Source organism: Aquitalea aquatilis, from assembly GCF_005155025.1.
Lineage (GTDB): Bacteria > Pseudomonadota > Gammaproteobacteria > Burkholderiales > Chromobacteriaceae > Aquitalea > Aquitalea aquatilis.
Map to the genome: position 1 here is coordinate 3,024,954 of NZ_CP039731.1, position 461,373 is coordinate 3,486,326.

Annotated in this window: 404 protein-coding genes, 4 tRNA genes, 3 rRNA genes, 1 other RNA gene, 2 pseudogenes and 2 riboswitches (2 of these 416 running past the window's edge); of the genes and pseudogenes, 245 read left to right on the top strand and 169 right to left on the bottom strand. The window is 59.6% G+C overall.

Annotated elements, in window-relative coordinates; translation table 11 throughout:
* Window positions 1–764 carry the 3' portion of a LysR family transcriptional regulator gene (locus FAZ30_RS14270; RefSeq protein WP_124645510.1) on the top strand. It extends 142 nt beyond the left edge of the window, so 764 of the gene's 906 nt are visible here — the last part of the coding sequence; its start codon lies beyond the left edge, outside the window; the stop codon is at window positions 762–764.
* Between the two features lie 35 nt (window positions 765–799).
* Here the strand turns inward: FAZ30_RS14270 and FAZ30_RS21015 are convergent, their stop codons facing one another.
* Window positions 800–1,210 (bottom strand): CZB domain-containing protein, encoded by a 411-nt coding sequence (locus FAZ30_RS21015; protein WP_425456401.1) that lies wholly within the window; start codon window positions 1,208–1,210, stop codon window positions 800–802.
* Window positions 1,211–1,228: 18 nt separating this feature from the next.
* Window positions 1,229–1,492, bottom strand: a pseudogene (locus FAZ30_RS21020) (methyl-accepting chemotaxis protein); the annotation flags it as partial.
* A gap of 794 nt (window positions 1,493–2,286) precedes the next feature.
* Between FAZ30_RS21020 and tauA the strand changes: the two are divergent.
* Genes tauA through tauD form a run of 4 tightly spaced genes read left to right on the top strand, consistent with a single transcriptional unit; the run spans window position 2,287 to window position 5,837 of the window.
* Window positions 2,287–3,276 carry a taurine ABC transporter substrate-binding protein gene (gene tauA / locus FAZ30_RS14280; RefSeq protein ID WP_124645508.1) on the top strand — a complete coding sequence of 330 codons (990 nt, stop codon included), beginning with the start codon at window positions 2,287–2,289 and terminating at the stop codon, window positions 3,274–3,276.
* Between the two features lie 3 nt (window positions 3,277–3,279).
* Window positions 3,280–4,071, top strand: coding sequence for a taurine ABC transporter ATP-binding subunit (gene tauB, locus FAZ30_RS14285; protein ID WP_124645507.1), 792 nt, complete (start codon window positions 3,280–3,282; stop codon window positions 4,069–4,071).
* Window positions 4,068–4,946, top strand: coding sequence for a taurine ABC transporter permease TauC (gene tauC, locus FAZ30_RS14290; protein ID WP_124645506.1), 879 nt, complete (start codon window positions 4,068–4,070; stop codon window positions 4,944–4,946). The genes tauB and tauC overlap by 4 nt, the downstream gene beginning before the upstream one ends.
* Window positions 4,947–5,000: 54 nt before the next feature.
* Entirely contained in the window at window positions 5,001–5,837 is an 837-nt protein-coding gene (gene tauD, locus FAZ30_RS14295) for a taurine dioxygenase (RefSeq protein WP_124645505.1), read from the top strand.
* A 230-nt stretch (window positions 5,838–6,067) separates the two neighbouring features.
* Here tauD and dbpA read toward each other — a convergent pair whose 3' ends face one another.
* Together dbpA and FAZ30_RS14305 are read right to left on the bottom strand one after the other, a co-directional pair.
* Window positions 6,068–7,453 (bottom strand): ATP-dependent RNA helicase DbpA, encoded by a 1,386-nt coding sequence (gene dbpA, locus FAZ30_RS14300; RefSeq protein WP_124645504.1) that lies wholly within the window; start codon window positions 7,451–7,453, stop codon window positions 6,068–6,070.
* A gap of 208 nt (window positions 7,454–7,661) precedes the next feature.
* Entirely contained in the window at window positions 7,662–9,290 is a 1,629-nt protein-coding gene (locus FAZ30_RS14305; RefSeq protein WP_137009674.1) for a methyl-accepting chemotaxis protein, read from the bottom strand.
* Window positions 9,291–9,560: 270 nt separating this feature from the next.
* On the opposite strand from FAZ30_RS14305, the gene FAZ30_RS14310 reads away from it, so the two are divergent.
* From FAZ30_RS14310 to FAZ30_RS14320, 3 genes are all read left to right on the top strand, one after another.
* Window positions 9,561–10,811, top strand: coding sequence for a TIGR03862 family flavoprotein (locus FAZ30_RS14310; protein WP_124645502.1), 1,251 nt, complete (start codon window positions 9,561–9,563; stop codon window positions 10,809–10,811).
* Between the two features lie 379 nt (window positions 10,812–11,190).
* Entirely contained in the window at window positions 11,191–14,604 is a 3,414-nt protein-coding gene (locus tag FAZ30_RS14315) for an ATP-binding protein (RefSeq protein WP_168190852.1), read from the top strand.
* Between the two features lie 203 nt (window positions 14,605–14,807).
* Window positions 14,808–15,020, top strand: coding sequence for a sigma factor-like helix-turn-helix DNA-binding protein (locus FAZ30_RS14320; protein ID WP_059286182.1), 213 nt, complete (start codon window positions 14,808–14,810; stop codon window positions 15,018–15,020).
* A 49-nt stretch (window positions 15,021–15,069) separates the two neighbouring features.
* Here FAZ30_RS14320 and FAZ30_RS14325 read toward each other — a convergent pair whose 3' ends face one another.
* The gene (locus FAZ30_RS14325) at window positions 15,070–15,984 is read right to left on the bottom strand and encodes a LysR substrate-binding domain-containing protein (protein WP_137009676.1); all 915 of its coding nucleotides are present in this window, start codon (window positions 15,982–15,984) and stop codon (window positions 15,070–15,072) included.
* A 75-nt stretch (window positions 15,985–16,059) separates the two neighbouring features.
* On the opposite strand from FAZ30_RS14325, the gene dokD reads away from it, so the two are divergent.
* Both dokD and FAZ30_RS14335 read left to right on the top strand, forming a co-directional pair.
* On the top strand, window positions 16,060–17,445 hold the full coding sequence (dokD, locus tag FAZ30_RS14330; protein ID WP_137009677.1) for an ornithine/lysine decarboxylase DokD: 1,386 nt from the start codon (window positions 16,060–16,062) through the stop codon (window positions 17,443–17,445).
* Between the two features lie 104 nt (window positions 17,446–17,549).
* Window positions 17,550–18,335 carry an ABC transporter substrate-binding protein gene (locus FAZ30_RS14335; RefSeq protein ID WP_124645498.1) on the top strand — a complete coding sequence of 262 codons (786 nt, stop codon included), beginning with the start codon at window positions 17,550–17,552 and terminating at the stop codon, window positions 18,333–18,335.
* A gap of 56 nt (window positions 18,336–18,391) precedes the next feature.
* Here the strand turns inward: FAZ30_RS14335 and FAZ30_RS14340 are convergent, their stop codons facing one another.
* Both FAZ30_RS14340 and FAZ30_RS14345 read right to left on the bottom strand, forming a co-directional pair.
* Complete coding sequence (locus tag FAZ30_RS14340) at window positions 18,392–19,078, bottom strand: hypothetical protein (protein ID WP_124645497.1); 687 nt, start codon at window positions 19,076–19,078, stop codon at window positions 18,392–18,394.
* Window positions 19,079–19,233: 155 nt separating this feature from the next.
* Window positions 19,234–19,782 carry an NADPH-dependent FMN reductase gene (locus tag FAZ30_RS14345; RefSeq protein WP_124645496.1) on the bottom strand — a complete coding sequence of 183 codons (549 nt, stop codon included), beginning with the start codon at window positions 19,780–19,782 and terminating at the stop codon, window positions 19,234–19,236.
* Window positions 19,783–19,970: 188 nt separating this feature from the next.
* Here FAZ30_RS14345 and asd point away from each other — a divergent pair, with 188 nt between their 5' ends.
* On the top strand, window positions 19,971–20,816 hold the full coding sequence (gene asd / locus FAZ30_RS14350) for an archaetidylserine decarboxylase (RefSeq protein WP_124645495.1): 846 nt from the start codon (window positions 19,971–19,973) through the stop codon (window positions 20,814–20,816).
* Window positions 20,817–20,888: 72 nt separating this feature from the next.
* Here the strand turns inward: asd and prpF are convergent, their stop codons facing one another.
* The 4 genes from prpF to prpB form a co-directional block, all read right to left on the bottom strand.
* Window positions 20,889–22,082, bottom strand: coding sequence for a 2-methylaconitate cis-trans isomerase PrpF (gene prpF / locus FAZ30_RS14355; protein ID WP_124645494.1), 1,194 nt, complete (start codon window positions 22,080–22,082; stop codon window positions 20,889–20,891).
* 159 nt (window positions 22,083–22,241) lie between these two features.
* Window positions 22,242–24,845: a Fe/S-dependent 2-methylisocitrate dehydratase AcnD gene (gene acnD / locus FAZ30_RS14360; protein ID WP_124645493.1), complete on the bottom strand. Its 2,604-nt coding sequence runs from the start codon at window positions 24,843–24,845 to the stop codon at window positions 22,242–22,244.
* A 69-nt stretch (window positions 24,846–24,914) separates the two neighbouring features.
* Window positions 24,915–26,063 (bottom strand): bifunctional 2-methylcitrate synthase/citrate synthase, encoded by a 1,149-nt coding sequence (prpC, locus tag FAZ30_RS14365; RefSeq protein ID WP_124645492.1) that lies wholly within the window; start codon window positions 26,061–26,063, stop codon window positions 24,915–24,917.
* Window positions 26,064–26,200: 137 nt separating this feature from the next.
* Window positions 26,201–27,082, bottom strand: coding sequence for a methylisocitrate lyase (prpB, locus tag FAZ30_RS14370; protein WP_103525233.1), 882 nt, complete (start codon window positions 27,080–27,082; stop codon window positions 26,201–26,203).
* 242 nt (window positions 27,083–27,324) lie between these two features.
* On the opposite strand from prpB, the gene rpoE reads away from it, so the two are divergent.
* The 16 genes from rpoE to nagZ all read left to right on the top strand — a co-directional run bounded on the left by rpoE (window position 27,325) and on the right by nagZ (window position 39,826).
* Complete coding sequence (rpoE, locus tag FAZ30_RS14375) at window positions 27,325–27,924, top strand: RNA polymerase sigma factor RpoE (RefSeq protein ID WP_059287003.1); 600 nt, start codon at window positions 27,325–27,327, stop codon at window positions 27,922–27,924.
* A gap of 3 nt (window positions 27,925–27,927) precedes the next feature.
* Window positions 27,928–28,401 carry a sigma-E factor negative regulatory protein gene (locus tag FAZ30_RS14380; RefSeq protein WP_124645491.1) on the top strand — a complete coding sequence of 158 codons (474 nt, stop codon included), beginning with the start codon at window positions 27,928–27,930 and terminating at the stop codon, window positions 28,399–28,401.
* Window positions 28,401–29,357 carry a MucB/RseB C-terminal domain-containing protein gene (locus FAZ30_RS14385; protein WP_124645490.1) on the top strand — a complete coding sequence of 319 codons (957 nt, stop codon included), beginning with the start codon at window positions 28,401–28,403 and terminating at the stop codon, window positions 29,355–29,357. The genes FAZ30_RS14380 and FAZ30_RS14385 overlap by 1 nt, the downstream gene beginning before the upstream one ends.
* Before the next feature lie 96 nt (window positions 29,358–29,453).
* Window positions 29,454–30,869 carry a DegQ family serine endoprotease gene (locus FAZ30_RS14390; RefSeq protein WP_124645489.1) on the top strand — a complete coding sequence of 472 codons (1,416 nt, stop codon included), beginning with the start codon at window positions 29,454–29,456 and terminating at the stop codon, window positions 30,867–30,869.
* Complete coding sequence (locus FAZ30_RS14395; RefSeq protein WP_124645488.1) at window positions 30,866–31,105, top strand: glutaredoxin family protein; 240 nt, start codon at window positions 30,866–30,868, stop codon at window positions 31,103–31,105. Before FAZ30_RS14390 ends, FAZ30_RS14395 begins: the two co-directional genes overlap by 4 nt.
* A gap of 65 nt (window positions 31,106–31,170) precedes the next feature.
* Window positions 31,171–32,964 (top strand): translation elongation factor 4, encoded by a 1,794-nt coding sequence (lepA, locus tag FAZ30_RS14400; protein ID WP_124645487.1) that lies wholly within the window; start codon window positions 31,171–31,173, stop codon window positions 32,962–32,964.
* Window positions 32,965–33,927 (top strand): signal peptidase I, encoded by a 963-nt coding sequence (gene lepB / locus FAZ30_RS14405; RefSeq protein ID WP_199731110.1) that lies wholly within the window; start codon window positions 32,965–32,967, stop codon window positions 33,925–33,927.
* A gap of 26 nt (window positions 33,928–33,953) precedes the next feature.
* Window positions 33,954–34,310 carry a DUF4845 domain-containing protein gene (locus tag FAZ30_RS14410; protein ID WP_124645486.1) on the top strand — a complete coding sequence of 119 codons (357 nt, stop codon included), beginning with the start codon at window positions 33,954–33,956 and terminating at the stop codon, window positions 34,308–34,310.
* A gap of 5 nt (window positions 34,311–34,315) precedes the next feature.
* Window positions 34,316–35,026, top strand: coding sequence for a ribonuclease III (gene rnc, locus FAZ30_RS14415; RefSeq protein WP_124645485.1), 711 nt, complete (start codon window positions 34,316–34,318; stop codon window positions 35,024–35,026).
* The gene (gene era / locus FAZ30_RS14420) at window positions 35,023–35,913 is read left to right on the top strand and encodes a GTPase Era (protein ID WP_124645484.1); all 891 of its coding nucleotides are present in this window, start codon (window positions 35,023–35,025) and stop codon (window positions 35,911–35,913) included. Before rnc ends, era begins: the two co-directional genes overlap by 4 nt.
* Entirely contained in the window at window positions 35,913–36,248 is a 336-nt protein-coding gene (locus FAZ30_RS14425) for an antibiotic biosynthesis monooxygenase family protein (RefSeq protein ID WP_124645483.1), read from the top strand. The genes era and FAZ30_RS14425 overlap by 1 nt, the downstream gene beginning before the upstream one ends.
* Window positions 36,245–36,973 carry a DNA repair protein RecO gene (recO, locus tag FAZ30_RS14430; RefSeq protein ID WP_124645482.1) on the top strand — a complete coding sequence of 243 codons (729 nt, stop codon included), beginning with the start codon at window positions 36,245–36,247 and terminating at the stop codon, window positions 36,971–36,973. The genes FAZ30_RS14425 and recO overlap by 4 nt, the downstream gene beginning before the upstream one ends.
* Window positions 36,974–36,996: 23 nt before the next feature.
* The gene (gene pdxJ / locus FAZ30_RS14435; RefSeq protein WP_124645481.1) at window positions 36,997–37,725 is read left to right on the top strand and encodes a pyridoxine 5'-phosphate synthase; all 729 of its coding nucleotides are present in this window, start codon (window positions 36,997–36,999) and stop codon (window positions 37,723–37,725) included.
* Window positions 37,726–37,730: 5 nt separating this feature from the next.
* Entirely contained in the window at window positions 37,731–38,294 is a 564-nt protein-coding gene (locus FAZ30_RS14440) for a metal-dependent hydrolase (RefSeq protein ID WP_124645480.1), read from the top strand.
* Window positions 38,291–38,671 (top strand): holo-ACP synthase, encoded by a 381-nt coding sequence (gene acpS / locus FAZ30_RS14445; RefSeq protein ID WP_124645479.1) that lies wholly within the window; start codon window positions 38,291–38,293, stop codon window positions 38,669–38,671. The genes FAZ30_RS14440 and acpS overlap by 4 nt, the downstream gene beginning before the upstream one ends.
* A 72-nt stretch (window positions 38,672–38,743) precedes the next feature.
* Window positions 38,744–39,826, top strand: a complete 1,083-nt coding sequence (nagZ, locus tag FAZ30_RS14450) for a beta-N-acetylhexosaminidase (RefSeq protein ID WP_168190853.1) — start codon at window positions 38,744–38,746, stop codon at window positions 39,824–39,826.
* Between the two features lie 78 nt (window positions 39,827–39,904).
* Here nagZ and FAZ30_RS14455 read toward each other — a convergent pair whose 3' ends face one another.
* From FAZ30_RS14455 to FAZ30_RS14480, 6 genes are all read right to left on the bottom strand, one after another.
* Complete coding sequence (locus FAZ30_RS14455; protein ID WP_168190854.1) at window positions 39,905–41,107, bottom strand: HD-GYP domain-containing protein; 1,203 nt, start codon at window positions 41,105–41,107, stop codon at window positions 39,905–39,907.
* A 115-nt stretch (window positions 41,108–41,222) separates the two neighbouring features.
* Entirely contained in the window at window positions 41,223–42,356 is a 1,134-nt protein-coding gene (locus FAZ30_RS14460; protein WP_124645477.1) for an HD-GYP domain-containing protein, read from the bottom strand.
* Between the two features lie 85 nt (window positions 42,357–42,441).
* Window positions 42,442–46,383 carry an ATP-dependent RNA helicase HrpA gene (gene hrpA / locus FAZ30_RS14465; RefSeq protein WP_124645476.1) on the bottom strand — a complete coding sequence of 1,314 codons (3,942 nt, stop codon included), beginning with the start codon at window positions 46,381–46,383 and terminating at the stop codon, window positions 42,442–42,444.
* Between the two features lie 114 nt (window positions 46,384–46,497).
* A complete protein-coding gene (locus tag FAZ30_RS20905) occupies window positions 46,498–47,973 on the bottom strand; it encodes a methyl-accepting chemotaxis protein (RefSeq protein ID WP_137009679.1) in 1,476 nt (491 codons plus the stop codon).
* 308 nt (window positions 47,974–48,281) lie between these two features.
* Window positions 48,282–50,363, bottom strand: a complete 2,082-nt coding sequence (pta, locus tag FAZ30_RS14475; RefSeq protein ID WP_124645474.1) for a phosphate acetyltransferase — start codon at window positions 50,361–50,363, stop codon at window positions 48,282–48,284.
* Window positions 50,364–50,389: 26 nt separating this feature from the next.
* Window positions 50,390–51,583, bottom strand: coding sequence for an acetate/propionate family kinase (locus tag FAZ30_RS14480; protein WP_124645473.1), 1,194 nt, complete (start codon window positions 51,581–51,583; stop codon window positions 50,390–50,392).
* Between the two features lie 689 nt (window positions 51,584–52,272).
* On the opposite strand from FAZ30_RS14480, the gene FAZ30_RS14485 reads away from it, so the two are divergent.
* The 10 genes from FAZ30_RS14485 to rrf all read left to right on the top strand — a co-directional run bounded on the left by FAZ30_RS14485 (window position 52,273) and on the right by rrf (window position 63,417).
* Entirely contained in the window at window positions 52,273–53,382 is a 1,110-nt protein-coding gene (locus tag FAZ30_RS14485; RefSeq protein ID WP_124645472.1) for an aromatic ring-hydroxylating oxygenase subunit alpha, read from the top strand.
* Between the two features lie 67 nt (window positions 53,383–53,449).
* Window positions 53,450–53,977, top strand: coding sequence for a hypothetical protein (locus FAZ30_RS14490; protein ID WP_124645471.1), 528 nt, complete (start codon window positions 53,450–53,452; stop codon window positions 53,975–53,977).
* Between the two features lie 39 nt (window positions 53,978–54,016).
* Window positions 54,017–54,886 (top strand): DMT family transporter, encoded by an 870-nt coding sequence (locus tag FAZ30_RS14495; RefSeq protein ID WP_233578675.1) that lies wholly within the window; start codon window positions 54,017–54,019, stop codon window positions 54,884–54,886.
* Window positions 54,887–55,027: 141 nt separating this feature from the next.
* Window positions 55,028–55,384: a SpoIIAA family protein gene (locus FAZ30_RS14500; protein ID WP_124645470.1), complete on the top strand. Its 357-nt coding sequence runs from the start codon at window positions 55,028–55,030 to the stop codon at window positions 55,382–55,384.
* 59 nt (window positions 55,385–55,443) lie between these two features.
* Complete coding sequence (locus tag FAZ30_RS14505) at window positions 55,444–57,762, top strand: Tex family protein (protein ID WP_124645469.1); 2,319 nt, start codon at window positions 55,444–55,446, stop codon at window positions 57,760–57,762.
* A 468-nt stretch (window positions 57,763–58,230) separates the two neighbouring features.
* Window positions 58,231–59,766: ribosomal RNA gene (locus FAZ30_RS14510) — 16S ribosomal RNA — on the top strand.
* 64 nt (window positions 59,767–59,830) lie between these two features.
* Window positions 59,831–59,907, top strand: a tRNA-Ile gene (locus FAZ30_RS14515).
* Window positions 59,908–59,911: 4 nt separating this feature from the next.
* A tRNA-Ala gene (locus FAZ30_RS14520) sits at window positions 59,912–59,987 on the top strand.
* Between the two features lie 276 nt (window positions 59,988–60,263).
* Window positions 60,264–63,155 (top strand): 23S ribosomal RNA (locus FAZ30_RS14525).
* A gap of 147 nt (window positions 63,156–63,302) precedes the next feature.
* A 5S ribosomal RNA gene (rrf, locus tag FAZ30_RS14530) occupies window positions 63,303–63,417 on the top strand.
* Together the 16S, 23S and 5S rRNA genes with 2 tRNA genes alongside form the textbook arrangement of a ribosomal RNA operon.
* 103 nt (window positions 63,418–63,520) lie before the next feature.
* Here rrf and FAZ30_RS14535 read toward each other — a convergent pair.
* Both FAZ30_RS14535 and FAZ30_RS14540 read right to left on the bottom strand, forming a co-directional pair.
* Window positions 63,521–64,609 carry an LD-carboxypeptidase gene (locus FAZ30_RS14535; protein WP_233578294.1) on the bottom strand — a complete coding sequence of 363 codons (1,089 nt, stop codon included), beginning with the start codon at window positions 64,607–64,609 and terminating at the stop codon, window positions 63,521–63,523.
* A gap of 53 nt (window positions 64,610–64,662) precedes the next feature.
* A complete protein-coding gene (locus FAZ30_RS14540) occupies window positions 64,663–66,825 on the bottom strand; it encodes an HDOD domain-containing protein (RefSeq protein ID WP_124641544.1) in 2,163 nt (720 codons plus the stop codon).
* 177 nt (window positions 66,826–67,002) lie between these two features.
* On the opposite strand from FAZ30_RS14540, the gene cysD reads away from it, so the two are divergent.
* Both cysD and cysN read left to right on the top strand, forming a co-directional pair.
* The gene (gene cysD / locus FAZ30_RS14545) at window positions 67,003–67,974 is read left to right on the top strand and encodes a sulfate adenylyltransferase subunit CysD (RefSeq protein ID WP_255424571.1); all 972 of its coding nucleotides are present in this window, start codon (window positions 67,003–67,005) and stop codon (window positions 67,972–67,974) included.
* A gap of 78 nt (window positions 67,975–68,052) precedes the next feature.
* Window positions 68,053–69,483: a sulfate adenylyltransferase subunit CysN gene (cysN, locus tag FAZ30_RS14550; RefSeq protein ID WP_124641542.1), complete on the top strand. Its 1,431-nt coding sequence runs from the start codon at window positions 68,053–68,055 to the stop codon at window positions 69,481–69,483.
* 293 nt (window positions 69,484–69,776) lie between these two features.
* On the opposite strand, the gene FAZ30_RS14555 is transcribed toward cysN, so the two are convergent.
* Window positions 69,777–70,553, bottom strand: a complete 777-nt coding sequence (locus FAZ30_RS14555; RefSeq protein WP_124641540.1) for an AraC family transcriptional regulator — start codon at window positions 70,551–70,553, stop codon at window positions 69,777–69,779.
* 260 nt (window positions 70,554–70,813) lie between these two features.
* On the opposite strand from FAZ30_RS14555, the gene FAZ30_RS14560 reads away from it, so the two are divergent.
* From FAZ30_RS14560 to FAZ30_RS14580, 5 genes are all read left to right on the top strand, one after another.
* A complete protein-coding gene (locus FAZ30_RS14560) occupies window positions 70,814–71,740 on the top strand; it encodes a 4-hydroxyproline epimerase (RefSeq protein ID WP_124641538.1) in 927 nt (308 codons plus the stop codon).
* A gap of 62 nt (window positions 71,741–71,802) precedes the next feature.
* On the top strand, window positions 71,803–72,750 hold the full coding sequence (locus FAZ30_RS14565) for a dihydrodipicolinate synthase family protein (protein WP_124641536.1): 948 nt from the start codon (window positions 71,803–71,805) through the stop codon (window positions 72,748–72,750).
* A gap of 82 nt (window positions 72,751–72,832) precedes the next feature.
* Window positions 72,833–74,404, top strand: a complete 1,572-nt coding sequence (locus tag FAZ30_RS14570) for an aldehyde dehydrogenase (NADP(+)) (protein ID WP_124641534.1) — start codon at window positions 72,833–72,835, stop codon at window positions 74,402–74,404.
* A gap of 3 nt (window positions 74,405–74,407) precedes the next feature.
* Window positions 74,408–75,670, top strand: coding sequence for an NAD(P)/FAD-dependent oxidoreductase (locus tag FAZ30_RS14575; RefSeq protein ID WP_124641532.1), 1,263 nt, complete (start codon window positions 74,408–74,410; stop codon window positions 75,668–75,670).
* Window positions 75,671–75,866: 196 nt separating this feature from the next.
* Window positions 75,867–77,015: a branched-chain amino acid ABC transporter substrate-binding protein gene (locus FAZ30_RS14580; protein WP_124641530.1), complete on the top strand. Its 1,149-nt coding sequence runs from the start codon at window positions 75,867–75,869 to the stop codon at window positions 77,013–77,015.
* A gap of 147 nt (window positions 77,016–77,162) precedes the next feature.
* Here the strand turns inward: FAZ30_RS14580 and FAZ30_RS14585 are convergent, their stop codons facing one another.
* On the bottom strand, window positions 77,163–78,011 hold the full coding sequence (locus FAZ30_RS14585; protein ID WP_124641528.1) for a 23S rRNA (adenine(2030)-N(6))-methyltransferase RlmJ: 849 nt from the start codon (window positions 78,009–78,011) through the stop codon (window positions 77,163–77,165).
* A 50-nt stretch (window positions 78,012–78,061) separates the two neighbouring features.
* A complete protein-coding gene (locus FAZ30_RS14590) occupies window positions 78,062–78,808 on the bottom strand; it encodes a tRNA pseudouridine(65) synthase TruC (RefSeq protein ID WP_124641526.1) in 747 nt (248 codons plus the stop codon).
* Window positions 78,809–79,309: 501 nt separating this feature from the next.
* Between FAZ30_RS14590 and FAZ30_RS14595 the strand changes: the two genes are divergently transcribed.
* The 5 genes from FAZ30_RS14595 to FAZ30_RS14615 all read left to right on the top strand — a co-directional run bounded on the left by FAZ30_RS14595 (window position 79,310) and on the right by FAZ30_RS14615 (window position 84,942).
* On the top strand, window positions 79,310–80,314 hold the full coding sequence (locus FAZ30_RS14595; RefSeq protein ID WP_137009680.1) for a BMP family lipoprotein: 1,005 nt from the start codon (window positions 79,310–79,312) through the stop codon (window positions 80,312–80,314).
* Window positions 80,315–80,441: 127 nt separating this feature from the next.
* Entirely contained in the window at window positions 80,442–81,968 is a 1,527-nt protein-coding gene (locus FAZ30_RS14600) for an ABC transporter ATP-binding protein (RefSeq protein WP_124641523.1), read from the top strand.
* Complete coding sequence (locus FAZ30_RS14605) at window positions 81,965–83,071, top strand: ABC transporter permease (protein ID WP_168190855.1); 1,107 nt, start codon at window positions 81,965–81,967, stop codon at window positions 83,069–83,071. The genes FAZ30_RS14600 and FAZ30_RS14605 overlap by 4 nt, the downstream gene beginning before the upstream one ends.
* Window positions 83,071–84,033: an ABC transporter permease gene (locus FAZ30_RS14610; RefSeq protein WP_124641521.1), complete on the top strand. Its 963-nt coding sequence runs from the start codon at window positions 83,071–83,073 to the stop codon at window positions 84,031–84,033. The genes FAZ30_RS14605 and FAZ30_RS14610 overlap by 1 nt, the downstream gene beginning before the upstream one ends.
* Window positions 84,034–84,240: 207 nt before the next feature.
* Complete coding sequence (locus tag FAZ30_RS14615) at window positions 84,241–84,942, top strand: hypothetical protein (protein WP_124641519.1); 702 nt, start codon at window positions 84,241–84,243, stop codon at window positions 84,940–84,942.
* A gap of 7 nt (window positions 84,943–84,949) precedes the next feature.
* On the opposite strand, the gene FAZ30_RS14620 is transcribed toward FAZ30_RS14615, so the two are convergent.
* From FAZ30_RS14620 to tssJ, 5 genes are all read right to left on the bottom strand, one after another.
* Window positions 84,950–85,471, bottom strand: coding sequence for an ankyrin repeat domain-containing protein (locus tag FAZ30_RS14620; RefSeq protein WP_158613538.1), 522 nt, complete (start codon window positions 85,469–85,471; stop codon window positions 84,950–84,952).
* A gap of 140 nt (window positions 85,472–85,611) precedes the next feature.
* Window positions 85,612–86,091 (bottom strand): type VI secretion system baseplate subunit TssE, encoded by a 480-nt coding sequence (gene tssE, locus FAZ30_RS14625; protein WP_124641515.1) that lies wholly within the window; start codon window positions 86,089–86,091, stop codon window positions 85,612–85,614.
* Window position 86,092: 1 nt separating this feature from the next.
* On the bottom strand, window positions 86,093–86,797 hold the full coding sequence (gene icmH / locus FAZ30_RS14630) for a type IVB secretion system protein IcmH/DotU (protein ID WP_124641513.1): 705 nt from the start codon (window positions 86,795–86,797) through the stop codon (window positions 86,093–86,095).
* Window positions 86,798–86,804: 7 nt separating this feature from the next.
* Window positions 86,805–88,196 carry a type VI secretion system baseplate subunit TssK gene (tssK, locus tag FAZ30_RS14635; RefSeq protein ID WP_233578291.1) on the bottom strand — a complete coding sequence of 464 codons (1,392 nt, stop codon included), beginning with the start codon at window positions 88,194–88,196 and terminating at the stop codon, window positions 86,805–86,807.
* 159 nt (window positions 88,197–88,355) lie between these two features.
* Window positions 88,356–88,889: a type VI secretion system lipoprotein TssJ gene (gene tssJ, locus FAZ30_RS14640; RefSeq protein ID WP_124641511.1), complete on the bottom strand. Its 534-nt coding sequence runs from the start codon at window positions 88,887–88,889 to the stop codon at window positions 88,356–88,358.
* A 184-nt stretch (window positions 88,890–89,073) separates the two neighbouring features.
* On the opposite strand from tssJ, the gene FAZ30_RS20810 reads away from it, so the two are divergent.
* From FAZ30_RS20810 to FAZ30_RS14675, 7 genes are all read left to right on the top strand, one after another.
* A complete protein-coding gene (locus FAZ30_RS20810) occupies window positions 89,074–89,940 on the top strand; it encodes a M15 family metallopeptidase (RefSeq protein WP_233578289.1) in 867 nt (288 codons plus the stop codon).
* A 25-nt stretch (window positions 89,941–89,965) separates the two neighbouring features.
* A complete protein-coding gene (tssM, locus tag FAZ30_RS14650) occupies window positions 89,966–93,742 on the top strand; it encodes a type VI secretion system membrane subunit TssM (RefSeq protein ID WP_137009681.1) in 3,777 nt (1,258 codons plus the stop codon).
* A gap of 15 nt (window positions 93,743–93,757) precedes the next feature.
* On the top strand, window positions 93,758–94,774 hold the full coding sequence (gene tagF, locus FAZ30_RS14655) for a type VI secretion system-associated protein TagF (RefSeq protein WP_124641507.1): 1,017 nt from the start codon (window positions 93,758–93,760) through the stop codon (window positions 94,772–94,774).
* Window positions 94,775–94,808: 34 nt separating this feature from the next.
* The gene (gene tssB, locus FAZ30_RS14660; protein ID WP_233578287.1) at window positions 94,809–95,321 is read left to right on the top strand and encodes a type VI secretion system contractile sheath small subunit; all 513 of its coding nucleotides are present in this window, start codon (window positions 94,809–94,811) and stop codon (window positions 95,319–95,321) included.
* 3 nt (window positions 95,322–95,324) lie between these two features.
* Complete coding sequence (gene tssC, locus FAZ30_RS14665; RefSeq protein ID WP_124641505.1) at window positions 95,325–96,809, top strand: type VI secretion system contractile sheath large subunit; 1,485 nt, start codon at window positions 95,325–95,327, stop codon at window positions 96,807–96,809.
* 55 nt (window positions 96,810–96,864) lie between these two features.
* Complete coding sequence (locus tag FAZ30_RS14670) at window positions 96,865–97,362, top strand: Hcp family type VI secretion system effector (protein ID WP_103525758.1); 498 nt, start codon at window positions 96,865–96,867, stop codon at window positions 97,360–97,362.
* A 71-nt stretch (window positions 97,363–97,433) separates the two neighbouring features.
* The gene (locus FAZ30_RS14675) at window positions 97,434–97,868 is read left to right on the top strand and encodes an OmpA family protein (RefSeq protein ID WP_158613537.1); all 435 of its coding nucleotides are present in this window, start codon (window positions 97,434–97,436) and stop codon (window positions 97,866–97,868) included.
* A gap of 87 nt (window positions 97,869–97,955) precedes the next feature.
* On the opposite strand, the gene FAZ30_RS14680 is transcribed toward FAZ30_RS14675, so the two are convergent.
* Together FAZ30_RS14680 and FAZ30_RS14685 are read right to left on the bottom strand one after the other, a co-directional pair.
* Complete coding sequence (locus FAZ30_RS14680) at window positions 97,956–100,427, bottom strand: two-component system response regulator (RefSeq protein ID WP_124641502.1); 2,472 nt, start codon at window positions 100,425–100,427, stop codon at window positions 97,956–97,958.
* 2 nt (window positions 100,428–100,429) lie between these two features.
* Window positions 100,430–102,211, bottom strand: a complete 1,782-nt coding sequence (locus FAZ30_RS14685; RefSeq protein WP_137009682.1) for a PAS domain S-box protein — start codon at window positions 102,209–102,211, stop codon at window positions 100,430–100,432.
* 63 nt (window positions 102,212–102,274) lie between these two features.
* Here FAZ30_RS14685 and FAZ30_RS14690 point away from each other — a divergent pair, with 63 nt between their 5' ends.
* The gene (locus tag FAZ30_RS14690) at window positions 102,275–102,568 is read left to right on the top strand and encodes a hypothetical protein (protein WP_137009683.1); all 294 of its coding nucleotides are present in this window, start codon (window positions 102,275–102,277) and stop codon (window positions 102,566–102,568) included.
* Window positions 102,569–102,907: 339 nt separating this feature from the next.
* A complete protein-coding gene (locus FAZ30_RS14695) occupies window positions 102,908–104,305 on the top strand; it encodes an amino acid permease (protein ID WP_124641498.1) in 1,398 nt (465 codons plus the stop codon).
* Window positions 104,306–104,582: 277 nt separating this feature from the next.
* On the opposite strand, the gene FAZ30_RS14700 is transcribed toward FAZ30_RS14695, so the two are convergent.
* Window positions 104,583–105,359: a cysteine hydrolase family protein gene (locus FAZ30_RS14700; RefSeq protein ID WP_137009684.1), complete on the bottom strand. Its 777-nt coding sequence runs from the start codon at window positions 105,357–105,359 to the stop codon at window positions 104,583–104,585.
* A 202-nt stretch (window positions 105,360–105,561) separates the two neighbouring features.
* Between FAZ30_RS14700 and FAZ30_RS14705 the strand changes: the two genes are divergently transcribed.
* The 15 genes and pseudogenes from FAZ30_RS14705 (at window position 105,562) to FAZ30_RS14770 (ending at window position 117,995) form a co-directional block, all read left to right on the top strand.
* Window positions 105,562–105,768: a hypothetical protein gene (locus tag FAZ30_RS14705; protein ID WP_124641494.1), complete on the top strand. Its 207-nt coding sequence runs from the start codon at window positions 105,562–105,564 to the stop codon at window positions 105,766–105,768.
* Window positions 105,769–105,954: 186 nt separating this feature from the next.
* Window positions 105,955–106,545, top strand: coding sequence for an NADPH-dependent FMN reductase (gene ssuE / locus FAZ30_RS14710; RefSeq protein WP_137009685.1), 591 nt, complete (start codon window positions 105,955–105,957; stop codon window positions 106,543–106,545).
* Between the two features lie 11 nt (window positions 106,546–106,556).
* Entirely contained in the window at window positions 106,557–107,492 is a 936-nt protein-coding gene (locus FAZ30_RS14715; RefSeq protein WP_124641490.1) for a sulfonate ABC transporter substrate-binding protein, read from the top strand.
* A 44-nt stretch (window positions 107,493–107,536) separates the two neighbouring features.
* The gene (ssuD, locus tag FAZ30_RS14720) at window positions 107,537–108,676 is read left to right on the top strand and encodes an FMNH2-dependent alkanesulfonate monooxygenase (protein WP_137009686.1); all 1,140 of its coding nucleotides are present in this window, start codon (window positions 107,537–107,539) and stop codon (window positions 108,674–108,676) included.
* Between the two features lie 11 nt (window positions 108,677–108,687).
* Entirely contained in the window at window positions 108,688–109,491 is an 804-nt protein-coding gene (gene ssuC / locus FAZ30_RS14725; protein ID WP_124641486.1) for an aliphatic sulfonate ABC transporter permease SsuC, read from the top strand.
* Window positions 109,492–109,499: 8 nt separating this feature from the next.
* Window positions 109,500–110,294, top strand: coding sequence for an ATP-binding cassette domain-containing protein (locus FAZ30_RS14730; protein WP_137009687.1), 795 nt, complete (start codon window positions 109,500–109,502; stop codon window positions 110,292–110,294).
* A gap of 32 nt (window positions 110,295–110,326) precedes the next feature.
* Window positions 110,327–110,545: a TOBE domain-containing protein gene (locus tag FAZ30_RS14735; RefSeq protein WP_103525746.1), complete on the top strand. Its 219-nt coding sequence runs from the start codon at window positions 110,327–110,329 to the stop codon at window positions 110,543–110,545.
* Between the two features lie 220 nt (window positions 110,546–110,765).
* Window positions 110,766–111,497, top strand: a pseudogene (locus tag FAZ30_RS14740) (methionine ABC transporter ATP-binding protein); the annotation flags it as partial.
* Window positions 111,498–111,548: 51 nt separating this feature from the next.
* Window positions 111,549–111,779 carry an NIL domain-containing protein gene (locus tag FAZ30_RS21025; RefSeq protein ID WP_425456402.1) on the top strand — a complete coding sequence of 77 codons (231 nt, stop codon included), beginning with the start codon at window positions 111,549–111,551 and terminating at the stop codon, window positions 111,777–111,779.
* On the top strand, window positions 111,776–112,453 hold the full coding sequence (locus FAZ30_RS14745) for a methionine ABC transporter permease (RefSeq protein WP_137009689.1): 678 nt from the start codon (window positions 111,776–111,778) through the stop codon (window positions 112,451–112,453). Before FAZ30_RS21025 ends, FAZ30_RS14745 begins: the two co-directional genes overlap by 4 nt.
* A gap of 106 nt (window positions 112,454–112,559) precedes the next feature.
* Window positions 112,560–113,348, top strand: coding sequence for a MetQ/NlpA family ABC transporter substrate-binding protein (locus FAZ30_RS14750; RefSeq protein ID WP_137009690.1), 789 nt, complete (start codon window positions 112,560–112,562; stop codon window positions 113,346–113,348).
* A 274-nt stretch (window positions 113,349–113,622) separates the two neighbouring features.
* Window positions 113,623–114,150, top strand: coding sequence for a rhodanese-like domain-containing protein (locus FAZ30_RS14755; RefSeq protein WP_137009691.1), 528 nt, complete (start codon window positions 113,623–113,625; stop codon window positions 114,148–114,150).
* Between the two features lie 41 nt (window positions 114,151–114,191).
* Complete coding sequence (gene epsC / locus FAZ30_RS14760) at window positions 114,192–115,136, top strand: serine O-acetyltransferase EpsC (protein WP_137009692.1); 945 nt, start codon at window positions 114,192–114,194, stop codon at window positions 115,134–115,136.
* A gap of 143 nt (window positions 115,137–115,279) precedes the next feature.
* Complete coding sequence (locus FAZ30_RS14765) at window positions 115,280–116,212, top strand: family 2A encapsulin nanocompartment shell protein (RefSeq protein ID WP_124641473.1); 933 nt, start codon at window positions 115,280–115,282, stop codon at window positions 116,210–116,212.
* Entirely contained in the window at window positions 116,187–117,995 is a 1,809-nt protein-coding gene (locus FAZ30_RS14770; RefSeq protein ID WP_137009693.1) for a family 2A encapsulin nanocompartment cargo protein cysteine desulfurase, read from the top strand. Before FAZ30_RS14765 ends, FAZ30_RS14770 begins: the two co-directional genes overlap by 26 nt.
* A gap of 180 nt (window positions 117,996–118,175) precedes the next feature.
* On the opposite strand, the gene FAZ30_RS14775 is transcribed toward FAZ30_RS14770, so the two are convergent.
* Complete coding sequence (locus FAZ30_RS14775) at window positions 118,176–119,180, bottom strand: potassium channel family protein (protein ID WP_246043363.1); 1,005 nt, start codon at window positions 119,178–119,180, stop codon at window positions 118,176–118,178.
* A 292-nt stretch (window positions 119,181–119,472) separates the two neighbouring features.
* Between FAZ30_RS14775 and FAZ30_RS14780 the strand changes: the two genes are divergently transcribed.
* The 14 genes from FAZ30_RS14780 to FAZ30_RS14845 all read left to right on the top strand — a co-directional run bounded on the left by FAZ30_RS14780 (window position 119,473) and on the right by FAZ30_RS14845 (window position 133,690).
* Window positions 119,473–120,444, top strand: a complete 972-nt coding sequence (locus FAZ30_RS14780; protein ID WP_137009694.1) for a 3-oxoacyl-[acyl-carrier-protein] synthase III C-terminal domain-containing protein — start codon at window positions 119,473–119,475, stop codon at window positions 120,442–120,444.
* Entirely contained in the window at window positions 120,432–121,475 is a 1,044-nt protein-coding gene (locus tag FAZ30_RS14785) for an NAD-dependent epimerase/dehydratase family protein (RefSeq protein WP_246043364.1), read from the top strand. The genes FAZ30_RS14780 and FAZ30_RS14785 overlap by 13 nt, the downstream gene beginning before the upstream one ends.
* On the top strand, window positions 121,459–122,271 hold the full coding sequence (locus FAZ30_RS14790) for an MBL fold metallo-hydrolase (protein WP_124641468.1): 813 nt from the start codon (window positions 121,459–121,461) through the stop codon (window positions 122,269–122,271). The genes FAZ30_RS14785 and FAZ30_RS14790 overlap by 17 nt, the downstream gene beginning before the upstream one ends.
* Entirely contained in the window at window positions 122,268–123,557 is a 1,290-nt protein-coding gene (locus FAZ30_RS14795) for a F390 synthetase-related protein (RefSeq protein ID WP_137009695.1), read from the top strand. Before FAZ30_RS14790 ends, FAZ30_RS14795 begins: the two co-directional genes overlap by 4 nt.
* A complete protein-coding gene (locus FAZ30_RS14800; protein WP_137009696.1) occupies window positions 123,554–124,174 on the top strand; it encodes a phosphatase PAP2 family protein in 621 nt (206 codons plus the stop codon). The genes FAZ30_RS14795 and FAZ30_RS14800 overlap by 4 nt, the downstream gene beginning before the upstream one ends.
* Window positions 124,171–125,262 (top strand): sterol desaturase family protein, encoded by a 1,092-nt coding sequence (locus tag FAZ30_RS14805; protein WP_137009697.1) that lies wholly within the window; start codon window positions 124,171–124,173, stop codon window positions 125,260–125,262. The genes FAZ30_RS14800 and FAZ30_RS14805 overlap by 4 nt, the downstream gene beginning before the upstream one ends.
* Complete coding sequence (locus tag FAZ30_RS14810) at window positions 125,259–126,338, top strand: acyl-CoA desaturase (RefSeq protein WP_137009698.1); 1,080 nt, start codon at window positions 125,259–125,261, stop codon at window positions 126,336–126,338. Before FAZ30_RS14805 ends, FAZ30_RS14810 begins: the two co-directional genes overlap by 4 nt.
* A 142-nt stretch (window positions 126,339–126,480) precedes the next feature.
* Window positions 126,481–126,897: a glycine zipper domain-containing protein gene (locus FAZ30_RS14815; RefSeq protein WP_124641458.1), complete on the top strand. Its 417-nt coding sequence runs from the start codon at window positions 126,481–126,483 to the stop codon at window positions 126,895–126,897.
* 287 nt (window positions 126,898–127,184) lie between these two features.
* Window positions 127,185–127,670: a MarR family winged helix-turn-helix transcriptional regulator gene (locus tag FAZ30_RS14820; protein WP_124641456.1), complete on the top strand. Its 486-nt coding sequence runs from the start codon at window positions 127,185–127,187 to the stop codon at window positions 127,668–127,670.
* Window positions 127,667–129,736, top strand: coding sequence for an FUSC family protein (locus FAZ30_RS14825; protein ID WP_124641455.1), 2,070 nt, complete (start codon window positions 127,667–127,669; stop codon window positions 129,734–129,736). The genes FAZ30_RS14820 and FAZ30_RS14825 overlap by 4 nt, the downstream gene beginning before the upstream one ends.
* The gene (locus FAZ30_RS14830; RefSeq protein WP_124641452.1) at window positions 129,733–129,936 is read left to right on the top strand and encodes a DUF1656 domain-containing protein; all 204 of its coding nucleotides are present in this window, start codon (window positions 129,733–129,735) and stop codon (window positions 129,934–129,936) included. The genes FAZ30_RS14825 and FAZ30_RS14830 overlap by 4 nt, the downstream gene beginning before the upstream one ends.
* Entirely contained in the window at window positions 129,936–130,820 is an 885-nt protein-coding gene (locus tag FAZ30_RS14835) for an efflux RND transporter periplasmic adaptor subunit (RefSeq protein ID WP_246043365.1), read from the top strand. Before FAZ30_RS14830 ends, FAZ30_RS14835 begins: the two co-directional genes overlap by 1 nt.
* Complete coding sequence (locus FAZ30_RS14840; RefSeq protein ID WP_124641448.1) at window positions 130,817–132,259, top strand: efflux transporter outer membrane subunit; 1,443 nt, start codon at window positions 130,817–130,819, stop codon at window positions 132,257–132,259. Before FAZ30_RS14835 ends, FAZ30_RS14840 begins: the two co-directional genes overlap by 4 nt.
* 252 nt (window positions 132,260–132,511) lie before the next feature.
* Window positions 132,512–133,690, top strand: a complete 1,179-nt coding sequence (locus FAZ30_RS14845) for a GGDEF domain-containing protein (RefSeq protein ID WP_137009699.1) — start codon at window positions 132,512–132,514, stop codon at window positions 133,688–133,690.
* On the opposite strand, the gene bluB is transcribed toward FAZ30_RS14845, so the two are convergent.
* The 17 genes from bluB to cbiB form a co-directional block, all read right to left on the bottom strand.
* Window positions 133,675–134,337: a 5,6-dimethylbenzimidazole synthase gene (gene bluB, locus FAZ30_RS14850; protein WP_137009700.1), complete on the bottom strand. Its 663-nt coding sequence runs from the start codon at window positions 134,335–134,337 to the stop codon at window positions 133,675–133,677. The genes FAZ30_RS14845 and bluB overlap by 16 nt on opposite strands.
* A complete protein-coding gene (locus tag FAZ30_RS14855; protein WP_137009701.1) occupies window positions 134,334–135,626 on the bottom strand; it encodes a cobyrinic acid a,c-diamide synthase CobB in 1,293 nt (430 codons plus the stop codon). Before FAZ30_RS14855 ends, bluB begins: the two co-directional genes overlap by 4 nt.
* Window position 135,627: 1 nt before the next feature.
* A complete protein-coding gene (gene cobO / locus FAZ30_RS14860; RefSeq protein WP_137009702.1) occupies window positions 135,628–136,230 on the bottom strand; it encodes a cob(I)yrinic acid a,c-diamide adenosyltransferase in 603 nt (200 codons plus the stop codon).
* 173 nt (window positions 136,231–136,403) lie between these two features.
* On the bottom strand, window positions 136,404–137,504 hold the full coding sequence (locus FAZ30_RS14865; protein WP_137009703.1) for a CobW family GTP-binding protein: 1,101 nt from the start codon (window positions 137,502–137,504) through the stop codon (window positions 136,404–136,406).
* On the bottom strand, window positions 137,501–139,039 hold the full coding sequence (gene cobJ, locus FAZ30_RS14870; protein WP_137009704.1) for a precorrin-3B C(17)-methyltransferase: 1,539 nt from the start codon (window positions 139,037–139,039) through the stop codon (window positions 137,501–137,503). The genes FAZ30_RS14865 and cobJ overlap by 4 nt, the downstream gene beginning before the upstream one ends.
* Before the next feature lie 157 nt (window positions 139,040–139,196).
* Entirely contained in the window at window positions 139,197–139,409 is a 213-nt protein-coding gene (locus tag FAZ30_RS14875; protein WP_137009705.1) for a hypothetical protein, read from the bottom strand.
* 726 nt (window positions 139,410–140,135) lie between these two features.
* Window positions 140,136–140,894, bottom strand: a complete 759-nt coding sequence (locus tag FAZ30_RS14880; protein ID WP_124641434.1) for a cobalamin biosynthesis protein — start codon at window positions 140,892–140,894, stop codon at window positions 140,136–140,138.
* Window positions 140,891–141,730: a precorrin-4 C(11)-methyltransferase gene (gene cobM / locus FAZ30_RS14885; protein WP_137009706.1), complete on the bottom strand. Its 840-nt coding sequence runs from the start codon at window positions 141,728–141,730 to the stop codon at window positions 140,891–140,893. Before cobM ends, FAZ30_RS14880 begins: the two co-directional genes overlap by 4 nt.
* The gene (gene cobI / locus FAZ30_RS14890; protein ID WP_137009707.1) at window positions 141,727–142,458 is read right to left on the bottom strand and encodes a precorrin-2 C(20)-methyltransferase; all 732 of its coding nucleotides are present in this window, start codon (window positions 142,456–142,458) and stop codon (window positions 141,727–141,729) included. Before cobI ends, cobM begins: the two co-directional genes overlap by 4 nt.
* On the bottom strand, window positions 142,451–143,605 hold the full coding sequence (gene cbiD / locus FAZ30_RS14895; RefSeq protein WP_137009708.1) for a cobalt-precorrin-5B (C(1))-methyltransferase CbiD: 1,155 nt from the start codon (window positions 143,603–143,605) through the stop codon (window positions 142,451–142,453). The genes cobI and cbiD overlap by 8 nt, the downstream gene beginning before the upstream one ends.
* Window positions 143,605–145,173, bottom strand: a complete 1,569-nt coding sequence (locus FAZ30_RS14900) for a precorrin-8X methylmutase (RefSeq protein ID WP_137009709.1) — start codon at window positions 145,171–145,173, stop codon at window positions 143,605–143,607. The genes cbiD and FAZ30_RS14900 overlap by 1 nt, the downstream gene beginning before the upstream one ends.
* Window positions 145,170–145,892, bottom strand: coding sequence for a cobalt-precorrin-7 (C(5))-methyltransferase (locus tag FAZ30_RS14905; protein ID WP_124641424.1), 723 nt, complete (start codon window positions 145,890–145,892; stop codon window positions 145,170–145,172). The genes FAZ30_RS14900 and FAZ30_RS14905 overlap by 4 nt, the downstream gene beginning before the upstream one ends.
* A gap of 31 nt (window positions 145,893–145,923) precedes the next feature.
* The gene (locus FAZ30_RS14910; RefSeq protein ID WP_137009710.1) at window positions 145,924–147,861 is read right to left on the bottom strand and encodes a putative cobaltochelatase; all 1,938 of its coding nucleotides are present in this window, start codon (window positions 147,859–147,861) and stop codon (window positions 145,924–145,926) included.
* Complete coding sequence (locus tag FAZ30_RS14915; protein ID WP_137009711.1) at window positions 147,858–151,973, bottom strand: cobaltochelatase subunit CobN; 4,116 nt, start codon at window positions 151,971–151,973, stop codon at window positions 147,858–147,860. Before FAZ30_RS14915 ends, FAZ30_RS14910 begins: the two co-directional genes overlap by 4 nt.
* Complete coding sequence (locus tag FAZ30_RS14920) at window positions 151,970–152,299, bottom strand: (2Fe-2S) ferredoxin domain-containing protein (RefSeq protein ID WP_124641418.1); 330 nt, start codon at window positions 152,297–152,299, stop codon at window positions 151,970–151,972. The genes FAZ30_RS14915 and FAZ30_RS14920 overlap by 4 nt, the downstream gene beginning before the upstream one ends.
* Window positions 152,300–152,461: 162 nt before the next feature.
* Window positions 152,462–152,641: riboswitch (cobalamin riboswitch) on the bottom strand.
* Between the two features lie 42 nt (window positions 152,642–152,683).
* Entirely contained in the window at window positions 152,684–153,670 is a 987-nt protein-coding gene (gene cobD, locus FAZ30_RS14925; protein WP_137009712.1) for a threonine-phosphate decarboxylase CobD, read from the bottom strand.
* Window positions 153,663–154,604 carry an adenosylcobinamide-phosphate synthase CbiB gene (cbiB, locus tag FAZ30_RS14930; protein WP_137009713.1) on the bottom strand — a complete coding sequence of 314 codons (942 nt, stop codon included), beginning with the start codon at window positions 154,602–154,604 and terminating at the stop codon, window positions 153,663–153,665. The genes cobD and cbiB overlap by 8 nt, the downstream gene beginning before the upstream one ends.
* Window positions 154,605–154,717: 113 nt before the next feature.
* Here cbiB and FAZ30_RS14935 point away from each other — a divergent pair, with 113 nt between their 5' ends.
* A complete protein-coding gene (locus FAZ30_RS14935) occupies window positions 154,718–156,181 on the top strand; it encodes a cobyric acid synthase (RefSeq protein WP_137009714.1) in 1,464 nt (487 codons plus the stop codon).
* Window positions 156,182–156,203: 22 nt separating this feature from the next.
* Here FAZ30_RS14935 and FAZ30_RS14940 read toward each other — a convergent pair whose 3' ends face one another.
* The 3 genes from FAZ30_RS14940 to FAZ30_RS14950 form a co-directional block, all read right to left on the bottom strand.
* A complete protein-coding gene (locus tag FAZ30_RS14940) occupies window positions 156,204–156,944 on the bottom strand; it encodes a hypothetical protein (RefSeq protein WP_137009715.1) in 741 nt (246 codons plus the stop codon).
* Between the two features lie 323 nt (window positions 156,945–157,267).
* Entirely contained in the window at window positions 157,268–159,907 is a 2,640-nt protein-coding gene (locus FAZ30_RS14945) for a response regulator (RefSeq protein ID WP_137009716.1), read from the bottom strand.
* Window positions 159,908–159,926: 19 nt separating this feature from the next.
* Window positions 159,927–160,430: a putative pterin-binding protein gene (locus tag FAZ30_RS14950; protein ID WP_124641408.1), complete on the bottom strand. Its 504-nt coding sequence runs from the start codon at window positions 160,428–160,430 to the stop codon at window positions 159,927–159,929.
* Between the two features lie 441 nt (window positions 160,431–160,871).
* Between FAZ30_RS14950 and FAZ30_RS14955 the strand changes: the two genes are divergently transcribed.
* The 4 genes from FAZ30_RS14955 to FAZ30_RS14970 all read left to right on the top strand — a co-directional run bounded on the left by FAZ30_RS14955 (window position 160,872) and on the right by FAZ30_RS14970 (window position 165,402).
* Window positions 160,872–162,143 (top strand): flavin-containing monooxygenase, encoded by a 1,272-nt coding sequence (locus FAZ30_RS14955; protein ID WP_246043366.1) that lies wholly within the window; start codon window positions 160,872–160,874, stop codon window positions 162,141–162,143.
* A gap of 72 nt (window positions 162,144–162,215) precedes the next feature.
* Window positions 162,216–162,638 carry a RidA family protein gene (locus tag FAZ30_RS14960; RefSeq protein ID WP_103525597.1) on the top strand — a complete coding sequence of 141 codons (423 nt, stop codon included), beginning with the start codon at window positions 162,216–162,218 and terminating at the stop codon, window positions 162,636–162,638.
* On the top strand, window positions 162,635–163,318 hold the full coding sequence (locus tag FAZ30_RS14965) for a DUF1028 domain-containing protein (RefSeq protein ID WP_137009718.1): 684 nt from the start codon (window positions 162,635–162,637) through the stop codon (window positions 163,316–163,318). Before FAZ30_RS14960 ends, FAZ30_RS14965 begins: the two co-directional genes overlap by 4 nt.
* A gap of 812 nt (window positions 163,319–164,130) precedes the next feature.
* Complete coding sequence (locus FAZ30_RS14970) at window positions 164,131–165,402, top strand: RidA family protein (RefSeq protein WP_124641402.1); 1,272 nt, start codon at window positions 164,131–164,133, stop codon at window positions 165,400–165,402.
* Window positions 165,403–165,558: 156 nt separating this feature from the next.
* Here the strand turns inward: FAZ30_RS14970 and FAZ30_RS14975 are convergent, their stop codons facing one another.
* The 3 genes from FAZ30_RS14975 to FAZ30_RS14985 are packed head-to-tail and all read right to left on the bottom strand — an operon-like array spanning window position 165,559 to window position 169,736.
* Window positions 165,559–167,097, bottom strand: coding sequence for a DHA2 family efflux MFS transporter permease subunit (locus FAZ30_RS14975; RefSeq protein WP_137009719.1), 1,539 nt, complete (start codon window positions 167,095–167,097; stop codon window positions 165,559–165,561).
* Window positions 167,098–167,100: 3 nt separating this feature from the next.
* Window positions 167,101–168,264: an HlyD family secretion protein gene (locus FAZ30_RS14980; RefSeq protein WP_137009720.1), complete on the bottom strand. Its 1,164-nt coding sequence runs from the start codon at window positions 168,262–168,264 to the stop codon at window positions 167,101–167,103.
* A 50-nt stretch (window positions 168,265–168,314) separates the two neighbouring features.
* Window positions 168,315–169,736, bottom strand: coding sequence for an efflux transporter outer membrane subunit (locus FAZ30_RS14985; protein ID WP_137009721.1), 1,422 nt, complete (start codon window positions 169,734–169,736; stop codon window positions 168,315–168,317).
* A gap of 121 nt (window positions 169,737–169,857) precedes the next feature.
* On the opposite strand from FAZ30_RS14985, the gene FAZ30_RS14990 reads away from it, so the two are divergent.
* Both FAZ30_RS14990 and FAZ30_RS14995 read left to right on the top strand, forming a co-directional pair.
* Window positions 169,858–170,457 (top strand): TetR/AcrR family transcriptional regulator, encoded by a 600-nt coding sequence (locus tag FAZ30_RS14990; RefSeq protein WP_124641394.1) that lies wholly within the window; start codon window positions 169,858–169,860, stop codon window positions 170,455–170,457.
* Window positions 170,458–170,470: 13 nt separating this feature from the next.
* Entirely contained in the window at window positions 170,471–171,109 is a 639-nt protein-coding gene (locus FAZ30_RS14995) for a hypothetical protein (protein WP_124641392.1), read from the top strand.
* Between the two features lie 190 nt (window positions 171,110–171,299).
* Here the strand turns inward: FAZ30_RS14995 and FAZ30_RS15000 are convergent, their stop codons facing one another.
* Window positions 171,300–171,947 (bottom strand): GntR family transcriptional regulator, encoded by a 648-nt coding sequence (locus FAZ30_RS15000; RefSeq protein WP_124641390.1) that lies wholly within the window; start codon window positions 171,945–171,947, stop codon window positions 171,300–171,302.
* 227 nt (window positions 171,948–172,174) lie between these two features.
* Between FAZ30_RS15000 and FAZ30_RS15005 the strand changes: the two genes are divergently transcribed.
* A complete protein-coding gene (locus tag FAZ30_RS15005; RefSeq protein ID WP_137009722.1) occupies window positions 172,175–173,512 on the top strand; it encodes a glutamine synthetase family protein in 1,338 nt (445 codons plus the stop codon).
* 48 nt (window positions 173,513–173,560) lie between these two features.
* Window positions 173,561–174,919: an aspartate aminotransferase family protein gene (locus FAZ30_RS15010; protein ID WP_137009723.1), complete on the top strand. Its 1,359-nt coding sequence runs from the start codon at window positions 173,561–173,563 to the stop codon at window positions 174,917–174,919.
* Between the two features lie 36 nt (window positions 174,920–174,955).
* Here FAZ30_RS15010 and FAZ30_RS15015 read toward each other — a convergent pair whose 3' ends face one another.
* On the bottom strand, window positions 174,956–175,537 hold the full coding sequence (locus tag FAZ30_RS15015) for a flavin reductase family protein (RefSeq protein WP_137009724.1): 582 nt from the start codon (window positions 175,535–175,537) through the stop codon (window positions 174,956–174,958).
* A 121-nt stretch (window positions 175,538–175,658) separates the two neighbouring features.
* On the opposite strand from FAZ30_RS15015, the gene FAZ30_RS15020 reads away from it, so the two are divergent.
* Together FAZ30_RS15020 and FAZ30_RS15025 are read left to right on the top strand one after the other, a co-directional pair.
* The gene (locus FAZ30_RS15020) at window positions 175,659–175,862 is read left to right on the top strand and encodes a hypothetical protein (protein WP_137009725.1); all 204 of its coding nucleotides are present in this window, start codon (window positions 175,659–175,661) and stop codon (window positions 175,860–175,862) included.
* A gap of 5 nt (window positions 175,863–175,867) precedes the next feature.
* The gene (locus FAZ30_RS15025; RefSeq protein WP_124641380.1) at window positions 175,868–176,473 is read left to right on the top strand and encodes a 3'-5' exonuclease; all 606 of its coding nucleotides are present in this window, start codon (window positions 175,868–175,870) and stop codon (window positions 176,471–176,473) included.
* A 78-nt stretch (window positions 176,474–176,551) separates the two neighbouring features.
* On the opposite strand, the gene FAZ30_RS15030 is transcribed toward FAZ30_RS15025, so the two are convergent.
* From FAZ30_RS15030 to FAZ30_RS15050, 5 genes are all read right to left on the bottom strand, one after another.
* Complete coding sequence (locus FAZ30_RS15030) at window positions 176,552–178,120, bottom strand: HD domain-containing phosphohydrolase (RefSeq protein ID WP_137009726.1); 1,569 nt, start codon at window positions 178,118–178,120, stop codon at window positions 176,552–176,554.
* Between the two features lie 2 nt (window positions 178,121–178,122).
* Window positions 178,123–179,610 (bottom strand): HD domain-containing phosphohydrolase, encoded by a 1,488-nt coding sequence (locus FAZ30_RS15035; RefSeq protein WP_137009727.1) that lies wholly within the window; start codon window positions 179,608–179,610, stop codon window positions 178,123–178,125.
* Window positions 179,607–180,761 (bottom strand): FIST signal transduction protein, encoded by a 1,155-nt coding sequence (locus FAZ30_RS15040; RefSeq protein ID WP_137009728.1) that lies wholly within the window; start codon window positions 180,759–180,761, stop codon window positions 179,607–179,609. Before FAZ30_RS15040 ends, FAZ30_RS15035 begins: the two co-directional genes overlap by 4 nt.
* Window positions 180,762–180,895: 134 nt before the next feature.
* A complete protein-coding gene (locus tag FAZ30_RS15045) occupies window positions 180,896–181,462 on the bottom strand; it encodes a putative antibiotic biosynthesis monooxygenase (RefSeq protein WP_137009729.1) in 567 nt (188 codons plus the stop codon).
* Window positions 181,463–181,596: 134 nt separating this feature from the next.
* Window positions 181,597–183,834, bottom strand: coding sequence for a heavy metal translocating P-type ATPase (locus tag FAZ30_RS15050; RefSeq protein ID WP_137009730.1), 2,238 nt, complete (start codon window positions 183,832–183,834; stop codon window positions 181,597–181,599).
* A 346-nt stretch (window positions 183,835–184,180) separates the two neighbouring features.
* Here FAZ30_RS15050 and cadR point away from each other — a divergent pair, with 346 nt between their 5' ends.
* A complete protein-coding gene (cadR, locus tag FAZ30_RS15055) occupies window positions 184,181–184,612 on the top strand; it encodes a Cd(II)/Pb(II)-responsive transcriptional regulator (RefSeq protein ID WP_137009731.1) in 432 nt (143 codons plus the stop codon).
* A gap of 28 nt (window positions 184,613–184,640) precedes the next feature.
* On the opposite strand, the gene FAZ30_RS15060 is transcribed toward cadR, so the two are convergent.
* Window positions 184,641–186,260, bottom strand: coding sequence for a methyl-accepting chemotaxis protein (locus tag FAZ30_RS15060; protein WP_168190856.1), 1,620 nt, complete (start codon window positions 186,258–186,260; stop codon window positions 184,641–184,643).
* Between the two features lie 403 nt (window positions 186,261–186,663).
* Between FAZ30_RS15060 and FAZ30_RS15065 the strand changes: the two genes are divergently transcribed.
* The 5 genes from FAZ30_RS15065 to FAZ30_RS15085 all read left to right on the top strand — a co-directional run bounded on the left by FAZ30_RS15065 (window position 186,664) and on the right by FAZ30_RS15085 (window position 190,114).
* Window positions 186,664–187,071, top strand: a complete 408-nt coding sequence (locus FAZ30_RS15065; protein WP_137009733.1) for a hypothetical protein — start codon at window positions 186,664–186,666, stop codon at window positions 187,069–187,071.
* A 29-nt stretch (window positions 187,072–187,100) separates the two neighbouring features.
* Window positions 187,101–187,694 carry a hypothetical protein gene (locus FAZ30_RS15070; protein WP_137009734.1) on the top strand — a complete coding sequence of 198 codons (594 nt, stop codon included), beginning with the start codon at window positions 187,101–187,103 and terminating at the stop codon, window positions 187,692–187,694.
* Between the two features lie 64 nt (window positions 187,695–187,758).
* Window positions 187,759–188,568 (top strand): hypothetical protein, encoded by an 810-nt coding sequence (locus FAZ30_RS15075; RefSeq protein WP_137009735.1) that lies wholly within the window; start codon window positions 187,759–187,761, stop codon window positions 188,566–188,568.
* 116 nt (window positions 188,569–188,684) lie between these two features.
* Window positions 188,685–189,389 carry a C39 family peptidase gene (locus tag FAZ30_RS15080; protein ID WP_124641146.1) on the top strand — a complete coding sequence of 235 codons (705 nt, stop codon included), beginning with the start codon at window positions 188,685–188,687 and terminating at the stop codon, window positions 189,387–189,389.
* Between the two features lie 47 nt (window positions 189,390–189,436).
* Window positions 189,437–190,114 (top strand): hypothetical protein, encoded by a 678-nt coding sequence (locus FAZ30_RS15085; protein ID WP_124641145.1) that lies wholly within the window; start codon window positions 189,437–189,439, stop codon window positions 190,112–190,114.
* A 32-nt stretch (window positions 190,115–190,146) separates the two neighbouring features.
* Here the strand turns inward: FAZ30_RS15085 and FAZ30_RS15090 are convergent, their stop codons facing one another.
* Both FAZ30_RS15090 and FAZ30_RS15095 read right to left on the bottom strand, forming a co-directional pair.
* Complete coding sequence (locus tag FAZ30_RS15090) at window positions 190,147–191,481, bottom strand: sigma-54 dependent transcriptional regulator (RefSeq protein ID WP_124641143.1); 1,335 nt, start codon at window positions 191,479–191,481, stop codon at window positions 190,147–190,149.
* A gap of 11 nt (window positions 191,482–191,492) precedes the next feature.
* Window positions 191,493–192,755, bottom strand: coding sequence for a transporter (locus FAZ30_RS15095; protein ID WP_124641141.1), 1,263 nt, complete (start codon window positions 192,753–192,755; stop codon window positions 191,493–191,495).
* Window positions 192,756–193,093: 338 nt separating this feature from the next.
* On the opposite strand from FAZ30_RS15095, the gene FAZ30_RS15100 reads away from it, so the two are divergent.
* Window positions 193,094–193,624, top strand: coding sequence for an arsenate reductase/protein-tyrosine-phosphatase family protein (locus tag FAZ30_RS15100; RefSeq protein ID WP_124641139.1), 531 nt, complete (start codon window positions 193,094–193,096; stop codon window positions 193,622–193,624).
* A gap of 79 nt (window positions 193,625–193,703) precedes the next feature.
* On the opposite strand, the gene FAZ30_RS15105 is transcribed toward FAZ30_RS15100, so the two are convergent.
* Complete coding sequence (locus tag FAZ30_RS15105; RefSeq protein ID WP_137009736.1) at window positions 193,704–194,063, bottom strand: LexA family protein; 360 nt, start codon at window positions 194,061–194,063, stop codon at window positions 193,704–193,706.
* Between the two features lie 199 nt (window positions 194,064–194,262).
* Between FAZ30_RS15105 and FAZ30_RS15110 the strand changes: the two genes are divergently transcribed.
* The 3 genes from FAZ30_RS15110 to FAZ30_RS20430 all read left to right on the top strand — a co-directional run bounded on the left by FAZ30_RS15110 (window position 194,263) and on the right by FAZ30_RS20430 (window position 197,381).
* Window positions 194,263–194,538 carry an HU family DNA-binding protein gene (locus FAZ30_RS15110; protein WP_059286330.1) on the top strand — a complete coding sequence of 92 codons (276 nt, stop codon included), beginning with the start codon at window positions 194,263–194,265 and terminating at the stop codon, window positions 194,536–194,538.
* A gap of 384 nt (window positions 194,539–194,922) precedes the next feature.
* Entirely contained in the window at window positions 194,923–196,794 is a 1,872-nt protein-coding gene (locus FAZ30_RS15115) for a methyl-accepting chemotaxis protein (RefSeq protein WP_124641135.1), read from the top strand.
* 440 nt (window positions 196,795–197,234) lie between these two features.
* On the top strand, window positions 197,235–197,381 hold the full coding sequence (locus tag FAZ30_RS20430) for a hypothetical protein (protein ID WP_158613531.1): 147 nt from the start codon (window positions 197,235–197,237) through the stop codon (window positions 197,379–197,381).
* A 93-nt stretch (window positions 197,382–197,474) separates the two neighbouring features.
* On the opposite strand, the gene FAZ30_RS15120 is transcribed toward FAZ30_RS20430, so the two are convergent.
* From FAZ30_RS15120 to FAZ30_RS15130, 3 genes are all read right to left on the bottom strand, one after another.
* Complete coding sequence (locus FAZ30_RS15120) at window positions 197,475–198,527, bottom strand: HD-GYP domain-containing protein (RefSeq protein ID WP_199730940.1); 1,053 nt, start codon at window positions 198,525–198,527, stop codon at window positions 197,475–197,477.
* Window positions 198,528–198,538: 11 nt separating this feature from the next.
* The gene (locus tag FAZ30_RS15125; RefSeq protein ID WP_137009737.1) at window positions 198,539–202,465 is read right to left on the bottom strand and encodes a response regulator; all 3,927 of its coding nucleotides are present in this window, start codon (window positions 202,463–202,465) and stop codon (window positions 198,539–198,541) included.
* A gap of 272 nt (window positions 202,466–202,737) precedes the next feature.
* Window positions 202,738–203,994, bottom strand: coding sequence for a DEAD/DEAH box helicase (locus FAZ30_RS15130; RefSeq protein ID WP_205676603.1), 1,257 nt, complete (start codon window positions 203,992–203,994; stop codon window positions 202,738–202,740).
* A 160-nt stretch (window positions 203,995–204,154) separates the two neighbouring features.
* On the opposite strand from FAZ30_RS15130, the gene hflX reads away from it, so the two are divergent.
* Window positions 204,155–205,543: a GTPase HflX gene (hflX, locus tag FAZ30_RS15135; protein ID WP_124641130.1), complete on the top strand. Its 1,389-nt coding sequence runs from the start codon at window positions 204,155–204,157 to the stop codon at window positions 205,541–205,543.
* Between the two features lie 90 nt (window positions 205,544–205,633).
* Here the strand turns inward: hflX and FAZ30_RS15140 are convergent, their stop codons facing one another.
* The 5 genes from FAZ30_RS15140 to modA are packed head-to-tail and all read right to left on the bottom strand — an operon-like array spanning window position 205,634 to window position 209,136.
* Window positions 205,634–206,440 carry a TOBE domain-containing protein gene (locus FAZ30_RS15140; RefSeq protein ID WP_124641128.1) on the bottom strand — a complete coding sequence of 269 codons (807 nt, stop codon included), beginning with the start codon at window positions 206,438–206,440 and terminating at the stop codon, window positions 205,634–205,636.
* The gene (locus FAZ30_RS15145) at window positions 206,437–206,997 is read right to left on the bottom strand and encodes a nitrogen fixation protein NifQ (RefSeq protein ID WP_168190857.1); all 561 of its coding nucleotides are present in this window, start codon (window positions 206,995–206,997) and stop codon (window positions 206,437–206,439) included. The genes FAZ30_RS15140 and FAZ30_RS15145 overlap by 4 nt, the downstream gene beginning before the upstream one ends.
* Window positions 206,990–207,697, bottom strand: a complete 708-nt coding sequence (locus FAZ30_RS15150) for an ATP-binding cassette domain-containing protein (protein ID WP_137009739.1) — start codon at window positions 207,695–207,697, stop codon at window positions 206,990–206,992. The genes FAZ30_RS15145 and FAZ30_RS15150 overlap by 8 nt, the downstream gene beginning before the upstream one ends.
* Window position 207,698: 1 nt before the next feature.
* A complete protein-coding gene (modB, locus tag FAZ30_RS15155; protein ID WP_137009740.1) occupies window positions 207,699–208,385 on the bottom strand; it encodes a molybdate ABC transporter permease subunit in 687 nt (228 codons plus the stop codon).
* 1 nt (window position 208,386) lies between these two features.
* Entirely contained in the window at window positions 208,387–209,136 is a 750-nt protein-coding gene (gene modA / locus FAZ30_RS15160; protein WP_137009741.1) for a molybdate ABC transporter substrate-binding protein, read from the bottom strand.
* A 297-nt stretch (window positions 209,137–209,433) separates the two neighbouring features.
* On the opposite strand from modA, the gene FAZ30_RS15165 reads away from it, so the two are divergent.
* On the top strand, window positions 209,434–210,195 hold the full coding sequence (locus FAZ30_RS15165) for a dimethylarginine dimethylaminohydrolase family protein (RefSeq protein ID WP_137009742.1): 762 nt from the start codon (window positions 209,434–209,436) through the stop codon (window positions 210,193–210,195).
* Window positions 210,196–210,228: 33 nt separating this feature from the next.
* Here FAZ30_RS15165 and FAZ30_RS15170 read toward each other — a convergent pair whose 3' ends face one another.
* Entirely contained in the window at window positions 210,229–210,699 is a 471-nt protein-coding gene (locus FAZ30_RS15170; protein WP_137009743.1) for an Lrp/AsnC family transcriptional regulator, read from the bottom strand.
* A 190-nt stretch (window positions 210,700–210,889) separates the two neighbouring features.
* Between FAZ30_RS15170 and alaC the strand changes: the two genes are divergently transcribed.
* Window positions 210,890–212,095, top strand: a complete 1,206-nt coding sequence (gene alaC, locus FAZ30_RS15175) for an alanine transaminase (protein ID WP_137009744.1) — start codon at window positions 210,890–210,892, stop codon at window positions 212,093–212,095.
* A gap of 267 nt (window positions 212,096–212,362) precedes the next feature.
* Here the strand turns inward: alaC and FAZ30_RS15180 are convergent, their stop codons facing one another.
* The 6 genes from FAZ30_RS15180 to FAZ30_RS15205 form a co-directional block, all read right to left on the bottom strand.
* Entirely contained in the window at window positions 212,363–213,616 is a 1,254-nt protein-coding gene (locus FAZ30_RS15180; protein WP_342773759.1) for a sensor domain-containing diguanylate cyclase, read from the bottom strand.
* 494 nt (window positions 213,617–214,110) lie between these two features.
* Window positions 214,111–214,377: a putative hemolysin gene (locus tag FAZ30_RS15185; RefSeq protein ID WP_137009746.1), complete on the bottom strand. Its 267-nt coding sequence runs from the start codon at window positions 214,375–214,377 to the stop codon at window positions 214,111–214,113.
* 151 nt (window positions 214,378–214,528) lie between these two features.
* On the bottom strand, window positions 214,529–214,996 hold the full coding sequence (locus tag FAZ30_RS15190; RefSeq protein WP_168190859.1) for an OmpA family protein: 468 nt from the start codon (window positions 214,994–214,996) through the stop codon (window positions 214,529–214,531).
* A 371-nt stretch (window positions 214,997–215,367) separates the two neighbouring features.
* On the bottom strand, window positions 215,368–216,621 hold the full coding sequence (locus FAZ30_RS15195) for a hypothetical protein (protein WP_137009748.1): 1,254 nt from the start codon (window positions 216,619–216,621) through the stop codon (window positions 215,368–215,370).
* A 66-nt stretch (window positions 216,622–216,687) separates the two neighbouring features.
* Window positions 216,688–220,158: a response regulator gene (locus tag FAZ30_RS15200; RefSeq protein WP_137009749.1), complete on the bottom strand. Its 3,471-nt coding sequence runs from the start codon at window positions 220,156–220,158 to the stop codon at window positions 216,688–216,690.
* Window positions 220,145–220,771, bottom strand: a complete 627-nt coding sequence (locus FAZ30_RS15205; RefSeq protein ID WP_158613527.1) for a response regulator — start codon at window positions 220,769–220,771, stop codon at window positions 220,145–220,147. Before FAZ30_RS15205 ends, FAZ30_RS15200 begins: the two co-directional genes overlap by 14 nt.
* A gap of 150 nt (window positions 220,772–220,921) precedes the next feature.
* Here FAZ30_RS15205 and FAZ30_RS15210 point away from each other — a divergent pair, with 150 nt between their 5' ends.
* The 14 genes from FAZ30_RS15210 (at window position 220,922) to FAZ30_RS15275 (ending at window position 235,408) form a co-directional block, all read left to right on the top strand.
* Window positions 220,922–222,094: an EAL domain-containing response regulator gene (locus FAZ30_RS15210; protein ID WP_124641100.1), complete on the top strand. Its 1,173-nt coding sequence runs from the start codon at window positions 220,922–220,924 to the stop codon at window positions 222,092–222,094.
* Window positions 222,072–222,863, top strand: coding sequence for a molecular chaperone (locus FAZ30_RS15215; RefSeq protein WP_124641098.1), 792 nt, complete (start codon window positions 222,072–222,074; stop codon window positions 222,861–222,863). Before FAZ30_RS15210 ends, FAZ30_RS15215 begins: the two co-directional genes overlap by 23 nt.
* A gap of 36 nt (window positions 222,864–222,899) precedes the next feature.
* On the top strand, window positions 222,900–223,391 hold the full coding sequence (locus FAZ30_RS15220; RefSeq protein ID WP_168190860.1) for a CS1 type fimbrial major subunit: 492 nt from the start codon (window positions 222,900–222,902) through the stop codon (window positions 223,389–223,391).
* 85 nt (window positions 223,392–223,476) lie between these two features.
* The gene (locus FAZ30_RS15225) at window positions 223,477–225,966 is read left to right on the top strand and encodes a TcfC E-set like domain-containing protein (protein WP_124641094.1); all 2,490 of its coding nucleotides are present in this window, start codon (window positions 223,477–223,479) and stop codon (window positions 225,964–225,966) included.
* 244 nt (window positions 225,967–226,210) lie between these two features.
* Window positions 226,211–226,846, top strand: coding sequence for a peroxiredoxin (locus FAZ30_RS15230; RefSeq protein WP_137009751.1), 636 nt, complete (start codon window positions 226,211–226,213; stop codon window positions 226,844–226,846).
* Between the two features lie 306 nt (window positions 226,847–227,152).
* Window positions 227,153–227,371, top strand: coding sequence for a TOBE domain-containing protein (locus tag FAZ30_RS15235; RefSeq protein WP_103523187.1), 219 nt, complete (start codon window positions 227,153–227,155; stop codon window positions 227,369–227,371).
* Between the two features lie 10 nt (window positions 227,372–227,381).
* Entirely contained in the window at window positions 227,382–227,972 is a 591-nt protein-coding gene (locus FAZ30_RS15240; RefSeq protein WP_124641090.1) for a malonic semialdehyde reductase, read from the top strand.
* A 195-nt stretch (window positions 227,973–228,167) separates the two neighbouring features.
* Entirely contained in the window at window positions 228,168–228,980 is an 813-nt protein-coding gene (locus FAZ30_RS15245) for a MetQ/NlpA family ABC transporter substrate-binding protein (RefSeq protein WP_137009752.1), read from the top strand.
* A gap of 10 nt (window positions 228,981–228,990) precedes the next feature.
* Complete coding sequence (locus FAZ30_RS20815; protein WP_137009753.1) at window positions 228,991–230,100, top strand: ATP-binding cassette domain-containing protein; 1,110 nt, start codon at window positions 228,991–228,993, stop codon at window positions 230,098–230,100.
* Window positions 230,093–230,746 (top strand): methionine ABC transporter permease, encoded by a 654-nt coding sequence (locus tag FAZ30_RS15255; RefSeq protein ID WP_103523191.1) that lies wholly within the window; start codon window positions 230,093–230,095, stop codon window positions 230,744–230,746. The genes FAZ30_RS20815 and FAZ30_RS15255 overlap by 8 nt, the downstream gene beginning before the upstream one ends.
* A 13-nt stretch (window positions 230,747–230,759) precedes the next feature.
* Window positions 230,760–231,965: an SfnB family sulfur acquisition oxidoreductase gene (locus FAZ30_RS15260; protein WP_137009754.1), complete on the top strand. Its 1,206-nt coding sequence runs from the start codon at window positions 230,760–230,762 to the stop codon at window positions 231,963–231,965.
* Window positions 231,966–231,979: 14 nt separating this feature from the next.
* On the top strand, window positions 231,980–233,197 hold the full coding sequence (locus FAZ30_RS15265) for an SfnB family sulfur acquisition oxidoreductase (RefSeq protein WP_205676604.1): 1,218 nt from the start codon (window positions 231,980–231,982) through the stop codon (window positions 233,195–233,197).
* A gap of 1 nt (window position 233,198) precedes the next feature.
* Window positions 233,199–234,554 (top strand): LLM class flavin-dependent oxidoreductase, encoded by a 1,356-nt coding sequence (locus tag FAZ30_RS15270; RefSeq protein ID WP_137009756.1) that lies wholly within the window; start codon window positions 233,199–233,201, stop codon window positions 234,552–234,554.
* Between the two features lie 44 nt (window positions 234,555–234,598).
* Window positions 234,599–235,408, top strand: coding sequence for a MetQ/NlpA family ABC transporter substrate-binding protein (locus FAZ30_RS15275; protein WP_137009757.1), 810 nt, complete (start codon window positions 234,599–234,601; stop codon window positions 235,406–235,408).
* A 38-nt stretch (window positions 235,409–235,446) separates the two neighbouring features.
* On the opposite strand, the gene FAZ30_RS15280 is transcribed toward FAZ30_RS15275, so the two are convergent.
* Window positions 235,447–236,175, bottom strand: a complete 729-nt coding sequence (locus tag FAZ30_RS15280) for a GntR family transcriptional regulator (RefSeq protein WP_137009758.1) — start codon at window positions 236,173–236,175, stop codon at window positions 235,447–235,449.
* Between the two features lie 220 nt (window positions 236,176–236,395).
* On the opposite strand from FAZ30_RS15280, the gene ssuD (FAZ30_RS15285) reads away from it, so the two are divergent.
* From ssuD (FAZ30_RS15285) to FAZ30_RS15315, 7 genes are all read left to right on the top strand, one after another.
* Window positions 236,396–237,547: an FMNH2-dependent alkanesulfonate monooxygenase gene (gene ssuD, locus FAZ30_RS15285; protein ID WP_137009759.1), complete on the top strand. Its 1,152-nt coding sequence runs from the start codon at window positions 236,396–236,398 to the stop codon at window positions 237,545–237,547.
* Entirely contained in the window at window positions 237,544–238,386 is an 843-nt protein-coding gene (locus tag FAZ30_RS15290; protein WP_137009760.1) for an amidohydrolase family protein, read from the top strand. Before ssuD (FAZ30_RS15285) ends, FAZ30_RS15290 begins: the two co-directional genes overlap by 4 nt.
* A 152-nt stretch (window positions 238,387–238,538) precedes the next feature.
* Window positions 238,539–239,501, top strand: coding sequence for a sulfonate ABC transporter substrate-binding protein (locus tag FAZ30_RS15295; RefSeq protein WP_124641069.1), 963 nt, complete (start codon window positions 238,539–238,541; stop codon window positions 239,499–239,501).
* 400 nt (window positions 239,502–239,901) lie between these two features.
* A complete protein-coding gene (locus FAZ30_RS15300) occupies window positions 239,902–240,087 on the top strand; it encodes a hypothetical protein (RefSeq protein ID WP_124641067.1) in 186 nt (61 codons plus the stop codon).
* A 570-nt stretch (window positions 240,088–240,657) separates the two neighbouring features.
* Window positions 240,658–241,593 (top strand): TauD/TfdA dioxygenase family protein, encoded by a 936-nt coding sequence (locus FAZ30_RS15305; RefSeq protein WP_124641065.1) that lies wholly within the window; start codon window positions 240,658–240,660, stop codon window positions 241,591–241,593.
* Window positions 241,594–241,929: 336 nt separating this feature from the next.
* On the top strand, window positions 241,930–243,975 hold the full coding sequence (locus tag FAZ30_RS15310; RefSeq protein ID WP_124641063.1) for a methyl-accepting chemotaxis protein: 2,046 nt from the start codon (window positions 241,930–241,932) through the stop codon (window positions 243,973–243,975).
* Between the two features lie 111 nt (window positions 243,976–244,086).
* Window positions 244,087–246,153, top strand: coding sequence for a putative bifunctional diguanylate cyclase/phosphodiesterase (locus tag FAZ30_RS15315; RefSeq protein WP_137009761.1), 2,067 nt, complete (start codon window positions 244,087–244,089; stop codon window positions 246,151–246,153).
* Between the two features lie 20 nt (window positions 246,154–246,173).
* Here FAZ30_RS15315 and gloA2 read toward each other — a convergent pair whose 3' ends face one another.
* Window positions 246,174–246,584 (bottom strand): SMU1112c/YaeR family gloxylase I-like metalloprotein, encoded by a 411-nt coding sequence (gene gloA2 / locus FAZ30_RS15320; protein ID WP_137009762.1) that lies wholly within the window; start codon window positions 246,582–246,584, stop codon window positions 246,174–246,176.
* Between the two features lie 273 nt (window positions 246,585–246,857).
* Window positions 246,858–248,174 (bottom strand): MFS transporter, encoded by a 1,317-nt coding sequence (locus tag FAZ30_RS15325; protein ID WP_137009763.1) that lies wholly within the window; start codon window positions 248,172–248,174, stop codon window positions 246,858–246,860.
* 268 nt (window positions 248,175–248,442) lie between these two features.
* On the opposite strand from FAZ30_RS15325, the gene FAZ30_RS15330 reads away from it, so the two are divergent.
* Window positions 248,443–249,936 carry a C69 family dipeptidase gene (locus FAZ30_RS15330; RefSeq protein WP_137009764.1) on the top strand — a complete coding sequence of 498 codons (1,494 nt, stop codon included), beginning with the start codon at window positions 248,443–248,445 and terminating at the stop codon, window positions 249,934–249,936.
* A gap of 319 nt (window positions 249,937–250,255) precedes the next feature.
* On the opposite strand, the gene ccoS is transcribed toward FAZ30_RS15330, so the two are convergent.
* On the bottom strand, window positions 250,256–250,453 hold the full coding sequence (gene ccoS, locus FAZ30_RS15335) for a cbb3-type cytochrome oxidase assembly protein CcoS (RefSeq protein WP_137009765.1): 198 nt from the start codon (window positions 250,451–250,453) through the stop codon (window positions 250,256–250,258).
* Window positions 250,453–252,888: a heavy metal translocating P-type ATPase gene (locus FAZ30_RS15340; RefSeq protein ID WP_137009766.1), complete on the bottom strand. Its 2,436-nt coding sequence runs from the start codon at window positions 252,886–252,888 to the stop codon at window positions 250,453–250,455. Before FAZ30_RS15340 ends, ccoS begins: the two co-directional genes overlap by 1 nt.
* A 106-nt stretch (window positions 252,889–252,994) precedes the next feature.
* Between FAZ30_RS15340 and FAZ30_RS15345 the strand changes: the two genes are divergently transcribed.
* Window positions 252,995–253,984: an NAD(P)H-quinone oxidoreductase gene (locus FAZ30_RS15345; RefSeq protein WP_246043367.1), complete on the top strand. Its 990-nt coding sequence runs from the start codon at window positions 252,995–252,997 to the stop codon at window positions 253,982–253,984.
* Window positions 253,985–254,134: 150 nt separating this feature from the next.
* Here FAZ30_RS15345 and FAZ30_RS15350 read toward each other — a convergent pair whose 3' ends face one another.
* Window positions 254,135–255,019 carry a hypothetical protein gene (locus FAZ30_RS15350; RefSeq protein ID WP_124641049.1) on the bottom strand — a complete coding sequence of 295 codons (885 nt, stop codon included), beginning with the start codon at window positions 255,017–255,019 and terminating at the stop codon, window positions 254,135–254,137.
* 151 nt (window positions 255,020–255,170) lie between these two features.
* Here FAZ30_RS15350 and typA point away from each other — a divergent pair, with 151 nt between their 5' ends.
* Entirely contained in the window at window positions 255,171–256,985 is a 1,815-nt protein-coding gene (typA, locus tag FAZ30_RS15355) for a translational GTPase TypA (protein WP_124641046.1), read from the top strand.
* Between the two features lie 190 nt (window positions 256,986–257,175).
* Here the strand turns inward: typA and FAZ30_RS15360 are convergent, their stop codons facing one another.
* Together FAZ30_RS15360 and FAZ30_RS15365 are read right to left on the bottom strand one after the other, a co-directional pair.
* A complete protein-coding gene (locus FAZ30_RS15360) occupies window positions 257,176–258,006 on the bottom strand; it encodes a hypothetical protein (RefSeq protein ID WP_124641044.1) in 831 nt (276 codons plus the stop codon).
* 145 nt (window positions 258,007–258,151) lie between these two features.
* Window positions 258,152–258,766: a M15 family metallopeptidase gene (locus FAZ30_RS15365; RefSeq protein WP_137009767.1), complete on the bottom strand. Its 615-nt coding sequence runs from the start codon at window positions 258,764–258,766 to the stop codon at window positions 258,152–258,154.
* A 257-nt stretch (window positions 258,767–259,023) separates the two neighbouring features.
* Here FAZ30_RS15365 and FAZ30_RS15370 point away from each other — a divergent pair, with 257 nt between their 5' ends.
* The 6 genes from FAZ30_RS15370 (at window position 259,024) to FAZ30_RS15395 (ending at window position 269,179) form a co-directional block, all read left to right on the top strand.
* Entirely contained in the window at window positions 259,024–260,601 is a 1,578-nt protein-coding gene (locus FAZ30_RS15370; protein ID WP_124641040.1) for an ABC transporter substrate-binding protein, read from the top strand.
* Between the two features lie 528 nt (window positions 260,602–261,129).
* A complete protein-coding gene (locus FAZ30_RS15375) occupies window positions 261,130–262,293 on the top strand; it encodes an efflux RND transporter periplasmic adaptor subunit (RefSeq protein ID WP_124641038.1) in 1,164 nt (387 codons plus the stop codon).
* A gap of 15 nt (window positions 262,294–262,308) precedes the next feature.
* Window positions 262,309–265,452, top strand: coding sequence for an efflux RND transporter permease subunit (locus FAZ30_RS15380; RefSeq protein WP_137009768.1), 3,144 nt, complete (start codon window positions 262,309–262,311; stop codon window positions 265,450–265,452).
* Window positions 265,452–266,891: an AdeC/AdeK/OprM family multidrug efflux complex outer membrane factor gene (gene adeC / locus FAZ30_RS15385; RefSeq protein ID WP_124641034.1), complete on the top strand. Its 1,440-nt coding sequence runs from the start codon at window positions 265,452–265,454 to the stop codon at window positions 266,889–266,891. Before FAZ30_RS15380 ends, adeC begins: the two co-directional genes overlap by 1 nt.
* Window positions 266,892–266,981: 90 nt before the next feature.
* Complete coding sequence (locus tag FAZ30_RS20435) at window positions 266,982–267,632, top strand: TetR family transcriptional regulator (RefSeq protein WP_124641032.1); 651 nt, start codon at window positions 266,982–266,984, stop codon at window positions 267,630–267,632.
* A 146-nt stretch (window positions 267,633–267,778) separates the two neighbouring features.
* Complete coding sequence (locus FAZ30_RS15395; protein WP_137009769.1) at window positions 267,779–269,179, top strand: EAL and HDOD domain-containing protein; 1,401 nt, start codon at window positions 267,779–267,781, stop codon at window positions 269,177–269,179.
* A 90-nt stretch (window positions 269,180–269,269) separates the two neighbouring features.
* Here FAZ30_RS15395 and FAZ30_RS15400 read toward each other — a convergent pair whose 3' ends face one another.
* Together FAZ30_RS15400 and FAZ30_RS15405 are read right to left on the bottom strand one after the other, a co-directional pair.
* Window positions 269,270–270,439 carry a tyrosine-type recombinase/integrase gene (locus tag FAZ30_RS15400; protein ID WP_168190861.1) on the bottom strand — a complete coding sequence of 390 codons (1,170 nt, stop codon included), beginning with the start codon at window positions 270,437–270,439 and terminating at the stop codon, window positions 269,270–269,272.
* A 755-nt stretch (window positions 270,440–271,194) separates the two neighbouring features.
* The gene (locus tag FAZ30_RS15405) at window positions 271,195–271,629 is read right to left on the bottom strand and encodes a hypothetical protein (protein ID WP_137009771.1); all 435 of its coding nucleotides are present in this window, start codon (window positions 271,627–271,629) and stop codon (window positions 271,195–271,197) included.
* Between the two features lie 108 nt (window positions 271,630–271,737).
* Here FAZ30_RS15405 and FAZ30_RS15410 point away from each other — a divergent pair, with 108 nt between their 5' ends.
* The 9 genes from FAZ30_RS15410 to FAZ30_RS15450 all read left to right on the top strand — a co-directional run bounded on the left by FAZ30_RS15410 (window position 271,738) and on the right by FAZ30_RS15450 (window position 278,116).
* A complete protein-coding gene (locus FAZ30_RS15410) occupies window positions 271,738–272,055 on the top strand; it encodes a hypothetical protein (protein ID WP_137009772.1) in 318 nt (105 codons plus the stop codon).
* 140 nt (window positions 272,056–272,195) lie between these two features.
* Window positions 272,196–272,543, top strand: coding sequence for a single-stranded DNA-binding protein (locus FAZ30_RS15415; RefSeq protein ID WP_137009773.1), 348 nt, complete (start codon window positions 272,196–272,198; stop codon window positions 272,541–272,543).
* A gap of 2 nt (window positions 272,544–272,545) precedes the next feature.
* Entirely contained in the window at window positions 272,546–272,761 is a 216-nt protein-coding gene (locus tag FAZ30_RS15420) for a hypothetical protein (protein ID WP_137009774.1), read from the top strand.
* 1 nt (window position 272,762) lies between these two features.
* Complete coding sequence (locus FAZ30_RS15425; RefSeq protein ID WP_137009775.1) at window positions 272,763–274,526, top strand: replication endonuclease; 1,764 nt, start codon at window positions 272,763–272,765, stop codon at window positions 274,524–274,526.
* 102 nt (window positions 274,527–274,628) lie between these two features.
* Window positions 274,629–274,835 carry a hypothetical protein gene (locus tag FAZ30_RS15430; protein ID WP_137009776.1) on the top strand — a complete coding sequence of 69 codons (207 nt, stop codon included), beginning with the start codon at window positions 274,629–274,631 and terminating at the stop codon, window positions 274,833–274,835.
* A gap of 264 nt (window positions 274,836–275,099) precedes the next feature.
* Window positions 275,100–275,354 carry a hypothetical protein gene (locus FAZ30_RS15435; protein WP_137009777.1) on the top strand — a complete coding sequence of 85 codons (255 nt, stop codon included), beginning with the start codon at window positions 275,100–275,102 and terminating at the stop codon, window positions 275,352–275,354.
* Window positions 275,355–275,414: 60 nt separating this feature from the next.
* Window positions 275,415–276,920, top strand: coding sequence for a hypothetical protein (locus FAZ30_RS15440; protein WP_137009778.1), 1,506 nt, complete (start codon window positions 275,415–275,417; stop codon window positions 276,918–276,920).
* Between the two features lie 9 nt (window positions 276,921–276,929).
* Complete coding sequence (locus tag FAZ30_RS15445) at window positions 276,930–277,274, top strand: DUF5455 family protein (protein WP_137009779.1); 345 nt, start codon at window positions 276,930–276,932, stop codon at window positions 277,272–277,274.
* A gap of 8 nt (window positions 277,275–277,282) precedes the next feature.
* Window positions 277,283–278,116 (top strand): zonular occludens toxin domain-containing protein, encoded by an 834-nt coding sequence (locus tag FAZ30_RS15450; protein WP_137009780.1) that lies wholly within the window; start codon window positions 277,283–277,285, stop codon window positions 278,114–278,116.
* 822 nt (window positions 278,117–278,938) lie between these two features.
* On the opposite strand, the gene FAZ30_RS15455 is transcribed toward FAZ30_RS15450, so the two are convergent.
* Entirely contained in the window at window positions 278,939–279,325 is a 387-nt protein-coding gene (locus FAZ30_RS15455) for a hypothetical protein (protein WP_137009781.1), read from the bottom strand.
* Window positions 279,326–279,613: 288 nt separating this feature from the next.
* Between FAZ30_RS15455 and FAZ30_RS15460 the strand changes: the two genes are divergently transcribed.
* On the top strand, window positions 279,614–280,120 hold the full coding sequence (locus FAZ30_RS15460; protein ID WP_137009782.1) for a hypothetical protein: 507 nt from the start codon (window positions 279,614–279,616) through the stop codon (window positions 280,118–280,120).
* Here FAZ30_RS15460 and FAZ30_RS15465 read toward each other — a convergent pair.
* The 11 genes from FAZ30_RS15465 to FAZ30_RS15510 all read right to left on the bottom strand — a co-directional run bounded on the left by FAZ30_RS15465 (window position 280,107) and on the right by FAZ30_RS15510 (window position 288,491).
* Window positions 280,107–280,634 (bottom strand): DUF2726 domain-containing protein, encoded by a 528-nt coding sequence (locus FAZ30_RS15465; protein ID WP_137009783.1) that lies wholly within the window; start codon window positions 280,632–280,634, stop codon window positions 280,107–280,109. The genes FAZ30_RS15460 and FAZ30_RS15465 overlap by 14 nt on opposite strands.
* Window positions 280,635–280,957: 323 nt before the next feature.
* On the bottom strand, window positions 280,958–281,791 hold the full coding sequence (locus tag FAZ30_RS15470; protein WP_168190862.1) for a DNA cytosine methyltransferase: 834 nt from the start codon (window positions 281,789–281,791) through the stop codon (window positions 280,958–280,960).
* A 76-nt stretch (window positions 281,792–281,867) separates the two neighbouring features.
* Window positions 281,868–283,163, bottom strand: a complete 1,296-nt coding sequence (locus tag FAZ30_RS15475) for a zonular occludens toxin domain-containing protein (protein ID WP_137009785.1) — start codon at window positions 283,161–283,163, stop codon at window positions 281,868–281,870.
* 75 nt (window positions 283,164–283,238) lie between these two features.
* Window positions 283,239–283,541, bottom strand: a complete 303-nt coding sequence (locus FAZ30_RS15480; RefSeq protein WP_137009786.1) for a DUF2523 domain-containing protein — start codon at window positions 283,539–283,541, stop codon at window positions 283,239–283,241.
* 1 nt (window position 283,542) lies between these two features.
* Window positions 283,543–285,141: a hypothetical protein gene (locus FAZ30_RS15485; RefSeq protein ID WP_205676605.1), complete on the bottom strand. Its 1,599-nt coding sequence runs from the start codon at window positions 285,139–285,141 to the stop codon at window positions 283,543–283,545.
* An 89-nt stretch (window positions 285,142–285,230) separates the two neighbouring features.
* Complete coding sequence (locus FAZ30_RS15490; RefSeq protein WP_137009788.1) at window positions 285,231–285,455, bottom strand: hypothetical protein; 225 nt, start codon at window positions 285,453–285,455, stop codon at window positions 285,231–285,233.
* Between the two features lie 11 nt (window positions 285,456–285,466).
* Window positions 285,467–285,715 (bottom strand): hypothetical protein, encoded by a 249-nt coding sequence (locus FAZ30_RS15495; RefSeq protein ID WP_137009789.1) that lies wholly within the window; start codon window positions 285,713–285,715, stop codon window positions 285,467–285,469.
* Window positions 285,715–285,888: a hypothetical protein gene (locus FAZ30_RS20440; RefSeq protein WP_168190863.1), complete on the bottom strand. Its 174-nt coding sequence runs from the start codon at window positions 285,886–285,888 to the stop codon at window positions 285,715–285,717. The genes FAZ30_RS15495 and FAZ30_RS20440 overlap by 1 nt, the downstream gene beginning before the upstream one ends.
* 195 nt (window positions 285,889–286,083) lie before the next feature.
* Entirely contained in the window at window positions 286,084–286,419 is a 336-nt protein-coding gene (locus FAZ30_RS15500) for a hypothetical protein (RefSeq protein ID WP_137009790.1), read from the bottom strand.
* 63 nt (window positions 286,420–286,482) lie between these two features.
* Entirely contained in the window at window positions 286,483–287,895 is a 1,413-nt protein-coding gene (locus FAZ30_RS15505; RefSeq protein WP_137009791.1) for a replication initiation factor domain-containing protein, read from the bottom strand.
* Window positions 287,896–288,296: 401 nt separating this feature from the next.
* A complete protein-coding gene (locus FAZ30_RS15510) occupies window positions 288,297–288,491 on the bottom strand; it encodes a hypothetical protein (protein WP_137009792.1) in 195 nt (64 codons plus the stop codon).
* 213 nt (window positions 288,492–288,704) lie between these two features.
* Here FAZ30_RS15510 and FAZ30_RS15515 point away from each other — a divergent pair, with 213 nt between their 5' ends.
* Window positions 288,705–289,100, top strand: a complete 396-nt coding sequence (locus tag FAZ30_RS15515) for a helix-turn-helix domain-containing protein (RefSeq protein WP_137009793.1) — start codon at window positions 288,705–288,707, stop codon at window positions 289,098–289,100.
* A 118-nt stretch (window positions 289,101–289,218) separates the two neighbouring features.
* A complete protein-coding gene (locus tag FAZ30_RS15520; RefSeq protein ID WP_124641027.1) occupies window positions 289,219–290,271 on the top strand; it encodes an NADP(H)-dependent aldo-keto reductase in 1,053 nt (350 codons plus the stop codon).
* 72 nt (window positions 290,272–290,343) lie between these two features.
* On the opposite strand, the gene FAZ30_RS15525 is transcribed toward FAZ30_RS15520, so the two are convergent.
* Both FAZ30_RS15525 and FAZ30_RS15530 read right to left on the bottom strand, forming a co-directional pair.
* The gene (locus FAZ30_RS15525; protein WP_124641025.1) at window positions 290,344–290,598 is read right to left on the bottom strand and encodes a hypothetical protein; all 255 of its coding nucleotides are present in this window, start codon (window positions 290,596–290,598) and stop codon (window positions 290,344–290,346) included.
* A 155-nt stretch (window positions 290,599–290,753) separates the two neighbouring features.
* A complete protein-coding gene (locus FAZ30_RS15530; RefSeq protein ID WP_124641023.1) occupies window positions 290,754–292,235 on the bottom strand; it encodes a DNA recombination protein RmuC in 1,482 nt (493 codons plus the stop codon).
* A gap of 289 nt (window positions 292,236–292,524) precedes the next feature.
* On the opposite strand from FAZ30_RS15530, the gene gdhA reads away from it, so the two are divergent.
* A complete protein-coding gene (gdhA, locus tag FAZ30_RS15535) occupies window positions 292,525–293,862 on the top strand; it encodes an NADP-specific glutamate dehydrogenase (RefSeq protein WP_124641021.1) in 1,338 nt (445 codons plus the stop codon).
* Window positions 293,863–293,919: 57 nt separating this feature from the next.
* On the opposite strand, the gene recJ is transcribed toward gdhA, so the two are convergent.
* On the bottom strand, window positions 293,920–295,611 hold the full coding sequence (recJ, locus tag FAZ30_RS15540; RefSeq protein ID WP_124641019.1) for a single-stranded-DNA-specific exonuclease RecJ: 1,692 nt from the start codon (window positions 295,609–295,611) through the stop codon (window positions 293,920–293,922).
* A 7-nt stretch (window positions 295,612–295,618) separates the two neighbouring features.
* Window positions 295,619–296,632, bottom strand: a complete 1,014-nt coding sequence (locus tag FAZ30_RS15545) for a hypothetical protein (protein ID WP_137009794.1) — start codon at window positions 296,630–296,632, stop codon at window positions 295,619–295,621.
* Window positions 296,633–296,822: 190 nt separating this feature from the next.
* Here FAZ30_RS15545 and FAZ30_RS15550 point away from each other — a divergent pair, with 190 nt between their 5' ends.
* From FAZ30_RS15550 to FAZ30_RS15575, 6 genes are all read left to right on the top strand, one after another.
* Entirely contained in the window at window positions 296,823–298,157 is a 1,335-nt protein-coding gene (locus FAZ30_RS15550; RefSeq protein ID WP_124641015.1) for a M23 family metallopeptidase, read from the top strand.
* A 17-nt stretch (window positions 298,158–298,174) separates the two neighbouring features.
* Window positions 298,175–299,275 carry an anhydro-N-acetylmuramic acid kinase gene (locus FAZ30_RS15555; protein WP_124641359.1) on the top strand — a complete coding sequence of 367 codons (1,101 nt, stop codon included), beginning with the start codon at window positions 298,175–298,177 and terminating at the stop codon, window positions 299,273–299,275.
* Window positions 299,276–299,369: 94 nt separating this feature from the next.
* A complete protein-coding gene (locus FAZ30_RS15560) occupies window positions 299,370–301,670 on the top strand; it encodes a DNA translocase FtsK (protein ID WP_137009795.1) in 2,301 nt (766 codons plus the stop codon).
* A gap of 86 nt (window positions 301,671–301,756) precedes the next feature.
* Window positions 301,757–302,845: a ferrochelatase gene (hemH, locus tag FAZ30_RS15565; RefSeq protein WP_137009796.1), complete on the top strand. Its 1,089-nt coding sequence runs from the start codon at window positions 301,757–301,759 to the stop codon at window positions 302,843–302,845.
* Between the two features lie 193 nt (window positions 302,846–303,038).
* Window positions 303,039–304,256: a branched-chain amino acid ABC transporter substrate-binding protein gene (locus FAZ30_RS15570; protein ID WP_124641009.1), complete on the top strand. Its 1,218-nt coding sequence runs from the start codon at window positions 303,039–303,041 to the stop codon at window positions 304,254–304,256.
* Between the two features lie 279 nt (window positions 304,257–304,535).
* Window positions 304,536–305,738 (top strand): branched-chain amino acid ABC transporter substrate-binding protein, encoded by a 1,203-nt coding sequence (locus FAZ30_RS15575; protein WP_137009797.1) that lies wholly within the window; start codon window positions 304,536–304,538, stop codon window positions 305,736–305,738.
* A 66-nt stretch (window positions 305,739–305,804) separates the two neighbouring features.
* Here the strand turns inward: FAZ30_RS15575 and FAZ30_RS15580 are convergent, their stop codons facing one another.
* From FAZ30_RS15580 to FAZ30_RS15590, 3 genes are read right to left on the bottom strand one after another with little or no spacing between them, the layout of a single operon-like run.
* Window positions 305,805–306,617, bottom strand: a complete 813-nt coding sequence (locus FAZ30_RS15580) for a crotonase/enoyl-CoA hydratase family protein (protein WP_137009798.1) — start codon at window positions 306,615–306,617, stop codon at window positions 305,805–305,807.
* Window positions 306,618–306,627: 10 nt separating this feature from the next.
* Window positions 306,628–307,107 carry a DUF4442 domain-containing protein gene (locus FAZ30_RS15585; protein WP_246043368.1) on the bottom strand — a complete coding sequence of 160 codons (480 nt, stop codon included), beginning with the start codon at window positions 307,105–307,107 and terminating at the stop codon, window positions 306,628–306,630.
* A gap of 44 nt (window positions 307,108–307,151) precedes the next feature.
* Window positions 307,152–307,742, bottom strand: coding sequence for a TetR/AcrR family transcriptional regulator (locus FAZ30_RS15590; RefSeq protein ID WP_137009800.1), 591 nt, complete (start codon window positions 307,740–307,742; stop codon window positions 307,152–307,154).
* 120 nt (window positions 307,743–307,862) lie between these two features.
* Between FAZ30_RS15590 and dapF the strand changes: the two genes are divergently transcribed.
* The 3 genes from dapF to FAZ30_RS15605 are packed head-to-tail and all read left to right on the top strand — an operon-like array spanning window position 307,863 to window position 309,944.
* Window positions 307,863–308,693, top strand: coding sequence for a diaminopimelate epimerase (dapF, locus tag FAZ30_RS15595; RefSeq protein WP_124640999.1), 831 nt, complete (start codon window positions 307,863–307,865; stop codon window positions 308,691–308,693).
* A gap of 34 nt (window positions 308,694–308,727) precedes the next feature.
* Window positions 308,728–309,378 carry a DUF484 family protein gene (locus tag FAZ30_RS15600; RefSeq protein WP_137009801.1) on the top strand — a complete coding sequence of 217 codons (651 nt, stop codon included), beginning with the start codon at window positions 308,728–308,730 and terminating at the stop codon, window positions 309,376–309,378.
* The gene (locus tag FAZ30_RS15605; protein ID WP_137009802.1) at window positions 309,375–309,944 is read left to right on the top strand and encodes a hypothetical protein; all 570 of its coding nucleotides are present in this window, start codon (window positions 309,375–309,377) and stop codon (window positions 309,942–309,944) included. Before FAZ30_RS15600 ends, FAZ30_RS15605 begins: the two co-directional genes overlap by 4 nt.
* Window positions 309,945–310,006: 62 nt before the next feature.
* Here the strand turns inward: FAZ30_RS15605 and aroF are convergent, their stop codons facing one another.
* The 11 genes from aroF to FAZ30_RS15660 all read right to left on the bottom strand — a co-directional run bounded on the left by aroF (window position 310,007) and on the right by FAZ30_RS15660 (window position 322,166).
* Window positions 310,007–311,026 carry a 3-deoxy-7-phosphoheptulonate synthase gene (aroF, locus tag FAZ30_RS15610; protein WP_124640993.1) on the bottom strand — a complete coding sequence of 340 codons (1,020 nt, stop codon included), beginning with the start codon at window positions 311,024–311,026 and terminating at the stop codon, window positions 310,007–310,009.
* Window positions 311,027–311,132: 106 nt separating this feature from the next.
* Window positions 311,133–311,696 carry a hypothetical protein gene (locus tag FAZ30_RS15615; protein WP_137009803.1) on the bottom strand — a complete coding sequence of 188 codons (564 nt, stop codon included), beginning with the start codon at window positions 311,694–311,696 and terminating at the stop codon, window positions 311,133–311,135.
* 37 nt (window positions 311,697–311,733) lie between these two features.
* Entirely contained in the window at window positions 311,734–312,315 is a 582-nt protein-coding gene (locus tag FAZ30_RS15620; RefSeq protein WP_137009804.1) for an LOG family protein, read from the bottom strand.
* A 72-nt stretch (window positions 312,316–312,387) separates the two neighbouring features.
* A complete protein-coding gene (pheA, locus tag FAZ30_RS15625) occupies window positions 312,388–313,461 on the bottom strand; it encodes a prephenate dehydratase (protein ID WP_124640987.1) in 1,074 nt (357 codons plus the stop codon).
* A 4-nt stretch (window positions 313,462–313,465) separates the two neighbouring features.
* Complete coding sequence (locus FAZ30_RS15630) at window positions 313,466–314,053, bottom strand: O-methyltransferase (protein ID WP_124640985.1); 588 nt, start codon at window positions 314,051–314,053, stop codon at window positions 313,466–313,468.
* 132 nt (window positions 314,054–314,185) lie between these two features.
* Window positions 314,186–315,409: an MFS transporter gene (locus FAZ30_RS15635; protein ID WP_124640983.1), complete on the bottom strand. Its 1,224-nt coding sequence runs from the start codon at window positions 315,407–315,409 to the stop codon at window positions 314,186–314,188.
* A gap of 115 nt (window positions 315,410–315,524) precedes the next feature.
* Window positions 315,525–316,610 carry a 3-phosphoserine/phosphohydroxythreonine transaminase gene (gene serC, locus FAZ30_RS15640; protein WP_124640981.1) on the bottom strand — a complete coding sequence of 362 codons (1,086 nt, stop codon included), beginning with the start codon at window positions 316,608–316,610 and terminating at the stop codon, window positions 315,525–315,527.
* A 61-nt stretch (window positions 316,611–316,671) separates the two neighbouring features.
* Window positions 316,672–317,112 (bottom strand): PaaI family thioesterase, encoded by a 441-nt coding sequence (locus FAZ30_RS15645; protein ID WP_124640979.1) that lies wholly within the window; start codon window positions 317,110–317,112, stop codon window positions 316,672–316,674.
* Window positions 317,112–317,576 (bottom strand): PaaI family thioesterase, encoded by a 465-nt coding sequence (locus tag FAZ30_RS15650; protein ID WP_124640977.1) that lies wholly within the window; start codon window positions 317,574–317,576, stop codon window positions 317,112–317,114. Before FAZ30_RS15650 ends, FAZ30_RS15645 begins: the two co-directional genes overlap by 1 nt.
* Window positions 317,573–320,254 carry a DNA gyrase subunit A gene (gene gyrA, locus FAZ30_RS15655; RefSeq protein ID WP_124640975.1) on the bottom strand — a complete coding sequence of 894 codons (2,682 nt, stop codon included), beginning with the start codon at window positions 320,252–320,254 and terminating at the stop codon, window positions 317,573–317,575. The genes FAZ30_RS15650 and gyrA overlap by 4 nt, the downstream gene beginning before the upstream one ends.
* Window positions 320,255–320,498: 244 nt before the next feature.
* Window positions 320,499–322,166 carry an ABC-F family ATP-binding cassette domain-containing protein gene (locus tag FAZ30_RS15660; protein ID WP_124640973.1) on the bottom strand — a complete coding sequence of 556 codons (1,668 nt, stop codon included), beginning with the start codon at window positions 322,164–322,166 and terminating at the stop codon, window positions 320,499–320,501.
* 334 nt (window positions 322,167–322,500) lie between these two features.
* On the opposite strand from FAZ30_RS15660, the gene FAZ30_RS15665 reads away from it, so the two are divergent.
* Together FAZ30_RS15665 and FAZ30_RS15670 are read left to right on the top strand one after the other, a co-directional pair.
* Window positions 322,501–322,923 (top strand): hypothetical protein, encoded by a 423-nt coding sequence (locus FAZ30_RS15665; RefSeq protein ID WP_124640971.1) that lies wholly within the window; start codon window positions 322,501–322,503, stop codon window positions 322,921–322,923.
* Window positions 322,924–322,967: 44 nt separating this feature from the next.
* Window positions 322,968–323,043 (top strand) — tRNA-Thr (locus FAZ30_RS15670).
* Between the two features lie 303 nt (window positions 323,044–323,346).
* Here FAZ30_RS15670 and FAZ30_RS15675 read toward each other — a convergent pair.
* Entirely contained in the window at window positions 323,347–324,972 is a 1,626-nt protein-coding gene (locus FAZ30_RS15675; RefSeq protein WP_124640948.1) for a methyl-accepting chemotaxis protein, read from the bottom strand.
* A 386-nt stretch (window positions 324,973–325,358) separates the two neighbouring features.
* Between FAZ30_RS15675 and FAZ30_RS15680 the strand changes: the two genes are divergently transcribed.
* The 3 genes from FAZ30_RS15680 to FAZ30_RS15690 all read left to right on the top strand — a co-directional run bounded on the left by FAZ30_RS15680 (window position 325,359) and on the right by FAZ30_RS15690 (window position 327,653).
* On the top strand, window positions 325,359–326,117 hold the full coding sequence (locus tag FAZ30_RS15680; protein WP_233578243.1) for an amino acid ABC transporter substrate-binding protein: 759 nt from the start codon (window positions 325,359–325,361) through the stop codon (window positions 326,115–326,117).
* An 88-nt stretch (window positions 326,118–326,205) separates the two neighbouring features.
* Window positions 326,206–326,886: an amino acid ABC transporter permease gene (locus FAZ30_RS15685; RefSeq protein WP_124640944.1), complete on the top strand. Its 681-nt coding sequence runs from the start codon at window positions 326,206–326,208 to the stop codon at window positions 326,884–326,886.
* On the top strand, window positions 326,883–327,653 hold the full coding sequence (locus FAZ30_RS15690; RefSeq protein ID WP_124640942.1) for an amino acid ABC transporter ATP-binding protein: 771 nt from the start codon (window positions 326,883–326,885) through the stop codon (window positions 327,651–327,653). Before FAZ30_RS15685 ends, FAZ30_RS15690 begins: the two co-directional genes overlap by 4 nt.
* A 72-nt stretch (window positions 327,654–327,725) precedes the next feature.
* Here FAZ30_RS15690 and FAZ30_RS15695 read toward each other — a convergent pair whose 3' ends face one another.
* From FAZ30_RS15695 to msuE, 10 genes are all read right to left on the bottom strand, one after another.
* A complete protein-coding gene (locus FAZ30_RS15695) occupies window positions 327,726–328,505 on the bottom strand; it encodes a MetQ/NlpA family ABC transporter substrate-binding protein (protein WP_124640940.1) in 780 nt (259 codons plus the stop codon).
* Complete coding sequence (locus FAZ30_RS15700; protein ID WP_124640937.1) at window positions 328,502–329,563, bottom strand: isopenicillin N synthase family dioxygenase; 1,062 nt, start codon at window positions 329,561–329,563, stop codon at window positions 328,502–328,504. Before FAZ30_RS15700 ends, FAZ30_RS15695 begins: the two co-directional genes overlap by 4 nt.
* 124 nt (window positions 329,564–329,687) lie before the next feature.
* Window positions 329,688–330,443: an ABC transporter ATP-binding protein gene (locus FAZ30_RS15705; protein ID WP_124640935.1), complete on the bottom strand. Its 756-nt coding sequence runs from the start codon at window positions 330,441–330,443 to the stop codon at window positions 329,688–329,690.
* 85 nt (window positions 330,444–330,528) lie between these two features.
* Window positions 330,529–331,863 (bottom strand): ABC transporter substrate-binding protein, encoded by a 1,335-nt coding sequence (locus FAZ30_RS15710; protein WP_137009805.1) that lies wholly within the window; start codon window positions 331,861–331,863, stop codon window positions 330,529–330,531.
* 61 nt (window positions 331,864–331,924) lie between these two features.
* Window positions 331,925–332,992: a branched-chain amino acid ABC transporter permease gene (locus FAZ30_RS15715; protein ID WP_124640931.1), complete on the bottom strand. Its 1,068-nt coding sequence runs from the start codon at window positions 332,990–332,992 to the stop codon at window positions 331,925–331,927.
* Between the two features lie 11 nt (window positions 332,993–333,003).
* Window positions 333,004–333,885, bottom strand: coding sequence for a branched-chain amino acid ABC transporter permease (locus FAZ30_RS15720; RefSeq protein ID WP_124640929.1), 882 nt, complete (start codon window positions 333,883–333,885; stop codon window positions 333,004–333,006).
* Window positions 333,886–333,978: 93 nt separating this feature from the next.
* Window positions 333,979–334,761, bottom strand: coding sequence for an ABC transporter ATP-binding protein (locus FAZ30_RS15725; RefSeq protein WP_124640927.1), 783 nt, complete (start codon window positions 334,759–334,761; stop codon window positions 333,979–333,981).
* Between the two features lie 23 nt (window positions 334,762–334,784).
* Entirely contained in the window at window positions 334,785–335,960 is a 1,176-nt protein-coding gene (locus FAZ30_RS15730; protein WP_137009806.1) for an AMP-binding protein, read from the bottom strand.
* Between the two features lie 14 nt (window positions 335,961–335,974).
* Entirely contained in the window at window positions 335,975–337,078 is a 1,104-nt protein-coding gene (sfnG, locus tag FAZ30_RS15735; protein ID WP_137009807.1) for a dimethylsulfone monooxygenase SfnG, read from the bottom strand.
* 41 nt (window positions 337,079–337,119) lie between these two features.
* Window positions 337,120–337,704, bottom strand: a complete 585-nt coding sequence (gene msuE, locus FAZ30_RS15740; protein WP_137009808.1) for an FMN reductase — start codon at window positions 337,702–337,704, stop codon at window positions 337,120–337,122.
* Between the two features lie 43 nt (window positions 337,705–337,747).
* Between msuE and FAZ30_RS15745 the strand changes: the two genes are divergently transcribed.
* The 4 genes from FAZ30_RS15745 (at window position 337,748) to FAZ30_RS15755 (ending at window position 340,848) form a co-directional block, all read left to right on the top strand.
* Window positions 337,748–337,975 (top strand): hypothetical protein, encoded by a 228-nt coding sequence (locus tag FAZ30_RS15745; RefSeq protein WP_137009809.1) that lies wholly within the window; start codon window positions 337,748–337,750, stop codon window positions 337,973–337,975.
* 134 nt (window positions 337,976–338,109) lie between these two features.
* On the top strand, window positions 338,110–338,235 hold the full coding sequence (locus tag FAZ30_RS20910) for a hypothetical protein (protein ID WP_281279205.1): 126 nt from the start codon (window positions 338,110–338,112) through the stop codon (window positions 338,233–338,235).
* Between the two features lie 65 nt (window positions 338,236–338,300).
* Complete coding sequence (locus FAZ30_RS15750) at window positions 338,301–339,557, top strand: SfnB family sulfur acquisition oxidoreductase (RefSeq protein ID WP_137009810.1); 1,257 nt, start codon at window positions 338,301–338,303, stop codon at window positions 339,555–339,557.
* A 58-nt stretch (window positions 339,558–339,615) separates the two neighbouring features.
* Window positions 339,616–340,848 (top strand): acyl-CoA dehydrogenase family protein, encoded by a 1,233-nt coding sequence (locus FAZ30_RS15755; RefSeq protein ID WP_124640923.1) that lies wholly within the window; start codon window positions 339,616–339,618, stop codon window positions 340,846–340,848.
* Between the two features lie 115 nt (window positions 340,849–340,963).
* On the opposite strand, the gene FAZ30_RS15760 is transcribed toward FAZ30_RS15755, so the two are convergent.
* The 5 genes from FAZ30_RS15760 to FAZ30_RS15780 form a co-directional block, all read right to left on the bottom strand.
* Window positions 340,964–342,373: an LLM class flavin-dependent oxidoreductase gene (locus FAZ30_RS15760; RefSeq protein ID WP_137009811.1), complete on the bottom strand. Its 1,410-nt coding sequence runs from the start codon at window positions 342,371–342,373 to the stop codon at window positions 340,964–340,966.
* A 329-nt stretch (window positions 342,374–342,702) separates the two neighbouring features.
* The gene (locus tag FAZ30_RS15765) at window positions 342,703–344,160 is read right to left on the bottom strand and encodes an APC family permease (protein WP_137009812.1); all 1,458 of its coding nucleotides are present in this window, start codon (window positions 344,158–344,160) and stop codon (window positions 342,703–342,705) included.
* Between the two features lie 153 nt (window positions 344,161–344,313).
* Window positions 344,314–345,540 (bottom strand): SfnB family sulfur acquisition oxidoreductase, encoded by a 1,227-nt coding sequence (locus FAZ30_RS15770; RefSeq protein WP_137009813.1) that lies wholly within the window; start codon window positions 345,538–345,540, stop codon window positions 344,314–344,316.
* Window positions 345,541–345,796: 256 nt separating this feature from the next.
* Complete coding sequence (ribB, locus tag FAZ30_RS15775; protein ID WP_137009814.1) at window positions 345,797–346,477, bottom strand: 3,4-dihydroxy-2-butanone-4-phosphate synthase; 681 nt, start codon at window positions 346,475–346,477, stop codon at window positions 345,797–345,799.
* Between the two features lie 8 nt (window positions 346,478–346,485).
* Window positions 346,486–347,667 (bottom strand): acyl-CoA dehydrogenase family protein, encoded by a 1,182-nt coding sequence (locus FAZ30_RS15780; RefSeq protein ID WP_137009815.1) that lies wholly within the window; start codon window positions 347,665–347,667, stop codon window positions 346,486–346,488.
* A gap of 415 nt (window positions 347,668–348,082) precedes the next feature.
* Here FAZ30_RS15780 and FAZ30_RS15785 point away from each other — a divergent pair, with 415 nt between their 5' ends.
* Complete coding sequence (locus tag FAZ30_RS15785; RefSeq protein ID WP_137009816.1) at window positions 348,083–349,291, top strand: acyl-CoA dehydrogenase family protein; 1,209 nt, start codon at window positions 348,083–348,085, stop codon at window positions 349,289–349,291.
* Complete coding sequence (locus FAZ30_RS15790) at window positions 349,246–350,412, top strand: sigma-54 interaction domain-containing protein (protein WP_281279207.1); 1,167 nt, start codon at window positions 349,246–349,248, stop codon at window positions 350,410–350,412. The genes FAZ30_RS15785 and FAZ30_RS15790 overlap by 46 nt, the downstream gene beginning before the upstream one ends.
* A 141-nt stretch (window positions 350,413–350,553) precedes the next feature.
* Here the strand turns inward: FAZ30_RS15790 and FAZ30_RS15795 are convergent, their stop codons facing one another.
* Entirely contained in the window at window positions 350,554–351,243 is a 690-nt protein-coding gene (locus FAZ30_RS15795; RefSeq protein WP_137009817.1) for a B3/B4 domain-containing protein, read from the bottom strand.
* Window positions 351,244–351,307: 64 nt separating this feature from the next.
* Between FAZ30_RS15795 and FAZ30_RS15800 the strand changes: the two genes are divergently transcribed.
* Window positions 351,308–351,904, top strand: a complete 597-nt coding sequence (locus tag FAZ30_RS15800) for a helix-turn-helix domain-containing protein (protein WP_246043369.1) — start codon at window positions 351,308–351,310, stop codon at window positions 351,902–351,904.
* An 83-nt stretch (window positions 351,905–351,987) separates the two neighbouring features.
* On the opposite strand, the gene FAZ30_RS15805 is transcribed toward FAZ30_RS15800, so the two are convergent.
* Window positions 351,988–352,950 (bottom strand): LysR family transcriptional regulator, encoded by a 963-nt coding sequence (locus tag FAZ30_RS15805; protein ID WP_199730935.1) that lies wholly within the window; start codon window positions 352,948–352,950, stop codon window positions 351,988–351,990.
* 135 nt (window positions 352,951–353,085) lie between these two features.
* On the opposite strand from FAZ30_RS15805, the gene FAZ30_RS15810 reads away from it, so the two are divergent.
* The 9 genes from FAZ30_RS15810 to prmB all read left to right on the top strand — a co-directional run bounded on the left by FAZ30_RS15810 (window position 353,086) and on the right by prmB (window position 362,000).
* A complete protein-coding gene (locus FAZ30_RS15810; RefSeq protein WP_205676606.1) occupies window positions 353,086–354,234 on the top strand; it encodes an iron-containing alcohol dehydrogenase in 1,149 nt (382 codons plus the stop codon).
* Between the two features lie 70 nt (window positions 354,235–354,304).
* A complete protein-coding gene (locus FAZ30_RS15815) occupies window positions 354,305–355,735 on the top strand; it encodes an MFS transporter (RefSeq protein WP_124640904.1) in 1,431 nt (476 codons plus the stop codon).
* A 44-nt stretch (window positions 355,736–355,779) separates the two neighbouring features.
* Window positions 355,780–356,631, top strand: coding sequence for an aldo/keto reductase (locus FAZ30_RS15820; protein ID WP_124640902.1), 852 nt, complete (start codon window positions 355,780–355,782; stop codon window positions 356,629–356,631).
* 25 nt (window positions 356,632–356,656) lie between these two features.
* Window positions 356,657–357,085 carry a (R)-mandelonitrile lyase gene (locus FAZ30_RS15825; protein ID WP_124640900.1) on the top strand — a complete coding sequence of 143 codons (429 nt, stop codon included), beginning with the start codon at window positions 356,657–356,659 and terminating at the stop codon, window positions 357,083–357,085.
* Between the two features lie 143 nt (window positions 357,086–357,228).
* Window positions 357,229–357,510, top strand: a complete 282-nt coding sequence (locus tag FAZ30_RS15830) for a DUF3761 domain-containing protein (protein ID WP_137009820.1) — start codon at window positions 357,229–357,231, stop codon at window positions 357,508–357,510.
* 284 nt (window positions 357,511–357,794) lie between these two features.
* Window positions 357,795–358,364, top strand: a complete 570-nt coding sequence (locus FAZ30_RS15835; protein ID WP_124640896.1) for an aminodeoxychorismate/anthranilate synthase component II — start codon at window positions 357,795–357,797, stop codon at window positions 358,362–358,364.
* Window positions 358,365–358,454: 90 nt separating this feature from the next.
* Window positions 358,455–359,483, top strand: coding sequence for an anthranilate phosphoribosyltransferase (gene trpD / locus FAZ30_RS15840; protein WP_137009821.1), 1,029 nt, complete (start codon window positions 358,455–358,457; stop codon window positions 359,481–359,483).
* Window positions 359,484–359,566: 83 nt separating this feature from the next.
* Window positions 359,567–360,943, top strand: coding sequence for a phosphomannomutase/phosphoglucomutase (locus FAZ30_RS15845; RefSeq protein ID WP_124640892.1), 1,377 nt, complete (start codon window positions 359,567–359,569; stop codon window positions 360,941–360,943).
* A 136-nt stretch (window positions 360,944–361,079) separates the two neighbouring features.
* Window positions 361,080–362,000 carry a 50S ribosomal protein L3 N(5)-glutamine methyltransferase gene (gene prmB, locus FAZ30_RS15850; RefSeq protein WP_137009822.1) on the top strand — a complete coding sequence of 307 codons (921 nt, stop codon included), beginning with the start codon at window positions 361,080–361,082 and terminating at the stop codon, window positions 361,998–362,000.
* A 69-nt stretch (window positions 362,001–362,069) separates the two neighbouring features.
* Here prmB and FAZ30_RS15855 read toward each other — a convergent pair whose 3' ends face one another.
* The gene (locus FAZ30_RS15855; protein ID WP_246043370.1) at window positions 362,070–362,744 is read right to left on the bottom strand and encodes a LysE/ArgO family amino acid transporter; all 675 of its coding nucleotides are present in this window, start codon (window positions 362,742–362,744) and stop codon (window positions 362,070–362,072) included.
* A gap of 77 nt (window positions 362,745–362,821) precedes the next feature.
* The gene (locus FAZ30_RS15860) at window positions 362,822–363,763 is read right to left on the bottom strand and encodes a LysR substrate-binding domain-containing protein (RefSeq protein WP_124640885.1); all 942 of its coding nucleotides are present in this window, start codon (window positions 363,761–363,763) and stop codon (window positions 362,822–362,824) included.
* A gap of 195 nt (window positions 363,764–363,958) precedes the next feature.
* Here FAZ30_RS15860 and FAZ30_RS15865 point away from each other — a divergent pair, with 195 nt between their 5' ends.
* From FAZ30_RS15865 to FAZ30_RS15895, 7 genes are all read left to right on the top strand, one after another.
* Entirely contained in the window at window positions 363,959–364,681 is a 723-nt protein-coding gene (locus tag FAZ30_RS15865) for an isochorismatase family protein (RefSeq protein WP_124640883.1), read from the top strand.
* An 85-nt stretch (window positions 364,682–364,766) separates the two neighbouring features.
* On the top strand, window positions 364,767–365,513 hold the full coding sequence (locus tag FAZ30_RS15870; RefSeq protein WP_124640881.1) for an SDR family NAD(P)-dependent oxidoreductase: 747 nt from the start codon (window positions 364,767–364,769) through the stop codon (window positions 365,511–365,513).
* A gap of 13 nt (window positions 365,514–365,526) precedes the next feature.
* Window positions 365,527–365,823: a putative quinol monooxygenase gene (locus FAZ30_RS15875; RefSeq protein WP_158613523.1), complete on the top strand. Its 297-nt coding sequence runs from the start codon at window positions 365,527–365,529 to the stop codon at window positions 365,821–365,823.
* A gap of 113 nt (window positions 365,824–365,936) precedes the next feature.
* Entirely contained in the window at window positions 365,937–366,833 is an 897-nt protein-coding gene (locus tag FAZ30_RS15880; RefSeq protein ID WP_124640868.1) for a pirin family protein, read from the top strand.
* On the top strand, window positions 366,830–368,035 hold the full coding sequence (locus FAZ30_RS15885; protein ID WP_137009823.1) for an MFS transporter: 1,206 nt from the start codon (window positions 366,830–366,832) through the stop codon (window positions 368,033–368,035). The genes FAZ30_RS15880 and FAZ30_RS15885 overlap by 4 nt, the downstream gene beginning before the upstream one ends.
* 33 nt (window positions 368,036–368,068) lie before the next feature.
* Window positions 368,069–368,974: a LysR family transcriptional regulator ArgP gene (locus tag FAZ30_RS15890; RefSeq protein ID WP_124640864.1), complete on the top strand. Its 906-nt coding sequence runs from the start codon at window positions 368,069–368,071 to the stop codon at window positions 368,972–368,974.
* 53 nt (window positions 368,975–369,027) lie between these two features.
* Entirely contained in the window at window positions 369,028–369,465 is a 438-nt protein-coding gene (locus FAZ30_RS15895) for a cytidine deaminase (protein WP_124640862.1), read from the top strand.
* A 90-nt stretch (window positions 369,466–369,555) separates the two neighbouring features.
* On the opposite strand, the gene purL is transcribed toward FAZ30_RS15895, so the two are convergent.
* Window positions 369,556–373,515 (bottom strand): phosphoribosylformylglycinamidine synthase, encoded by a 3,960-nt coding sequence (purL, locus tag FAZ30_RS15900; RefSeq protein ID WP_137009824.1) that lies wholly within the window; start codon window positions 373,513–373,515, stop codon window positions 369,556–369,558.
* A gap of 147 nt (window positions 373,516–373,662) precedes the next feature.
* Here purL and FAZ30_RS15905 point away from each other — a divergent pair, with 147 nt between their 5' ends.
* Window positions 373,663–374,001: a P-II family nitrogen regulator gene (locus FAZ30_RS15905; protein WP_103524502.1), complete on the top strand. Its 339-nt coding sequence runs from the start codon at window positions 373,663–373,665 to the stop codon at window positions 373,999–374,001.
* 85 nt (window positions 374,002–374,086) lie between these two features.
* On the opposite strand, the gene FAZ30_RS15910 is transcribed toward FAZ30_RS15905, so the two are convergent.
* Window positions 374,087–374,878 (bottom strand): outer membrane protein assembly factor BamD, encoded by a 792-nt coding sequence (locus FAZ30_RS15910; protein WP_124640858.1) that lies wholly within the window; start codon window positions 374,876–374,878, stop codon window positions 374,087–374,089.
* On the opposite strand from FAZ30_RS15910, the gene rluD reads away from it, so the two are divergent.
* The 6 genes from rluD to FAZ30_RS15940 all read left to right on the top strand — a co-directional run bounded on the left by rluD (window position 374,877) and on the right by FAZ30_RS15940 (window position 382,297).
* Window positions 374,877–375,977, top strand: a complete 1,101-nt coding sequence (rluD, locus tag FAZ30_RS15915; RefSeq protein WP_124640856.1) for a 23S rRNA pseudouridine(1911/1915/1917) synthase RluD — start codon at window positions 374,877–374,879, stop codon at window positions 375,975–375,977. The two genes, FAZ30_RS15910 and rluD, sit on opposite strands and share 2 nt — an antisense overlap.
* Window positions 375,964–376,722, top strand: a complete 759-nt coding sequence (pgeF, locus tag FAZ30_RS15920) for a peptidoglycan editing factor PgeF (protein WP_137009825.1) — start codon at window positions 375,964–375,966, stop codon at window positions 376,720–376,722. The genes rluD and pgeF overlap by 14 nt, the downstream gene beginning before the upstream one ends.
* A gap of 478 nt (window positions 376,723–377,200) precedes the next feature.
* Window positions 377,201–380,074 carry a ribonucleoside-diphosphate reductase subunit alpha gene (locus tag FAZ30_RS15925; RefSeq protein WP_137009826.1) on the top strand — a complete coding sequence of 958 codons (2,874 nt, stop codon included), beginning with the start codon at window positions 377,201–377,203 and terminating at the stop codon, window positions 380,072–380,074.
* Window positions 380,075–380,457: 383 nt separating this feature from the next.
* Window positions 380,458–380,850, top strand: coding sequence for a DUF4440 domain-containing protein (locus FAZ30_RS15930; RefSeq protein WP_137009827.1), 393 nt, complete (start codon window positions 380,458–380,460; stop codon window positions 380,848–380,850).
* Window positions 380,851–380,923: 73 nt separating this feature from the next.
* The gene (locus tag FAZ30_RS15935; RefSeq protein ID WP_137009828.1) at window positions 380,924–381,196 is read left to right on the top strand and encodes a hypothetical protein; all 273 of its coding nucleotides are present in this window, start codon (window positions 380,924–380,926) and stop codon (window positions 381,194–381,196) included.
* Window positions 381,197–381,214: 18 nt separating this feature from the next.
* Complete coding sequence (locus FAZ30_RS15940; protein WP_137009829.1) at window positions 381,215–382,297, top strand: ribonucleotide-diphosphate reductase subunit beta; 1,083 nt, start codon at window positions 381,215–381,217, stop codon at window positions 382,295–382,297.
* Between the two features lie 658 nt (window positions 382,298–382,955).
* Here the strand turns inward: FAZ30_RS15940 and FAZ30_RS15945 are convergent.
* The 5 genes from FAZ30_RS15945 to sbcD form a co-directional block, all read right to left on the bottom strand.
* On the bottom strand, window positions 382,956–385,367 hold the full coding sequence (locus FAZ30_RS15945) for an AAA family ATPase (RefSeq protein ID WP_137009830.1): 2,412 nt from the start codon (window positions 385,365–385,367) through the stop codon (window positions 382,956–382,958).
* 1 nt (window position 385,368) lies between these two features.
* Window positions 385,369–386,043: an ABC-three component system middle component 1 gene (locus FAZ30_RS15950; RefSeq protein WP_137009831.1), complete on the bottom strand. Its 675-nt coding sequence runs from the start codon at window positions 386,041–386,043 to the stop codon at window positions 385,369–385,371.
* Window positions 386,040–387,692, bottom strand: a complete 1,653-nt coding sequence (locus FAZ30_RS15955) for a hypothetical protein (RefSeq protein ID WP_137009832.1) — start codon at window positions 387,690–387,692, stop codon at window positions 386,040–386,042. Before FAZ30_RS15955 ends, FAZ30_RS15950 begins: the two co-directional genes overlap by 4 nt.
* Before the next feature lie 144 nt (window positions 387,693–387,836).
* Window positions 387,837–391,259 (bottom strand): AAA family ATPase, encoded by a 3,423-nt coding sequence (locus tag FAZ30_RS15960; protein WP_137009833.1) that lies wholly within the window; start codon window positions 391,257–391,259, stop codon window positions 387,837–387,839.
* Window positions 391,256–392,476: an exonuclease subunit SbcD gene (gene sbcD / locus FAZ30_RS15965; protein ID WP_137009834.1), complete on the bottom strand. Its 1,221-nt coding sequence runs from the start codon at window positions 392,474–392,476 to the stop codon at window positions 391,256–391,258. The genes FAZ30_RS15960 and sbcD overlap by 4 nt, the downstream gene beginning before the upstream one ends.
* A gap of 307 nt (window positions 392,477–392,783) precedes the next feature.
* Between sbcD and FAZ30_RS15970 the strand changes: the two genes are divergently transcribed.
* The 6 genes from FAZ30_RS15970 to FAZ30_RS15995 all read left to right on the top strand — a co-directional run bounded on the left by FAZ30_RS15970 (window position 392,784) and on the right by FAZ30_RS15995 (window position 399,196).
* Window positions 392,784–393,209 (top strand): helix-turn-helix domain-containing protein, encoded by a 426-nt coding sequence (locus tag FAZ30_RS15970; RefSeq protein WP_137009835.1) that lies wholly within the window; start codon window positions 392,784–392,786, stop codon window positions 393,207–393,209.
* Between the two features lie 242 nt (window positions 393,210–393,451).
* Window positions 393,452–394,171 (top strand): TnsA endonuclease N-terminal domain-containing protein, encoded by a 720-nt coding sequence (locus FAZ30_RS15975; protein WP_137009836.1) that lies wholly within the window; start codon window positions 393,452–393,454, stop codon window positions 394,169–394,171.
* Entirely contained in the window at window positions 394,168–396,141 is a 1,974-nt protein-coding gene (locus FAZ30_RS15980) for a Mu transposase C-terminal domain-containing protein (protein ID WP_137009837.1), read from the top strand. The genes FAZ30_RS15975 and FAZ30_RS15980 overlap by 4 nt, the downstream gene beginning before the upstream one ends.
* 5 nt (window positions 396,142–396,146) lie before the next feature.
* Window positions 396,147–397,115: a TniB family NTP-binding protein gene (locus tag FAZ30_RS15985; protein ID WP_137009838.1), complete on the top strand. Its 969-nt coding sequence runs from the start codon at window positions 396,147–396,149 to the stop codon at window positions 397,113–397,115.
* On the top strand, window positions 397,112–397,714 hold the full coding sequence (locus tag FAZ30_RS21030; protein WP_137009839.1) for a TniQ family protein: 603 nt from the start codon (window positions 397,112–397,114) through the stop codon (window positions 397,712–397,714). The genes FAZ30_RS15985 and FAZ30_RS21030 overlap by 4 nt, the downstream gene beginning before the upstream one ends.
* 69 nt (window positions 397,715–397,783) lie before the next feature.
* Window positions 397,784–399,196 carry a helix-turn-helix domain-containing protein gene (locus FAZ30_RS15995; protein ID WP_137009840.1) on the top strand — a complete coding sequence of 471 codons (1,413 nt, stop codon included), beginning with the start codon at window positions 397,784–397,786 and terminating at the stop codon, window positions 399,194–399,196.
* Between the two features lie 13 nt (window positions 399,197–399,209).
* On the opposite strand, the gene FAZ30_RS16000 is transcribed toward FAZ30_RS15995, so the two are convergent.
* The gene (locus tag FAZ30_RS16000; protein WP_168190864.1) at window positions 399,210–399,713 is read right to left on the bottom strand and encodes a hypothetical protein; all 504 of its coding nucleotides are present in this window, start codon (window positions 399,711–399,713) and stop codon (window positions 399,210–399,212) included.
* A 414-nt stretch (window positions 399,714–400,127) separates the two neighbouring features.
* On the opposite strand from FAZ30_RS16000, the gene FAZ30_RS16005 reads away from it, so the two are divergent.
* The 3 genes from FAZ30_RS16005 (at window position 400,128) to FAZ30_RS16015 (ending at window position 406,029) form a co-directional block, all read left to right on the top strand.
* A complete protein-coding gene (locus tag FAZ30_RS16005) occupies window positions 400,128–401,300 on the top strand; it encodes a hypothetical protein (protein ID WP_137009842.1) in 1,173 nt (390 codons plus the stop codon).
* Window positions 401,301–401,322: 22 nt separating this feature from the next.
* On the top strand, window positions 401,323–403,275 hold the full coding sequence (locus FAZ30_RS16010) for a DUF4365 domain-containing protein (protein WP_168190865.1): 1,953 nt from the start codon (window positions 401,323–401,325) through the stop codon (window positions 403,273–403,275).
* Window positions 403,276–403,641: 366 nt separating this feature from the next.
* The gene (locus FAZ30_RS16015; RefSeq protein ID WP_137009844.1) at window positions 403,642–406,029 is read left to right on the top strand and encodes a type I restriction enzyme HsdR N-terminal domain-containing protein; all 2,388 of its coding nucleotides are present in this window, start codon (window positions 403,642–403,644) and stop codon (window positions 406,027–406,029) included.
* 182 nt (window positions 406,030–406,211) lie between these two features.
* Here the strand turns inward: FAZ30_RS16015 and FAZ30_RS16020 are convergent, their stop codons facing one another.
* Window positions 406,212–406,508: a hypothetical protein gene (locus tag FAZ30_RS16020; RefSeq protein WP_137009845.1), complete on the bottom strand. Its 297-nt coding sequence runs from the start codon at window positions 406,506–406,508 to the stop codon at window positions 406,212–406,214.
* Window positions 406,509–406,663: 155 nt separating this feature from the next.
* On the bottom strand, window positions 406,664–408,079 hold the full coding sequence (locus FAZ30_RS16025) for a hypothetical protein (RefSeq protein WP_137009846.1): 1,416 nt from the start codon (window positions 408,077–408,079) through the stop codon (window positions 406,664–406,666).
* Window positions 408,080–408,127: 48 nt separating this feature from the next.
* Here FAZ30_RS16025 and FAZ30_RS20445 point away from each other — a divergent pair, with 48 nt between their 5' ends.
* Window positions 408,128–408,301: a hypothetical protein gene (locus tag FAZ30_RS20445; RefSeq protein WP_168190866.1), complete on the top strand. Its 174-nt coding sequence runs from the start codon at window positions 408,128–408,130 to the stop codon at window positions 408,299–408,301.
* Between the two features lie 287 nt (window positions 408,302–408,588).
* Here the strand turns inward: FAZ30_RS20445 and FAZ30_RS21035 are convergent, their stop codons facing one another.
* A complete protein-coding gene (locus FAZ30_RS21035; RefSeq protein WP_425456403.1) occupies window positions 408,589–408,936 on the bottom strand; it encodes a helix-turn-helix domain-containing protein in 348 nt (115 codons plus the stop codon).
* Between the two features lie 396 nt (window positions 408,937–409,332).
* On the opposite strand from FAZ30_RS21035, the gene FAZ30_RS16035 reads away from it, so the two are divergent.
* The 3 genes from FAZ30_RS16035 (at window position 409,333) to FAZ30_RS16045 (ending at window position 413,325) form a co-directional block, all read left to right on the top strand.
* Window positions 409,333–410,256 (top strand): SIR2 family protein, encoded by a 924-nt coding sequence (locus tag FAZ30_RS16035; RefSeq protein WP_168190867.1) that lies wholly within the window; start codon window positions 409,333–409,335, stop codon window positions 410,254–410,256.
* 1 nt (window position 410,257) lies between these two features.
* On the top strand, window positions 410,258–411,283 hold the full coding sequence (locus FAZ30_RS16040) for a DUF262 domain-containing protein (RefSeq protein WP_137009848.1): 1,026 nt from the start codon (window positions 410,258–410,260) through the stop codon (window positions 411,281–411,283).
* A 1,280-nt stretch (window positions 411,284–412,563) separates the two neighbouring features.
* Window positions 412,564–413,325 carry a hypothetical protein gene (locus FAZ30_RS16045; RefSeq protein ID WP_137009849.1) on the top strand — a complete coding sequence of 254 codons (762 nt, stop codon included), beginning with the start codon at window positions 412,564–412,566 and terminating at the stop codon, window positions 413,323–413,325.
* A gap of 108 nt (window positions 413,326–413,433) precedes the next feature.
* Here FAZ30_RS16045 and arsB read toward each other — a convergent pair whose 3' ends face one another.
* From arsB to FAZ30_RS16070, 5 genes are all read right to left on the bottom strand, one after another.
* Window positions 413,434–414,510: an ACR3 family arsenite efflux transporter gene (arsB, locus tag FAZ30_RS16050; protein WP_137009850.1), complete on the bottom strand. Its 1,077-nt coding sequence runs from the start codon at window positions 414,508–414,510 to the stop codon at window positions 413,434–413,436.
* Window positions 414,511–414,519: 9 nt separating this feature from the next.
* Entirely contained in the window at window positions 414,520–414,933 is a 414-nt protein-coding gene (locus tag FAZ30_RS16055; protein WP_137009851.1) for an arsenate reductase ArsC, read from the bottom strand.
* Window positions 414,934–414,938: 5 nt separating this feature from the next.
* The gene (locus FAZ30_RS16060; RefSeq protein ID WP_137009852.1) at window positions 414,939–415,298 is read right to left on the bottom strand and encodes an ArsR/SmtB family transcription factor; all 360 of its coding nucleotides are present in this window, start codon (window positions 415,296–415,298) and stop codon (window positions 414,939–414,941) included.
* 190 nt (window positions 415,299–415,488) lie between these two features.
* Window positions 415,489–415,853, bottom strand: a transfer-messenger RNA (tmRNA) gene (ssrA, locus tag FAZ30_RS16065).
* Window positions 415,854–415,953: 100 nt separating this feature from the next.
* Window positions 415,954–416,388, bottom strand: a complete 435-nt coding sequence (locus tag FAZ30_RS16070; protein WP_137009853.1) for an EamA family transporter — start codon at window positions 416,386–416,388, stop codon at window positions 415,954–415,956.
* 91 nt (window positions 416,389–416,479) lie between these two features.
* Here FAZ30_RS16070 and FAZ30_RS20915 point away from each other — a divergent pair, with 91 nt between their 5' ends.
* A complete protein-coding gene (locus FAZ30_RS20915) occupies window positions 416,480–416,614 on the top strand; it encodes a hypothetical protein (RefSeq protein WP_281279208.1) in 135 nt (44 codons plus the stop codon).
* Between the two features lie 68 nt (window positions 416,615–416,682).
* On the top strand, window positions 416,683–417,318 hold the full coding sequence (locus FAZ30_RS16075; protein ID WP_124645055.1) for a LysE family translocator: 636 nt from the start codon (window positions 416,683–416,685) through the stop codon (window positions 417,316–417,318).
* Between the two features lie 8 nt (window positions 417,319–417,326).
* Here FAZ30_RS16075 and FAZ30_RS16080 read toward each other — a convergent pair whose 3' ends face one another.
* Window positions 417,327–417,962, bottom strand: a complete 636-nt coding sequence (locus FAZ30_RS16080; RefSeq protein ID WP_168190868.1) for a YkgJ family cysteine cluster protein — start codon at window positions 417,960–417,962, stop codon at window positions 417,327–417,329.
* Between the two features lie 220 nt (window positions 417,963–418,182).
* Here FAZ30_RS16080 and FAZ30_RS16085 point away from each other — a divergent pair, with 220 nt between their 5' ends.
* The 4 genes from FAZ30_RS16085 (at window position 418,183) to FAZ30_RS16100 (ending at window position 420,615) form a co-directional block, all read left to right on the top strand.
* Entirely contained in the window at window positions 418,183–418,446 is a 264-nt protein-coding gene (locus tag FAZ30_RS16085; RefSeq protein WP_124645053.1) for a hypothetical protein, read from the top strand.
* 78 nt (window positions 418,447–418,524) lie between these two features.
* On the top strand, window positions 418,525–418,713 hold the full coding sequence (locus tag FAZ30_RS16090; protein ID WP_137009855.1) for a hypothetical protein: 189 nt from the start codon (window positions 418,525–418,527) through the stop codon (window positions 418,711–418,713).
* Window positions 418,714–418,858: 145 nt separating this feature from the next.
* On the top strand, window positions 418,859–419,287 hold the full coding sequence (locus FAZ30_RS16095) for a LexA family protein (protein ID WP_137009856.1): 429 nt from the start codon (window positions 418,859–418,861) through the stop codon (window positions 419,285–419,287).
* Window positions 419,287–420,615 carry a Y-family DNA polymerase gene (locus FAZ30_RS16100; protein WP_137009857.1) on the top strand — a complete coding sequence of 443 codons (1,329 nt, stop codon included), beginning with the start codon at window positions 419,287–419,289 and terminating at the stop codon, window positions 420,613–420,615. The genes FAZ30_RS16095 and FAZ30_RS16100 overlap by 1 nt, the downstream gene beginning before the upstream one ends.
* A gap of 1 nt (window position 420,616) precedes the next feature.
* Here the strand turns inward: FAZ30_RS16100 and FAZ30_RS16105 are convergent, their stop codons facing one another.
* From FAZ30_RS16105 to FAZ30_RS16115, 3 genes are all read right to left on the bottom strand, one after another.
* Window positions 420,617–421,978, bottom strand: coding sequence for an MATE family efflux transporter (locus FAZ30_RS16105; protein ID WP_168190869.1), 1,362 nt, complete (start codon window positions 421,976–421,978; stop codon window positions 420,617–420,619).
* Window positions 421,979–422,097: 119 nt separating this feature from the next.
* Window positions 422,098–422,439 carry a zinc ribbon domain-containing protein YjdM gene (locus FAZ30_RS16110; protein WP_124645048.1) on the bottom strand — a complete coding sequence of 114 codons (342 nt, stop codon included), beginning with the start codon at window positions 422,437–422,439 and terminating at the stop codon, window positions 422,098–422,100.
* Window positions 422,440–422,584: 145 nt separating this feature from the next.
* Window positions 422,585–423,604, bottom strand: a complete 1,020-nt coding sequence (locus FAZ30_RS16115) for a transporter (RefSeq protein ID WP_124645047.1) — start codon at window positions 423,602–423,604, stop codon at window positions 422,585–422,587.
* Between the two features lie 336 nt (window positions 423,605–423,940).
* Here FAZ30_RS16115 and FAZ30_RS16120 point away from each other — a divergent pair, with 336 nt between their 5' ends.
* From FAZ30_RS16120 to fliD (FAZ30_RS16135), 4 genes are all read left to right on the top strand, one after another.
* Window positions 423,941–424,171 carry a hypothetical protein gene (locus tag FAZ30_RS16120; protein ID WP_137009859.1) on the top strand — a complete coding sequence of 77 codons (231 nt, stop codon included), beginning with the start codon at window positions 423,941–423,943 and terminating at the stop codon, window positions 424,169–424,171.
* 162 nt (window positions 424,172–424,333) lie between these two features.
* The gene (locus FAZ30_RS16125) at window positions 424,334–425,617 is read left to right on the top strand and encodes an NAD(P)/FAD-dependent oxidoreductase (RefSeq protein ID WP_137009860.1); all 1,284 of its coding nucleotides are present in this window, start codon (window positions 424,334–424,336) and stop codon (window positions 425,615–425,617) included.
* Between the two features lie 273 nt (window positions 425,618–425,890).
* Entirely contained in the window at window positions 425,891–427,330 is a 1,440-nt protein-coding gene (gene fliD / locus FAZ30_RS16130; RefSeq protein ID WP_137009861.1) for a flagellar filament capping protein FliD, read from the top strand.
* Window positions 427,331–427,500: 170 nt separating this feature from the next.
* Window positions 427,501–428,868 (top strand): flagellar filament capping protein FliD, encoded by a 1,368-nt coding sequence (fliD, locus tag FAZ30_RS16135; RefSeq protein WP_137009862.1) that lies wholly within the window; start codon window positions 427,501–427,503, stop codon window positions 428,866–428,868.
* Window positions 428,869–428,961: 93 nt separating this feature from the next.
* Here the strand turns inward: fliD (FAZ30_RS16135) and FAZ30_RS16140 are convergent, their stop codons facing one another.
* From FAZ30_RS16140 to FAZ30_RS16150, 3 genes are all read right to left on the bottom strand, one after another.
* Window positions 428,962–429,549, bottom strand: coding sequence for a TMEM165/GDT1 family protein (locus FAZ30_RS16140; RefSeq protein ID WP_124645043.1), 588 nt, complete (start codon window positions 429,547–429,549; stop codon window positions 428,962–428,964).
* 4 nt (window positions 429,550–429,553) lie between these two features.
* Window positions 429,554–429,731, bottom strand: a riboswitch (yybP-ykoY riboswitch).
* Window positions 429,732–429,791: 60 nt separating this feature from the next.
* Window positions 429,792–430,835, bottom strand: a complete 1,044-nt coding sequence (locus FAZ30_RS16145) for an ABC transporter substrate-binding protein (RefSeq protein WP_137009863.1) — start codon at window positions 430,833–430,835, stop codon at window positions 429,792–429,794.
* A 137-nt stretch (window positions 430,836–430,972) separates the two neighbouring features.
* Complete coding sequence (locus FAZ30_RS16150) at window positions 430,973–431,875, bottom strand: LysR family transcriptional regulator (RefSeq protein WP_137009864.1); 903 nt, start codon at window positions 431,873–431,875, stop codon at window positions 430,973–430,975.
* Between the two features lie 181 nt (window positions 431,876–432,056).
* Between FAZ30_RS16150 and argE the strand changes: the two genes are divergently transcribed.
* The 4 genes from argE (at window position 432,057) to FAZ30_RS16170 (ending at window position 436,264) form a co-directional block, all read left to right on the top strand.
* Window positions 432,057–433,214 carry an acetylornithine deacetylase gene (argE, locus tag FAZ30_RS16155; RefSeq protein WP_137009865.1) on the top strand — a complete coding sequence of 386 codons (1,158 nt, stop codon included), beginning with the start codon at window positions 432,057–432,059 and terminating at the stop codon, window positions 433,212–433,214.
* A gap of 113 nt (window positions 433,215–433,327) precedes the next feature.
* Window positions 433,328–433,666, top strand: coding sequence for a thioredoxin family protein (locus FAZ30_RS16160; protein ID WP_137009866.1), 339 nt, complete (start codon window positions 433,328–433,330; stop codon window positions 433,664–433,666).
* 149 nt (window positions 433,667–433,815) lie between these two features.
* Window positions 433,816–435,681: a B12-binding domain-containing radical SAM protein gene (locus tag FAZ30_RS16165; RefSeq protein ID WP_205676675.1), complete on the top strand. Its 1,866-nt coding sequence runs from the start codon at window positions 433,816–433,818 to the stop codon at window positions 435,679–435,681.
* Between the two features lie 193 nt (window positions 435,682–435,874).
* The gene (locus tag FAZ30_RS16170) at window positions 435,875–436,264 is read left to right on the top strand and encodes a phasin family protein (RefSeq protein WP_124645039.1); all 390 of its coding nucleotides are present in this window, start codon (window positions 435,875–435,877) and stop codon (window positions 436,262–436,264) included.
* 89 nt (window positions 436,265–436,353) lie between these two features.
* Here FAZ30_RS16170 and FAZ30_RS20450 read toward each other — a convergent pair whose 3' ends face one another.
* The 4 genes from FAZ30_RS20450 to FAZ30_RS16185 all read right to left on the bottom strand — a co-directional run bounded on the left by FAZ30_RS20450 (window position 436,354) and on the right by FAZ30_RS16185 (window position 440,817).
* Window positions 436,354–436,521 (bottom strand): hypothetical protein, encoded by a 168-nt coding sequence (locus tag FAZ30_RS20450; RefSeq protein WP_158613635.1) that lies wholly within the window; start codon window positions 436,519–436,521, stop codon window positions 436,354–436,356.
* Between the two features lie 150 nt (window positions 436,522–436,671).
* Window positions 436,672–437,766, bottom strand: coding sequence for a polyamine ABC transporter substrate-binding protein (locus FAZ30_RS16175; protein WP_124645038.1), 1,095 nt, complete (start codon window positions 437,764–437,766; stop codon window positions 436,672–436,674).
* A gap of 147 nt (window positions 437,767–437,913) precedes the next feature.
* The gene (locus FAZ30_RS16180; protein WP_124645037.1) at window positions 437,914–439,296 is read right to left on the bottom strand and encodes an aspartate aminotransferase family protein; all 1,383 of its coding nucleotides are present in this window, start codon (window positions 439,294–439,296) and stop codon (window positions 437,914–437,916) included.
* Window positions 439,297–439,323: 27 nt separating this feature from the next.
* Window positions 439,324–440,817 (bottom strand): aldehyde dehydrogenase, encoded by a 1,494-nt coding sequence (locus FAZ30_RS16185; RefSeq protein WP_137009867.1) that lies wholly within the window; start codon window positions 440,815–440,817, stop codon window positions 439,324–439,326.
* A gap of 233 nt (window positions 440,818–441,050) precedes the next feature.
* On the opposite strand from FAZ30_RS16185, the gene FAZ30_RS16190 reads away from it, so the two are divergent.
* From FAZ30_RS16190 to FAZ30_RS20455, 3 genes are all read left to right on the top strand, one after another.
* Window positions 441,051–441,851 (top strand): helix-turn-helix transcriptional regulator, encoded by an 801-nt coding sequence (locus FAZ30_RS16190; RefSeq protein ID WP_124645035.1) that lies wholly within the window; start codon window positions 441,051–441,053, stop codon window positions 441,849–441,851.
* A 210-nt stretch (window positions 441,852–442,061) separates the two neighbouring features.
* Window positions 442,062–442,640 carry a LexA family protein gene (locus FAZ30_RS16195; RefSeq protein WP_124645034.1) on the top strand — a complete coding sequence of 193 codons (579 nt, stop codon included), beginning with the start codon at window positions 442,062–442,064 and terminating at the stop codon, window positions 442,638–442,640.
* A gap of 11 nt (window positions 442,641–442,651) precedes the next feature.
* Complete coding sequence (locus tag FAZ30_RS20455; protein WP_158604626.1) at window positions 442,652–442,804, top strand: hypothetical protein; 153 nt, start codon at window positions 442,652–442,654, stop codon at window positions 442,802–442,804.
* 576 nt (window positions 442,805–443,380) lie between these two features.
* Here FAZ30_RS20455 and FAZ30_RS16200 read toward each other — a convergent pair.
* On the bottom strand, window positions 443,381–444,328 hold the full coding sequence (locus FAZ30_RS16200; RefSeq protein WP_124645033.1) for a tRNA dihydrouridine synthase: 948 nt from the start codon (window positions 444,326–444,328) through the stop codon (window positions 443,381–443,383).
* A gap of 60 nt (window positions 444,329–444,388) precedes the next feature.
* Here FAZ30_RS16200 and FAZ30_RS16205 point away from each other — a divergent pair, with 60 nt between their 5' ends.
* From FAZ30_RS16205 to FAZ30_RS16260, 12 genes are all read left to right on the top strand, one after another.
* The gene (locus FAZ30_RS16205) at window positions 444,389–444,844 is read left to right on the top strand and encodes a GNAT family N-acetyltransferase (protein WP_124645032.1); all 456 of its coding nucleotides are present in this window, start codon (window positions 444,389–444,391) and stop codon (window positions 444,842–444,844) included.
* A 53-nt stretch (window positions 444,845–444,897) separates the two neighbouring features.
* The gene (locus tag FAZ30_RS16210; protein ID WP_103523958.1) at window positions 444,898–445,113 is read left to right on the top strand and encodes a DUF1653 domain-containing protein; all 216 of its coding nucleotides are present in this window, start codon (window positions 444,898–444,900) and stop codon (window positions 445,111–445,113) included.
* A gap of 11 nt (window positions 445,114–445,124) precedes the next feature.
* Window positions 445,125–446,027, top strand: a complete 903-nt coding sequence (locus FAZ30_RS16215) for a histone deacetylase family protein (protein ID WP_124645031.1) — start codon at window positions 445,125–445,127, stop codon at window positions 446,025–446,027.
* A gap of 55 nt (window positions 446,028–446,082) precedes the next feature.
* Window positions 446,083–446,616 carry a peptide-methionine (S)-S-oxide reductase MsrA gene (msrA, locus tag FAZ30_RS16220; protein ID WP_137009868.1) on the top strand — a complete coding sequence of 178 codons (534 nt, stop codon included), beginning with the start codon at window positions 446,083–446,085 and terminating at the stop codon, window positions 446,614–446,616.
* A gap of 153 nt (window positions 446,617–446,769) precedes the next feature.
* Window positions 446,770–449,040 carry an ATP-binding protein gene (locus FAZ30_RS16225; RefSeq protein ID WP_137009869.1) on the top strand — a complete coding sequence of 757 codons (2,271 nt, stop codon included), beginning with the start codon at window positions 446,770–446,772 and terminating at the stop codon, window positions 449,038–449,040.
* Window positions 449,037–449,705, top strand: coding sequence for a response regulator transcription factor (locus tag FAZ30_RS16230; RefSeq protein ID WP_124645028.1), 669 nt, complete (start codon window positions 449,037–449,039; stop codon window positions 449,703–449,705). The genes FAZ30_RS16225 and FAZ30_RS16230 overlap by 4 nt, the downstream gene beginning before the upstream one ends.
* 10 nt (window positions 449,706–449,715) lie before the next feature.
* Window positions 449,716–450,591, top strand: coding sequence for an NAD kinase (locus tag FAZ30_RS16235; protein ID WP_124645027.1), 876 nt, complete (start codon window positions 449,716–449,718; stop codon window positions 450,589–450,591).
* 12 nt (window positions 450,592–450,603) lie between these two features.
* On the top strand, window positions 450,604–452,274 hold the full coding sequence (gene recN, locus FAZ30_RS16240) for a DNA repair protein RecN (RefSeq protein ID WP_124645026.1): 1,671 nt from the start codon (window positions 450,604–450,606) through the stop codon (window positions 452,272–452,274).
* A 74-nt stretch (window positions 452,275–452,348) separates the two neighbouring features.
* A tRNA-Ser gene (locus tag FAZ30_RS16245) sits at window positions 452,349–452,436 on the top strand.
* A gap of 186 nt (window positions 452,437–452,622) precedes the next feature.
* Entirely contained in the window at window positions 452,623–453,513 is an 891-nt protein-coding gene (locus FAZ30_RS16250; RefSeq protein WP_124645025.1) for a hypothetical protein, read from the top strand.
* Between the two features lie 334 nt (window positions 453,514–453,847).
* Window positions 453,848–454,582, top strand: a complete 735-nt coding sequence (locus tag FAZ30_RS16255) for a substrate-binding periplasmic protein (protein ID WP_124645024.1) — start codon at window positions 453,848–453,850, stop codon at window positions 454,580–454,582.
* Between the two features lie 399 nt (window positions 454,583–454,981).
* A complete protein-coding gene (locus FAZ30_RS16260) occupies window positions 454,982–455,506 on the top strand; it encodes a hypothetical protein (protein ID WP_137009870.1) in 525 nt (174 codons plus the stop codon).
* A 61-nt stretch (window positions 455,507–455,567) separates the two neighbouring features.
* Here the strand turns inward: FAZ30_RS16260 and FAZ30_RS16265 are convergent, their stop codons facing one another.
* On the bottom strand, window positions 455,568–456,836 hold the full coding sequence (locus tag FAZ30_RS16265) for an MFS transporter (RefSeq protein WP_137009871.1): 1,269 nt from the start codon (window positions 456,834–456,836) through the stop codon (window positions 455,568–455,570).
* 101 nt (window positions 456,837–456,937) lie between these two features.
* On the opposite strand from FAZ30_RS16265, the gene FAZ30_RS16270 reads away from it, so the two are divergent.
* The 5 genes from FAZ30_RS16270 to FAZ30_RS16290 form a co-directional block, all read left to right on the top strand.
* Window positions 456,938–457,834: a LysR family transcriptional regulator gene (locus tag FAZ30_RS16270; protein WP_137009872.1), complete on the top strand. Its 897-nt coding sequence runs from the start codon at window positions 456,938–456,940 to the stop codon at window positions 457,832–457,834.
* 210 nt (window positions 457,835–458,044) lie between these two features.
* Window positions 458,045–459,022 (top strand): helix-turn-helix transcriptional regulator, encoded by a 978-nt coding sequence (locus tag FAZ30_RS16275; RefSeq protein ID WP_137009873.1) that lies wholly within the window; start codon window positions 458,045–458,047, stop codon window positions 459,020–459,022.
* A 125-nt stretch (window positions 459,023–459,147) separates the two neighbouring features.
* The gene (locus FAZ30_RS16280; protein ID WP_137009874.1) at window positions 459,148–460,023 is read left to right on the top strand and encodes a transporter; all 876 of its coding nucleotides are present in this window, start codon (window positions 459,148–459,150) and stop codon (window positions 460,021–460,023) included.
* A 56-nt stretch (window positions 460,024–460,079) separates the two neighbouring features.
* Window positions 460,080–461,261: an MFS transporter gene (locus FAZ30_RS16285; RefSeq protein WP_137009875.1), complete on the top strand. Its 1,182-nt coding sequence runs from the start codon at window positions 460,080–460,082 to the stop codon at window positions 461,259–461,261.
* Window positions 461,262–461,276: 15 nt separating this feature from the next.
* Window positions 461,277–461,373, top strand: the start of a protein-coding gene (locus tag FAZ30_RS16290) for a class II histone deacetylase (RefSeq protein WP_124645017.1). 1,016 nt of this gene lie beyond the right edge of the window; 97 of the gene's 1,113 nt are visible here — the first part of the coding sequence; the start codon lies at window positions 461,277–461,279; the stop codon falls past the right edge of the window.

Below are 461,373 nucleotides of genomic sequence, written 5' to 3' on the forward strand. Positions count from 1 at the left end.
TATTGCACCGGACCACACGCAGCCTGACCCTGACTGAGGCGGGCAGCCTGTTTTACCAGGGCTGTGCCGATATGCTGGCCGCCGCGCGCCTGGCCGAGCAACGGCTGAGCGAGCTGCGTGATGCGCCGGTGGGCGAATTGCGGCTGGCGGCTCCCACCGGCTTTGCCGGCCCGATGCTGACTGAGGCGCTGGCGCCCTTGCTGGCGGCCCATCCCCGGCTCAGTTTGAAGCTGTTCTTCCATGACGAGATGATCGATCTGGTACAGCACCGTATCGATCTGGCTCTGCGTGCGGGCGACTTGAAAGACTCCAGTCTGGTGGCGCGTCATCTGGCCGACTGGGATAGCGTGCTGTGTGCTGCACCAGCCTATCTGGCCCGCCATGCGCCGATTACCCAGCCGCAGCAGCTGACGGAACACCAATGGGTGATGCTGGATCACGAACGCAGCCAGAGCTGGCTGAGCATGGAAAATGCAGAAGGGGTGGTAGTACGGCCCGAGGTGGGTGTGCGGGTCAGCAGCAATAATATCCTGGCGGCGCGCCAGTTCGTGCTGGCCGGCATGGGCTTGTCTATCCAGCCGGAGCCGGAAATCAGGCAGGAGCTGGCCGATGGCCGCTTGCTACGCATCCTGCCCGAGTGGCGCTTGCCGGCGCTGGGCATTTACGTGGTAACGCCCAGGCGCGATGCGCAGCCAGCCAAGGTGCGCTATGCCATCGACGCACTGCGCCAGCGCATGCAACACCGCCCCGCCGTGGCGGCGTAAGCGGCTTGCGTGACAGCCACGGCTGTTGCGCTGATTTAGATCTTGTTGTTACAAGGCTGCTGTTCCAGCTGGGTCAGCAAATCCATCACCTGATCGGATGCTTCTTCCATGCGTTGCAGTGCCTGTCTGGCCTTGGCGAAATCCTTGGCGTGGAAGGCGTTCAGTGCCTCCTTGCCGGCGTTGTGCACATTGGCATGCGGGGTTTCCAGCTGCATGAACTGGCTGTTGCCCTTGCATTCCTGCGCGCCACGACCTTCGTAATACCACTTGCCCAGACGGCAATGCTGGTGCGAGGACACCTTGTCTGCCGCCAGGTCGTGGTAGCCGATGAAGGCTTTGTAGATGTCCAGCTTGAACACCACATGGTCGAGCTTGACCACCTCCATGAAGCTGGTATTGGTGCCCTGGGCGATGACCCGCGCCATCTGCTCGCTGACATCCACCATGCTGCGGATGGCGGCGGCGGTTTCCAGCCCGGTATTGCGGTAGCCGGCCACTTGCCCGGCCGCTTCGGTGACTTGCAGCTTGGTGCTGAGCGAGGCGCTTTCCACATCGCTGACCAGGGTGGAAATCTCATTGGTGGCATTGGCCGTGCGCTCGGCCAGCTTGCGCACCTCGTCGGCCACCACGGCAAAGCCGCGGCCCTGTTCGCCGGCACGGGCGGCCTCGATGGCCGCATTCAGCGCCAGCAGATTGGTCTGCTCGGCGACATCCTTGATCAACTGCACAAACTGGCGGATCTGGCTGGTCTTGCTATTGAGCGAATCCATGGATTCGGCGGTTTTCTGCTGGGCCTGGGCGATTTCGTCGAAGCTGTGTGCCAGCGTATCCACCGCGCCACGGGTGTGGTGCAGGGTGGTGACCGCATCGGCGGCTGCGCCGAAATTGCTTTCCATCAGTGCCGCCAGTTCGGCAAAGGAACCACGAATGCTGGCCAGGCTGATGCAGAAATCGCCAAAGGGCTCGACATAGCTTTGATTGCGCTGGGTCTGGTTCTGTTGAGTGCTGATCTGCTGTTCGGCCTGCTGGCGTGCCTGTTCGCTGTCCTGTAACTGGCGCTGGCTGTGTTGCAGCGCGTTTTCCAGTTCTGTTACCCGATCCTGCAGTTGCTGTATGCGCTTTTTGTTGCCTGATCCAAACATTCTTTGATATCTCCCGGATGCCCAGCTTGTTTTATTTGAAGACTGATTGATTCATTTTAAACACTCTACCGTGTTTTTTCCGTGTCTGGCAAAGACAAGGCCACTCGCCGCAAGCCGGCGCGGCTAATCGAAACGCAATTTTCTTGTGATTGACCGCTATTTTTTTAAATTCAATGCTTTAAATGATAAAGACGGCAGGCTGAGTGGTCTTTGCGTCATGTCATATGATTTTCATAAACCCGCGGTGGTGTTTTCCCTGGCGCTGGTTGGTCAATTGCTAGTTTTTGATAAGTAATGCGTTTTTTCTTGCTTAGTTTTGCGGGGACGGCTTGCTAGATTGGTGTGCATCAACAAAACCCACACCATTACTGGAATCTGCGATGAACTACGCCAAACTGCCCCGTCTTACCCTGATTGCTGCCTCGCTCACCCTGCTCAGCGGTCTTGCACTGGCTGCCGATGCCGTGACCATTGCCTACCAGACCGGCATTGATCCCACCAAGATCCCGCAGGCCGATGGTGCTTATGAAAAGGCCACCGGCAGCCAGATCAACTGGCGCAAGTTTGAAAGTGGTTCGGAAGTGATTGCCGCCGTGGCTTCCGGCGATGTGGTGATTGGCAATCTGGGTTCCAGCCCGCTGGCCGCAGCGGCCAGTCGCGGTCTGCCGATTGTGACCTTCCTGGTGGCCGACGAAATTGGTGATGCCGAGGCGCTGGTGGTGCGCAATGGCAGCAAGATCAACACGCCGCAAGACCTGATCGGCAAAAAGGTGGCGGTGCCTTATGTGTCCACCACCCATTACAGCCTGCTGGCCTCGCTGAAGCACTGGAAGGTCGATCCGACCAAGGTCAATGTGCTGAACCTGCGCCCCAGTGAAATCACCGCTGCCTGGCAGCGTGGCGACATCGATGCCGCCTATGTGTGGGACCCGGCACTGGGCAAGATCAAGGCTAATGGCAAGGTGCTGACCAGTTCGGCCCAGGTATCGAAGTGGGGTGCGCCCACTTACGATATCTGGATCGTGCGCAAGGACTTTGCCGCGGCCCACCCGGAATTCGTCAACAAGTTTGCCAAGGTATCGCTGGATGCCATCGCCGGCTATGTGGCCAATCCCAAGGCCTTTATCGCGAACAAGGACAATATCGACAAGATCAGCCGCCTGACCGGCGCGGCCCCGGCCGATGTGGTGCTGGGCTTGCAGGGTAACCGCTTCCTCACCCAGAAAGACCAGGTCGCCCTGTTGCAGAAGCCTTTCGTGCAGGCGGTGGCCAATACCGCGGCCTTCCTCAAGTCGCAGGGCAAGGTGGAATCGCTGCAGCCTGATTACAGCCCCTATGTGAGCAACCAGTACGTCAAGGCGGCGAAGTAAACCATGTCCAGCCTGTCTGCCAACAAGGTCACGGTGCGCTATCCCGGCCAGACCCGCCCGGCCCTGGCCGGGGTGTCGCTGGATATCGGCCCGGACGACCTCACCGTCGCGCTGGGTCCGTCCGGCTGCGGCAAGACCACCTTGCTCAACCTGTTCGCCGGTTTTGTTAAGCCCGATAGCGGTACGGTCAGCTTTGCCGGCCAGCCGGTGACGGGGCCGGGGGCCGAGCGGGCGGTGGTGTTTCAGCACGATGCCTTGCTGCCCTGGCTGAACGTGCGTGACAACGTGGCTTTTGGCCTGCGTCTGCAAGGGGTGGCCAAGGCCGAGCGGCTGGCCCGTGCCGACGAAGTGCTGGCACTGGTCGACCTGCCGGAGGCTGGCAGCCGTTACAGCTGGCAGCTGTCCGGCGGGCAACGCCAGCGGGTGGGCATTGCCCGTGCGCTGGCCAGTCATTCGCAAGTGCTGCTGATGGACGAACCGTTTGGCGCGCTGGATGCCTTTACCCGCGAGCAGATGCAGGAGCTGCTGCTGAAAGTGTGGCAGCAGGCGCACCGCCGTATTTTTCTGATTACCCACGATATCGAAGAGGCGCTGTTTCTGGCCACCGAACTGGTACTGATGTCGCCAGGGCCGGGGCGCATCGTCGAGACGCTGCGTCCTGGTTTCAGTCAGCGTTACCGTGCCGGCGAGTCGGCGCGTGCCATCAAGTCGGACCCGGCCTTTATCGCCCTGCGCGAACAGCTGCTGGCCACGCTGTTTGATCACCGGCGCAAGCCGGAGGAGGAGCTTGCATGAATACGCTGGAAACTTCACTGGAACAACGGCTGGTGGCGGTTGCCCCGACGGTGGTGCCGGACGAGATTGCACCAGAGGCCGCAGCGTTAAGTCGTGGGGTATGGACACAATATCGCCGTGGCTGGCTCAGCGGCATCAGCCTGCTGAGCCTGCTGGCGCTGTGGTGGGGGCTGTCGCATAGCGGGCTGGTACCGGCATTGTTTCTGCCCGCGCCGGAGGCGGTGCTGGCCAAACTGGTGACGGTCAGCACGCAGGGTTTCATGGATGCCACGCTGTGGCAGCACCTGGCAGCCAGCCTGCAGCGCATTGTGCTGGCCCTGGTGGCCGCGGTGCTGCTGGGTATCCCGCTGGGGGTGCTGATGGGCGTCAGTCCGGTGGCGCGCGGTCTGCTCGATCCGCTGATCGAAGCCTATCGCCCGGTGCCGCCGCTGGCCTATCTGCCGCTGATCGTGATCTGGTTCGGCATTGGCGAATTGTCCAAGGTGCTGCTGATTTTCCTGGCGGTACTGGCCCCGGTCATCATCGCCACCAGCCATGGGGTGGCGCAGGTCAGCCGCAACCGTTTGCGTGCGGCGCAGACGCTGGGCGCCAGCCGTCGCCAGTTGCTGTGGTTTGTCATCCTGCCGGAAGCGCTGCCGGAAATTCTCACCGGCATCCGCATCGGCCTGGGTACCGGCTGGTCCACCTTGGTGGCCGCTGAGCTGGTAGCCGCCACCCGTGGGCTGGGTTTCATGGTGCAGTCTGCCGCCCAGTTTCTGGTGACCGACGTGGTGATTCTGGGCATCGTGGTGATCGCCGTCATCGCCTTTGCGCTGGAGCTGGGGCTGCGGCTGCTGCAACGCCGTCTGGCTCCCTGGCATGGCCAGCAGGATTAACTTTAGCGCCACTGCCGTGTGGTGGTGGCCACGACTGAATGATGCAAGGAATACATGATGAGTTTGACGCTTACCCGTTTGTCCCCGGCGCTGGGAGCGATTGTCGAGGGCGTGGATCTGGCGCAGCCGCTGACCGACAGCCTGCAGCAGGAATTACGCCAGGCCCTGCTGCAGCATCAGGTGCTGTTCTTCCGTAACCAGGACATCAGCCCGCGCCAGCAGCGCGACTTTGCCGCCCGCTTCGGCGATCTGCACACCCACCCCATCTACCCGCAGCACCCGGATGCGCCGCAGGTGATGATTCTGGATACCGACGCGTTCGACCTGAAAGACAATGCGATCTGGCACACCGATGTCACCTTCATCGAAACCCCGCCGGCCGCCGCCGTATTGGCCGCCCGCCAGTTGCCAGAGTTTGGTGGCGATACGCTGTGGGCCAGCAGCTTTGCTGCCTGGGATGCGCTGTCTGACCGCCTGAAAGTCTTGCTGGAAGGGCTGACCGCCACCCATGACTTTACCAAGACCTTCCCGCTCAAACGCTTTGGCCTGACGCCGGCCGACCGGGAAAAGTGGGAGCAGACCCGGCGTGACAATCCGCCGCTGAGCCACCCGGTGGTGCGTACCCATCCGGAAAGCGGACGCAAGGGTTTGTTCGTCAATGGCGGCTTCACCACCGAAATCAACGAGCTGCCGGAAGAAGAAAGTGCTGCCTTGCTGGCTTTCCTGCTGGCCCATCAGGCGCGGCCGGAATTCACCATCCGCTGGCGCTGGCAGGCCGGCGATGTGGCCTTCTGGGACAATCGCTCCACCAGCCATTACGCGGTGGACGACTATCGTCCGACGCGCCGCATCATGCACCGGGCCACGATTCTGGGTGACAAGCCCTTTTAAGAGCCAGTCCATAGCCTGCTGGATTTAGTCGAAATGGGGTGATACTGCGTTAAAAACGCCTGCGGAATACTCATTTACGCCATGTAAACTCCGCTTCCCCACTTCTTTCCGGTCGTTTTCGCCTTGTCTCACTCTCGCTCGCGAGACTCTGAACAGGCTCTAGTGTTCTCGGTCGGAAAATAAAAAAGCCACCCTGCGGGGTGGCTTGTGCATGGCTGGCAGCTGGGCGCTTATTCGACAAAGCGCATCTTGAACAGACGGCCCTTGATCTTGCTCACCGCCAGCTGCTCGAAAGCCTGCTGGGCAATATCGCGTTGCAGGGCAACAAAGCTGGCACCCTCCAGCACATTGATCTTGCCGACATGGCTGCCGGCAATGCCGCCTTCGCCGGTCAGTGCGCCCAGAATGTCGCCGGGGCGCAGCTTGTCACGTTTGCCACCGGCAATTTCCAGCGTCACCATGGCCGGAATCAGCTGGCCGCCCGGAGCCGGGGTCAGTTCGGTGACTTCAGCCCAGGTGAGCGGGGCTTTCTGATAGTCCTCGATCTGCACCAGACGGCGCGCATCGTTTTCGCAGGTCAGGGTCATGGCCAGGCCGTGCAGCTCGCCGCGACCGGTACGGCCGATACGGTGGATGTGGATTTCCGGGTCGTGGCTCACGTCCACATTGATCACCAGATCCAGCTCCTTGATATCCAGACCACGGGCGGCCACGTCGGTAGCCACCAGCACGGTGGTGCTCTTGTTGGCAAAGCGCAGCAGGATCTGGTCGCGGTCGCGCTGTTCCAGATCGCCATACAGTGCCAGTGCCGAGAAGCCGCGGTTTTGCAGGTCTTTCACCAGCTCCTTGCAGCGTTCCTTGGTGTTGCAGAAGGCCAGCGCCGAAGCCGGGCGCACATGCTGCAGGATGCGGGTGACGGTTTCCAGGCGGGTTTCCGGCTTGACCTTGTAAAACCATTGCTCGATATGGTCGCCGCTGTGCAGGGCCTGTACCTTCACTTCCACCGGCTGGCGCAGGAACTGCGCGCTGGCCTTGCGGATGGTGTCCGGGTAGGTGGCGGAGAACAGCAGGGTCTGGCGGGTACGCGGGCAGGCGCGCACGATGCCGACGATTTCTTCGATGAAGCCCATGTCAATCATGCGGTCGGCCTCGTCCAGCACCAGCATTTTCACATTGGACAGGTCCAGCGACTGGCGGAACAGGTGGTCCTGCAACCGGCCGGGGGTGCCCACCACGATGTGCGCGCCGTGTTCCAGCGAGCCGCGCTGCGGACCCATCGGTGAGCCGCCAGTGAGGGTGACTACCTTGATATTGTCGATGCTGCGCGCCAGACGGCGGATTTCCTGTGCCACCTGGTCGGCCAGTTCGCGGGTGGGACAGAGCACCAGCCCCTGCACGGCGAACCAGCGCGGATTGATGCCGGCCAGCATGCCAAGGCCGAAGGCCGCTGTTTTGCCGCTGCCGGTCTTGGCCTGGGCGATCAAATCGCGGCCTTCCAGAATCACCGGCAGGCTTTCGGCCTGGATGGGGGTCATGCTGTGATAACCCAGGCTGTCCAGATTGGAAAGCAGGGCGGCAGGCAGCGCGGTGAGGCTGGAAAAGGCGATTTTTTTCACGGACTTGGCGATGTAACGACAGAAAGGGTGGGCAGTGTAACAGTTGCGGCGGCATTGTCCAAACAAGCCTTGATGCCGGTGGGGTAAAGCGACCGGCTTGTGGCATTTTTTACTGTGTGGTGAATGACTTGGCGCTGGCGGCGGTTGGCCGGCACAAGAAAAAACGCCAGTGAGGGGCTCACTGGCGTTGTCGATGGTGCTGTCTGGCTTATACCTTGAAGCGGGCTACTGAATCGTTCAGACCTGCGGCCAGGCTTTCCAGCTCTTCTGCCGAGCGCACGGTGTGCTGGATGGCGCTGTCGTTGGTGCTGGCCAGTTCGGCGATGCTGTCGATATTGCGGGTGACGCGCTGGCTGGTTTCGCGCTGCTGCTCGGTTACCTGCACGATCTGGCGCAGGCCATTGCGTACGGCGGTGGCCGAGTCGCTGGCCGATTCCAGCACGCTGGCCACTTGCCCTGCCGACTGGTGGCTGGCTTCCAGCGAGGACAGGCTGGCGGCCACGGCCTGGCGTACCGCTTCGGTCTTGTGGTTGAGTGCGCCAGTCACGGTGTCGATTTCGCGGGCGGACAGAGCGGATTTTTCCGCCAGCTTGCGTACCTCATCGGCCACCACGGCAAAGCCGCGTCCGGCTTCACCGGCACGGGCGGCTTCAATGGCGGCATTCAGCGCCAGCAGATTGGTCTGTTCGGCGATGTCGCGTACCTGTTGCGTCATGCTGGTGATGGAGCTGGTGGACTTCACCAGTTCGGTTTCGGCCTCGGCCATCATTTCCACCGCCTGCTGCACCTGATTGACTTCCTGTTGCAGCTGGGTGAGGTCGCGGCGGCCCTGTTGCGAGCGCTGCAGGCTTTCGTCCGACTGTTCCAGCACCTGTTCGGCATGGCGGGCGATTTCGCCGATATGTTGCGCCAGTTGCTCTACCGCTTGCGCCGCATCCTGCGACTGGGCGTTCTGCGTGCGCGAGCTGTCCGCCAGCTTTTCTGCACCACCGCTGAGCTGGCCGGCAGAGGAGGCTACCGTGCGGGCGGCGCCGCCAACCTGTCTGACCAGGTCGGCAATCGAGCCCAGCATCTGGTTGAACAGGCCAGCGGTCTGGCCGATTTCGTCCTGGTGGCGCACTTCCAGCCGGCGGGTAAGATCGCCTTCGCCCTTGGCCAGTTCGGACAGGCCACCCGCCATGGCTTGCAGCGGGCGGGTGACGAAACTGCGGATGAAGAAGAAGACCACGGCCATCAGCGGCAGCGAGGCGACGATGGCAAACAGAATGCTCTGATTACGGAACTGGGTGACCGAGGCATAGGGTTTTTCCAGCGAAATGCGCATGCTGACGGCACCCAGCGGTGTGCCGGCACTGACCTGATGGCAGCCCATGCAGTTCTTGCCCAGATAGTTGCTGGCGGCGCGCGCCGGATACACCACATGCAGGTGTTCGCCCAGCTGCGGGGTGGATTCGATGGCGATATAAGGCTGGCCGCTGGCCAGTGCACCTTTTTCTGCCTCATCGGCGGCGTGGGCCTTGTCACCGGCATTGCCAGGGCCAAACTGCTTGCTGACTGCTTCGCCACGGATGACCCGCAGTTCGCGCACCGCAGACAGTTCCTTGATCTGATCCAGAAACACATCGCGCTGGCCTACCGTGCCGGTCATCATCATGCCGGTGAGGCCGGCCAGCGTCATTTCATTCATGCTGCTGGCCAGGTCCTTGGCCTGGGATACCGCGATGTCGCGGCTGACGGTGGTTTCCCAGGCAATCAGCCCGCTCCATGCCAGCACCAGGCAGCACCAGATGGCGCTGGTCAGTCTCAGCCAGATTGGCCATTCGGAAAATTTTTTCATTGCAAACGGGAGCCCCGCCTCCTTTTGTTGTTGCTTATGCTTTTATTGAGCCGTCATGCATGGCCTGTAACAGCGGCCAGCGTACCGTACGTCATATTAACTGTGCTTGGTTTAAATCAAATTTTTTCCCTCGATGGTGTCATGGGCACGATGTGGCTTGGGGGAACGCGTGATTTCTGCAACAATCCCGCCTCAATCAACAGGCAGAGCACTGAACTTGGCACTTTCGCGGTGCGGTCAGCGGCTGTCGGCCACCAGTCAGGAGTCCTCATGCAACAGCCCACGTCCTCATCCAGTGTCGCCATCATTGGCGGAGGTCCGTCCGGCCTGATGGCAGCCGAGGTGCTGGCGGCCGCCGGGGTGGCGGTCACGGTGTATGACGCCATGCCGTCAGTTGGGCGCAAGTTCCTGCTGGCCGGTGTGGGCGGCATGAATATTACCCACGCGGAAGCCAAGGCCGACTTCCTCACCCGCTATCGTGAGCGCGAGGCCGAACTGAGCGTATTGCTGCAGGATTTTGACGCCGACCGGCTGCGCGAGTGGGTGCATGGACTGGGGGTGGAAACCTTCGTCGGCAGTTCTGGCAAGGTGTTCCCGCGCGAAATGAAGGCGGCGCCCTTGCTGCGTGCCTGGCTGTCGCGTCTGCGTGAAGGCAGGGTGCAGTTCCGGGTGCGCCACCGCTGGCAGGGCTGGGATGCACAGGGCGCGCTGCGTTTCACTACGCCGGCTGGCGACTTGCTGGTGCAACACGATGCCGTGTTGCTGGCACTGGGTGGGGGTAGCTGGAAAAAGCTGGGTTCGGATGGCAGCTGGTTGCCGCTGCTTGGCGAGCAGGGCGTGGCCGTGCGGCCCTTGTTGCCGGCCAATTGCGGCTTTGACTGCAACTGGAGCGCGCACTTTGCCGACAAGTTTGCCGGCCAGCCGCTCAAGTCAGTCACGCTGGAGTTTACCGATCTGGCAGGCAATACCGTGCGCAAGACCGGCGAGTGTGTGGTGACCCGCTACGGCGTGGAAGGCAATCTGATCTATGCGTTTTCCGCCGCGCTGCGTGATACGCTGCTGGCGCAGGGTTCGGCCACCTGCTATCTGGATTTGTTGTCACAAAAAAGCGCCGAACAGGTGCTGGGCGAAGTCGCCCATCCGCGTGGTTCGCGCTCTCTGTCCAGCCATCTGCAAAGCCGGCTCAATCTCAAGGGCGTACGGACTGGGCTGCTGCGCGAGTGCCTGAGCAAGGAAGCCTTTACCGATATGACTGCGCTGGCCGCCGGCATCAAGCGCCTGCCGCTGACAGTCTATGCCACGCGGCCCATTGACGAAGCCATCAGCACCGCCGGTGGTGTGTGTTTCGAGGCCATGGATGAGCGGCTGATGCTCAAGGCCCGCCCCGGTGTGTTCTGCGCCGGGGAAATGCTGGACTGGGAAGCGCCAACCGGCGGCTATCTGCTGACCGCCTGCCTGGCCAGCGGCCGGGCTGCCGGTCTGGGCATGCTGGACTGGCTGCGTGGCACCAAGGCGGTTTGATTTTCTGTTGCGGCGATCCCGTGCTCACCATAGTTAAAAGTCGCGGCAGGCCTGGCCTGCCGCGCACTTCTCGCCACTTGGCGTAAGCCTGCCTTTCCCTCTCTCGCACAGTGCAGCCGCCATGTCCGTACTGCCTGCCCAATCCATATCCATTCCCGCCGGTGAGCCCCACCGCAGCCTGTCACCCGCCGACGGTGATGACTGACAGGCGTAGTGAGCTGAATTTTTGATGTCAATGTCCTTGCCGGACGGCTATACCATAGCAATAGCCCGGTACGCCGGCAGCAAGGCTAGATGGCCTTGGCACAATTCAGGGTGGGATATGCGCCAAAAAATAAGCAGCAAGGTCCTGCAGACCTTGTCTATAAGCAGGGCGGTGTTGTTGATTGTCATTTTGTTGGGCGGAATTCAGCTGGCCTGGATTGCCGAACTGCTGCTTGCGTCCTGGGCCAATTATCAACAGGCCGAGCAGGTGATGCAGCTGAACAATATCAGCAGGCAGTTGTTCATGGCGGCTGACCTGTTGCGGCGCGAATCCATTCAGGCGCGCATTGTGCTGAACCGCAGCACCGCACCGGATGAGGCAGAGCGCGCCACCCTGTTGCGCTTGCAGCAAGGGGCTGATTTTCAGGCCGGGCAAATTTTGCAGTCATTCCGCCAGCTGCCGGACGACCGTCACTATGGCGAGCAGTTTGCCGGGCAATTGCAAAACTTCAAACGCTTGCGCAGTGAAGTGAACACCCGGCTGAACCAGTCATTCGCCCGCGACGAAACGCTCAGCTACGGGCTGGAGCTGGCCATGCGCAATCTCCAGAGCACACTGAGCGCCATGATGGTGGAAGCCGGCAACCGCATCGACCTCAGCGGTAGCGCCGACATCAATCTGCTGGATACGATCAAGCAGGATGGCTGGCTGGTGGCGCGCAGCCTGCGGGCCGCTGCCATGGGGCTGGTGTTGCGCGCTGAACTCAATTCCATGCTGAGTGAAACCGAGGAGGATGATCTGCGCGCCCGGCTGGATTTGGCCGGCGTATTGCTGGAAAAATTGCGCGCCGATGCCCGCTATGCCAATGACCCGCGCCTGACGCAGCGCATGCGGCAATTTTCCGAGCTGGCGCTGCAACTGAACATCCAGACCAAGCAGCAAACCCAGCTACTGCGCGAACATGGCAACAACCCCCTGGCGATAGCCCAGCTGCAAAAGCAGCTGACGCAAACCCAGGATGCGGCGCGCGCTACCTTCATGGTCTTGTCCGACATGACCGGGGAGCTGATTCAGCAGAATCATCAACACTATCGCCGCCTGCTGCTGCGCGACAGCCTGTTGGGTCTCTTCTTGCTGGTGCTGGGCGTGGCCTTGCTGTATTTCATGGTGCGCAAGGTGCTGCAGCCGCTGAATCATCAGCAGCGCATGCTGGATGCCGCAGGCGATGCCATCATGACCATCAGCGACCAGGGCATTATCCAGAGCGCCGCCGCCGGTGCCGAGCGCATGTTTGCCTACCCGGAGGGAGGCTTGCTCGGCTTGCCCATCGACCAGTTGCTGCGCATGGGCGATGACCTTGACAAGGCCATGCTGCTTGCCGGTGATGAGGTGGGCATCAATTTGCAGGGCCTGGGCATGGAGTGCAGTGGTCGCTGTTTTTTTGCCGGCCTGACCCTGACGCGCTTTCAGGACCGCACAGCCCATACCGTTTATCTCCTGATCGTGCGCAACGAGCAGGAACGCCGGCTGGCCGAGCATTCGCTGGAACGCAATCTGGACATGCTGTCGGCCATCTCCCATGTGGAAAACCTGATGTTGTGTCGCTGGCCGCGGGAGCAGGTGCTGAACCGGCTGCTGGATGAGTTCAAACGCTTTGCCGCAGCGGCGGATGGTTTCCTGCTGGAGCTGTTCAATGTCAGCGATGGATCGCTGAATATCAATTTGCAGGCCGGGCAATGGCCAGCGCATTTCCCGGCCCTGATCAGCATCGGGCAGGAGCTGGACCCGGTCAGCTATCTGATGGCGGCCCTGGCCAACGAGCCGGCATGGGTCAGTTTGCCCGTGATACAGGACGAGCAGATTCACGCCATCATCTGCTTGCGCGGCGCAGACCCCTTGCTGGTGGAAAAGGATATCCGGCCACTGGTCAGCTCCTGCGCCAGCATTCTGGGCTTCTATGACGAGGAAGACCGTCGCCTGCATTCGGAAGCGCAGCTGCGGGCGGTATTGCAGGAAGAAGAGGCGATCTATTCCGCCTCGCCGGTCGGCTTGTTGCGGCTGAATGCCAATATGCAGATTGTCCGTGCCAACCGCATGGCCGAGGCGATGTTCCTCAGCGGCCGGGAGCAATTGCCGGGCCGGCATCTGATGGAACTGGTGCTGTCCGACGAGGGCTGGTTTGAGCTGACCAGCCAGCTGCAGGACATGGTGCAGAAGCAGACCAAGGTAGGCTGCGAGATCGAATGCAAGACCGGGCAGGGTAAGCCGATATGGGTTTTGTTCGAGGGTATGAATCTGTTTGCCGCGCAGCCGGAGCAGGGGTCGATTCTGGCGTGCATCGATATTTCCGAACGCAAGCAGGCCGAGCGCGAGTTGCTGGAAGCGCGCGATCAGGCCAACTCGGCCAACAAGGCCAAGAGCGCCTTTCTGGCCACCATGAGCCATGAAATCCGCACCCCCATGAACGGCGTGCTGGGCATGCTGGAACTGCTGGCCATGACCGCACTGGACGCGGAGCAGAAAGACTCGGTGGACACCATACAGGAGTCCGCCCGCACCTTGCTGCGGCTGATCGATGACATCCTGGATTTTTCCAAGATCGAGGCCGACAAGCTCGAGGTGGTGATGACGCCCACCGTACTGCGTCCCCTGCTGGAACAGGTGCATACCCTGTATTCGCAGGCCGTCGCGCGCAAAGGGCTGGAGTTTGTGCTGGAGATCGATCCGCGCGTGGCCGCCGCCGTGCTGGTCGACCCCTTGCGGGTACGGCAGATCCTGCAAAACTTTGTCAGCAATGCGGTGAAATTCACCGCGCATGGCCGGATTGTCTTGCGGGTGCTGTTGCTGGAAGAAGAGGGCCGCTCGCAGACCTTGCGGTTCGAAGTGCAAGACAGCGGGATCGGTATCAATGCCGAAGGGCTGGCCAAGCTGTTCCAGCCCTTTACCCAGGCCGAATCCGATACCTCACGCCGTTTTGGCGGCACCGGGCTGGGGCTGACCATCTGTCGCCGGCTGGCCAAGCTGATGGGTGGCGAGGTGAGTCTGGAGAGCGAGGTCGGGCAGGGCAGCTGCGCCTCGCTATTGCTGGTGGTGAGCGTGGCCGACGCGCACGCTCTGGAGGAGTCGCTGCAACAGCTGCCGGGCGGCCCCGCCGCATTTGTCAGCAATCAGGATCAGACCATTCTGCCCATTTTGTTTGCCGAGGATAATCCCACCAACCGCAAGCTGGCGACCAGGCAGCTGGAAAAACTGGGCTATCGGGTGGAGCTGGCCGAAGATGGCGCCGAGGCCTATGCCAAGTGGCAAGACGGCCATTTCAGCCTGCTTCTGACCGACTGCCAGATGCCGAATACCGATGGCTACCAGCTGGCGCGGCTGATCCGCAATTACGAGGCAGAACATCCGGCCAGGCCTGCCACCATCATCATCGCTTGCACCGCCAATGCCGGGGTGGAGGAGCAGGAAAAAACCAGCGCAGCCGGCATGGACGATTTCCTCACCAAGCCGCTGTCCATCGTGGCCTTGTCGGCCATGCTGGACAAGTATCTGGGGCCATCGCGCCAGGCGACTGAGCACCGCACGCCCTAGCGGCAGCACCGTGCAAAATCGCAATCGCTGACCGGCTGGCAGCACTACAGCAGCATTTGATGCAAATCAGACCATGCATTTTTTATGCAAGCATCTATGCTGAAAAAACAAGCCGCTGCGGTTTGCTGTCTTGCCGGTGTTACCCGCCCGGTTTCACACTGGCAGCGCCAAGTCCCCTCAGTTTGATGTCGGAGATCAGAGCCATGAAACTTGACGATTTCAACCAGGTTGCCGACCTGATCGGCCTGAAAAAACGCTCGCGCGAAGCCGTATGGCTGATGGAAGTGGAGGGCATGACCGGCTATTTTGCCGCGCAGCAAATGGATATCAGTGAATCCACCGTTTCCCGTGCGCATACCCGTTTTCGCCTCGCGCTGCGCAAGCTCAATGCCTTGTCCGGGCATCTGCCTTTGTAATTTCTCCTGTGTTGTTGACTTGCAGCCCGGCCGCAACGCCGGGCTTTTTCTATGTGGCCGCGTCGCCGGTGGCCTGTTGGCGCAGCCAGGTCAATAGCGCCTGCAGGCCGGGATGATCGGCATAGCTGTCGGGATAGGCCAGATAATAGCCGCAGCCGGTTTCCAGTACGGTATCGAAGGGGCGCACCAGCCGGCCCTGTTGCAGTTCGTCCTTCAGCAGTTCCATATCGCCGATGGCCACGCCCAGCCCGCTGGCCGCCGCCGTCCAGGCCAGGTGGTGCAGGTCCACTACCTGATGCTTGTATTGCGCCAGCGAGCTGATTTGCTGGGTGGCCAGCCAGGCCATCCACTCCTCGTAATCGCGAGTGGTATGAAACAGCGTCTGCCCCGCCAGATCCTCCAGGCAGGACAGTTGCCCCAGCATGCCGGGTGCACACACCGGGCTCAGCCTTTCCGCCAGCAGTAGCTCGGCCTGCATATTGGGCCAGTGGCCGCGGCCGAACAGGATGTAGGCCTGGTCGATGCTTGGGTCCAGCTCCGAGGGCTCGTACACCATGCTGTCCATGCGCAGCTGGGTGAGCGGATATTGCTGGTAGAAGCTGCCCAGCCGTGGCATCAGCCAGCGCACGGCAAAGGTGACATAGACCTGTAGCGACAGGATGTCGGTCTGGGTTTTCAGCCGTCTTTCCACTTCTTTCAGCCTTTCCACCACGTCCTGTGCAACCGGCAGCAGGGTACGGCCCGATGGTGTGGGCTGCACCTGCCGGCTGTGGCGCTGCAGCAAGGGTGTGCCGTAATGCTCCTCCAGCAGGCGGATCTGCTTGCTGATGGCACCCTGGGTCAGGAATAGCCGGCGTGCCGCTTCGGTAAAGCTGCCGGTCTGCACCACGGCCACAAAGGCACGCAGGGCAGAGAGCGAGGGAAGGTGATGAGTATCGTTCATGACAAGATGGAATAGTTCCATGCCAATAATTCGTTCGTGCAAATTAGGTGATTTCCGTATGTTTGGCAACAAACAGCACCATCAAACGGAGACGCCATGCACCACGATTATGATTCCCAACGGCAATACACCCTGCAGCATGACCGCCGCCTGAGCGCCAGTCACGGCCATTTGCAATTCGAAGGGGTGGATTTGCCGGCGCTGGCCGCACAATTTGGCTCGCCCTTGTTTGTTTATTCCGCGCCGGAAATCCGCCGCAATATCGCGGAAATCCAGCAAGCCTTTGCCGGCCATGCCGCCACCCGCATCTGCTACGCCTCCAAAGCCTGCTCGCTGCTGGCCGTGTTGCAAGTGGTGTGCGAGGCCGGCATCAGCATTGAAGCCAATTCCGCCAACGAGATCCGCCGCTGCCTGGCGGCGGGCTTTGCTGGCAGCGAGATCGTCTACAACGGTGTGGTCAAGCGCGATGAAGAGCTGGAATTCGCCATCAGCCAGCAATTGCATGCCATCAATGTCGATAGCGAGCAGGAGCTGCTGGCCATCGACCGCATCAGCCGTCGTCTGCAGCAGCCGGTGCGCATCTGCCTGCGGGTGGAACCCAATGTCAAAGCAGCCACGCACGAGGGGCTGATGACGGCTTTCCGTGCCAAGTCCGGTGTCGATCTGGCCGATGCCGAGCGTATCTGCCGCCAGGTCGCTGCCATGCCCTATGTCCGGCTGTGCGGCCTGCACATGCATGTGGGTGACCAGGTGCCGGATGCCGAACCGTTTGGCGCGGCGACCCGCGTGCTGGTGGAGACGGCGCGCCAACTGGAAGACACGCTGAATATCCGCTTTGACATGATCAATGTCGGTGGCGGCATCCCCACGCCCTACCGCTATGCCAGCGACCGTGGCCTGGGTGGCCCGGATAATATGCAGCCGGCCATCGGGGCGGATGAATTCGCTGCGGCAGTGATCCGCGAAGTGCATGCCTGGCGGCAGGACATCGAGATTTGCATCGAGCCGGGGCGCAAGGTGGTGGGCAGCGCGGCGGTATTGCTGACCAGCCTGGTCAGCGGCAAACGCAAGACCCTGCTCAATGAAGATGGCAGCGTGGAAGGCCAGGTGGACTGGCGCATGCTGGATGCCGGCTTCAACGCCATTCCGGATTACAAGGACTGGTATTTCTATGTCTACAACGCCAGCCGTATTGCTGACAGCCACAACCAGCCGGTCAAGCTGGGTGGGCCGCTGTGCGATGGTGGCGACTATTTCCGCCACGGCCCGCTGGGTGAGCAGTTCCTGTTGCCCGAAGCCAGTGCCGTGGGCGATGTGGTGGCCTTCCTGGATGTCGGTGCCTATCAGCTGGAAAACCAGACGGTGTACAACGCCCAGCCGCGTTCGGCAGCGGTGCTGATCGAAGACGCCGGCCATTACCGCCTGATCCGCCGTCAGGAGACCTTCAGTGACATGTTGTTGCTGGAAAGCGGTCTGGATTAATCCAGCAGGGTCACGGCCCTTGCCGGCCGTGACGCGATAACAGCAAGCAGTGCGTAGTCCCTTGCAAGAGCGTATGTCCACTTACGTCGTTTGGAGGAATAAAGATGAAGCTGAAACCCTGGTGTGCCGTGCTGTTGTCCGCTGTCGCCCTGCAGGCTGGCGCGACGGATTTGAATAATCTGCGTATCGGCATGGATGCTACTTATCCGCCGTTCGAATCGCTTAATCCGGCCGGGCAGATTGTCGGCTTCGAAGCCGATCTGGCGGTGGCGCTGTGCAAGGAAATGAAGGCGCGCTGCACGCTGATCAATCAGGATTGGGATGGCATCATCCCCGGTCTGATCGCCAAGAAGTACGATGTGATCATGTCGTCGATGACCATTACCGCTGACCGGGCCAAGGCCGTTACCTTCAGTGAACGTTATTTCCGCACGCCGCAACGCCTGATCGCCACCAAGGGCAGTACGCTCAAGTTCACGGCAGAGGGCATGAAGGGCAAGCGGGTAGGGGTGCAGCGCGGTACCACGGCGGACATGTATCTGAGCAAGTTCTGGGGGCCGCGTGGCATGGATGTGGTGCGCTACGAGGATCAGGACAAGGCCTATGCCGACCTGGTGAATGGCCGGCTGGATGCCAGCTTCCAGGATGAGCTGCAGGTGGAGGCCGGCTTCCTCAAGAGCGAGCCGGGCAAGGCGTTTGCCTTTGTCGGCCCGTCCATCAATGGCGACAACGCCGCCGAACGTGAGGTGTTGGGTTCCGGTGCCGGCATGGCAGTGCGCAAGGAAGACAAGGAGCTGGTGGCACGTTTGAACAAGGCGATTGCTGCCGTGCGTGCCAATGGCACCTTCAAGAAGCTCAGCACGCAGTATTTCGGCCGCGATATTTACTGAGCCACACCGGCCCTCATCCGTCTTGCCGTAATGGCTTGCCGGGTGAGGGCAGTTGTTCAGCCTGCGCTGCTACTGTTCTGACTGTTGTCCTGCTTGCTGTTGTGACCCTGGCTGCTGTCCGGCCTGATCAATGTGTAGTCGTTATTGCTGGGCAGGCCATTCTTTTGCCAGTCGTCCAGCGTGGCCATGATGGCGTCACGGGTCTGGTAGCTGATGTCGGGCAGGCTGCCGCCAAAAGCCTGTTTGGCCTGATCAAAGCCCTGCTGCACCGCATCGCGGATGCTGGCGATCTTGCTGGGATCGTTGCCTATGCCGAGCCGGGCGAAATCCAGAATGCGTCGTGCAGTGTTCTTGACGCCCAGTTCGCCATCTTCCGACACGGCCTGAGTGGCTTCTGCCTTGGTTTTCGGGTCTACCGTCAATTGCTGTTCGCCGCTGACTACCTTATTCCACTGCAGCCCCTGTTGCTGAACCAGATTGCCCAGCAGTTTGAGGAAGTCGGCCACTTGCTGGTTGGACTTGGCCAGCAGCGCAGGGACATCCACGTTTTGCGTCGCCGTGTTGCCGGGCTTGCCATAGGTTAGGGGCTGGCTGCTGCTGTCGTTCTGGCCCAGGCTGACCACTTCGTCCACCGTCAGCGTGCTGCTGCTGATGCTGTCACCGGTTTTGCTGTCGGTCAGGGTGGTGCTGCTGAGGCTGGCGTACAGCGACTGGCTGTTGCCCGGAATGCTGCTGATGGTCATGAGCGACTCCTGCAGAGAGGAAGATAAGGCTTGCCGGCAAAGCGACAAGCTGATGTCTCATTATCGGTCGCGGACGGGAAAATTTTAGTAAAAATCAATGCAATAAGGCCGGAGCGCCCCGTGGCGGCCCCGGCCTGGTGAGGCGAGTCGATGAATCAGGCCGACAGTTTGCCGGCCCAGGCTTGCAGCGCCTGCAGCTGTTGTACTACCAGCGCTTGCAGACGTTCGTCGGTCAGATTGCCTTCGGCATCAAAACCGCCGGCGAAGGCGTTGGCGAATACTTCCGGCTTGTTCAGCGGGTGCAGGTCGAGGTACACGCAGGTCTGGCGCAGATGGTATTGCGCCCGCGAAGTCCCCATGCCGCCGCCAGCGCCAACAATGGCCACCGGCTTGCCGGCCAGCAGTGCGTTGTCCGGCTCGCGCGAAGCCCAGTCCAGTACGTTTTTCAGCGCCGGAGCCATGGAATAGTTGTATTCCGGGCAGCCCAGCAGCAGGGCGTCTGCCGTTGCCAGTTGCGCCAGCAGCTGTTGAACCGCTGCGGGTTTTTCGCTGATGTCGCTATTGAAGAAGGGCAACTGGCCGATGTCGGCGATCTCGATGCTCACGCCAGCCGGGGCATGCGCTTGTGCATAGCGCAGCAGGCCCATATTGGTGGATGCGCGACGCAGGCTGCCGCAAATGGCCAGAACTTTCAGTGTGCTCATTAGTGATTCCTCGCTTGGGTTGTTCGTACCAGTACTGATGGTGCTTTATTCTAGTCAGGGCCTGTATTAATCGCCAGGGATAAAGGTAAACGGTACAGCCCCAGCGCCCAGGGCTGGAGCAAGCTTTTAGCATTCGTGGGCAGGAGCGCTTATAATGTGCGGCTGTCCGCATTCAGAGTATTGAAACAGTGTCCGAACGATTCGCCGTATGGCTGCAATACCTCCTGCCCAAGCAGGCTTTGACCATTCTGGCCGGCAAGCTGGCCAGCGCCGAAGCCGGTGGATTGACCACGGCGGTGATCCGCTGGTTTGTCGGTCGTTACCAAGTCAACATGGCCGAGGCGGCCAATTCCGATATCGCCAGCTATGCCAGCTTCAATCAATTTTTTACCCGTCCCTTGCGTGCCGGTGCGCGCCCGCTGGCGGCCAGCGCACTGATCTGCCCGGTGGATGGGGCGGTCAGTCAGTTCGGCCCCATCCGGCAGGATCAGATTTTCCAGGCCAAGGGGCATGACTATTCCACTACGGCGCTGGTGGGTGGCGATGCCGCCATGGCGGCGCATTATCAGGATGGCTTCTTTGCCACCATCTACCTGAGTCCGCGTGACTACCACCGCATTCACATGCCTTGTGATGGCCGCCTGTTGAGCATGACTTATGTGCCGGGAGCGCTGTTTTCGGTGAATCCGGCCACGGCGCGCGGCGTGCCGGGCCTGTTCGCTCGCAATGAGCGTGTGGTGTGCGAGTTCGAAGGCCCGCATGGCCGCTTTGTGCTGACGCTGGTGGGGGCCACCATTGTCGGCAGCATGGCGACGACCTGGCATGGCGTGGTGAATCCGCCGCGCCCCGGCCGCGTTCAGCGCTGGGATTATCAGGATCAGCAGATCGTCATTGGCAAGGGCGAGGAAATGGGCCGCTTCCAGCTGGGCTCCACTGTGGTGCTGTTGTTCCCGCAGAGCACGGGCTTGCAGTTCAATCAGCACTGGCAGCCTGCCAGCCCGGTGCGGCTGGGCGAGGTGATGGCCGATATCTGAGTCGGTGTCCTGTTGCTGTCAAAGAAAAACCGCCTGGTCAGGCGGTTTTTTCATGGCGCTAGTTGCCTTGTGTTACAGCACATCGCCGGGAATACGCACCCAGCCTTCCATCAAGACGCGGGCGCTGCGGCTCATGATGGCCTTACTGACCTGCCACTGGCCATCCACCAGCTTGGCTTCTGCACCCACGCGCAGGGTGCCGGAGGGGTGGCCAAAGCGCACGGCCTGGCGTTCGCCACCGCCGGCGGCCAGATTGACCAGCGTGCCGGGAATGGCGGCAGCGGTGCCGATGGCCACCGCGGCGGTGCCCATCATGGCATGGTGCAGCTTGCCCATGGACATGGCGCGTACGCACAGGTCGATGTCACCGGCCTGGATGGCCTTGCCACTGGAGGCGGTGTAATCAGTGGGGGGCGCAACAAAAGCCACTTTGGGCGTGTGCTGACGGGTGGCCGCTTCGGCAATGTCCTTGATCAGGCCCATGCGTACGGCACCGTGGGCGCGGATGGTTTCAAAGCGTGCCAGCGTGGCAGCATCGCCGTTGATGGCGTCCTGCAGTTCGCTGCCGCTGTAACCCAGCTCTGCGGCATTGAGGAAGATGGTGGGAATGCCGGCATTGATCAGTGTGACCTGGAAGCTGCCCACGCCCGGGACTTCCAGCGTGTCCACCACATTGCCGGTGGGGAACATGGCGCCGCCGCCCTCGCCATCGCCTTCGTCGGCCGGGTCGAGAAACTCCAGTTGTACTTCGGCTGCCGGGAAGGTGACGCCGTCCAGCTCGAAATCGCCGGTCTCTTGTACTTCACCGTTGGTGATGGGCACATGGGCGATGATGGTCTTGCCGATATTGGCCTGCCAGATGCGTACCGTGGCCATGCCATTGGCCGGGACGCGGCTGGCGTCTACCAGTCCGCTCATGATGGCAAACGAGCCAACGGCTGCGGACAGGTTGCCGCAGTTGCCGCTCCAGTCGACAAAGGCCTTGTCGATGGCCACCTGGCCGAACAGATAATCCACGTCATGTTCCGGCCGGCTGCTCTTGGCCAGGATCACCGTCTTGCTTGTGCTGGACGTTGCACCGCCCATGCCGTCGATCTGCTTGCCGTAGGGATCGGGGCTGCCGATGACGCGCATCAGGATGGCATCGCGTACTGCTCCGGGCTGCTGCGCGGCGGGCGGCAGGTCTTGCAGGCGGAAAAACACCCCCTTGCTGGTGCCGCCACGGATGTAAGTGGCAGGTATGCGGATTTGCGGAGCGTGGGCCATGCAAAGTCTCCTTGCCGGCGTGCCGGGGCTCAGGGCCGCGCCGGGTGATGAAAATTAAGCCAGCGGCCCGCCTTGCCGGCGGACCGCTGCGCGGATGGATGGGGTCACCCTGATCCGGCCCGACAGCGGGGACACACCGCCGGGCCGGGGGGTGAAAACTCAAACAGTCTGGGTAGACTCGATAAAGTCCTGGGCAAAGCGCTGCAGCACGCCGCCAGCCTGATAGACACGCACTTCGGCGGCGGTATCCAGGCGGCAGATCATCGGCACGCGCACGGTTTCGCCATTGCGACGATGAATCAGCAGGGTCAGCGTGCAGCGCGGCGAGATTTCGCCCTCTACGTCGTAGCTTTCCGTGCCATCAATGCCCAGTGTCTTGCGGGTGGTGCCGGGCTGGAATTCCAGCGGCAGCACGCCCATGCCCACCAGATTGGTACGGTGAATGCGCTCGAAGCCTTCGGCGGCAATGGCTTCCACCCCGGCCAGCCGCACGCCCTTGGCTGCCCAGTCACGCGAACTGCCCTGGCCGTAGTCGGCCCCGGCCACGATGATCAGCGGCTGCTTGCGTGCCATATAGGTTTCGATGGCTTCCCACATGCGGGTGACCTTGCCTTCCGGTTCGATACGCGCCAGCGAGCCCTTTTTCACCACGCCGTCCACTACCGCCATTTCGTTTACCAGTTGCGGGTTGGCAAAGGTGGCGCGCTGGGCGGTGAGGTGGTCGCCACGGTGGGTGGCGTAGGAGTTGAAGTCTTCTTCCGGCAGGCCCATCTTGGCCAGATATTCACCCGCTGCCGAGTTGAGCAGAATGGCATTGGACGGCGACAGGTGGTCGGTGGTGATGTTGTCCGGCAATACCGCCAGCGGCAGCATGCCCTTGAGCGTGCGTGTACCGGCCAGTGCGCCTTCCCAATAGGGCGGGCGACGGATATAGGTGGACATCGGACGCCAGTCGTACAGCGGGCTCTTGGCGGCCTCGAAGCTACCCAGATCGAACATCGGAATGTAGATCTGCTTGAACTGTTCCGGCTTCACGCAACGCTCGACGATTTCATCAATCTCGGCATCGGATGGCCATAGGTCTTGCAGGCGGATTTCCTTGCCGTCCACCACGCCCAGCACGTCTTTTTCGATATCAAAACGCACGGTGCCGGCGATGGCGTAGGCCACCACCAGCGGCGGCGAGGCCAGGAAGGCCTGCTTGGCATAGGGGTGGATGCGGCCATCGAAGTTGCGGTTGCCGGACAGTACGGCGGCGGTGTACAGGTCGCGGTCAATGATTTCCTGCTGGATGGCCGGGTCCAGCGCACCGGACATGCCGTTACAGGTGGTGCAGGCATAGGCCACGATGCCGAAGCCCAGCTTTTCCAGTTCCGTGAGCAGGCCGGCTTCTTCCAGATACAGCTTGGCTACTTTGGAACCGGGCGCAAACGACGACTTCACCCACGGCTTGCGCACCAGGCCCAGCTCATTGGCGCGCTTGGCCAGCAGGGCGGCCGCTACCACATTGCGCGGGTTGCTGGTGTTGGTGCAGCTGGTGATGGCGGCAATGATTACCGCGCCATCCGGCAGCAGGCCTTCGGCTTCTTCGGCGCGCGCCTTGTCCAGATCCACGGCAATGCCGCGTTCGGCCAGCGCCGAGGTGGGCAGGCGCTTGTGCGGATTGGACGGGCCGGCCATATTGCGCACCACGCTGGACAGGTCAAACTCCAGCACGCGTTCGTATTGCGCCGTGGCCAGGCTGTCGGCCCACAGGCCGCTGACCTTGGCGTAGTTTTCCACCAGTGCCACCTGCTCGGCTTCGCGGCCGGTCAGCTTCAGGTAATGAATGGTTTGCTGGTCGATGTAGAACATGGCGGCGGTAGCGCCGTATTCCGGGCACATATTGGAAATGGTGGCACGGTCGCCGATGGACAGGCTGGCGGCGCCATCACCAAAGAACTCTACATAAGCGCCGACCACGCGCTCCTTGCGCAGGAACTCGGTCAGGGCCAGTACGATGTCGGTGGCGGTGATGCCAGGCTGGCGCTGGCCGGTGAGCTTGACGCCAACAATGTCCGGCAGCCGCATCATGGACGGATGGCCCAACATCACGGTTTCCGCTTCCAGGCCACCCACGCCGATGGCGATCACGCCCAGCGCATCCACGTGCGGGGTGTGGCTGTCGGTGCCGACACAGGTGTCGGGGAAGGCCACGCCATCGCGCACCTGAATCACCGGCGACATTTTTTCCAGGTTGATCTGGTGCATGATGCCGTTGCCAGCCGGAATCACATCCACATTCTTGAAGGCGGTCTTGGTCCACTCGATGAAGTGGAAGCGGTCTTCATTGCGGCGGTCTTCGATGGCACGGTTTTTTTCGAAGGCATGCGGGTCAAAACCACCGCACTCCACCGCCAGCGAGTGGTCGACGATCAATTGCGTCGGCACCACCGGGTTCACCAGCGACGGGTCGCCACCCTTGTCGGCGATGGCATCGCGCAGGCCGGCCAGGTCGACCAGGGCGGTCTGGCCCAGGATGTCATGGCACACCACGCGCGCCGGATACCAGGGAAAGTCCAGATCACGCTTGCGTTCGATCAGCTGCTTGAGCGCGTCGGTCAGCAAGTCCGGGTCGCAGCGGCGTACCAGTTGCTCGGCCAGCACGCGCGAGGTATAGGGCAGGGTGGCATAGGCACCGGGTGCAATGGCATCAACGGCGGCTTGGGTGTCGTAGTAGTCCAGCTGGCTGCCGGGCAGATTGGTGCGGTAGTTTTTGTTCATGGCGTCGCTAAAACTCTGAAGGGTGGAAGCAAAGCGGGGAGCAAACCTTGCGGCTTGCTCCCCTGACCATCAGCGCTGTGCCAGTGGCACGAAGGCCTGATCGTCCGGGCCGGTGTAATTGGCCGACGGGCGGATGATCTTGCCGTCAATGCGTTGTTCGATCACATGCGCACTCCAGCCGCTGGTACGGGCAATCACGAACAGCGGGGTGAACATGGCAGTGGGCACGCCCATCATGTGGTAGGACACGGCGGAGAACCAGTCCAGATTGGGGAACATCTTCTTGATGTCCCACATCACGCTTTCCAGGCGGTCGGCAATGTCGAACATCTTGCTGTCGCCAGCAGCGGCGGACAGGTTGCGCGCCACTTCCTTGATCACCTTGTTGCGCGGATCGGAGATGGTGTAAACCGGGTGGCCAAAGCCGATCACCACTTCCTTGCGCTCCACGCGGGCCTTGATGTCGGCTTCGGCCTCGTCCGGATTGTCGTAGCGCTTCTGGATTTCAAACGCCACTTCGTTGGCACCGCCGTGCTTGGGGCCGCGCAGTGCGCCGATGGCACCGGTAATGCTGGAGTACATGTCCGAACCGGTACCGGCAATCACGCGGCTGGTAAAGGTGGAGGCGTTGAATTCGTGCTCGGCATAGAGGATCAGCGAGGTGTGCATCGCCTTCACCCACAGTTCGGACGGCTTTTCGCCGTGCAGCAGGTGCAGGAAATGGCCACCGATGGAGTCGTCGTCGGTTTCCACATCGATACGTTTGCCGTTGTGGCTGAAGTGGTACCAGTACAGCAGCATCGAGCCGAAAGAGGCCATCAGGCGGTCGGCGATATCGCGTGCGCCGGCGATATTGTGGTCATCCTTTTCCGGCAGGGTGCAGCCCAGGGCGGACACGCCGCTGCGCATCACATCCATCGGGTGGGCAGAGGCGGGCAGGGCTTCCAGCACGCTCTTCACCACTTGCGGCAGGCCGCGCAGGGCTTTCAGCTTTTGCTTGTAGCCGGCCAGTTCGGCCTTGTTCGGCAGCTTGCCGTGTACCAGCAGAAAGGCAACTTCTTCGAATTCGCACTGGTCGGCAATATCCAGAATGTCGTAGCCGCGATAGCTCAGGTCGTTGCCGGTACGGCCAACCGTGCACAGGGCGGTATTGCCGGCGGCAACGCCGGACAGAGCGACCGATTTCTTCGGCTTGCCAGTCAGAACCACTTCAGTCATGCCATTTCTCCTAGGATGAAGTTTCTCGTCTTGCTGTTGTTATTGCGGCCGGTGCGGCCCGGTTTGCGCGGGCGGTGCACTGGCTTGCTGTTTACCTGCTGGTCAGCGGTTTGTCTGCGCTTGCCTGTGGCAGACAATTATTTGTTTTTGCCTTCGGCAAAGAGCCCATCCAGCTTTTGTTCGTAGCTGTGGTAGCCCAGATGCTCGTACAGGTCCATGCGGGTCTGCATGGTGTCCAGCACGTTTTTCTGCGTGCCATCGCGACGCAGTGCGCCGTATACATTCAGGGCGGCCTGGCTCATGGCGCGGAAGGCTGACAGCGGATAGAGCACCAGCGACACGCCGTTTTCACCCAGCTCCTGGGTGGTGAACAGCGGGGTGGAACCGAATTCGGTGATGTTGGCCAGTACCGGCACGCCGACGGCTTCGGCGAATTGCTTGTACATGGCCAGATCGGTCATGGCTTCCGGGAAGATCATGTCGGCACCGGCTTCCACGCAGGCCACGGCGCGGGCTATGGCCGAATCCAGGCCCTCCACCGCCAGTGCATCGGTACGTGCCATGATGACGAAGCTGTCATCCTTGCGCGCATCGGTGGCCGCCTTGACGCGGTCGACCATTTCTTCCTGGCTGACAATGGCTTTGTTGGGGCGATGGCCGCAGCGCTTTTGCTGCACTTGGTCTTCAATATGCACGGCGGCGGCACCGGCTTTTTCCAGACTCTTGATGGCGCGGGCGATATTGAAAGCACCGCCCCAGCCGGTATCGATATCCACCAGCAGCGGCAGTTCGGTTACGTCGGTAATGCGACGCACATCAATCAATACGTCTTCCAGTGTGGTGATGCCCAGGTCCGGAATGCCGCAGGAGCAGGCAGCCACGCCGCCGCCGGACAGGTACAGGGACTTGAAACCGGAGTGTTCGGCCAGACGTGCTGCATAGGCGTTGACGGCGCCCACGACTTGCAGCGGTTTTTCCTGTTCTACAGCGAGGCGAAAGCGTTGACCGGGTGTGCTCATGGCTGGGTCCTTAGTGGGATGCAGGTGACATTGCAGAGCATTCTAGCAAGTGCTTGGTTGGAGTGCAAATGCTCTATCAGCAGCGTCGCCGGTGAAGATGGTTCATGTTTTACCCAAGCTCTGGTATGTTTCGCAGCAGCAAGCTCGGGGGAACTCATTGCACGAGCCACGGTCTAGTGTTGTGTCCACACAGACGCACATACAATTAAACCAGTGGACAATTCAGGGAGCATTACAACGACATGAGTGATCGTGATATCGATCAACAGTTGGTGGAGCGTGCCCAGCGAGGTGAAAAAAGAGCTTTCGACCTGCTTGTTGCAAAATATCAGCGTCGTCTGGCTAGACTTTTGTCACGCTTCATTCGCGACGGCTCGGACATCGAAGATGTGACGCAAGAGGCATTTATCAAAGCGTATCGCGCTTTGCCGTCATTTCGCGGCGAGAGTGCGTTTTACACATGGCTGTACCGAATCGGCATCAATACTGCCAAAAATTTCCTCAGTTCAGCCGGACGTCGTCCGGTAGTGAACAGCGAGTTTGAAGACGAAGATGGCGAAAGCTTCGACCTGGCGTCGCAAGTGCCCGACATGAATACGCCTGAAACCGAGCTGATGAACAAGGAAATCGTGACGACAGTCAATGCTGCCGTGCAAGCCTTGCCGGAGGAACTCAGAACGGCCATTTCGCTGCGTGAAATGGACGGGCTATCCTACGAAGAGATTGCACAGGTAATGAACTGTCCGATCGGCACCGTGCGTTCGCGGATTTTCCGTGCACGCGAGGCGATTGCTGCCGAATTGCGGCCACTGCTGGATACGGCCAAAAACAGAAGGTGGTAGCTTATGAAAGAAAAATTATCCGCGCTGATGGACGGCGAGCTGGACGGGCAGCACGCGCAGAGGGCCATCAATGCCATCGCTGATGAAGAGGAACTGAAGCAGGTCTGGGACGCTTATCATCTGATCGGTGATGCCATGCGTGCCAACAGCCATGTGGCGGTGAATGTCCGCCAGCGCGTGGCCGAACGCCTGGCAAGCGAACCGACCGTACTGGCGCCGCGGCGCTGGTTTGCCCCGGTGCGTACGCGTCGGGCCGGTGCGGTGGCGCTGGCCGCCAGTGTCAGCTTTGCCGCGGTGGTGGGTTGGCAGCAGCTGTCGCATGGCAATGCCGCGTCCGCCATGGCTGATCGTGGCGTGCCGGTTGCTGCCTTGCAGCCGGCGCAGCAGCATGACGACCTTTATCTGGCGGCGCATCAGGAGATGACGGCAGATCAGAGCGTATACAAGGTTTCCTATGGAAATGGAGTTCGCCACTGATGCGTCTGACACAGCTGTCCGGGGTCTGCCTGATAGGCGTGGCGGTGCTGGCCCATGCGGATGATGACTGGCTGGTGGTAAAGAAAGTGGCTGCCGCCGCCAGGCAGCAGCCACTGAATGGTACCTACCTGCATCAGATGAACAGCTCGCTGGAAACCTTCCGCATCGTGCGTAGTGGTTCCGGCGACAACATCCAGGAAAAACGCACCTCACTGGATGGTCCATCGCGCGAAATCATTCGCAAGGGGCTTGAGCTTACCTGTTATGCGCCGGATGCCAAGTCGCTGTCTGCTGCCAAAGTCAGTGCCATGCGGCTGTTTCCGGCCTTGCTGCCTGATGATATCGGCAATATCGCCCAGTCGTATTCGGTGAAGCGCTCCGGCAAGGATCGCGTGGCACAGCGTGATTGCAACTGGCTGGAGCTGAAGCCGAAAGACAGCAAGCGCTACATGCTGCGCATGTGTGTGGAGCCGACCAGCTTCCTCCCCCTGAAGGTGATTACCCAGAATGCCGCCGGTGAAGCGGTGGAGCAGTTCACCTTTACCGAAATCGAATTGCAGGGGCCAAAGGACAAGAGCGCTTTCCGGCCGCAATACAAGCAAAACTATGTATTGCGCAGCGCCAGCGCACCAGCCATGACGCTTGATGCCGACGCTCCGTCCGAAGTGAGCGGCATGCCCAGCGGCTTCAAGCTGTTGCGGGCAGTGCAGCGCACGCTGCCGGGTCAGGCTGAGCGTACTGTGCGGCATATGGTATTCAGCGACGGGCTGGTCATGCTGTCGCTGTTTATCGAGCCGCAGGCTGATGGCCGTCCGGAGCGTGCTGTCAATCTGCACGGTGCCGTCAATATGGCGACTGCCGAGCAGGGTGATTATCTGGTCACGCTGGTGGGTGACCTGCCCGAACCCACCATGATGGCAATGATCAGAAACCTCAAGATCGTACTCAAGCCATGATGGTGCATGGCCTGCCTTTCCGCCTGGTGGCGAAGGCAGGCCATTTTGATTTCCTTTCCTGTTGTTCTGTGCAAACCACATCAAGATGGAGCGACCATGTCGATCAAAAAGCTGATCGTTGCTGCCATGCTGGCGGCATCTGCCTTCACTATTGAACCTGCTGTTGTACTTGCTGCCGATTTGCCCGATTTTGCCCGCATTGTCGAAAGCGAGGGCAAGGCGGTGGTCAATGTCAGTACCACATCGACCATCAAGCAGAATGTCAGCAGCCTGCCGGAAGGCATGGAAGGTGATCCCTTCTTCGAATTTTTCCGCCGCTTTGCTCCGCAGCAGCAACAGGAGCGCCAGGAGCGCTCGCTGGGTTCCGGTTTCATCATTTCCGCTGACGGCTACCTGCTGACCAATGCCCATGTGGTGGCGCGTGCGGATGAAATTACCGTCACCCTGACTGACAAGCGCGAATTCAAGGCTAACGTGATTGGCTCGGATGCCCGTACCGATGTGGCTCTGCTCAAGATCGAGGCCAAAGACCTGCCGGTGGCGCGACTGGGCAATATGGCCGATGTGCGTGTGGGCGAGTGGGTGTTGGCCATTGGCTCGCCCTTCGGTTTTGAGAATACCGTGACCTCCGGCATCGTATCGGCCAAGAATCGCCTGTTGCCGGATGAGAATTTTGTCCCCTTCCTGCAAACCGATGCTGCGGTCAATCCCGGTAACTCGGGCGGGCCGCTGTTCAACATGAAGGGTGAAGTGATCGGCATCAACTCGCAGATCTACAGTCGTTCTGGCGGTTTTATGGGCATTTCCTTCTCGATTCCCATTGATGTGGCGATGAATGTGGCCGATCAGCTCAAGGCCACTGGCAAGGTGAGTCGTGGTCGCATTGGCGTGGCCATTCAGGAGCTGAACAAGGATCTGGCTGCCTCTTTCGGTTTGAGCAAGCCGGCCGGTGCGCTGGTGAATGAGGTGGAGAAAAAGAGCCCGGCAGACAAGGCTGGCTTGCGTGCCGGTGATATCATCCTGTCGGTGGCGGGGCAGGCCGTGGCCTCGTCTTCTGATCTGCCGCGACTGATCGGTGCCATCCGCCCGGGGAAACCGGTAGCGCTGGAAGTGTGGCGCAATCGTGCAATCCTCAAGTTGAGCGTGGTGCCGGAAGAACTGAAGAATGAGGATGCCCGCACGGCTCAGCGCGAGTACCGTGCACCGCAAGCCACGCCGGATGCGCAAAACATGAAGCAGCTGGGGCTGGCGCTGGCCGAGTTGACGCCACCGCAGTTGGCCAAGGCCGGCATCAAGTATGGCCTGCAAGTTCGGCGTGCCAGCGGGCTGGCTGCCCGTGCCGGTGTGCAGCCTGGGGACGTGATCGTGGGTCTGGGGGGCGAGGCCATCAGCAGCTTCGGCCAGTTCAAGGCTGCGGTTACCGCTGCGCCCAAGGGCAGTACACTGGCCTTGCAAGTGCTGCGCCAGGGCATGACCCTGTTTATTCCATTGACCATTGGTGGGGAAGAATGAAGCTGACCTTGTATTTCCGTGAGTACTGCAGCCTGTGCCACCAGATGCTGGCAGAACTCAAGCCATGGCAGGCCAGGCATGGTTTTGAGCTGGATGTGGTGGATGTGGATGCAGACCCGATTCTTGAGGCCAGATTCAATGAACTGGTGCCGGTATTGATGGACGGTGAACACCAGATTTGTCACTGGCATCTGGATATTCCTGCTTTGGCTGCACATTTGGGCGAAATCGGCTAAAATCCGCGCCAGTGTGAGTTGTTCGAGGGCACGCCAGCGTGCCCTTATCTTTTTGCTGGATACCGATGAAACATATCAGAAATTTCTCGATCATTGCCCATATCGACCATGGCAAATCGACCCTGGCCGACCGCTTCATCCAGTTTTGCGGTGGCCTCGAACTGCGCGAAATGAGTGCCCAGGTGCTCGACTCGATGGATATCGAGAAAGAGCGCGGCATTACCATCAAGGCGCAAACGGCCGCCCTGCAATACAAGGCAGTTGATGGCCAGGTGTACAACCTGAACCTGATCGACACCCCAGGACACGTGGACTTCTCTTACGAGGTTTCCCGCTCGCTGTCCGCCTGCGAAGGCGCATTGCTGGTGGTGGATGCCTCGCAGGGTGTGGAAGCGCAAACCGTGGCCAACTGCTACACCGCCATCGACCTGGGGGTGGAAGTCGTACCTGTGCTGAACAAGATCGACCTGCCGGCGGCAGAGCCCGAACGTGTCAGCCAGGAAATCGAAGACATCATCGGCATTGAGGCCATTGATGCAGTGCGTGCCTCGGCCAAGTCCGGCATCGGCATTCAGGACATCCTCGAAGTGGTGGTCAGCAAGATTCCGCCGCCGGAAGGCAATCCGGATGGTCCGCTCAAAGCCCTGATCATCGACTCCTGGTTCGACAACTACGTCGGCGTGGTGATGCTGGTGCGGGTCAAGGATGGCCAGGTTCGTCCCAAGGACAAGATCAAGTTCATGGCTACCGGTGCCGAGCATCTGGTGGAGCAGGTTGGCGTGTTCTCGCCCAAGTCGGTACCGCGCGATGTGCTGAACGCAGGCGAGGTGGGCTTCATCATTGCCGGTATCAAGGAGCTGAAATCGGCCAAGGTGGGCGATACCATCACCCTGATGAAAACGCCGGCCACCGAAGCCCTGCCGGGCTTCAAGGAAGTGCAGTCGCAGGTATTTGCCGGCCTGTATCCGGTGGAAAGCCACGATTACGAAGCCCTGCGCGATGCGCTGGAAAAGCTGCAACTGAACGATGCTTCGCTCAAGTATGAACCCGAGGTGTCGCAGGCACTGGGCTTTGGCTTCCGTTGCGGCTTCCTGGGTCTGTTGCATCTGGAAATCGTGCAGGAACGGCTGGAGCGCGAATTCGACATGGACCTGATCACCACGGCACCAACCGTGGTGTATGAGCTGGTGTTGAAAGACGGCAGCGTGATTCATGTCGACAACCCGTCGCGTCTGCCGGACCCGGGCAAGGTGGAAGAGATCCGCGAACCCATCATCACCGCTCATATCCTGGTGCCGCAAGACTATGTCGGCGCGGTCATTACCCTGTGTACCCTGAAGCGCGGTGTGCAGCGCAATATGCAGTATCTGGGCCGTCAGGTGATGCTCACTTACGATATGCCGATGAATGAAGTGGTGATGGACTTCTTTGACCGCCTCAAGTCCACCAGCCGCGGCTATGCCTCCCTTGACTACGAGTTCAAGGAATTCCAGTGCGCCGATCTGGTGAAGCTGGATGTACTGGTCAACAGCGAAAAAGTGGATGCGCTGAGCCTGATCGTGCACCGTGCGTCCAGCGTCTACCGTGGCCGTGAACTGGTATCCAAGATGCGCGAGCTGATTCCGCGCCAGATGTTTGATATCGCTGTGCAGGCTGCCATCGGCGGACATATCATTGCCCGTGAAACAGTGAAGGCACTGCGCAAGAACGTACTGGCCAAGTGCTACGGCGGCGACATCACCCGTAAGAAAAAGCTGCTGGAAAAGCAAAAGGCCGGCAAGAAGCGCATGAAGCAGGTGGGTAACGTGGAAATCCCGCAAGAGGCTTTCCTGGCCATTCTTCAAGTAGGGGACAAATAAGTGGGCGAAAACCTGTTCTGGGTGTTTACCGTGGCCGTCATTGTTGGCGGCATGCTGGTGGGTTTTGGCGGTCAGCGTGAAGCCGGTGCCAAGGATTGGCCGGTTTCGGTGCAGTGGGGCTATCTGGCCCTGGTCATCGGTGGTTTCGGCCTGCTGTCCAATTACATGAGCTTCACTGCGGTGATGCTGGTGTTTGTGCTGATTACCGGCGTGGTATGGGGCCTGGACAAATGGTTGCTGGCCAAGAAGCGTGCCGGTGAGCCCGGCCACTTTGTTGAATACTCGCGTGGTTTCTTCCCGGTGATCCTGGTGGTTTTCCTGCTGCGCTCCTTCCTGGTAGAGCCTTTCCAGATTCCCAGCAGCTCGATGCGCCCCGGTCTGGTGGTGGGTGACTTCATCCTGGTCAACAAGTTTGCCTATGGCATCCGCGTGCCGGTGTTGAACAATGTGCTGGTGCCGGTGGGCAAGGTGAGCCGTGGTGATGTGGTGGTATTCAACTACCCGCCCAATCCCAAGGTGAATTACATCAAGCGGGTCATCGGCGTGGCTGGCGATGTGGTGGAATACCGCAACAAGCGCCTGAGCATCAACGGCAAGGCAGTGCCGGATGAAAAAGACGGCACTTACGAGTATCTTGAGCAGGGCATGGCCATGATTCACAATGACCAGTTCAAGGAAGTGATGGATGGCAAGGCCTACCAGGTGCTGAATATTCCGGAAGCGCCGGTCGTGGCGCTGGGGCAGGTGGCTGATTTCCCGTCGCGTGACCAGTGCCAGTATGATGACAACGGCTTTGTGTGCAAGGTGCCGGCCGGCCATTACTTCATGCTGGGCGATAATCGCGACAACAGCCTGGATGGTCGTTACTGGGGCTTTGTGGAAGATCGTCTGATGGTCGGCAAAGCCTTCCTGATCTGGATGAACTTCAGCTCGCTGTCCCGTATCGGCAAGGCCATTCATTGACACCGTTTTCCGGCAGGGGGAGTTCCATGCAGCGTCAGCGAGGTTTGTCCGTCATTTCGGTGTTGTTCATCATGCTCATTCTGGGTGCCGGCTTCTTGTTGGCCGGCAAGGTGCTGCCGGTGTACAACGAGTATGCCGAAGTACGCAAGGCCGTCACCGCCATGGCCGCAGAAACCGGCAAGAGTGATACCGAACTGCGCCGGGAATTCATGAATCACGCCATGGTCGGGGGTATTTCGTCGATCAAGCCGGAAAACCTCACCATCATCACCACCGCCAACAACGTGTTCGTGCGTGCAGCCTATCGCCGCGAAGTTCCGCTGTTTGCCAATGTCAGCCTGGCTTTCGATTTCGATACCCAGGCCGGACAGACACCCCAGTAACTACAGTGAACCAAGTTGAAACCCGATTCCGGCGCCTGTCACAGGCGCTGGATTATGCATTCCAGAAGCCCGATCTGCTGCGCCAGGCGCTGACACATCGCAGCTTTGCTGCCTCCAATAACGAGCGTTTCGAATTTATTGGCGACAGCATTCTCAATTACACCGTGGCGCGCATGCTGTTCGATCAGTTTCCGCGCCTGAGTGAAGGCGAGCTGTCACGCTTGCGTGCCAATCTGGTCAACCAGAACACGCTGGCCGAGATCGCCCACGAGCTCAAGCTGGGTGAATACCTGTATCTGGGTGAGGGCGAGCTGAAAAGTGGTGGCTTCAATCGGCCGTCAATTCTGGCCGATGCGCTGGAGGCTACCTTTGCCGCAGTCAGTTTCGATGCGGATTTCCAGCGTGCCGAGCAGGTGGTGCGCCGCCTGTACGCAGGCCGCGTGGCGGCCATCGATCCCACCAAGCATGCCAAGGATGCCAAGACCCGTTTGCAGGAAGCACTGCAGGCGCGCAAATGGCCTCTGCCCAAATACCGCATCCAGACCCAGACCGGCGAAGCCCACGAACAATGGTTCAAGGTGGTGTGCGATCTGGGCGAACTGATGATCGAATCCAGCGGTGAGGGCGGCAGTCGCCGCGCCGCCGAACAGCAGGCCGCCGAAGCCGCACTGCTGCTTCTTGAACAAAAACTGGCCACAGGCAAGAAACACCCATGACCGAACACGCATATCATTGTGGCTTTGTCGCCATCGTTGGCCGCCCCAATGTGGGCAAATCGACGCTGATGAACCATCTCATCGGCCAGAAAGTCAGCATTACCTCGAAAAAGGCGCAAACCACGCGCCATCGTGTCAACGGCATTCATACCGAAGACAACGCCCAGTTCATTTTTGTCGATACCCCGGGCTTCCAGACCTTCCACAAGGGCGCGCTCAACGAGACGCTGAACAAGAGCGTGAAAGACTCGCTGGGCAGCGTCGACTGTGTGCTGTTCATCCTGGAAGCCATGCGCTGCAGCGCGGCCGACCGTGAAGTGATGGCGCTCTTGCCCAAGCACACGCCGGTCATCCTGGTGATCAACAAGCTGGACAAGGTCAAGGACAAGTTCCTGCTGCAGGAATTCATCGATGGCGTGCGCACCGAATTCCAGTTTGCCGACTGCGAAGTGGTCAGTGCCAAGCACGGCCAGCGCCTGTCCGAGCTGCTGGACAAGGTGCGGCCGCATCTGCCGGAATCCATGCCGCTGTATCCGGACGACATGGTGACCGACAAGAGCGAGCGCTTCCTGTCCGCCGAAATCGTGCGCGAAAAGCTGTTCCGCTACCTGGGCGAAGAGCTGCCGTATGAAATGAATGTGGAAGTGGAAATGTTCGAAATGGATGGTGCGCTGCGCCGCATCCACATCGCCATTCTGGTGGACAAGGACAACCAGAAGCCCATCGTCATCGGCAAGGGCGGCGAAAAGCTGAAGAAAATTTCGACCGAAGCGCGGCTGGACATGGAAAAGCTGTTCGACGGCAAAGTCTTCCTGCAAGTCTGGGTCAAGGTCAAATCCGGCTGGGCTGACGACGTGCGCTTCCTGCGGGAATTCGGCCTGAACTGATGCCGCTCAAGCTGCCTTCTCCGCCTTACTGGGCGGTGATTTTTTCCTCGCAACGCAGCGCTGCCGACCAGGGCTACGCCGACATGGCCGAACGCATGTTGCGCCTGGCCGAGGTCCAGCCCGGTTATCTGGGCGCGGAAAGTGCCCGTGACAGTGCCGGCTTTGGCATTACCGTTTCCTACTGGGACAGCGTGGAGGCCATTGCCGCCTGGCGGCAGCATGCCGAGCATCTGGTCGCGCAAAAGCTGGGGCGCGAGGTGTGGTATCGCGACTTCTCGCTCAAGGTGGCGCGGGTAGAGCGTGCGCATGCCAGCGGACAGGACCGGGACGCATGAGCCAACAGGGCAGGGTAGACCGCCAGCCCGGCTACCTGCTGCACACCCAGCCCTATCGTGAAACCAGCCTGCTGGTGGAGGTGTTCACGCCACAGCATGGCCGTTTTACTCTGGTGGCCCGCGGTGCACGCCGGCCACGGGCGGATGTGCGCGGCGTACTGCTGCCATTTCAGCCGCTTACCCTGTCCTGGTTTGGCAAGGGGGAAGTGCGCACCCTGCATACGGCAGAATGGAATGGTGGTGTGCCACAGTTGTCCGGCATCCGGCTGGTCTGCGGCTTCTATCTGAATGAACTGATGCTGAAGCTGACGGCCCGTGACGATGCCGAACCGCGTGCCTTTACCATTTATGATCAGGCGGTGCGTGCGCTGGCACAGACGCATTCCCTGTCCAGCGTGCTGCGCCGCTACGAATTGCGGCTGCTGCAGGCACTGGGCTATGCCGGCAGTTTCGCCTGTGACCTGCACGGCGAACTGATCGACCCCGCTGCCGACTACCTGTGCCGGGGCGGTGCCCTGCCCGAACGGGCCAGCGGCGAGGCGGCCGGGCAGTCGGTCTGCTTGCCCGGTGCCGAATTGCTGGCCATCGAGGCCGATGACTACGCCGCCGCCAGCACCCGTCGTGCTGCCCGCAGCCTGCTGCGCTTGCTGCTTACCGATTTGCTGGGCGCGGAGCCACTGGCCTCGCGTGAACTCTTGCAGGCCATCAACGCCATTGCCGACTGAGGCCTGCGCAACAGGAGCTGAAGATGATTTTGCTTGGTGTGAATATCGATCATGTCGCCACGCTGCGCCAGGCGCGCGGTACCCGCTACCCCAGCCCGATCGAGGCTGCATTGGTCGCGGAAACCGCCGGTGCCGACCTGATTACCCTGCATCTGCGTGAAGACCGTCGCCACATTCAGGATGCCGACGTGGTAGCCATGCGTCAGGTCATCAAGACCCGCATGAACCTGGAAATGGCCATGACGCCGGAAATGCTGGCCAATGCGCTGGCGGTGGCACCGGAAGACGTGTGCCTGGTGCCGGAAAAACGCGAAGAAGTCACCACCGAAGGCGGGCTCGATGTGCTGGGCCACTATGCCGATGTGTGCCATTACACCGAAACCCTGCAGCAGGCCGGCATCCGCGTATCCATTTTCATCGACCCGGACCGCGCCCAGATCAGCAAGGCTTATGAAGCCGGTGCCCGCGTGATCGAGCTACACACCGGTGCGTATGCCGATGCGGTACATGCTGCCGAACGTGAGGCCGAACTGGCGCGCATTCGCGGTGCAGCAGCCTTTGCCAGCGAACTGGGCATGGTGGTGAATGCCGGGCACGGGCTGAACTATCACAACGTCAAGCCGATTGCCGCCATCCCGCAGATCAGCGAGCTGAATATCGGCCATGCCCTTATCGGCCAGGCCGTGTTTGTTGGCCTTGATCGCGCCGTACGCGACATGAAAGCCTTGATGCAGGAAGCCCGTCAGGGCTGAGCCGCATGCCCACCATCATCAGCCACGCGGTGGCCGGGGCCACGCTATCCCGTCTGGCGGGGGCCGGCTCGGCCGCAGCCTCGCGCGCCGATGGTCTGAAGGTCTTGCTGCTGTGCGCTGCCGCGGCCATGCTGCCCGACCTGGACGTGGTCACCTTCAAGCTTGGCATTCCTTATGCCAGCCCCTGGGGGCATCGCGGTGTGTCGCATTCCTTGCTGCTGGCCCTGCTGGCAGCATTGTTGCTGACTGCTTGCAGCCGTGGTTTGTGGCAGCGGCTGGGCTGGTCCTTGCGCTCGGCCTGCTTGCTGCTGTTTGCCGTCATCGCCAGTCATGCCGGACTGGATATGCTGACCGATGCCACGCATGGCCCGGCTTTGTTCATGCCGTTCGACATGCAGCGCTATCTGCTGCCGTGGCGGCCGATTGAAGGTGCGCCCATCTCACCGCGACTATGGCTGACGGCCAAAGGCGGCCGCGTGGTTTATACCGAGTTGCTGTATGTCTGGCTGCCTTGTCTGATGCTGTGGCTGCTGCGTGTCAGCGTTGAACGGCGCAAGGAGCAGGCATGATCTACGGTATTGGCACCGATATGGTGGAAATCGCCCGCATGCAGGGCCTGTTGCAACGCTGGGGCGACAAGGCCGGCCGGCGCATTCTGGCCGAGGCGGAAATGCCTGACTTTCTGGCGGCGGCCGATCAGGCGCGCTTCCTGGCCAAGCGCTTTGCGGTGAAGGAAGCACTGTCCAAGGCGGTGGGTACCGGGGTGGTGCAGCCGGTATTGCTCACCGCCATTGCTGTCAGCCACGATGCACAGGGCAAACCCATGCTGGTATTCGGCCCGGACTTGCAGGACTTCCTGCTGCAGCGCGGCGTGGTGCGCAGCCATGTCTCCATCACGGACGAGCGCGAACACGCCCTGGCCTTTGTGGTATTGGAGCAGGATTAGCCCCCGGCCTATCCTTGCCAAAGAATCAATCCTGAGGGCCGCCCGGCCCTCACACTGTTTGGAGTATCAGCCATGCAAGCCTTGTCGCTGCAACGTGGTCCGGTCATGGTGGATGTGGCCGGCTTCAGTCTGACCGACGCAGAGCGCACGCGTCTGTCCCATCCGCTGGTCGGTGGGGTCATCCTGTTTCGCCGCAATTTCCAGAATATCGAACAGCTCAAGGCACTGACTGCCGAAATCCGCTGCCTGCGCAGCCCCGCACTATTGATCGCCGTCGATCACGAAGGGGGCCGTGTACAGCGCTTTCTGGAAGGTTTTACCCGTTTGCCGCCGATGAGTGTGCTGGGTGAGCTGTGGCAGAAGGATGAAGCCGCCGCGTGTGCCGCTGCCGAGGACGTGGGGGTGGTGCTGGCTGTCGAGTTGCGTGCCTGTGGTATCGACCTGTCCTTCACCCCGGTGCTGGATCTGGACTGGGGGCGCTGCGCGGTCATCGGCAATCGTGCCTTCCATCGCGAGCCGGAAGTGGTGGCCGAGCTGGCCCTGGCCTTGCAGCGCGGGCTGCGGCAAGGTGGCATGGCCACCTGCGGCAAGCACTTCCCTGGTCACGGTTTCGTGGCGGGCGACAGCCATTTCCTCATGCCGCAAGACGACCGCACACTGAGCGAGCTGGAAGCCGACGACCTGATCCCCTTTGCCCGCATGGCGGCAGCTGGCATGGGCTCGGTGATGCCGGCCCATGTGGTGTATCCGGCGGTAGATGATCGTCCGGCCGGTTTTTCCCCGGTATGGCTGCAGGACATTTTGCGTGGCCAGCTGGGCTTTGACGGCGTCATCTTCTCTGATGACCTGGGTATGGAAGGTGCTGCCGGAGCTGGCAGCTTTGTCGAGCGGGCAGCGGCGGCACTGGCAGCAGGCTGCGATATGGTGCTGGTTTGCAATCAGCCCACACGTGCTGACGAGGTGCTGGCCGGCTTGCAAGTGCCGCCGCAGCCCAAGTTGGCGGAACGTCTGCAAGGCATGGCCGGTGCTGGTGAAGTCGCTAGCTGGCAGCAGGAAATCGGCACGGCCGGCTTTGCCGAGCGCCAGCGCCGCGTACTGGCTCTGGGTATGCCGCAGAACGTATTGCAGGGCCCGGCCGTGGGTGAAGCCAGCTAGGCCGCTATACCCGCCCGCTTCGGGGCAAGCAAAAAGCCGGCATCGCGCCGGCTTTTTTTGTGCCTGGTGGCCGTGGTTTCAGTTGAGCTGGGTGCGCCACAGTCGTGCCAGATGCGAGGCCCGTACGCCGGCCATGGCAGCGGTGCAAGGGGAGACTACCTTGTGTGCCGGCAGGCTGGTATCGCGAATCAGGGCGTCGATATAAGCCGGACCATCGCCACGCCGAATGGCAGCAACTTGCGGTTCGCTGGCTTTTTCGCGGCGGGCCAGTACCACGCCGATTTCATCATTGGCCAGGCGCACGAAGCTGCCGGGCGGGTAGATGCCCAGCTCCTTGATCAGCAAGGTGGTGTAGGCCGGGTCGAACTCGGTGTCCTTGCGCTGGAACAAATGCCCCAGCGCGGCGGCCGGTACCATGCCGGCGCGGTAGCTGCGCGGGGTCAGCTTGGCGCAGGTGATGTCGGCCATGTGCAGGATGTGCGCCAGCGATTCGATTTCCCCGCGCGCCAGGCCGTAGGGGTAGCCATTGCCCAGCCAGGATTCATGGTGGGTTTGTACCAGCCAGTGCCACAGTTCATTGCTCACGCCGGCTTCGCGCAGAATGGCCGAGCTCATCAGCGGGTGGCCGGCGATTTCTTCTTCCTGCTGGGGTGTCAGGGCTTCCTGCTGGTGATAGAGCGTGTTCTGCAGCTGGCAGATCGACATATTCATGGTGAGCGCTGCGGCCAGCACGGTATGGCGTTGTTCGCTGCTCAGCTGGGGGATGCGCCGGCTGAGCAGGGCCAGCAGGGCGGTGGTGTGCAGGGCATGGGCCGGGCCGTATTCGTTGAATGGCACCAGCAGCAGGCTGGCAATGACCCCATCGGGATGCTGTTCGCTCAGGCGGACGATGTCGCGCACCAGCAGGCTGACCTTGCGCGGGAAGTCTTCCAGTTGCAGGGCGTAGTTGAGCAGAGTGCGGGTGCGTTGCTGCAGGAAGGCCATCTCGTGCAGCACGCTCTCGCGCACCATCATCGGGTCGGCTTCGGGCAGGCTGACGGCGTCCAGCTTGTTGCCATCCACCGCATAGCCCATTTCCAGGAGCTTTTCACGCTGGCGATCGCTCAGCACGAAATGCCCCTTGCTCAGCAGCAACAGGCCGTTCTTGGCATAAACATCCAGTGGTAGTTCCTTGCCCATGAGAATCTGTTCGGGCACTACCTTCAGTGGTAGTTCCTTGCCCATGAGAATCTGTTCGGGCACTACCTTGTCATGCAGTTGCTTCTTGTTGCGGGAGTTCATGCGGCGATGCTGTCGGCGTGGGTTACGGGCGCTGCGCCAACAAGCTGGCGGAGCAGCCGCAATTATAAGCTGACGGCCTGTGCGGTGCTTGGCTTTTGCAAGCAGACCCGATGGCTCAGATTTTCCACAGGCTGGCCAGGAAGGAGATGCGCACCCCCGCCATGCTGAACGAGCAGGGGCCGGCGATCTTGTACTGCGAGTGGCTGGTTTCGCGCAGCAATACTTCGGCATAGGCCGGGCCGTCGGCCTTGCGTAGTGCGGCTACCTGCGGCTCGCTTGGCTTGTCGCGGCGTGCCAGCACCACGGCGATTTCGTTATTGACCAGTTTGACAAAGCTGCCGGGCGGGTAAATGCCCAGCTCCCTGATCAGCATGGTGGTAAAGGCGCTGTCGAAATCGACATCCTTGCGCTGGAACAGATTGCCCAGTGCCGTGGCCGGTAGCTGCGCGCTGCGATAGCGCCGCGGTGCCAGTTTGGCGCAGGCGATGTCGGCCAGATGCAGCAGATGTGCCGGCGGCAGGATCTGCTTGCGTTCCAGGCCAAAGGGGTAGCCGCTGCCCTGCCAGTTTTCATGGTGGGTCTGTACCAGGGCGTGCCACAGCTCGTTTTCGATGCCGGCTTCGCGCAGGATGGCCGAGCTGAGCAAAGGATGTTCCTTGATGGCACTGCGCTGCTGCGGCGTCAGCTGCCCCTCGTGACTGAACAGTTCATTTTGCAGCTCGATCTGCGCGATATTCATGGTGAGCGCGGCGCACAGCAGGATTTCGCGGTGACCGGCCGGCAGCTTCATCTGGCGGGTAATCAGTGTCAGCAGAGCGGTGGTGTGCAAGGAGTGCGCCACACCGTATTCCTGAAAGGGCAGCAGCAGCATGGAGGCCATCAGACCATCCGGATGGCGCTCGCTCAGGCTGATGATGGTCTGGGCGATGGCGCGCACGCGCTGCTCCAGATCCGGCTGGGTCAGCGCGTGCTGCAACATATTGCGCACCCTTTGCTGCAGGAAGACGATTTCCTCGAACAGCGACTGGCCTTTGCGGTAGTTGTCGGCCGTTTTTTCGGCCGGCTTCACCTCGGCTGGCTGTTCGGCAAAGCCCAGCTTGATCAGGCGATGCTTCATGTCCGGCGATAGCACATAGTGACCACGCTTGAGCAGCAAGATGCCGTTTTTGGCGTAGACATCCATCGGCAGTTCTTTGCCGATGGAAATGGCGCTCGATTTGAGCTTGTCGGAAAGATTATTGTCAGACATGGTGCACGGTTTCGAATGGACGCAACATTCTATGTTTTTGTCATTGCTATCGCCAGATTTATTCGGCAGGAATGATTGATAATTGTCATTGTTTAGGCAGGTCCTGCCAGGCTTTTTGTAAGCGTTTCACTGAAACCGGATAGGGCGTTTTCAATTCCTGAGCAAACAGGCTGACGCGCAGCTCTTCCAGCTGCCAGCGAAAATCCTGCAGCGCCGGTGATGGCTCGCCAGCTTCGCGCTCGCTGGCCATGCGTGCTTCCCACTTGTTCCACAGTTCGCGTATCTCGGCTGCGCGCTGGCCATCCCGTTGCGGATTGGCCGGCTGCTTGTCCATGCGCAAGCCCATGGCGCGCATATAGCGGGTGATATGCGGCAGCTGTGACCAGGGCGTGTCATACAGGAAGCCCGGGTAGACCAGCTTGCCCAGCTGCTGTTGCAGCTCCTGGCCTAGCCGGTGCTTTTGCAGCTTGTTGTAGAGCGGCATGTATTCGCTGCCGATCTGGCTCAGATACTGGGTAACCGCCTGAATCACCGCCGGCAGACGGGTGCGGGCGCGGGTCTTTTGATCGTTGAATGCTTTCTCGTTGCGCGGCAGGGCATCTTCGCCGATAAAGGCACGGTCGCAGATGCAGGCAATGGCATCGGCCAACAATTGTTCGACATTCGCCACATTGCGCAGATTGAGGCCAATCTGGGTCATGCCGGACAGGCCCTTGCCCAGCTGTTTCATCTGCTCCTTCAACTGCAGTTGCAGCAGGCGGATCACCCCGGCGCGGTGATGGCGTTCGGCCTCCGGCTGGGTGTCGAACAGGCGGATGGCCACCTTGTCCTGTTCCAGTGTCAGCGCCGGGAAACCGGTGAGCTGCTGGCGGCCACGGGCAAACTGTATGCTTTCCGGCAGTTCGCCAAAGTCCCAGCTGCTGACCTCGTCGCGCTCGAAGTCGGCGCTGCTGTCGCGGAAGGTGAGCTGGGCGGCCTGGCCAAACTGCTTTTGCAGGGCGAGCAGATCGCGGCCCAGGCCGATTTCCTGTTTGCCATCATCGATGATGCGGAAGTTGAACAGCAGATGTTCTGGCAGCTCTTGCTGCTTGAAGGCATCGTGGTCGACTTTCACGCCGCCGGTTTCGCGCAGAATGAAATGGGCCAGCTGGCCGGCAATCGGCTGCTGCTGGTCAGGATTGCTGCTGAGGAAGCGGGTGACGAAGTCCGGCACCGGCACACAGCAGCGTCTCACCTGCTTGGGCAGGCCCTTGATCAGCTGCTGCAGCTTTTCGCGCACCATGCCGGGCACCAGCCACTCGAACGGTGCCGGCTGCAGGCGGTTGAGGATGGCCAGTGGCACATCCATGGTGACGCCGTCCAGCGGGTGTCTGGGTTCGAAGCGGTATTTCAGCCGCAGCTTGCCGTCTTCCAGTTCCAGCCATTCCGGAAACTGGTTTTCGGTCACATGCTGGGCGGCATGGCGCATCAGCTCGTCGCGGGTCAGGTGCAAGCGTTTGGGTTCGGTTTTTTCCGCTTCCTTGCGCCAGGCTTCAAAGCTGGCCGCATCGACCACTTCGCTGCCGATGCGCTCGTGGTAGAAGGCGTACAGGGCTTCTTCGTCCACCAGCACATCCTGCCGGCGCGCCTTGTGTTCCAGTTGCTCCACTTCGCGGATCAGCTGCTGGTTGCGCTGGAAGAAGGGTGCATTGCTGACGTAATCCATGTTCACCAGTGCGCCACGGATAAACAGCTCGCGTGCCTCAAGCGGGGCAATGCGGCCATAGCTGACGGCACGACGCGGAATCAGCGTCAGGCCGTACAGGGTGACCCGTTCGCTGGCAACGACTTCGCCCCGGCTCTTTTCCCAGTGCGGTTCGAAATAGTGGTACTTCACCAGATGGGCGGCCAGTTTTTCCACCCATTCCGGCTCGATTTTGGCCACGCAGCGGGCGTAGAGGCGGGTGGTTTCCACCAGTTCGGCTGCTACCAGCCACTTGGGCTTGCTCTTTTTCAGGCCGGAACCGGGGAAAACATGGAAGCTGACACCGCGTGCGCCCATGTAGTCGTCGCCTTCCAGATTCTTCATGCCGATATTGCCGACCAGGCCGGTGAGCAGGGCCTTGTGCAGGTTCTCGTAGACCACGGCGTCCAGTTGCTGGCGCTTCTTCTGCGACATCTGGGCGTCGATCTGCTCGGCGTCGGCATGGGCTTCTTCACGTTTGATCAGGCCCAGTTCGCTGGCAATTTCGGCCAGCTGGCCATGCAGTTCGCGCCATTCGCGCAGGCGCAGATAGGACAGGAAGTGCTCGTGGCAGGTATTCACCAGCAGGCGGTTGGACTTCTTGTGCTTGAGTGCGTCGCTGAAGAAATCCCACAGATGCAGATAGGACAGGAAGTCGGATTTTTCGTCGTTAAAGCGGGCCTGGGCGCGCTCGGCTGCTTCGCGGGCATCGAAGGGGCGCTCGCGCGGGTCTTGCACCGACAGCGCCGAAGCGATGATCAGCACCTCGCGCATGCAGCCGAAATCACGCCCGGCCAGCAGCAGGCGGCCCACTTTCGGGTCCACCGGAATGCGTGCCAGCTCCTTGCCCACCGGGGTCAGCTCATTATTGTCGGTCACCGCACCCAGCTCGGTCAGCACCTGGTAGCCATCGGCAATCAGGCGGCTGCTGGGGGCTTCCAGAAAGGGGAAGGCATCCACCTGGCCCAGCCGCAGCGCGGCCATGCGCAAGATTACCGCCGCCAGATTGGAACGGATGATTTCCGGGTCGGTAAAGGCCGGACGGGCGTTGAAGTCTTCTTCGGCATACAGACGCACGCAAATGCCGGCCTCGACCCGGCCGCAGCGACCGGCGCGCTGGCGGGCAGCGGCCTGGGAAATCTTTTCCACCTGCAGCAGTTCTACCTTGGCGCGCGGGCTGTAGCGGTTGAGTCGGGCCAGGCCGGTGTCGATCACATACTTGATGCCCGGCACGGTCAGCGAGGTTTCCGCCACATTGGTGGCCAGCACGATGCGCCGGCCGCCGGAGGGTTTGAAGATTTTCTGCTGATCCTCATTGGACAGGCGGGCAAACAGCGGCAGGATTTCATAGCCGCGAATACCGGACTTGCGCAGTTTTTCTGCCGTTTCGCGGATATCGCGCTCGCCGGGCAGGAAAACCAGCATGTCGCCCGCGCCCTGGCGTGACAGCTCGTCGGCGGCATCGACGATGGCGTCTTCCATTTCCATTTCACGTTCGTCTTCGTCGCGCTGCTTGAGCGGGCGGTAGCGGACTTCCACCGGGAAGGTGCGGCCGGACACTTCAATCACCGGCGCGCCATCAAAATGGCGGGCAAAGCGGTCGGCATCGATGGTGGCCGAGGTGATGATGATTTTCAGGTCGGGACGGCGCGGCAGCAGCTGCTTGAGGTAGCCCAGCAGGAAGTCGATGTTGAGGCTGCGCTCGTGCGCCTCGTCGATGATGATGGTGTCGTAGCTTTCCAGATAGCGGTCGGTCTGGGTTTCCGCCAGCATGATGCCGTCGGTCATCAGCTTGATCACGGATTTTTCCGACAGCTTGTCGGTAAAGCGCACCTTGAAACCGACATGCTCACCCAGTTGTGAACCCAGCTCCTGCGCAATGCGCGTGGCCACCGAGCGTGCCGCCAGCCGGCGTGGCTGGGTATGGCCGATCAGTCCGTACACGCCACGCCCCAGCTCCAGGCAGATCTTGGGAATCTGCGTGGTTTTGCCGGAGCCGGTTTCACCGCAGATGATCACTACCTGATGGCCGGCAATGGCTGCCTTGATATCGTCCAGCTTCTGGTTGACCGGCAGCGCCTTGTCGAACTGCGGGCGCGGCAGATGGGCGCGGCGGGCCTCGGCGCGGGCGGCCGAGCGTTCCAGTTGCTGGCTGATGTCGGCCAGTTGCTTGTCTGCCGGCTGCCCTTTTTTCAGGCGCTCGCCAGCATCGTTCAGCTTGCGGCGCAAGACATGGCGATCACGGATCAGGCAATGGGCAAGGCGGGTTTTGAGTTGGGACAGCTGCTGGACTGGGGTGGTCATCGGGCAAAGAGCACTGGTTTACAGAAGGCAGCCAGTATAACAGAGGCCGGGCAGGCGACTGAAAGCAAAAGACCGCCTGCTGGCGGTCTGCGTGATGGTGTGCGCTGCTGGCACCTAGCTGGCGTGCTGGGCGCGCGAGGAGCGGCCCAGCTCGTCCAGCAGCTGGTCCAGCCGCTTGATGGCGTCGGCGATGGAGCGGGTTTCGGTGGAGAGCGAGCGGGTGGATTCGCCCACGGCGGTAATGTCGCCGGCAAACTGGGCAAAGCCGTGATTCTGGCTGTTTTCTGCCTGTGCCACCTGTTCGAGCAAGCCGGCCAGCTGGCGGGTTTCATGAATGATGCCCTGCAGGTTCTGCTGGGCTTCCCGGGCATTGTTGCGGCCGGCCTGCATCTGGTCGTTGCCGTCGCGCATGGCGACGATGGCCTGATTGGTGCCGTCCACGATCAGCGAGATCTTGTTGCCGATATCCAGCGTGGCATTCTGGGTGCGTTCGGCCAGCTTGCGTACTTCGTCGGCCACCACGGCAAAGCCACGGCCCATTTCTCCGGCTCGGGCGGCTTCGATGGCGGCATTCAGCGCCAGCAGATTGGTCTGGTCGGCAATGTCACGGATCAGTTGCACGATGCCGTTGACCTCGGCGCTGCGCTGGCCCAGGTCTTCCAGCTTGCTGGCAGCGTGCGAGATGACTTCACCGGCGCGGCCCAGCTGCAGCACGGCCTGATCCATCACCTGACCACCGCTGCTGGCCGCATTGCCCGCCGTCTGCGCCAGCCGGGTGGCGCTGTCGGACTGGGCGGCGTTCTGGCCGGTGACCACCGCCATCTGCTGTGCCACCACCATCATGTCTTCGGCGCGGCTGCGCTGTTCGGCCATGGTTTGCGCCATCAGCCCGGTGCTGTCGGCAATGTCGCGGCTGGCGCTGGAGGCGGCCTGAATCGAACGCGCCACCTGTTCCATCATCTCGCGCATGGCACGGCTGGCGTGCTCGGATTCGGCCCTGGCTCGTTCCAGCCGCTCCAGGCTTTTTACCTTGGCCTTGTCAAACGCCATGGCCAGCGTCAGCACCACAATGCTCAGGCCGATCAGTGACTTGGCTTGCAGCTTGGGAATCTCCTCGCGCGCGATGGGGACGGCGGGCAGGGCTCCCGGATCGGCAGATAGCAGGTAGAACACCGCGATGGCCATGATGGTGAGTACCATCCATGTCCAGCCCGAGCGACGGGTGGAGACAAAGATGGCGGTAAACGGGATGGAGGCAAACCACACCACGCTGGTGGACATGATGCCGCCGTTGACATACACCATCCAGCACACCATGACGAACATGCAGCTGGTGATGAATTCGGCGCAGAAGCGCACGGCTCCCGTCAGTCTGAGCAGCAGGGTGCCCAGCAGCAGGCCCAGTCCGCCCAGGGCAATGCCTATGCCCATGGCGCTGTGCCCCAGCATGAAATACTCGATGGAAAACAGCGGAGCGATACAGCCGGCCAGCAGGCCGACGCCTACGGTGGTGCGGGCCGGGATGGCCAGTTCGGGTGACTGGCGGATGTCTTCTGGAATAAACCAGTCGGTAATGGTGGTGGCAGCCATGCGGTGAGTTCTCCCTCGTAGCACTCTATTTGTAAGTTTTGTTTTGTTTTATATGCCCGGCTTTAAAAACAAGGCGAGTGATAATGTAAAACATCCGTTTGAATGCAGCAATGTCCAGCCTGGAATGCCGGCTGATTGCTGCCTTATTGCATGGGATGTACATCACGGCCTTGCCTGGTGTTTGTGGGAAAGTCTTTTTGAAACAATGCGCTGGAGTGGAATACGGCTGTTGCGCCAATGGCGCAGTACGTAAAAAAGCCCGCCGGTGAGGGCGGGCTGTTGCGGCGGCTGGTGCTGCCGGAGTGGTCTTAGCGCTTGTCCGCCTGAATGGCGGTGAGGGCAATGGTGTAGACAATGTCATCCACCAGCGCACCACGCGACAGGTCATTTACCGGCTTGCGCAGGCCTTGCAGCATGGGGCCGACGCTGACCACGCCGGCCGAGCGCTGCACCGCTTTGTAGGTGGTGTTGCCAGTATTGAGGTCCGGGAATACAAACACGGTGGCACGGCCGGCCACGGTGCTGTCCGGGGCTTTTTGGCGGCCTACCGATTCCACACTGGCGGCGTCGTACTGCATCGGGCCGTCGATTTCCAGGCCAGGACGCTTTTCGCGGGCGATGCGGGTGGCTTCGCGCACTTTTTCCACGTCCGAACCGCTGCCGGAGCTACCGGTGGAGTAGGAAATCATCGCCACCCGCGGCGGAATGCCAAAGGCGGCGGCGGAGTCGGCGGACTGGATGGCGATATCGGCCAGGTCTTCTGCGGTCGGGTCCGGGTTGACTGCACAGTCGCCGTAGACCAGCACCTGTTCCGGCATCAGCATGAAGAACACGCTGGAAACCAGCTTGGCTTCCGGTGCGGTCTTGATCAGCTGCAGGGCAGGGCGAATGGTGTTGGCGGTGGTATGCACGGCACCGGATACCAGGCCGTCCACTTCGCCCAGCGCCAGCATCATGGTGCCCAGCACCACATTGTCTTCCAGTTGCTGCTCGGCCATCGGCGCGTTCAGGCCCTTGCCCTTGCGCAGTTCCACCATGGGCTGGATGTAGTTGCCGCGCACTTCGTTGGGATCGAGGATTTCAATCGAAGCCGGCAGGGTCACGCCCTGGGCTTCGGCGATCTGTTCGATCTCGATGCGGTTGCCGATCAGCACGCAATGGGCGATGCCCTTTTCCTGGCAGATGGCGGCTGCCTTGACGGTGCGCGGCTCATTGCCTTCCGGCAGCACAATGCGCTTGCCGGCACGGCGGGCCTTCTCCATCAACTGATAACGGAAGGCCGGCGGCGGCATGCGGTGTTCGCGCGGCGCGCCAACATTGCGCTTGAGCTTGTCGGCGTCCAGGTGTTCGGCCACGAAGTCGATGACCCGTTCCATCCGTTCCAGATCGTCCGCCGGTACCTGGCGGCTCATATTGCTGAGGAAACTGGCGGTTTCAAAGGTGTTGTGGGTGGTGGTCATCACCGGCAGGCCGCTGGTAAAGGCCTGATGGCACAGTTGCTGGATGCGCGGGTCGGGCAGCGAGTCGCAGGTCAGCAGCAGGCCGGCCAGCGGTACGCCGTTCATGGCGGCCATGGACGTGCCCAGTACGATGTCTTCACGATCACCGGCAGTGACAATGAGGGCACCGGGCTTGAGCAGATGAACCACATTGGGCACGGTGCGGGCGGTCACTGCCATGCTGCGCACGCGACGGCGGCTGATCTGGCCGGCGTGCAGTACCCGTGCCTGCAGATAGTGAGCCACGTCCAGCGTGCGCGGGGCCAGTAGCTCCGGTTCGCTGGGAATGGCACCAATCATGGTCAGGCGGTTTTTCTGCAGCAGGTTGCCGGCTTCCAGGATTTCCATCGCCAGTTGCTGGGCATTCTGTTCCTTGGGCAGACGGTTCAGGATGTAGCCAGCGACATGGCCGGGCTGGGCACCGAAAGCCTGCAGGCTCAGTTCCAGCTGCTCGGCGATCTCGTGGCTGGCCAGTTTGTCGGCGGCGGTCACCAGAATGGTTTGCGCTTGCAGGTTTCGGGCGATCTTGGTGTTGAGGAAGGTGGAGAACACCTGCTTCTGATCAGGGACCAGACCTTCCACAATCATCAGGTCAACGTTGTGCGAGGCCTGCTGATACAGCGACACCACTTCTTCCATCAACTGGTCGATTTCACCCTGTGCCAGCAGGTGCTCCACCCGCTCCATCGGCAAGGGTTCCGGCGGATTCAGGTGGCAGATGGCGCGGGCAAAGTGGGTGGAGCGTTCCGGCGAGCTGCTGTCGGCACCCTGGGCAATGGGTTTGACAAACCCCACGCGCAAGCCGGATTGCTCCAGTGCGCGAATCATGCCCAGTGCCACCGAAGTCAAGCCGGCATCAAAGCCGGTCGGGGCCAGAAAAAAAGTATGCATGCTTGGACTCTTTCCTTAGCGCTGCCTCAGACCGACAGGCCGGCCAGCAGGGCGGTGTCGAGGGCAATCATCAGTTCTTCGTCGGTATTGATCACCAGTGCCGGCACGGAGTCGGCAGTGGTGATGCGGCCAGCCTTGCCGCGGATGCATTGTTCGTTGGCGGCTTCGTCCAGCTTGAGGCCCAGAAAGCCCAGTTGCTTGATCACCCGTGCGCGCAGGTAGGACGAATTTTCGCCGATGCCGCCGGTGAACAGCACACCATCCAGCCGGCCCAGTGCCACGGTCAGGGCGGCAATATGCTTGGCCAGGCGGTAGCTGAAAATGTCCAGTGCCAGAATCGCTTCCGGCTGGCCGGCCATGGCGGCGTCTTCCAGTTCGCGGCAGTCGCTGGACTGCTCGGACAGGCCCAGCAGGCCGGATTTCTTGTTCAGCAGATCGGTCACGCCGTTGACATCCAGGCCCAGCTCGGAAGCCAGGTAGCCGAAAATGCCCGGGTCGATATCGCCGGAGCGCGTGCCCATGACCAGGCCTTCCAGCGGGGTCAGGCCCATGGTGGTGTCCACGCTGTGGCCGCCCTTGATGGCGGCGGCAGACGCGCCATTGCCCAGGTGGGCGCAGACAAAGGCGGTTTCTTCCAGTGGCTTGTCCAGCAAGCGCGCGGCTTCGCCAGTAACAAAGCGGTAGCTGGTGCCGTGGAAGCCATAGCGGCGCACGCCGTGCTCGCGGTACAGCTGCATCGGCACGGCATACAGATAGGCCTGCTGCGGCATGCTCTGATGGAAGGCGGTATCAAATACGGCCACCTGCGGCAGTCCGGGGAATTGCTGCATGCTGGTATGAATGCCCAGCAGGTGTGCCGGATTGTGCAGCGGGGCCAGTTTGGCGCATTTCTCGATTTCGGCAATGACGGTGCCATCAATGACTGCGGAGGCTTTGAAGTGTTCGCCGCCATGGACCACGCGATGGCCTACGGCCTTGACGCTGTCCAGCAAGTCCAGCTCGCGCAGACGGCCGATGATGGCGTGCATGGCGGCGGAGTGATTGGCTTCTGCCAGCGGCAGGCTGTCTTTCTGGCCTGCATGCTTGAAGCTGATCTGGCCTTGCTCCAGGCCCAGTTTTTCAGCCAGACCAGTCAGGATGACCTGCTTGCTGGCGGTATCGATCAGAGCGAATTTCAGCGAGGAGCTGCCGCAGTTAATAACGAGAATGCTTGATTTCATAGGCGCTGGAAGTAGTAAATGGCTAAAAAGGGGTCCGTTGGGAAAATAACTGTCGCCAGCCGGCATGTCGGCCATATTAGGATTATGACTGTGGCAGCAAGATGACGGTGCGGAGCAGTTGACGGGCTCCTCTTCTCTTTCCTTTGGTCGGTGTTAACCGGGCGGCGATTATCCAGTGCGGCCGCGCATGCTGCAATGCGGGATTTACCTCGCTTGCGCAGCGCTGCGATTGCCTGCATTGCCGCAGGGACAAGCCTTGGCGGTGTGTCAGGCAGTGCTGGCGGCGGCGGTGATGCGAGTGCATGCACGGTGACTGCCAGCTTCGCCCCTTGTACTGACTTGGGGGCCAGCCGCAAGGGCAGCGGATATGCCCGGGCAGTATAACATATGGATCATCAGCTGCTAATGTTGCTGCGCACAATTTGAGCTAACACAATGATTCCTATGAAGGTGCGGGATGAAAATGTCCTGAATTTTGCAAAACCCCATTTTGTAGTGGCAATGTTTCAGTCTGCCCCCGCTTTGTTGTGCTAAAAATTGCTTGCCCCCCCTTGCGGGGCCGGGCATAATCCCGCCCTCGCAAAGCACAGGCTTGGCCTTTGTTTTAATTCATTGTTTTGATGGTTCCGTAAACTCGTTTAGCGAGATTCGGCTGGTCTTATATCTTCTACCACGGAGGTGTGGGAATAATGTCTGATCTGGCTTCTTCGCAGATGCTACAGGCGTCTGCTGCTCAGCTGCCTATCTATACTTATTTTGATCCCGCTCACTACGAGCTGGAGCAAAAACAACTGTTTGCCAATGCTCCGCTGTATTACGGCCACGAGCTGATGGTGCCCAATGACGGGGACTACCATACGCTTGACTGGCTGGGCCATGGCAAGATGCTCAAGAATGTGGGCGGTGAAATCAAGCTGATTTCCAACGTCTGCCGGCACCGTCAGGCCCTGATCTATCAGGGGCGCGGCAATGGCAACCACATGGTGTGCAATCTGCATGGCTGGACTTACGACGCCGAAGGCAAGCTGCTGGGCGCGCCGCATTTCCCGCAAACACCCTGTCTCAATCTGAATCAGACGCAGCTGACGCGCTGGAACGGCCTGCTGTTTGATGCCGGCCGCGACATTGCTGCCGATCTGGCACAGCTGGGTGTGGCGAAGCATCTGGATTTTTCCGAGTTCGCTTTCCATTCGACGCAAACCACCGAATACGACTTCAACTGGAAAACCTTTATTGAAGTCTATTCCGAGGATTACCACGTCGATCCCTTCCATCCGGGGCTGGGCAATTTTGTTGATTGCGCCGAACTGAAATGGGAGTGGGGCGCGCAATACCATGTGCAGACGGTTGGCGTGAAAAACCAGCTGGCCCGTTCTGGTTCGCGCGTCTACGGCAAGTGGCACGAAGAAGTGCGTCGCCGCTTTGCCGACCAGCAACCGGAGTTCGGTGCCATCTGGCTGACCTACTACCCCAACATCATGGTGGAGTGGTACCCGCATGTGCTGGTGGTGAGCGTGGTCATTCCGCGCGGCCCGGAACAGTGCACCGTCATCACCGAGTTCTACTACCCGGAAGACGTGGTGTATTTCGAGCCGGAATTCGTCGAGGCCGAGCAGGCCGCTTACTTCGAAACCGCCAAGGAAGACGACGAAATCTGCTACCGCATGCACCTGGGGCGTCGTGCCTTGTGGTTGCGTGGCGAGAGCGAGGTGGGGCCGTATCAATACCCCACCGAAGAAGGCATGCAGCACTTCCACGAGTTCTATCGCCGCATGATGGGCGATGCCATGGCTGGCTAAGCCTGGCATTTCAGTGCAGAATGGCAAAGGCGCGGGTTTCCGCGCCTTTTTCTTTGTCTTGATGACAATGTACTGGCAAAAAAACATTCTCCTATTAGGGCTGTGCCTGCTGGCAAGCCCGCTGCTGGCAGCCGGTTTTGTCGACCCGGCCAGCAAGATCAGTTTCACCCTGCCTGCCGGCTGGAAAGTGCGCAGCGTGGTGCAGGAGGGCGTGCGTGTGATCAAGGTGGTGCCACCCAAGGCGGATCAACGTGAGCGCGCGGCCATCGAAGTCACCCTGCAAGAGCGCAAGGCCGCCAAGGCGGATGCACCTGAGCGGTTGCAGCGCCGCTTCCGCCAGGCCGAGGGCGACCGCGAAGCGGCGGTCTATACCCGCTTGAATCCGCATAATGGCCGGCTGGTCACCGAATATCGCGAAGGCCGCTTCGTCTCTGGCCGTTTATGGATCGTGCGGCACAATCTGCAGGTCTTCCTGCCAACGCCGGGCAAGCGGCTGCTGGTGGCGCGTTGTGCCGCCAATGCTTCTGAATTCAAAACCTATCGCCGGCAGCTGGAAACCATCTGTCTGTCGGCCACTTCCTTGCACAAGCCATGATGTTCTGCTGCCCTGTTTACCTTGCTGCCGGAGCGCCTGATGCCGACTGATCTGCTGTCGCGGCTGCGGCGCGGCCAGCTGGGTGCTGGCTGGATGGTGATTGCCGCCGCCTTTTTTGCCTTGATGGGGGTGTTCGTCAAGGCCGGTGCGCAGCACTTCAATTCCATCGAGCTGCTGTTCTGGCGCACCTTGATCGGCACGCTCATTCTGGGCCTGGGCATTCGCCTGCGCGGGTTGTCCTTGTCCACCCCGCATTGGCTGGGGCATATCAAGCGCAGCTTTGTCGGTTATCTGTCGATGTCGGCACTGTTTTATGCGCTGACGCATCTGCCGCTGTCCACGGCGGTTACGCTCAACTACACCTCCTCGCTGTTTTTCTCGCTGATTTGCGTGGTCAAGCTCAAGGACAAGCTGTCGCGCCCCGCCGCACTGGCGCTGGGGCTGGGCTTTCTCGGCATTGTGCTGTTGCTGCGGCCCACTTTCAGTTCCGAGCAGTGGCTGGCTGGCGTAATCGGCTTGCTGTCGGGTGTCAGTGCCGGTTTTGCCGTGTTTCAGGTGCGCGAGCTGGGGCAGATGGGCGAGCCATCCTGGCGGGTGGTGTTCTGGTTCTTTGCCATTGCCAGCCTGTTTGGTGCGGTCTGGCTGGGCTTGGGGCCGGGTTTTTCGCCGATTCGTCCGGATAATGTCGGTGCGCTACTGGGGGTGGGGGTGTGCGGCATGCTGGGGCAACTGGCCATGACGCTGGCGTACAAGGTTGGGCGCAAATATCTGGTGGCCAGTTTTGCCTATCTCACCGTGGTGTTTTCCGCATTGCTGGGCGTGCTGTTGTGGGGCGATGCACTAGGTGCCGATGCCCTGCTGGGGATGGGGCTGATTGTTGTCGCCGGTTTGCTGGCCGCCTTGCGCTGAATTGCAGAAAATATGCCGCCGGCCTTGATGGTTGTCAGCAGAATGTGATCTGACAGGCGCTAGAATACAGACATGGGCTTGATGCGTAGGCATCATGGCCTCAACAATAACAGGCAGGACTCACACTTTAGGAGATGCAGCATGATTTCTATCCGCGAACAGGATTATGGTCTGGATGTGGCGCTGTTCAATGAATTCTCGCTGGCGGATTTCAAGCTGTTCGAGGATGCCTTGGTCAAGCGCGTGGCCGAGCAGGGCAAGCCGGATGTCTTGCTGGATTTGTCCGAATTGGTGGACTTCACTCTGGACATGGCGATGGAAGAGGTGAAGTTTGTCCGTGCCCACGAGCAGGACTTCGGCCGCATCGCACTGGTGGTGAGTGATGTGTGGATCAAGCTGGCGGCGCATATTGCCGGCCTGCTGTCACACAATCATCTGGAGTATTTTGACACGGTGGAAGAGGCGCAGGCCTGGCTGGCGCGACCGGTTGCCGCTTGATTTTGGAGCGAATGGCGGTAGAGTAGCGGTTTTTGTTCAACACGAAAGAATAAAAACCGATGTTGAAGAGCATTGCCAGCCGTCTGGCGACTGAACTCGCCGTACGTGAAAACCAGGTGGCCGCCACGATCGAACTCATCGATGGTGGTGCCACCGTCCCCTTTATTGCCCGTTACCGCAAGGAAGTCACTGGCGGCCTGGATGATACCCAGCTGCGCACGCTGGCTGAGCGTCTGGTCTATCTGCGTGAACTGGACGAGCGGCGCAATACCATTCTTGCCAGCATTCGCGAGCAAGAAAAACTGACGCCGGAATTGACGGCCGCGCTGTATGCCGCCGATAACAAGACCGCGCTGGAAGACCTTTACCTTCCCTATAAGCCCAAGCGCCGTACCAAGGCACAAATCGCCCGCGAGGCCGGCTTGCAGCCATTGGCCGACAGTCTGCTGGCGGATCCCGCGCAGTCGCCGGAAGCGCTGGCGCTCACCTATCTCAATGTCGAGGCCGGCATCGGCGATGCTAAGGCTGCGCTGGATGGTGCCCGCGCCATCCTGATCGAGCAGTTTGCCGAAGACGGCGAGCTGCTGGGTCGTCTGCGCGAAAAGCTGTGGAGCGAGGCCGAGCTGGTTGCCCGCGTGGTGGCAGGCAAGGAGCAGGAGGGCGCCAAGTTCTCCGATTATTTCGATCATCGGGAAGCGCTGCGTGCTACGCCCTCGCATCGTGCACTGGCGCTGCTGCGTGGCCGCAACGAAGGCGTGCTTAGTGTGGCACTCAAATATCAGCCCGACGAAACCCCAATTACCGAGCGCTCCAGCTACGAATTGCTGATTGGCCAGCGCTTTGGTGTGCAGGACAAGGGCCGTGCGGCCGACAAGTGGCTGCTGGATGGAGTGCGGCTGTGCTGGCGCGCCAAGATTTTCCTGTCCTTGGAGCTGGAGCTGATGGGCCGGCTGAAAGACGCCGCTGATGGCGAGGCCATCAAGGTATTCGCCGACAATCTGCACGATCTGCTGCTGGCTGCGCCGGCGGGTCAGCGTGCCACGCTGGGGCTGGATCCTGGTCTGCGTACTGGGGTGAAGGTGGCGGTAGTGGACGGTACCGGCAAAGTGCTGGATACCACCGCCATCTACCCGCACGAACCGCGTCGTGAATGGGATAAATCCATCGCCATTCTGGGCGCGCTGTGCACGCGCCATCACGTCGACCTGATTTCTATTGGCAATGGCACGGCCAGCCGCGAAACCGACAAGCTGGCACAAGACCTGATCAAGGCCTATCCGCAGCTGGGCATGACCAAGATCGTGGTGTCCGAGGCTGGCGCTTCGGTGTATTCCGCCTCCGAACTGGCGGCCAAGGAATTTCCCGACATGGATGTCAGCCTGCGTGGCGCGGTATCCATTGCCCGCCGCCTGCAAGACCCGCTGGCCGAACTGGTGAAGATCGACCCCAAATCCATCGGCGTCGGTCAGTATCAGCATGACGTCAATCAAAGCCAGTTGGCACGCGCGTTGGACGCCGTGGTGGAAGACTGTGTGAATGCCGTTGGTGTCGATGTCAATACGGCCTCGGTGCCGCTGCTGACCCGTATTTCCGGTCTCAACAGCACGCTAGCCAACAATATCGTAGCTTACCGCGACCAGAATGGTGCATTCAAAAATCGCAAACAGTTGTTGAAAGTACCACGGCTGGGTGACAAGACCTTCGAGCAAGCTGCTGGTTTCCTGCGTATACAAGGCGGTGACAATCCGCTGGATGGCTCCTCGGTTCATCCGGAGGCCTACCCGGTGGTAGAGAAGATTGTTGCCAGGCTGGGGCGCGAGGTCAAAACGCTGCTGGGCGATTCCGTCACGCTGAAGGCGGTCAAGGCTACCGACTACACCGACGAGCGTTTTGGCCTGCCGACGGTAATGGACATCTTGAAGGAACTGGACAAGCCGGGTCGTGACCCGCGTCCGGAATTCAAGACCGCAACCTTCCAGGATGGCATCGAAGACATCAAGCACCTGCAGCCGGGTATGGTGTTGGAAGGTGTCGTCACCAATGTCGCCAATTTTGGTGCCTTTGTTGATATCGGTGTGCATCAGGATGGCCTGGTACATATTTCTGCCCTGTCGAGCAAATTCATCGACGACCCGCGCAAGGTGGTCAAGGCCGGTGATGTGGTCAAGGTCAAGGTGCTGGAAGTGGATGTGGCACGCAAGCGCATTGCCCTCACCATGCGACTGAACGACGAGATTGGTACAAGCAGTCGCAGTACGCGGCCGGAAGGTGGGCGTGGTTTCGCAGATCAGCGCAAGCCGCAATCATCCGCTCGCGGGGCGCCGCCGGCTGGTGAATCAGCAATGGCTGCTGCGTTTGCCAAGCTCAAGCAGCGCTGAAACATATATATAGCTAGTTGAGCAAGCAAAGCCCGGCATCAGCCGGGCTTTTTGCTGCCGGTGTCGGTGTGGCGACCCCCTTTTTACGCCAGCCAGCCCCACCCATCACGGCAAGTGCGAACGGGGATGTGCTTATTTTTGTGCGTACGCAGCAAGGCTGTAATAAAACCCCCATTGCATAAGCCTTTTTCCCTCAGTCACTTAGCCCGATGAGAGTCGATGTTTGGCCAGAATCTGCACTTTTCTTCGCACAAAGTGTTGACGAGGATAGGGTGCGGCGGTATAGTTCGCCTCCTCAGCAGACAACGCAGCGACGGAAACGAAACGCAGCGACCTGCACCGCTCTTTAAAAAACAGAATAACCGATAGGTGTGAGTACTTGGCGAAAGCCAAATACTTGCACTGCAAGAAGAAGAAGTACTTGTTTATTTCTTTGATCTTGCGTGCCAGAAAATTTGCTATGAGATTGAACTGAAGAGTTTGATCCTGGCTCAGATTGAACGCTGGCGGCATGCTTTACACATGCAAGTCGAACGGTAACAGGGAGCTTGCTCCGCTGACGAGTGGCGAACGGGTGAGTAATGCGTCGGAACGTGCCGAGTAGTGGGGGATAACTATCCGAAAGGATAGCTAATACCGCATACGCTTTGAGAAGGAAAGCAGGGGATCGTAAGACCTTGCGCTATTCGAGCGGCCGACGTCTGATTAGCTAGTTGGTGAGGTAAGAGCTCACCAAGGCGACGATCAGTAGCGGGTCTGAGAGGATGATCCGCCACACTGGGACTGAGACACGGCCCAGACTCCTACGGGAGGCAGCAGTGGGGAATTTTGGACAATGGGCGCAAGCCTGATCCAGCCATGCCGCGTGTCTGAAGAAGGCCTTCGGGTTGTAAAGGACTTTTGTCAGGGAGGAAATCCCTAAGGTTAATACCCTTGGGGGATGACAGTACCTGAAGAATAAGCACCGGCTAACTACGTGCCAGCAGCCGCGGTAATACGTAGGGTGCAAGCGTTAATCGGAATTACTGGGCGTAAAGCGTGCGCAGGCGGTTGTGTAAGTCTGATGTGAAAGCCCCGGGCTCAACCTGGGAACTGCATTGGAGACTGCACGGCTAGAGTGCGTCAGAGGGGGGTAGAATTCCGCGTGTAGCAGTGAAATGCGTAGAGATGCGGAGGAATACCGATGGCGAAGGCAGCCCCCTGGGATGACACTGACGCTCATGCACGAAAGCGTGGGGAGCAAACAGGATTAGATACCCTGGTAGTCCACGCCCTAAACGATGTCAACTAGCTGTTGGGGGTTTGAATCCTTGGTAGCGTAGCTAACGCGAGAAGTTGACCGCCTGGGGAGTACGGCCGCAAGGTTAAAACTCAAAGGAATTGACGGGGACCCGCACAAGCGGTGGATGATGTGGATTAATTCGATGCAACGCGAAAAACCTTACCTGGTCTTGACATGTACAGAACTTTCCAGAGATGGATAGGTGCCCGAAAGGGAGCTGTAACACAGGTGCTGCATGGCTGTCGTCAGCTCGTGTCGTGAGATGTTGGGTTAAGTCCCGCAACGAGCGCAACCCTTGCCATTAGTTGCTACCATTTAGTTGAGCACTCTAATGGGACTGCCGGTGACAAACCGGAGGAAGGTGGGGATGACGTCAAGTCCTCATGGCCCTTATGACCAGGGCTTCACACGTCATACAATGGTCGGTACAGAGGGTCGCGAAGCCGCGAGGTGGAGCCAATCTCATAAAACCGATCGTAGTCCGGATCGCACTCTGCAACTCGAGTGCGTGAAGTCGGAATCGCTAGTAATCGCGGATCAGCATGCCGCGGTGAATACGTTCCCGGGTCTTGTACACACCGCCCGTCACACCATGGGAGTGAGTTTCACCAGAAGTGGGTAGGCTAACCGTAAGGAGGCCGCTTACCACGGTGGGATTCATGACTGGGGTGAAGTCGTAACAAGGTAGCCGTAGGGGAACCTGCGGCTGGATCACCTCCTTTCTAGAGAAGGCGATCGTCAAGTATTCACAACCTATCGGTTATTCGTGATTTAAGGGTAGTAGCTGGGTTTGTAGCTCAGCTGGTTAGAGCACTGTGTTGATAACGCAGGGGTCGTAGGTTCGAGTCCTACCAGACCCACCAGTTTGGGGGATTAGCTCAGTTGGGAGAGCACCTGCTTTGCAAGCAGGGGGTCGTCGGTTCGATCCCGTCATCCTCCACCATTCTTACAGTGCAAACAAAAGCGCACACAACCTGTCAGGGTTGCGTGAATTTCTGTTTGCGTTGTTTTTACAATGCCCGATCTTTAACAAACTGAAGAAGCCGAATTAATTAGACGGCGAGATGAAATACATGGAGTTAATTCTGCATGTAGGACAAATCGTCATCTTGGGAATTTGATTGTATCTAGTGTCATGTCGCCATATCAAAAGGGGCGGTGTGGCACGTCGCACAAACACATTCTGTCGAATTGGTAATTTAGGTTACTGAAATGATAGGGTCAAGCGACTAAGTGCATCTGGTGGATGCCTTGGCGATCACAGGCGATGAAGGACGTGTAAGCCTGCGAAAAGCGCGGGGGAGCTGGCAATAGAGCTTTGATCCCGCGATGTCCGAATGGGGAAACCCACCTAGCAATAGGTATCCCAGACTGAATACATAGGTCTGTGGAGGCGAACCGAGTGAACTGAAACATCTAAGTAACTCGAGGAAAAGAAATCAACCGAGATTCCGTCAGTAGTGGCGAGCGAACGCGGAATAGCCTGTATGTGATAGAGATTGAGATAGTGGAAGGACCTGGAAATGTCCGCCATAGTGGGTGATAGCCCCGTACACGAAATTTCATTCTTGGTACTAAGCATACGAAAAGTAGGGCGGGACACGCGAAATCCTGTTTGAAGATGGGGGGACCATCCTCCAAGGCTAAATACTCGTGATCGACCGATAGTGAACCAGTACCGTGAGGGAAAGGCGAAAAGAACCCCGGGAGGGGAGTGAAATAGAACCTGAAACCGGATGCATACAAACAGTGGGAGCCTCGTAAGGGGTGACTGCGTACCTTTTGTATAATGGGTCAGCGACTTACGTTCAGTAGCAAGCTTAACCGCATAGGGGAGGCGTAGGGAAACCGAGTCCGAATAGGGCGATTTAGTTGCTGGGCGTAGACCCGAAACCGAGTGATCTATCCATGGCCAGGATGAAGGTGCGGTAACACGCACTGGAGGTCCGAACCCACTAGTGTTGCAAAACTAGGGGATGAGCTGTGGATAGGGGTGAAAGGCTAAACAAACTCGGAGATAGCTGGTTCTCCCCGAAAACTATTTAGGTAGTGCCTCATGTATCACTTCCGGGGGTAAAGCACTGTTATGGCTAGGGGGTCATTGCGATTTACCAAACCATGGCAAACTCTGAATACCGGAAAGTGCGAGCATGGGAGACAGACGGTGGGTGCTAACGTCCATCGTCAAGAGGGAAACAACCCAGACCGCCAGCTAAGGTCCCAAATGATCAGTTAAGTGGTAAACGAAGTGGGAAGGCCCAGACAGCCAGGATGTTGGCTTAGAAGCAGCCATCATTTAAAGAAAGCGTAATAGCTCACTGGTCGAGTCGTCCTGCGCGGAAGATGTAACGGGGCTCAAACTGATAACCGAAGCTGCGGATTTGCACGTAAGTGCAGATGGTAGGGGAGCGTTCTGTAGGTCTGTGAAGGTGTCTCGTAAGGGATGCTGGAGATATCAGAAGTGCGAATGCTGACATGAGTAGCGATAAAGCGGGTGAAAAGCCCGCTCGCCGAAAGCCCAAGGTTTCCTACGCAACGTTCATCGGCGTAGGGTGAGTCGGCCCCTAAGGCGAGGCTGAAAAGCGTAGTCGATGGGAAACGGGTTAAAATTCCCGTACTTTTGTGTAGTGCGATGTGGGGACGGAGAAGGTTAGGTCAGCGGCCTGTTGGAATAGGTCGTTCAAGCTGGTAGGTGGTTAGGGTAGGCAAATCCGCCCTTTCATTCAACACCGAGAAGTGATAACGAGGGTCTACGGACCTGAAGTGACTGATACCACGCTTCCAGGAAAAGCCACTAAGCTTCAGCTACACAAGAACCGTACCGCAAACCGACACAGGTGGGCAGGATGAGAATTCTAAGGCGCTTGAGAGAACTCAGGAGAAGGAACTCGGCAAATTGATACCGTAACTTCGGGAGAAGGTATGCCTCTTTAGGTGAGATCCCTTGCGGATGGAGCTTGGAGAGGTCGCAGAGAATCGGTGGCTGCGACTGTTTATCAAAAACACAGCACTCTGCCAACACGAAAGTGGACGTATAGGGTGTGACGCCTGCCCGGTGCTGGAAGGTTAAGTGATGGGGTGCAAGCTCTTGATCGAAGCCCCAGTAAACGGCGGCCGTAACTATAACGGTCCTAAGGTAGCGAAATTCCTTGTCGGGTAAGTTCCGACCCGCACGAATGGCGTAACGATGGCCACACTGTCTCCTCCTGAGACTCAGCGAAGTTGAAGTGTTTGTGAAGATGCAATCTCCCCGCTGCTAGACGGAAAGACCCCGTGAACCTTTACTGTAGCTTTGCATTGGACTTTGAAGTGGTTTGTGTAGGATAGGTGGGAGGCTTTGAAGCCAGGACGCTAGTTCTGGTGGAGCCAACCTTGAAATACCACCCTGACCCCTTTGAGGTTCTAACCTTGGTCCGTTATCCGGATCGGGGACAGTGCATGGTAGGCAGTTTGACTGGGGCGGTCTCCTCCCAAAGTGTAACGGAGGAGTTCGAAGGTTACCTAGGTACGGTCGGAAATCGTGCTGATAGTGCAATGGCAAAAGGTAGCTTAACTGCGAGACCGACAAGTCGAGCAGGTGCGAAAGCAGGACATAGTGATCCGGTGGTTCTGTATGGAAGGGCCATCGCTCAACGGATAAAAGGTACTCCGGGGATAACAGGCTGATACCGCCCAAGAGTTCACATCGACGGCGGTGTTTGGCACCTCGATGTCGGCTCATCACATCCTGGGGCTGTAGCCGGTCCCAAGGGTATGGCTGTTCGCCATTTAAAGTGGTACGTGAGCTGGGTTCAAAACGTCGTGAGACAGTTTGGTCCCTATCTGCAGTGGGCGTTGGAAGTTTGACGGGGGCTGCTCCTAGTACGAGAGGACCGGAGTGGACGAACCTCTGGTGTACCGGTTGTCACGCCAGTGGCATTGCCGGGTAGCTAAGTTCGGAAGAGATAACCGCTGAAAGCATCTAAGCGGGAAACTCGCCTGAAGATGAGACTTCCCTGAGGGCTTGACCCTCCTGAAGAGTCGTTCGAGACCAGGACGTTGATAGGTCGGGTGTGGAAGCGCTGTGAGGCGTTAAGCTAACCGATACTAATTGCTCGTGAGGCTTGATCCTATCATTTGAGTGGCTTGGGAGACCAAGACCGAATGGATAGTGAGTGTGCGACGCGATCAAAGATCCAAGAGTAAGATATCTAATTAATTCAGTGTTCCAGACGGAGTCTGGGGTACAAAGCTTCTTCGAGTTTGTTGACAGTTTATGTCTGGTGGCCATAGCGAGGTGGTCCCACGCCTTCCCATCCCGAACAGGACCGTGAAACGCCTTAGCGCCGATGATAGTGTGGCATTCGCCATGTGAAAGTAGGACACCGCCAGACTCCCCATACACAAGCCCAGCTCAACAGAGCTGGGCTTTGTGCGTTTGGGCCTGGCCTGAGTGCCCACAAGCCGCCCAAGGGCGGCTTTGTTGCGTCGGGGTGGTCAGAGGTTGCTGCGCAGCAGATTGTCTAGTGTCAGTCCTGCTGTCGATTGCACTGGGTAGTCACTGAATTGCAACTCCAGTCCATTTTCACTGCTGTTGAAACGTGCTGGATAGCCGAGGGGCAGGGTGGTCTTGTCGTGGATGTGACCGAAGGGAATGCCAGTGAAGATGGGCACCTTCAGTTGCTGGCGCAGCTGCGTAATGACAGCATCCAGTGTATAGCTGGCATCATAGGCATCCACGATGCGGCCCATGGAGAAGTCGCCCAGAAAGATGGCGCGCTGCCGTTGCAGAATGCCTGCCAGGTACAGTTGCTGCAGCATGCGCTCCAGCCGGTAGGGTTGCTCGCCTACATCTTCCAGAAACAGCAATCCGCCCCGGATATCTGGCAGGTAGGGGCTGCCGACCAGGCTGCTGAGTACGCTGAGATTGCCTCCCCAGAAAATGCCTTCGCCATGGTCGCTTATGCTTTGCATGGTCTGGCTGCGCACTACCCAGTCCGGGGTGGTGGTGGCCTGGATGAACTGCTGCATGGAGTAAGGGCTGATATTGCGTCCGCCAAAGTCGCTATACAACATGGGGCCGGCAAAGCTGCCCACCCCACCCTTGGCCAGCAAGGCAAGCTGGATGGCGGTGAAATCGCTATAGCCCATGATCTGGGTGCCTGCCTCCTTGAGCATGGGGCACAAGCGGGCATAGTCGATGTGCGGCAGCAGGCGGCAGGCACCGTAGCCGCCGCGGCCAGCCAGCAGCATGCGTGGCATGTCCTGGCGTTGGCTGAGCTGATTCAGGTCTTGCAGGCGTTGTTGATCAGTGCCGGCAAAACGCTGGTATTGGCGGTCGATTGCTTCGCGATTAGTCACATCGAAGCCGGCCTGTTGCAGGCGTTCGACGCCATGTTGGCGCTGGGTGGCGCTCGGCAGGCTGCCGGAGCAGGCTAGCAGGGTGATTTCCCGGTTTTGCAATGGCATGGTCGGATGAGCTGCAGTAGGTGAAGTGGGGCGGCGCACGGGGCTGCTGCAGGCTTGCAGCATGCCGGCGGCGGCAATGCTCAAGCCAGCTTGCAGCAGGGTTCTGCGTGACAGCATGTCAAGTGGGTGCTTGCTGATCAGTGACAAACTATTCCTGATGATGTGGCTGCTCAGCTCTGTTTCTGGCGGATGGCCAGTAAGGCCTGGTTGCGCAGGGTTTTGAGCAGATTGAGTTCGTCGGGACGTAATGGCAGGCTGTGCGCCTGCTTTTTGTCACCATACAAGAAGCCTATTTTCCTCTTTTCCAGCACGAGCGGGAAGATGATGAAAGTTTGTGCCAGATTCAGCTGACGATACCAGTCTGGTATATGGCTGGCTATGGTGGCGTCGCTGGCATCTTCGATGAAGATGTCGACGTTACGTTCCATGGCAATGCAAAAAGCATTGTCCTGTTGGTTGAGATCTACCTGGAACTGTTTGAGTAGTACTGGAATGTCCGAACCAAAGCCGAAGCGTGCCTGCAGCTGGTTTTGCCGTGGGTCTTTGGTGCAGAGCAAAACATGGTCAAAACCCACGGCACGGAACATGATTTCCAGAATCATGCGTAGCAGATCGTTCAACTGGTAATGCCCCAGCAAGGTCATGGTGATGTCCTGGATGCCGGCAGACAGTAGGGATGCAGTAGCCGGAGGGGCAAGGACGTAGCTGGCAGTCAGTGCATTGTCGGGTATCGGTGTGGCTAACGGTGGTGCTTGCGTATCCAGGCGGGCGGTTTTCAGCTGATGAGCCTGACCATGACGCGGCTGTTCACCACTCCATTCGCGCAGATAGTCGTCAAAAGCAGCTTGCGTCTGTTCGATAACGACATTGAGCTGCTGCATGTCCAGCGCGCTGGCCCGTTCGTAGCGGGCAAGTAACTGTCTGGCTGCTGCCTGAGAAAGCGGATTTGCCGTGCTCAGCAGGCAGGTCAGCTCTTGTGCCAGATTGCCCAGCATGCGCAGCCGCGCCGCACTGCTTTGTGGCTGGCGTACCGGGCCGGCCGCATACGGCTCCAGGCTGCTGATCATGCTTTCCGGAAAACTCCACAGGCTGACGGTGCCGGCACCCAGCGCAGCATAGGAAAGACCCAGCGTATGCAGCACCGCCTGTTCCGGCGTACTGCCACTGCTGATTTTTTTGTGGATCAGCCGGTATTCCTCGCGGAAGTAGTACACGCACAGCAGCTCGCCCAGCTGCTGGAACATGCCGCAGATCAGTGCTTCTTCCGCTTCGCGCAGGCCGCTATGGCGAGCCAGGTTGCGTGCCAGCAGGCCACAGAACAATGCCTTGATGGCGACATCGCGTACCTCCTGGGCGTGGCTGCGGTTGTGCATGTGTTCAAACAGCAGCAAGGTCAGGGCGAGGTTGCGAATGGTGTCGAAGCCGAGGATGACGATGGCGCGTGATACCGTGCTGACCGTGCCACCAAACTGACTGAAATTGGCTGAGTTCACCACCTTGAGCAGCTTGTTGGTCAGCGAGAAATCCTTGAGGATGATTTCTGCCAATACTTGCAGTCGCTCGCTGTCGGCATTGCCAATGTGATTGATGGCAGAAACGGCCTGCGACAATGCCGGAAAGTCCGGACTGTGGCGCATGCGTTGCAAGAGTTGCTCCAGTGCCGCGCGATGGTTGCCCTGCGGGCGGATGAAGCTTTGCTGGCGGACCAGCCAGTCCTGCAACTGTGCGAGGATGGCGCGGGTGGGGAGTGGGCTTGCCGTGTGGGTTGTTAGTAATTGCTGGCAAAGCTGCAATAGCTCGCCATCCAGCTGGGGGCGCAGGCTGGCAAGTGGCAGGCTGCTATAGCGGCGGCCACTGTACAGCCAATACAGCAGACGGCCGGCTTGTACCAGGTTCTGTTGCTGTTGCACTTCGTCATGCGGGATGGCGGCATGTTGACCCAGTAGCTGAATCTGTTGCTGGGCGTCGATCAGGATGTGCTCGGCATCGACTATGGGCAGGGCCAGCTGGTTCAATTGCAGCTGCAGCAGGGCTTCCATGATGTCACAGGCTATGCCGGTGACTTCTTTATCGTTGAGCGCGCCGGGAGTGATTTCACTTAGCAGTTTCTGCCCGTCACGCAGGTAGCAGGCATAGTCCTGACCGGCGAGTGTGGTGTGATCCACGGGCAGGGCGAGCAGGCTGTGATGCAGCTTGCCGGCAGAGGGTTCTGCTGTGGCGGGTAGCAGCAGGTAGTCGTGTTCGCCGGCCTTGGCCAGTAATAGTGACGAGCCGTCAGCACAGCTTAGGCTGCGCTCCAGCTGGTAGTCCGCTGTATTGTCGACGCGGTTCATGGTGTTGATCTCCCTGCTTGTCACTATATGGCGAAACAGCCATCACGGCATGACTTAATCAGCATCACGTTATTGCTCTTTGGACTGAATTTGCACTTGGATAGTGCATATTGATATATCCAACTGATTTTGGAGAATGGCAGGCCTTCCGGTAAATTGAGCGACAAGCAAACCATCATGCTGTGCTCACCAGAAGCGCAGGCAGCCCAGGAACAGGCGGGAACCATGAACATCAGTCAACAGAAACTGACTCACCTCAAGCAGTTGGAAGCCGAGTCGATTCACATCATCCGCGAAGTGGCTGCGGAGTTTGAAAACCCGGTCATGCTGTACAGTATTGGCAAAGATTCGGCGGTGATGCTGCATCTGGCGCGCAAGGCTTTTGCCCCTGGCAAGCCGCCATTTCCGCTGATGCATGTGGATACCACCTGGAAATTCCAGGACATGTATGCCCTGCGCGACAAGCAGGCGGCCGAAGGCTGGGAGCTGATCGTACATGTGAATGAAGAGGGCGTGAAAGCCAACGTCAACCCGTTTACCGTGGGCAGTGCCAAGCATACCGACGTGATGAAGACCGAAGGCTTGAAGCAGGCGCTGAACAAATATGGCTTCGATGCCGCCTTTGGCGGTGCGCGTCGTGACGAGGAAAAATCGCGTGCCAAAGAGCGTGTTTACTCTTTCCGCGACAAGAATCACCGCTGGGACCCGAAAAACCAGCGTCCGGAGCTCTGGAATATCTACAACAGCAAGATCGACAAGGGTGAGAGCATCCGCGTGTTCCCGCTGTCGAACTGGACCGAGCTGGATATCTGGCAATACATCTATCTGGAAAACATCGACATCGTGCCGCTGTATTTTGCCGCCGAGCGCGAAGTGGTGAATCTGAACGGCACGCTGGTGATGATAGACGACGAGCGCATCCTGCAATACCTGACCCCCGAGCAAAAAGCCAGCATCAGCAAGAAGCAGGTACGCTTCCGCACGCTGGGCTGTTATCCGCTGACCGGTGCCGTGGAATCCACTGCGGCCACGCTGCCCGAGGTGATCCAGGAAATGCTGCTCACCACCACCAGTGAGCGTCAGGGCCGGCTGATCGATCATGACCAGGCGGGCTCGATGGAGAAGAAGAAGATGGAAGGCTATTTCTAAGCCCGGCTTCATCCTGTCACCATTCTGAAGAATTGATGTCCGGCGCCCTGGCGACGGAATACAGCGGAAAGAACGATCATGTCTCACCAGTCCGAGCTGATTGCCAGCGATATCCTGGAATACCTCAAGCAGCATGAAAACAAGGACATGCTGCGCTTTATCACCTGTGGCAATGTCGATGACGGCAAGTCAACGCTGATTGGCCGCCTGTTGCATGACTCCAAGCTGATCTTTGAAGACCAGTTGGCGGCCATCGAGCGCGATTCGAAAAAGTACAACACCACCGACCAGGAAATCGATCTGGCGCTGCTGGTGGATGGCTTGCAGGCCGAGCGCGAGCAGGGCATTACCATCGATGTGGCCTACCGCTATTTCAGCACCGAAAAGCGCAAGTTCATCATTGCCGACTGCCCCGGCCACGAGCAGTACACCCGCAATATGGCGACCGGCGCATCCACCTGCAATCTGGCCATCATCCTGATTGATGCCCGGCGTGGCGTGCAGACCCAGACCCGCCGCCACAGCTTCATCGTCAGCCTGCTGGGCATCAAGCACGTGATCGTGGCCATCAACAAGATGGATCTGGTCGAGCACAGCGAAGAAACCTACCAGCGCATTCGTGACGAATACCTGTCGTTTTCCGAGCACCTGACCATTCCGGATATCCGCTTTGTGCCGATCTCCGCCCTGCGTGGCGACAATGTGGTGACCCGCAGCGCAAACATGGGCTGGTATCAGGGCGCTACCCTGATGGAGCTGCTGGAGAGCGTACAGGTCAGCCATGATGTGGCGCTGGATGCCTTCCGCCTGCCGGTGCAGTATGTGAATCGCCCGAACCTGGATTTCCGTGGTTTCTGCGGCACGGTGGTCGCCGGTGAAGTGAAACCGGGTGATGAGATCGTGGCCCTGCCTTCCGGCAAGCGCAGCAAGGTAAAGGAAGTGGTCACCTTTGAAGGCAATCAGCCTTCTGCCTTTGTTGGCCAGGCCATTACCCTGACCCTGGAAGATGAAATCGACATCTCGCGCGGTGACATGATCGTGCGTGCTGGCGAGCAGCAGCCCAGTGTGTCCCAGGCATTCGATGCCCACCTGGTATGGATGGCCGAAGCACCGCTGGAGTTGGGCAAGGAATATGGTTTCAAGCTGGCTGGCAAGGTCGTCACTGGCCGGGTAAGCAGCATCCAGCATCGGGTGGATGTGAATTCGCTGCAGCAGTTCAATGCAGCAGAGCTGGCACTGAATGAGATTGCCCTGTGCCGGGTGGAGTTGAATGCACCGGCCGTGTTCGACGCCTATGCCCTGAGCCGTGGCACGGGCAGCTTCGTGATCATCGATCGCTTGTCCAATGCAACAGCGGCTGCCGGCATGATCAGCGCAGCTGCCGAATCCAGTGCGGCCCCGGTAAGCGATGAACTGGCCCGCCTGCGCGCCTTCGAGCTGGAGTTCAACCAGCTGGTACGCAAGCACTTCCCGCACTGGGAAGCGAAGGATATTTCGAAGCTGCTCTAAGTCGCACGCTATTCCTTGCGGAGTCATGCCTTTATCGGGTTTGGCAAGGACTGGCGTCTAACTAGTGCACCGCAAAGCAGCATTAACGCAGCATTTACACGAAAATCAGCCCCCCTATGTGGCCCGTAATATTTTACGAAGCTGCATAGGGGGGTTTCTTTATGGTGGTGGATGGCCCCCAGCCTTGCTCGGGTGAGGCAGATAACAAGACTTGGGCGCAGCGTTCTACTGGAGTCGGGACTAGCTGTAATAGCGCTAGCCAAACCCTGGTCGATTTTTTGTCTGCATGGTACTCAGCCCTGCCCGGTAGCCTGGCGATACTGGCGCGGGGTGAAGCCGGTCAGCGCCTTGAACTGGCGGCTGAAGGCACTGTGGTCGGTGTAGCCGCAGTGCAGGGCGACATCGGTAATCGCCATATCGCTGTGCAACAAGCGGTGGGCGTGTTCCAGCCGTGCCTTGTGAATCATCTGCCGAGGGGTCAGGTGGAACACCTTTTTGCAGTAGCGTTCCAGCTGGGCGGCGGAGACGCCGGCAATGGCAGTCAGCTCTTCCATGCTGACCGGGCGGTTGAAGTGCTGGCGGATGAACTCGTCCACCGCCACCAGCCGCTTGTAGGCCGGGTGGGTCTTGCTGGCTGCTTGCAGGTCCAGCGAAATCCCGATCAGCCCGATGATTTCATTGGCCTGGCTGTATAGCGGCCATTTGTAGGTCAGGCACCAGCCGGGTTCGCGGTTCTTGAACAGGTGCAGTTCCAGTTGGCTTTCCAGTACCAGCCCACCCTCCAGCACTTTCATGTCCTGCGCGGTATAGACCGGCCCCAACTGCGCCGGAAACACCTCGACACTGGTCTTGCCCAGCAGCGGTTGCAGGCTTTTCAGGCCGCAGCGTTCCATCAGTGTCTGGTTGGCCACCAGGTAACGCGCCTGACGGTCCTTGATGAAGATCGCTGCATTCGGGATCAGGTCCAGCACCGGCAGCAGCGGCCCCAGCCCAGCCAGCAGTGCGGCAATGGACGGCGGGCGCATGGTTTCCTGCCAGCGCGCGATGGTTTCCAGCGTATCGCCAGTCATTCTTTCCCCTTTGCCTTGCTTCCCCTCGTCGGAGGGATTTTTATCCCGAAAACGCCAATTGTGCCGATTTCGTCATTGTCGCTGATGATAACCATCAAGAATGTTGGCGGCAATGAAGCCATTCTATGCAGGTGCTGACGAAGACGGATGCGGCACGAAGATGCAATGGAATCAAGGCACTGCAAGGCGTTGTTGCGTGTGGTCCTGCCTGGTGCATCTGCCCGCCATCCGTCATTCACGTTTTTGGAATGGACAGGCCAATGAAACAGATACACATCATCGATTCCCACACCGGGGGCGAACCCACCCGGCTGGTGATGCAAGGATTCCCCGCGCTGACCGGTGGCAGCATGGCCGAGCAGCGCGACGTACTGCGCCAGCAGCACGACCAGTGGCGGCGCGCCTGCCTGCTGGAGCCGCGTGGCAGCGAGGTACTGGTGGGCGCGCTGTATTGCGCCCCCGTGTCGCCGGATACCACTTGCGGGGTGATTTTCTTCAACAACACCGGTTATCTGGGCATGTGCGGCCACGGCACCATCGGCCTGATTGCCTCACTGCATTACCAGGGCCTGATTGCACCGGGCGTGCACAAGATCGATACCCCGGTGGGGCCGGTCAGCGCCACCCTGCATGCGGACGGTGCAGTCACGCTGGGCAATGTGCCGGCCTACCGTTACCGCCAGCAAGTGGCGGTGGAGGTGCCGGGTTACGGTGTATTCCATGGCGATGTCGCCTGGGGCGGTAACTGGTTCTTCCTGGTGGCCGAGCACGGCATGGCGCTGGAAATGGGCAATGTGGAGGCGCTGACCACCTTTACCTGGGCCATGCTCAAGGCGCTGGAAGCGCAAGGCATCACCGGGGCCGACGGCGCGCTGATCGACCACGTTGAGCTGTTCGCCGACGATGCCGAGGCCGACAGCCGCAACTTTGTCATGTGTCCGGGCAAGGCCTACGACCGTTCGCCCTGCGGCACCGGCACCAGCGCCAAGCTGGCTTGTCTGGCTGCCGACGGCAAGCTGGCCGAAGGCGAGTACTGGGTACAGGCCAGCATTACCGGCAGCCAGTTTGTCGGTCATTACCAGCGCGAGGGCGAGCTGATTCGCCCCTTCATTACCGGCCGCGCCTACGTCACCGCCAACAGCACGCTGCTCATCGACGAACAAGACCCTTTCGCGTGGGGCATTTGAGCCCACACGCCGCACTGACATCCCCCACACACACATACATACAAGCTGCAAGGAGCAAAACAATGAGCGACAACATTTTCACCGGTTGCATCCCGGCCCTGATGACCCCGTGTACCGCAGAGCGCAAGCCGGATTTTGACGCGCTGGTAGCCAAGGGCCAGCAACTGATTGCCGCTGGCATGAGCGCCGTGGTGTATTGCGGCTCGATGGGCGACTGGCCGCTGCTGAGCGAAGCCGAGCGCCAGGAGGGCGTGGCGCGGCTGGTGGCTGCCGGCGTGCCCACCATTGTCGGTACCGGTGCGGTGAATACCCGCGAGGCGGTCGCGCATGCAGCCCACGCTGCCCGCGTGGGTGCACACGGCCTGATGGTGATTCCACGCGTACTGTCGCGTGGTGCATCGCCGGCTGCCCAGAAAGCCCATTTCTCCGCCATCCTCGCTGCCGCGCCAAACCTGCCGGCGGTGATCTACAACAGTCCCTATTACGGTTTTGCCACCCGCGCCGACCTGTTCTTCGAACTGCGTCGCAGCTATCCCAACCTGATTGGCTTCAAGGAGTTCGGTGGTGCCGCTGACATGCGCTATGCCGCCGAGCACATCACCTCGCAGGATGATCAGGTCACCCTGATGGTGGGGGTGGACACCCAGGTGGTGCATGGCTTTGTCAATTGCAATGCCACCGGCGCTATCACCGGCATCGGCAATGCGCTGCCGCGCGAAGTGCTGCATCTGGTGGCGCTGAGCAAGGCGGCCGCCAAGGGAGACGCCGTAGCCCGCAGCCAGGCGCGCGAGCTGGAATCTGCGCTGGCGGTGTTGTCCTCCTTCGACGAGGGCTGCGACCTGGTGCTGTATTACAAGTACCTGATGGTCCTCAACGGTGACCAGGAGTACAGCCTGCACTTCAACGAAACCGATGTGCTGAGCGCAGCGCAGCGCCGCTATGCCGAAACCCAGTACGCGCTGTTCCGCGAGTGGTATCGCAACTGGTCGGCCGGCCTGAACGCAGCCTGAGCCTGTCTCCGACTACCCGTGCCATGCCGCTGGCGTGGCCGGGCTTATCCCATTAGCAGCCATCCAAGGTGCAGGAACCCCTATGAATCTGACAGGCAAGATGCTGATTGGCGGGCAGGCCGTTGCCGGCCAGCGCGAAGGCAGCCGGGCAATTGACCCAGCCACTGGGCTGGCGCTGGCGCCCGCTTATGCCGGTGCAGACCTGAGCCAGGTCGAACAGGCTTGTACGCTGGCCTGGGCTGCCTTTGCTGCCTATCGGGAAACCACGCCGGAGCTACGTGCCCGTTTTCTGGAAAGCATTGCCGAGGAAATCGAAGCCTTGGGCGATGAGCTGATCGAACGTGCCATGCTCGAAACCGGCCTGCCACGCGCCCGCCTGCAGGGGGAACGCGGCCGCACGTGTGGTCAGCTGCGGATTTTTGCCCGCACCGTGCGTGCCGGCGAATGGCTGGATGTACGGATCGATAGCGCCCAGCCGCAACGTCAGCCGCTAGCGCGTGCCGACCTGCGCCAGCGCCACATTCCGCTGGGCCCGGTGGCGGTGTTCGGGGCCAGCAATTTCCCGCTGGCCTTCTCGGTGGCGGGGGGAGATACCGCTTCGGCACTGGCGGCTGGTTGTCCGGTCATCGTCAAGGCGCACAGCGCCCATCCCGGTAGCAGCGAGCTGGCCGGTCAAGCCATTGGCCGGGCGCTGGCCAAGTGCGGTCTGCCTGCCGGGGTGTTCGCGCTGCTGTTTGGCAGTGGTCGCGAGGTGGGCAATGCCCTGGTGACCGATCCGCGTATCAAGGCGGTGGGCTTTACCGGTTCGCGCAGTGGAGGTCTGGCGCTGTGCCAGGCGGCGCAGAATCGCCCGGAGCCGATTCCGGTCTATGCCGAAATGAGCTCCACCAACCCGGTATTCCTGCTGCCCGCTGCCTTGCAGGCGCGCAGCGATGTGCTGGCGCAGGGCTTTGTCGGCTCGCTGACGCAGGGGGCAGGGCAGTTCTGTACCAACCCCGGCCTACTGATTGCCGTACAGGGGCCGGCGCTGGAGCGTTTTGTCGCCACGGCGGCCGATCTGCTGCAACAAAGCGCGGCGCAAACCATGCTCACGCCTGGCATCTGGGCCGCCTATCAGGCCGGAGCGGACAGCTTGTCCGCCCATGCCGCGACAGCCGCCTGCGGCCAGCCCGCCAGCGGGCCAAACCAGTGCCAGGCACGCCTGCTACGGGTGAGGGCTGCCGAGTATCTGGCCAATCCGGCCTTGCAGGTCGAGGTGTTCGGTGCCGCTGCGCTGCTGGTGGCTTGCCGCGATGAACAGGAAATGCATCAGTTGGCCAATGCGCTGGAAGGCCAGCTTACCGCCACACTGCAACTGGACGATGGCGATGTCGCGCTGGCGCGCACCCTGCTGCCCGTGCTGGAAGGCAGGGCGGGCCGCATTCTGGTGAATGGCTGGCCCACCGGGGTGGAAGTGTGCGATGCCATGGTGCATGGCGGGCCGTTTCCGGCCACCTCCGACACGCGCAGCACTTCGGTGGGTACGGCGGCCATCTACCGTTTCCTGCGGCCGGTGTGCTATCAGGACGTGCCGGATGTACTGCTGCCCGCTGCCCTGCAGCATGGCAATCCGCTGGCGCTGCGCCGGCTGGTCGATGGCATGCGGGAGGCCTGAGTCATGGCGCAAACCCTTGCTCCGGGAAGCGATGTCATCGTGGTGGGTGCTGGTGTGGTCGGCATCGCCATTGCCCTGCAATTACAACTGGCCGGCTTTGGCGTGACGCTGCTGGACCGTGGCGAACCGGCCATGGAAACCAGTTATGGCAATGCCGGTGCCTTTGCCATCAGCGATGTGATTCCGTTGGCCGAACCGGGCGTCTTGCGCAAGGTGCCGGGCTGGATGCTGGACCCGCTGGGGCCACTGGCCTTGCGCTGGCGCTATCTGCCCAGCCTGATGCCGTGGTTGCTGCGCTTTCTGGCGGCCAGCCGGCCCGGCCGGGTCGCCGCGCTTACCCGCGATCTGTCCGCCTTGCTGGGCCGGGTGAATGCGGACTATGCCGTGCTGATCGGAAAGGCCGGGCTGGAGCACATGTGGCAGCGCCACGGCAATCTGACGCTTTACCGCAATCAGCAGGAATTCGACGCGGCCCTGCCAGCCTGGGAGGAAAAGCGTCGCCACGGTGTGCAGTGGCAGGCGCTGTCGGGCAGTGCGCTGGCCAAGCGCGAGCCCTTGCTGGCCGAGGAATGGCAATGCGCAGTGCGGGTGCCGGGCTGGTCGCATGTGGACGATCCCTACTTGTTCAGCCGTGGCCTGTTCGATGCCTTCGTCCACGCCGGTGGGCGCTTTGTGCAGGACGAGGTGCTGCGCACCCTGGGTGACACGCACGGTGTGCACGGTGTGGAGACTGCCGGTAATGGCCAGTTGTCTGCGGCGGTTGTGGTGATTGCCTGCGGCGTGTGGAGCGACCGTTTTACCCGTCAGCACCAATACCGCGTGCCGCTGGAAAGCGAGCGCGGCTATCACGTCAATCTGCCGCATGCCGGGGTGAAACTGCATCACTTCATCCAGTGTGCCAGCGAGAGCTTTGTCATCCTGCCCATGGCTGATGGCGGCCTGCGGCTGGCGGGCACGGTGGAGCTGGCGCACCGCGATGCCCCGGCGGACTGGCGGCGCGCGCACATCCTATTGGACAAGGCCCGGCGCATTGTCGGCGACTTTTCTACCGAAGGCATGACGGTGTGGATGGGCAATCGCCCCTCGCTGCCGGATACCCTGCCCATCATCGGCCCGGCACCCGCTCAGGCCGGGCTGTGGTTTGCCACTGGTCATGGCCATCTGGGCCTCACTCTGGCGGCCACTACCGCCGTGCTGTTATGCGACATGTTGCAAGGGCACAGCCCGGCACTGGATATGCAGCCCTACCGGATGTCTCGTTTTTGATCCTGTCACGCACCGGCGCAGACCGGTCATGACGGGGGAGCAGTAGAGGGGAGGGCCGGCTGGCTTTCCTTGACAAGAGCAACCGGCAAAACCGCCGCCTCCTGTCTTGCATCGCCAGTGCTGTTGGCTGGGGTGATGCAACGGGTGTGTCGGCTTGTGCTGGTCAATCAAAAAGCAGCATCAAAGGAGAAGTGACATGGTTCGGAACAAACTGTTTGCAGAAATGAACTGGGTGGTGGCGCTGGGCGGCATGATGGTGCCCTTTGTCATGGCTGCCGCCCATGCTGACACGGTGGTGAAAATCGGCTTTTCTTCGCCGCTGTCCGGTCCGCAGGCCCATTACGGCAAGGACAATGAAAATGCCACCAAAATGGCGATTGACGACATCAACGCCAAAGCTCTGCTGGTGGGCGGGCAGAAAATCAAGTTCGAGCTGGTGTCCGAAGACGACCAGGCCGACCCGCGTGTCGGCACCCAGGCCGCGCAGCGGCTGGTTGATGCCGGGGTCAAAGCCGTGATCGGCCACTTCAACTCCGGGGTGTCGATTCCGGCTTCGCGCATTTATTCGGAGGCGGGCATTCCGCAGCTGTCGGTGTCCACCAACCCGGCCTATACCCAGCAAGGCTACAAGACCACCTTCCGCCTGGTGGGCAGCGACAGCCAGATTGGCGGCTCGCTGGGCCAGTTCGCCGTCAAAACGCTGAAGGCCAAGAGCATTGTGGCGATTGACGACCGCACGGCCTACGGCCAGGGCATTGCCGATGAGTTCGTCAAGGCGGTGACCGCCAATGGCGGCAAAGTGCTGCGCCGCGAATTCACCTCGGACAAGGCTACCGATTTTACCTCCATCCTCACTGCGGTGAAGGCGGTCAATCCGGAAGTCATCTTCTATGGCGGGGCCGATGCCCAGGCCGCGCCGATGGCCAAGCAGCTCAAGCGCCTGGGGCTGAAAGCCAAGCTGATGGGGGGTGACATGATGAACACGCCCACCTTTATCCAGCTGGCAGGTGCGGACGCTGTCGGGCATTACTCGGCCGTGGCGGGTGGCATTCTGTCCGCCCGTCCGGCTGGCAAGGAGTTTGAACGCCGCTACAAGGAGCGTTTCCATCAGGACGTGGTCTTGCTGGGGCCGCAGTTTTACGACGGTGTGATGCTGGTGGCCGAGGCCATGAAGCAGGCTGGCTCGGTGGAACCGGCCAAATACCTGCCCAAGCTGGCAGCCATTCGCTACAGCGGCGTGACGGCAGATTTTGCCTTTGCCCCCAATGGCAATCTGCTCAAGGCACCGGTCACCCTGTCGGTGGTCAAGAACAATGCCTGGGCAGTGCAGGCCGTGGTGCGCTAGGCGTCGCAGCTTCTTCTGTTTTCCCCGCAGTTCTCATCAGTCTCATGCTTGGGCTGGCTGCCATCTGGCAGGCCAGCCGTTTTTTATGGACAGAGAGGCAGCAAAAAGGCCATCCCGTGGGATGGCCTTACCGAGGCTGGTGCTGGTTTACAGATCGCCGCCGGTTTCCAGAATGAAGCTGGCCTTGGCGTCCTGGCCCAGTTGCTGCACCAGATAAGGCAGCACTTCTTTCAAGGTTTCCGGCAGGGTCCACGGCGGATTCAGCAGGAACATGCCGCTACCGTACATGCCAAAGCCGTCGGCAGATGGCGCTTGTACGTGCAGCTCGGCGCGCAGCCAGCTCTTGGCCGGCAGCTTTTTCAGCTCTTTGGGCAGTTCTTTCATCTCGGCGCGCTGCAGGCAGGGGTACCACACGGCGTAGATGCCGGTGGCAAAACGCTTCAGGCCTTCCTTGAGCGCCGTCACCACGTGCTGGTAGTCACGCTTGTCTTCGTAGGGCGGGTCAATCAGCACCAGGCCCCGGCGCGGTGGCGGCGGCAGGATGGCCTTGATGCCTTCAAAGCCATTGGCCTGTTGCAGCTGGGTACGGCGCGGATGGCCGCCGAAGTTCTGTTCCAGCAACTGGAAATCCGTAGGGTGCAGCTCGAATAGGCGCAGCTTGTCGCTTTGCGGCATCACCGCAGCGGCACACCAGGGGGAGCCGGGGTAGAAACGCAGTTCGCCATCCGGGTTCATCTCGCGTACCACGTCCACATAGGCGGCTACGGCGGGCGGCAGGTCGCTACGGTCCCACAGGCGGGCAATGCCGCTCAGGTATTCGGCATTCTTGGCGGCATAGCCTTCGTGCAGGGCATAGCCACCGGCTCCGGCGTGGGTATCGATATACCAGTAGGGCTTGTCTTTCTGGCCCAGGTAATCCAGGACGGCAATTTCAATCAGGTGCTTGAGCACGTCGGCGTGGTTGCCGGCGTGAAAGGCGTGGCGATAACTCAGCATGCATCAGCTTTCTAAGACAATGGCGGCATTGTAGCGGATTTGGGATCGCTTCAGACGGCGGGCAGCCAGTTGGCGGGGATGGCCTGCTCCCAGCCCAGCGCGCGCACCACGCTGGCAAAATCATCAGCCAGAGGGCAGGTCAACTGGATGGCTGCACCAGTCGCCGGGTGGGTGATCTGCATCTCCATGCAGGCCAGCAGCATGCGCTGGCTGCCAAAGTGCTCGGCAAACATGCGGTTGTGCACGCCTTTGCCATGGGTAGCGTCACCAATGATGGGGTGGGCGATATGCTTCATGTGGCGGCGCAACTGGTGGCGGCGGCCGGTGAGTGGCGACAGCTCCACCAGGGCGTAACGGCTGCTGGGGTAGCGGTCCACGGCAATCGGCAGCTCCACCGTGGCTATGCGGCGGTAGTCGGTTTGTGCTTCTTGCGGGCCTTGTTCCACCTTTTCGCCCAGCCAGGCCAGGTCATCCACCCGCCGGCTGAGGGCATGGTCGATATGGCCGGCCTCGGCCGGATGGCCACGCACCACGGCCAGGTAGCGCTTGCTCACTTCCTGGCGTTCGAATTGCCAGCTCATTTCACGGCTGCTGTCTTTGTCCAGGGCAAACAGCAGTACGCCGGAGGTGCCCTTGTCCAGCCGGTGTACCGGGTAGACGCGCTGGCCAATCTGGTCACGCAATAGCTGGATGGCAAAGCGGGTTTCGTGACGATCCAGCTCGGAGCGGTGCACCAGCAGGTTGGACGGCTTGTGGATGGCGATCAGCTGCTGGTCGCGGTAGAGAATGGGTAGCATGGCGGTGTTGATGAGGCGAAGGCCGCGATTGTAGGACTTTGCCGTCGGCTTGGATATGTGCAAGGCGCTGCCGTGGCCGAATTGCGACAGCTGGGCGGGTAGATTTTTCCTGCATTTGCCATTGACAGCGACTTCTTGCGCTTGCTGCAGGAAAACGTCATATTTTGTGATCCGGTCATGCATGTAGGCATAAATTTGCTGCGTGCTGCGGTTTTTTAGCGCCGGATCATTGCGATTGCTGCCCCCCAATTACCAGCTTTGCGACAAGGTATTTCAAAGTGGAGAGGAAATTGTTTACAGTCAATTTCCCGGTCATTACAATTCGCCGCGCCCACCATGATGAAACTCTGCGTTGCAGCCTGGCGCACTGACATTCGGTGGCGCACCTGCAGGCCCGTGGCCTGACAGAGAGCCAATCCGGAAGTAGGGGCTTCCCGATGTTGCATGAACAGGCTAGCGTCCGCTCGTGCATGTTGACCAACAAAACCAAGAGTTCCAGATATGACCATCCAACTGAAACGAGCAAGCGTTGCCGTAGCCCTGTCCATGCTGGCCGGCGTCACCTTTGCCAAAGACTTCACCCCGGCTGTGATCTACGATCAGGCCGGCAAGTTTGACAAGAGCTTCAACGAAGCGGCGTTCAATGGCGCAGAGCGTTTCAAGAAGGAATTCAAGATCAGCTATCGTGAGGGCACCATTGCCTCCGAAGCACAAAAGGAACAGCTGCTGCGCAATCTGGCGCGCAAGGATGCCGACCTGATCGTTTCCGTCGGCTTCTCCTTTACCCAGGCGGTGGAAACCGTGGCCAAGGAATTTCCCAAGGTGAAATTCACCATCATCGATTCCGTGGCCAAGGGTCCGAACGTACAGAGCATCGTGTTCAAGGAACAGGAAGGCTCCTTCCTGGTGGGCATGGCCGCTGCCATGGCATCCAAGTCCGGCAAGGTAGGTTATATCGGTGGCATGGATGTGCCGCTGATCCGCGCCTTTGGCTGTGGCTATGTACAGGGTGCCAAGTATGCCAACAAGAAGGCTGAAGTCATCCAGAACATGACCGGCACCACGCCGCAGGCCTTCAACGACCCGGCACGCGGTACCGAGCTGGCCAAGAGCCAGTTTGATCGCGGCGTCGACGTGGTATTCGCTGCTGCCGGTGGCACCGGCCTGGGCGTGCTGCAGGCCGCCAAGACCGCCAATAAACTGTCCATCGGCGTCGACAGCAACCAGAACCACCTCTACCCCGGCTATGTGCTGACCTCCATGGTCAAGCGCGTGGACAATGCCGTGTACGATACTTTCAAGTCCGCCCGCGACGGCAGCTGGAAGCCGGAAGTCAAAGTCATGGGCCTCAAGGAAGGCGGCGTGGACTGGGCGCTGGACAGCAATAACCGCAAGCTGATTTCCGCCGACATGGAAAAGAAAATCGGCGCCGCCAAGAAGGACATCATCAGTGGCAAGCTCAGCGTGGTCGACTACCGCGCCAGCAACAGCTGCCCGGTGAAGTAAGTCTTTAGATCATCTTTTCCCGGCTGCGGCCCGGGAGGACTGCAGGCACGATGGCTCTGGCTATCGTGCCTGTTTGATTCTGGCGAGGCCGCCGACCGGATTTATGGAAAATCGGGAAAATACCGGCATGACTGATTTCGCCATCGAGCTGAACGGCATCTGCAAGCGCTTCGGCACAGTGCAGGCCAATCGCGATGTATCAATGAACATCGCCAAGGGCTCCATACACGGCATCATCGGCGAGAACGGCGCGGGTAAATCCACCCTGATGAGCATTCTGTACGGCTATTACCAGGCCGACAGCGGCAGCATCGCGGTGGATGGCAAGACCGTGCGCATCCGCAACAGCCAGGAAGCCATCCGGCTGGGCATCGGTATGGTCCATCAGCATTTCATGCTGGTGGACAACTTCACCGTGCTGGAAAACATCGTGCTGGGTGCCGAAGGCGGCCTGCTGCTCAAAGAGGGCATGGCCAAGGCGCGCGAACACCTGCAGGCGCTGAACCGCGACTACTCGCTGGAGGTTGATCCGGACGCCATCGTTGGCGAGCTGGGTGTTGGCCTGCAGCAACGGGTGGAAATTCTCAAGGCGCTGTACCGCGGGGCCGACGTACTGATTCTGGACGAGCCCACGGCCGTGCTGACACCGCAGGAGGCCGATCACCTGTTCTGCATCCTGCGTGCGCTGCGCGAGCAGGGCAAGACGGTCATCCTGATCACCCACAAGCTGCGCGAGGTGATGGACATTACCGATGCCGTCAGCGTGATGCGTGCCGGTACGGTGGTGGGCAATGTGCGCACGGCGGATGTCGACAAGGAAAAACTGGCCGACCTGATGGTGGGGCGCAAAGTCACGCTGAAAGTGGACAAGGCCGAGCGCGAACCGGGGGCGGCCGTGCTGGACGTGCGCCAGCTGTGCCTGACCGATGAGCGTGGCGTCAAGCTACTGGATGGCTTGAATTTTCAGGTGCGCGCCGGCGAGATCGTCGGCATTGCCGGGGTGTCTGGCAATGGTCAGTCCGAGCTGCTGGAAGTGCTGGCGGGCATGCTGGAGCCGACTTCCGGTGAAATCCGCTATCAGGGTGCGGATCTGCTGCAGGAAAAATCCACACAGCCGCGGGCCGCTCTGTATCGCAAAAAGGGCATTGCCCATGTGCCGGAAGACCGTTCGCGTGAAGGCCTGGTGAAGTCCTTTGCCATGTTCGAGAACGCCATTCTCGGCTATCACGACGACAAGCGCATCAGCAAGGGCGGGCTGTTTTCACGCCAGGCACTGCTGGCGCGCACGCGTGATTTCATCCGCCAGTTCGATATCCGTCCGGACAACGCCCAGCTGCGTGTGGGTTTGCTGTCGGGTGGCAATCAGCAAAAAGTGGTGCTGGCGCGCGAGATTCACGCCAACCCGGACTTGCTGTTGATCGGCCAGCCGACGCGTGGCGTGGACATCGGCGCCATCGAGTTCATTCACAAACGGTTGGTGGAGCTGCGCGATGCCGGCAAGGCCATCTTGCTGGTGTCGGTGGAGCTGGAGGAAATTCTGGCCTTGTCCGACCGCATTCTGGTGATGGCCGGCGGGCAGATTAGCGGCGAAGTGGCGGCCAGGGATGCCGACACCATTTCGCTGGGTTTGTTGATGGGGGGGCACAAACATTGAAATTCGGACAACCGTCCACATTGCCGCGCTGGGCTCAGCTGACTGTGCTGCCGGCATTGAATCTGCTGGCCGCCTTGCTGGTGACTGGCTTCGTGACCTGGATGATAGGCGAAGATCCGTGGGAATGCCTGCAATTGCTGGTAAGCGGTGCCTTCGGCAGTGGTGAAGGCATCGGCTATACGCTGTTCTACACCACCGGTTTCATTTTTACCGGGTTGGCGGTGGCCACTGCTTTTCATGCCGGGCTGTTCAATATCGGTGGCGAAGGGCAGGCCTATCTGGCTGGCCTGGGGGTGACGCTGGTGGTGCTGGCTTTTGATCACACCCTGCCGCCCTTGGTGCTGGTGCCGCTGTGCATCCTGGCCGCCATGGGCTTTGGTGCGGCCTGGGCCTTTATTCCAGGCTGGCTGCAGGCGCGGCGTGGCAGCCATATTGTGGTCACCACCATCATGTTCAACTTCATCGCCTATTCGCTGATGTTGTATCTGATCGGTCATCACCTGATCGAAGCCGGTTCGCAAAACCCTACCACCCGCGAGTTTGGCCAGGCCGCGTGGATTCCGGCCATTCATCAGGTGGCTGCCGGCATGGGCATCAGCCTGCCCAGCACGCCGCTGAACCTGACCTTTGTCATGGCGCTGCTGGCCTGCGGCCTGTTTTACCTGCTGGTGTGGCATAGCCGCTGGGGCTTCCAGTTGCGTACGGTGGGCGTGAACGAGAGTGCAGCACGCTATGCCGGCATCAGCGTCAGCAAGACCATCATTCTGGCCATGTGTGTGTCCGGCGCCTTGTCCGGCTTCGCCGCTGTCAACGAGCTGCTGGGTTCCACCCACCGCATGAATGTGTCCTTTACCAATGGTGTCGGCTTTGTCGGCATTGCCGTGGCGCTGATGGGGCGCAACCATCCGGTGGGCATCATCCTGTCGGCCCTGCTGTTTGGCGGCCTGACGCAGGGCGGGCTGGAGCTGTCGTTTGAAAAACCGGTGATTACCCGCGAAATGATCATCTTCATCCAGGGCCTGATCATCCTGTTCTGCGGCGCGCTGGAAAACCTGTTCGAGCCGTTTATCGCAGGCCTGTTCAAGCGCAAGGAGGACAAATAATGGAACAGTTGTTCAGCTTGCTGGACTCAACCATCCGGGTGGCTACGCCGCTGGTACTGGCGGCGCTGGCCGGCATGTTCTCCGAGCGCTCCGGCGTGGTGGATATCGGCCTGGAAGGCAAGATGCTGGTGGCGGCTTTCGCCGCTGCCGCCGCCGCCTTTGTTACCCATTCGCCCTGGCTGGGTCTGCTGGCCGGCATCATGGCTTCGGTCAGCCTGGCCATGGTGCATGCCTTTGTCTCGGTCACCTATAACGGTAATCAGCTGATCTCCGGCATGGCCATCAACACCATTGCCTCTGGTATTACGCCGGTACTGGGGCTGGCCTGGTTTCAGCAGGGCGGCAATACCCCGCAGTTGGATGATGACTCACGCTTCCACGACATCAGCCTGCCGTTTGCCGATGCCCTGTCGAATGTGCCGGTCATCGGCCATCTCTATAGCAAGCTGCTGTCCGGGCACAGCATTCTGGTCTATCTCACCGTACTGATCATCCCTGTGGTGAGCTGGGTGGTGTATCGCAGCCGCTTTGGCCTGCGTCTGCGTGCGGTTGGCGAGAACCCGCATGCGGCCGATACCGCTGGGGTGTCGGTGGCTCGGGTGCGTTATATCGCCTTGTTCTGGGGTGGCGTGCTGTGTGGGGTAGCCGGTACTTTCCTGTCGGTATACCAGACCGGTAGCTTCATCAAGGAAATGACCGCCGGCAAGGGCTTTCTGGCACTGGCGGCACTGATTTTCGGCAAATGGCGTCCGCTGCCGGCAGTGTTGGGCTGTCTGTTGTTTGCCTTTGCCGATGCCCTGCAAATCCGGCTGGAAGGGGTGGATCTGCCCATTGTCGGCCAGATTCCCTCGCAGGCCATCCAGGTCATTCCTTATGTGCTGACGGTATTGCTGCTGGCTGGCTTTGTCGGTCGTGCCGTGGCACCGAAGGCCATTGGCGTGCCGTTTGTAAAGTCACGCTAGGCAGTGAAATCGGCCCATCAAGTGGGCTGCAGAAAAAACCGGCTCTGGCCGGTTTTTTTACGTCTCATGCTGTGGGGGTACTGTCGACGGGTCGAATTGTGTGCTGAATTGCACTACAACAAGGGGTGTGCACCAGCCGGCCTGGGCGCTGATGGGCAAATGACAATAAACAAGGCTGCAGCAGTCAGCCGAATCCGGGGGAATGGTATGTGGCTGGCCGTGCTGACACTGGTCCTGGTGGGATGTACTGTCGCCGCACTGGCCGGCCTGCTGGGTGGTGCGCTGCGCCAGCATGATCCCGATGCCTTGGTCGGGCAGGGCATGCCGCCGGGTGACAGTGTGCTCGGCAAGGTGGCCGCCACCCGCAAAGCGCGTGATGACTCCTGGAGCCGCCGCCCCTGGCCTTACATCCGTGACCGGCTGACCTTTCCACCGCTGGATATCCCGGCGGTCATCCTGCATAGCACCATCACCCCCGGCAAGTGCTACCGCGTCGATCCCGCCACGCTGACCTGTACTTGCAGCTATTTCCTGCTGCGTGGATCAAGCGCGGCCATCGGTAGCAAGGAAAGACTTTGTCGCCATCTGCGCAAGGTGTACGCCGAGCGCGGCACACTGCCGGCCGTGGTCAATATGGTGCTGCTGGATGATGTTCATTTTTGCGAGACCGACCAGTTATGGTCGGGCGAGGTGGAGGGGGTGCCGGTGGCCATCGCCTGGCGCGAAGGCGACCCGTGGGTCACCATCTACACCCGCAGTAATGCACTCAATCAGTCGCCGGAATTCCAGCGCTACAACTTTCACCTTGATCATGCCAGCTGGTCAGATAGCCGCGCCCCCAAGTACAACGCAACTGCTATCCGCCAGATGCTGGCCGACTGGTTTGGCGACCGCAAACTGATGGCCTGAGCTGTGCTCAGCGCTTTCTCAGTGCTACCCGCATCGCTGCCCGTCGATTGGCCGGTAATTTGTCGACGTAGTTGATGGCCGTTTGGTCGTATTTGTCGGTTTCATCCAGCGATGCGCCATGCGCAACAAGAGAGGCGACGATGGCCGGTGAGGACTCAAGCACCGCAATCATCAGTACGGTGATCCCGCTTGTGCGTGTATATGCATTGACGTCTGCACCCTTGGTGATCAGATCCTCGACGATGCCAATATCCTTGGACTGTACCGCGTAAAACAATGGTGTGCGGCCATCGTAGCCATCGACATTGGCATCCGCACCGGCCTGCAGCAGCACTTGTACCGCAGCGCGATTATGGCCTTCTATCGCATAAACCAATGCCGGCCTGGAAATATCGTCCAGCGATTGGTCAAGCTCACAGTGATGGTTCTTGATGTAGCTAACCACAGCGGATGCGTCGGCATGGCGCAGCAGTTGTTGCCAGTCTTCTTTGTTGCACGCTGCAATGGTTTGTTGTGTGAGCAGCAGCATGCCAATGCTAAGCAGGCATCTATTCGAATAGTTTTTTACGTACGGCATCTAAAGTGTCACCATCAAGTCCGCCAAGCGTAGTTCTGTTTCCTGGTCATTCAGTTTGTAAGTGAAATGTCAGTAGCTCAGTCCACGCCTGTTTACTGCACCTTGTACACATTGGATGACAGTTGCAGCGTGGCATCAAAAGTGACTGGGGGGCGGTGCGGGTGGACTTTCAATACGGCATCTACCCGAAAGCGCAGGTGCCTTTCCATTTCGCGTGGCGCATCCAGATTGACGCGCACCCTTGAAAGCCGGGGCTCGTGCGTTTCAATGGCGCGTCGCAATTGCTCGCGCAGCAGCTCCCGGTCATCCGGGTTCAACAGGCTGATGCCGCTAAGATCCGGAATCCCAAAACGCAGCATGCTGTTGCTGGCCAGCGGGTAGGCGTCGAACAAGTCGTCCAGCGGCATGGTGCGGGTGTTGAGCAGGGCTTCAAGATCGCGCGCCAGTGAGCGCTTGAATTGGGCGAGCTCGTAGAGCATGGCTTCGGGCTGGCGCGATCTGTCCGGTTCGTCATCCAGCAGGCGGTCGAGTACGGACGGCTGGATCAGGGCGTGGCGACTAAGAGTGCTCATGTCAGCTGGCAAACAGTTTGCCCAGCTGCTTGGCCAGCAACCAGCGATAGGTCATGAAGATGCCGCTGCCCGCAATCGCCAGCAAGGCGAAGTACAGCCACAAGGGGAGCTCGTGCCGGACAAAGGCCTGAAAACGCTGCGGCAGTTGGGCATTAGGAGAGAATTCTGCTTTCCCGCCACGTACTTGCTGAATTTCCTGCGCCAGTTTGTGGGTCAGGTAGCCCAGCTTTTCTTCGCCCTCCAGCAGATATTTGCCTTGAAAGCCCAGCAGCAGGCAGCTGTAGAACACTTCTAATGGCTCGATCTGCTGCGCCGGCTCCAGTCGTAATTGTTCCAGTCTGCTGAAAAAACCCTCACCCGCCAGATGTTCGCCAAACAGACGCAACTGCAAGGGCATGCGTTCCCATTCGTCGCGCAAGGGAAAGTCCGATGACAGAATGATTTCATCCATCAGTGCGCAAAAAGCGTATTTGGAGTAGTTGACCGCATTCATATCCTTGTTGAAATTGCGCGCGGTTTTCTCGTATTGCGCCAGGAACTGGTCCACGCGGCGATTGAACTCCACTGCACTGCCGGGAGCATTGCCGTCTTTCAGCAAAAACAGCAGGTAAATGCCGTCTTCCAGCATCTCGCGCAGGCTGGGCGCCGCAGAGGGGGTAACGGCCAGTGGGCGTTCTTGGTTGGGGAGGGCGGTAGTTTGGTTCATGGCCTTATCAACGGAAAACGGCAATCAGCTCTAGTGACAGATTGGCGAGGGTTTGCGGGAGGTAGATGCAGATGCTGCGTGATTGCAGCATGCGGCCAAAAATATCCCCGTGCGGTTCGAGTGCGAAGTAATGGTTGCCAACACGCACCGGCACGGCAGAGGGCGTTTGCGCAGCATGGCTGAGTGCTACGCCACGCAGCGCCGAGTTAAGGATTTTTTCCACATCATCCGGGGCGCCAATCTTGAGTTTGAGCGGCACGCTGTCGATTACCTGGCTGGCTGGCATCTCGCTTTGTACTGACAGGTAGAAATCGACGTTATCCAGTAAGCGGTCGCTTTCCAGTCGGCCAATAAAGAAGGATGGCTTGGGTGAATGCAAGGGAATGATGGTGTAGCGCGCCGAGATGACAGTTTCCAGTAGTTCGCGGATTTGCTGGTCCAGCACCGGCAGTACCAGATGCAGTTGGTCATGCCGGTAGGCGGGAATGTCCGACAAGGTATACAGGGTGGCGAAGGTCTGCAGCTCGCCGCAGAACTCCGCGAGTGCCATATAAAGCTCCTCCGGGTGTAACGGGCTGCTTTGTGACAGATGGCGCAGTCGGGCGAAGTTGCGATTTACCGTATGCAATAGCCAGAAAGAGCTGATGTCAGTTGAACCGTATTCAACAACACTCTTTGATCTTTCTCGGTGGCTATTGCTTAAGGACTGGTTCTTCACTAGCAAAATGTCCAATAGCCGGCGCAACAACTGCTGAATCTCGGTTGAACCTTCTGTAGTAAGAAGAGGAGGAATGAAGCCGGCGCAAATACGCCATTGCCCTGTTGCGTCCTTTTCCAGTTGGCAAAGCGGAACAGATTCGTAGCCGTCACGATTTTCTTCCTCGAACATCAGCTTTACGTCGAGTTCAAGTGTGCTGACATCGGCTTCCAGCGCCTGTGTATACAGATCGGCGATTTCACTGTTGTTGCTGACGAAGCGAGTCGGGCGGTTGAGCGCCTCGCCGTTGCGGGTGTTCCCGCCGTAAGGCTGCAACTGGGCAAGACAGGCGTAGAGGGTGGTCTTGATGCCAAGTTGGGGAATGGTGGCGCACTCTCTGGACAAGGGAAGTGCTGCATTACCTGGTGCCTGGTACAGGGTGCCGTCACGAAACAGCAGCGTCAGGGCATCGATACGCACCATGCCGGCTTTGAGCGCAGTTTCATCAAGCAGCAGATGACTGACTCCCCAGCGATGACGGCCGGAATACTGTAGTAGCTGTGCGCTTTTTTGTTCTAGGAACAAGGACTGTTGCTGGAAATGCTGTGGCCGCAAAAACATGCCTTCGCCCCACAGAACTCTTTTTGCATATTGCATCTTGTGATGACCTTGCATTTGCAACTGAAGATCAATGCGGCGCATTGATTTTTGCAGTGCTTTTAAGGGATTTTACTTAGTAAAAATATCATTTGTCATATTTATGGCAAATGGAATGCGCATAGTGATAATTAAATATTCAATTAATGGACTAATAACAATCGTTGTTAAATTGCAACAGAGCGCAATTATTTGCAGGGTAAATCAACGCCGCTTGCTGGTGCACTCGGCTGGAGGCTGTGATGATTGCCCCGGAATTGCGATGTTCTTGGCGGTCACTGGCAGCAGGTAGCAATCGGCAGCCTTGAAGATTAGTCCACGGCTCTTGATGGCATCGGCGTCAAACAGCAGCCGCCAGTAAGCGGAGTCCGGTTGTCTGAAAAAGCCGACCACGCCGACGTAGCGGGTTTCTTCGCCGATGGTCTCACTGTCGGTCACTGACTTTCCCGGAATCATGGTCAGTTCTTTGCTGGAAATGAGGGTGTTTCCTAGCAGATCCTGCTCTGTTTTCCCGGCCAGCAGGGCATCCATGGTCATCCTGTTGAATGCTTCGGCACTACGCAATTGGTAGATGTGCACTACCACCGATAGCGGTTTTCCTTGTGCATCGCGGTTGAGACCGACGGTGCTTTCCCCGTGGATGGCTATCATTTTTGGGCCGCTGCAGGCGCTCAGCATCAGCGGGATTGCGATGCCTGCCAGCAGGCTTTTGCGATGACTTTTCAAACTAAATGTCATTGGACAATGCTCGTTCCTGATTGAAAAAACCGCATAGCATATTCTATCGGTACTTTTACTAGTGCTTACAGTTATCTTTTCAGCAGAATAAATTACATTATAATATTCTTTTTGCGTATTGTTACATATTGTGATAATACTTTAAATGCAATTATGATTCTCGGGTGTTGATTGTGTCATGCAGATGATTTTTGCCTTGCCGGTACTGGTGGCCTTGCTTGTACTGCTGTTGGCGTGGGTCGGCTGGCGTTACTTCTTGGGCGCGGGTGCGCAGGGGCAGGCTCATCAGCTTCAGGCCTCGCAGGCTGCTGAGGTGGTGCTGTCAAAACCCTTGTTGAGTATGGAGGAAGCGGTTGACTTGAGAACGCTGCCTGCAGGGCCAGTTGCCAGTGCTCAGGTAAAAAGTCCGGTGGTCAATCACAGCTTTCGCTGGTTGCTGCTTCCCTTGTTGTCATTGCCGCTAGTGGGTTTGGGTGTGCTGCTGGTGTTGAATATGGGGCGCTACTATCAGCGGCCGGACTATGTGGCACAGGGCTATGCCCAGGCCGAGCGTATCAAGCAGACGCTGCGGGAAGAAAAACTGGTGCCACCGCCGGCTTTGCCGCCAGCTGCTTTTGTCGACGCCCAAGCAGAGAGGCCTAGTCTGGATATCAATCATGCCAGCCGTGATTGGAGTCGCTTGAATCCGGCTTTCGTGCAAACGGTATTGCATGTGATGGCATCGATGAAAGAGCGTGGTTTTTCCATGGTTTTGCTGGAAGGCTATCGCAGTCCTGAGCGTCAGAATGCGCTGGCAGGACAAGGCAATCATGTGACCCAGGCCAAAGGCGGGGAGAGCAAGCATCAATACGGTTTGGCCGTCGATCTGGCCCCGATCCGTAATGGCAAAGTGGTGATATCCGAGCGTGATCCGTGGGCCATGCAAGCGTATCAAGCCTTGGGTGAGGAGTCGCAAGCAGCCGGCCTTACCTGGGGTGGTAATTGGAGTTTCAAGGATTTTGGCCATATCGAACAGACAGGCTCGATTCGAGCTTTGCTGGCTAAAAAATAGCCCTTCTTTTAATTTTTGCTAAGTGATGGTTATGCAAGGTTGGCTTCGGCACGGAAAAGTGGCATCGGCAATCGGTTTTCTGATTCTGATTGCTCTGATTTGGTTTATCGGTCCCTGGATGGGTCTGGCTTCCCAGGAAGCTCGCCTCGGCTGGATTCTCGGGGTAATGCTGCTATGGGTACTAAGCTTGCTGGTAGGGCAGGTGCTGACTCGCCGTGCGGGTGGCTTACTGGAAAAGATGCTGCGCAAGCAAGCCGATGACGCGGTAATCGGTGCCGATGCCGGCAAGCGGGCCGAGGTGACGATGCTGCGGCAGAAGCTGCTGGCGGCTGTGGATACCCTGAAAAAGTCCAAGCTTGGCAGCAGCAGTGGTAGTGCAGCGCTATACGAACTGCCTTGGTACATGATTATCGGCCACCCTGCCGCGGGCAAGAGTTCGGCGATTCTGCAGTCTGGGCTCACTTTTCCGTTTAGCGATAAGAGTGGCATCCAGGGGGTGGGTGGAACGCGCAATTGCGATTGGTTCTTCTCTACCGAAGGGGTGTTGCTGGATACCGCCGGCCGTTATGCGACGCATACCGAAGATCGTGTGGAGTGGCTGGAATTCCTCAAGTTATTGAAAAAGTACCGGGCTAAGGCACCGGTAAATGGCATCCTGATCGCCATCAGCCTGCCCGAGTTGGCTCAGCATAATAGTGAAGGCTTCGCTACCTACGCTCGGCAGATTCGCGAGCGTATTCATGAAATGTGCAATACCTTCGGTGCACAGGTGCCTGTGTATCTGATGTTTACCAAGCTGGATTTGCTGGGTGGTTTTGGCCAGTTCTTCCTGGATGCCGACGACGAAGCGCGTGCCCAGGTATGGGGTGCCACCTTGTCTGCAGAGCAGGGTAATGGTTTTGATGTTGGTACTGTTGTGGCGCAGCAGTTTGAATTGCTGTACCGCGGCCTGGTTCAGCTTGGAGAAGACAAGCTGGTGCAGTATCGCGGCAGCCAGGTGAAGCCTGCCCACTTTGCTTTTCCGATTGAATTTCATGGGCTTAAGCCGGCAGTTGTCAAATTCATCAAGCTGTTGCATGAAGAAGATCCCTATCACGCACGGCCCCTGTTGCGCGGCTTTTACTTCACCAGTGCACTGCAGGAAGGTGTGCCGCGCATCGTGGCCGCCAATCGCGTGCAGGGCCAGTTTGATCTCAGCCCTTTGAGCAAGGACGCCAAACAGCCGCCGTCTTCGTACAGTTTTTTCTTGCGCGACTTCTTTCGCGATGTCCTTTTCCCGGATCAGCATCTGATTTCACGGCAGACCGCACCCGGTGGCGGGCGTTTGCGCATGGCCATGATGGGTATTGGTGTATTGCTGTTGGCGGGACTGGCCGGGGTATGGTCGTGGACCTATATCGGCAACCAGCGGCTGATCGAACAAATCGCGGCTGAGCGTGTTGAAGCCGGCAAATTGGCGGCTAGTGGCCAGCTGTATAATAAATTGAAGTCTTTGCAGCTGCTGCAGCAACGTCTGGAAGAGTTGCAGGCTTATCGCAAGAATGGCGCGCCGTGGCAGCTTGCCTGGGGGCTGTACCAGGGCGATGCGCTGGAAGCCGGGCTGCGTGCTGAGTATTTTGCTGGTTTGAAGCAAGTGATGTTGCAACCGGTACAGCGCAATCTGGAAGCCACTCTGGTGGCCTACAAACCGCAAGCGGAAGCTGCGCCTGTTGTTGTTAAGCCCGTGCCAGTGGTCACCGATATGCCCAAGCCCGTGGCAAAACCGCCAGTCAAGCCCAAACCGCGTCCGCCGCGCCATGGCAACAGCCTGCCCAATATCAAGTTGAGCGCGCTGGACTGGTCACAGAAAGCGACTGCTGCCGAGAGTTCCAGCCCTACCGCAGAAGCTGTGCCGGCCACGACCACAAACAATCAGTCGCGCCAGCTCGATGCCGGCTACAACGCACTGAAAACCTATCTGATGCTGCATGATCACAAGCGTATGGATGAGGCGCACCTGATTGACCAGATTCCGCGGTACTGGCGGCCCTACCTGGAAAGTCAGCATGGGCAGTATTCCGTGGACGAGGTCATGGGTGTTGCCGAGAAACTGGTGGCCTTTTATGTCAGCCAGATCCATGAACCAGACCTGCCGGTCATCGAAAACAACGCTCAGGTCGTCTCCGCTGCACGTGAAGTGCTACGGGGCTCTTACAAGCATCTTTCTGCCGAAGAGCGGGTGTACAACGAAATTCGCGCTCGCGCCAATACCCGCTTTGCCCCTTTGACGGTTGCCCGCATCCTTGATAATCGCGATCTGGACATCATGGCCAGTAGCCAAATGGTTGAAGGTGCGTTTACCAGAGAAGCCTGGAATACCTACGTCAAAACTGCGATAGATGAGGCGAGCAAGGGTGAAATCCGTGGTGATGACTGGGTGCTGGCCTCCTCGATTCAGGACAATCTGGGGCGTGATGGCAATATCGAGAAAAACCGTGCAGCCTTGATGGCGCTTTATCGTGCTCAATATATCGCGGCCTGGAAAAAATTCTTGCCGGGTGTCACCACGCGCGACTTTACCAGCCCTGCGCAATCGGCATCGGCATTGACTCGCCTGGCAGACAAGCAAAACTCGCCGGTGAAGCTGATTCTGGCGCGTGCCGCAGTGGAGACGGCCTGGGATAACCCGTCAGAACTGAATCGCTCGCTGGAAAATGCCAAGCAATCGGTGCTGGAGAAAACGGCCGATTTCATCAAGGGTAATGACGGGCAGACACAGCCCAAAACCGATAAGCAATATGGCGAGGTAGGGCAGGTATTTGCCGGAGTAGCCTTGCTGGTCAAGGGGGATAATCCGCCCATCAATGGCTATCTTGATCAACTGGCCAAGCTCAAGGCCAAGCTGGCGGGAATTGCATCTACCGACGAACCCGGTCCGCAGGCTCGCAATACCCTGCAAGCCACGCTGAATGGGTCTGGCTCGGAATTGGCCGATACAACGTCCTATGTCGACAACTCCCTGCTCAGTCAGGTGCCGGCTGACACTGCCGCAATGGTACGTCCGATGCTGATCCGGCCGTTGTCGCAGTCCTATTCGGCCATCCTCACTCCGGCACAGCAGGATATCAACCAGGCCTGGGCGAATGAGGTATTGCCGCAATGGCGTCAGCTGGCCAGTAAGTATCCCTTCAGTGATTCCAGCACCACGGCTTCCGTTGCCGAGATCAACCGCTTTGTCAAAGCCAATGATGGCGTGCTGGACAAGTTCATCAACAAGTATCTGAACGGTTTGGTGCAGCGCAAGGGTGACACTTTGGTGCCGCGTGCCTGGGGGAATCAGGGCATGCGCTTCAACCCGGAGTTCCTCACCAGCGTTGGTCGCCTCAGCTCATTGGCAAGTAACCAGTTGCAGGATGGTGAAAACAGCCGTTTCGAATTGCAGCCACAGCCAACGCCGGGACTGTCCGATATTTCCTTCGTGATAGACGGCCAGGAGCTGCGCTATCGCAACGGACCACAGACATGGCAACCGTTTACCTGGCCTGGCAGCGATGCCGGCGGCGGTGCACGTATCCAGGTGGTGTCCTACAGCGGGGCGGTCAGTGTCATTGCCAATCAGTCTGGCCGCATGGGTCTGATGCGTTTGTTGGCCAGTGCCAAAGTAACGCAGGACAACCCTGACATGGCCCAGTTGAGCTGGTCTGCCGGCAAGGCCGCCGATGGCCAGTCCGTTCATTTCAATTTCCGTATGGTCGGTGGAGTCAACCCTTTGCAATTGATCAAACTATACAAATTGACGCTGCCCGAGCGTGTGACCTTGTAACAGGAAAACAGTCACATGGCCTTTAATTTCAAACGTGCTCAAGATGTGCCGGCGCAGTTTTGCATTTTTGGCAAACTGCCCCGCCGTGGCGACTTTGTCCGCATCAATGCGACACATCCGGCCGCTACTCAGCTGGATACGGTATTGGCAGAAAGTATCCGGCAACTCGACTCCGATGCCCGGATCGATGAATACCGCGCCATGCCACCCACTTCGTTTGTCATCCGCTCGCGTGATGGCGCCTGGCTTTCGCTGGGGGTGATACATCCCAGCCATGATGAAAGTGGTCGGAATTACCCGCTGGTGGCCGCGTCCTTGCTGCAGTCCGATGGCCCGCAGCCGCCGATCGCCGTGCTGATGCTGTCCAATGAGCTGTTTTTCAATGGCTTGCAAGAGCAGCTTGGCAACGCCATCGACAATGCGGTCGAAATGCTGGCCTGCAGACAATACCTGGAAGAGCAGTCGATCTTCGGTGCTAGCTCTGTGGCAGACCTGGAACTGGCAGAGCAATTGCTCAGCAGGCATCTGTCTTTGACCCACCCAGATTATCTGGCGGGGTTGCTGCGCCAGCATGGCGATACCGATCTCGAAGCCTTGTTGCTGTCATTTGTGTTTCACAGCCAGTTGTTGCGCAAATTCAAGGACAGCTTGTCGGCGCAAACATATTTGCTGCCGCTGCCTGCCGGTGATGGCGAGGATATGCTGGCCGCCGTGACTTGGCTGTCACTGTTTTCTGCGGCCACTGCCGGTATGCGGGACATCCCGGTGCAGTGCCTGATTATCCGTCAACCACAGGCCAGCTATCTGGCCCTCGTGCCGGGTGCATTGAGTGAGCATCTGCTGGCACAGTGCTGGGGTGTACCCCTTGATGCCCGTTTCATCATTGATGTTGATGATGAGCAGGCGCCGTGGCGCAACCATCAGTCCTATGCGGAGGCCGCCTATATTCTCAGCCGGCGGCTGACTGATCCGCACTTTTCGGTAGCTCAGCTTTGCGATGTGATGGCCAGCCTTTCGCGCAGCCTTGTTTAATATTTTTGGCGATTAGTTCAAACCTTGGGGAGTCATGATGGCTAACGAAAGTACACAAAAGAAATTGTCGCGCGTACGTCCGCCGCGCGTGCAGATTACCTACGACGTTGAGATCGGCGATGCCATCGAAACCAAGGAGCTTCCCTTTGTCATGGGTGTGTTGGGTGATTACGCGGGCCACAGCAAAGAGCCGCTCCCCAAGCTGAAAGAGCGCAAGTTTGTACAAATTGACCGCGACAATTTTGATGAAGTGCTCAAGGGCATGGCACCTCGCTTGGCAATGAAGGTGGACAACAAGCTGGTTGATGACGAAAGCCAGCTGGGTATTGAGCTGAATTTCCAGAACCTGGCCGATTTTGAACCGCAAAACGTGGCCCGCCAGGTTGAGCCATTGAACAAACTGCTGGCAGCACGCCAGCGTCTGGCCGATCTGCGCAACAAGATGGCAGGCAATGACAAACTGGAAGAGTTGCTGGATGACGTAGTGCGCGATACCGAAAAGCTGCGGCAGATCAGCAAGGGCAAGAATGACAAGGTGGGTGAATAAGCGATGAATGCGGAACAACAGCTCAATACGACCGAACAGGCTGCTGCAGCCAATACTTCCAGCTTGCTGGAAAGCATTATCGAGCAGAGTCATGTTGCCACCAATGACAGTGAAAAAGGCCATGCCCGGGATTTGATTTCGGAGTTGGCCGAGCAGGTGCTGGAAGGCAGCGTGACCATTTCGCGTGATCTGAGCGCCAGCCTGGATGCCCGTATCGCCGAAATCGATGCGCTGATTTCCGATCAGCTCAATACCATCATGCACCAGCCTGATTTTCAGAAGCTGGAGGCCTCCTGGCGTGGCCTGAACTATCTGATCAAAGAGTCTGAAACCAGCACCATGCTGAAGATCAAGGTGCTCAATGTTTCCAAGAAAGACTTGGTCAAGGATTTCAAATCAGCGGCTGAGTTTGATCAAAGTGCACTGTTCAAGAAAATCTACGAAGAAGAGTACGGTACGTTCGGTGGTGCCCCTTATGCCGCATTGGTGGGGGATTACGAGTTTACCCGTCATCCGGAAGACTTTTACCTGCTGGATGAGCTGTCACATGTGGCTGCCGCAGCCCATGCGCCGTTGATTTCCGCTGCGGCCCCCGGACTCTTCGGCCTGGAAACCTTTGCCGATATTGGCAAGCCGCGTGATCTGGCCAAAATATTCGATACAGTTGAGTATGCGAAATGGAAGTCGTTCCGTGAGTCCGAGGATTCGCGTTATGTCGGCCTGGTATTGCCGCATGTGCTGGGGCGTTTGCCGTATGGACGCGACAATGTCCCGGTGGAAGACTTTGATTTTGAAGAAAATGTCGATGGCAGCAACCATGACAAGTATCTGTGGACCAATGCGTCCTATGCCTATGCTGCGCGCCTGACCGATGCTTTTGCCCAGTACGGCTGGCTGGCAGCCATTCGCGGGGTCGAGGGTGGTGGTTTGGTAGAGGGCTTGCCGGCACATACCTTTAAAACCGACAACGGCGAAGTGGCCTTGAAGTGCCCGACCGAGGTGGCGATTACCGATCGAACCGAGAAATTGCTGTCGGATCTGGGATTGATTTCATTGGTTCATTGCAAGAACACGGATTATGCCGCCTTCTTTGCCGGCCAGTCGGTACAGAAAGCCAAGACATACAACACCGATGCTGCCAACGCCAACGCCAGATTGTCGACCCAGTTGCCGTACATCTTTGCGGTATCGCGCATTGCGCATTACATGAAATCCATCATGCGCGACAAGATCGGCAGTTTTGCTTCCCGCCAGAATGTGCAGGACTACCTTAATACCTGGCTGGCGCAGTACGTATTGCTGGATGACTCGGCCAGTCAGGAAGCCAAGGCGAAATATCCTTTGCGCGAGGCACGGGTGGATGTAGTTGAAGTACCGGGCAAGCCTGGTGTTTACCGTGCCGCTGCGTTTTTGCGTCCGCACTTCCAGCTTGATGAGTTGACCATTTCGTTGCGTCTGGTGGCAGAGTTGCCGCAGCCCGCAGCTTAATTGGTGATTGTGGAGGGTGTCCTCCGTTTTGTTCCTGCTTTAAGGAGAAGTAATAATGGCTTTTGATGCATTTCTGAAAATTGATGGTATTCCTGGTGAAAGTACTGACGACAAACACAAAGACTGGATCGAAATCCTGTCCTTCGCCCATGCTCTGGAACAGCCGGCACAGTCCACTGCCAGCTCGGCCGGTGGTGCTACTGCCGAGCGTGTAAACCATGCTCCTTATCAAATTACCCACTTCCTGGACAAAGCCAGCCCGAAGATTTACGAGGCTTGCTGCACCGGTAAGCACATCAAGGAAGTGGTGATTGAGCTGTGCCGTGCTGGTGGTGACAAGGTGAAGTACATGGAAATCAAGATGGAGCAAGTCCTGATTTCCAAGGTTGAGCCGACCGGTTCCGCGAATGATGCCGGCTTCCCCAGCGAGAAGGTCAGCTTCTCCTACGGCAAGATCAAGTGGACCTACACGCAGCAGAAGCGTGCTGACGGTACTGGCGGCGGCAATGTAAGCGCCGGCTGGGATCTGACCAGCAACAAGACTATCGCCTAATTCCTGTGAATTGAGCATAGCGCCCGCTCCGTCCGGAGCGGGCTGTTTTTCGCTTTTCTCGGATGTTTGTCATGAAGCAATTCTTGTTAGCTTGCCTGTTTTCGTCGCTGTTGGCTGGATGTGCCAACACGTCCCATCCGGTGGACCCTGCTGCAGTAGCCGCTGCACAGAAAATGGCTGCTGAACGCGCTGCACTGGAAAAAAAGATTGATGCCAATATGGCGATTGATCCCAATTTCATCCCCTTTGACAAGATGAGCCCCAAGCTGGATCCGGTAGGGCAGGGGCAACTGCTGCGTTTGCTGCCGCAATTGAAAGCCAGCAAAGCCATTGCCATTCGCGGTCATTGTTATCGTGGTGATGTAGGGAATGCCAAAGCCGCCGCACAGGCACGGGCTATTGAAGTTAAAGATTTTCTGGTTGGAACCGGCGTGCTGGAAAGCAGAATTTCCATCCGTTTCGATACCGAGCGCAAGGCTCACGGAACGCAGCTGGTTTTCAAATAATCTGCGTGCTCGCAGCCCTGCTGCCGTCTTGCTGGAGCGCGGCAGCGCTGCTTGTGCGCCATCTGCTTTTTGCCAGTCGGCCGGGGCCTAGATGGGTTTGGCTTTGTTCCGGGGGGCCGCTGGTGTTTGGTGGCAGGTTGGCGTGGAGGTTTCGGCGGCAAAGTACTGCTGCAGATAGTTTTCCAATGCAGCCGCATCCAGTGGCCGGGCATAGAAATAGCCCTGAAAGGTATCGCAGCCGTTTTCGCGAAGAAAGGCCACTTGTTCGATCAGCTCTACGCCTTCGGCCGTGATGCCCAGCATCAGGCTTTTGGCCAGCATGATGATGGCCTTGCACACGGCGGAGTCCTGGCTGAGTGCCGGCGTGTTGCAGATAAAGGAGCGGTCTATTTTTAGCCGGTCTACTGCCAGATCTTTCAGTACCGCCATGGACGAGTAGCCAGTGCCGAAGTCGTCGATGGCGACGGATACGCCCACGGCTTTCAGTTCTTTCAGTATGCGTTTGCTGTCCTCCAGCGATTGCAGCACGCTTTCGGTGATTTCCAGTTCCAGCAGATGGGGTGGCAGGCCGGAGTGTTCCAGCACCGCGGCCACGCGCTGGCGAAAATCCGCTTCGACAAACTGCATGACCGACACATTGACCGCCACCTTGAGCGGGTAGTGAAAGGTGGTGTTCCAGCGTTGTGCTTCGATGCAGGCTTGTTCCAGCACCCACATGCCGATTTCCTGGATCAGGCCGCATTCCTCTGCCACCGGAATAAACAGGGCCGGCGGGATGTTCTGCTCGCCATCCTGCCAGCGCAGCAGGGCTTCGAAGCCAATCAGCACGCTGTCCTCTACCCGGATCAGCGGCTGGTAGTGCAACTGGAAGCGCTGTTCCTTGACGGCCTGGCGCAGCCGCTGTTCCAGCCGCAGCCGTTCGTGTACTTTTTCCGCCATTGATTCATCAAAGGTGCAATAGCGCCGCTTGCCGGATTCCTTCGCCTCGTACATGGCACTGTCGGCGGCGCTGAGTAGCTTTTCTGCGGTGCGGCCGTGCTGCGGGTACATGGCAATGCCGATGCTGCAGGTGACCACGATGGTTTCATCACGGGTTTGCATCGGCTGTTCCAGCTTTTCCAGCAGACGCCCGGCAATCGCCGTGCAGTCTTCTTCGCTGCTGTGCGGGCAGATGATGAAAAACTCGTCGCCACCAAAGCGCACCGGGATGTCCGAGCGGCGCACGGTTTCACGAATGCGTTGTGCCACCACTTTCAGCAACTGGTCGCCGGTGGCGTGTCCCAGCCCGTCATTGATGAGTTTGAAACCATCCAGATCGATGAACAGCAGGCCCATGCGGCTGCCGTTCATTTCTGCGCGCTGCAGTTCAATGGCCAGTTGTTCGTTCAGCAGGTAGCGATTGCCCAGTTCGGTCAGCGCATCATGAAAGGCCATGCGGTTCAGTTCGATTTCGGCTTTCTTGATGGAGCTGACATCGGTGCAGCCGATGATGTAGTGCGAGGGGAATTCATTATCGTAAGACACCAGGCAGATGTGTTCCCAGGCGGGGAACTGCTCACCGTTCTTGCGCTGGCACATCACTTCGCCATGCCATCCCACCTCTTTCATCTGGCTGATGCTGTCGTAAAAGTCTGGGGTGTGCTTTTTGACATGCAACAGTTCGTCGATGTCCTGCCCCAGTATTTCCAGCAGGGAAAAACCGGTCATGCGCAAGAAAGCCGGGTTGGCGGATTTCACCAGCCGCTCGGCATCGATCACCACAATCCCCTCGGCCGTGGACTGAAACACCGCGCCGGCTTGCTGCAATAGCTGTTCGGATTTGATACGTTCGCTGATGTCGCGCAGCACGCCAATTTGCTTGGCGCTTTCCTGCCATTGCGGCTCGTACTCCTGTACCGACATCTCCACCCAGACTGATTCGCCATCGTCCGGGGTGATGGTGGTAATCATGTCGACGCGGCCGCGATCCTTCAGTAACTGGTTCAGCCGACTCTGGTCGGCGTGCTCCAGCAGACGCATGAACGGTGGTGCGGCTTCCTGACGTGGCTCCATGGCCAGGCCGGTGATCTTGCCGAAGTAGCCCTGGCCGGTAAACAGCGATTGTTGCTGATCCCATTCCCAGATGCCCAGCTGGGCGGTTTCCACGGCCAGCATCAGCAGTTTTTGCTGCTTGTGCACTTCGAGCTCGGCGGTGCGGCAGGCCAGCGCCATGCGGATGGTGGCGTTCAGTTCGCGCAGCTCGAAGGGTTTGAGCAGATAGCCGTATGGCGCACTTTTTTCGGCCTGTTGCAGGATGTTTTCTTCGGCAAAGGCAGTCAGGTACACCACGGGGATATCCAGTTGCTGGCGGATGATCAGCGCTGCGGCAGTGCCGGACATGTCGCCTTCCAGATGAATGTCCATCAGGATGAGGTCGGGCCGCAGTGCGGTGGCGCTACGAATGGCCTCTTCGCCGGAGGCGCAGTTGGCGACAACCTCGAAGCCCAGGCTTTGCAAGGCAATTTTCAGATCCAGCGCCACGATGCGCTCGTCTTCTACGATCTGGATGCGGTGGGCCATGCTTACTCCCGGATGAGGTCTGGAATGGTCAGGGTAAAGCAGCAGCCCTGGCCTGGTGCCGTATCTAGCGTGAGGGTGGCCTTCAATTGCTCGGTCAGCATGGGGAGCAATTGAAAACCCAGGGTGGTGGTGCTGCCCAGCCCTACGCCAGGCGGGCAGCCCTTGCCATTGTCGCGAATCTCCAGCTCGACGCTGGCGGCGCTGCGCATGCCAATTTCCACCTTGCCGGGGCTGCCGGGCGTGAAGGCGTGCTTGCAGGCATTGACCACGATTTCGTTGAGGATCAGCCCGAAAGGAATGCTGTTTTGCAATTCCAGATAGGCCTCCTCGCCCTCGCGCTGAAAGCTGAAGGTGATATGGCTGCCATAACCGGTGCTGACATCGCGCAGCAGATGGGTCAGTCGTTCGATATACACCGACATCGGGATGCGGGAGAAGTCATTGCGCTCGTACAGCAACTGGTGGATCAGCGCCATCGAGCGCACATGGTTCTGGCTGTCCAGCAAGGCCTTGTTGACCTCGGCCGTAGCGTTGCGCGATTGCAGGCTGAGCAGGCTGGAAATCACCTGCAGATTGTTTTTTACCCGGTGGTGTACCTCGCCTAGCAGCACGGTTTTTTCCTGCAGGGCCTTTTCCAGCATGGTCTTGGCGTGGTGGCGCTCCGAGACGTCGGTCACGCAGGCCAGTGTCAGCAATTCGTCGCCCACCTGCATTGGGTTCAATCCGATTTCACAGGGAAACTGCGAGCCATCCTGACGGCAGGCAAACAGTGGTTTGCGATTGGCCATGCTGCGGGCCGAGGGCTGGCGGAAAAAGCTGCTGACATAGGCTGCATGCTGCGGGTGCTGGTCGGCAGGCAGCAATTTGTTCATGGACTCTCCCACCAGCTGGTGGCGGCTGTAGCCGAACAGCTCTTCCATACGGCTATTGATCAGCCGGATCACCCCGCGCTCGTCCACCATCATCAGCCCGTCCGGCGTGGACTCCACCACCTGGCGGAAATAGGTTTCGCTGATTTGCAAGGCCTGCTCGTTCTGCTTTCTGGCGGTGATGTCGATGCCAGAGGCGATCAGGTTGCAGATTTGCCCGGCATCGTCCCGCAGCGGGGTCAGCATGAAGTCGATGGTCATGCGGCTATCGTGCTTCATGCGTACCACCACGTCGTAGCGTATGGTTTCACCCTCGGCCGCGCGGCTGATGGCCTGGCGCAGCGCGGACTGGATGTCCGGGTCGTAATTCCACCAGTAGCAGTCCCAGAACGGTTTGCCTTGCACGGCGGGCAAGTCGAGGCCGGCCTGCTCCAGTGGTGCGCGGTTGGCTTCCAGCAGTACGCCTTCGATGCTGAGCACGCCGACAAAGGTGAACAGCGCATCCAGCACCTTGCGGATACGCTCGCTGCTGCTGCGTATCGCCATTTCCGCCTGTTTTTTCAACGAGACATCTTCCACCATGGCGATGATGCCGCAGGCCGTACCGTCCTTGTCGAAGCGAGGGTGGTAACTGGCATTCCAGTAGGTGATGCGGCCGGAGCCGGGCGGTATTTCCTCGCTGGCCTCAAAGTCGCATTCGGCCACGCCGCTGCGCATCACCTTGTGCATGATGGCTTCCAGTGCCGGGCCGATCAGCGGCAGGATGTCACTCGGCCGGCGGCCAAGGTGCTGGCTGGCGGGCAGGCCATTGGAATCGGCCAGCCGGCGGTTGATGTGCTGGTAGCACAGCTGACTATCCAGAATCGCAATGCCGATGGGAGAGGTCTCCAGCAAGTCCGCAACCAGTTTTTCCATGCCCTTGTCCCGCTATGCCGTGTATGGCGACTGAATAGTCAGTATGGGTAACGGAAATGAGTATTGAAAGTATTGAATTGGGCATGTGGTGATCACTTAATGCCGCTGTTGCTGGCATGGTTTTGTAGAAATAGGCAAAAAACGAGGAGCCGCCCCCGCAGCTGGCCGCTGCATTCTGCCCGCGCTGGCACGGCGGTCGGCTGCTGGCTGGTGCGGGTGGCGCAGGCTGGTGCGGGTGGCGCAGGCTGGTCTGGTGGCGGGCTGCTAGCTGGAGTGTTTTCCAGGCCGGCCAGAATATATTTGAATGAAATGATCGGGGTTATTTTAAATGCAGCAATTATTTTATCCTGGTTTTAATATATTCATTCGGATGGCCGAATAAATAAACATATTGCCGTTCGGATTTTCGAATGAATATTTTTCCCATGTGAATATCCATAAAACCTACGTTGCGCCGGATATACGAACTGGTTAGCATGCACCCGTTGTTAGATCAAAGATTATCAGTGTGCCGCTTGACAGGATATTGTCACGGCTTTGATAGTCACGAATAAGACCGGCTAATAAAACTCCCGCACCGGTGTTGCGCCTCCTTGCCGTACTGCTTGTACTGTCAGTGTTGGCGTGCCTTGGTCCGGGTTCTTTGCGAGGTTTTGTTAGCAGCTCTAAATATGTGAAACCAACGGGAAAAACATCGTGTCAGAAAATCAAGGTGACAAAAAGCTGCAGCGCGGGCTTGAGGCACGGCATATCGAGCTGATCGCCCTGGGCGGTACGATCGGTGTCGGGCTATTCATGGGCTCGGCCAGTACGCTTAAATGGACGGGGCCTTCGGTATTGCTGGCTTATGCCATTGCCGGCGTATTTATCTTCTTCATCATGCGTACCATGGGCGAGATGCTGCATACCGAACCGGTAGCCGGCTCCTTTGCCTATTACGCCTATAAATATCTCAGTCCATACTGGGGTTATCTGACAGCCTGGGCTTACTGGCTGATGTGGATAGCGGTGGGTATTTCCGAGATTACCGCCGCCGGGGTCTATGTGCAGTACTGGTTCCCCTCCATGCCACAGTGGGTACCGGCGATTGCCTTTGTCGGCATTCTGGCCGCGTCCAATCTGCTGGCCGTGCGGCTGTATGGCGAATTTGAATTCTGGTTCGGCCTGATCAAGATTTCCACCATCGTGGTGATGATTCTGGTGGGGCTGAAGCTGATTCTGGTAGGCGGTGCTGACATGCCGGCCATCGGTTTTGCCAACCTTACCCAGCACAGCGGCTTTTTTGCCGGCGGCTGGCAGGGCTTCCTGTTTGCGCTGTGCCTGGTGGTGGCTGCGTATCAGGGGGTGGAGCTGGTAGGCATTACTGCGGGTGAAGCCAAGAACCCGCAAGTCACGCTCAAGCGCGCCATCAACAACATCATCTGGCGCATCCTGATTTTCTATGTTGGTGCCATCTTCGTGATCGTGGCCATTTATCCGTGGAACCAGATCGGCAGCAGTGGCAGCCCCTTTGTGCTGACTTTTGCCAAGGTGGGGATTGCCGCCGCAGCGGGTGTCATCAACTTCGTGGTGCTGACTGCGGCGCTGTCTGGCTGCAATAGCGGCATCTATAGCTGTGGCCGCATGCTGTATACCCTGGCGCAGAACAAGCAGCTGCCGTCCTTCCTGGCCAAGGTGTCCAAGGGTGGCGTGCCGGTTAACGCGATCTGGGTGACCATTGCCTGCATCGGCCTGGGTTCGGCGCTCAACTACATCATTCCGAATCCGCAACGCGTGTTCGTGTATGTCTACAGCGCCAGCGTGTTGCCCGGTATGGTGCCTTGGTTTGTGGTGCTGGTATGCCAGGCGCGCTTCCGTCTGGAGCATAGCGACAAGATGGCCAGCCATCCCTTCAAGTCCATCCTGTTCCCCTTCACCAACTGGCTGACCATCGCCTTCCTGGTGTGCGTGCTGTTTGGCATGCTGGTGAACCCGGATACCCGCGTCTCGCTGTTTGTCGGCAGCGGCCTGCTGCTGGCGGTGTCGCTGGTGTACAAGATGTTCAATCTGGGGCGTCATCACCAGCCGGCCATGGTGGCCGCCGAGCGTGATTGAGTAAGCGCTACGGCATACTGCGGTATGCCGGTGCCAGTAGAAGGGCGTGCTGAACGGCGCGCCCCCAGGCTGCTGACAAAGTAAACTGGTGCGATCTCACTGGACCCGGCAAAGCCGGGTCTCTCGACTAAGTGATTGATTCCGCAGCCTTCCAATTTACTCCCAATCCCCCCGCCCTTGCCCTGCAAGGGAGCCTCGCTTTCCTTTCGAAAAGCGAGAGGGGTTTGTCAATAATCTGGGGCGTGCCGAACGGCGCGCCCTTTTTTATGGTGAAGTTTCAGTCGAATACGGTGGTGCTGCGTTGCAGGCGGGCACCCAGCCGGCTGATTTCGGTTACAAAATCCTGTGCCTGCGCCTCAAAACCGGGCACCGGGCTGCTGCAGTCTTCCAGCAGGATGAGCTTGCGGGCGAAGTCTGGCCCCAGATGGCGCAGCAGGCTGCGCACCGAGCTGGCCACGCAGTGAGACAAGGCTTCGCCGCCAATCAGCACGCGGTCTGCGGCCAGTAGGGGGGGCAGTTGGCTGCGGTCGAAGCAGGTGGCGGGGTCGTCCGCGCGTGGCACATCGGCCTCGAAGGCGGAAAAGTGCTCGGTCAGCGGATTGAGCCCCTTGAACAGCAGTTGCATTACCCGTTGCCGCTGGCATTCCCACTGCTGCAAAGCCTCATTCAGATTCTGCTGGATATTGTGTCCCCAACTGCCTACCAGGCAGTGCGGCGGCCACACATACAGGCTGCTCTGCTGCAGATAGGCGCGGACCTCGGCCAGCAACGACGGGTCGGCCGGCAGCCAGCGTCCGCTGTCGACATCTTCCAGGCTGATCGGGGTGTGCAGCGGCGACTCGCCATTTGGGCCGCGCCAGAAGGCGGGGTGGGCGATGTCGTAGCGATGGTGGCTGTCCAGCGTCACCGTGATGCCGTCCAGCTGCTCACCATGACGGCTGATCAGCTGCGCCAGCCGCTGCAGGTCGGCATTGGCGCCGCTGACCGGCAATGCAGCTGGTGGCAGGTCACAGAAATCGTTCTGGGGGTCGATGATCAACAGGTGATGGCGCATGGTGGGCTCGCAGCTTGGTGAGCCGGATATTGTGCGGCAAGCGCGGTTTTCTGGACAGGGTGGGGGCAGGGCCTTGCCTGTCGCAGTGGCCGGATTGGTCTCGCCGTTGCCGCCAGTTGCTTCCTTTGAACCGAGCAGGCTTGCCATGTCATCGACTTCTGGCATTATAAATTTTCATTTCAATGACTTTGAAGGAGTGGTTATGGGACTGCTGGATACCCTGGGTGAAGTAGCTGGTGCCATTGCTGCCGTGGAGGCAGCCGAGAAGCTGGATCCGGATGCGGGCCTCCTGACCAAGGGCATTGCTGCCGTGGCCGGTTTCAAAGGCGCAGGCGCACTGGAAGACATGCTGGAGAAGAAGGACGAGAGCGCCAGCGATGCCGGGCAGGGCGACCAAGCCCAGGCCTGAAGCGCTTATCTGCCAGCCCGTGCCGACCTCCATCGGCACGGGCTTTTGCATGGCTGGCGCTAAGCTAATCATATTGTTTCATTAGCTTTTATACTGCTAACAAGTTCATTTATTCTTGGTTATGGATATAAAAGGGCTCTGCTAAGGTGCTGCTCATTGACATGACGCACTGCGGAAAACCCACCCATGACCGTTCTCGCCATTCTCGGCAGCCCCAGCAAGAATTCACGTACCGCCCGCCTGATTGAGCGCAGCCACGCCGCGCTGGCTGCGCTGGATATCGAGCTGCACACCCTGTCCATCCACGATTTTCCGGCTGAAGCGCTGCTGCACGGCCAGTTCTCCCACCCCGCCGTGCAGGATTTTCAGCGCCAGGTGCAGGAAGCACGCGGCCTGATCATTGCCACCCCGGTGTACAAGGCCGCCTATGCCGGTGCGCTCAAGGTGCTGCTGGACCTGATCCCCGAAGGTGGCCTCGCCGGCAAACCGGTATTGCCGCTGGTCAGTGGCGGCAGCCCCGGTCATTTGCTGGCGGTGGATTACTCCATCAAGCCGGTGCTGGCCGCACTCAAGGCCAGTGCCATCCATCAGGGCGTGTACGCGGTGGAGTCGCAGATTGGTGCTGATGCAGAGGGCCAGGCCGAACTGGCCGAGGAGCTGGAACAACGCCTGCAAACCGCCGTGCACGAGTTTGCCGCCTTGCTGGGAGTCAACGCCCCGGCCCCGCATGCGCCGCGCTATGCCAATGATTTCATTTCCCGGCTGATCAGCCTGTAAGGAGCGCCTGCATGGCCATTTCCCTGTTGAAGAAAACACTGGGCCTCGCCTTGCTGGCTGCCGTTTCGCTATCGGCCCAGGCGCTGGAGCTGAATGTCGGTTACCAGAAAAGTGCCATCAATCTGGTGTCGCTGAAGGCGCAAGGCACGCTGGAAAAGCAGCTGGCGCCGCTGGGCGTGACGGTGAAGTGGTATGAATTCCAGGCCGGGCCGCCGATTCTGGAAGCCATGAATGCCGGCAGCGTCAGCATCGGCATGACCGGTGATTCACCGCCGGTATTTGCCCAGGCTGCCGGGGCCAATATCGTCTACATCGGCCAGGAGCCGTCCAAGCCGGAATCGTCGGCCATTCTGGTGCCTGCCGGTTCTGCCATCAAGAAACTGGCCGATCTGAAGGGCAAGCGCGTGGCCTTTACCAAGGGCTCCAGCGCTCACTACCTGACGGTGGCTGCGCTGAAAAAGGCCGGCCTGCAGTACGGCGACATCCAGCCGGTTTATCTGACACCGTCCGAAGCACGGGCTGCTTTTGAGCGCGGCAGCGTGGATGCCTGGAGCATCTGGGACCCGTACTACGCCGCCGCCAGCCGTGCCGGAGGCGTGCGGGTGCTGTCCAGCGGCAAGGGCCTGAGTGCCAACAATACCTTCTATCTGGCTGCGCGCGATTTTGCCCAGGCCAATCCCAAGGTGATTGCCGCCGTGTTCAAGGCGCTGACCGACAACAACAAGCAGCTGCGCGGTGATGTGCAGCAGGTGGCGAAAACCCTGTCCGGCTACACCGGGCTGGAGGCAGAAACCTATGCCGCCATGCTGGCGCGCCACCCGGACTACAGCGTCAGCTATGTCAATGCCAAAACCATTCAGCAACAACAACAGGTGGCCGACACCTTCCACGCGCTGGGCCTGATTCCCAAGGCCATCAAGGTACAAGACGCGGTGTGGAAGCCCTGAGCCCCGCCCAAGAACAAGACAAAATCAAGACAGGAATAACAAGCATGCAGATTTTCTGGTTTTTCCCCACTCATGGTGATGGTCGTTATCTGGGCAGCCCGGAAGGCGCGCGCACGGTAGACCTGGACTACCTCACCCAGATTGCCCGTGCCGCTGACAGCCTGGACTTTGATGGGGCACTGATTCCCACCGGTCGCTCTTGCGAAGACCCATGGGTCACCGCCGCTACGCTGATTCCGGCCACGCAGAAGCTGAAATTTCTGGTCGCGGTACGGCCCGGCATCATGTCGCCCACCGTGGCGGCGCGCATGGCTGCCAGCTTTGACCGCCTGTCGCAAGGCCGCTTGCTGGTAAATGTGGTGGCCGGGGGGGACCCGGTGGAGCTGGCCGGTGATGGCAGCTGGCTCAGCCATGACGAACGCTACGAAGCCGCCAGCGAGTTCCTGCATGTCTGGAAGGGTGTGCTGGCTGGTGACAAGGTGAATCTGGACGGCAAGCACATCAAGGTGAGCGATGCCCAGCTGCTGTATCCGCCGGTGAGCAAGCCTTATCCGCCGCTGTATTTCGGTGGTTCTTCCGACGCCGCACATGATCTGGCCGCCGAGCATGTGGATGTTTACCTGAGCTGGGGCGAGCCGCCGGCCGAAGTGGCCAAGAAGATTGCCGATGTGCGCGCCCGTGCCGCCAAGCTGGGCCGCACGGTGCGTTTCGGCATCCGTCTGCACATCATCGTGCGTGAAACCAATGAAGAAGCCTGGGCCGCTGCCGAGCGCCTGATCAGCCGGCTGGACGATGCCACCATCGCCAATGCGCAGAAAACCCTGGCGCGGGCTGACTCCGAAGGCCAGCGCCGCATGGCGGCCCTGCATGGCGGCAGCCGCGACCAGCTGGAAATCTCGCCCAATCTGTGGGCCGGCATCGGTCTGGTGCGTGGCGGGGCGGGCACGGCGCTGGTGGGCGATGGCCCAACCGTGGCGCGGCGCATGCAGGAATATGCCGAGCTGGGTATCGAAACCTTTGTCTTCTCCGGCTATCCGCACCTGGATGAAGCCTACCGCGTGGCGGAGTTGCTGTTCCCGCATCTGCCGGATCGTCTCAAGGCCGGTATCAGCCAGCAGCCTGCTGGCGAGGTGATGGCCAACCAGCTGCTGCCCAATGAGCAAAAGCTGTCTGCCGCTTCCTGAGGAGTCATTTCATGTCATCTAGCCTGTTTTCTGCTGCTGGCCTGTTGCGACAGGCCGGGCAGCGCCTGCTGCCCTGGCTGGTGCCGCTGCTGCTGGTGATTGGCTGGCAGATTGCCTCGCTGGCCGGCTGGCTGAACCACCGGGTACTGCCGGCTCCCAGCGAAGTGCTGGTGGCCTTCTGGCAACTGCTGATCAGTGGCGACCTGTTCCGTCATCTGGCCGTCAGCTTTGCCCGGGTGGCTGCCGGCTTTGTCATCGGTGCTGGCCTTGGCCTGCTGTTTGGCCTGCTGACCGGCGTGTCGCGCCTGGGCGAGTCACTGTTTGATACCACCTTGCAGATGCTGCGCAATATCCCGCCTTTGGCCATTCTGCCGCTGGTGATCTTGTGGTTTGGTATCGATGAATCGGCCAAGGTATTTCTGGTGGCCTTTGCCGTGCTGTTTCCGGTGTATCTGAATACCTATCACGGCATTCGTTCGCTGGACCCGCAGTTGCTGGAAATGGCGCGCAGCTATGGCTTGAGTGGCCGCGAGCTGTTCCGCCAGGTGGTGTTGCCGGGGGCCTTGCCGTCGATTCTGGTGGGCATCCGCTACGCGCTGGGCATTGCCTGGATCATCCTGATCGTGGCGGAAACCCTGTCGGCGACCAGTGGCATTGGCTATCTGGCCGCCAATGCCCGCGAATTCCTGCAGACCGACATCGTGGTGTTGTCCATCCTGCTGTATGCCGCACTGGGCAAGGCGGTGGATGTGGCCGCCCGCCTGCTGGAAAAACGCTGGCTGCGCTGGCATCCATCCTACTTTCAGGCTGCCTGAGGAGAGTCATGATGAAACTGGACGATCTCAAGACCGATCAGGCCATCCACCTGCATGGCCTCAGCCGCCGCTTTGGCGAACGGCTGGTGCTGGACCAACTGCAACTGCAGATTCCCCGAGGCCAGTTCCTGGCCATTGTTGGCCGCTCCGGCTGCGGCAAGAGTACCTTGCTGCGGCTGCTGGGTGGGCTGGATCAGCCCGATGGCGGCCTGCTGCAGCAGCCGGCCGGGCAAAGTGTGCGGGTGATGTTTCAGGAAGCGCGGCTGCTGCCGTGGAAAACCGTGCTGGACAATGTGGCGCTGGGCTTGCCAGCCAGCCGCCGTGGCGAGGCCGAGCAGGCATTGGCAGAAGTAGGCCTGGCCGAGCGCGCCGGCGAGTGGCCGGCCCGGCTGTCTGGTGGCCAGCGCCAGCGTGTGGCACTGGCGCGGGCGCTGGTGCATCAACCGTCCTTGTTGTTGCTGGACGAGCCCTTGGGCGCGCTGGATGCACTGACCCGGCTGGAAATGCAGGGGCTGATCGAGAAACTGTGGCAGCAGCATGGCTGCACCACGGTACTGGTGACGCACGATGTCAGCGAGGCGGTGACGCTGGCCGACCGGGTGGTGCTGCTGGAGGAGGGCCGGGTGGCGCTGGACTTGCCGGTGGATCTGCCGCGCAGCCGCACCCATGCCGACCCGCGCTTTGTCGCACTGGAGCAGCACATCCTGCAGCGCGTGTTGCAGGGGCCGGCTTTTACCACCCCATTCACTGCTGTCGCACCGGCCGTACCGCTGCATTTTTCGCAGCTGAACTGGGCCTTGTAAGCCCATCACCCAAACATCACCAGGAAAATATCATGAGCATTCAATCCATCAATGTGCGCAACCAGTTCAAGGGCGTGATCAAGGAAATCATCGAAGGGCCGGTGCTGTCGGAAGTGGATGTGGAAACCCCGTCCGGCATTGTTACCTCGGTCATCACCACCCGCTCGGTGCGCGAGCTGCAACTGAAAGTGGGCTCGCCGGTGGTGGCCTTCGTCAAATCGACCGAAGTGTCCATCGCCACGCTGGCCTGAGGCTGCAAGGGCGGGTTAGTCGCCCGCCCTTGTGCGGTACGCGGCCAGGTGAGTGTGCAGGCTGTCTGCTGTATCCAATATTCTCTAAAACGATATACAACGAAATTTTTATTATTTTTGGTTTGGGCGTACTGCCGCTAGACTTGCCACTCCTGACGGGTCACCCCCGTCCTTCACCCGCTTTCTGCCCGACCAGGGCAGGGGATAGAACGCAGACGGTATGATAGAAGTACGCAATCTCAGCAAGCATTTCACCCATGAAGGCCGCCGCATTGCTGCGCTGGACAATGTCAGCCTGCAAGTCTCCACCGGGGAAATCTACGGCATCATCGGCCGCTCCGGGGCCGGCAAAAGCACCCTGATCCGCTGCCTCAACCTGCTGGAACGGCCGGATAGCGGCACGGTCACGCTGGGCGAGCAGGAGCTGACCGCCTTGCCGGAAGCTGCCCTGCAGCAGCGTCGCCAGCGCATCGGCATGGTGTTCCAGCATTTCAATCTGCTGCGTTCGCGCACCGTGGCCGGCAATGTCCGCTTTCCGCTGGAACTGGCCGCTACCCTGAGCCCGGCGCAAATGGATGCGCGGGTGGACGAGCTGCTGCAACTGGTCGGCCTGTCCGATCACAAGGACAAGCGTCCGGCGCAATTGTCCGGCGGGCAGAAGCAGCGCGTGGGCATCGCCCGCGCCCTGGCCAATCACCCTGATCTGCTGCTGTGCGATGAAGCGACCTCGGCACTGGACCCGGAAACCACCGATTCCATTCTGGCCCTGCTGGCCGATATCAACCGCCAGCTCAATCTCACCATCGTGCTGATCACCCACGACATGCGGGTGATTCGCCAGCTGTGCGACCACGTGACCGTGATGGATCACGGCAAGGTGGTGGAGAGCGGCCAGGTGCTGGATGTATTCCTGCAGCCACAGCATGCGGTTACCCGCAGCCTGCTGGCCGAAACCGGTTTTGGCCAGGGCGAGCGTGTCGAAGCCTGGCGCGCCCGCATCGGTGTGCCGCTGCTCAAGCTGACCTTTGTCGGCGAGCCTACGCTCAGCCCGGTGCTGGACAAGGTAGGCCGCGAAACCGGCCTGCGCGTCAACCTGCTGAGCGGCACCCTGAGCGAAATCCGTGACACCCCCTGCGGCCAGTTGCTGGTGGGGGTGGTGGAGTCTGATGTGGAACTGACGGCACTGCCGGAAATCTTTGCCCGCGAGGGTGTACGTTGCGAGGTGCTGGCATGAGCGCATTTGACCCAAGCCTGTTGTTGACCGTGGACTGGCCGGAAATCGGCGCGGCCACGCTGGATACCCTGACCATGCTGGGCGTATCGCTGCTGTTTACCATCGTGTTCGGCCTGCCGCTGGGTGTGCTGCTGTACATCAGCGCCCCGGGCCAGCTGCGTGCCCGCCCGCGTCTGTACGCCGTGCTGTCTTTCCTGGTGAACGTGCTGCGCTCGCTGCCTTTTGTGATTTTGCTGATCGTGCTGATTCCGCTGACGCTGTTGCTGGTGGGCACCTCCATCGGTGTGGCCGGTGCCATTGTGCCGCTGGTGATGGGGGCGATTCCCTTCTTTGGCCGGCTGGTGGAAAACGTGCTGCGCGAAATCGACCGTGGCGTGATCGAAGCCAGCCAGTCGATGGGCGCCAAGCTGCCGCAGATCGTGTTCAAGGTGCTGTTGCCTGAAGCCATGCCGGGCCTGATCGGCGCGGCCACGGTCACCGCCGTGGCGCTGGTGGGCTACACCGCCATGTCCGGTGTCATTGGCGGCGGCGGCCTGGGCGACCTGGCCATCCGCTATGGCTATCAGCGCTTCCAGACCGAGGTGATGATCGTCACCGTGGTGTTGTTGCTGGTGCTGGTGCAGGGCCTGCAAAGTGCGGGCGATGCGCTGGTGCGCCGCTGTCGCTTCGGCTGAGCATTCTGCCAGCGCGCTACTGATTTCCCTTGTTGTGACTCTCCGTGCAGCCGGTATCCGCCGGCTGTCTGGACCCCCTTTGCCCATTGATCTGGAGAATAAAACGATGAAACGCGTTTCCAAGCTGTTTGCCGCCCTGAGCCTGAGCGTAGCCGCCCTGGCCGTACACGCTGAAAATGTAAAGCTGGTGGTGGCTGCCTCGCCGGTGCCGCATGCTGAAATCCTTGAAGCGCTGAAGCCCACCCTGGCCAAGCAGGGCGTGGATCTGCAGGTGAAGGTGTTCAACGACTACGTGCTGCCCAACACCCAGGTAGAAGAAAAGCAGCTGGATGCCAACTTCTTCCAGCACATTCCGTATCTGGACAAGTTCAACAAGGACCGTGGCACCCATCTGGTAGTGGCCAGCAAGCCGGTGCACATCGAGCCGTTTGCCGTTTACTCCAGCAAGTTCAAGAAAGTGGCCGAGCTGCCGCAGGGCGCTACCGTAGCCATCCCGAATGACCCGACCAATGCCGGCCGTGCACTGCTGCTGCTGGACCAGGGTGGCGTGATCAAGCTGAAGGATCGCAAGAACATCTACCCGACCACCAAGGACATCGTGTCCAACCCGAAGAACATCAAGATCAAGGAACTGGAAGCCGCTACCCTGCCGCGCGTGCTGAACCAGGTGGATGCCGCCCTGATCAACGCCAACTACGCACTGGAAGCCAAGCTGAACCCGAAGCGTGACGCGCTGTTTACCGAAACCACTTCGCCGTATGCCAACCTGCTGGTAGCCCGTCCGGACAACAAGAACAGCGCTGCCATCAAGAAGCTGGCTGCTGCGCTGAACAGCCCGGAAGCCAAGAAATTCATCGAAACCAAGTACCAGGGTGCGGTGATTCCGGCTTTCTGATCCGGACAGACACGCTCTGCTGACTGAAAACGGGATGGCTACGGCCATCCCGTTTTGCATTTTCAATCCGTCCCTCACGCACTTTCCGCTGATTTTGTAAGCACTTGTCTGGGCTGAAAACGACGATTCGTTTCGTTATGCCAGAAAATGCCATAAGAACGGCATGGTTATCGATTTTCTTTATATTGACTGCAGATTTTCTTGCTTAGTCCGGGCCAGTGCGCCGCGTATATTGGTCTCCAACGCAACAGATGAGCAGCGCAAGGAGACAAGCATGAGCCAACTGCATTCCACCATCAGTACCACCCAGGCAGGCCCTTCCGGCCATCAGTTACAGGCCACCGATGCCAGCACCGCCAGTGCCGAGCTGCTGGAAATCGCCCGTCTGCGCGCGGCGGATAGTGGCCTCGCCTATACCGGTGCGCTCTATCCGCTGGAGGCCTGGTCGCTGGTGGAAGCCGGCGTGGCCACCCTGGTGGATGTGCGCACCGCCGAGGAGCGCAAATTTGTCGGTCAGGTGCCGGATTCGCTGCATGTGGCCTGGCAGACCGGCACCGCCCTGATCAAGAACCCGCGTTTCCTGCGCGAGCTGGAAAGCAAGGCCGGTGGCAAGGATAGTGTGGTGGTGTTGCTGTGCCGCAGCGGCAAACGCTCCGCTGCCGCCGCCGAGGCCGCCGCCAAGGCGGGTTTCACCCAGGTCTACAACGTGCTGGAAGGCTTTGAGGGCGATCTGGACAGCCAGAACCAGCGCGGCGATGTAGGCGGCTGGCGCTACTGGAATCTGCCCTGGCAGCAGGACTGAAGCCCGCCTCCGGCCCGTGTGACGATATAGTGAGTGAAGCCATGAATGATCTGGTCCGTCCCTTCAGCCCCAGCCAGCCAGTGGTACATGACTGGCATCTGGATAGCGTAGTCGCTGCCTTGCATGCCGCCCGTGCCGACTGGCGGCAAAGCCAGGGCCGGTTGCGGGATTTTTCTACCCGCGAGTTTCCCTCCCGCGCAGCATTGCGCGACATCGTGGCTGCACTGGCGGCAGCGCTGTTTCCCATGCGGCTGGGTCCGCCGGGGCTGCGCGACAGCAGCGAGGACTTTTTTGTTGGCCATAGCCTGGCGGTGGCGCTGGATGCACTGGCGGCGCAAGTCGTTCTTGAACTGCGCTACAGCGCGCGCTTGAACGGTTTGTCGGCAGATGACAGCGAGGCGCAGTCGGTGGCAATTGTTCAGCAGTTTGCCGCCGCCTTGCCCGATCAGCGCCGCCTGCTGGATGCCGACATCACCGCCGCCTGGCAGGGTGATCCGGCCGCCCGCAGCGTGGACGAAGTGCTGCTGTGCTATCCGGGTATCAATGCCATCCTGCATCACCGCCTGGCCCACCTGCTGTATCGCGCCGGTTTGCCGCTGGTGGCGCGCATCATCGCCGAAATCGCCCATGGCGAAACCGGTATCGACATTCATCCGGGGGCGCAGATCGGTGCCGGCTTTTTCATCGACCACGGCACTGGCGTGGTGATAGGCGAAACCGCCGTCATCGGTGAGCGCGTGCGGCTGTATCAGGCGGTCACCTTGGGCGCCAAGCGCTTCGAGCAGGGCGAGGACGGCAGCCTGCTCAAGGGCCAGCCGCGCCATCCCATCGTGGAAGACGATGTGGTGATCTACGCCGGGGCCACCGTGCTGGGGCGCATCACCATCGGCCGTGCTTCCAGTATTGGCGGCAATGTCTGGCTCACCCGCAGCGTGCCGCCGGGCAGCCAGATCAGCCAGGCCAGCCTGCAGGCGGCCTCACCCTAAACCCTACCCGCTTTACCACATGAATCACCCCCTCGCCGCGCTGCATGGACAGCGGGCAGGGCGGAGCTTTGCCTGCAGGCCGCCGGCAAGGGGGTTGTGCGGCCTGCAGTTTTGTTTCTTCCACCATCCCTTATGGAGCAGACATGTCTCAACATCAGGACGTCAAACAGGCACTGGGCGACAACGCCGCGCGCCAACTGGCCAATGCCACCAAAACCGTACCGCAGTTGTCCACCATCAGCCCGCGCTGGCTGGTGCATCTGCTGCAATGGTCGCCGGTAGAAGCGGGCATTTTCCGTCTTAACCGTGTCAAGAACGCCGCCGGCGTGCAAGTGGCCTGCTCGCAGCGCGACGAGTCCGAACTGCCGCAAACCTTTGTCGATTACGAAGAGCAGCCGCGTGAGCTGTTCCTCAATGCGGTCACCACCGTGCTGGACGTGCACACCCGCGTGTCCGACTTGTACAGCAGCCCGCACGACCAGATCAAGGAACAGCTGCGCCTGACCATTGAAACCATCAAGGAGCGTCAGGAATCCGAGCTGATCAACAATCCGGAATACGGCTTGCTGGCCAATGTGGACGATACCCAGCGCATTTCCACCCTGACCGGCGCACCGACGCCGGACGATCTGGACGAGCTGCTGACCAAGGTATGGAAAGAGCCGGGTTTCTTCCTGGCCCACCCGCTGGCCATCGCCGCCTTCGGCCGTGAATGCACCCGTCGTGGCGTGCCGCCGCCGACCGTCAGCCTGTTCGGTTCGCAGTTCATCACCTGGCGCGGTGTGCCCATCATCCCGTCGGACAAGCTGCCTATCGATGAAGACGGCAAGACCAAGATCCTGCTGCTGCGCGTGGGTGAAAAGCGCCAGGGCGTGGTTGGCCTGTACCAGCCGGGCGTGGCTGGCGAACAGAGCCCGGGGCTGTCGGTGCGCTTCATGGGCATCAACCGCAACGCCATCGCGTCCTACCTGATTTCGCTGTATTGCTCGCTGGCCGTGCTGACCGAAGATGCGCTGGCCGTGCTCGAAGACGTGGAGATTGGCAAGTACCATGACTACCCAGATACCTACAAGTAAGCCTGAGGGTTTGCCGGACATCGCCCAGCTGGCGAATCTGGCCAATGCCTTCTTCAGCGCCTTGCCGGGTCAGCTGCCGGGCAGCCCGCCGCCTGCCGCCAGCGGGCTGAATCTGGATGTGGCCGGCCCGCAGCTGTCGCCGCAACCGGCCGCTGCTGCCGCACGCAGTCCGGAACCCGCCGCGCTGGATGGCTTTGGTCGCAGCGGTCCGCATGCCTATGCCGTGCCGGAAGGCTATGGCGCGGCCATTCCGCAACTGGCGGCGGCCCAGCCTTCCGCCCCGTCCGCTGCCGGCGCAGCGCTGCCGTCCTCGCCGTATTACTTTATCGGCGAGTCTGCCGGCTATCCGGCTTCCACCAGCGATGTGGCGGTAGACGACCGGGTGACGGCGCAGTCCTTCGGCCTACCCGGTGCGGATGAATTGCGTGCACTGCTGGCCGGCGATAGCCGTCCGGCAGCTGCGGCCCCGGCCCCTCAGGGTAATAACCATGGTTATTACTTTGTCGAGGAATGGCCGCAGCATGGCAAGGCACCGGATTTCGACCGTAAGGTGGCCAGCCGTGGCCATGGTTTCGATGTGCAGGCGGTGCGGCGTGACTTTCCCATTCTGGCCGAACGGGTCAATGGCAAGCCCTTGATCTGGCTGGATAACGCCGCCACCACGCACAAGCCGCAAGCGGTGATCGACCGGCTGGCTTACTTCTACCAGCACGAAAACTCCAACATCCACCGTGCCGCGCATGAACTGGCGGCACGGGCGACGGATGCCTATGAAGCGGCCCGTAACAAGGTGGCCCGGTTCATTGGCTCTCCCAGCCCGGATCAGGTGATTTTCGTGCGCGGTGCCACCGAGGCCATCAACCTGGTGGCCAATACCTGGGGGCGGCAGAACATCGGCGCGGGCGATGAAATCGTGGTGTCGCAGCTGGAGCACCACGCCAACATCGTGCCCTGGCAAATGCTGGCGGCGGCCAGCGGGGCCAGGATCCGGGTGATTCCGGTGGATGACAGCGGGCAGATCCTGCTGGATGAGTACCGCAAGCTGCTGAACAGCCGCACCAAGCTGGTAGCCATCACCCAGGTATCCAATGCACTGGGTACGGTGACACCGGTGCAGGAAATCGTGGCACTGGCGCATGCCGCTGGAGCGCGGGTGCTGGTGGACGGGGCGCAGTCGGTATCGCACATGCGGGTGAACGTGCAGGCGCTGGATGCGGATTTCTTTGTGTTCTCCGGGCACAAGGTGTTTGCACCCACCGGCATCGGCGTGGTGTACGGCAAGAAGGAATTGCTGGACAGCATGCCGCCGTGGCAGGGGGGGGGCAACATGATTGCCGATGTCACCTTCGAGAAGACGCTATACCAGCCGGCACCCAACAAGTTCGAAGCCGGTACCGGCAATATCGCGGATGCGGTGGGCTTGGGCGCGGCCATCGACTATGTCGAGCGTATCGGGCTGGAAGCCATTGCCCATTACGAACACGACCTGCTGATATACGCCACCCACGGCCTGCAATCGGTACCGGGTTTGCGGCTGGTGGGCACGGCGGCCAACAAGGCCAGCGTGCTGTCCTTCGTGCTGCCGGGCTATCGCACCGAGGAGGTGGGCAAGGCGCTGAATCAGGAAGGCATTGCGGTGCGCTCCGGCCACCACTGCGCCCAGCCGATTCTGCGGCGCTTCGGGCTGGAAGCCACGGTGCGGCCTTCGCTGGCTTTCTATAACACCTGCGAAGAGGTCGATACCCTGGTAGCCGTGCTGCAGCGGCTGGCGCGGCGGCATTAAGACCCGCTAACAAATCCCCCCGCTCCTGCGTTGCGCCTCCTTGCCGTATTATTGGTACTGTCTGCGGCGGCGCGCCTTGGTCCGGGTTCTCTACGAGGTTTTGTTAGCAGCGCTAAGCTGCGCTGGAAATGAAGAAAGGGCCGATGCGTATGCATCGGCCCTTTTCGTTTGGTGTGTTGCTCAGTTGCTGGCTTGCTGGTTGCGGATCAGCAGTAGCGATTCGCCACTGTGCATGATGACTTCCGGGTCTGGCGAAAACTCCACCTCGCCGGGGCTGCGCTCCAGCGCAATCACCATGGCCTTGCCATCGAAGCCATCCTTGAGAAAGCTGCCCAGCGGCTGGCCTTCCCAGCGCTCGTCCAGCACATGCACCTGGGCATGGAACTGGTTGGGATAGCGGTGGTGCAGGTGTTCGAAGAAGTGCAGGGTTTCCGGGTGGGCCACGATATTGGCCATATTCATGCCGCCCAGATGGGACGGGATCACCACATTGTCCGCGCCCACTGCCAATAGCTTCTTGCGCGAGCTTTCGTTTTCCGCCTTGGCCACGGCCAGTACCGTCGGGTTCAGGCTCTTGGCCGTTACCACCACAAAGGCGTTGTCGGCATCGGCACTCAGGCAGGAAATCAGGGCGCGGGCATGGGTAATGCCGGCGGCGCTGAGGTTTTCGTCTTCAGAAGCATCGCCGACGATGAAGGGCACATCACGCTCTTGCAGCAGGGCGATATTGGCTTCGTCCTTTTCGATGACGACTACCTGATGGCGGGTACCCAGCAATTCTTCCAGCGCGTAGCGCCCGGTATGGCTCAGCCCGCAAATGATGGTGTGCTGGCGCATGCGCGCAATCAGTTTTTCCATTTTCTTTCGTCTCAGATAAAGCGGCAGGTCGCCCTGAAACAGCATCAGGGTGAGGGAGGAAATGCCATAACCGACCACGCCGGTGCCGAACACGATCAGCGCAATGGTGAAATAGCGGCCTTCCAGCGACAGGTTGTGGGTTTCGCCATAGCCGATGGTGGCCAGCGTGATGACGGTCATGAACAGACTGTCGGAAAAGCTCCAGTCCTCGATCAACATGTAGCCGGAGGTGCCAAACAGCAGGGCGGCAAACACCAGGCTACTGAGGAACACGAGCTTACGCGGGAAACTGTGGCGCATGGGTGAGGAGGCTTGGAAAAGCGGCATTATAGCTTGCTATCGCAGGATAAATGGATAGTTGTAGCGGAGTATTTTCACCGTGGTTTTCCCTTGGTTTACAGCAGGGCCGGATCCAGCGGCTCGCCGCCTAGTATTACCGGTAGGTGACATTACGCATTGCGTTCATTATGCAACACTCATAAACTGCTCGGTTTAAATTAAACGTAAATAGTGATTTCAGGAAAATTGATTTCCAGCGCGGGTGCTGCTGATCCGCACGCAGCTGCCATCAGGCTATGCCGGTTGCACTGGCGCAAAGATGAAGTCATGAACACACACTATGAAACTGATTGCCACCGGAAAGGCGTTGCCAGAACAGTCGGTCAGCGCTGCCGATCTTGACCTGCGTCTGGGCTGTCGCCCGGGTGATTGCTTGCGCAAAAGCGGCGTGCATACCCGCTATTTTGCTGGCGAACAGGAGACACAGAGCGCACTGGCCGCGCGTGCCCTGCATGCGGCCCTGGACCATGCCGGGCTGGGCGTGGGGGATATCAATCTGTTGATTAGCGCATGTGGCATCCCCGAGCAGGCCCTGCCGGGGACAGCCTGTTTCATCGCGCATGCCGCCGGCCTGCCCGCGGGAATGGCGGTGTTTGATGTCAATGCCAGCTGTCTGAGCTTTCTGAGTGCCTTGCAGGTGGCCGACAGCCTGCTGCAAAGCGGCGCCTACCGCCGCATTGCCATTGTTGCTGCCGATCTGGCCTCGCGTGGGCTGGACTGGAGCAATCCCGAAGCCTCGCTGATTTTCGGCGATGGTGCCGCCGCCGCCATCGTGGAGCGCGGAGAGCCGGGGCAGGGCCTGCGTGCTTTCCGGCTGGCCAGCTATCCGGAAGGGCGGCGCTATTGCGAAATCCGCGCCGGTGGCACCCAGTGCAATCCGCGCCGGGGGGCGGTGGCCAGCGATTTTCTGTTCAAGATGCAGGGCAAGGCCGTGTTCAAGCTGGCTTCGGAACGCATGCCGGCCTTTATCGACGGCCTGCTGGCTGCCACGCCGGGTGGTCTGGACAGCATAGACTGGGTGTTGCCGCATCAGGCCAGCCATCTGGCCATGCAGCATATGGCGAAAAAACTCGGCATCGGCCGTGAACGGGTTGTCGATATCTACGCCAGTCACGGTAATCAGGTGGCGGCGTCCTTGCCCACCGTACTGCATGAGGCCGTAGCCAGCGGGCGGGCCGTGCGCGGCCAGCGTCTGTTGATGCTGGGCACGGCGGCTGGGCTGAGCCTGGGCGGGCTGGTATGGGACTTATGAAACAGGTGCTGGTGACCGGTGCAACCGGAGGGCTGGGGCGCAATGCTGTGGCCATGCTACTGCAGCGTGGCTGTCGGGTCCGCGCCACCGGCCGCAAGCTGGATATCGGCCGGCAACTGGTGGCGCAGGGGGCGGAGTTCCTGCAGCTGGATCTGGCGCTTGCCACCCGCGCGGAAATGGCCAGTCTGCTGCATGGCATCGACACGGTATGGCATTGTGCCGCCCTGTCTGCCCCCTGGGGAGCAGAGGCCGATTTCATCTCTGCCAATGTGCTGGCCACCGAGCGCCTGCTGCAGGCGGCTGGCGAGGCAGGCGTTAGCCATTTCGTGCATATTTCCACGCCAGCGCTGTATTTCGATTTTCAGCATCGCTGCCAGATTCCGGAAAGCTATCGCCCGCGGCAATATGTCAACGCTTATGCCCGCAGCAAGGCACAGGCCGAGGACAAGGTGCAGCAGGCCGTGGCCCGTTATCCGGGTATGCGCTGCATCATCCTGCGGCCGCGTGCCATTTTCGGCGAATACGATCAGGTGCTGATCCCTCGCTTGGCGCGCTTGTTGCGCCGTCCGGGGGCGCGGCTGCCCTTGCCGCGAGGCGGCGCGGTGTTGTTGGACCTGACCTATGTCGGCAACGTCACCCATGCCATGTGGCTGGCCAGTTGTCAGCCCGGTCTGATCAGCGGCGAAGTGTTCAATATCACCAATCAGCAGCCAGCCGTGCTCAAGCAAGTGCTGCAACAGCTGTTTGTCGAGGAGCTGGGCTGGCCGATGCGCATCGTCAGCCCGCCTTATCCTGTGCTGCATTACGCCAGCCTGGCCTTGCAGTGGCTGTCACGGCTGAATGGGCGTGAGCCGGTTCTCACCCCTTACAGCCTGGGGGCTGTGCATTTCGACATGACGCTGGACAACCGTCGCGCCTGCGAACGCCTGGCTTATGTTCCGCCCTACAGCATGCAAGAGGGCATACAGCGTACTGCGGACTGGCTGAGGGAGCAGGGGCTGAGGGAGCAGGCTGATGGCCAGATTGCATGAGTTCAGCGTGGGTCATTGTACCCATCCGGCCTGCATGGCGCTCAAAGGGGCAGGGCTGGCCAGCCGCTGCTTTCCCTCGCGTGCTTATTTGATCGAAACCCGCGACCGCCTGCTGCTGTGGGACACCGGCTATGCCGAGCACTTTCATGCCGCCACGCGCCAGGGTGTCTATCGCCTGTATCCGCTGGTGACCCCGGTGACTTTCAATGCGGCAGATGCCTTGTCAAGCCAGCTGCAGGCACGCGGTCTGGCCAGTCGCGATATCCATGCGCTGGTGTTGTCACACTTTCATGCCGACCATATCGCCGGCCTGCGCGACTTCCCTCAGGCCCAGTTATGGTGCTCGGCCACGGGCTGGCAGGCCGTGCGCGGTCTGTCTGGGCTTGCCGCATTGCGTCAGGCTTTTCTGCCTGCCTTGCTGCCCGCCGATATCGACAGCCGGCTGCACTTTGTCGAAGCGCTTGAGCTGCTTGAGCTGCCGGCGGAGCTGGCACCTTTCACCCACGCCCGCGATCTTTCCGGCAGTGGTGAGGTGCTGGTGGTGGACCTGCCCGGCCATGCGCCGGGGCATCTGGGCGCTTTTGTCCGCACCGAGCAGGGCTGGACCTTGCTGGCCTCGGATGCCGCCTGGGCCCGCGAAGGATTCCAGGACTTGCGCGGTCCTGCCGAGCTGACTTTCCTGATCCAGCATCAGCGTGCTGCCTACTACCAGACGCTGGGCCGGCTGCATGCCTTGTACCGCAATGGCTTGCATGATATTCGTCTGACACACCAGCAAGAGGATGGCCCGGCATGATGCGGCTACTGCGGGTGATGCTGGCCTACTGGCAGGCGCGGCGGCTGCAATTTCACGACCGGGCGGCGCTGGAACGCTATCAACAGCAGCAATTGGCGGTGTTTTGCCGTCGCCTGCAGCAGCGTAGCCCGTATTTTGCCGCGCTGGGCGACTTGCCGCTGGCGCAATGGCCGCGGATGGACAAGGCGCTGATGCTGCAGCATTTCGACCAGATGAACAGCGCTGGCCTGCGGCTGGATGAGGTGATGCAGATCGCCCTGCGTGCTGAACACAGCCGGGATTTTGTTCCCACCATCGGCCCCTATACCGTGGGGCTGTCCTCCGGCACCACCGCACAGCGGGCGGCCTTTGTGGTGAGTCGGCGCGAGCAGGCGCAGTGGGCCGGCATCATGCTGGCGCGCGCCTTGCCGGATGGCCTGCTGGCGCGCGAGCGGGTGGCGCTGTTCCTGCGCGCCAACAGTAATCTCTACACCGCCGTGCGTAGCCGCTGGCTGACGTTTCGCTATTTCGACCTGTTCCGCCCGTTTGCCGAGCATCTGCCCTTGCTGGCCGATTATCAGCCCAGCATCTTGCTGGCACCGGCCCAGGTCTTGCGCGAACTGGCGCTGGCGCAGCTGCAAGGCCGCATCCGGCTACAGCCCAAGCGGGTGTACTCCATTGCCGAGGTGCTGGAAGCGCAGGACCGGCAGCTGATCGAACAGGCCTTCGGTGCCGTGCATGAAATCTATCAGGCGACCGAGGGTTTTCTCGCCAGCACCTGTGCCGCCGGGGTGTTGCATCTGAACGAGGAGTACCTGCATGTCGAACCGGAATGGCTGGATGACGCGCACCGCCGCTTCGTGCCGGTGATTACCGATTTCAGCCGCTATACCCAGCCCATCGTGCGCTACCGGCTGAACGACGTGCTGCTGGCGCGTGCCACGCCCTGCCCATGCGGGCGGGCCAGCATGGCGCTGGACGGAGTGGAGGGGCGCTGTGACGACATGCTGCTGCTGCCCGACCGCCACGGGCGGCCACAAACGGTGTTTGCCGACCTGCTTGGCCGTGCGCTGGCCCAGGTCTTGCCGTTTGATGCCGACTATCGTTTGCGCCAGACCGGTTCCTGCTCACTGACGCTGCATCTGGCGTTGCCGGAGCGGCAGCAGGTGGCCGTGCAGGCGCATCTGGAGCGCGTACTGCAAGGCGCTGGCGTTGATGTGGCAGCGTTGCAGTGGCAGCACGAGCAGGCCTTGCCGCCGCTGGATACCAGCCGCAAGCGCCGGCGCATCATCCGGGAGCAGGCATGAAGCGGCTGCTGCGCCAATTGCCGCCACGCTTGCGGCATCTGTTGCTGGGCTGGGGCTCGGTGGGCTGCGCTTATACCCTGGGCAGTCTGCGCAGCGGACCGGCCTGGGTGCTGCCAGAACTGGCCAGTGACCGCTTGCTGGCTTTCGATCCTGCGGCCATCTGGCTGTATCTGTCGTTTTTTCTGCTGGTTCCCGCTGCCTTTTGGCTGACGCCGCAGCAACGGCTGCGCTGGCTGCAACACGCCATGCAGTTGTCGGCATTGCTGGCCGGCCTGGTTTTCCTGTTGTGGCCTACCACGCTTGCCTATCCGCTAGTCGTGTCCGCGCCGTCGCACGGCTTGTTGCAGCTTTTGCTGCGCTTCGACACCCCGGGTAACTGTCTGCCGTCCTTGCATGGCGCACTGACCTGGCTGGCCTTGTGGGCGCTGTGGGATGACCGGCGGCCCTGGCGCAACATGCTGCTATTGCTGTGGGCGCTGGCCATCTTGCTGGCGGTCATCCAGCTGCGCCGCCATCTGACGCTGGACCTGGGCGCTGGCTTGTTGCTTGGTCTGTTGAGTGGCTGGCTGGCGGCCCGTCCTGTTCTGCATTCTTTTTTTCGGTATCGTTGCGCATGAATGTATTTGCCCTGACTTTTGCCCTGATGCTGGCCATCGTGCTGCTGGAACTGCTGGCCTTGCGCTACTGGCGCAAGGAGGCCATTCCCTGGCATGAAATCGTGTTCAACCTGAATTCCGGCCATATCCTGATGTGGGCGCTGCGCGGCGTCGAGGTGGCGATGTTTGGCTGGCTGCTGACCCATGCCAACCTGCATCTGGTGGATCGCTTGCCGCTCTATGCCCAGTGGCTGGTGGCCATCGTCGGCTGGGATCTCAGCTTTTACTGCATGCACCGCGCCCATCACCGCTGGCCGCTGCTGTGGGCAGTACATCGCGTGCATCATCAGGGTGAGCATTTCAGCCTGTCGCTGGGCATTCGCAATTCCTGGTATTCCTCGCTCACTTCGCTGCTGTTCGTGGCACCGCTGGCGGTGCTGGGCCTGCCGCTGGAGCTGTTTGTCGCTGCTTCCTCGTTTCATTACGCGGTACAGTTGTACAACCATAATGCCTTTGTCGGCCGTTCCGGCTGGCTGGAGGGGCTGCTGGTGACCCCGGCCGCGCACCGGGTGCATCACGCCACCCATCCGCTTTATCTGAACCGCAACTTTGGCGGCACCTTTCTGCTGTGGGACCGCTGCTTCGGCAGTTACCAGCCGCCGCGCGACTATGTGCCGCTGGTGTATGGCGTGCCGGGCAGTGCCGCGTCCTTCAACCCGCTACTGGCCAGCAATCCCTGGCTGGCGGCCTGGTCGGATCGCTGGTGGCCAGCAAGCAGGGCAGGTGAGGGCTGGCAGATCAGTGGCCCTTATATTGCCAGCGGTGCGGTGGTGCTGTTTGGCTGGGTGATTTACTACGTGCAGATGGCCGGCGGCTTCTCGCCCTGGCAGCAGTGGAGCCTGTTTGGCGGCTTGCTGGCCGGTACGCTGGCCCTGGGTGCGATGTCGGATCGGCAGCGGCGTGGCTGGCAGGCATGGCAGGCCCTGGCGCTGGGGCTGCCCTTGGTTTGTGTGCTACTGGGCCTGCGTGATGCCGCAGCGCTGATACTGTCAGCACTATTGCTGTTGCATGGCGTGTTGGGCTGGCGTCGCGCGGAGGGAGCGGCATGAGTCAGCTGCGTTTTCAGTCTTCCCGGCAACTGGCGTTCCGACTGGCGCTGCAGCAGGCGGCGCAGGACTATCTGGCCACCCAGGGTGGTCACCGCTACGCCGGACTTGGCATTGCCGGCAAGGCGGCAGTGCTGGGCGGCTTGAGCCTCTACTGTTATTGGCAGGCCTTGCATGCCACGCACGCGGGTAGCTTTGCCGCAGCCTACATCGCCGCATTTGTGCTGGCCATGCTGCTGGCGATGAACAGCCTGCATGATGCTGCGCATGGTGCGGTGTTCCGTTCTGCCGGCCTCAATCGCTTGCTGGCACGGCTGACCAGCCTGCCGATGGGGGTGGATGCCGACATCTGGACCCGTCGTCATGTTCATCTGCACCATACCTACCCCAATGTCGAAGAATACGATCTGGACATCGAGCCCAATCCCTTCTTGCGGCAGACGCCGTTCCAGGCCTGGGCCGTGCAGTATCGCTGGCAGCATCGCTACTGGCCGCTGATTGCTGCCTTGTCCTTGCCTTATCTGTGCTGGTATGGCGACTGGCTCGACTGGTTGGGCAGGAGCAAGCTGCGGCTGCGTGATGCACGGCCTATCAATACGCCACATTTTCTGGCCAGCAAGGCCGCCCATGTGCTGCTGGCGCTGGGGCTGCCGTTGTGGCTGCTGCAGGGCAGCGCCATTGGCTGGGGCACGGTGCTGCTGTGTTATGTGGCCGGGCAGATGCTGGCTTCCTGTTTTCTGGTGGCCATGATTCTTGGCACGCACTGGGCTGATGTGGCGTTTTTCCAGCCGGATGCTGACGGCCGCTTGCCGCATACCTGGCATGAGCACCAGTTTCTCACCTGTTGCGACTGGCTGCCGGCACCTGCCTGGCTTGGCGGCTTGCTTGGCGGACTGCATCTGCACCTGACCCATCACCTGTTTCCGGCCTACAGCCATCGCCACTATCCGGCGCTGGCCCGCATCGTGCAGCAGCAGGCGGCGGCACATGGCCTGCCTTATCGCTGCCTCAGTTATCCGCAGCTATGGCGGGCGCAGCAGCGCTTTCTGCGTGCGATGGGGGCGAAGCCGCACGCATGAGCGCATAGCGCAGCGGCCCGGCGGTTTTTGTGTGCAGATGTGTAGCAGGGTGGGGCGGGCAATAGTTCTTCACACTGTTTTACAAGCGGTTACCTGCCATTGATTAATCTGGACTGGTATCAACGCACTGGAGGTCCAGTCCATGAAAACCCGAATCCTGATCCCCGCGCTGCTGGCGCTTTCCTTCACCGGCATGGCTTATGCCGATTCTTCTGCCATTCTGGGTGGTGCACTTGGCGGTGCGGTGGGTGCTGCCGTCGGCCAATCCATCGGCGGCCGTAACGGTGCCATCATCGGCGGCGCGGTGGGCGGCAGCGTTGGTACCGCGCTGGCCTACCAGCGTGATGACTACCGCGACTACCGGCCGGCGCCGGCCCCGGTGCCGGTTTACCAGCCGGTGACCTATGTTGCCCCCGTGCGCTATGTCGAGCCGCCGCGCTATCCGCACTGGCATGAGGACCGGCACGGGCAATACCGCGACTGGCATGATCGCGAATGGCATGACCGTGGCTGGCATGGCCGCGACGGGCGCGATGGCTATTATCGTCACGGCGATTGAGTTGTTTTCACTGCAGACCGGGCCCTGAGCAATCAGGGCTTTTTCATTTTGCGCGGCACATGTTTATCTCATCTATCGTGTACAGAGCGACACGATGTCTGCGTTTCCCCGCCCTGGCCTGTACATGCACTGATCTCTGGTCAGCCGATGGTGGCTGGCTCACACTCTCGCTCCGGTAAGTGATTGCCGACGGTTATCGCTAAGGCTGCCGCGATAAAGTACTTGCCTGGCAGGCTTGCTGTTTTCTATAATTGATTAGCAATCAAATCATTCACATGCGAAGCATTATGAACAGTGTAGATTTACTACGGCTTGGCATCACCAGCGCCATCATGCATGCCGGGCGCAAATGGCGGCAGATTTCCCAGGAAGTGGTACTTGACCACGGGCTGACCGCGCCGGGCGCTTCGGCGCTGATTTTCATTGGCCGGCTGGGGGAAGGCATCAACCAGGTGGCACTTGCCGAGGAAATTGGCATCGAGGGGCCATCGTTGGTGCGGGTCATCGACCAACTGGCTAGTGCTGGCCTGGTCCGCCGCGAAAAAGACAAGGTGGACCGCCGCTCCAATACCCTGTGGTTCACCGACGAAGGCCGCGCCTTGACCGACAAGATCGAAGCCGAGCTGGTCCATTTGCGCGCGCTGGTGTTCCGCGATGTGTCGCCGGCCGATCTGGAAGCCACTTTGCGGGTGTTTGCGGCGGTAGAGTCCGCCTATCAGCGGCCGGGGCTGGTGGCCGAACTGGCAGCCATGGCTGGCCAGGCACGCGCATGACGCTGCCGGGCTGGCGTGACTGGCTGTTTTCGGCCAAGGCCTTTGTCGCTGCCATGCTGGCGCTGTATCTGGCCATGGCGCTGGAATTGCCACGACCTTACTGGGCGATGGCCACGGTGTATGTGGTGTCGCATCCGCTGACCGGGGCCACCCGTTCCAAGGCGGTATACCGCATTGGCGGCACCTTGCTGGGGGCGACGGCGGCGGTCATTTTCATGCCGCTGTTTGTCAATGCGCCCACCCTGCTCAGCCTGGTGGTGGCGCTGTGGACCGGCACGCTGCTGAGCATCTCGCTGCTGGACCGTACCCCGCGCAGCTATCTGTTCATGCTGTCTGCCTATACGCTGCCGATGATTGCCTTGCCGGCGCTGAATAATCCGGAAGGCATTTTCGATCTGGCACTGGCGCGCAGCGAGGAAATCCTGGTTGGCATCCTGTGTGCCAGCGTGGTGTCGGCGCTGGTGTGGCCGGGGAAAGTCGCCCCCATTTTCTCGGCCCGCATTGCCAGTTGGCTGGGCGATGCGCGCGACTGGGCTTGCGAGCTGCTGCAACAGAGCGATGCCGCCGGCCAGCCCTTGCATGCCAGCCGCCACAAGCTGGCGGCGGATATCCTGGCACTGGATCAGTTCATCTCCCACCTGTCTTACGACACCACCAGTTTCGCCGTGGTGAAAAATGCCCGCGAGCTGCGCGGCCGCATGAGCATGTTGCTGCCCATTCTGTCGTCGCTGACCGAAACCAAGCAGGCGCTGCTCCGGCAGCAGGATGGCATGCCTGTCGGGCTGAGCGAGCTGATGCACGAAGTGGCGCACTGGATGGCCAGTCCCGATCTGGGCCATCTGCGGCGCGATGTGCCCTTGCTGCAGCGGCGGCTGGCCGCGCTGAAACAGCAGATTGCCAGCGGCGACAGCTGGCAGGCGCTGCTGATTGCCCACGGGCTGGCGCGTTTGCAATCGCTGATCAATCTGTGGCTGGACTGCCGGCTATTGCAGCAACTGATTGCCGAAGAGCACCCCACCTTCCAATGGAAACCGGCTTATCGTCACTGGCCGGTGGGCGGCACGGCCCGGCATTACGATTACGGCATGATGGCGTTTTCAGCCTTGCAGGCTTCGACCGCCATTTTCCTGGCCTGCCAGCTATGGATACAGCTGGGCTGGACCGATGGTTCCGGTGCCGTGATCATGGTGGCGATTGCTTCCTGCTTCTTTGCTGCGCTGGACGAGCCGGCACCGATGATGCGTACCTTCCTGATCTGGGCGCTGGTCAGCATCGCGCTGACGACCGTGCTGCTGTTCATGGTGATTCCGGCGGCCTATACCTTTGAAATGCTGGTGGCCATGCTGGCTGTCCCGTTCTTGCTGGTGGGCACGCTGTTTACCCGGCCGCAGTTCACCATGATTGCCATGATGCTGACGGTGAACACCGCCACCTTCCTCAGCCTGCAAGGCGCTTACGATACCGACTTCACTGCCTTCTTCAACGGCAATGTGGCTACCGTGGTGGGCGTGTCGTTTGCGCTGCTGTTCAGCCTGCTGGTGCGGCCATTTGGCATCGAGCTGGCCATCCGCCGGCTGCGTCGTGCCAGCTGGCATGATCTGGCCGAAACCTCGGCCGGTCGCCGGCTGGATGACTATGCCCAGCTCACCGCCCGCATGCTGGACCGGCTGGGCCTGCTGATTCCACGGCTGGCCGCCAGTGGCCATGACCAGCTGCCGCAGGTGTTCAACGAGTTGCGTGCCGGTTTTAGCGTGCTGCATCTGCAGCGTGATGAAAATGCCCAGACCGGCCCCGCCGGCGTGGCGGTGCAGCAGGTGCTGGACGAGGTGGAGCGGCATTACCGCCAGGCGCTGGCGCAGCGGCATTACCGCCAGGCAGATGCACACCTGTTGCAGCGCATCGACGCGGCACTCAATCAGGTTCTGGCCGAATCGCGCCGCAGCGATCATCACGTCCAGACCGTACTGAATGCGCTGGTCGAATTGCGCATCACCCTGTTTCCGGTTGCCGGCAGCTATGCCCTGGCAGCCTGCCCACCCTTGCCTGCAGGAGGCATGACGTCGTGATTGGTGAAGTTGAAATCTACGGGGTGTATTTCCCCAGCCTGCTGATCCTGATGGTGCTGGCCTTTGGCGTCACCGCCGGCCTGCGCATCCTCCTGGGTCAGCTGGGCTTCTACAAACTGGTATGGCACCGTTCTCTGATGAACTTTGCCTTGTATGTGATTGTGCTCGGCGGTTTCGTCGTGCTGACTCGCGGATGGTAATGATGAAAAAGCTGATAGGCAAAGCAGGGCCGGTAGTGCTGACCCTGATCGTGGTGGTGGCGGCCGTGCTGGTGGGGCGTTATCTGTGGGATTACTACACCAATGCGCCGTGGACGCGGGATGGCCATATCCGCGCCGACGTGGTGCAGATCGCCCCGGATGTGTCCGGGCTGATTACCGAGGTGAAAGTCACTGACAACCAGCTGGTGAAACGCGGCCAGGTGTTGTTCGTCATCGACCGCGCCCGCTACGCGCTGGCACTCAAGCAGGCCGAAGCGGCATTGGCACAGCAGAGCGCCGGTTTGTCGCAGGCAAAACGCGAAGCGGCACGCAACCGTGGCCTGAGTGATCTGGTGGCCAGGGAAAACATCGAGCAGAGCGAAGCCCGTGTGCAACAGGACGAGGCCAGTGTCGCTGCCGCTACAACCGCGGTGGAAGTGGCCCGGCTCAATCTGCAGCGCACCGTGGTGAGCAGCCCGGTGGATGGTTATCTCAACGACCGCACCCCGCGCGTGGGCGATTACGTCAGCACCGGCAAGCCGGTGTTGTCGATGGTGGATGCCCATTCCTTCCATGTGGATGGCTATTTCGAAGAAACCAAGATGAACCGGGTGCAGGTCAACCAGCCGGTGGAAATCCAGATCATGGGCGAGGCGCACAAGCTGCGCGGCCATGTGCAGAGCATTGCCGCCGGCATCGAAGACCGTGACCGCAGCAATGGTGCCACCCTGCTGCCCAATGTGAATCCTACTTTCAACTGGGTGCGGCTGGCCCAGCGCATTCCGGTGCGCATTACCCTGGATGAAGTCCCGGCCGACTTCCGCATGATTGCCGGGCGCACCGCCACCGTGGCCGTGGTGGCCGTCAAGGGAGGCCAGCCGTGAGCCGTCTTTATCCTGCCGGGCTGCTATTGGCGCTGACCACGCTTGCCGGCTGCACCACCGTTGGCCCGGATTACCAGCTGCCGGCCAATTCCGCCATGCAACGTCAGGCAGCACAAGGCCGTTTTGCCAATGCCGATGGCCGGCTGACCTCCAGCCAGCCGCTTGCCCCGCGCTGGTGGCAGCTCTACCACGATCCGGTGCTGAACCAGCTGGTGGAGCAGGCACAACAGGCCAATACCGATTTGCGTGCCGCCACCGCCAATCTGCAAAAGGCCTTGGCGGTAGCCAGCCAGGTCAATGCCGAGGCTGGCCCGCATGCGGCGCTGTCGGCATCGGCCGAACGCGCACGCATCTCCGGCCAGAGCATGTTGCTGGATGTGCCGCTGCCGGTGAGCAATCTGGGTGACGAGGGCATACGCGTGGCCTATCAGCTTGACCTGTTTGGCAAGCTCAGACGCGGCGACGAGGCCGCCGAAGCCAATAGCGAAGCCAGCGTGGCTGCCCGGGATCTCGCCCGCATCACCGTGACCGCCGAAACCGTGCGCAGCTATCTGCAGATCTGCTCGGCCAATCATGGCTATCAGGTATTGCAGCAGCAGTCCGCCCTGCAGCAGAAACAGCTGGAACTGACACGCCGCCTGGCCGGTGCCGGCCGGCTCACTGCTACGGATGTGCTGCGCGCCCAGGCCCAGGCCGACAGCGTCGCCGCTGGCCTGCCGGCCTATCAGGCCCAGCGCGATGCCGCCCGTTACCGCCTGGCCATGCTGCTGGGACAGACCCCGGCCGAGACCCTGCCAGCAGCGGCACTGTCCTGCGCGCAGGAGCCACAACTGGCACAAGCCATTCCGGTGGGCGATGGCCGGGCCTTGCTGGCACGCCGGCCGGATGTGCAGCAGGCCGAGCGCAAGCTGGCACAGTCCAGCGCCATGATAGGCGTGGCCACCGCCGAGCTTTACCCCAGCATCACGCTGGGGGCATCGGCTGGCTTTACCGGCTTGCTGGAAGATGTGGGTCAGCGTTCCACCCAGCGTTTCGGCTATGGCCCGCTGATCAGCTGGACCATTCCCGACAGCGGTGCCCGGGCGCGGGTGACGGCAGCCAAGGCCGATAATGCCGCCGCACTGGCCCACTTTGACGGCGTGGTGCTCAATGCCCTGCGCGAGGTGGAAACCAGCCTCAGTCTGTACGGCAAGGATTTGCAGCGGCTGACCTTGTTGCGCACGGCGCGCGACAGTGCCAAACAGGCCGCCGCGCAGAACCGCCGGCTGTATCAGGCGGGGCGTTCACCCTATTTGTCCAGCCTGGATGCCGACCGCACCCTGGTTGGCAACGAAAGCGCCGTGGCCAGCGCGGAAAGTCAGCTGGCGCAGGATCAGGTCAATCTGTTCCTGGCCTTGGGTGGCGGCTGGGAAGAGGGTAAAACGCAAACCGGCCACTAGGGCCGGCAAACCAAACCCCCGCTCCTGTGTTGCACGGACTTGTCGTACACCTGCTGCTGTCGGCGTCGGCACACCTGGGGGCGGGTCTTCTACGAGGTTTTGTCAGCGCTGATAAGGTTCTGCCACCCCCCGCTCAGTGCAGGCGAATCCGAAATGGTGGCAATTCATGCCAGGCGGGTGTGATTTCTGTTGTGCCTGTCTGGTCGCGCGTATAGCATCTGCCATCGCCGTCTTCAGTCCGGAATTTCCGCCATGTCCGCACCTGCCAGCGTTCCCGTGTTGTTGCCGGTTTTCCTGGTAACCGATATTTTGTGCGCCTGCATCCTGGTGCAGCTGCTGGCCTTGCGCAAAGCCGGGGTGGCGGGTACTCGCAGCTGGATCGCCGCCAATATCGCCATGGTGGCCTATCTGCCGGCGCTGGGCCTGCGCACCGTGCTGCCGCTGGTGTTCAGCGTGGTGCTCAGCAATGGACTGGGGCTGCTTGCCGCCAGCCTGTTCTATATCGGTTGCGCCCGTTTTCTGGGTCGGCCCGCCTACAGCCGTTTCTGGTTGGCACTGATACTCTGCGCCCTTGCTGGCCTGTTGTGGTTCACCCTGGTGGTGGATGTGATCCGGCTGCGCGTCATCATTGCCTCGGGCGGTATCGCCGTGGTGTTTGTTGCCACCGCTTATCTGCTGTGCCGCCACCGTCCGGCCGGCCAGGGAGCGGCCGTCTACTGGCTGGGTGCCGCCTGCAGCATTGCCACCGCCTTGCTGCATACCGCGCGAGCCATCTATTACGGCGCTGGTTTGGGTAATTTGTCCGACCTGTTTGCCAGTACGCCGGCCAATGTGATGTCGATGAGTCTGACCGCCGCGTTGGTGCCCGGCCTGTCCATGCTGGCGGCGGCCATGGTGCAGCAGCAGTTGTTGAGTGATGCCACCTGGCGCGCCGAGCGCGATGGCATGACGGGCACACTGACGCGGCAAAGCTTCGAGACCCGTATTCTGGCCGATCTGCAACGGGCCAACCTCACCGGCGATGCCTTCTGTTTTGTGCTGGCCGATCTGGATTTTTTCAAGCAGATCAACGACAGCCATGGCCACCAGACCGGTGACCGCGTGCTGGTGGCTTTTACCGAGCTGATTCGCCGGCACGTGCGTGCCGCAGACTACATTGGCCGCATGGGGGGTGAAGAATTCGGCATCGCTCTGCCGGCCACGCCGCCAGCCGAAGCCATGCGTGTGGCCGAACGCCTGCGCCAGGCGGTGGCGGCGCAGCACATTGCCACCGACAGCGGCAGCCTGAGCTACCGCGTCAGCATGGGCCTGGCTGTGCGTGAGCCAGGCGAGACCTTTGCTGATCTGTACCGCCACGCCGACCAGGCCTTGTACGCAGCCAAGCAGGCCGGGCGCAACCGGGTGCAGGCCTATGCTCAGGATGCCGCCTGAGCGGCACTGAGCGGACCCCAGTTGTTTTCAAATACCAGCTCGGCCAGATTCTGCCGGCTGGCCCAGTTTTCCTGTTCCAGCATGGGTTTGTCGTAGAAGGCCTCGACATGGCCGATGCACAGGATGGCTACCGCCTTGGCCTCGGCCGGCAGGCCCAGCAGCGTACCCAGCCGCTGCGGGTCGAACAGCGATACCCAGCCCAGGCCGATACCTTCGGCGCGGGCGGCCAGCCACATGTTCTGGATGGCGCAGGCAATCGAGCAGATATCCATTTCCGGCAGGGTGCGGCGACCGAATACATGGCGCTCGCGTCCGTCCATCAGTGCCGCCACCAGTACCTCGCCACAGTCCAGAATGCCCTCAACCTTCAGCTTCATGAATTCGTCTTCGCGCTGGCCCAGTGCCTTGGCGGTGGCCACCCGCTCGATTTCCACTTCGGCATGCAGTTGGCGGCGCAGGGCGGTATCGCTGATGCGGATGAAGCGCCATGGCTGCATGAAGCCGACGCTGGGGGCCAGATGCGCGGCTTGCAGCAGGCGTTGCAGCAGGGCCGGATCGACCGGGTCCGGCTTGAAGTGGCGCATGTCGCGCCGCTCGCGGATGGCGCGGTAGACGGCGTCGATGTCGGCTTGGGGATAGGCATTCATGGTAGGAACAGTCTGGCGCAGGCTTCGGGGTTGGACGGGAAATACAGGTGCAGATAACTGGCCAGCAGGCTGCCGTGGCGGTATACCGGCTCGCCTTGTCCGCTACCGGTGGCGCGGCTGGCATGGGTGAGCGGGGTGATGGGTGTGTCCAGGCTGGAGTAGTGGAAGGTGTGGCCGCGCAGCACTTCACCATCCAGCTCCAGCTGTTGCAGGCCCAGCGCACTCAGGCGGCTACCCAGCCGGGCATGGCCGGGCAGCAGGCCCAGCATCTGTCCGCTTTGTCCCTGCTTGTCGGTCAGGCTGTCCAGCAAATACAGCATGCCGCCGCACTCGGCATAGAGCGGTTTGCCAGCAGCCACATGGGCGTGCAGGCCGGCACGGCTGCGCTGTGCGCCGGCCAGCGTGGCCAGATGCAGTTCCGGGTAACCACCGGGCAGCCATACGGCGTCGCAGTCCGGCAGCGTGTCGTCGGCCAGTGGCGAGAAGTAATGTAGTTCGGCCCCCAATGCCTGTAGCGTCTGCACATTGGCCGGATAGATAAAGCTGAAGGCGGTATCGCGGGCGATGGCGATGCGCACGCCATCCAGCAAGCGTGGCAGGGCAGCTGGCTGGGCGGGCTGAAAGGAGACCGGCGGCGGCAGCTGCGCCAGCGCGGTATTGGCCAGCTGGGCGGCAGCGCGCTGCAGTCGTGCTTCCAGATCGGCCACCTCCTGCGCCTGCACCAGGCCCAGATGCCGCTCCGGCAGGCCCATGTCCTGCTGGCGCATCACCGCGCCCAGGTAATTCAGGCTGGTGGGCAGGGCGGCGGTCAGCATTTCCGCATGGCGGCTTGATGCCACCTGATTGGCCAGCACGCCATAAAACGGCAGGCCGGGGCGGAATGTCGCCAGGCCATGCGCCACGGCGGCAAAGGTTTGTGCCATGCCGGAGGCGTCGATGATGGCGGCCACCGGCACGTCAAATAACTGGGCCAGATCGGCACTGCTGGGGGTGCCATCGAACAGACCCATGCTGCCTTCGATCAGGATCAGGTCTGCCTCGGCCGCCGCCGCATACAGGCGCTGGCGGCAGTCGTCTTCGCCATTCATCCACAAATCCAGTGCGTAGACGGTGTGGCCGCTGGCCTGTTCCAGCACATAGGGGTCGAGAAAATCCGGCCCGGTCTTGAACACGCGCACGCGCCGGCCCTGCTGGCGGTGGTAGCGGGCCAGCCCGGCGCTGAGGGTGGTTTTGCCCTGATGCGAGGCAGGGGCGCTGATGAACAGTGCCGGACAGTGGCGGATGGCCATGTCAGAACTCCACGCCTTGCTGGGCCTTGATGCCTTGCTCGCGGTAGGGGTGCTTGACCAGTTTCATCTCGGTCACCAGATCGGCGGCGTCGATCAGCGCCTGCGGCGCATGGCGGCCGGTAATCACCACATGCAGATTGGCCGGGCGGCTGGCCAGCGCGGCCAGTACCTCGTCCAGCGGCAGGTAGTCGTACTTCAGCACGATGTTCAGCTCGTCCAGGATCAGCATGTCGTAATCGCCGCTATTGAGCATCTCCAGCGCGGCCTCCCAACCCTGGCGCGCGGTGGCGATGTCGGCCTCGCGGTTCTGGGTGTTCCAGGTATAGCCTTCGCCCATGGTGAGGAAGCGGCAGTTGTCGAAGCGGCTGAACAGGTCGCGCTCGGCGGTGTGCAGCGCGCCCTTGATGAACTGCACCACGCCCAGCTGCATGCCGTGGCCGACAATGCGCAGGCCCATGCCAAAGGCGGCGCTGCTCTTGCCCTTGCCGGTGCCAGTGTGGACGATGAGCAAGCCTTTTTCCTTGGTGGCGGCAGCCTTTTTCTTTTCAAAGCCGGCCTTGCGCTTTTCCACCATGCGCTGGTGGGCGGCGGCGTCGGTTTTCATGGCGGTTTCCTTCTGATTGCTGGTCTGATACAGCGGTCGGGTGATTGCTTATGGGTACATCCAGAGCGGCTGACAAGAGCGCAGCATCCCAGTGGCAAGGCGCGCCGACGCAGACAGTACAAGCAGTACGGCAAGGCGGCGCAACGCAGCTACAGGGTTTTTGTCAGCCGCTGTCACTGCCAGTGGGTGCCGGTGAGTGTGCGTAGCAGCTCCACAATGCGCGGCCGGCTGGGGTGATAGCCGATGAATACCAGCTGCGCCTGCCGTGGCGCGGCGGTGTCCGGTTCCTGTTGCAGAACTACGCGCTGGCGTACCGCCTGCAGCGCCAGCCGGCCCTGGCCATCGGCACTGGCGGCATGGCCCTTGATGCGCAGCAGCGCTTCTTCGCGGGCAATGTTTTCCACCGCTGCCAGCAGGCGGGCCGGGTCTTGGGCGTCCTTGCTGCGAATCAGGAAGGACTGCCAGCCCGGGTCCTGTTCGTGAAAATGCTTGTGAGTGGCCAGGCCGTGGCTGTGGGCGGCCAGCCCGCCGTGGCTGTGGCCGTCCAGCAGGGTCTGGTTGGCCAGCGGGCGCAGATTCAGCGGCAGGCTGGACACCGGGCCGTAATGGCGGTGGCCGCTGCCGCTGACTTCGTGCAGGTGCAGGCCCAGCGTCAGCCGGGTGTCCAGTTTGGCCTGATAGGCCAGCTCGATGAAGCGGATGGACGGCGCCAGCTGGCGCACCGTGCTTTCCGCTTGCAGCATGGCGGCATCGTCCAACTGGTCGATCTTGTTGAGTACCACGATGTCGGCGTTTTCCAGCTGTTGGCGGAACAGGCTGGCCACCGCGTCATCCTGCTGGTCCTGGCCGGCATCAAAATCGCCCGCCAGCAGCAGCGGGGTGTCCACCACCGCCAGCGTGGCGTCCAGCACAAAGCGTTCTGCCAGCTCCGGGCCTTGCAGCTGCTCCATCACCGCGCTGGGCAGGGCCAGCCCCGAGGTTTCGATCAGCACATGGTCGATTTGCTGACGACGCTGCCACAAGGCCAGCATGGTGGGCAGGAAGTGTTCGTCGTCGTCGTAAGCCACCAGGCCGTTGGCCAGATCGTGAATCTCCACCCCGGCCTTGTCGTCCGTGCGCAGGATGGTGCCGTCGATGGACACCTCGCCAAACTCGTTCACCAGAATGGCCAGTCGGCGCTGCTTGCTGTCACGGATCAGATTGGCCAGCAGGGTAGTTTTGCCCGCGCCCAGAAAACCGGTGAGCACGGTGACCGGAATGCGCGGGCTGCTCATGCCAGTTGCTCCAGCGCGGCTTGCAGGCTGGCAAAGTCGGCAAAGCTGACCGGGTAGTCCAGTTGCGGACGGTCCACCACGATGAAGGGAATGTCCAGTGCGGCCGCAGCAGCGGCCTTGGCGCTGTAGCCACCGGCGTCACCCGATTGCTTGCTGATGACGCAGTCAATCTGCCAGTCGCGCCACAGGGTTTCATTGGCGGCCTGCGAAAACGGGCCTTGCATGGCGCACAGCCGCGCGCGCGGAATGCCCAGGTCGATGGCGCGTTGCAGGTGTTGCGGGTCCGGTGCCAGCCGCACAAACCATTGCTTGTCGGCCGCGCCCTCGGCCTGCACGAAGCTGGCCAGCTCCTTGCTGCCGGTGGCCAGGAAAATGCGCTGGCCGTGCTGCATCGCCAGTGCGGCGGCGTCCGCCATGCTGGCGCAGTGGATGGCCGGGTGCTGGTCCGGAGCGCTCGGGCGCTCGTAGCGCAGATAGGGCAGGGCCAGTTCCTGCGCCAGCGCCATCAGCTGTTGTGACATCTCGGTGGCGTAAGGATGAGTGGCATCGACGATGCAGCGTGCCTGGCTTTGTTGCAGCAGCTCACGGCGGCGCTCCACACCCAGCCGCCCGCTGATGCTGGTGAGGCCGGGGCTGCTGGCTTCCACCAGTTCCGCACCGTAGTCGCTGGCCGTGCTGACAATCACCGGCTGGCCGTTTGCCGCCAGCTGGCGGGCCAGCGCATTGCCGTCGCTGGTGCCGGCAAATACCCAGGCCGCTGCGCTGGGCAGCGTGTCGGCCTTGACGGTGTCGGCCGTGTTCTGCCAGTTGAAATAGCCGCGCGGGGTAAACATCCAGTTGCGTTTGCGCCGGGTGAAGCGATTGCCGATCACCAGCGAGGTCAGCATGTTGAACTGGCGGGTGCGCAGCTCGGCCAGGGTGACGATTTCCACCGTCTGGCCTTCGCGGTAGGCATTGTGCACGATGCCGCACAGCGTTTCCGGCCGCTTGTGTTCCAGCATGATGTCCAGAATGCGGTACACGCCTTCCTGACGCTGCTTGCTTTGCACGTTGTAAAACACCACGGCCAGATCGGCCTGGGCAATATGGCGGGCGCGGCTTTCGATCCACTCCCACGGGCACAACAGGTCGGACAGGCTGAGTGTGGCAAAGTCGTGCGACAGCGGCGCGCCCAGCAGCGAGGCGCAGGCATTGGCCGAGGTGATGCCGGGAATCAGCTGCACATCGAAGGTATCATCCTCGCGCATGTCTTCGTAGGCCAGCGTGGCCATGGCGTAGATGCCGATGTCGCCGCTGGAAATCAGCGCAACGGTTTTGCCGGCACGGGCTTCGGCCAGCGCCAGCTGGGCGCGGTCGCGCTCCTGGGTCAGCGGCAGGGTACGGATGTCCTTGCCGGCAATCCACGGCTGGATCCATGTAAGGTAGAGGTCGTAGGCGACGATGACATCGCTGGCGGCCAGCGCCTGCTCCACCATTGGCGGGATCAGTTCGCGGCTGCCGGGGCCGACGGAGACAAGATAGAGTTTGCCGGTCATTGCTTCATGCTTTCTGCTGCGAGCAGGCGGGGCCTGCCATGTGTTTGTCTGGGCAATGCGTGGTGCGCATTGCGGATGTAAATCCTGCATTTGTTACGTAGCGGTGCTGGACTGTGGTCCTACGTCGCCGGGTTTTACTGCGCGGTTTTCCTTCCAGTTACTCACGCAAAAAACAAATCAACTTCGCGGGTTTCGCCCCGCCGTCGAGGTACTTTGCTTTTGCTTCGCCAAAAGAAAGTACCCAAAGAAAAGGCGACCCGCAGCGCGTCGAATTCCCGCCCCAGTCATCCTGCCCAAGGCGCGGCTGAACTCGCACCGTGCTACCGTCACGGTGCTCAAACATGCAGCCGCTTAAAACCTTGGGCAGCATGTCTGCGTCGGCTCGCGCTGACGGGACTGGGGCTGCGTCGAATTTGTTGTTTCAACGAACCAACGATTGCGACGATACCTGGCACATCCTAATTTTTACTGCTGTCTTGGCCTCGTCTGGAGACTGGGTCACCAACGATGCTGTTTGTTTTTCATAAATCAACCACCGTACCAACGCCCCCATGGGCCCCATCAAGCATGCCGGCGGGTGGCCGGGGCGAGGTCTTAAGCGCCTGCCCTGTCTGAGCGATTTGACGTTAGCAAATCGCGAGTTCAGGCGCGCCTCGTACCGGTCGGGCCCTGTCGGGCAGCCGCAGGCCATGCTTGTGGGGTGGCCTGGGAGGTGAAGGAGGGATTGGCCAGGCAATCCCTCCTTCCCGTCCGCCGCGCGGAAGCGGCAGGTAAATCATCATCCGCGTAGCGGATTTCTAACCAGCACCTTCCAACGAAAAACCAACAGCAAAATCAACTTCGCGGGTCTCGCCCCGCCGTCGAGGTACTTTCTTTTGCTTCGCCACTTCGCCAACAGCAAGGACCCAAAGAAAAGGCGACCCGCAGCGCGTCGAATTCCCGCCCCAGCCGCACCGCCCAGGGCGCGGCCGGAACTTGCGGCGCGCTATCGTCGTGCCGCTGCGGACAGCCGACCGCTTAAGACCCTGGGCGGCACGTCTGCGTCGGCTCGCGCTGACGGTACCGGGGCCGCGTCGGGTTTGTTTTAGCGGCATATTTATTCGGATGCAGACACAAACCCATCCTCCACCACCGCCACCGTCACCCCCTCACGTGCCATCTTCGGCACTAACAGCCGCCCGCGCGGGCTGGCGATCAGTGCGCACGGCTCGCATACGCCGTCCACGCCCACGTTTTGTTGCACCCAGGCGGAGGGCTGGCCGGTCCAGCCGCGGGCAGCCACGTCGGCACGGGCAATCACCCGCAAGGGCAGCGCGTGGCGGGCGCAGAATTCCAGCAGGCCGGCTTCATCGGCCTTCAAGTCGATGGTGGCCACCTCGCGTACCTCGGTCAGGCTGCGTCCGGCCAGCGCTTGCAGCACGGCCAGTTCGATGGCCTCGGCGCTTTTGCCACGGCGGCAGCCTATGCCCAGCGTCAGCGGCTTGAGTGCTTCCGTCGCCGTGGTGATGGCCGGAGTGGCAGCGGTCAGGCGGGCAATCTGGTAGGCCAGCGCATTGGCACCGCCTTCGTGGCCGGACAGCAGCGGAATGGCAAAGCGCGCGGCTTCGTCCAGCACGACGACTGCGGGGTCGGTGAGTTTGCTTTGTGGCAGGCCATCCAGATAGCGCACGGCAATGCCGCTGGCCATCAGCAACACCCATTGGCGGTGCTGATGGAAGGCGGCGGCAAACTGCTGGCGCGCATTGTCATCTGGCCGCTGCCAGGGCTGGTAGACGGTGGCGTCCAGTGCGGCGGCCAGTTGCCGCGCCAGCGGCAGCGCCGATTCGCGCACCGTCCAGATGGCGGTGTGGCTCACGACGCTTGCTGCTCCGGGTCCTGTTCCGGTTCTGCAGCCAGCTCCGGCTTGCGCTTGCTGGGGCGCGGGGTTTTGCGGTCGCTGCCATCGCGGAAGATATGGGTGAAGCCGGCGGCGTACAGGCTGGATTCCACCCCGCCTTCGCGCGACAGCGCCGCGCCCACCAGCAGCAGGGTGGTGAGCAGCCAGTCTTTCTGTTTCACCTCTTCCAGCAGCTTGCCCAGCGTGCTGCGGTGGATGGACTGGTCCGGCCAGCTGGCGCGGCGCACCAGTGCCACCGGGGTGTCCGGCGGGTAGTGCAGCAATAGGTCGGCCACGGTGTATTTCAGCCGCTGGCCGGACAGGAAGATGCACATGGTGGCGCGGTGTTCGGCAAAGCGGGCGATGGATTCCAGCTCCGGCACCGCGCTGGCGCGGCCAGACACCCGGGTGAGGATGATGGATTGCGAGATGGCCGGGCGGGTCAGTTCGCTGCCCAGTGCGGCGGCGGCGGCGGTGAAAGACGACACGCCGGGGACGATTTCGTAGGCAATGCCCAGCGCTTCCAGCCGGCGCATCTGCTCGGCAGTGGCACCGTAGATGGCCGGGTCGCCGGAGTGCAGCCGCGCCACGTCGATATTGGCGGCCTGGGCGCGGCGGTAGCAGTCCTCCTGCTGGTCCAGCGACAGTTCGGCGGTGTCCAGAATCTCCGCCTCCGCGCTGCAGTGTTGCAGCATGTCGGTGGGCACCAGCGAACCGGCATATAGCACCATGCCGCAGCTGCCCAACAGGCGCGCGCCGCGCAGGGTGATCAGGTCGGCGGCACCGGGGCCGGCACCAATGAAATAGACTTTCATGAATGACGTTTCTCTCTCGCCTGGCGGCGGATCAGCATGGTGGCCAGATAACCGCTGGCCGAGGCGTCCAGCTGGCTGACATCCGGACAGAGGATTTCATCGGACAGGCCGATGCGGCGGGCAAAGGCGCAATGCTGGGCAATGCCCAGACTAGCCAGCAGCGCCAGCACATCCGGCAGGCGCTTGCCAATTTTCATCAGCACCACGATGTCGTGGCTGGCGATGTCCGCTGCCAGCTCCGCCATGTCGTCCGGGCAGGGCAGGATCAGCATGCGCTCCTTGCCTTCGCCCAGCGGCCAGGACAGTGCCGATGCGGTGGCGGCAAAGCTGGTGACGCCGGGAAAGGTGGTATGCACCAGGCTGGGCAGGCGTTCGCGCAGCGCTGCCAGCAGATAGCCGTAGGTGGAGTAGGTCATGCTGTCGCCGATGGTGAGGTAGGCGACGCTGTGGCCTTGCTCCAGTTCGGCGGCCACGCTGGCGGCCAGTGCGGCATAGTGGTCGGCCAGCAGGCTGCGGTCCGGGTCCATGATGAATTCCACGTCACGGAATTTGCTGCTGTCGATGGGCAGGCCGGCCAGACATTGCTGTGCCACCGATTGCTCGCTGCCACGCGCGCGCGGCAGGTAGATGATGTCGGCCTGCTGCAATGCCTGCAGCGCAGCCACCGGTATCAGCCCGGCCTGGCCCGGGCCTACGCCCACGCCAATGAAATGCCCCAGTTCACTCATGTGTGTCTCCGGCGGCCTCGCCCAGCGGCGTGCCGTCCATGCTGAACAGCCGTACTGCCACGCGGCGGGCGCTGGGCAGACGGCTGTGCATGCGGGTGGATACCCGCTGTTCTATCTCCATCCAGAAGGCCTTTGCCTGCGGATGGCCTTGCAATATCTGCACGATGTTTTCCACCGTATTGGCCTGGCGGATGGCCTGTGCCAGCGCCGCGCTCAGGCCCAGTTCCTGCGCCAGTTGCGCCACATCGCCCATGGCCATGGCGCTTTTGCCGGAATGGGTGTCCCATACCGTGGGGTCGAGCAGCTTGGCCAGCTTGCCGGGGTGGCCCAGCACCCACAGCGTGTCCAGCACCCGGCCCTGTTCCTGCAGGATGGCCTCGGCCTGCTCCAGCGAGCTGCCGACGAAGTTGGCAATCTGCACCACCTGTTTTTTGGGCAGGCCGAGTACGTCGGCGGCGTAGCCACGGCCTATCTTGCCGGGAGTGAAGGCGATGGCAGCAGGCAAGTCGCCCAGCGCCACGCGGATATACACCTCGATGGAGGCCATCCACGCCGCTAGCGACATCGGCTCGACAATGCCGCTGGTGCCCAGAATGGAAATGCCGCCGACGATGCCCAGCATGGGGTTGAAGGTGCGCTTGGCAATGCGCCCGCCCTCCACGCAGCCGATGGCCAGGTCAAAACCGGGGTCGGCACGGCCAGCCAGCACCTCGGCCACCGCCCACTGCATCATCTGCCGGGGTACCGGGTTGATGGCCGGTTCGCCCGGCGGAATGCGCAGGCCGGGCAGGGTGACCATGCCCACGCCTTCTGCGGCGATAAAGCGCAGCTGGCCGCTGCCATTGCGCCGCACCTCGGCAAAGATGGTGGCACCGTGGGTGTTGTCCGGGTCGTCGCCACCGTCTTTCAGCACTTCGGCGCGGGCGGTGTCCTGGTCTAGCAGATCCACCGCCTGGATGGGTACGGTGAGGTAGTAGTCCGGGTCGGGCAGGCTGATGTCCACTTCACTGGCGCGCACCCCGTCCAGCAGGCAGGCCAGCGCGGCCTTGACCGCGGCGGTGGCACAGCTGCCGGTGGTGCGACCCCGGCGCAGGCCATTGGGGGCCGGCACCGTCAAGTCGTAGGGAACGCGCCGTTCGTGGCTCATCAGTCTTGTGCTGCCTGTTGCTGTTGATGCACATGGCCGATGGCGTCAATCATCAGTGCATTGACAATGGTGGCCGCCCACGGCGAGCCGCCACGGGTGCCACTATTGGTGATGCGCGGCACTTGCAACAGGCCGCGCAGCGCGTCCTTGCATTCGCGGGTGCCGACAAAACCCACCGGCAGGCCCACCACCAGTTGCGGCCGCCAGCCGTGTTCGCGTACCAGCCGCACCAGTTCCATGATGGCAGTGGGTGCGTCGCCAATGGCGACGATCACCTCGTTGCCAAACTTTTCCCAGGCGCGGCGGATGCCGGCGGCGGAACGGGTGAGGCCGTGCGCCTCGGCCAACAGATAGGTTTCCTTGTCGTGTACGCCGCACCAGGTTTCCACTTCCAGCTGTTGCAGTACCGCACGCTTGAGGCCGGTTTCCACCATGGTGACGTCGGTGACGATACGGCGGCAGCGCAGCAGGGCGCGCATGCCGATATCCGCCGCGCCGGGCGAAAACACCAGCTCGTCCACGCTGCTGAAGTCGCCGGTGGTGTGCACCAGCCGGTGCAGCGCGGTGTGCTGCTCGGCCGGGAAGACCGACCAGTCACGCCCCTCGCGGATGATGCGCATGCTTTCCGCCTCGATGGGGTGCGGCACATAGGGCGGCCAGCTGGGCGCAGCCGGTGCTACCGCCGGCTGGGCCAACAGGCCGCGCACCTTGCCGTGGTGGCCTTGCTGCGGCGTACCCACTTGTTGCTCGAAGCCGATGATCTGCACCCGGTATTTGCATAGCGAGCAGTTCATGCTGGCCCGGCCTTCCACGCCTTCCTGTGCCCGCTCCAGAAACACCTCGGCCACATGTTCGTGCACGCCCAGATACGGCGCAGCCAGCACTTCGATATCCGGGCAGCGCGCGGCCAGATCGTCCACTGCGCCGTAAATGCGCTTGACCAGTACGCCATCAAACAGGAAATAGGGCAGCACCACGATGCGCTGGAAGCCCAGCAGGCTGGCTGCTTTCAGGCCATCGGCCACCAGCGGGCGGGCGGTGCCGGAATAGCAGACAAAGGACGCGCCAAAGCCCATGCCCTCTTCCAGCATGCGGGTGAGCTTGGCGATTTCCGAGTTGGCGTCCGGGTCGGTGGTGCCACGGCCCACCACCACCAGGCAGCTGTCGCCGCGCGCCACGGTATGCGGCGAGCGCGCTTCGGCCTCGATGATGCGCAGGCGGCACAGCTCCAGCAGGCGCGGGTGCAGGTCCATCGCCGCGCCAAAATGGAAGGCGGTGTCCGGGTGCTCCTGCTGCAAGGCCAGCAGCTCGCTGGGCATGTCGTTCTTGGCATGGGTGGCGGCCAGCAGCACGCCGGGGGTCATCACCACGGTGTTGGCACCATCGGCAATGGCCGCAGCCACCGCCTGATCGATGGTGGGCGTGGCGAATTCCAGAAAGCCGTGGTAGATGCTGCGCTGCGGTGCACGCTCACGCATGATGTCCACCAGCGCCATGAATTCGGCAATGCCGGCCGGATCGCGGCTGCCATGCCCGGCCAGCACGATGCTGTAATCCTGCGTGCTCATGCAGACTGCTCCGGCGTAGGCAGATGGCTGGGTTCGATCTGGCTGTCCATCGGCGCTTTGGTGCGGATCAGCATGATGCTCATGTCGGAGCAGCGGTGTTCCGCGCATTCGGCCAGCGTGCCGTGCCATTCGGCTTCGCCACGGGTGAGGTTTTCCCACACTTCCACCTGCTGGTCGGCCGGGATGCCGTTTTCCAGCAGATAAGCGGCGATATGCCAGGGCATGAAGGAGCGCGCTTCGTCCCAGGGGCAGGGAATCACGATGGCATTGCGCTGGTCTTGCAGCACATGCACCAGGTGGCGCTTGAACGGGCTGAGATCGCCACGGCGGTGGAAGGTGATGAAGGTGGTTTCGTCAAAGCACACCTTGGCGCGCGAGGCCAGCACCTGGGCCGAGGACAGGCCGGGCATGGTTTCCACCGGGTGGCCGCAGGCGCGCTCCACCCGTTCCAGATACTGGAAGCCGCTGAAGTGGATGTCGCCCATGAACACCACCACGCAGTTCTTGCCGGCGTGGTGCAGCTTGGCCACTTCGTCCAGCTGGGCCACCTGGTCGCGGTAGCCCATCTGGATGACCTGGGCGCTGTCCGGAATCAGCGGGCGCACCACGTCGATGACGGCGTTGAAGCCGGCGACGACGTCGGCATGGGCAATGAGGTCGGCCGAGCGGCGTGGCAGGTAGCCAATATCGCCGGGACCGGCACCGATGCAGATAATCATGTGGTTTCCTTTATGCGATCAGACGGCGGCGTCAGCCCAGTCGCGCCTGAATCGTGATGGTCAGTTGTTCGCTGGACAGCTGCTCGCAGGGCAGGTATTCCGCCTGCAAGGCCTCGGCCAGCTGGCGGGCGCGGCCCAGTTTCACATAGTCCTGTTCGGTATCCAGTACCAGTGCCGGAATGGCCGCTGCCGCCAGTTCGCCAGCCAGTTGCAGGCTTTGCTGCCAGGGGTCGGCTTCTTCGCTCAGCGCCACATTGGCACGGCCATCGCTCAGCAGTACCAATAGCGGCATCAGGCCTTGTGCGCCCTGGCGTGCCAGCAGGTCGCCAGCCAGTTGCAGCGCATGCGGCAGGGGTGTACGGCCACCGGTGGGTAGGGCGTGCAGGGCCTGTTCGGCCTGTTCCACCTGGCGGGTGGGCGGCAGTACCAGCTCGGCACTGCGGCCACGGAAGGCGATGACCGCCACCTGATCGCGGCGCTGGTAGGCATCCTGCAGCAGGCTCAGTACCGTGCCCTTGACCTTTTCCATGCGCTGCTGCGCCGCCATGGAGCCGGAAGCATCCACCACCAGCACAATCAGATTGCCCTGTTTGGCTGTTCTCACCTTGTCGTGCAGGTCGGCGCGGGTGACGGAAAATTCGCCGGGATTGCGTTGCAGCGCGTGGCGCAGGGTGGCATCCAGCGCCAGTGCCTGCGGCTGGCTGTTTGGAATGGCGCGCACCGTATGGCCGCGCTGGGCATTGAGCACGCTGCTGCGGCGGCCGCTGGCCTGGCTGTCCGTGCTGCGGCTGGCCAGCCGTATGGTGCCGATATCGCTGGCGGCGGCGCTGGCGAACACCTGTTCGCTGCCGCTGTCCGGGTTTGTTTCGTCCTGATTGTCGTCATCCGGAGTGTCGGCCGGCTGTTCTGACTGCTGTCCGCTGTCTGCGGGCGAGGTATCAGCGGCGGGCGGCGGCGGATTCTGGGCCTGCTGAGTCAGCTCGTCCAGCTTGTCCTGATCCAGCCCGCTTTGTTCGAAAGGCTTGCGGCGGCGGCGGTGCGGCAGCACCAGCATGGCGGCAGTGCGGATGTCTTCGGCGCTCACCTGGGTGCGGCCATCCAGTGCGGCCAGCGCCCGTGCCGCCTTGTGCAGCACGATGTCAGCGCGCAGGCTGGCCACCTCAAATTCGCAGCACAGTTGGCTGATGAAGTCGAACAGCTGATCGCTCACCGTCACAGCGCCCAGCATGGCCTGAGCTTGGCCGATCTGCGCTTGCAAGGCTTGGCCTTCGGCCTGCCAGCGGGCGGAGAAGGCTTGCGGGTCGGCTTCGAAGGCCAGGCGGCGGCGTACTACCTCGCTGCGGATGGCCGCATCACGCGGGGCGGCGACGTCCACCATCAGGCCAAAGCGGTCCAGCAGTTGCGGGCGCAGCTCGCCTTCTTCCTGATTCATGGTGCCGAGCAGGGTGATGCGCGCCGGGTGGCTGATGGACAGGCCCTCGCGCTGCACGGTGTTGACGCCCATGGCGGCCACGTCCAGCAGCACATCCACCAGATGGTCGGCCAGCAGGTTGACTTCGTCGATGTAGAGCAGGCCGCGATGGGCGCTGGCCAGCAGGCCGGGCTTGAAGGCCTGGCGGCCCTGCTTGAGCGCCTGTTCAAAGTCCAGGCTGCCCAGCACGCGGTCTTCACTGGCCCCCAGCGGCAGGTTGACGAAGGGGACGGCGGCATCTTCCGCCGCCGCATGTTCGCCCTGACAGCAGCTGCATTCGGCCAATGGCGAGGCCGGGTCGCAGTTGAAGGCGCAGCCGGGTACACGGCGGATGGGCGGCAAAATGGCCGCCAGCCCGCGCGCGGCGGTGCTCTTGGCACTGCCCTTGTCGCCACGGATCAGCACGCCGCCCAGCGTCGGGTCCACCGCGCACAGCAGCAGCGCCTGTTTCAGTTGTGGCTGGCCGACGATGGCGGCAAAGGGGTAGATCTGTTTCATGGGCGGCCCTGCGGATGTTCGCCACGTGCTTCCAGCATGGCTTCGGTGTTCAGGTGCAGTTGTTGCAGCGCGGCCAGGGTTTCCGGCTTGGGTGCTTGCCATAGCTGGCGTTGGGCCGCTTCCAGCAGGCGTTCGCTGATGGCATTGAGCGCCCACGGGTTGCTGTCGGCAAAGAACTGCTGCATGGCCGGGTCCAGCGCATAGCGGGCGGCCAGTTCTTCGTACACCCAGTCGTCCACCACGTGGGCGGTGGCATCGTAGCCGAACAGGTAGTCCACGGTGGCGGTCAGCTCCAGCCCGCCCTTGTAGCCGTGCTGCTGGATGCTGGCAATCCACTTGGGGTTGGCCACGCGGGAGCGGAACACCCGCAGCACTTCTTCCTTCAGCCCGCGCACCTGTGGCTGGTCCGGGTTGTGGCTGTCGCCAAAGAAGGCGCGTGGCTGGCGGCCGGTGAGGCTGCGGATGGTGGCGATCATGCCGCCGTGGTATTGCAGGTAGTCGTCGCTGTCGAAGATATCGTGTTCGCGGTTGTCCTGGTTGTGCAGGGCCACTTCCACGCCGGACAGGCGGTGGCGCAGTGCGGCACGGGCATCGGCCCCCTGTACGTTGCGGCCATAGGCATAACCGCCCCAGTTGATGTAGGCGGTGGCGAAGTCGGCATCGCTCTGCCAGTTCTGCTCGTTGATCAGCGGCAGGATGCCCGCGCCATAGCTGCCGGGCTTGGCCCCGAACACGCGCAGCAGCGCCGGTTCGGCTTGCTTGTCCGGCAGGGCTTGCAGCAGGCCCTGGCGGATGTCGTCGAGATAGTGTTTGCGCAGGTAATTGTCCGCCGGGTCTTCGTCCAGTGCGGCCACGGCGTGGACGGCATCGTCTACCAGCGCAATCAGCTGCGGGAAGGCATCGCGGAAGAAGCCGCTGATGCGCACCGTGACGTCGATGCGTGGGCGGCCCAGTTCGGCGAGCGGAATCACCTCGATACCGGCCACGCGGCGGCTTTCGGCCTGCCAGCGTGGACGCACGCCCAACAGGGCGAGGATTTCCGCAATGTCGTCGCCATGGGTGCGCATGGCGCTGGTGCCCCATACGCTGATGCTGACCGATTCCGGATACTGGCCGGTTTCCTTGCGGTGGCGTGCCAGCATTTCATTGGCCAGCTCGCTGCCCACGCGCCAGGCTGCTTGCGAAGGCAGGCCGCGCGGATCGACCGAGTAGAAATTGCGCCCGGTAGGCAGGATGTGCGCCATGCCACGGGTGGGCGCACCGCTGGGGCCGGCTGGCACATAGCCACCGGCCAGACCGCGCAGCAGGTTGCCGATTTCCTCGTGGGTGCGCGCCAGGTTGGGCAGCAATTCGTCACGGATAAAGCCCAGCACCTGTTGCAGCGCGGTGCTGTTGCCGGCCTGCGGCAGCACGGTGGCGATGGCGGCGGGAATCGAAGCTGCATCCGGGGCCAGCAGCAGGGCAACCAGCAGGCGCGCCAGTTGATTGATATGGTCGATGGCATCGCTGCGGGTGTGCAGCAGCTGTGGGCTGCTCATCTCCAGCGGGACCGGCAGGTTTTCCAGCCGGCGGCCCTTGTCTTCCTGCAGTCCGTCCCAGTCCACACCCAGTGTGGCGGCCACGCTGGCCGGCAGGCTGGGCACCGCCAGATTGGGCAGGCGGGTGAGGGCGCACAGCATGTCCACCAGCGCCTCGCCCTGCGGCATGCGGCCAAGGATGTGCAGTCCGTCGCGGATTTGCGCCGCACCCAGTTCGCACAGATAGCCGTCGATGTCTTCGATGAGGTGGGCCACGTCCACGCCCTCCATCTTGGCCAGTGTCAGCGGTACGCCGTCGGCATTCAGCGTGGCATCCCACTCGTGGGCATGGTCGTGGCCGTGCTCATCATGGTCGTGGCTGTGGCCATGATGGTGATGATCATGCGCGCCATGGCTGTGGCCGGTGCTCTTGGCCGCCGGGCGGAACTGCATGCTGCCTGCCTTGACCGTGCTGGCGCTGGCAGCCTTGGCGGGCTGGCTCAGGCGGTAGCCCGGCTGGGCGGCCTTGGGCGGGTGGGCATGATGATGGTGATCATGCGCCGCATGTTGGTGATGGCCATGACCGTGTTCGTGTTCATCATGCTGATGGTCATGCCCCAGCATGGCGGCCAGATCGCTGTCCAGCCGCGCCTCCTTGATCAGATCCCAGATCTGCTGCTGCAACAGCGGCAGCTTGCTCGGGTCCAGCATTTCCACCTGGTAATACTCGTCCACCAGCTGGGTGAGCTGGGCTAGCGGGCCGTAGGTGTCGGCGGTGGTCATCGGCGGCGTCAGGTGGTCGATGATCACCGAATGGGCGCGGCGTTTGGCCTGCGAGCCTTCACCCGGATCATTCAGGATGAAGGGGTAAAACATGGGCATGTCGCCCAGCAAGGCGTCCGGGAAGCAGTGTTGCGACACGCCCACGCCCTTGCCCGGCAGCCATTCCAGCGTGCCATGCTTGCCGACGTGGACAATGGCGTCGGCCTGCCATTCGTCACGCAGCCAGCAGTACAGCGCGTAATAGTGATGGGTGGGCGGCAGGTCCGGCGTGTGGTAGATGGCGTCCGGGTCCATGCCATAGCCGCGCGGCGGCTGCAGCGCGACAAAGGCATTGCCCAGCTCCATGCCGGAAAATACCAGCTGGTCGCCATCGACATAGGCGGTGCCAGGCGCGGCGCCCCAGCGCTCCAGCATGCGTGTTTGCAGCGGGGCGGGCAGTTCAGCAAACCATTGCTGATACTGCGCCAGCGGTACGCGGGCAATGGCCTGGCGCAATTGCTCGGCGCTGAGGTAGTCGGTGTCGTAGCAGCCACGGTCGATCAACTGGTGCATCAGCGCATCGCTGCTGTCTGGCAGCGGGCCGATCTGGTAGCCATTGGCCTGCATGGCTTGCAGCAGCGCATACAGCGAGGCGGCGGAGTCCAGCCCCACCGCATTGCCCACTTGCGAGGCCTTGCTGTTGGAATTGGTAAAGATGAAGGCTACCCGTTTGGTGGCAGCCGGGGTGTGCTTCAGTCGCGCCAGCCGGGCGGCAATGCCGGCCAGGCGGCGCATGCGGTCGGGCAGCGGCTGGTAGTCGCTGCTGGCCGGGTCTTCCGGCTTGAACGACACCGGCACGCCGATGATGCGGCCATCGAACTCCGGCAGCGCCACATTCATGGCGGTGTCCAGCGGGTTCAGCCCACGCTCGGATTGCTCCCACTGCGCCTGGGTCATGCTGCTGGTGATGGCCTGCAGCACCGGGATATCCAGCTGCTCGAAGGCCTCTACTGCCCAGCTGGCGCTGGTGGCACCTTCGGCATTCACTTCGCCCATGGCAAAGGACGTCGTGTTGATCAGCACGCAGGGCTGGCCGGCGCGGGTGTCGCGCAGCAGTTGCAGCGCTGCCGGCATGCCGGCTTCGTCCTGGCTGCGCAGCGACGAGGTAAACAGCGGCAGCGCGTTGATCTGGCGCTCGGCCAGCATGTCTACCAGCATGTCGATGAAGCGGGTGTTGCCGCTCAGCCAGTGGGCGCGGTAGAAGCTGATGGCTACCGTGGGCCAGCCGGGTTGGCGAATTTCACACCAATCATCCAGCCAGTCATCCATGCTGCAAGCGTCGGACAGCTCCGGGTGATACAGGCCGTGCTCCGGCAAGGCGGCCGCAGGCAGATAGCCGTGGCCGGTCATCAGCAGACGGTCGGACAGGTAGCGCAGCAATTGCGCCATATTGCTGCTGCCACCGGCTTGCAGATAGGCATTGGCCTCTTGCTGGATGGATGGCGGCACGGTGCACAGCGCGGCCAGCTCCGGGTCCGGCTCGCCGGTGCCGCTGAGGATGATCAGCGCCTGCTTGCGTGCCAGCGCCTGCTGGTGCAGCGCGTCGAAAGCGGGGATGGACTGTACCCGGCCCAATACCCGCAGCAGCAGGATGCGGGCGCTGGCAAGTGGGCCGTCCAGCAGGGCCTGCATCTGGCTGGCGTCGGTAATGTGTTGCAGGGCGAAGCTGGCGACGCTGTCGAAGTCTGGCGGCAGCGGGGCGCGGCTCAGGGCGGTGAGGTCGGTGCCGGCGTGGCTGAGCAGCACGATGCCGCCCTGGTTGTGCTGCGTCATGGCGTGCTTTCACTGCTGACATCGCCCAAACCCAGGCGATGGAAAATCAGGGCTTCCACTGGCACGTCGCCCTGCAGATGCTCGCTGACAATGCGCTGCACCGCGTTGGCATCCACCTTGCGATACCACACGCCTTCCGGGTAGACCACCATGATGGGGCCTTCCTTGCATACGGCGAAACAATGACTGCGGGTGCGTTTCACCTTGAGGCCGTCACAGGCGTCGATGGCCTGGCCCAGCTGTTTGAACATGGCTTCGGCCTGCTGGCCATTTTCGGTGCAGCGCGGGCCGGTGCACATCAGCACATGGCGATAGTGCTGTCTCATCGGCGGCATTCCGGCAGGGTGGCGTGGCGTGCCGCTAACGGCTGGCTGGATGGATTCATGGCGGCCCTCTGGTGACGATAGGTCGCCGCAGGCGAGGGCACGGCGCGCCGGCGATGGGCGGCACGGTGCATTCCCCCGGTACACCCCGCCCGGATTCAGCCTGCGTCGACACGGATGACGGCCGGTCTCCTGGCTCGCGCTTCTTTACCCGGCATCGCCTTCCCGGGTGGCCCCGGTGGCATCGTGATGCGGACTCGTCGCTTACAGTTGCGGGGGCAGCTGCGGTGTCTCACCGCATTCCCGTTTCACCCCTGGCGGGGCACCGTCATTGAAGCGCGCATGATACGTGACAACCGGGTAAATGGGAATTCTGCCGACTGATTTTCAAGGCTTTTCCCATTGCGCCAGTGCGGTTTCCAGCTGTCGCCAGCCGGCCTCGTCTGGTGGCAGGCCCAGGCGCAGACTGGGGCCGTCGGCAAACTGGCGCAGCAGAATGCCGCGCCGGGCCAGGAAATCGAACAGCGCCGGGCAGTGCGCGCCCTGCAGCCACTGAAACAGATGGCTGCCTCCGGCCGGAATCAGGCCGTGCTGTTGCAATAGCTGTTGCAAACGCTGGCTGTCGCTGGCCAGTTGCGTGCGCATCGCCTGTTGCCAGTTTTTATCCTGCAAGGCCAAGGTCACCACTTCACGCGCCGGGCCGTTGATGCTCCACGGGCCGATGGCCTCGGCCAGTTGCTGCAACAGCGCCGGCCAGGCAAACACAAAACCCACCCGTGCCCCGGCCAGGCCGAAAAACTTGCCGATGGAGCGCAGTACGATCAGCCCTGGCAGGCCCACATCAGCCAGCAGGCTGTGCTCTGGCGTGGCATCCATGAAGGCTTCGTCGATGATCAGCCAGCCGCCACGACAGGCCAGTCGGGCGCGCCAGTCCTGCAGTTGTGCACGGGAGAAGGTGGTCCCGGTGGGGTTGTTGGGGTGGCACAGCAGCAGCACGTCCAGCTGGTCGATGGCAGCGTCGATGTCCTCCGGCGCATGGCGGCTCAACTGGTGGCCGTTTTGCTCCCAGTGCCAGGGGTGTTCGGCATAACACAAGGGCAGCATGCCCACCCGGCACGCTGGGCGCAGGGTGGGCAATAGCTGGATGGCCGGCTGCGAGCCGGCTACCGGCAGTAGCAGCGGGCTGCCGTAGTAATCCGCCGCCGCTTGTTCCAGCCCGTCATCCTCTTCGGGCAGCCGCTGCCAGCTGCGCGGGCTGGCCGCCGGCACTGGCCAGCCTTGTGGGTTCAAGCCGGTGGACAGATCCAGCCAGTCTTGCGCGGGAATGCCGTATTGCTGCGCGGCACGCAGGATGCCGCCTCCGTGTTCAAGCATGTGTGAAGCTCCAGATGAGGCCGCCGCCCAGCAGCGCCACGGCCACCCACAGCCACAGGCTGCGCTGTACCAGCGCGATGGCGCGGGCAATGTCTTCGGCTAAGGGCGGGCGTTGCAGGCCCAGCGTGGGGCGCTGCTTCAGCTTGCCGTGATAGCTGGCGGCACCGCCCAGCAGCACGCCCAGCGCACCGGCACCGGCGGCCATGACCGGGCCGGCATTGGGGCTGTACCAGGTGGGGGCCTGGGCGCGCCAGCATTGCCAGCCCTGGCGGGTATGGCCCAGCACGATGTAAGTGAGCGCGGTGAGGCGGGCGGGAATCAGGTTGAGTACATCGTCAAACCGGGCGGCCGCCCAGCCAAAATGCAGGAAGCGCTCATTGCGATAGCCCCACATGGCGTCCAGGGTATTGGCGGCGCGGTACAGTACCACGCCGGGCGCGCCCAGCAGCAAAAACCAGAACACGGCGGCAAAGATGGCATCGCTGCCGTTTTCCAGCACCGATTCGATGGTGGCGCGTGCCACGGCGGTTTCGTCCAGTTCGCTGGTGTTGCGGCTGACGATCATCGACACCTTGTAACGGGCCAGCGGCAAGTCGCCAGCGCGCAGCGCATCGAGCACCGCCTGGGCATGCTCGCGCAGGCTTTGCGCGCCAATGGCGAGGTACAGCAACAAGACCGATGCCAGCTGGCCCAGCCACGGTAAACGTGACAGCCAGCAAGCCAGGCCGGTCAGTGGCAGTAGCAGCAGGCTGATGCCCAGCACACCGCGCAGGCGCATGCGCCACACCGGTTCGGCTAGTGGCTGTGCCGGGTACAGCGCCTGTTCCACCCTGCGCACCAGATAGCCATAGCCCACTAGCGGATGCCAGCGCCGTGGCTCACCCAGCAAGCGGTCCAGCACTACGGCAAACAACAGAAAAACAGCTGAAATCACGTCACGCGCCTATATAATCGCCGGCTTCGGGGCGGCCGCTTGCCGCGCTGCCCTACCGTTGAAAAAGCGACATTCTAGGGGTCTTCCCGAAAAATTGCGCGCTGGAGAACTGCATGTCCGCCAAAACCATCATGATTCAGGGCACCACCTCGGATGCCGGCAAGAGCACTTTCGCCACTGGCTTTTGCCGTCTGCTGGCGCGGCGCGGCTTGCGCGTGGCCCCGTTCAAGCCGCAGAACATGGCGCTCAATAGTGCGGTGACAGTGGATGGTGGCGAGATCGGTCGTTCGCAAGCAGTGCAGGCACTGGCCTGCGGCGTGGAGCCGCACACCGACATGAATCCGGTGCTGCTCAAGCCCAATAGCAACACCGGCTCCCAGCTCATCATCCAGGGCCATGCCGTGGGCAATATGGACGCGGTGTCCTATCACGCCTACAAGCCGGTGGCGATGCAGGCGGTGTTGCAATCGCACGCCCGTCTGGCCAGCCAATACCAGTGCATCGTGGTGGAAGGCGCGGGCAGCCCGGCGGAAATCAATCTGCGCGAGGGCGATATCGCCAATATGGGCTTTGCCGAGGCGGTGGACTGCCCGGTGGTGCTGGTGGCGGACATCGAGCGTGGCGGGGTGTTTGCCCATCTGGTGGGAACGCTGGAATTGCTGTCCGACAGCGAGCGCGCGCGGGTGGTGGGGCTGGTGATCAACCGCTTCCGTGGCGATCCGGCCTTGCTGCAGTCCGGCGTGGAGTGGGTGGAGCAGCGTACCGGCAAGCCGGTGCTGGGCGTGCTGCCTTATCTGAACGGCCTGCATATCGAGGCGGAAGACAGCCTGGCGCTGAACCGGCCACAAGCCGGCACTACGCCGCAGCAGACGCTGCGGGTGGTGGTGCCGGTGCTGCCGCGCATCAGCAACCATACCGATTTCGATCCGCTGCGCCTGCACCCGCAGGTGGAGCTGTTGCTGGTCAAGCCGGGCCAGCCGCTGCCGCCGGCCGACCTGCTCATCCTGCCCGGCAGCAAGAGTGTGCGGGCTGATCTGGCCAGCTTGCGCGCTGCCGGCTGGGAGGCGGACATCGCCCGCCACCTGCGCTATGGCGGCAAGCTGATCGGCATCTGCGGCGGTTTACAGATGCTGGGCAAGCAGTTGCACGACCCGCTGGGGCTGGAGGGTGAGGCGGGCAGCAGTGCCGGCCTGGGCTGGCTGGACATGGACACCACGCTGGCTGCGCACAAGCAACTGACGCGGGTGAGCGGCCAGCTGGCAGTGGGCGGCGCAGCGGTAAGCGGCTATGAAATCCACATGGGAGTGAGCAGTGGCCCGGCGCTGGAGCAGCCTGCGGTACGGCTGGAAGACGGCCGCTGCGACGGGGCCATCAGCGCCGACGGTCAGATTCTGGCCAGCTATCTGCACGGCCTGTTCGACCAGCCGGCTGCGCTGACCGCCTTGCTGGCATGGGCCGGGCTGGCTGCGCCGCAGCCGCTGGATTATCCCGCCATCCGCGAAGCGCATATCGAACGGCTGGCCGACATGCTGGAACAGCATCTGGACCTGACGCCGCTGGCCCGCTGGCTGCCCTGAGCGCGGGTCGGCCTCGGCTGACTTACTGTCTTATTTCAATATCCAGTGTGTGCATGGCCTGGCTGAAACCCAGCACATGCTGTGCCGGCAGCTCCACGCTGGCACCCTTGTACTGGGTCACCACCGACGCCGACGACTTGTTGTTGTAACTGCGCATGCCATACAGCGTGTTGCTGTGCATGCTGCCAACAAACAGCCGCAGCGGGGCTTGCAGCCGTATCGCCTCCTGCACTGCGGCAGTCGGCAGCTCGACATACTGCTTCCAGCTGCAGTAGCCGTCGCCCGGTGTTGGCCGGCACTGGAAATCCTGTAGCGGCTGGCTGCGCGAGTCAGCGCTTGGCAGCAGCATGCGCCGTCGCCCGGCGCTGTCCTGCCACCATACATGCAGTTGTTCGGCATCCTGCTGCTGCACCTGGGCCACGGGCTGATTGCGCGCTGCCTGCGGGGTGACCGCCAGGTAGTTGCCGCTGGCATTGATGTCCAGCAGCAGGCGGTAGGCATAGTCGCCGCTGGCACGGTGATTGCTGGCCAGCAAGCTGGCCCTGGCGCTGAGCGTGCCCTTGAAGCGGGCATCGCCGGCGCGCTGTTCTGCGCCAAAGCTGCGTTCGGCACGGTAAGTCACGATTTTGCTGCAATCCGGACAATCGGTTTGCCCGCTTTCCTTGCGGATGGGGCCGGCTGGGCCATCCGGCAAGGCCGGGGCGTGGCTGGCGCAGGCGCTGAGCAGCGTGCCCAGCAGGAGTGAAATGACAGTCTTGTTCATGGCTTGCCTTGGTTAGGGCCTGTTAACGCTATTTTTTTCACGGCGGCGGATGTTGAGGGGATGCAATGCGCGGAAAACCGCGCGCCGCAGGGCATTCCCTGCCAGCGCGGTTTGACAAGGCAGTGCGCTGCTCAACATCCGCGCCGCAGAAAACATAGTGTTAACAGGCGCTGCGCATTCCAGTGGTCTGGAATGCGCAGCGCGACTTTACCGCGACTGGCTAATAACGCCAGCGGCTTTGACTGCTTCTTACGAAAATTTACCCGCCGCCCGCCTGCTGCCCGGGGCAGTCTGACCAGCCGAGCACACGGCGGGCAGCCACTTTAGCGATCTGAGGTATCGGCGGCAGCCAGATGAGGGCGGATTTCCGCCAGCAGTGCCTGGTGGCCCTGCTCCAGCTCTTGCAGCTGGGTGGCCAGCGCGGCGCCTTGTTGTTGCCGCGCCGCCGTTTCCAGCTGCTGGCATTGCAGGGCAAAGGGTTTGGCACCGATGGACAAGGCCGCGCCTTGCAGCGCATGGGCCAGCCGGGCCACCTCATCCAGCCGTGACTGGGCGATGGCCTGCTGCAAGCCGGCCATGCGCTTGCTGGAGTCGGTGACAAAGCTGTGCAGCAGGGTCTGCAGGAAGGCGCTATCGCCATCGCAGTTGTCCAGCGTGGCCTGGTAATTCAGCAGCGGCAGCTTGTCCGTGCCGGCTGGCAGCGCTGGCGGGGAGGGTGGTGTGGCCATGTCGTGCTCGCCGGCCAGTACCCGTTCGATTTCCTCGAACACGCGCTGGGCATCGATGGGCTTGCTGACATAGCCGTCCATGCCGGCCTCCAGACAGCGCTCGCGGTCGCCCTTCATGGCATTGGCGGTCATGGCGATGATGGGCAGGCGCGGCTGTTGTGCCAGGGCTTCATTGCGGCGGATATGGTGGCAGGCTTCCAGGCCGTCCATCACCGGCATCTGCATGTCCATCAACACCAGGTCGAATGGCTGCTGCGCCAGCATGTCCAGTGCTTCCTGGCCATGGTTGGCGATGCTGACCATGCAGCCGCGCCGGGACAGGATGGCCAGTGCCAGCTTCTGGTTCACTTCGTTGTCTTCCACCAGCAGCACATTCAGCTGCTGGTGTTGTTCTCTGACCGTGTGGCGGGTAACCAGGCCTGTCGCGCCATTCTCGGCGGTGAGACCAAGCCGCTGGCGGATGACGGCGAGCAGCTCTTCCTGCGAAACCGGCTTGGTCAGATAGCCGCCTATGTTCAGGTCTTTGCAGCGGCGGCCATCGCCGCGCTCGCCGGAGGAGGTGAGCATGATGATGTCGGCCTGGCAGCCTTGTTGCTGCAACTGGCCGGCGACATCAAAGCCGGACATGCCCGGCATGTGGCCATCCAGCAGGATCAGCGCAAAGGACTGCTGTTGCAGCAGGGCCAGCGCCTCGAAGCCGTTGGCGGCCAGCGTGGCCTGCATGCCCCAGTTGCCCAGCAGGGCGGCCAGCCAGCTGCGGTTGGTGGGGTTGTCATCGCAGACCAGCACCGGCAGGCCGGCCAGCTCGGCGGGTTGGCTGGGGGCTGCCTGCTCCGCGCTGAGCTTGAGCGGGATGCAGAAAACAAACTCCGAACCCTGCGCAGGTTCGCTGTTTACCCGGATGTCGCCACCCAGCAGGGTCACCAGTTTCTGGGTGATGGACAGGCCAAGGCCGGTGCCGCCATAGCGCCGGGTGGTGCTGTTGTCGGCCTGGGCAAAGGCATCGAAAATGATTTTCTGTTTGGCCGGGGCAATGCCGATGCCGGTGTCACGCACGGAAAAGGTCAGCAGGTAGCTGTCGGCCGACTGGCGCTTGCCGCTGACGCTGAGGACGATCTCGCCCTGCTGGGTGAATTTCACCGCATTGCCCAGCAGATTGTTCAGCACCTGGCGCAGGCGCGAGGGGTCGCTGATGAGGCGGTCGGGCAAGCTCGGGTCGATCTGGCAGACTACTTCCAGTCCGCGCTCTTCGGCCTTGAGGGTGAAGGGGTAGATGGTCTGGCTGATCAGGCTGCGCAGCGAGAAGGGCAGTGATTCCAGCACCAGCTTGCCGGCGTCTATCTTGGAGAAGTCCAGGATGTCGTTGATGATGATCAGCAGCGCATCGGCCGAGGATTTGACGATTTCCAGATACTCGCGCTGGTTGGGGGCCAGGTCGGTGTCCAGCGTCAGTTCGGTCATGCCGATGATGCCGTTCATCGGGGTGCGGATTTCGTGGCTCATATTGGCCAGAAATGCCCCTTTGGCCACATTGGCCGCTTCGGCCTGTTCCAGCGCCCGGTCCAGCTTGCGGCTGAGTGCTTCGGCCTCTTCCCGCCGTCTTTCGCTGTGCGACAGGTTGCGGTAGGCCAGTGCGGCGATCAGTGCTGCCAGCAGCATCAGCAAGGCGGCGGTGATGGCTACCGTGGTATTGATGTTTTGCAGGCTCTGGTTGCTGACATTGGCCGCATCGGTCAGCTGGCTGTTGGCTCCCACCGTCAGCTCGCGCACATTCTCCACCACGCTGTCCAGCTCGCCGATGAGGGCGGTGGCCTGTGCCCGGTCGAAATAGCCGTCACTGGCGGCAAGCTTGCGGTCGGTGCGCACGACCACATTGTTCAGGCTGCTGATCTGCTGGCGATACCACTGATTGTTGGTAAACAGCGCCGCATAGCGGTATTCCTTCAGCAGATTGATACGCGATACCAGGATGTTGTAGCGCAGTTGCAGCTCGTCCAGATCCGCAGTCTGGCCGGTGGCCTGGGCTACCTTGGCGGCGCCCACGGTGCGGAAGTAGTCTATCCCCAGCTGGGAATACACCCACACCACATTGTCCTGGCCTTGCTCGGCAAAGCGTTTCATCTCGGCCTGCTGGCGCTGGTAGAGCATGCCGACCACCAAGAGTGCCGCCAGCATCAGGATGCCCAGCAGCCACACCTGGTTGTTGACGCGGTATTGACGTGAGAACAGTGACACTGGCTATCCCGGTGGTGATTTATTCAACGCGGATGCGGTTGACCTGCCATACGCAGCGCGAATAGCTTTCCTTGTTGCGCAGCTCCGGCTTCTTGTCAAACGGGTACATGATGAACAATGGCCCCTTGTCGCGCACCGTCAGCGTTTTGCCATTGATCTTGCGGGCCAGGATCACATCGTATTTTTCCAGATCGGCCAGCGGTATTTCTGCGGCGTAGTCGTTCAGGGCAACCACATACAGCTTGCTGCCCTTGCTGCCGGTCGCTTTCAGCACGTCACGGAACAGCGGCCCTTCAAAGGTTTGTTCTTCCTTGTACCACGGTGTCGGCACGGTCATTTTTACTTGCGGCAGCCTGTCCAGCATGGCGCTGTCAAACACGGCATTGGCACCGCTGTTCTTTTCGGTAATCTGCCCGGAAATGGTCACGATGGGGTGACCGGCAGGCTTTTCCAATGCCAGTGCGGTGGCCGACTGCAGCGCCAGCAGGCAAGAAAACAGAAAAATGTGGCCGGTTTTTGCCATGGTGATTTCCTTGATGTGTAAACGGCGTTCAATGAAAAATACGTGCGGTGCTTGGGTTTGCCGTGCTGCATTCTACAAGCGGACAACAAAAAAGCCATCTTTGATGATTCCGTCATGCTGACCAGTCCCGGCAGATTGCCTGCTGGCCTGATGTCGCGGCCATTTTTTTATCCGCTACTTTCTGCGTTTTGTCTTGCGCTTTCTGCTGTGCCGGGTAGTGGGCGATCGGTCAGGTGTCGGCCTTGGCCGGCTCTTGGCACAGCAATATTTGCATAGAAAATAGTGATGCAATAAAGACAATATATATATTTTCCGTATCCAAGACGCTTCCCTAGACTGCAGTGGTCAGGCCGGCATGCCACCCATGCCGCCCGGCATCCCCGCGCTGGCCTTGTCGTGCCGGCGGGCGGGGCATACACAGGGGAGGAGACGACGATGGTGATGGAAAAGACAGATACGCTGGTCATCGGTGCCGGCCAGGCCGGCATTGCCCTGAGCGAACACCTGAGCAAGCTGGACGTACCACATCTGGTGCTGGAACGCCAGCGCATCGCCGAACGCTGGCGTTCCGAGCGCTGGGATTCGCTGGTGTGCAATGGCCCGGCCTGGCACGACCGCTTTCCCGGCCTGGATTTTGCTGATGTCGCAGCAGATGCCTTTGCGGCAAAAGAGCAGGTGGCGGATTACCTGGAAGCCTATGCCCGCCATTTCAAGGCACCCATCCGTACCGGGGTGGAAGTGACGCGGGTGACGCGCAATAGCGGCCGTCCCGGCTTCACCGTGGAAACCAGCGCCGGCCTGATCGAAGCACAGCGCGTGGTAGCGGCTACCGGCCCTTTCCAGCGACCACTCATCCCGGCCATCCTGCCCGAGCAGCCTGGCATCACCCAGCTGCATTCAGCTGCCTATCGCAATCCACAGCAGCTGCCAGCAGGTGCGGTACTGGTGGTGGGCTCGGGTTCTTCCGGCGTGCAGATTGCTGACGAACTGCAACGCGCCGGCAAGAAGGTTTATCTGTCGGTTGGCCCGCATGATCGTCCGCCACGCAGCTATCGCCAGCGCGACTTTTGCTGGTGGCTGGGGGTGTTGGGCGAGTGGGATGCGCAGAAAGTCCAGCCGGGCCGCGAGCATGTCACCATCGCCGTCAGTGGCGCGCGTGGCGGGCATACGGTGGACTTCCGCCGGCTGGCTGAGCAAGGCATCACCTTGCTGGGGATGACCCGTGACTACCTGCAGGGGGTGATGCGCTTCCAGCCTGATCTGGCGGCCAACATCGCTGCCGGCGATGCCAACTATCTGGCGCTGCTGGATGCGGCCGATGCCTATATCGAACGCAACGGGCTGGACCTGCCGCCCGAGCCGCAAGCGCGGCTGATCGGGCTTGCGCCGGCCTGTGTCAGTCATCCGGTGCTCGAACTGGATCTGGCCGCTGCCGGTATCAGCACCATCATCTGGGCCACCGGTTTTGCCGTGGACTACAGCTGGCTGCAGGTCGATACCTTCGATGACAAGGGCAAGCCCTTGCATCAGCGCGGCATCTCCGCCGAGCCGGGCGTGTACTTTCTTGGACTGCCCTGGTTGTCGCGCCGTGGTTCCAGCTTTATCTGGGGCGTGTGGCACGATGCCAAGTTCATTGCCGACCATATCTCCACCCAGCGCAAATATCAGGCTTATCACATGGCGGCCGCTCACCCTGCCACCGTACCGGCCTGAAACAACAGCCCGGCCAATCAGACACATCCGGGCTGTTTCGCCAGCCCGTCATCCACTGCAATGAGGTGAAATATGGTTCACAAGCGCATTCGTCCGTTCAATACCAAAGAAACCTATCCGGAACAAAAGCTCGACAATGATCTGTGTCAGGCGGTGGTGGCCGGCAATATCGTTTTCCTGCGCGGGCAGATCGGCCAGGATCTGGACACGCGCGAATCGGTTGGCATCGGCGATGTCGCAGTACAGACCGAAAAAGCCATGGCCAATGTGAAAATGCTGCTGGAGGAGTCCGGCAGCTGTCTGGATCACGTCTGCAAGATCGTCATCTATCTGGTGGACACCCGCTATCGTGAAACGGTGTACCAGGTCGTGGGCAAATGGCTGAAGGGGGTGTATCCGGTGTCGACCGGGCTGGTGATTTCCGCGCTGGCGCGGCCGGAATGGCTGGTGGAAATCGACATCACCGCCGTCATCCCTGAGGGCTATCAGCCATGACCTTTTCCATTGCGGCGCGCTGCCCGCAAACCGGCATGCTGGGGGTGGCGGTGGCCTCGTCCAGCATTGCCGTCGCCAGCCGTTGCTGTTACCTGCAGGCCGGAGTGGGGGCGGTGATGAGCCAGAACGTGACCAATCCGCTGCTGGGGCCGCTGGCACTGCAAGCCATGGCCAACGGGCTGCACGGCGATGCGCTACTGCAGCAGCTGGCGCAGGCAGATCCCCATCTGCAATGGCGGCAGCTGCTGGCGCTGCCCGCCAGCGGCGAGGCGGTCACCTTCAGCGGCGAGCATGCCCTGGGCGTCTACGCCACCGCCAGTGGCCCGCATTGCGTGGCCGGTGGCAACATCCTGCACAGTGCATCGGTGCCGCAGCAAATGGTGGCCGCTTTTGCCGCCAGCTCTGGTCATCTGGCCGATCGCCTGCTGGCTGCCATGCAGGCGGCCGTGGCCGCCGGTGGCGAGGCCGGCCCCATCCATGCTGCCGGGCTCAAGCTGGTGGCAAGCCAGGCGTGGCCGGTGATCGACCTGCGCATTGACTGGAGCGAGCAGGAGCCCGTCGCCGAACTGGCGCAATTGTGGCAGCGCTATCGTCCGCAGATGCAGGACTACATCACGCGGGCGGAAAACCCGCAGCAGGCACCGGGCTTCGCCGTACCCGGCGTGGCGGCACCGCGCTGAGTCGTGCTCGCGCGCAGGCGCGCTGGTTCTGGCGGGCTGCCTTAGTTCTGCCGTCCAGCCAGCCCGCCTGGACCCGCCGGCGATGGCATGAGTGTGTGTCATCGTCTGGCTGTTTTTCTGCTTAGCGTCGCTAACAAAACCTCGCAGGGCAGCCGGGCCAAGGCGCGCCGACGCTGACAATACGCCTAGTACGGCAAGCCGGTGCAAGGCAGGAACGGGGGGTGTTAGCGGGTCTTATGCAAAACAACTTTAACCTAAACCTGCGTCTTCTTCTTTGCCGGCGCAGTGTGTGATGCGCTGCCCAAATGCGCATGAATTGGGTCAATTGGCTATTTGATTGATAAATAGGCAGATGCAGCCGAATCTGCATACCCGGTAGCAAGATCGCACCAATTCATTACCCTTGCCCAAGGGTATTAATCGCCCGTTCCGGGCCGTTTTGTCTGGGAAATTCAGTACTGGGTCTTGTTTTGTCCGGCCTGTCGCTGCTGCAGTAAAAAATCCACTCTGCCAAAAATATTGTGAAGTCATATCCTGCCGCCAAGCGGCCGGTCTATTTGCTGCCGGAAATCATGCGCAGGGCAATGGTCGTTTTGTTGACCTGGATCAAGCTCAACTGTGTTGACTAAGCATTAGCAGTTCATTATATTGCCGTTTCATTATTCATATAAGTTTTTCCTTTCGGATCATGCAACTGTTGTTGGCATAAACAAATGATGCATATCCGGAAAGAAGCCGTAGCAATGGCGGATGAAGAATCGGCAAATGTTGACTACGGCATACCCTAAATCAAGTAAAAGGTGAGCATGATCATGAGTGGATATAACGCAGTTCTGGCAAGAAATACGACAAATGCTCCTGAGAATATGGGTCCTTATTCGCAGACAGCCGCTTTCTCTCATTACAATAATCTGTCGGCACAATTGCCGATTGATCCGGCATCCGGCCAATTGGTAGCTGGCGGTGTAAAAGAGCAGGCTGAGCAATCCTTTAAAAACATCAAGGCCATTGTCGAAAGTATCGACCATGTTATGGATGATGTGGTCAGAATCACCATCTTCCTCAAGAATATTGCCGATCTTGACGCGGTAAATCAGGTCTATGCCACATTCTTCCCGGCTTATCGTCCTGCATTGACCACGGTAGCGGTAGCTGCATTGCCGCTGGGCGCACTGGTGCAAGTGGAAGCACTGGTTTCCAATGGCGAGGGTACCATTCCGAATGCACCGCAAGCCGGTGATCTGGTGAAAATCGCCAAAAATATCGAAAAAGCACCGATCAGCCCGCTGTCCACGCAGACCGTGGCTTTTTCCCACTACAACAATATCTCGGCGCAATTGCCGATTAATCCGCTATCCGGTCAATTGGTAGCTGGCGGTGTGAAAGAACAGACCGCGCAATGCCTGAAGAATGTCAAGGCCATTCTGGAAGGGATTGATGTGCCTTTTGACGATATCGTCAAGGTTAATGTCTTCCTGAAAAACTTCGCAGATATTGATGCCGTCAATGAAGTTTATACGACCTTTTTCCCGGATTCGGCCATTGCCCGCGCGGTAGCCTATTTCCCGGCCCGTACGGTTATTGCTGCCGCAGCATTGCCGATGGATGCACTGGTGCAAATCGAAGTCGTGGTATCGCATGGCGATGGCACGCCGCCGCAAGCAGTTGAAGACCGCCACGGCATCGTGATCAAGGCAAATAACACCGCTGCTGCACCGAAAGACCGTCTGTCCACCCAGACCGTAGCCTTCTCGCACTACAACCATCTGTCCGCCCAACTGCCGCTGGATGCAGCAAGCGGTGCGCTGGTGGCTGGCGGCATCAAGGAACAGGCTGCGCAGTGCCTGAAGAATATCAAGGCCATTGTTGAAAGCATCAACCACCAGCTGGCTGACGTGGTCAAGGTGAATATCTTCCTCAAGAATATCGAGGATATCGCTGCCATCGACGAGGTGTATGCCACCTTCTTCCCGACTGGCACGCCGGCCCGCCGTATCGTTGGCGTGGCAGCGTTGCCGGGCAATGCCCTGCTGCAGATCGATGCAGTGGTGTCGCATGCGGAAGGCACTGCACCGCAAGCCTGAGCATGACAGGCTGGGACATAAGCAACTGCCTTGTTCCTTAAAATGAAGAAAGCCGGGTTTTTACCCGGCTTTCTTTTTTTGCTTGCAGATAGCTTGTGCCAACAGGCGTGGCGGCCATCACGGCTGAGCCCATGGCCACCACGCAAGCAGATCGTATCAGTGCGCCTGGCTGGTATCGGCCACCCGTGTCGGGCGCGGGGCCAGCCAGATGGCGCAGGCAGCCACGATAAAGGACAGACCGGTCAGCCAGAAGATCTGGTTGGTCGCCAGCATGATGCTTTGTGATTGCAATAGCTGGGCCAGCTGGCCGGTGGCGGCATCGATGCTCAGGCCGCTGTCACGCAGTGCGCGCAAGGTGCTGCCCGTGCTGTCTATGCTGCCGACCAGATCAGCATGGTTATAGCTGGCCTTGTCATCCCAGGCGGTGGTCACCAGCGAGGTGGCAAAAGCGCCGGACAAGGTACGCATGAAGCTCATCAGCCCGGCGGCGGCCGCCATTTCCTGTGGCTCGACGCTGGCCATGGCCAGCCCGGTGAGCGGCACGAAGAAGAAGGGCATGCCTACGCCCTGGAACAACAGCGGCAGCGCTACTTGCCAGAAACCCATGTCAGTCGTGGAGAAGCTGCGGTACAGCGTGACACCGCCCAGCCACATCACCCCCATGAACACCAGCGGGCGCGGATCGACCCGGGTGGACAGCTGCGCCACCAGCGGTGCCACCAGCACGGCCAGGATGCCGCTCATGGCCGTGGCGTGGCCGGCTTCGGTGGCGGTGTAGCCCATATAGCTCTGCAGCCATTGTGGGGTCAGCACCGTGGCACCGAAGAAGGAACCGAAAGCCAGCGAGATGGTAAGCACGCTGGCCCAGTAGCCACGGTGGCGGAATACCCGCAGGTTCACCACCGGGTTGCGTTCGGTCAGCTCCCAGATGAGGAAGGAGGCAAAGCCGACTGCCGCCGTTACCGACAGGGCGATGATCTCGGCCGAGTTGAACCAGTCCAGGTTCTTGCCTTCGTCCAGCATGATCTGCAAGGCGGCCACCCACACCACCAGCAGGCCCAGCCCGACGGCATCGACGCGGATTTTCTCGCGCAGGCTTTCCTGGCTCTTCAGCAGCTGCCAGCCGGCATAGCCGCACAGCATGGTGATGGGGACGTTGATCCAGAAAATCCACGGCCAGCTCACCTGATCGCACAGCACCCCGCCCAGAATCGGCCCCATGATGGGCGCAATCAGTGTGGTCATGCTCCATAAGCCAATGGCCGCGCCGGTTTTTTCCTTGGGGAAAATCCGCAGCAGCAAGGTTTGCGACATCGGCATCAGCGGGCCGCCGGCCAGGCCTTGCAGTACGCGGAACAGCACCAGGGTTTCCAGCGAGCCGGCCATGCCGCATAGCAGGGAAAACAGGCCGAACAGCACCATGGAGCCGATGAACAGCCGCACCGTACCCAGCCGCGCGGCCAGCCAGCCGGTGAGCGGCACCGTGATGGCTTCGGCTACGGCATAGGAGGTGATCACATATGTGCCCTGGCTGGAAGAAACCGCCAGGCCGCCGGCAATATTGGGTACCGACACATTGGCAATGGTGGTATCCAGCACGGCCACGAAGTTGGCGGCGGCCAGCACCAGGGCGGCCAGCCACAGCGTATTGCCCTGCAGCGGTTGCGGGGATGTGGGAGTTTGGCTGCTGGACATGGCTTACTCGCTATGGCTGGTGCTGGCGGTGTCGATGGTGACTTCCATCGATAGCCCTACTTGCAGCGGATGGGCGCGCAGTTCGGCCGGGTCCAGTGCGATGCGTACCGGCAGGCGCTGCACCACCTTGATCCAGTTGCCGGTGGCGTTTTGCGCCGGGATGGTGGCAAAGGCGGCACCCGAGCCACCGGACAGGCCGGCCACCTTGCCGTGGTAAGTGATGCGGCTGCCGTACAGGTCGGCCGTCAGCGTGGCCGCTTGGCCGATGTGTACCTTGTCCAGCTGCACTTCCTTGAAGTTGGCGTCCACATGCACCTGCTGCAACGGTACTACCGACATCAGCTGGGTGCCGGACTGCACACGCTGGCCGGTCTGCACCTGGCGCTTGGCCACCACGCCATCCACCGGGGAGCGGATCACCGTGCGTGCCAGGTCGAGGCGAGCCTGGTCACGCTTGGCGCGGGCCAGGGCCACTTCGGGGTTGTTGTCCACTGTGGTGTTGACGGTGAGGGTCTGGTTGGCCTTGAGCGAACCCTGCGCGGCACGGGCATTGGCTTCGGCCTGTTTGGCGGCGGCTTCGGCGGCGGCCAGGCTGGCGCTGGCCGTGCTGAACACGTTTTGCGCATTGCTCAGCTCCTCACCGGATACCGAACCGCTCTTGGCCAGTGCCTGGCGACGATGCAGGTCCAGCTCGGCGCGTTGCAGGTCGGCGCGGGCAGAGGCCAGTTGCGCATTGCTGCGTGCCTGGTCGGCAATACGCGCCTGAATCTGCGCCTGCAGGCCTTCGTCGCTGGCCAGATAGCCTTGCACGCGGCGTTCGGCACGGGCCAGTTCGGCTTCGGCCTGCGACAGGTTCAGCTTGGCGTCGCTGTCATCCAGCCGAGCCAGCATGTCGCCGCGCTTGACGGCCTGGGTATCCACCGCCAGTACCTCGCGCACGGTGCCGGTGACTTCCGGGGTGACCTGGGCAATTTCGGCTGCAACATAGGCATTGTCGGTGCTGACATGGTGGGAGGCCACCAGTACCCAGTAGCTACCGGCCGCCAGCGCGCCCAGGGCGACGACACCGCCAAGCAGGGTAAACAGTTTCTTGCGTTTGGCCAGGCGCAGCTGGTCGCTGGTTTGGGGGGCTTGGCTGGCGGGCAGGGTGTGGCTGATATCACTCATGATGGTTCTCTAGTATGCGGTTTGTCTGTGTGTGTGCCGGTAGGGTGGGTTCAGGCTTGCTGATAGCCGCCGCCCAGCGCCTTGATCAGGCTGACGTCAAGCAGCAGTAGCCGGGTTTCCAGGCTGGCAGCGCTGCGACGAGTGGCAATGACGTTATCTTCGGCATTCAGCACATCCAGATAGCTGGCCAGCCCGCCCTGGTAGCGGTTCTGCATGACCTGATAGGACTGTTCGGCGGTTTTCAGGGCCAGTCGGCGCTGCTCCAGCTGCGGACCAAGCTCCTTTTCCTGTGCCATTACGTCGGCGACATCGTGCAGGGCTTGGGTCAGTGTCTGGTTGTAGCTGGCGACGGCGGCATCGTATTCGGCACGTGCCACGCGGTAATTACCCTGCAGCGCCCCGCCACGGAAAATGGGGAGTGAAATGGCCGGGCCGATGCCGCCGACGTCCGAGCCGCTCTTGCCCAGCAGGCTCAGGCCCAGCGACTGCACGCCCAGATAGGCCGACAGATTGACATTGGGGTAGAACGCCGCGTGGGCCACATCGATGCGGCTGGCTGCGGCTTCGGCGCGCAGGCGGGCGGCGGCCAGGTCGGGCCGGCGGCCCAGCAAGTCTGCCTGCAGGGTGGCGGGCAGGCCCTGCGCGTGCAGCAGGCTGGCTTGTGGTCGGGCAATCGCCAGCCCGCGATCCGGCCCGGCCCCCATCAGGGCGGCGAGGCTGTAGCGCTGCTGGGCAATGGCCTGACGCGCTGCGCTGAGGTCGGCGCTGGCACCGGCAGCGCGGGATTCGGCCTGGCGCAGGCTGCCCAGGGTTTCCAGGCCGTTGTCGTAGCGTTGCTGCAAAAGTTCGACGCTGTGGCGGCGCACGGCCAGTGCTTGCTCGGCGGCATCCTGTTCGGCAAACAGGCGGGCCAGCTCAGCATAGCTGGCGGCAATCGAGCTGGTCAGTGTCAGCCGGCTCTGCGCGGCTTCGGCCTCGGCGGCAGCCAGTTCCGAACTGGCGGCGGCCACGGCGGCGCGGTTTTTGCCCCAGAAATCGAACTCGTAGCTGAAGTTCAGCTCTACGCTGGCAGAGTTGTTGTAGCCGTGGGGGACATAGGCTGCCGGCATGCCGTTGTTATAGCTTTGCTTGAGCTTGGTGACCGAGCTGTCCAGGCTGACACTGGGCAGCCGGCTGGCACCGGCCTGTTCGGCCTGACCCGCAGCTTTGGCCAGGCGGGCCTGGGCGGCGGCAAGGTCGGGTGCGTTGCTCAGTGCTTCCTGCATGATGGCATTGAGCTGACTGTCGTTATAATCCAGCCACCAGTTGCTGTTGGCCCATTGGGCTGGGGTGGCGGGGAGGCTTTGCTGGCTGGCCAGCTCGGTGGTGGTTTTGTTGCGGGCGGCCGGGCCCAGTTCGGGCACGCTGGCGCAGCCGGTCAGCAACAGGCTGGCTAGCAGCGAAAGTTGCAACAGGGTGTGCCCGCGGCGCATGCTTGATGTGGTGTCCATAATATTGCCAAGGTCTTTAACTGTACGGTACGGTACGGTTATAATGCAGCCGAATATTGTCGTCAAGAAAAACTGTACAGTTTGGTACTGTTTCGGAGTGTGAATGCGTACAAAAAGCGAAGAACGTCGTCAGCACATGGTGGCAACGGCGGCAGAGGTGTTTTTGCAGCGTGGCTACGAGGCTACGTCGATGGCGGAAATCTGCAGCCGTGTGGGTGGCTCCAAAGCCACGCTATATGGCTATTTCAAGTCCAAGGAAGAGCTGTTTCTGAGTGTGATGAAGATGCTGGCCGAGGAGCGCATGTCGCAGGCTTATGCGCGACTGGTGCCGGGCGGGGATATTGCCGCCGCTTTGCGCGCTTTTGCGGAAAACTACCTGCAGGTCATCCTGGGACCGGATTTGATGGCCATGCGCGGCATCATCGTCGGCGAGTTGGTGCGTGCCGGGGCGGCGCAGCAGTTTTATGATGCCGGCCCGCGCCAGGGTTGGAACAAGGTGGCGGCCTATCTGGGGGCGGAAATGGCGGCCGGGCGCTTGCGTCAGGCGGATGGCTGGGTGGCCGCCATGCATTTGCTGTCGCTGATACAGGCTGAGTATCAGCAGACCTTCATGATTGGCGTGGTCAGTGAACAAGACCTGACCCTGCTGCAAGAACGGGTGGCCAGGGGAGTGGAGGTATTCATGGCCTGGTACGGGGTGTAGTGCTGTTCCTGCCATGCCGATGCAAAAACCGGCCAAGGCGCTGATGCCGCTCACTCGTTGCGATCAATGTTCAAAGCATCCTAAGCCAGGAATGATGATGAAGATTTTTGGTATCTTGATCGCATTATTTTCCAGCGCAGTGCTGGCCAAGCCCATTTTTGAAACCTACACCGAAGAGAAAACCACGGGCTGGTCGGTCGTGTCTCAGGCGCTGGCGGGGGTGATCGTCCGTTCTGATGCGGATTTAAAATTGCAGGCCGATCAAGAAATGGCAGAAAAAGGCGTGAAGGCTGGCGACTATCGGCAGCTCTTTGTCAGTCGCAAGATTCCCTTGTCTGCTGATCACAAGACCTTTCTTTTTGTGCGGCCCAAATCTTTCCCATATTTCCAGGCTTTCTATGGTGCGCATATTTTCTGCCACTGGATCGTCGATGATCGAAACAACATTCTCTACGGCGGCAATTCGGATGCTTTCCGGGTGCTGGGCAGTAGCAGAAACGGGATGAAAGACATCGAGGAGGCGCAATGCCGTGGCGGGAAATGCTACCTGGTGAAGCTTGCTTTCAAGGCTGGAAAATACCAAGAGACCTCCTGCGCAACGCAAGATATCGACAGCGGCAAGGTCACGAAAGGCTGTGATTCTGGCAAGTAGCGTGAGGCGTTCAGATCGTTCAGCGCAGCAGCAGTGAGTTTGTACATATTAAGCAAAGTATTCGTGGCCCGATCTGTGTGCTTAAAGCGCGCTTATGCTGGAGTGGCTGCTGCAATCAAAAAAGCACCGTTTCCCATATGTGGGGACGGTGCTTTTTTAAGTGAACAGCGTTAAGGCGGTGGCCTGATGCTCAGTTACACAGCGTTTTCAGATACTGGCCGGCATTGAAGAGGTCGCGCTCGATGGCGCGGCGCACGGCGGACGGGTCCTGGCGCTGCAGGGCGCGCATCATGTCTTCATGGCAGTCGTTCATGATGCTCCACACGTGCGGGTCCTGGTGCAGCTGGTTGGAGATGGGGCCGACGTGCAGCCATACGCTTTCGATCAGGGCCAGCAGCATGGCCGAGCCGGAGGCGCGGTAAAGGGTGATGTGGAACTCTTCGTTGGCCGTCAGGTAGCCTTTGACGTCGTGTTCCTTGATCGCCTGCTCCATGGTGACGGTCAGTTGTTCCAGCAGCTTGTAATCGGCACCGCTCAGGTTGCGTGCGCCTTTTTCGGCGGCTTCACCTTCCAGCAACATGCGGGTTTGCAGGATGTCATCAAACTGGGTGCGAGTCAGTTGCGGCACGGTGACGCCGCAGTTGGGAATATTGGCCAGAGCCTTTTCCGCGACCAGTCGTTGCAGTGCAGTGCGAACCGGCATTTCACCGACCTGCATGTCCTGTGCCAGCTGTTTGATCTTGAGTCGTTCGCCGGGCAGCCAGCGGCCGAGTGACAGCCATTGGCGCAGCGTGGTGTAGGTTTCGTCCTGCAGGGTGGAGGAGGCTGAAGTCTTCATCGTTGGCGGGTCGGTGAGTATTGGAGTTTGCCACAAGGATACCATAGCAGCAGTAGTGCTGTGATGCTTAGCTTTTTTTCATTTATTTGATCAAAAATTGACATTGAAATTTTATCTTACTATGATTATTTCTAGCTTTAATTCCGGTATTTACATTTAATTTCATTCGGGTTGGTGCGGTATTGGAATGCAAGCTATTTTGCACATATGATCATAAAGGAGAAATCATGCATGAGCATTTGCACAGCTTCATTCGTGAACACAATATCCACGAGGTGGAATGCGTCATTCCCGACATGACCGGCGTGGCGCGCGGCAAGATCGTGCCGCGTGATCTGTTTCTGGCGGAAGCCAGCATGAAGATGTCACGGGCAGTGCTGACCATTACCGTCAATGGCGAATTTGCCGAATTCGAACGCTTTGTCGGGGCCAATGATCCGGACATGGTGTGTGTGCCGGACCCATCATCCATTCGCCTGGTGCCCTGGGCCATCGAGCCGGTGGCGGTGGTGATCCACGATTGCGAGGATTTCGATGGCCAGCCGATTGCCATTTCGCCACGGGCGGTGTTGCGGCGCGTGCTCAAGCTGTATGCCGAGCGTGGCTGGCGGCCGGTGGTGGCACCGGAGATGGAGTTTTACCTGATCTGCCAGAACAGCAATCCGCACGAACCCTTGCGCCCGCCCACTGGCCGCGCCGGGCGCTCCGAAGTAGGGCGGCAATCGTTTTCCATTGATGCCGTCAACGATTTCGACCCCTTCTTTCAGGAGCTGTCCACTTTCTGCCAGCAGGCCAAGCTGAATGTGGAAATGCTGATTCACGAAGTGGGTGCCTGCCAGATGGAGATCAACTTTGCCCATGGCGATGCCATGGAGCTGGCCGATCAGGTGTTTCTGTTCAAGCGCGCCGTGCGCGAAACCGCCTACCGTCACAATATCTTCGCCACCTTCATGGCCAAGCCGATGGAAGGCGAGCCGGGCAGTGCCATGCACATCCACCAGAGCATTGTCGACAGCAGTAGCGGTGCAAACATCTTTTCGGTAGCTGATGGCACGGCGACGCCGCTGTTCTTCCAGCACATTGCCGGCATGCAGAAATACCTGCCGCTGGTGATGCCCATGCTGGCACCGTATGTGAACTCCTATCGCCGGCTCAGCCGCCATGCTGCCGCCCCCATCAATGTACGCTGGGGTTACGACAACCGCACCTGCGGCATCCGCATTCCACCATCCGGGCCGACTGCACGACGGCTGGAAAACCGCGTGCCGGGGGTGGATGTGAATCCCTATCTGGCGATGGCGGCCACGCTGGCCTGTGGTTATCTGGGCATGGTGCAGCAGTTGGAGGCCAGCGAGCCGATGAGCGACAGCGCCTACGATCTGGATTTCGAGCTGCCGCGCAGCCTGGAAGATGCGGTAGCGCTGATGCAGGACTGCCCCGAGCTATCCGAGATTCTGGGCGAGCAGTTTGTGCAGGCTTTCTGCGCGGTGAAGGAAAAGGAATTCGAAACCTTCAATCGCGGCATCACCGCCTGGGAACGCGAACACCTGCAGCTGCACGTATGACATGATGGCGGGCGGCTGCCCGCACAGAACAAGATCAAGGAGAGATGGATGACGACACGACACGGCATCAACTGGGACAAGGCCCTGCAACTGCACGCTCAGGAGCGTGAACGATTCATCGCGGCGCGTCCGCAATCACAGCAATTGTCGGCCCGTGCCGACCAGCACCTGCTGTTCGGCGTGCCGTTGCACTGGATGGATGACTGGTCCACCCCCTTCACCCTGTATGTGAAGCAGGCACAAGGGGCGAGTTTTGAGGATGTGGACGGCAATCAGTATGTTGATTTCTGTCTGGGCGATACCGGTGCCATGTTCGGCCATGGTCCGGCACCAGTGGCCAAGGCCGTGGCCGAGCAGGCCGCGCGTGGCATTACCACCATGCTGCCGTCGGAAGATGCGGTATGGGTGGCCAGCGAGCTGGCGCGCCGCTTTGGCCTGCCGTACTGGCAGTTTGCCATGACCGCCACCGATGCCAACCGTTTCGCCCTGCGCTGGGCGCGTGCCGCCACCGGTCGCCAGCAGCTGCTGGTATTCAATGGCTGCTACCACGGCACCATTGATGATGTATTTGTCGATCTGGTGGAGGGTAAGCCGGTGCAGCGCGCCAGCCTGCTGGGGCAGGTGTACGACCTGACGCAATACACCCGCGTGGTGGAATTCAATGATCCAGCCGCGCTGGAAGCAGCCTTGCAGGACGGGCAGGTGGCTTGTCTGCTGGCAGAGCCGGCCATGACCAATATCGGCATGGTGCTGCCTGATCCCGGCTTCTGGGAAGCGGCGCAGGCGCTGTGCCGCCGTTACGGCACGCTGCTGATCATGGATGAAACCCACACCATCAGCACCGGCATGGGTGGCTACACCCGTGCCCATGGCCTGCAGCCGGACATGATGGTGCTGGGCAAGCCGATGGGTGGCGGCGTGCCGTGTGCGGTGTACGGTTTTTCGGCGGAAATGGCCGAGCGGGCGCAGCAGGCCAAGCGCGAAGCGGTGCCGGGACATAGCGGCATCGGCACCACGCTGACTGCCAACATGCTGGCGATGGCGGCAATGCGCGCCAATCTGGCCGAGGTGATGACCGAACAGGCCTATGCCCACATGTTTGCCCTGGCCGGTCAGTTGGCCGACGGGCTGCGTGCAGTCATTGCCCGCCATCAGCTGCCGTGGTGTGTCACCCAGGTGGGCGCGCGTACCGAGTTTCAGTTCACCGCCACCCCGCCGCGCAATGGCAGCGAGGCCGATGCCATTCTGGACAGTGATATGGAGCACATCATCCATCTCTACCTGCTCAATCGCGGCCTGCTGATCACGCCTTTCCACAATATGCTGCTGGTGTGTCCGCAGACCACGGCGGCGGATGTCGAGCGGCTGGTGGCGGCATTCGATGGCTTTGTACAGCAGGTGCTGTAATCCACCATCAGCAGGCCGCCGTACTGGCGGCCTGCTTCAATTTTCCACTTTGTCCACTTGCACGCTGAACTGCTCGCCAATGCTGAAAAAGCTGCCCCCAGCAATGTAGTGCAGGCTGCGCTTGTCATCGTGGCCGTCAAACTGCCAATGACCATCGTGCCAGACATCCGGGTCTGCCTTGGCGGCCAGTACTTCGCCAATAAATAGATCGTATTGCTGCTGGTTGTGCCGCTCGCTGATGATGCGGCATTCCAGATAGGCAATGCAGCCGGCCACATGCGGTGCGGCTACCTTGTCGCCCGCCACCGCCTCCAGGCCGCTGACCGCAAACTTGTCCACGTCCTTGCCGCTGACACTGCCCGCCTTGAGTACTTGCTCCGCCTGCGCCCGGCAGGGGACATTCAGCACGAATTCGCCAGAGGCTTCCATCAGTTGGCGGGTGTGGGTGGCTTTGTCCACCACCACCAGCACCTTGGGCGGGGAGAAATCCAGCGGCATGGCCCAGGCGGCGGCCATGACATTGCTCTGATCGCCATGCGCGCTGGACACCAGCACGGTGGGGCCGTGATTCAGCAGGCGATAGCATTTGGCCAGATCGACAGCAACGAGAGTGCTCATGAGGATTTTTCGCAAGGTGAAGATGGCGGATTCTAGCAATATCCATCGGTTGCCAGCCAGAACCTTGCCGATGGCGTGTACAATGCCGCCTCAGTTTTTACTTTTCATTGAAAGATCAACCATGTCCCAACGCAAAGACGACGAGCTGGATCCAGAAACCGAAGCCCTGCTGCAATGGTGCGCCGAAGTGGAAGCCCTGTTCGTGGCTGCCGGTGCCAAGCCGGACGAAGCACAACAGCAGATCGAAGAAAATGCCGAGTGGTTTACCGACATGTTCTTTGATGGCCTGAGTCCAGAAGAGGCCGCCAAGGCCGCACTGAACTAAGCCTCATGTCAGCCTGTTTTGCCGTACTCGACTTTGAAACCAGCGGCCTGTCGCCCGCCGTGGGCAGTCGCGCCACCGAGGTGGCCGTGGTGCTGTGGCAGGATGGCCGCGAGCTGGACAGCTATCAAAGCCTGATGAATGCCGGGGTGCGGGTGCCGGCCGATATCGAGCGCCTGACTGGCATCAGCAATGCCATGCTGCGCACGGCACCGCCGGCATCACGGGTCATGGCCGAGGTGGCCGACTTTGTCGGTGACATCCCGCTGGTGGCACATAACGCCGCCTTCGACCGCAAGTTCTGGGATCACGAACTGGCCTTGCTGGGCCGGCAGCGGCGACAGGATTTTGCCTGCACCCTGCTCTTGGCGCGCCGGCTGCTACCGCAGGCACCAGACCACAAGCTGGGCACGCTCACCCGCTGGGCGGGCTTGCCTGATGCCGGTCGCGCCCACCGCGCCCTGGCCGATGCCCGCATGGCGGCGCATCTGCTGCAGTATCTGCTGGATACGGCGGCCCGCCAGCATCAGCGCCCGGGTCTGGCACATGGTGAGCTGTGCCAGTTGCAAAAGGTCACGGCCGCCAAGGTGGGGGAGTTTCTACGCCCGCGCTGAGGCTGCCGCCGGCTGAGTGCCGCTGACAAAACCCCTGTTGTGTCGGTACGCCTTGCCCCAGGGGTTTATTCGCCGCTCTTAGTGGCTGCCTTCCAGTGACAGCAAGTGCGGGGTGAAAGCACCCAGTTCCAGCACGCGGATGCAGGCGTCGACGGCTTCCGGGTCCAGTTGCACGCCACGCATCAGCCGGATCTGGGCAATGGCCTGCTCGATGCCCAGTGCTGCACGGTAGGGGCGGTCGGACGACATGGATTCGACGATGTCGGCCACGGTGAGAATGCGCGCTTCCAGCAGGATGGCGTCGCCGCTCAAGCCCAGCGGATAGCCGGAGCCATCCAGATATTCGTGATGCTGGCGGATGATGTCGGCGATGGGCCAGGGAAAGTCGATGTTTTTCAGGATGTTGTAGGCTACATCCGGGTGGCGTTTGACCAGCGCGAACTCCACCGGATGCAGCCGGCTGGGCTTGCTGAGGATTTCCGCCGGTACTTCGATCTTGCCCAGATCATGCACCACCCCGCTCAGATACAGCCCGCGCAGCCGTTCGGCTGACAAACCCATTTCCTGTCCGATCAGTACGGCCAGTTCGGCGACATGCTTCTGGTGGCCGGCGGTATAGGGGTCGCGCTGTTCCAGCACCGAGGCAATGGCCGCCAGTGCGTTCTCCAGCGCTTTTTCCAGTACCTGGGCCTGACTGGCCTGTTCCTGCAATGATTGCTGATAGGCCACCTGGGTGCGGCGTGACTGGATGCCAAACTGCACATTGCGCGTGAGTTCTTCAAATACCTGCACTTCCACCGGGCCAAACGATTGCGCCTCGCCAGCGTACACGGCCAGCGCGCCGATCAGGTCAGGGCCTGCCACCAGCGGGATGGCGACGATGGCTTGCAGGCCAAAGTGGTGCGCGGCTGCTTGCCAGGGCTGGAATTGTGGCTGTTGCTGCAACTCGCCCAGGCTGACCGTGTTGCCCTGACGAATGCAATGGCCGATCGGCCCCTGCCCGTTGGGGTCGGTTTCGTCCCAGCTGACCCGCAGCTGTTCGGCATAGCGACGGGCAGTACCGGCGCAGGCCAGTACTTGCAACTGCTTTTGCTGCACATCGCTGATGCCGCAGATCAGCGCCAGCTGATAGCGCTGGTCCGCCACAATCGCCTCGCATACCGCCTGCAACAGCTCGCTTTCATCCCGCGCCTGCACCAGCGCCTGGTTGGTCCGGCTATTGGCCTGTACCGCCCATGACTGGCGGCGCATCTCGTCGATGTCTCGCAGCCGCTGGGTGATGTCGCGGATGATGACCGTCAGCCCGATGCAGTGGCCGTTGGCATCGAGAATCGGCGATTTGCTGGTTTCCAGCCAGCCGGGGTTGCCAGCAAAGGCACCGGGCTCCTGCAGGGTGATGCTCTGGCCGCTACGGATGACGCGCTGGTCGTCGGCCTGATAGCGGGCGGCCAGGTGTGACGGGAAAAAGTCGAAGTCGGTTTTGCCGGTGACGGCATCGACTGTGAGGCCAAGATCATCGGCAAAGCGCTGATTGCAGGCGATGAAGGTCGAACTGCTGTCCTTGATGACGACGCGGTCCGGCAATTGGCGAATCAGCCCCTGCAAGGTGCAGGCGCTCAGCGGTGAGTGAACGGTGGAAGTGGACATGGTCAGTTTTTTCTTTTGCTGTCCGGTAATTCATAACCCTGATCGACAAACAGGCTGAGGCAGGCATCGACCACGGCCGGGTCGTAAATGCTGCCACGGTAATGCTTCAATTGCGCTATCGCTTGCTCCATGCCCAATTGGCGGCGGAAGGGGCGATGCGACAGCATGGCTTCCATGCTGTCGGCCACGTGGATGATGCGCGCCTCCAGCAGGATGTCTTCACCGGCGAGGCCGCGCGGGTAGCCGCTGCCATCCATGTTTTCATGATGCTGCCAGGCGATGTCGGCGATAGGCCAGGGAAAGTGGATGTCCTTGAGGATTTCATGTCCGGCTTCGGCATGCATTTTGACCAGCTCGAATTCTTCATGATTGAGGCGGCGCGGCCGGGTGAGGATTTCCGAGGGAATCTGGATCTGGCCGATGTCGTGCACCATGGCGGCCAGCCCCAGCCCTTCCAGCTGTTCGGCACCCAGCTGCAGTTGGCGGCCGATGGCGACGGCCAGGTCGCTGACCCGTACTTCGTGGCCTGCCGTGCTCAGGTCGCGATGCACCATGGCTGACGACAGGGCGCTGATGGCCTGGATCAGCGACTGGCGCAGCGACTCTTCCGCCTGCTTGCGGGCGCTGATGTCGATGAAAGCCCCGATGATGCCGCCGATCTGGTTGTCATCGTCGTAGAACAGGTCTTTGGCGTAGACCACATCCATCAGCTGTCCTTGCTGGCTGCGTATCACGTATTCGAACAGTTGTGGCTGGCGCGTGGCGATCAGCTCGCTGTCTTTCTGGGTGAACATGGCCGCCAGTTCGGCTGGCCATACTTCGGCCGGCAGCTTGCCGATGATGTCCTCGGCCTGCATGCCGACGGTGCGGCTGAATGCCGGATTGCAGCCCAGGTAGCGTCCTGTTGCATCCTTGTAGAACACGGCAATGGGAATGGCGTTGAGCAGGGCCTGGTTGAAGCGCAGTGCGCGGTTGAGCGCAGCCTTGGCCTGATTGCGCTCGCGCTGCATGGTTTCGGCCAGTTGTTCACTGTCCTGGCACAGCTTGATGGCGCGTGACAGATTGGCCAGCACCGGTGGAAACACATGCTCCAGCGGCAATTGCTGCAACAGCGGTGCCGGGGCCAGCAGCAGAATGGTGTGGTGCTGGTCCAGCGGCAGGCGCAGGCCGCAGGGATAGCGCGGCTGGCCGGTAAAGCCTTGCAGCAGTGTCTGGGGGAGGTCGGAACGAATGCTGCGGCCCAGCAGGCCCGGCGGCAGGGCGATGTCTTCGCCCAGTTGCTGTTGCAGCAGATGGTCGCCAATTACCTTCAGCAAGCGCCCGTGACTGGCATCCAGCCCCTGTGGGTGGCTGAGTACCAGCCCGGTGGGGCAGCCGGTATGGTAAAGCAGGCGCTGGACCACCTTGGTGAGCAGGGCATCGACCGTCACCTCGCGCCCGATGGTGAGTGACAGGTCGTACAGCACGGCCAACAGCTGGTCCTTGTTCATGCCGACCGCCACAGGCTGCACAGGATGCTGGCGTTGTGAAACAGCGGATAGCCCCACTCCTGCAGGCTGGCGATTTCGCCCAGTGTCAGTGCGCCCACCAGTGGTGCGGCGGCGCTGCTGGCTTGCAAGTGGCTGATTTCCTGTAGCGCCGCCGGCCCGAAGTGCATATTGCGACCGGCGCAGTAAAAGCCCAGCAGCGGCTGCTGGCTGATATCGCCATGGCGCTGGCGCAAGCTGGCCACAATGCTGTCCACGCATTCCTGCCCCGGTTCTGCTGGTGCTTGCAGCATGATCAGCAAGGCGTTTTCCGGCACCTCGCCCACGCAGAACACCGAACCGTCGTCCTCCAGCGCCACCGGTACGCGGATCAGCACCTGCTGGTTGGCCAGTACCACGCCCAGCGGAAAATGCACGCCAAAGGAGTAGAAGTTTTCCCGGGTCAGCTCGGCACCAAACTGTTCTTTCACCATCAGCCGGTAACTGTCGAAAGCCGGCCGCCAGTCAATCTGGAAGATGCGGTTGCCGGCGGTGGCGGTGGCGCAGGTGGTCTGCTGTGGTGCGGCATAGCCATGGGCAATCACCGGATTGGCGGAGGAAGGCAGCAGCAGGCATAGCACGCCATGGCCAATGGTGTGGTGCTGGTCGAACAGGCAGGGCATGGGCTGAAAGCTTTCGCTGCCGGCATTCACGCCGGCGTAGTACACCTGATCGGCCAGCAGCAGGTATAGCTCATCCAGAATGGAGGCAATATCCGGCAGCATGGCGTCGAACAGCATGAACAGCGTGGGCTTGCCCTGTGCCGCTGGCCACTGCTGCAGCATGTGCTGCACCTGGTCGGCCATCTGCCGGGCTGCAATGGCTGCGCCACGGTCAGAATGGATGCCGAGCAGGGCGGCATTGGCCGGCGAGGCATGGGGTAGCAGCCAGGCACCGCCAGGCAAAAAGCCCTGGCCGTCCAGCAGGCGCGGAAAAATGCCGCCAGCCAGCGCAATGCCCAGATGCAGGCAGCAGGTTTGCAGCTCGGGCAGCCGTTGCTGATCGGACTCGGCTACCAGCGCCAGCAATTGCTGGCCGGGATGGCTGGATTGCCATTGACGTAATTGCACTTCCAGCTGTCCGCTGTCCAGCGTGCTGTGCCAGGGGGCGTTCATCGTCGGGGCCTTCGATCAGTAAGCTGCTCTTGCTAGCAATAGCCTTATCATAAACGAGGACATCGCTGATTCCGACCGATTTGCACAATAAATCATGACAAAAACTGGCTGGCGCAATCATATGCTGCTGTCGTTCAGTGCTCCCCGGCCAGTGTCGGTGCGCGCTGGCGCTTGCCTTGCAGCCAGTTGCGCAGCAGGCGGCTGCACAAGGGGATGAAGCAGAACACCATGGCTGGTGTCAGCAGCAGCGTGCTGCACAGCACGCGCAGCACCAGCGGTAGCGCGGCCAGCTGTTCGCCCTGCAGCAGGTTGAAGCTGAGCGAAACCGGGAAGAAGGCCAGCCAGATCATCACAGCCTGCTTCCAGCGCGGTGGTGCTTGCAGGCCGAACCAGCTGTCCAGTCCGCTGGCGCAATGCACCTGGCTGTGCTGGATCAGTCCGGCCCCCTGTTGCAGCCATTGCCGGCGCGCGGGGCTGGCGGCCCAGGTATCCAGGCTGGATTGGCTGGCGAAACGGAACAGGATCTGCCAGCTGTCGTCGCCGGCGCCTCCGGACGGAGGTGAGAGCAGTCCCGAACCCAGATAGCCAGTGGCCTGGCTGGCGAGGGCTTCGCCGTGACGGATCCACTGGTGAAATTCGGCATGGCGTGCCGGGTCGATGCGGCGGGTGATCAGCAAGGTAAGCGGGGTGTCGGGTGTCATGTCTGGCTCCTGCAGGCGAGCCGTACCGCGTCGGGGGGGGAGCGGACGGCACGCTTCCGGGGTGATGGAAGCGTTTCTGTCACGGTTAAAGCAAGCAATATGCCTGCCGTGACGCAGCCGCCCGTCGTCCAGTCTTATTTGCGCAGCAAACGCAGGCCGTTGCCCACTACCAGCAGGCTGGCGCCCACATCGGCGAACACCGCCATCCACATGCTGCCCATGCCCAGCAGGGTCAGCAGCAGGAAAACAGCCTTGATGCCCAGTGCCAGTGCGATGTTTTGCACCAGAATGGCGTGGGTGGCGCGTGACAGGCGCACAAAAGCCGGGATCTTGGCCAGATCGTCGTCCATCAGGGCCACGTCGGCGGTTTCGATGGCGGTGTCCGAGCCCATGGCCCCCATGGCGAAGCCGATGTCGGCGCGGGCCAGTGCCGGGGCATCGTTGATGCCATCCCCCACCATGCCGACCAGGCCCTGGCCAGACAGGGCGGCTATCGCGTCGGCCTTGTCCTGCGGCAGCTGATTGCCGCGCGCCACGTCGATGCCGGCCTGGCTGGCGATGGCGCTGGCCGTGGCCTGATTGTCGCCACTGAGCATGATGGTTTTCACACCCAGCTGGTGCAGTTCGGCAATGGCAGCGGGGCTGCCGGGCTTGATGGTATCGGCCACTGCGAACATAGCCAGTGCTCCGCTATCGTCCAGCAGGGCTACCACGCTCTTGCCCTGCGCTTCCAGAGCGGCCAGTTGTGTGGCCAATTCTGGTGGGCAGTGGCCGCGCTCCTGCAGCAGTCGCTGGTTGCCCAATGCGTAGTTTTGGCCGGCGATATTGCCCTGTATGCCCCGACCGGGCAGGGCGAGGAAATCCTCGACCGGAAGCAGCGGCAGGGCATCTGCTTGTGCTGCACGCGATAACGCTTGTGATACCGGGTGGTCGGAACGGCCGGCCAAGCTGGCGGCCAGTTGCCGGTAGTCGGCGGGGCTGGCTGTACCCAGCGCGACAAAGTCGGTCTGTTCCGGCTTGCCGTGGGTGATGGTGCCGGTCTTGTCCAGAGCCAGCCAGCGCAAGTGTCGGCCCTGTTCCAGCCACACACCTCCCTTGATCAGGATGCCGCGTCGTGCGGCGGCGGCCAGGCCGCTGACGATGGTGACCGGGGTGGAGATGACTAGTGCGCAAGGGCAGGCGATGACCAGCAGTACCAGCGCCTTGTATAGCCAGTCATGCCAGCTGCCAGCGCCCAGCAGCGGCGGCAGCAGCGCAACAGCCAGCGCCAGCAGAAAGACCGCGGGGGTGTAGTAGCGGGCAAAGCTGTCGACAAAGCGCTGGGTGGGCGCGCGTGCGCCCTGTGCCTGCTCCACTGCATGAATGATGCGCGCCAGCATGGTGTCGTTGGCGGCGGCACTGACCCGGTATTCAAACGAGCCGCTGGCATTCAGCGTACCGGCGTACACACTGTCGCCCACGTTTTTTTCCACCGGCAGGCTTTCGCCGGTCATGGCCGACTGATTGACGCTGGAGCTGCCGGCAAGCAGCACGCCATCCAGGGCGATGCGCTCGCCGGGAGCCACCCGCACGCTGCTGCCGATGGCGATGTCGGCCAGGTCCATGCTCTGCCAGCTGCCATCCACCTGCTGCACCATGGCCTGGGGCGGTGTCAGCTGCAATAGGCTGCCGATGGCATTGCGGGCGCGCTCCAGCGAACGGGCCTCGATGCGCTCGGCCAGGGTAAACAGCACCATCACCATGGCGGCTTCCGGCCATTGTCCCAGCAACAGCGCGCCGGTGACAGCGATGCTCATCAGCGCATTGATGTTGAGGGTGCGGTTGCGCAGGGCTATCCAGCCTTTTTGGTAGGTACCCAGGCCACAAATCAGAATGGCGGCCAGCGCCAGCAAGGCAGCCAGCCAGCCAGGTAGCGCCAGCCAGCTGCACACTTCGGCCGCCGCCGCCGCCACGGCAGCCAGTGCCAGTGGCCACCAGGCGGCAGGCTGTGCGGGCCGGGCAGGTGGCGCGTCGCCGGTTTGCGGTTCGAAACCAAGGCTGCGCAGGGCCGCCAGGATGTCCGGCAGCACGCTTGGCTGATGGCTGACCGTCAACACCCGCTGCATCAGGTTGAATTCCATGTCCTGCACGCCGGGCATCGTGCCCAGCTTGTTGCGGATCAGTGCTTCTTCGGTGGGGCAGTCCATTTGCAGGATGCGGATAGGGGTGCGCAACTGGGTGCCGCTGGCCTGTGCCGCTGGCAGCGCCGCCAGGGTGCTTGTGGTGGCGTTGCTGCAGCCACAGCTGTGCTGATGGGCATGCTGCTCGGCATGGTTATGGCCATGCTCGTGCTCATGGTTTCCATGCGAACGAGGGGGCTGTTGATGTTTCATGCTGGTCTCCACTGCGACATTGGCTTACAGTAAACACCTTGTAGCAACTTCAAGGTCAAGCCTAGGGCCTGTTAACACTATTTTTTTCACGGCGGCGGATGTTGAGGGGATGCAATGCGCGAAAAACTGCGCGCCGCAGGGCATTCCCTGCCAGCGCAGTTTGACAAGGCAGTGTGCCGCTCAACATCCGCCCCGCAGGGCAGGCCCGACCAGCTTGCCACTGCTGCGTTGTCGGATTTGCGCTTGGAGCGACCAAGCGCTGCACCCTCCGCCTTGCATTGACAAGCTTTCAGGGCCTGCGCCGCAGAAAACATAGTATTAACAGGCCCTAGCCTGGGAGGGTGGGATGAAAATCGGCGATCTGGCCCGTCACGCGGGCTGCACCACGGAAACGGTGCGTTTTTACGAGAAGGAAGGGCTACTGCCGACGGCTGACCGTGCCGCCAACAATTACCGCAGTTATGGCTCGCGCCATCTGGAGCGGCTGTGCTTTGTGCGCAATTGCCGGGCTCTGGACATGACTCATGAGGAAATCCACCAGCTGCTGGCGCTGATGGAAACGGCCGGGGGCGACTGTGGTGGTGTAAACGAATTGCTGGACGCGCATATCCAGCATGTGGACCAGCGTATTGCCGAGCTGCTGCAGCTCAAGCAACAACTGGATGCCCTGCGCCAGCGCTGTCAGCAGCAGCAGGGTGTGGACGCCTGCGGCATTCTGCAGGGGCTGGCGGAAATGGAAACCAGCGCCCGGCCGGAACGCCACACCCATCTGGGCTGAGTGGCGGGCCGGCGGGCACTTTACTGTCTCATACCTGATACTGCGCCACGGTTTGCAGAATGCTTCTGGCCTGGTGGTGCAGTTCGCGTGCGGCATCGGCCGAGCTGCTGGCCGCCGAGGAGTTTTCTTCGGCCATTTGCGCGATTTGCTCCACCCGCTGGGCAATAGTGGTGCTGGTGCTGGTCTGCTCGGAAATACTGCCGGAGATATCATGCACCAGCCCCATGGCCTGCTGGGTGTTGTTCTGGATCTGGCCGATGGCGATATTGGCTTCGCGCGCGCCGTCCGCTTCGCGATTGGCCCGTTCCACCACGGTTTGCATGCTGCTGACCGCGTCCTGCGTCCCCTGCTGCATCTTGCTGATGACCGAGGAAATCTCGGTGGTGGATTTGGCTGTGCGTTCAGCCAGCTTGCGTACCTCGTCGGCCACCACGGCAAAGCCACGGCCCATCTCACCGGCACGGGCGGCTTCGATGGCGGCATTCAGCGCCAGCAGATTGGTCTGCTCGGCAATGTCCTTGATGATGCCCATGACCGTGGCGATGGTCTGGCTGTCTTCTTTCAGCTGGTTGATTTGGCTGGCCGCGTTGCGGATGGAGGTCGATACCTGGGTAATGCCTTCCACCGTGGCCAGGATGACCTTGCCGCCCTGGGTGGCGGTGCTGCCGGCGGCACTGGTCTGGCTGCTGGCTTCCTGGGCGCGGTCTGACACGTGGTTGATGCTGACCGTCATTTCTTCAACGGCAGCGGCCATGGCCGAAGCAGCCTCGCTTTGCACTTCCGAGCTGCGGGCGATCTGCGAGGTATTGGCCGCCATGCCTTCGATGGCCTGATCCACCGATTCCACACTCTGGCGAATATTCTGGAAACTGCCTTGCAACTGTTGCAGCAGGGCATTGAAGGCGGCGGCCGTTTCGCCTACTTCGTCCTTGCTCTTTATCGGTGCCCGCAGGCGGAAATCCAGCGATTCGCACACCGTCTGCATCACGTTACGAATGCTTTGCAGGCTAGCGCGGATATGGATGAACAGCGTGCCGCCCAGTACGCCGCATAACAGCAGGCACAGGCCGATAATGGCCGCCGACAGCATGATGGCTTGCTTGTAAGCCAGGGTATTTTCTTCCGACAGCTTGTCAGCGTACTGGTAGTTGAATTTCACATGCTCGGTCAGCTGCTTGTTGAGGGCTGCCGTGGCTGCGCGCATGGGGCCGCCGATAATGACCTGCTCTGCTTCCTGGGTTTTGTTGTCCTTGGATAGTTGCAACAGGGCATTGCGGGTGCTGCGGTATTCCTGCAGCAGCTTGCGGTCCTGTTCCAGCAGTTTGCGGTCGTCCTCGTTGGAAATCAGTTCTTTCTCGTAACGGACCAGGGCATCATCCAGCCGCTGATCATTGCTATTGATCGCCTGCAGGTCTTTTTCTTTTTGCGCCGGGTCGTGGTCGATGACATGACGGTAGGTGCCGGTACGCGACTGGGTCAGTGCATCCTGCGCATCATCCAGGGTGGAAATGCTGGGAAAGGTGTTGGCTTTCAGGTAGTTGAAGCGCTCATTGGCCTGGCTCTGTTCATACAGGCCGAAGCCGCCTATGCCCAGCAGGGCAAGCAGGGCGATGCCCAGCGTGAGCGCCAGTCGTTGTGAAATATTCATGTTTTCCCCTTTTCCCATTGGCTATCTGTTGCTGACTTTCTGCTTTGCCTGTTCCGTTATAGCTGGCAGCCAGCATGTGACAAGCCATCTTTTATATGACTTGTGCATCGCCGGCGGTGGCAGGGTAGTGACGCGTGAGCTTGTCGCAAGTCTGAGACGCTTTGCCCGCCCTCAACCCGCACGGCAGGCCCGTGGCTGTTGGCAGGGCCACCTTTCCCGGTGACATCGCGCAGGCCAGGCGTGGCGCTTACCCGGCAGCCCCCGTTTTCTGTCGCAGCGGCGAGACAGTTGTGCGATCCGCCGCCAGCGCCCGCGCGCGAATTCCCTTATGGCATGCGGGTATGGGTGGCCTGGCACGCTTTCTGCAATGAATAGGACATTCCCCAGCCCTCAGGTGGTCAGCATGGACAGCACATTATTCCGCCGCGTTTTTCCGGCTTTGCTGGCGGGCAGCCTGCTGGCTTCGGCTGCGGCACAGGGCGAGGGCGAGATGGTGATCGGTCGTGAAGTACCGGCCCGCCCGGCCATCCGTCACGGCGATCCCAGCCCGGATGTCAGCCGGGTTTCGACTTCACCGTCCAGTAGCGTACCCACCGTCACACAACAGCTGGCCGACCCCTTGCTGGCAGCCACGCATGCGGTGATGGCCGACCCGGCCTTGCGTTCGCCAGTGGTCGTGCTGGATGGGCAGTCTGCCTGGTCTGGTATGGCAGCTGGCGGTGCTAATGGCAAGTCGCCAGCCGGCATGGCGGGCGCGGCACTGTCCGGTGTGGGAATGGGGCATCTGCTGCAATCGGCCCTGCACCCATGAGCGGGCTAACGGTGGCAAGGAGACAAGTCATGCACATCACGCAGATGTTGTGGTTGGCAAGCGGGCTGTGTGCAGCACTGGCCCAGGCCGACCAGCTGGCACTGATAAGCGATAGCGGCCAGGCGGCACAGGGCGTGCTGGCGGTGAATCAGGTAGCCGGCACGGCCAATCAGCAAGGCAATCTGCAGGCGCTGGCCTTCGCTGCCGGGGTGGCACAGGCGCGCATCAGCTTGCCGCAGCAGCAGGGAAGCACCCAGGCGGTGGCGGAGCAAAACCTGCGCGCCAGCATTGTGGGTGCGTCGTTTGCCGGAAGCCAGGGATTGCTGGCCGTAAACCAGACGGCCGGCAATGCCAACCAGTCACTCAATGCCTTCAGCCTGGCGCAGGCCGCCCGGCCACAGGCCAGTGTCCGTGACCTGCCGGCGGCGGTGCAGGATGCCGTGCTGGCCGGCACGACCGCAGCGGCAGCACCCGTCGCCGGGGCTGTCGCCAATACCGGACAGATAACCGAATTATCCGCAGCAGCTTTCCAGGGAAGCCGGGGGCTGGTGCAGCTTAACCAGATTGCTGGCAGCCATAACCTGGCTGTCAATGTCGTGGCCGTGCAATGGGCCAACCCGTGAGCAGTGCCGGTTCTGGCCAGCCGTGGCGGAGCCGGTATTCAAGCAAATCGCTAGGAGAACAATCATGACCGCAATGCTGCAGAAAAAAGTGCTTTTCGTCGCTCTTGTTGGTGTGTTCGGCGTAGCGCATGCCGTGGAACCGCCGGCTCCGCCGTCCACCACGACGACCAAGATCAGCAATAATCTGTCCAATACCTATAGCAATACCGACGTTAACGTCACCGGCACCGCCTATCTGGAAGGCATCGCCGTGTACGAGGTGTTTGATCCCAAGGCCGATGCCCTGGCCAGCGCCCGCGTGAACGACGTGCAGAAAAACCTGGGCAACAAGCTGAATGTGACCGATCCGGCCAATGCGGGGGTAACTGGCAGCGTGAGCAATATCCAGGGTAATGCCGGCGTCAACAATGCTGCTGGTTTCTTCAATCAGCAGGCTAACAATGTGGCGATCAGTTCGGCTTCCGGCAAGCACAGCGGTGCTGCGGCCTCCACCTCCTTCGAGCAGCTGAACGACGGCAATAACTACACCTTTGCCGAGCCGATGCGCGGTACCTCCAATGACATGAATGCCAGCCTCAGCAACTCGGTGAACAACATCCAGGGTAATGCCGGGGTGAACAACGCCGCCGGTGCTGGCAACCAGCAGAAGAATGATGTCGCCCTGGCCTCGGCCAGTGCTGCCGTGCTGGCTACCGCCTCGGCCGGTGGCATGCAGGTGAATCAGGGTACTGCGGTGACCACCTTCTTCCCGCTCAATGCCACCGCCAGCATTTCCGGTTCGGTGAATGGCATCAGCGGCAATGTCGGCGTCAACAATGCTGCCGGCCTGTCCAATCAGCAGGTTAACAGCCTGTCGGTTGCGGCCACCCACTAAGAAAGTGTTCACGATTTAGCGAACGCGGGGTCACCCGCATCTCGCAGATCGTGAGCAGGTTCTAAGCCAGGAGACGCCGGCAGCGCAGTCGTCAGGCCACGCTGCCGGCTTTTGCCATGAAAACCACTATCCGCTTGCTATTGTCCATCCTGCTGGGCCTGGCCTGTCCGGGTGGCGAACAGTTTGCCCAGGCCGCAGACCTGGCCGTGCCGGCCTATACCGGCGAGGGCAATGTCTACAAGCAGGTACACAGCCTGCGGGAAATGCGTTTTGCCCATGTGGTGGAGCAACATACCGATTTCAGCTGCGGGGCGGCGGCGCTGGCCACCTTGCTGCGTTATGGCTTTGGCCGCGATATCGACGAGCAGCAGGTCATCGCCGGCATGCTGGCCGGAGCCAATGCCGATGTGGTGCGCCAGCAGGGTTTTTCCATGCTGGACATGAAGCACTATGTAAATACGCTGGGCCTGCGGGCCAGCGGTTTTGTCAGCGGCCCGGAGCGTTTGCCCGCGCTGCGCATTCCGGCGCTGATCATGCTGGACATCAATGGCTACAAACACTTTGTCATCCTGAAAATGGCGACCCGCGACACGGTTTATGTAGCGGACCCGGCGCTTGGCAACCGCGCGGTGGCTATGGCGGAGTTTGCACGGCAGTGGAATGGCGTGTTGCTGGCGGTGGCCGGCCCCGGCTACCAGCCACAAGGGCCGTTGCGGCAACCGCCCAGCCTGTTGTCGGCGCGGCAGTTGATGAATGGCATGCAGCCGGTGCAGCCGGCCGATCTGGTGGAGTACGGCTTTATCTACAGTGATTTCTTATAGTTGCGGCCTGTGGGCACAGCCCCGCCGGCGACGACCGGGAGCATAGCGTGCGTATCTTATCCAGGGCAGTGCCGGTACTGCTGGCATTGACTGCCAGCGTGCCGGCGCAAGCCATGCTGGCGTATGTAGACGACGGCGTGCTGGACAGCTTGCGTGGTCGTTATATCGATGCCGGGCAGATCGTGCGCTTCGGCGTGCAGATGCTGACTACCTGGCAGAACCAGGCTGGGGTGGTGCAAGGGGCCGGGCTGCAGTTGACGGCCCAGACCGGCGCGGTGCCGGTGATCAGCCGTTACACCCTGAATGGCGATGGCACGGCAACGACGTCGGCGGCGACAGCGCCGACTAGCGGGCTGGCATCGGTACAAGGCGTGGTGCAGCTTAATCAGCAAGCCGGCAATGGCAACCGTTCCAGCAACAGCACCAGCATCGACATCCGGCGTGACGGCACGGCCAGCCTGCAGATGCCGGCCGGCTGGCAGGCGGGTAGTGGCAGTAGCTCACTGGGTAGCGGCCAACTGGCGGTGAATATCGATCTGGGGAGTACGGGGCGCATTGGTCAGATGCTGGGCCAGGGGCAGTTGCTGCAGTTTTCCAGCATTAACGGCAGCGGCATCAGTACCGACAATAGCCTGCGTATCCAGCTGGTATTGCAGCCGCAGGCCGCCGGTTTCGGCTTCAGCATTCCCAACCGCTTGATGCTGTCCGGCACCGGCGTGCGCTGAGTCATCTTCATCTGCGCTACGACGCCGCCCGCTTATTCGACGGCGCTCATCTCGTATTTCTTCAGCAGGCGGTACAGCGTGGCGCGGGAAATGCCCAGCGTGCGTGCCGCCTGACTGCTGTTGTGATTGTTCAGTTGCAGCGCAGTGGCCAGCGCTTCCCGTTCCGCCCTTTCCCGGACTGCCTCCAGCCCATTGTCTAGTGGTGCCAGCATGCTGCTGCCCAGGCCCATGTCTTGCGGGCGGATGACCCGGCCGCTGGCCATGGCCAGACCCTGGCTGATGCGGTTGGACATTTCACGGATATTGCCCGGCCAGTCGTGTTGCAGCATGGCTGCCAGCGCCTCGTAAGACAGCCGCTTGAACGGAATGCCGTGGCGACTGGCGCTCTGCTGCAATAGGTGTTGTGCCAGCAGCGGAATGTCCGAGCGCCGTTCGCGCAGCGCGGGCAGTTGCAGCTGGCAGACACACAGGCGGTAGTACAGATCCTCGCGGAAGCGCCCCTTGCCGATGGCAGCCGGCAGGTCGACATGAGTGGCCGACAGCACGCGGGTATCGATGCTACGGCTGCGGTTGTCACCAAGCCGGTCTATGGTGCCTTCCTGCAGAAAACGCAGCAGGTTGACCTGTGCCTCTATTGCCATGTCACCGATTTCATCCAGAAACAGCGTGCCATTCTGCGCCGCTTCGATGCGCCCGATGCGGCAACTGGATGCGCCGGTAAACGCCCCGCGTTCGTGGCCGAACAGCTCGGACTGCACCAGGTTGACGGGCAGGCCACCGCAGTTGACCGCCTGGAAGGGGCCGTCGGCGCGGTCGGAGTACTGGTGGATCAGTTGCGCCACCAGCTCCTTGCCGGTACCGGACTCACCGGTAATCATCACCGTGACATTCACCCGGGCCAGCCGGCGGATTTCCTGACGCAGGCGGCGGATGCTAGGGTGCTCGCCCACCAGTTGTTGCGGCTCCTGCTCGGTCTGTTCGTGCTGGCTGCGGCGGCGTAACAGGGTTTTGCCGTGCAGCCTGCCCAGGGTGACGGCCAGCCGTTCATTTTCAACGGGCAGGCAGTGGTAGTCATAGCAGCTGTCGTTGATAAAGGCGCGCACGGCCGCTTGTTCCAGTTGGGCGCGCTCGGTCAGCAGCAGCCACTCCAGATCAAGCTCGCTGGCCAGTTGCTGCAGCGCCGTTCTCTTGCGCAGCAGCTTGCTGTCCAGTAATAGCAGCCCGGCACTGCAGCGGGGGCTGCGTTGTGCTTTCCACTGCTGCGGATCGTGGATATGGATGATGTGCCAATGCTGCTGGCGCAGCGCGTGCAGTACTGGCAGCAGGGCATCCGACCCCACTGCCAGCAGCGTCTTGTTTGCTTGCATGACCGACTCCGTTAAAAACGGTAGGGAAACTTCACCGAAAATGCGTAATTGGGGCTGTCCGGCGTCATGCCCAGCGACAGGTTGGGAATGATGGAGAGCCGTTTGCTGAAGGCATAGGTCAGGCCCAGGTTCAGGTTGGCCGCATTGGCGCTGCTGCCGATCACGTCGGTCCAGTTGCTGCCCTGTTGGCGCATGCGCGCCTGTTGCACCATCTGCTGCGAATAGGACAGGCCCAGGCTGAGCTTGTCGTTGAGGGCAAAGGCGATGCCGGCTCCCCAGCTCCAGCTGTCACCCAGGCGCACATCGCCCGGCTGGGTAACGCCAGCGGTGGGGCTGATGTCACTGAAGTGGCCATCCAGATAATGGGTGTAGCTGAGGCTGGCAAACAGCACGGCCGGGTCTACGGTCTTGACGAAGGACAGGCTGGTACTCAGGCCCCAGACGCCGTTGCCAGTGGGCAGGCGGTCGGGGATGGACAGATTGTTGTTGCTAGCTGACTGCACCAGCTTGATGCCGTAGGGATTGCGCCCGGTGGGGGCCTTGGCGCGCACACTCCACACGATGTCCGGCCAGTCGGCATTTTCTTCCACCAGCTTGTAACCCACGCCAAAGCTGACATCGCCCAGCGTCGGTCCTTGCCGCACCGAGCCTTGCGACACGCTGTTGGCGGCACCGCCGGCACCACCGGAAAAGTAGGTGGCATCACGCGCCACGAAGGGGATGTCCACGTCCAGCTGCCAGCGCGGGCTGGGTGAGTAGCGCGTAGTCAGGCCCAGGGTGACGCTGTCGCTGACCACCTTGTCCAGATTGATATTGCCCAGAAAAATCGAATCCAGTGCCAGAAACCCGTTCAGCACCAGCTCGCGGGTGTCGTAGTGGGTGTAGGTAAAGCTGGGTTCGATGGAGAATTTGCCGGCAGCAAAGCCGCTGGCTTCCTGATAGATGTCTTCCACGCTCTTGGGCACTTCGCTGACGACTGGCAACGCCGGTCCATTGCCTGCGGCCACCGCTCCACTACCTGCAGTTGGGGACTCACTGCTGGCCGGGTTGTTGGCGGCACTGGCGGCATTGCTACCGTGTTGCAGGCTGGCCAGCTGTCTTTCCAGCTGGCGGATACGGCTTTCCTGTTGCTGATTGGTCTGGGCCAGGGCGCTTATTTGCTGTTGCAGGCTTTCCAGGCTGATTTCAGCCTGTGCCTGCAATGGAAAAGCCAGGGCAAGCGCGGTTAACAGCAGTGGTTTGACGCCGGAATAGGTAGGGCGCGGCAGCGGCATGATCATTTCCTTGTAGCACAGGTGCGGGCTGGGCAAGGATCAATACCGGCCAAGACGGGGCAGGCATGCCGGTGCTTCCCGATCACCTGATGGGGTGAGTGATGCATTGCATGGCCCGACTTGATGTTATTTATTTAAACTGTAGTTTGTGTAACTTATTTATATTGTATATTAGTCGAGCACATGGCCAAGACAAGTTGAATTTGACTGTGCTGCGTGAAAGTGCGAAATAATCAGCGGCAACATGGCGGGAACAATGCAATGGCACAGCTGCTGTGCATGTCAGCGCCAGTTGGCGCGCATTCATGATGAACAAGCTTGATGACAGGGAGTAAACGATGAGGAAGCTGATTGCATTAACAGGCATGCTCTTGTTGCTGGCTAGCGGGCTGGTCGCGGCTGCCGAGCCATTCAAGCTGGCTTTTGTCGATACCGGCAATACCGGGCGCAGTCTGACGGCCGAGGCACTGGCCCGGCAGCGTATCGAGCAGCAGAAGCTGCCCATCGCGGTGATTTCGCGAGCGGTCGACATGGACCCCTACGACAGCAGCCCCGAGGCGAATGCGGCCAGCCTGCTGCTGCAGCGTGGCATCGACGTGTCGGCCCACCATGCCGCACAGCTGAATGCCAATGATGTACGCCACTCCGACCTGATTCTTACCATGACCGCCAAACACAAGGCCAAGGTGCTGGAGCTGTTTCCCGAAGCCAAAGGCAAGACTTTTACCTTGTCCGAATACGCCAGCGGTAATACGGATGATGTCGCCGATGCCTGGGGCAAGCCGCTGGCGGTATACCAGGAGATGCTGCGCCAGGTAGAAGGCTATCTGCCGGCTGTGCTGGACAAGGCACAACATAAAAAGCCGTAACAGCCTGCTCACTCCCTTTCGCCCTGCCTGACCCTTCGTTCCCTGGATCGTGAACACCTTCCAGGCGCTGCGATGGCCGCTAGGCTGGTCTTGCTGCAGGCGCGCTGGGCTCGGTCACCACACCCCAGATGGCGAAGTCCTGCTCGTAGCTGGGTTCGATCAGGGGGTAGTCCGGGTGTGCCGCCAGCAATTGCAGCCGGCTGCCACTGCGCTGCAGTCGTCGCACCAGCAGCTCGCCGTCGACGGCAGCCACTACCAGACAGCCCTGTACCGGGCTGCCTTGGCCATCTACCGCCAGCAGACTGCCGGCCTCGATGCCGGCACCGGCGAGTGCCTGGTCTGGCATGGGCAGGCAAAACAGCCCGCTGCGCTCGCTGGGGAGTAGCGCTGGTGAGGGCATGGCAGATGGCGCGGTATGGCAGGGGAGCGTGGTGGTCATGGCAGCAATTTTGAAATTGTACATAATCAAATATAGCAGATGACTGCTTGGCCGGGCAATGGTAGATGCCGTGCTTTTTCTTGCCATCCGGCGGCGAATTTGGCAGGTCAGTGCAAATTTTCCTTGATGTGGCAGGCTCTGGCTGGTTACCCTCACGCTTTGTAGCCATCAGCCAACAATACCGGCGCAGGAGCCTTGCATGACCAAACAACAACTGATTGCCATCCTTTCCGAAAAAACCGGCAGTAGCAAAGTCGATGTACTGCGTTTCATGGACGCGCTGGAACAGACCATCCGCGAAGAACTGGTGAATGGCGGCGAACTGACCCTGGCCAGCACCGGAAAGTTCAAGGTGAAAGACACCGCAGCACGCAATGGCCGCAACCCCAAGACCGGCGAGACCGTGCTGATTCCGGCCAAGCGCAAGGTGGTATTTACCCCGATCAAGGCACTGAAAGACGCAGTGGCCAACTGAAACAGCCCGACTGTTTCCGGCGTGGCCGGAAATGCTCACCCAGGGACGCTACGGCGTCCTTTTTTCATGCGTTCAGGATAAATGTGCAAATGACTGGACTGTGCGGGAAATTTGTCCAATAAATAAAGTGCTGTAAGACGAGATTGTGAACGGCTGGCAGTTTTGATATCGCGGGGAGCGGTATGGCGGTAGATGAGCCAGTAAATGCCCGTTAATACCATTATTCTTGAGGTTTTATTTTAAAATGCTCAATGAATTAGTAATGGTGTTGACGTGCTTGAGTGAAGATCGGAATATGGCAGCCTGCCTGTTGATTGTTTAATGTCTGCAAAAGCGCAGCAGGCGGCAATGTGGTTTTAAGCAATTATAAAAATAGGATCCTCCATGCGTACTCTACGTTCCAGAATGCTGGTGTTTGTATTGATGATGCTGGTAGCCATCTCGCTGCTGTTTTGCGGTGTGGCTTACTGGAAGATGAAGGACGCCTTGCTGTCTTCCATCAGTGATCAAATCAGCCAGACAGCAAACAACAAGGTCAGCTTCATTACCGAATGGGTAAGTACCCGTCAGAATATTGTGGGTTCTGCTCTGCTGCACTTTACCGAGGGGGACATGAAACCCATCCTCGACCAGTCGCAAGTAGCCGGCAAGCTGGATGACATGTATGTCGGCGAACCCAGCAAGAAGATGACCCAGTTCACCGGTTCTACTCCGGTGCCGCCGGGTTATGACCCGACTGGTCGCCCGTGGTATCTGGCGGCCAGCAACGCGCAGGAAGCCATTGCTACCGCGCCGTATATCGATGCCGCCACCAAGAAGCCCATCATTACCTTTGCCAAGGCCCTGCGCAAAGACGGCCAACTGGTAGCGGTGGCCGGTGGTGACGTATCGCTGCAGCGGGTGGCTGAAGAAGTGGTGTCCTCCAAGCTGCCGGGCGATGGCTTTGCCTTCCTGATTACCGGTGACGGCTCGGTGATTGCCCATCCGGTCAAGGATTCCGGCATGAAGAAGATCGGTGAGGTAATGACCGGCTTCGACCTGAACGGCATCAGCAAGGACGGCGCACTGCAAACAGTGAGCATCAACGGCGAATCCAGCATGACCGCGCTGTATCCGGTGGGGAAGACCGGCTGGCTGCTGGGCGTGGTGGTGCCGGTGGCTGCGGCTACCGTGTCCGTTACCCATTTGATCGAGCTGATGATCGGTGTGCTGATTGCCGGTGTGGTAGTCGTGGCACTGCTGGCCACGGTTGGTGTGGCGCGCATGCTGTCCGGCCTGACCGAGCTGCGTGATGCCATGCGCAATGTGGCGAGCGGCGACGGCGACCTCACCCTGCATCTGCCGGTGCACTCGCAAGATGAAGTGGGCCAGATTGCCGAGGCGTTCAATGGCTTCGTGCACAAGCTGCACGGCATGTTCGTGTCGGTACGTAACGACGCGGAAGCCCTGGCACGAGATACCTCGGCCCTGCACCAGGCGGCAGAGAGCATTGCCTCGGATTCGCGTGTGCAGTCTAACGAGCTGTCGGCCACGGCGGCAACCATCGAGCAGATTACCGTCAGCATCAACCATATCGCCGACAATGCCGGCGAGACCGAAGTGCTGGTGGCCAGCACCCGCGAGAACTCGGAAGACTCCTACCAGGCCATGGAAAAAGTGGCCAGCGAGGTGCAGTCCATCGTGCAGACTGTGGACGCACTGCAGAGTGCCATGGGTGACCTGTCTTCTCATTCCGAGCAGATTCGCGGCATCGTGGCAGTGATTCGCGATATTGCCGACCAGACCAACCTGCTGGCACTGAATGCGGCCATCGAGGCCGCCCGTGCCGGTGAACAAGGCCGCGGCTTTGCGGTCGTGGCTGATGAAGTGCGCAAGCTGGCCGAGCGTACCGCCTCGGCCACGGTGGAAATCGCGCAGATGATCAATAGCGTGATGAGCCAGACCGAAGTGGCCATTGGTCACACCAGCAAGACCAACGAGCGGGTGGCCACCGGTGTGGCCCTGTCGCGTGAAGCTGCAGACAAGGTGGGCAAGATCAAGGCCAGCACCCACGATATCGCGGGTCGCATGTCGGAAATCACCAGTTCGACCAAGGAGCAGAGCACGGCTACCACCGTCATGGCGCAAAGTGCCGAACGCATCAATGCCAAGGCGCTGGAAAGTGATGAAAACGTGCAACGCATCCTCAGCATCATTCAGGACCTGTCCCGTCGCGGCGGCGACCTGCGTGCGCTGGTGTCGCAGTTCAAGCTGTAAGGCTGGTGTGGCTGCAGTAGTCTGCCACTGAACAGAACCCCCGCCATGGCGGGGGTTTTGCTTGTCCAGTCAACAATGGAGTGTGCTGTTACCAGGCCCGGCCATGCTGGGCCTCGCTATTCAAGCCGCTGCTTGCGTGGCCGTCCGGCTTGCTCCCCCGGCGGTGTCCTTGCCCTGCCTGCATGCGGTGTTGGCTGGAGGGCCGGCGCGCTGATCTTGAACCATCGTCTCACCCGGCATGCCGGGTTTTTTAACGTTTGGCTGGCCGTGCCGGGAGGGCTGCTGCCAATGCGCCACCATGACTGACGAAAAGAACAGTTTTTTGCTCGGAACTTTCACCTCACGACAAGGAAGTATCGTCTGTTAGCCACGGGAATGAATGGCCAAGATAGCTGACAGGTGTTGTGGATCAGTCTGACCATCTGTCTGGAGGTGTGGTGATGAAAGCCTATTTGCTGACCGTGGTGGAGCGGGATGGCCGTCGTTATACGGTGTGTGCGCTGGCCAGCAGTTGCGGCGAGGCCTGCCTCAACGTGCTGGACATGTTGGGGCGGGTGGCCGGTATCAGCGGGAGGCGCATCAAATGAAGGCCAGGCTCTATCACTGGCTGGGTGGCGTTCTGCTGTCCAGCCTGTTCATCGCCGCGCTGGCCTTGGCCCAGGCGCTGGAATAGCCTGGCCTCAGCTGCTCAGGTTGGGGCTGCCTTCGTCGGCATAGGCCTGGTGGATTTTCAGTATCTCCGGCAGCGCCTTCCTGAAGGCCGGTATCAGCTCCGGGTCAAAGTGCTGACCGGACTGGCTGTACATGTAGTCGAGTGCCTCTGCCAGCGGCAGTGCCGGCTTGTAGGGGCGCACTGACAGCAGGGCGTCGAATACGTCGGCAATGGCCACGATGCGCCCGACCAGCGGGATGGCATTGCCACGCAAGCCATAGGGATAGCCGCTGCCATCCCAGCGTTCGTGGTGGGTGAGGGCGATGCTGCGGGCGGTTTGCAGCAGTTCGTCATCATGGATGCCGATGATGTCGGCCCCCATCAGTGGATGCTGCTTCATCAAGACCCACTCGGCACTGTCCAGCTTGCCGGGTTTGAGCAGGATGTGGTCTGGAATGCCGATCTTGCCGATGTCGTGCATGGGGGCGGCCAGCTGCAGTATTTCCTGCGCCTTGTCACCCAGGCCTGCCACTTCGGCAATCAGCCGCGAGGCATGTGCCATGCGGATGACGTGATTGCCGGTTTCATTGTCCTTGAACTCGGCCGCCCGCCCCAGGCGCTGGATGATCTGCTGGCGCGAGGTCAGCAGTTCGTGGGTACGCTGGGCCACCATGCGCTCCAGTTCGCGCGTCTGGTCGTACAGTGCCAGCTGGGTACGCACCCTGGCCTTGACCACCGGTGGGCTGATCGGCTTGGTGATGTAGTCGACCGCACCGATTTCCAGTCCCAGTTTTTCGTCTTCCACCGAGCACATGGCGGTGACGAAGATTACCGGAATGTGCTGGCGGTCGGGATTGGCCTTCAGTCGACGGCAGACTTCATGGCCGCTCAGCCCCGGCATCATCACATCCAGCAGGACAAGGTCGGGCGGCGAGTCGGAATAGATGATCTGCAGCGCCTTTTCGCCATTGGCCGCCACCTTGATGCTGTAATCGTCTTCCAGGATGGCGGCCAGCAATTCGATGTTTTCCGGTACGTCATCAGCAATCAATATGCTCTGGCGCAGTCTGAGATCGGCCATGGTGTGGGCTTTCAGTTGGCTTGCTCGGTCTGGTCGGGCTGCATGCGCGCCGCCAGCTGGTTTAGCTGCCGCAGGGCGGCATCGTAGTCGTACTGGGCCGCCAGCCGCGACAGCTGGCGGGCGGCATCTGCTTCGGCATGGCCGGCCAGTGCCCGGTACAGCTCGGCGGCACTGCGGCTGGCCTTGATATCGTTGTCTTGCAGCTGGCTGGCCAGCGTGTGCATCAGTTGCCGGTAATTGACCGGGTCACTCGTCTGGCTGGCGGCTGGCTCTGCTACCGGCTCTTGCTGCACATGTTCAAGCAGGCGCTCCAGCTGCTGCTGCAGGCGCGCGATGGCTTGCTGTTGCTGGCTGTCATCACCGTCCAGGTGGTATTCCAGATGGCGGCAGGCGGCGGCCAGGGCATCGGCACCGATATTGCCAGCCAGACCCTTGAGATTGTGCACAATGCGCCGCGCCGTATCGGCTTCGCCTTGGTGCAAGGCCTGCTGCAGGCGCTGGGCGGCATCGTTCTCGCGCTCCTGGAAGCGGGTCAGCAGGCGCTGGTACAGGGTGTGATCGCCGCCCATGCGCAGCAGGGCCGACTTGCGGTCGAGCAGCGCTTCGCCTGGCGGCACCGTCGGGGCCGGCTTGCTGCTGCTGGCTGCCAGCGGCTGGCCGGGGCGCAGGTGGCGCAGCAGCACGGCGTAGAACAGCTGGATGTCGATGGGTTTGGCGATGTAGTCGTCCATGCCGGCATCCAGACAGCGCTGTTCCTCACCGGCCATCACATTGGCGGTCATGGCGATGATGGTGAGTTCCCGCCCGCGTGGCTCCTCGCGCAGCCGGCGGGTGGCTTCCAGCCCATCCATGACCGGCATCTGGCAGTCCATCAGCAGCAGTTGATAGTCTTGTTCGGCCGTCATCTGCAGGGCCTCGGCGCCGTTGCAGGCCAGCTGGGCCGTGATGCCGATCTGCCGCAGCAGTTCCAGTGCCACTTCCTGATTGGTCAGATTGTCTTCCACCAGCAGCACGCGGCTGCCCTGCAGCAGCTGGCGCAACTGCGCCAGGTCGATGCGCGGCGCGCTGCTGGCCGGCAATGCCGGCGGCTGGTGGCGGCAGGCAGTGTGAATGGCATCCAGCAAGGTGGAGAAGGTGGCCGGCTTGTCCATGATGCCGTCAACCGGCGTTTGCCCCAGTGCCTGGCTCAGGCTGTCACTGTCGTGGGCGGTGGCCAGCAGGCAGACCGGGGTGGGTAGCTCGGGCAGCGCATGGATGGCTTGCAGGGTCTGCACGCCGTCCATGCCTGGCATTTTCCAGTCTATCAGTGCCAGCTGGTAGGGCTGGCCGGCGGCATGGGCCTGCTGCAAGGCCTGCAGCGCGGCCGGGCCGCTGTCAACCGCCTCGGCCTGCAACTGCAGCGCCTGCAGCATGTGCACGAACACCTCGCGCGCGGCGGCATTGTCGTCCACCACCAGGCAGCGCAGGCCTCGGATGTCCGGCAAACTCGCTGGAAGGTCTGGCACTGACTGCGCTTTGCCCAGCCGGCAGCTGAAGCTGAAGCAGCTGCCCTGGCCGGGTGCGCTGCTGACGCTGATCTCGCCCTGCATCAGCTGGACGATGTGCTGGCTGATGCTCAAGCCCAGGCCGGTGCCGCCATAACGGCGGGTGGTGGAGCTGTCGGCCTGGGAGAAGGCCTGGAACAGCCGCTGCTGTTCGGCCTCGCTCATGCCGATGCCGGTGTCGCGCACGGAAAAATCCAGCAGGACCGATTGTTCGTCTTCCTCACGCAGGCGCACGGCGAGGGTGATTTCGCCCTGCTCGGTAAACTTGACGGCATTGCCCACCAGATTGTTCAGCACCTGGCCTAGCCGCAGCGGGTCCCCCCGCAGTTGCGGCGGCACCGTCTGGTCGATGTCGAACAGCAGTTCCAGCCCCTTGTCACGCACGTGCAGGGCGAGCAGGTCGGCTACCTGGCCGATGACGTTTTCCAGAGAAAAATCGATGTGTTCGCAATGCAGCTTGCCGGCCTCGATCTTGGAGAAATCCAGAATGTCGTTGATCAGCCCCAGCAGACTGTTGGCCGCGGCGTGTGCCTTGTCCAGATAATTGCGCTGCTGCGGATTCAGCTCAGTTTGCAAGGCCAGCTGGGTCATGCCGATGACGGCATTCATCGGGGTGCGGATTTCGTGGCTCATATTGGCCAGGAACTCGGCCTTGGCGCGGGTGGCGGCTTCCGCGCTGCGGCGGGCTTCACGGGCTTCCTGTTCGGCGGTTTTGAGTTCGCTCACATCAACGATGACGCCGATCAGCCCGCCGGGCGAGCCGTCCTGATGGCGAAAGCCGCTCACCGAATACAGCAAGTGGTGGGTTTTGCCATCGGCCAGCACCAGCTCTTCGGCACGGGATATCCGGCTGCCGCAGGCGATGACGGTTTCGTCTTCCTGCTGGAAATGCTGGCGGTCGGCCAAGGGCAGGTAGTCCAGATCCAGCACGCGCTTGCCGATGAAGTCGCGTCGCTCGATGCCGAAGGCCTGTTCGTAGGCCTGGTTGCAACCGATAAAGCGCGTATCCGCACCCTTGTAGAAAATCGGATTGGGGATGACATCCAGCAAGGCCTCCACCAGGGCCACCTGGTGCAGCAGGGCGCTGGTGCGTTCGGACACTTTCTGTTCCAGCAGCACGCGGGATTGTTGCAACTCGGTGGTATTGGCCAGCAAGCGCTGGCGCATGGCTTCCTGGGCGGCAGCCAGCTGGCTGACTTCCTGCCAGGGGGCATGCAGGGCGGTGGCGCACACCGGGGCCGCCAGGTCGAGCTGGCCGATGCGTTCGCTTTCCCGGGTCAGCAATTGCAGCGGGTTGGCAAAGCGCCGGGCCATGCGCAGTGCCACCACACCACCGCAGGCCAGCGCCGCCAGGGTAATCAACAATAGCAACAGCAGATCGCGTGGCTTGAGCGGCAAAAAGGCTGCTTCCGGTGCAACCACCGCTATCCACAATGGCTGCTGGCCAATGCGGGTGGGCTGGAACAGGCTGAACCAGTCCTGCCCGGCGGCATGGAAGCGGCTGGCTCGCCCCGGTTGCTGCTGACGGCGCAGCCAGTGCTCGTAGCCATGGGACAGCGGGTTGTCGCTGAGGCTGGCCAGCGGACGCATCAGCAAGGAGGCCGTTGGCTGGCCGCCGCCATAGGGCAGGGCCAGCACCGTGCCTTGCTCATCCAGCAAGGCCAGGGTTTGTTGCTGGGCGATGGGCAGTGTGTCGGCAAAGCTGGCAATGCTGCTGAGATTGACGTCATGACCGATGATGAAGTGGCTGCCGTCGGCGGCGGTCCAGCGGCTGGCCGCGGTGAGGCCGGTCTGGCGGGTGGTGTAAAAGATATAAGGCTGGGTCCAGTGGATGTCATGGTCATTGCTCAGTGCCATGGCACCCTTAAACCAGGGGCGCTGGCGGGCATCGTAATCTTGCTGGCGGGTTTCACTACGCAACAGCCGGCGTTTCTGGTCCCAATAAAACCAGTAGGTGGTCCGCCCCCAGCGGGCCGGATCGCTCAGGCGATTGACCCAGCCGCCATCCGCAGTATGCAGCAGCAGGACTTCCCGGCCGGATTGGTGCGCCAGATTGACCGAGGCGATCTCGCGCTGGTTTTCGATGATGGGGAAAAAGAATTCGTTGAAGCGCTGCAGTTGCTGGCGATCATCCTGCAGCCATTGGGTGTGGCTATCCCACTGGCTGTTGCGGCCCCAGGCCTGACTGGTACGCAGATTGGCATCGACTGTATCGAGCAGGCGCTGCATGCGGGCATCCAGCTGCTGGGCGGAAATCTGCATTTGCGACTGGGCTAGGCTATCCACCGTCGACTGGACGATCAGGTGATAGCAGCCAAAGGCGAACACCCCCAGGGACAGCAGGATCAGCCCGCACATGCGCAGGACCAGGCTGCTGGCAAATGTCTTTTTCAATCAGCGCTCCAATGTGAATCTGGCTGGTGCTGTGCTGTTGCGGGACTGTCGTGGCCGAACGGGCGTCAGGCGCTTGCCTGCCCGGGGCCGGATAGGGTGTGTGGCGAGTTTAAGGCAAGTGTTGGAATAGTAGCATGCGGCAAATGATTGACTCAATTGTCATGATTGATTCAAGAATGCCGGGGCAGCCGGGGGCGAAAAAGGGCAGAGCCGGGGGCTGCGGGGTGATGGCACAGGCCGGCATCAGCCAGGCCTGTACCGGCAAGCGATTTTTACTCTTTGGCAGCAGCGGCGGCGGCGCGCAGCTTGTCTTTCTTGCTCATGCGCTTGCCCTTGATGCCGCCATTGCTGTTGGGGTCGTGCTGGGCGGTGGGGCTGTTGTCCAGCGGGGCGCTTGGTGCAAAGCCCTCGATCTGCTCGCGCGGCAGCTGTTGCTGCTGTCGTTTTTCGATCAGGCGGAAATGGGCGGCACACTCGGCACTGACAAAGCTGATGGCCACACCGCTGGCCCCGGCACGACCAGTGCGGCCGATACGATGGGTGTAGTCGACCACCGAGCGCGGCAGATCGTAATTGACCACCACCGGCAAGCCGGCGATGTCGATGCCACGGGCGGCCAGATCAGTGGCGATCAGCACTTGCAGCTGCCCGCTTTTGAGGTCGGCCAGTACCTGCCCACGCTGGCTCTGGCTGCAATCGCCATGCAGGGCTGCGGCCTTGATGCCGGCGCGTTGCAATTTGCCAGCCACGCGCTCGGCACTGTGGCGGCTGGCCACGAATACCAGTACCCGTTGCCAGTTTTCAGTCTGCAGCAAATGACGCAGCAACATGGTGCGCTGGCCAGCGTCCACCTCGATGGCGCGTTGCCGGATGTCGGGTGCGCTGATTGGGCTGAGCGGGATGTCTATGCGCTGCGGCTGCTTGAGCAAGGCTTCGGCCAGGCTGCGCACGGCCGGCGGGAAGGTGGCGGAAAACAGCAGGTTCTGCCGGTAAGGTGGCAGCAGCGCCAGCAGGCGGCCGATTTCATCGGCAAAGCCCAGATCAAGCAGACGGTCGGCCTCATCCAGTACCAGGGTGTGGACGGCAGACAGGCGCAGGGCATTGTGCTCCAGCAAGTCCAGCAGCCGGCCCGGCGTGGCCACCACGCAGTCTGCACCACCGCGCAAGGCCATCATCTGCGGGTTGATCGACACCCCGCCATAGACCACGGCCACCTTGATGGCCTGCGGCAGCCTGGCGGCCAGTTCGCGCAGCGTGGTTCCCACCTGTACCGCCAGTTCGCGGGTGGGCAGCAGAATCAGGCTTTGGGTCTGGCGCGGCGAGCCGTGCTGGCCGGCCAGCCATTGCTGCAGCATGGGCAGGCAGTAGGCGGCGGTTTTGCCGGAGCCGGTCTGGGCGGTGGCCAGCAGGTCGTGGCCTTGCAGAATGGCCGGAATGGCCGCTTGCTGGATGGCGGTGGGCGCGGCATAGCCTTGTGCGCTGGCCGACGCGGCCAGGGCGGGCTGCAGGCCCAGGGAGGTGAATGGCATGTATGGAAGAGGCCCGGCATAGGTTGGGCGGCACGGCCGCCAGAGGCGCAGCAGTATCGTCCCGGCAGGCGACAGGGTCAAGGCTGCTGTAGATCGCTGCGGCGGGGCGGGTCAATTGCGAGTAAGATCGGGGCCTGCCACCAAGTAAAGCAATCTGCACATGCAAACAGAAGTCAAAGAGAAGCCCAGATACGCCATCGTGGCGTCAGTCCAGCTGCCGGATGTCAGCGATGTCGAATTCGAGGCCTCGCTCACCGAACTGAGCGAGCTGGCCAAGACCCTGGGTTTCCAGGTGGTGCATACCTTTGTACAAAAGCGTAACAGCTTCGACCGCACCGCCTACCTGGGCGTGGGCAAGCTGGAAGAAATCCACATGTACGTCAACCGCGGCCTGCGTGCTGACGAACTGGAACATGCACCACCGCAGCTGGACCCCTCCGCCATCGAGATCGACGTCTTGCTGGTCGATCATGAAATCTCCCCCTCGCAGGCGCGCAATCTGGAACTGGCCGTTGGCTGCGAGGTGATGGACCGCACCATGGTCATTCTGGAGATTTTCCACCGCAATGCCCGCTCGCGTGCCGCGCGGGCCCAGGTGGAAATCGCCCGTCTGGGTTATATGGCGCCGCGTCTGCGCGAAGCAGCCAAGCTGGCCGGGCCGCAAGGCCGCCAGCGTAGCGGCATGGGCGGCCGTGGTGCTGGCGAATCCCATACCGAGCTGGACCGCCGCAAGGTGCGCGACCGCATTGCCGAGCTGCAACGCGAAATCCTCGCCATGGAACTGGAACGCAAGACCCAGCGTGCGCGCCGGCTGGAGCGTCAGGGCCAGGGCCTTGGTGGTGTGTCGCTGGTGGGCTATACCAACGCCGGCAAATCCACGCTGATGCGGGCGCTGACCGGCAGCGAGGTGCTGGTGGCCAACAAGCTGTTTGCCACGCTGGACACCACGGTACGCGCCATTTACCCGGAAAGCGTGCCGCGTGTGCTGGTCAGCGACACCGTCGGCTTCATCAAGAACCTGCCTCACGGCCTGGTGGCTTCCTTCAAGTCCACGCTGGAAGAGGCGCTGGATGCCGCCCTGCTGCTGCATGTCATCGATGCCAGCGACCCCGGCTTCGAACGTCAGCTGGAAGTGACCGACACCGTGCTGCATGAAATCGGTGCCGATGAAGTGCCGCGCATCCGCGTGTTCAACAAGATCGACCATATCGGTGACGAAGCCGCCGAGGCCGCCTGGGCTGCCGAACTGGAGCAGCGTTATCCCGGTTGTGTGGTGATGAGTGCGCGCCGGCCGGTGGAGGTTGCCGCCTTGCGCGCGCGCATCGTGGCCTTCTTCCAGCAGGATCTGGTAGAGGACGAAGTGCTGCTGCCGTGGTCGGCCCAGCAATTGCGCGGCGAGCTGTTCAGCCAGTGCCAAGTGCTGGAAGAGCGTGCCGAGGAAGAGGGCAGCTGGTTCCGCATACGCGGTGAGCCAGAGCAACTGCGCCGGCTGCACGAGCAGCTGAATCCCGGCTCGCAAGGCCGTGAGAAGGAACACTGGGAAGTCTGACCCCCAGCCGGTCGCTCCATGAAAAACGCCATCCGGTCTGGATGGCGTTTTTTTGTGCGTCGTTCGACGGTATTTATCTACAGAACCGGTTCAGCCCGGCACACCCACAATCACGCTGGATGCCTTGAAGATGGCACAAGCCGGGCTGCCCACTTGCAGCCCCATCTCGCTGGCACTGCCATTGGTGATGATGGCGGCGATGCTGCTGCCGGGGGCCAGTTCGATCACTACTTCGGTATTCACCGCGCCCGGCAACAAGCGGCTGACCGTGCCGTGCAGCTGGTTGCGCGCCGACAGGCGCATGCCGTCGTGGCCGCTGCCGACGATGACCGAGGAGGCCTTGATCAGGGCATAGGCGGTCGCGCCGGCAGTCAGCCCCAGGCTTGCGGCACTGTCGTGGGTGATGATGGCCACCAGCCGCAGGCCGTCGGCTATTTCCAGCTCTACCTCGTCATTCACCGCACCGGTCTTGATGGCGACTACCTTGCCCAGAAACTGGTTGCGCGCACTGGTTTTCATGCTCATGCCTCCCAAAAGTAGCAGGTCGTCGGCCATGCTGCCGGCCTGACGCTGCAGATTGCACAGGAACTGTTGATGCTCCCGCTCGATGATCTGGTAATTGGCCACCAGTTGCCGGCCACGCGCTGTCAGCCGGGTGCCGCCGCCACCCTTGCCGCCGGACAAACGCTCCACCAGCGGTTCGCCAGCCAGATTATTCATGTGGTCGATGGCATCCCAGGCGGCCTTGTAGCTGATGCCGGTGGTGCGGGCGGCCTGGCTGATGGAGCCGCTGCTGTCTATCTGCGCCAGCAAGGCCAGATGCTGTGGGCTGCCAAATTTCTCGCCGGCCATGCTCAGCCACAGCGCGCCTTGCAGGGTGATGTCCTGTTGCTTCATGTCGGCTGCTCCGCCAGGGTGGGCAGGCAGGCGGCGTGCTCCTGGCAGCGCCCGCACTGCGGTGGCTTCAGTTGGGGGAGACCCAGTTGCTCGCCCAGTTCCGCATACAGGAAACGCTTCCACTTGATGTCAGCCTGATTGCGCGCATACAGCGGATACAGGTAGTACTGCAGCAGCTGGTTTAGCTCATGCCGACCAGACAAGCCCATGTCCTCCCACAGGTGACGACTGCCCAGGCTGGCCACTGCCACCACATGCGCCAGCCAGCTGCTGTGTTGCGCGTTCTCCGCCGCCGAGCGGTTGGCCAGCAGCATGTCTAGCAGCGCAGTGTGTAATGGCGGCTGCAGCGACAGCAGCTGCTGGTATTGCACATCGGTCAGCGCTTCCATGTGGCCTAATTCCGGGGCGCAGGTGGCCAGCAGCTCCAGCACGGCCTGCTGCGGCAGGCCCAGCGTCCAGGCATACAGGGGAAGTTCGCCATCCTGTGCATTGCGCAGCACACCGAGCACGGCGCGAGTCAGCAGACGGAAAGCGCATTGTTGCTGGAAGTCATCCATGGGAAGTCTCCGTCTGGCTGGTAGGTGGCTCGACCAGTCGGCCATCCTGCAGATAAAGGGTTTGTTCGCCAAAGCAGCGCACATCGTCGGCATCGTGGGTGATCAGCAGCAAGGGAATGCGCAAGCGTTGCAGCAGTTCCGCCAGCTCGGCGCGCAATTGCTGACGCAAGGACGGGTCAAGCGCCGAGAAGGGTTCGTCCAGCAGCAAGGCGCGCGGTTCGGTGACCAGGGCGCGGGCCAGCGCGGTGCGCTGACGCTGTCCGCCGGACAGGGTGGCGGGCAGCTGCCCGGCTTGTGCGGTCAGGCCAAAGGCCTCCAGCCAGTAATCCACGGCCGCATCGTGCCGCTGGCGCGCGGGATTGCGCCAGCCGCGTTGCAGGCCGAAGCCGATGTTCTGCCGCACGGTCAGGTGGGGAAACAGTGCGTAGTCCTGAAACAGATAGCCCAGCTGCCTTTGCTGCGGGCTGAGGCAAATGCCTTGTGCGCTGTCGAACAGGCAGCGGCCATCCAGCCGGATATGGCCAGCATCCGGCCGGTTCAGCCCGGCAATGGTCTTGAGCAACATGCTTTTGCCGGCCCCGGACGGGCCATAGACCACCAGCTGCTGGCAGGGGCTTTGCAGCTTGAGTTCCAGCTGGAAGCTGCGGGTGCCGCTGCGCAGGGTCTGGCTGATGGCGAGGTCGAAGCGTGGCGTGTTCATGTCAGCGCTCCGCCAGCCGGCCCGGTGCCAGCTTGCCGGCCAGCAACAGCACCAGCACACAGACCACCGAAGTCACCAGCACCAGCCGGTTGGCACTGTCGTCCTGGCCGGCTTGGACCGCTTCGTAAATGGCCACCGACAGGGTCTGGGTCTTGCCGGGAATGCTGCCGGCCACCATCAGCGTGGCCCCGAATTCGCCCAGCGCACGGGCAAAGGCCAGCAGCAGGCCAGCCAGAATGCCGCGCCAGGCCAGGGGCAGGGTAATGCGGAAAAAGATGCCGATTTCCGATACTCCCAGCACGCGGCCGGCCTGTTCCAGCTGGCCATCCACCGCTTCGAAGGCGGCGCGGGCCGGCTTGTATACCAGCGGAAATGCCACCAGTGCGGCGGCGATCACCGCGCCTTGCCAGGTGAAAATCAGGTTGATGCCAAACTGCTCTTGCAGCCAGGCACCGAGCGGGCCGCGCCGCCCCAGCAGGGTCAGCAGGTAATAGCCCAGCACGGTGGGTGGCATCACCATGGGCAGGGTCAGCAGGGTGTCCAGCAGATCGCGGCCGGGGAAACGGCCACGCGCCAGCAGCAGGCCCACTGCCACGCCCAGCAGCAGATTGAGCAGGGTGGCGCAGCCGGCTACCCGCAGTGACAGGGAAAGTGCCGTCCACGCCGGGTCGGCAAGCCAGTCGCCCATCTCAGGGCTTCTGGAAGCCGTAGCGGCTCAGCACGGCTTGTGCTGCCGGCGACAGCAGGTAATTGACGAAGCGTTGCGCCTCGGCAGCATTGCTGCTGGCTGCGGTGCGCGCCACCGGGTAGGAAATGACCTCGTCCAGCGGCACGCTGAAGGCCACTTTCACCTTGTCCGGCATGATGGCAGCGTCGGTCTGGTAGACAAACCCGGCCTCAACTTCGCCACGGGCGACATAGTCCAGCGACTGCCGCACATTCTGGGTATTGATGGCCTTGGCCTCTACCGCCGGCCACAGGCGGGCGTTTTCCAGTGCCCGCTTAGCGTAGCGGCCCACCGGCACACTGGCCGGGATGCCCAGTGCCACATGCTTGATGGCGGCCTGCTGCAAATCGTTTAGCTGCTGCAGCTTCAGCTTGCTGTCGGTCGGCACAATCACGACCAGCGCATTGCGGGCAAAGTCCTTGCGGTCCGCGCTATTGACCAGCTTCTGCTTCACCGCGCTGTCCATGGTTTCCTGGTCGGCCGAGGCAAAGACATCCACCGGTGCCCCCTTGGCAATTTGCTGCAGCAGTGCGCCGGACGCAGCGAAATTGAAATTGATCTTGCTGCCGGGGTTCTGTGCTTCAAAACCACGGGCAATGTCCTTGAACGCGTTGGTCAGGCTGGCGGCAGCGGAAACGGTGATTTCACCGGCCAGGGTGTTGCCTGCCAGCAGCATGCTGCACAGGGAAAGGGCAATCAGCCTTGCTTTCATTGCGGGCTCCGGTTTGCGTGTGAAGGCGTAATATACCCGGATATATAACGCTGGGAAATAATCCTTCCGGGGAAGGGCCTGTCGGCTGAAGTTGCTAGTGTGGCTGTCGCTGCGACATGCCGGATGGCTGTCTGGACGGTCAAGAGTAACTGCGCTGCCAGTGTGCTGTATGACAGCGCAAACCGGCTGTGGCGGCCTTGCAGAACGACCGTTCCGGCGGGGACGAGCTGCCTAGAATGGTGGGCAGGAAGACAGGTTCTGCCTGTCATGTTTGCTGACGCCACCGGAAAGCCCGCCATGTACTTTACCCAAGCCATTACCCGCCTGCCTGCCGATTCTGTTGCCACTGGCCTGACCACCGCCAGCCTGGGCGCGCCGGACGCCGAGCTGACCCGGCAGCAGTTTCGTGCTTACGTCGACATCCTGCTGCAACTGGGGTTGACCGTGACCACCCTGCCGGCGCAGCCGGATTATCCCGACGCCCATTTTGTGGAAGACACCGCCGTGCTGATGCCGGAGCTGGCCATCATCACCAATCCGGGAGCGCCATCCCGCCGTGGTGAAATCCACAGCATTGCCCCGCTGGTTTCGCGGTTCCGGCATGCCGTGTGGCTGGGAGAGGGCGCGCACATGGATGGCGGTGACGTGCTGATGGTGGACAAGCGCTTTTTTATCGGGCTGTCCAGCCGCACCAACGAGGCGGGCATCAGCCAGTTTGCCGCCGCAGTGGAGAAATTTGGCTATAGCGTGCAGGCGGTGCCGGTGGGCGCGGGGCTGCACCTGAAATCCATCGTCAACTACGTGGGGCGCAATACGCTGATTTTATCGGAAGATGCCGTCAACAACCCGGCATTCACTGGCTTTGCGCAAATCGTGCTCAGCCCGCAGGAGGAGTACGCCGGCAACACGCTGTGGATCAACGACACGCTGATCACCCCCAGCGGCTATCCGCATACCCTGCGCCAGTTGCAGGCACTGGGCCTGCCCATCATCCAGACCGATACCAGCGAAATCCGCAAGATGGATGGCGGCCTGACCTGCCTGTCGCTGCGCTTCTGAGGCGCTAGGCTGTCGCGCGGCGCGCGAGCCGGCTCAGGGCCGTGCCGCGCCGTCGCGCTTGATCTGCTGCAATTCGGTGGTGGTGAGGATTTTTTCGATGTGAAACGCAGTGCTGGCCAGCCAGCGGTCGGCCAGTTGGCGGTATTCGTCGATATGCTGGCAGCCGATGCGCAGCAGGAAATCAAAGCTGCCACTGACCAGCCAGCAATCCAGCACCTGTGGCGTGGCCTGGATTTCGCGGGTAAATGCCTGCTGCGACACCACGTGGTCGGCCAGCGACACCTGGGCCAGTACCACCAGCGCCGGTGCGGCCTGGGGCAAGTCGACAATGGCGCTGTAACCCTTGATGATGCCGGATTTTTCCAGCCGTCTGACCCGCTCCAGGCAGGGGCGGGCGGTCAGGTTTACCTGCTCGGACAGGCGCTGAAAAGGCAGGCGGCCATCCCGCTGCAATACTTCCAGGATTTTCAGGTCGATGCGGTCAAGACTGGGCTTGTGATCCATGTTTCCTGTTTTCGCGAAGCCCGGCATGGTGGGGCAAGGCTTACGATTGGAGCGGCCCACCCCGGCCTTGTCAAGCCGGCTGGCCGTCAAAAAAATGCTTGTGCCATGCGGCATCCGCTTTTACGATGAGTCTGCCCCTACATGGGCAACGTCGCTCGGACGGTTCCGGGCGCTTACGTGAAAGGTTCACATGGCTTCTTCTGCAGGCAAGCGCCGCTTTGCGCGCATCGATCGTCTCCCTCCCTACGTATTCAATATCACCGCCGAGTTGAAACTGGCCGCCAGACAGCGCGGCGAGGACATCATCGACCTGAGCATGGGCAACCCCGATGGCGCCACGCCGCCGCATATTGTGGCCAAGCTCAACGAAGTGTCGCAGCGCCCCGATACCCACGGTTATTCCGCGTCCAAGGGCATTCCACGCCTGCGTCGCGCCATTTCCCGCTGGTACAAGGACCGCTATGCGGTAGATATCGACCCCAATAGCGAGGCGATTGTCACCATTGGCTCCAAGGAAGGCCTGGCCCACCTGATGCTGGCCACGCTGGATGGTGGCGACACCGTGCTGGTGCCGGACCCCAGTTACCCGATTCACATCTACGGCGCGGTGATTGCTGGCGCGCAAATCCGTTCGGTACCGCTGGTGCCGGGCATCGATTTCTTTGCCGAGCTGGAAAAGGCCATCCGTGGCAGCTACCCCAAGCCCAAGATGATGGTGCTGGGCTTTCCGTCTAACCCTACTGCGCAGTGCGTGGAGCTGGATTTCTTCGAAAAAGTCATTGCCCTGGCCAAGAAGCACGACATCTTCGTGGTGCACGATCTGGCCTATGCCGACATCGTGTTCGATGGCTGGAAGGCCCCGTCCATCATGCAGGTGCCGGGCGCCAAGGATATCGCCGTCGAATTCTTCACTCTGAGCAAGAGCTACAACATGGCCGGCTGGCGTATTGGCTTCATGGTGGGCAACCCCGATCTGGTGGCGGCGCTGGCGCGGATGAAGAGTTACCACGACTACGGCACCTTCACTCCCTTGCAGGTGGCCGCCATTGCCGCGCTGGAAGGCGATCAGCAGTGCGTGCGTGATATTGCCGAAAAATACCAGCAGCGCCGCGATGTACTGGTGAAAGGGCTGAATGAGATCGGCTGGGAAGTGGAATGCCCCAAGGCCTCCATGTATATCTGGGCGCGCATTCCGGAAAAATGGCGCGACCTGGGCTCGCTGGAATTTGCCCGACTGCTACTGGAGCAGGCCAAGGTATGCGTGTCGCCCGGCATCGGTTTTGGCGACCAGGGCGATGAGTATGTGCGCTTTGCGCTGATCGAGAACGAGGCCCGTATCCGTCAGGCGCTGCGTGGCATCAAGGCCATGTTCAAGGAAGCGCAGATAACCGCCTGAGCGGGCGCAATAACAAAGCTGGCCGGTAGTTCCGGCCAGCTTTCAGGCTGCTGACAAAGTTATTTGGTGCGATTGCACTGGACCCGGCAAAGCCGGGCCTTCCAACTAACTGCTTGATTCCGCAGCCTTCCCCTCTATTCCCGATCCCCCCGCCCTTGCCCTGCAAGGGGGCCTCGCTTTCTTTTCAGAAAGCGAGAGGGGTTTGTCAATAATCTGAAAGCTGGCCGGTAGTGCCGGCCAGCTTTTTCCTGGCAGAAGCTCAAGCGATCAAGCAGCCATCACCCGGTTGCGGCCAGCCTGTTTGGCGGCATACAAGGCCTGATCGGCTACCTCCAGCACTTGTTCCCAGTTGGCACTGTTCTTGGCCAGCGTATAGCCGATGCTCACCGTCACGCACATCTCCACGCCGTGGCAGTGGATGCGGCGAGCGGCAATATTGGCGCGGATATCGTCCAGCCACTGCCGGCAGCTATCCTGGTCACAGCCATCGGGCTGCGGTGAAAACAGCAGAAACTCCTCACCACCCCAACGCGCCAGGATATCTCCGTCTGAGGCCGCCTCGCGCAAGGCGCGGGCGCAGTCACGAATCACCTCGTCGCCAAGCTGATGGCCGTGGCTGTCATTGATTGCCTTGAAGTGGTCGATGTCTATCATGGCCAGCAGGAAAGCCTGCTCGCCATGCCGCTTGGGCTGACGGCGAATGCGCTCGTGAAAGGCATTGCGATTGAGCAGGCCAGTGAGCGGGTCGGTCGTGGCGGCGGCAAACAGTTTTCTCTGGGTGTTGTATACCAGGCCAGTAGTGGACAGGATGACGATAATGCTGGAGATAATGCTGACCAGCAGGGTTTCTATCATCGATTTTTTCTCGTTTGCCAGCGTCTCTGATACATCTTCTTCCACGGCCAGATACCAGCTACTGCCCGGCAGTTTGCGTATGCCGACAATGCGCTCTGTTGCTGTGGATTGCAGCAGGAAATTATGCGGTACTGACTCGTCCTGATGAATGGCCGTATTCATCGACTTGAAATCAAAGTGGGGCGGAAAGGCCGAGACGCTGCTGCGGATGATGATATTGCCGGACTGATCAAATATGTAAATGGCGTTATTGTATTTGTCGGCGTATTTATCGATGATTTTCTTGAAGCGGTGCAGCTCCAGGCTGATGCCGACAATGCCGATGATCTGGCCTTGATCATCGAAAATTTTCTCATTGGCAAAAACCAGCAGCGAGTCATTTTCCTGGTATTTGCCCAGATTAAGCTCATAGATGGCCGGGTCGGCCAATACCCGCCAATACCAGGCATCCCTTGCCGTATTCTTGTGCAGTACAAGCTGGCTGCCGCTATCGGTGTAGTATTTCTTTTCGGCATTATCCACCAGGAAAGCCGTGGTGGCATTGTATTTTTCTTTTATTCCGCGCAGATATTTGCGAATGGTGACGGGGTTGCTGTTCTTGTCGATTATCCAGTCACGCACAAAGCTATCATGGGCCATGAAGGTGGCAATATCTACCGGATTCATGATGTTGCTTTGTATTTCGGTGTAAATGGAATCCCCAATCAAGGGCAGGGATTCTTCCAGAACCCTTTTTTCGGCTTCGCTCTTTTCGCGTGAATAAGTGACGACGGCGCTGAGGGAAAAACCGATGCTGATAATGAGGGAAATGAAAATAATCTGTTTATGGTACCGGCCACGCATGACTCACCCCGATATATTTCTTATTTGAACCAATATTATTATGGTGGGAAGACGCATTTGCCGTGCGTTCCCTGCCCTGTTTATAACCCAACTATGCGTTAAAGCCCAGCTTGCTGTGTCGTCAGCAGAGGGGGCTGGGCGGCAGGCGCGGTGAAGCGTTGGGGGTTCGAAAGAAGAAAGTGCTAGCCGGAGCCGGTGTGACTTGGAAGCGCCAACAAAACCCGGCGCTCTGCATGACGCCTCCTGGCCGTACATCTTGTACGGCCGGTATTGGCGCGCGTTGGACTGGGTTCTCTGCGCGGTTTTGTTCGTGGCGCTTAGGGCTGGGGCGGCTGCTTCTGTTGGCGGAACAAGGCCCATTCCTCGATGACCCGGCCATCCGCCAGCTGACACAGGGAAAACTCATTGCCCGCGCTGTCTTTTTGCGGCAGCAACTGGCCACCTTGCTTGATGCAGTACACCGAGGCGGGATTGGCCATGCCCACCATGCCAGGGGAGGGTGTGGTGGATGAAGTCGCGCAGCCGGCCAGCAACAGGCCGAGCAAGGCGGGGATAGGGTAGCGAGGGCGGGTAAGGGCGGACATGCATGGCTCCAGGGACGCTTGCTGCAATGGCGCAAGTATAGCGCGGGCATTGCTGGTCCTGGCGCGGATGATCTGTATGGGGCAAAGCAAAGCCGGGCGCGCAGTTGCGGCCCGGCTTTGTCTGTCGGGGCTGGTTGACGGGCTAGCCGAATTACCTGCTGGCGATCTGCACGCCGTGCTGCTTCTTGTCGGTATTGATGCGGATGGTGATGCGCTTGGCCGGTATGCCGGCGGTCACCAGGAAGTCTCGAACTTCGGCGGCGCGGGCTTGTGCCACCGGCTTGGCCTTGTTCGAGCTGCCACGGTAGCAATAGCCGCGCAGGGTGATCTTTTTCATGGCCTGGATGCTGCTGATCTGTCGCAGGATCTGCCCCTTGCCGACGGGGTCCAGCGTGCTATCCGTTGCAGCAAAGGGGATAAAGCCGGGAGCTGCCGCCATATTGGCGTCGATTTTCTGGTTCAGCACAGCCTGGGCTGGGCTGTTGCTGTTTGCTGAGGACAGGGTGGCGGTCGGCTTGTTGATGGCATTGTTGCCAGTGGTGGCGGCTTGCTGGCTATTGGTGCTGGAACAGGCTGCCAGAGTGGTGGTGAGCAGGCAGCCAAGCAGAAGACGTTTCATGGTGATGGTTCCGTGTGGAGTAAGGGCGTTGCTGGGCATTCTTCGCATCGGCCTGAGTCGATGTCGCACCCAGCATGGATGAAAGCAGTCCGACATGACGATGTTATGAAAGTTCGCGCTTGTAGAACAGAGGCTATTCCATACGGATAACGCACAACCATGATATCGGATGACAGCAAGATCGGCCGGCATGCCCGTCATGACACGCTGAGGGCTGTCGAGTGAGCCGGGTGGCCAGCTAGTGCATTACTCTGGAAGCTGCCCCGCAGGGCAGGGCAGGCATTGAGCGGTAGGCCCTTATCCGCCATCGCATCCTCTGCACATCCGCCGCCATGAAAAGTTGCGCTAGCAGTCCCGGGGGACAATCTGCTTCAGATGGCACCGGCGTCGAATACCAGGGTGACCGTACCCACAAAGCGCTCGCCGCTTTGCTTGGCCATGGCCGTCACATCTGGTGCCGCCACGGTAAAGTGCAGCTGCGAACGGCGCGCGGCGCTGGCAGCCTGAGAGCCGAACACCACCGCGGCCGCATTGCTCAGTGGTGTGCGCGCAGCCTTCTGGCCGCTGTCTTTCACCCGCAAGCCCTCCATGCTCAGCGCGGTGGCCACCGGCACCACCAGCTGTTTGCCATTGGCAATGCCGCAATGGCGGCCCACCGTGTACTGGCATTCCAGTCGCACACTGAAGTTGCCCGAGCTGGCCACGGTAAACGGGATATCGCGCTGCAGTGGGCCGGGGGCGCGGCCCTGCTGTAGCCATACCGCCCAGCCACCGGCAGGCTCCAGCAGCACCTGTCGGGCGTTGTCCGGGTAGTTCACTTTCAGTTCATGTGCCACGCTCAAGACAAAATTGATTTTGACACTGCTGGCATCGGCGGTGGCGGTGTCGCCAAAATCAAAATCCTGACCGGGGCCGATACGGTACTCCAGGCTGCCTTTGTACTCGCCATTGCCCAGTTCCAGCGGGCTGGGGGTTTGCAGTTCGTACATCAAGCCGGCATCGGTCATGCTGATGCCAGGGGCGGGGATGGTATAGGCCGCCAGCTTGTAACATCCATCAGCACTCTCCGGATACCCCCAGATCGCAGCTCCCCATCTGTCTGAGGCCCAGGCGTCCGTTATTCTCGTGCATTTGCCTGATGGATAGTTCCAGTAACTGCTGACCCAGAGTTTGTCATGGGCTTCAATAAAATTACTGGCACCTGTGATATCCATTAAGCTTCGAGTCAGGTTGAAGGTGCTGGCCATGCCACTGACCCGAAAGCGCAGCTGGCTGGTTTGCCCGGTCTGGCTATTGACCACCTGCACCGTGCGGAAGGTATTGGGCACCTTGATGTACACGCCCTTGCGCGGATCGGTTTCCCCGCTTTTCATGCTGGGGTAGGACCAGCTAACCGGAAAGGTAATGCTGAATTTTTTGTCGGTGCAATATGTTGGCCAGCGGCCGCAATAGCTGCCTTGTGGGGTGGTATTTTCAAATTGCATGGTTTGTGGTGACAGCACGGAAGGGCGAAAGCGCGCGCTGATGTTCAGCTCCACCCCGCTGGCGCTGGCAGCCAGCAGGCAGGCGGCAAGGCTGCCGACCAGTTGGTGTCGCCAGGTGCTGCTGCGCTTGCGGTGTTGCATTGCTTTGCCTTTGTTCCAGGGTGAAGGCACGACGGTGCGGTCGCGCCGGGTAAGGGGCTGCGTGGGTCAGCGCGCCTGCTCCAGCATGGCATTGCATTCGGCCACGGCTTGCATCAGGTCAGCCACGATCTCGCGGCATTCCGCCAGCGACTGCTGGCTGACGCTGTCTTGCAGCAGTTCGCTGAGCGACAGCATTTCCTGGTCCTGCACCATGCGCGCGGCACCCATCAGCTTGTGCGTCAGGCCGGCCATCTGCACAAAATCGGCCTGCGCACAGGCCTGCTGCAGGGCGGCGATGTCCTGCTGATTGCTTTCTTGCATCAGGTCGATGAATTGCTGGCGCGATACCGTGGCCAGCTTCAGCCCGGCAATACGCTGCTGCAGGATGTGCCGGCGTTGCTGGCTGGCATCGTCCTGCGGGCAGGCGGCCAGCGCTGCCGTCAGTTGCTCGATATTGACCGGCTTGATCAGGCAGCAATCCATGCCGGCGGCCAGGGCCTGCTCCAGATTGCGCGGCCGGGCATCGGCGGTGTAGCCGATGATGTAGGGCTGTTTGCCTGGACGTGCGCGCAATTGGCGCGCCAGGCTGAAGCCATCCATGCCCGGCATGAAACAGTCGCTGATGACGATGTCGCAGTGCTCGGTTGCCAGCAAGCTCAGCGCCTCTTCTGCACTGGGCAGGCTGCGGATGTCGTGCAAGCCGATAAAATTCAGTTGTTGTTGCAGCAGCAGCCGGTTGGCCGGATGGTCATCCACTACCAGCACCCGCGATGCGGTTTCTATCCGCTGCTGAGGCGGCGCGGCCGCGGCATGGCTGATAGCGCAATCGCAGCGGCAGGGTATGCGGATCGATACCGTGGTGCCGACGCCCAGTTGACTGGACAGGCTGATGTCGCCGCCCATCTGCCGCAGCAGGTTGGCGCAGATCCACAAGCCAAGACCGCTGCCGGATTTGGCGGCTGGATTCTCCTGCGTATAGGCATCGAAGATGCCTGCCTGTGCCTCGCTGGAAATGCCGCGCCCGGTGTCGCTGATGTCCAGTTGCAACACGCCCTGGTCGGATGACTGTGCCTGCCACTGGCAGTCGATGCGGATGTCGCCGTGTTCGGTGAACTTGATCGCATTACCCAGCACGTTGCCCAGAATCTGGCTGACCCGCTTTTCGTCCATGTACAGCGTGTCGGGCAGGGCTGGGTCGGTATGCAGCGTGAGTACCAGCTCGTTTTCCTTGGCAATCGGCCCGTATAGAGCCGCCATGCTGGCCAGCATGCGCCAGGGCTGTGCCGGATGCGGCGCGATGCTCAGTTGGCCGGCTTCCATCTTGGCTTGGTCCAGAATGCCATCCAGCAGGTGCAGCAGGCTGGTGGCTGACTGGAAAATGGTGCTCAGATTGCTGTTGGCGGCTTTTTTCAGCTCCAGTTCCAGCAGGCCGAGAATGGCATTCATCGGCGTGCGGATTTCGTGGCTGATCACCGCCAGAAAGGTGGTTTTGGCACGGTTGGCGCTTTCGGCATCGTCCCTGGCCTGCTCCAGCGCCCGCTCGCTGTGCTTGAGCGGGGTGATGTCGAACCAACCGCCCAGGATTGCGCCCTCATCCTGGGTAAGCGTGACAAAGGGCTTGGCCCATAGCAGCAAGTCCTGCTTGCCCTGGCGGGTGCTGACCTGACCCTCCCGCTGCGTGCTGCCTTCGGCCCGGGCGGTGGCAATGATGTCGCGCTGCAGTACCTCCAGTGCGCCATCGTCACTTTGTGCAAGGAGTTCGCGGTAAGGCGGGTTGGACAGCTCGATACCGCTGCCGGGCAGTTTGATGAAGAGGGCAAACGGCAGCTGGTCTACCAGGCGGCCCAGGGTGTCCAGCCGTTCGCGCAAGACGCGCTGCTGTCGCCAGTGGCGGCGGCTACGATAGGCGATCAGCACCAGCAGCGCCACCAGGCTGGCCACCAGCAGCCAGATCATGGCTTGGTAGTTGCGGTCGTTCAGGCGGCTCAGGCCGACATGCATGGTGCTGGCCTTGCTGTTGACCCAGTCCAGGCGCAGCTTGTCCAGTTCCTCTTGCGGAATGGCCAGCACTGCCTTGTTGATGATTTCGGCCAGTACCGGCAGGGCGCGGCTGGTGCCAATGGCGATGTCCAGCGGTGTCTGGTTGGCCGTGCCGATGACCTTGAACTGGCCCAGTTCACCATTGCGCACGATGGCGTTGGCGGTCAGCAGGCTATTGATGTTGGCATCGACCTTGTGCTCGGCCAGCAGGCGGAAGGTGCCGAGCATGTCAGGGGCTTCCACGAACTGGATGCGCGCACGCAGGGCCGGGTCGCTGATGCTTTCCCGGGCCGCCGAATGGCGGATGATGGCCACCTTCTTGCCTGCTAGGTCCGTCAGCGAACGGATAGCGCTTTCGTCATCGCGGGTGATCACCCCCCACAGCGAATGGGCGTAGGGTACGGAAAACAGCATGTCCTGGCGGCGGCGCTCAGACACCGCCAGATTGGGAATGATGTCGACCTCACCTCTGGAAAAATCCACCAGCCGGTGGTCGCCACTGCGGGGCGCTTCGACGAAGCGCAGGCCGGTGCGCTGGGCAATCTTCTGCAGCAGCTCGATGGACATGCCGGCGGCCGGGGCATCCGGGCTGGTCTTGAAGGCCAGCGGGTAAAGATCGCCCGGTACGGCGTAGCGCACGACGGGATGCGCCTGAATCCAGGCCTGTTCGCTGGGCGACAGCTTGATCTGCTGGCTGATGTTGTAGTGTTCATTGCCACCCTGCCAGCGCTTCTGAACCTCCAGCTCCACCCGACTGGGAATGGCAGCCAGGGCATCATTCAGGCTGGCCTGCAGCGGGCGCTGGTCCTGGCGCAGCAAAAACACGAAGGGATCGTCTTCCAGCGCGGAGTAGTTGGCAATTTCCAGGCTGTCCAGCGATAGCTGGTTGATCAGGAAATTCGCTTCGGTGGGGTTGCCAATATAAAGATCGGCCTGCTGGAAGGCGACGGCTTGCAAGGCCTGCAAGCCATTGTCAAAGCGCTGTATCGGGCTGCCCGGATAAATGCGGGTCAGCTGTGCCGCCAGGGCGGGATGTTTGCCGATGGCAATGCGCGGGCGGCGCGTATTGCCATCATCAACCCGCCTTACCTCGATGAGGCGATTGGGGAAATAAGCATGCGTGCCGAGCAGGTCTGCCGCCTGATCGCTCTGGTTGCCTGCCAGCAGATCTATGCTGCCGGCGCGCAAGGCCTGGAGCGCCTGCTGTTTGTCGCTGAAGGGCAGGGCCTCGATGTGCCGGCCAAGCTGGCGGCCGATCAGCGCCAGGTAATCGGCGCTGATGCCTTCCAGCTGCGTGCTGTCCTTGCGCACGTAGTAGGGAATGTACTCATCCAGCACCATGCCCACCTTGAGTGGCGGGCGCTGGCGTTCAATGCCGGTTTGGCTGGCGGGCTGGCCGGGGTAGAGCTGTAGCGGCAGCGGCTCTGCCAGCGCTAGCCGGGCAAACCAGCACAGCACCAGGCACAGTCCGCCAAGCCAGTACTCAGTCCGCCGCATGAATCTGTACCTGCTGCGCCAGCTGCATCACCGACTGCACCTTGAGTTTCTGGAAGATGCGCGTCTTGTAAGTGCTGACAGTCTTGTTGCTGATGGCCAGTTGTCGGCCGATATCCAGATTGGACAAACCCTGGGCCAGCAGGCGCGCAATCATCAATTCGCGATTGGACAAGCGGCCGATCGCACCATCCACTGTCGGATCGCCTGCCGAATTCAGGCTCTGCATGGCGGCCTGGGGGAAAAAGGTATAGCCCGCCAAGATCATGTTGGCCGCTTGAAAGATGTCTTCCAGATCCTTGCTTTTGCTGATATAGCCGTGCGCGCCGCATTTCAGGGCGCGTAGCGCGTAAATGTTTTCATTCTTGGCGGACAAGAATAAAACCTTACTCGGCAAATGGGCGGCGCAAACACGCTGCCATACCTCAAAGCCGTCGATATCCGGCAACTCCAGATCCAGAATAATCAAATCGGCTGCCTTCTTTTTTAAAAAGGCCAGGCCATCCATACCATTACCCGTATCCAATAGAACATTAAATTCATTTGCATTATGGAATAAGCCGCGAATGGCGATGCGAATGGCTGGGTGATCGTCGATGATGACAATTGATTTCATGGGTGTCCTGATGCTCATTAGCGGCGAATAATAACAATTCAGAAGTGTTTTTGTCTATTTTAGGAAATTTCATACAAAAATAAAGACAGATCGCATATTTAGTTAAGACTTCTCTTGGATACAATAGCCCGCTATGAGTAAGGTGAATTTATGACGAGATTCTTGGTAATTGACGATCACGCGCCACAGCGTTTTCTGATTGCTGATTTGTTACGCACTATCGGTTTTGAAAATATTACCGAGGCCGCCTGCGCCAGCAGCGCCCTGGCAGCAATATGCCAGCCAGCTGCCGAGCCTTTTGATGTACTTATTTGTGACCTGCAAATGCCGGATATGGATGGCATTGGCTTAATCAGAATGCTGGCAGCGCGCGGGGTAAAGCCTGCGGCCCTGATACTGATGAGTTCTTATGATCACCGCATCTTGCAAGCGGCTGAAATGGCAGCCAGGGAGTCACATTGGCAGGTGCTGGGGAGCGTGCAAAAGCCTGTTTCTTGTGAGGATTTGCGCCGGGTGCTGGCTACGGAAGCTGGCTCGGAATTGCCGGAAGGCAGATTGTCTGCACCTGTGTATCTGAATAGTGAGGAGATATGGGACTCTTTATGCAAAGGTCAATTTGTTGCGCATTACCAGCCAAAATTCAATCTGGATACCATGGATTATATCGGTGCCGAATTACTGGCACGCTGTGATCATCCTTATTATGGCTTGCTCACGCCGGCCAGCTTTCAGGAGTTGTTTGATGATCCGGATGCGCTCAGGCAATTGACATGGCAAATGCTGCATCAGGGTTTGAGAGATTTACAACGCTGGCATGCGCAAGGCCTGCGCGTTTCTCTGGCATTCAATCTGGGTTGGCAGTTATTAAAGCAGAGCGATTTTGCGGCAGTGTTGATTGAAGAAACCAGCCGGCGCGGTATTGATCCCGCCAGCATTATCATCGAAGTCACCGAAACCGAAGAGCTATCTGATCTGGCTCAGGTATTGGGCAATATGGCGAGTTTGCGGCTGCATGGTTTTCAATTGGCCTTGGATGACTTTGGTAGTGGCTATGCCAATTTGCAGTTATTAAGCCAGATGCCGCTGACACAGCTCAAGTTGGACCAAAGCCTGTTGCGGGCAGCCAGTCGCGGCCGGGATGGCCTGACCGTACTGGCCGCCGCAGTCGGCATGGCCAAAAGTCTGGCGGTGACCGATGTGGTGCTGGAAGGAATCGAAAGCACGCAGGATCTGGACATTGCCCGTCAATTGGATATCAGCACCGGCCAGGGCTATTTTCTGGCGCGGCCGATGAGTGCACATGAAATCGGAAACCGGTTTTGATGGCTGTCCGGCGGGCAAGGCGGAAAGAGGAAGGAAAGAAATGCGCTTGATCATTCTGATTATCACACTGCTGGCTGCGGGCCTGGCGCAGGCCGGGCCGGTCATCAGCATCGGTGCGTTGTACAACTATATCGATCATGACCGCAGTTCCATCCTGAAGCGGATCTACAACAGCGGCAGCAATACCGCATTTGTCCGGATCACCATCCATGAAGTGGTGTACGACAGCAATGGCAAGCATCGCGAACTGCCCGTCACCCGCGCCGAAGACGGTGCCAGGCTGGAGGGGCTGATTGCCAGTCCCTCACATGTGATCGTCCCGGCATCTTCTGCCAGCAGCGTGCGGCTGCTGCATGTCGGCTCGCGTGAGCGGGAAAGCTATTACCGCGTGCGCTTCGTGCCGGTTTTGCCGCAGAAAAAAGACGAATTCGGGCTGGATGACAAGGCGGCCAATCAATACCAGAACTCGCTGGATGCCGGGGTGAACGTGCTGACTGGCTATGGCGCTTTTCTGATTGTCCGGCCGCATGTCGAGCATTACGACACCGTGCTGGACAGCAAGGATGATGCCTTCGTCGTCAGCAATCGCGGCAACAGCACCATCGTGCTGGAGGCCTTGTACCAGTGCGAGGCCGGCAATGTCTGTACCGATGCGGTAAAGCGCCATGTCTTGCCGCAGGCAAGCTTGCGCCTGGAGCGAACGCCACAGCGGCGTTACCACTTCGAGTTGATAGAGGGGACACGATCCAAGCCCGTATCCCTTCCCTGATGTCGAGCTGTGCTTGGAAACAATATGGAGATGTACATGATGAAGAAATTATTTTTGGCGCTAGCACTGGCGACTGTGTGGGGCAATGCATTGGCGGAAACAAGCAAGTTGCAACTGACGGTGGAAGCGCGTATTCCGTCCGACAATTTTTATGTCACGCCAGTTGGCGGCTGGGGCGGTCAGGTGCAGAACATGACCTGGCAGCCCGGCACCAGCAACCTGGAGCCTTTGCAAAAAACGCTGGAAATGAAGAGCACGCTGGGCCCGATCCAGGGCTATCTGGAAGAAGCCGCCATCCTGTACAGCAGCAATGGCCAGAACGCCATCCCGCTGAACGTGAAAGTGGCGGACAAGAAGCTGGAAGTGGGCAGTACCAGCAAGGTGGAAGTGATGTCGGCCACCAATGCGGCAGTCAGCAAGCGGGTAACCCTGGCGCTGGAACCGGTAAAACCCAGCAATGGTTATCAGGCCGGCCAGTACAACGCAGTGGTCAACATGATGTTTGAGAGCGTGGCACCGGGCGGCTGATTTGTCGGCGGTAGCGCCGTTTTCTTTTTTTCATTCGATGGTTTTGGCGCGCCGTCCGGCGTGCCTTTTTTAACTTCCGAGACCGATGTTGCATACCAATACACTGTTGGCGGCCTGGCTGCTGGTCAGTGGTGTGGCGACAGCAGGTACTACTGTGCTGACACCCTCCCTGCAGCAGCAGGCAGAAGATATTCCCGCAGAATTCGCCGATCGATTGTTTACCAGCCCGCAAGCCAGCCGCGTCGAACTCAATGGCGCATTCCTGGGGGATGCCTTGCTGGCGCTCAGCCGCGACGGCCGCGTGCAGTTGCTGCAGTTCAGCGATGCTGGCCCGCAAGGGCAGACCACGCTGCAGACAGTCTGGCAACACTATCTGAGCGAAGCCAAGCCGCTGGGTGACTGCAAGACCGACTGCCCGCGTGGCTTGCTCGGCATGCATTACAGCGTGGAAAACGCCACGCTCTACCTGCTGAGTCAGCATGCCGAAAGCCATGAGCAGGCCGGGGCTTATATCCTGCCGCCCGCGGCGGGCAGCCAGGGCATGATTGCACGCAGCCAGTTGAACCTGGCGGGTGCACAGCAGGGCGGGGCAGGTGGACGCTACGCACTGGACGTGAGCGGCAGCCTGGGCAACTGGACCAGTCACGGCGGCGCACTACTCAGCCGCAGCAGCGGCATGGATGCCGGCTGGCGTCACGCGCTGACCCAGCTGTATGCCCAGCGTGAATATGCGGGCAACTATGTGCGGCTGGGTTATTTCACCCCGGACAACCAACAGATGGTGTTGCTGCCACGCCCGCTGGCTGGCAGTGGCAGCACCACCCTGGGTGTGATGGCAGGCAGTTCCGCCACGCTCAGGAGTAGTCACGATTTCTCCAGCAGCTATCCGATTTATGTCACCGCCAACCGTGACGGCATGGTGGAAGTGCTGCGCAATGGCGTGCTGCTGCATAGCCAGCCGGTCAGCTCCGGTTTGCAACTGGTCAACACCCGCAGCCTGCCCGAGGGGGTGTATCAGGTAGAAGTCAGGCTATTGCAGGACGGCGTGCTGCACAGCACGCAAAGCGAATGGATTTACAAATCGCCCAGCTGGGGCAGTGCCGAACAGCGCTGGCGCTACAACCTGTTTGCCGGCCAGCAGCGCAAGTTGCTGGATAATTTTGACGGCAGCGACGCCGGTGAGCCGGTCTGGGGCGGCAATCTCAATTACCTGGTACTGCCGCAACTGGTGGCCGGCATCAATGTGGCGCGCACCGGACAGCACGGCGGCCATGGCGCATCGGTGGCGGTGGATTTCACCAGCGACAGCAAGCTGATTGCCAACTGGCTGCACAGCGGGCAGGCCGGTAATCAGGCAGATCTGCAATGGTATGGCGGTTTTGGTGACGGCAGCGTGCTGCTGGGGCTGAGCCAGTGGCGGCAAAGCCTGCCCGATGGCGGCAGCCAGCCGGTGCGTACCGTCAACCTGACCTGGCAGCAGCAACTGGGCCGGGGCGACAGCCTGTCGGCCCGGCTCAGTCATGGCAATGGCCAGGGCCAGGGTGTGGGGCTGGATCTGGGCCTGAGCCGGCGCCACAAGCTGTGGGGTAGCGATCTGGTGTCCCGGCTGTCGATGTTCGACCGCCCCTATGGCGGCATGGGCGGGCAGCGCAGCCGTGGCATCGAGCTGTCGTTGAACCTGGATTTTGCCAGTGAGGGCCGCAGCTTCAGCGCCACCCTGGGAAGCCGCAACGGGGGCGGCAGCAATCGCGAGCAATATGCCGGCCTTACCTTGCGCCAGCGTCAGGAGGCATCGTGGCTGCAGCAATATGGCATAGGGCTGAATGCCGATCGTTACGGCCTGGGTGTCACTGGTGATGTGCAATGGCGGCATGCGCTGGCACAAGGCGATGCCTATCTGGCACGCGCCGCGCAAGGCGGCCGTTTCAGTGGCGGCGTCAACGTGGAAAGCACCCTGGCACTGAATGGCCAGGCGGTGGCGCTGTCGGCCGACGGGGTGTCCAGTGCAGTCGATACCGCAGTCATTGTGGATGTGGCATCGGACATCCCGGAGTTGACCCTGCATGCAGAAGACAGCAGCGGCGGGCACTACACCTTGCATCGCGGACGCAATCTGCTGCCGGCCTCGCCTTATCGCCCAGGCAAGTTCAGCTTCTATTTCGCCGAGCGCGACGCCACGGCCGCCAGCATCAGCCCGGCCCAGTCTAGCTATCACCTCAACAAGGGCGGCGTGGATTACGTGGTGGTGAATGTGCGCAAGATCGTCACCCTGGCCGGTCGCCTGCAAGGGGCCGATGGCCGTCCGCTGGCCGGTGCGGCCGTCATCAACCATGCCGGGCGCACCATGAGCGACAGCGATGGCTTCTTTAGCGTGGATGTCAGTGCCAGCCAGCCAGAACTGGAAATCAAGCTGAACGGCCAGCGCCAGTGCCTGTTCAAGCTGGCGGGCAATCCGCCGGCCAAAGCACAGGATGTACAGTTTGTCGGCGATATCCGCTGCGCGCCCTTGCTGGCTCAGCACGCAACAGATAGCGCCAGCCTGCCGCCTGCCAGCCGCCCCGGCCCGCTGTTATAAAACAAGACCCGGCTGGCAGCCTCCCAGCCGGGCGCGGCAGGCTTGCGCAGTAGCGCCTGCCATCCTCCGGTTTGCTGATAAGTAACGCAGTTTTCCTTGTTTCCACTGGCCAGGCCGGCCGATTACAGTAAGAGCGGCTAACAAAATAGCGTAGCGCCCCTGGGGCAAGGCGGCGTTACGCCGCCGCAGGGTTTTTGTTAGCCGCACTAAGCCCATACCGCAATCACACTGAACAGGAAGCAATATGACACTGCGACTTGGCGATATCGCCCCCGACTTCAGCCAGCAATCCACGGCGGGTGAGCTGAATTTCCACGCCTGGAAGGGCGACAGCTGGGCTGTACTGTTTTCCCACCCGGCCGATTACACCCCGGTGTGCACGACCGAACTGGGGGTGACCGCCAAGCTGAAGCAGGAATTCAGCCAGCGCAATGTCAAGGTGTTGGCCTTGTCGGTCGATCCGGTAGAGGCCCACCACGGCTGGATTGCCGACATCAACGACACCCAGCAGGCCAATGTGGATTTTCCCATCATTGCCGACGCTGACCGCAAGGTGTCCGAGGCTTACGATCTGATTCACCCCAATGCCAGCAGCACCCATACCGTGCGTTCGCTGTTCATTATCGACCCGTCGCACAAGGTGAGGCTGATCATTACCTATCCGGCCAGCACCGGTCGTAACTTCCGCGAGATCCTGCGGGTGATCGACTCGCTGCAGCTGACCGACAAACACAGTGTTGCCACGCCAGCCAACTGGGAACAGGGGCAGGAAGTGGTGATCGTGCCGTCGCTGCAGGATGAGGCGCTGATCCGCCAGAAATTCCCTCAGGGTTATCGTGCGGTCAGGCCCTATTTGCGCCTGACGCCACAGCCGGTTTAGGGCCGCTTGCAATAATTCGCTGCGCTCCCTGCTCAAGGTCGGCCAATGCCGACAAGCCGGGAGGGGGCGTAGCGAAGTCGAATTTGTTGTTGTCCTGAGTTGTCTTGAGTTGTCTCTGTTTCTCCTTCTTGCATGTCTCTTCTTCAGCCGGATCTTGCGATCCGGCATTTTTTTGCCTGCCTTGCGCGGCTTCTTTAGCGAAATTTTTGCTAACCAGAGCATTTTTTATTGCTTATCGATATAAAAAAGCTCTGTTACCGTGGTTTTATCAGCCGCTGCGGCCAAACCCACGAGAAAGACCACCCCATGAGCATTCAATCCATTAATGTCCGCAACCAGTTCAAAGGCGTAATCAAGGAAATCCTGGAAGGGCCGGTACTGTCGGAAGTCGATGTCGAAACCGCCTCCGGCATTGTCACCTCGGTGATTACCACCCGTTCGGTGCGCGAGCTGCAATTGAAGGTTGGCTCGCCGGTGGTGGCCTTCGTCAAGTCCACTGAAGTGTCGATTGCCACGCTGGCCTGAGGAGGTGCGCATGAGCTCGCAACTGTCAGTGCAAGCCCTGGATCAGCTGTTTGTCCAGGCAAGATCGACGCATCATTTTCAACCAAGGCCGGTGAGCGAAGACACCATTCGCCAGCTGTACGCGCTGCTGAAATGGGGGCCGACCGCCTTTAATGGCCAGCCGGGCCGTTATCTGTTCATTCACAGTGCCGAGGCAAGGCAAAAGCTGCTGCCCGCGCTGTCTTCCGGCAACCGCGACAAGACCGCCGCCGCACCGCTCACCGTGGTGCTGGCTTACGACCCGGCTTTTCATCAGCATCTGCCCGGGCAGTTTCCGGCTTATGACGCCAAGGGTTTCTATGATGGCCTGCCGCAATTGCTGGAACCGCATGCGCGGCTCAATGCCAGCCTGCAAGCGGCGTATCTGATTCTGGCTGCCCGTGCACTGGGGCTGGACGCCGGGCCGATGGCAGGGTTTGATGCGGCGGCGGTCGATGCGGCCTTCTTCCCTGACGGGCAGTGGCGCAGCCTGTTGCTGCTTAACCTGGGCTATGGTGTGCGCGACGGTCAGCCGCCGCGCGGTCCTCGGCTGGAGTTTGAACAGGCTGCTGCCATCGTTTGACCGCATCACCCTTGTCAGTCAGCTCGCCGCCCATGCGCATGCATTGGCGGCTTTTGTCGTAATTTGCCGTTATTTATCTGAATTTAAGATATAAAACGGCGATTTTCTTGGTTTGTCGATTCATGCCGGATGGTTAGTCTGTCCCCTGAATGTGCTGCCCACCCACTTGCGGCAGCCACCATCAGGGAGTCTGCAATGCAGTCATCAACAATCAAATTTTCACGCTGGGGCGGTGTGCTGGCCACGCTGTTGCTGGCTGTCAGTACGCTGGCCGTGGCCGGTTCCAACGGCATCAAGGTGGGGGTGTCATCCACCCCGCAAATCGAATCGCTGCAGATTGCAGTGAAAGAAGCCAAAGCCCAGGGGCTGAATGTGGAGCTGGTGGAGTTTTCCGACTGGAACACCCCCAACGCCGCGCTGGCCAATGGCGATATCGACGTCAATTATTTCCAGCACATTCCCTTTCTGGAAAACGCCAAGAAGCAGGGCGGCTATGACTTTGTGCCGATTGCCCCCGGCACCATCATGAAAATCGGCCTGTACTCGCACAAATGGAAATCCTTTGCCCAGATTCCGCAGGGAGCCAAGGTGGCGATTGCCGGCGATCCGGTCAATGGCGGGCGCGGCTTGCTGCTACTGGAAAAAGCCGGGCTGATCAAGCTCAAGCCTGGCCTGGGTTACAAGGCCACCATCCAGGACATCGTGGCCAATCCGCGCAAGCTGCAAATCGTGCAGCTGGAAGCCTCGCAGCTGGCGCGTTCGCTGGATGACGTGGATCTGGCGCAGGGCTACCCCTCCTTTCTCAAGCTGGCCGGCGACAACCCGGACAATGCGCTGCTGTTCGACGGGCTGGAAAACAAGATCTACGCCCTGCAATGGGTGGTGCGCAAACAGAACGTGAACAACCCGCAAATCCGCCGCTTCATTGCCATCTATCAACACTCGAAGCAGGTGCGCGCTTCGCTGGACAAGGTGTTCGGCAAGCTGTACGCCCCGGCCTGGCTGTAAGGAGAAGGGTATGAATGCACGGGCAGATATTGCGCTGGGTACTCCACTAGCCGCTGCACCAGCGGAGGCTGAAGTGCTGGTGGAGTTCCAGCAACTGGGCCGGCAGTTCCAGGCAGGCGGGCGCAGCGTACAGGCCTTGCAGGAGGTGGAGTTCGGCATCCGGCGCGGGGAAATCTTCGGCATCATCGGCCGTAGCGGCGCAGGCAAATCAACCCTGCTGCGCATCATCAACCGGCTGGAACAGCCCAGCAGCGGACGCGTGCTGGTGGGCGGACGTGACCTGTCCGGGCTGAACGAGGCGCAGCTGGCGCGGGCGCGCCGTGGCATCGGCATGATTTTCCAGCATTTCAACCTGCTGTCCTCGCGCACGGTGGCGCAGAACATCGGCCTGCCACTGAAGATTGCCGGGGTAGCCGCTGCGGATATCGAGCAGCGTGTCGACGAGCTGCTGCGCCTGGTCGGACTGGAGGGCAAGCGCGATGTCTATCCGGCACGGCTGTCCGGCGGGCAGAAGCAGCGGGTGGGCATTGCCCGGGCGCTGGCGCACCGGCCGGACATCCTGCTGTGCGACGAGGCCACCTCGGCGCTGGACCCGGAAACCACGCAGTCGATTCTGGCACTGCTACGCGACATCAACCGCCAGCTGAATGTCACCGTAGTGCTGATTACCCATGAAATGGCCGTGATCCGCGAAATCTGCGACCGCGTGGCCGTACTGGAAGCAGGGCAGGTGGTGGAGCTGGGGCCGGTGTGGCAGGTGTTTGGTGCACCGCAGGCCGATGCCACCCGCGCCTTGCTGGCATCGCTGGTGCACGAGCTGCCGCCCGACGTGCAGGGCCGCATTGCCAGCGAGCCGGCCACGGCCCAGTCCGAACTGCTGCTGGATGTGCGGCTGGACGGGGTCAGCGGACAAGACCCGGCGCTGGGGCCGCTGGTCAGCGCACTGGGGCCGGCCACCCGCCTGCTGCATGGCGGAGTGGAGCGCATCCAGGGCCGGGCGCAGGGCCGGCTGGTGCTGGCCTGCGCACCGCAGTCACGCAATCGTCTGGGCGATCTGGCCCGTCAGCTGGCCGTGCCGGTCGGCAATATTCGCATCCTGGGGTATCTGGACCATGCCTGATTTTGTTGATTTGTATCTCACGGCCACTTGGCAAACCCTGCAGATGGTCAGCGTGTCGGCGCTGGTATCGGCCTTGTTCGGGCTGGCGCTGGCCTTGCTGCTGGTCACCACCGGTCCGGGCGATCTGTATGCCCGGCCCTGGCTCAACCGTGGGGTGGGCAGCGTGGTCAATGTGTTCCGCTCGGTGCCTTTCATCATTTTGCTGGTGGTCTTGCTGCCGTTCACCCGGCTGGTGGTGGGGACCACCATAGGCGTGTGGGCCGCGGCGGTACCCTTGTCGGTGGCCGGTATTCCGTTCTTTGCCCGCATCGCCGAAGTCAGCCTGCGCGAGGTGGACCGTGGCCTGATCGAAGCGGTACAGGCCATGGGCGGCCGCCGCCGCGACGTGCTGTGGCAAGTGCTGCTGCCGGAGGCGCTGCCCGGCATCGTGTCCGGCCTCACCATCACCCTGGTGGCGATGATCGGCTCCTCGGCCATGGCCGGGGCGGTAGGGGCAGGCGGGCTGGGGGATGTGGCCATTCGTTATGGTTATCAGCGTTTCGACACCCAGGTGATGGTGTCGGTACTGCTTGGCCTGATCGTGCTGGTCAGCGTGGTGCAGACCGTGGGCGATGCCCTGGCACGCCGGCTGAACCATCGTCAATGAAACAGGAGTTGTCATGAGTCATCAAGCATTGTTCCAGGAGGCGGCACTGATCCGCAGTGATGCCGAGGCGCTGGAAGTGGCCCGCCGGCTGGCGGCACAGTTTGCTCAGGAGGCCGGGTTGCGTGATCGCGAACGGCGTTTGCCCTGGGCCGAGCTGGCACAGTACTCGGCCAGCGGCCTGGGTGGCATCACCGTGCCCAAGTCACATGGCGGGGCCGGCGTCAGCCTGCTGACGTTGTCGCAGGTGTTCCGCATCCTGTGCGCGGCCGACCCCTCGCTGGGGCAGATTCCGCAGAATCACTTTGCCGTGCTGGAGGTGTTCCGCCTGCTGGCCACGCCGGCACAGCTGCGCTTCATCTATAGCGAAGTGCTGTCCGGGCGGCGGCTGGGCAATGCCGGGCCGGAAAAAGGCCAGCAGTCCATGCTGCAACTGAGCACCCGGCTACAGCGCGGCACGGACGGGCTGCGGCTGAGCGGCCAGCGCTTTTACTCCACGGGTGCCCTGTTTGCCGACTGGATTCCCACTCGTGCCAAGGATGAGTCCGGGCTGACGGTGCAGGTGCTGGTGCCACGCCATGCGCCGGGCGTGGAAGTCATCGACGACTGGTCGTCGTTTGGCCAACGCACCACGGCCAGCGGCTCGGTGCGTTTCGACCAGGTGCTGGTGGACGAAGCGCATTTGCTGCCGGTATGGCAGCTGGCCGACCGGCCCAACCTCACCGGGCCGGTTTCCCAGCTGATCCAGGCATCGATTGATGCCGGCATCGCCGAGGCCGCCTTGCACGATGCCATCCTGTTCGTGCGCGAACAGGCCCGGCCCTGGCTGGATTCCGGGGTGGAGCGGGCCAGTGACGACCCCTTTGTCATCCATGCCATCGGCCGGTTGCAGATCGATCTGCATGCGGCACAGGAGGTGCTGGACAATGCCGCGCGCACGCTGGACCACCTGCTTGGCGGCGACATCAGCGATGCCCGCAGTGCCGAGGCGTCCATCGCCGTGGCCGAGGCCAAGGTGCTGACCACCGAAATCGCCCTGCAAACCAGTGAAAAGCTGTTCGAGCTGGCTGGCTCGTCCGCCACTCGGGCGCGCCACCAGCTGGACCGCCACTGGCGCAATGCGCGGGTGCACACCCTGCACGATCCGGTGCGCTGGAAATACCACGCCATCGGCCAGTACCACCTTAACGGCGCCTTCCCCGCGCGCCATCAATGGAATTGAAAGGAGAGCCATTCATGAGCGCACCGGCCGTTTTGCCTGTCAGTCAACGATCAGCCCATCGCATTAGCAGCGATGAGGAAGCCTTGCAGCTGGCCCTCCGCCTGGCTGCTGATTTCGCCCCTGATGCAGCGCGGCGCGACCGCGAGCGCATCCTGCCGTGGGCCGAGCTGGAAACCTTCAGCCAGAGCGGCCTGTGGGGCATTACCGTGCCGCGCGAATACGGCGGTGCTGGCGTGTCCCATGTCACGCTGGCCGAAGTGATCGCCACCATCAGTGCCGCCGATGGTTCGCTGGCGCAAATTCCGCAAAACCACTACTACGCGCTGGAGGTGCTGCGCGTGGGTGGCAGCGCGGCGCAAAAGCGCTTTTTCTACGGCCTGGCGCTGGAGGGCGTGCGTTTCGGCAATGCGCTGGCCGAAATCGGCCACAAGGATTACCAGCGCCGCACTCGGCTGACGCCGGAGGGCAAGGGCTATCGCGTCAGCGGGCAGAAGTTTTATTGCACCGGGGCCTTGTATGCGCAGTGGATTCCCACCCTGGTGGTGGATGACAATCAGGACAGCTATCTGGCCTTCATCCCGCGCCACAGTGATGGTGTGGAAATCACCGACGACTGGGATGGCTTTGGCCAGCGCGTCACCGGCAGCGGCTCGGTCAGTTTCAGCCAGGTGTGGGTGGAGCCGGAGTGGATCGTGCCGTTCAAGGCCTCGTTTGACCGGCCCACCTCCATTGGCCCCTTTGCCCAGCTGCTGCACTGCGCCATCGACAGCGGCCAGGCACGCGGGGCCTATCAGGAAACCCTGCACTATGTGCGTGAACATGCGCGGCCATGGATTGATGCCGGCGTGGACAAGGCCAGCCGCGACCCGCTGCTGCTGGAGCGGGTGGGCAATGTGCAAGTGCGGCTGCGGGCGGCGGATGCCTTGCTGCACCGGGCTGGCCGCGTGCTGGATGCACTGCAACAGCAGGCTTTCCCCGATGCGCGCTGCGTGGCCGAGGCCTCGGTGGCGGTGGCCGAAGCCAAGGTACTGACTACCGAAGTGGCACTGCTGGCCGGCAATCAGCTGTTCGAGCTGTCCGGCACCAGCGCCACGCTGGGCGAGCGCAATCTGGACCGCTACTGGCGCAATGCCCGCGTGCACACCCTGCATGATCCGGTGCGCTGGAAGTTCTTCGCCGTCGGCAACTATGTGCTGAACGATGTCTTGCCGCCGCGCCACGGAGCCTTGTGACATGAGCAAAAAACAGATTCTGCTCAATGCCTTCAACATGAATTGCGTCGGCCACATCAACCATGGCCTGTGGGCGCATCCGCGTGACAATTCGGTGGACTACAACACGCTGTCTTACTGGACCAATCTGGCCAGAACACTGGAGCGCGGCCTATTCGACGGCCTGTTCATCGCCGACATCATCGGTGTCTACGATGTGTATCAGCAATCGATAGACCTGACCGCGCGCGAAGCCATCCAGCTGCCGGTCAACGACCCCTTGCTGCTGGTGCCGGCCATGGCCGCGGTGACCCAGAATCTGGGCTTTGGCGTCACGGCCAATCTCAGCTACGAGCCGCCTTATCTGTTCGCCCGCCGCATGTCCACGCTGGACCACCTCACCGGCGGCCGTGCCGGCTGGAATATCGTCACCGGCTATCTGGACAGCGGGGCGCGTGCCATGGGCCTGCTGACCCAGGACGAACACGACCAGCGCTACGACCGCGCCGACGATTACCTGACGCTGCTGTACAAGCTGTGGGAGGGCAGCTGGGAGGATGAGGCGGTACGGCGCGACAAGGCGGCGCGGGTGTTTGCCGATGCCAGCCGTATCCACCGCATCAATCACCAGGGGCCGTTCTATCAGCTGGACGGCTACCACCTGAGCGAGCCGTCACGCCAGCGCACGCCGGTGCTGTTTCAGGCTGGCAGCTCGGAGCGTGGCCAGCAGTTTGCCGCCCGCCACGCCGAAGGCATTTTCATCGCAGCCCAGGACAAGGACAAAACCCGCCAGCTGGTGCAGGACATCCGTCGTCAGGCGGTGGCCGCCGGCCGCCGCGCCGAGGATGTGAAAATCTTCATCGGCATCGCGGCGGTGGTGGGCCAGACCCAGGCCGAGGCGCAGGACAAGTTTGACGACTACTGGCAGTACGCCAGCCCGGAGGCGGGTCTCGCCCACTTTGCCAGCAGCATCGGCGTGGACTTCAGCCGCTATGGTCTGGACGACCCGATTGAATACGGTGGCAGCAATGCCATCCAGTCCGCAGCCAAAACCGCCGCTGCCAACCAGTTGACCCGGCGCAAGCTGCTGGAGCGCTTCCGTCTGGGCAGCCGCTATCCCACGCTGGTGGGGGATGCCGCCAGCGTGGCCGACGAGCTGGAAAGCTGGGTCAACGATGTGGGCGTGGACGGCTTCAACCTGACTCGCACGGTTACGCCGGAAAGCTACGAAGACTTCATCGATCTGGTGATCCCGGAGCTGCAAAACCGTGGCAGTTACAAGACCGCTTACGCTGAAGGCAGCCTGCGCCACAAGCTGTTTGCCGAGGGCGACCGCTTGCCGGCGCGCCATGCTGCGGCGGGTTACCGGCCACGCTGAAGCGACCAGCAATCAAAACAACATCACACACTCAAGGGAAAATCATGAAGCATCACAAGAAGCAACTGGGCGCACTGGCGCTGGTCGGCCTGCTGCTGGCACAAGGCGCACTGGCGGCGGCACTGAAAATTGGCGTCACGCCCGGCGCTTATGCCGATTCGGTACAGGTGGCCGCGCAGGAGGCCAGAAAGCAGGGGCTGGAAGTCGATGTGGTGGAGTTTTCCGACTGGACCACGCCCAATGTGGCGCTGGCCAGCAAGGATCTGGACGCCAATTATTTCCAACACCAGGCATTTCTGGACAATGTGATCAAGACCCAGGGTTTTCACTTTCGCCCGGTTGGGGTGGGCATCCTGGCCAATGTCGGCTTGTACTCCAGCCGCATCAAGCAATTTGGTGAGTTGAAAACTGGTGCCAAGGTGGCCATTGCCAGCGACCCCATCAATCAGGGCCGTGGCTTGCTGTTGCTGCAAAAAGCCGGCCTGATCAAGCTGCGTGACGGCGTGGGTGCGCGTGGCAGGCTGGGTGATATCGCCAGCAATCCGCGCAAACTGGAGTTTGTCGAGGTGGAAGGGCCGCAGCTGGTGCGGGTGGTGAATGATGTCGATCTGGCCCAAGGCTACCCGCACTTCATCGTGGCGGCGCATGCCTTCGACCCCGGTAGTGCGCTGATTTTCTCCGGCAAGGACGACGAGCAATACGCCCTGCGCTTTGTCGCCCGTGATGACAATGCCCGCGATCCTCGCCTGCTGAAGTTCGTGCAGATCTACCAGAACTCGCCGGCGGTCAAAGCGCAGATTCGCAAGTCCTACGCCAACAACGACAAGCTCTACAGCCTAGCCTGGCTGAAATGAACCGCCGTTGGCCGGCAGCAGGTGGTGCCGGCCAGTATTCAGCGGCGTTCGATACGCAGCTGGTAGCGGAAACGGTCGGCGCGGTAGCGGATGAAATCCAGTTCCAGCGGGCTGCCGTCCGCGCCCCAGGTCATGCGTTGCAAGGCCAGCAGCGGCGAGGCGGGCGGCACTTCCAGCAAGCCGGCTTCTTCCGGCGTGGCCAGCGCGGCTTCAATGCCGAGGTCGGCATGGCCCAGTGGCTGGCCATAGTCATTTTCCAGAATGTGAAACACATCGCGGGTGACCAGGTCTTCACGCGCCAGGCGCTGGCCCAGCTCCTGGGTGAAGTAACTGATATCCAGCGATACCGGCAGCCGCTCCAGATAACGCAGGCGGCGCAGCTCCACCATGGGCGCGCCCACCGCTACGCCAAACACCTGAGCCACCAGCTCGCTGGCGGGCAGGCTGTTCAGGCTCAGTACCCGGTTGCAGGCGGCGTAGCCCTGGCTATGCATGGCTTCGGCAAAGCCTTGTAGCCGGGTCAGCGTCTGGGTGGGCTTGTTCTTGGCGACATAGCAGCCCTTGCCGGCAATGCGGAAGATCATGCCTTCCTGTTCCAGGGTTCCCAGTGCATGGCGCACGGTAATGCGGCTCACACCAAAGCTTTCCATCAGCTGTTTTTCCGAGGGCAGTTTGTCGTGCTGATCGTAATGGCCGCTGAGAATCTGGCTGCGCAGGCTGTCGCGGATGCGGGCGTGCAGGGCTTGGGGGGCGTTCAGGGTGGACATGATGACAGTGGGGCAGATGCAGTGATGAACTGCAGCGAGTATAAGCCCGAAACCCTGCCAACCTGTCATGACAGGTTATGACTTAAAGTGATTTGCTTTGCTGATTTCCTTGGTTCTGTGTGGACAGGCGGCTGTCTAGAATCAGCCTCATCATTTTCACCGTGGCCTGCCAGCCGCATCGCCCACGGTGTTCCGCACAACCGCCAGCAAAGGAAGCACCATGAGTCTCGATATCTTCTGGTTTCTGCCCACCTCGGGGGATACCCGTTATCTGGGCCAGTCCGGCTCCGGCCGCGCTGTCAGCAACGAATACCTGCGGCAGATTGCCGTGGCGGCGGACAATCTGGGTTACGACGGCATTCTCATCCCCACGGGCAGCGGCTGCCTGGACCCGTGGGTGACCGCCTCCAGCCTGGTGCCGGTCACCAGCCGGCTGAAGCTGCTGGTGGCGCTGCGCACTGCGCTGACCAAGCCCACCGCCGCCGCCCGCATGGCCGCCACGCTGGATCAGGCCAGCAATGGCCGCCTACTGCTGAATGTGGTGGCCGGCGGCGATTCGGCCGAACTGGCCGCCGATGGCATCTTCCTGGATCACGACCAGCGCTACGAGGAAGCCAGCGAATTCCTGCACATCTGGAAGCGCCTGCTGGCCGGGGAAACCGTCAACTACGCCGGCAAATATCACACGGTGGAAAACGCGCAGAATTTCTTTGAGCCGGTGCAGAAACCGGCCCCGCCGCTGTACTTTGGTGGCTCGTCCAGTGCTGCGCATGATCTGGCGGCCGAGCACGTGGAAGCCTACCTCACCTGGGGCGAACCACCGGCCGCCGTGGCCGAGAAGATTGCCGATGTGCGCGCCCGCGCCGCCAAGCTGGGCCGCACCGTGCGCTTTGGCGTGCGCCTGCATGTGATCGTGCGTGAAACCACCGAGCAAGCCTGGGCGGCGGCCAATGCGCTGATCAGCCATCTGGATGACGAGGTGATCGCCAAGGTGCAGCAGCGCTTTGCCGCCATGGATTCCGAAGGCCAGCGCCGCATGGCAGCGCTGCATGGTGGCAAGCGCGACCAGCTGGAAGTCAGCCCCAATCTGTGGGCCGGCGTCGGCCTGGTGCGCGGTGGTGCCGGCACTGCGCTGGTGGGGGATGCGCAAAACGTGGCCGCGCGGCTGAAGGAATATGCCGACCTGGGCGTGGACAGCTTTGTCTTGTCCGGCTACCCGCATCTGGAAGAAGCCTACCGCTTTGCCGAACTGGTGTTCCCGCTGTTGCCGGGCAAGCGCTGGGTGTATGGCGACGACCGGGTACAGACCGGTGGCCCGTTTGATGCCAGCACGGTAGTGAGCAAGGCCGTGGCCGAGACGGAGGCCGCATGAGGGTGATCGACATGCGCTGCAGGCCGGCCTTCCTGCACGATTTCTTCGGGGCCTCGCCCGGCACCCAGGCTTACGAGGCGGCACGCTGGCTTAACCGGAGCGTGGGCTCGCGTGACGACCAGCACTTTGTCAACTCGCTGACCCAGCAAGGTTTTGTGGAGGAGGTGGCCAGCGCCGGCCTCAGCCACGCCGTGGTAGTGGGGCGGCATACGCCGGGCCAGCAGCTGCCCAATGACACCATTCACCAGATCGTGCATGGCCATGAGCGCCTGCTGGGCATTGCCGGGGTGGACCCGGCCTTGCAGGGCGAGCAGGCGGCGGTAGCCGAGGCCGAGCGTGCCATCCGCCAGCTGGGCCTGTCCGGCATCGATATCGAACCGGGCTTTGGCGTGCCGGCACGGCAGCCGGACGATGCGGTGTACTACCCCATCTACGAAACCTGCGCGGCGCTGGGCGTGCCGGTCTGCCTGATGTCCGGCCCCACCACGCCGGACCCGCGTTATAACGACCCCTCCGGTTTGGCCAAGGTGGCGGCGGATTTTCCGCAGCTGCCCATCGTTTGCTACCACGGCTACTGGCCACGGGTGGCGGAAGTCATCGCCATCGCCTTTCGCCATGAAAACGTATTGCTGGTGCCGGACATGTACCAGTTTTTGCCGGGCAGCCAGCTGTATATCGATGCGGCCAATGGCTTCATGGCCGAGCAGCTGCTGTTTGGCTCGTCCTATCCATTCCGCCCCATTCGCCAGTCGATTGATGATCTGCATGGCCTGGGCCTGCGGCCCGATGTGCTGGACAAGGTGCTGTACGGCAATGCCGCGCGCCTGTTTGACCTTTAAGGACGGCTAACAAAAAACCTGCTGCGGCATTGCGCCTCCTGGCCGGACTTTTTGTTCGGTCTGCGGCGGTGTGCCTTGCCGCAGGGACGCTACGCCATTTTGTTGGCCGCTTTAAAGCCGGATATCCATACTGCAAACAATAAGGAAACGTGATGCAACACTTCAACCCCACCCGCCGCCGTTTGCTGAGCCTGCTGGCGGCAGCTGGCCTGGCGCTGTCCACCCTGTCGGCCAGCGCACTGGCTGCCGGCAGCGACACCCTGAATATCGGTTATCAGAAATACGGCACGCTGGTGCTGCTCAAGGCGCAGGGCACGCTGGAAAAACGCCTGGCCCCGCTGGGCATCAAGGTGAAATGGGCCGAATTCCCCGGTGGCCCGCAACTGCTCGAGGCGCTGAATGTGGGCAGCGTGGACCTGGGCACCACCGGCGAAACGCCGCCCATCTTTGCCCAGGCGGCGGGGGCCGACCTGCTGTATCTGGCCAATGAACCGGCCGCGCCGCAAGGCGAAGGCATCGTGGTGAGCAAGGACTCGGCCATCCGCAGTGTGAAAGACCTCAAGGGCAAGCGCGTGGCGCTGAACAAGGGGTCCAATGTGCACTATCTGCTGGTGCGTGCGCTGGAAAAGGCCGGCCTCAAATATGAGGATATCACCCCGGTATTCCTTAATCCGGCCGATGGCCGCGCGGCCTTCCAGCAAGGCAGTGTGGACGCCTGGGTGATCTGGGACCCGTTCTTTGCTGCGGCGGAAAAACAGCTGGGTGCCCGCCTGCTGGCCGATGGCAAGGGCATCGTCAACAACACCCAGTTTTATCTGGGGCGCAAGCCTTATGTAGCCAGCAATCCCAAGGTGATCAAGGTGGTGCTGGAAGAGCTGCAACGGCTGGATTCCTGGGGCAAGAGCCATATTCCGGAAGTAGCGGCCGAGCTATCCAGCCAGATCGGCCTGGACAAGGACATCGTGCAGGTGGCTGCGCAACGCTCCGGCTACGGGGTGAAACTGCTGGATGGCAAGGTGGTGGCCGAGCAGCAGCGCATTGCCGATACCTTTTTCAAGCTCAAGCTGGTTCCCAAGCCGCTGGTGGTGAAGGATATCGTGTGGGATGGCAAGTAAGCGCAGCCAAGCAAATGGCCTAGCCCCCTGGGGCAAGGCGCAGCGCCGCCGCAGTTTTTGTTAGCGGCCCGGGATGCCGCCTGAGCGGGCTGTTGGTGGTTTGATGGAGGCCGGCATTGCGCGTGCGATGCCGGCTTTTTGTCGTGGTGCAGGATGATACGCTGCCGGTATCGGCAGTATGTAAAAAATGCTGAAAGCATCACTAATAGATAGTGCTATATATCTGGCATTTTTCCCGTAAACGGCAGCGATTTTTCCTTATTTATCGCCAATATATTCGTTATTTTATGGACGAAAACACCCGAATGGCATGATACTGCTGAGGTGTACAGCAGTCTGTGTCACGGCGCAGATTGCTGCAGTAAAAATCAAATGGTTGTATACCGGGCAGGAAAAATAGTTGGACGCCAAAATCCCCAATATCGAGGCCATGCTGGATCTGGCATTTCAATTGGTGCTGTGCCAGTTGGAGGCGGATATTTTCCGTGCCAAGCAGGACATCCGGGAGATGGTCGTGCCCATCAAGATATTGCTGTTGAAGGATATTGAAGAAGATACCCAACCCTGCACGCTGGATGATTTCTGAGCCGGCGTGATTGCACCGCGCGCCTGCTGCCTGGCAGGCGCATCCTGCCGGGCGCTTGCCCAATGGCCGCCGTCACTTTGCCAGCCGTCCGAGCTAAAACGCCAGTGCTGGCCATCTCGTCTTGTCCTGATGTAAGAAGCTGTTCAAAGTCTCGGCAGACTATGCACATCTTCTAAAACCTGTCAGCTGCCACTTCCCGGTGGAATCCTGTCCTCTATCTTGCTTCTTATCTGCTACAGCCAAGGTGCCAGCCTGCCGCTTCCTTGCCGATTCCTGTACAAACACCCGCGATGTGCACGGCCACGGCCGGTCACGCCGTCTGCGTGCGCGCTACAGGATGTCCGTGTTTGTTTCCGTCTGTGGGTGACAAAAAACAGCCTCTTTGACCGAGGTGGGTGGCCCGACGGTATGGCTGTTTTCTGCTGCAAATTTCCTGCAATTTTCTGAATAAGCTATCCGCAATTTCTTGCTTGGGAATGCCGGGTGGATTTCTTAATATCCATGTCTGACAAGTGGTTTTGCCGCAAGGGCAGGGCCACCATTTTTCCCCTTGGCACCAGAGGCTGCGAGATGAGTTTTTATCAGGATTACAACGACAAGCTGGCCATCGAAGGCTGGAATACCCGGGCAGTGCAGCAGTATCAACATGTGGACTTGCGTCGCCTGTCACCGGCGCTGGGTGCGGAAATCCGGGGCGTGGACCTGAGCCAGCCCCTGCCGCCGGCACAGCTGGAGGAAATCCGCCAGGCGCTCACCGATTTTCTGGTGCTGACCTTCCCCGGACAGGCCATCGGTGCCACAGAGCACAAGGCCTTCGCCCGGCATTTTGGCAGCCTGCACCAGCACGTGCTGGGTGACAGCACCCAGTTGACCGCGCGTAGTGATGATCCGGAAATCCTGGGCTGGAAAACAGGCCGCAGCACGCGCTACACCGCTGGTGATGCCTGGCATAACGATGTGTCTTGCGATCCGCACCCCATCTGGGCCTCGCTGCTGCGGGTGACCCGGCTGCCGGAAGTGGGCGGCGGTGATACGGCATTTGCCAACCTCTATCTGGCCTACGCGTCCTTGTCTGATCCGCTGAAGCAGTTTCTGGAAGGGCTGAGCGCCGTCCACGACGGCAAGGAAGGGTGGAGCAATGGCTATGGTGCCGAGCCCAAGCCTGGTCAGGTATTCAATGCCAGCGAGCATCCGGTGGTAGCCCGTCACCCGGTCAGCGGTCGCAAGTTCCTGTTTGTCAACGAAGCCTTCACCTCGCACATCGTGCAGCTGAGCCGGGCCGAAAGCCGTGCCTTGTTGCAGCTGCTGTTCCGTCATATCGAAAAACACCAGTCCTTCCAGGCCCGCATTCACTGGCAGCCGGATACCCTGTTGTTGTGGGACAACTGGGCCACCCAGCACCATGCGATCTGGGATTATTATCCTTTCGAGCGCTGGGGCGAACGGGTTTCGGCCTATCGTGACCACGGCCCGCAAGCGGCAGCTAGCTTGCTATCAGCCGTGTAAGGGGTGATCGGCCCGGTCTGAGATGGGGCATTCAGCCACTGGATGCCCCGCACTTTGCAACAAAATCCTTTCTTTCAGCCATTTCCTTCAGTATTGCTCACCGCCTTTGCGGGCAGGGGCAATCTTGTTGCCGCTTGCGGTGATTTCTGGCCATAGGCACCGGCTGAGTGCAAATCATTTCTGATTGATAATTGTCAATTTTATTAAAAATTTGCTGCATTCAAATAACATTTCCATATTATGATGCCACGGCAAAATTAGACCAATGTGCTAAACGGTTGCCGCCAGCGATGCGGGACCAGCATTCCGGCACGCACACATACCCTGGCCATCATCATGTCAAATCAATTCAACGCTTTTACCAGCAGGCTCAGCATTGCCGCCAAGCTTAACCTGGTGTTATCCCTGTTGTTGCTGGTGGTACTCGGACTGGCCGGCATCTGGCTGACCCATTGGCAAAGCCAGCGCATGGAACAGCAACAGCAACAGGAAATGCGCCAGGCCAACCGTCAGGTCATCGACATGATGGATGCCTACGCCGCACAGCTGGAACGCTCGGCCGCGCTGGCCGAGTCAGCTTTGCGCGCCAACCTCCCGGGTCAGCCGGCGCTGAGTGGCGAACGGATGGACACCGGCGGCAAAGCCCTGCCGGTGCTGCGTATTGGCGAGCACGTCATCAATAACAGTACGCTGGAGGTGGATCGTTTCACCCGTAGCACCGGCTCGCTGGCCACGGTATTTGTCAAGGATGGCAGCGAGTGGATTCGCATTGCCACCTCGGTCAAGAAGGAAGACGGCAGCCGTGCTGTCGGCACCCCGCTGAGCCACGATTCACCTGCCTATGCCAGCCTGAATGCCGGCCACGCCTATACCGGCCCGGTTCAGCTGTTTGGTCGCGATTTCATGACGCTGTATTCGCCAGTGCAGAACGAGGCTGGTCAGGTCGTGGCGGCCTTGTTTGTGGGTGAGGAGTTCACCGCCAGCCTGGCTGCGCTGCGGCAGAAAATCATGTCGGTGCGCTTTGGCGAATCCGGTTACATCTATGCTTTCGATGCCCACAACGAGCCGGGCCGCATGATGATCCACCCGCATTCCCAGGGTAAGAACCTGCTGGACTTCAAGGACAAGGACGGCCTCGCCATCAACCGCATCATGCTGGAACAAAAGCAGGGCGTGCTGCATTACCACTGGGCCAAGCCGGACAGTAACGAGCCGGTGCGTCCCAAGATTGCCGTGTTCGATACTTTTGAACGCTGGGGCTGGATTGTCGCCGCCAGCAGTTATGAAGACGAGTTCGCTGCCCAGTTGCAGGCCATGCGCTGGCGCCTGGCCATCGGCATCATCGTCATGATAGGCCTGCTGCTGGCTGCTACTTTCTGGGCCAGCCGCCTGTGGGTCACCCGGCCACTGGCCCATGCGGTGGATGCCATCCGCCGCGTGGCCGACGGCGACCTGACCGTGCGCATTGAGGCGCGCAGCCAGGACGAGGTGGGCGAGTTGCTGCTGGCTGCCGACGCAATGAGTAGCCATCTGCGCGAGATGATTGGTGATGTCGAACGCAGCCTGGCGTCCTTGTCGGTGCAGGCCAGATCGCTGGTGAGTATTTCGGAAGATGTGTCCACCGCTTCGGGCGAGCAGAATGCCGCCGCCAGCACCATGGCAGCCTGCGTGGAAGAAATGAGCAGCAGCATCAATCAAGTGGCGCGTCATGCCGATCTGGCGCGACAGATGGCTGCCGATGCCAACGTGCAGTCGCAATGCGGCGCACAGGTGGTATCCCAGGCCACCAACACCATGGGGCAGATTGCCGTTGCGGTGAAGCAGGCGGGTGGCACCGTGCGCCAGCTGGATGGCTTGTCCGAACGCATTGCCGAAGTGGTGACCGTGATTCGCGACATCGCCGACCAGACCAATCTGCTGGCGTTGAATGCCGCCATCGAAGCGGCACGAGCCGGCGAGGCCGGTCGTGGTTTTGCCGTGGTGGCTGATGAGGTGCGCAAGCTGGCGGAGCGTACCACCCAGTCCACCCTGCAGATTACCGATACCGTCAGCAAGATTCAGGACGGTGCCCGCATGGCGGTGGAGCATATGGAAGCCGGTGCGCAGCAGGTGGATGCCGGTGTCAGCAGCGCCAGTCAGGCGGCTAGCAGCCTGCAGGATATCCAGGCCGGTGCGGCGCAGGTGGGTGAGGCGGTCAGCGGCATCTCCGATGCGCTGGGCGAGCAGGATGCGGCCAGCCGCGATATCGCGCTCAATGTGGAAAAAATTGCCCAGCAAGCCGATGGCAATCACGGCAAGGCCCGTGCTGCCGCCCAGGCTGCTGCCACACTGGTGGGGCTGGCTGAGGCACTGCGCACCAGCATCAGCCGCTTCAAGCTGTAGCGTGCCCCGCCCGTAAAACGGGCGGATTGTTGTCGGCTGCGGTATCCTGCGCGCTATAAATAAGACAGGGCGGTGTTCGAACACCGCCAGCGCCGGGGACAAGCCGACATCATGAATCAGACCGCTTCCATGCTGGACGGGCTGCTGCACGAGGCAGGGCCGCTGCTGTTGGGGCTGTGCAGCAATGCCCTCATCGGGGTGTACGTCATCCAGGACGATCACTTCGTTTTCGTCAATGCCAGGCTGGCCGAGCTGTTTGGCTACAGCCAGCAACAGTTATGCAGTGGCATGGGCCCGCGCCAGCTCACCGCCCAGCGCGACCAGGCCATGGTGCGCCGGGAAATCGACAGCCGCATCAAGGGCGACAGCCAGAGCAGCCACTATGCATTTCGCGGTGTGCGGCAGGACGGTTCCGAGCTGGATGTGGAAGTTTTTGGCGTTAGCACGCGTTTTGGCGAGCGGCCGGCCATCATCGGCATGCTGCTGGATGTGTCCGAACGTAGCGCCGCCGAGCGCGCGGTCAAGGACCAGCTGCAGTTCATCACCCGTCTGATCGATACCATTCCCAATCCGGTGTTCTACAAGGACGAGACCGGTCGCTATATCGGCTGCAACAGCGCCTTCGAGCAATATCTGGGCAGGCCGCGCAGCGAGCTGATCGGCCATTCCGTATTCGATATCTCCCCGCCGGATCTGGCCGCCCGTTACCAGGCGGCAGACCAGGCCCTGTTTGACAGCCGTGGCACCCAGGTTTACGAAACCCAGGTGGTGTATGGCGATGGCAGCCGGCACGAGGTGATGTTCTACAAGGCGACCTTCGACAAGGCTGATGGCAGCCTGGGCGGCTTGGTTGGCCTGATGCTGGATATCAGCGAACGCAAGCGCATGGAGCAGGCAATCTGGCACGAGGCCAACTACGATGCCCTGACCGGCCTGCCCAATTTGCGGCTGCTGCGCGACAGTCTGGCCAAAGAGCTGGAGCGGGCGCGGCGCATGAGCAGCAATCTGGCGCTGCTGTTTATCGATCTGGACCGTTTCAAGGAAGTCAACGACACGCTGGGTCACCATATGGGGGACCAGCTGCTGAAGCAGGCGGCCGAGCGCATTCGTGCCGTGGTGCGCAATAGTGACATCGTCTCCCGCCAGGGTGGCGACGAGTTTGTGGTCATCCTGCCCGACATCAGCGACGCCCAGGCGGCCGGGCTGGTGGCCGGCAAAATCATCCGCTTGCTGGGCCTGCCTTTCCTGCTGGGCAGCAATCAGGTTTATGTGTCGGCCAGCATTGGCATTGCACTGTATCCGGATGACAGCACCGAGCTGGAAACCCTGGTCAGCTTCGCCGATCAGGCGATGTATGCGGCCAAGGCCGCTGGGCGCAATGGCTCCAGCTATTTCACCCCGTCCTTGCAGGTCGAGGCGCAGCGCCGGCAAAAGGTGGGCAACAGCCTGCGTCAGGCCTTGCGCGACAATCAATTCGAAGCGTATTACCAGCCGATTGTCGAGCTGGCCAGCGGCCGGGTGGTCAAGGCTGAAGCACTGCTGCGCTGGCACCATCCCGAGCAGGGTGTGCTGCTGCCCGGCGATTTCATCGCGGTAGCCGAGGAAATCGGCATGATCGGCGATATCGGCAATCTGGTGTTCCAGCAGACACTGGAGCTGATTGCGGCTTGGCCGGACGGGCAGGTTAGCGTCAATATCTCGCCGCGCCAGTTCATCAGCGGCGATTGCCGCCACTGGCTGCATGAAATCGCCGAACGGCAGCTGCCCACTGGCTGTCTGGCGGTGGAAATCACCGAAGGGCTGCTGCTGGATGAACGGCCGCTGGTGGTCAACACCCTGTTGGGCTTTCATCAGGCGGGGGTGGAGGTCAGCATCGACGACTTTGGCACCGGCTACTCCGCCATGTCCTATCTGAAAAAATTCAATATCGATTATCTGAAGATAGATCGCAGCTTCATCGCTGGTCTGTCCAGTGACAATACCGACCATGCCATTACCGAGGCGGTGATCGCCATGGCGCACAAACTGGGCATGCGGGTGATTGCCGAAGGGGTGGAGACCGAGGCGCAGCGCCAGCTGCTGCTGGAGGCAGGCTGCGACTACGCCCAGGGTTATCTGTTTGCCCACCCCATGCCACGCCAGGATTTTCTCGCTTTCATTCGCACCGGCCAGTGCTGAGTTGCCATTGGCGGGAATGACTACGCTTTGGTGGTTTCGTAAAACTCGATTGGCAGCTGGTCCGGGTCCTGGCAGAAGAAAAAGCGCTGTCCGGTCAGCGCGTCCAGTCGTATCTCTTCGCAGGGCACTTGCTGACACAGCAGTGCCGCCCGCAATGCCTCCAGATCATCCGTACTCAGCGCCAGATGGCGTAGGCCGCAGGCTTCCGGCCGGCTGAGACGTGCGGGCGGGGTGGGAAAGCTGAACAATTCCAGCTGGGTGCCATCCGGCAGCTGCAGGTTCAGCTTCCACGACTGGCGTTCGGCACGCCAGCTCTCGCTGATGATGGGCAGGCCAAGAATGCGGTGGTAAAAGTCGCGCGCGCGGGCATAGTCGGCGGTGATCAGGGCGACGTGATGCAGGCCGCGCAACGGCAGGGGCGTGTCTGACATGGCTAATAGATAATCTATATTGAAAATCTAATTTCAATCAATTGGACGCATGGTGGCGTGGCCAGCACAATGGCGGCACTGACTGACACTCAGCACCACAGGAGCTGGTTCTGTTCTCGGAACCTCTTCTGCCGTTAACAGGCAATCAAACACTGACGGCCTGTTGGCGACCCTCCCGCTTTCGGTGGTTTCGGGCCTTGACGCCACCGAATGCTCTTGCGACCGGCACCACTTGCGTGGTGGCCGGTCTTTTTTTTGGGCCGCCCGCTTGGCTTAGCGGCGGTCTTCCAGCAGGGCTTTCAGCCAATGGCTGCGCTGTTGCCAGATGATGGGTGCCTGCAGCAGCAGGTGGGCGGTGGCCAGAATGTTCAGCACGGCGGTGCCCAGCAGCAGGTAGGAGATATTGTCGAACTGCTTGAGCACCAGCACGCTGGCCAGCGCTGCGGCCACCATATAGAAACCATTGATGATGTTGTTGGCGGCGATGGCTTGCGAGCGGAAGCTGTCCGGGCTGGACACCTGCAGCCAGGTGTAGAGCGGCACGGTAAAGAAGCCGCCGAAGAAACCCAGCATGGCGACATCCAGCATGTGACGCCAGCTGCTGAGCTGGCTCAGGAAGTCTGGCAGCGCCAACAGGGGGCCGTGGTAATGCGACATGGCACCCAGTGCCAGATCGCCGCCAAACAGCGTCATGCCGGCGCTACCCAGCAACACCAGCCCAAGCTGCAACTGGCCGTGCGACAACTTGGCGCAAATCACCGAACCCAGGCCGATGCCGATGGAAAACAGCGCCAGCATCACGGTATAGACATCGGCATTGCCGCCCAGGTGCAGGCGGGTAAAGGTGGGGAGCTGGGTGGTGTACACCGCGCCCATCAGCCAGAACCAGGAAATGCCGAGAATGGCACTGCGTACATCGCGGATGCGCCAGGCCTCGCCAACCAGTCGTACCGAGTCGCCGATGAAATTGAAGGACAGTTTCAGGTGCGGCGCGCCGGGCGGTGCGGTTGGCATGCGGCGGCTGAACAGCCAGCCGCACACGGCGGTGCCCAGCAGCAGGCCAACGGTAATCCACGGGCCGCCCTGGGTCATCAGGCTGCCGATGATCTGGCCGATGAGGATGGCAAGAAAAGTGCCCATCTCGATCATGCCGTTGCCGCCCACCAGTTCGTGCTCATCCAGATATTGCGGCAGCACCGAATACTTGAGCGGACCAAAAAACGCCGAGTGGCAGCCCATCAGGAACAGGGCAGACATCAGCAGGCCGGCTGAGTGCAGGAAAAAGCCGCTGCCAGCCAGCAGCATGATGCCGATTTCAGCCAGCTTGATCCAGCGGGCGATGATGGCCTTGTCGAAGCGCTCGGAAATCTTGCCCGCCGTGGCGGAGAACAGGAAGAAGGGCAGGATGAATACCCCGGCCGCCATATTCACCAGCAGTTCCGGTGACAAGCCATTCAGGCTGAGGCCGTGGTAGCTGATCAGCACCACGATGGCGGTTTTCAGCAGGTTGTCATTGAATGCGCCCAGAAACTGCGTGCCGAACAAGGGCAGAAAGCGGCGGGAGCCAAAAAAACTGAAGTCTGTTTTCACGGTTTGTCAGCACGAAAAGGCGGGAAACGCATGCTAACGTATTCAAATGCGGCTGTCAGCCTTGCTGGACGACACTTTGACTGTTTGTCAGTTGCCACCGCGTGTGGCTGGGCTGGCCATGGCGTGAGCCTGCTGCGGTGCAGGCATGAAAATTAGCATGTTTGAATATACTTGATGAAAATCAACTGGCGTGCTGGCGGAGTCGTGCATGAAAGCAGTGGCAGGAATAGCATTTCGTGTCACTTATCTACTGCATATGGGGAATATCATGTCTCAGATCGGCCGCTTATCTGCTATTTCATTTGCCGCACTCACCTTGCTGGCTGCTGCTGAAGGCACGCAGGCTTGCTCTTCCTTGCTGGTGGGCAACAAGGCCTCGGCTGATGGATCGGTCATCATTGCCCGCAACGAAGACTATTACATCAATAACTGGAACAAGCGGCTGGTGCTGCATGCGGCACGCAATGCGGAAAAAGACGAGGTCTTGAGCTTCAAGAACGGGCTCAAGGTGCCGGCACCGGCGCACTTGCTGCGCTATAGCGGGCTGATGGACTGGAATGGTGATACCCCAAGTGGCGACGGCCTGTACGAAGAACGCGGGGTCAATGAGCATAATGTGGCGGTATCTGCCAGCAATAGCGCGGAAGTGAACGAGCGCGCCAAGAAGGCCGACCCGCTGATCGATAGCGGCGTGGTGGAGGCAGCGATTCCCTCCTTGCTGCTGCCGCAGGCACGCAGCGCGCGTGAGGCGGTGACGCTGCTGGCCGGCTATATCGACCATTACGGCGCGGGTGAGGGCAATGGCGTGCTGATCGCCGACCAGCAGGAGGCCTGGTATATGGAAATCGGCTCCGGCCATCACTACCTTGCCTATCGCGTGCCGCAGGATAGCTACATCATGGTGGCCAACGGCTTGCGCTTGCATGATATCGATCTGGATGACAGCGCCAATGTAGTCGCCAGTCCTGGTCTGGCTGATTTCGTCAGCAAGCATGGCCTGCTGGACAAGGTGGATCGCCGCCGCTTCAATTTTGCCAAGGCCTTTGGCGTGATTGGCGATCGCTACAATGTGGATCGCGAATGGCTCGGCCAGCATCTGCTCAATCCCTCGCTCACCCAGAAAATCCGCCAGCAGCAGTATCCGCTGACCATCAAGCCCGAGAAGGCCATTTCGGTGAGTGATGTCGCCCGTGTGCTGCGCGCACGCTTTGATGGCACCGCGCTGGCCAGCGTCAAGGATGCCGACCGCCCGATGGGCGTGGATCGGACCATCGAAACCCACATCATTCAACTACGGGCGGACATGCCGGCCGAGCTGGCCGCGCTCACCTGGCAGTCATTTGGCAGCCCCGCCGGAGCGCTGTTGCTGCCGCTGTATGAAGGCGCGCTCAAGGACGTGCCGCAACCGCTGCGCCAGGGCTCGGCCAGCTACGATACCGTATCGGCGTATTGGGCTTTCCGCGCCAATGCCAGCCTGGCGCAGACCCAGCCGGCCAAGTACGGCCCCTTGCTCAAGGCCTGGCAGGGCAAGCAGGAAGCGCGGCTGACTACGCAGCAGGCCGCCGTGGATGGCATGTTGCGCAGCCTGCACGCCACTGCGCCGGACGCTGCGCTGGCATTTGCCAATCAGTGGAGCAACGGCATGATGCTGTGGGGTGTGCAATCGGCGCGTGACCTCAACGCCACTTTGCTGACGGATATCACCAAGTCCACCGAGAAGAAATACAGCCCGGCAGAACTGGAAAAGATCAAGGGACTGTAGGCTTGCGCTGGTTTTGAGCGGCCAGACCGTGCGGCCGGCATGCCATGGTGTGCTAGGGCCTGTTAACGCTATTTTTTTCACGGCGGCGGATGTTGAGGGGATGCAATGCGCGAAAAACCGCGCGCCGCAGGGCATTCCCTGCCAGCGCGGTTTGACACGGCAGTGCGCCGCTCAACATCCGCCCCGCAGGGCAGGCCCGACCAGCTTGCCACTGCTGCGTTGTCGGGTTTGCGCTTGGGGCCACCAAGCGCTGCACCCTCCGCCTTGCATTGACAACCTTTCAGGGCCTGCGCCGCAGAAAACATCGTGTTAACAGGCCCTAGCCGCGCGAGTCGGCCTCGGGCGGGGTGGGGGGGGCTGCTTTGGGCGTGGCTGGGCGGTCGTCGTCCATCAGGATGCGGTGGGCCGGGCCTTCCATATCGTCAAACTGACCGGAGCGGGTAGCCCACCAGAACACCACGGCGATGACAAAAGCCAGCACGATGCTAAGCGGGATAAGCAGGTAAAGACTTTCCATCAGGATTTCCGTTTGACGAGTCGCAGGGCATTGCTCACCACGATGAGCGAGCTGGCGGCCATCCCCAGGCTGGCCAGCCATGGAGTAACGTGGCCAGTCATCGCCAGTGGCAGCGCCAGCAGATTATACCCGGCTGCCCACCACAGGTTTTGCCTGATTACGCCCAGCGTCTTGCGCGCCAGTGTCAATGCTGTCGGAATCAGCGCCAGCTGATCGCCCATCAGCACCATGTCGCCGCTGGCGCGGGCCACGTCGGTGCCGCCACCCATGGCCAGCGATACATCGGCGCGGGCCAGCACCGGCGCATCATTGATGCCATCACCCACCATCAGCACCCGTTTGCCGGCTTGCTGCAACTGGCCGACAAAGGCCAGCTTGTCTTCCGGCGTGGCGCGGGCGTGCCAGTCGGCAATGCCCAGGCTGTCGGCCAGGCTTTGCACCGCGCCAGCACCATCGCCACTGAGCAGGTGAATGGCAATGCCGCGTTGGCGCAAGGCTTGCACCATGGCGGCGGCGTCATCGCGTACCGTGTCGCCAATGGCAAATACCGCCTGTGCCGCCTGTCGGTTGGCCAACACCACTAGGGTGCAGTGGGCATGCCAGTCCTGTGGCAGCTGCGCAGGTGCCGGCAGCCATTCATTAATGAATTCTGCCGAACCCAGCCGCCAGGATTGGCCGGCGATTTCGCCCTCCACACCCTTGCCCGGCGTGCTGTCCAGCCGTTCCGTTGCTGGCAGCGGCAGGTCGGCTGCCGCCAGCTTCAGTGCCTGCGCCACCGGATGTTCCGATGCCTGTTCCAGTGCGGCGGCGATGGCCAGTGTTACGGCATCGTCCAGATCGGCCAGCCGCTGCTGCGCTCTGAGTCGCATATCGCCATGAGTCAGGGTGCCGGTCTTGTCGAATACCGCGTCGCTAACCTTGGCCAGTGTTTCCAGAGCGTGGCCACGGGTGGTCAGTACGCCCAGTGCAGCGAGGTGCCCAGTGGCAGCGGTCAGCGCAGCCGGAGTGGCCAGCGACAGTGCGCAGGGGCAGGAGACGACCAGTACCGCCACCATGATCCACAGTGCCAGGGCCGGCTCGATAAAGTGCCAGGCGATATAGCTGGCGGCCGCTGCCAGTAGCAGCAGGGCGACAAACCAGCTGGCAAAGCGGTCGGCCGCCACCGCCAGTCGCGGCTTCTCTGCCAGCGCCTTGTCCAGCAGACGGACAATGCCGGCCAGCCGGGTTTCCTGCCCGGTCTGGCTGATGCGGATAAACAGCGGGCTGCTGGTATTGACGCTGCCGGCCACCACGGCATCGCCGAGCTGCTTGCTGACCGGGCGGCTTTCGCCGCTGATCAGTGATTCATTGGCGGCGCTGTGGCCATCCAGCACCAGGCCATCGCCGGGAATGGTTTCGCCCGGTTTCACCAGAATCACGTCGCCGGAATTGAGCATGGCTACCGTGGTTTCTGCGGTATCGCGGCTGGCCGGCCAGTCGTTGGCGCGGTGGGCAAAGGCCGGGATCAAACGCACCAGGCTTTCGGTGGCCTCGCCGGCCTTGCGCCGGGCGATGCTTTCCAGATAGCGCCCGCCCAGCAGCAAAAAGACGAACATCGATACCGAGTCGAAATACACGCCATGCGGAATCTTGTTGATCAGCGCCCACAGACTGGCGAAAAAGGCGGTGAAAATGCCGATGGTGACGGGGGTGTCCATGCCGACGCGGCCGGTTTTCAGGTCGCGCCAGGTGTTCTGATAGAAAGGCACGGCGGAGTACAGCATCACCGGCAGGGTAAGGATCAGGCTGGCCCAGTGCAGCAGCCACAGGAAGTCCGGGTCGATGTCGCCATCTGGTGCCAGGTACACCGGCACGGCGTACATCATCACCTGCATCATCGACAGGCCGGCGGCCCATAGCCGGCTGATGGCCTGCTTGCGCTGCTTCTGTGCCAGTGCTTCCTGCCGTTCGGCATCGTAAGGGTGGGCGCGATAGCCGATGGCGCTGATAGCCTGCAGGATCTGCGACAGCCGGATGCGGCTGTTGTCCCAGCTCACCCGCGCACGGTGGCTGGTATAGTTGATGTCCACTGCCAGCACGCCGGGCAACTGGCGGATGTGCTGCTCGTTCAGCCAGATGCAGGCGGCGCAGGTAATGCCTTCCAGCATCAGCGCGGCCTCGCGCGTTTGTCCTGCGCTGACATGGACAAAGCTTTTCTGCAATTCTTCCGAGTCGTACAGCTGAATCTGCTGCAAAATATCGGCCGGCAATACCTCGCCCTGGCGCGCACCCTGCGTGCGGTGAGCGTAGTAGTCGGACAGCCCGGAGTCGATAATGGTCTGCGCGACGGCCTGACAGCCGGCGCAACAGGTGGCTTCGGTCTTTTCGCGATAACGCACCGGAAAATCGACAGTCTCGGGGACGGGCAGGCCGCAATGGAAGCAGTGATCAGTCATGGCGCGCCATTGTAAACAATACTCGGACGCATTGCTTGATCTGGCTCAGTTTCATGACGAGTGAAATTCGCTAAAGAGCAGGCAGTGCAAGGAAAGGCAAAGCAAGATGATGCAGGCGATATTGCAAAGCGCACCCGGTGGTGCGGATACCCTTTATCTGGGAGAAACCGCCAGGCCGCAGCGCCAGACTGGCCAGCTATTGGTGCAGGTGATGGCGGCCGGGGTGAATCGTGCCGACATCGTGCAACGCAGCGGGCATTATCCGCCGCCGCCGGGTGCCAGCAGCATTCTTGGTCTGGAAGTGGCTGGGGTGGTAATCGAGGCGGATGCTGGCAGTCGCTTTCGGGAAGGCGATGCGGTATTCGGCCTGATCGCCGGTGGCGGCTATGCCGAATGCGCCGTGCTGGACGAGGCGCTGGCCATTGCCAAGCCGGATGCCATGTCGTGGGTGGAGGCTGCCAGCCTGCCGGAAGTGTGGATGACCGCCTGGCTGAATCTGGTGCAGGTGGGGCAATTGCAAGCCGGGCAAAATATCCTGATCCATGCTGGTGCCAGCGGCGTCGGGGCCACGGCCATCCAGTTGGCGCGATGGTTGGGCGCGCACCCCTTTGCCAGCGCCGGCAGTGCCGACAAGCTGGCCTTCTGCCAGGAACTGGGGGCGGAGCAGGTATTCAATTACAAGGCGCTGCCGGCCTTTTCTTCCAAGGTCAGGGAGTGGGGCGGGGTGGATGTGATTCTCGACCCGATCGGTGCCTCCTATCTGGCCGAAAACATGGCCAGCCTGAAGCAGGATGGCCGACTGGTGAATATCGGCCTGATGGGCGGCAACAAGGCCGAGCTCAATCTGGGCTTGCTGCTGGTCAAGCGGCTGTCACTGATTGGCTCCACCCTGCGTTCACAGCCGCTGACAGCGAAGGCCCGTCTGGCGCAGGCGCTGGAGCGGGAGGTGTTGCCAGCCTTGCTGGCCGGCCAGCTGCAACTGACGCTGGATAGCAGCTACCCCTGGCAACAGGCGGCGGACGCGCATGCCCACATGGAGGCCAATGCCAATCTGGGCAAGGTGGTATTGACCTTCTTTCCTGTCATGACGCCGTAATCCGTCGCCAGTACATTGTGCGGCGTGGGAGGTGCTCTGCCTCTGACTGGTATGGATGGGATTAGGGGACGATGCGGCTATCGTTCCCCTTTTTTTGCCCGCAAAAAAGCCCGTCTCTGGCGAGAACGGGCCTTGGCTGCACTGGAAGCTTTATTCGGCGGCTGTCGCGGGCGGCAGCGGTGACAGCGCTTCGATCAGGGCGACTTCCTGGGCGTAGGACAGCGCCTTCATCTTGCCCAGCAGTGCCTCGCCATCCAGCTTGAAGTGCTGGTCCAGCTCTTCGTCTATCATGCAGGCCTCCACGGCCAGCCATACACCACGGCAGGATGCGGCCTCTTCAAAGCGTACGTTTTGCAGCACATGGGCGATCAGCCGCAGCTCGGCGTCGGAGAACAGTCGCGACAGGGCGGCCTGCTCGCGGCGCACGATTTCTGCGTAGCGGTCGCAGATCTGCTGCACCCGGCCTTCGTCGCCATAGTGGTGTGCTTCTGCCTCGCCGGCCAGCGAGGTGTGATCAAACCAGGCCTCGATCAGCGGACGCAGGGTGGGCAAGTCCTCTTCCCATACCCGGTGCAGCTCATCGCGGAAGCGGGCGTTGTCGGTGAAGGACAGATCGTCAAACGGCATGGCCGGCATCACCTGCTCATCCAGGGTGCGACTGTCTACCCAGATGCGGCCTTCCTCATCGCGGCGCACTGCACCACGCCAGACGGCCTGTTCTTCGGTTGCCAGATTGTCGACGTGGATTTCCACATAGGGCAGGGTCAGTTCCAGGCCCTCGTCTTCACTCACCAGGCGCAGGGTGATGTCAAACAGGCCGTGTTTGAACACTTCCAGCAGCTGCAGCCCATCGGCATGGCCGGCCAGGATGAATTTGTCTGCTGTTTCGTATACCGCCACGTCGGTGGGGTGTTGTGCCGGTTTCATCAGTTTGGCCGACAGCTCGTCGGCCAGCTGGTTGGCGTCGTTGTGCTGCACATCGAAGCCGGTGCGATAGCCTTCATGTTCATGCCACAGGGCGTCCCAGTCATACATGGTCGACTCCTCAATATCCGGGTTTGCAGGGGGAAATGGCGCGCAGTGTAACCAAATCATCATGCCTTGTCGCGATAATGCTTTGGGTTAAGCCTGTGCTACGTGATAGAATCGTACGATTTTTCCGCTTCAACCGACCGAATTCCGAAACATGACACGACAGATTCGTAATATTGCCATTATTGCCCACGTGGACCATGGCAAAACCACCCTCGTTGACCAGTTGCTGCGCCAGTCCGGCACCTTCCGCGAGAACCAGCAGGTAGATGAACGCGTAATGGACAGCAACGATCTTGAAAAAGAGCGTGGCATTACCATTCTGGCCAAGAACACCGCCATCGAATACGAAGGCGTGCACATCAATATCGTGGACACTCCGGGACACGCCGACTTCGGTGGTGAAGTGGAGCGCGTACTGGGCATGGTAGACGGCGTACTGCTGCTGGTGGATGCCGTTGAAGGCCCGATGCCGCAAACCCGTTTCGTGACCAAGAAAGCCCTGGCTCTGGGCCTGCGTCCGATCGTGGTGATCAACAAGGTTGACCGTCCGGGCGCCCGTCCGGACTGGGTGGTAGACCAAACTTTCGACCTATTCGACAAGCTGGGCGCCACCGACGAACAACTGGACTTCCCCATCATCTATGCTTCCGGCCTGAACGGCTTTGCCAAGCTGGAACTGGATCAAGAGTCCGACAACATGCGTCCGCTGTTCGAAACCGTGCTCAAGCACGTGCCGACCCCGCCGGGCGATCCGGAAGCGCCGCTGCAACTGCAAGTTTCCGCGCTGGACTATTCCACCTACACCGGCCGCCTGGGCGTTGGTCGTGTACTGAATGGCCGCATCAAGCCGGGTCAGCAAGTTGTGGTGATGAACCATGAAGTACAAGTAGCCTCTGGCCGTATCAACCAGGTGCTGGGCTACCAGGGTCTGGAACGCGTACCGGTTGAAGAAGCCGAAGCTGGCGACATCATCATCATTTCCGGCCTGGACGATATCGGTATCGGCGTCACCATCTGTGACAAGGAACAACCGGTAGGCCTGCCGATGGTGGCCGTGGACGAACCGACCCTGACCATGGACTTCATGGTGAACTCCTCGCCGCTGGCCGGCACCGAAGGCAAGTTCGTTACCAGCCGTCAGATCCGTGACCGCCTGACCAAGGAACTGCTGACCAACGTTGCGCTGCGTGTTGAAGAAACCGAAGACTCCGACGTGTTCCGCGTATCCGGTCGTGGCGAACTGCACCTGACCATCCTGCTGGAAAGCATGCGTCGCGAAGGCTTCGAAATGGCCGTGGCCAAGCCGCGCGTGGTGTACAAGGAAGTGAACGGCGAGAAGTGCGAGCCGTACGAAAACCTGTCCATCGACCTGGAAGATGATCACCAGGGCGGCATCATGGAAGAAATCGGTCGTCGCCGTGGCGAACTGACCAATATGGAATCTGACGGCCTGGGTCGTACCCGCCTGGAATACCATATTCCGGCACGTGGCCTGATCGGCTTCCAGTCCGACTTCATGACCATGACGCGCGGTACCGGCCTGATGAGCCACGTATTCGACGACTACGGCCCGGTTAAGCCGGACATGCCGGGTCGCCACAATGGCGTGCTGGTTTCCCAGGAAAACGGCGAAGCCGTTGCCTACGCACTGTGGAAGCTGGAAGATCGCGGCCGCATGTTCGTCTCCCCGGGCGACAAGCTGTATGAAGGCATGATCATCGGCATTCACAGCCGCGACAACGACCTGGTGGTTAACCCGGTCAAGGGCAAGCAGCTGACCAACGTGCGCGCTTCCGGTACTGACGAAGCCGTTCGTCTGACCACCCCGATGAAGATGACTCTGGAATCGGCAGTGGAATTCATCGATGATGACGAGCTGGTAGAAATCACGCCGAAGTCCATCCGCATCCGCAAGCGTTACCTGCAAGAGAACGAACGCCGCAAGATGAACAAGCAAGCTTCCTGATCTTTCAGCGGAGTGACAAAAGGCAGCCAATGGCTGCCTTTTTTTACGACTAGTTTTATATGTAAGTAAATATTTAGTTGACTGGGGGTTATTTGATAGATATAAATTCAAATACGAGGTTCCCGCCTCGTATCTATCCCCGCTAAACGTTTGATCCCGGTCTCTGCCGGGATTTTTTTTGCCTAAACCCTTACAGCCGGGCCAGTGCTGCGGGAGCAGTCTGTGCGGCGGCTGCAGGCGCCATGCTGACGTCCATCGACAACAGCAGGCACAGCTTGATGGCGCGAATAACCGAAATATTGACATCGTCGCGGCTGAGAATCAGCGTGGCATCCTGTGTCGAGTGATCGTGCAGAATGGTTTCGCGCCGCGCCTGCAGGGTGTCCAGCAAGGGGTCATCCAGATAGGCGAGCAGGGTGTTCTCCTGCGGGAAAAGCAGCTTCAGCCACAGGCGCAGCCGCTCCACGCCGCGGATATTGTTTTCTTCCAGCAGAATGCTGCCCAGCTTGTGCTGTACCGCAAAGTTGTGTCGCTGCAGCACTTCGCTGCGAAACAGCTTGTCACGATGAATGGGTTTGAGTTGCTCCAGCGCATCCAGCACCAGCAGCGGGCTGCGGTTGCAGCTCAGCTCGATGAAGTCGCGCAGCAGCGCCTCGATGATGTCCCAGGCCAGTGCGGCCGCCAGCCCGTTGAGTCGCTGGAATACCACGCCACCATGCTGGCGTTCGATAAAGGAAAATACCTTGCGCATTTCCTGTTCCAGCTGATTGAGCCCGTCTTCGCTACGGATGAAGCCTGCAAAAGTGCTCTCGCCCAGCTGCTCACTCAGCCGGGCGGCCTGGCTGGCATAAACCATATCAAACGGCATGCATAGCATCGACTTGATGGCGAAGATCCGCTCCAGCGCGCCCAGGCACAGCTGGCGCAGCGCCGGGTCCGGGCTGCGGCGGATAATGGCCTGCAGTTTCAGCTGCAGTTGGGAAAACGAAGCGGCACTGCTATAGGTCACGCTGTCTTTCATTGCCTCACTCATCTGCACCATGCCCGCGCGTATTCGGATATTTGTTTAAATTGTTTTAATAATTGCAGGGTGGATGAGACTTGATTTCCCGGTCGGCGTCAAGTTAGCGCAACCGCCGCCGGCGTGCTGCGCACGAGTGGCGGGCTTATTCCACCAGCAGCATATTGGCGCGAATCCAGCCACGATCAGCCGCCTCGAAGTGCCACCATTCGCTGGCGATGCCATGAAAACCCGCTTGCTGCATACAGCTGCGCAGCAGCTGGCGCTGCTTGAGCTGCTGATGGTCGAGCAGGCCGGCCTGCAACATCTGCCTTTCCTGGCAGGGCTGTGCCAGCAGCGAGAAATCATCAAAGCGGGTGCCCATGTCCTGCTCCTGCCCGTGCTCGTTTTCTAGTGTCACATCCACCGCCATGCCAAAGCTGTGGATTGAACCACGCGCCGGGTCGGCTACGTAGATATGCTGCGGCGTGCCTTTCACCCGGTCCCACAGCAGGCGCTGCACCCGCCCGGGTCGTAGTGCATCCAGTACCCGCAAGCGCCAGCCCGGTCGTTCCGCTTGCAGGATTGTCGCCGCGCGAGCCAATTGACTGGCGGCCTGGCTGTGCAGCAGGCCACCATCAAAATCACCATACAGATTGTGTCCGATGAAGTTGTCCACGCCGGCATAGCGTAAATCCAGGTGGATGCCTGGCATCTGGTGGATTGAGATGTATTCCGGATGGGCGAGTACGTCTTCCAGCTGGATGGTGGTGATGTGCATGGGGCAATTCCGGTTGATCTGGCTCAGTCGTGGCAAACAGGCGGCATGTTGCAACAGTCGTCATCATGTAAGCAGCATTCCGCCATGTATCTTCCACGAGCAGGCAGGGCGAAGCAATGACCCGCGGCGCAGCCTGCCCGCGCAACGCAGGTGCGTCATTGTTTGCGCCAGTGCTGGGCGGCAGCTTTGCGCTTTCGGTTATGATGCGGGCTTTGGTGGCATGGCAATGCTGCAGTCACCGCATGAGGGAGATTTCAATGAAATTGCACAAGCTGCTGCTGGCGGCGTGCCTGAGCGCTGCAGCCTTGCCGGCATTGGCCGCCAAGCCTCTGGTGTTCTGCGCGGAGACAGCACCGGAAGGCTTTGATCCGGCGTTATGGGATAGCGCGTCCACTTATAATGTGACACGGCAGATTTTCCAGGGTCTGGTTGCCTTCAAGCGCGGCGGGGTGGAAATCGTACCGGCACTGGCCAGCAAATGGGAAATATCGGCAGACGGGCTGAGCTATACCTTTCATCTGCGCAAGGTGGTGAAATTTCAGCACACAGACTATTTCAGCCCGAAGCGTATGTTTTCGGCGGATGACGTGGTGTTCACCGTGCAGCGCTGGATCAAGCCCGAGCTGCCATTCAATGCTGCATTCAAGACCCAGCTACTGGGGCCGGCCAATTACGGGATCGCCCAGTCGGTAGCCAGCGTGCAGAAAATCGACTCCTACACGGTGCGACTGCAGCTGAAAGAGCGCAATGCCACCTTTCTGAGCTTCCTGGCCATGGGCTTTGCCGGCATGCAGTCAGCCGAGTACGCAGACCACCTGCTGCAGCAGAACCGCGCTGCCGACATCAACCAGCAACCAGTCGGCACCGGGCCATACCAGTTCAAGAGCTATGCCAAGGATTCGGCCGTACGCCTGCTGGCCAATCCGGACTACTGGGGGCGGCCGCAACTCACCCGCAGCCTGATTTTCGCCATCGTCACCGACCCGCAGGTGCGTATCCAGAAGCTGAAAGGCAATGAATGTCAGCTGGCCGCTGCTGTGCGCGAGGCGGATCTGGACGGACTGCAAACCGACCGCAACATCAAGGTCGACAGTACCGGGGCCATGAATATTTCCTACCTGGCCTACAACCTGAAACGGCCACAGCTGGCCAGTCGTGATGTGCGGGTAGCGCTGGATATCGCCATTGATCGCGACGCCCTGTTCAAGGCGCTGTTTCCCAAAGGTGGTGCCACGCAGGCGGTCAATCCGTTTCCGCCGGCGGTATGGGGCTGGAATGGCAAAACCCGCAATGAATACAATCCGGCGCGCGCGCGCCAGTTGCTGGCCAAGGCAGGCTACCCGGATGGCTTCAGCATCAATCTGTGGGCCTTGCCGGTGCAGCGGCCAACCAACCCCAATGGCAAGCTGATGGCGCAGATGATCCAGCAAGACTGGGCCAGGATAGGCGTCAAGGCCAATATCCAGAGTTATGAGTGGGGCGAGTATCTGAAACGGGCGGGGCAGGGCGAGCATGATGTCTACATGAGTGGCCTGACCAGCGACTCCGGCGATCCGGATGATTTTCTGTGGACTTCACTCTCCTGCAGCGTCAGCAAGAATGGCCAGCGTTTTTGCAATCAGGAATTTGACCAGCTATTGCTGAAAGCCCGGCAGACCAACGACCGCAAGCAGCGCACGGCTTACTACCTGAAAGCGCAGGACATTTTCAAACGCGAACGGCCGTGGATCACCATGGCGCATTCGCGCATTTACATTCCAATGCGCAAGGAAGTACAGGGCTTTGTGATGAATCCGAACGGTTCGTTCGGCTTTGAGGATGTCTATGTGAAATAGGCCGCCCCGGCTGGCAGCGGGATTGTTCCCGCTGCCAGCAAGGTCTGGCTTGTTGACTGCGTTGGCAGTCTGTTCCCGCTTGCACGCATCTTCCCCGATGTGTTCGCACATCGTTGCCGGAGCCTTCCCCAAGGCCTGCCCGGCAGCTTGTCACAGAGTATTCAGGCGGCTGGCATATTGTTGCCTGCTCGCTGTATCTGTTAGTCCTATCTTACTTATTTCTGAGTAATTACTCAGATAATCTGCAGATAATTCGTGAAAATACCTAAGTAAACCTACGTACTGTTGTACTAATGTCATTATTGTGAAGCTTACGATTGAATAATTAACTTGTATTTGGTTTAAAAATTGACGTATTGAGTCATAAAACCGGCCGTCCGCAGCCTGCTTGCCTATGCTTTACCAGAATTTACCTGCTTATTTGCAAGCATACAGCCGCGTATGTATTTAAAATAAGCCAACTGAACGACTGGGCGCTCAGACCCGGCACAGTGCAGTTCTTCATCATCATCAAGCTCTGGAATGTTTATGCACATCAAGCAAGCTTCACCCGCTCTCAAGCTTGTCGCCGCATTGCTGCTGTCCGCTGCACTGAGCAGCTGTGGCAAGTCGCAAACCGGCGGCATGCCTGCTGCCGGCCCGGTCAGCGTCGGCATCATCACCCTGCAAGCGCAGGATACCGTTCTCAGCCGCGAGTTGCCGGCGCGTATTTCCGCCTTTACCGTGGCTGAAATCCGTCCGCAGGTTGGCGGCATCATTCAGAAGCGCCTGTTTGCCGAAGGCAGCGAGGTCAAGGCCGGTCAGGTGCTGTACCAGATCAATCCCGACACCTACCAGGCCGCCTACCAGACCGCCCAGGCCAGCCAGGCCAAGGCCGAGGCAACCCTGACATCGGCAGAACTCAAGGCCCGGCGCTATGCGCAGCTGGTGGAAATCAAGGCCATCAGCAGCCAGGACAATGACGATGCCCATGCCGCCTTGCTGCAGGCGCGTGCAGACCTGGCCACCGCCAAGGCTGCCGTGGAAACCGCCCGCATCAATCTGGCCTACACCCGCATCACCGCGCCGGTTAGCGGCCGCATTGGCAAATCCAGCGTGACCGCCGGCGCCCTGGTCACGGCCAACCAGACCACCGCCCTGGCCACCGTGCAGCAACTGGCGACGGCCTATGTCGACATGACCCAGTCCAGCACCGAGCTATTGCATCTGCGCCGTGACTTTGCCAAGGGCGCAGTGCAAAGCCAGCCGGGCAAGGCCAAGGTAAAACTGATCCTGGAAGACGGCAGTGAATATGCCAAAGAGGGTGAGCTGCAGTTCTCCGACATCACGGTGGATGCCAGCACCGGCATGGTGACGCTGCGCGCGGTGTTCGATAACCCCACCGGCGAATTGTTGCCCGGCATGTTTGTCCGTGCGCGGCTGGAGCAGGGGGTGCGCCAGCATGCCTTACTGCTGCCGCAGCAAGCGGTAACGCGCAACCAGAAGGGTGATGCCATCGTGATGGTGGTGGGCCAGGACAATAAAGTCAGCGCCCGCACTATCAAGACCAGCCAGACCGTGGGTGATAAGTGGCTGGTGGACAGCGGCCTGCAAGGGGGCGAGCGCATCGTGGTGGAAGGATTGATGAAGGTACAGGATGGCGCAACCGTCAAACCCGAAGCGCTGAAAACCAACGCATCCGCCGCCAAGTAAACCGGGAAAAGATTCATGTCGAAATTTTTTATTGACCGGCCGATCTTTGCCTGGGTGATCGCCATCGTGATCATGCTGGCCGGCCTGCTGTCGATTCGCAGCCTGCCGGTGTCACAGTACCCGGCCATCGCGCCGCCGCAGATCGCCATCAACGCGACTTATCCCGGTGCTTCGGCCAAAACCGTGGAAGACAGCGTGACCCAGGTGATCGAGCAGAAGATGCAGGGTATCGATCATCTGCGCTACATGAACTCCACCAGTGACGACACCGGTGCGGTCAGCATCACCATGACCTTCGATGCCGGCACCAATCCGGATACCGCACAGGTGCAGGTGCAGAACAAGCTGCAGTCTGCCATGGCTGCCTTGCCCACCGTGGTGCAGCAGCAGGGCATTACCGTGACCAAGTCGGCGCGTAACTTCCTGATGGTGGTGGGTTTCGTCTCGGAAGACGGCAGCATGAACGGCACCGACCTGGGTGACTATGTTGCCAGCAACCTGCAGGACACCCTCAGCCGGGTCAATGGCGTGGGTGAAGTGTCCTTGTTCGGCTCGCAGTATTCGATGCGTATCTGGCTGGACCCCAACAAGCTCAACAGCTACCAGCTGACCACGGGTGACGTTTCTACCGCCATTACCGCGCAGAATGCCCAGGTGTCGGCCGGCCAGCTGGGTGGCCTGCCGGCCAAGCCGGGCCAGCAACTGAATGCCACCATCGTTGCTCAGACCCGGCTGTCCAGTGCCGAGCAGTTCGGCAAAATCCTGCTGAAAGTGAATGCCAATGGCTCGCGCGTGCTGCTCAAGGATGTGGCCCGCATCGAGCTGGGTGCAGAAACCTACCGCACCAAGGCCCTGTTCAATGGCAAGCCGGCTACCGGTGTAGCCATCAAGCTGGCCAGCGGTGCCAATGCACTGGACACGGCTCAGGCCGTGCGCAACAAGGTGGCCGAGCTGTCGGCCTACTTCCCCAAGGGTGTAAAGGCGGTGTATCCGTATGACACCACCCCCTTCGTCAAGATCTCCATCGAAGAAGTGGTGAAGACCCTGGTGGAAGCCATCGGCCTGGTGTTTGTGGTGATGTATGTCTTCCTGCAAAACTTCCGCGCCACGCTGATCCCGACCATTGCCGTACCGGTGGTGCTGCTGGGTACCTTCGGCGTGATGGCCGCCACCGGCTTTTCCATCAACACCCTGACCATGTTTGGCCTGGTGCTGGCCATCGGCCTGCTGGTGGATGATGCCATCGTGGTGGTGGAAAACGTCGAACGGGTGATGAGTGAAGAGGGCTTGCCACCACGCGAAGCCACGCGCAAATCCATGGGGCAGATTACCGGCGCGCTGATCGGCATTGCGCTGGTACTGGCCGCCGTGTTTGTGCCGATGGCCTTCTTTGGCGGCTCCACCGGCGTCATCTACCGTCAGTTCTCCATTACCGTGGTGTCGTCGATGGCGCTGTCGGTACTGGTGGCCCTGGTGCTGACCCCGGCCCTGTGCGCCACCCTGCTCAAGCCAGTGGAAAAAGGCCACGGCGTCGGCCATGAATACGGCGGCGTGTTTGGCTGGTTCAACCGCACCTTCGACAGCAATAGCGAGCGCTATCAGGGTATCGTGGCACGCATGCTGAAAAAATCACTGCGTTATATGGTGATTTACATCGGCATCATCATCGCCATGGCAGTGTTGTTCATGCGTTTGCCGACATCCTTCCTGCCGGAAGAAGACCAGGGCATTCTGTTTACCCAGGTGCAATTGCCGCCGGGTGCCACCCAGGAACGTACCGATGCTGCCTTGCTGCAAGTGCAAAAGCATTTCCTGCAAGACCCGGCCGTCAACTCGCTGTTTACCGTTTCCGGCTTCGGTTTTGCCGGCAGCGGCCAGAACATGGGTCTGGGCTTTGTCCAGCTCAAGCCCTGGGATCAGCGTAACCGGCCCGCCCTGACCGTGAAGGCGGTCGCCGGCCGCGCCATGGGTGCATTCAGCCAGATCCGCGATGCCATGATCTTTGCCTTTGCCCCGCCAGCCGTGATGGAGCTGGGCAATGCCTCCGGTTTCGACCTGCAACTGCAGGACCGTGCCGGTCTGGGACATGACAAGCTGATGGCCGCCCGCAACCAGTTGCTGGGCATGGCCGCCAAGAACCCGCTATTGATGGCGGTGCGCCCCAACGGTCTGAGCGACAACCCGCAATACCTGCTGGATGTCGATCACGAAAAGGCCAATGCCCTGGGCGTGTCCGTGGCGGACATCAACAGCACGCTGAGCACGGCGGTGGGCTCCAGCTATATCAACGACTTCATCGACCGTGGCCGCATCAAGAAGGTTTATCTGCAGGGCGATGCACCCTATCGCATGTCGCCGGAAGACCTGGGCAACTGGTACGTGCGCAACAGCAGCGGCAGCATGGTACCGTTCTCGGCCTTTGCCAGCTCGCACTGGGGCTTTGGCTCGCCGCGTCTGGAGCGCTACAACGGCCAGTCGTCGGTGGAAATCCAGGGCTCACCCGCTGCCGGTGTCAGTACCGGTACGGCGATGAGCGAGATGGAACACATGATCAAGCAGCTGCCGGCTGGCATCGGCTACGAATGGACCGGGCTGTCCTATGAAGAGCGCCTGTCCGGTTCGCAAGCACCGGCGCTGTACGCCATATCGCTGCTCATCGTCTTCCTGTGTCTGGCCGCGCTGTATGAAAGCTGGTCGATTCCCTTCTCGGTGATGATGGTGGTGCCGCTGGGGGTGATCGGGGCCTTGCTGGCCGCCAGTGTGCGCGGCCTGTCCAATGACGTGTACTTCCAGGTGGGCCTGTTGACCACCATCGGCCTGGCTTCGAAGAATGCCATTCTGATCGTGGAATTTGCCAAGGAGCAGCAGGAGCACGGCAAGGAACTGATTGCCGCCACCATGGAAGCCGTACGCATGCGGCTGCGCCCCATCCTGATGACGTCGCTGGCTTTCATCCTGGGCATCTTGCCGCTGGTAATCAGCCATGGCGCCGGTTCCGGCAGCCAGAATGCCATTGGTACCGGGGTGATGGGCGGCATGATTTCGGCCACCGTACTGGCGATTTTCCTGGTTCCGGTCTTTTTCGTGGTCATCCGCCGTCGCTTCCCGCCCAAGAAACTGGCAGACGACATGCACGGTATCAGCAAGGAGGGCCTGTAATGTCCCGATTCATCAAGCTGTGCAGCCTGTCGCTGCTGGCTAGCGCACTGGCGGGCTGCTCGCTGATTCCACAGTATCAGCAGCCTGCGTCGCCAGTGGCGGCGCAATGGCCGAGCGGCCCGGCTTATCTGGGCGTGCCGGCCGGCAAGACTGGCAGCACCCCGGCCGAACAACTGGCCTGGCAGCAGTTTTTTACTGATCCGGCCATGCGGCAGCTGATAGGGCTGGCGCTGGAAAACAATCGCGATCTGCGCGTGGCTGCACTGAATATCGAAGCGGCGCGCGCGCAGTATCAGATTGAAAAAGCCAATCTGTTCCCGGCTATCAGTGCCAGCGGCAGTGGCAGCAACCAGCGCGTACCGGCCAGCGTCAGCGCTACCGGCAAGGAATACATCAGCCATAGCTACACCGCAGGTATCGGTTTCAGTGCCTACGAGCTGGATGTGTTCGGGCGCTTGTCCAGCCTGAAACAGCAGGCGCTGGAAAACTACTTCTCGCTGGAAGAAACCCGGCGCAGCACGCAGATTTCGCTGGTAGCCGAAGTGGCCAATGCCTATCTGACCCTGCTGGCAGACCAGCAGCACTTGCAGGTGGCGCAGAACACGCTCAAGTCGCAGCAGGCTTCGTATGAGCTGACCCGGCGCAAGCTGGAGGTGGGCGCGGCAACCGAGCTGGATCTGAGCGATGCCGACACCACCGTGCAGTCGGCACTGGCCGATCAGGCCAGCTATCAGCGTCAGGTTGCGCAGGATGAAAACGCGCTGACCCTACTGGTGGGCACCAGCATTCCGGCGGGCATCCTGCAAGGAGGCCAACTGGAAACCCAGAGCCGGCTTACCGACTTGCCGGCTGGCCTGCCGTCCGAGCTGCTGCAGCGCCGCCCTGACATTCTGGCGGCGGAGCACGACCTGAAAGCAGCCAATGCCAATATCGGTGCGGCGCGGGCGAAGTTTTTCCCCAGCATCAGCCTGACGGCCAGTGCCGGGTCCAGCAGCAGCAATCTGTCCGATCTGTTCAAGGCAGGTAGCGGCAGTTGGAGCTTCAGCCCTTCCATCAATCTGCCCATCTTCAATGCCGGCAGCCTGAGCGCCAATCTGGAATCGGCCAAAGTGGCACGCGACATCTCGCTGGCCAAGTATGAAAAGGCCATTCAGACTGCTTTTGGCGAGGTAGCCGATGCGCTGGCAGTGCGTGGCACGGTGGGCACCCAGTTGCGGGCGCAACAGGCCTTGGTGCAGGCCAGTCAACGCAGCCTGCAGCTGTCTGAAGCCCGTTTCAAGGTGGGGGTGGATAGTTATCTCACCCTGTTGCTGGCACAACGCAGCCTGTATTCTGCGCAGCAAAACCTGATCAGCACCCGCTTGTCGCAGGCCTCCAACCTGGTGACCCTGTACAAGGTGCTGGGCGGCGGCTGGCAAGCGCCGGAGCAGGGCAGCTAAGCAAAGACCGCCGTGCCTGCTGCATGGCGGTCTCTGGTAATACTCCAAAGGCCGGGCAATGTACCCGGCCATGATTCCGGTGATGACAAGATGGCACGCAAAACCAAAGAAGAAGCAGACAAAACCCGACAGTTGCTGCTGGATGCTGCCGAGCAGCTGTTCTGGGAGCACGGCGTCAGTAAAACCACGCTGGCTGGCATTGCCGCACACGCCGGCCTGACCCGTGGGGCCATTTACTGGCACTTCGACAACAAGTCCGACCTGTTCAACGCCATGTGCGAACGGGCCTTCCCCCAGTTCGAAGAACTGATGCAGGCGTTGCTGGTTGAGGACTACTGTCCGGGGCTGACTCCGGCGCAGCGTTTGTGGCAACACAGCTGCAGTGTGCTGCAGCTGGTCACCACCAGTCAGCGCGTCGCCCGCGTGGTGGGCATCATCAATTTGCGCTGCGAATTCGTCGGCGAAATGCAGAACTCCTATCTGCTGGATCGCTCCTGGCTGATGGAAAAAGTAGGCAATCTGCACGCCATGCTGAGTCAGGCGGCGGAAAGAGGGCAGGTCAGGCCGGGTATTGATCTTGCCTGTGCCTCCGGCTGCCTGCATTCGATGATTTGCGGCCTGGTCGACAGTTGGATGCTCAATCCGCAGGTGGTCGATCTGGAAAATCACTGCGAGCAGCTACTGACCCCATTTTTTGCCGGGGTGTTTGTTGCCGATTGCTGGCTACCCGCACCGCAGTAAAGTGCAGGATCTGATTGTCCCTTTTGCGCAATACTGACTACACTGTCATGGCCATGGCGTAGCTGTCTTGTCGGACAGTTGTGGCCATCCTGGATATCAGCGGCCAGGAATGCAGCCAGGCAGTCGTTTCAGTCAGAGAGTACATCATGTTCAAAAAAATATTCGGCGGCTTGCTCGGGCGGGGAGAGTCGACAACGAACAATGCACCACCGCCGCCGCGCGCTGCTGTGCTAGCAGAGGAGGCTGCCGCGCAGGCAACGCCTTTCAAGCTGCCGCAGACACTGGGCTTTGTTTCGCACCAGCCCATTCAGGATCAGTCGCAACGCATTGTTGCCTACGAATTTGCGGTCAAGGACAGTCTGGCGGTGGCCCGGCCAGCGGCCAGTCGGCGCAGTTTTGACCAACTTCTGTTCAATACCCTGAAAAACATGAATATTTTCCGCCTGCTGGCTTATCGGCGGGCGTTTATTCATGTGTCACTGGCTTCGCTGGACGATTTGTTGCAGCAGGAATTGCCAGCGGCCAGCGCCATTTATCTGCTGGAACTGCTGGATGGCGAACAACTGGCCGACACCGTGATGCCGCAGCTGGATGCGCTGCGTGCAGCCGGGCTGCGCTTTGCCGTGGAGCCGGCACGCTACGGCACCGCCCCGGCGGCGCTGGAACTGTATCAGCGAGTGGATTACATGGTGCTGGATTTCGCCGCGCCCAATACGCGGGCGCTATTTCCCTTGCTGGAACAATTACCGCAGCGTTATCCGCAAATGCGCTGGTTGGCCCGCAATATCAATACCGCCGAAGAGCTGGCACTGTGCCGCCACTCGGCCAATAGCGACCGCTTTGCCCTGTTTCATGGCTCATACCTGTCGGTAGCGCAAAACCGGGTCAGTCAGAAAGAAGGTGCCAGCCAGGGGCGGGTGCTGGAAATCATGCGCCTGCTGCGTGCCAATGCACCGGTGGCCGAGATTGAAGCCCAGTTCAAGCTGGATTCGCTCTTGCTGTTCAAGCTGCTGCGCTTTGTCAATTCGCCGGTCAATGGCCTGTCGCGCAAGATCCAGACCATCGATGAGGGCCTGATGCTGCTGGGACGCAGCGCGCTGTTCAAATGGCTGTCCCTGCTATTGTTCACCTCGGATGGCGACGGTGGTGCCACCTTGTCGCTACTGGAAAAATCGCTGATCCGCGCGCACTTCATGGAAGAGCTGGGCATTATCCGTGGCAACAAGCTGGAAGCCGAGCATCTGTTTCTGACCGGCATGTTTTCCCTGCTGGGCGATCTGCTCAACCTGACGCTGGCCGAAGCGCTGGAGCCGCTGGACCTGCCCTTCATGATTTCGGATGCCCTGCTGCTGCAAAAAGGGCTGTTTGCCGCCCCCTTGCAGCTGGCCCAGGCTTGCGAGCAGGACGATGGCGAACGCATCACCGAGCTGGCCGAGCAAATGGATGTAGACCTTGATCAGGTCAGCAGCGTGTATATGGAAGCGGTGGTGTGGGCGCAGGAAGTACTGAGCGAGAGCGAAGTACAAAGCAATGTAGAAGCGGTGTAACGCAACCATCCCCCCCCCGGAGCCAGTTCCACCTACCGGGGAAGGAGCAGGTCGGTTGGCTATGCTCTGCCAGCCGACCCCAGTCCGGCACTAGTCGCGTGCGCGCTTGCCAGGCTTGCTCCAGTTGACGGTGGCCTGATGTCGGTCATCATCTTCGGTATGCAGGTAACGCCGGGTGGTTTCAATCTGAGAATGACGCAGATTCTGACTGACAGTCAGCAGCGGCAGGCCGGCCTCCAACTGATGCGAGGCCGAACTGTGTCGCAACCAGTGCGTGGTGGCGTGTTCCAGATTGCCGGCAATCTGGCTGTGGCCGCTGGCTCGGGCATCATCTGCGGCGGATTTCATGATGGATTTGATGATTTTGTACAGCGAATCGGCGCGGATTGCGGCCATTTCACCATACACGCTGCAAACCAGCGGCGTGGTTTCAGCCGGCGAGGGCAGGGGAGTCAGTCCCAGAAAACTGCGATAGCGCTGCAAGGCAGTCAACAGGGCAGCCGGCACCGGTACCAACCCCTCCTTGTCACCTTTTCCCGTCACCCGGAACCACCAGTTGCCCCGGATCAGCCGTATGTCTGCCATGCGTGCTGCTGGAATTTCGCGCAAGCGTGCCGCAGTGTAGTAGTACAACGAAATAATCCACAAAGCCCGCTCGGCATGGCGTTTTTCCCGCTCGGTTTCTGCCGGCAGGGTCTCCAGCCAGTTGAACAGGAAATCGATGGTTTCCTTTTCCAGCAGGCGTTCATCATGAATGGCCCGTGCGTCGGGTGAGCGGCCACGCTTGAGTGCGAACGGGTTGTGGCGCAGATAGCCAGCCTCAACCAGATAGCGGAACAGATTGGCCAGGATGACCTGGGCCTGCAGGCAGGACGATTCCGACAAACCGTGCTTGTGCGGCGACCACTTGGCAAATGGTTTCCAGTCAGGATGGCTGCGCGGCCGGGTTGGCCCGCACCAGCTGACATCCGGATTGCGCAGAAAATCGCTGTATTCCAGCACGTCATCACGATTGATATCCGACAGGTTCTTGCCGCGCTTGAGCGAGGCCCACAGCAAAAAGCGCTCGGCCTCCTTGCGATACGAATCCAGCGTTCGCGGCCGGCTGCGGTATTCCTTGAGCCAGGTGCGCACAGCCTCGACATCGGAATCGGCATCAATCAGGCAAGCGCCTTGCTGGCGATTCCAGCCGTGGGCCGTAGCAGGCTGCAGCGTCGCCGAACTGGCAGTTGCCGACTCGCCATCTGATTCAATGATCAAGGCAGGGAAATTCAATCAGTCACTCCAGCACCAGCTAAAACCGCCAATGGTACGGTTGTTAATTTGTAAGAATACATTGAAATAAATATCAACATTATGTGAATAATGGTGAATTATAACCGGGTTTTTGCCAGCTCGCCTGCTCTTGTCAATGATCAAACGCACCGTTGGCGTTGCTTGTGACGCTAAGGGATTCTGCCCGCAGGGGAGGTGTGGCCCTACGCGCTCTGTCAGGGTGATTCCAAGACGTCCGGGCCGCCAGCAAGACCCCGACCCGACGCACAGCCCCAACCGGTTCAGAGAGTCGAAGCCATCTTAGCTGAGGGTTCGCCGGTGAGCTATGCGCTCTTGCTTGTGCTGCCGCCGCCATTTGCAGTACCAGCTTGGTTGCACAGCCTTATGCCGTAAGTCTAGATGCAGCCAGCAAGTCACCGGTTCACTTAACCAGGCTCATTCAGCATTCATCCTGCTGCCACAGTCCACGCGTGAACTATGGTCCGACTGGGCTTCATCTGAAAGCCAGTCAGCCACAGCTGATCAAGCGCTGGATCAGCACCCATCACCGAATGTGCGACTTACTGCAACGTTTGGACTGATCTGCGTAACTACACACCGACTGGCCACGCAAATCATCAAGGGTCGCTTGCTTATGCATGCTCAATCTCGCATACAAGTCCATTACGGCGCTGCGTGCAGGATCTACCGCTCGCAATAACCACCAGTCGCGTAGCGTGTACTCACACATGCGTTATCAATCACTGCGCACCAATCACAATCGCTAATTTGACATAATATATATTGTTTACGGCCTCAGAAAGCCCGCTTCCTGCGGCGCTAGTCAGCGTCGGTAGGGATAGTAGGGTCATCATCATCAGCCCCCCTATTGCCGCTATTGCCGGCACGAAAGCGCGGCCGCCCTGCTTCTCTCGTGCCTGCCTGAAATCCCGCCAAACCTCCCGTTTTTCCTCGCTTTTTTCACGTTCTTCTTGTGCTGCCGCGATGATTCTCATGGGGTCTATGCCTAGTGCTTTTGCCACTACAAGACAGTGGTAGTCGTCCATTACCGACCCGCCTGCCATGTACCGACTTATGTTCTGTTGATTCGTTTTTAACGCTTTTGCCAGGGCGTAATCCGATTCCACTCCTAGCTTTTCTTTTGCTTCTTTCAGGTAGTCGATTGATTTCTTCATTCTGCCCTCCTTCTACATAGGCTTGTGTGCAACATAGGACTGTGTTTATAGTGCACACAGACTTATGTGTAGTAACTGATTTGTGTTGATTATAGAGGAGCAGACGACATGCAAGTAAAGCAAAAGCTCTGTGGCGCATGGCGCAAACATGGTCATGTACTCATGTCCTGCTCTCGCGGCTTCTTTGTGACTGGTGCCGGCTTTGTGATTCGCCGCATCCCTGCAGTTGTGCGTCGTGCTGTCAAGCCGCTGGTTTACCGCCTGCAAAAGCCGCACGTTCCCTTTTCTGGTGAGTATGCGCCGACTCATAACGCTCGTTTTCTGGGCTGGATTTATCGCGCCCATGACTGCGTTTTCTTTATGCGCATAGGCCGAGCCTATGGCCCCTATTTTTGGCTTCCTCGCCTCTCTCGCCGGGTGGCCTGACATGTTTGGCCCTGACCGTCACCAGATTGCAGCTCTTATCAAGGCTGCTCTTTCCACTGCCACCGAACCGGCTCATCGCTACCGGCTCTGCAAGGCACGTATTGATATTTACCCCTGCATCCCTTTCTAAGGAAATCGCCATGATCATTTATGAGGTTGACTCCACGCTGGTAACCGAGCGTTCCGGCAAAACAGAAGCTGGCCGTGAATGGAAATCACGCGAACAGAAGGCTTATGCCAATCTGTTTGATCCGGCCACCGGCCAACTGAAACGCTATCCGGCTGAAACCAAGCTTCGTCTGCAGGATGGCCAGCAGCCCTACGCGCTGGGCTTCTATGTAATGTCGCCTGCCTCGGTCTATCTGGATCGTTACGACGCTCCGGCCTGCGATGTGCAGCTTGTCACTTATGACGAATATATGGCAATGACTGCGCCGGCTTTCTCCAAACTGTTCCCGCGCAATCAAGCTAAGCCTGCTGCGGTGTAATCATGAATACTGCGCCCAATCTCCCGGAAATCATGCCTCACAGCCCCATGTTTTGGGGCTGGCACCGTGTTCAATTTGCCGACCTTACTCTGTCGGAAAAAGTCGAGCTGGAGCGGTTGGGCGCTGACTTCTTTGAATACGCTCCTGAGCAGCTGGCGATTTACCGCACCCCTAAGGGCTTGACGTTCTTAACCCCTATTGAGTTCGTAGAGGTCTGACATGTCCATTGCCAAGCTGCTCGTTCCGAACAAGGCCTATCTCAAGCCGTTTTTGGCTGGCCTGCCGTCTGCACTGTCTGACGACATCGCGGATGAATGGAATGCGCGCCTGGCTAAACCGGCTACTGTGTCTTCATGGCTCCGTAGCGCACCAGCCAATAGCTGGCTCAAATTTACGACTGAGGCAATCCGTTCTATTGGCGTGCCTCGTTCTCTCTACCTTGATGAAGCTGATATCGATGCAAAGGCAAAGGCGTTATCTCGGCATACAAGTTGGTTGCGGCGGACCGGCGCTTCACTTGCTGACGTACAAGCGTTGGCCGGGCTCTACCATCTTCACCTACCGGACTGGACAAAAAAGCCCCACACGACAGATTCAGTCTGGGCCCGTGCCTGTGACTTGGCATTCTGGAAGCGCCAGATTAGGTCGGTTCATTCTCGTCTTGCTGAGCGAGGAGCCATTATTGCCGGACGTGTGCATAATCGCGCCGGACTATACGCCTCCGATGATCAAGTAAAGCGCACCATCCAGCGCAAGAGACGTTCCGCTCAAGTCCTCGCCAGTCAGCTCGTCATCAATGAGCTTGGCCAGGAATACAGTCTGGCCGATCTGGCCGCACTCTCGCCGGCAAACCCGCTTATCCGCCGTGCTGAGTTGATGGTTCGCCTGCGTGGCTTTGAAACCATTGCTAAGCAGGAGGGCCATGCTTGTGACTTCTTCACTATTACATGTCCCGGTAGCTATCACCCCCGTTTGTCCAAAACTGGACAGCTCAATCCGAACTATCAGCCGGGCATTGGCCCACGCGAGGCGCAAGCACATCTTCAGAAAGTCTGGTCGCGTGCTAGGGCAAAGCTGCATCGCAAGGGTATTCGTATGTACGGGTTCCGGGTGGCTGAGCCGCATCACGATGGAACGCCGCATTGGCACATGGTCTTGTTTTTCAATGAAGGGGACCGCCGTGATATTCGTAAAGTCCTGCTCTCTTATGCACTGCAGGTCAATCCATCCGAGCGAGGTGCATGGCGACGCCGCTGCACTTTTAAAAAGATTGACCTGCTCAATGGCTCTGCCTGCGGCTACGTCGCCAAATACATCTGCAAGAATGTGGATGGTCGCAAAGCCGACTCTCTTGCCTTGGGCGAATTCGACCATGAGTCAAATCCCAATAATCCGGCTCTCCTACATGAAACAGCCATTCGTGTTGAGTCCTGGGCAAAGTGGGGTATTCGCCAATTCCAGCAGATAGGCTGTGCGCCGGTTACCGTCTGGCGCGAGTGTCGTCGTCTTGACGCTACTGAGCAGCGTCCCGAGCTAGCCGACATTATTACCGCGACTCAGGCCAGCGACTGGGCCGGTTATGTGATGCTCCAGGGCGGCCCGTTTGCCTCCCGTAAAGAGCTGGCTGCCGCACTCTACTGTGAGCCTGTCACGAATCGCTATGGCGAGGACGCTTCTACCATCCGCGGCGTCGATGCGTATGGCGTCGTTGCCATTTCCCGTGTCCATGTTTGGACTGTCACATCCGCTTTGTATGGGTCTGCAAGCACAAAGGCGCTAGCAGATCAGCGGCAGTGCGCCCCGCAGGGGCGTGCTGCTGATGGCGCGAAGCGCCCTTGGACTCGTATCACTAACTGTACGCAACCACAATCCACCGGGGATAGGGCAATGCACCGTGAAGCCCTCATGGATGAAATGGATTCACTCCACAACCCTGAATTTAATGGGTTATTTATTCATCCTTTCCCAGATTCGATTCAATAACGGTATTGCTAATATGCATAAATTCAAATTGTTTATGTTTATCGTTTTCTCTGCTATGGCTATTTATGGCACCTACAAAATGGGAAAAGGGAAGGATGTGAAATGAAAAATGTTTTTTTCTTTTTGGTTGGTATTTTAATTTCCGGCGTTGCTTGTGCAGCAATTTCTCTCTATGCACCTTCGCCAATTGATATGTCTACTCCTCGTCAAGCTCAGGAAATCCCATATCAGCACCGTGCAGCTCCTGATTATCAGCAGCAATATCAGCAGCAGCCCATTTATCGTCGTGATGCTTCATTAGCGTTTTAATTATGAATGCTTCTGACGTTATTGCATCCGCAACTGTATCCATGCCGGTCTCTGCGCTGGCTGCAATGAATACAAATGAGCTTGTTGTTCTTTGCGTGATGTTTATTAGTTTTTGCTTTGGTTATCAGTCAGGGTATACACGATGATAACCATGGCCACAGCAGACATGGGTACTGTTGCCCTGTCCTTTGCCGCCGTTTGGGCGGTGGGGTTTTTAGTTGGCCTTTCTACTCGATCGGCTAAACAATTTCTGGAGAAAATACTATGAAACACTTCGACACTGCTCGCCGCTTTGGCTCCCGTATCGCTCTGGCTGCTTCTGCTGCTTTGGCTTCCGGTCTTGCAATGGCTGATGCTCCGACTCTGCCTGACCTGACCACTCAGGTCACTGCTATGGGTACTCAGGTTACTACTCAGGCATCTTCGCAGGCGGGCGCTGCGGCTCCGTATGCCCTGTACGTGGCTGGTGCCCTGATGATCTTCGGTTTGGCTAAAAAGTTCTTTAAAAAGATCGGCTAATAGCTTGATGTTTCAGCCCTTGCTTTCGGGTGAGGGCTTTTTATTTAAAAGAGGGTCAATATGTATAAATTCATACGGTATTTTCAGCTTGTCTTAGCCTCTGTCTTTATATCTATTTACCCTGTTTATTCCTACGCCACAGCATTTCCAGTTATTCAGCCTACTATTCAAGTTAAATTCCCTACTATTTATCCAAGTTCTTCCAATATGCCTTCTGGCGGTAATCCGGGTACTCAGGGTCAGTCCGCTGCCGGTGCAGCCGTTGGTGCTGTAGGTGCTGCATCTGTTGTGTGTTTTCTAGCATCGCCATCACCTTGCAATCCTTCCGTTGCAGTGGCTCCATCTGGTGTTGTTACTCCTCCCGGCTGGGTTCCTCCATCTTCTCCGACTGCTGCGCCTCAGCCTCCGGGTTCCGTCCCAACACAGGGCCCAGTTTCATGGCAACCCGGTGGTGATTCGGCAAATGAATCTGAGGCTTGCGCTAAGGTTTCTGCTTTTCTACAGGCTCATAATGCACCTTCATCAACATGCACTGTGGTTGGTCGCGGTGTAATTAATTATTCTAATCACGATTTTTACCTTTCTACTTATGGTGGTGATTCCTGCCCTGCTGGATACAAGGCTAATTCGTCTTCATCTTGCTCATATGATGTTTCTGGTGCTTCTGGTGCTGTTCAAAAGCCTGCCGGTACACCTTGCCAAGTTTTAACTGATGGTGGTTCTGTCCATTGGGATACTGCTAACCCTGCTTGTGCTGATCCCGGTGCTGGTCCCTTCTGGACAGATTCTGACGGCAATAAAGAATCCCTCAGCAATGGCACCTTTTCTGTTGTTTCATCCGACGGCAAAAATAAGGCTGATATAGGTCCAGTATCTGGAAATACCTTGCCCATTATTCAGACAATAACGGCAATTGGTGCTGATGGCCAGACACATACTTTCACTAGCAGTACTTCAGTTGATTCTACGGGAACGGTTACCAGTCAGAGTTTTACTATCGATGGGAAGTCTGTTACTCAGGATGAGTACAACAAAACCGTGGCCGGAAATCCTCCGAGTACGTCAATGGAAGATTCTAAAGCTAATACAAATACTGGCACTGGCTCCAATGCATCCGGAACAACTTCAACTGGCGGGGCTTCGTCTATTACTTGCCAGCAAGTTGGTACTTGTGGGGTGGCTCAAGAATCTACGCAAACTGGCATTTTGGCCACAATTAAATCAATTTATGATGCAATAACTGGCGCTTCTGCGAATACCAATGTCGATTCAAAACCTGATTATAATCCTCGTGATCCTGACGTTAGTGTATTCAACGGCCTGACATTGCCGTCATTAAATCTTGACTGGATTATGCATTTATTTCCTGATCCTGTTTGTACCGATATTAAATTGGATGTGCCTTTGGCTCTTGACGGTCACACCAATAAAATGGTTATCCCGATATGTGAGCAATTGCCGTGGCTTCGTACTGTTTTTGGTTACGGCTGGGACGGTATGACGGCTTTAACAATTGCCAATATGTTTATTCGGACCCGTGCCGATGGAAAAGTAAATCCCTCTTGAGGTGTTCAAATGCTTAAGTTCTTTGATTATCTCTTTTCCAAGCTGTCTGGCTTTTTTTTGGACATTCTTGCCAAGTGGGGCGTTAAAAATGCAAAGATTGTTGCTGCTAGGCTTGTTGTTTTAACTGCGCTCCTTGCTGCTTTTGTTGTTTTTCAGCAGACGATTCAACTCCTTATTGTTGCCCTCATTCATGCGCCTAATTCGCCTATTTGGCAGGCTGCAGCTTGGACTGTGTTGCCGGATAGTGCGCCTTCCTGCTTGTCGTCGCTTATTACGGCAAAAATAGCGCAGTGGGGTTTCTTGTGGTTATCGTGGAAGTACAAAGAATTGAATAATTCCTTGCCCATTATTTGAGGTGTGACATGTCCGTTTATTTTGTTGAGGGCCATTTGGGTGGGGGGAAGTCAGTTCAATGTGTAGGGCGTTTGATTGCCTATGCTGAGCAGGGCCGGCGCATCGCTGGCAACATTGATATTAATCTGGATAAGCTTTGCCAGGACAAGCGTTCACGTCAGAGCTATATTCGTATCCCTGACATACCTACGGGCGATGATCTTAAAGCGCTTGGTCGTGGCTCGGAAAGCCGTGCGGAGGATACGTTTGGCGCTTTGGTGCTTGATGAATGTGCTGTGTACTTGAATAGCCGTAACTGGCAAGACAAGGGCCGGCAATCGATCATGGCTTGGCTTGTCCATGCCCGTAAATATCGGTGGGATGTGTTCATTATCATCCAGTCTGTCGATGCCTTGGACAGCCAGATCCGCAAGCTACTGCATGAATACACGGTTGATTGCATGCGCCTGGACAAGCTCACAATTCCGTTTCTTACGCGCTTGACTGGCATTAAGCCGCCTAAGCTTTTTGTGGGCCGCGTCTACTATGGACGCATGAATCCGCCGATTCGTTCGGATACCTGGTATGCCCTTGGCTGGCGGGCATTTGAGTGTTACGACACTGAGCAAGAAATTATTGATCAGGATGTTCCTCGGTGGGGTGGTGATGGCTCGTATTGCATGCTGCCGAATTGGCATCGTGTTGGCCGCTTCTTGCCTGCTAAGCGCTCGTACCTTGGTCTTTTGGATGACACTATGCAGCAGTGCTTTTTGTGGTTTATGCGTCTTTGTATGCTTCCCGTTTATCTGCTTAACGTTGGCAATTTGCGTGGTAAGCAAAAAACAAGTTACGCAATTGACTGAATGTCAATAATGCTATTTTCGTGCCAGCAATAAAAATACACAAATGCAACACTCGCGCGCGACTGGCGGCGTGGAATTTTTGCCCTTCGTGATTGTTTAGGCCGCAAAGCGCAATGATGCGGCAACTTTCCGTCATCGGGCCGCCACGAGTGAAGCGCTGTCAGCAGCATAAGCCTGCCGCCGTTGTCCACAGCCGGGTGCGAGACGCTTTTTGCCTTTCCCCCTTGCGGGGAAAAAATGATGACTGAGGAGGTAACGCATTGAAGCGAGGTGTGTGCATGTGGGAAAGCGGTCGCGTTAGCAGGGCTGTTGTCAGCCTGTGTGCAACTTGTGGTCAGTTGACTGTCCACGGGTTGTGCATGGGCTGTCACCAGTCCTGCTGACCGTCTTTTCCATATGTACACACCCCCGTAGGGAGCCAGTGCGAACCGACGTAAGGCGAAGGTTTTTCCCACTGCAAGCGAGACCTTTTCGACTTGTAACCTTTCGAGTGCCCGGCTGTGGTCAACGGTGGCGTTTTGGCGTTGCTGCTGACAGTGCGTAACAAGTGGGCGACGGCACGATGTCGGAATGATGCCCCCTGACGGAATGTAGCCAGGCGGCCGTTTAATTTCAGTATCCACGGCTGATGCAACTCCTTCCGTAAAGCCGCCAGCCGCGCGCGCCATCCTTGTTGCAGACTCCAAAAACCTTGCTCATTTGAATGGCCACTACAAACCCGGCCGGGACGGCCAGCCCCTAGGGACCCATGACCGGTGTCTTGTTCCGGTCGTGGGGTAGGGGGCCTTAACCGGCGTTTTGTGCCGGTTTAGGCGGTGCAGGTCACCACTTGAACAGATCATTCAACATCAGGCCGAACCGGGCTTGTCGGTGGCAATTTTCGCGGTAGAACTCCCGCTCCATCATCAGTCGTTCAATCAAGTCTGCTTGCTCCTGGGCAAGTTTGTGCGCTCGTCGGTACTCCGGTATTTTCATGATGTCGTCCGTTAGTATTGCTCCCCAGGGCGACGTTATCCTGTCGCGCTCTATGGCAAAACCGCTCAAGGGCTTCATGCGCTCCAGCTCCTTTTTCTGCTTAAGGCACAGCCAGATTGCCTTAGGTACGGGTACGGCTCCAGTCTTCCATTGCATCCACTCGTCAACACTGACGCCCAACTCTTTGGCGCTCTTGTTGTCGTCAGCGCTAAACATCAGCTTGGCCAGTTCCATTGCGTTGCACTTGAAATTGGCTCGCGGGTTTAATCGTTTCAACATGTCGATCACGAAAAAATAAAGCCCCGTTGAGGGCGGGGCTTGTGATGATGTGCGGATAATTTAGGCTGTAAATGGCTGCAAACTGTTGGATGTTGGCAACATAGTATTTCTACTTACGTCCTTTCTGCGACGTTTGCGTGATTTGACATAATATATATTATGCGAACTTACGGAAATGGCTCAGAAGGCGGCGACTACGTACAAATACTATGTTGCCCTGCCGCAACACATTTGCAATGCAAAATGCGTGATTTACAGGATTTACATTGCCAGCCCCACGACCATCGTGGGGCTTTTTCATTTGATACGACCATGAGAAAACCACTCGCACCCACCACCACATTCGAGTGCGACAAGCTGGAACTGGCACGGCTACTGTTCAGTCACGACCGCAAGGCCAGCGCCGCAGAACTTGGCGTAACTGTTCGCCAATGGAGCGCATGGACAACCGGAGCTAAACCCGTACCCCGACACGTATGGCTTTACCTAAAGCAGAAAAAAGACATGGAAAGACTCGGAGACTGGCAGCATGTCCAAATCGACCGGAATCGCCTTGTTCTTCCATGGGGTGAAAAAATCGGCCTGGACGAATTGGCTTTAATACGGGAATACCGGCGCACCCACCAACTCGCTCAGGAGCAAGCCGACCTGATCGAACGCCTGATGATGGAGCGCGACTTTTACAAGGAAAATTGCCACCGTCAGGCCAAGTTCGGACTAATGCTAAACAACCTGTTTAAGCCTTCTTAGCGGCTTCCCTAGCCCTAAGGCTGGCTGCGTAGCGCTGCAAAAGCTCATCTGTCGGTATCGATGGCAATCTCAGAACTTCATGACCAGCATCTCTAAGTGTCTTGTCGCGATCTGCATCCCTGTCCTTTTTGCTGTCATGGGAAGGATCGTCCAGCTCAACAACAACGACAACGGAAAAGTCGGCGCGGCAGATGACAAAATCAGCTGCTTTTCTCGAGGCAAAATTGTAATAAAGATTATCGTTTTGCCGCTTGGTGCCGCCAGTGGCACGAAGAAGCTGCCCCAAAGAAACCTGTGCCAGCACTAAAAAATCAGGCTGCAACACGCTAACAAGCTTCTGATAGCATTCCTGCTCACTTTTACTAAGCAATGCTGACTTAGCAAGAAGCTTGGCATTGCCGTAATTCGCTTTCTTCTTTTCAGGCTGAGCTGTATCTGGTGATTTTTTCTTGGCTTGAGAAGCCGCAGCTGCAATGACAGCAATCAGGACAATGACAACAATAAGCGCAAACATAAAAACCCCTCTGCTATGACGGAAGGATTCTAACCCGCGCCGCCTAAGACCGGCCAGTTTGCCGGTCAAGGCCCCCTACCCCACGACCGGCACAAAACGCCGGCCATGGGTCCCTAGGGGTACGCCGTCCCGGCGAGGCTGGCCAGAGCTGGCAAAGGCGCATGGTTTTGAATGTCTGCAATGAAGGTGGCGGGATGACAACTGCCGCGCAAGGGCAAGATTCGTGACCGCCCGGGTGTGACTCGCCGGCGCCCAGTCACACGAGCTGGGTCACAAAGCTGTCCAGGTCGGTGACTGACCAGGCACCACAACACCTGGCCAAGTCACAACTGTGACTGCTCGATTGTGACAAACGCCTGGTCAGTCACGCCGGCTGAGTCACGGCGACGCTGCATTCTCTTGCGACATGCCGCATTGGCCAGCGATGCACGGCCAGTCAGCTCACGACCGCAGCCACAAAAACAAAGGCGCACAGAGGATACGGGACGAGATAGCGCAACAGCCTGCGCCATGATGATGGCCATCGGAATGGGGACACCATTGCCGACAGCGCGATAACGGCCAGACTGGGTAAAGCTAGGAAGCTCAATGCCATCACTCAAGCCCTGCAGGCGGCAAAAATCCAGCCAGCCCCGTCTATCCATCTGACCGCCCTCCGAAGCAACGCAACACGGCTGGGCATCAGCAATACGCGGCAAGCGAACTGGGGAAATCACATGGCCATGTTTATGGCCAAACTGAAAATGGCGCAGGCGATTTTGTGACAGGCCGCACTCGGAAGCATTGATATCCAAGCGCTGATGCGAATAACCGGGAATAACGACATCAGGAACACCGGATACGTTTTCCATCAGCCACCACGTAGGCGAAGCCTCGAGAACGACACGCTCAAACTCAGCAAGCATTTCAAGACCATAACCAGAAGGCTCAGAGCGACGAGCTCGGGAAAAATCAGGGCATGGCGGACCACCGATCACGCCATCAAAGCGACCCGGCACAGTATGAAACCGGCGTATATCACCACCAGTCAGCGGGTCCGGCCCACGAACAACAGAAAAACCAACCTGCTCAAAACCAGTGCCAAACAGGTCTATTCCCGGAAAGATCGACAGCACCAGCTGTGACAAAGCCGCATTGCGCGCATCCTGGACGATCACAATAAGCCCTCCTTTTGAAGAAGTGTGACCCAGCTGCCGTGACTTGTCCAGAGGCAGTCACACCAGGTCAGTCACATCAAGTCTGCTTTTTGGCAGGTTGCACGGCCTTGGAGTGCGGACGAAGCGCATCGAAGCGGTTTGCCTTAGGATCAGCATCATCCATGTCATTGATGGCCAGCCGCTGGCCAGCGTCAGGATGGCCCTGCTGCTGAGCGATCTGAGTCTGCTGGTTTTGCTGCACTGGCGGATTGTTGGCGCGGCCCCATGGGTCCACTGGCCATGGCGTGACGGTATGAGGCTTGCCCTTGCCATCCAGTCGCTTAATCAAAATGAAGTCGCCCCGGTATTCATAGCCGTAACCATACGCCTGCAGCTCGGTTAGCTTGATCTGCTCACGGACCTTATACGAGTCGTCCATCAGCTCTATCAGGCCCTGTTCCTTCCGGCCCATCTTCATGAACGCGGCCAGCCGTGGCCTGTACTTGTTCATCATCCCTTCCAAGTAATCGACAGGGTCAACACTGGTGGCTTCCAGTGCTGATTGCAACGTACCGACCGCCGACCCCTTACCAACGTCCTTGGCTTTGTCCTGCGCAGCGGCCGCGGCCCCAGCGGTGGTGGAAGCTGGCGCAGAAGCTGTTTGCACCGCTTTGGTGTTGATACCGAGCGCCTCGCCTGCCGGCTTGTGGAACAGACCCCAGACGTAATTCACTGCAAAGCACAGCACAAGAAAGGCCACTGGCAGGCCGAAGCGGATGCCTGGCTTTTTGAGGATGTTAGCGCGGTCGTCTTTCAGGTTGGCTTTATTCTCGACCCCGTCAGCGTGTGACTTGTAGCAGCCGAATTTAGCCTTGTCATATTTGCGGATACCGCTGGACACCTTGCTGAATTTCTTAGGCCCGACGCGCTCTTGCATGGTCCACTGATACCGACTATCCGCACCAATGGACGACATCTTCTGAAAGTAGACCAGCCGCTGCACCCGGTCGCGCCAGAATACGTGGATGTTGCCCATTGCTTGACCGCACAGCACCACGTCAATGCCTCGCTGACCATGCTGAGTGATGAATTCAATCTGCGCAGGATTGAGCTTTTTGCCCTGGGGATGGAAATCCTGCACTTCATCGAAAATCACCAGACCATCATTTTTGGCATGCTCGTGAATGTCGGAGGACTTGTCCCAATCAATCACCGTAAGTTGAGCAGCAACCGCATCAGGGTCTAATTGATAGCATTCAGCGATTTTGGCCGCATCCGTACCCTTGATATTCGTGACAACATGACGGCCAGCCTTTAAAGCCGGTACGGCCATTTCATGTATCGCTTCCCAGCTTTTACCGGAACGCGGCAGACCTTCATGGAAAATAATCATGGTGTTTTATTTACACAACAAAATTGATTAATATTGATTGGCACGAAATATGCATTATTGACAATGCAATTTAAATTACCACTGAAACAAAGTTAATACCTTGCGCGTCAGTCTAAATACATAACCAGCGCCAATGAGTGACAAGCCAGCACCCAATCCACACGCACCTAGCAGCCACATGATTGAGCTATCCATTCCAGTGAATAATGAATTAAGACCGCCGCCCAATTTAACCGGTAGCGAAAGCATATTGACTACAAACAAAATCAAATTAAGTATCAATTTGAATATCATCACAAAAACATCAAACAGCATGTCTTTTAATGCAGTGATGCATGCCACCAAGAAATTCCAGCAATTCTGAAAGAAATTAGTCATGTCAATTATCCACCGCGACACGGAATGCAAAGAATCCGCACACTACCAAAATAACAATAGAGGCAATAGAATAAACATTATATGCAGTTGGCGTGCAGAACTGGTCTATTTCAATACCGCCGATTGAAAGGCCCATAATATTGACGACAGGTATTGTCCAAGTCGGGCAAGAGCCACCCGCCAAACTGACATCAAAGAAGCCAGTCACACTAGAAACCAATGCAGTGTTTTTAATTGAATTAGAAAAGTCGGAAAGTGCCGATTGAGCCGTATCTGTTGATGGCGTATATAAACGCGGAACTTGAACAACGGTCGTAAAGTTTTTAATGAAGTCGGAAAAGCTAGTTTGAATATTACCTACCTGCGTTCCAACATCCTTTAATGTGCCATCTTGAGCTACGCCGCAAGTATTTACATCGGAGCATGTAATTTTAGTTTGCGGAGTACTACCACCTACTGTTGTAGTTCCAGATGCATTAGAACCAGTTCCGGCATTAGTATTGGCTTTTGAATTTTCCATAGAGGTGGTCGGAGGCGGACCCGCTAAGGTTTTATTATATTCATCTTGGCTAACTGGATGACCATCAATTGAATAATCTTGAGTCGCGATATTTCCATAACTATCAATAGTCGTCGTACTCTTGAAATCATGGAGTTGACCTGTCGAATCAGGGCCTGTCAAAGTTTGAATAATCGGCAAAGAATTGCCAGCAGCAGGGCCGACATTGGTTTTATTTCTACCATCAGATGAAACAACGGACAACGTCCCATTATTCATGGATTCCTGGTTTCCATCCGAATCGGTCCAGTACGGACCCGCACTTGGGGCAGCGCAAGCAGGATTGGCAGTATCCCAACGCACAGAACCACCATCAGTTAAAACTTGGCAAGGCGTACCGGCAGGCTTTTGAACAGCACCGGAAGCGCCAGAAACATCATAGGAGCAAGAGCCAGATGAATTAGACTTATATCCAGCAGGGCATGAATCACCACCATAAGTAGAAATGTAAAAATCATGATTAGAATAATGAATTACACCACGACCAAGCACAGTACAGGTGGATGAAGGCGCACTATGAGCTAACAGGAAGGCAGTAACCTTAGCGCAGGCCTCAGATTCAGTTGCCGAATCACCACCCGGCTGCCATGAAACAGGCCCTTGCAATGGCACAGACCCCGGAGGCTGAGGTACGGCTGTCGGAGATGGCTTAACCCAGCCGGGAGGCGTAGCGACCCCCGAAGGACCAGTAGCAACACTAGACGCGCAATCGACTGACAAGCAGACGGCAGCAGCAGCAGCACCAACAGCGCCTGCAGCTATACCCTTGCCATCATTAATTGAGCCAGTACCGCCACCGCCAGAAGGCATAGATGAAGCATTCGGATAAATGGTAGGGAATTTTATTTGAATTGTTGGCTGAATAACCGGAAATGCCGTGGCATACGAAAAGGCCGGCAATAGCAGCTGCATCGCAACAAATAACGACAAGAGAAAACGCCGCATCATCACCCCCTCAGACCCTGAATAATCACCCAGGCGCAGAACATGCCCAGCACGATCGAACCAAAGAACCAAATCATCTGATCTCACCCCCGGCAAGCAAGAAGACCTCGCAAAACCTATTTCCGTTACTGTCACAATAAAAAAAGGGAGAGCCGAAGCTCTCCCCCATGCCGAGAGCTAGCGGCTTACTTGCCCAGCATCGACATCACGGTGCGGAAGCCCCACTTGGCGACACGCGGCAGGAAGACAACAGCGGCGATAGCGCCGATGCCGGCCACGATGCTGGTGGCGTCCACAGCGCTGGTAATGGCGGTGTAGTCAGTAGCAGCGGAAGCACCGGCAGAAGCGATAGCAGCAACCAGACCAGCAGCAATGAGGGAAACACGGTTAAAGCGCAGAGAAGTGTTCATCACGAAAATCCTTATTTTGAAGGTAGAAAAGAAATAATTGCCCCGTAACCGTACGCGACGAGGTAGCACGTCATTACCAGACCAAAGCCCCAGCCGAAGCCCTGCTCAATCTGATTTTGATCTGCTGCCCATATATTCCCGGCCGCCATCACATTGGCGTAATCCGTGGAATCCATAAGCAGGTAAGACTGGCACTGCGCAGGCGGAACCGATAAAGCGGTTATGGTTCCATCCTGATTAATCTGGATGCATTGGGCCATTACGAGCCTCGCGAATCATCACGATCCGAACCGCGATCAAGCATGCTCATAATTTCGTAATAGGCCGTCTTGACGACATCGACAGAGAACACAGCCAAGGCCATTACCGATATACCAGCAACAGCACCGCTAGCCGCAGCATTCAAATATCCAAGCAGTACTGAAAAATCCACAGTTAAGACTCCTCATAAAATTTAGTGACATGGAATTGATTGCCAAGAAAATCACGAGCAGTTTCAACAGCGCTTTCCGCATCTTCGAATCGGCCAGCTTCACGCAATAACTTAGTGAAGCCAACGTCGCCCTGATACGGACACAGAAACAGGCCCGAATCGGCGTCCTGGACAATCCAAACGGGCCGAATCATGTTATTGACCTTGCGGCTTTACAGCAGCCGGAGCAACGGCCGGAGCAGCAACACGCGCAACCGGAGTGACGGAAATCAGAATGGTTTTGGTTTGCTTGCCGTTAGTCGTCATTTCCAAAACGCAGTCAGCCTCAAACGGGAACGGAAGCGATTTGATCTTCTGGAAGTTTTCCGAAGTCCCCCACTGATATTCAGCAGCAGCAAAGCCAACCGCATTGCCGGACTGCTCATTCATGGGCGTTTCAACAAACACTTTGGTGTTGTCGTATTTAGTTCCTTCAACAACATCGTTAAAGAACTTGGCACCCATTACTTTCATACGCGTATCGAATTGCATGATTTAATCTCCAGTTGGCAGTTTCCCGAAATTCACCACGCTGCCCAACGTGGTGCAGGTGAATTAAACGAACGAATACTCCGGCATCAATGCGAATTCATCGTCATCGTATGCAGCACGGTCTAGCTTATGAATGAAATCTTGATTGCCTAAATCACACGATACGTTCGCGAGTTTCAAGCGTTGTGGGTAACCAGCATCGGGACGTTCCAGTTGTTTAACGATCTGCTCTACAGACCAACCAGCAATGTCCTTCATGTAATTAATCAGGCGACCGACTTGGATAGCACCATAGTGGATATAGTGGTCAATCGCGTGACTCTGCTCTTTCATCAAGCAGTCAATGCGCTGAGGCGTTTTTAAGCCTTTAAAACGCTCAAAAGCAGGATATGCGCCAGCAAGATAGCTGCCAGCATTCAAGAGCATTTCAAACTTTAATACCCGGTCTATATTCTTGAATTCAACCTCGACCCTGACCCAATCAGAAGTCTTACAACCCTGTTCTTTACCTTTTTCATAAATACGAGCGAATTTGCCGTTAACCCGCTTTCCAAGATAAAAGGTGCGGCCAGAACCATCAGGACGCTTCCAATCGCCACGCTGCTCACAGTAAGGATGACGGCCACCGCAATTGAACCGCCCAGCGTCATAATCAGCAGCAGCCAGATCAACGGTGTAATCACCCACGAAATCGTCGTAAGCAAGATCGACACGAGTAAGGCGAGGGTTTTGCGCTTCAGTAGTGAGGAAGTCATAGAGCCGTTTTTCCCATCCTTCATGAGCAGCCAGCGCACCAGCACCGGTGATTTGAACGCAAATTGTGTTTCGCTGATTACCGCCGTAGTGCAGGTTGCCGTAGCAGACATCCTCCTGACCCAGCACCCACGACTGTTTGTAGAAGTGCATCCCCTTCGGACGCTGGTGGCTCACACCGAAGCCGAAAATCTGTTCCAGCTTTGCGGACATGGCCATGACGTGTTCCAGATCGGAGACCAGACGCGCACCGGCAATGACTGAGCAGGTCGTTTCGTGACAGGTAAACGAAACTTGGTCGACGTGGGCCAAGTCATCGCCCCAACCATGCGCACGGATGACCACTTCTTTAGTAATGCCCTCGTCGAGTACCAGGGTGATGGTTTCGAGGTCTTGGCGTCCCTCAGTCATCCTGGCGGCTTCGAATTTGGGCTTTCCCCCCGTGTTACAAAGGGGGGGGGCTGCGTCGGCGCGGCGCGCCTCCTCCGTCGGACGACGACCGCCGCCGACGCGGCCGGCCACTTTGCCCAGGGCATAAGCCACATCCGCATCACGCTGGACCTCACCGAACCGGCCGTGCGGCAGGTTCATCCAGTACTTGGCGTCATACACCACTTCATTGAACGGTTTAGCCGGGAACATGGCCGCAATACGTGCGTCGAGTTCGTCCCAAGTCATGGGACGGAACTGGTGAACCTCAGGAGGACGATTGCGCTTAGCCATGACGAACAATCCAGACAATACGTGATGCACCGCAGCCAATCAGCAGGCCGGATGCGAAGGTGAGGAGGAGGAAGGCGGACATATAAGGAATCAACGCTGAATAAAGCGAGAACCACGGCACTTGGAACAAACGGTGCGGATTACTCGACAGCTAAAAAGGTTGAGACCACTAAACAAAATAACCTCCTTATAGCCAAGGCCACGACATCTAGGGCATTTCACAAACTTAGACATATCAGCGCCGCCCCTCAGGAACGAGGAAGAGCACGAACAAGCCGACGGAGGTCAAACCAGCAACCGCTCCAATGGCAAGCAGGGGCAAAGTAGGAGTACCCGGATACCCGGCACAAATAAATGCCAAGGCCGACAAGAACAAAAATGGAGTGGCAGAGTAGATCATGTCAGGCCAACCTTTCCAGCTTGCTGGCGCAGTAGCAGTAGCAACGAACGCAGAAAAAAATAAGCAACGGCATAACCGCCAAAATAAGGCCGGTAAACATACCGAAACCGAAAGGCGGAACTAGGGCGATCACAAACAATGCCGAACAGAAAGTCGAAAGAACCGGGAATAGAGCCATGCCGATGACGTAGCGCATGTCAGGCCACCCGCAGCACGAAGCCAGTGCGGCTGATCAAAACAGCAGGGCAGGACGACATGAACACGTGGCCGTGAGCCTTCCAGCTGCCACAAACCTTTTGCTTTACTTGCATGTCCCGCCCTCCCCTATAATTCGCTACAGCGATGGAACTAACTACAACCCTGTAAGTACTCTAACAACAGGGGTGTAATCACTACAAGGGTGTAGTCAATGAAGGCATCAATCGAATACTTGAAAGAAGCGAAGGAAAAGCTAGGTTGTGAGACCGATTACCAACTAGCCAAGGCTCTAAAAACGTCCACAACGAACATCAGCCGTTACATGTCAGGCGAAACGCTAATGGACGATTTTCATTGCCTCGTTGTCGCAAAATCACTGGGAATTGACCCGATGAAAATCATTGCGGCCGCACAGGAAGAACGAGAAAAAAACGAGGAAAAACGGGGGGTTTGGCGGGATTTCAGAGAGGCACGGGAGCGGGAGAAGGGCCGCGCTATCGTGCCGGTGATGGCAGCACTGACCGGCCTGATGATGATGGCAATGGTGACAATCCCACACCTAAGTGAAGCGACTGGATTTTACAAAACCAGTCATTATGCGAACTAACGTAAATCGCGGAATTGAGCACAAACCATGCTCTTGCAATGGTCATATATGGCTTCTCACCCGACTGGCTGGCCGTTACCATAGTTGGCTTGACCCACCGCACTGAAAGACAAGCATCATGCAATACCGCAAGTTGGGCGACACCGATATCTCAGTCAGCGTGATCGCTCTGGGCACCATGACCTGGGGCGAACAGAATACCGAGGCCGAAGCACATAGTCAGATCGATCTGGCGCTGGAGCACGGCGTTAACCTGATTGACGCTGCCGAGATGTATCCGGTACCGCCACGGCCGGAAACCCAGGGCTTGACCGAGAGCTATATCGGCAGCTGGCTGAAAAAATCCGGCTTGCGTGAGCGCATTGTGCTGGCCAGCAAGGCTGTTGGCCCGGCGTCCGATCCCAAGCGACCAAGCCACTTTCGTGATGGCAAACCGCATTTCGATCGCAAGAACCTGACCCAGGCACTGGACGACAGTCTGCGTCGGCTGCAAACCGATTATCTGGATCTGTATCAGCTGCACTGGCCGGATCGCACCGCCAATACCTTTGGCACACTCGGCTTTCCCTGGCAGGACGATCCGGATGGCAGTACGCCGATCGAGGAAACGCTGGCCATTCTCAAGGAGTTCATTGATGCGGGTAAAATCCGTGCCATTGGTTTGTCCAATGAAACGCCCTGGGGGTTGGCTCAGTTCCTGAAAGCCTCGGAAAATCTGGGTTTGCCACGCGTAGTCAGCATTCAGAATCCTTACAGCTTGCTCAATCGCCTGTTCGAAATCGGTCTATCCGAGTTCAGCCGGCGGGAAAATATTGGTTTGCTGGCTTATTCGCCGCTGGCTTTTGGTGTGTTGTCCGGTAAATACCTGAATGGCGCGCGGCCTGCTGCGGCGCGCTTGACGCTGTTTGAGCGCTTTACCCGCTATAGCAGTGAGGGCGCGGCCCTGGCTGCGCAGGCTTATGTCGATCTGGCACAGCGCCATGGCCTGAGCCCAGCCCAGATGGCACTGGCTTTCGTCAATAGCCGCCCTTTCGTGACCAGCAACATTATTGGTGCAACCACCCTGCCCCAACTGCAGGAAAATCTGGACAGCATTCATTTGACGCTGGATGAGGCGCTTACGCAGGAGCTGGAGGCGATTCACAGCCGCATGCCCAACCCCTGCCCTTGAGTTCTGTTTTGCCAGACGTAAAAAAGCCCTGATTTATCAGGGCTTTTTCTTGAATAGTCGTGCCTATCCAGCTTACTCGATGTCTTTTTCGCGCTGATACAGGGCGTAGCTGAAAATCGGCCAGCCGGATGCCAGCGCTTGTTCCAGCGTCAGTTGTTGCGGCTGCCAGTGTTCCGGCTGTTCGTCGTCGAATTCGCCGAACACGTCGTACAGGGTGGCGGACAGTACGTCATCCAGTTCGTCGGCGGATTTCATTTCCACCACGATGAAGTCGTACATTTTTTCCCATTCGCTGGAATTGCGCATCGGGATCTTGAAGAACACCATACTGTTACTCCTGTTATCAATGCGGGCCGCAAGGCTGCGACCCTGCTTCATGTTTCGCTGGGCGCTATCTTACCATTTGCACGGAATTGTTCATCCCCTGTCTGGGACAAGTCGGCGCGCCGGGAGTTTGTTCGACTGCTGCCCGATGGGGCATTTCATTCATCGTCGCCCTCCCCGGCGGCGGCGTCCAGCAAGTGGCCGGGCAGCTGCTTGTTGGGTTTGATACCCATCTTGCGCAGCTTTTCCGCACTGGACAGCAAATTGCCGCGGCCGCTGGAGAGTTGCTTCATGGCATCGCCAAAGGTATCGCGAGTACTGTCCAGCTGCTTGCCCAGTTTTTCCATATTGCCGACGAAGCCAGCCAGCTTGTCGTACATGGCACCGCTCTGCCGGGCAATTTCCTGGGCGTTCTGGTTCTGGTATTCGTAGCGCCAGATGCTGGCCACCGTACGCAGGGTAGCCAGCAGGGTGCTGGGGCCGACGATCATGATGCGCCGCTCGAAGGCCTCGTTGAACAGGCTCATGTCTTGCTGCACTGCCAGCAGATAGGCCGGCTCGACTGGAATGAACATGAAAACGAAATCGACGGTATTGAGGTGATAAAGATCCTGGTAGCGCTTTTCCGACAAGCTGCGAATATGCTGGCGGATGGCCGCCACATGCAGTTTCAGCTCTTGTTCACGCACGGATTCGTCATCGCTGGCCACATAGCGCACATAGGCATTGAGGCTGACCTTGGAATCAACCACCAGCTGCTTGCCTTCCGGCAGGTCGATCACCACGTCGGGTTGGTAGCGCTTGAGGCCATCTTCGGTTTCCACCACATCTGACACCTGCACCCGGTATTCGCGGTCACGGGTCAGGCCAGATGTTTCCAGCACCTTTTCCAGCACCATCTCACCCCAGCCACCCTGAGTCTTGTTGCTGGCACCGGTCAGCGCCTGGGTCAGTGCCACTGCATCGTGGTTCAGCCGGGTATTCAGTTCCTGCAGGCGGCGCAGTTCGTTCTCCAGCGTCAGTCGTTCTTTGGAGTCCTTGTCATAGGTGTCCTGCACCAGCTTGCCAAAGCCCTGGATGCGCTCGTGCAGCGGCCCCAGCATGGCACCGATGTTCTGCTGGTTCTGCTCGGTAAACCGTTTGGATTTTTCTTCGAGAATATCGCTGGCCAGCGCCTTGAACTGGTTGCTGAGCATTTCACGTGCTTCGCTGAGCAAGGCCAGCTTTTCGGCCGATTGCTGCTTTTCCTGCTGCAACAGGGTTTGCAGTTCCAGCTCCCTGCCGCCCAGTCGCACCAGTTCATCTGCATGCTGGCGCAATTGCTGCTGCTGTTGCTGCCACTCGCTACGCAGCTGCTCCAGCTGTTTGACTTGCTCCTGCCGGCTGGCCCAATGCGCTGCGGTCTGTTGCTGTGCCTCGTTCAACTGCTGGCGCAGGGTGGCTAGTTCCTGCTGCAGCCGGCTCTCACGCTGCGCGGCCTGCGTACCATTGTCCTGTGCTGCCTGCAGCTGCGCCTGCAGGGTGGCTTCGCGCTGCAGCCATTGCTGGTATTCCAGCTGCTGGCGGCGCTGTAGTTGGTAACGCGCCAGCAGCAGGCCGCTTGCCGCGCCCAGTAATATACCCAGTGCCAACTCAATCATCGCTTCATCCTGCTACCTGTCGGTTTGCTGGCAAGCATAGCCGATAATTTGAATTCGTACCAATTCATCCGCAATGCTGCTGCCTTGTCATGTGCTGGCTTGTTTCCATGAGGTCGGGCGTCAGTTCCTGCGGCCTGCCTCCGCATTCATTTATGACCATGGAAACTTCCTGACATGCAGCCATGTCAGCCACCAAGCTTCATGCTTCGGCACAAAATACCTTCCGCGTAGGCAATGCGGTCATGCCGTATCCCGTTTCCATCCATATCCAGCCCGCAAGGTTCTTACCATGCCCAGTCTTCAACCATTTTTACAGCACATCCAGGCGCGCAATCCCGATCAGCCAGAATACTTGCAAGCGGTAAGCGAGGTCATCGCCAGCCTGGAACCGTTTTTGCAGCAGCATCCGCGCTATACCGAGCAGTCCTTACTGGAGCGGCTGGTCGAGCCCGAGCGCATCGTGATGTTCCGCGTCTGCTGGACCGACGACCACGGCCGGGTGCAGGTCAATCGTGGCTATCGCATCCAGCACAGCATGGCCATTGGCCCTTACAAGGGCGGCATTCGCTTCCATCCCTCGGTCAATCTGTCGGTACTGAAGTTTCTGGCGTTTGAGCAAACCCTGAAAAACGCACTGACCACCTTGCCGATGGGCGGAGCCAAAGGCGGTGCCGATTTCGACCCCAAGGGCAAGAGCCCGGCCGAGGTGATGCGCTTTTGCCAGGCATTTGCCAGCGAACTGCAACGCCATATCGGCGCGGATACTGATGTGCCAGCCGGCGACATTGGCGTCGGCGGCCGCGAAGTGGGCTATATGGCCGGCATGGTGAAGAAGCTGAGCAATCGTGCCGACTGCGTGTTTACTGGCAAGGGGCTGAGTTATGGCGGCTCGCTGATGCGGCCGGAAGCCACCGGTTTTGGCACGGTTTATTTCGCTCAGGAGATGCTGCAGACCCGTGGCCTGTCGCTGGAAGGCTTGCGCGTCAGCGTGTCTGGCTCAGGCAATGTGGCGCAATACGCGGTGGTCAAGGCCATGGAGCTGGGCGCCAAGGTGCTGACGGCTTCCGACTCCAGCGGCACGGTTATCGATGAGGCTGGTTTTACCACCGCAAAGCTGGCTGAGCTGATGGAAGTGAAAAACCATTTGTATGGTCGGGTCAGCGACTATGCCGCCCGCCTGGGGCTGCCGTTTCATGCCGGCATCCGCCCCTGGGGTGTGCCGGTGGACGTTGCCCTGCCCTGCGCCACCCAGAACGAACTGAATGAAAGCGATGCGCGCCAACTGATTGCCAATGGTGTGTGCTGTGTGGCCGAGGGGGCAAACATGCCCTCCACGCTGGAAGCCGTGCGCTTGTTCGAGGAAGCTGGCGTGCTGTATGCCCCGGGCAAGGCCAGTAATGCGGGCGGGGTGGCGACCTCCGGCCTCGAGATGAGCCAGAACGCCGCCCGGCTGAACTGGAGCCATGGCGAGGTTGATGCGCGCCTGCACGCCATCATGCAGGGTATTCATCAGGCCTGCCTGGCTCACGGCCGCGGGCCGGATGGCCGCCACAGCTATGTGCGCGGTGCCAATATCGCCGGTTTTGTCAAAGTGGCGGATGCCATGCTGGCGCAAGGCGTGTTGTAACCTTGGGACTGGCGGCGGCTGGGAGATATCAGCCACCGTCAGTTCAAGCGCAATGGACTATTCTGCCGCCGCCCAGTGTTGCAGATAGATCTGCAGCTCCTTGCGGCCCTGCCATTCATTGGCCACCAGTTGGTAGACGGCATTGATATTGTCCGGCAGCCAATCCACCTGGTTGAACAGCATGGCGTCGAATTCCTGACCCTGCTTGGCAATACGCAGTTTCAGATGCTTATCACCCACTACCCGCTGGCTCATCACGGCAAAACGGTCGTAAAAATACGGCACCGGGAAGCCCTGCCCCCACACCTCGGCCGCCAGTTCTTCAGCAAAAGGCAGGTGCAGCTCACGCGCATCCAGCCCGCCATCGGTTTCGATGGTGCGGGTCAGCTGGTTTTCATCCAGCAGCTCGCGCGCCACTTGCTCGAAAGCCTGCTGGAATTCGCCAAAGCGCGCTTCTGCCAGCGTCATGCCGGCTGCCATGGCATGGCCACCGAATTTCAGGATCAGCCCCGGATGGCGCTTGTACACCAGATCCAGCGCATCGCGCAGATGAAAGCCGGGAATGGAACGCCCCGAGCCCTTGATTTCGCCTTCGTCACCAGGGGCGAAAACAATGGATGGCCGATGGAAGCGTTCTTTCAGACGCGAGGCGACAATGCCCACCACGCCCTGATGCCAGTCGTCACGGTATAAGGTGAGGGTGTAGCGGTCAGCCGGATCAAAACTGGCCAGTACGGCTAGGGCTTCGTCCTGCATGCCGTGCTCGATCACCCGGCGCTCGCGGTTGAGCCGGTCCAGCTCCTGCGCCAGCGTCATAGCCTGGCTTTCATTGCCAGCCAGCAGGCAGGCAATGCCCAGACTCATGTCATCCAGCCGCCCGGCAGCATTCAGCCTTGGCCCCAGGGTAAAGCCCAAATCAAAGGTGTTGGCCTTGTAGTGGGCGCGGCCGGCAATGCGAAACAGGGCGGCAATTCCCGGTGCCATGCGTCCGGCGCGCATGCGGCGCAGGCCGTTTTCCACCAAAATGCGGTTGTTCTGGTCCAACCTGACCACGTCAGCCACCGTGCCCAGCGCCACATAATCCAGCAATTCACCCAGATTCGGCTCGGTCTTGCCGGCATACACGCCACGCTGGCGTTGTTCGGCACGCAAGGCCATCAATACATAGAACATCACCCCCACTCCGGCCAGATTCTTGGACGGGAAATCGCAGCCCGGCTGATTGGGGTTGACGATCAGCGCCTGCGGCAGGGTATCGCCCGGCAGGTGATGGTCGGTAATCAATACTTCGATGCCCAGCTCGCGTGCCCGCTCCACCCCGGCCACGCTGGCAATGCCGTTGTCCACGGTGACAATGATGTCCGGCTGGCTTTGCGCGGCCAGTTCGACAATTTCCGGCGTCAGGCCATAGCCGTATTCAAAGCGGTTGGGGACGATGAAGTCCACCTTGCCGCCCAGCATGGATAGGCCTTTTACCGCTACCGAGCACGCGGTTGCACCATCGGCGTCGTAATCGGCCACCACCAGCATGCGCTGGCTGCTTGTGATGGCATCGGCCAGGCGCTGGGCCATGGCCTGGATGTTCTTCATCTGCTGATAAGGCAGCAGGGCCTTGAGGGCGTAGTCCAGCTCCTCGCTGCCGGCGATGCCACGGGCGGCATACAGCCGCGCCATCAGCGGGCTCAGCCCCTGGGCCACCAGGGTGGAGTGAGAGTCTGCGGAGACGCTGCGGGTAACAATGTGCGACATAGTGTTCTCAGTACACGGCAGCCAGCGCTTGCGGCCGCTGCCAGAATTTCCACAGCGCGCGGCGGGAAATGGTTAGCTCGAAACCAGCCGGGCCATGGCACAGCAAGCGCAGCTGTTGCAGCTGCCCCTGCCGTAATAGCTGCAGCAAGGGCGCAAACCAGTCCTGTTCCATGCGCTGCAGTTGTTCGCGCCAGCCCCAGGCGTCGCGATACTGCGCCGCCGCCAGCAGGGCATCCTGCACCAGCAGCACATGCTCGCTATTGCCGGCAGCAGCCAGCAGTCCATCACCAGCGTAAGGGACTGCGTCACAGGGCAGCCCGGCGGCCGTCGCCTGCAGTTGCAGCAGTTCATCATCGGCCAGAACCAGATCTGGCCGCTCCACTGCTGCATCCGGCCCGGCTTCGATGGCATCGCCCCACAGCCAGACACTGTTGACCGGCAACTCGCCGCGCGCTTCGCGCTCATCATTCAGCGGGTGGATGTACAGCAGCATCTGCATCTCATTGAGCAGACGACTCCAGTGCAGGCCGCGCTCACCAGCGGGCAGGTGTTCGTTGACGTTTTCTCCCACGGCATCCGGCAGCGGGGTAAACGTGGCCCGGCTGGCATCCGGCAGTTGCAGCAGCCAGCGCCCCGGTTGCGGCGCATGAAATTGCAGACCGTCTTCGGCAAAGTGCTGGTTCAGGCTGAGCAGCAGCGCATCGGCCTCGTGCTGGGCGAGGGCCATTACCCCGACATCGGCCAGCAGGGCGCGGTCGCGGTCGATGCGCACATGCACCGGATCGGCCAGCAGCCAGTGGCCGGCGTCCAGTCCGGCGCGGCGTGCCAGCTGGCTGGCAATGCTTTCACCGGGCATGCCCAGCAGCTGCTGATAGAGCTGGCTCAGCGTCGTGGGTGCGGTTTGCCGGGTTCCGCGCCCCAGCAGAGTGGATAGTGCGGGCAGTGCCAGTCCACGGCAAACTTCGGCCCCGTCATGGGCATCCAGCCAGCTCAGGCCAGGCATCAGCAGTGTCAGCTTCATTGATTGAGGTACAGGCAGGTGGCGGGCATGTTTCATGTCCGCACAGCACTCGGCAGCGAGGCCAAGTCCTTCATTGAATGGATGGTTTTCGGAACTTATGACAGCCGGACCCAACCAAGATGGTCGGGCGCAATGCCACTTGTCACAAACCCTGTATTTTCCCGGAAGCACGCATGGCGTCCACCAAAACATGAATTATCGCAAACTGCTGCAGTTCCCGCAAAATTGTACCCGTCGTCTGATCAATCATCATCTGAGCTGGCTGGGCCTGGCCGCCAGCCTGCCCTTGTTCGGCATGGTCACCGCCTTTGCCGTGGCACCGGGCGACCCGCATGCGGCCGCCGCCGAAGTGCGCCAGCGCATGGTGACCGAAAAACTGGCATTGCCGGCCTTCACTCCGTCGACCAGTGGTACGCGCTACTGGCGCAATGAAACGGTGAATCGTGGCGACACCATTGCCCGCGTACTGAACCGGCTAGGCGTGCGCGATAGTGAGGCGCGGCGTTTTCTTTATTCCAGCCCACTGTCACGCGACCTGCTCAAGCTGAATACCGGTGCCACCCTTGCAGTGGAAACCAGTGATGAGGGCGAACTGTACGCCCTGCGTTTTCTGAATGATGACGAAAACGGCGAAAAAGTGCTGGTGGCCATCGCCAAACAGGGCGATCAATGGCAGGCCAGTGCCGACCCGCTGGCGACCGAGAGCATGGACAGCCTGCGCTCCATCACCATCCGCCGCAGCGCCCAGCGCGAGCTGCAAGCGGCCGGCGTCCCGCGCGAGGTGATGGCGCAACTGGCAGACATCTTTGCCGACCAGTTCGCGCTGGACAGCCTGCAGCCTGGCGACAGCATTCAACTGGTCTTCGAAAGCCTGATCTACAATGGCAGCCCCATTGCCAATGGCAATATCCTGGCTGCTGAAATCAGCCGTGCGGGGCAATGGCATCGCGCCTTCTACTTTGCTCATGACAGTGAAAGCGGTGCCTATTACGATGCAGCCGGTCGGCCGGTCAAAAAGGGTTTCAGCCAGCAGCCGGTAGCCCATTACCGTATCAGCTCGGGCTTTGGCACCCGCTATCATCCGGTGCTGCATTCCCTGCGCATGCATCAGGGCGTCGATTACGCTGCTGCGCCGGGCACGCCCATTGTTGCGCCGGCTGATGGCGTGATCAGCGCCGCCGAAACGCAGAATGGCTATGGCAAAGTCATCACCCTGAGACATAATGCCAAGCTGAGCACGCTGTATGCGCACATGCAGCGTTTTGCCCCCGGCGTGAAGGCGGGCAAGCCGGTCAAGGCTGGCGATCTGCTGGGCTATGTTGGCAGCACCGGGCGTGTCACCGGGCCGCATCTGCACTTTGAGGTGAAACTCAATGGCCAGGCTGTCGATCCTGCCACCGCCGCCCTGCCCGCCCCTGGCCTGGCTGCCGGCCAGCGCCTCGCCTTTGCCAAACTCAGCAGTCAGCTGACAGACAAGCTGGCGCTATTGCGTGACACGCCGGGAACGATCGCACAACTGGATTGATGGAAAGACCGACGCAGATGACGGAGCGCTATATCGGACTGATGTCCGGCACCAGCCTTGATGGCGTGGACGCAGTTTTGCTGAGCATGGATGCGCAAGGCCGTCCTTGCGTCGAGGCCGACAGCTTTCTGGCCTTTCCGCTGGAAATCCGCCAGCAGGTGCTGCAGTTGCAGCCCACGGGCTCGGACGAGCTGGATCGCGCCGCACGGCTGGGGAATGAGCTGGCCCGGCTGTATGCCGAAGTGGTCGCGCAACTCTTGGCCGAGCAGCGGCTGCCTCCTGCTGCCATCACGGCTATCGGCTGCCACGGCCAGACCATCCGCCATGCCCCGCATGCCGGCTACACGCTGCAGATTGGCAACCACGCGCTGCTGGCCGAGCTATCCGGCATCGACGTGATCGGCGATTTTCGCAGCCGCGACGTCGCTGCGGGTGGTCATGGCGCACCGCTGGTACCGGCATTTCATCAACATGTTTTTGCCAGCGACGCGGAAAATCGCGTCATTCTGAATATCGGTGGCATCAGCAATCTGACCCGGCTGGCCAGTGGCACCGCGGTCATCGGCTTTGACTGTGGTCCGGGCAATATGCTGCTGGATGCCTGGTGCCAACGCCGCACCGGTGCCGGCTTCGATGCCAATGGCGACTGGGCGGCCAGTGGCCGGCTGCATACACCACTGTTGCAGCAGATGCTGGATGAACCCTTTTTCCGCTTGCCGCCACCCAAAAGCACCGGGCGTGACCTGTTCGATCTGGCCTGGCTGGAAGCCCAACTGGCGCTGCAGCCAGACATTCCGGCAGCCGACGTCCAGCACACCCTGCTGCAGCTGACTGCCCACAGTATTGCCGATGCCATTACCCGCTACTGTCCGGACACCCGCAGCGTCTACGTTTGCGGTGGAGGCGCGCTGAATGTCGCGCTGATGCAGGCCTTGCAACAGCAGCTGCCGCAACTGCTCATCAGCAGCACGGCCGCACTGGGTTTGCCCGTGCATCAGGTGGAAGCGGCTGCGTTCGCCTGGCTGGCCTGGTGTTTCTGTCAGCGCCAGTCCGCCAATCTGCCGGATGTTACCGGTGCCAGCGGGTTGCGGGTGCTCGGTGCCCTCTATCCGCGCTGAGCCGGCGCACCGGCCGGTAGCCTGACAACGCCAGCCACTCTGAGTGGCCTTGTCAGGCTATAATCAGCCACTGTCATAGCCCATAACGAGAAAAATGCGACTTTTCAAAAGAAAGGCCGTCGTCAAGAACAGTCAAACGCCATTGCCCCCCAAGCTTGCCAGCCTGCTGCGCGAAGCCTGGTGGCTGCTGATGGCCGTTGCTGCGGTCTACTTGGTGCTGGTACTTGCCAGCTATTCCGCACAAGACCCTTCCTGGTCACATAGCTCCTCCGACCCTACCGTGCGCAATTACGGCGGCGCGTTCGGCGCCTGGCTGTCCGACATGCTGCTCTATGTATTCGGCCTGTCCGCCTGGTGGCTGGTGGTGTTCTGCCTGGTGGCCATCGCCTGGGGCTACCGCCGCATGGAAACGCTGGGTTTTCGCCTCAATCCGATGACGCTGGCCGCCATGGGCGGTTTCTTCCTGCTGTTGCTGTCCAGCTCCAGCGTGGAAGGCATCGTCCTGGCCAGCAAACAGCTGAACTTGCCGCTGACTGCCGGCGGCATGCTGGGACACTGGCTGGGCAAAGCCCTGTCACATGGCCTGGGCCTGCCCGGTGCTTACCTGCTGCTGTCGGTGAGCGGGGCCATCGGCTTTTCGCTGTTCACCGGCCTGTCCTGGCTGGACATCATGGAAAGAATCGGTGGCACGCTGGAAGATGGCGTGCTCAAGCTGTGGCATGGCTGGCAGGCGCGCAAGGACCGCGAAATCGGCCGCGAGACCGCCCAGCAGCGCGAAGCCAAGGTCAGCACCGAAAAGAAAAAGCAGGAAGACAAGACTCCGGTGCGCATCGAAGCCACCCTTGCCGAAGTGCCGCTGTCGCCCAAGGTGCAAAAGCCGGTGCAGCAATCGCTGTTTGCCGACCCCAATCGTGGCGAGCTGCCCGGTCTGAGCCTGCTGGAAGCGCCCAAGGATCAGCATGAACCGGTTTCCGCCGAAACGGTGGAATACACTTCGCGCCTGATCGAACGCAAGCTGGCCGACTTCGGTGTGGATGTGAAAGTGATAGCCGCCTACCCCGGTCCGGTGATTACCCGCTATGAAATCGAACCGGCCGTTGGTGTCAAAGGCGCGCAAATCGTCAACCTGATGAAGGACTTGGCGCGCGCGCTGTCGCTGGTATCCGTGCGGGTGGTGGAAACCATCCCCGGCAAGACTTATATGGGTCTGGAGCTGCCCAATCCGAAGCGGCAGATCGTGCGCCTGTCGGAAATCATCGGCTCCGATGGCTACCAGAACATGACCTCCCGCCTGGCCATTGCCGTAGGCAAGGATATCGCTGGCCAGCCCGTTACGGTGGATCTGGCCAAGATGCCGCACGTGCTGGTTGCGGGCACTACTGGCTCGGGCAAGTCAGTGGCGATCAATGCCATGATTTTGTCGCTGCTGTACAAGTCCACGGCGCGTGAAGTGCGTCTGATCATGGTCGACCCGAAAATGCTGGAATTGTCGGTGTATGAAGGCATTCCGCACCTGCTGGCACCCGTGGTCACCGACATGAAACAGGCAGCCAACGCGCTTAACTGGTGCGTGGGCGAAATGGAACGGCGCTACCGCTTGATGTCCAAGCTGGGCGTGCGCAATCTGGCGGGTTACAACCAGAAGATCAAGGATGCGAACAAGGCTGGCGAGAAAATCCCCAATCCCTTCAGCCTGACCCCGGAAACGCCCGAGCCGCTGGATTCCCTGCCGCTGATCGTGGTGGTCATCGACGAGTTGGCTGACTTGATGATGGTGGCTGGCAAGAAAATCGAAGAACTCATTGCCCGCCTGGCCCAGAAAGCCCGTGCCGCCGGCATTCACTTGATTCTGGCCACCCAGCGCCCGTCGGTTGATGTGATTACCGGCCTGATCAAGGCCAATATCCCGACGCGGATTGCCTTTCAGGTATCAAGCAAGATCGACAGCCGCACCATTCTCGACCAGATGGGCGCTGAGGCCTTGCTGGGACAAGGTGACATGCTTTATCTTCCGCCAGGTTCGGGCTACCCCAACCGGGTGCACGGCGCTTTTGTCGCCGATGACGAAGTGCATCACGTGGTGGAGTTCCTCAAGACCACCGGCGAGCCGGACTACATTGAAGGCATACTCAGCGGCCAGAGCGAGGCCGACGAGGGTGCAGCCACCAGTGGCTGCGATGTTGACGGCAGCGGCGAATCCGACCCCTTGTACGACGAGGCAGTCGCCATTGTGGTGAAAACCCGCAAGGCCTCCATTTCTTCAGTGCAGCGGCATTTGCGCATTGGCTATAACCGCGCAGCGCGCCTGATCGAACAAATGGAAAGTGCAGGCCTGGTTTCCGCCATGGAAACCAATGGCAATCGCACAGTACTGGCACCGGCGCGCGAAGACTAAGCCGGCAACGCCCGTCATGCAGTAATTCAACTTGGCCACCGGCTATCCTGCCGGTGGTGCAACCCAGCACCGGTAGCGAGAAACCCATGTCCGGATACCTCCCAGAGCCCCCCTTCTCCCATGACAGCCAGGCCAAGACTGGCATTTTGCTGATCAATCTGGGTACGCCGACAGCGCCCACAGGCCAGGCAGTACGTCCTTATCTCAAGCAATTCCTGTCGGATAGCCGGGTCATTGAGATTCCCAAAGCCGTTTGGTGGCTGATCCTGAATGGCATCATTCTGAATGTGCGGCCGAAAAAATCCGCGAAAAAATACGCCAGCATCTGGAGCAAGGACGGCTCGCCGCTGCTGGTGAACACCCGCAAGCAGACTAGCCTGCTCAAAGGCCTGCTGGGCGAGCAAGGTGTACGCAATGTCGTGGTCGACTACGCCATGCGCTACGGCCAACCCTCGATCGAAAGCGTTATTCAGAACATGCGCGCCCAAGGCGTGGACAAGCTGCTGGTTGTGCCGCTGTATCCGCAATATGCCGGCTCATCCAGTGCCACCGCACTGGATGATGTGTTCCGTGTACTGATGAAGCTGCGCAACATGCCCGAACTGCGCACGGTGCGCCACTTTCATGACGACCCGGGCTATATCGATGCCCTGGCCCAGCAAGTACAGGCGCACTGGCAGCAAAATGGCCGCGCAGAAAAATTGCTGATGAGCTTTCATGGTGTACCGCGTTTCACGCTGGACAAGGGTGACCCCTATCACTGTGAATGCCTGAAAACCGGGCGTTTGCTGGCCGAACGACTGGGCCTGAGCAAGGAACAATACGTGGTCAGCTTCCAGAGCCGTTTTGGTCGTGCCGAGTGGCTGCAGCCCTATACCAGCGCCACACTGGAACAGCTCGGCAAGGCCGGCACCAAAAGTCTGGATGTGATTTGTCCCGGCTTTGTGTCTGATTGCCTGGAAACGCTGGAAGAAATCGCCATGGAAGGCAAACACAGTTTCCAAAGCAGTGGCGGCGGTGAATTTCGCTACATCTCCTGCCTGAATGACAGCCCGCAATGGATTGCTGCATTGGCGGGTATTGTGGGGAAAAATCTTCAAGGCTGGCAGGAAGTTATAGAACAAGATACCGCCAAGCGCCAGCAGCGCGCACAGTCGCCTGGAGCCAGTCGCTGACCTCCGAAAAAATAAATTTTAAACGCCCGAATAAACCCCGTTGACACTCGCGCAAACTGCTCCCCATAATCAGCGCAGCTGGTAGCCATTCCAAAAGAATGGCCTGAATCAGTAATGGGCAAGGTCTGAATTTCAATCAGGCTGCCCGCAGAGATCGCCAAGTCTACATAGATAAGATCAGGGGAAATAAAATATGAATAAGTATGCTCGTCTGAGCCTCATCGCTGCTGCTGCCATGACCCTGGCTGCCTGCGGCAAACAAGAGCAACCGGCCGCTACCGACGCCTCCGCTCCCGCAGCTGCGGCCAGCACCGGTGGCGACGTGACCGTCAAGATCGGTCAGGTATCCCCGATGTCCGGCCCGATCTCGCATCTGGGCAAAGACAACGAATTTGGCGCCAAGCTGGCCATCGAAGACCTGAACGCTGAAGGCGTTGAGATCGGCGGCAAGAAAGTCAAGTTCGAACTGGTTTCCGAAGATGACCAGGGCGATCCGAAAATCGGTACCCAGGTTGCTCAGCGCCTGGTTGATGCTGGCGTAGTCGGCGTGGTTGGCCACCTGAACTCCGGCACCACCATCCCGGCATCCAAGATCTACTCCGACGCAGGCCTGCCGCAGATTTCCCCGTCCGCCACCAACCCGGACTACACCAAGCAAGGCTTCAAGACCACCTTCCGCGTAATCGCCAACGACGTGCAGCAAGGCACGGCGCTGGGTCAGTTCGCTGCTGATGGCCTGAAAGCCAAGAAGGTCGCCATCATCGACGACCGTACCGCTTACGGCCAAGGCCTGGCAGACGAGTTTGAAAAGGCCGTCAAGGCCAAGGGCGTGGATGTGGTTAAACGCGAGTTCACCACCAACACCGCTACTGACTTCAATGCCATTCTGACCTCCATCAAGGCTACCAAGCCGGACGTCATCTTCTACGGCGGCATGGACGCACAAGCTGGCCCGCTGGCCAAGCAGATGAGCCGTCTGGGCATCAAGGCCAAGCTGATGGGTGGCGATGGCTGGCAGACCCCGGAATTCATCAAGCTGGCTGGCGACGCTTCTGAAGGTCAGTTCTCCTCCAGCTGCGGCGTTCCGCGCGACAAGATGCCGGGTTTTGCTGCCTTCAACGACAAGTTCAAGGCCAAGTTCAACACCGAAGTACAAATCTACGCTCCGTATGAATACGATGCCGTACGTGTACTGGTTGACTCGATGAAGCGTGCCAAGTCCACCGATCCCAAGGTATACCTGCCGGAAGTGGGCAAGACCGACTACACCGGCGTAACCGGCAAGATCACCTTTGACGACAAGGGCGACATCAAGAATGGTGCCGTTACTGTGTATCAGGTCAAGGGCGGCAAGTGGGAAGTGGTTTCCACTGTCGGCGGCGCACCTGCTGCTGCCAGCGCAGCTCAGTAATTCCCTCCCGCATCACCAGAAAAGCGCAGCTTCGGCTGCGCTTTTTTTATGCCTGGCCTTGAGCGCAAGCGGCCATTTTCACGGCTGCCTGATCTGGATCAGCCACAAAGGTTGACGAAATGCTGCGGAACAACAAAAATGTCCGGGTCAGTGGCGTAGATTGTATCCAGTCCATGCCATCAACAGACCCTACCACCCCCGGGGTGTGCTGACATGAAATGCCAAAAGCTTTCGTGGCGAATGACCCTCATCCAATTCTAATTAGACCAGGGCATTTCCATGTATCTCCCGCGTATTACCCTTATCACCGCCGCCGTGCTGGCACTGGCTGCTTGCAGCAAACAGGACGCCGCCGCTCCGCAACAGAACGCATCTGCCGGCGCTGCCGCCAGCGATGCCGTCATCGTCAAGATCGGCTCTGCCAATCCGCTGACCGGCCCGTTCGCCCACTGGGGCCGCGATGCCGACAACGGCGTCAAGCTGGCTGCCGAAGAAGCCACTGCGGAAAACCTGAAACTGGACGGCAAGCCGGTCAAGTTTGAAGTCGTGTCCGAAGATGACCAGGCCGACCCGAAAACTGCTACCCAAGTGGCACAGCGCTTTGTCGATAACAAGGTTGCCGGCGTCATCGGCCACCTGACTTCCGGCGCAGCGATCCCGGCCTCCAAAATCTACTCCGACGCGGGCATTCCGATGATTGCCGGCTCGGTAACCAGCCCCAAGTTCACCGAACAAGGCTTCAAGAACACCTTCCGCATCATTGCCAATGACCAGCAGCAGGGACAGGCGCTGGCCAAATTTGCGGTGGGCGATCTCAAGCGTGCACGCATTGCCATCATCGATGACCGCACCACCTACGGCCAAGGCCTGGCGGATGACTTCTCCAAATCGGTAGAAGCAGCCGGCGGCAAGGTGGTAAAGCGTGAATTCACCACCAATAGCGCTACCGACTTCATGGCCATCCTCACCTCCATCAAGGGTGAAAAGCCGGACCTGGTATTCTATGGCGGCATGGATGCCCAGGCAGGCCCGATGGTGAAGCAGATGCGCAAGCTGGGCATTACCGCTGACTTCATGGGTGCCGATGGCGTGAATACCGCTGAATTCGGCAAGCTGGGCGGCAAGGATGCCGATGGCAGCTACGCCTCCAGCGCCGGCGCACCGAAGGAAAACATGCCGGGCTTTGCGGCCTTCAACGACAAGTTCAAGAAGCGCTTCAATGCTGAAATCCAGGCTTATGCACCCTACACCTACGATGCAACCCGCGTGATGATCGAAGCCATGAAGCGTGCCGGCTCGGCCGACCCGGCCAAGTACCTGCCGGAAGTGGCCAAGACCAAGCTGCAAGGCGTGACCGGTGAAATCGCCTTCGACCCCAAGGGCAATATCATGAACGGTACGGTTTCCCTGTATCAGCTCAAGAACAGCAAGTGGGAATCGGTGGCCGCCCCGGCCAAGGCAGCAGCCAGCGCAGCACAATAAGCATTTGTGCGATCGCCAAAGAAAAACGGCAGCCACAAGCTGCCGTTTTTCATGCAGTGCACCAGCTTAGTCGCGGAAGCTGGCGGTTTGGCGCGTCATCATGGCCATGCCGGCCTGCTGGATGTCTTCTGACAGCAGCATGGCGGCATTCCAGGTGGCCACATGATTCAGGCTGTCCGCTACGCTGTGGTCGCGGGCATAGTTGAGCATTTCCTTGCTGCCACGCACTGCCAGCGGCGACTTGGCTGCCATCAGGCGTGCGGTTTCCAGTGCTGCGGCCAGTACACTATCCGCATCAGGTAGCAATTTATTGACCAAGCGGATGGCTAGCGCCTCTTCCGCACCAACATCACGCCCGGTCAGCGCCATTTCCCGTGCCATGCCCTGCCCGACCACACCAGGCAAACGTTGCAGCGTGCCCACATCGGCAACCATGCCGATATCCACTTCGCGCACGCCAAATACCGCATCGGCTGAGGCAAAGCGGAAATCAGCGGCCAGCGCAATATCCAGCCCGCCACCCAGACAGGCGCCATGAATGGCCGCCACGACTGGCTTGCGGCAGTTCTCCAGGCTGGATACGGTGTCCTGCAGCTGCAAAATAAGCCGCCGCAGCTTTTCGCGCTTGCGGCCTTCGCAGTCGTCCGTAATCACCGACTGGATGCCCATCAGCATGGCCAAATCGATGCCGGAGCAAAAATGTCGCCCCTGCCCGGCCAGTACCACTGCGCGCACGCTCGGCTCGGTATCTGCCCACTCCATCACCGCCTGCAGCTCCAGCCACATGGCCTGGTTCAGTGCATTGGCCTTGTCGGCGCGGTTGAAGCGCACCAGTGCCACCTTGTCCTGCTGTTCGACGCTAAAGGTTTGCCATTGCATCGCCTGCTCCTTATTGCGGCCGCTTCTTGGGAATCCACGCCCAGACCATCTCACACTGGATGGGCGATTCACCAGACTCGTCGGTTACCGTGACTTCAACCAGGGTTTCACCCTTATCAATATGGTACAGATCGCGAATCTGCGCCTCGCTCAGCGTGGCTACCGCCCGCATGTCTCCTTGAGAGCGCTTGGTGTAATTCACCTTCATCGACTTGAGCAGCATCAGCTTGTCATCCGGCACATTCATGCCCACCACGAAGCCGCTGGCCGTTTCAGCCAGCAAGGCCATGGCTGCCGCATGCACACCCTTGATATGGTTCTGCACCTTGCGCCGGTTGCGAATGGAGACCGTCAGCCGGGTGTGCCCAACTTGTTCAAAGCGCAGGCCGGAAGTGGCAAGAAATGGCACCAGGCGGCCAAACAGCAGTGACAATGCCCTGCTGCGCAGACCAACAGGCAGTTTTCCCACCTTGTCAGCGATGCGGCTCATGCTGTTTTTCTGATAGTCCATGCGTGTTAGCCCTCTTTGTTATGTCATGGAAGTGGAGTGACCAGGCCCAATAAGGCCCGGATTTGAATCTTCAATGCCGGCAATACTGTTTGATCGGTACGCGCCAGCTGCAGCCCGCCTTGCAGGGCGGCCAGCATCAGCAAGCCCATCGCCTGGGACGTGCCGGCGTACTGCATGCTGCCATCGCTCCTTCCCGCCTCGGCGATGCGTACCGCCCAGTCACGCATCTCGTCGACGAAAGCATTGGCTTCTGCCTGCATTTCGGGTGGCAAGGTCTGGTATTCGGTAGTCAGGATGCCGCTGGGGCAGATTTGCTGGTCGTGCTCGAAATAGGCATCGGTCAGGGTGAAGTAGCGTTCCAGTTGCTGCTGCGGTGCCAGTGTGTGCTGGGCATCGACAAAGCGCTGAAAACGGCGGCGATAACGCTGGATCAGCGCTACGCCCAGATCGGTTTTTTTCGGGTAGTGATAGTGGATGGCGGCATTGCGTACTCCCAGTTCCGAGCTGATGTGCTGGTAACTGAAAGCATTGAAGCCGCGTGTCAGCAACAGCTGCTCGGCAATATCGAGAATGCGTTTGCTGGTATCGTTTTTGACGTCGGCGGCAGGTTTCATGCGGAAACTCTACTTACTGGTTAGTAAGGTGTCAATCCAATACCCCTGAAAGCTGGACAGGCTTAGCGTATCAGTTATGATGGAAGGCATTTGGCCAACCCTGAGACCGGACCTTTTCCGATGCGACTCAAATTCAGCAAGATGCATGGCCTGGGCAATGATTTTATGGTGATAGACGGCGTCAGACAGACCGTTTCACTGGATACCGACAGAATCCGCCAGCTCGGCAACCGCCACTTCGGCATCGGCTTCGACCAGCTACTGCTGGTGGAATCTCCCCACGCAGAAAACAACGATTTCCGTTACCGGATTTTCAACAACGATGGCAGCGAAGTAGAGCAATGCGGCAATGGCGCGCGCTGTTTCGCCAAATTTGTTTGCGACCAAAAACTGACCAACAAAAAAGCCATCAGGGTGGAAACCGCCAAGGGCGTGATCATTCCGGAATACCTTGGCCAGAACCAATCCGTGGTCGATATGGGCGTGCCGCGCTTCCGCCCGCTGGACATCCCCTTTGTCGCCGAAGGTGAAGCCATTACTTATCCGCTGGATATCGACAACTACAGTTGCGACATCAGCGTGGTGTCGATGGGGAACCCGCACGCTGTTCAAGTGGTCGATAGTGTCGATACTGCGCCGGTACAGCAACTGGGTGCCCTGATTGAAACCCACCACCGTTTCCCGGAAAAGGTCAACGCCGGCTTCATGCAGATTGTTTCCCGCCATGAAATCCGCTTGCGCGTGTTCGAACGTGGCGCGGGTGAAACCCTGGCCTGCGGCACCGGTGCCTGCGCCGCCGTGGTGGCCGGTATTCGCCGTGGCCTGCTGGATGCCAAGGTGTTGGTGCATACCCGTGGCGGCGATCTGCAGATCGAATGGCATGGCGAAGGCCAGGCCGTACGCATGACCGGTCCGGCCATGACCGTTTTCCAGGGTGAAATCGAAGTCTGAGCAGCCGCCCCCCCCCATGAAAAGGATGTGATTGATGCATAGCGATGAGGTATTGGCTTATCTGGAGAATCATCCGGACTTCCTGCAGCACCATGCCGAGCGTTTCGGCCTGCGTGCTGCAGCCACCCAGCAGGATCGGGTGGTGGTGTCGCTGGCCGACCGCCAGATGCTGGAGCTGAAAGACCGTAACCGCCAGCTGGAAGCGCGCCTGCATCAACTCATCCGCCATGGCGAGGCCAATGACCAGATCATTCACAGCGCACACCGCCTGTCCTTGACGCTGCAGCGCTGCCTCACCCTGCAGCAGGTGGCCGACGGACTGGCCAGCTGCTTCCAGCAGGACTTTGCCCTTGAGCGCATGGCCTTGCGCCTGTGGCACCCTGCCGCCGAAGCCTCGCCGCTGTTCAATGCCCGCCACGAAGTGCAGGCCTTGGCACGCAATTTGTCGGCCCCCTACTGTGGGCCTTATGTCAACGACGAGGTACTGGGCTGGTTCCCCGCCACGCCGGTGCTGCAGTCTTTCAGCCAGATCCCGCTGACGGATGCCAGCGGCGCGGTCTTTGGCCTGCTGGTGCTGGCCAGTGATGATGCCCAGCGCTTTACCTTCGACATGCACACCCATTACCTGGCGCAAATGGGCGAGATCATTTCTGCAGCACTGCTGCGCGTACTGGGCCAGGCATGACCGCAACGCTGGGCGGCTGGATCCTGATTCTCCTGCTGGTAAGTTACTACCTGCACATTCTCTGGCGGCAGATCGCCGCACGCAGTCCGGTGGCCATCGCGGCCTTCGTGGCGGGCTATTTCATGCTGGCGGCGCTATTCCGTCATGCGGAACCCTACCCCGTGCTGCGACCGGTCTGGCTGCCTTTTATCTACTGCTATGTCTGGCTGGCCTTCAGCGCTGTCATCTGGCTGCTGGCGACTGCCAAGGTTTCACGGCGCGGACTGAGCTTTCCCGGTGAGCCACCACTCATCAGTGCCCTGCTCAGCTCGCAGCTGACGTTGAGTCTGGGCACCCTGCTGCTGTCGCCGCTGCTGGACTGGCGCCCGATGGCGGCCTATGTGATGCTGCCGCCGGTGATGGTGGTGATCAGCTATCTGCTATACCGCCTGTTTGCCATCCTGCTGCGGCGTAATGGCAGCAATCGGCTGTCCTGGACGCTGTTATTGGCCAGCACCCTGCTGTCGCCGTTGCTCAGCATGCAGCTGGGGGCATGGCTGGCACCTTATCTGCTGGGCTGGACCTGATACACGCCTACGCGACAATAAAAAACCGGCCCATGGCCGGTTTTTGCTTTTCAGCCTGCAGCTCATGCCAGGCTGCGGCCCAGTGCCTCAGCCAGTGCCGCCAATTCACCCAGCAATTGCCGGAAATCCTGCGGATTGAGCGCCTGCTCGCCATCGCACCAGGCATTGGCAGGATCGGGGTGGATATCCAGCATCAGCCCATCCGCGCCTGCTGCGATGGCAGCCTTGGCCAGCGAAGGTACCATCCACGCCTTGCCGCCAGCATGACTGGGATCGACGATGACCGGCAAATGGGTTTCGCGCTTCAGCACCGGGATGGACGACAAATCCAGCATATTGCGATAACTCGGCTCAAAGCTGCGCACGCCGCGTTCGCAGAAAATGATGTTGTGGTTGCCACCAGCGGCGATGTGCTCGGCTGCCATCAGCCACTCGGTGAGTGTGGCTGATGGGCCGCGCTTGAGAATGACCGGCTTGTTGATCCGCCCTACTTCCTTGAGCAAGCCGACATTCTGCATATTGCGCGCGCCGATTTCGATCATGTCGACATCCAGCTCCAGGAATGTCTCCAGCATGCGCACGTCCAGCAGTTCGCTCACCATGGGCAGGCCATGCTGGCGCGATTCCTGGCGCAATTGCTCTAGTCCGGCCACGCCTATTCCCGGGAAAGCATAGGGACTGGTACGAGGCTTGAATGCGCCGCCACGCAGCAAGCGGCAGCCGCCAACCTTTACCAGCTCCGCGCACTGGGCCATTTGTTCGGCGGTTTCCACCGCAGCCGGTCCGGCGATGATCTGGATGGCCTTGCCGCCAAAGGCCTGGCCGCGCACGTGCACCACGCTGTCTGCCGGGTGCACTTCACGCGAGACGATGCGGTAATCCTTCACCACCCGCATGGCCCGCTCCACCCCCGGCATCAGCTCGAAAGCATCCGGACTGAATACGCGCTCGTCACCCACTGCGCCGATGATGGTGCGCTCGGTGCCGCGCGACACATGCTCGCTCAGGCCGGCGGCGCGAATCTTGTCTACTACCGCCTGGATGGTTTCATCGCGGGCGTGCTGCTTCATCACAATAATCATGCTGATTTCCTGCAAGGGAAGATCCGGCCTGCCATTCCAGGCGTGGACCGAGCTAACGGTTTGACTGCGCGATTCTACCAGATCGCTCCAGCCTGCCGGCGGCTGGCTATTTGCGCAGATGCTGCCATTGCCGCGACAGACGGCGGCCCAGCCGCATCCACACGGCTGGCCGCCTGTTACGCAACTGGTGCAGCAAGGTTTGTATGGCCTGCCAGTATGGCGAGCCTGCCAGGCGGGCAAACACATAGGTCTTGAAGCGCAGGAAGGCCTGATAGCTGCGGGCAAACCAGGACACCTGCAGCAGCTGATTGCGGGTCAGGTCGAATAGCCGGGCGGCAATGGCCGTGCCCAGCAGCTTGGCCAGCACAATCACCAGCAGACCAAGCAAGGCATGCCCACGACCGATCAACAACACAGCCATCAGCTTCACCGGCAGCAGGCCCAGCACCGGCAGCAAAAACAGGCTGAGGGCGATTGCCGGCGGGCGGCTGGCAATCCAGCCCTCGATCTGGCGCAGCAGTGGCAGCCGGCCCAGCCTGGCCAGCACTGCCGCCAGCTCGTCCCAGGCGAATTCCTCAAAGGCGATGAGCAGTGCCGCCAGCAGTACCAGCGGCCCGCTCACGATGCGCTTCACGCGCCAGGTAATGGTTTTACAGCGGCTGTCGCACATGGCTGGCTTTATGAAAGACGATGCCTTACAGGTGGGGTCAGGTATGGGCCAGATCAAGCCACTTGGCAGTATGGCGCGGCTGATAATTACGCATGGCATCCAGCAACGTCACGATGTCGGGCGAGTGGCTAAACAATTCCATATTGCTTGCCGGCACGAAACCTTCATCCACGGCATGCCGGGTCAGCGCCAGCAGCGGCTGATAAAAGCCAGCCACATCCAAGAGCCCAACCGGTTTGTCGTGTACGGCGAGCTGGGCCCAGGTGAGGATTTCAAACAGCTCGTCAAACGTGCCAAAGCCGCCGGGCAACGCCACAAAGCCATCAGCCAGCTCGGCCATCAGCGCCTTGCGCTGATGCATGGTGTCGGTGACATGCAACTCGGTCAGCCCCAGATGGGCGACTTCCTTGGCCTTGAGAAATTCCGGAATCACACCGATCACCTTGCCACCAGCGGCCAGTGCCGCGTCGGCAGCCACGCCCATCAGCCCGACCTTGCCCGCGCCATACACCAGGGTGATGCCCTGCTCAGCCAGCGTGCGGCCAAAAGCGGCGGCGGCGGTGATGTACTCCGGGCGCTGGCCCTTGTTCGAACCACAAAACAGACAAACAGACTTCATGTTGACTCTCTCCCAAAAAGCCGCAGCCGGGTGGAGTGCTCCAGCCCGGCTGCGTATGGCATGTCGATAAGCTTACAAAACGGCTTGCGGGTAGGAACCCAACACCTTGACAAAGGACGTGCGCTCCGCCAGCCCGGCCAGTGCGGTGGCGACATTGGCGTCATCGTGATGACCTTCCATGTCGATAAAGAACACATAGTCCCACAAGCCCGCCCGCGACGGCCGTGATTCGAACTTGGTCATGGAAACGCCATTATCCGCAACCGGTGCCAGCAACTGATGCACGGCACCCGGACGATTGGGCGCAGCCACCACGATTGATGTCTTGTCCTGGCCGGTAGCGCCTACCTGCTGATGGCCCAGCACCAGGAAACGGGTGGTGTTGTTGGGTTCGTCTTCGATGTTTTCTGCCAGCTTGATCAGGCCATAGCGCTCGGCAGCTGCCTGACCGGCAATGGCCGCCGCCTGACCATCTTCGCTGGCCAGCCGAGCCGCTTCGGCATTGCTCGCCACCGACACGCGCTCCACGCTGTCCGGCAGGTTCTTGTTCAGCCATTCGTGGCACTGCGCCAAAGCCTGGGCATGGGCATAAACACGGGTAATGCCGGCTACACCTTCCTGCTTGCGCAGCAGATGATGATGTATGCGCAGCACCACTTCACCACAGATGCGCAAGGGGCTGCTGACCATCAAGTCCAGCGTGCGCCCTACCGCGCCTTCGGTGCTGTTTTCCACCGGGGCAACCACATAATCCAGCGCGCGCGATTCCACCAGGCGGAAGGCCTCGTCCACCGAGGCGCAAGCCACGGTATGCGCAGCATGGCCGAAATGTTTGGTGGCTGCCAGCTGGGTAAACGTACCTTCCGGGCCGAGATAGGCGATGGACAGCGGCTTTTCCAGCGCCAGGCATTCCGACATTACCTCGCGGAACAGCCGGGCCACGCTTTCGTTTGGCAGCGGGCCTGGGTTGAGCTGCTGGATGCGGCGCAAGACCTGCGCTTCGCGTTCCGGGCGGTAGATGATGCCGCCACCCTTGATCTCGCCGATTTCGCGGGCGTGATTGGCGCGGCTATTCAGCAGATTGAGAATTTCCACATCGATGGCATCGATGGCGTCGCGGTGTTGCTTCAGCAGTTCTTCTGACACGTAATCAATCTTTCACTATGACAAACTGGCCTTTTCCAATCTGGTAAGTTTCCGCGAGATAGCCTTCCGTCGCAAGCACCAGTCGTATGAAATCGGCACATTCCGCAGCATGCGACAAAACATTGTCCACCACGATCAGCCCGCCCGGGCGCAAAACCCGGCATAAAGCCGGCCAGTAAGCGGCGTAACAGCTGCGGTCAGCATCGAGAAACACCATATCCACGCTACTGTCTGCCTGCGCGGACAAATAAGCGCCGGCATCTTCGCAGCGTAGCGTCGCCTTGTGCGTCAGGGCAAAGTCCTGCAGATGCGCCGCCGCCTGCTGCTGTTTGGCGGGGAGAATATCCAGACTGGTGATGCTGCCGGCGCGGTCGCGCAAGGCCAGCGCCAGCCACAGGGTGGAATAGCCATTGGAGGTGCCAATTTCCAGCACCTGTCGCGGATTGGCATGGCGCAGCAACTGATAGAGAAAACGCCCGGTATCCGGCGTGATGAACAGGTTTTTCTGTGCCCGTTCACCGGTAGCGGCGTCGTGGCGCTCACCCTGCTCCCAGATGGCTTGCAGTCTGGTGAGTACTTGGCTTGTCAGCATAAGCTTTCCCTTTTTGTTATCAGAAGCAGGCGGTAATCAGATCGGCAAAAGACAGGATGAAGCGTGGCTGCTGATACATGGCCAGCAGCCCCAGCAGAATGATGGCAGCCAACAGCAGCCAGCCCGCCGTTTTCATGTCGCCGCCCGTTCGGCAAAGGCGGTGGAGGCGCGCTCGCGTATCGGCAAGTTGGCCAATGCCGCCATGACCCCCAGTACGATGGCAATGCCCCACACCACATTGTAATTGCCGTTCAGGTCATACAGCTTGCCGCCCAGCCACACGCCAAGAAAGCTGCCCACCTGGTGCGAGAAAAACACCGCGCCGGACAACATGCCCAGATGCTGTACGCCAAACTGGCTGGCAATGACCCCATTGGTCAATGGCACGGTGGATAGCCACAAAAAGCCCATGACCGAGGCAAAGACCAGCACCGATGGCACGGACAGCGGCAGCAGCAGAAACAGGCCGATGGCAATGCTGCGCGCCAGATAAATGCCAGCCAGCAAGGGCGGCTTGGCAAAGCGGCTGCCGGCTTCGCCAAACAGGAAGGTGCCAAAGATATTGAACAGGCCGATCAGTGCCAAGGCCATGCTGGCCACATTGCCGCCCATGCCGTGATCGCGCAGATAAGCTGGCAGATGCACGCCGATAAACACCACCTGGAAACCGCAGACGAAGTAGCCGGCCATCAGCAGGCGAAAGCCCGGCTCGGTCCAGGCGCGGCTGAAGGTATGCAACATACCTTGCAGCAAGTGCGGATGACTGTGCGGCTGCGCAGTTTGTGGCAGGGCTGCCGCCTGGCGGGTGAGCGAGCGACCCAGCGGCAGCATCAGCAAGGCGCACACCGCCAGTACCAGCAAGGCCGGCAGCCAGCCCAGGCCGTCAATCAGCGAGCGCTCCAGCGGCACCATGGCGAACTGCCCGAATGAGCCTGCCGCTGCCGTTAATCCCATGGCGCGCGAACGGTAGGCCGCCGGCACGGTACGACCGAGCACGCCGAAAATCACGCTATACGTGGTGCCAGACAATGCCAGCCCCAGCAGTACGCCGGCCGACAGGCTGAACAAGGTTGGCGTGGCCGATACCGTCATCAGCAGCAAGCCGAGGGCATACAGCACGCCACCGCCCAGCAACACCTTGCCCGGGCCGTGGCGGTCGGCCAGCGCGCCGGCAAAGGGCTGGGCCATGCCCCACACCAGATTCTGCATGCCCAGCGCAAAGGCAAAGCTCTCGCGACTCCAGCCAAAGGCCGTCGTCATCGGGGGCATGAAAAAGCCGAAACCGTGGCGCACGCCCATGGCGAGCGAAACGATCAGGCCGCCGGCGAGCAGCAAGCGTTGGATGGAGCGGTCCATGGAATGATTTCCGATATTGTTATGGTCATCCATCATAAGACTGCAGCGCACAAGAAAAAACCCGTGTTGAACACGGGTTTTTGCACACACTGTCGCCACAGCAGAACAATGACACTCAGCCGTGCTGACGGGCGAAGTCCTGCATGAAGTTGGCCAGCGACTTGACGCCTTCGATAGGCATGGCGTTGTAGATGGAGGCACGCATGCCACCCACCACGCGATGACCCTTGAGCTGGATCAGGCCGTTCTTGCGGGCTTCCATCAGGAAGCTCTCCTCCAGCGCGTCGTCCTTCAGGCGGAACACCACATTCATGCGCGAGCGGAACGGCGCATCGATATGCGTGTGGTAAAAGCCTTCGCTGGCCTCGATGGCGTGATACAACAGGCCGGCCTTTTCCGCATTGCGGCTTTCCATGCCCTTGACCCCGCCCAGCTGCTTCAGCCACTTGAACACCAGGCCGGCAATATAAATGGGATAGGTCGCCGGCGTGTTGTACATGGAGTCGGCATCGGCGTGCGTCTGATAATTCAGCATGGTCGGCAGGTCGGCACGGGCGCGGCCCAACAGGTCCTCGCGCACCAGCAACACCACCAGACCGGACGGGCCGATATTCTTCTGCGCGCCGGCGTAGATCAGGCCGAACTTGCTGACATCCACTTCGCGTGACAGGAAGTCGGACGACATGTCACAAACCAGCGGCACGCCTTGATCGGCAGGCACAAAGGGGAATTGCAGGCCGCCGATGGTTTCATTCGAGGTGTAGTGCAGATAGGCGGCGTTGGGGTCGCGCTGCCAGGTTTCCTCTGCCGGTACATAGGCAAAATTGCGGTCTTCGCTGCTGGCCACCACATTGACATTGCAATAACGGCGCGCTTCCTTGACCGCCAGCTTGGACCAGTGGCCGGTATTGACGATGTCCACCGACTGCTTGTCGCCCAGCAGGTTGAGCGGCACCATGGAAAACTGCAGGGAAGCGCCGCCCTGCAGGAACAGCACCTTGTAGCCGGCCGGTACCTGCATCAGCTCGCGCAGATCGTGTTCGGCATCATGGATGATTTCCATGAACTCCTTGCCGCGATGGCTCATTTCCATTACCGACATGCCGGAGCCGTGCCAGTCCAGCATTTCGCTCTGGGCTTGAGCCAGTACTTCGTGGGGCAATACCGCCGGTCCGGCAGAAAAGTTATACACCTTGGCCATGTCTGTCCTCAGTCATTGCTTCAATGTTGCGGCATGACCCGGCAGGCCATGCCGGTGTGTGTCACTGCGTAAGCAGGAAATGGGCCCGGGCAACAGCCACCGGCTTGCGGCGGTCTTCCTGCCAGGCTTCTATCAATACATGGGCGACGCGCTTGCCCTGCTTGGTGATTTCGCAGCGGGCAAACAGGGTTTGCGGCCGGCCTGAGCGCAGGTAATCCAGCGAAAAATCGACAATCTTGGGTGCCTCCAGCGATTCGCGATGCCAGATCAGGTGCAAGAGCGCGGCATTTTCCAGAAAGCCGCCAATCAGCCCGCCGTGCAGCGCCGGTAAGGCGGTATTGCCGACATTGCGTGGATGGAACGGCAGCTGAAACAGCAATTCGCCATCATCGCCAGTGCTGACTTCCACGCCCATCAGGCGGGCATAGGGAATGGCCTCGCACAGTGCGGCGACATTATTGTCATCGCGCAGGGCGGCCAGTTGCTGCATGAATTGGCTCATCAGGCCCCCTCTTTCAGCATGGAGGCACGGCTGGATTCACGCATGAAGGTAGCCACGCCATGGGCGATGGGGTCAGACGGGTTGTCGTGGTAGCACACCGCACGGGTGAAGGCGATCTGACTGGCCAGGCGGTAGCATTCGGCCTGGCAGTAGATGGCCTTGCCCGGTGTTGCTGCCTTGAGATAGTCGATGCGCAGGTCGAGCGTGGCGATGGTTTCAAAGTCTGGCAGGCAGGCGGTAACCGAAATGGCACTGGTGGTATCCACCAGCGAGGTGATGACCCCGCCGTGGATGGTGCCGCTGGCCGGGTTGCCGACCAGATCTTCACGCCAGTCCACTTTCAGGGTGGGTTGGCGGCCCTCGGTGCCCAGATACTGGAAACCGAGGGTGGCGCAGTGCGGCAAGGAGACGAAGAGCGCGCTCATCGTCTCCAGTACCTGCGCATTGGCAGGCGTTGCCGTCATGCCTCGGCGTCCCCTGCACTGGCGGCGTCGGCTGCCGGTGCGTCAGCCGCATCACCGTCGACCACTTCCGCCTCTTCGTCAGACTCGCCTTCGGCAACCTTTTCCAGGCCGATCAGTTTCTCGCCCTCGTCCAGATTGATCAGGCGGACGCCTTGGGCCGAGCGGCCGGTTTCGCGCACTTCCGACACCTTGGTGCGAATCAGCACGCCACCGGTGGTGATCAGCATCACATCGTCGCTGTCTTCCACCAGGCTGGCCGCAACCAGCTTGAGGCCAGTCTTGTCGGTCAGGTCCATCGCGATCACGCCCTGGGTGCCACGGCTGGTATGGCGGAACTCGCCGGTGCGGGTGCGCTTGCCATAGCCGCCATCGCTGGCGGTCAGCACTTGCTGCTCTTCCGAATTGGTGACCAGCAGCGAAATCACGTGCTGACCTTCGGCCAGCATCATGCCACGCACACCGGCTGCAGTACGGCCCATCGGGCGCACATCGGTTTCGCTGAAGCGCACGGCCTTGCCGCCATCGGAGAACAGCATGATCTGCTCGTTGCCGGAAGTCAGCGCCACGCCGATCAGGTTGTCGCCCTCATCCAGACGCACGGCGATGATGCCGGCAGTACGCGGGCGGGAGAAGGCTTCCAGCGGGGTTTTCTTCACCGTACCGTTGGCGGTACACATGAAGATGAACGGGCCCTTGGCCTTGAGGGCGGCGGCTTCGTCGTCCTCGATCTCGTCCTCGACTTCACCGTCGGTAAAGGCCTTGATCGGCAGCAATGCGTTGATCTTTTCGCCATCAGCCAGCGGCAGCACATTCACCATCGGCTTGCCACGGCTGTTGCGGCCGCCTTGCGGCAGATTGTAGACCTTGATCCAGTAGCAGCGACCCTTGCTGGAGAAGCACAGCACGTAGTCGTGGGTATTGGCCACGAACAGGGTGTCGATGAAATCGTCATCCTTGGTGGCTGCAGCCTGCTTGCCACGACCGCCGCGGCGCTGCGAGCGGTAGTCGTCGATCGGCTGGGTCTTGATATAGCCGGTATGGGAAATGGTCACCACCATGTCTTGCGGGGTGATCAGGTCCTCGATGTTGATGTCGCCACCAAACGGCTCGATTTCGGAGCGGCGGCCATCGCCAAACTGGGTCTTGATGGCCAGCAGCTCGTCACCGATGATCTGGTTGATGCGTTCCGGGCGTTCCAGAATGTCGATCAAATCCAGAATGATGGCCATGATGTCGCGGTATTCGCCGACGATCTTGTCCTGCTCCAGGCCGGTCAGGCGTTGCAGGCGCATTTCCAGAATGGCCTGAGCCTGGGCGTCGGACAGGCGGTAGCCGTCCGCGTGCAGGCCGAACTCGACATCCAGACCATCCGGGCGGGCCTTGCTCTGGTCCACGCGCGACAGCATTTCTTCCACCAGCTCGGAGCGCCACGGGCGCGCCATCAGCGCGATCTTGGCGGCCGGCGGGGTTTCCGAGGCCTTGATCAGGGCAATGATGTCGTCCACATTGGACAGCGCCACCGCCAGACCTTCCAGGATATGGCCACGTTCGCGTGCCTTGCGCAGCTCGAAAATGGTGCGACGGGTAACGACTTCGCGGCGGTGACGCAGGAATTCGTCAATGATCTGCTTCAGGTTCAACAGGCGCGGCTGGCCATCGACCAGGGCCACCATATTGATGCCGAAGCTGTCTTGCAGCTGGGTCAGCTTGAACAGGTGGTTGAGCACCACTTCCGGCATTTCGCCGCGTTTGAGCTCGATCACCACGCGCATGCCGGACTTGTCCGACTCGTCGCGCAGATCGGAAATGCCTTCAATCTGCTTGTCGCGCACCAGTTCGGCAATGCGCTCCAGCAGACGGGACTTGTTCACCTGGTACGGAATTTCGTCGACGATGATGGCCTGGCGATCGCCCTTGCCGATGTCTTCGAAATGAGTGCGGGCGCGCATGATGACGCGGCCGCGACCAGTGCGGTAGCCCTCTTTCACCCCGGCCGTGCCATAGATGATGCCGGCGGTGGGGAAATCAGGTGCCGGAATGATGTCGATCAGATCATCGATGGTCAGTTCCGGATTGGCCAGCAGTGCCAGACAGGCATCCACCACTTCCGTCAGGTTGTGCGGCGGAATGTTGGTGGCCATGCCCACGGCAATGCCGGAGGAGCCATTGATCAGCAGATTGGGGATCTTGGCCGGCAGAATCAGCGGCTCGTGCTCCGAACCATCATAGTTCGGCCCGAAGTCGACGGTTTCCTTGTCGATATCAGCCAGCAGCTCGTGCGCAATGCGCGCCATGCGGATTTCGGTATAACGCATGGCGGCGGCGCTATCGCCATCCACCGAGCCGAAGTTGCCCTGGCCATCCACCAGCGGGTAGCGCAGGCTGAAGTCCTGCGCCATGCGCACGATGGTGTCGTAAACAGCCGAGTCACCGTGCGGGTGATATTTACCGATGACATCGCCTACGATACGCGCCGATTTCTTGTAGGCGCGGTTCCAGTCGTTGGAAAGTTCGTGCATGGCAAACAGCACGCGACGATGTACCGGTTTGAGGCCATCACGCACATCGGGAAGAGCGCGGCCCACGATCACGCTCATGGCGTAATCGAGGTAGGAGCGGCGCATTTCCTCTTCGAGGCTGATTGGGATCGTTTCCTTGGCGAAAAGCTGATCTGTCATGGGTAAATGGCTATCTTTTCAGGAATCAAAAATAGCCTAGATTCTAGCACGTCCACCCCGCCTACGCATGCCTTGTCGCTTGATGGGCAGTCGCGATGACGGCAAGCCGGCCACCGCCCTGCTGCGTCAGGCACTTAGCATCGCCAGCCCGGGAAGCCGCCCACGACACCGCCGCACCTGTCCGAGCCCGACAATGACAAAGGGCCGCTCATGGCGACCCTTTGACCTGTACGACAACAGCCAGTCAGCGCTTGCCGGCTGCTTCTTCGCGCCGACGACGCGCCTCTTCCAGCAGGTAGACCTGATAGTCGTCCAGATCGCCGTCGAAATCCTTGACCCCACCGCGCGAAACCAGCCAGAACTCATCACACACCGCACGCAGCAAGGCGCGGTCGTGACTCACCAGCATGACCGAACCCTCGAACTCGTTCAGCGCCACGCTCAAGGCTTCGCGGGTGGCCAGATCCAGGTGGTTGGTTGGTTCATCCAGCAGCAGCAGATTGGGGCGCTGCCACACGATCATGCACAGCACCAGCCGCGCCTTTTCGCCGCCGCTCATGCTGCCTACCTGCTGCTTGACCATGTCGCCGCTGAAGTTGAAGGTGCCGAGGAAGTTGCGCAGCCCCTGCTCGCGGCAATCATTGGCTGGCGGACGAATGGCCGCCGGAATGTCGCGCGCCAGACGGAACATGTGCTCCAGCGGATTGTCCTGCGGGCGCAGTACGTCCAGCTCCTGCTGCGAGAAGTAGCCGATATTCAGCCCCTTGCCGCGAATGATCTCACCACCGGTTGCCTGCAAGGCCTCTGCCACGGTCTTGACCAGTGTCGACTTGCCCTGCCCGTTTGCCCCCAGAATGCCGATGCGTTGCCCGGCCAGCACCGAGCGATTGACACCACGCACGATGACAGTGGGCGGCGTACCTGCCGGGGCATCCTCTGCCGCCGGATAGCCAAACTCGGCCTGCGACATGGTCAGCATCGGATTGGGCAGGCTTTGCGGCTCCTTGAATTCAAACTGGAAATCCGCCTCGGCCAGCACCGGAGCAATTTTCTCCATCCGCTCCAGCGCCTTGACCCGGCTTTGCGCCTGCTTGGCCTTGCTGGCCTTGGCCTTGAAGCGATTGATGAAGCTTTGCAGATGGGCAATCTTCTCCTGCTGCTTGGCCTGTGCGGCCTGCTGCAGAATCATCTGCTCGGCGCGCATGTCTTCAAACTTGCTGTAATTGCCGCCGTAGCGCACCAGCTTGGCATTGTCGACATGCAAGGTGACATTAGTGACTGCATCTAGGAATTCGCGGTCATGGCTGATCACCACCATGGTGCCGCCATAATTTTTCAGCCAGGCTTCCAGCCAGACCAGCGCGTCCAGATCCAAGTGGTTGGTCGGCTCGTCCAGCAGCAGCAGATCAGACGGACACATCAGCGCGCGGGCCAGTTGCAAGCGCATGCGCCAGCCACCGGAAAAACTGTTTACCGGCTGACTCAGCTCGGCCACGCTAAAGCCCAGGCCCAGAATCAGCGACTGGGCGCGGGCCGGCGCGTCGTGCTCGCCGGCATCATTCAGCGCGGTATAGGCATGCGCCATGCGCATATAGTCTTCGCCCGCCTCGGCTTCGGCCACTTCCAGCCGCGCCGCCAGCAAGGTGGTATCGCCCTCGACCACGAAATCGGTAGCGCTCTGCTCCGTCTCCGGCATGTCCTGCGCCACCTGCGCCATGCGCCACTGCGCTGGGATCGACACATCGCCGCCATCTTCATGCAGGCTGCCATTCAGCACCGCAAACAGGGAGGACTTGCCAGCGCCATTGCGGCCAACCAGGCCCACTTTCTCGCCCGGATTGAGCGTGACCGAGGCGTTGTCGAGCAAAACTTTACTACCGCGACGCAAGGCCACGTTCTTTAAGATAATCATTGAGTCAATCGTGCATTAAATGTGGGCAGTATGGCTTTCACCCAGTGCGGAGTCGGAACATGAGGCCGGTGGCCCGTGGCAGAACTACTAGCGCAGAGATGAGGCTTGCTGTATTGCAAGCGCAAATTATCGCATGAAACAGCACGCCCCCTGTTGCGGATTACACCCAGGCATTTGGCACACCCTAATGCCGGTAGCGATGACAGGAGCCAAATCTCCACTGGCGACAAGCAAGGCCGCCAAGTGATAAGGCAAGCCGAGCCATGTTAGTATTGGCTCCCTGCATCCGTGACGACCAAGCCGGATTGCCAACCATAAAGGCCCAGATTTCACCATGAATCACTCACTTATCAGCCGTGCTCTGCTGCTGGGGGCGCTGCTGCTGGGCGGCATCGCTCACGCAGAGACCGAAGACATCCCCCTGCCGGGCGACGTACAGAGCGCCCCGCTAAAAAGTGCCAAAAAACCGGCACACCGCGTCGCTGACAGCAATGCCACCGCCCCGGCTGCACGCCAGCAGGTAGGCAAAGCCACCAGCCGCAAGCATCATGCCCGCAGCCAAGCGCGCCATCGCAAACACCACGCCACCACACCGGCACGCCATGGCATGACGCCAGCCGCCAAATCCGCCAAGATGCGGGGCAAACAAAATCTGGCAACGCCCGCCAAAAAATCACCCAAAGCCACCGGTCATAAAACAAGCAAAAACAATAAGCTAGCTAAAAAGCCCGCCAAGAAGCATAAAAAAATGCGCTGACAGGCTTGCCAGCCGACCGGCGAGACGCTATATTGCAGCCCTTCGCCGGTGTAGCTCAGTTGGTAGAGCACCTGACTTGTAATCAGGGGGTCGCGAGTTCGATTCCTGCCGCCGGCACCATATTCCACGGGCCTTGTAGAGATACAAGGCCCGTTTTGCATTTCCGCAATTAAAGATCATTTCCGCAAAATTCCCAACAAGCCCACCTCGCGTGGGCTTTTTCATGGAAAGTGCATAACAAGGCTTCACCGACGTCTCCCAGTATTGAGCAGCACGTGACCTTAGAGTCCAATCAACCACATACGGAGATTAGACATGAAGAAACGATTCACCGAAGAACAGATCATGGCCGTTCTCAAGCATGTAAAAAAAGCCAAGGTTCAAACTTGGCTTTTTTTGATTTCATCTACAAGCAACCAGCTGTTACAGCTTAAATCGGGCCGTAATATCCTGCAGATTATGAGAGAGTGCGCTCAGTTGCGCGGAGGTGGTTGCAAGCTCCTCTACCGTGGCACTGTTTTCTTCGGCCATCTGCGAGACACGCTCCATATTTTGCGCCAGGCTTTGGCTGGCAATTCGTTGCTCGCCCAGTGATCCGGTGATATTCGCGATGCTGCGCTCGATTGCGTGGGTGCTATTACCAATGCGTTCGATTGTTTGTGACGCCAGCTCGGTGCTGCTGGATACGGCATTTACGCTTTCCAGGCTGGCATCCATGCTGCCAACCACCCGTGTCACACCATGCTGAATGGAGTTGATCATCTGGGTGATTTCCTGTGCGGATGATGTTGTGCGCTCAGCAAGTTTGCGTACTTCATCGGCCACGACGGCAAAACCCCGGCCCATTTCTCCAGCGCGAGCCGCCTCAATGGCCGCGTTCAGGGCCAGCAGATTGGTCTGGTCGGCCACATCGCGGATAACCGTGACAATGCTGCCGATTTGCTGCACCTCGCCACTCAGCGAATTCATTTGCGCGGATGTGCCACTTACTGCGCGGGTAACATCCTGAATACGCGCCACTGAGTCGATGACCTCTTTGCCGCCATCTCTTGCCAGGCTGCCAGTTTCGCAGGATTGGCGGGTTGCTTCGTCAGAGTTGTCGGCAACATGGTTGATGCTGACGGTAAGCTGCTCGATGGTGGCGGCGGCTTCGGCCGTCGCTTCAGCCTGATGTTGCGCTCCGCTGGCAACCTGTTCGGCCATGCTGGATAGCTCGCGGGCCGAGTCCGAAACATTGTGAGCATTCAGCTGGATAGCCTGCACGATGCCACGCAGGCCACTACGCATTTCCTGAACACCTCTGGCGATTTGCAGGGCCTCATCGCGGGCAGCGGGAATATTTTCATCACTACCAGACAAATCGCCATCACGGATTCTTTGTACGAGTTGCGCAGATTTCTGCAGCGGCACAGTGATAAGTCTGGCAATAAACAAGGCACTGCCAAGGGCAAGCGCCAAGGCGATGCCAGCCACCGTCAACATACTCACTACGGCCTGATGGTAGGCGGCATTGGCGTCCTGCATGGCCTTCTGCATCAATCCCTCCTGGAAGTCAGCAAACTCCTTTAAGTTGGCCATGAACGCATTGTTGGCTGGTGCGATTTTCTGTTTGACAACATCAGCCGCCTCTGTGGTTTTATGGCTGCGAATCAATGGATAGGCCTGTTCCAGCGCTGCGGTCAGTGCACGATTTTTCTCTTGCATTTCGGCAAATAGCTCCTTGCCTTTTGCCGTCGACAATAATTGTTCTACTTTGGCCATATCAGCGTTTTTTGCAGCATCAAGGCTGCTGACCTTCGCCAGGTACTCTTCAGTGTCGCCTGCACTGAAGATAACGGCATTGCGTATCTGCCGGCCAATATCCAGTGATTTAACGGTTATGCTGTTGGTGAGTGCAATCTTGGGATAGCGATCCTGCGTCATGTCGACAATTTTGCTGTTTATGGTTTGCATATTGCCAAGAGCAGCCGCCAGCAAAACCAACAGCAGCACAATGATGAATGAAAAGCTCCCCAGCAGCTTTTGCCGTACAGTGAATCTACTCAGCATAACTCCCCCGTTTCGAATTTTTGTTAATGCCAAGCGGGCCAGCTCACGCTAACTACACTTTAAAACAACTGCGCATGATGCCCGTCATAGTTACAGCAGACCTGTACTGTTTAATAGTTGACAAAACATATAGCAGCAAGTGATACGACTCCACAGTGTCGTGGCGGGAAGCATGCCCGCACCCGAGATGCAGTGACAAATCCCGAACCAAGACCTGCCAGCCTGCGACGATACCAACGCCAAGATAAGACTAGTCTTTCTTATTCATTTTTATGATTAGCAATGTGTTATTTCTTGTTTATTGAGAATAAGGCCTGCTTGATATAGTCGCCGCAGGCCGCCAGATGGCGGCAAGACATCACGACAAAAACAGCCAGGAGTACATTGTGAAACGATTTGCCATTGCCGCCCTGCTCGCCTCCCTGCTGCCCGGCCTTGCCGGCGCAGAAGACCTTGCCAAGATCAAATCCGCCGGGGTGATCCGCGTGGGTACCGAAGGCACGTATGCCCCCTTCACCTACCACGACGCCAGCGGCAAGTTGGTGGGCTTTGATGTGGAAATCGCCCAGGCTGTGGCCGCCAGGCTGGGGGTGAAAGCTGAATTCATCGAAGGCAAATGGGATGGCCTGATTGCCGGCCTGGATGCCAACCGCTACGACGCCGTGGCCAACGAGGTATCGATTACCGATGCGCGCAAGGCCAAGTACGACTTCTCCAGCGCTTATATCGCCTCCAAGGCCGCGCTGATCGTTAACGGCAACAGCAGCATCAAGAGCTTTGCCGACCTCAAGGGCAAAAAATCCGCCAATACCCTGACCAGCAATTTTGGCAAGCTGGCGCAGTCCTTCGGGGCGGAAGTGGTGCCGGTACAAGGCTTTAACGATTCGCTGGAGCTGCTGGCCTCTGGCCGGGTGGATGCCACCATCAACGACAGCTTGTCCTTTCTGGATTACAAAAAGCACCAGCCCCACTCCAAGCTGAAGATTGCCGCCACCGAAAAAGACGCCGACTTCTCCGGCATCATTTTCCGCAAGGGCAACCCGCAGTTGCAGGCCGCCATCAACAAGGCTCTGGCCGATATCAAGGCGGACGGCAGCTACCAGAAAATTTCCTTCAAATACTTTGGCGAGGACGTGTCGCACTAAGCGCCACCCCCTCGCACGGTGTGCCAGCTTGCCCCGCGCTGCGGGGCAATTTTGTTGGCGCACCACACGCTATGAAAGGAAATGAGGCATGCCTGAATGGTTGAAACTGATGGTGGAGTCGTTGCCGCCACTGCTGTATGCAGGGCTGGTTTTCACCGTGCCGCTTACCCTGCTGTCCTTTGCCTGTGGCCTGTCGCTGGGCTTTGTCACCGCGCTGGTCCGCCTGTATGGCCCGAAAACGCTGGCTGATGGCTTCCGTTTTTATGTGTGGCTGATCCGCGGTACGCCGCTGCTGGTGCAGCTGTTCCTGATTTTCTACGGTCTGCCCAAGGCCGGCATCGTGTTCGACCCGCTGCCGGCAGCGGTGATCGGCTTTTCGCTGAATGTGGGGGCCTATACCTCGGAGGTCATCCGCGCCGCGCTGCTGGCCGTGCCGCGCGGGCAATGGGAAGCCGCCTACTCCATCGGCCTGACCTGGGCGCAGGCCATGCGCCGCACCATCCTGCCGCAGGCCAGCCGGGTGGCGGTGCCACCACTGGCCAATACCTTTATCTCGCTGATCAAGGACACCTCGCTGGCCGCGGTGCTGACTGTGCCGGAAATTTTCCAGGCGGCGCAGCGCATTGCCTCGGTCACGTATGAACCGCTGATTCTGTATACCGAAACCGCGTTGATCTACCTGCTGTTCAGCTCGGTACTGTCTACCGGACAACAAAAGCTGGAAGCACGCTTTGGCCAACACCTGCATCAGGCCCAGGAGACGAAATGATTGAACTTCGCCATATCGACAAGCACTTTGGCAGCCAGCATGTGCTGAAGCAGGTGTCATTGCAGGTGGCCGCAGGCCAGGTTACTGCGCTGATCGGCCCTTCCGGCAGTGGAAAAAGCACCCTGCTGCGTTGCATCAACCTGCTGGAAACCCCCACGGCAGGTCAGCTGACGGTGGGCGAGGCCAGCCTGAACTTTACCCCTGGTCAGGCACAGCCCAGCCGGCAGGACATTCACCACCTGCGCCTGCAAACCGGCATGGTGTTCCAGAATTTCCAGCTGTTTCCACACCGCACTGCGCTGGAAAACGTGATGGAAGGCCTGCTGATCGTGAAAAAGTGGCCGCGCGCCCAGGCCGAAGCGCGGGCGCGCGAACTGTTGCAACAGGTGGGCATGGCACACAAGGCCGATGCCTGGCCCGGCACCCTGTCCGGTGGCCAGCAGCAACGGGTGGCCATTGCCCGTGCGCTGGCGCAATCGCCCGGCCTGCTGCTGTGTGACGAACCCACCTCGGCGCTAGACCCGGAACTGGCCAGCGAAGTGGTGGCCGTGCTGCGCGAACTGGCCGCCAACAAGATAACCATGCTGATTGCCACGCACGACCTGCGCCTTGCCGCCACCCTGGCCGATACCGTGGTGTTTCTGGAAGATGGCCAGATCGTGGAACAAGGCAGCAGCCGCCAGCTGTTCCTGCAACCACAAAACCCGCGTACTGCCAGCTATGTGTCCACACTGAAAGAAGGTTTGCCCGAAGCCTGGCAAGCCTGATCCAGCGCTGCCCGGCAAGACAAAGGCGTCCGCCATGAGGGGACGCCTTTGTTACATCAACGACTGGCGGGTTCAGAACACCGGCACCACTGCACCCTGATAGCGCTGGTCGATGAACTGGCGCACTTCCTCGGTAGACAGTGCCGCCACCAGTTTCTTCAGTGCCGGGCTGCTGCGATTGTCCTCGCGCGCCACGATGATATTGGCGTAGGGCGACTGGCTGCCTTCGCTGAACAGCGCATCGCGCTTGGGTTTGAGTCCGCCTTGCAGCGCGTAGTTGGTATTGATCAGGGCGATGTCTACCTGATCCAGCACCCGTGGCAGGGTGGCCGCTTCCAGCTCCTTGATCTTGAAGTGGTGCGGATTGCCGCTGATATCACGTGCACCGGACAGGATATTGGCCGGGTCTTTCAGGCTGATCAGCCCCTGCTTGTGCAGCAGCAACAGCGCACGGCCGGCATTGGACGGGTCATTGGGAATGGCGATGGTCGCACCGTCCGGCAGCTCGCTGGCCTTGTGGTACTTGTGCGAATACGCGCCAAAAGGCTCGACATGGATGGCCGCCACGGTCACCAGTCGGGTGCCTTTGGACTTGTTGAAGCTATCCAGAAAGGGCTGATGCTGGAAGTAATTGGCGTCGATTTCCTTGCCGGCCACCGCCAGGTTTTCCTGCAGGCCGTTGCTGAACACTTTTACCTTCAGATCAATGCCTTGCTTGACCAGCGCCGGTTTCACATGTTCCAGAATTTCGGCATGCGGCACGGCTTCGGCACCGATGGTGAGTACTTCCGCGTGGGCGGTGAGGCTGGCGGCCAGGCCGAACAATGCCAGCCAGAGTTTTGCGGGTTTCATGCGTATTCTCCTGCAGTGGTGGGAAGGGAAGCTGCCTGCGGTGCTTGGGGTGCCAGCAGGTCGGCATGATGACGGGCAGCCACCTTGGGGTGGGAGCGCAGCCGGCCTTTGAGAAAATTGTCGCCCACCTGGTAAAACAGCGGGTTGGCCGGATCGGCTTCCGGGCCGCGCGCTTCGGCGGCCAGATGCGGCGGCAGCTGCAGCAGCGGGATGGTGGCATCCAGCCGCGGGCCCAGGAAAAAGGCCACCGACAAGCGCTCCTTGCCGGCGGGCGGGCTTTCCACCCGGTGCACGGTGGCGCGCAGATAGCCATTGGACGCCATTTCCAGCGCTTCGCCGATATTGACGATAAAGCTGCCCGGTAGCGACGGCGCGTCAATCCAGCCCTGCTCGGTTTCCACTTGCAGGCCGTCCTGGCTATCGTCTTGCAGCAGCAGAGTGAGGAAGCCGCTGTCCTTGTGCGCGCCCACGCCCTGCCCGGCTGCACCATGCTGGCTGCCGGGATAGCGGATGATTTTCAGATGCTGCACCGGAGCCTCGACAAAGGCATCGTCGAAACTGTCGGCCGGCTGCTGCAGTGCCTCGGCAAAGGCACGCAATAGCAGAATGGACAGCCGGGTGGTTTCCTGCTGCCAGTCCAGCAACACCGGCTTGAGCTGAGGCAATCCCGCCGGCCACTGGTTGGGGCCTTGCAGCCGCCACCACGGTGCTTGCTGTGCCAGATCCGGTCGGGCCGGGCGCTCGGCACCGATATCCAGCTGTTCGCGCCAGTCGGCTGCACCACGGGTCAGCTCCTCCCCGGCACGGGTATAGCCGCGAAAGTGCGGTGAGTGCTCCATGTCGATGGCCAGCTTGTCGGCCGCAGGCAAGGCAAAGAATGCGTGTGACGCCTGCCGCAATGCAGCCACCTTGTCCGCGCCAATACCGTGGCCGACCAGGTAGAAAAAACCGCTGTCGCGGGCGGCAGTGCGCAGCTGCTGCAATAGCTGCTGACGTTGTTGCGGATCACCATCAAGCAGGCTGATGTCGATCACGGGCAAGGTATGGGGGCTGGTCATGGCAACTCCGTTAGCGGCACGCCAAGCGTGCGGATGAAGCTCAAGATATGCCATGCCCATGGTGATGCGAACCAAGAAAAACAGATTTGAATATCAAGCCATTAGCGGCAATGACACCGCGCCTTCAGGCGGCTTCCACACTGCCGCCCAGATAAAAGCGGTGTACGTCCTCGCGGCTGGCCAGCTCGGCCGCACTGCCGGACAGCGCCACATGGCCGTTTTCCAGCAGATAGGCCTGATGGCTGTAGTGCAAGGCCAGGTTGGCGTTTTGCTCGGCCAGCAGAAAACTGACGCCCTCCTGCTGGTTCAGCGCCTGCAGTATTTCAAAAATCTCCTCGACGATTTTCGGTGCCAGACCCATCGATGGCTCATCCAGCAGCACCAGGCGGGGCGCCGCCATCAGTGCGCGGCCTATCGCCACCATTTGTTGCTCGCCGCCCGAGGTATAGCCAGCCTGCGCGCGCCGCCGTTCTTTCAGGCGCGGAAAATACTGGTAGATGCGCTCCAGATCCTGCTGCAGGGCCGCGCGGCTGGGCTTGCGTACAAAGCCCCCGGTCAGCAGGTTTTCCTCGACGGTCAGATGGGCAAAGCAGTGCCGGCCTTCCAGCACCTGCACCAGCCCTTGCTGCACCAGTTGGTGCGGCGCGGTGTGGCTGACATCCTGCCCGTCGTAAATGATGCGCCCTTGCTGCAGGCAGCCGCGCTCGGCCGCCACCAGCCCGGCAATGGCCTTGAGCGTGGTGCTCTTGCCCGCGCCATTGGCACCCAGCAAGGCTACGATCTGGCCCTGCTCCACCTGCAAGGACACACTGCCCAGCGCCAGAATGGCCTGGTTGTACACCACCTGAATGCCTTCCACCTGCAATAAGGGCTGGCTCATGATTCAACTCCGCAATCAGTCAAAAAGCTGGGTGACAAAAAACCCGGCGCAGCAAGCCGCGCCGGGCAGGTCTTGCTTCAGAAAATCACGACTCCTTGCTGCAATCGCGCGGGGTGATGCCCTTTTCCTTGGCGTACTTGTGCGAGGAATCCTCGATGATGGGGCGCAGCAGCTTGCGGTCGGCCTGTACCCACGGTGAAATCACCTTCCACTGCTGGCCATCCCACTGCTGGAAGCGCACCGCACCGCCGCCTTCGTGGTCGGTGCAACTCAGCTGCAGCGGCTGCAGCAGGCCCAGTGCGCCCACTTCCTTCAGCCGCTTGTCGTCAAAACGCAGATGCTCGAAGCCCCAGCGCACCTGCTCGCCGGTCAGCGGCTTTTTGCCAAATTTGGCTTGCGCCAGCCGTACCGCCTCCACGTTCAGGATGCCGTTGACCACGCCCAGGTTGTAATACACCGTGCCAAAGCGCTTGGCGTCGGCCAGATTGCCCTTGCCGGCATCCAGCACGGTTTTCTTGATGCCTTGCAGCACCGGGAACTGGGTGCCGGACGGATGGGTGGTAATCGAAATAAAACCCTTGGCAGCCGCACCGGCCGGCGCGGCGTCTTCTTCCGAGTTGCTCCAGATATTGCCGATGATGTGGTCAGCCGGATAACCAGTTTTTTGTGCGGTTTTCAACGCCACCGGGTTCATCACGCCCCAGCCACGAAGAATCACCCAATCCGTTTTTTGCTGGCGGATGGTCAGCCATTGCGACTGCTGCTCGTTGCCCGGATGCGGCACTTCCAGCGATACCAGCTGGAAGCCGTATTTCTTCGACAACAGCTCCAGGATGGGGTTGGTTTCCTTGCCATACGGCGAGCCGTGGTAAAGCACGGCAATCTTCTTGCCCTTCAGCTTGGCGAGGCCGCCAGACTTCTGGCCGATGTAATTGATGATGGCCGACACCTCGGAATACGGATTCAGCTGCAGCGGGAACACATAGGGAAACACGCTGCCGTCGGTGGAGTCGGTACGGCCATGGTTGATGGTGATCAGCGGCAGCTTGTCGGCGGTGGAGCGCTCCAGCGTGGCGTAGGCAATGCCCACCGACAGCGGGTTGGTGGCGGCAGCCGGTGCGCCGTTCAGGCCTTTTTTCAGGCGCTCGTAGCACTCCACCCCTTTTTCCACCACATATTCGGTTTCGCACTCGCTCCAGCTCAGCTTGACGCCGTTCACGCCGCCTTCCTTGGTATTCACGTACTGCAGGTAATCGATGAAGCCACCAAAAAAGCCGGTGCCGCCAGCCGCATACGGCCCCACGCGGTAGCTTTGCAGCGGGAAATACTGTTCGCCTGCGGCCTGGGCCGTGGCCGAGACAGCCGCCAGCCCCAGAGCCAGTACGACCGCCCCTTTCAGTGTGTGCAGATGATTTTTCATTATGTGAAACTCCCTGGTTCAATAGACGAAACTGCTAACGGAAACAACAAGGTAAAACGGGTCAGAAACGCAGTGGCCACAGCCGGGTGCGGGCGCGCCAGCTTTGCCACAGGCGGGCCAGGCCTTCCGGCTCCTTGATCAGGAACAGGATGATCAGCACGCCGAAGATGATTTTTTGCAGGTTTTCCAGCTGGCCGGCCGGCAGCAGGCCGCTCAGATAAGTGCTGGACAAGATGGACAGCACAATGGGCAGCAGCACGATGAAGGCCGCCCCCAGGAAATTGCCCAGAATGCTGCCCATACCCCCAAGAATGATGATGAACAGCACCTGGAAGGAGCGGCTGAGGTCGAAGCCGTGCGGCTCCACCGTGCCCAGATAGGTAAACGCCCACAGGGAACCGGCCACCCCCAGGATGAAGGAGCTGATGGCAAAGGCCAGCAATTTGGTGCGCAGGATGGGGATGCCGATCACTGCGGCGGCGGTATCCATGTCGCGCACCGCCATCCAGTTGCGCCCCAGGCTGCTGCGTACCAGATTGGCCGTCAGTACAAACAAGGGCAGCACCACGATCAGCGTCAGCAGGTAACGCCCGGCCGGGCTGCCAAAATCGTGACCGGCCACCAGCAAGGGGGGCGCGCTGATGACGCCGGATTCGTTGCCATTGGAAAACCAGGCAAACTTGGTGAGCAGCCATTCGACAAAAAACTGTGCTGCCAGGGTGGCGACCAGCAGATAAAAGCCCTTGATGCGCAGGCTGGGCAGGCCAAACACCACCCCCACCGCCGCGGCCACCACGCCACCGGCGACAAAGCTGAGCAATAGCGGCAGGCCTGGCAGGCGCAATTGCAAGTTGTAACTGGCAAACGCCCCCACCGCCATGAAAGCGGCCGAACCCAGTGACAGCTGGCCGGCATAGCCGGTGAGCACATTCAGCCCCAGCCCGGCCAGCGACAGCACCAGAAAGGGAATCAGAATGGCGCTGAACCAGTAGTCGTTGCCGATGAGCGGCAGCAGGCCGAAGGCCAGCGCCAGCAAGGCCCACAGCGCGGCACGCTGCTGCCACAGCCGCAATGCGCGGCCATCTTGCCGGTAGCGGGTGCTGAATTGCCCGGATTCCTGATAGAACATGCCTCTTCTCCTTACACCCGCTCGATGGCGCGCTCACCAAACAACCCCGCCGGACGCAGCAGCAAGAACAGCAGCGCCAGCACATAGGGGAACCAGTTTTCAATGCCACCGCTGAGCAATGGCCCCAGATACACTTCTGCCAGTTTTTCGCTGGCACCCACAATCAGCCCGCCGACAATGGCTCCGCCTATCGAGGTAAAGCCGCCGATGATCAGCACCGGCAAGGCCTTGAGCACAATCAGTGACAAGGAAAACTGCACCCCCAGCCGTGCACCCCACAACAGGCCGGCCACCAGCCCCACCAGCCCGGCCACCGCCCACACCAGTACCCACATGCGCTGCAGGCGGATGCCCACCGCCAACGCGGCCAGCTGGTCGTCCGCCACCGCGCGCAGCGACAGGCCGATGCGGGTCTTGTTGAACAGCAAGGACAGCAGCAACACCAGAAGCCCGGCGCTGCCGGCGGCAAACAGGTCGAAGCGCGACAGCATCAGCCCGCCCAGTTCCAGCGGCGTGTCCTCGATGCCCAGATCCAGCCCGTGCACCTGCGCGCCCCACAGCGCCTGGGCCACGCCTTCCACCACATAGCTCAGCCCCAGCGTGGCCATGAACAGGGTGATGGGTGGCCGGTTCACCAGATGACGCAGCACCAGCCGCTCCAGCAACAGCGCCAGCAGCAGCATGGACAGCAGGCTCAGCACAAAGGCCAACCAGAACGGCAGGCCGCGCTCCAGCAGGCTGACAAAGGTGAGCGCGGCAAACAGCACCATCGAGCCCTGGGCAAAATTGAATACGCCGCTGGCCTTGTAGATCAGCACGAAGCCGATGGCCACCAGCGAGTACATCACCCCGGCCAGCAAGCCGCCGAGCAGTACTTCCAGAAAAAAAGTCATGACAGGCTCCCGCGCCGGATTGCCGGCGCAAAGCGTCCCCCGCCCGCAGCACAGCGTGGCGGGCCGGACAAGGAATGGCTCAGGAAATGGACGTCAGTGGCGCTGCTGGCCGAGATAGGCAGCAATCACCTCTGGCAAGGCGCGCACCTCGGCCGGGGGGCCATCGCCGATCTTGCGGCCGTAGTCCAGCACCACCACGTGGTCGGACAGCTCCATCACCACGCCGATATCGTGTTCGATCAGCACGATGGTGGTGCCAAAGGCCTGATTCACTTCACGGATGAACTGGCTCATTTCACGCTTCTCTTCACGATTCATCCCGGCCATGGGCTCGTCCAGCAGCAGCAGGCGCGGCCGGGCCGCCAGGGCCCGCCCCAGCTCCACCCGTTTTTGCAGGCCATAGGGCAGCTGCCCCACCAGGCTGTGACGCCAGGGCTGCAGGCGCAGGAAGGCAATCACCTCCTCCGCCACTGCGCGCTGGGCTTCTTCATCGGCCACGGCACGGCCCAGACGGAAAGCCTGTTCCAGCCAGCTGCTGCGGCTGGCCAGGTTGCGCCCGGTCAGGATGTTGTCCAGCACGCTCATGCCCTTGAACAGCGCAATGTTCTGGAAGGTGCGGGCGATGCCCTGCACCGCTGCCGCATGCGGCTGCATGGACTGACGTGCGTGGCCGGCAAAGCGGATTTCGCCCTGCTGCGGCTGGTACACGCCATTGATGACATTCAGCAGCGAGCTCTTGCCCGCACCATTGGGGCCGATCAAGGCGCAGATTTCTCCTTCGGCCACGTCAAAGCCGATGTCGGTCACCGCCTTGACGCCCTTGAAGCTGAGGGAGATGTGCGCCAGGCTCAGCAAGGGAGCTGCCGTCGCGCTCATGGTGTTGTTTCCTGTTTCATGGTTTAGGCACCCAGCGGCGGGGTGTCGGCCTGCAGCCATTGCCGCGTGCCGGTTTCCGGTTCGGCTGGTAGCTGTCGCTGCTGCCACTCGGCGCTATCCGGCCAGTTGCGCACTTCCACGCCAAGCGCGGCAAAGAAGTGGCGGGTGTTTTCTGCCAGCGGCGCACCCAGTAGCAGCGGCACCCGGGTACGGCTGAAGCCCAGTACATCGCGCAGCGGTCGAATCACGCTGTAATAACCGACCCAGCGCCAGAAGCGCCCCGCGCCCGGCTGCAATACCCGGTCCACCAGACCGCGCTGCCAGCTACCGGTAGGCGGCAGGCGGCTGCGCGCCAGTTGCTCCAGCCGGCTATAGGTTTCGCGCGTTCCTGCCACCAGGGTGGGGCCAAGTTCGCGGCGGTCGTTGTCGCGGGTGGCCAGGTTTTCCGGAAAATTCAGCCGGAAACCGGCTTGCAGCCACGGTGCCAGCAGGTAGCGTACCTGGGCCGAGCTGGCAAAGGCACGCGAGGCCAGCGCGTCTTCATTGGCGCTCAGTTGTTCAGCCTGCAGCAACTGGCGGCCCGCCTGCAGTAGATGGCCATGCTGCAAAACCTGCTGCTGCAGCTGGCCCCGCCCATCCACGCGCCAGAAGCGGAAGGCCACGGCGCTATTGCTGGCGAGCAATGTGGGCGCAGGCAAGGCGCTGCCCTCTTGCTGCAACTGTGAGACAGCCAGCCAGCCCGCACCTACCCTTTGCTGCAGGCCGCGTCCTTCGGTGTAGAGCAGCAGCTCGGCAGCGGGCAGCGTTGGCGGCAGGCTTTGCAGCACGTCGGCATCCTCCACCAGCAGCCAGCGCGGTTGCAGGTGATGCAGGATGGCGTGCAGCTCGCTGGCCGGCTGCTGCGGGTCCAGCGCTACGGCTTCGCCACCCAGCCATTGCGCCGCCAGGCTGAGCAACAACACCTCGGGGCCCGGGTGACTCAGCAACACCAGGCTATGCCCGTCCGCAAAGCCGCGTGCAGCCAGCCCGGCTGCCAATGCCGCCACCTGCTGTTGCAGAGCAGCCCAGCGCCATTGCTGCCAGATGCCCAGCCGCTTGTGGCGCAAGGCAATGGCCTGCGGCTGTTTATCGGCCTGCCATGCCAGCCAGGCCGGCAGGCTGGCGGCTTCTGGGTGCGGTGCTTCCTGATGTCGCTTCATCACCCTTGCTCCTGTCAGGCGGCCACGGCTTCGCGCTGCTGGGCGCGGGCTTCCAGCTCACGCACCAGCGGCAGCACTTTTTCGCCGAAGTAGGCCACTTCTTCCTGGAAGTGCAGGAAACCACCCAGTACCAGATCCACCCCGACGGCTTTCAGGGCGACGATGCGCTCGGCAATCTGCTGCGGCGTGCCGATCAGATTGGTCTTGAAGCCGTCGTTGTACTGCACCAGGTCTTCAAAAGTGGACTTGGCCCAGTTGCCCTCGCCTTCCGGGCTGGCCTGGCCGGCCTGCTTCACCGCATCGCCAAAGGCGTTCACTGCTTCCGGGTCGGCCTTGTCGATGATCTCGGCCAGCACGGCACGGGCTTCTTCTTCGGTATCGCGGGCGATGATGAAGGCGTTGACGCCGATCTTGACCTGATGGCCGTTTGCCGCCGCCTTGGCACGCACGTCATCCACCTGCGCCTTGATGCCCTCTACCGTATTGCCATTGGTGAAGTACCAGTCAGACACGCGCGAAGCCATGTCACGCGCGGCACGCGAGCTGCCACCCTGGAAGATTTCCGGATGCGGCTGTTGCAGTGGCTTCGGCTTGAGGGTGTAGTCGTTGAAGCGGTAGAAGTCGCCCTTGAAACTGAAATTGTCCTGGCCCCAGATGCCCTTGAGCACACGGATGAACTCTTCCGAACGGCGATAGCGCTCGTCATGCTCCAGCCACGGCTCGCCAATCGCGGTGAATTCGCCCTGGAACCAGCCGGAAACGATATTCACTGCCACGCGGCCGCCGGTGAGGTGGTCGATGGTGGCAATCTGCTTGGCCAGCACCGCCGGGGTCCACGGGCCGGGCAGAATGGCGGCAATCACGCGCAGTTTTTCGGTGGCGGCCAGCAAGGCATGGCTGAAAGACACCGATTCGTGCTGGAATTCCGCGCCATAGCCCGCAGTAAAGCGGATTTGCGACAGCGCGTATTCAAAGCCGGCCTTCTCGGCGATTTGCGCCAGCTTGCGGTTGTAGTCGATGTCCCAGCTGGTGCGCTGTTCGATCTTGCTGACCACCAGGCCGCCGCTGACATTGGGCACCCAGTAGGCAAACTTGACGGCTTGTTGTGCTTGGCTCATGTGATTTCTCCGGTAGTTAAAGTGGGCAATGCGGGCTTGATTCAAACAGGGGAAGCAACAGCGGCATGCGTGCTGGCCGCCAGCGGCTGGCGATGGCTGATCAGCGGCAAGGCGCGCTCGACTGCCAGACGGATGCGCGCCTGCAGGGTGCTGGCGCTGATCTGGTAATCGCTGAAGTCGCTTTCGGCGGCATAGATGCCCAGCGGCAGGGTTTGCGCCTGGAAGAAGCTGAACAAGGGGCGTAGCTGATGTTCGATCACCAGCGCATGGCGTTCGCTGCCACCGGTGGCGGCCAGTAGTACCGGCACGTCGAACAGCGCTTCGTGATGCACGAAATCAAAGAAGTGCTTGAACAGGCCGGTGTAGCTGGCGCGGTAAACCGGGCTGGCCACAATCAGCAGGTCGGCCTGCTCTACCGCCTGAATGGCCTCGCGCACGATGGGCGGCAAATCGGCCGGACGAGTAACGGCACCGTAGTGCGGGGCCAGCTCGCCCAGTTCGATGACCCGGGCCTGCACGGGCAGGTGGCTGGATAGCTCTGCCAGTACGGCTTGCACCAGTGCCAGCGTGCGGGAGGGGCGCTGCAGGCTGCCGGAGACGGCAACGATATTGAAGGTGTGGCTCATGACTGCTCCATCATCAGGGTTCCCCCAATGATTAGCAGTAAGCGTGCCAGATTTTATTTCATTACATATCAGTATCTTGCAGAATTTTTTGCACAAACAGCCGCTGCTGCTGCCGCACCACCCTGCTGGCCGGCTGCTGCTCATGCAGCACTGCAGCAATGCTGAAAATCAAAGCAGCAAATGTGATATCGCTCCTAGCCACCACACAGAGATAGCAGGCATTCCCGCAATGGAAATGCCTGTTGCATGCATCAGTACCAAGAGTGGCTAACAAACCCAGGACAAGGAGGCGCGGCGTTGCAGGCAGCACCAGGTGTACGGCCAGCAGGCGCAACGCCGCAACAGTTTTTTGTTGGCAACGCTAAAGATGGCACATCGACGACTTCGGCTGGCAGTCACACCAAAATGGCCAGCGCCCAGCCCCTGCCCGCAGCGGCGGTCACCCTGCTGCACTGGCAGCAGCCCGCCAGCACGATTGTGCTCAATTGCAGCAAATACCCGGATTTTCCCACGCAAAACCCCGGTTTTTGACAGGCACGCTTCTTGCCATTCCTGTGGCATCCCCGGTAATCCGGACTTACCCAAAGGAATGTGCGATGACTACCTCCCTGACCGGCCAGCAAGCCGTTCGCGTCAACTCCCCCGAGCCTTTCGCCGCCCGCCCGCGCCCGTCCACTCCGGCACACATCATCCGCGACGATGCCGAAGCCATTGCCGTGGCGCGTCAGCTGGCCATCCGTTTTGGCCACGATGCCGCGCTGCGCGACCGCGAGGGCCTGCTGCCGCTGGACGAAGTGGACGCCTACTCGCAAAGCGGGCTGTGGGGCATCAACGTGCCCAAAGCCTACGGCGGTGCCGGCGTGTCCTATGCCACGCTGGCCGAGGTGATCAAGATCATCGCCGAGGCGGATTCCAGCATCGCCCAGATCACCCAGAACCATCTGGCCATCAATCTGCATATCGCCCTGGATGGCAGCGAGGCGCAAAAGCAGGAACTGTTCGGCCTGGTATTGCAGGGCTACCGCTTTGGCAATGCCTTTTCCGAGCTGAACAGCAAGACCGTGGCCGCGTTTGAAACCCGCTATCGCATCGATGGCGACAGCGTGGTGGTGAATGGCGAAAAGTTCTACACCACCGGCGCGCTGCTCGCCCACATCGTGCCCATCGTCGCGGTGGATGAACACGGCCACGGCGCACTGGTGTTTACCGACCGCGACACCCCGGGCCTAAGCGTGATCAACAACTGGTCCAGCTTTGGCCAGCGCACCACCGCCTCCGGCGGGGTGAAGATCGAACAGGTACGGGTACCGGCCAGCCGCGTGCTGCCGATTGCCGCCTTCGACAGCCCCACCGTGGCCGGGCCGGTGTCACAGATCATCCAGGCCGCCATCGATGGCGGCATTGCCCGTGCCGCGCTGGCTGACGCCATCGAATTCATCCGTTCGCAAAGCCGCCCCTGGCTGGACAGCGGCAAGGACAAGGCCGCCGACGACCCGTTTACCATCTCCGCCATCGGCCTCTTGGAAATCCGCCTGCATGCCGCCGAGGCCCTGCTGGAAAAGGCTGGCCGCCTGATCGACGCCGCGCTGGCGCAGCCGGATGAAAGCACGGTGGCGCTGGCCACCGTTGCCACCGCCGAAGCCAAGGTACTGACCACCGAAATTGCCATCGAGGCCAGCAACAAGCTGTTCGAACTGGCCGGCACCCGCGCTACGTTGATTGCCCACAATCTGGACCGCCACTGGCGCAATGCCCGCGTGCACACCCTGCACGACCCGGTGCGCTGGAAGTACTTCCACATCGGCAACTACTACCTGAATCACATTGCGCCGCCGCGCCATCCGTGGAACTGACCATCACCCGGCTGCCGGTGGCGGCCGGGATTGCCATCACGCCAAACAGGAAACAACCATGAGCCAACACAGCCTGCCGGACGACCTGTCCACCGGCACCGATTACGACGCCCTGGCGCAGCGCTTTCACCCCATCTTTGCCGAAATTGCCCAGACCGCCCTGCAACGCGAACGCGAGCGCAAGCTGCCGTATGAGCCGATCAACTGGCTGAAACAGGCGGGCTTTGGCGCGGTGCGCGTGCCCAAGCAATATGGCGGCGCCGGTGCCTCGCTGCCACAGCTGTTCCAGCTGCTGACCGAGCTGGCCACGGCAGATTCCAATCTGCCGCAAGCGCTGCGCGGCCATTTTGCCTTCGTCGAAGACCGCCTGAATGCTCCGGCCAGCCCGGAGCGTGAAGTCTGGTTCAAGCGTTTTGTTGACGGTGAAATTGTCGGCAATGCCTGGACCGAAATCGGTGAAGTCGCCGTGGGTGAAGTCATTACTCGTGTCAGCCGCCACGGTGACAAGCTGCTGCTCAATGGCCGCAAGTTCTATAGCACCGGCAGTATTTTTGCCGACTGGATCGACGTTTACGCCCAGGTGGATGGCAGCAACCAGGACGTAATTGCCGCCATCCGCACCAGCGACCCCGGCGTGACGCAAAGTGATGATTGGGATGGCTTTGGCCAGCGCACCACCGGCAGCGGCAGCACCGTGTTTGAAAACGTGACGGTGGCACCGGAAAACCTGATCGACTTTGCCAGTCGCTTCAAATACCAGACCGCCTTCTACCAGCTGGTATTGCTGGCGGTGCTGGCCGGTATCGGCAAGGCGGTGGAGCGTGATGTGGCGCAGCAAGTGCGCGAGCGCAAACGCGTGTTCAGCACCGGCAATGCCGCCAGCGTGAGCCAGGATGCGCAGATCCAGCAGGTGGTGGGTGAAATCTCCGCCCTGGCCTATGCCGCCGAAGCCACCGCCATCCGCGCCGCCCAGCCGGCCCAGCGCGCCTATGAAGCCCGCTTTGGCAACGACGCCGCCCGCGAACGCCAGGCCAATATCGACGCCGAACTGGAATCGGGCAAAGCGCAGATCGTGGTTTCCGAACTGGTACTGCGCGCCGCCACCCAGCTGTTCAATGCGCTGGGCGCATCGTCGGCACGGGCCGAGCTGCTGCTGGACCGCCACTGGCGCAATGCCCGCACCGTGGCCTCGCACAACCCGCTGATCTACAAGGCGCGCATTGCCGGCGACTGGGCCATCAACGGCACCGAGCCGCCCTATGTCTGGCAGATTGGCCGCGGCAAGGGCTGACTGGTTCTGCGAGTTGGATAACGACAAGGCCCGCAACTGCGGGCCTTTTGCATGGCCAAGACCCATAGAAAAACCGCGCCATGACGGGCGCGGTGTTGACTGCCAGCTCCAGACTTCAGGCCGGCTGCAAATCCGCAGCTGCTGCCGCGTGCTTTTGCTTCCAGGCTTCGATGTCGCGGTATTGCGCGGCCGGGTGGTTGTCCGGCAACAGCGGGCCGGCACCAAACAGCTTTTCGCGCAAGGTGCCGGGGCGGTATGCAGTCTGGTACACGCCACGGCGCTGCAATTCCGGCACCAGGTATTCCACCACGTCTTCGAAGGTTTCATGCGCCACCGCATAGGCCAGATTGAAACCATCGGTATCGGTGGCTTCCACCCAGTCCTGCAGGATGTCGGCCACGGTGGCGGCCGAGCCGACAAACACCGGTCCCAGCCCGCCAATGCCGCCAAAGCGCGCCAGTTCGTCTATGGTCCAGGCCTTGCTGCCATTGGACAGATGTTCGACGGCGGAAATGATGGCGTTGGTGTCTACGTGGCGTACCAGTTCGGTGGGGGCGTACTGGCCAAAGTCGATGCCCGTCCAGCCGGACATGAATACCAGTGAGCCATCGTAGGAAGCGTAGCGCTGGTATTCGGCAAACTTGGCCTGGGCCTTGGCGTCGGTTTCGTCCACGATGACCGTCACCAGGTTGAATATCTTGATCTGCTGCGGGTCGCGCCCGGCGGCGGCAGCCTGGCTGCGCACATCGTCCACATAGCGGCGCAGGATGTCCTTGGTGGGCGCGGCCACGAACACGCACTCGGCATGCTGGGCGGCAAAGGCCTTGCCCCGGCCGGATGCGCCAGCCTGGAACAGTACCGGTGTGCGCTGCGGCGAAGGTTCGCTCAGGTGATAGCCCGGCACCTCGAAGTATTTGCCCTTGTGGCCGATCTCATGCACTTTTTCCGGGTGGGCGAAAATGCCGCGTTCGCGGTCGCGCACCACCGCGCCATCTTCCCAACTGCCTTCCAGCAGCTTGTAGATCACCTCGATATATTCATCCGCTACATCGTAGCGGTTGTCATGGCGGCGCAAGCCACCTTCGCTGATGTTTTTGGCACCACTCTCCAGGTAGGAAGTGACGATATTCCACCCCACCCGGCCCTTGCTGTGGTGGTCCAGCGTGCTCAGGCGGCGGGCAAAGGGGTATGGGTGCTCGAAGGAGGTGGATGCGGTAATGCCGATACCCAGGTGCTTGGTGGCCAGAGCAATCGGTGCAGCCAGTTGCAGCGGGTCGTTTACCGGCAGTTGGGCACCTTCGCGAATGGCGTGGTGATTGCTGCCCTGATACACGTCGTAATAGCCGATCACATCGGCAATGAACACGGCATCAAAAAAACCGCGCTCCAGAATGTGCCCCAGGTCGGTCCAGTATTCCAGGTCCTTGTACTGCCAGGAGCGGTCGCGCGGATGGGTCCACAAGCCGGGTGACTGGTGCGCCACGCAGTTCATTTCAAAGGCATTGAAGCGGATGGTCTTGCTCATTGCAGTTCCTGTCAGGGGTGTTTGAATACAGCTGCATGATTGCAATATCCATACCTGCGCCAGCCATGCCTAAGCATCAATTCCGCTAAGCAATCCACGTAAACTGCATTAATTAAAAACAATACAATTCATTTTATATTCAGCAACTTGATGTTATTTATTCATGTAACTTGCCGAATCATCTTCAGATAATACTTTAATACCGACCCCGCACCAGCAAACAAGCCTGCTGCCCTGCCAACACCTCCGCAGCAGCCATGCTGAGCCGGCAGCAAGCCGCAACAACAAAATCGGCCCGCAAGCGGGCCGACTGATGATGTTTGCTGCAGTCACTCCTGCTGCAATTCGTCCTCTATGCTGCGCAAACGTGCCGGTGCCAGCAGTTTCAGCGCCAGAAACCACAGCAAGCCCAGCCCTACCAGCCCCAGGAACACATAAGGCAGCCAGGCGTACACCCCGGTCGGCAAGGGGTAAACGCTGCCCACCAGCGGGATGGCCAGCAGCAACACCGACACCAGGCTGATCAGCACATGTTGCGGCTTGAGCTTGCCCTGACGGCGCAGATACAGCGGCGCGCCCACCGCCACCAGCACGTAGGCCAGCAGATAGCCATAAGTGGCCACCGAGCTGAGATAGCCATAGGAATCCAGCAGGGCCGTGCCATTGGCGGTAAAGACCAGGCCGACGATCAGCGACAGCACCACCAGCAGGGTAACGGCGATATGTGGGGTGGCATTGCTGGCATGCGCCTTGCCGGTAGCCGCATGCAGCAAACCCTGCCGGGAAAAGGTGTAGATAATGCGTGCGGCAGCATTAATCGAGGAGAAAAAGGCCGCGAAGAAGCTGAGCGCCACCCCGGCATCGATGATCAGGCCAAAGCCGCCCAGGCCCAGGCGATGCGCCAGAATGGACAAGGGTCCATCGGCCTGATCCAGGCCCGGATGCTGGCCATGGAAGGCTGCCACCAGCGTATACGACGCCAGAATGAACAGCAGCGCCGGGCCGACAATGCTGATGATTACGGCACGCGGAATGGCCTTGAGTGGCGATTGCGCCTCGGCCCCCAGTACGGTGGCGCTTTCAAAACCGGTAAAGCTGAAGAAGGCCAGCACCATGCCCAGGCGCAGCTGTTCTGGCTTCACCCCTTCCAGTGCCAGCTGCGGCTGATCGACATGGCTGTTGCTGTTCAGCAGGTAGGCAATCAGCACCACGGCAATCAACAGGATGGTGAGCAACTCCACCAGCAGCGTAAAACGCGTGGACAGGCGGATATCACGGTAGGCAATCGCCCAGGCAGCCAGCGCCACCACCACGGTCAGCAGCAGGCTGACGGCCAGCGGCGGATGGGCCGCCACCACGCCCAGTTCGCGTGCCAGCACCAGAAAGGTATTCACCGTGCCTTGCAGAATGCCGGCGGCGCCTACGGCATAGGCAATCAGCAAGGACCAGCCGCAGATCACGCCCCAGATCGGGCCTATGCCCTGCGAGGCATAGGCATACAAGGCACCGGGCGATGCAGCGGTGCGGGCAAACAGCGAAATGCTCCAGGCCGAAAACAGCAGGGCCACGGTGGCAAAGGCATAAGCCAGCCAGGTGCCGTTGCCCGCAGTGGCAAACACGGCGGGCACCAGAATGCCTACCCCGCCGGATACGCCGACCAGGCCGATGGACTGCGCCACCAGCTCCGGCAAGCGCAGGTAATTGCGCCGCAGCGTGGCTGCGGGATGACTGCTGCTATCGGCAGACGGGCTCTCCAGCACCGCCTCGCCTTGCGTGGAATGAATCATGAAACACCTCTTGATTGTTATGGACGGCTGACAAGTCACCACCGCCGGCTGCGCCGTACCGACGCAGCCGCACCATGTGGTCAACAGCCCAGGCGCTTGCGCTGCATGCTTGCTCCCCTGACCCACCTTCGCGGCGGGCCCTTGTCGTGGCGATCAGTTCCAGGAATGCCGTGCCGGCTTGATGCCGTTCAGCGTGTAGTTGCCAATGGCGTGATATTTCCAGCGCACCGGATCATGCAGGGTGTGCACGCGGGCATTGCGCCAGTGGCGGTCATAATTGAAACGCCCCTGGGTGGATTTGCTGCCGCCCAGTTCGAACAGCTTGCTGGCGGCCAACAAGGCAATCTCGGTCGTGGCAATCTTGGCCAGCCCCACGGCAATGGCCGCTTCGGCAACCGTGTCTTCGTCTGGCTCGGCCTTGGCAATGTCGATAAAGCGCCCGGCCCGCTCCAGCAGCGCCTCGGCCGCCACCAGCCGGTATTGCAGATCGCCGATGGCGACAATGGTCAGCGGGTCGTCCACCGCCCGCTCCACACCGCTGTCTATCCACGGCCGCGCCTGCTGCCGGACAAAGTCCAGCGTGTCAGCCAGGGCGGCACGGGCAATACCCAGGTCGATGGCGGCAGTGGTGATCTGGGCGAACGGCCCGGCAAAAGTGGGCCGATCATAAGAGCGGTGGGTTTGGAAAATCTGGAAGGGTTTCAGGCGCACCTGCTCGGCAATCACCGAGCCACTGGCGGTGGTGCGCTGGCCAAAGCCGCTCCAGTCGTCCACCACGGTCAGGCCCGGCGTACCCTGCTCGACAAAGGCCAGCAGGGCCTGCCCCTGCTCGTCCACCGCCAGCACCGGCACCCAGTGCGCATACAGCGCGCCGGTGGCGTAGTATTTGCGGCCATTGAGCACATAGTCGTCGCCGTCGCGGCGAATGGTGGTCTGGATGTCCAGCACTGTTTTGCCACCTGCCTCGGAAAAGGCATTGCCATAGCGCTGACCACGCAGCACCAGGTCAAAGAAATAGCGCTGCTGCTCCGGGCTGCCTTCCAGCCGGATATCTTCCACCAGGCAGTAGTGATTCTGTGGGATCTGCCCCAGTGACGGATCGGCGGCAGAAATAATGGCGATCACCTCGGCCAGCGTCACCGCCGACACCTCGGCACCCCCAAAGGCACGCGGCACAGTAATGCCCCACAGGCCGCTGCGGGAGAACAATTCCACCTCATCAAACGGCAATTTGCGCAGCTGATCGCGCTGCGCGGCCTGTTCGGCCAGCTGAGGGGCCAGCGCCCGTGCCACTTGCAGGGCCTCGGCGTCGGAGCGAATCACCGGCACGGCATCCGGCGTGGTAACAGGTGTGGGGGTATCCAGTACGGTGCTGCTCATGATGATTTCCTTGTTGGCCGCCAGCCTGAGGCAGGCAGCGGGATGGCGAGATAGATAGCCAGATCATTGCAAACAGCGTGCCAGGATATTTATTCTTAATTTTCAATGGATTGCGCGAATTAAAAACCAAAACCTGCTGAGTCCCGTGCAGCAAATTTGCTGCACGACTGCTGCCAGCTCAGCAGCCAGAGCCCTGTAACAGAAACAAAAACACCCGCCGTGGCGGGTGTTGCAGGAGCAGACCGGCCTGGCAGGCTCAGGCCGCCACACCCAAAGGCGAACTGGCTTCCAGCGCCGCCATCTCGGTACGTTCGCGGTAGGCAATCAGGTCGGCAATGGTGATGATGGGCAGGCCGTGCTGGCGGGCAAACCGTAGCAGGTCCGGGCGGCGCGCCATGCTGCCATCGTCGTTGACGATTTCGCACAACACTCCGGCTGGAGCCAGGCCCGCCAGCCGCGACAGGTCCAGTGCGGCCTCGGTATGGCCGGGGCGCGCCAGCACGCCGCCCGGTGCATAGCGCAAGGGGAAGATATGACCGGGCCGGGCAAAATCACTGGCCGGAATGCGGCTGTCAGCCAATGCCCGCAGCGTGGCGGCGCGGTCGGCTGCGCTGATGCCGGTGCTGGTGCCATGCAGATAATCCACGGTGACAGTGAAGGCCGTGCGCTGCGATTCGTTATTGCTGCTCACCATCAGCGGCAGCTGCAGCTGATCCAGCCGCTCGCCAGTCAGTGCCACGCATACCACGCCACTGCTGTAACGCACCAGAAAGGCCATTTGCTGCGGGGTGATTTTTTCGGCGGCAATGATCAGGTCGCCTTCGTTTTCGCGGTCGGTATCGTCCACCACCACGGCAAAGCCACCGGCGGCAATGGCGGCAATGGCTTGTTCCACACTGTCAAAATCGTCTTCAACTGCTTGCAGGTTCTGGGTCATCTTGGGTCTCAGGAATAAAACGAGGGGGTTGGGTACTGGCCATTCAGTGCCCAGTCACCCAGCTCTTGCAGCTTGTAATCCAGCGGGTCGTGCAGGCTGTGCACGCGCAAATTGCGCCAGAAGCGGTCCAGCCGCAGGGCTGCACTGGTGGCGCGCGCGCCGGTTACATCGAAAATGCGGCTGGTGAGGTCCAGCCCGCTGCGGCTGGCATGCACCTTGGCGGCGGCAATCTGCACCGCCAGCTGACCGCGCCCGGCTTCGCTGAGCGCATCACCCTGCTGCCAAGCCTCATCCAGCTGCCGGGCGGCGTGGTCGCTCAGCAGGCGTGCACCCTCCAGGGCGGCGTGAAATTCGCCATAGTGCAGCAGGGTGTAGGGGTCTTTGTTGGCGCGATCAGCCAGCGAGGCCGGCCACAGCCGGCGCTGCTCCAGCGTGTAGCGGCGGGCCTCGGCCAGCGCGCCCTCGGCAATGCCCAGATAGATATTGGTGAGAATCAGCTGGGCAATCAGCGGCCGCAGGCAGGCTCGTGGCGTGGACAGGGGGCCGGGCTGCAGCAGCAGCTCGCCCGCCTCCACCCGCACCTGTTCGAAACGGGCGGAGCCGCTGTCGGTCTGGCGCTGGCCGATATTGTCCCAATCCTGATGAATGGCAATGCCGGCACGGCGGGTGGGGATCACCGCAATCAGCAAGCCACCCTGTCCGCTGCGCAGTGCCGAGGCCAGCAGCATGTCCGAATCGGTAGCGCCGGAGCAGAAGCTCTTGTCGCCATGAAAGCGGAAGCTTGCACCATCCGGCGTGGCCAGGGTGCGGGTATCCAGCGGATTGAGCGCGTTACCCCAGAACCAGCGCTCGCGCACCGTTTGCTCGAACCAGGGCTGCCACTGCTCGGGCCGGCCAAACAGCTGGGCGGTGGCCAGCAACAGGTGCTGGAAGGCAAACACATGGGCCACCGAGCTATCCACCCGCGCCAGTTCGCGCACGATCTGCAGCGTGGTGCTCCAGCTCTCGCCCAGGCCGCCGAATTCACGCGGGATGATCAGGCCCAACAGGCCGCTGTCACGCAGCGCATCGCGCTCGGCCTTGGGCGTGCCGCCGGCCTGATCACGGGCCACGGCGCTGCGGGCAAAACGGCTGGCCAGTTCGCGGGCAATGGCCAGCGGGCTGTCCGGGCCAATCGGCTGGGTGCTCATGCGCCCTCCTTTGCCTGACGGACCCGCCCGTGCAGTGTGGCGAATGAAACATATTGCATACTGAATGAATGGCTGTGCATGTGATTACCTGAGGCTGAAATAAAACCTTTAGCGGTTTTGCCCGATATTCAATAGCACGTTGCATGCCAGCTGAATCAAGCTGGAAAAATATCATTTCTGCCGGAAATTGCTGCGCAGGCAGCAGATGGTTCACTCGACACTGCTGCCTGCGCAGCAGCCAATAAACACGGTGCTGCGCAGGCAGCACCATTCAGCCATTCACCATTAGCGCCTGAATTGGGCTAATTCAAATTCCAGATATATTCCTGACAAATCCTTGGTTTACATCGCGCCAATAACATAGCCAAATCTGTGCTGTTTTATTGGAAATAGCCGATCAATAAAGGATGTACGCTTGAATTTGCCCCAACACCTGCTGGCAGCACCGCAAACAGCCAGCACACCCGCCTCGGCCCTGCTGCTGGCGCAGCAACTGGCCAGTCAGTTTGCCGCTACCGCAGCAGAGCGCGACCATGCCGGCGGCACCCCCAAGGCCGAGCGCGATGCCATTCGCGCCAGCGGCCTGCTGGGCCTGTCCATTGCCCGCGAACTGGGCGGCATGGGTGCCAACTGGCAGGAGACCCTGCTGGTGGTGCGCGAGTTTGCCAAGGCCGATAGCTCGGTGGCCCATGTTTTTGCCTTTCACCACCTGATGCTGGCCACGGTGGAGCTGTTTGGCCGGCCGGAACAGTGGCGGCCCTGGCATGAAATCACCACCCGGCAAAACTGGTTCTGGGGTAATGCGCTCAATCCGCTGGACGAGCGCACCGTCAGCAAGCGCCTTGCCGGCTGGCACGAGTTTTCCGGCCAGAAAAGCTTTTGCTCCGGCGCGCTGGATTCACAAATGCTGGTGGTCTCTGCCCGTCGCCAGCCGGGCGGGCAGCTCGTGGTGGCGGCCATCCCCACCGGGCGCAGCGGTATCAGCGTGCAGCAGGACTGGAACAATATCGGCCAGCGCCAGACAGATAGCGGCAGCGTGCACTTTGAAAAGGTACGCATCGAAAACAATGAAATTCTCGACACACCCGGCCCGCTCACCACACCGCGCTCCTGCCTGCGGCCACTGCTGGCGCAGCTGATCCTCACCAATATCTATCTGGGCATTGCTGAAGGCGCTTTTGAAGAAGCCCGGCACTACACCCTGCACGAGGCCCGCCCCTGGCAGGCGGCACAGGTAGACCACACCCACGAAGACCCCTACATCCTGGGTCATTACGGCGAATTCTGGGTGGGGCTGGAAAGCGTGCGCGCCCTCACCGACCGTGCGGGCAGCCGGCTGGTGGACGCACTGGCCCGTGGCGAGGCGCTGAGCGAAAGCGAACGCGGCGAAGTGGCGATGAATATTGCGGCGGCCAAGGTGGCCGCCACCCGGATGGGGCTGAACCTGGCCTGTCAGATGTTCGAGGTAACCGGCGCGCGCGCCACCCATGCCGGACTGCGTCTGGACCGGCACTGGCGCAATCTGCGCACCCACACCTTGCACGATCCGGTTGATTACAAATTAAAGGAGTTAGGGGAATGGGCTTTGATTCGCAGCTATCCGACACCGACGTTTTATTCCTGAAACCCACATCGGCCCGGCGGGCCGAGCCAGCGGAAGGCCCGGCCATGCCCCTGATTACCCTGCCGAACCGGCAAAGCCTGACCACCTCCATCCGCGCCACGGCGCAGGTGTTTGAAGACCCGCAATCCACCGCCCTGCTGGCGCGCATTCAGCTGATCGCCCCCAGCGACGCCAATGTACTGATCATTGGCGAAACCGGCACCGGCAAGGAACTGATCGCCCGCCATGTGCATGCGCTGAGCCAGCGGGCAAATCAGCCCTTTGTCGCCGTCAATTGCGGCGCGTTTTCCGAATCGCTGGTGGAAAGTGAGCTGTTTGGCCATGAAAAAGGCGCATTTACCGGTGCCTTTGCCGCCAAGCCGGGCTGGTTCGAGGCCGCCAATGGCGGCACGGTGTTTCTGGATGAAATCGGCGACTTGCCGCTGAATATTCAGGTGAAGTTGCTGCGCATCCTGCAGGAGCGCGAGGTGGTGCGACTGGGCTCGCGCAAACCCATTCCCATCAATGTGCGGGTGATTGCCGCCACCAATGTGCGGCTGGAAGAAGCCGTCGCCGCCGGCCATTTCCGCGAGGATCTGTTCTACCGCCTGCGGGTGGCCCATCTGGCCCTGCCCACCCTGCGCGACCGCCCCGGCGACATCCTGCCGCTGGCCCGCCATTTTGTCGACGAATACCGCCAGCGCCTGGGCTATGGCGACATCAGCCTGCATGCCGAAGCCGAACGCAAGCTGCTGCAACACCCGTGGCCGGGCAATATCCGCGAACTGGAAAACGTCATCCACCATGCCTTGCTGATCTGCAAGCACAATGTGGTTCGCAGCGAAGACCTGCAGCTGTCCTCGCTGCAACTGAACCGGCGCAACGAACGCAGCAGCAGCCACCCACCACTGGGCGGCGGTGCGGGCAGCGACGATGCCCACCAGCAATTACAGCAGGCACTGCAAGCGCTGTTCGAGGCCAATGGCAGCAATCTGTATGAAGACATCGAAAGCAGCATCATCCGCGCCGCCTATAACTACTGCCATCGCAACCAGGTGCAGGCAGCCCGCCTGCTGGGCATCAGCCGCAACATCATCCGCGCCCGGCTGATCCGCCTGGGCGAAATCAGCGCGCTGCGCTAGGTCGCGGCGGTGAGTGGCAAACAGTGTGCTGACGAGCCTGAGTGAAACCGCCCTGCCCGTCCAATCCCCCGGGTGGCTGGCCTGGCTGGTTCGGGCTGCTGCCATGTAAGTCAGCCTGGCAGACTCACCCTTGGCATCCCTTCACGACAGGGTGATCAGGCTGGATTCGATGACCGAGCCGGGCATCATCTGCGCAATCCCCTGCGCCAGCTCGGCACCGGCCTGCTGCAATGCCTCCAGCGGCATGGCCGGCAGGCTTTCCAGAATGAACCACATATGCTGATCGGCAGCACTCAGCCGGGTTCTCACCCCTTGCCGCCAGTTCCAGCGGCGACAGGTCACCCCTTGCTCGTCGCGCCATACCACTTCGCCGCGCTCGGGCGACTCCGTTGCCGGCTGGCCTTCTTTCATGGTGTCGAACAGCTCGCTGCCGTCAGCCAGCACCAGCCTGGGCTGGCCCATATAAGCCGCCAGGTTTTCGCCCCCCACGGGAATGGCATAACGCAGGCTGATGGCGTTATACAGATCCACCACCGGGTCAATGGCCGGCAGGCTGCCATCCCGCAGCACCCGTTTGCGCAGGGCCTCGGCCGAACACGGCGTACGCTGTGGCTTGGCACCAAAGGCGCGGAACACATCGGCCCAGGCCTGCAAGTGCGCATCGGCCCAGGCCGCGCCGCCAGCCTGAACAAACAGGCAGGCCTCGCGCAGCTGCTGCGCGCCAAACTCTGGTGCAGCCAGCGCGGCGGCTTCCACGCGGATGCTGACGGCCCGAAAACCGGGGGCTATCGTGGCGATCTCCGGACTGATTGACGGCAAAAAGGCTGACATTGCGGTATCCTTTGGTGACTGATTCATTTCATATTACCGACCAATGTCCAAAACAGTCAACATAATGACCGACCCCGGTGCCGATGCCGAATCCATCAGCGCGGCACTGGCCAGCCGCCTGAAGCAACATCGCAAACAACAGAAACTGTCGCTGGATGAGCTATCGCGCCGCGCTGGCGTCAGCAAGGGCATGCTGGTGGAAATCGAAAAAGGCAGTGCCAACCCCAGTATTGCCATCTTGTGCAAGCTGGCGGCAGCGCTGGGCATTTCCGTGGCCGATATTGTAAATGTGGCCAGCGCACCAGCCATTCACATCATCGAGCAAGCCGATATCCCGCTGCTGTGGCGCGGGCCAGGTGGCGGTTCGGCCCGGCTGCTGGCCGGCAGCAGCGGCCCGGACATGGTGGAACTGTGGCGCTGGGAAATGCATCCGGGAGAGGTATTCACCTCGCCAGGGCATTCGCAGGGGACTTTCGAGCTGTTTCATGTCGAACAGGGCGAATTGCAGCTGTGCGTGGGGGATGTGGTCCATACCCTGCGCGCCGGCACAGCGGCGGTAGCGCGTACCGATGCACCACACCATTACGCCAATCAAAGTGATGAGCTGCTGGTATTCACCATGACCGTGGCCGAACTCAGCCCCTGGCGGGTCATCAAGTAAGCCTGGCCGCTGCGCCGCTGATCAAGCGTGACTGCAGCACGCCAGCCAAGCCGCCATGAATGTATCGGGTCTGCGCGGGACGGTCAGCCTGCTGCAAGGCCTGCAGCATGGGCCTGCGCCAACTCTTTGCTGCTCAGTACAAAATCAGTACCGTCGGCCAGCCGCTCCACCGCCAGGTCGATGAATCTGCGCACGCGGGCGGGCTGCGCGGCACGGCTGCCGTAATAGACAAACAGGCTGTAGTGATCGGCCATGTGTTCCAGCAGAATGGGTAGCAGCCGGCCATTGCGGATCAACGCCGCTGCGGTAGGGGCCGCCAGCTGGCCGATCACCTCGCCGGCCAGCACGGCACGCAACTCCATGGCCTCATCATTGGTACAGAATGCCGGGTTGATCGGCTGATCCTGCATGCTGTCACCCACGCGCACCCGCCACGGCACTACGCGGCCATCGCTGGCACGGCGAAAGGCGCTGCAGCGATGCGAGCTAAGCTCGTACAGACTTTGCGGAATACCGTGCTTGCGCAGATAGCTGGGCGCGGCACAGATAATCAGCTGCATGGGAATCAGCCGCCGGGCCACCACGCCTTCCTGTGGTGAGTTGCCCAGCCGGAAGCCAACATCGATGCGGTCTTCCACCCAGTTGCCAATGCGGTCATCCAGTTGTACATCCAGCTGCACTTCCGGGTAGAGCCGGCAGTATTCGTCCATGACCGGGCCAATCACCGATTGCAGTACCGTGCGCGGGCCGACGATGCGCAAGGGCCCGGCCAGATCGTCCTTGGTCTGCCGCACCGCCGACAGCGCCTGCTGAAAGCCGATCAGCGACGGATGCACCGCCTCCAGAAAACGTTGCCCCTCCTCCGTCAATGACATGCTGCGGGTTGTGCGGTGAAACAACCTCACCCCCAGGTGTTGCTCCAGCTGCCCTAGCGCCTTGCTGGCCGCTTGTGGCGATATCTGCTGGGCAGCGGCAGCCTTGCTGAGGCTGCCAAACTCGGCAGTGCGCACGAAAGTGGTGATGGAGCGCAGCTCGTTCATGGACATGGTTCAATCCTGCCGGTGAATTAACATTAAAAAGTTGTAGATTATTCAAATAATCATGCGCTAGTTTAATGTTTTCCAGGAAATTAAAGTGACGTCCATCAAGACCACCGGCCGCAACGGCTGCGGAGAATACGCATGGACAACTTTACTTTCTTCAATCCCACCAAGATCGACTTCGGCACAGGCAAGGAACAACTGATCGGCCAGCATCTGGCGGAACATGGTATCAACAAGGTGCTGCTGTGCTTTGGTAGCGAGCGCATCAAGCGCGATGGCCTGTTCCAGACCGTAAGTAAAAGCCTGGCCGAGCACGGCATCGAATTCGTCGAATTTGGCGGCATTGTCAGCAACCCGCTGCTGTCGAAAGTGCGCGATGGCATCGCCCTGGCGCGTGGCCATCAGGTGGGTGCGGTATTGAGCGTCGGCGGCGGCTCGGTGCTGGACAGCAGCAAGGCAATTGCCGCCGGCGTGGCTTACTCCGGCGAGGTATGGGATCTGTTCATCGGCAAGGCCACGATCAATGCGGCATTGCCGGTGTTTTCCATCCTCACCCTGGCAGCCACCGGCAGCGAGATGAATAGTGGTGCCGTGGTGACCAATGAGGACAGCAAGGAAAAGTTTGCCATCCAGTCGGTGCATACCTTCCCGCGGGTATCCATCGTCAACCCGGCCCTGATGCAGACCGTGTCACGCGATTACCTGGTCTACTCGGCCGCCGACATCATTGCGCACTGCATCGAAGGCTATTTCACCGCCACGGTACAGCCCACGCTGCACTCGCGCATGGTGGAAGCCATCGTCAACACCGTGATCGACACCACCGAAACCCTACTGGACAACCCGGCCGATTACCCAGCACGCGCCGAGTTTGCCTGGGCCGCCACCCAGGCGCTCAATGGCCTGCTCTACGCCGGCACCGCCGGTTTCAACTACCCGAACCACATGATCGAGCACGCACTGTCGGCACTGTTCAACGTGCCACACGGTGCAGGACTGTCGGTGATCATGCCGGCCTGGATGAAGTGGTATCACGGCCGCAACCCGGCGCAGTTCCAGCGCTTCGCCAAGCAGGTATTCGGCGTTGATACTGCGCAGCAAGGCATTGCCGCCCTGGAAGCCTGGTTCGACAAGATCGGCACCCCAACGCGCTTGTCGCAACTGGGCATCACCGAAGCCGATGTGCCAGCCATTACCGACGTGGTGTTGGGCAACGCCCAATGGTTCGGCATCGCCGATATCTATACCCGCGAAGTGGTGGTCGAAATACTGAAGCTGGCACGATGAGAAAACCAATGCTGCTGCATGTCGAGTTGAGCCATACCACCATAGGGCAAAGCCCGGGAGTGAACCAAGCATGACCCCTGCTTCTCGCCCGCCGGATCGCGGCATGGTGCTGACCATCATCATGGTCAGCTACCTGATGCTGGTGATCGACATCTCCATCGTGCTCACCGGTCTGCCACGCATCCAGGCGGCCCTTGGTTTCACCCCGGCCGGCCTGTCCTGGATACAGAATGCCTATACCCTGACCTTTGGCGGCTTTCTGCTGCTGGGGGCACGCGCCGGCGACATCCTTGGCCGGCGGCGCATGTTCATCACCGGCCTGGCCATCTTCACCCTCGCTTCACTGGCCATTGGCGCAGCAAGTACACCGGCCTGGATGATCAGCTTTCGTGCGGTGCAGGGCCTCGGTGCTGCCGTGCTGGCACCTTCGACCCTGGCGCTGATTTCCACCCATTTCGAGGAGGGCCACGCACGCACCCGGGCGCTCTCGCTGTACGCAGCTGCCGCGGGCATTGGTGCCACGGTGGGGCTGGTACTGGGCGGGCTGCTGGCCGATCTCATCTCCTGGCGCGCCGGCTTCTTCATCAACCTGCCAATTGGTGCGGCACTGATCGCCGGCAGCGTGCGCCATATCCACGAAACGCCGCGGCAGACCGGGCGCTTCGACATGGCCGGTGCGCTGACCTCCACCCTGGGCATGTGCGCGCTGGTATTCGGCATCGTCGAGGCGGCGGAATCCGGCTGGGCCTCGCCGCTGACCTGGGCCAGCATCGCCATTGGGTTACCGCTGCTTGGGGCATTTTTGTGGATTGAGTCACACGCACAACAAGCGCTACTGCCGCTGGCACTGCTGCGCAATCCGCAACGTAATGCCGCCTATGTCGCACGGCTGCTTTTCCTGTGCGGCATGGTGGGCTTCTGGTTCTTTACCGCGCAATACCTGCAAGGCGTGCTGGGCTTCTCACCCATGCTGGCCGGGCTTGCCTTCGTGCCGGTCACCCTGCCCCAGCTGGCGACCTCGCTATCTGTTCCTGCGGTGGTACGGCGCTTTGGCCACCGTCGCGTGTTGCTGACCGGCCTCGCGCTGTGTGTTACCGGGGTGCTGTGGCAGGGGCTGGCGGCTACGCAAGCGTCTTACCTGAGCGGCGTGCTGGTGCCGATGTTGCTGGTCGGTTTTGGGCAGGGCTGGGTGCTGGCACCGCTGACGGTGGCGGGAGTGGCCGGGGTGGAGCAACACCACGCGGGCGCGGCGTCCGGGGTGCTGAACGTAGCCCACCAGATTGGCGCAACCCTGGGGCTGGCCATTCTGGTTGTGGTGTATTCCGCCGGCCATGCCGCCGTGTACGACGCTGCCGGCATGGCATTGCACACCGGCCACGTCCTGTATACGGCTGCGCTGTTCCTGTGCGTGGCCTTGCTGGTATCGCTGCGCTACATCCGCTTCGACTTCGACGCTGCGCGCCCGGACACGGCGTACAAGGCCGCGGCGCAAACAGCCTGAACATACAGAAAATCCGCAAATAACATCAGAAAAGGAATGGCAATATGCAGACAACCACACTGAACAACGGCATCCAGATGCCCTTGCAGGGCTTTGGGGTGTTCCAGATGAGCGATCTGGCCGAGTGCGAGGCCTGCGTGGCCGCCGCACTGCGCACCGGTTACCGCCTTATCGACACCGCAGCCTCCTATGGCAATGAGACCGCTGTTGGCCGCGCCCTCGCCGCCAGCGCCATCCCGCGCGAGCAACTGTTCATCACCAGCAAGCTGTGGCTGCACGACAGCGGCTACGAACAGACCTTGCAGGCCTTCGAGCGCTCATTGGCGCGACTGCAGCTGGATTACCTCGACCTCTATCTGATCCACCAGCCCTATGGCGATGTGCACGGCTCGTGGCGCGCAATGGAAGAGCTGTACCGCGCCGGCCGTATCCGCGCCATTGGCGTCAGTAACTTCCACCCGGACCGGGTGATGGATCTGGTCATGCGCAACAAGATTGTTCCGGCGGTAAACCAGCTGGAAACCCACCCTTTCTTCCAGCAAACCGCCAGCGCAGCCTTCCTGCAGCAACTGGGCATACAGCTTGAATCCTGGGGGCCATTCGCCGAGGGTCGCAACAACTTGTTTGGCCATGCGCTGCTGCAAGCCATCGCCAGCCGTCATGAGCGCACGGTAGCCCAGGTGGTATTGCGCTGGCTGCTACAGCGCGGCGTGGTGGCCATTCCCAAATCAGTGCGGCCAGAGCGCATGGCGGAAAACTTCGCCATCACCGATTTCGCCTTGACTGCCGACGACATGGCCAGCATCGCTACGCTCGATACCGCCAGCAGTGCATTTTTCGACCATAGAGACCCGGCCATGGTGAAGTGGCTGTACGAAGCACATCGCCCCACCTGATACCGACATCCAGAAAGAACATCACATGACAGAGCCAACACTTCCCAGCACCGACGCCGTCACGGTAAGCCGCGCCGGCACGCAAGATTCCTACCGCGGCCCGGCGGAGTGGTTCACCGGCTGCGTGCGCGTCGACCCCTTGTTTGCCGTGCGCCACCCCGCAGCCGGCTCCGGCGCGCTGGTCACGTTTGAAGCGGCTGCGCGTACCGACTGGCACACCCACCCGCTGGGGCAGACGCTAATTGTCACCGCGGGCTGCGGCCGCGTGCAGCAGTGGGGTGGGCCAGTACAGGAAATCCGCCCCGGCGACGTGGTGAGCATTCCGGCGAACACCAAACACTGGCACGGCGCCGCCCCCACCACCGCCATGAGTCATATCGCCATTCAGGAACAGCAACAAGGTAGTGTGGCGAACTGGCTGGAAAAAGTGAGTGACGCGCAATACGCCAGCTAAATGGCAGACACGCCCAAGGCCAGGCTTGCATTCAATGCACGACCCTGGCCTTGAAGGCGATAGACGCGAGGCACTCTTTGGGAGTATATGGCGCATGATAATACTTGTATGTCATGATTGGCCATTTCACTGAACAAGCCATCATGAAACGCGCTGTCCTATTTCTGCTTGCCATCCTCGCCTGCCAAACCCTGTATGCCAAAGCCCCGCCTCCCGGCGGCTATCAGCCAGACGATACCCAGCTGATCGAGCACGGCAGCTACACCAACAAGGATGGCAACACCGTACACCGCCCGGCCCACAGCAAATCCGGCCAGGCTCCACAGGGTGCCACCGCCAAATGCCGCGATGGCAGCTATAGCTTCAGCCAGCATCACCGTGGCACCTGCTCCCGCCACGGCGGGGTGAGTGAGTGGCTGAGGTAGCCTGCTTGGGGTGAACGACTGCCAGCAATGGCCGTGCTCATGGCGCTTCGATACCAGCCAGAGGCTGATCCGAATGGAAGCCTGCAGCGGACCGTGTGCTTGCCTGGTCAGGATCAGGCGGGTTTGCATGGGCTGCACAGCAAACCCGGTTCCGGTATAGTAAAGCCCATCTTATTCACCTGCCCGCTTGCCCGGCCCCAATAAAAGCAATTTGGAGCGGCAAAGGGGGTAGCAAATAGCTGGCAAGTCAATATGTTCCAGCAAATTCAAGGGTTTACGAAATCATGCTGCTGATGATCGACAACTACGACTCTTTTACCTACAACCTGGTGCAGTATTTCGGCGAGCTGCAACAAGAGGTAAAGGTGTTTCGCAATGATGAAATCACCCTGGAAGAAATCGAAGCCTTGCAGCCGCAGTATCTGGTGATTTCCCCCGGCCCCTGCACGCCGAACGAGGCCGGGATTTCGGTAGCGGCCATCAAGCACTTTGCCGGCAAGCTGCCCATCATGGGGGTGTGCCTGGGCCATCAGGGTATCGGCCAGGCCTTTGGCGGCAATATCATTCACGCCAAGCAACTGATGCATGGCAAGGTGTCGCCGGTGCACCATCACAATATCGGCATGTTCCGTGACCTGCCCAATCCGGTGAGCTGCACCCGTTATCACTCGCTGGTGATCGAGCGCGAAACACTGCCGGATTGCCTGGAAATCACCGCCTGGACCGACGACGGCGAAATCATGGGTGTGCGCCACAAAACCCTGCCCATCGAGGGCGTGCAGTTCCATCCCGAGTCCATCCTGACCGAGCATGGCCACCGCATGCTGGACAACTTCCTCAAGGAATTCGCCTGAGCGAATGACTGACGGCCCCGCCTGTCACGGTCGGGGCCTGCTTTGCCGTGCTGCCACGACAGCCCCGCCCGAGATTCAAGGACCTTCATCATGCTGACCCCCCAGGCCGCCCTCAACCGACTGATTGACGGCAACGAACTGTTTTTTGACGAAATGCTGGATCTGATGCGCCAGATCATGCGCGGCGAACTGACTCCGGCCCAGACGGCTGCCATTTTGATTGGTCTGCGCACCAAGGTGGAAAGCGTGTCGGAAATCGCTGCGGCCGCCACGGTGATGCGCGAGTTTGCCACGCCAGTGCCGGTACAGCTGCGCGAGCACCTGATCGATACCTGCGGCACCGGTGGCGACAAGAGCCACACCTTTAATATCTCCACCACATCGGCCTTTGTCGTGGCGGCCGCCGGTGCGCGCGTAGCCAAGCATGGCGGGCGTTCGGTGTCGTCCAGCTCGGGGAGCGCCGACGTGCTGGAACTGCTGGGTGTCAATCTGGCGCTCAGCCCCGAACAAGTGGCCCGCTGCATCGATGAGATCGGCGTCGGCTTCATGTTCGCCCCCAATCACCACAGTGCGATGAAGCATGTTGCCCCCATCCGCAAGGAACTGGGCGCGCGCACCATCTTCAATATCCTGGGACCGCTGACCAACCCGGCCAATGCCGATCACCAGATCATGGGCGTGTTCCACCCCGACCTGGTCGGCATCCAGTCGCGGGTGCTGAAGCAGCTGGGCAGCAAGCATGTGATGATCGTGCACGGTCTGGACGGGCTGGATGAAATCACCCTCAGCGACCGCACCATGGTGGCCGAACTGAAAGACGGCCAGATCGAGGAATACATCCTGGACCCGCGCGAACTGGGTTTCAGCTTCTTCGAACTCAAGGACATCCAGGCCACCAGCGCCACCGCTTCACGCGACATCCTGCTGTCGGTACTGGACAACCAGCCTGGCCCGGCGCGGGACATCGTCCTGCTCAATGCCGGCGCAGCGATTTATACTGCCGACATTTGCGCCACGCTGCCGGAAGGCATTGCGCTGGCGCGTGAAGTACTGGCCAGCGGCCAGGCGCGCGCCAAGCTGCAGCAACTGATAGCGCTGAGCCAGTCACTGGCTGCGTAACCCCGTTTTTGCACGTCCGGCCACCCGCTGTGGCCGGACGGTTTTACCACTGATTCCTGCTTCTCGAGATATTGCCTACCATCATGCGCACACCATCCCAAGACATTTTCAAGGCTTACGATATTCGCGGCATTGTCGGCAAGACGCTGACAGTGGAAGCCGCCCAGCAAATAGGCCATGCCATCGGCTCGGAAGCCGTGGCACGCAAGGTCAAGGCCATCGTCATTGGCCGTGATGGCCGCCTGTCTGGCCCCGATCTGAGCGATGCACTGGCCAATGGCATCCGTGCCGCCGGGGTGGATGTCATCGATGTCGGCCGTGTGGCCACGCCCATGCTGTATTTTGCAGCTTACGAACTGGGCACGCTGTCTGGCGTCATGGTGACCGGCAGCCACAACCCACCGGACTACAACGGTTTCAAGATGATGCTGGCCGGCGACACCCTGGCCGGCGAAGACATCCAGGCGCTGTATCAACGCATCAAGAGCGGCAAGCTGGCTACAGGTGCCGGCAACTACAGCACCCATAACATTACCGAGGCCTACCTGACGCGCATCACCAGTGATATCAAGCTGGAACGCAATATGAACATCGTGGTGGATTGCGGCAATGGCATCGCCGGTGACTTTGCCCCCGTGCTGTTCCGTCGCCTGGGCTGCCGCGTGCGCGAGCTGTTCTGCACCGTGGATGGCACCTTCCCCAATCACCACCCGGACCCGGCCAAACCGGAAAACCTGCAGGACGTGATCGAAGCGCTGGCCAAGACCGATTCCGAGCTGGGCCTGGCTTTTGATGGTGACGGCGACCGCCTGGGCGTGGTCACCAAGGAAGGCAATATCATCTGGCCAGACCGCCAGCTGATGCTGTTTGCTGCCGACGTGCTGGAGCGCAACCCCAAGGCCAAGGTGATTTACGACGTCAAATCCACCCGTCTGCTCAAACCGTGGATTCTGGAAAACGGTGGCGAGCCGGTGATGGCCCGTACCGGTCACAGTTTCATCAAGGCCAAGATCAAGGAAACCGGCGCGCTGCTCGCCGGCGAAATGAGCGGCCATGTGTTCTTCAAGGAGCGCTGGTATGGCTTTGACGACGGCATGTATGCCGGCGTGCGCCTGCTGGAAGTATTGTCGCGGGTAGAAGACCCCAGCGCCGTGCTCAATGCCCTGCCCAATGCCATTTCCACACCGGAACTCAACCTGAAAATGCAGGCCGAGGGCGAAAACCACGCCCTGATCGCCAAGTTGCAACAGACTGCCAGCTTTGACGGTGCCGAGGAAATCAACACCCTGGACGGCCTGCGCGTGGAGTATGCCGACGGTTTCGGCCTGGCGCGCGCCTCCAACACCACCCCGGTTATCGTGCTGCGTTTCGAAGCGGATAATGCCGAAGCACTGGAACGCATCAAGGCCGACTTCCGCCGCGTACTGGCCACCGCAACGGATGCCAAACTGCCGTTCTGAACGGAAATAGTGCAGTAGCGGCCGCTTGCCCTATAATGGCGGCCGAACCAGACCACAGGGGACATGGCAGGCCATGTCCCCTGTCATTATTGACAAGGGATGGCCCATCGCGGCCCCCTGTCCCGAAAGGATGAGCATGTACGCCCAGGCTGCCAGCAGCTTTACCACCGTGCGCGATCTGCTGCGTTTTGCGGTGTCGCGTTTCAATCAGGCCGGCCTGACCTATGGCCACGGCACCGACAACGCCCACGATGAAGCCGCCTACCTGATTCTGACTATGCTGAAGCTGCCAATCGACCGGCTGGAACCCTATCTGGACGCACGCCTGCTACCCACTGAAGTCAAGGACATCATCGACCTGATCGAACGCCGGGCCGAAGAAAAAGTGCCGGTGGCCTACCTCACGCACGAAGCCTGGCAGGGCGAGTTCAGCTTCTATGTGGACGAACGCGTGCTGGTGCCGCGCTCCTTCATCTACGAGCTGCTGGGCGAGCCGCTGCAGCCGTGGATCGAACATCCGGAACTGGTGCACCGCGCACTGGACTTGTGTACCGGCTCGGGCTGCCTGGCCATCCAGCTGGCGCATCACTACCCGGATGCCGAAATCGACGCCGTCGACATTTCGCTGGATGCGCTGGAAGTGGCGGCCATCAATGTGCAGAACTACGGCCTGGAAGAGCAGATCCAGCTGATCCACAGCGATCTGTGCGAAGGGCTGGAAGAACCCTACGACCTGATCATCGCCAACCCGCCCTATGTGGATGCCGAATCGGTGGACGCGCTGCCGCAGGAATACCTGCACGAGCCGGAAATCGCGCTGGGCTCCGGCGAAGACGGCCTGGATGCCACCCGCGAAATCCTGCACCGCGCACCGGATCTGCTGACTGAGCAAGGCGTGCTGCTGGTGGAAATCGGCCACAACCGCGAGATGCTGGAAGAATGCTTCCCCAACCTGCCCTTCATGTGGATGGAAACCGCCAGCGGTGATGGCTTTGTCTTCTTGCTGACCCGCGAAGACCTGGTCAACGGCCTGGCACTGGATGAGGCTGCCGAATAAGGCAGCGCCCGCTCCAATAGCAAAAGCCGGACAATTGTCCGGCTTTTTTCATATATACCCACCGACCTGCTAGTGGCTGAAACCGTAGTTCCACAGCAGCAGGCTGCTGGTAAACAGCATGATCAGGCCAATGGCGCAGTCAAGCACGCGCCAGCTGCTTTCCTTCTGGAAAAAAGGCGCCAGCTTGCCAGCAAAAAAACCGATACCGGCAAACCACAGCACCGACGCCGTGATGCTGCCCAGAATGAAAGAAGGCGCAGCCAGGCTACCGTATACCGATGCCACGCTGCCGATCAGTATCACGGTATCCAGCCAGACATAGGGATTGAGCAGCGTCACCAGCAAGATGGTACGAATGGCGCGTTTGCGGTCACGCTCCACCGACCCTTCCAGCTTGAGCGCGCCGGGGTGAGCGGCTGCGCGGAAGGACTTGAAACCCAGCCACAACAGAAAAGCCGCACCCAACCAGGCCACGGTCTGCACGAAACCGGGAATGGCACCGATGATCTTGCCCATGCCCAGCACACCACAGCTGATCAGCAGCACATCCGCCACAATGCAGATCAGCACGATGGGCAGGATATGGCTGCGACCAATCCCCTGCCGGATGATGAAGGCGTTTTGCGGGCCGATACCCACGATCTGGCTGGTGGACAGCCCCAGCGCAGCCAGATAGACATTCAAGTTGAACATGATTTTCTCGCCATACAAGCGGCAGCGCTGCCAGGTGGCAAAGCGAGCCATGAATAGGCGCGTAGCTTAAAGTCAATTTGAATAGAAGTTAAGCTAATAATTTTTATACACGATAAGAAATTCTGATTTTAGTCCTCGCCCTGGCAGGCGCGATATTCCAGCAAGCCCGGCAACTGGCTCTTGAAGAAATCAATCAACACCCGCACCGCCGGTGACAAACCACGGCGCGTCGGATACAGCATCACCAGCCGCCCATCTTTGGGCCGCCACTGTGGCAGCAGCAACTGCAAGCGCCCATCGGCCAACTCTTCCGCGCAGCTATACAGCGGCAGCCCGGCTACCCCCAGTCCAGCCAGTACCGCCTGCTTCAGCGTTTGTACATTGTCGCTGCGCAGTAGCACATTCACGCGCACATCCTGGTAGCTGCCAGATTCGTGACGCAACAGCAAGACATCAGTGCCACCATCCAGCGGGCCAAACTGCAGGCTGCCACACCCCTCCAGCTGTTGCGGCCATAGAACATCCCCCGCTTGCGCCAGCCAGGCCGGCGTGGCCAGCAGACCCCACTGCGCCGTACACAGGCTGACTTGCACCAGGCTGGAAGATGCCTGTTCGAAACCGACACCGCGCACCACCACATCCACCCCCTCTTCCAGCAAGTCCACCTGGCGGTTGCTGGCCTGCACCGACAATTTCACCTTGGGATAGCGCTGCATGAAGTCGGGCAGCAAGCGCGACAACACGGCATCGGCAATGGCAATCGGCACGCTCAGCCGCACCTGGCCACTGGGCTCCTGCTGGCGCTGGCGCACGGCAGCCTCACCCGCCTGCGCCTCGGCCAGCATGGCCAGGCAGTGGGCATACAGTGCCTCGCCAGCATCGGTCAGCCGCAGACTGCGCGAGTTACGCTGCAGCAGGCGTGTTTCCAGCCGCTCCTCCAGCAGGCTGACCCGGCGCGAAATACGCGACTTGGGCAGGCCCAGGGTACGGGCGGCTGCGCTGAAGCCCTGGCGCTGTACTACCTGGGAGAACAGAAACAGATCATTCAAATCAAGCGCGAGCGGAATCATGGGTATTTCCTTGCAGACAGTCTGCAGATTATCGTTCCACCAGCGGAACGATAAATACGATTTTTCCTATATTTTAATCCTGAGTGCTTTGTCCATAATACCTCCACGCAATCAAGCCTTTCGTACAGTCCCTACCCAAACCAGGCAACGGGGGCATGGCCAGATTGCTTCAACCACAACGCAAAGGACCAAGCCATGAAAATCCGTCAACTGCTCACCGCCACCCTGGTCGGCCTCGCCACCCTGTCCGCTGCCAGCGTCTCCCTGCCGGCCGCCGCTGCCACTACGGCAGCGGCTCAGCAAAACGCCAACCTCAGCATGCTGTCGCGTGACAATGCCGTATTGCTGCTGGTTGACCATCAGGTCGGCCTGATCAGCGGTGTGCGTGATACCACGGTTGGCGATCTGAAGCACAACGTCGTGGCACTGGCCAAGGCCGCGCGCACCCTGGGCGTACCGGTTATCGTGACTGCCACCATGCCGGACGGCATGTGGGGTCCGACCATGCCGGAACTGACCGCAGCCCTGCCGGGTGTACAAGTCATCAGCCGTACCGTGATCAATGCCTGGGAAGACCCGAAAGTCCGCGCTGCCATTGAAAAAACCGGCCGCAAGCAAATCATCGTCGCCGGCGTGTCGCTGGAAATCTGTGCCAGTTTCCCGGCACTGTCGGCCAAGGCCGCTGGCTATGACACCCGTGTCGTACTGGATGCTTCCGGTACCTTCAATGAAGCCAAGCGCACTGCCGGCCTGCAACGCCTGCTGGGTGCCGGCATCCCGGTCACCGACTATGCCACGGTAGCGGTGGAAATGCTGCGTAGCAACGTCGACCCCAAGGCGCATGATGTCTACGGCGATCTGGACATGCCGTTTGCCACCCTGGTATGGCAGATGCAAAGCGGCTTCACCAAGAAGTAAGCCGCAGCAGTGAGCACAGCCAGCGCCCACATGGCGGCGCTGGCTGCAAACAGCCTTCCATCAAGCCAGACAGAGCAGATTCATCATGAAACAAGCAGACAAGGTGGCCGTGATCACCGGCGGTTCGCGTGGTATTGGCGCAGCCATTGCCCGCAAGCTGGCCAGCCAGGGCGCGCAGGTGGTGATTGTTTATCGCAGCAATCAGCAGCAGGCCGAGCATGTCGTTGCCGACATCATCAGCCAGGGTGGCAAGGCGGCAGCCTATGCAGCCGATGTCAGCCAGGAAGCGGCCGTGCGCGATGTGCTATCCGCCATTGCCACACGCTTTGGCCGCATCGACATCCTGATCAACAATGCCGGCGTGTTCGAAGGTCGCAGTCTGGCCGACGTCGATGCCGAGCATATTGCCCGTGTTTTCGACGGCAATATGGGCAGCATGCTGCTGATGACCCGTCATGCCCTGCCGTTTTTCCCGGAGCAAGGCGGACGCATAGTCAACCTGTCCAGCAACCTGATTTACTCACCGCGCATCGGCACGGCCATTTACTCGGCCAGCAAGGCGGCCGTCTCGGTACTGACCCACGCCTATGCACTGGAACTGGGGCCGCGTGGCATTACCGTCAATGCAGTGGCACCGGCGATGACCGAAACCGACATGACCGCAGCCACACCGCTGGCCCGCCGCGAAGCCGTGGCCAATGGCACACCGTTGGGCCGGGTGGCGCAACCGCAAGACATCGCCGACGTGGTGGCATTCCTGGCCAGTGAAGACGCGCGCTGGATAACCGGCCGCACCCTGCTGACCGATGGCGGCCTGACCGATGCCCTGTAATGCAGCAGCTGACATGCATGTATTGACGGTTGAACTCACCATCAAACCGGAATGTGTGGCGGATTTCCTGCTAGAACTACAGCAGTTCAGCCGTTTCATTCTGCAGCAAGAGGCAGACTGCCTGCGCTTCGAGATCTTCCAGGATGACGACGACCCCTGCCGCATCCTGCTGCTGGAAGGCTGGAGCAGCCGCCGTCATCTGGAAGAGGTGCAGTTGCAGCGCGCTTACTACCAGCCCTATTTCGCCAAGGTGCACACCATGTTTGCGGCAGAACGGCAGCTGCGGCACTGGCAGCCCCTACCACTTTAGCGTGGCTAACAAAAATGCGTGTTCCCGTGGCCAAAACCGCAGCACGCTTTTAGTTAGCCGCTCTCAACAACGCTGCGGCCGCTTGGCCCGGCGGCAATCAGGATACCCGCAAGATGACGCAATTGAAGATTTCCGCACCGGTCCACGGCCAGCCGCTCACCATCGGCAGTGGCTTCCAGGCCCAGCATTTTGGCGAACAGATGTTCCACGGGCTGATCGACCCGGTGGTGATGGTGGATCACTTCCACATGACCGCCACTACCTTCGAACCCCACCCCCACGCCGGCATTTCCGCCGTCACCTATATGTTCGAAGACGCAGCCAGCCCGCATGTCAATTATGACTCCATGGGCAATCAGGGGCCTATCGTACCGGGAGCCCTGCACTGGCTGGCCGCAGGACGCGGCGCCGTGCATACCGAACAGCCGGAAGGCATCAACCCGCACGTGCATGCATTGCAGATTTTCGTCAATCTGCCGGCCAGCAAGAAAATGCAGGCGCCATTTGCCGTGCATGCCGAGCCGACAGACATCCCGGAATACCACGCCCCCGGCATGCGGGTACGCGTTGCCGCCGGCAGCAGCAACGGCATCCATGCCGCCCACACGGCAGCGCTGCCGGAAGCCTTTACCTTGCTGGATGGTTTTGTTGATCCCGGCCAGCGCTTCGCCCATGTGCTGGAGCCGGGCTGGAATGCCATGCTCTACGCCATCAGCGGTCCCTTACAGCTACAGGCAGCAGGACAAACGGCTGACATCCCCGCGGGGAGCGCAGTTGGCATTGGCCTGGATGCCACGGCAGCGCAAGGGGCCGAACTACAGCTATACGCTGCCGAGGGCTGCCATTTTGTCTTGCTGTCCGGCCCGGCGCTGAAGGAGCCACTGGTCAAGCACGGGCCCTTCGTGATGAATAGCGCCGAGGAAATCAACGACCGTATCCACGCTTACCAGCGCGGCGAATTCGGCCAGTTGAGCGACGACTGGCTGCACAACAGCCGGCAGCCCGCATGACGACGCCGGCCCAGCCTGCAACAGCACCGGCCACCCACTGGCCGGCCTTGCTGATTGCCATTTTCGCCGGGGCTGCCGGGGCCTTCTGTCTGGGCAAGGTGCCGGCGGTACTTGGCCTGCTGCGGCATGAGCTGGGGCTGAATCTGGTGCAAGGCGGCTGGATCGCCTCGGCTTTCAATAGCCTCGCCATTGTGCTCAGCCTGTTCATGGGCTTGCTGCTGGCACGCTGGAATGCCCTGCAAGCCGGCGTCATCGGCCTGCTGCTGTTGCTGCTGGGCGGCGGACTGGCCCTGCCGGCAGGCGGGCTGGACATGATGCTGGTATCGCGGGTGATCGAAGGCATCGGCTTCTTGCTGGTATCGGTGGCCATGCCCAGCATGATCGTCAGCCTGGCCAGCGAGCGGGACAAGCGGCTGGCACTCAGCCTGTGGGCGGTGAATCTGCCGCTGGGGGCGGCCATCGGCATGCTGCCGACACCCGCGCTGGCACAAGTTGGCGGCTGGCGACTAGCCTGGCTGGCCGGCATGGCGCTGCAATTGCTGGCTTTGCTATTGCTGCTGGCGTGCAAACCGGCCTTCCGCCAGCGCAGCTTGCACAGCGCCACCCATACAGATGCGCAGGCAGCGCCATTCGCCGTGCTGCGCCAGCCCGCTGTGTGGCGTTATGGCCTCGCTTTCATGCTGTATACCCTGATGCTATGGGCAGTGTTTGTGTGGTTGCCCTCGATGTTGCATGGCCGGCCAGAGCTGAGCGCCAGTCGCATCGCCCTGCTGTCGGCGCTGGCCGTGGTGGCGAATATCCCCGGCAACCTCGCCGGAGCCTGGCTGCTGCGTCGTGGCATGGGGCGCGATACGCTGATTTGCGCGGCACTGGGGCTGATGGGGCTGAGCGGCCTGCTTGCCTTCTGGCCCGGCCTGTCGCCGGATAGGGCTTATCTGCTTTGTCTGGCGCTCTCCTTCTGTGGTGGCGCGGTACCGCCGGCGGCCTTGTCTTCTGCCCACGGGCTAAGCCGTGGACCAGTGCAGCTGGCCATTCTGCAAGGCTACTTCGTGCAACTGGCCAATCTCGGCCAGTTACTCGGCCCCTTGCTGCTGGCAGCCATGGTAGCCGGCTCCACCGACTGGAGCGTGGCGCGCTGGCTGTTTCTGGCGGGTGCCCTGCTCGCCGCCATGCTGTTTGCCATGCGGCCACGCAGCCATTAGCATGGCTTTCTTCTGTCATCGCCGGAGCCTGCCGTGCTCGACCCGAAACAACTGGAAGCCCTGTCCGCCGTGGTGGACAGCGGCGGCTTCGACAAGGCGGCACGCAAGCTGTTTCTGACCCAGTCGGCCATTTCCCAACGCATACGTCAGCTGGAAGAAAACCTGGGGCAGCCGGTGCTCACCCGCACCAGCCCACCGGCCCCCACCACCGCAGGCCGCCTGCTGCTGCAACACTTCCGCCAGCTCAGCCTGATGGAAGGTGAGCTGCTCAACACCCTGCTGCCGGATGGCGAGCAAAGCGACTTCACCACGCTGGCCGTGGGAGTGAATGCCGACAGCCTCGCCACCTGGTTTCTGCCAGCCGTGCAAGCACTCATGCAGCGCCGCCGCTTGCTGTTCGACGTGATGATGGATGACCAGGACTACACCCACGAGCTAATGCGCAGCGGCCATGTCGCCGGCTGCATCGGCACCCGGGATACGCCAATACAAGGTGGCGAATGCCATTTCCTCGGCTGCATGCGCTATCTGTGCCTGGCCACGCCGGACTTTGCCACTCGCTACTTTGCCGACGGTTTTACTCACGCGGCACTGGCGCAGGCACCGGCCATCATTTTCAGTGGCAAGGATGATCTGCACAGCCAGTTTCTGCGCCAGGTGGCCGGCTATGACGGCAGCACGCCCCACATCACCCTGCCCACGCCACAGGGTTTCGTACAGGCAACCCGGCTGGGGCTGGCCTACAGCCTGCTGCCGGAGCTGATGATAGACGATGACCTGGAGAGTGGCCGCCTGCTGGATTTGCTGCCCGGCCAGTATGTCGACCTGCCCTTGTACTGGCATCACTGGCGGGTGGAGTCTTCGCTGGCTGGCGATCTGAGTACCGCCCTGCTGGGCTGGGCGCAGCAGGTATTACGTCAGCAGCTGCCCGAGCGTTGACAGCGGCCAGCAGCGGGGGCAAGATCACGCGCCCTGCTTCAGGATCAGAAAACATGCCGCAGCACACCCCCACCCCGGCCCAGTGGGCCGCGCTTGAACAAGCCGCGCGCACGGCAGCCCGCCGCGCCTATGTGCCCTACAGCCGCTTCGCCGTCGGTGCCGCCATCCTGGATGCACAGGGGCAGATCCACCCCGGCTGCAATGTGGAAAACGCCAGCTATGGCCTGGCCAACTGCGCCGAGCGCACCGCCATCTATTCGGCCCGTGTATTACACGATCTGCAGGAGATTGTGGCGGTCTGCGTCTACACCCCCACCGCCACCCCTACTTCACCCTGCGGCGCTTGCCGTCAGGTACTAAACGAATTTGGCCCTGGCATGCTGGTACGCTGCATTTGCGATGGCAGCGAGTGCATCGACACCACGCTGGATGTCTTGCTGCCCCATGCCTTTGGCCCAAACAACCTGAGCGATGCGGCCAGTTCTTGCTAGCTGCCGACAGCCTGCCCGGCTTGTTCTCGCGCAACGCACATAAAAAAACGGAAGCCCATGGGCTTCCGTTTTGTTTTGCTGCCGAACTGCTTAGCCCACCCAGCGACGTGCCGAGGCAAACATGCGGAACCAGGCGCCGTTCTCGCCCCAGTTATCCGGGTGCCAGCTGTTCTGCACGGTGCGGAACACGCGTTCCGGGTGCGGCATCATGATGGTGAAGCGACCATCAGCGGTGGTGACACCAGTAATACCGGCCGGCGAGCCGTTGGGGTTGAGCGGATAGGTTTCGGTGGCGCGGCCATCGAAATCAACATAGCGCAGCGCAGTGATCACGCCATCCTGTGCACCCGGGGCAAACACGGCACGGCCTTCGCCATGGCTGACCACCACCGGCAGCTGGCTACCCACCATATCGGCCAGGAAGATGGACGGCGACTCGGTGACTTCCACCATGGTGAAGCGCGCTTCAAACTGCTCGGAGGCATTGCGCTGGAACTTCGGCCAATGCTGTGCGCCCGGAATGATGCCGGACAGATTGGACATCATCTGGCAGCCGTTGCACACGCCCAGCGCGAAGGTATCGCCGCGCTGGAAGAAGGCTTCGAACTGCTCGCGGGCACGCGGGTTGAACAGCACGCTCTTGGCCCAGCCTTCACCGGCACCCAGCACGTCGCCATAGCTGAAGCCACCGCAAGCAGCCAGACCCTTGAAATCAGCCAGCGATACGCGACCGCTGATGATGTCGCTCATGTGCACGTCGACTGCCTGGAAACCGGCGCGGTCAAAGGCAGCACCCATTTCCAGCTGGCCATTCACACCCTGCTCGCGCAGGATGGCCATGCGCGGACGGGCGCCGGTGGCGATGAACGGAGCGGCCGGGTTCTGTTCGGTATCGAAGGACAGCTTGGCAAACAGACCATCCGACTTGGCATTGGACAACAGCAGATGCTCGCTGTCGGCGCAGGCCGGGTTGTCACGCATGCGTTGCAGGCGATAGCTGGTTTCACTCCAGGCCTTGTGCAGGTCGATGCGGCTTTCGTTGAACAGCTCGCTGCCATGATGATTGATGACCAGGCGATCCTTGCTATTGATCTTGCCCAGCACAAACAGCTCGCGGCCAATACCGGCAGCCATGAAGCGGGAAATCACCTCGGAAGTGTGTGCCTTCTTCACCTGCAGCACGGCACCCAGTTCTTCGTTGAACAGCACGCGCATGATGCGGCCATGGGTAGCGGCTTCCGGGGTCGGCTGCACGAAATCGTCGATCAGGCGCTGGGTGTTCTTGCGCTCGATCACCAGTTCCTGCAGATCAACCGTCAGGCCCACATGGCCGGCAAACATCATTTCCGCCAGTGTGGCGAACAGGCCGCCATCGGAACGGTCATGGTAGGCCAGCAGCATGTCGTCACGCAGCAGGCTTTGCACGGTATTGAAGAAGGCTGCCAGCTGGGCCGGGCTTTCCACGTCCGGCGCACGGCCTTCCATCGCCTTCCATACCTGGCCATAGATGGAGCCACCCAGGCGGCAGCGGCCATAACCCAGGTCGACCAGGATGATGTCGGTGTCTTTTTCATTGCGCAGCTGCGGGGTCACCGTCTTGCGCACATCTTCCACCGGCGAGAAGGCGGTCACGATCAGCGAAACCGGTGCAGTCACCGACTTCTTCTCACCGTTTTCTTCCCACACGGTCTTCATCGACAGCGAGTCCTTGCCCACCGGGATGCTGATGCCCAGGTCCTGGCTCAGCTGCGATACCGCTTCCACGGTTTGGTACAGGCGCACTTCTTCGCCCGGATGACCGGCAGCAGCCATCCAGTTGGCGGACAGCTTGATATTGCCGATGTGGCTGACAAAGCTGGCGGCAATATTGGTGAGCGATTCACCAATTGCCATACGGCCGGAGGCCGCCGCATTGAACAGCGCGGTCGGGGTGCGCTCGCCCATGGCCATGGCTTCGCCACGATGGCTGTTGAAGCCCATGGTGGTGACGGCTACGTCGGCCACCGGTACCTGCCACGGACCCACCATCTGGTCACGCGCGGTCATGCCGCCCACCGAGCGGTCACCGATGGTGATCAGGAAAGACTTGTCGGCCACCGCCGGGTTACGCAGCACGCGGTAGGCGGTTTCCTTAAGCGGGAAGCGCGAAGCGTCGAACACGCGGAATTCCAGCGGTACGGTCTTCACATCGCGGGTCATGCGCGGCGGCTTGCCCAGCAACACTTCCAGCGGCATGTCTACCGGATTGTTGTTGAAGTGATCGTCGCGTACCTGCAGGTGGCCATCGTCGGTAGCCACACCCAGCACCGCGAACGGGCAACGCTCACGCTCGCAAATGGCGGTGAAGCGTTCCAGATCCTGCGGCAGAATGGCCAGCACGTAGCGCTCTTGCGATTCGTTGGACCAGATCTGCATCGGGGTCATGCCCTTTTCTTCCAGATGCACCTTGCGCAGATGGAAGATGGCACCACGGCCGGCATCGTTCACCAATTCCGGGAAGGCATTGGACAGACCGCCCGCGCCCACGTCGTGAATCGACACGATGGGGTTGTTGCTGCCGTACTGCCAGCAACGGTCGATCACTTCCTGACAGCGGCGCTCGATTTCCGGGTTGCCACGCTGTACCGAGTCGAAGTCCAGGTTTTCGCTGTTGGCACCGGTATCCATCGAGGATGCCGCACCGCCACCCAGACCGATCAGCAGGCTGGGGCCACCCAGCTGGATCAGCAAAGCGCCTTCCGGGATTTCGTTCTTGTGAATCTGTTGCTGCTGGATGCTGCCCAGACCACCGGCAATCATGATCGGCTTGTGATAGCCGCGCACTTCGCCATCCACCACCTCTTCAAAGGTACGGAAGTAGCCGGTCAGGTTGGGACGACCAAATTCATTATTGAAGGCTGCGCCGCCAATCGGGCCATCCAGCATGATCTGCAGGGCGGAGGCGATACGACCGGGGCGGCCGTATTCGGCCTGCTGCTCGCCATACACTTCCCACGGCTGCACAAAGCCCGGGATATTCAGGTTGGACACGGTAAAGCCGGTCAGACCAGCCTTGGGGCGCGAACCACGGCCGGTGGCGCCTTCGTCGCGAATCTCGCCGCCCGAACCGGTGGAAGCACCGGGGAAAGGCGAAATGGCGGTCGGGTGATTGTGGGTTTCCACCTTCATCAGGATGTCGGTCGGTTCGGTGGTGAAACCGTACTCGGCCGTTTCCGGAGCCGGATAGAAGCGGTCGATGAAGGCACCCTCGATCACCGAGGCATTGTCCTTGTAGGCCACCAGCGTGCCTTCAGGATGCGCATCATGCGTATCGCGGATCATGCGGAACAGCGACTTGCCCTGCTCTACGCCATCGATCACGAACTGGGCATTGAAAATCTTGTGACGGCAATGTTCCGAGTTGGCCTGGGCAAACATCATCAGCTCGACATCGGTGGGATTGCGGCCCATGCGGGTGAAATTTTCCACCAGGTAGACGATTTCGTCTTCGGACAAGGCCAGGCCCAGCGTGCGGTTGGCTGCTTCCAGTGCGGCGCGGCCACCACCCAGGATATCCACGCTGGTCAGCGGTTGCGGATCCATGTGCACGAACAGCTTGTCAGCGTCATCCAGCGCGGACAACACGGTTTCGGTCATGCGATCGTGCAAGAGGCCCGCCAAAACCTGACGAGCCTCTTCACTTAAAGATACACCGGCGGTGCTAACCCAGTAAGCCGTGCCGCGTTCGATGCGTAGCACTTGCTCCAGCCCGCAGTGGCGGGCGATGTCGGTGGCCTTGGATGCCCAGGGCGACAGCGTCCCCAGTCGTGGCGTCACCAGGAACAGCTCGCCCTGCGGCGCGTCCGCATGCGGGGCCTCGCCATAATTGAGCAGCTTGCCCAGAATATCTTGCTGTTCGGTCGAGAGTTGGCTTTCGCTTTCTGCGAAATGCCAGAATTCGGCTTTCACGCTGATCTCGGGCAAACCGGCCTCGGCCGCCGCAGCGAGAAGTTTTTCAAGACGAAACTGGGACAGGGCGGCACCGCCCCGCAGCTTGAGAATGGTCGACATGCAACACTCGCGACAAGTATCAGGAAAGCGCGTCATAATACAGCAAAACAGGCCGTGCATTAAGGCCATTCTGTGGCGAATGTCGGGCAATCAACCGTCCACAGCGCATTTCCGGAACAATAAAGTCACCGCAAGGAGCACCCGAGCATGAAAAAAATCGAAGCCGTGATCAAACCCTTCAAACTGGACGAAGTGCGCGAAGCCTTGTCCGACATCGGCATCAACGGCCTGACCGTGACCGAAGTCAAAGGCTTTGGCCGCCAGAAGGGCCATACCGAACTGTATCGCGGTGCCGAATACGTGGTGGACTTCCTGCCCAAGGTGAAAGTGGAAGTCATTCTGGCCGATGACCTGGTGGATCGTGCAATCGAATCCATCGTGGCCGCCGCCCGCACCGGCAAGATCGGCGACGGCAAGATCTTCGTCACCCCGGTGGAACAGGTCGTGCGCATCCGTACCGGCGAAACCAACGAAGACGCGATTTGATCAGCGCCCTGCTGCCGGCCTGGCTGGCAGCAGGCAAAGAAAAAGGCCGCAAACGCGGCCTTTTCAGCTGACTGCATGGTGGGAATTATTTCCACACCTTCCACCAAGGCATTTCCTCGACTGTCCACGGCTGGGACAGATAGGCGCTCTTGGGGTAGTTCAGGGCCAGCACGCGCTTGGCATCGCTGCTGAGCTGAGTCATGCCCAGCTTGTCGTAGGCGGTCACCATCAGCGCCAGCGCTTCTTCCGGATACTTGGTGTTGGAATACTCTTTCACCACACCCTGGGCGCGGTTGGCGGCGGCCAGGTAGGCGGTGCGCTTCATGTAGTAACGGGCCACGTGCATTTCACTGCCGCCCAGCGCATCCACCAAACGATCCATCTTTGCCAGCGCATCCGCACTATACTTGCTGCCGGGGAAACGGCTGGTCAGTTCGCGGAAAGCCAGGAATGATTCGCGGGCGGCCTTGGGGTCGCGCTCGCTCATGTCCTGACCAGCCCATTTCGACAACATGCCCTGGTCGTCGTTGTAATACACCAGGCCCTTGAGGTAGTACATGTAATCCACATTCGGGTGAGCCGGATGCAGCTTGATAAAGCGGTCGGCAGCGGCGATCGCCAGCTCCGGTTCATTGTCCTTGTAATGGGTATAGGCCAGGTCCATTTCGGCCTGCTGGGCGTAGCGACCATAGGGGTAGCGCGCTTCCAGCGTTTCGTACAGCTTGACAGCACGGGTATAATTACCGCTATTCAGTTCATCCCGAGCTTCCGAGTAGAGCTTTTCCACGGTCCAGCCGCGCGTTTCGTCGTAGGTTTCCGTGGTTGCACAACCGGCAAGCCCCATCACCAACATTGCTGCTACAACGTATCTTTTCATGACCGATCCTTACTTTGACTCGGAGGATTATAGCGATATCTCGGAAAACGAGGTATCTGCTCGACAACAGCTGGAGGTTCCGCTCTCTTTGGGTAGCGAACGCCTCGACGCAGCTCTTGCCAAACTCCTCCCCGATTACTCCCGCAGCCGCCTGACCCAATGGATCAAGGATGGCCATGTTCTGGTGGACGGCAAAGTCGTCCCCCCGAAAACCAGACTGCTGGGTGGCGAAAAGCTGGACGTTACCATTGTTCAGTCAAATGAAGAAATGGCTTTCCAGCCGGAAGCCATGGATTTGCCCATTGTTTACGAAGATGAACACATCCTGGTGGTGAACAAACCGGCCGGTCTGGTGGTGCATCCGGCCAGCGGCAACTGGACCGGCACCCTGCTCAACGGCCTGCTGCACCACTGCCCGTCGCTGGCGCATGTACCGCGCGCCGGCATCGTGCACCGGCTGGACAAGGATACCAGCGGCCTGATGGTGGTCGCCAAGACCCTGCCAGCACAAACCGAGCTGGTGCGCCAGATGCAGGCGCGCAGCGTCAAGCGCATCTATCGCGCCATTGCCGATGGCATCGTCCCCTTCGACGGCACCATCAACACGCTGATCGGCCGCGATCCGCACAACCGCCTGCGCATGGCCGTGCTGAAGTTTGGTGGCAAGACCGCCATCACCCACGTGCGGGTGCTGGAACGTTACGACGCCCACTCCTATATCGAGTGCAAGCTGGAAACCGGTCGTACCCACCAGATTCGCGTACACATGAAGGAAGCACGCCACCCGCTGGCCGGCGACCAACTGTACGGCAACCCGCGCCACAAGATGGACGAAGACATCGCCGCCGTGGTGAAAGGCTTTGGCCGTCAGGCATTGCATGCCTACAAGCTGGCGCTGATCCACCCGGCCACCGGCGAAGAGCGCAGCTGGCAAGCCCCGCTGCCGGACGACTTCCGCTTCCTGCTGGACACCCTGCGTGGTGAAAGCGGCGAACGCATGGAACAGGCCACGCCGCTTGCCGAAGAGTGGCACGAAGACGAGGACGATGATGACGAAGACGACGACGGCGACATCGAGGTCATCTATGTCCGTGACTGAAGCCGGCAACAACCCGCTGCTGCAGGCCGACTGGCCTGCTCCGGCTGCCGTGCGCACCCTGCTCACCACCCGCCAGGGTGGTGTCAGCCAGCCACCCTACGACAGCTTCAACCTGGGCACCCACGTGGGAGACCAGCCGGAAGCCGTTGCCGCCAACCGCGAACAGCTGCGCCTGCTGCTGCCGGACGAACCCGCCTGGCTCAACCAGGTACATGGCATCAATGTGGTGGACGCCGCCGACATCGGCGAAACCCTGCTGGATGCCGACGCCAGCGTCAGCCGCCAGCCGGGCAAGGTGTGCGTGGTGATGACAGCAGACTGCCTGCCGGTCTTGCTGTGTGACGACGCCGGCAGCGTGGTCGCCGCCGCCCATGCTGGCTGGCGCGGGCTGTGCGATGGCGTGCTGGAAGCTGCTGTCAGCGCCACCGGGGTGGTGCCTGCCACGCTGATGGCCTGGCTGGGACCGGCCATCGGCCCGGATGCGTTTGAAGTTGGCGCAGAAGTCCGCGCCGCCTTCATCGCCTGCGACGCCGCCGCCGCCACGGCCTTCACCGATATTGGCGAGGGCAAGTATCTGGCCGACATCTACCAGCTGGCGCGCCAGCGCCTGGCCGCTGCTGGCGTCAGCCGGGTTTACGGTGGCGACTTCTGCACCGTCATCGAGCGCGAGCGCTTCTTCTCCTATCGCCGCGACGGGGTAACCGGGCGCATGGCCAGCCTGATCTGGCTACAGCCACAAGACTGACCCTGTCTCGATAAGAGCGGCGGCCCCTGCACTTTTGCTGCGGCGGCCGCCGTTTTTCTTTGCCGCCCGCCCGGCCATTTGCAGCTCTCCATGAACTGTCATCGAATTTTCATGCCAATAGCGTAGCAGACACGCAACAGCGGCAAAACACCAGATGTTGTGGCAGACACGCATCACCCCCCAGAAGCTTGTCTTTATTGGATTTCCTGCCGGCACCAAAAGCAGGCAAGCCTGCCCCAAAAAATTCCTATCACCCTGCAAGCCTTATCTGGCGCGGATTTCGCATTTTCTTAGCGCTGTCAAGACTTGCTCCATCGCGCCGAGAACACTAGAATTTGGGCCAATCAAGCAGTGCAAACATATATATTGTGTTTATTCACAAGGCACACACAGCTTTTCAACAGACTTGTCCACAGCCCTGCCCGGCCTGCCACCCAGGCCGCAGCGCAACAGACGCAAACCACCCAAAGAGGGCAATATGCAACTGACCACCTTTGAAGGGCAAACCGCCGCCGAGCTCGGCCGTGCCGCAGCCCCCCAGGCCGACTTCAGCCACTACAAGACCATTCGCCGCAATGGTGCCGTAGTGGCATTCGAGCCGGTCAAGATCTCCATCGCCATGACCAAGGCATTCCTGGCCGTGATGGGGCATCAGGGCGCTACGTCCGCCAGCATCCGCGAAAAGGTAGCCCAACTGACCGAGCAGGTGGTCAACGCCCTGATGCGCCGCAAGCCGGAAGGCGGTGCCATTCATATCGAAGACATCCAGGACCAGGTTGAACTGTCGCTGATGCGCTTTGGCGAACACGACGTGGCCCGCGCCTACGTGCTGTACCGCGAACAGCGCTCGCAAGAGCGCGCTGCCCGTGGCGAAGCCCTGACCCAGATCCAGATCAACGTCATCCGCAAGGATGGCCGCAAGCTGCCGCTGAACATTGCCCGCCTGCGCGCCGGCATCGAATCTGCCGCCCAGGGCCTGGCCGGCATCGACATCGACGCCATCCTGTCGGAAACCCTGAAAAACATTTACGACGGCGTGCCGCTGGACGAAGTCAACAAGTCCGCCATTCTGGCTGCCCGTTCCATGATCGAGCAGGACCCGGCCTACGACTACGTCACCGCCCGCCTGCTGATGGACAGCATCCGCCTGGAAATTCTGGATGAATCGGTCAGCCAGGAAGAAATGGCCGAGCGCTATGCGGAATACTTCCCGCAATTCATCAAGAAAGGCATTCAGGCCGAACTGCTGGACGAACGCCTGGCCGAGTACGACCTGAAAAAACTGGGTGCCGCCCTGGACGCCAAGCGCGACCTGAAATTCGGCTACCTGGGCCTGCAAACCCTGTTCGACCGCTACTTCCTGCACATCGACGGCACCCGCATCGAAATGCCGCAGGCTTTCTACATGCGTGTCGCCATGGGCCTGGCCCTGAACGAAGTGAACCGCGAAGCCCGTGCCATCGAGTTCTACAATGTGCTGTCCAGCTTCGACTTCATGTCGTCCACTCCCACCCTGTTCAACTCCGGCACCCGTCGCAGCCAGCTGTCCAGCTGCTACCTGACCACCATTGCCGATGACCTGGACGGCATTTACGAAGGCCTGAAAGAAAACGCCCTGCTGTCCAAGTTTGCAGGCGGCCTGGGCAACGACTGGACCCCGGTACGCGCCATGGGCTCCCACATCAAGGGCACCAACGGCAAATCGCAAGGTATCGTGCCCTTCCTGAAAGTGGTCAACGACACCGCCGTGGCCGTCAACCAGGGTGGCAAGCGCAAGGGCGCAGTGTGTGCCTACCTGGAAACCTGGCACGCCGACGTGGAAGAATTCCTCGAACTGCGCAAGAACACCGGTGACGACCGCCGCCGTACCCACGACATGAACACCGCCAACTGGATTCCGGACCTGTTCATGAAGCGCGTGATGGAAGGCGCGGAATGGAGCCTGTTCTCGCCGTCGGAAGTACCTGATCTGCACGAACTGTATGGCTCGGCCTTCGAAAAGCGCTACCAGCACTACGAAGCCATGGGCGAGCGCGGCGAAATGAAGGTATACAAGCGCATACCGGCCCTGAGCCTGTGGCGCAAGATGCTGACCATGCTGTTTGAAACCGGCCACCCGTGGGTGACTTTCAAAGACCCGTGCAATATCCGCAGCCCGCAGCAGCACATGGGCGTGGTACACAGCTCCAACCTGTGCACCGAAATCACCCTGAACACCAATGACGACGAAATCGCCGTATGCAATCTGGGTTCGGTCAACCTGGCAGCCCACATGGGCGCTGATGGCAAGCTGGACGCAGAAAAACTGCAACGCACCATCCGCATCGCCCTGCGCATGCTGGACAACGTCATCGACATCAACTTCTACCCGGTGAAGAAGGCGCGCAATTCCAACCTGAAGCACCGTCCGGTGGGCATGGGCATCATGGGCTTCCAGGACTGCCTGCACATGAAGCGCGTACCGTACGCTTCGCAGGAAGCCGTGGAATTTGCCGACGAATCCATGGAAATGGTCGCCTACTACGCCTACTGGGCTGGCACCGAGCTGGCCGAAGAACGCGGCCGCTACCCGTCGTACAAGGGCAGCCTGTGGGACCGTGGCCTGCTGCCGCAAGACAGCATCAACCTGCTGGCAGCCGAACGCGGCGGCTATCTGGAAATGGACCGCACCGAACGCCTGGACTGGAACGCCCTGCGCGAACGCATCAAGCAGCACGGCATGCGCAACTCCAACACCCTGGCCATCGCCCCGACCGCAACCATCGCCAACATCATTGGCGTGTCTGCCTCCATCGAGCCGACCTACCAGAACCTGTTTGTGAAATCCAACCTGTCCGGCGAATTCACCGTCACCAACGAATACCTGGTGCGCGACCTGAAGAAAGCCGGCCTGTGGGATGAAGTGATGGTAGCCGACCTCAAGTACTTCGACGGCAGCCTGGGCCGCATCGACCGCATCCCGGCCGACCTGAAAGCCATCTACGCCACCGCTTTTGAAGTGGACCCGAAATGGCTGGTGGAAGCGGCATCGCGTCGCCAGAAGTGGATCGACCAAGCCCAGTCGCTCAACCTCTACATGGCTGGCGCATCCGGCAAGAAGCTGGACGACCTGTACAAGCTGGCATGGATTCGTGGCGTGAAAACCACCTACTACCTGCGCACCCTGGCAGCCTCCAGCGCCGAGAAATCCACCGGCAAGGGCGGCGAGCTGAATGCCGTGGCCAGCGGCCTGAACCCGGCCTACAACGCTGCAGCCGAACAAGCCGCACCGGCAGTCGAGGTGGACAACACCCCGGCCACCGACGCCAAGTTCTGCAGCATTGACAACCCTGATTGTGAGGCTTGCCAGTAAGGTAAGCAGAACAATCAGTGGTTGGTGCGAAGCAACAATCCGGACGACACCGGAGCACAGCGACGGTGTCCAGCCCGCAGGGCGTGCGAAGCTTGCCAGTAAGGCAAGCAGCACAATCCGCGGTTGATGCGAAGCAACAATCCGGATCCCCGTCGCACCGCGGCGGGGACAGCTTGAAAAACTGGTGAAGCCTGCCAGTAAGCAGGCAAACAAGATGGATTGACGCGAAGCAAACTGGCCACTCACCCGGCCAGCCCATTTCCAAACCGCTTGCCCGCAGGCGGTTTCCGAATGGGGAAGTGTAAAAGCAAACAAAGGCGCAGCCCGCATGGCCAGCCCTTATCTGAACAAAGCCGACAAGGCCTTAACAATCAGAGATGCCCATGACACTTCAGGAATTTTTTAACCGTTACAGCCAGGCCTACTCGGCACTGGATGCGCGCGCGGTTTCGGCCATGTTCACCCGGCCCTTCACCGCCGTACACCACGGCCAGATTGCCACCTTTGGCATTAACGACGAAGAAACGCTGTACCAGACCACGCTAGGCATTCTCGAGTACTACCGCGCCCAGGGCGTCATCAGTGCCAGCTGCTATCTGGCCGAAGTGCTGCCTTTTGGCAGCGACCTGGCCACCGTCAGGGTGCGCTGGACCGCCCGCCGCCACAATGCCGAGCCGTGGATGTTTGCCACCGGCTACCACCTGAAACGCGAACACGGCGAATGGCGCATTTACGGCCTGGCGCAGTTTGAAGAACACAGCCATCCGGCCCATTAAGCCGGACAGGCTTCTCAAGCCGGCTGGCCGCAGCCGGTTTCGGAAGACCGAACCAACACACGGGGAGTACGGCATGAGCACCACCCTATTCTGCAGCGCCAGCCGCGCAGCGCAGCATCCGGAACAAGACCGCTTTCGCAAGCTGGGCCTGGTGCTGGTAGACCTGCCGCAGCCGCTGCGCGACACGCCGGCCACGCCCCGTACCGCCATCCGCATCATGCGCCAGAGCGCCATGCAGCTGGAACAAGCGCCCTGTCAGCCCGATACCGCCACCAGCACGCATGCCCTGCCCGGCGCGCAATACCAGATCCAGTCGGCCGCCCCGCAAGGCGTAGCCGGCAAATAAACACGGAGAATGCAAAACATGTTGAGCTTTGACGATACCCCGGTACAAAAACCGGCAGTTTCCTCCAGCAACGATAGCCAGACCGGCGGCCGCGTAAACGCCGTCGACAAGAAAGTCATCAACGGCACCACCGACGTCAACCAGCTGGTACCGTTCAAGCACAAATGGGCCTGGGAAAAATACCTCGCCCAGTGCGCCAACCACTGGATGCCGCAAGAAGTGAACATGCAGCGCGACATCGAACAATGGAAAACCGGCCAGCTGTCCGAAGACGAAATGCGCATCGTCAAGCGTAACCTCGGCTTCTTCGTTACCGCCGACAGCCTGGCTGCCAACAACATCGTACTGGGCACCTATCGCCAGATCACCAGCCCGGAATGCCGCCAATACCTGCTGCGCCAGGCCTTTGACGAAGCCATCCACACCCACGCCTACCAGTACATCGTGGAAAGCCTGGGCCTGGACGAAGGCGAAGTGTTCAACGCCTACAACGAAATCAAATCCATCCGTGACAAGGATGAATTCCTGATTCCGTTTATCAACGTACTGTGCGACCCCGCCTTCAAGACCGGCACCCTGGAAAACGACCAGAAGCTGCTGCGTTCGCTGATCGTGTTTGCCTGCATCATGGAAGGCCTGTTCTTCTACGTCGGCTTCGTGCAAATCCTGGCACTGGGCCGTCAGAACAAGATGACCGGCGCTGCCGAGCAGTACCAGTACATCCTGCGTGACGAATCCAGCCACTGCAATTTTGGTATCGACCTGATCAACACCATCAAGCTGGAAAACCCGCAACTGTGGACCGACAGCTTCAAGGCCGAAATCGTCGAGCTGTTCAAACAGGCCGTGGAACTGGAATACGCCTACGCCGAAGACACCATGCCGCGTGGCGTGCTGGGCCTGAACGCCAGCATGTTCAAGGAATACCTGCGCTTTATCGCCAACCGTCGCATGCAGCAGATTGGTCTGGATCAGCTGTTCCCGGGTGTGAACAACCCCTTCCCGTGGATGAGCGAGATGATTGACTTGAAGAAGGAGAAGAACTTCTTTGAGACGCGGGTTACCGAGTATCAGACTGGCGGGGCGTTGAGCTGGGATTGATCCTAGGCGTCGAGCGACACATAAGCTTGCCAGAACGACAGATAAACTTGCGCTCGACGACACATAGTGCCGCACAAAAGCCCGCGAAAGCGGGCTTTTGTCATTTCAATGGCATCACATGGAGTAAAAAATCATATATAGCATTAATATTTAATCGATGTTCCCAATAAAATGCTTGATTTGATTATTTCTGCCATTAAAAACCACCAAGTACTTTAACTATCATATGATGGAATTTCCCGTACCCTGGAGCCCCATACAGTTGGCACCACAAGGGCTGGGAATGATGCCCTTCGCTGTTTCCAAACTGTAGGCGGGCATATTACATCTGGTTAAGCAAAAAAGAAGCTTAAAAGTTACTGGAGCCACCTTTTCCATCCTTCGACCAGCTTATAAAAGAGGCGATCAAGGCATGACTAGGATATATGCAGGGCTGCACTTGACTGAGACAAACAGCGATTTTATCTTTTCACTGTCGAAAATAGAATTAAGTGTTTCAGAGTTATTTATTGCCTTTTGTTTTAATCATTTTTATAAAGTTGCAACATGATTTGGTTTCCAGCTATTTTCTTAAGAGTCACATTAAAAAAGCCCCTAAGCAGACGGGGCTTTTTTAATAACAACACGGCAATATCAATGCAGCCATCTAGCAATTCAATTAATCGTTAACAATTTTCAATTGGGCACTTACAATCTCCCTCATGTTAAAGCGCCCAACCTTTCCTCCACCCTGAATGAATTTGTAACCCATATAGCTAGCAATTTTTTGCTCATGTGTAGAAACTATAAATTGATACATTGGAAACTCATATATAAACAATTGAACAAGTGAAGCCATGTTGATTTCATCCATCGACTGAACTGGATCATCTATGAGTACTGTTTGGAGCTTAGATGGATAGAGTTTATTCATGGCAAGAGCAAATGAAATGACTAGGCCAGCGAGCTGACCTGAACTCATGGTACACCACGCATCATGTGTATCACTCTTTCTTGCGCAAAATCTTATATATGGATTTTTTTCGCGCCCTCCATCAGATGGGGTTTTTAGAAAAATCCCAGTCCCATCTAAGCGAGTTTGCAATACCTTGCTACTATATATATAAAATGGGATTGCTATACTTGAGGCCACATCAATTTCATATTTTTTTATCGATTCATTGTATATCTTTATAACAGCGTCAATTGATGTGATCTTTTGGTTCAAGCCATCAATTTTCTGATTGATGAGCGTTATTTCACCTCTTAGCTTTTGCGCCTCACTACTGTAAATCTTCACCATCTCAGATCGCAAATAAGCAATATCATTGACAATGCCTTGCATTGTTATGCCTGATAGTATTTCATCACTTTTTATATCAAGAATTATTTGTCCTTGTCTAATTAAATCTAAATCAATTTCGGCTTCAATCTGATAAATGGATTTTCTTAATTTTTTTACTGCCGATTTGAGGTTGCTTTTTTTTCCTGAATATTCAAGAGAAAGCGTAAAGAGGGAATTATCGGCAAGCTCTCTCCATGCAACACCCTGATCGTCAAGCCAGCCTCTCAGCTTGATCATTTTGTTAAATCTATTTTCATCGATGTTTTTTTCTAAGAAAAATTTAGTTACTTCTGCTTCCTCAATCCAAGAGGCTTTGGATATATAATGCTCCACTCGCCTCCATATTTTCTCGACATAATATTCCAGCAAGTATGAAGTGCACGCAAAAATTTCTCTATCTACTATTGATGACTGGTCTTCATAAATTCTCTCCTGATGGTCGTACTCATTAATTAACTGATCAATCCCATTTTCTTTCTCATCCCCGCACAATGGGCAAACGACCTCATCTAAGTGATTTTGATCGTGGAATTTTTTGTAGGCCTCTAACAAAGAATTGCGATGGGTCAATAGCTGCGTTCGCAACCTGGTGAAAGTGCTACCTTGCCTTCTGAGTGACGATAACTGTTGAATTTCAGCAATTACCTTCTCTGAAGGTTGAAAATGCTGCTGCAAATAAGATAGCAGGATTTCACTAATATCGTTGGCGTCAGATTCGATCTTTTCCCTGATCTCTCGATAGCGCTTTAATTTTTCAGTGTTTTCATCAAACTTACGCTTGGCCCGATGTAATTTTTCTATTTCTTTAAATTCATTCAGGGTGCCAAATTTTATAAGATCATCCAACTCCTGCTCGCGTGATGTTTCAAAAAGATCTAGCCACGCATTGAATCGTTCATTTTTATAAACATCTGGATATTTAATTGCAGGAAGAATGCTTTCCAAAGCAGAAAGAGAGGCATCAAGCACTGGAAGCTGTTTTTCTTTTTTGGCGAGGTCAACGATGAAATTTATCTCACCTGAAGGTGCCCCAGTTTCCCCATTTTCTTCGTCCGGCTTGGTTGCCTGCATTGTCTCTAGCAGTTTACTCTTTTCCTCGCCTTTGTATTTATAATCATCGCGCTTACCAACAAGTCGTGATTTAATTGCCTCCATAGCATTCAACTCATCAACTTGAACTACCGTGCCAAATAAATGGCTAAGCTGATCATGCCTATCAGATTCGCTTCTATCCTTTAAGAAGTGAGTAGTTTCTTCTTGAGAGATATAGTGCTGCACTGAAAACAATGAAGATAACTTGGTCAATTCCAGTTTGGATGTAAGTGTCGTCTCATCTAAAACAGACCATTGCTTCGCATTCCATTCAGTTGCGTAATATCGTTCGATATGCTCTTTATAATTTTTGACACTTGCATCACGCCCCTTAATATCCGACTTTATTATTGCATAAATTACTAGACACTGACCTTCTTCATCATCAACAAGCTCCAGTTTGATTGATGTTGGCTTGCTATGCTTATTTTTAAGTAAATGCCCCTCTCTTGCTTTATTGTCATTTGACATTTTTGCAGAATTTATGCGACTTACTCTTCCAATAAAACATATCTCAATCGCATCAAAAATTGTAGTTTTGCCAAAGCCATTCGGACCATCAAATACAGCCGCCCGAATATTTTTCAAATCAATTTCCACAAGATGCTCAATTGATTTAAAGTTTTCTATACTTAACTTTCCCAATTTATACATATCAATCCCCTTGTTTTGCTTCTAGCCATGCTTCAATTGCCATCTCATCGGAGCAAATATCAAGCAAATGATCACGGACACTTACGAGCCCTGCCTGGGTCAGCTTTTCAGTAATGTTTCTTGATAGATCAGGGGCAACATACTTCATTTCATTAATGGTCAGAAATGGCAATTTTGTATATAGCTTCGTTATGATGGAGTAAAGATGATCGTCGCTGCCATTGCTAAATTCTACAAATCTAGTTTTGTTATTCAAGATGGAATGGATAGCTTCTGACAATTTTTTATTTTGCGCCAATTCATAAATAGCCCCGAACTCTTCCGTTGTATAGAAAATTACTTGTTTTTTGAAAAAATATGGATCTTCTTCAATCTCTGAAATCTTTCTATTAATCTCCATCTCTGAATTTTTATGTTTTACTAACAGTAGCAGAATTGTATTCTTTTCAGAGTCGCTATTTAATGAAAAGAACTCCCCCAGCGATTTATAGGCTTCAACTTGAATTTTAGTAAGCACTTCACTAGATGAGCAATCAGTGATATCTTGAATAGCAAAATGCGAGACTACATGATTGGCATTTTCTGAACTTGAAAATAGCATCATGTTTTTATTGCCACCAATATCGCTTAGATCATACCCAAAAGAAACTATCAGATCACGAATAATATTTATCATAGATCACCATTAACTATTTTGGCTGCTGATTTATAATTTATAAGTTTTGTTTTCTTTTTTTCATGAAAAATGGGGGCGCCATCTTTCCGGTCGGTTACCACATCATCAAATTTTGGTGGCAAAATTTCGCAACGCACATCTCCATTATCATCTGCCTTGATGGCAATATAATTAAATTCATATAAAAGAGCATCTACATACGCATTACTATCGCAGGCATCTACAATATCTTTTGCAACTAACCTGTATGCATCGTCGGCATCTAAGTCATCATGGCAAGCATCAATGCAGCTCGGCGAGAATTTTTCACCCACTGGTGATGTTGCGACAAAACCAGTTGGAAAATTTTCAAGCAACTCAAAAAATCCTAGAAAAACTTTTTTTATCCCATGATCTTGAATTATCCCTGGAAAATAAAGATCATAAGGTTCAATTTTCTTTTTGTCCGGAGAAGTTCGCTCTAAATTCACAAGCAAATCCCTAGGACTCATTCTTGAAACAACATCCAACCTAAACTGTTCAATTCTATCAACCTTTACAATTTCTTGGTTAAAACATTTTCCAGCAGTTCTTTTTAACTCAATTATCTCATTTAGCTTAGCAACATGGCTATTGATTGTATTTTCCAAAATTAATTTAGCTCGCAACGCGAAATATTCTTCATTCTGCACCTGGTAATTTTTTTCTAATATTTTAGTGAGTACTGATAAGCGCAGCAATTCTGGAGTATTTGATGAAGAAGCTATGTCTTTGACTTTATTAAATGCCTTGTGCCTATTAACTATATGCCGATCAATCTCACAGAGCATGGCTGCTATATAGCAGTCCATGCTTTCATCGCTTTGCATCCCGCATGATGTTGGCTGGATTGCTTTCCTAATTTCGTGGATAAGTGATTTTATATTTCGATAAAGATCTTCATCGTTAAGTGCAAGTGTAAACCCCACACCACTACGATCACTGATGATAATATCAAAATCATCTAGGCCTTTATCACTCAAAGCCTTTCCTGTCGAGTCAAGCTTCCATTCGTATTGATCAAGTTGAAGTTTAGGTTTTGCAATTCTGTTACAGCTATGAACATATACAGGTACATTCTTCGCGTAGGCACTCTGATGGAGCTTTACTAAACTAAATAGAAAATCATGAGCCACACTTTGAAAGTCATGCTCAAGCAAAGCTATTTTGCTCTCCCAATCATTTTGAACCGAGTAGTCCTTGCCTATTATTTTTTTAAGTTGCAGCTCTTTAATGAAGTGCTGTATAACATCCTCGGGCTTCCCATCCGGTAATTTCTTTAAATATGGCTTTAACTCAGAAGTCGAGATGAGGCCAAGCTTTCTAGTTACAATTGTTTCTATTGCGTCTTTATAACTTGAAAAATCAGTTTCTTTATAGTGCTTAACTTGGTGTATGGAAATATAATCTTCGTCTTTTTTTAACGAAAAATCCTCAATCCATTCATATTCAATTCGATAGCCATAAAAAAATTTATGAAGTTCATCACCGAACAGTTTATCATTTTTTATTTTCTCATTTATTGTGCACAGGCATACATATAGCCCAACCTTCCCTTGATAGTTAAATCCATTCCACGATGGCGTCGCATCGTGAATCATTGGTTTTATTTTTTCTATTTTCTCAGACATAAATTTGGTCTAATCATGAAAAATTATTGTTAATGACTACAAGTTGACCGAAACAAAATTCCGCTCAGCAACTCGAGTTTAGTGTACAATCAAACTTAATTCACAAGCTTCACTCTGATATCTATATAAGAAAAATTTATGTGCTTAATTAAAACTCTTTAGCGTCGATACACCGAGCCCACTGGATTTTTCGATTTTAATTTGAATGGCAATTCTTTCCTTCATTGCATCTACGTGACTAATCACCCCGATCATTTTTCCAGAAGAATTGATCACATCCAGTGCATCTAGCGCAATTTCCAATGTTTCTTCATCCAAGGTACCAAAACCCTCATCAAGGAACAGCGAGTCAATCGATGTTTTATGGCTCACTAATTCGGACAGAGCCAATGCAAGTGCCAAGCTCACAAGGAAACTTTCCCCTCCAGACAAGGTGCGGGTATCACGGGTAACATCAGCTTGCCAGGTATCAACAATTTCCAATTCCAGCTCGCCGATCGATTTACGCTGTAGCAGATAGCGACCATGAAGCCGTTCCAGATGGCGATTGGCCAGATGCATCAGATGGTCCAGCGTCAACCCTTGGGCAAACTTGCGATACTTGTCGCCCTCTTTCGAACCAATCAGGCTGTTGAGTCGTTGCCAGATGTCGACGTCAGTAGCTTGCTGCTCGATTTGCTGGAATAGAGCTTGTTGGTTGTCGCGGCGCTGCGCGTCGTCCCGGAGCAAGGCATTCAAAGCACCCTGTTCGCTGGACAGGGTTTGTCGCAGCCCGTCTTGGGCTGCCAGCGCTTCATCCAACTCGATCAGGCCGAGCGGTGTGCGATTCTGCGGCTGCAGTGCATGCAGGGTGGCGTCTGCACTTTGGCGAACTGCAGTGCTGCGTTCCAGCGCTTGCGTCAGCTGTTGCTGCCAGCTACTCAGGCGTTGGCGCTCCTCTGTCGGCAGCAGTGCCAGCAGGAAGGTATTGGTATCGTCGAAGGGGCTGGTTTGCAGTGCAGCTGACCAAGCGGCCTCAGCTTCGCTGTGCTGCTGATGCAGTAAGGCCAGGTCAGTGCTCAACTGAGTTTGCTGGCCCTGCAGATTAGCGATCTGTGCAGTCAGCACCTCTACCAGGTCGGTGTAGCGGGCAAAGGATGGCTCGTCGATCTCCGGTTTGGCCTGGCCGGTTGGAGCTTCGACATCCAGTTTGCTCCAACGGAGCTGCCAGCCTTCGGCAAGGTTGGTTGTCTGCTCAAGATGATTTTGCAGCTTGAGCAGCTCAGCCTGCTGCAATTGCTGTGCACGCTGACTGGTTTGCCATACCTGCCAGTCCTGCTGTCGATCAGCCAGCCATTGCGCCATGTCGTCTGCCACGGTAAAGCCACTGTCAGCAATGGCCACTTGCAGTTGCTCGCGGGTTTGCTGCGCCGCCCGGCTTAACTGCTCATGTTGTGCGGTCAGCGCCTTTACGTCTTGCATGGCATGCAGACTGGCCTGCTGTAACAGCTCGTACTGTTTTCCCGCCTCCTGCAACACTTGGGCGCTGCGGTGAGCCAGCTGCCGGGCCGCTGCCAGCTCCTGTTCTGCCTGCTCCGCTTGCGCCAACTGGGCTTTCAATTCGGCATCATGCTGTTCTGCCTTTGCACGCCCATGCTGCAGTGTGTCTTCCTGCTGCCAGTCCTTGTCACCCAGCCCAAACGGCGCAGTCTGGTCACGCCAAGCCGTAGCGGCCTGCCGCTGTGCCTGCTCCAGCCCCTGTTGTGCTTCCTGCTGCTGTTGCAACCGGCCTTCCAGCTTGGCCTGCTCGCCCTTGGCAGCATTGCCTTGCTCTTCCAGCTGCGCGAGCGCAGCCTCTTTTTCCTGCAGTGCTCGCTCGGTGTCCGATACGTTTAGCTGCTGGTAGGTGTGAATCCCCGGATGTTCGTGTGAGCCACACAAGGGACAGGCCTCACCCGGCTGCAGCGCTGCCCGGTGTGCTTCCAGGCTCTGGATGCGCTGCTCCTGCGCCAGTAGCCGACGCTTGTCGTCTACCTGTTCCTTCAACTGACGGTAATCACGACGCAGTGTGTCGAGTAGTGCCTGCTGCGCCTCCAGTTGCTGGTGCGTCTCGGTGGTCGCGGCTTGCTGCTGTGCTTGCTGGCTGGCGTGTTGACGCTGCTGCGCAGCCAGCTGCGACAGCTGTCGCCAAGATTGCAGCTGTTGCTGTGCTCCCACCCAGCTAGCGCGCAGTTCGGCAAGCGTTTGGCCGTGGCAAATGTTGGCCACAACCTGTTCTGCAGCTTGGACGGCATGCTGCTTTTGCTCATGCTCCTTTTGGGCTAAAACCAGCTGTGCTTTTTGTTCTTCTTGGCCGCGTTCGGCTGCTTCCAGTTTGCCCTGCTGTTCCAGCAACTGCTCGTGCAGCTGTTGTATGGCGTGCTGCGCCTGCTGGATCTGGCTGAACTGGCTGTGCCAGCCGCTGAGCTGCTCGCCCAGAACAGCAAAATGGCCATGTTCTGCCAGCCAGGCTTGCAATGCCTGCAATTCGTCATGCGCCGTTGTGTACTGCTGCCTGGCGTGCTCCGCCAGCCCTGTTGCAATGGTGTTGGCCTGCCAGTGGGCGATAACGGTCTGTTGCTGGATATCCGCCAGTGTGACCTGTATTTTGTCCAGCGCACTTCGTGTCTGATTCCGTCTTGCCTGCGCGTCTTGCCAAGCCTGATAGATGGGGCGCATCGCCTCAGCAGGCTCGCTCTGTTGCAGGCGTTGCAGTTCGGGTTCGGCTTCATCCAGTGCCTTCCGGGCCGCCTGTTCGCCCTCTCGTGCCAGTGCAGCTGCCTGCTCTGCCTGAATCAGCTCATGACGCCACTGGCGCAAGGCTTGCGTCTGCGTTTGCTGACTCTGCAGCTCGACTAACTGCTGAGTCAGCGTGTCGATTTGCTGCTGCATGGATTGCCGCCGCTCTTCCGGCAGCAGTTCCACACCATCCGCACGGGCTTTCAACTGGTCCAGCGCCTGCTTGGCGTCGCGGGCCTGCTCGAATACGCGTTGGGAGATCTGGCCATAGATATCTGTGCCGGTCAGCTCTTCCAGCAATTCGGCACGTTCATTGGCGCTGGCATTGAGGAAGGCAGCGAAGCCGCCTTGCGCCAGCATCATCGACTTGGTGAAACGGGAAAAATCCAGGCCGGTAATTGCTTCGATGCGTTTGAGCTTGTCGTTAATCTGACTGGTCAGGATGTTGCCGGCACCGTCTGCCAGCTCGACCTTGGGTGCCTGCAATTGCCCATCGGCCTTGTCACGGGCGCGGCGCTGGCTCCAGAACGCCCGGAATACCTGCCCCTTTACCTCGAACTCCACCTCAGCCAGGCAGTCCGCGGTGTGACGGGTCATGATCTCGTTGGACGAGGTAGAAATGGTCTTGAGACGGGGCGTTTCGTGATACAGCGCAAGACAGATAGCGTCCAGCAGCGTGGACTTGCCGGCCCCGGTAGGCCCGGTAATGGCGAACAGCCCGTTGTCCTTGAACGGTGGCTGGGTGAAGTCGATTTTCCACTCGCCCTTGAGCGAGTTGAGGTTCTTCAGGCGCAGGGTCAGGATCTTCATGCCGTGCCCTCCTGCAGGCTGGTCACAATGCTGCGGTAGCGTGTTTCCAGCTGTCCCCTCAGTGACTCATCCAACTCTTCCTGCTCCAGCCGCTTGTTGAACACATCGAACGGAGTCAGCTCATCCAGCGTTTCTTTGGCGGCGGTTTGCAGGGTGGCCACCGTATTGCCGCGATCCCGGCGCAGGCGCAGCACTTCCACTGGTAAGCCTTCGGTCATGCTCTGAATGCGGGTTTGCAGATCCGACAGATAGTCGTCCCCTTTCACCATCACTTCCAACCAGACCGGCTGGTCGGCACGGCCCAGCTGAGCCGCCTCCTGGATTGCAGCTTCCAGTTCTTTAAGGTCACCCTTGATCGAAACCAACTGCTGGAAGCGCGGTACCGGCAGCGGAGTGATTCCCATCAGGCCGAGATCATCCACGTCGACAAGTAGCACTTCTTTCTGCTGGATTGCCTCATCAAAACTCAAAGGGATGGGGGAACCGCTGTAACGGATGTGCTCCAGCCCGCCTACCTTCTGTGGCCGGTGAATATGGCCCAGAGCGATGTAATCGGCGGGTGGAAAGGCCGCGGTCGGGAATGCTTCCAAGGCACCAACATAGATCTCGCGGACGGATTCGCTGGCGCTTGCCCCCACCGTTGTCAGGTGCCCGGTAGCGATGATGGGTAACGGCAGGCGTAGCGCGTCGCGCTTGGCGCAGGCCCGCAGGTACACGGCCTGGTAGTGCTGATGGATGGCCTCCTGCAGCGAAAGCTGTTTCTCTTCCGCACTTTGCCCTGCCTGACTCTGCAGCACATCACGCGGGCGAATAAATGGAATCGCACAGACGATGGCCCCAGGGCTGTCGTCGCATTTGTTCAGCACCAGCACCTGGTTATCAAGATCTTCCTCGACTGCGGGGATAACAGTGGTACTGAGGTAGGACAGCAAAGGTCGGCTTTCGCCCAAGGTAGCAACTGAATCGTGATTGCCCCCAAGCATAAGCAAGGTAGTACCGGTGTTGTGCAGCTCAACTACCAATAGGTTATAGAGTTCTCGCGCATAGCTAGGCGGTGCACCGGTATCGAAGATGTCTCCGGCGATGATCACGGCGTCGACGCCATGGTCGCGTACCTGCTTGATCAGCCAGTCGATAAAGGCCTCGTGCTCTGCCTGGCGGGTCTTGCCCATGAAGTGTTGGCCAAGGTGCAAGTCGGAAGTATGGAGAATTCGCATTCAGTTGAAGAGCCCAGTTCAATTAATTGGCATTCTAGCAACCCAAAACTGCCAAATGCATAAATCTACATCAATCAAAATTACATGCTCCAAATGAGACGCGTTCATGAATTTAGTGTGCCGCACAAGGTAACTACCTGATTTATCTTGACATTTCACTTCCATTCCGCCATCCGCACACCGTCCGTGAAATTTTCACCAGTGAAAGTACAACAAATATTGCATTATTAATCAAAGACTTACGTTTGACTTGCAGATTTAAAATACTTACCCTGTCTGTTGTTGCAAGTACCCGCAGAAGTCCACCATGAGCCCATTTTCCAGATACCTACATCAGCTCCGAATGCAGCATGGCATCCGCCAAGCCGAACTTGCGGAGTTGATGGGCTATGAGCAGAGCTACATCTCTGCCCTGGAAATTGGTAGCAAAGGGCCACCAACGGCGGAATTTATTGAAAAACTGATCCAGGCGGTTGAATTGATACCAGAGGAACAAGCAGAACTACGCAGCGCAGCTGCTGCCTCGCAACGGAAACTGGTCGTACCTGCAGACGTCCCAGAAGAAACCTACTGGTTACTACAGGATTTGCGAACAAACATAGGTGAGTTGCGACCAGTACAAATTCGCCTGATACGCGAGATTTTGCAGATACAGAATGAACTGAACCGCTGCTCATCCGATCCGGTGAGACGGTTGCGGCGGAGACAGAATAAGGAGGGCCTAGAAATGTAAAACGGGACAAACCTTGCGGCTTGCCCCGAGTTTGTAAGTATCTGACGACACTCACGGTTTGCAGACTTTAGTATCGTCACCACAGGCTCGCACGTCAAGCCGCACTCCCTTATCTTCTCCTGAAAACTGCGGGTAACACACCCGTTGTGGGGCATTCATACGCCCAATTTCAGGCATATCGATCTGTGCTGCTGGTACCGACAGGATCACTGCACTCTGTTGGTACTGGCCGGAGACGTGCCATGCTGCACCCACTTCATCCAACACATAAACTTACAGACCAATTATTACAACAGGCAGAAGAGGCATTCAGCCGGCAGCCTGATCAAGCAGGCGTCGTTCATGGACTGCGACGCATTACGCAAGGGGCACGAGGTCGTCGGACATCGCTGTTTCCAAGCCGTAAAAATGGGATCACGATGGCCCTCGAGAGCCAGGTGGAAGTGTCCCATTGCCTTCTGCTCGAGCAAGACAAACAGGTCATTGGATACCGATGCCAACCCCTCGAAATACCATATGCCCCAGGACGATGCTATTACCCCGATTTTCTGGTCCGCACCCATGATTGGCGCTGGCGTGTAAGTGAAATCAAACCCGATAAGCGACACCTTGATGCAGAAACCCTGCTGTGCTTTGAGACGGTCAACACATTATTGGCTCATTGTGGCTTCGAATTCTGCCTGGTGGATGCAAGCGACCTACCAAGAGGTACGCACCTAGACAACTTGTACTGGTTGTACTGCCGATCTGCCATCCGCTCTTGGGCTACTCAAGAAATCGAGTTGGCACAACAACTTCTCAGTAATCACCCCCACCCCACTACATTTGGGGAAGCTCAATCGCAATTCATCCGCGAAGGGCTCCCCTCATCGCTCGTGGAATATCTGCTCTTTCACGGTCAGTTGGCTACCAGCTTTGACCAGCCCATCCGATTAAATACACCGGTATGGAGCATGAAATGAGTCAGGCCTATACCCCAAAAGTAGGAATGCGGTTCGTTATTTATGGCTGCGAATTCGAAATCACGTACGTAGCCCATGGCTGGGTACGCTATGCCGCGGCAATCGGTGGAAAACCTTACCGCATCCCTTATGAGCGCTTCATGGAGATGCAAGGGTCCGGCTCTCTGCAGATTCAATTACAAGAGGCAGCTCGGCTCTCAGCAAAAGACCACACTTTGAAAGTTTCGGAGCAAACCGAGGAAGAAACACAGGCCACGATTCGAAGAGCCCGCTACGTTGAGGCAGCCATAGCACAGTTAACCCACCCTCGTTCAATCAAGCAGCTTACTGCATTTATCCCCGCGTTGGCTTACCAGTTGGAGGATGTAACCCCACCCAGCCCGCGAACGGTTTGCCTATGGGTGAAAAAATACTTTGATGCAGGCCGTATTGCTACCACATTTGTTAGCCAAAAATGTAAACGGGGCAACCGCACGCTGCGATTTCCACCGGATGTAGAAATTTTAATCACCGAGGGTATTCAGCAGGTTTATCTACAACCAGAGCGACGGGACTGCAAAGACGTCTTGGTGTTTATTGTTGGCAGACTCGCCGAGCTGGGAATGCTGACCAAAGAGGTGTCATCTCTTCGGCTACCAACGCTACGCACAATACAGCGAAGGGTGAAAGCACTCGATCCCTACGTCGTAGCACGGGCACGGCACGGTAAAGAAGCTGCGGAGCGGGTCGCACGTGCAGCCGGTAGGCAGATCATCAGCCCCAGAGCAATGTTCCTGGTCCAGATTGATACCCACTACTTGGACATCACCCTCCTAGATCCGGACACCGGAGAAGTTATCGGTCGACCATACCTAGTTTGCATCATTGATGTGTACACACGGGCAATCGTAGGGGTTTACATCAGCATGCTGCCACCATCGGCCACAACTACCTTAGCGGCCGTCAAGGACATGCTGACCCGGCTCGCTCGAGGGCTGCCAGGCGGCATTCCAGTCAAAATCATCCCGGACAATGGCATTGAGTTCAAAAACTCGGCCTTCGTCAGATTGTGCGCTCGACTAGGGATCATTATCAATCCTGCCGAGATTCGTGACCCCAACGATAAGCCTCATATCGAATCGTTTTTCCGCACTTTGACCTATTTTCTCGTCCAAAAGTGTGCAGGAACAACCTTTTCCAATCCCGCCGCCCGTGGGGATTATGACTCGCACCGTAAGGCTGCCTTAATCCTCGAAAAATTGATCGAGTACATCAACGAATGGATCGACAATGTGTACCACCAAACCATTCACTCTCGTACCGGTCGAGCACCAATCCTTGCCTGGAAGGATGCCACTCAAAATTGGGAAGCACCGATCTTCGAAACTGGTGAAATTGATGCAATTGCCCGTCGCCCTGAAACACGCACAATCCATCGCGGGCGTGTTGTTGTTGACCACATTGAATACTTTTCACATGCACTCGCAACACTGGAAGCACTCAAGGAAACACGCGTCACTGTACTAGTCAATGAACTGGATCTTCATGAAGTCTATATCGAGCACCCGTCTGAGCGCGGTGTACTGATCCGCGCCGAATCCACAAATCCCGACTACACACACGGGCTGACTTGGCATGAACATCAGGAAGCTCAAAAGATCAAGGCAGCCCTAACTGAATCGGACCGACAACGCCTGGGTCCCTACTGCGATCTTCTAGCACGGTGGACCTTGTTTCAGAAGATCCAAGCAGACTCCGCCTTGGCACGACGTCAGATTGCCCGCCTCACCAATGGCAAGGGACGGCAGCAACCTCAGTTGCCAGGACATGCTGTTGAGGCTTTATCCCATTCCTCCTTGGCGTTGCAGCAGACCATTACACCTGCCTTACCAGAACTTCTGGCGACACAACTCCCTTCCATCTCTGAAGACTTGCCATCAGCAGCAGCTGGCAATGCAGTAACCACTTACGAAGTCATCGATCTGGAGTAAAAATCATGGAACAAAGCTCAAAAGAACCCGGCGGCTCGCCAGTCGAACGCGTTGCACGCCTAGATAAGGCGATTGTGCGCCATACAGACTTCGATCATGCCATCCAGGGAATTCAAAATGCCATTCTTCAATCGTCACATTACCGCGAAGCAGTCGGATGCATGCTACTGGCCGACGGTGGCATGGGTAAAACCATAGCCTGCAATATCGTCATGGCTGGCTTCAAAGGTGGAGTTGTAGTTGAAGATGGGCTGGAAGTCACCAAAAGGCCGGCCTTCTACTTGGAAGCCCCTGCTCCCGCCACCGTTAAAGCAGTTGCAGCAATGATGCTCAGCAAACTTGGTGATCCACGCCCCCTGTTGGGTAGTACGCCGCATATGACCGAGCGACTTATCAGATTGCTGAAGGCGTGCGGAACGCAAGTCATTTTTCTAGACGAATTTCACAATCTCTTGAAAATCGGGAAAAGATCGACCTCTGTCAACACGGAGGTTTGCCGTTGGTTACGTAACATCGTTAACGAGTCCGGAGTAACAATCTGTTTGATTGGCACGCCCGATTGTGCGTTGATCATTGATTCAGATATACAGTTTTCCAGACGTTTCAAATACAAATTTCACCTAAAACCACTAAAACCAGGCACGACCGAAGATAAAGGCTCTCTGCAGATATTCCTTGAACGTATCTGTCACGAAGCTGTTCGCCGTGTCGGGCTGGATCATATGCCAGCACTTGGCAACCAGGTAGAGTCACTAAGAATTTATGCTGCCACCAGCGGCAATCCAGAATTCATTATGTTCTTAATTAAACAGGCACTACTCATTGCATTGCGGGAAAATAGAAACGCTGTCGATATTGAAGACTTTGCGCGTGCCTGGGACCTCGGCATCACCAGTACAGTGAGTATTGCTCGGGACAATCCCTTTAGAATGTCGGAAGGTCAGCTATCCTCGGTATTTCGGAGGATGAAATGATACAACATCCACTGCCGATTCGGCCCATTCCCTATGGGGATGAATCACCGGCCAGTCTCTTGATACGCGCTGCAGAGAACAATGGTTTCGTCAGCGTCCTGCAATTACTTTCAGCCTACAGATTTCCATCCCAGAGTGATGAGTGGCTAGTTGCATCATTTGTCGATCAAACCCGTTTTGCCAAGATTATTCACGCGATGGGCTTGCATACAGATTGCATCAGTTTGGCCTATCGTCGGACGGGACCAACTAGTAAATCGCCACGCGAGATGAATGGTATGGGTCTGCCTGAACGACTCTTTCGCAATGGAGCCAATGTATATTGCCCGGAATGCCTTAAAGAACAGCCTTACTGGCGTAAAGGGTGGTCAATCCTACCAATCACAACGTGCAATAAACATGGTTGTCGTCTATTACAGGATTGCCCCTTATGCAAACAGCCATTATCCCTAACCAGAAACCGCATATTGCATTGCTCATGTGGACATGATCTCCGCCAGGGAAAGGCGGAGATGGCCGATCCCAAAGGCACTCAGTGGTGGCTCTCCCTCATCGCTGCGCAAAACCAAGATGCACTAGACCGGATGCTGTCGTTCTAGTCGGCATTGCGAGAGGTCGATGGATTAGAAGATAGCACCACTGCAGAGGGGTGGCGTCTTCACACCACGATGAAATGGTGGCATGGCGACAGATGCATTGATGAAGTTCTAGCCATAATTGAACCCCGTTCCCCGTACATTCATCCACGGCTTCAACTGTTACCCTTTCTTCGCGAAAGGGGTGATTTATGCGAATTTGCTAAACAAGTATTGAATAGACACTCAACCTTCACATTCGCTCCCAATCCAAGGCAGCATGAAGGTCAGTTAAACCAAGAGGAAGCTGCAGCAACATTCGGAATAACACCGTGGCACATAAGAAGAATGATTAAAGCCGGCCAAATAAATTTCATTACAGCTCATCTTGGTCGAGCAAAATTGATCTCGCCGAACGAGATTGAGCGGGTTCTGCGCCAATTAAGTGCAACGCAACAAAATGATCGTACCCATCAGAAACTATCTGGTCGCCATAGTTTGACAGGGATCATTCAAAATATCCTTTCAGGTTACGCACGCACAGATGGATATGACCTAGCGGAAGGACTACTGACATTACAATTCTCCGGCATGGTTGAGATGGTGTCATCTGATCCAGATTGGCTGGCCATCCCGGCAATAGCTACAAAGTTGGGCATGCACCCGGTCGTCGTTTGGAACATTATCAAGCATCGACTTCTACCAGCGCAGCAGAAAATAATAGGAAGAAGTAAGAAGAATGTAGTCCATATCAAAGACATAGAGGCATTCGAAGCCAGTTTTGTAACTGCAGGCCGATTAGCACGATCAGTAGGAGCTAGTCAAATTACATTCGCGCATAAACTCATGCACATGGAAATAAGGCCAATAGCAGGTCCCAGTATTGACGGAACAATTGTATATATTTTCAGAAAAACAGACTTGCAATGCGTAGATTTAAGTGATCTAAAGTCGCAAAATAAATTTAAAGCACCACCAGGTCGAAGACACAAGAGCTTAAAAGATGGAGCACCTTCAGGACTTCTTCTTACAGAGGTAACAAAATTATTAGGGCTGAACAATATTCAACAGACACTCATGCTGGTGAAAAAAGGAATTCTGGAAAAGCAACCATCAATCGAACGTGCTGTTCGCATCACGGAAAAATCCGTCGCCCAGCTAACCCAAACGCTGTCAGACCCGAACTTAGTCGACATAAATGAGGCGATAAACATACTAAATACAACTGAAACAATACTATATTTGCAATGGGTACATACTGGCGCGATGAAAGTATTAGATTTTGTACACTGGAGATTCGTTCGTAAAGATGAGCTCCAATATGTTTTGGAGTTACAAGAAAATTACTACACTGCATCACAAGCTGGAACATTTCTCAACGTTCATCGAAGCCACGTCCCAAATCTTGAACGAAAAGGATTGATTAAATCGTTAATCCTTGAAGGGAAAAGACGTTTACGACTTTACCTCCGAGAAGATGTGGAAGCACTTGCAATAGTGCGATAAAAAAGAGGGAGGCTTAGCTTCCCTCTTTTACTTTCTTTTGCCTTCGTTGATCCATCCACGCCAACCAACCTGCACGGTGCGCTTGCGCATCATAGAAAGCATGATGCCATGGCCGCTCCTCTGTATGGTATTGCTCAACAGCTTGGTGATAGACCCCTGTATCAATCAGAGGCCGCAAATCGAACCACCCTGACAAGTTATTTGGGCATTCACCACCAAATTCTCTGATGAGTACCTCTCGGTCAACCTGGGAGTCACATGCGATCGTTACACTACGTGGCAACATTGAGAACCAGCCACGAAGCCTATCTTGCACGTCAACCCGATACATACAGGCTTCATCAATAAATCCAAGTTGTGGCAAGACGGCGGACTTAACGAAGGAATTGCATTTCGATTGGTCAAAGTCTTTCACTTCCAAGTACAATTTGTACTGCCCATCCTCAGTGACCATACCAATGCTGATCATTTCCCTATCGATCAAATTAGTCAGTTCTGTGTCCAAAAAAATTAGCATGCAAGCCTTTCACCGGTGAGTTTCATTATCCTCGCATTTTTCTCAGCGACAAACACTACCACGCATATTAGCAATATTCATTCTTATCATTCACATATGAGTAGTCAAGGTACAACAGATTTTTTAAATCTTCCAACAACGTTTCCCTTGATATCTATCTTGGAGTTAGCCTCCTGAAAACCCCTCAGCATGTCAAAATAATTGACAACAATTTTTACAAATGCCAATAGAATTGACATCAGGCCATGAACCTAACAAGATCACGTACTACAGTATGATCTTATCAGGAGTAGTTCCACGGGATGCCACTGAGCAACATCCAAACTGACGGGTCAACGTTCCTATGTGCATTCTTGCGAACTGCCCCATGCAACTGTTGCAAATAAACAAACAATTAGCTGAGTGAACTAAAAAATGAACACAAATATAAAAGAAAGAATTCGAATATTAATAGGAGCCATGGGGGATGATGAATTCGAGAGATTTATGAGCGATCTGCTACCACGTATCTTTCCTGGTTTTGATAAACTTGAGCCATCATTTAACTTCATTGGAAAAACAACTAAGGGAAAATGTGATGCTCATGTCTACCATGCCCATGACGATACTTACACACCAATCATTTGCACAACCAGGCAGTCAGGCCTTTCGCAAAAAATACTGGAAGACATCTCAAAACTGTCTACCACGAAATTCTCCAAAAAAATACAGAGAGTTTTGCTTTGCATAAACAGCTCATTGAAGGATGAGGTTGAAGAGTATAGAGCTGCATGCAGGGAAAGAGGCTGGGAACTGGAGGCGCTTTCCTTGGAAAGCCTTACTAGGCATACTATAAGCCAGTATGATTTACTACACATATACTTCAACGAAGCATACCAAAAACCAGATAGTGCTGTGCAAGGAGAATTTAGAAGATTCGACTGTGGAGAAAGGATCGCGGAAGCCAGAAATGACATAAACAAATCAATTAGCGAGCTGATAGAACTGATTGACTTTCCAAGCGAAAGAGAATGGCATTTTATTGAAAATAAAGAACACGAAATTTGTGAAAAATACATAACGAAGTTATCCATCCTCACTGGAGTATCATCCTCATGGGTAAAGCATGGAACTTATGTAAAATATCCAGCAGATATTTTGTACGATAATCATATAGAGAAAATCGATGCCATCCCCAGTGATAAAATATCATCATACATGATGATTGAACCGGAAAGCATGAGCATTTCCCTAATAGTACAAAAATCAGAATATAACTGGGGGGTTTATCTTTTTGGCTTCACTCTTGATTTCTGGCGGTGGGTTGGGGATGAATATCACATTCCGCTAATTTATCAACTACTTGAGCATATTAATAATAAGTTAAAAACACCCTACGGCAGGGTTGTAACAAAAGAATTGCTTCAAGAGATACGCTCAGGGCAGACTCATCCTTCCTATATCATAAAAAAATCTGGAAACATGCATTACTGGTTTGATGATCTTTTTGATTTGCATCACAAATACCCAATTGCGAAGGAACAATACAAGCATCATGGAGAGTGGTTTGTACGTCTTCAGCAATCATTTCTCAGGTATGCGGCATAAAACTATAGACTGCAAATTTTTGATGGCAAAATCCAACAGCATTGAAAGATCAGAAATGGATGCTTACGAAGACAAACTTCCAGGCGTGTCGCTCGCACAGGACATCGGGTCTAGAGCTGTAGAACAATTCTTATCTACACGGCCTGACTCTTGGATAGTCAATACTCTTGGTGGGGATAACGACTTTGGAATTGATGCTCAAATTCAGTTAAAAACCAGCGCAACAGCTGGGAAGGTTTGCAACTTATTTCATGCACAAATAAAAGGAGGTCAAACTTCCTTTTCAGGGAAAAACCACGTCTATGTAGATTTGAAAGTATCCACACTAAATTATTTCCAACGCATCACAAGTATTATTTTACTTATATATGTAGACTTTTCCGAAAGTCCGCCAAAATCATATTTCTTACCAATACATGAAGAAATTATACGATTGATAGGGGATGAACTAAGCTTCCCCAAAGAAGACAAGAAGAAAAGAATAAAAATAAGCAAAGAAAACATACTAAACAAAGAGTATGATATTGCTCCTCAACTAAATGAATACACAAAGGAGGTAGTAAAATTACGCGCATCTATCTATCAGCAAGGCGGTTACCGTTTTCTGAAAAAGGACAAAAACGAAAATAATTTCAATTTTCATACAAAAGGACTCGAACCTGTCAGAAAAGTTACGGATGAGTATTTCATGCGTTCTGAAAGGCGTGTAAGAATAGATGCCTTCCTTCCATTGTACCCAAATGGAACAGCAAGTTGTCTCATTGTTGTTTCATTGCCAGGCCTCAATGAATGCATGATAACTCTTAGCCGTGACAATTTAGTCAAAACGCTATTTCAAGCAAGCTTTTCCCCTCCCACGTCGGAGGGAAGATCATTCATAGTCGGTAGACCATGTTCGATATCCGAAAATTACCTTCTACAAATTGGAAACTGTCGGTTATTTTTACCATCAGACGCAATGGAAGAATTTTGTGACATTGTTGATGACTTATCAAATGAATATTTGGCAAGGATGAGAAAAATTGAATACCTCGTTGGTGCGGAATACTATCCTTTATCTTCATCAGAAAAACTTGGATATAAAGTCGCCAGAGTTCCTCGCTGGCTATGGGCTAGAATTCAAGGACTTGCCGAGGATTTCCGCTACGACGAAGGTGAAAGTGAATGGCATATTTTCGATTACGACAGATACGCTTTAAGAATTGTTAGTCGAGATGCCGCTGGACGGTTAGTTGAGAATGCTATTTTATGGCCAGAGCGGGCTGACTCATATAATTTCCATGTGCCTGATAGAGATGTATGGCTAGTGTGGAGGCCACCACATGATAGATTTAATGAAGTTACTATCGACAACATGTGGGACATCCCGACTACGGAGGACTTTTTAACTACAAAATTAATTCCCAAAGCGTATTCGTACTATGAAAATCCTAAACCTCGATCATTCTGGTTCAACCTACTACATAAAAATAGTGCCAAACCAACTGTCACGAATGATGATCTTGAACAATTTGGCGTAGCGTTAGGAAGGAAATATTGGCTTGAAGGGCGCACCGCCCCGGTAGCAAAAAATATTTACCAGATTTGCAGTGAAATGCAAATTTTCTTTCATTGTTCCAGTACAAATATTTACTTAACAAATGAAGGGCGGAGGGGAATTTACCTTGGCTTGGCCTTACTTCTCGAATGTTGCAATGGCATTGAACTTGGCTATTTGCGTGGAAATTTAAATTTCATCACCGCTCAAAACCCCATAAAGGCTGCTGAGAATTTGCGCGAACAGGCTCAAAGCATAGATAGTGGAACAACTAACTATTTTGAAATCGATCTAGTGCTTAGATCATATATTCATGCACTAAAATCTGATTTAAGTCTGACATTAAAAAAATCCGAAGAGGTATTGCATCATTTGGCTGAAACTATTGATGTTTACCAAAGAGCATCTCTAATAAAAAAGTACAGCCAACTTAGCTAGTAAGTTCATAGGGCAGGATTCCCTACAGGAACCGGGGCAGTCCACCAAGGGTGCACCGTCCGTTTCATGGAGTCCTTGCCGTATGTCCGACGCCGGCGCGGCCGCCATCTGCCAAGTCAACATGTACCTCGTCCCTATCAGGGAGTAAGTGGGCGGCAAAACAGCTAAAGATCTGAGTTTAGATAGTCGCTAGATTGGTGCCGGGGCGACTCTATGGCGATAGTGACAACGTCATTGCGATTTTTGTACCATCACACCACTTCTCGACGCCATAAAACCTATTCGGAGGGGCCAGTTCTTGTTGACCGCCATGCCAGTTACAACTGACCACGACGCAGGCGCCCGCCGACCAAGGAACATCGTAAAATGCCTGCAAAACAACTGACAAAATCTCCTAACGAAGCCGATCTTGAAGCTTCAATCCATCAAGCTGTGAAGCAGGCCTTCCCCTGGCTTGCGGCCGGCTCGATCCGCCACCAGACCAAGTTTGCATTCACGTTCGGCAGAAAGAAGATTGAGATTGATGGGACGGAGGTATCACGCGCTGAGGGCCGGTCGGACATCATTCTCTACAACGAAGAACGCCCCTTAGCCGTACTCGAACTTAAACGGCCTGGTATTCCGCTCACAGGTAACGACGAAGCGCAGGGGCTGTCATACGCACGCGTTCTGACCCCCTCACCTCCATTAGTTATTGTGACCAACGGGACAGACCTGCATATCGTCGAGACGCATAGTGGCAAAAAGTGGGCCGCAACGCTGCCAACCGACCAAGATTTCAAGGCGCTGGTGTCAAACGCGGCCCGTGTTGCGACGGCCGACCTTAAGGATGCAATTGACACCCTAATGGGGACCAACAGTGCGGTCTGGATGTCAGCAGCCCGTTCAGCTTCCGCCGTAGTCCTATCTGAACTGAGTGCATCCTCGGATAAACCGGCCCAGCCCTTTGTTGATCAGATTCTTTTTAGCCGCCGAGCCACACTCGAAGTTCTTTCACACATACGTGATGGTGCCAAACTAGTCCTTCTGGAAGGCCCTCCTTTGGCAGGCAAGAGCAATGTTTTGCGCGAGATTGTCCTTAAGACGGAGGTGCACCCCGATATTGCCGCGCTCTACTTAGAGGCCGGTGTCGGCAGAGGAATCGTCCAGGCAGTTGCTGATTCGTTGACCAATGCGCTGGAATGGACGGTCAGTACTGAGGATGCCCGAGTTTGGCTAAGGCGACTTTCAAAATCCACTGATCGAAAACTGCTTTTGCTTGTGGATGGGCTTGCCATCGATGACAACGACGCCCGCAAAGAAATCGAAGATCTGACCTCTTCGAATCTTGGCTCTGGAGTTACCATTGTCGCGGCGCTGGATGACACGGTCGCTGAGCAGATCGTACTTAGGCCGAACCACCGAACGCAGTCGACGATTGGTCGGCGAGCAAAGCGGGTTGCCATTAAGTCGCTAGACGACCGGGAGTTCGAGTACGCCAAGAATACATTGTGGCAACACAGGATTGGCTTTATGCACGGAGCTGACTTCGAGGACAAGCTGCGCCAGCCTTGGGTGCTTCGGGCAATGTGTGAGCCACTACTAAACAAGCTCAGTGACACTGAGCCCGATCATGGCCTGCTGCTGCCATCAGTTATCAGCCTCGAACTGATACGACACGCTCGTGAGCGATTTGTTGATCCCGACCTGCGACGGCAGTTCAATGCCATAGCAAAAGCAGTCCTAGCCGACGCTACGGACCAGAGCCGCGACGTAGCGCTGAAGCTTGAGTCCTTGGCGGTCAACCTTCTGCGCCGCGAAACGCTGCTGCATTATCTGACGCTCGATGATCTGAAGATGTTGATAGATGGCGGCTTCCTTAAGTCGGCGATGCACACATCAGACGACGCTATTTTGTATGTTCGTTTGCCGGAGCTGCTTGCAAGTGAGTTAGCTCGTCTGCTTGCCAAGAAACTTATAGACAGGCGCAATACCGACCAGCATGAGGCTGCAATGTGGCTCGCAGGCGCTGCCTCCAACTTTCCTATGGGGGACCTGATTGCGGCTCAAGCCGTCCTAGACGCGGCACAGACACCTGAAGGTATTACGTTTGCTCTGATTAGAGCGCTTATCGAATCTCCACCGACGCGAGAGGTAATTCACCCTGGCAGCAGGTTTGCTATGCATGTCCAAGATGTTGGACGGGTTGAGATTAGCATCAAGGCTGATGGCAAGGCTGAGATGATAGTATGGGGTCAGGCCCACGAGATTCAACTCAACGAGAACGAATTAGGCGAAACCTACGCTCAGTATCACCAATGGCTAATTCTATCCCACCTGGCGGAAATGCATTGTGTTATCGAAGACGACGATGGAGAGAAGTGCGTAAACCATAGGGTCCTATTCGAAGTGGGTCGCGCTAACATCGTTCTACGCGAATTTCGCAGTAAAGACAGCATGCGAGGATTACCGACGCATAACTTACCTGGTATCGGGTCGATTGTCTGTCACAAGGCCGGCATCGTCGAGCCGATCACCCTGTCAATTTGTCACTACCTATCACGCGAGGTAGAGAGTCGTGATGAATGGATCGACTTGGCGATAGAGAGTAAGTCCATGCCGCTGCTTGCACGAATCCATATAGCACTGTTGCAAATTGCGTCAGAAGTAGATGAGCAGTGTGCCCCATGGGCCAGACAAACTTTGGAGACTAGAGTGCGTCCGGCATTCAATTTCTTTCCCCAGCTCCACATTGACGAGGAACTCGACAATTAGACCCTATGTGGCTGTAGGTCTTCGCGAGGTGGGAAAACCGGGTACAACTGCAGCAGACGGAATTGATCCGACCAGCGCCCAGCCACGTCATATTTTGGCGCACCGCACCCCAGCAGCGACGCCGAGGCCGCGAGCGCCAGTACATAACCCGGTGTTCTCACCTTTTCCCGTATTGCGCCCCCCTATTGTGTCGCGCCCATGCACACTGTCCTAAAATCCGGATCAAGCAGCAAGTCTTTCGCCGAGCCAGGTGTGCTGAACTTCATCCACGTCGGCATGCCGTTCAGGCAACGCTGAAACCGTGCGTACTTCGCATTGTCGGATGGTTCCAGCGACGTAAAGCAGGCCGCAGCCCCCCAGCTTTTCCGCAGTTCAGCATCGGTCGTGTCGCTCGTCATCAACACGGCATAGCCGGAGGTGATGCTGGCCTGTTCCGCTAGCATGAAGGGGTGGTCCTTGAGCAGCGCGTTGGACAGCACCCCCACTTCCTGTGCACTCACCCCTTGGTCGGTACCGCAGGTTCCATCAGCCGGGCAGCGCAGGTTGCAAAGTGGGTAAACGCGCGGAGAGACGCTGGCGCAAGCGGCTAACGCCAACGCGCAGCACACGGCTGAGGTACGAAAAATAAGGCTCCTCATGGCTTGAACGCAATTTTTTCGATGTCTTCGATCGCCGCTTTGAGGAACGCAGTGTTCTTCTGCGCTAGGTAGCCCACCACTCGCAAGGTGCTTTCGCCATCATCGAACGTCAGAGTGTTGCCGTTCTTCTCGACGACATGCTTCTCCTGGTGCTCGTGGCGTTTGTAGCCGCCCCCTATGCCAATGCCGAAGAAGCGAGCCGAAGCACTGCCACCGACCGAAAAATCATGGGTGTAGTCGTACTGCCAGCCATTCGCGGACTTGAAGTCGATCTTGAACCCACGCATCAGGATGAGCCCCTTCGGGTAATACAGCAGGCTGCCGCCAGGCCCAAGATAGCGCATGAAGAGGTTCTTGTTCTGCAGAATGAGCTTATTGGCAAACAGGTTGCTGTTGAACCAGGACGGTGACTGGATTGGCGCGATGAAGCACGACTTGCACCCGAGCGTCACGTCCTTGGTGTGCGAAAACTCTTCCCGGATCGTGGTTGATTCGGACGCGCTCACCGACGCACTGAACCAACCGTAGGAACCGCTCACCGAGCCGGACCAGTCGGATGCCATGCTCTCGACGGCCGTCCGCGACTCGTTGAAGGTCACGTCAAACTCGCCGATCGTGGTCGTCGCGATTGTCCAGACGGTCTGCTGCGGCAACATGACCGGGCGATCGGCAAACACGGCCGTATCGCCGGTCGGCAGCGATGCCAGATAAGGCAGCGTGAAGCGGGCCCCGTCCGGATATGCACCATCCTCCATACGGGGATAACGGATGCGCGCACCGACGCTGACCAGTTTATCCCAGGCGTCCTTGATTTCGCGCTGGTCCGCATCGGCATATTCGGTGCGGCGAAGCCGCTCCAGATCGCCATAGAGGGAGGAAAGCTTAACCGCATCTGCCTCGATGTCATTGGCGTTGCCGTAGCGGTTGCTCCATTGGATGTACTGGGCCAGATCACCATACGGGATGCCGCGCAGGCTCGCGTAGTCCTTCCAGTTCGCGGCGTCTTCACGCACCAGCCGGCGAATGTCCGATTTCAGGTTCTCGATCAGCACCGTCTTCGCGTTGATCTGCTGAATCACCTCTGGGGTCAACGCCTTGGCTTCGATTAACGCCAGCGCTGTTTCGACGAAGCGGCTGAATTCCGCGTACAGCGTTCGATCGGTGATAGTGAACTGGTCGCTCAGCGGCACCGGGGCCAGCAGCTGATCGACTTTGCTCAGGTAATTGTAGAGCGAGAAAAACGGGTATTTGCCACTCAGGTCCAGCGGCTCCGCGATCGTCTGCAACTGCAGGTACTGGTCCTGCTTTAGGTCGCCCTTCACCTGGCCCTTCACGAACTCGTAGAACAGGTTGAAGGTGGCCTTGTAGTCGGCCAGCGGATTGATTTCTTGAAGTCCAGCGGCATGTACCATTTCTTCCTCCTTAAGTTATACCGAACGTGTACACGAACAGCATAGGAAATGGAATTGCGCGATGCAAACCACTATGACAGTCGCACGGGCAAAGAAACAGTACTGCGGATCATCGACAACCACATGGGGCAAGCTGCTTGGTACAACGACATTTGCGGCAAACTCAGCAGCGTCAATCTGGTCGGCATAACGGGGTCATTAGGTAACAGAAATTTGGTTTGATCGATGGCCACCAAGGCGCGGTTCATGACATCCATCTGCAGCCAGATTTGCACATCGAAGTCTGGCGGAATCGCCCCATTCCCGATGTCAGCCAGAACCTTTCGCTTTCTGCCTTGCTCATTTCGAGAACATCGAGCTGAGCCTATTGCACCTGGTGAATGGTCGACGAGCAGCCACCAATCATGATGGCCAACAAAGTAGCGCGTCCCAGTCTATACAAGGTTCTCATCCGCCACTCCAAGTTGCTTGGATCTCCAATCAAGCAGATACCTATGGTCATTTGCCTGCTATTTGCTTAGGCAACCATCGACCTTCCAGCAGCGCACGGACCTTGGTCCATAACGGTCCGCTGGATCCAGTTTCCTCGCTCGCCGTGCCTTGCGTTTCAAGCGGCGAGCACGCTTGCCTGCTCGTAGGGCGTCATACCCGCCAGTTACACGAGGGTGTCCAATTAGGACGATCTCATGCGGTGACTTATATCCATTGCGGCGCAGCTCTCGAGAAATCGTGCTGGGCGCCCAGTGCAATGCCTTTGCAATAGCCCTGGCACTTTCACCCAGCAGCATCATTGCCATGATGAACCCACTCTCTTCGCCACTTATGTGCTCATAAGTTCTTTGTATGCAACAACTTATCCTTCAATTGGTTGCACTTGGTTCTTGAAACTGCCGAGCGAGAATTCGTTCCGCTAAATCAAAAAGCTGCTGTTCATTACGAATCGCCGCTGATGGGCGACTTACCGGTGCATTGCAGACGAAATGACCAGTCTTTCGAACGACAGCAGCGGCCGATGAGCAGAAGACGACGATCATAAATCGGTGGCCGCTTATGCTCCACCGAGACATGCAAATTTATCTGCCGCTCATGAAAGAAAATGCAAAGTTATGTGTCGCTGACCTGGTGCTTTATCTGTCGCCATAACCAGTAAGCGACTGACCCACATAGATCGACAATGCAAGCTTATGTGTCGCTCGACGAATGGATTTACGATTGATCTAATAAATCACATCGGACTGCAGGATTCTATTAATGTGCGGAATCTTTTTGCAAATGGTCATCTTGTACCATGGCCTGGAAGCTCTAATCATAATGGATTTTTAACATATAAAAACTGCCCAAATCTAATCAACCTAGGTTTATCACCATCAGCAACAGAAAAAGACATTCCTGTTATTTTTGAAAAAATCATCACTTGCGCAAATTTCTGCTCATACAGCGCCTCTAGTCAGTCTGAAGAACAAAATAGTATTTATATTAATGCATACTTAGAACTTATTGAGTACCTAAGACATTTGTTTATATGGAATGATTCTAAATTCAAAATATCCAAAGAAAAAAAGAAAGCTTCCTCATGGGCCTGGCTAAAGTACTTACAAAAGGCCAATAATGAATACGATAAAATATCAATTTTTACACTTAACTATGATACTTTTCTTGAGCGAATTCTGACCAAAAATAATATTGAATTCGAGATAGATCAAATATCGCCAGCAGTCGGCAAAAAAATAATAATCTACAAACCACACGGATCTATCAGCTTTGTCTCAACAAGATTGATGACCACAACTCCGGACTATCGTATAGGCTATAATTTCAAAGACCCCTTAACGCCAAATCAGATTAAGATTGAATATGAAAATCTTAATCAATATCATTTAATAAATACGATTATACCACCGTATGGTGATTCATCACGCTACGGCCACTCCTGGTCAAGACTCATGCTTGAATCAGCTGCAACTTCTGCAGAAACTGCCACAGATGTAGTTATTTCTGGGATTTCATATTGGCATGTTGATCGCGCTGAGATTGATAAAATATTACTATCAATACCATCCAAAGCAAATATTACTTGCATCAACCCATCTATAAATCCAGTATTTCAAGCCGTTTTGCAGAGCCGTTTTGCAAAATTCCAGCATTATCTGTCAAGCTCACTCCTGAAGGGTATGTAAAATGGGACGTATTAATCGACAAAGTACATCTATAAGTATTTCTGAGTTTTACGAAAACCACGTCCTTACAAAGTACAATTACGAACCAGAATACCAGAGAAAGAGCATATGGACAGATGAAAAACAATCCTTTCTCGTAGATAGCATTTTAAGAAATTTCCCTATCCCCCCTATTTTTTTACATCAAAAAATCGATCCTGATAATGGCAAAACAAAATTCGACGTTGTTGACGGAAAGCAAAGGCTAACATCGATAATTAGATTTATTGAAGGTGAAATTCCATGTCAATCCGAGATTGATGACGCAGACTCCGCCATCGCAGGTAAGCATTTTAAAGACATCCCTCTGGAAGATATTAAGAAAGAATTCTGGAGATATAGAATACCCCTTGAATTGATTGACGCTGACAATCCCGATTTAATCGATGAAATTTTTGACCGATTAAATAGAAATGGCGAGAGATTAAATGGCCAGGAGCTTCGAAATGCTCGGTATTACGACAGTCCAATCATTAAAATTGCAAATGAAATAGCAAATAGAAATCCATTCTGGAAGGAGCGGCTCGCGATTGCGACGGATGTGAGCAGAATGGAAGATGCTGAATTTATATCTGAATTAATCTTTGTGATATATGAAGATAGTTTATTTGGTTCAAACCAGAAAAATATTGACGAAAAATATGAGAAATACTCAAAGATGGATGATGCTTGGGCAGAAAATACACGTCATACTTTTAGCGAGATCACACAAATTCTAGTTGATTTCAATCTTGACTATGATGGCTTTAGAATCAATGGCGTTAGTCATCTCTTTGGCTTGTGGTCATTAGCAACACAAATATATAAAAAAAATCTACACACCGACATATCAGCACAGCTAAATGAATTCTTTGGCTGCTTAAGAAGCGACGCCACTAAAGATAAAAATGTTCTTGAGTATAAAAAGAGCATGAGCTCTGGCACTAAAGAAGTTACTCAACGCACAAGACGTAGATCAGCACTACTTTCTTACTTGTCACTGCAATAGTATAAATTAGATGAAGCTGAATTCATTATAAATAATTGATTCAGCTTCATCATAAATTAATTTTACAATTTTAGCCACCAAGCCTCATCCATCCCACACCGTACCAACGTGCACACGCCCCCCTCCCCGTCAAGCATACCGACGGGTGACCGGGGCGAGGTCTTAAGCGCCTGCAATGTCTGAGCGATTTGACGTTAGCAAATCGCGAGTTCAGGCGCGCCTCGCTCCGGGCGGGCCCTGTCGGGTAGCCGCAGGCCATGCTTGTGGGGTGGCCTGGGAGGTGAAGGAGGGCTTGGCCACACAAGCCCTCCTTCCCGTCCGCCGCGCGGAAGCGGCAATGAAAATAAACATCCGCAGGAGCAGGTACTCGGTTTTCTAATCGAATTGATATTAAAATGCTACTGATATTATTTTTATTTTTCGGCGCTGCCAATTTCATGTTTCACAAAAGGCTGCGTCATTTGACTGGCGAAGAGTTTCATGCATTTACGGCCCCCAACAAAGTTATTTCTTCAAAGCTGCATATTGCCTTATGCTTCGGCTATTTTAAGTATAAAGATACTGAATTAACCCGATGGGCCATCACATTGCAAGTATTGGTATCTATCTTTATTGCCATCATTCTTAAAAATTAACTCCCCTGCTAGAAGATAATTCGCACTGACCTCTGCCGACTCTGGAAAATCATAAATCATCCCAAGTCGAACATACCTACGGATAGCATTTGGAAATGGAAAGGGATATTTGGCCAAGCAAAGATTCCGTTCCTGCTTGCCGCGAAAAATCATCGGAAACCACCACACCGACGCCACCCTTGGCCCCATCAAGCATGCCGACGGGTGACCGGGGCGAGGTGTTAAGCGCCTGCCCTGTTTGAGCGATTTGACGTTAGCAAATCGCGACTTCAGGCGCGCCTCGCCCCGGTCGGGCCCTGTCGGGCAGCCGCAGGCTATGCTTGTGGGGTGGCCTTGGAGGTGAAGGAGGGCTTGGCCACACAAGCCCTCCTTCCCGTCCGCCGCACGGAAGCGGCAAGAAAATCCATCATCCGCGCAGCGGACACAAGCCTTTACCTGCACCTCTTGTCAGTGTTTTCGCGCCGCTCTACCCTTGCCGCTGCTGGTCTCTCTGCGTAGCCTTTCCGGGTTGCATTTCAAGCATGCAACCGGGTTTGGCGACCCAGTTATCAGCAAGAAAAGCCGCATAAAGCGGCTTTTCTCTCTTGCGTCTGCACCACTCTATGGCAGGCCAAGTGGGGAGACCTATACGGTCTGCCGGTGCTGGTGCCGGTTCGCCAACCCTGCTTTGGCCTGCCACCCGCGTTTGGCGACTCGCGTGGCAGCCTCAATTACTCACCAGAGGGCATTGTCATGACGCATCCCGGCTCCAACACTACCCAGCAACCACCTCCCCTCACCCTCTACTACCTCGGCCACCCCATCCACCTGTTCCACCACCACGGCCATTGCTGCCTGCAGGCAGACGACATCCTTGCCCTGTTCGGCCCGCGCCTGCGCCAGCAACTGCAACAAAAACTCGCCCAACAGCATTGCCCGCACGCCCAACACAGCAAGACAGATCGCTACTACTCAACGGCCGCACTGCAACATGCATTGCAGCAATGCCACCGCCCCGCCGCGCAACGCCTGCGTCACTGGCTGACCCGGCAGGTGCTGCCGGCTTTGCATCAATTACCGCCCGCTGCACCACGCTGGGAGCAGGCGCTGGCCATGGCGGCGGAGGCCGGGCAGCAAATCAGCCATGCCGTGTTGCGCGCCGTGCTGGAACAGGAACAAGGCTGGCAGCACAGCCATTGGCTGCTGACGCTGGATTACACGCCAGACCACCCACGCCGCCATGCCCATGGCCGGCTGAGCGTGCTGGATAGCCGGGTCACGCCCTTGCAGGCATTGGCGCAGCGCATTGCCGGGCCGGAGGGTTTGGCCAGCAATAATGCCGAGCTGATGCGACTGGCGGCTGCCTGTCATCAGCAGTTGGCAAAGCGGATGGAGAAACAGGCATGGCGGACGGAGGCGGCGCGCTAGACTGGGCAGCACCACCAGGCATGGCCGCAAAAAAGTGAAGGAGCGATTGACCACATCATCGCTCCTTCACTGTTGCCACACGGTTGCGGCGTGCACATGTCCGCCGTATCAGGCTTGCGGCGTTTCGTACCAGCCCTTGGATGCATTCACCACCTTCACCACCAGCAGCATGACCGGTACCTCGATCAACACCCCTACCACCGTGGCCAGCGCTGCGCCGGACTCGAAGCCAAACAGGCTGATGGCCGCAGCCACCGCCAGCTCGAAGAAATTCGACGCACCAATCAGCGCCGACGGGCAGGCAATATTGTGCTTCTCCCCTACCAGCTTGTTCAGCCAGTAGGCCAGTGCCGAGTTGAAAAACACCTGAATCAGGATAGGTACGGCCAGCAGTGCAATCACCAGCGGCTGACGGATGATGGCCTCCCCCTGAAAAGCAAACAGCAAAACCAGTGTGGCCAGCAGCGCAGTGATGGACCACGGCCCGATCCTCGCCATGGCCGCATCAAAGGCTTGCTGCCCCTTGGCCAGCAGTAGCTTGCGCCACAGCTGCGCCAGGATGACGGGGATGACGATGTAGAGCAGCACCGAAGTCAGCAGCGTGGCCCAGGGCACGGTAATCGACGAGATGCCGAGCAGGAGCGCCACGATGGGCGCAAACGCGAAGACCATGATGGTGTCGTTCATCGCCACCTGGGATAGCGTGAACAGCGGGTCACCATTGGACAGCCGGCTCCACACGAAAACCATGGCGGTGCAAGGCGCGGCGGCCAGCAGGATCAGCCCTGCAATGTAGCTGTCGAGTTGATCGGCCGGCAGCAGCGGCGCAAACCAGTGGCGGATGAACAGCCAGCCCAGGAAAGCCATGGAAAACGGCTTGACCAACCAGTTAACAAATAGCGTGACGCCAATGCCGCGCACATGCTGCCTGACCTCATGCAGGGCAGCAAAATCCACCTTGACCAGCATCGGGATAATCATCACCCAGATGAGCAGACCGACCGGCAGATTCACCTGGGCCACTTCCATATGCCCAATGGCCTTGAACAATCCGGGCGCAAGCTGCCCCGCACCGATACCGGCCACGATGCAGAGAAAAACCCACACCGTCAGGTAGCGCTCGAAAATGCTCATCGGCGTACCGGCAGCCGGCTTGGCCGTCACTTCACACGGGGTATTCGTCATGAGCACTCCTTATAAGCCAAGGGCTGCACGCACAGCCGGTACCAGACGGGCACGGATGTCATCGCGCACAGCCAGAAAGCTTTCCAGCGGCTCGCCATGCGGGTCATGAAAGCCAATATGGATACGCTTCACTGGCCGCGGGAAAATGGGGCAACTTTCCTTGGCGTTGTCGCAGACGCTGACCACCAGGTCGATGTCCTGATCCATCACCGCCTCGACAGTCTTGGGAAACAAACCATCAGTCGGCAAACCGGCTTGCTGCAGCGCCTCGATGGCACCATCGGCCACCTTGGGCTGGGGACTGGTCCCGGCAGAGATGGCACGCACCAGGCCGGCCAGTTCGTGATTAAGAATCGCCTCCCCCATCTGGGAGCGACAGGAATTGCCCGTGCACAGGACAAGGACGGTTTTAGCTGTAGTCATGGTTTTCATTCCGGAGAAGCAGGATTCTGGCTGCAACACGTTTCCGTCGTATCACAAGCTGCCGTCTTGGGCAGACAGGCCTTGCCCTGGCAACAATTATTGGTCAGGAAAGCAATGAGATCATCCATCGTCCCGTACTCGGCAGAGTAGTGAATAAACCGGCTCTCCCGCTCGCCCTTGATCAGGCCGACACGGCTAAGGTGGGATAGATGGAATGACAGCGTGGCATTGGGAATGCTCAACTGTTCGCCAATGGCGGAGGCATTTATTCCCTTGGGGCCAGCCTCTACCAGCAAACGGAAGATCGCAAGGCGTGACTCATGCCCAAGGGCAGCAAGAATTTCAGCGGCGTTTAATGTTTCCATATTTCCATTTTTATGGAAATATAAAGCAAAGTCAAATGACGTTCCAATGCTTCACATCGAAAGAAGCGGACTGCTACATCGGTCATTCCGCCATATCGTTTTCTGCTTATGGCAGACCGATGTGGCAGCAAGCAAAGAAAAAGCCAGCAGATCAGCGGAAATCCGCGTCAGTGCTGGCTTTTAGAGGTTCTGGTGGAGGCGGCGGGAATCGAACCCGCGTCCGAAAGTCCTCTACGGTGAGTTCTACATACTTAGTCGTGTCATTTGGATTTAACCTCTGCCACGCCGACGGACAGGCTGGACTTTGGCGAGTTACCTTGAGTTTCGCACAGTACCAAGTAACCCGGCACAGCACTAGCAGATGTAGAGTGACACTACAGGGTTTTGACGCCCCCGGCCCATCTGCGAACCGTTGTAGTGTCTAGCCGGCCGTTAGGCTGCTAGAGCGTAAGTTTCGTCGTTTGCGACTAAAAAAATTCAGCTTTTTACGGGGTGACTGAAATCCCGGTATGCCCTCATCCGCTTCGCAACCCCCGTCGAAACCAGGTCGCCCCCAGATAAGACTGACAAGTATACAGCCAAACACTCGCTGCGGCTAGTCCGCCAGCCGCCTGGGATCAACGCACGGCAAGCCGTCCCGCAGCCCGCCGTGGGCTTAGCGCTTGAAGGCCAGCACCACTACCCCGCAGGCCACCAGGGCGATGCCCAGCCATTCTCGCGGGGCCGGGCGCTCACCCAGAAAGATCACAGCAAACACCGCTACCAGCACCAGGCTCAGCTTGTCGACCGGGGCCACTTTCGATGCCTCGCCCATTTGCAGCGCACGGAAATAACAGGCCCAGGACAGGCCGGTTGCAATGCCGGACAGGCCCAGAAACAACCAGGTCTTGCCCGACAGCTGCAAGGGATTGCTCCATTTGCCGCCAAGCCAGACAAACAGCGACAACACCACGCCGATAATGCCGGTGCGGATCAGCGTGGCCAGGTCGGAATCCACACCACGAATGCCTACCTTGGCAAAAATAGCCGTCAGCGCGGCAAACACCGCCGACAACAAGGCCCAGAACAACCAGCTGGCCGTTCCGATCATGATTTTCTCTCCTTCATTGAAGCGTGCGCTATCCGGCCAGCGCCGTCCGGCCTAAAATGGGCGCTCAAACATTACATCTTTAGCTGCCGGCATGTCTCAATCCAGAACCATACTCCTGCTCGCCCTGCTACTGGCGCTGGCCTTGCTGGCCGGGCACCGCCAGGAAAACAAGCCGGCCAGCCCAGCACAAACCCGGCTGATCAAGAACATCATCCGCATTCTGTAATGCACAACGCGCACGGCACGTGCCAGTAACAGGCACTGCCCCGTGGCGAGAAACATCAAGGACAGACCATGATTTCTGCTTCCACCCTGTTGCTGTTTATGGTGACCGTACTGCTGCTGTTTTTGTCGCCGGGGCCGAATATGGCTTTTGTGTTGTCCTATTCCACCACCATGGGCCGCTCGGGCGGCTTGGCTGCCGCACTGGGCATTGCCGTGGCCGACATGGTGTTCACCATCCTGACCGCCAGCGGTATTACCGCCATGCTGGCGGGCTGGCCGCCGATGTTCGACCTACTGCGCCTGGGCGGGGCGGCCTATCTGCTATGGCTGGCATGGAAATCCTGGCGGGCTGGCGGCATGCTGGCCCTGCTGGGCGGCGAGCGTCGCAGCCACCGCCAGGTGGTACGCATGGCGATGTTGAACAGCCTGCTCAACCCCAAGGCGCTGCTGTTTTTCATGGTATTCCTGCCGCAATTTGTCAACATCGCTCAGGGCCATGTTGCGCAGCAGGTATTGCTGCTGGGACTGGTGCTGGCGGTGACCGGCCTTGCTTTCAATGCAGTACTGGCGCAGTTCAGCGGGGCATTGGGCCGCTATTTGCAGTCGCAACCGCGCTTTGCGCTGTGGCAAGGGCGGGCGCTGACGCTGGTGTTTCTCGGCCTGGCCGCCCGGCTGCTACTGCTGCAACGACCGGGCCAGCCCTGAACCAGGGCTCAATCGATAGCGTCGGCATACCAGCGGCTTGCCGCCATGTCGTCTTCCAGTGCCAGTAATACGGCAGCGCTTAACTCCTGCACTGTGCCATCCAGTCCATGCTGGCGATAGCCCAGTGCCGTGCCGCGCTGCAAGGCTTCCGCCGCCATGGTAATGGCCAGATCCTGCGGCAGCTCTGCCGCCGCACTCTGGCAAGCCGTGGCAGAAAACGAGTGGGCCTTGCGGCAGCCGGCCGGCCGCCACGGATAAATGCTGCACAGCGCATCCTGCAAGAACGCACAAGGTGGCCGCACCGCGCCGCCTTGCGCCAGCAAGAGCTGCTGCTGGCGCAGTGCCTGCAGCAACTGCTCGAGACGGTCGGCCGGCCCACTACGCAACTGCTGCGCAATCAGCAAGGCTTCAGCCGGTGCCACCTCCACCCGCAGGCTACAGCAGCTGGCACACCCCGCGCGGCAAGCCACTGGCTCGCCACGCAAGGCCGCCTGCGCCATGGTTTGATCGATGCCACGATGCAGATTGCCGACAAATGCAACGGCATAAGCGACGCCAGGATTGGCTTGTAACTCAGCAGCCACCCGCGCCCCCACCCGCTCTATTGAAGCCTGCAAGGCAGCCGCTTCATCGGCGTGCAGCATAGCCATCCTCCCTATCGTTTCAGTCATTCCAGCCCGGGTCTGCGGTTGATTATAGCGCGCAGGATGCCGGCCGAACGCGGCAATCCGGCACCCGCGCCAGCAGCAAAACCAACGCATGTTTTAATTTATTGATCATGATCATGCCGGCTGCAGGCAGCGTATGCAGCCCGAGCGGGCATGGTTAAAATAATGCCAATGACAAAGCAAAGCACAACAGACCATGACGGAAACCGACATTGTCCGACTGATCCGGGATCTCGATACTGCCACGGAGCGGGCCATTCTGGCCGAGCTGGCGCTGCTGCTGGGTGCCAGCCATCTGGGCAGCCAGCTCAAGCTGGACGATCTGCAAACGCTCAGCCATCCGGCGCGCAGCGTTTTCAATGAACTCTGCGAACTGATTGGCGCGCAGGCCCAGCAGCCGTTCAGCGCCAACACCACGGGCGCCCTGCTGGCCATTCTCACCACTACCAGCCAGACCTGATCCGGCAAGCTTAAGCCTGCCTTAAGCCATCCCCGGTGATAATCCGCGCGGGGAATAAACCCCTTCAGGAGATCAATCATGGTATCGGGTATCGGCAATATCGGTAGTACTGCGCCCTCCCAGCTCTTGCGCCCCGTCAGCCAGCCACTGGCCACACGCGGCGGCGATAGCGATGGCGACAGTGACGGCAGCAAGCCTGGCGTAGCAGAAAGCAAAAACCGCCCGGTTTCTGCCACCATCGGCAATACCATCAACACCACGGCCTGAGATTCCTGCGGAACTCCTGCCACACCCGGCCCGCTTGCGCGGGCTTTTTTCTGTCTGCCACCATCATGTCCGCATGAAAAAATCGGCCCGGGCCGCGTGCTCATCTGCTATATTTTGATTGTGTACATTTTCAAAACCATCCGCCATGTCTGACATCACCCTGTGCGGCCGCATCACGACCACCCAGCCCTGCAGCTTGCCGCTGGCCGGCATGGGTATCCGCGCCGGCTTCCCTTCCCCGGCTGACGACTACCTCGACAGCAGCATCGACCTCAATGGCTACCTGATGAGCGATCCCGATGCCTGCTTTGTAGTGCGGGTACAGGGCGACTCGATGAGCGGAGCCGGCATCATGGAGGGTGACTTGCTGATCGTCGACAAGGGCCGCCCGGCGCTGCATGGCGATATCGTGGTGGCGGTAGTGGATGGAGACTTCACCGTCAAACGCCTGCACCGCCGCGATGGCCGGCTGGCTTTGCGGCCGGAAAATCCGGCCTATCCGGTACTGGTGCCACAGAATGAACAGGAACTGCTGATCTGGGGCGTGGTGTGCGGCTGCGTCCGGCGCTACTGATGAGCCGCTTTGCCCTGGTGGATGGCAACAGTTTCTATACCAGCTGTGAGCGGGTATTCCGGCCCGACCTGATCGGCAAGCCCATCATCGTGCTGTCGAATAACGATGGCTGCGTGGTGGCGCGTTCAGCCGAGGCCAAGGCCATCGGCATCCCCGCCTTCCAGCCCTACTACCAAGTACAGGGCCTGTGCCGCAAACACCGGGTCACGGTGTTTTCCAGCAATTACACCCTGTATGGCGACATGTCGCGCCGCATGATGAATATCCTAGCGCGCTTCGCGCCGCAGCAGGACATTTACAGCATCGATGAGTGTTTTCTGGAACTGAGCGGCATGGCCTCTCCTCAGGCCCATGGCCAGCGCATCCGCCAGACCCTGCTGGACAAGCTGGGCCTGCCCAGCTGCGTGGGCATTGGCCCCAGCAAGACGCTGGCCAAGCTGGCCAACCATGTAGCCAAGCAACAAGCACACTGGCAAGGCGTATTCGACTGGACCGAGCTGACCCCGGCCGAGGCGGAGCGCCTGCTGGCCAGCATGGATGTGCGCGAAGTATGGGGCGTGGGGCGGCGACTGGCGGAAAAGCTGCACCAGCTGCGCATACGCAGCGCGCTGGATCTGCAAAGGGCTGACGCCCGCCAGCTCAAGCGCCACTTCAACGTGGTGCTGGAACGCACCGTGGCCGAGCTCAACGGCGTATCCTGCCTGGCGCTGGATGATGTCGCCAGCAGCAAGCAGCACATCATTTCCAGCCGCAGCTTCAGCCGCCAGGTCCGCAGCCTGCCACCGCTAGCGGCCAGCATCGCCCATCACATTGCACGTGCGGCAGAAAAGCTGCGCGCCCAGGGCAGCACGGCAGCGATGATAGGCGTGAGCATCCAGACCAACGCTTATGGCAGCGCGGCCCCCTATCGCGGCTATACCTGCATTCCGCTACTGCAGGCCAGCGACGACACCCTCAGCCTGAACCAGGCAGCACAGACCGCGCTGCGTCAGTTGTTCCGGCCCGGCCTGCGTTATCACAAGGCCGGGGTGATGCTGATGGAAATCGGTGACAAGGCCATCCAGCAGCAGGATATGTTCGCCCCTGCGCCAGACCCGCGCCGCGCCCGGCTGATGGCCACCATCGACCAGCTCAACCGGCGACTGGGCAAAGGCAGCATCCGGCTGGCCATCGAAGATATCAGCCAGGATTGGCAGATGCGCCAGGCCATGCGCTCGCCCTGCTACAGCACCGACCCACAGCAGGCCATCACGACCCATCAGCCGTCGTATGCCAGCGCGCCAGCCGGCTACCGCCTGCACTGGCCACGCAAGCTGCCCGGCAGCTAACTCAGCGCGGCTGCCCCACTCCATCGCGCAGCGCCGGCCAGGCCAGGGTCAGCAGCAGGCCGCGCATGGCCATCAACACCAGCAAGGCCGCCCAGATGCCATGATTGCCAAAGCCGCACTGCAGCAGCCACAAGGCCGGCACATAGGCGGCGAAGCTCTGCAACATGCCATTGCGCAATACCCGCGTTTGCATGGCTCCCATGAACACGCCATCCCAGAAAAAGGCCCAGATGCACACCGGCGGCAACAGCACCAGCCAGGGCCAGAAGGCTGCCGCCATGCGCTGCAACTGCACATCCGGCGTCATCAGCGGCAGGTAAAACCACCCCAGCACCGCCATGACCAGCGCCAGCAGGCTGCTCCAGCCCAGCGACAGCCAGCCACAACGCCGCACCACCAGCACCAGCCCGGCGCGCGAGCCAGCGCCAATGGCCCGTGCGCCATATACCTCCGCCGCCACGGCGAATCCGTCCAGCAGGCTGACGCATACCATGAAGGCCTGCAGCAACAGCTGATTGGCCGCCAGCGTCAGCGTGCCCAACTGGGCCGCGCTGCGCGTCATCAAGGCAAACGACACCGTCAGCAGCAAGGTCCGCACCATGATGTCCAGATTGGCAGCAAACAGCCGCCGCCACGGTGCCATGCCACCCAGCTGCTGCCAGGCCGCACGCCACTGCTGCCACGGCACCTGCCGCAACATCACCCACCCCGCCAGCACACTGGCGGTCATTTCACTGATGGCCGTCGCCCAGCCGGCACCGGACACGCCCCAGCCCAGCCCAGATACAAAAGTAATGGCCAGCGCCGCATTCAGGGCATTCATCAGCAACTGCAGCAGCATGACCTGACGGGAATGCCCCAGCCCCAGCAGCCAGGCAAACTGGGCATAGGCCAGCAAGGTAAACGGAGCCGACCAGATGCGGGCGTCAAAATACTGCCGGGTCAGCTCGGCCACCTCGGCCACCTCGGCCGGCGGGGCCAGCAGGCGCAAGGCCAGCCAGGCAATCGGCTGTTGCAGCAACAGCAAGCCCACGCCGCCCAGCAAGGCCGCCAGCATGGGCCGCAAGCCTGCCAACACCACGGCATCCCGCCCCTGCCCACCAGCGGCCTGAGCCACCAGCCCGGTGGTGGTAAAGCGCAGGAAACTGAAGCACCAGTACACCACATTGAAAATGCTGCCACCCACCGCCACCGCCGCCAGCGCCACCGGATTGCCCAGCCGCGCCAGCACGGCCGTATCCACCAGCCCCATCAAGGGCGTGGCCAGTGCCGCCAGCATCACCGGCACGGCAAAGGTAATCAATTGCCGCGAAGAAGGTGCAGCAAGGGAAACGGTGGCATCAGACATGAGGGAAGCAGACATACGGGAAAACAGCATGGTAACAAAGCCCAGCCGGCCCTGCCCGGCAGAGCAGCAATGAAAAAGCACCCGCGCGGGGTGCTTTTCGTGGTGCTTCTCGTTCGGCGGAGTGCTGAGCAGGCTCAGACCTTTTTCACGAACTCCGACTTCAGGCTCATGGCACCGATGCCGTCGATCTTGCAATCGATATCATGGTCACCGTCCACCAGCCGGATATTCTTCACCTTGGTACCCACCTTGACCACCAGCGACGAGCCCTTGACCTTGAGATCCTTGATCACCGTCACCGTGTCGCCATCCTGCAGCAGATTGCCATTGGAATCACGCACTTCGCGCCCCTGCTCTTCACCAGCGGCATCGGCCTGGGCCGACCACTCGTGGGCACATTCCGGGCAAACCAGCATGGCACCGTCTTCGTAGGTGAATTGGGAACCGCACTGGGGACAATTGGGCAAACCGCTCATGCTATACCTTGCTCGCTAACAGAAAAATCAAATCCATCGACCACCGCCGATGGGCGCAAAGCCGGTATTGTACGCCACCACGCCGGCAAGATCACCCACTGCGCTCATGGTCTCGTCAGCACGGCCTGTGCCACCCGCCGTCGGCCTAACGCGGCTTCTGCCGACTGAATGCCCACCGGCCGGCCAGAAAGGTGAAGCTGGCAACCAGCACCACCAGCACCCAGAAGCCATGCGGATGGTTGGCCAGCGGCACGCCGCCCACATTCATGCCGAAAAAACCTGCCACGATATTGATAGGCAAAGCCAGCACCGTCACCATCGTCAGGGTGAACAGGGTGCGGTTGGTCTGCTCATTCAGCTTGGCAGCCAGTTCTTCCTGCAGCAGCTTGATGCGTTCAACCAGGGTGGCCAGGTCGTTCAGTACCAGTGAAAATTCCTCGGTCGATTCGCGCAGGGTCTGCACATCGTGCTCGGCCAGCCAGGCGGGCGGCCGGTTCAGCAGGCGGAACAACGCGCCAGGCTCAGGAGCCAGCAGACGCTGCATGCGCACCAGGGTGCGGCGCATGCCGGACAGCTCGGCACGGTGGTCCTGCAAATGCTCGGCCAGGAAACGATCTTCGATATGATCCACCTTGCGCGCAGACTCGCGCACGATGCTGGCCATGACATCAGCCTGATCCTGCATCAAATGAAACAGCAAGGAGCGGGCCGAGGGGAACACTTCACCGCTTTTCACTGCCGCCCGCAGGCGGTCCACCGAGCGCAAGGGGCGCACGCGCGCGGTGACCAGCAAGCGTGAACCGGCGGCCACCCACAGCGTGGCAACATCCGACGTCACCACACCAAAACCCAGTGCCACATCATTGATCACCGCCAGCAGCATGCCGTCCGAGGGTTCAATGCGGGTGGAACTGCTGCCAGCATGCAGCATTTCAAAAAAATCATCGTTCAAGGGCAGTTGCGCCCTGAGCCAGCGCTCGCAGGCCACATGCGCCAGATTGAAATGCAGCCAGACAAAGCCATCATCCTGTGCGGGCTGCTGCAAAAAGCGTACCGCCTCTTCCGACGCAATCGGCTGGCCGGTCTGCCCTGGCAGAAAACGGAAGCCACTGATCAGCCCGACCTGATCGGCACCATACATTCCCTCGGAAATCGACACGCTCATGCAATATACCTTCCTGTAATACCACCAGCCCCATGCTGGCCGGCCGTCAGCAAACACCCTGCCATGCAGGATAACATCCCGCCTGGCCTCACTTTACCCAAGGCAGATGACAATTTCGACCTGCCGCAAACCGCAAAATACCAGCGTCCTCAGCCACGAGCGGGCAACTGACACAGCCCCTCCGTGCTAAAGAAAATTCCCTGGCGACAAGAAGAAACAAGAGCAATTTTATTAGGAATGCATCCCTTATTCGCCACGATGGGAGTTCATAGACTGGCTCGTGTCCTCTTGCGGACATCCCTAGCCCACCCAAGTCGTTTACTCAGGAAAACCATCATGAAACTGATTGCATGGACTGTAGCTGGAGTACTGCTGGCCGGCCCCGCCCTCGCCAACAAGCTGCACCAGGAATCCCCGACTGCCAGCGAAGTAAAAGCCTGGAAGGCAGATCAGGACAAGATCAAAAAACAGGACGCACACAAAAAGCAGCAGCACCGGAAAAAGTCGGCATCCGGCGCCAAGCATCAGGTAAAGGAAACCGTAGGCGGGCACGAACACAATAAGTAAGCACACTGTCAGCATCCGCTTGCCGGATGCTGACTCAGCTTCGGCACCTCATCACCATTAGCACTCACCACCAAACATTTGATCAAATAGTTTGGCAAACGCAGCCACCCTGCGCTAGAATCAGCTGGCATGTGCAAAATATTAAACGAAAAGTTTAACGAAATGCCACAAACCAGCTACCCCGAATCCTACTACGCCGCCTCTGCCAATCCGGTGCCTGCGCGCCCGGCCCTGCAAGGCGAAATCGAAACCGACGTCTGCATTATCGGTGCCGGCTATACCGGCCTGTCCACTGCACTCTTCCTGCTGGAAAACGGCTTCAAAGTCACCGTGCTGGAGGCCGCCAGGGTTGGTTTTGGCGCATCCGGCCGCAATGGTGGCCAGATCGTCAACAGCTACAGCCGCGACATCGATGTGATCGAACGCACGGTGGGCAACAAGCAAGCCAAGCTGCTGGGTGACATGGCCTTCGAAGGCGGCCGCATCATCCGCGAGCGGGTCGCCCGCTACGGCATCGACTGCGCCCTGAAAGACGGCGGCGTGTTTGCCGCACTGAGCGAAAAGCAGATGGGCCATCTGCGATCACAAAAAGCCTTGTGGGAGCGTTATGGCCACCGCCAGCTGCAAATGCTGGGCAAGGATGACATGCGCGGCATCGTGGCCACCGACAGCTACGTCGGCGGCATGCTGGACATGAGCGGCGGCCATATTCACCCGCTGAACCTGGCACTGGGCGAAGCCGCTGCGGTGGAGTCGCTGGGCGGCGTGATTTACGAGCAATCGCCAGCACTGAGCATTGAGCGCGGCCAGCAACCCGTGGTGAGCACACCGCAAGGGCGGGTCAAGGCGAAATTCCTGGTAGTGGCCGGCAATGCCTATCTGGGCAATCTGCTGCCGGAACTGGCCGCCAAATCCATGCCTTGCGGCACCCAGGTGATCACCACCGAGCCACTGGGCGACGAACTGGCTGCCAGCCTGCTGCCGCAGGACTACTGCGTGGAAGACTGCAACTACCTGCTCGACTACTACCGCCTGAGCCAGGACAAACGGCTGATTTTCGGCGGCGGCGTGGTGTACGGCGCACGTGACCCGGCCAATATCGAGGCCATCATCCGCCCGAAAATGCTGAAGGTATTCCCGCAACTGGCCAAGGTAAAGATCGACTACGCCTGGACCGGCAACTTCCTGCTGACGCTGTCGCGCCTGCCGCAGGTTGGCCGCATTGGCGACAACATCTATTACTCGCAAGGCTGCAGCGGCCATGGTGTCACCTACACCCATCTGGCGGGCAAGATTATGGCCGAGGCACTGCGCGGCCAGGCCGAACGTTTCGACGCCTTTGCCACCCTGCCGCACTACCCCTTCCCGGGCGGCGAGCTGATGCGCGTACCCTTCACCGCCATCGGTGCCTGGTACTATTCGCTGCGTGACAAACTGGGTATCTGAGTTTCCACGCGGTCTGCAACCTGCCGACCGCGCATAGTATGACAACAAGAGCCGGCGTTACACCCGGCTCTTGTTGTCATACCACCCTCCTCCTGCCGTTCGCCATCCTTCTGCCAGACGCAACAGCGCCGATCCGGCCACTATCCTTACGCCTCTTTACCTTGTTTGCAAAAGCAAACATTTTTTGACCTGAACCAGCAGCGGCAAGCAGCGGCCGGTCGCGGATAATTGACAGCATAGCCCACCGTCACGCACAAGGCAGTTACCGACCCGATGAGCACCGCGTCCATCACCACATCCGCCGGCCCGCTGGATGTGCAAAACATCGTCAGCCAGCTGATGACTGTTGAAAAGCAGCCGCTTTCCAGCAGCCAGAGCAAGATCAGCTCCTTCAATAGCAAGCTCAGCGATATCGGCCAGGTCGGCTCGGCCTTGTCAGGGTTACAGACCTCAGTCAGCAGCCTGTCGTCGGGCGCATTCCTGCACACCCTTAAGGCCAGCAGCTCCGACCCCACAGTGGCCACCGTCCATGCCAGTGGCAATGGCGCAGCCGGCAATTACCTGCTGGACATCAGCGAACTGGCCAAACCACGACAACTGGTATTCGACCAGACCGCCGCCGGGCAAAGCATCAGCAGCGCCAACAGCCCGCTGGACAACGTGCCGGACACATTGACCTTCGAAGTAGCGGGCAGCAGCACCAGCGTGCAACTGCGCGATGCCGCCAGTAGCGCAACGGCCAGTACCAGCCGCGACAGCTCGACAACCACGGCCACCACGCCGACCAGTGTCAGCCTGCAAAACATTGCCGACAAAATCAACAGTGCCAATGCCAGCGTCAATGCCTCCATCGTGCAATACAAGGGGAGCTATTCGCTGGTGATTGCCGCGGCCGAATCCGGCTCCGACCACGCGTTCAGCATCACGGCCGGCGGTAGCGACAGCAGTGTGGATGAAACCGCCACCAACACCCTGGCTGGCCTGGTGCAGAGCAACACTGCCATCGGCGAATCAAACGATGCCAGCGATGCAACGCTGACTGTCAATGGCATCAATGTCTCGTCCAGCAGCAACACGCTGGACGATGTCATCAGCGGCGCTTCGGTCCTGCTGCAAAAAACCGGTCAGGCAAGCATAGGCATGACCCAGGACAACAGCAGCATCACCAGCAGCCTGCAAGCCTTTGTCGACGCCTATAACAAGGTGCAAACCGCCATCGGCAGCGCTGCAGCAGGCACCCTGAAAGGCGATGCCGCGCTCACCTCGATCCGCAGCCAGCTCAGCGCCGTACTGCAAACCCCGGTCAGCGGTGCCGACCCGCTCAGCTCTTATGCCTACCTGTCCCAAGTGGGCATTGCCATTCAGAAAGACGGCACCCTGGCGCTGGACCAGAGCAGCTTCAGCAAGGCGCTGGCCAGCAAGCCTGCGGCCGTGGCCAACCTGTTCGGCAACAGCAGCAATACCGGCTTTGCCGACCGTTTCAACAGCACCATCAACAATTTGCTGGGACCTGCGGGAATCATCGTGACCAAACAACAAGACCTGAGCCAGAACGTCAGCGACGAAACCACGCACCAGACGCAGTTGCAAACCAAAGTCAGCAGCAAACAGGCCGACTATCTGCACCAGTACACCAGCCTGAACGCCACGCTGGCCAAAATGCAGCAATCCACCAGCAATCTGTCCGGGCTACTGGCCACATCCAGCAAATAGCAGAGCACACAGGCCGCCACAGGCGATCATGACGCTGTGTGACAGCCTTAACATTCGGCAACATTGTTTAACCCTGTTTTGCCATCAAGCGGCAGGCCTTTCCCGTCGATAATGCCAGCAGAGCATATCAAGGCAGGCCGGATTAAGCCGCAGGCCGCAGGGAGAACAATATGAGCGCAGCATCCATCACCACCACCGCCGGCCCGCTAGACGTGCAATCCATCGTCAGCCAGCTGATGACCGTGGAACAGCAGCCGCTGACCGACAGCCAGAACAAGGTCTCCACCTACAAGACCGACCTGAGCGATATGGGCCAGATCAGCTCCGCCCTGTCCGCGCTGCAAACCTCGGTCAGCAGCCTGTCATCCGGAGCCTTCCTGCAAACTTACAAAGCCACCACATCAGACAGCACGATTGCCAGCGTGGCCACCAGCACCGGCGGCATTGCCGGCAGCTACCAGCTGGATGTCAGCAAACTGGCCCAGTCGCGTCAACTGGTGTTCGACCAGAACAGTGCCGGCCAGTCCATCACGAGCGCCACCACTGCACTGAGTAGCGTCCCCGCCTCGCTCACCTTCAGCGTGGCCGGCACCAGCACCACGGTAAACCTCAACAACGGCGGCAGTGGTGGCGAAAGCCTGCAAAACATTTCCGATGCCATCAACAGTGCCAATGCCGGCGTCAATGCCTCCATCGTGCAGTACAACGGCAATTACTCGCTGGTGATCGCCTCGGCCAACTCCGGCTCGGCCAATGCCTTCAGCGTCACCGCTGGCGGCAGCGACAGTGGCAACACCAGCGGCAATTCCCTGGCCGGACTACGGCAAAGCAGTACCGCGGCGACCGAATCCTTTGCCGCCAGCGATGCACTGATGACCGTCAACGGCGTCAATGTTTCATCCAGCAGCAATAGCGTGACCGGAGTCATCAGCGGCGCAACCGTCAACCTGGAAAAAACCGGGCAGGTTTCCATCGGCATGAGCCAGGACACCTCGGGCATCGCCTCCAGCCTGCAAAGCTTTGTCGATGCCTATAACAAGGTGCACAGCACCACCAGCAGCGCCTTCAGTAGCGACATGAAGGGCGACGACTCACTGCTGTCCATTCAGGACCAGCTCAGCTCGGTGCTGCAGACGCAGGTGGCCGGCGTGAATGCCGCCAGCTCCTATGCCTATCTCTCGCAGGTCGGCATTTCCCTGCAGAAAGACGGCACCCTGGCACTGGACCAGACCGCCTTCAACAAGGCGCTGACCAGCAACCCGACTGCCGTGGCCAATCTGTTCGGCAATAGCAGCAGCACCGGCTTTGCCGACCGCTTCAACACCACCATCAACAATCTGCTGGGGCCAACCGGCATCGTAACTACCAAACAGAACGATCTGAACCAGAGCGTGACTGACGAAACCAACCACCAGACCGAAATCCAGACCAATCTGGATGCGCTGCGCAGCTCCTACGTGCAGCAATACACCACGCTGAATGCCACGCTGGCGCAAATGCAGCAATCCACCAGCAACCTGGCCAGCCTGCTGGCCTGATAAAACGCAGCCGACCATCAAAAAAAACGCCGCCCGGTGCAAACCGTGGCGGCGTTCATCGTGAATGACCTAACCTGAAATAACCTAGGCTGATCAGCCCAGCAATTGGTTTCCATTGATGGCATTGGCCAGCGCCAGCCCGCCCAATACCAGGAAAATGATGGATGCAATGATGTGTACGGCCTTGGTAGGCAGACGGTCGGCGAAGCGGCTACCCAGGTAGATGACCGGCACGTTGGCCAGCATCATGCCCAGCGTGGTGCCGGCCACCACCGGCAGGAAGTCATGAAAACGGGCCGCCAGCGCAATGGTGACCACTTGCGTCTTGTCGCCCATTTCGGCCAGGAAAAACGCGAACACCGTGGTGGCGAACACGCCCATCTGCCGCTTGGGCATGACGATTTCGCCTTCGTCCAGCTTGTCGGGAATCAGGATCCAGCCGGCCATCAGCGCAAATGACGCCACCACGGCCCAGTTGAGGATATTGGGACTGAGCGCGGTGGACAGCCAGGCACCGATGCCACCGGCACCGGCATGATTGACCAGCGTGGCCAGCAGGATGCCCAGAATGATGGGGACCGGCTTGCGATAGCGTGCAGCCAGAATCAGGGAAAGCAGTTGGGTTTTGTCGCCGATTTCGGCCAGGGCCACCACACCGGTGGATACCAGAAAGGACTGCATCGAGAATTCTCCATGGCCGGGACGCGAAAACGAGTGACCGCAATGCGTCCCGGCCATGCAGAGCATTACGGTCAAAAGTCTCGCCAAGTCTCGGACCACGTGTGCCATGCCGGAACCGGCAAGTCTGTTGACACACGTCCCTCTCAACATGCGGAGGGCGGCTACTCCCTAATGACGGGTGGCATTGTAAAGCAGCCATGCCATTTGGCAAGCCCCATTGCCGGTTTTCTGCGTTTATCCCGTCAGCGTGCAGCCCAGGCGTTGAAACGCTGCTCCAGGTTTTCGCCGTGATCCACCCAGAAACTGCTATCAATGGCCACGCCCTGCTTCAGGTTTTGCGGTGCGGTGGGCAGGTTGGCCAGGATAGCCTTGTCGATCAGCCCGGCAGCCTTGCGATGGCTTACCCCATAGCTGATACCTTTCACATACTCAGCCTGGGCAGCAGGCTGGCTGACGAAAGCCAGAAACTTGTAAGCGGCATCCAGATTGGCGCTGCCCTTGGGGATGGTCCAGTAGTCGTAATCGTAGATATTGCCGTTCCACACCATTTGCAGCTGCTTGCCACCCTCTTTTTGCGCAGCGCTGATGCGTCCGTTATAGGCGGAGCTCATCACCACATCGCCAGCCGCCAGATATTGCGCAGGCTGGGCCCCGGCCTCCCACCACTGAATATAGGGCTTGAGCTGGTCCAGCTTGGCAAAGGCGCGATTCAGCCCGGCCGGTGTGTTCAGCACCTTGTATACATCGTGCGCAGCCACGCCATCGGCCATCAGGGCAATTTCCAGCGTGTACTTGGCCCCTTTGCGCAGCGCACGCTTGCCGGGATATTTCTTCACATCCCAGAAATCGGCCCAGGAATGCGGCGCTGTCTTGAGCTTGTCGGCGTTGTAGGCCAGCACCGTGCTCCAGGCATAAGCCGCCATACCACAGGGCTGGGCCGCGCCCGGCAGCAGTTCGGCCGCCTTGATGATGCGGCGATAGTCCAGCTTCTCGAACATACCCTCGTCGCAACCGCGCAGCAGGTCGGGCGACTCCACGTCCAGCACATCCCAGCTCACCCGCTTGCTGTCGACCATGGCCCGCACCCGCGCCATTTCGCCGTTGTAATCGCCGCTTACCACCTTGATGCCGCTGCTGGCGGCAAAGGGCTGGTAATAGGCTTTCTGCTGGGCGTCCTTGTTGGCACCGCCAAACGACACCACGGTCAGCTCGGCCGCCGACAGCACCGGGGCCAACAGCAACCCGGCGTACAGGAAAACACTTGGAAAACGCATGGATGAAGGCATGACTATCCCCTGAAAGTTGCACAGCCAGGTGGGCGGCTGCGTGACTTACTCTAGGGACAAGTCCGGCAATAGGTAAAATAGCTTTACCCTGTCAACTGCATCGATTTTTACGATGCAAGAAAGCGCCGTAGCCTGGCTCAGCCCAAGCGGCTGATATTGCGCTCGCACAGCGTGACAAAAGCCTCTGCCCGACGGGTCAGGCGCAACTCCTGCGGCCAGGCCAGCACGATATTCAAGGCCGGCACCTCCTCCACGATGGGCAGGCACACTAGCGCATCCCCGGCGTAAGTTTGCGGCGTCTGCGGCCGCAGATTCAGCAAGGCATAGCCGTTGCCAGCGGCTACCAGTCCGCGTACCAGTTCGAAATTGACAGTCTTGTGGCGCACCCGCGCCTCCAGCCCCTGCAGGCGAAACACCGACAGGAAATACTCGCGGCTGTGCGGCAAGTCCAGCAGCACCATGGGCAAGGGGGCAAGATCCTGCAGCGAAACCGCCGCCTGCCCGGCCAGCGGGTGCGTGGCCGGCAGCAAGACATAGGGCAGCACGGTCTGCAGTGTCTGCCGATACAGGCTGGGTGCCAGGTCCAGGTCGTACAGCAAGGCCAGCTCGGTCTGGCCGCTCAGCAAAGCCTGCTGCAACTGCTCGGTATCCCCTTCGTGCAGCCGCACCGAGATGTCCGGATAATCTTCGCGCATGGCCGCCAGCAGGCGCGGCAGGAAAATCGGCGCGATGGTGGTAAAGCAACCCAGCTCCAGATTGCCCTGCAAGGACTGACTGAGCGCACTGGCGTGCTGGCTCAGGTCCTCGGCATGCGCCAGTAGATTGCGCGCCGCGGCGACAAAGCTTTGCCCGGCCGGCGTCAGCGAGACGCCCTTGGCATGGTGCCGGATAAAGAATTGCAGGCCGAACTGCGCCTCCAGCTGGGCAATGGCGCTGGAAATACCTGGCTGCGAGGTGTACAGCGCATTGGCTGCCGCCGTCACACTGCCGTGGTCGGCCACTGCCACCAGATAAACCAATTGCCGCAGGGTGTATTGCATAATATTTATCGATCCAATTGGAAAAATAATAATATTTTCAGTATTTACTGTGACCACCTACACTCGCCTTGTCAACCAGACTGCCAAGCCCCGGCACCACAGCCAGATGCTAGACTTGCACCCGGCAACAAGACAGCCGGCAGCCTCCGGCCTCTCCCTGCCCGCTACGGAAAGAACCCCAATGGAATCCCTCACCCTGCTGAATACCCTGGTCGGTTTCGACACCACCAGCCGGCTGAGCAATCTGCAGCTGATTCGCTTCGTCAAAAACTATCTGGCCGGTTTTGGCGTGAGCAGCCAGATCGTGGAAAACGAAGATGGCAGCAAGGCCAATCTCTACGCCACCATCGGCCCCGCCGACCGTCCCGGGGTGATGCTGGCCGGGCATACCGATGTGGTCCCGGTAGACGGCCAGCACTGGCACAGCAACCCGTTTGTATTGGATATCCGCGATGGCCGCGCCTATGGCCGTGGCAGCGCCGACATGAAAGGCTTCATCGCCAGCGTACTGGCGCAGGTGCCGCAACTGGCACGCAGCCAGCTGCACACCCCACTGCACCTGGCTTTTACCTATGACGAGGAAATCGGCTGCATCGGCGTGCGCCGCCTGCTGGAAGTGCTGGGCGGCCTGCCGGTCTTGCCGGCCATGGGCATCATCGGCGAACCCACCCGCATGCAGCTGGTGGCCGAGCACAAGGGCAAGACCGCCTGGCGCGTCACCGCACGCGGGCATGAGGGCCATTCCAGCAACCCGCAAGCCGGCGTCAATGCGGTGGAGTACGCGGCCGAGTTGGTCAGCTTCATCCGCAGTCTCGCCCGCCAGCGCCGCCAGCACGGGCCGTTCGACCCCTTGTATGAAGTGCCGTACAGCACCCTGCATGTCGGCACCATGCAGGGCGGCACCGCCCTCAACATCATCCCCGCCAGCTGCCATTTCGACTTTGAAATCCGCCACCTGCCGCAAGACCAGCCAGCGCCGCTGCTGGCCGCCATCCGCCAGCACGCCACCCAGGTATTGCAGCCGGAAATGCAGGCGGTGGATGCCGACTGTGGCTTCAGTTTCAGCGAGAAAACCAGCTACCCCGGCCTGCTCACCCCGCCAGACGCCGAGGTGGTGCGCTTTGTGCAAGGCCTGCTGCAAGACAGCAGCCCGCCACGCAAAATAGCCTTTGGTACCGAGGCCGGCTTGTTCAGCGAACGCTGCGGCATCCCCACCGTGGTGTGCGGCCCCGGCGATATCGCCCAGGCTCACCAGCCGGACGAATGGCTGGCGCTGGACCAGCTGGCCGCCTGCGATGCCTTTCTGGGCCGGCTGGTGGCGCAACTGAGCGCGGGCTGAGTCAGCGCCACCGCATCAGCGCAAGGCCCGGCCCGCTGCTTGGCACAAGGAAGCCGGGCCGATTTTGCCAAGGAATGCTATCCTCCTGCTGCACAAGCAGACAGGAAGCCACCATGGCCTATCACAGCGCATTTACTCCGCAAGACCAGGAAGCCAGCTCCGAACAGCTGGCCGGCCAGCATGGCTGGCTATTGCTGGAATTCGGTGCGCCCTGGTGTGGCCACTGCCAGGCGGCGCAGCCCCTGCTGGCCGCTGCCATGCAAGCCCACCCAGACCTCGCCCACCTCAAGATTGAAGACGGCAAAGGCCGCCGACTGGGCCGCACCTTTGCCGTCAAGCTCTGGCCTACCCTCATCCTGCTGCACGATGGGCAGGAGGCAGGCCGACTGGTACGACCTGACAGTGCCACCGCCATCAGCCAGTTGCTGGACCAGGCCGCAGCCAACAGCTGAAGCATTATTTTATGATTTCGCCCCTGCCACGCTTGCGCGGCGGGCAGTACAAGGCAGCGGCCAACCCGCCGTTGCAGGAAATGGATGTCATGCAGTTCACCCACGCCGAGTCGCCGCGCTCACCCCGTATCCTGTCGCTCATCCCGCCGATGACGCAGCTGAATACGCCCTACCCCTCCACCGCCTATATCACCGGCTTTTTGCGCTCGCGCGATGTCAGCGCCTTTCAGGAAGACCTGGCGCTCGAACTGGTATTACGGCTGTTTTCCGTGAGTGGCCTGCAAGCGGTGCGCCAGCAGATTGACGCCATTCCACCGAAAAAACGCAGCGCCCAACTGCACGGCTTTGTCGGCCAGTTCGAACGCTATCTGGCCACCATCGGCCCGGCCATCGCTTTTTTGCAGGGGCGCGACTCCACCGTGGCCCACCGTATTTGCGGCCGCAACTTTCTGCCGGAGGGTGAACGCTTTGCCTCGCTGGAAGTGTATGTCGACCCGGACGACCCCTATGGTGGCGACCCGCTAGCCTGGGCGTTTGGCGCACTGGGCCAGCAGGACCGCGCCCGTCATCTGGCCACGCTCTACCTGAACGATCTTGCCGATGTGCTGCGTGAAGTGGTGGACGAGCGCTTTGAATTCGTGCGCTATGCCGAATCGCTGGCCATGAGCCAGCCCACCTTCGACCCGCTGGCCCGCGCCCTGGCCGGCAAGCCTTCGCTGGTGGACGACACCTTGCAACAACTGGTGGAGGAGGCCATTGCCCGTCATCAGCCGGACATCGTGCTGCTGTCGGTCCCCTTCCCTGGTTCGGTGTATGCCGCCTTTCGCATCGCCCAGACCATCAAGGCGCGCTGGCCGGCCATCCGCACCGTGCTGGGCGGGGGCTTCGTCAATACCGAACTACGCGAACTCACCGAGCCGCGCGTATTCGACTACTTCGACTTCATCACCCTGGACGATGGCGAAAAGCCGCTGCTAGCCCTGCTGGAGCATCTGGCCGGCAAGCGCTCGGTGTCGCGGCTGGTCCGCACTTTTGTGCGCGAAGATGGCCAGGTGCGCTACATCAATATGATGGAAGCGGACATCCCTTTCGAAGAGGTCGGCACCCCCACCTGGGATGGCCTGCCCATCGACCGTTACCTGTCGCTGCTCGACATGCTCAACCCCATGCACCGGCTATGGAGCGACGGGCGCTGGAACAAGCTAACCGTGGCGCATGGCTGCTACTGGAAAAAGTGCAGCTTCTGTGATGTGACGCTGGACTACATCTCACGCTATGAAACCGCCTCGGCCAGCACGCTGGTGGATCGCATCGAGGCCATCATTGCCGAAACCGGCCAGACCGGCTTCCATTTCGTCGACGAAGCCGCCCCGCCCAAGATGCTGCGCGCGCTGGCCGAAGAACTGCTGCGCCGCAATGTGGCCATTTCCTGGTGGGGCAATATCCGCTTCGAAAAATCCTTCACCCCCGAGCTATGCCAGCTGCTGGCGGAAAGCGGCTGCATCGCCATTTCCGGCGGGCTGGAAGTGGCCTCGGACCGCCTGCTCAAGCTGATGAAAAAAGGCGTGTCGGTGGAACAGGTGGCCCGCGTCACCCAGGGCTTTACCGAGGCCGGGGTGCTGGTGCATGCCTATTTGATGTACGGCTTCCCCACGCAGACGGTGCAGGACACGGTGGACGCACTGGAATACGTGCGCCAGCTGTTTGACACCGGCTGCATCCAGTCCGGCTTCTTTCACCGTTTTGCCTGCACGGTACACTCGCCAGTGGGGCAGAACCCGGAAGAATACGGCGTCAGCCTGCGCCCCTTGCCGCCAGTCAGTTTCGCCAAGAACGATGTCGGCTTCATCGACCCCACCGGCACCGACCACGACGCCATGGGCAAGGCGCTCAACAAGGCGCTGTACAACTACATGCACGGCATCGGGCTGGAAGAAGACGTACGCAGCTGGTTTGCCGGCCGGGTACCGAAAACCCGTGTGCCGCGCAATTTCATCGCGCGCGCCCTGGGCTGAACACCGGCACCAACACTACTCCAAAGGCCGGCTTTTCCGCTTGCACACCCTTCATCTGCCGGGCTGGCCGGCCCGGCAGCGGCCAGCGCACTGAACGTTTGCCCGCTACCGTGCATCCAAGCTGCTGCAGCGATGACCTTGAGAATCATCCCCTTGATTTCCCAAGCCGCTGCGCCAGCCCAGGAGAACGCCCATGTCATCCGCCCCGAAGAATGCCCGCTTCCCACAGCAACCCAGCCTCGATATCACGCTGAAGTTTCTGCAAGTTTCGATGAACAATGTCGAGCAACTGATGAATTTCCAGATCAGCACCAGCCGCATCCAGCTGGACAACTATGCCAAGTCGCTGCAAGCACTGAGCCAGGCCGAAACGCCGCAAGAAGCACTCAGCCAGATCAGCAGCATCGCCAAGGAAAATGCCAACCAGGCCATGGAATGTTCCGGCGAATTCTGCGGCATCTTGTCCAAGGCACAGGAAGAGCTGCAAGGCCTGGCGCTGGAACACCTGGGCAGCGTGCAGGACTCGCTGCAGGGCATGGCCAGCTATCTGCAGCAGCCAGCCACCACCAGCAAGAAGAAATAAGCCTGGCCACGGCAACCTACCGTAGCCAAACAAACAGCCCGCCATCTGCAAGGATGTGCGGGCTGTTTCGATGTGAGCGGCTACGCTGCTCAGTCGTCGCCGAAATCGGCTTGCTCGGTCAGTTGCTGGGCCTGTTTTTGCTCTTCGGCCAGCCTGGCCTGCCATTGCTCTTCACTCAGACCATGGCTGCCATCGCAATAATCACGTCGTCCACAACCACAACGACCGATATCGGCCGGATTCGCCTGTACTCGCATTGTCTTCCCCAGATAAACCCGTCACCGCCACCTTGGCATGACCGGCCGCTCGGCCACGTCGGCCAGCAAGGGGCAGAGACTACCCTGAGTCGGCGGCCGATTCAACGCCAGTCGTCACGAATACAGCCATCTGCCGCATCAATATCAGGCTCAACGCCCGGTCTTTAACTGCGTCCACAGCCGGTTTTGCAAGCGCAGGATGTCCGTGGGCAAGGGCTGTAACAGAAACAGTGTCTGCATGACCGCCGGCGACGGATAAATACCGCCATCACTGGCAATGGCCGCTTGTACCAGCTTGCGTGCCGGCAGGTTGGGCGTGGGGTAGAACACCTTGTTGGTAATGCCGGCAGCGACATCCGGCTGCAGGATGTGGTTGATCCACTGATGAGCAGCGGCCGGGTTGGGCGCATCTTTGGGAATGGCCATCATGTCGACGGAAAACGGTGCCCCGCTTTTGGGAATGACATAGCTGATCTGGTAATGCTTGCCGGCATCGGCCGCACGACGGCGGGCAATGCCGATATCGCCGGACCAGCCAACGGCAAGGCAGATATCGCCATTGGCCAAATCATTGATATAGCCGGAAGAGTTGAACTGGGTGATATAGGGGCGGATCTTCCTCAGGGCTTCGAATGCCGCCTGATAATCGGCCGGGTTCTTGCTGTTGGGGTCTTTGTGCAGGTAATGCAGGGTGATGGCGAACACATCGCTGGCCTGATCCAGCATGGACACCCCACAGCCTTTCAGCTTGCCCAGCGTGGCCGGCTCGAACAGCACATCCCAGCTATCCAGCGCCACATCCTTGCCCAGCGCCGCCTTCACCTTGTTCAGGTTCAGGCCCAGGCCATCGGTAAACCAGGCATATGGCACACCGTATTTGTTACCGGGGTCGGCGCTGGCGATCATCTTCATCAACTGCGGATCCAGATTGGCCAGATTGGGCAGCAATGCCTTGTTGAGCGGCAGGTAGATGCCGGCTGCCGCCTGACGGGCCATGTAGTTGGAGGTGGGCACGACAATATCGTAGCCCGCCTTGCCGGTCAGCAGCTTGGCTTGCAGGGTGTCGTCACTGTCGTAGACATCGTATTTGACCTTGATGCTGGTCTGTTTCTCGAAGCTGGCGATGGTCTGCTCACCGATATAATCGGACCAGTTGTACACGTGCAGCTCGGCAGCCTGCGCGGTCAGGCCGAGACAGAGTGCCGCGCCGGACAATAGCAGGCGCGTGGTGGGTTTACGGCTCATGATGGGACTCCCGATATTCCTGTGACGAAATCCGCAGGCCGGCGCATGGCTGGCCTGCGGGGTAAATGGCGCAACTGGGAATGAGTCATGCCGGCTCTGGATGGCCGTTTGTCAGGGTCTGGCAGGGCGGCGGCAGCCGCCCGGAATTTAGAGCAGACCCAGCTCCTGTGCGGTGCGGTCCACCGCGCGGCGGGTCTTGTCCAGCAGTTCGTCGATTTCGCTGCGGGTAATGGCCAGCGCCGGTGCCATGATCATGCGGCCATGGGTGGAGCGGATGATCACCCCCTCGTCAAAGCCGTGGCTGCGGCAGCGCCAGGTAATGTCATCTTCATCAGCAAACAGCTGGCGGCTGCTCTTGTCCTGGGCAAACTGCAAGGCTGCCACCATGCCGGTCCCCTGGATGTCGCCCACCAGCGGGTGCTCGGCAAATAGCTGGCGCAGGCAGGCTTGCAGATAGGGGCCGGTATCCTGCTTCACCGCCTCTACCATGCCCTCGCCCTGCAGCACATCCAGATTGGCCAGCGCCACGGCGGCGGCCACCGGATGGCCGGAATAGGTCAGGCCATGGGCGAACACCCCGCCCTTGGCGACCAGCGCCTCGGCCATGCGCCGCGACAGCACCAGCCCACCCATGGGGATGTAGCCGGAGGTCAGCCCCTTGGCGATGCTCAGGGTATCCGGCTGGAAATCGAAATGCTGGTGGGCAAACCACTCGCCGGTGCGGCCAAAGCCACCGATCACCTCGTCGGCACACAGCAGCACATCGTATTTGCGGCAGATGCGCTGGATTTCCGGCCAATAGCTTTCCGGCGGGAAAATCATCCCGCCCGCACCCTGGAAGGGCTCGGCAACAAAGGCAGCCACCTTGTCCGCGCCCAGTTGCAGGATTTTCGTCTCCAGCTCCTGCGCGCACTTGAGGCCAAACTCGGCCGGGCTCAGCTTGCCGCCATGGGCGTACCAGTAAGGCTCGGCAATGTGCTCGACACCGGGAATGGGCAGATTACCCATCTCGTGCATGAAGGCCATGCCACCGAGCGAGGCGCTGCCCACGGTGGAGCCGTGATAACCGTTGTGGCGGCCGATGAAGATTTTCTTGTCCGGCTGCCCCATCACATCCCAGAAGCGACGCACGGTGCGGATCAGCACCTCATTGGCCTCGGAGCCGGAATTGGTATAGATCACATGGCTGTACTGCCCCGGCAGCAGGGCAAACAGCCGTTCGGACAATTCCAGCACCGCCGGATGGGTGGTATGGAAAAACAGGTTGTAATAGCTCAGCTGTTGCAGCTGGCGCGTGGCTGCATCGATCAGCTCCGGCCGGCCATAACCGACATTGGTGCACCACAGGCCAGACATGCCATCCAGGTATTTCTTACCCTCGCTATCCCATAAATACAGGCCCTGCCCACGGGTGATGACGCGTGCGCCCTCCTCGTTCAAGGCTTTCTGATCGAGAAAAGCATGAATATGATGGGCCGCGTCCATCGCCTGGTATTCGGCGGTACTGCGTGTGGTCTGATTACTGTGCATTGAGGTCTCCATGCCGGGTGCACCGGCTTACAGGCTGATCCAGGTAGTCTTGAGCTGGCTGAACTTGTCCAGCGCATGCAAGGACAGGTCGCGGCCAAAGCCGGACTGCTTGCAGCCGCCAAACGGTACGCCGGGGTCGAGGGCATCCACGGTATTCACCGACACCGTGCCCGCGCGCAGGGCACGCGCCACGCGATGGGCGCGGCGCAGCTGGTCGGTCCATACCGCTGCGGCCAGGCCATAGATGCTGTCATTGGCCATGGCAATGGCCTCGGCTTCGCTGTCGAAACGCAGCACCGACAGCACCGGGCCAAAGATTTCCTCACGGGCAATGCGCATGTCCGGGGTGACGCCGGTGAACAGCGTGGGTTGCAGATAGCAATCGCTATTGCCTATGTGCAGCCGTTCGCCGCCAGAGAGCAGGCTGGCACCTTGTTGCAGGCCGCTGGCAATGAAGCCCTGCACTCGCGCGGTATGGCCGGCATCCACCAGCGTCCCCTGCCGCGTTGCCGGGTCCAGCGGATTGCCCGGCTGGAAGGCGGCCATTTCAGTCAGCAGTTTTTCGACAAAACAGTCGTGGATGCTGGATTCCACCAGCAGGCGCGAACTGGCCGAGCACACCTGGCCCTGATTGAAATAGATGCCAAAGGCCGCCTTGCGCGCTGCCGCGTCCAGGTCGGCACAATCGGCAAACACCAGATTCGGGCTTTTACCACCGCACTCCAGCCACACCATCTTCATATTGGAAGCGGCGGAATAAGCCAGAAAGCGCTTGCCGATTTCGGTACTGCCGGTAAACGACAGGCAATCGATATCCGGGTGCAGGCCCATGGCCTGGCCGGCCTCTTCGCCATAGCCGGGCAGCACATTCAGCACACCATCGGGCAGGCCGGCCTCACTGGCCAGTTGTGCCAGCCGGATGGCCGACAGCGGCGACTGCTCGGCCGGCTTGAGCAGCACACTATTGCCGGCAGCCAGTGCTGGGGCCACTTTCCACGCCGCCATGTCCAGCGGGAAATTCCACGGAATCACCGCCGCCACCACGCCCACCGGCTCACGCGTGACCAGCGCCAGCGCATCCGGCCCGGTGGGGGCAACTTCGTCATACAACTTGTCGCAGGCTTCGGCATACCAGTCGAACAAGCCTGCCGTGGCTGGCACATCGATATTCAGGGCGTCCGAGATGGGCTTGCCCATGTCCAGGCAATCCAGCAGGGCCAGATCATCGGCATTGTCGCGCAACAGTTGTGCCAGCTTTTGCAACACCACCTTGCGCTCACGCGGATGACAGCGCGACCAGCTACCTGCGTCGAAACTGCGCCGGGCCGCAACCACCGCAGCATCAACATCCGCCCGGTCGCAGCGTGCCACCATGGCCAGCGTCTGGCCGGTATGCGGACAAACGCTGGCAAACTGGCGGCCGTCTGCCGCATCTTGCAGCCGGCCATTGATATAAGCCTGGGCGGCAGGCCGCAAGGTGGCGGCACTTGCCGTCCAGAAAGCCGTATCTCGTGCATGCATCGTGCTACTCTCCTGTCGGGATGCAAGGCCTGCGCCGGGAACTGGCCGATGGCCGTTGGCAGGCTTGCTACTCATTGCCGGCCAGTCTAGGCAGGGGCCTGCCCAAGCAACATAGCCTTGATGGGTTAGCTGGCTAACCCCCGCGGGGTAGCGAGACACAAGCTGTCTTGCGGCATCATGTCAGGCAATCTGGACAATCCAGGCAGATGGACGGCATCAACAAAGGAATGAACATGCAGCTTGCAGTGGCAGACCTGGCCTTTCACCAGAGGCTGGGCCGATTGATGGAAAAACTGGGCGAACCCGGTTTCTGGCCGGCGCTGGCGCGGCTGCTGGCCGATGTCATCACCTTCGATACCTGGGTGGTACTGCTGTTTCAGCCGGAACAAGCACCGCACATCCTGGCCGATCACGCCGCCAATCTGGCCGCCGCCGACCTGTTTGCTGATTACCGCGCCCAGCTCTACCGCATCGACCCCTTCTACGCGTTCAGCCAGCAGCAGCCGGCCAGCGGCCTGTACCGGCTGGATGATGTGGCACCCGACTCATTCCGTGACACCGAGTATTTCCGTCAGTACTTCAGCCGCAATGTCGGGGCCGACGAGCTGCAATTCCTGCTGCCCATACCCGGCCAGGGCGTGTTGTCCTTGTCGCTGGGCAGCCGTCGGCGCTTTACCAATGCCGAAATCGGCGCCTGCCAGCTGTTCAGCCCCTGGCTCTTGCCGCTGATGGGCAAGGCCATCCGGCTGGATGCCTATCTGGCCGAGCAGCTGCGTCACAACCCGGCCGAACGCCAGATGCGGCTGGAAGATGCGCTGCGGCAGCGCGGTGAACCTCACCTCACCGAGCGCGAAGTGCAAGTCGCCCTGCTGGTGCTGGCCGGCCACTCCACCAAGGCGGTGGCACGCGAACTGGGCATCTCGCTGGATACCGCCAAAGTGCACCGGCGCAATCTCTACGCCAAGCTGGGCGTCAGCAATCAGGCTGGCCTGTTTCTGCTGTTTTCCGCCCCCAGCGCTGCCGCAGCCGATTGATGCCAGCAAGGGCATCACCCTGGTCTGCCTTGTCCACCAGCACTGACGAAAAGCATTGCCATTCAATGGTTTTCGCTGTTGCAGCAGAGTGACATGCGACAGGAATGACACAGTAAGCCACGGCAAAACAAGACATTTTCCCAATGCAGGTTGCCAAGCAATTTGAATTTGTACACAATCAATATTACAGCAACAGCAAAGGAAGCCGGCATGGCCCAAGGTGGTAAACGCGATGGCGCAGGGCGCAAATCCGCATTTGGTGGCGACAAGACCGTGGCCATGCGGGTGCCGGAACCACTGCGCCCCCTGCTGGAAGGCTGGCTGGCCGAATACCGCCAGCTGCGCTCGGTGAAAACGGCAGACACGCAGGATATCCGCACCCTGTCCGACACCCTCAGCCAGCTGTCCCTGCCGCTGTTTGCCAGCCGGGTACCGGCCGGTTCGCCAGTGGCAGCAGATGACTTGAAGGAAGCCGACATTGACCTGAACGCCCATCTGGTCAGCCACCCGGCCAGCACCTTCATGGTGACGGTCAAGGGTGACTCCATGATCAACGCTGGCATCCACGATGGCGACCTGCTGATTGTCGACCGCTCCTTGCAGGCCCGCAGCGGCAAGGTGGTGGTAGCGGTCATCAATGGTGAACTGACAGTAAAGCGGCTGGAAAAAACGGCGAGCGGGCTGTTTCTGATGCCGGAAAACCCGGCCTACGCGCCGATTGAGGTGTCGGAAGAAGCGGCGCTGTTTATCTGGGGTGTGGTGACCAATGTCATCCATCCGGTCTCGTAAAGGAGAGCAAGATGCAAATGCAAATCGATGAAAGCCTGATCAAAATGAAGTTCATGGACTGGCGCCGCCTGCCGCGCGCCTTTCGCGAAGTGCGCGCCGGCCAGCCGCAAGTGCTGGTGTCCCGTACCGGTCGCAGCTACTTTGTTCCGGTGCAGTTTGTCTGAAGCCACAACGCACAACGCCACAAGACCGGCGCCCTGCCGGTCTTGTGGTAAACAACCCCACCTAGCAGAAGCGCAGGGCAAGCGTAGCCATCAATCCGGCTAAACACAGCAGCTGACAACTGACCGCTACCGCGGCTCAGTCCAAGCATGCCAGCCATGCGCTATCTGGATACACCGCCATCCCCACCGCTATCGCACCCACACACCAGCTCCCCCCCCCACCAGCCAAGCCATAGCGCTTGGCATGCCTTTGTTTATCGCATTCGCCAATAACCTATCCGGCCGGGCCAAGCATGCATAGAGTGCGGTGAGGTGTAGCTGAAATGAGAGCCAGATCAAGGCTGCTGCTCAAGTTAGCAAGCAGCACACCATGACAGCCTTAGCTGCAAGACATGGGGATGAAATGTGAACAGCCATAAAAAAGCCCTCCCACAAGGGGAGGGTCTAACAGGGTATCGGGGAAGTGTAACGACCGGAAGCTGAGGGCATCCGGTCTATACAGCGCCTGGATCCATACCAAGAACCAAGCACGGAATCATCCTATCGCTTTGCCCATGGCATTGACTATGGGTGAATTTACTTAGCAGACATATCACGCATGATCTTGAGAATATTCTCAGCCGAAGTCTCACGCCGGATCACTTCAAAAAAGCCGGCCGCCTCTGGATAGGTTTTCTTCAACTGCCCCAGCCACTGTTTCAACCGGGCGGGCGGATAACGCGACTCACCCGCTTCCGTCACGCATTGCTGGTAGAAGTCGAGCAGCCACTCCATCAACAGACTCCAGGCCATGGGCGTGGCCGACTGGTCGGTGGCAATTCGCCGTGCCAGATCAGGTGCCGCAATCAAGCCACGGCCTATCATCACTCGCTGACAGCCGCTCTGCGCACGAATGGCATGGTAGTCGGCCACGGTCCATACCTCACCATTGGCGATCACCGGTATGGTGACGTGCTCACGGATACGGGCAATCCAGTCCCAGTGCGCTGGTGGCTTATAGCCCTCCAGCTTGGTCCTGGCATGCACCACCAGCTCTGCCGCTCCGGCACTGGCCAGTGCCTGAGCGCACTCCAGCGCCAGGCTCTTGTCTTCGTAGCCCAGACGCATTTTCGCCGTCACCGGAATCGCATCCGGCACGGCCGCCCGTACCTGGCTGACAATGCGGTATAGCAGCTCCGGCTCGGTCAGCAACACCGCGCCACCGCGATGGCGGTTTACTGTCGGAGCCGGACAGCCGAAGTTCAGATCGACACCTGGCGCGCCAAGACTAGCCACCTTGGCAGCATTTTCCGCCAGGCACACCGGGTCGGAGCCCAGCAGCTGCACCCGCACCGTGGTCCCGGCCCGCGTCTTGCCGCCATGCAGCAATTCGGGAGCCAACCGATGAAAAGTACGCGTTGGCAGCAAGACATTGGTGACCCGGACAAACTCGGTTACGCACAAGTCGATACCGCCCAGACGGGTCAGTACATCCCGCATGATGGGGTCGACCAGACCCTCCATCGGCGCCAGCATCAGATTCATGGCTTAACCTGCTGAAAAAAGGGCGCTATTGTAACGGAATCACCGCACCGGAGCGAATGCATGACCTTGAAGATCACCCCCCTGGCACCACACCAGGCCGCCAGCTGCCTGCCGCTGTTTCAGGCCTATCTGGCCTTTTATCATGTAGAGCAGGCCGCCGCCGACTGCCTGGCCTTTCTCGAAGCCCGGCTGAGCCATCACGAGGCGCGGCTGTGGCTGGCCGAGGATGCCGGTGTCCCGGTGGGATTTGCCTTGATGTACCCGGGATTCAATTCGCTGACGCTCAAGCCCAGCTGGCTGCTGCACGACCTCTATGTCGCTCCCGAATACCGTGGCAGCGGTGTCAGCAAGCAATTGCTGCAAGTATGTCAGGCACACGTTCTGGGGCTGGGCGGCGGCGACATCATGCTGCAAACCGCCCATGACAACAACAAGGCGCAAAGGCTGTATGAACGCAATGGTTTCGCGCTCGACACGGACTTCCGGGTTTACTACTGGGACGGCAAGGGGAGTTGACCGGGTGGCCGCACCCGGCCATGCTGGCGCGTTTTGACGGCAAGGAGCACGCAATGGACATCCCTCGCGGCATCTATCGCCACTATCGTGGCAATCTGTACGAGGTGTTGGGCCTGGGCCTGCACTCGGAAACACATGAACCGATGGTGGCTTATCGCGCCCTGTATGGCGAGTATCAACTGTGGACACGTCCGGCCGGCATGTTTCTGGAAACCGTGATCCACGAGGGCGAAAGCCGGCCGCGCTTTGCCCCGGTCAAGCTGTTCTAGACGACCGGCCCATGCACATTTACCGCACCGACCAGTTTCCCCTGCCCTTGCCCGCCGGTCACCGCTTCCCGGCACAAAAGTACCCGATGCTGACCGAGGCCGTGGCCGGTTTCGCCGCCGACTGTCTGGATACGGCGGCGGCAGCCACACCATGGGAGCTGCAGCAGGCGCACAGCCCCGACTATGTCGCCCAGGTACTGGATGGCAGCCTGCCGGCGCGTGCCTGGCGTGAAATCGGCCTGCCGTGGTCGCCGCAGCTGGTGGAACGCTCCTGTCGCTCGGTGGGTGCCACCATCGCTGCCGCCCGTTCGGCCTTGCTGCATGGTTGCGGCATCAGCCTGGCTGGCGGCACCCATCATGCCTACCATGACAAGGGCAGCGGATTCTGCGTATTCAACGACGTTGCCGTCACTGCCAAGCTGTTGCTGCAAGAAGGGCTGGTGCGGCGCATTCTGGTGGTCGATCTGGATGTCCATCAGGGCAATGGCACGGCTGCCATCTTTCGCGATGACCCCCGGGTATTCACCTTTTCCATGCACGGGGAAAAGAATTTTCCCTTTCGCAAGGAAGCCAGTTCGCTCGACATCGACCTGCCCGACGCCACCGGCGACGATGTCTACCTCAAGCTGTTGCAACAGCATCTGCCGGCACTGCTGCAACAACATCAACCCGAGCTGGTGTTTTATCTGGCCGGCGCAGACAGCTATGCTGGCGACCGGCTGGGCAAACTGGCGCTCAGCATGGCCGGACTGCAACAGCGCGACCGGCTGGTACTGCAACAGGTGGCCAGCCATGGCGCGGCACTGGCCATCACCATGGCCGGCGGTTACGCCAGCAATATCGCCGACACGGTAAGCATCCAGCGCAATACCGTGCAGCTAGCCTGGCAGTACCACAACAGCCACACACTGTAAGCACAGCCCCACAACGCCGACCAACCATGACCACCCACTACCGCAGGAGAAAATCATGAGCAAAGCCACCTTGGCCGCCGGCTGTTTCTGGTGCACTGAGAGTATTTTTCAAGCCTTGCAAGGCGTGCGACAGGTACAGTCCGGCTATATTGGCGGCCACAGCAGCAATCCGGACTACCGTAGTGTCTGCAGCGGCCAGACCGGCCACGCCGAGGCGGTACAGATCGATTTTGACGAGCAGGTCATCAGCTTCAGCCAGTTGCTGCAGGTGTTCTTCGCCACCCACGACCCCACCACGCTCAATCGCCAGGAGCATGATGTCGGCAGCCAGTACCGCTCGGCCATCTTCTGTCACGATGCCGAACAGCAGCGCATTGCCAGCGACTACATTGCCGCCCTGGATCAGCAACAGATCTTCCCTGCGCCCATCGTCACCACTCTGGAAACTGCCAGCCACTTTTATCCGGCCGAAGACTACCACCAGCGCTATTTCGAACTGCACGGTCACGAAGCCTATTGCCAGGCGGTCATCCTGCCCAAGCAAATGAAAATGCGCCGGCAGTTTGCCCAATTGCTGAAAAGCAGCTGAAGCAGGCCATGACCGGCATCAAACCCACGACAGGCAGCCCGGCCGCCACACGCTGCCACAGCGGGTCGGGCCGCTATCAAATTAGCGTTACGCGGCCCTTGCTGCTACAGTCGGCAGCAGCATTGCCATGACTGGCCAATACACCACAACATCATGCCAGCCCAGCCCATTTCCTCCTCACAACCAGCCAGCCTGCTACACAAACACCTGAAGCTGCTACAGGAAACCAGCCACCGCCACAAATGGCTGCTGGCCGGCTTGTATGTGCTGCTTTGCGCCCTGCTGGGCCTGCTACTGGTTCACGAAGCCATGCAGCGCCAGCAACAGGCACTGGATGGCCTGGCCAGCCAGTTGCAGGCCGACATCAACGCGCACGTGCAACTGGCCCTGGCCACACTGGACCACGCCAGCACCCTGCTGCCACAAGCCGCCGACCCGACGCCAGGCCTGCGCGATTTCGCCGGCCTCGCCACCGCCCGTCAACCTTTTATCGATTATCTGGGCTGGCAGCCGCGCATCCGCGCCGAGCAGCGCGCCAGCTTCGAACAACAGCAAAGCCAGCAGCGCGGCCAAGCCTTTGCCATCCGCGACTACTGGCTCACTCGCAACGCCGCGGGCAAGGACACCGGCAACTATGTACCGGCACCGCCACGCCATGACTACCTGCCGCTGCTGATGCAAGAACCTTCGCCGCCGGCAGCGCTGCGTGCCATGCAAGGACTCGACCTGCTGCACGATCCGACACTGGGCCCGGCATTGCAGCAGGCAGTCAGCCAGGGTTCAGTACAATTCAGCCCGCCCTACCGCATCGGCCAGCACTGGCATCTACTGTTGCTGCAAGCACGCTACAGTGCCAGCCCGCCCTCGCCCAACCCGCTGGTGCGTAGCGAGCAGTTGCAAGGCGTGTTGCTGATGAGCCTGCAACTGGATGGCTTGCTGGCTACATCGACCGCGCAATACCGCGGCTTGCAACTCACGCTGCTGGCACCCGACGGCAGCCCTAGCCCCTTGCTGGCCAGCGGCCCGGCCGTTAACGACAACAGTCTGCTGCCAATACAAAGCGCCCAGCTGCAAGCAGCCCTGCCCAGTGAAGGCTATCGCCTGCAGCTTGATCAGGCACTGACATGGCAACAGCTGTCCGCCCCCTTGCTGGCCGTGGGCCTGGCCGCCAATACCCTGCTGTGCTACCTGCTCTGGCTGTTGGCTGCCCAGCAGCAGCGCCAGCGCAATATCCGCCGCCGCGCCATGGATCACCTGCACCGCGAGCGCGAACACGCTAGCGTGACCCTGCAAGCCATTGCCGATGCGGTGGTCACCTTCGATACCGCCTTTCGCATTCAATACCTCAATCCATCGGCAGGCATGCTGCTGGGACCGGGGCATCACAGCGTCATCGGCCAGAATGTGCGTCAGCTACTACGCCTCGGTCATGAGTTTGCCCGGCCCGGTAGCACCGATCCCTTCACCCAGGCCCTGCAGATTCGTGACAGCGTCTACCTGCCGGACAGCAGCTACCTGACCCGCAGCTCGGGCGAAAAACTGCTGGTGGAAGGCTGCGTGTCACCGGTATTCGACCAGCAAGGCCGGCTGCTCGGTGCCGTACTCACCCTGCGCGACACTGCCCCGCGCCGCCAGCACATGCTGGCCGCACTGGAAGCCAGCGAGCGCCGTCTGCGCCAGCACGAACAAGAGCTGGCCCGCGTGGCGCGCATCAACACCATGGGCGAAATGGCCTCTGGCATCGCCCATGAAATCAACCAGCCGCTGTCGGCCATTGTCAGCTACTGCCAGGCCAGCCTCAGCCTGCTGGAGGAAGAAGACCCTGATCTGCCGCTGGTCTGCCGGGCCATGCAGAACGCAGCCAAGCAGGCGCAGCGCGCCGGCCAGGTCATCCAGCGCCTGCGCGAATTCGTCAGCAAGCGCAATCAGCACCAGAGCCTGCTGGACCCGAACCAGACTGTCAGCAATACCCTCGCCTTGCTGGAATACGAGCTGCAAAGCCACGATATTCATCTGGAACAGTATTTTTCCGACAAGCTCTCTGCCGTTTATGCTGATAACATTCAGCTGGAGCAGGTGATTCTGAACATCTTGCGCAATGCCATCGACGCCATGGAAAGCGTCCATCCCTGGGGCCGGCTCATCATCAGCACCGAGCAGGATGCGACGCGAGTGCGTATCATGATCGCCGATAACGGCCCCGGCATTGCCGCAGCCGTGCAAGACCAGATATTCGACCCCTTTTTCAGCACCAAGCCCAACGGAATGGGACTGGGACTGGCCATCTGCCAGACGGCCATCGACAATATGGGAGGCCAGATCCTGGCCAGCAACCGCCCATCAGGCGGCGCGCAATTCGTGATCGACCTCCCCGCACTTACCACATTGACAGCACAGCCTGTAGCAGGAGAACAAGTTTCATGAAGTACATGATGCCAACCGTTTTCATCGTGGATGACGATCCGGCCGTGCGCGACTCGCTGGCCTTGCTGATCATGGCCCAGGGCATGCGCACGGTGACTTTCGCCAATGCCATGGAGTTTCTGGAAAACTATAGCGAAGGCGAAATCGGCTGCATGGTGCTGGACATCCGCATGCCGCAGATTACCGGCCTGGCCCTGCAGGAAAAACTGGTGGAACGCGGCATCACCATTCCCATCGTATTCATTACCGGCCATGGCGACATCGAACAGTGCCGCCGCGCCTTCCAGTCCGGTGCCATCGATTTCCTGACCAAGCCCATCGACCAGAACCGCCTGATCGACAGCCTGCGCAAGGGCATTCGTATGAGCATTCACCAGCAGCAGCAGGAAGAAGAAACCCAGGAAGTCATGCAATTGCTGGACCGCATCAGCGGCCGCGAGCGCGAGGTACTGGAACTGGTAGCCGACGGCATGTCCAGCAAGGAAATCGCCCGCCAGCTCGACCTGTCGCCGCGCACCATCGAGGTACACCGCGCCAATCTGTTCAGCAAGCTGGGGGTAGATTCGCTGGCCGACCTGATCCGCTTCTACCTCAAGGCGCTCGAAGCCACCGGCAAAAAACGCAGCGACGAGTCTTTTTTGAACGAAACGACCGCAAGGCAGTAGAATCGCCCACATGGAACGACTGTTCAAACATGTCTGCCTGGTGGCACGACATAGCAAACCTCAAGTGGTGGAGTCGCTGCGCACGCTGGCCGACCACCTGGCCGCAGCCGGCATCACCGTGTTCGTCGACAAGGAAAGCGCCACGCCAGCCGAAGCGGGCCCGCACCTGCTGATCGAACGCAGCGACATGGGCAAGCTGGCCGATCTGGTCATCGTACTGGGTGGCGATGGCACCATGCTGTCCATCGCCCGCGTGCTGGCCCCCTACCGCGTACCGCTGGTAGGCATCAACCAGGGCCGGCTGGGCTTCATGACCGACATCCCGCGTCATGAAATGCTGGAAGCCATCGATGCCATCCTTGCCGGCAACTTCATCCCGGAAAACCGCATCCTGCTGCAGGCCTCGCTCATCCGTGAAGATGCCGAAGTGGCCAATGCCCTGGCTTTCAACGACATCGTGTTCAGTCGTGGCGCCGTGGGCTCAATGATCGAATTCGAAGTCTTCATCGACAACCAGTTCGTCTACAGCCAGCGCTCGGACGGGCTTATTGTCGCCACGCCCACCGGCTCCACCGCCTATTCACTGGCTGCCGGCGGCCCCATCCTGCACCCCACGCTGCAGGCCATTGCCCTGGTGCCGATCTGCCCGCAATCGCTGAACAACCGCCCCATCGCCGTCAACGACTCCTGCGAAGTGGAATTCATGCTGACCCGCGGACTGGATGCGCGCGTTCACTTCGATGGCCAGTCGCATTGCGATCTGATGGAAATGGACCGCGTGCTGATCCGCCGCTACCGCAACCCGCTGCGCATCCTGCATCCGGTGGGTTACAACTACTACGACATGCTGCGCCACAAGCTTCACTGGGGCGAGCGACTGCTCTGACACGCACACACCATGCTGCTATCCCTACTGGTCAAAGATTTCGTCATCGTTGACAGCATCGCGCTGGACTTTGCCCCCGGCTTCACCGTACTCACCGGCGAAACCGGTGCCGGCAAGTCCATCCTGCTGGATGCCCTCGGCCTCTTGCTGGGCGACCGCGCCGAAGGCTCGCTGGTGCGCGAAGGTGCCGAAAAGGCAGAAATCAGTGCTGAATTCGACAGCCGGCAACGGCCGGAGATCAAGGCCTGGCTGCAAGAAAACGCCCTGTCCGGCGACGACGACATCGTGCTCATCCGCCGCGTGCTGGACAAATCCGGCCGCTCGCGCAGCTTTATCAACGGCCAGCCGGCGACACTCTCCCAGCTCAAGCAGCTGGGAGAGTTTCTGGTCGACATCCACGGCCAGCATGCGCACCAGTCGCTGGTGAAGAGCGAGGCCCAGCGCGAACTGCTGGACGCCTATGCCGGCAGCACCTCGCTGGCCCGCGAAGTCCACCACGCCTGGCAGGAATGGCAAGCCGCCCGCAAGGCACGCAGCGATGCCGACAAGCTGTCACGCGAATCCGAAGTGGAACGCGAACGGCTCAACTGGCAGATCAACGAACTGACCGAGCTTGGCCTGCAACAGGACGAATGGGCCAGCCTCAACCAGAGCCACTCGCGCCTGGCCAATGCCGCCGAGCTGGTGCAAAGCGCCCAGTACGCCGTCGATACCCTGTCCGAGATGGAGGGCAACTGCCTGTCCGTGCTCACCCAGGTACAGACCCGCCTGAGCAAACTGGCCAACCTCGACCCGCGCCTGGCCGACACCCTGTCGCTGCTGGATTCGGTCGATGCCGAACTGCGCGAAGTGGTCTACAGCCTGCGCGATTACGCCAGCGACATCGACGAAGACCCGGGCCAGCTGCAACAAGTGGAAAGCCGCATCGACAGCCTGATGAGCATGGCACGCAAATACCGCGTGCAGCCGCAGGAACTGCCACTCAAGCTGGAAGACTGGCAAACCCAGCTGGCCGCACTGGAAGCCTCCACCGACAGCGAAGCCCTGGCACTGGCCGAAACCGCCAGCCTGTCCCGCTACCGCACCCTGGCCGAAGCCCTGTCCGGCAAACGCCGCCAGGCCGCCAGTGAACTGTCCGCCCGCATCGGCAAGGAAATGCAGCAGCTGGCCATGAGCAGCGCCCGCTTTGCCATCGAACTGGCTGCCCTGGCCGAACCCGGCGCGCATGGACTGGAATCCATCGAATACCTGGTGGCCGCCAATGCTGGCACCAGCCTGCGCCCCTTGGCCAAGGTCGCCTCCGGTGGTGAACTGTCACGCATCAGCCTGGCCATGCAAGTCGTCATCAGCCAGGTGGCCAGCGTGCCAACGCTGATTTTCGACGAAGTGGACGTCGGCATTGGCGGACGCGTGGCAGAAGTGATCGGCCACATGCTCAAGCAGCTGGGCCAGCGCTATCAGGTGCTATGCATCACCCACCTGCCCCAGGTAGCCTCCTGCGGCGAGCAGCACTGGCAAGTCAGCAAGCGCGAAGATAAAAAACGCGTGGTCAGCCGCATCACCCCGCTGGAGCACGAACAACGCGTACTGGAAATCGCCCGCATGCTGGGCGGGGCCGAACTCACCCAAACCACCCGCCAGCACGCCGCAGAAATGCTGGAAATGAACCGCGCAACCCCCTAGCCAAACTGGCTGACTACGGTTATGATTGCGTCCTCTTTGCCAACGGCACCAACCGCCGATGACATGGACACTGCGGAGGTTTGGGTGAGTGGTTTAAACCAGCAGTCTTGAAAACTGCCGACGGGAAACCGTCCGTGGGTTCGAATCCCACAGCCTCCGCCATTTATGTGCCTAGCGACACCCAGCATTGCCTACAAAACCCCGATAGAACATAGCTTCTACGGGGTTTTTTGTTATCTGTTGCCAACAGTAGGCAACTCTTCAGCCTGCAGCTGATTTATGCAACTCTCCAAAAAAAATTAAAGTTAATGCAATAATCTACTGAACGAATTGTTAAAAGGCTTTGCAATGAATCTATCACCGGCAGAAAAAGACAACACCAAGCAAGACCGCAAGAGTATCGCCTTGCCAACCGATCTTCTGCAAAGTCCTTCCAGGACAATAACTGGCCAAGCAAACCTTAAATTCCTCCGGATGATTCACATTCTCATCGGAGTTATCACCCTTGCATTGGGATTAGCACTCCTGGCAATACCTTTCCTTAAAGAAAATAACAACTATATTGCTGTTTTTTTCATTAGCATCTCAACTTCAACCCTATGCATCGTCTCCTCCATTGCAATCCTCAGGCAGGCCCGCACCCTGCCACATCACGAAATGTGGCTCAATAATTCACACTTTGTATTCAAAACACCACTTTCCCTCATACTGGAACCAGGCCGCAAAGAAAGAGAAATACGCTGGGCAGATGTAATAAAAGCCCCAAAGGGGCTTTATGATGTGTATCTAGAATTTTCAACAAGCAAGTCCATCGTATATGACCTGGTGTTTTGGCACCAAAATTCAGACACCCCTGAAGAAGTACGAGCTCCGCTGCGCAGATTTTCAAAAAGAACCTTCACAAACGGCTACGACCTGAAACGTAGTCTTTTATTGAAACTTGCCAGCCTCAATCCCGACTTTCGTTTTGATCCTGCAGTATTTGTTGAGGCTGGCATAGATCCTGAAACCTGGGCCGAAATGCGCAAGCCATTGCTGATGAAACGCGCCATGCTATTTCCTTCAGCTCTTATCTTTATGATAACTGGACTTGACTATCCGTTTTGGCAGAAAACCCTGCTTTTTATTTTCACCGCTATTATCTATGCGACCATTTTCATGTTAATTTGGGCCAAGACATTTCCCCAGTTCTATCGAACGATCTACTTCCACCTGGAGAGCCCCGCCCCGCAGGAATGATCACCATGCATTTCAGGAAGCGCTGCTCTGACTCAAGCACCCTTGAGCCCACCCCTGGCATCGGTTGATCGCAGCCGCCACGCAGACCGCCCGGAGCCACTTACCTGGCGGTTTACCATTGCAGACACAAAACTGTCCCAGCCCTGCCCATCCGACCCGGCATCACCGGACACCCGGCGTCTTCCCAAAAATTTCTGCACCTTGCTTGCTTCACTTGCAGCACCCTCAGCGGGTGAATGAACGGATGCGCGATTGCGCGGATACCCGCGCAAAACCGCCGTTTAGCACATATAAATAATGCTAAAGACATTTACCATGCAGAGGAGTCCCCTATATGCCCGGCTTACCAAGCACATTGGCACTCAGTCTGCTGCTCATGCCATGCATTGCCCTGGCCACAGAACCCAGTAGAACTATCATTCTGGAATGCGACTACCTCCCCAGCATCTGCAACCAGGCAGATGAGCCCAGCCCCGGCCTGATGATAGAGATTGGCAGCGAGGCCATACGCCGGGCAGGCTACATGCCACAAACCAAGATTCGTCCGTGGAACCGCGCCATGCGCGAAGTCATCGACAACAATAACGCCATCATCATCTACTTTGCCCGCACCCCAGAACGAGAACCGCTGTTTCACTGGATCTCGGTCATCAACAGTACCGATTTCAGGCTCTTTACCAGAGATGGCGCCACACCCTACAACACACTGCAGCAAGCCACTGCAGCAGGACTCATCGGCGTACGCACCGGTTCCAGCGTTCTCAGTTGGCTAGCCCAACAAGGCGTCAGCAAACAGCAGATCGAACAAAGCCAACTAACGGAAATGGCAAAAATGCTCAAAGCAGGCCGTATCGGCAGCTTTCTGGGGGCATCTACCACGTTTAAACCAACTTACCAGCAACAAGTCGGCACCATGCCGGTAGAAGGCAATGTGCTATACAGCAGCGAAAACTGGATCGCATCCGGCCCTCGCTTTCCGCCTGAAACAGCCGCAAAAATCGCCACCGCCATCAGCCGGATGAAAGAAGATGGCTTTATCGAACAACTCACCCGCAAGTATGGCAAGTAGATAGCCAAACCATGCAGCAACGCCAAGCGTTACCGCTGTTGCCACCCAAGAATCAAGTCAGCCACTGCCACGCCGATTCACCAGATACCCCGCACTACATACATCAATAGCTGCAGCACCTGCCAAACAGGTCAGAAAGACGAAAACACAGGCTCCCAGCCATGTGTATTTGGTTTTGCAGGGCATACTTTTGAAAAAACGATACTGAAAGCTGCCAGCCATTCCGCAGGACTACACTACGCCAAGTTCCAGCCGCCTGTATCACCATGAAGTTGCGCCGCAACAATCTGAATAATCGTCAGCCCGGCAAGACCCACCCGCCTCGCCTGCACGCCATATCCCTTTCCCTTGGCATCAGCACAGACCATAGAATTTCAGCACTAACACAAGGGGATATTTATGCGATTAGGCATATTGGTAGTGCTAGCGCTTGGGCTGGCAGGCTGTAGTGGTAAAGAGTCAACGGCGTCATCGACGCCTCCTGCCAGCACAGCTCCAGCCAATGACACAGCACACGAGCAATCGGACAATCAAACCTCCGCGCCAGAGCAATCGAATCATCAAGCCGCAGCAGCTGAGCCGGTGCAAGTCCCGGTTCATCACTATGTGATTGAGGAAAATGGCGAGTACGGCTACGAATCTGGAGTCAGTGAGAACGAACGGAAGAACGGGCAGGTTGCGGCAGGAGTCTCGATGGTCAGATACCGTGGTGTCATCAAGGGCTATCACACCCTGACAACCACCAAGAACCGCATCACTACAACATTGCGCTGCAAAGATCCCTGCGATTTTGCCAAAGTCAGCAATTCGGCCGGCAACATTACTTCAGACCCGGAAACGATGCGCCTGGCTGAGGGCTCGATTGGCTGGGCAATGGCACAAGATGCCATGAATGGCCAACTCCAGGTCTACCGCAAACAGTAATGCCACAGGATACCTGCCTGACCGCGGGTATCCTGCATCCTGATTGGCTAGCCCCGCCACATCACACCGCCAGCGGCTCCAGTTTGCGCAGACGCAGCGCGATCAGCAGCAGCATGACCAGCCCCAGCGCGATCATTGCCGCCACGCCGTTCCATTTGCCCATGCCCCACAGCAGGCCGGAGAAGGAGCCCACCACACTGGAACCCAGATAATAGGCAGTAAGGTAAAAAGCAGAAGCCAGCGCCTTGCCACGTTGCGCACGGCGGCCTATCCAGCTGCTGGCCACTGAGTGGCCACCGAAGAAACCGAAAGTAAACAGCGCAATACCGGGCACCATCAGCCACAGCGAATCGGCCAGCGTGCAGACCAGCCCGGCGGCCATCAGCAGTACCATCAACCACAACATGTTGCGGCGGCCAAAGCGGTCGGCCATGCGCCCCACCCAGGCCGAGGCCCAGATGCCCACCATGTATAGCGAGAACACAAAGCCCAGCACGCTATGGCTGAGATTGAAGGGCGCGGCCAGCAGGCGGAAACCCAGATAGTTGTACAGGCTGACAAAGCAGCCCATGAACAGAAAGGCCGACAAGAACAGCCAGGGCAGGCCGCCATCGGCAAAATGGCTGGTCACATCACGGCGCAGTTCGGCCAGATTCAATGGCACCGGCTTGAAGTGGCGCGAATCCGGCAGGCTGCGCCAGAACTCGATGGCACCGGCCACGCCCAGCACCCCCAGCGCCAGCACGGCAGCGCGCCAGCCAAAGTGGTCGGCAATCACCGCCGCCAGAAAGCGCCCGCTCATGCCACCCAGCGCATTGCCGGCGATGTACAGGCCGATGGAGTGGCCCAGTGACAGCGGCTCAACCTCCTCACTCAGATAGGCCATGGCCACGGCAGGCAAGCCAGCCAGCACCACACCGAAAATGGCCCGCAGATAGAGAAACTGCTGAAAACTGGGGGCAAAGGCCGCCAGCAGCATCAGCAGCGCCGCCAGGCTCAGCGCAATATTCATGACCGGCTTGCGCCCCACCTTGTCGGCCAGAAAGCTGGCAGGAATCAGCGCCAGCGCCAGGCCGGTGGTGGGCACCGACAGCACGCTACTGGCCGCCGCCGGCGACAGGGCAAAGTCGTGGGCAAACATCGGCATCAGCGGCTGCATGCTGTACAGCATGGAAAAAGTGCAAAAACCACCCACAAACATGGCACGCGCCGTGGCGCGAAATGCAGTGGAACCGGCATGCAGACGGGGGGCGGCAGAAATGGTGTTCTCCTGGGTAGCCGCGGCAGCTGAATTCAGCGTAGCAGCACAGGAGGCAGAATCGGAAGGCATGATGAAACCGCTAGCAGTGATACAGGTTTTGAGCTTAGCCCTTGACTAAACCTCAGTCCAATATATCTTTATTCAATAATCAATATTTTTAAAGTATCAATATGGAACTGCGCCACCTGCGTTATTTCGTCACCGTCGCCGAAGAACTGCACTTCACCCGTGCCGCCGAACGCCTGCACATGGCCCAACCGCCGCTATCCCAGCAGATACAGGCGCTGGAGGCCGAACTGGGCACGCCGCTGTTTCTGCGGCAAAACCGCAAGGTGGAGCTGACAGCAGCCGGCAAGCAGTTTCTGCTGCGTGCGCGGCGCATTCTGGCCGATACCGAGGACGCCGCCGAACAGGCCCGACGTGCCGCACGTGGGGAAATCGGCGAGCTGCGCATTGGCTTTACCTCCTCATTGCCGCTTACCCCCATTCTGCCGGCAGCGCTGCATGCTTATCGCCAGCATTTCCCGGCCGTGCGGCTGACACTGCGCGAAATGTTCACTACAGACCAGTTCGCGGCACTGCAACAACAGGAAATCGACGTCGGCTTCGTGCGCTTCAACGGGCTGTCACCGGCGGACAAGATATTGGTACAGGAGCTACGGCGCGACCCGCTGCTGGTGGTGATCAACAGCCAGCATCCGCTTGCCGGCGAGGCCAGCCTGTCGCTGGGACAATTGCGCGATCAGGGCATGATCAGCTATCCGCGCAGCGCCGGCACCGGGCTACACAGCGTGATCCGCCAGCTGTGTGAAGCCTGTGGCTTTGAGCCGCGCATCACCCAGGAAGCCGGCGAAGCCACCACCCAGGTGGGGCTGGTGGCCGCCGGGCTGGGCATTGCCATCCTGCCCTCACCGCTGGAGTGCGTGCAGCTGCCGGGGGTGCGCTATATCCCGCTGACCGACAACGGTGCCTACCTGGCCATGGGCATTGCCACGCGCGAGGGTGACAGCTCGCCACTGGTGACCGGATTTATCGCCCACTTGTGGGACGAAATCCCTGCCAGCTAGGCTCAGACTGGCGGGTTGTTGCGTTTTGTCTATCCAAAATTGGCAAAAATCACCGATTTTTCATGGCGACAACCCGGATTTCTCGCGGACACCGGCCCATCCCTCATTTGCAGGATAGTCAGCCGTGAATTACTGCATGACACTGGCTCCACAATAAAAGGACAGACGACAGGCCACGCAGCCGTCGCACGCCATACAGAGGAGAACATCATGCAGCAGCCATCAGACCGGCAGCCGGATCTGGCCGTGTTCAGCGCCATCTTGCTGGAAATCTATCGCCTGGCCCGCGAGGAGTCACTGGAGCGCTTTCATCACACCGTGCTGGAGTGTCTGCGCCCGCAACTGGCCTACGACAAGGCCTGGTGGGGCCGCGCCGCCCAGGCGGCGGATGGCCCGCACGAGCACAGTTCTTTTCTGTTCGGCCTGCCGGATCACTACATTGACGACTGGAAATCCATCCGCCAGCACGATGTCACCGTGGCACGGGTGCATGCCCACCCCGGCCAGGCCGTGGTGGTGGACATGCAGGCGGACGATGCGCCGCCGCAACTGCAATGGCTGGGCCAGCGCCATGATATCGGCGAACTGCTGTGCGTGATCCACATCGACCCGGTCACCCAGTTGAGCGACCATCTGGCTCTGTACCGCCGCCCCGGCGCACCGCGCTTCAATGCTGCCGACTGCCTGTTGCTGTCCTGTCTGATGCCGCACCTGGCCTCCACCGTGGCCATCAACCAGATCCGCACCCTGCAAGCCCTGCGCGAAACCCTCAGCGGACCACGGCTGGCCATGGCGGTGTGTGACCAGCATGGCACCCTGCACTGCGCCGAACCCGGCTTTGTCGACCTGCTACTCACCGAATGGCCACAGTGGACCGGCCCCGCCCTGCCCGCCGGCCTGTCGCCACAAGGGCATGATGGTGCCCGGCTCAATATCGAGGCGCGCCGCATCAGCGACCTCTACCTGCTGACCGCCCGCTACCGCTGCGCCATGGAGCAGCTTTCCAGCCGCGAAACCGATGTCGCCCGCCTGTTTGGCGAAGGACTCACCTACAAGGACATCGCACGCAAGCTGGGCCTGTCGCCGCATACCGTGCGCCACCATATCCGCGCCATCTACGCCAAGCTGGGCATCAACGGCAAGGCCGGCATCGCCCATCTCTTGCACCAGCAAGCGCCATTCGGCTGATCACTCCAGCCTGCTGATTCCACCGCCACGTCGCTGAAGCTACCGAAGCTGCCATGGTCCGCCATGGCTGGCAGGGATAGCTGCGTCTGCGTGTTGTTCGCCCCACCCACCCCAAGGAGCATGCCATGACCCCGTTTCGCCCTGTTCTGACCGCCCTGGCGGCCAGCCTGCTGCTCGCCAGCCTGCCCAGCCAAGCCGCCGATACCAATGCCCGTGACTTTTTCAGTGCACCGGTCGGCACCTCGCTCAGTGTGCTGTACCTGCCCGTCACCTGGGCCGACAGCTTTCACTCGGCCAACGGCAACGACGACCATGCCCGGCTGAATGTGGAAGCCCTGGCCTGGCGTCAGCTGTGGTTTTCCGACATCTGCGGCACCCTGTGCACGCCACAGTTCATCATCCCCGCCGCCCAGATCAAGGCCACCCTGCCCGGCAGCCAGACCAGCCAGCGCGACAGTGGCATTGGCGACCCGCAAGTGGGCGGCACGCTGTTCTTCATCAATCAGCCAGACAAGCGCGAGTACAGCGGCCTGCTGACCCTGATCACCCTGCCAGTGGGCAGCTACGATGCCCAGCACCCGGACGTTTCAGCAGGGGCGCACCGCTGGGGTGCCACCTTTCTCTACAACTATACCCGGGGCGTAGGCAAGAACTGGGTGCTGGAGGCCTCGCTGGAAGCCCAGCTGTATGGCAACAACGACAACTATTACGGGAGCAGCCTGAAACAGCAGCCGCTGTACCGCTTGCAGGCTTTTGCCTCCTACGACTTCATGCCGGGTACCTATGGCGCGCTGCGGCTGTACCACACCCGTGGCGGCGCCTTGCGCCTGAACGGACAGGACCTGCCCGACACCCGGCAAAACAGTACCCAGCTTGGCTTCGAACTCGGCCACTGGGTTGGCAAGCAAGACCAGTTGATGCTGATGCTGGCGCGCAACGTCCACACCAGCAACAGTTTTGACAGCAGCCAGGCCATGCTGCGTCTGGTACATGTTTTCTGAGCCGGCTGCCAACAAGAAAATCCGCCCGACGGATCACCTACTACAGAGGAAACACCATGAACACGCTCTCACATGCCAAGCCTGTCGAGGTCCCACACAATGAGCGCTCGGCCATGGCCGCCATTGTCGGTTTCGCCGCCATCGTCCCCGCCGTGCTGATGATGGCCCCTGCGGTGGCCAGCCAGCTGGCGAGCCAGCTGCAACTGGGGCCAATCGATATCGGCAACCTGTTCTCCGCCGAACTGGGTGCCATGAGCCTGGCCACCTTGCCGGCATTTTTCTGGCTGCCTCGCGTCAACTGGCGCAGTGCCGCCTGGCTGGCAGTGGCGGTATTCATCGCCGCCAACTTGCTATCCGCCACCACCGTCAGCTATCCGCTGCTGCTTGGCCTGCGCTTTGTCAGTGCGCTGGCTGGCGGTTCGCTGATGATTCTGTGTCTGTCCGCCGCCGCCACCATGCGCAACCCAGACCGTGTCTATGGCCTGTGGGTGATGGGCCAACTGGCACTGGGGGCGGCCGGGCTGGTCGTCATGCCCGCGCTGTTCGCTCACTTCGGTATTGCCGCCTGCTATGTCGGCCTGGCCTTGCTGATGGCGCTGTGTACGCCGCTGGTGCGCTGCTTTCCCACAGCTCAGCAGGCGCAGACACAACAGGCCGCGCAATCTGCCACAGGCCGCCGCCGGGGCCACGCTGTACTGGGCATCCTCGCCACGCTGGCGTTTTACATCAGCCTGAGCGGGGTATGGACCTTCATCGGCCAGATCGCTCAGCAGGCCAGCATCGATCCACAGCAAAGCGGCAATATCTTCGCCATCGCCACCCTGCTGGGCGTGGCCGGTGCCGGCAGCGCCTCGCTGATCGGCCGCCGCCTGCCGCGTGCCCAGCTGCTGCTGGCCGGCTTTGGCATGATGATGGCGGCCATGCTGCTGTTGCTGAACGCCCCGGCCCTGGCGCGCTTTGCCACCGCCGCACTGCTGTTCAAGTTCAGCTGGACCTTCATCCTGCCCTTCATCCTGGCCACGCTGGCCGACATCGATCACAGCGGCAAGCTGATGAATGCCACCAATCTGGTCATCGGTGGCGGCCTGGCCATCGGCCCGGCGCTGGCTGGTCAGCTGATCGCCGCCAATCACGGCAGCCTGCATGTGCTGTTGCTGCTGGCCACTCTGGTGGCCGCCATCTCGCTGGCCTTGCTGCTGTCGCTGCAACAGCGCCGCACCACCCCTGCCCACGTCTGAACACAAGGAGAAGCCATGACTTCCCGTACCGCCTTTTATTTTGATGAACTCTGCATGTGGCACAGTGCCGGCATGCATGCACTGACGCTGCCGGTGGGGGGCTGGGTGCAAC

Coding starts and splice junctions, on each gene's coding strand:
- hemH (WP_137009796.1), top strand. CDS start 301,757: ATGTCCGGATACCTCCCAGAGCCCCCCTTCTCCCATGACAGCCAGGCC.
- cobJ (WP_137009704.1), bottom strand. CDS start 139,039: ATGACCGGCAAACTCTATCTTGTCTCCGTCGGCCCCGGCAGCCGCGAA.
- prpF (WP_124645494.1), bottom strand. CDS start 22,082: ATGGCCCACGCTCCGCAAATCCGCATACCTGCCACTTACATCCGTGGC.
- FAZ30_RS16060 (WP_137009852.1), bottom strand. CDS start 415,298: ATGGAAACATTAAACGCCGCTGAAATTCTTGCTGCCCTTGGGCATGAG.
- FAZ30_RS15165 (WP_137009742.1), top strand. CDS start 209,434: ATGTACTTTACCCAAGCCATTACCCGCCTGCCTGCCGATTCTGTTGCC.
- tauB (WP_124645507.1), top strand. CDS start 3,280: ATGTCCAGCCTGTCTGCCAACAAGGTCACGGTGCGCTATCCCGGCCAG.
- FAZ30_RS15045 (WP_137009729.1), bottom strand. CDS start 181,462: ATGACACCCGACACCCCGCTTACCTTGCTGATCACCCGCCGCATCGAC.
- FAZ30_RS20445 (WP_168190866.1), top strand. CDS start 408,128: ATGGAATTGCGCGATGCAAACCACTATGACAGTCGCACGGGCAAAGAA.
- FAZ30_RS15450 (WP_137009780.1), top strand. CDS start 277,283: ATGTCCGTTTATTTTGTTGAGGGCCATTTGGGTGGGGGGAAGTCAGTT.
- FAZ30_RS15910 (WP_124640858.1), bottom strand. CDS start 374,878: ATGAAAAGATACGTTGTAGCAGCAATGTTGGTGATGGGGCTTGCCGGT.
- lepA (WP_124645487.1), top strand. CDS start 31,171: ATGAAACATATCAGAAATTTCTCGATCATTGCCCATATCGACCATGGC.
- sbcD (WP_137009834.1), bottom strand. CDS start 392,476: ATGCGAATTCTCCATACTTCCGACTTGCACCTTGGCCAACACTTCATG.
- FAZ30_RS14485 (WP_124645472.1), top strand. CDS start 52,273: ATGTCTGATCTGGCTTCTTCGCAGATGCTACAGGCGTCTGCTGCTCAG.
- cysN (WP_124641542.1), top strand. CDS start 68,053: ATGTCTCACCAGTCCGAGCTGATTGCCAGCGATATCCTGGAATACCTC.
- prpC (WP_124645492.1), bottom strand. CDS start 26,063: ATGACTGAAGTGGTTCTGACTGGCAAGCCGAAGAAATCGGTCGCTCTG.
- ssuD (WP_137009686.1), top strand. CDS start 107,537: ATGCAGATTTTCTGGTTTTTCCCCACTCATGGTGATGGTCGTTATCTG.
- FAZ30_RS14995 (WP_124641392.1), top strand. CDS start 170,471: ATGCCGATGCAAAAACCGGCCAAGGCGCTGATGCCGCTCACTCGTTGC.
- FAZ30_RS21015 (WP_425456401.1), bottom strand. CDS start 1,210: ATGGTGGATGTCAGCGAGCAGATGGCGCGGGTCATCGCCCAGGGCACC.
- trpD (WP_137009821.1), top strand. CDS start 358,455: ATGCTGACCCCCCAGGCCGCCCTCAACCGACTGATTGACGGCAACGAA.
- FAZ30_RS16210 (WP_103523958.1), top strand. CDS start 444,898: ATGGACATCCCTCGCGGCATCTATCGCCACTATCGTGGCAATCTGTAC.
- FAZ30_RS15310 (WP_124641063.1), top strand. CDS start 241,930: ATGTCAAATCAATTCAACGCTTTTACCAGCAGGCTCAGCATTGCCGCC.
- FAZ30_RS15975 (WP_137009836.1), top strand. CDS start 393,452: ATGCTGCACCCACTTCATCCAACACATAAACTTACAGACCAATTATTA.
- FAZ30_RS15950 (WP_137009831.1), bottom strand. CDS start 386,043: ATGATAAATATTATTCGTGATCTGATAGTTTCTTTTGGGTATGATCTA.
- FAZ30_RS15935 (WP_137009828.1), top strand. CDS start 380,924: ATGAGCACCACCCTATTCTGCAGCGCCAGCCGCGCAGCGCAGCATCCG.
- FAZ30_RS14750 (WP_137009690.1), top strand. CDS start 112,560: ATGAAACGCGTTTCCAAGCTGTTTGCCGCCCTGAGCCTGAGCGTAGCC.
- tssB (WP_233578287.1), top strand. CDS start 94,809: ATGATGGCTAACGAAAGTACACAAAAGAAATTGTCGCGCGTACGTCCG.
- FAZ30_RS15695 (WP_124640940.1), bottom strand. CDS start 328,505: ATGAAACCCGCAAAACTCTGGCTGGCATTGTTCGGCCTGGCCGCCAGC.
- FAZ30_RS14675 (WP_158613537.1), top strand. CDS start 97,434: ATGAAGCAATTCTTGTTAGCTTGCCTGTTTTCGTCGCTGTTGGCTGGA.
- FAZ30_RS14610 (WP_124641521.1), top strand. CDS start 83,071: ATGGAACAGTTGTTCAGCTTGCTGGACTCAACCATCCGGGTGGCTACG.
- FAZ30_RS15720 (WP_124640929.1), bottom strand. CDS start 333,885: ATGACTTTTTTTCTGGAAGTACTGCTCGGCGGCTTGCTGGCCGGGGTG.
- FAZ30_RS16195 (WP_124645034.1), top strand. CDS start 442,062: ATGGCCCAAGGTGGTAAACGCGATGGCGCAGGGCGCAAATCCGCATTT.
- FAZ30_RS16205 (WP_124645032.1), top strand. CDS start 444,389: ATGACCTTGAAGATCACCCCCCTGGCACCACACCAGGCCGCCAGCTGC.
- FAZ30_RS14790 (WP_124641468.1), top strand. CDS start 121,459: ATGGCCAGATTGCATGAGTTCAGCGTGGGTCATTGTACCCATCCGGCC.
- FAZ30_RS16190 (WP_124645035.1), top strand. CDS start 441,051: ATGCAGCTTGCAGTGGCAGACCTGGCCTTTCACCAGAGGCTGGGCCGA.
- FAZ30_RS15410 (WP_137009772.1), top strand. CDS start 271,738: ATGCAAGTAAAGCAAAAGCTCTGTGGCGCATGGCGCAAACATGGTCAT.
- dokD (WP_137009677.1), top strand. CDS start 16,060: ATGCACCACGATTATGATTCCCAACGGCAATACACCCTGCAGCATGAC.
- FAZ30_RS15590 (WP_137009800.1), bottom strand. CDS start 307,742: ATGAAACCTGCCGCCGACGTCAAAAACGATACCAGCAAACGCATTCTC.
- tauC (WP_124645506.1), top strand. CDS start 4,068: ATGAATACGCTGGAAACTTCACTGGAACAACGGCTGGTGGCGGTTGCC.
- FAZ30_RS14845 (WP_137009699.1), top strand. CDS start 132,512: ATGTCCGCACCTGCCAGCGTTCCCGTGTTGTTGCCGGTTTTCCTGGTA.
- tagF (WP_124641507.1), top strand. CDS start 93,758: ATGGCCTTTAATTTCAAACGTGCTCAAGATGTGCCGGCGCAGTTTTGC.
- FAZ30_RS15100 (WP_124641139.1), top strand. CDS start 193,094: ATGAGGAAGCTGATTGCATTAACAGGCATGCTCTTGTTGCTGGCTAGC.
- FAZ30_RS20815 (WP_137009753.1), top strand. CDS start 228,991: ATGAATGCACGGGCAGATATTGCGCTGGGTACTCCACTAGCCGCTGCA.
- FAZ30_RS15010 (WP_137009723.1), top strand. CDS start 173,561: ATGACGACACGACACGGCATCAACTGGGACAAGGCCCTGCAACTGCAC.
- FAZ30_RS16215 (WP_124645031.1), top strand. CDS start 445,125: ATGCACATTTACCGCACCGACCAGTTTCCCCTGCCCTTGCCCGCCGGT.
- FAZ30_RS15825 (WP_124640900.1), top strand. CDS start 356,657: ATGACAGAGCCAACACTTCCCAGCACCGACGCCGTCACGGTAAGCCGC.
- gloA2 (WP_137009762.1), bottom strand. CDS start 246,584: ATGTCAGACACGCCCCTGCCGTTGCGCGGCCTGCATCACGTCGCCCTG.
- FAZ30_RS15500 (WP_137009790.1), bottom strand. CDS start 286,419: ATGCAATTCGATACGCGTATGAAAGTAATGGGTGCCAAGTTCTTTAAC.
- tssJ (WP_124641511.1), bottom strand. CDS start 88,889: ATGACATTTAGTTTGAAAAGTCATCGCAAAAGCCTGCTGGCAGGCATC.
- bluB (WP_137009700.1), bottom strand. CDS start 134,337: ATGAATGCCTATCCCCAAGCCGACATCGACGCCGTCTACCGCGCCATC.
- FAZ30_RS15260 (WP_137009754.1), top strand. CDS start 230,760: ATGAGTCATCAAGCATTGTTCCAGGAGGCGGCACTGATCCGCAGTGAT.
- FAZ30_RS15760 (WP_137009811.1), bottom strand. CDS start 342,373: ATGAGCAAGACCATCCGCTTCAATGCCTTTGAAATGAACTGCGTGGCG.
- FAZ30_RS16150 (WP_137009864.1), bottom strand. CDS start 431,875: ATGCAATACACCCTGCGGCAATTGGTTTATCTGGTGGCAGTGGCCGAC.
- FAZ30_RS16070 (WP_137009853.1), bottom strand. CDS start 416,388: ATGATCGGAACGGCCAGCTGGTTGTTCTGGGCCTTGTTGTCGGCGGTG.
- tssC (WP_124641505.1), top strand. CDS start 95,325: ATGAATGCGGAACAACAGCTCAATACGACCGAACAGGCTGCTGCAGCC.
- recN (WP_124645026.1), top strand. CDS start 450,604: ATGCTGCTATCCCTACTGGTCAAAGATTTCGTCATCGTTGACAGCATC.
- FAZ30_RS15645 (WP_124640979.1), bottom strand. CDS start 317,112: ATGAGCCAATTCATGCAGCAACTGGCCGCCCTGCGCGATGACAATAAT.
- FAZ30_RS15000 (WP_124641390.1), bottom strand. CDS start 171,947: ATGAAGACTTCAGCCTCCTCCACCCTGCAGGACGAAACCTACACCACG.
- tssM (WP_137009681.1), top strand. CDS start 89,966: ATGGTTATGCAAGGTTGGCTTCGGCACGGAAAAGTGGCATCGGCAATC.
- FAZ30_RS14810 (WP_137009698.1), top strand. CDS start 125,259: ATGAGTCAGCTGCGTTTTCAGTCTTCCCGGCAACTGGCGTTCCGACTG.
- FAZ30_RS15435 (WP_137009777.1), top strand. CDS start 275,100: ATGAAACACTTCGACACTGCTCGCCGCTTTGGCTCCCGTATCGCTCTG.
- FAZ30_RS16255 (WP_124645024.1), top strand. CDS start 453,848: ATGCCCGGCTTACCAAGCACATTGGCACTCAGTCTGCTGCTCATGCCA.
- FAZ30_RS14755 (WP_137009691.1), top strand. CDS start 113,623: ATGAGCCAACTGCATTCCACCATCAGTACCACCCAGGCAGGCCCTTCC.
- epsC (WP_137009692.1), top strand. CDS start 114,192: ATGAATGATCTGGTCCGTCCCTTCAGCCCCAGCCAGCCAGTGGTACAT.
- FAZ30_RS20450 (WP_158613635.1), bottom strand. CDS start 436,521: ATGCGAGTACAGGCGAATCCGGCCGATATCGGTCGTTGTGGTTGTGGA.
- arsB (WP_137009850.1), bottom strand. CDS start 414,510: ATGACGAATACCCCGTGTGAAGTGACGGCCAAGCCGGCTGCCGGTACG.
- FAZ30_RS15810 (WP_205676606.1), top strand. CDS start 353,086: ATGGACAACTTTACTTTCTTCAATCCCACCAAGATCGACTTCGGCACA.
- FAZ30_RS15555 (WP_124641359.1), top strand. CDS start 298,175: ATGACGGAGCGCTATATCGGACTGATGTCCGGCACCAGCCTTGATGGC.
- FAZ30_RS15065 (WP_137009733.1), top strand. CDS start 186,664: ATGGACAGCACATTATTCCGCCGCGTTTTTCCGGCTTTGCTGGCGGGC.
- FAZ30_RS15105 (WP_137009736.1), bottom strand. CDS start 194,063: ATGACCACCACGCTCCCCTGCCATACCGCGCCATCTGCCATGCCCTCA.
- FAZ30_RS15305 (WP_124641065.1), top strand. CDS start 240,658: ATGAGTTTTTATCAGGATTACAACGACAAGCTGGCCATCGAAGGCTGG.
- cobM (WP_137009706.1), bottom strand. CDS start 141,730: ATGAAAGTCTATTTCATTGGTGCCGGCCCCGGTGCCGCCGACCTGATC.
- FAZ30_RS16105 (WP_168190869.1), bottom strand. CDS start 421,978: ATGTCTGCTTCCCTCATGTCTGATGCCACCGTTTCCCTTGCTGCACCT.
- FAZ30_RS15790 (WP_281279207.1), top strand. CDS start 349,246: ATGGGCTTTGATTCGCAGCTATCCGACACCGACGTTTTATTCCTGAAA.
- FAZ30_RS14555 (WP_124641540.1), bottom strand. CDS start 70,553: ATGACTGGCGATACGCTGGAAACCATCGCGCGCTGGCAGGAAACCATG.
- modA (WP_137009741.1), bottom strand. CDS start 209,136: ATGAAAGCAAGGCTGATTGCCCTTTCCCTGTGCAGCATGCTGCTGGCA.
- FAZ30_RS15360 (WP_124641044.1), bottom strand. CDS start 258,006: ATGAAAGACAGCGTGACCTATAGCAGTGCCGCTTCGTTTTCCCAACTG.
- FAZ30_RS14825 (WP_124641455.1), top strand. CDS start 127,667: ATGACGCTGCCGGGCTGGCGTGACTGGCTGTTTTCGGCCAAGGCCTTT.
- FAZ30_RS16265 (WP_137009871.1), bottom strand. CDS start 456,836: ATGCCTTCCGATTCTGCCTCCTGTGCTGCTACGCTGAATTCAGCTGCC.
- FAZ30_RS14935 (WP_137009714.1), top strand. CDS start 154,718: ATGTCCGCCAAAACCATCATGATTCAGGGCACCACCTCGGATGCCGGC.
- FAZ30_RS14940 (WP_137009715.1), bottom strand. CDS start 156,944: ATGAACAAGACTGTCATTTCACTCCTGCTGGGCACGCTGCTCAGCGCC.
- FAZ30_RS16040 (WP_137009848.1), top strand. CDS start 410,258: ATGGGACGTATTAATCGACAAAGTACATCTATAAGTATTTCTGAGTTT.
- FAZ30_RS15520 (WP_124641027.1), top strand. CDS start 289,219: ATGCAATACCGCAAGTTGGGCGACACCGATATCTCAGTCAGCGTGATC.
- FAZ30_RS15985 (WP_137009838.1), top strand. CDS start 396,147: ATGGAACAAAGCTCAAAAGAACCCGGCGGCTCGCCAGTCGAACGCGTT.
- FAZ30_RS15795 (WP_137009817.1), bottom strand. CDS start 351,243: ATGTCAGCCTTTTTGCCGTCAATCAGTCCGGAGATCGCCACGATAGCC.
- ssuC (WP_124641486.1), top strand. CDS start 108,688: ATGTCATCTAGCCTGTTTTCTGCTGCTGGCCTGTTGCGACAGGCCGGG.
- FAZ30_RS15875 (WP_158613523.1), top strand. CDS start 365,527: ATGCATGTATTGACGGTTGAACTCACCATCAAACCGGAATGTGTGGCG.
- FAZ30_RS14970 (WP_124641402.1), top strand. CDS start 164,131: ATGAGTGGATATAACGCAGTTCTGGCAAGAAATACGACAAATGCTCCT.
- FAZ30_RS15445 (WP_137009779.1), top strand. CDS start 276,930: ATGCTTAAGTTCTTTGATTATCTCTTTTCCAAGCTGTCTGGCTTTTTT.
- pdxJ (WP_124645481.1), top strand. CDS start 36,997: ATGATTTTGCTTGGTGTGAATATCGATCATGTCGCCACGCTGCGCCAG.
- FAZ30_RS20455 (WP_158604626.1), top strand. CDS start 442,652: ATGCAAATGCAAATCGATGAAAGCCTGATCAAAATGAAGTTCATGGAC.
- FAZ30_RS15730 (WP_137009806.1), bottom strand. CDS start 335,960: ATGAAGCGACATCAGGAAGCACCGCACCCAGAAGCCGCCAGCCTGCCG.
- FAZ30_RS16140 (WP_124645043.1), bottom strand. CDS start 429,549: ATGCAGTCCTTTCTGGTATCCACCGGTGTGGTGGCCCTGGCCGAAATC.
- FAZ30_RS15225 (WP_124641094.1), top strand. CDS start 223,477: ATGTTGCATACCAATACACTGTTGGCGGCCTGGCTGCTGGTCAGTGGT.
- FAZ30_RS14440 (WP_124645480.1), top strand. CDS start 37,731: ATGCCCACCATCATCAGCCACGCGGTGGCCGGGGCCACGCTATCCCGT.
- FAZ30_RS15940 (WP_137009829.1), top strand. CDS start 381,215: ATGTTGAGCTTTGACGATACCCCGGTACAAAAACCGGCAGTTTCCTCC.
- ssuD (WP_137009759.1), top strand. CDS start 236,396: ATGAGTCTCGATATCTTCTGGTTTCTGCCCACCTCGGGGGATACCCGT.
- FAZ30_RS16235 (WP_124645027.1), top strand. CDS start 449,716: ATGGAACGACTGTTCAAACATGTCTGCCTGGTGGCACGACATAGCAAA.
- FAZ30_RS14745 (WP_137009689.1), top strand. CDS start 111,776: ATGAGCGCATTTGACCCAAGCCTGTTGTTGACCGTGGACTGGCCGGAA.
- tssK (WP_233578291.1), bottom strand. CDS start 88,196: ATGCGCCGCATTGATCTTCAGTTGCAAATGCAAGGTCATCACAAGATG.
- serC (WP_124640981.1), bottom strand. CDS start 316,610: ATGGCCAAGGTGTATAACTTTTCTGCCGGACCGGCGGTATTGCCCCAC.
- FAZ30_RS15145 (WP_168190857.1), bottom strand. CDS start 206,997: ATGGATGACTTCCAGCAACAATGCGCTTTCCGTCTGCTGACTCGCGCC.
- FAZ30_RS15015 (WP_137009724.1), bottom strand. CDS start 175,537: ATGAGCACTCTCGTTGCTGTCGATCTGGCCAAATGCTATCGCCTGCTG.
- FAZ30_RS15315 (WP_137009761.1), top strand. CDS start 244,087: ATGAATCAGACCGCTTCCATGCTGGACGGGCTGCTGCACGAGGCAGGG.
- FAZ30_RS15090 (WP_124641143.1), bottom strand. CDS start 191,481: ATGCAAGCAAACAAGACGCTGCTGGCAGTGGGGTCGGATGCCCTGCTG.
- era (WP_124645484.1), top strand. CDS start 35,023: ATGACCGAACACGCATATCATTGTGGCTTTGTCGCCATCGTTGGCCGC.
- FAZ30_RS15515 (WP_137009793.1), top strand. CDS start 288,705: ATGAAGGCATCAATCGAATACTTGAAAGAAGCGAAGGAAAAGCTAGGT.
- FAZ30_RS15895 (WP_124640862.1), top strand. CDS start 369,028: ATGCCGCAGCACACCCCCACCCCGGCCCAGTGGGCCGCGCTTGAACAA.
- FAZ30_RS15885 (WP_137009823.1), top strand. CDS start 366,830: ATGACGACGCCGGCCCAGCCTGCAACAGCACCGGCCACCCACTGGCCG.
- FAZ30_RS16115 (WP_124645047.1), bottom strand. CDS start 423,604: ATGAGCGTGTCGATTTCCGAGGGAATGTATGGTGCCGATCAGGTCGGG.
- FAZ30_RS14730 (WP_137009687.1), top strand. CDS start 109,500: ATGATGAAACTGGACGATCTCAAGACCGATCAGGCCATCCACCTGCAT.
- FAZ30_RS16170 (WP_124645039.1), top strand. CDS start 435,875: ATGTCATCCGCCCCGAAGAATGCCCGCTTCCCACAGCAACCCAGCCTC.
- FAZ30_RS16275 (WP_137009873.1), top strand. CDS start 458,045: ATGCAGCAGCCATCAGACCGGCAGCCGGATCTGGCCGTGTTCAGCGCC.
- tauA (WP_124645508.1), top strand. CDS start 2,287: ATGAACTACGCCAAACTGCCCCGTCTTACCCTGATTGCTGCCTCGCTC.
- FAZ30_RS15230 (WP_137009751.1), top strand. CDS start 226,211: ATGACACTGCGACTTGGCGATATCGCCCCCGACTTCAGCCAGCAATCC.
- FAZ30_RS15770 (WP_137009813.1), bottom strand. CDS start 345,540: ATGAGCAGCACCGTACTGGATACCCCCACACCTGTTACCACGCCGGAT.
- FAZ30_RS16200 (WP_124645033.1), bottom strand. CDS start 444,328: ATGAATCTGATGCTGGCGCCGATGGAGGGTCTGGTCGACCCCATCATG.
- FAZ30_RS14460 (WP_124645477.1), bottom strand. CDS start 42,356: ATGTCTGACAATAATCTTTCCGACAAGCTCAAATCGAGCGCCATTTCC.
- FAZ30_RS16090 (WP_137009855.1), top strand. CDS start 418,525: ATGGTATCGGGTATCGGCAATATCGGTAGTACTGCGCCCTCCCAGCTC.
- modB (WP_137009740.1), bottom strand. CDS start 208,385: ATGGGCGACTGGCTTGCCGACCCGGCGTGGACGGCACTTTCCCTGTCA.
- FAZ30_RS15550 (WP_124641015.1), top strand. CDS start 296,823: ATGAATTATCGCAAACTGCTGCAGTTCCCGCAAAATTGTACCCGTCGT.
- FAZ30_RS15715 (WP_124640931.1), bottom strand. CDS start 332,992: ATGTTCTATCAGGAATCCGGGCAATTCAGCACCCGCTACCGGCAAGAT.
- FAZ30_RS15395 (WP_137009769.1), top strand. CDS start 267,779: ATGTTCAAAAAAATATTCGGCGGCTTGCTCGGGCGGGGAGAGTCGACA.
- FAZ30_RS15190 (WP_168190859.1), bottom strand. CDS start 214,996: ATGAAACGTCTTCTGCTTGGCTGCCTGCTCACCACCACTCTGGCAGCC.
- FAZ30_RS15700 (WP_124640937.1), bottom strand. CDS start 329,563: ATGACCAGCCCCCATACCTTGCCCGTGATCGACATCAGCCTGCTTGAT.
- FAZ30_RS16250 (WP_124645025.1), top strand. CDS start 452,623: ATGAATCTATCACCGGCAGAAAAAGACAACACCAAGCAAGACCGCAAG.
- FAZ30_RS15475 (WP_137009785.1), bottom strand. CDS start 283,163: ATGATTATTTTCCATGAAGGTCTGCCGCGTTCCGGTAAAAGCTGGGAA.
- FAZ30_RS14580 (WP_124641530.1), top strand. CDS start 75,867: ATGGTTCGGAACAAACTGTTTGCAGAAATGAACTGGGTGGTGGCGCTG.
- FAZ30_RS15070 (WP_137009734.1), top strand. CDS start 187,101: ATGCACATCACGCAGATGTTGTGGTTGGCAAGCGGGCTGTGTGCAGCA.
- FAZ30_RS20915 (WP_281279208.1), top strand. CDS start 416,480: ATGTCTCAATCCAGAACCATACTCCTGCTCGCCCTGCTACTGGCGCTG.
- FAZ30_RS14620 (WP_158613538.1), bottom strand. CDS start 85,471: ATGCTGCTGCTCACACAACAAACCATTGCAGCGTGCAACAAAGAAGAC.
- FAZ30_RS15710 (WP_137009805.1), bottom strand. CDS start 331,863: ATGAAAAATCATCTGCACACACTGAAAGGGGCGGTCGTACTGGCTCTG.
- FAZ30_RS14305 (WP_137009674.1), bottom strand. CDS start 9,290: ATGAAAAAATTTTCCGAATGGCCAATCTGGCTGAGACTGACCAGCGCC.
- FAZ30_RS15845 (WP_124640892.1), top strand. CDS start 359,567: ATGCGCACACCATCCCAAGACATTTTCAAGGCTTACGATATTCGCGGC.
- FAZ30_RS15465 (WP_137009783.1), bottom strand. CDS start 280,634: ATGTTTGCGCTTATTGTTGTCATTGTCCTGATTGCTGTCATTGCAGCT.
- FAZ30_RS16000 (WP_168190864.1), bottom strand. CDS start 399,713: ATGCTAATTTTTTTGGACACAGAACTGACTAATTTGATCGATAGGGAA.
- FAZ30_RS16095 (WP_137009856.1), top strand. CDS start 418,859: ATGTCTGACATCACCCTGTGCGGCCGCATCACGACCACCCAGCCCTGC.
- FAZ30_RS15955 (WP_137009832.1), bottom strand. CDS start 387,692: ATGTCTGAGAAAATAGAAAAAATAAAACCAATGATTCACGATGCGACG.
- icmH (WP_124641513.1), bottom strand. CDS start 86,797: ATGAACCAAACTACCGCCCTCCCCAACCAAGAACGCCCACTGGCCGTT.
- FAZ30_RS16025 (WP_137009846.1), bottom strand. CDS start 408,079: ATGGTACATGCCGCTGGACTTCAAGAAATCAATCCGCTGGCCGACTAC.
- FAZ30_RS14570 (WP_124641534.1), top strand. CDS start 72,833: ATGAATCTGACAGGCAAGATGCTGATTGGCGGGCAGGCCGTTGCCGGC.
- FAZ30_RS15215 (WP_124641098.1), top strand. CDS start 222,072: ATGAAATCGGAAACCGGTTTTGATGGCTGTCCGGCGGGCAAGGCGGAA.
- FAZ30_RS14735 (WP_103525746.1), top strand. CDS start 110,327: ATGAGCATTCAATCCATCAATGTGCGCAACCAGTTCAAGGGCGTGATC.
- FAZ30_RS15040 (WP_137009728.1), bottom strand. CDS start 180,761: ATGAACGCCCCCTGGCACAGCACGCTGGACAGCGGACAGCTGGAAGTG.
- FAZ30_RS14560 (WP_124641538.1), top strand. CDS start 70,814: ATGAAACAGATACACATCATCGATTCCCACACCGGGGGCGAACCCACC.
- FAZ30_RS15255 (WP_103523191.1), top strand. CDS start 230,093: ATGCCTGATTTTGTTGATTTGTATCTCACGGCCACTTGGCAAACCCTG.
- FAZ30_RS15980 (WP_137009837.1), top strand. CDS start 394,168: ATGAGTCAGGCCTATACCCCAAAAGTAGGAATGCGGTTCGTTATTTAT.
- FAZ30_RS16260 (WP_137009870.1), top strand. CDS start 454,982: ATGCGATTAGGCATATTGGTAGTGCTAGCGCTTGGGCTGGCAGGCTGT.
- FAZ30_RS14795 (WP_137009695.1), top strand. CDS start 122,268: ATGATGCGGCTACTGCGGGTGATGCTGGCCTACTGGCAGGCGCGGCGG.
- FAZ30_RS16120 (WP_137009859.1), top strand. CDS start 423,941: ATGAAACTGATTGCATGGACTGTAGCTGGAGTACTGCTGGCCGGCCCC.
- FAZ30_RS14495 (WP_233578675.1), top strand. CDS start 54,017: ATGCCGACTGATCTGCTGTCGCGGCTGCGGCGCGGCCAGCTGGGTGCT.
- FAZ30_RS15630 (WP_124640985.1), bottom strand. CDS start 314,053: ATGCTGACAAGCCAAGTACTCACCAGACTGCAAGCCATCTGGGAGCAG.
- FAZ30_RS14770 (WP_137009693.1), top strand. CDS start 116,187: ATGACTACCCAGATACCTACAAGTAAGCCTGAGGGTTTGCCGGACATC.
- FAZ30_RS15800 (WP_246043369.1), top strand. CDS start 351,308: ATGACCGACCCCGGTGCCGATGCCGAATCCATCAGCGCGGCACTGGCC.
- FAZ30_RS16175 (WP_124645038.1), bottom strand. CDS start 437,766: ATGAGCCGTAAACCCACCACGCGCCTGCTATTGTCCGGCGCGGCACTC.
- FAZ30_RS15815 (WP_124640904.1), top strand. CDS start 354,305: ATGACCCCTGCTTCTCGCCCGCCGGATCGCGGCATGGTGCTGACCATC.
- FAZ30_RS14325 (WP_137009676.1), bottom strand. CDS start 15,984: ATGGAACTATTCCATCTTGTCATGAACGATACTCATCACCTTCCCTCG.
- FAZ30_RS15605 (WP_137009802.1), top strand. CDS start 309,375: ATGACCGCAACGCTGGGCGGCTGGATCCTGATTCTCCTGCTGGTAAGT.
- FAZ30_RS15420 (WP_137009774.1), top strand. CDS start 272,546: ATGAATACTGCGCCCAATCTCCCGGAAATCATGCCTCACAGCCCCATG.
- fliD (WP_137009861.1), top strand. CDS start 425,891: ATGAGCACCGCGTCCATCACCACATCCGCCGGCCCGCTGGATGTGCAA.
- FAZ30_RS15970 (WP_137009835.1), top strand. CDS start 392,784: ATGAGCCCATTTTCCAGATACCTACATCAGCTCCGAATGCAGCATGGC.
- FAZ30_RS14985 (WP_137009721.1), bottom strand. CDS start 169,736: ATGCGCCGCGGGCACACCCTGTTGCAACTTTCGCTGCTAGCCAGCCTG.
- FAZ30_RS15340 (WP_137009766.1), bottom strand. CDS start 252,888: ATGACTGATCACTGCTTCCATTGCGGCCTGCCCGTCCCCGAGACTGTC.
- FAZ30_RS16270 (WP_137009872.1), top strand. CDS start 456,938: ATGGAACTGCGCCACCTGCGTTATTTCGTCACCGTCGCCGAAGAACTG.
- FAZ30_RS15600 (WP_137009801.1), top strand. CDS start 308,728: ATGCATAGCGATGAGGTATTGGCTTATCTGGAGAATCATCCGGACTTC.
- FAZ30_RS15685 (WP_124640944.1), top strand. CDS start 326,206: ATGCCTGAATGGTTGAAACTGATGGTGGAGTCGTTGCCGCCACTGCTG.
- FAZ30_RS15235 (WP_103523187.1), top strand. CDS start 227,153: ATGAGCATTCAATCCATTAATGTCCGCAACCAGTTCAAAGGCGTAATC.
- FAZ30_RS14915 (WP_137009711.1), bottom strand. CDS start 151,973: ATGACGCAGCACAACCAGGGCGGCATCGTGCTGCTCAGCCACGCCGGC.
- recJ (WP_124641019.1), bottom strand. CDS start 295,611: ATGTCGCACATTGTTACCCGCAGCGTCTCCGCAGACTCTCACTCCACC.
- FAZ30_RS15830 (WP_137009820.1), top strand. CDS start 357,229: ATGAAACGCGCTGTCCTATTTCTGCTTGCCATCCTCGCCTGCCAAACC.
- FAZ30_RS15705 (WP_124640935.1), bottom strand. CDS start 330,443: ATGAGCCAGCCCTTATTGCAGGTGGAAGGCATTCAGGTGGTGTACAAC.
- FAZ30_RS15280 (WP_137009758.1), bottom strand. CDS start 236,175: ATGTCCACCCTGAACGCCCCCCAAGCCCTGCACGCCCGCATCCGCGAC.
- prpB (WP_103525233.1), bottom strand. CDS start 27,082: ATGAGCACACCCGGTCAACGCTTTCGCCTCGCTGTAGAACAGGAAAAA.
- FAZ30_RS15525 (WP_124641025.1), bottom strand. CDS start 290,598: ATGGTGTTCTTCAAGATCCCGATGCGCAATTCCAGCGAATGGGAAAAA.
- FAZ30_RS15130 (WP_205676603.1), bottom strand. CDS start 203,994: ATGCCATTCACCTCCCTGGGCCTGCAGCCCGCCCTGGCCGCGTCGGCC.
- FAZ30_RS14965 (WP_137009718.1), top strand. CDS start 162,635: ATGACCTTTTCCATTGCGGCGCGCTGCCCGCAAACCGGCATGCTGGGG.
- FAZ30_RS14820 (WP_124641456.1), top strand. CDS start 127,185: ATGAACAGTGTAGATTTACTACGGCTTGGCATCACCAGCGCCATCATG.
- FAZ30_RS15620 (WP_137009804.1), bottom strand. CDS start 312,315: ATGAAGTCTGTTTGTCTGTTTTGTGGTTCGAACAAGGGCCAGCGCCCG.
- FAZ30_RS15750 (WP_137009810.1), top strand. CDS start 338,301: ATGACTACCTCCCTGACCGGCCAGCAAGCCGTTCGCGTCAACTCCCCC.
- FAZ30_RS15265 (WP_205676604.1), top strand. CDS start 231,980: ATGAGCGCACCGGCCGTTTTGCCTGTCAGTCAACGATCAGCCCATCGC.
- FAZ30_RS15375 (WP_124641038.1), top strand. CDS start 261,130: ATGCACATCAAGCAAGCTTCACCCGCTCTCAAGCTTGTCGCCGCATTG.
- FAZ30_RS14490 (WP_124645471.1), top strand. CDS start 53,450: ATGTACTGGCAAAAAAACATTCTCCTATTAGGGCTGTGCCTGCTGGCA.
- rpoE (WP_059287003.1), top strand. CDS start 27,325: ATGAGTGATCGTGATATCGATCAACAGTTGGTGGAGCGTGCCCAGCGA.
- FAZ30_RS15510 (WP_137009792.1), bottom strand. CDS start 288,491: ATGCGCTACGTCATCGGCATGGCTCTATTCCCGGTTCTTTCGACTTTC.
- fliD (WP_137009862.1), top strand. CDS start 427,501: ATGAGCGCAGCATCCATCACCACCACCGCCGGCCCGCTAGACGTGCAA.
- FAZ30_RS15415 (WP_137009773.1), top strand. CDS start 272,196: ATGATCATTTATGAGGTTGACTCCACGCTGGTAACCGAGCGTTCCGGC.
- typA (WP_124641046.1), top strand. CDS start 255,171: ATGACACGACAGATTCGTAATATTGCCATTATTGCCCACGTGGACCAT.
- FAZ30_RS15095 (WP_124641141.1), bottom strand. CDS start 192,755: ATGCCGCTGCCGCGCCCTACCTATTCCGGCGTCAAACCACTGCTGTTA.
- FAZ30_RS15205 (WP_158613527.1), bottom strand. CDS start 220,771: ATGAAATCAATTGTCATCATCGACGATCACCCAGCCATTCGCATCGCC.
- FAZ30_RS21030 (WP_137009839.1), top strand. CDS start 397,112: ATGATACAACATCCACTGCCGATTCGGCCCATTCCCTATGGGGATGAA.
- ribB (WP_137009814.1), bottom strand. CDS start 346,477: ATGACCCAGAACCTGCAAGCAGTTGAAGACGATTTTGACAGTGTGGAA.
- FAZ30_RS14575 (WP_124641532.1), top strand. CDS start 74,408: ATGGCGCAAACCCTTGCTCCGGGAAGCGATGTCATCGTGGTGGGTGCT.
- FAZ30_RS14390 (WP_124645489.1), top strand. CDS start 29,454: ATGTCGATCAAAAAGCTGATCGTTGCTGCCATGCTGGCGGCATCTGCC.
- FAZ30_RS15220 (WP_168190860.1), top strand. CDS start 222,900: ATGATGAAGAAATTATTTTTGGCGCTAGCACTGGCGACTGTGTGGGGC.
- FAZ30_RS16145 (WP_137009863.1), bottom strand. CDS start 430,835: ATGCCTTCATCCATGCGTTTTCCAAGTGTTTTCCTGTACGCCGGGTTG.
- FAZ30_RS15835 (WP_124640896.1), top strand. CDS start 357,795: ATGCTGCTGATGATCGACAACTACGACTCTTTTACCTACAACCTGGTG.
- FAZ30_RS14800 (WP_137009696.1), top strand. CDS start 123,554: ATGAAGCGGCTGCTGCGCCAATTGCCGCCACGCTTGCGGCATCTGTTG.
- FAZ30_RS15580 (WP_137009798.1), bottom strand. CDS start 306,617: ATGCAATGGCAAACCTTTAGCGTCGAACAGCAGGACAAGGTGGCACTG.
- cysD (WP_255424571.1), top strand. CDS start 67,003: ATGCTGTGCTCACCAGAAGCGCAGGCAGCCCAGGAACAGGCGGGAACC.
- FAZ30_RS16225 (WP_137009869.1), top strand. CDS start 446,770: ATGCCAGCCCAGCCCATTTCCTCCTCACAACCAGCCAGCCTGCTACAC.
- FAZ30_RS15650 (WP_124640977.1), bottom strand. CDS start 317,576: ATGACGGCAACGCCTGCCAATGCGCAGGTACTGGAGACGATGAGCGCG.
- FAZ30_RS15075 (WP_137009735.1), top strand. CDS start 187,759: ATGACCGCAATGCTGCAGAAAAAAGTGCTTTTCGTCGCTCTTGTTGGT.
- FAZ30_RS16110 (WP_124645048.1), bottom strand. CDS start 422,439: ATGAGCGGTTTGCCCAATTGTCCCCAGTGCGGTTCCCAATTCACCTAC.
- FAZ30_RS16005 (WP_137009842.1), top strand. CDS start 400,128: ATGAACACAAATATAAAAGAAAGAATTCGAATATTAATAGGAGCCATG.
- FAZ30_RS15930 (WP_137009827.1), top strand. CDS start 380,458: ATGACACTTCAGGAATTTTTTAACCGTTACAGCCAGGCCTACTCGGCA.
- FAZ30_RS14615 (WP_124641519.1), top strand. CDS start 84,241: ATGTGGCTGGCCGTGCTGACACTGGTCCTGGTGGGATGTACTGTCGCC.
- tauD (WP_124645505.1), top strand. CDS start 5,001: ATGATGAGTTTGACGCTTACCCGTTTGTCCCCGGCGCTGGGAGCGATT.
- FAZ30_RS16100 (WP_137009857.1), top strand. CDS start 419,287: ATGAGCCGCTTTGCCCTGGTGGATGGCAACAGTTTCTATACCAGCTGT.
- tssE (WP_124641515.1), bottom strand. CDS start 86,091: ATGAGCACTCTTAGTCGCCACGCCCTGATCCAGCCGTCCGTACTCGAC.
- ssuE (WP_137009685.1), top strand. CDS start 105,955: ATGACCGTTCTCGCCATTCTCGGCAGCCCCAGCAAGAATTCACGTACC.
- FAZ30_RS15180 (WP_342773759.1), bottom strand. CDS start 213,616: ATGAATCCGGTAGATATTGCCACCTTCATGGCCCATGATAGCTTTGTG.
- FAZ30_RS15210 (WP_124641100.1), top strand. CDS start 220,922: ATGACGAGATTCTTGGTAATTGACGATCACGCGCCACAGCGTTTTCTG.
- FAZ30_RS15860 (WP_124640885.1), bottom strand. CDS start 363,763: ATGATTCCGCTCGCGCTTGATTTGAATGATCTGTTTCTGTTCTCCCAG.
- FAZ30_RS15455 (WP_137009781.1), bottom strand. CDS start 279,325: ATGGAACTGGCCAAGCTGATGTTTAGCGCTGACGACAACAAGAGCGCC.
- FAZ30_RS15245 (WP_137009752.1), top strand. CDS start 228,168: ATGCAGTCATCAACAATCAAATTTTCACGCTGGGGCGGTGTGCTGGCC.
- FAZ30_RS15690 (WP_124640942.1), top strand. CDS start 326,883: ATGATTGAACTTCGCCATATCGACAAGCACTTTGGCAGCCAGCATGTG.
- FAZ30_RS14335 (WP_124645498.1), top strand. CDS start 17,550: ATGAAGCTGAAACCCTGGTGTGCCGTGCTGTTGTCCGCTGTCGCCCTG.
- FAZ30_RS14680 (WP_124641502.1), bottom strand. CDS start 100,427: ATGGCCCACCGCATCCAGATCGTAGAAGACGAGCGCATCGTGGCGCTG.
- FAZ30_RS14780 (WP_137009694.1), top strand. CDS start 119,473: ATGAAACTGATTGCCACCGGAAAGGCGTTGCCAGAACAGTCGGTCAGC.
- FAZ30_RS15960 (WP_137009833.1), bottom strand. CDS start 391,259: ATGAAGATCCTGACCCTGCGCCTGAAGAACCTCAACTCGCTCAAGGGC.
- FAZ30_RS15330 (WP_137009764.1), top strand. CDS start 248,443: ATGTCTCAGATCGGCCGCTTATCTGCTATTTCATTTGCCGCACTCACC.
- FAZ30_RS14805 (WP_137009697.1), top strand. CDS start 124,171: ATGAATGTATTTGCCCTGACTTTTGCCCTGATGCTGGCCATCGTGCTG.
- nagZ (WP_168190853.1), top strand. CDS start 38,744: ATGCAAGCCTTGTCGCTGCAACGTGGTCCGGTCATGGTGGATGTGGCC.
- FAZ30_RS15380 (WP_137009768.1), top strand. CDS start 262,309: ATGTCGAAATTTTTTATTGACCGGCCGATCTTTGCCTGGGTGATCGCC.
- FAZ30_RS14590 (WP_124641526.1), bottom strand. CDS start 78,808: ATGCTACCCATTCTCTACCGCGACCAGCAGCTGATCGCCATCCACAAG.
- FAZ30_RS15115 (WP_124641135.1), top strand. CDS start 194,923: ATGCGTACTCTACGTTCCAGAATGCTGGTGTTTGTATTGATGATGCTG.
- rluD (WP_124640856.1), top strand. CDS start 374,877: ATGACCGATCCTTACTTTGACTCGGAGGATTATAGCGATATCTCGGAA.
- FAZ30_RS16010 (WP_168190865.1), top strand. CDS start 401,323: ATGGCAAAATCCAACAGCATTGAAAGATCAGAAATGGATGCTTACGAA.
- FAZ30_RS15560 (WP_137009795.1), top strand. CDS start 299,370: ATGCGACTTTTCAAAAGAAAGGCCGTCGTCAAGAACAGTCAAACGCCA.
- FAZ30_RS14540 (WP_124641544.1), bottom strand. CDS start 66,825: ATGAACCGCGTCGACAATACAGCGGACTACCAGCTGGAGCGCAGCCTA.
- FAZ30_RS14715 (WP_124641490.1), top strand. CDS start 106,557: ATGGCCATTTCCCTGTTGAAGAAAACACTGGGCCTCGCCTTGCTGGCT.
- cobI (WP_137009707.1), bottom strand. CDS start 142,458: ATGAGTGAACTGGGGCATTTCATTGGCGTGGGCGTAGGCCCGGGCCAG.
- ccoS (WP_137009765.1), bottom strand. CDS start 250,453: ATGGAAAGTCTTTACCTGCTTATCCCGCTTAGCATCGTGCTGGCTTTT.
- FAZ30_RS14960 (WP_103525597.1), top strand. CDS start 162,216: ATGGTTCACAAGCGCATTCGTCCGTTCAATACCAAAGAAACCTATCCG.
- FAZ30_RS14410 (WP_124645486.1), top strand. CDS start 33,954: ATGCAGCGTCAGCGAGGTTTGTCCGTCATTTCGGTGTTGTTCATCATG.
- FAZ30_RS15805 (WP_199730935.1), bottom strand. CDS start 352,950: ATGTCCATGAACGAGCTGCGCTCCATCACCACTTTCGTGCGCACTGCC.
- FAZ30_RS15615 (WP_137009803.1), bottom strand. CDS start 311,696: ATGTGCGACAGCCGCTGTAAAACCATTACCTGGCGCGTGAAGCGCATC.
- FAZ30_RS14595 (WP_137009680.1), top strand. CDS start 79,310: ATGACCATCCAACTGAAACGAGCAAGCGTTGCCGTAGCCCTGTCCATG.
- FAZ30_RS15170 (WP_137009743.1), bottom strand. CDS start 210,699: ATGGATCACAAGCCCAGTCTTGACCGCATCGACCTGAAAATCCTGGAA.
- FAZ30_RS14340 (WP_124645497.1), bottom strand. CDS start 19,078: ATGACCATCAGCAGCATTCCGGGCAACAGCCAGTCGCTGTACGCCAGC.
- FAZ30_RS14900 (WP_137009709.1), bottom strand. CDS start 145,173: ATGAGCACGCAGGATTACAGCATCGTGCTGGCCGGGCATGGCAGCCGC.
- recO (WP_124645482.1), top strand. CDS start 36,245: ATGAGCCAACAGGGCAGGGTAGACCGCCAGCCCGGCTACCTGCTGCAC.
- FAZ30_RS14765 (WP_124641473.1), top strand. CDS start 115,280: ATGTCTCAACATCAGGACGTCAAACAGGCACTGGGCGACAACGCCGCG.
- cobO (WP_137009702.1), bottom strand. CDS start 136,230: ATGAAAACCGACGCCGCCGCCCACCAGCGCATGGTGGAAAAGCGCAAG.
- FAZ30_RS14425 (WP_124645483.1), top strand. CDS start 35,913: ATGCCGCTCAAGCTGCCTTCTCCGCCTTACTGGGCGGTGATTTTTTCC.
- FAZ30_RS14700 (WP_137009684.1), bottom strand. CDS start 105,359: ATGCGCCATCACCTGTTGATCATCGACCCCCAGAACGATTTCTGTGAC.
- FAZ30_RS14865 (WP_137009703.1), bottom strand. CDS start 137,504: ATGAGCAGCCCGCGCATTCCGGTCACCGTGCTCACCGGTTTTCTGGGC.
- FAZ30_RS14910 (WP_137009710.1), bottom strand. CDS start 147,861: ATGAAACAGATCTACCCCTTTGCCGCCATCGTCGGCCAGCCACAACTG.
- FAZ30_RS14345 (WP_124645496.1), bottom strand. CDS start 19,782: ATGAGCACACTGAAAGTTCTGGCCATTTGCGGCAGCCTGCGTCGCGCA.
- FAZ30_RS15025 (WP_124641380.1), top strand. CDS start 175,868: ATGTCAGCCTGTTTTGCCGTACTCGACTTTGAAACCAGCGGCCTGTCG.
- FAZ30_RS14480 (WP_124645473.1), bottom strand. CDS start 51,583: ATGAAATCAAGCATTCTCGTTATTAACTGCGGCAGCTCCTCGCTGAAA.
- FAZ30_RS14380 (WP_124645491.1), top strand. CDS start 27,928: ATGAAAGAAAAATTATCCGCGCTGATGGACGGCGAGCTGGACGGGCAG.
- FAZ30_RS14950 (WP_124641408.1), bottom strand. CDS start 160,430: ATGGCAAAAACCGGCCACATTTTTCTGTTTTCTTGCCTGCTGGCGCTG.
- FAZ30_RS14980 (WP_137009720.1), bottom strand. CDS start 168,264: ATGAGTGATATCAGCCACACCCTGCCCGCCAGCCAAGCCCCCCAAACC.
- FAZ30_RS15660 (WP_124640973.1), bottom strand. CDS start 322,166: ATGATTATCTTAAAGAACGTGGCCTTGCGTCGCGGTAGTAAAGTTTTG.
- FAZ30_RS15490 (WP_137009788.1), bottom strand. CDS start 285,455: ATGAACACTTCTCTGCGCTTTAACCGTGTTTCCCTCATTGCTGCTGGT.
- gyrA (WP_124640975.1), bottom strand. CDS start 320,254: ATGACAGATCAGCTTTTCGCCAAGGAAACGATCCCAATCAGCCTCGAA.
- FAZ30_RS15575 (WP_137009797.1), top strand. CDS start 304,536: ATGTATCTCCCGCGTATTACCCTTATCACCGCCGCCGTGCTGGCACTG.
- FAZ30_RS15405 (WP_137009771.1), bottom strand. CDS start 271,629: ATGAAGAAATCAATCGACTACCTGAAAGAAGCAAAAGAAAAGCTAGGA.
- FAZ30_RS15050 (WP_137009730.1), bottom strand. CDS start 183,834: ATGAAACATCAACAGCCCCCTCGTTCGCATGGAAACCATGAGCACGAG.
- FAZ30_RS14455 (WP_168190854.1), bottom strand. CDS start 41,107: ATGAACTCCCGCAACAAGAAGCAACTGCATGACAAGGTAGTGCCCGAA.
- adeC (WP_124641034.1), top strand. CDS start 265,452: ATGTCCCGATTCATCAAGCTGTGCAGCCTGTCGCTGCTGGCTAGCGCA.
- FAZ30_RS14320 (WP_059286182.1), top strand. CDS start 14,808: ATGAAACTTGACGATTTCAACCAGGTTGCCGACCTGATCGGCCTGAAA.
- FAZ30_RS14565 (WP_124641536.1), top strand. CDS start 71,803: ATGAGCGACAACATTTTCACCGGTTGCATCCCGGCCCTGATGACCCCG.
- FAZ30_RS15185 (WP_137009746.1), bottom strand. CDS start 214,377: ATGTCCGCCCTTACCCGCCCTCGCTACCCTATCCCCGCCTTGCTCGGC.
- FAZ30_RS15545 (WP_137009794.1), bottom strand. CDS start 296,632: ATGAAGCTGACACTGCTGATGCCTGGCCTGAGCTGGCTGGATGCCCAT.
- sfnG (WP_137009807.1), bottom strand. CDS start 337,078: ATGAGCCAAGCACAACAAGCCGTCAAGTTTGCCTACTGGGTGCCCAAT.
- FAZ30_RS16085 (WP_124645053.1), top strand. CDS start 418,183: ATGACGGAAACCGACATTGTCCGACTGATCCGGGATCTCGATACTGCC.
- FAZ30_RS20430 (WP_158613531.1), top strand. CDS start 197,235: ATGAAAGCCTATTTGCTGACCGTGGTGGAGCGGGATGGCCGTCGTTAT.
- FAZ30_RS16015 (WP_137009844.1), top strand. CDS start 403,642: ATGCCTGCAAAACAACTGACAAAATCTCCTAACGAAGCCGATCTTGAA.
- FAZ30_RS15140 (WP_124641128.1), bottom strand. CDS start 206,440: ATGAAGCAACAGGACATCACCCTGCAAGGCGCGCTGTGGCTGAGCATG.
- FAZ30_RS14585 (WP_124641528.1), bottom strand. CDS start 78,011: ATGCTGAGTTATCGCCACGCCTTTCACGCCGGCAACCACGCCGACGTG.
- FAZ30_RS15570 (WP_124641009.1), top strand. CDS start 303,039: ATGAATAAGTATGCTCGTCTGAGCCTCATCGCTGCTGCTGCCATGACC.
- alaC (WP_137009744.1), top strand. CDS start 210,890: ATGGCTTCTTCTGCAGGCAAGCGCCGCTTTGCGCGCATCGATCGTCTC.
- FAZ30_RS15110 (WP_059286330.1), top strand. CDS start 194,263: ATGACCAAACAACAACTGATTGCCATCCTTTCCGAAAAAACCGGCAGT.
- FAZ30_RS15945 (WP_137009830.1), bottom strand. CDS start 385,367: ATGTATAAATTGGGAAAGTTAAGTATAGAAAACTTTAAATCAATTGAG.
- FAZ30_RS15585 (WP_246043368.1), bottom strand. CDS start 307,107: ATGAGCCGCATCGCTGACAAGGTGGGAAAACTGCCTGTTGGTCTGCGC.
- FAZ30_RS15270 (WP_137009756.1), top strand. CDS start 233,199: ATGAGCAAAAAACAGATTCTGCTCAATGCCTTCAACATGAATTGCGTC.
- FAZ30_RS16075 (WP_124645055.1), top strand. CDS start 416,683: ATGATTTCTGCTTCCACCCTGTTGCTGTTTATGGTGACCGTACTGCTG.
- FAZ30_RS15035 (WP_137009727.1), bottom strand. CDS start 179,610: ATGAACAAGGACCAGCTGTTGGCCGTGCTGTACGACCTGTCACTCACC.
- FAZ30_RS14395 (WP_124645488.1), top strand. CDS start 30,866: ATGAAGCTGACCTTGTATTTCCGTGAGTACTGCAGCCTGTGCCACCAG.
- FAZ30_RS14775 (WP_246043363.1), bottom strand. CDS start 119,180: ATGCCGCTTTTCCAAGCCTCCTCACCCATGCGCCACAGTTTCCCGCGT.
- FAZ30_RS14310 (WP_124645502.1), top strand. CDS start 9,561: ATGCAACAGCCCACGTCCTCATCCAGTGTCGCCATCATTGGCGGAGGT.
- FAZ30_RS15820 (WP_124640902.1), top strand. CDS start 355,780: ATGCAGACAACCACACTGAACAACGGCATCCAGATGCCCTTGCAGGGC.
- acnD (WP_124645493.1), bottom strand. CDS start 24,845: ATGAACAAAAACTACCGCACCAATCTGCCCGGCAGCCAGCTGGACTAC.
- prmB (WP_137009822.1), top strand. CDS start 361,080: ATGTACGCCCAGGCTGCCAGCAGCTTTACCACCGTGCGCGATCTGCTG.
- FAZ30_RS16285 (WP_137009875.1), top strand. CDS start 460,080: ATGAACACGCTCTCACATGCCAAGCCTGTCGAGGTCCCACACAATGAG.
- FAZ30_RS15725 (WP_124640927.1), bottom strand. CDS start 334,761: ATGAGCGCGACGGCAGCTCCCTTGCTGAGCCTGGCGCACATCTCCCTC.
- gdhA (WP_124641021.1), top strand. CDS start 292,525: ATGCCCAGTCTTCAACCATTTTTACAGCACATCCAGGCGCGCAATCCC.
- FAZ30_RS14990 (WP_124641394.1), top strand. CDS start 169,858: ATGCGTACAAAAAGCGAAGAACGTCGTCAGCACATGGTGGCAACGGCG.
- FAZ30_RS15780 (WP_137009815.1), bottom strand. CDS start 347,667: ATGAGCACCCAGCCGATTGGCCCGGACAGCCCGCTGGCCATTGCCCGC.
- FAZ30_RS15060 (WP_168190856.1), bottom strand. CDS start 186,260: ATGAATATTTCACAACGACTGGCGCTCACGCTGGGCATCGCCCTGCTT.
- FAZ30_RS20435 (WP_124641032.1), top strand. CDS start 266,982: ATGGCACGCAAAACCAAAGAAGAAGCAGACAAAACCCGACAGTTGCTG.
- FAZ30_RS15370 (WP_124641040.1), top strand. CDS start 259,024: ATGAAATTGCACAAGCTGCTGCTGGCGGCGTGCCTGAGCGCTGCAGCC.
- FAZ30_RS15430 (WP_137009776.1), top strand. CDS start 274,629: ATGAAAAATGTTTTTTTCTTTTTGGTTGGTATTTTAATTTCCGGCGTT.
- FAZ30_RS14975 (WP_137009719.1), bottom strand. CDS start 167,097: ATGTCCAGCAGCCAAACTCCCACATCCCCGCAACCGCTGCAGGGCAAT.
- cbiD (WP_137009708.1), bottom strand. CDS start 143,605: ATGAGCCACGAACGGCGCGTTCCCTACGACTTGACGGTGCCGGCCCCC.
- FAZ30_RS15665 (WP_124640971.1), top strand. CDS start 322,501: ATGAATCACTCACTTATCAGCCGTGCTCTGCTGCTGGGGGCGCTGCTG.
- FAZ30_RS14815 (WP_124641458.1), top strand. CDS start 126,481: ATGAAAACCCGAATCCTGATCCCCGCGCTGCTGGCGCTTTCCTTCACC.
- FAZ30_RS14505 (WP_124645469.1), top strand. CDS start 55,444: ATGTTGAAGAGCATTGCCAGCCGTCTGGCGACTGAACTCGCCGTACGT.
- FAZ30_RS16230 (WP_124645028.1), top strand. CDS start 449,037: ATGAAGTACATGATGCCAACCGTTTTCATCGTGGATGACGATCCGGCC.
- msuE (WP_137009808.1), bottom strand. CDS start 337,704: ATGAGCCACACCTTCAATATCGTTGCCGTCTCCGGCAGCCTGCAGCGC.
- pgeF (WP_137009825.1), top strand. CDS start 375,964: ATGTCCGTGACTGAAGCCGGCAACAACCCGCTGCTGCAGGCCGACTGG.
- FAZ30_RS15150 (WP_137009739.1), bottom strand. CDS start 207,697: ATGAACACGCCACGCTTCGACCTCGCCATCAGCCAGACCCTGCGCAGC.
- FAZ30_RS15240 (WP_124641090.1), top strand. CDS start 227,382: ATGAGCTCGCAACTGTCAGTGCAAGCCCTGGATCAGCTGTTTGTCCAG.
- pta (WP_124645474.1), bottom strand. CDS start 50,363: ATGCATACTTTTTTTCTGGCCCCGACCGGCTTTGATGCCGGCTTGACT.
- FAZ30_RS15080 (WP_124641146.1), top strand. CDS start 188,685: ATGAAAACCACTATCCGCTTGCTATTGTCCATCCTGCTGGGCCTGGCC.
- FAZ30_RS15200 (WP_137009749.1), bottom strand. CDS start 220,158: ATGCGGCGGACTGAGTACTGGCTTGGCGGACTGTGCCTGGTGCTGTGC.
- FAZ30_RS15290 (WP_137009760.1), top strand. CDS start 237,544: ATGAGGGTGATCGACATGCGCTGCAGGCCGGCCTTCCTGCACGATTTC.
- cadR (WP_137009731.1), top strand. CDS start 184,181: ATGAAAATCGGCGATCTGGCCCGTCACGCGGGCTGCACCACGGAAACG.
- FAZ30_RS15995 (WP_137009840.1), top strand. CDS start 397,784: ATGAAATGGTGGCATGGCGACAGATGCATTGATGAAGTTCTAGCCATA.
- FAZ30_RS15865 (WP_124640883.1), top strand. CDS start 363,959: ATGAAAATCCGTCAACTGCTCACCGCCACCCTGGTCGGCCTCGCCACC.
- FAZ30_RS14535 (WP_233578294.1), bottom strand. CDS start 64,609: ATGCTGTCACGCAGAACCCTGCTGCAAGCTGGCTTGAGCATTGCCGCC.
- FAZ30_RS14835 (WP_246043365.1), top strand. CDS start 129,936: ATGATGAAAAAGCTGATAGGCAAAGCAGGGCCGGTAGTGCTGACCCTG.
- FAZ30_RS20905 (WP_137009679.1), bottom strand. CDS start 47,973: ATGGCTGCCACCACCATTACCGACTGGTTTATTCCAGAAGACATCCGC.
- FAZ30_RS15365 (WP_137009767.1), bottom strand. CDS start 258,766: ATGCACATCACCACCATCCAGCTGGAAGACGTACTCGCCCATCCGGAA.
- msrA (WP_137009868.1), top strand. CDS start 446,083: ATGAGCAAAGCCACCTTGGCCGCCGGCTGTTTCTGGTGCACTGAGAGT.
- FAZ30_RS15905 (WP_103524502.1), top strand. CDS start 373,663: ATGAAAAAAATCGAAGCCGTGATCAAACCCTTCAAACTGGACGAAGTG.
- FAZ30_RS15870 (WP_124640881.1), top strand. CDS start 364,767: ATGAAACAAGCAGACAAGGTGGCCGTGATCACCGGCGGTTCGCGTGGT.
- aroF (WP_124640993.1), bottom strand. CDS start 311,026: ATGATTATTGTGATGAAGCAGCACGCCCGCGATGAAACCATCCAGGCG.
- hflX (WP_124641130.1), top strand. CDS start 204,155: ATGCAAACAGAAGTCAAAGAGAAGCCCAGATACGCCATCGTGGCGTCA.
- FAZ30_RS16125 (WP_137009860.1), top strand. CDS start 424,334: ATGCCACAAACCAGCTACCCCGAATCCTACTACGCCGCCTCTGCCAAT.
- FAZ30_RS16185 (WP_137009867.1), bottom strand. CDS start 440,817: ATGCATGCACGAGATACGGCTTTCTGGACGGCAAGTGCCGCCACCTTG.
- FAZ30_RS15675 (WP_124640948.1), bottom strand. CDS start 324,972: ATGCTGAGTAGATTCACTGTACGGCAAAAGCTGCTGGGGAGCTTTTCA.
- FAZ30_RS16180 (WP_124645037.1), bottom strand. CDS start 439,296: ATGCACAGTAATCAGACCACACGCAGTACCGCCGAATACCAGGCGATG.
- FAZ30_RS15765 (WP_137009812.1), bottom strand. CDS start 344,160: ATGATTCATTCCACGCAAGGCGAGGCGGTGCTGGAGAGCCCGTCTGCC.
- FAZ30_RS14705 (WP_124641494.1), top strand. CDS start 105,562: ATGGGACTGCTGGATACCCTGGGTGAAGTAGCTGGTGCCATTGCTGCC.
- FAZ30_RS15505 (WP_137009791.1), bottom strand. CDS start 287,895: ATGGCTAAGCGCAATCGTCCTCCTGAGGTTCACCAGTTCCGTCCCATG.
- FAZ30_RS20910 (WP_281279205.1), top strand. CDS start 338,110: ATGGCCAGCGCCCAGCCCCTGCCCGCAGCGGCGGTCACCCTGCTGCAC.
- FAZ30_RS15925 (WP_137009826.1), top strand. CDS start 377,201: ATGCAACTGACCACCTTTGAAGGGCAAACCGCCGCCGAGCTCGGCCGT.
- FAZ30_RS15275 (WP_137009757.1), top strand. CDS start 234,599: ATGAAGCATCACAAGAAGCAACTGGGCGCACTGGCGCTGGTCGGCCTG.
- argE (WP_137009865.1), top strand. CDS start 432,057: ATGGAATCCCTCACCCTGCTGAATACCCTGGTCGGTTTCGACACCACC.
- FAZ30_RS15005 (WP_137009722.1), top strand. CDS start 172,175: ATGCATGAGCATTTGCACAGCTTCATTCGTGAACACAATATCCACGAG.
- FAZ30_RS15425 (WP_137009775.1), top strand. CDS start 272,763: ATGTCCATTGCCAAGCTGCTCGTTCCGAACAAGGCCTATCTCAAGCCG.
- FAZ30_RS15440 (WP_137009778.1), top strand. CDS start 275,415: ATGTATAAATTCATACGGTATTTTCAGCTTGTCTTAGCCTCTGTCTTT.
- FAZ30_RS14670 (WP_103525758.1), top strand. CDS start 96,865: ATGGCTTTTGATGCATTTCTGAAAATTGATGGTATTCCTGGTGAAAGT.
- FAZ30_RS15530 (WP_124641023.1), bottom strand. CDS start 292,235: ATGATTGAGTTGGCACTGGGTATATTACTGGGCGCGGCAAGCGGCCTG.
- FAZ30_RS15480 (WP_137009786.1), bottom strand. CDS start 283,541: ATGACTAATTTCTTTCAGAATTGCTGGAATTTCTTGGTGGCATGCATC.
- FAZ30_RS15120 (WP_199730940.1), bottom strand. CDS start 198,527: ATGGCCGATCTCAGACTGCGCCAGAGCATATTGATTGCTGATGACGTA.
- FAZ30_RS16055 (WP_137009851.1), bottom strand. CDS start 414,933: ATGACTACAGCTAAAACCGTCCTTGTCCTGTGCACGGGCAATTCCTGT.
- FAZ30_RS14385 (WP_124645490.1), top strand. CDS start 28,401: ATGCGTCTGACACAGCTGTCCGGGGTCTGCCTGATAGGCGTGGCGGTG.
- FAZ30_RS15635 (WP_124640983.1), bottom strand. CDS start 315,409: ATGGACCGCTCCATCCAACGCTTGCTGCTCGCCGGCGGCCTGATCGTT.
- FAZ30_RS15295 (WP_124641069.1), top strand. CDS start 238,539: ATGCAACACTTCAACCCCACCCGCCGCCGTTTGCTGAGCCTGCTGGCG.
- FAZ30_RS16280 (WP_137009874.1), top strand. CDS start 459,148: ATGACCCCGTTTCGCCCTGTTCTGACCGCCCTGGCGGCCAGCCTGCTG.
- FAZ30_RS16165 (WP_205676675.1), top strand. CDS start 433,816: ATGACGCAGCTGAATACGCCCTACCCCTCCACCGCCTATATCACCGGC.
- purL (WP_137009824.1), bottom strand. CDS start 373,515: ATGTCGACCATTCTCAAGCTGCGGGGCGGTGCCGCCCTGTCCCAGTTT.
- FAZ30_RS14685 (WP_137009682.1), bottom strand. CDS start 102,211: ATGGAAAAACTGGTTGCGGACTTGCTGGAGACCTCTCCCATCGGCATT.
- FAZ30_RS16080 (WP_168190868.1), bottom strand. CDS start 417,962: ATGCTGCACGCCGATGAAGCGGCTGCCTTGCAGGCTTCAATAGAGCGG.
- cobD (WP_137009712.1), bottom strand. CDS start 153,670: ATGCTTGAACACGGAGGCGGCATCCTGCGTGCCGCGCAGCAATACGGC.
- FAZ30_RS14875 (WP_137009705.1), bottom strand. CDS start 139,409: ATGCTGCCCAAGGTTTTAAGCGGCTGCATGTTTGAGCACCGTGACGGT.
- dapF (WP_124640999.1), top strand. CDS start 307,863: ATGCGACTCAAATTCAGCAAGATGCATGGCCTGGGCAATGATTTTATG.
- FAZ30_RS15495 (WP_137009789.1), bottom strand. CDS start 285,715: ATGGCCCAATGCATCCAGATTAATCAGGATGGAACCATAACCGCTTTA.
- FAZ30_RS14905 (WP_124641424.1), bottom strand. CDS start 145,892: ATGATTATCTGCATCGGTGCCGGTCCCGGCGATATTGGCTACCTGCCA.
- FAZ30_RS15020 (WP_137009725.1), top strand. CDS start 175,659: ATGTCCCAACGCAAAGACGACGAGCTGGATCCAGAAACCGAAGCCCTG.
- FAZ30_RS15195 (WP_137009748.1), bottom strand. CDS start 216,621: ATGCAACACCGCAAGCGCAGCAGCACCTGGCGACACCAACTGGTCGGC.
- FAZ30_RS14500 (WP_124645470.1), top strand. CDS start 55,028: ATGATTTCTATCCGCGAACAGGATTATGGTCTGGATGTGGCGCTGTTC.
- acpS (WP_124645479.1), top strand. CDS start 38,291: ATGATCTACGGTATTGGCACCGATATGGTGGAAATCGCCCGCATGCAG.
- FAZ30_RS14600 (WP_124641523.1), top strand. CDS start 80,442: ATGACTGATTTCGCCATCGAGCTGAACGGCATCTGCAAGCGCTTCGGC.
- FAZ30_RS14955 (WP_246043366.1), top strand. CDS start 160,872: ATGGAAAAGACAGATACGCTGGTCATCGGTGCCGGCCAGGCCGGCATT.
- FAZ30_RS14785 (WP_246043364.1), top strand. CDS start 120,432: ATGGGACTTATGAAACAGGTGCTGGTGACCGGTGCAACCGGAGGGCTG.
- FAZ30_RS15345 (WP_246043367.1), top strand. CDS start 252,995: ATGATGCAGGCGATATTGCAAAGCGCACCCGGTGGTGCGGATACCCTT.
- FAZ30_RS15755 (WP_124640923.1), top strand. CDS start 339,616: ATGAGCCAACACAGCCTGCCGGACGACCTGTCCACCGGCACCGATTAC.
- FAZ30_RS14855 (WP_137009701.1), bottom strand. CDS start 135,626: ATGGCCATCCGCCACTGTCCGGCACTGTTCATCAGCGCCCCTGCCTCG.
- FAZ30_RS15855 (WP_246043370.1), bottom strand. CDS start 362,744: ATGGCTCGCTTTGCCACCTGGCAGCGCTGCCGCTTGTATGGCGAGAAA.
- FAZ30_RS15350 (WP_124641049.1), bottom strand. CDS start 255,019: ATGTATGACTGGGACGCCCTGTGGCATGAACATGAAGGCTATCGCACC.
- FAZ30_RS14920 (WP_124641418.1), bottom strand. CDS start 152,299: ATGAGACAGCACTATCGCCATGTGCTGATGTGCACCGGCCCGCGCTGC.
- FAZ30_RS15030 (WP_137009726.1), bottom strand. CDS start 178,120: ATGTCCACTTCCACCGTTCACTCACCGCTGAGCGCCTGCACCTTGCAG.
- FAZ30_RS15460 (WP_137009782.1), top strand. CDS start 279,614: ATGCGTGATTTACAGGATTTACATTGCCAGCCCCACGACCATCGTGGG.
- FAZ30_RS15880 (WP_124640868.1), top strand. CDS start 365,937: ATGACGCAATTGAAGATTTCCGCACCGGTCCACGGCCAGCCGCTCACC.
- FAZ30_RS16160 (WP_137009866.1), top strand. CDS start 433,328: ATGGCCTATCACAGCGCATTTACTCCGCAAGACCAGGAAGCCAGCTCC.
- FAZ30_RS20810 (WP_233578289.1), top strand. CDS start 89,074: ATGATTTTTGCCTTGCCGGTACTGGTGGCCTTGCTTGTACTGCTGTTG.
- hrpA (WP_124645476.1), bottom strand. CDS start 46,383: ATGACCACCCCAGTCCAGCAGCTGTCCCAACTCAAAACCCGCCTTGCC.